Raw genomic sequence first — 461,373 nt, 5'->3', positions numbered from 1 at the left:
GGCATGGCCCAGCAGCGGGGTTTGGGCAAGGTGGATTGGAAAGGGCTTAACTGGGTTGAGCGGCAGGTGGGTTAACATGGTGGGTCTGCGTAACATACGGCGTCTATATGCGGGCTTTTTTTTCGGGCTGTTTGTGCTGTTGCTGTGGATTAGCGACTTTAAGCATATGCAGGGCTATGCCACCGACCTACTGCTCTCGTTGGACCCCCTCACCGCCCTGGCCACGGTGCTCACCAGCGGCACCCTGTATGGGGGCTTGGCGCTGGCGCTGCTGATTGTGGTGGGCACGCTCTTTTATGGCCGATTTTTCTGCTCCTGGATCTGCCCGCTGGGTATTTTAAATCAGTTTATGGGGTGGCTCTTCTCCTTTCGGCGCGGCGTGCAGGCGTGCCATGACAACCGCTATCGCCCCATTTTTCAGCTTAAATATTTTATTCTACTGGTGCTGCTGGTGGCGACCCTGTTTGGTCTGTTGCAAATCGGCTGGTTGGACCCTTTGGCGTTGATGGTGCGTTCGTTCACCACGGCGGTATTGCCGGCGTGGCACCATGTAAGCGGGGCGGGGCCATATATTAAAACCCCTCTGTTTCAAGGGGCTCTGCTCATTGGTGGCCTATTTATTGGCATTCTCTTGGCCAACCGCTTTTTGCCCCGGTTTTGGTGTCGGGTGCTCTGCCCGCTGGGGGCGCTGTTGGGTCTGCTGGCGCTGCGCGCACCCTACCGCATTCATCGGGATCTGGATCGCTGCACCGGCTGTAATAAGTGCCAGTGGCATTGCCAGGGGGCGTGTGATCCCCAGGGGCAACTGCGGGTGAGTGAGTGTCATCTCTGCATGAACTGTATAGAATCCTGCCCCGAAGGGGCGCTGCACTTTGGTCTGCCCCAGCAGCGTAGCTCGGCCCACCAATCCTTGGATATTAACCGCCGCCGGGTGATGGAAACGGCGCTGGCCTCGGTGATGCTGATGCCGATGATCCAGCGCAGCGCTTCGGCCCGCACTCTCTCCTCGGCGGGGCTGATCCGCCCACCGGGCGCGTTGGATGAGGTGGATTTTCTGGCACGCTGCATTAAGTGCGAGGCCTGTATGCGGGTCTGCCCCACCAATGTGTTGCAACCGGCGCTGTTGGAGGGGGGCTTTGAGGGCATCTGGACCCCGCTGCTCAATAACCAGATCGGCTATTGCGAGCACCACTGTGTGTTGTGCGGGCAGGTCTGCCCCACTGCGGCCATTCGTCCCATCAGTGTGGCAGAAAAGGTGGGGGCTAAGCCCTTTGAACAGCCAATCAAGCTGGGTACCGCTTTTTTTGATCACGGTCGCTGCCTGCCCTGGGCCATGCAGACCCCTTGTATCGTCTGCGAGGAGGTCTGTCCAACCTCGCCCAAAGCGATTTGGTACAAAAAGGTGGAGATCCCACAGCGCAATGGCACCATGATCGCCCTTAAACAGCCCTATGTGGAGCCAGATCAATGCATCGGTTGCGGCATTTGTGAAAATCAGTGTCCGGTGGATGACCAGCGGGCCATCCGCGTCACCTCGGTGGGGGAGAGCCGCTCGCAAACCAATAAAATGTTGCTAAAAAAGGGCGGCTGAACGCGGTTGAAGCCCCCGTGTTTTGTTTGCGAGGAGGGCCGCTCGATGGCATTTTTCCCCGCGCCCTTTATCGATGTCGGCAAGTCGATGTGGGCAAGCCTAAACTTGGGGTAGATCGCTCCAGCGGGTGGTGTAGGCGGGAGATCTCTGCAACTGGCGCATGCCCCAGGAGGGCTTGGGGGGGCCTTCGGCACCAAAACGCACGGTACCGCGCCCCATCTTTTGGTTAAGGCCGTCGAGGGTGCGCATCAGGGCGCGACTGTTGGGCAGCCTGGGTGGGGGCGCAAACAGGGAAGGTTGAAAATGCTGGGCCGAAACCAGCCCCAACAGGATCACCCCGGCCTTTTGGTAGCGGTAGCCGGGCCGGTAGATGGCATCCAGCGCGGCGTGTGCCCCGGTCAGCAGGGTTAGGGTGTCATCCTGGGGTTGTTGGAAGCTCCAGGTGAGGCTGTTTTTATACTGGAGGTCCTGCTCGCTAAAACGGTTGGTGGTGATAAACAGGTGCAGGGCGGCGGCCAGCAACCCCTGCTTCCGCAATTTTTCAGCGGCGCGTACGGTAAAGCTGGAGATCGCCTCTTTAATTTCGTCATGCGTATGGATTTTTTGACCAAAGGTGCGGGTGGTGGCGATGGATTGACGGGCGGCAGGCAGCGCCGCAAAGGGGATAACCGATTCACCACGCAGCTCTCGCACGGTGCGTTCCAGCACCACATTAAACTGTTGGCGTGCCAAGGGTGGGGGCATGCGGCTAAGCTGTAGGGCGGTATCAATACCTGCTTGGTTAAGCCGTTTGGCCCAGCGCGGCCCCACCCCCCACACCTCGCCAACGGGGAGCTGGTGTAGCGCCTTGCGGCACCATTGGGGGTCGCTAAGGTCCAGTACACCCTCGGTCTTGGGCGATTTTTTGGCGAAACGGTTGGCCACTTTAGCCAGGGTTTTGGTGGGGCCAATGCCCACCGAAACAGGGATACCCGTCCAGCGTTTAACCTGTTGATGGATCGTTCTGCCGAGGATTTGGCGTTGGGGCGCAGGCATGCCTTGGAGATCTAAAAAGGCTTCGTCAATGGAGTAGATTTCAACGCGCGGTGCCAACTGTTCCAGGGTGCGCATGACGCGGGCGGAGAGATCCCCATAGAGGGGATAGTTGGAGGAGAAGAGCGCCACTTGGTGCTGCTTGATGAGTGCCTGGATCTGATGCAGGGGGGCCCCCATGGCAATGCCCAGCTGTTTGGCTTCGTTGGAGCGGGCGATGGCGCAGCCATCGTTATTGGAGAGCACAACGACCGGCTTGCCCTCCAGGTGCGGTTGAAAAAGGCGCTCGCAGGAGGCATAAAAATTGTTGCAATCCACCAGCGCATAGCTCATTTCAGCGGCCAAATTGATGCACTGTGCTGGTCACGACCCCCCAGATGAGCAGGTCGGCCTCTGCGCCGACTTCAATGGGGGTGAAGTTGCGGTTGGCGGGCATAAGAAACAGCTTGCCAGCCCGTTTTTCCAACCGTTTAACGGTCAATTCGCCATCCAGCACCGCAATGACAATCTGGCCGCTCTCTGGCTGTAGAGAGCGGTCAACCACGAGAATATCCCCAGGGTGAATGCCCGCTTCGATCATGGACTCTCCCGCCACCCGCACAAAAAAGGTCGCGGCGGGGTGTTTGACCAAATGTTGGTTAAGGTCTAATTGGGCCTCCACAAAATCATCCGCAGGTGAGGGAAATCCCGCCGCCACCCGCGACCCTGCCAGGGGAATGGTAAAGCGGGCCTGCTCAGCCGGGCGAAACCGTTGGGTCACTCTGGGGGGGGCTGACATGATTGGGCGGCTCTCCATGGGTGTGCTCTCCTTGGGGTGTAAGAGGGGTTGGCCGGCCTCATCCAGAGGGGTGAGACTGCGTGCTTTGTGGGGGGTGTGTCGCAGCCAACCCTTGCGTGCCAAAGCCTGCAACTGTGCGTGTACGCTGGGGGGTTTGATGCCCAGCTGTGCCGACAGTTCGGCGACGGTGGGGGGCAGCCCATGGGTGGTTATGTGGGCGCACAGGGTTTGCCACAGGCGTAATTGAGCAGGGCTTAAAGGGGGGCGAGACATGGGGAGACTCCCTCCATACAGAGCAGCGATACCTAATAAATATTAGGTATCGCGGTAGGGGTCAAGCAAAACATGGGGGTCACTCTATTTTGTGGGGCAGGGGGGCTTACGGTTTCATTTCTGCAACGTGCAGCGGATGGTAGGCGTGGCGGTGGGTGGGCATGATGGCTGCGCAGAATAAAAAGTAAGCTAGCTAGCTCTTGTGAGGGTGAAATAGAAAACGCTCCTTGGAGGGAAGCCCCTTTAGGCCTGCCAAGCCCGTGCTTATGATCGGACTGTCGCGGTTATGAGACTTTTTCACGGAAAACCCCCTCCAAAAATATGACGAGAAAAGGCTGTTTCAAAAAAAACCTCAATTTCATGAAGGTTTACCCGCTACGCCTTGCCCGGGCGCAGACGATCTAGGCGCAGGCGGTGACGCTCATCAAATAGCCGTCTGGCCCCCAAATGCACCGCCAGCATGGTACCAAAACCAGCTCCAGAGCTAACCATGAACATAATCAAAATTTGATAGTTAACCGCCTGGATAGGGTCGGCACCGGCTAAAATTTGACCGGTCATCATGCCGGGCAGACTGACAATGCCCGCCGCCGCCATGGCGTTAAGCATGGGGATGGTCCCGGTGCGCACCGCCTCGCGTTTGATCTGGATAAGCGCTTGAGGCCAAGGCTCGCCAGAGGCTAACCGGGTTTCAATCATCATGCGCTGCTGCCAAGCGCCCTGGGTGAGACGTTCCAACCCCAGGGCAATGCCGTTTAAAGTATTGCCCAGGGTCATGCCCAACAGCGGAATGGCATATTGAGGATGATACCAAGGGGTGGGGGTGAGAACCGTCCACAACACCAGCAGCGTGATGACAAAGGAGGAGACAAACATGGCAGAGAGACCAATACCAAAGCTCCACCACCCGCTAAAACGGCGGGATTGCCGCTGGGTGGCCTCGCGTCCGGCGGCCAAGAGCATGACGCTCCCCATCAGCGCGACCCAGCCCCAATGGGTTTGGGCAAACAAGGTCTTGAGCACCAATCCCAACAGGGTAAGCTGAATAACGGTGCGGGTTGCGGCCATAAGAATGCGCTTGCCCAGGTTTAGCTGTAAGGCGATGCTGGTTGCGGCCATGGCCAATACCAGCAGTGCCGCGAGGCTGAGTTCCCAAGGGGTGATGGGGAGAGCATTCATGGTTGCACCTCACGAAAACCGTGGCCAGGGGTCAGTTCAATGATCTGGGTGGCAACCCGTTTGGCCTGAGCCAGATCATGGGTGATCCATAACAGCGTGGTCTGGTGGTGGGTTCGATAGCGGTTGAATAGCTGCTCAACCAACTGGGTACGGGTGGCATCCAGATTGGCGGTGGGTTCGTCCAACAGCAACAGTTGAGGTTGGCGGGCCAGCAGACGAGCAATGGCCATGCGTTGCCGTTCGCCGCTGGAGGTACGGTGCATGGACCAGGATAAACAGGCCGGTTCCAAGTGCAGCGCCTGAAGCAGGGGGATGGCTGCGTCAGAATCGGTAAAGTGCTCACCCACGCGATCATGCCACCAAGCGCTCTCAGCGGGTAGGTAGGCCACGCGGCTACGCCATTGGGGGGCAGGGGTCTGCTGCTGCCATGCTCCTTGCCACTGCACCTGGGCCGTGTGAGGGTCCAGATCACAAATGGCGCGGAGCAACAAGGATTTGCCACTGCCCGAAGGACCCATAATGGCACAGCATGTGCCCGGCGCAAGACGCAGCGCCAAGGCGTGCCCGTCAGGCAGGATAAAGCCGCTCAGGGAGAGTCCCGCTTGGGGATCTATCTCCAATGTTTGTGTGTGGTTCATTTGAAAAGGCTCTTTTCTTTGCTCTGTACTTAGCTGTACAATAGGGGTCGTACAATAAGGGCTATACGGACATTTACCACGCCAACCTGGAGAGCTTACACCATGGCCACCTTGGAATCATTGATCGGCAACACACCTTTGGTAGATCTTGATCGTGTGGTCAAGGGGTGTGTCGAGGGGGTTAAGCTGTTGGCTAAGGTGGAGGGTAATAATCCGGGGGGGTCGGTCAAGGATCGTGCCGCCTATGGCATGTTCATGGGGGCGGAGCAGCGGGGTGTGCTCAACCGGGAGACCCGTATTTTTGAGGCCACCAGTGGCAATACCGGCATCGCCTTGGCGATGATGGCGGCACGTCGCGGGTACCAGCTTACCTTGGTCATGCCCGAGACGATGACCCTGGAGCGCCGCGCCACCATGGCGGCTTATGGTGCGGATTTTCTGCTGGTCACGGCGGAGCAGGGTATGGAGGGGGCCATTGATCTGGTTAATGCCAAGGTCGCCAATGGCGAGGGGATTAAGCTGGACCAATTTTCCAATGCGGATAATTGGGGTGCCCACTACCGCACCACGGGTCCGGAAATCTGGCGCGATACCCAGGGGCAGATTACCCATTTTGTGAGCGCCATGGGGACCACAGGGACCATCATGGGGGTTTCGCGGGCCTTAAAAGAGCGTAACCCGCAAATTCAGATTATCGGTGTGCAGCCAGATGAGGGGTCGCAAATTGCGGGCATTCGTCGCTGGCCACAAGCCTATATGCCAAAAATCTTTGAGCCATCCCGGGTGGATACCATTTTGGACGTCAACACCGCCGAAGCGCGAGAGATGACCCGCCGTTTGGCGCGGGATGAAGGGCTTTTTTGCGGCCTCTCAGCGGGTGGGGCGGTGGCGGCGGCGCTCAAGGTTTGCCAGGGGTTAAGCCAGCCCGGCACGGTGGTGGTGATTATTCCAGATCGGGGGGATCGCTACCTTTCGACCGATCTGTTTCTCTGAAATGGGTAAAGGAGAAGGCTCTCCCACTTTTTATTGCCCCATGATGGGGAGGGTAAACCGGGCTAGGCTGGGGGGCGTGGGTCGTTGGGGGCGGGCATGGCCCGCCCGTTAAACAAGATAGCGGGCTTGGACCCTGGGTGAATCTCTTTTCATGGAACCGATTTGATGATAATCAGCGGAGCGTTTGGCTTGTTATTCATCATCTCCAGCATTTGCAGCACCTCTTTTTTGGCACTAAAATGGTTGTGCAGGGACATTGAGCAGCGACCATCTTCCCGGGTGGTAGCCAGTACCGACATGAGGTGGTAGCAGTCTGTCTCATGAAAATTTGGGTGATTTTCCGCTAAACAGCGCCGGCTGATATAGTGATCGTGCTCCTCGATCTCCAGGTTGGGGCAGGGAGTGTAACCCTCCTTGGCGATAAAAATGGGCGCACGGGCCTTGCCCTTCAGAACTTCGGGATTAATGATTCTCTGAAAACTTTGCACGATGCAACAGGTACCCGCTCCATTACAGGGCATGGCAGCTCCAGCGGTGATATGGTTAATTATCGGCCATTTTTTCCAGTATACGCAGCTAGGCGAAATGCGTCAATGCGCTCAGAGGGTGCAAGTTTAAAAACTAATGTCACTATGTCTGTGTGATGTGTTTGTAAAAACCTTGCAAACGCTGTGTGTCAAGTTAGTCTAACTGTTTTTCCCAAGCCACTTAGTATGATTTTTATAACGGTTTTGCACCTCGTTCCACAGCTCTTCATAGCGGGTGGCGTCGGGGGTGCCCTTGGCAAAGCTGGTGACGGGGGCGCGTTTAACCCCCATGGCTTCGATCAAGTTGGACTCTTCAATAAAATGACGGCAAAAGATGGCATGTTTGCTGGGCACAGTCTGGCTAACCACCTTATGGATGGGCTTGTTTAGGTTGACGAGGTTAAAGAAGGGCAGTAGCAACATTTTTTTGTGCTCTTGCTTGCTCAGAAAACGCACCAACCGATTGTAGGCTCGCAGGGATAGGGTGGTGGGAATGAGCGGTACCAGTAGCACATCGGCCACCTCAAAGATGCTTTCAGAAAGCAAGGTCAGGCCGGGCGGGCAGTCTAAAAAAATATTTTCATACTCTTTGCGCAGGGGCTTGAGTACACGCTTGATCCCCTCTAGCGGCTTACGCTGTTCGCTCAGTAGGGTATCAAAATGGCGGTAGGAAAGATCCGCAGGCAGTAGGTCAAGGTTGGGATAACCGGTCATGCGCAGCAGTACATCCAGGTCGTGACGGTTCTCTAGCAACCCACGGCCACCCCCTTTAACCTTGGGCTTAACGCCAAGATAAAAGCTGGTGCCCGCCTGGGGGTCGAGATCCCAAATGAGGGTGGGATCATTTTGGCGCGCGGAGAGGTAAGAAAGATTAACCGTGCTGGTGGTCTTTCCTACACCGCCTTTGATATTGTAGACCGCATAAACTGTCATTTTAATCTTCGACCTTCCTAGGTGCCCGTGGCATGTAAGAGACCCATTTTCGCTATCTCTTTGCGCACAGTCAATGAGAGAACCGTTGAAAGGGTCTGACAGAGTGGTTATGATGCATCCGGTTTGTTGTAGGTGTTTGGCAGGGTGATCCCACCCATCGAACAGCATACCATAGCTGGCACAGTACCATCATTTCATGGTGGTACATGAGTATAACACCTTAATGTGGGTTGTGTGACAGCATGATGGTAATGCAATTTGTGAGGAGTCGACCATGCGTGTTGCGGTGACCTATGCCCAACCTAATCGTCAATTGCTGCTAGAGTTTGAGGTTCCCGAGGGAACCACCGCTCAGCAGGCGGTAGAGCGCTCGGGTATTTTGAGTAAGTTTCCAGATATTAATCTGGCCGAGCAAAAGCTGGGTATCTACGCCAAGTTGGTGGAGAATGATCAAGTATTAGAAGAGGGTGATCGGGTCGAGATCTACCGGCCAGCCAAAGGTAAGCCCAAGAAAAAAGAGCGTCCCGCAGCCAAGAGCGTGGCAGAAAAACCTGCTCAAGGGGCCGAGGCTGCCGCAGGAGATGCAGATAAAGCGGCAAAGATAGCGGCCATTAAAGCCAAGGCCGCAGCGGCCAAAGCCGCCAAGGGCGAGGATGCTCAACCGGAGGCAGCCTCAGCCGACGATAAAGCCGCCAAAATTGCCGCCATCAAGGCCAAAGCCGCCGCGGCCAAAAAAGCCAAAGATGCGGCTAACAAGGCTGAGCATGCATGATCACCCGGCTTATGGGGTAGCGTATAAGACGGCTCTTCCGGATTGGAAGGGCCGTTTTTTATAGATGAGTGGGGGGAAGCGGTTGAAGCAAGTGGGATTGCAGCGGTTTCGTATAACGGTGGAGTTTGATGGCAGCGCCTTTAGCGGTTGGCAATCGCAGCAAAACGCGCCTTCGGTCCAGCAGGCGCTAGAGCAGGCGCTGGCCCCTTTGCATAACGAACCCATTCGGGTACATGGCTCTGGGCGTACCGACGCTGGGGTGCACGCCACCGGTCAGGTGGCCCATTTTGACGCCCCGGCCCATCGGGATGCAGCGACCTATCTACGTATTCTCAATGTGCGCACCCCCCACAGCATCGCGGTATTGGCTTGCCAACCGGTGGCAGAGAGCTTTCATGCCCGCTACGATGCCTATTATCGGCAATATCTTTACCGTATTAACACCCGTAAAATTCCCCCAGCTTTGGAACGCAGTCGGGTGTGGCACTATCCCTATTTGTTGGATGCAGAGCGTTTGGCAGAGGCCAGTGCCCTGCTGTTGGGCACCCACGATTTTAGCAGCTTTCGGGCGGCGGGTTGCCAATCGAAAAGCCCGGTCAAATTTATGCGCTTGATCCAGTGGCAGCAGAGGGGTGATGAGTGGCAGGTAAGCATTGGTGCCAATGCCTTTTTGCAACACATGGTGCGTAATTTAGTTGGGACCTTGGTATTGGTGGGGAAAGGGGATTGGCCCGTGGCACGGGTGGCAGAGCTGTTGGCGGCTAGGGATCGGGTACAGGCGGGGCCTACGGCGCCGGCATGGGGGCTCTATTTAACCCATATCTGCTACCCCGGCGACCAAGGTGAGCCGTGCCCTCCCATAACCCCTAAGATTTAGCCCACTTTACAAAGTGGTGGGTGGACGTGGCATGTACAAGGGCCAGCAGGCAACCGCTGGTGCGCCGCTGCTGGTCCTTGTGCATGCCTGATAAACCAAGCTTACGCTTCGACGGGGTAACCTTCGGCACGGATGGCGCTGGCGGCGCGTTCACCCACGTTGGCGGTGTCCGCATCAGCGGCTAAGGTCAGGGTGACGGTGGCCGCTTGTAGATCAATGTCGCAGTCAACAACACCATCCACCCCCATGGCGACCTGGGTGACGGCTTTTACACAGTGTTGGCAGGTCATGCCCGCGACGGCTAGTGTTAATTGTGCCATGGTTTCAGCTCCTTGCATATTTTGAACGATTTGCCATGTTAAGCCCACCATGGGCAGGGGTCAACAGGCTCTAGCATAAGGAAGGGAATATGGATCTTTTTAATGCGGCCATTTTGGCGCTGATTCAGGGAATAACCGAATTCCTACCCATCAGCTCTTCGGGCCATCTTATTTTGACCCCCTATCTGTTGGGTTGGCAAGATCAGGGTTTGGTCTTTGATATTGCGGCCAACAGTGGTTCATTGGCCGCCGTCATGCTCTATTTTCGGCGTGAGGTGGGGCAGATGTTGCGCGGGGGCTGGAGGTTGCTATGTGCGCCTAGGGCGTGGCGTCAAGCCAATGCAGAAAGCCACTTGGTGCTCCAATTGGCACTGGCGACCATACCCGTCGGGCTGGTGGGGTTGGCCTGTAAGGATTGGGTGGCCACCGTGGCGCGGGATCCCATGATTATTGCCACCACCTCCATCCTGTTTGGCTTGCTGCTGTGGTGGGCCGATCGTCAAGGTCGATGCAACAATGATGGCAGTGCTTTAAGCTGGCGGCAGGTTGGCATCATCGGTATTGCCCAGGCTTTTGCTCTGATCCCAGGTACTTCACGCTCTGGTGTAACCATGACGGCGGGTCTGATGCTGGGGCTTACCCGCGAGGCTGCGGCACGGTTTTCGTTTTTAATGGCGATCCCCGTGGGGATTTTGGCGGCCCTGCTGGATCTTAAAGATCTTTTCGCACACCCCATGCAGGGGGACGAGCTCTATTTTTTAGGGGTGGGATTTTGTGTTTCTGGCCTCTCGGCTTATATGGTCATTCACGGCTTGCTGGCGTGGTTAAAGCGCCAGACCATGACCCCCTTTGTGGTCTACCGGGTGGTTTTGGGTGTGGTGATTTTCGCCACACTGGGCTAGCCCTTTATACCCGCGAAACGGCGGATGGAATGGCCTGAGCGCCCCCTCGGTGGGGAGAAAATAAGGGTCGCTTTATCAAGAGGATTGCGGTGCAAGAAGCGTTGGCTGAGTGGGTGTAACCAAAACGGTTGAGGGTTGCAATCCCCCACCCAGGCGGGGGAAGTCGCTGCCTGGGTGGGGGTGTAGCCTATTGGGGCATGGATGCGCTAAGGCTGGGTCGATCCAGCACGCGGTCCATTTGCGCAACGGTCTCTTGAATGTGGACAGCAAGACCGCCGACGGTATGGGCCGAAACAGCGGCACCATCCATGGTGTTGAGTAAGTTGAGAACCCGGTTGAGATGATGTTTGGCCTGGTTCAGGAGCGAAAGTTCTTCTTGGGTCAGGGTAATGGATTCTATGCCTGCCATGGCACTTCTCCTTTAGGGGTGCGCATCGTGTTACAAGTAAGGCCAGCTAGCCTTGGAGATTAGAGCAGCAAGTTCCATGCCCCTTCCATAGGCTCAATCCCCCTGTTTACCAATGTTTCACTTGGTAGAGCCTCCCCCGTCATGCGCTGCCAGGCCTTTCCACAGCTAGCCTTTATGGATGCATGATTGCCCCTCTTGCCCGACCCTTGGTTAGGTGCTGGATAGTCGGTATTAAAAAATCATAACTAAATGATATGATGTGTAAAAAATTCTTTTGGCGCAGTGCGTGCATAAAAATATAGGCTGCGTAGAATCAAGAATATAAAGAAAGGCTCTGCTGAGGGCAAAAAGCGCTTTAAACAAGCCTGCGGGCAGCCATGTAGGACACACATTGAGTCGTTAAGCGGGAGGTCCCCATGGAACGGGGTAGGGATAAACAGCAGAGTTGGATCTGGCTACGGTGGGCTCTCTTGACGCTGCTGGTGGGTTGGAGCGCCCCTGCGGGTGCGCTTGAAAATCCCGTGAACCAAGCCTTAGCCTCCTTTTTCCCCGCTCAAATCCAGCAGCAGTTGGAGTGTAAGGAGGGGCGTCAAGTTTTGGGGAATCATGAAAAACGTGTCGCCGAACTCCAACAGCAACGCCAACAAGCTCAGCAACATTTAAAGGGAATTGACGGGCAAGTTAACGCCTTGCAGCTTCAAGGGGTGCCGTCTGCCGCGCTCTTTAAGGTGTTGGAAGAGGCCCGTGTTTTATCGGAGCAGTATCTAAATAGCACCCATCAAGCCTACCAAAATGCCCAGCAAGAGATGCAGGAGATGAAGCAGCGTTTTGCCATTTATTGTGGCGCGCTCAATATGGCGGTACCCGTGGAGAAGGATGCCAACCAAGCATGGTTGCAGCATAACCAGATGGATATGGCGCTGTTTGTCCGTGACAACGCCGCAACAGAGCCTACGCTGGTGGCCCCGGAGCAACCAAGCATTCCCACGGGTATAACCATGCCCGCCCTCCCACAGCACGCAGAGCCAGGGCACATGCCAACAGAGGCCGAGACCGACGATCTTGACCAAGCCACCGCGCCAAGCAATAGCCGTGAAGAGAGGGTAGGCGATGCTAAGCAGGTTGCGGCGCTTACTGCGCCAAGCAATAGCCGTGAAGAGAGGGTAGGCGATGCTAAGCAGATTCCCATGCAGACCTATTATTTGCCTGCGTGGCTTGGCTCGGCTCAGCCGGTTGTTAGTGTGGCCTCCCAGAGCCTAACCGCACAGCCAACGGCAGCCGTTGCCAAGGTTGAAAAGAGCACGCTCAAGCTACAGCCTATTACCATTATTCGTACCCAACGCGTGCAGGGCGATCAAGCCATGCGACTGATCTATTTGGGGAGTTTTAGCGACGTGCAGGCCATGACCAGCATGAAATTGCAGGTGAGTAATTTGCTGGCCATTAGCCCCGACCACTTTGTCGAGCGGGACTATTACAAGGGACAGCTGATGCGTCTGTATTTGGGGCCAATGGCAGCGCAGGCGGCCCACAAAGCGCTACAGCATGTTGCTTCGGCCTTAAAATTGGATAACCTTAGAATGGTAACGGAAAAAAACCTGTAAGGCTGTTTTAACGCATGGGGCAGTCATCCCGGATCTCAAACAGGGCATAGAAATTACTGTTTCTTAGGGCACCCGCCACCTGCCGGCAGGGGTTGCAGAGGAGCACCGTTTTGGGTTTGCTACCCAACTGTTCAAAGAGTACCAGCAACATACCAAGACCCGCGCTATCAATGGACGCTACCATATCTAAGTGGATGGTACAGCGGGTGTCAGGGCTGAGGCTGTGGATTACCCTCATAAAGGTTTGGTGGGCGCAATGGTTGAGATCCCCCCTCAGAACCAGTACGACCCGTTCGGCATCTATGCTTTGCTGGATCTCCATGCAAATGATTCCCAATTAAGTAGAAGTAAATGGTTGCAAAAAAAATGGATGGGTAAAAAACGATCCAAGATTACACGATAGATGTCTTAACAATGGCTTTCAAGAGAATAGTGCGGCTTTTCCCCATTCGACGCATGGGTTGTGATGACGGCCCGCTTCATCTTACCTCCCTGCATGACCAAGAGCCTAGCATGCCCACACAGCATGGCGGTGCCACGGGCAGCGTGTCGCGGCTGTGGGTAGGGTGGATTAAACCAGACCCATACGCATGGCATAACGCACCACATCGGCGGTGGTATGCAGGTTGAGTTTACGCATCAACCGGGTGCGGTGGGTATCGACGGTTTTGGGGCTTATGCCCAGGCTACGGGCGATCTCTTTATTGGTTTGACCATCGGCAACAAGCCTGACCACCTCTTTTTCACGGGGGGAGAGTTGCACGGGCAGGTCATCCAGCCGTTCGAGCTCGTTGACCTTTTCGGCGACCACTTCACTGACAAACCGCTTACCGGCTGCCACCGCTAGAATGGCGTCCAACAGTTCGGAGAAGGCATTATCCTTAACCACATAACCCAATGCGCCAGCCTGTTCTGCTTTAATTGCTAAGGTAGGGTCATCATGCATGGTAAGCAGCAAGAGGCGGGTAGGGCGTTTTTCCTCCACCACCCTTTTGACCACATCCAGGCCATTTAAGCCGGGCATGGAGATATCTAACAAAGCCACATCGGGATTGAGATCACGGATGAGCTGTAAGGCGTCATCACCGCGACCAGCCTCACCCACAATTTCTAATTCTTGATGGGCACTAAGTAGGTGGGCCAAGCCTTGGCGAAAAATGGTATGATCGTCGGCCATAATAATGCGAATCATGCTTCTGGCACCCTCACTGCGATAATGAGCCCTTGCTGGGGGGCTGTGGTAAAATGAGCCGTACCACCCAGTCGCTCGGCCTGTTCATAAATAATAGAGAGCCCCAACCCCTTGGCTGTGCGCCGGGTTTGGGCTAGGTCCATACCCACACCATCATCGGCAACCACCAAGGTAAAACCTTCGCCTTCTACATGACTGAGCTCAATCTGTAAAACCTTGGCTTGAGCATGCTTGAGGGCGTTGGTTAAGCCTTCCTGGAGAATACGGAATAGATTGTAGGTGATCTCTGCGTCCAGTTCATTAAAATTACCGGATGTGTGTAGATCTAGGGTGCCCTCCCAGTTACGGCTTAGGCGGTGACACCACCAACGGGTTGCTTCCTCTAAGTTCATACGCTCTAAAAAGGAGGGGCGCAGCACGGTGGTAATATCCCGCAGTTGACCAATGCAATCCTGTAACTCCCCGACCTCATCTTTTAGGGAAATACTGGCTTGCTCGGCCACCAGACTTTTCATCTCTAAGCCAAGCTTAATCGCTTGTAACGATTGGCAAATGCTCTCATGCAGCAGGTTGCCCAGCCGTTTACGCTCTTCAATTTCAAGTTTATTTTTTAGGTGGCGCAGGGACTCTTGCAACGCCTTTTTTTCTGTAATATCGGTGATAATCTCCAAACGGGCCAAGCGATGATCCACCCAGCGAATGGCCAGCACACGCACCGCATACCAACTCTTTTCGGTGGGATGAAAATATTCTCCAGAGATGCGCCGTGTCGGTTCTCCGTCGGGATGGATCAAGGCGTTTTCATCACAGAGGCTCTGGCGCAGGGTGTCATCCATATGCAGTGTCTGCTGGGTGCAGGGTAGGATGTGCAGGTGCTGTTGGGCCATGGCATTGATAAAAAAATTCTCCTGCTGATCCAGCGAGGTTACTCTGACCAAGGCATCGAGGCCATCCAAAACTCTTTGCAAACGCTGGTTAGACTGTTTTAACGAGGCTTCATAGTTATGCCGTAAGGTGACATCCCGAGAGATGCCCTGGTACCCCTTAAACCGCCCCTGATGATCGTAAAAGGGCACGCCGTTGGTCTCTAAAATCACTTGTCGCCCCGTTTTGGTGTGGAGCATGGTGCTGGTAAAAATTTCCAGCGGGCTCTGCTGAGCCGCAATTTCACGGAACAGCCTCTCCACCTGTTGACGCTCCGTTGGGTCAACCAACAGATGCGGTGTTTTACCGATAATCTCTTCCGGTTGATAGCCCAACAGATAGGCAATGCGGGGGCTGCTGTAGCTAAAGGTGCCGTATTCATCCAACTCCCACACCCAATCGGTGATATTTTCTAATAGGTTACGGTAGCGAAATTCACTCTCGCGTAGCAGCTTTTCGGTGCGTTTGCGCTCGGTGAGTTCCTGGGTCAAGCCCTCTCGCGAGCGGGTGATTTCTTGGGAAAAACGGCTGAGCAGATGGTGCAGGGCAAACAGTTGGTCGCCCCGCTGAGGGACCTCCAGATGCACCCCAAGATTTTGTTCGTAAAAGAGATTGATCTGCTGGGAGAGCCGTTTTAATTTTCCAGATAACCAGAAGAGGATCCATAAAAAGGTAGCGATAAACACCAGGGTCGAGACAACCTTTTCGGTGCGACCGGTATTAAGAATTTGCTGGCGTAGATTATCGACTGCGGAACGAGGGATTAACGCTGCCACGTGAAAAGTGATCTCTGAAGAGAAGGCATAATTAAAAAAATCTTGACCAACAAACAGATAGGATTTGGCCAATTGTTGCATGGTCGATCCAGCTGGCACATGGTGGGGGTCGCTGCTGGCGATCACCTGTTTGTTAAGCTCATCCACAAAAACCTGAATGCCTTCCAGGTCAAATTGACGGGTAAAGTCGATGAGAAAACGGTCATCCAGGGGTAAAATAAGTGCCAGCACACCTAAGGTTTCGCCGATGGCATCTTGTACGGGTTCGGCCACCACAAATAGGGGGACCCCGTTGGATTGGGTAATGCTTGAAGGGCCTCCCTCGCGTAGATAATCCAGCAGGGCGGGGGAGAGATGCTGTTTAGCAAGATCGGTGCGACCGTTTAAAAACAGCTCCTGCATATGGTAATTTTCGTCCAGCAATAAAAAGCTGGCACTGCGGGTGAAATCGCGAATCATGGGGGCGGAGGGTAGCCAAGGGGGCAGGGTTTGATGAATTTTCAGGCTCTCCCCATCGCCCCATCCCCAGTCGTGGTGAATGCGTAAATAGTTGACCAACTGGGCGTGTTGCACAAACAGTTGGGTAGATTTTTTTTGTTGCCGCAGATAGCTTTTTAATTGGGTTAGGCTGCGGCTAAAGCGACGCTCCAGGGTATCTTCTAACTGCTGGGTAAAAAGTTTGTTGGCCCAGCGGTTTTGCATATGATCCAGCACATTCCACGAGATAACCCCGACCATGCCCAATAGCACCAAGACTTTAAGCGATAGGGGTACCTGTTGTTGCCAAAAGCGCAGCAGTTGTAGAGCGTTGGGGCGGTTCATTGGGGGGCTCCGATGAGCTCATCACCACGAAATTGCCAGCCGTATTGGCGCAGCCGTGCCGCCGGGATAAGGTGATAGAGGCTGGGTATTTTGTTGAGTTGCGATTTCAGGTACTCCAGCAGTGCCACGGCGTGGGGGTTGGGCTGCTTTTGCCAGATGGCGATGCTATGGGTGCGATAAAAGGGGTAGCGTCCCTCCAGCAAGGCCTGATCGTCATCGGGTTGCAGGGTGTCGATATTAAGGATTTTCACAGGATATTTTGTTCCACTAAACTGCTTAATATCCCACAACACTTCGTAGCCGATGGCGTTGGGGTAGCTACCGACTTTACGAATCATCTCGGGTATGGTACCGGCTTCGTCCAAGCGGGGGGAGAAGAGGTTTTCGTGGGCAAGAATGCGGCGCCAATGGCCGGGGCGAATGGTGCAGTGTAAGCGTCCAACGGGCCAGATGGCGAGGTTTTGCAAGGTTCCGGGTTGGAAGCCTTCGACCTGATCCCAGTGGGATAAATGACCTTGAAAAATATCACGCACCTGTTGTTGGGAGAGGTTGGCGAGGGGGTTGGAGGGGGAGACGATCACGGCCAAGGCTGAGATAGAGAGGGTGTGAAAGATAAGCCCGGGCAGTCGATCCGTATTGGCGGGTGGGCAGCAAAAACCGGCCATATCGACCCGTTTACGGTTGAGTAATCCTTGGGATACCCCGCACGTTCCCTCTTTCATAGCGATTTCGATGCCATGTTGTTTGGCGAACTGGGCCACCATGGGGGTGAGTGCGGCATAGAGGTGTTGATCGAGGGTTATGGCCAGATCGGCCCCTTTGGCCCATTCGCCGTAGTGGATGGGTTGTTGTTGCCACTCTGGGGATTTTGCGACCCGAAAATCGGGGTCGGAGAAGGAGGGTCCCACAATGCCATGGGCATCTGATTGGTAAGGGTCGGCTTGGCAAAAGGGAGCGTTGCTGGGGGCTGGGGTATCGGCTAGGCTGGGGTTTGTCCAGAGCAGCGCCGAGAGGATAAGGGTTAAGATCGGGATCTGGCTTAGGGGGTAGGGCATGTTGTGGTTTCCCATGTGGGGGTGTCAAAAAGGGTTGAGCATGGTTTGGCCATTCACCCGCTTGGTTTTGCGGGTGTTGCGGTGGTTTGCTGGCCAAGTTGGCGTCGAACATGGTTGCCAAGTGGCGGTTGGGGTGTTGCCCCTGGGAGCCGTTATTGGCATGGACGCGGTTAACCTGTTTGGGCGTGACCGTGCCTGCAAGGCAGGTTACGCCATGTGGACAGATGAGCCTATTTTAGCAAAGGGGTGGGGGGGGAGGCCAGCGGGATAAAGCGGCGGCGGCGTGGTTAAGGGGGGGGGAGATGGGCGAGGATTTTTGCCCTTTTTGGGGGTGTTGATTTTTTTCCATTGCAAACGTATGGCAGATACGTAACATAGGGCCCACAGGTGGGGGGCCGTAGCTCAACTGGGAGAGCGCGTCGTTCGCAATGACGAGGTCGTCGGTTCGATCCCGATCGGCTCCACCAAGATACTTTCAGGGAAGATTCTCTGACGAAAAACCGGCTCTTAAGCCGGTTTTTTTGTGCGCGAATTTCGGCAATGATTCCAAGGGTTACGGATATACCCCGCCGGGCGCCTCCCTCTCTGACCCGAGGTCGGCCCCTCTCAATTTCTGCCGAATCTCTCTCAAAACGCCATTTCTCTCAAAAACGTGAGGTCGGCGGCCACCCCGACCTCGCACCCCGACCTCTCTCAATTTCTCTATCTGAAACAGTCTCTTACAAAAAAAGCCCATTTTTGGCGGTTTGCGGTTTCCTTCGTACAGCCAAGAATGGGCAAGAAAAAAGCCGACCTCTGAAAAGTCATCCCAAAACAAAGAGTTCTGAAGCTTTCAGAAAATGCGCTGTGAGGTCGGGGTCAGTGCCCGACCTCACATCATCACGGTAATATAACTTTTTATTTCGAAGTCGTGTCATATGGTGGCTATTGCCCTATGGTGGACGCCCCCTCTATGTATATAGCCACAATTTGGCACGAAACTCGGATTGCAAAAAACTTTGAAATGACTGATAGTTGTAACGTGCTTTCCCGCTTTAGATGAAAGATCGGAATACTCTGAATCGGAAAGAGCACGCCCCTGTTTTTTCAAAAGCGTGTGGACTTTTTTCATGGATCAGCAGACATCAAAGCGTCCCATGGTGCTCCTCATTGACCTGGACAACTGTCCAAAGGAAATGGGGAAGGTTTCTCAGGTAGTTGATGACTATACCAGGATCATCGTCTGCTATGGCGGTATTGAGCCCAAAGTTCCGCTGGGGCTGGTGACATCTTTAGCTACAGCTATTCACGATGGAAAGCTTGAACTAATCGGTATGGATCGTGGTGGAAAGAATGCTGCTGATTTTGGATTGGCTTTTTGGGCTGGTCGGTTGGTCACAGAGTTGCCTGAGGAAACGGCGTTTACCATCCTTTCTGACGATACGGATCTAGACCATGTCGTGGACCTGCTCACTCGCTCGGGCCGTCACGCGAAGCGCCTGAATGGTCAACAGAGAAAACAGAAAGCTTATACGAAAGCAGGGACCGGCTCAGACTCCACTGATGTAGAGTTGGGCGGAGCTGTAAAACAGTACGTAGAGATGCGTCTTCTCCCTGGCAAACCAAGGCCAGCAAAGCGATCAACTTTGCTCAACAGCATCAAAGCAGTGTTCTCACCAAAGGATGGGGTTTCGCCTGAAACCATTTTGAAGCGACTTCAGGATGACGGCTACCTTGAGATCAACAGTAAAGGGAAAGTGGTCTACTTGCTGGATAATTTTGGAGAGGAAGAAGAGGTCATTCACTTCTGACGGGATTACGTAAGAGCTTCCTTATTAATGTCTTATTTCAAACCCCCACTTCTGCCGCTGCTCTGACCAAAGCAGAGGGATGCTCTCACGCAGGCTCTCCAGGCTGAACGTTTCCGGCACACGCCCATCCAGGATCGCCTCAATGATGTCTGGGGCAAGGATGGTGAGCCTTAGGATCCGTGCCATCATGGAGCGTTCCACGCCTTCCCGTTCGGCAAGCTGGGCAATGGTCATGGTTTCGCTCTTGTCCAGCATCTGTTGCCACTTGCGCGCTTTCGACAGAGCGTTGACCATGGGATCATCAGAGGGATTGGCCATATCCTGGCGGGCCTGCTCATGCTCCGGCAGGATTACCATACGTTTGCCTCCCTGACGGTGAAAGCGCATTGGCACCTTGAATATGATGGTTTTGCGATCCTGGCTCAGTCTGCCCTTCATTGGATGGCCTCCTCTGTTTGGGGTGTTGGGGTGAGTTCTGCCACCAAGCTGGTAATTCCTTCAACGCGGACCCTTACCTCCATGGAGGTGGTGGTAAGAATGACGTTTTCCACCAGCAGGTTGAGCAGACGGTTCTGTTCAATGGGGAAGAGCTCATCCCAGATCGGATCGATCTTCTTAAGGGCTGTGCTGATCTCTTGTTGCCGCACTTCCGGAAGCTCTTCTGATGTCTGACGCCACACATGGGAGACCATCTCGGGTGTTGTGATGATCTGGCGTACCCGTTTGAATACGGCCTCATCTACTTGGGGTGCTGAGACAGAAGCCAAAGGGCAATCGGCATGGCTGTTCTTGGAAGCGGTCATGCAGAGGTAGTAACGGTACTGGATGCCGTTCTTGCGGGTGTGGGTGGGCCGCATGGCACGGTTGCAGTGGCCGCAGCGGATGATTCCTTTCAGCGGTGCCGGGCTCTGGTTGCGGGTGTTGTTGCTGCGAGAGCGTCTGTTCTTCTTCAGAATGCTCTGTACCTTGTCCCATTGATCCTGGGCAATGATGGGCGCATGCTCACCGGGGTAGACCTCTCCCCGGAAAGCTACCTCTCCCAGGTAGACCCGGTTGTTGAGGATTTTGTAGAGGGTGCCTTTATCAATGGACTTCCCTCCTTTGGTTCGGCCATCAGCAAGCTGGCGGATTTTTGAGGTGATTCCTTTTTCTCCCAGTTCTTTGATCAACAGGGTGGCGGACCCCATCTGGATGAATCGTTTAAAAATTTGGCGAACCTGCTGGGCCTCTTCAGCATTGATGACCAGCTTTCGGTCCTCTACGTCATAACCCAACGGTGGGTGGCCACCCATCCAGATGCCCCGTTTGCGGGAGGCGGCGTATTTATCCCGGATCCGTTCTGCCGTGACCTCCCGCTCATACTGAGCGAAGGAGAGCAGCATATTGAGGGTCAGTCGTCCCATGGAGTTGGCGGTGTTGAAGGATTGGGTGACACTGGTGAAGGTGACCTGGTGACGGTCGAAAATCTCCACCAGCTTGGCAAAATCCATTAAGGAGCGTGAAAGCCGATCAATTTTGTAGCAAACGATGCTATCAACCTTGCCCGCTTCGATATCCTGAAGTAGTCGCTGCAGCGCGGGCCGATCCAGATTTCCCCCCGAATAGGCGGGGTCGTCATAGTGGTCTGGGACCAGCACCCACCCCTCCTGCTTCTGAGAAGCGATAAAATTAGCGCAGGATTCTCGTTGCGCGTCCAAGCTGTTGAAATCCTGTTCCAACCCTTCATCAGTGGACTTCCTGGTGTAGATGGCGCATCTGATTTTTGGGGTCGTACTCATTTCTTTTTCTCACTTTTTTTGAGCCCAAAAAAGGCATTGCCCGACCAGTGGGTTCCGGTGATGCCCTTGGCCACGCCGGAGAGGCTACGATATTTCTGACCGAGGAGTTCAAACCCATCCTCCAAGACGGTAACAACGTACTCATTGCCCTTCCACTCCCTTACCAACTTGGTGCCAGGGCTCAGGCCATTACCCTGGCGTTTGGGCTGGGGACTCACCTTGTTTTGGGGCTTTTTCCCGCCCGCCAGTGCATCCAGACGCTTTTCCGTGGCCTTGTTAATGCCGCCAAAGGCCAACTCCTGGATTCGGTAGGCTAGCTTGCGCACCAGGTAATGTTTGCCATGGTGTGGGGGCTCTTGATCAAACAGATCTCTCCACATCGCTTTGAGGTCGGACATGGTCATCTCTGGCAGAGTTGTTACCTGTCTCAAGACGCTCTCGTTTTCGGTCATGTATCGTCTCCTTTTTGTAGAACTTTCTCAGACACATGAACGCTCTGTTTGGCCTGCTTATCCAGGCTATTACGCTCTCTTTGCAGAGATTTTTCGCCCCGCTTTTGGTGATAGCGGATGAAGCCTGCTGTCAAAATTTCTGCGATTTCTGACAGGCGCTCATCCGCTGACATTAGATTTGGGTTGACGCCGTTCATGATCACGCTCCGTTGATACGTAAGATGTGATCTTCAAGGCAGTCACCAATCTCAGCCACCACGCTGTTCATACGTTTCCCGCCGGGTTTGAAATATCCCCCCTGGGGATCAAAGATGGCCCGTAACTCCTCCACGAGAAATGAGGGATCCTCCTCCCGGCGTAGCACCGCAGATACAACACGGGTCAGTGCCACCACCCAGGCAAAGTGCTTCATGTTTTTGGAGTTGATGAATATTTCATAAGGCCGTATATGCCCATCGCATTCAATATTGTTTATGGTCAGGTATAAGGCATGCTCTGAGATTGGCGTAGTGATCTTGTAGGTTGTGCCATCCAACTGCTCGGGTCGAGGTGGAAGGCCATTCCTGTTGCCATTGCTATCCTCTGAAGTGCTCATATATTCCTCCATTCAAGGCTCGTCAGTTTTTCAGATCCATATTGGTTACTTACCGAGAACGGGAGAGAAGTGTCGCACTTTTTTATTAAGGAGATTGTGATTGACGCCGAACTTACACCTTATTAAAATAAGGTCACAAGAGAGCGTCATCTGGAAACATAATCCAGAGGCACAGGGAGAGCGATATGACCGACAGAAAAGAGCACAAAATGAAACCAGGACGGAGACCCACAGAAGGGATGACGCCGTCTCAAGAGCGCATCATGCAGGTGATCCGGAATGCCATTGATCGGGATGGGTTACCCCCGACAGTGAAAGAGATCGCCGAGGCGTTGGGCATGAAAACGCCCAGTGCCCATGAACAGGTGCAGAAACTGGTAAAGAAGGGGTTTATACGGCGCACACCCCGTAAGGCGCGTTCCATTGAAATTGTGGAACAGTCTCCTGAAGAAGAGCCTGTTGAGAAAAAGCCGGATGTGGCCAGGCTGGTCCCGGTACCTATCATCGGTGAGGTGGCAGCAGGCATCCCCATTCTGGCAGTGGAAAACCATATTGGGGAGCTTCTGATGGACTCCCGTACAGCCAGGGGGCCCTGCTTTGCTCTTAAGGTTAAAGGGGACAGTATGATCGATGCCGAGATCTTCGAGGGGGATTATGTGGTAGTGCGCCATCAGGCCCTTGCGGAGAACGGAGATATTGTGGTGGCCATCCTGGACGGAGAGGCCACAGTTAAACGCTTGTACATATCAGAAGAGACCATTGAGCTTCGACCGGAGAACCGGTCCTACCAGCCCATAGTCGTGCCCCCGGGTGGTGATATCCGAATTTTGGGCAAGGTGCTGGCAGTACGCGGCCACGGGGCCGCCAACAATAATGAATAAGAAGGAGAATGCCATGGCTACGTTCAACCCACGTCGCTTCGCACAACCGGAGATCCTCCGGGCCATCGAGCCTGGAAGGTTACGTCAGTTTCTCTCACCCTACCGGGATTTCCTGGATGGGTTGGGTGCTGGCATGCTCCGATGTGGCGACCGTGCGTTGGACTATGAATCATTGGCGCGTGCACTGATGAGTCTGGGAGAAGATGCTCCTATGGAGTTGATGGATTCTCTCCATTTGATTGATGAGATGGCAACAACGAGCAATATGGATCGTCTACTTCTGGCCATCCAAAAGAAGAGGCTGCCCATTGAGATCTCACCAAAGGCGACTCCGGCGGATGTGGCTGTTCAGGTGTTTCTGGAAGACCGAGAACTGATTGAAGAGCAGCATGCTGTAGGATTCGTCAACCGTGCTCGTTCATTCTACGCCTACTGCGGCTCTGAAAAGTGGCAAGGGCCATTTGCCATCCCTTCAGAGGGTGTTCTTCGTGCCTTAGAGAGGGATCTGGATGACTGGTTTGATACGAAAAAGCGTGGACGGGGTTGTCGTGTCATGATGTTTGATCGTGGCAACCGGGTTGATTTTGTGGTGCGCCATGGGAAGGTGTACAAGCGCGACAGTGCTGTCAAAAGAGGTGAATCCACCAGTGTATTCTACCGTCCTGGATGTCACGACCTGCTTGTCTATGATCCAATCCATAACGAGTTGAGTGTTCGGGCTGAAACGCCCCAGGAACGGGCGAAATATGCGGAGCTGTTAGGACAACACCTTTTTGATAACCCAGACCATTTCTGCGTCAGTGAGAAATATTCGCTAACCCCTCTGCTTGAAGGGGATCGATCTGTTTTGACCTGTAGTGACATGGATGGCTTGGATTGGGTGAAGCTTTGCCATGTCACCTTCCAGGAACCTGGTGAAATGGAAGATGTTGAAGAAAAGAGAGGTAAGGATCTTTTCGAATCCTTTGCCCGTAAGGGCTATGAATTTCCGGAAGGTTCGCATCTACTGACGGCCAAATTTGAGGTGATGTTTGAAAACAGCAGGAAGCCTCGGGCATTGACCATCAGTAATACGCACAAAGCCAGTTTTACTCGGGATAGTGACAGCACCATTCTCGAGGAGTGGATGCATCGCCGAGGGTTTATGCGTAGAGCAGAGGAGGAGGGATATCATGCGCAGCTTGCGAAAGCTCTGGTCCCTGCTTGAGACCAGCCCTACCAAGTCGGGCACAGAAACGCAGTGGAGAGGTTGGTTGGGGGATGATTTCCCCCACCTCCAATCCATGTTACGCCCTACCGACCGACTGAGTGAAACATGGCCATGCCCCTACGCAGGGGATTCTGGATGCCCACGCCAAGTTGTGGAGCTGAGCAATGGTCACTACGTAGCGGCGTGTCGCCATGAAGGGGGCTCCCAGTGTGAGGACATCCCACTGGAAACATCGGATTTGGTGATCCATGAATTAGATCGCAGAAAATTGGTCCAACTTTCAGCCCTCGCACTTGGTATAGAGCCCAGGTTTTCACCTATTGAGGGTCTATTTGAAACCTACTATGTAGGAACGTTAGCCCCTGTGGCTTGGCAGCGACATGCCATCTACCTGATCCTGGATCACCGCCCCCATAAAAGGCTGGAGATGGTGACTCGACTTGGCCAGATTGAAAAAGCCCCTTTTATCCTGTTGGTCCCTACCAGGCGTTTTATCTCTACAGCGGTTGGCGGGATGCTTCAGGCGTTGGAGGCAACGTCTCTCACTCTGATGGATCTGCTGGTTGAAAACGTAGAGGGGCAGCTGGCCATTGGTCCTGGTGTGTCTGCATTCGTGGATCAGTTTACACCAGCAGAGCATGATGAAGATTCTGGACCTGAGCGATTCCCCACTCCCAGTGATGCTCAATGGGGAAGCTTCCAACTCCATTTCCTGGATGGTTCACGTCTCACGGCTATGTGTCGAACCCACACCAAAGAAGAGCAACGCACCATCAACTTCACCCAAATGGGTATGGCTAACCGAACCAGTACAGAGCCCAATGTCCAATGGAGACTGCTATCTGACTTTGCAGAAAGTTACGGAAGAATTGAAGTGGGAAGTAGAAAAGATGATCCTAAAAACCGAAAGCGGGTCCAGCGGCTGAATGAAAAGCTGTGCGCCTATTTTGGCCTCGATGGGCATCCTGTGTATTGGGATAAAGAGGATGCCGCCTATCGGTGCCGGTTCCAGATTGAGTATCGATCATGACGCTCCCCATTCCCTTCTTCACATCATTGGTCCCGGCAGGTTTTCCATCCCCGGCAGATGACTACCTTGAAGGCCACTTGGATCTCAATGAACTGTTGATCAAGCGGCCTGCTGCCACATTCTTTGTACGGGTTACTGGCGACTCCATGATTGGAGCTGGGATTCACTCCGGTGACATCCTGGTGGTGGATCGATCATTGGAGCCGATCAATGGATCCATCGTGATCGCTGTGGTAAGTGGCGAACTGACGGTTAAACGGCTCAAAAAGGACGGCGGGCGTGTTTGGCTTATGCCGGAGAACAAAGATTTTCAACCGATGGAGATCAGTGAAGAGCAGGAGATGACCGTCTGGGGGGTGGTGCGTAGTGCCATCCACCAATTTGGTGTCGGTTGATCTTTTACCCAACCAAAATTCTGTTTGACCTCACCGGGCCATGTGCCCGGTTTTTTTATGCCTGCGCTCCGTGACAGCAGAGATGTCCCGTGACATGTCACGGAGTGGCCCTACATTTTTTTGCCTTTTTAATGATTTTATTGAATGAGCCATGGGTATGAAATAAAAGCGGAATTACCGTTTCACGCTGTGACATTGATCTCATGTCACAACGCTTCCGTGACATGTCGCCAGTAGCGGGTGCCAGGGCGAACGACGCCCTTCACCCAAACGACGAGGCGACATCATGGAATCACTCAATCGGTATGAAGGTATCCCCACCTACGCAGTTTCAAGCATCCGTTATCGCGCAATGAAACTGGAACAGAGTCAGCTCTGCCCCCATGCAGATCGGGAAGATTACGAGCAGGAGTTGATGCTGAATTTTCAAAAAAAGCTCCACCACTATAACCCACATCGGGCCGGGTTGAATACCTTCATTGCCGAGATCGTGGATAAACGAGCTGCCACCATGGTGGAACACGCCCGGGCATCCAAACGAGGCGATGCCATGCAGATGATCTCCATTCACACCCCAGTATATGACGGTGAGGGTCACGCCACTGAACTGGGAGATACCCTCTCTTCCGACCAGACCCTCTGGCCAAACGACAGCATGCCCTGGCATGAGCGTGTTGAACTCCAAATCGATCTGGAACGGCAGGTCAAACGCCTTCCCCCCTCCCTACGACAGATGGCCATTCAGTTTTCCCACTCCTCTGTTTCCGAGATTGCACATCGGCAAAAGAGCTCCAGAGCCACGGTGTACAAGGCAAGAGATCAGATTGCCAGCCGCTTCCAGGCTCTGAGTTGAAAAGAAAGTGCGACGTTTTTTAGACGTTCCCGGTAAGTAACCAGTATGGGAGCGCGCAACGGTGCCGGGGCCTGATGGGAATAGAAGACCCATCCGGGAAATACCATCACCGCTTTTCCTCCATGTGCGGCGTCAACCCCGGCACCGCTCCTTGGAGAGAACAATGGAAACGGAAAAATGGAGAAAAGACGATGACTCCACTGAACTATTCAAGCCAAGCCGTGGCGGATTTGAAATGGTGGGCACTGCAGCAGGAAGCAGAAATGCCCCAGGCCGCTGCTATAGCAAGAGAGCTGGCGGATAAGATCCTCAGTGCAGTGAAATTCATACTGCCCGAAGGCGGCAAACTGTTTGATCGTTCGGAACCAACGCAGGCAGAGATGGATCTGCTGAGGCTTCCTTTTGAAAATCTGGTCTTAGAATTTCGTGCCAAGCCTAATCCCAATGAACCGACCACGGGTTACCATGCACGCCCTGTCCCTAAAAGATTGGTCTACGCTGAAAGTACCGATGAGCGGGATGATGCTCCTGGCGGTGTGATTGTTTGGCCCATCGACTTTGAGGTTCCTTCCGGGCGTTTTGTCCCAAGTCCGGTCGGAGCACTGGTGGTTCGTGGTTTGTTTGAGGAATTCACTCCGTCTGAGATTCGTGAAAATGCACGTCGTTTAAAACCTCTTGGACTACAAGCCACACGCGGTACGACGAGAGCGACCTCCCTGGCGTTGGGAGAAGCAGGAACTCTGTACTGGAATACAAGAAAACAGTATGGCTTGGATCCCCAATTGGCCTTTGAGCAAGATGTCACCCATGAGATCACCGCTGTGCGCCATCTCTGTGCAGTCCTCAATTGCTCAAATGTAGGGACAGATCGTGTTGGCCCTACCGCCTATGCTCAACGCAAACGGGCGCAGCAAGGCAAGAAGCCTCTCTACGAATACAAGATTCTGAAGATCGATTCCCAGCAAAACCATAGCTCCTCCAATCACCAGGGAGGAAGCCATGCATCCCCCCGCGTTCATCTACGCCGTGGTCATATCCGGCGTTTGGAAAACAGATCCATATGGGTCAATGCCTGTGTTGTTGGCAATAAACAGCAGGGATTGATCCACAAGGCCTATGCCGTCGGTTAATTCGACGATACCCCACATAAACAAACGATAGGAGTTCAACATGAGCATCACACTCAATCAATTACGTTCCATGCCGGTGGGCGATATTGCTGCGCTTTCCGCCCGAGAACTGACGGCTCTGCAGGAAAAAGCAGGACAGCAGGTGGAGCAGGCCAAGCTGACCAAAGAGCTGATCGATACAGCACTGAACCATAAATATGCCGATCAAGTCGCCCAGCTGCGGGATGCCTCCGGTAAAGAGTTCGGTACCATCCGTTTTGATGATGGGGATGTGGAGATTAACGCAGATCTGCCTAAACGCGCTTATTGGGATCAGGAGAAGCTGGCTACCCTGGTGGAGCGCATCAAGAACAGTGGTGAGGATCCCCATGAGTATGTGGATATCAGCTTCAATGTGCCAGAGCGAAAGTTTAATGCATGGCCTGGTCAGATTCGTCAGGCATTTGTAGAAGCCCGTACCATCAAGCCCGGCAAAGCCACCTTCAAACTGGCAGTGAAACATCCTCGGGAGGTTCGGGCATGAGCGGGCCTCCCATCATCACTGCAGAAGAGCGCATGGCGGAGCAACGGGGCATCAAGGGGGTAATTCTGGGCCCCAGCGGCATCGGCAAGACATCGCTGCTGTGGTCCGTCGACCCTAATTCCACCCTGTTCTTCGACCTGGAGGCCGGCGACCTGGCCGTGGAGGGGTGGCCCGGGGATACCATCCGCCCACGCACCTGGGACGAGTGCCGCAACTTTGCAGTGTTCATTGGCGGCCCCAACCCTGCGCTGAGGGATGATCAGCACTACAGTCAGGCTCACTACAACGCTGTTTTACAGAAGTATGGCGACCCCGGGGTCATGGCCAAGTACCAGAGCATCTTTGTGGACAGCATAACCGTGGCCGGTCGGCTCTGCTTCCAATGGTGCAAGGGACAGCCCCAGGCGTTCTCGGAGAAAACCGGAAAACCAGATTTGCGGGGCGCTTACGGGCTGCACGGCCAGGAGATGATCGCCTGGATTACCCACCTCCAGCATACCCGGGGCAAGAACGTCTGGTTTGTCGGCATCCTTGATGAGAAGACCGACGACTTCAATCGGCGTTACTACACCCCGCAGATTGAAGGATCAAAAACCGGTCTGGAACTGCCCGGTATTGTAGATCAGGTGATCAGCATGGTGGAGGTCAAACCCGAGGAGGGTCCGTCTTATCGAGCCTTCATCTGCCAGACACTCAATCCATGGGGATACCCGGCTAAAGACAGAAGTGGTCGCCTCACCATGGTGGAGGAGCCCCATCTGGGCCGCCTCATGGAGAAAATACATCAACCCGGCAAACCGGCAGCGGAAAGGCTTAGCTTCGAACGCCCTGAGAAAGTGACCGAAGCCGCCCCCGCCACCGGCGCCCCCGTCGACATGGCAATGAACACAGGAGCATGACCATCATGGATAACAACTGGAACGATTTCAACAACGCTGAGAGTCAGCAAAGTTTTGACCTGATTCCCAAAGGGACCATTGCGCCGGTGCGCATGACCATCAAGCCTGGTGGCTACGATGATCCCAACCGGGGTTGGAGCGGCGGCTACGCCAAACGCAATCCTGACACCGGTGCTGTGTACATTCAGTGTGAGTTTGTCATCACCGAGGGCAAATACGCCAAACGGAAGGTGTGGAGTAACATCGGCTTATTCAGTCAGAAGGGTCCGGAATGGGGCAATATGGGGCGCTCTTTTATTCGCGGGATCCTCAACTCTTCCCGTGGCCTCAAGGATAAGGACAACACCCCTCAAGCCCAACAGGCTCGGCGTATCAATGGACTGGCAGATTTAGATGGGATTGAGTTCTTGGCCAAAATCGACGTGGAAAAGGATCAGAGGGACAATTCGGATAAGAATACCATAAAGTTTGCCATCACCCCGGACCAAAAGGAGTATCAGGGCTACAGTGGTGGTGGTACTCCAGCACCAGCAGCACCCCCAGCTAACCAGGGGTGGCAACAACCTGCTCAACAACAACAAGCACCTCAACAGCCACAGCAGCAGGCTACTTCCACACCCCCTACCCAAACGCCCAGTTGGGCGCAGTAAGGGGGTGAAAGATGGCTAAGCTAAATATGGTGGGAAAAGTGATCGGGCGTCTTATCGTCCATTCACCTTTCAGCACATCCAAACCAGGAAGGCATTGGGAATGCCGTTGCGAGTGTGGATTTGAATCCATCCAGAGCACCTCGAAGCTGAATGAAGCAGTCAAGAAAGGAAAGAATATCGGCTGCAAATGCGCGCGTGAGGCTTCTATTGCCAAAGCGCACGCAGAATATATGCAGAAAGTTAAGGATCGTGGGGGTCCACTACCACGCCAACTCAAAGATATGTACGACAATATGCAGAAGAGGTGCTATAGGCCAGAAACCAATCGGTATGAACGATATGGATGGCGTGGCATCAAGATGTGCGACGAGTGGCGTACAAACCGTAGAGCTTTCTATGCGTGGGCAATAGAACAAGGCTGGGAGCAGGGACTCTCCATCGACCGTATCGATGTGGATGGTAATTACACCCCTGAAAATTGCCGTTTCATACCAATCGAAAGGCAAACCAGCAATACGTCCAGAAATCGGTTTTTGGAGTGGAATGGCAAAAGTCAGACTGTTTCTGACTGGGCGCGGGAGCTTGGGGTTCGACCCCAAGCATTACAACACCGTGTTGGCCGTGGTTGGGATCTCCATCGCATGTTCACACAACCATTTAGGAGGGCCAAACAATGATCCTCCGTCCACGTCAGGAGATCTTTGTTAGCAGATCGGTCGATGCCCTTTACGAACATGGTGACACATTGGCTGTTGGTCCTACCGGCATGGGCAAGAGCATATGCCTTTCAGCTGTTGTTGGTCGTGTGATTTCCAAAAGTGGTGGGAAAGCCTGTGTCTTGGCTCATCGGGACGAACTTACCCAGCAGAATGTGATGAAATTCACTAAGGTTAATCCAGGGCTTTCCACCTCTGTAGTGGATGCCCGTGGCAAATCGTGGCGCGGGCGCGCCACCTTTGCCATGGTGCCCACTCTTGCGCGGCAGAAAAATCTGGATGCCATGCCAGATCTGGATTTGCTGGTAATTGATGAGGCCCACCATGCGGTGGCCAACAGTTACACCCGCATTATTGATTCGGCTAGAGGAATAAACCCAAACTGCATGATTTATGGTCTGACTGCCACCAGTGGTCGTGGTGATAAAAAGGCTCTCAGACCGATCTTTTCTAATGTTGCTGACCAAGTGCGGCTTGGCGAATTGATCCAGTCTGGCCATCTGGTTAAACCCCGTACATTCGTTGTTGATGTAGGCACTCAGGATGCGTTGAAAAGCGTACGGAAGACAGCAGACGACTTTGATATGTCCGAGGTGTCCCAGATCATGAACAAGGCCCCGGTTACCGAGGCCGTTATCAAGCATTGGAAGGAAAAAGCCGGCACCCGAAAGACCATCGTATTCTGCTCCACCGTGGATCATGCCCAGAACGTCACAGATGCTTTCAACAATGCGGATGTGGAAGCGGTGATGGTCCATGGAGAACTCTCCACAGGAGAGCGCAAAGCTGCCTTGGCTCGGTTTGAAAAGGGCTCGGCCATGGTGGTTGTGAACGTGGCGGTTCTCACAGAAGGATACGATCATCCACCCACATCCTGCGTAGTTCTGCTTCGGCCAAGTTCGTACAAATCCACCATGATCCAGATGGTGGGGCGCGGGCTACGCACCGTGGATCCCGCCCTGTTCCCAGGACTGGTCAAGACCGACTGTATTGTCCTGGATTTCGGCACTTCATCCATCCTCCACGGCTCCCTGGAGCAGGACGTTAACCTGGATGGAAAGGAGATCCTGGGAGCAGCGCCCACCAAGGAGTGTCCCGAGTGCCAGGCAATCGTACCCTTGGCAGTCAGGGAGTGCTCCCTTTGTGGGTATGTGTGGGAATCGGAAGTTACTGGAGAAGGGCCGGAATCCATCACCGACTTCATCATGTCCGAGGTGGACCTGCTCAAACGCTCCAGTTTCCGCTGGGTTGACCTGTTCGGAGATGACGCCGCCATGGTGGCCAACGGCTTCCACGCCTGGGGAGGGATCTTCTTCCTCAATGGCAACTGGCACGCTGTGGGTGGAGCCAAGGGCCAGCCGACCAAGTTGCTCTCTATCGGTGAACGTACCATCTGTCTTGCTGCCGCCGATGACTGGCTCAATGAGAGCGAAACCGATGAGTCGGCACATAAAACCAAATCCTGGCTCAACCAACCCCCAACGGATAAGCAGCTTCAATATCTGCCACCAGCCATGCGCATGGATATGGGGCTGACCCGTTACCACGCATCAGCGCTGCTGACCTTCCGTTTCAATAAAGCTGCCATTCGCAGTTTGATATTTGAAGCGGACCGACAGGCGCTGGCGGAGGTGGCGTGATGGCCATGGCATGGACACGCCGAAAGAGCACCTGGCACGACCCGGATTGGGGATGGATCAAGTTGCCGCCTGGTTTGCGCACCCGCCGGGTAGGGCTGGCAGCCTTGAACCGTAAGGAGCGGTCACTCTTTCAGCGTCATTTAAAACGTCACTCCTCACACGTTCTGATCTGGCTGTTACGCAAGGTTAGAGCTGTGCCGGAGGATCTGATTTTGGAGGTTCACAACATGGTGGATGCCACTGAGTTGGAAAAAGCAGCCATGGCCGCCGCACTCCCCTCTCTTGGGGAGTATGTGGCCAGCATCGGCATGCAACGCCCCCTGGCAGATTACAAAAAGGAAGAGGTGCTGACTCTGGTAGAGGTGGTTATCACTGCCTACCAAGATTACATGGCCAGCGCCAAGCCGGATGAGATTCCGTTTTAACCGAAGGAGACCCGATGATGACGATTCAAAACGAAATGCAGATGGTAACCGTCGGTGAAACAGCTCTATCGGTTATCGAATATAAAGGCAGCCGTGTTGTCACCTTTGCCATGGTGGATCAGGTTCATCAGCGGCCAGAAGGGACGGCCAAACGCAACTTTCACGACAACCGTCCTCGATTTGAAGAGAACGTTGATTTTGCCAAAATATCGAAGGACGAATTTCGTACCGACCTATGGGAATCCTTTGGATTCAGTAAGTTTGCATCTTCTGGAATTCTCCTGACCCAGACAGGCTACCTCATGCTGGTAAAATCCTTCACGGACGACTTGGCATGGCAGGTCCAGCGAGAACTGGTAAATCGCTACTTTCAGGCGGCACCCACCTCCACGGCCCATCAGCTTTATCTGATGGCCAAGGCCAACTGGGAACAGGAACAGAGGGTAAACCAACTAGCCCAGTTTCAGCACAACCAACAACAGCAGTTGGATGCCATTGCCCAACGCCAATCAGACATGGACGGCGATACCGGGTATATGACCGCATTGGCCTATTGCCGCAAAGAGAGTATCCCTGCACCTCTCGCTTATGCCAAGCAACTGGGCATAAAGGCATCTGAGATGTGTCGAAACCTCGCCATTCGTATGGGACAGGTCCCCGATGAGCGCTGGGGGTCGGTCAATAGTTATCCCATAGAGATCCTCCGTGAATGCCACCAGGGTATGAAAGGGGCATGACCATGTTGGATTTTAACCACAATGGAGGAGAGTTCGCCTCTGCCATCAATCACCTGATCGATGTCGCTCTGGAAGAGGAAAACCACCAACAGACACCTCGCACCTACCTGGGCGCATCCCGTTTAGGAGTGGCTTGTGAACGGGCGCTGCAGTTTGAGTACGCCCGTGCCCCCAAGGATATGGGGAAGGATTTCGATGGACAGCTCCTGCGCATTTTCGCCGCTGGACACCTGTTTGAGGATATGGCGATCCGCTGGATGCGCATGGCTGGGTTTGAGCTTTTCACCACCAAGGGTAATCGCCCTAATGGCGAGCAGTTCGGCTTCGAAGCCGCTGGCGGTCGGATTCAGGGCCATGTAGATGGGATCATCGTATCTGGCCCAAACAGCATCACCATGGGTTACCCCTGTCTATGGGAGTGCAAGTCCCTCAACAATAAATCCTGGAATGACACCGTAAAGCGCGGGGTGGCCCTCTCCAAGCCGGTATACGCAGCCCAGGTCGCCATCTATCAGGCATATATGGAGCCCCAGGTAGGGGGCATCTCGGCCAACCCGGCGCTGTTCACCGCCATCAACAAGGATACGTCTGAAATCCATCACGAACTGGTGCCTTTTGATGCCCCACTGGCCCAAAGGATGTCCGACCGGGCGGTGCGGATCATCAAAGCCACAGAGGCCCATGAGCTACTACCCCGGATCAGCCGGGAATCGACACACTTCCAGTGCCGTATGTGTAGCTGGGCAGATCGCTGCTGGAGTCTATCAGCATGAATAATGGGGCTCCATATCTCGATTTCAATGATGCGGGTGGACAGCAGGAGTTTTCTTCTGTTGCAGAACAGCATCATGAAAAGGAGGAGATCAAAGCACGTTTGCAGAGCCAGATTGAGTCGGTGCTGTATCACCTTTTGCCTGCCGGGAAGGTTCGTCATGGGCAGTTCTTCATCGGAGATGTGGAGGGCAACCCCGGTGAGAGCATGAAGGTTGAGCTGACGGGAGAAAAGGCCGGGGTCTGGTATGACCATGCTGCGGGTTCGGGTGGCGACATCCTGGACCTGTGGGCCCGGTCACGAGGCATGGACACCCGCACCCAGTTCCGTGACGTCATGGATGATGTGCGCGACTGGCTGGGAGAGTCCGTGAGATTGCCACCTGCACCGATGCAGTCCACCCCACGGCGTGAACCCCCCATGGATGAGTTGGGGCCCCATACCGGTAAGTGGGACTATTTCGATACCAATGGCCAACTACTGGTCTGTGTCTACCGTTACGATCCTCCGGGCCGCCGAAAGGAGTTTCGGCCCCTGGATGTGCGCACCGGCAAGTGGCAGTCGCCAGCGGTGACGCCCCTCTACAACCTACCTGGAATCATGCAAGCCGCTGAGGTGGTGCTGGTCGAAGGGGAAAAGAGCGCCCAGGCGCTCATCGATGCGGGAATCCCGGCGACCACATCTCTAGGCTCCAAAGGGCAGATCAACCGCGCTGATTGGAGCATTCTCCAGGGTAAACGGGTAATCATCTGGCCCGACCGGGATAAGGCAGGATGGGAGTACGCCCAGTTGGCATCACAAGCCGTTAAGGGTGCTGGAGCCCATGAAGTGTCCATTCTCACACCGCCAGAGGGAAAACCTGAAAAATGGGATGCTGCTGATGCCGTGGCCGAAGGGATGGATGTGCGTGCGTTTCTCCAAAATGCAGCCCAGCAAGCACCCCAAGTCAAGCAACGCCGTCTTCGGCTAAAGGATTGGACCTTTGCCCGTTTTCAAGGGCCTGCTCCGGAACGCCAGTGGCTCATAGACGGGGTTTTACCAATGAAGGTACCAGGGATGGTGGCTGCTATTGGTGGGGCAGGTAAAAGCATGCTGCTGCTGGATCTCTGCATCAAAGTGGCCCAGATCCAAACGGGGACGCCTATCCCCACAGATGCTTTGGGTGGTCCTCTTATCCCTGTCGCTGGCACCGCTGTGATGCTCACCGCAGAGGATGATCAAGATGAGATTCACCGTCGACTTAACCACTTGGTGGCCGACCTACCTGATCCTGACCGATTGATCGTTCTTCCCCTGCCTAATGCCGGGGGGGCTATGCCTCTCGTTGCCATGGGGCGTGAAGGTCCAGTGCTTACTGAAGCCTATGAGGAGATACGGCAGGAATTGTTGGCAATACCAGATTTGCGTCTGGTCGTTATCGACCCTCTCCAGAGTTTTGCCGGTGGTGATGTCAACAGTGACCCCGCAGCGGGGGCCATGTTCTTTGCTGGGTTGGGTCGTATTGCTGCCGAGACGGGTGCAACCACATTGGTAGCCCATCATTTCAAGAAAGTGGGCAACAGACCCATCCACAGCGCCAGTGAGGCCAGGGAAGCGATCCGTGGCACCACCGCCCTTGTTGATGGCGGGCGCTGGTCCTACGCCTTTTGGGAGGTGGATGCTGAGGAGTCCAAAAAAATCTGCAAAAAACTCAATCGACGCTATGAACGGGACTGTGTGTTTAAGGGGGCAGTCGTCAAGAGCAACTGGCCAACCGATAAAGCGGTCCGGATCTATGTTCGTGAGCCTTCAACCGGGCTTTTAGTCGATCGTTCATTCGATCTCAATATGCTTCAAAAAAATACGGATGATGATCACCTTAAACAACTGGCGACAGCTATAGCTTTCGCAGCCTCCAATGGTCAGCCGTTTACCAAAAGTGGCGGTAGTGGGCTGTACGATCGCCGCGCGGAACTCCCTGGTGAATTGAAGCAATTCTCGAAACACAAAATGGCCGAAGCCATTGATGCCCTGCTCGACTCCGGGAAGGTAGTCCAGTGTATGGGGCCAAGTAGCCACATCAAGAAATGGTTAGATATCCCTGGGGGTGAATTTGCTCTCGGAGTTGGTCAATTTCAACTCGGCTCTGGATCATCTGAGGAGGCCTGATATGTGTGCCATTCACAGCGTGAATGAGTTCCCGTTCCCGGCGTTCCCGGCCGGGAACGCAAAAATCGGGAATGCTAAGGGCATGATATTAAAGCAGACTGCGTTCCCGTTCCCGGCCGTTCCCGGAAAAGTGCCGGGAACGCTTATGGCTTTGTTTTTAAGTCGTATTTTGATGCGTTCCCGGTTCCCGGTCACCCCTATACCTAACGGTATATATGGAGGGCGGTTAAAATTCCGCACCTCCATACATCAAACGAATCATTTTTTACCTGCCAAGGGAGGTGAACATGCAGCACGAGATTTGGAATTTTGGCGGACAACTTTATGCCCGGGTTGAAAGCCGATTTCATAAGGCCAGGGATGGGACACTAGCTGAGATGAGCGTATGGCAGACCCACTGCGCCGATTGCGGGGTGCTGTTCGAGGTGACGACTCTGGAAAAGGTGCCGAGGTATATCACCCGGCGTTGCTCACAACACGCTGCCAAGGGACGTAAGGTCAAGGCACACATCCTCTGGGGTAAGCAGGTCCCATTGGCTGAGTTGTTGGGCGAGAGGCCGATGGAGGAATCAGCAAAATCTGGAAAGCGGACGGGTGGCGGTGACGATCTTGGCGGGTCAGGCACCGCCACCCTGACCACATCAAGCCTAGAGAGGAAATGACATGGCTAAGCAGAGTGTGCCCCAAGTGGGCGAAAATGAAAACAGGGCCGTACTTGCCCTGGACCTTGGTACCCAGATGGGATGGGCGCTGTACCACCCCGATGGGACCATCACCAGCGGCACGGTGTCGTTCAAGCTGGGCCGGTTTGAAGGGGGCGGTATGCAGTGGGTCAGGTTCAAAGCCTGGCTGGCTGAGATGCACTTCACCAGCGATGTAGGTCAGATCCTGTTCGAGGAGGTGCGCAGACACAGTGGTGTTGGGGCTTCACATGTCTATGGGGGATTCCTGGCCCATCTCACCGCATGGGCAGAGCACCATGAGGTGCCCTACATGGGGGTGCCCGTGGGCAGCATCAAAAAATCAGCTACGGGCAAAGGCAACGCCAGCAAGGAGCAGGTGATTCACGCCATGAAGCGCCTGGGATACACCCCGGAGGATGACAACGAGGCCGACGCTTTGGCCCTGCTGCATTGGCAGATCGACCAGGGAGGTGTGGAATGATTGGAGGTCCCAATATGCCCCGCAGCCCCTTGGCCCGGTTTCAGGGCAGCCAAGTTGATGTGGATGAGCAGAAGCGAAATGGTTGGAATCGCCATGGCATCCTGGTGGTGTCGCATGACGACAATCGCCTCAGCTGGCCAGAGCGGGAGTTGGTCAAGCAACTGGGGGATCGGCTTTATGGCCAAAATCGTCGCAAGGGGGTGTGTCATGCGTGAGCAGAAATGGGATGCTCCAGCTGTAGCAAAACGGCTAGAAGAGGCTGCCAGCACCATGAAGCGGTTGCCAGAGGATGGAGTGCGCCCCCGTGGGCATAGCTCCTCTTGGCCCCCCTTCTTGCGGGAGTATTGGGAAAGCTATGGCATGCAGAACGTCCGGGTGCGCCTGGGGCCGCCCACCCCGGATGCCATTGACCGCATGGATGAAGCTTTGTCGTGGTTGCACACTCTGGAGCCAGATCAGGCAAAGTTGGTGTGGCTTCGTGCTGAAAAGGTGCCGTGGAAGTTCATCATGGCCCAACTCGGTGTCTGCAGGGAGACTGCCCGCCAGCGCTACCTGATCGCTATGGCCACTCTTTCAGCCAAACTCAATCAACAAAAAAATGCCTAGGCATTTTAGTGGGTAGGCCACTTTGGCAATATTTGCTATAGTGCAAATCATAATCGGGGGCGTATGCGGGAACGCTACCCTCCGATATTTTTTTGAGATTTCACCTCTACGAAGAAAACGCGGGAGAATTAGCCGTGACCATGACCAAAGCGGATATCGTTCAGACTGTTTACCATCGGCTTGGTCTGTCCAAGAAAGAGTCTGCTGACGTCGTGGAGTCGGTTTTTGAGATTATCCGCAGCCAACTGGAAAGTGGTGAGCCTGTTAAGATCTACGGCTTTGGTGGCTTCAGTATGCTGGATAAAAAACCCCGCCAGGGTCGCAACCCAAAAACAGGGGAAGATGTAGAGATATCAGCGCGCCGCGTTGTAACTTTCAAGGCCAGCCAGATCCTGTTGGATCGTGTGAATAAGGGCCCGAGCTGAAGAGTCGGTTTTATCGCATGGGAAAACCTGGATTTATAGTTTTGACACTCTCACTGCTGATGACCATCTCGGCCATCGCCCAAGCTGCTGATCCTCAAATCCCCCATCGCATTGCTTCGTTCAGCGAAGCTAAAAAGCTTCTCCCCAAAGTCTTTGAAGGCCACCGCACTACATTTTACTGCGGCTGTAGCTATACCAAGCATAAGGAAGTTCGGTCGGGAGCATGCGGCTATCAGCCCCGAAAAAATCCTAAGCGGGGTAGTCGCATTGAATGGGAACACGTTGTTCCTGCTCACGCCTTTGGCCATACCCGTCAGTGCTGGCAAGAGCCAATCTGTACAACCCAAAAAGGCAAAGCTTACAAAGGCCGCAGATGCTGTGCGAAGGTTGATCCCGTCTTTGAAGCGATGGAGTCTGATCTCCACAACTTGGTCCCTGCAGTAGGTGAACTTAACGGCGATCGCAGCAACCTGTCATTTTCTATGGTTTCAGGTGAGCCCAGAGCTTATGGAGCCTGTGATTTTGAGATCGACTGGGACACCGACCGTGTTGAGCCCCGCCCTGAAGTGCGTGGTGATATTGCTCGGACCTATTTCTACATGAATGCCACATACGGTTTGCCAATCAGCAAAAAGCAGAGGCGGCTCTTTGAAGTTTGGAACAGGGAAGATCCAGTCGATGACTGGGAACGTGAACGGAATCGTAGAATAGAACGGATGCAGGGTAACGCAAATCCCTTTATCCAGTAGTCAGCAAGAGCACACAGCACATTAGCCCGCCCGGGGAAACTCGAGGCGGGCTTTTTGTTGGGAGAATCTGAATGGGTACATCACTGTTGATGGTTGGGTCACTGATCGCATCATTGATCTTTGGATTGATTGCTGTGGCTATCCTCGGGGTGATGTTACGCATGCTGGTTGGCGGAGTAGATGATCATGTCTGAACAAAGTTGGCCCCATTTCAGCCACGCAGAGCTTGAGTGTCACTGTGGCTGTGGCTCACAAAAGATGGATCCGCAGTTTATGGAGCGTCTTGAAGAACTCCGCATGGCCTATGGCAAACCCATTATCGTCAACAGCGCATACCGCTGCCCCAACCACAACGCATCCGTTTCCACAACCGGATCCAATGGACCTCACACCACCGGCAGGGCTGTAGACGTACAGGTCTCCGGTGAAGATGCCCATACCCTGATGGCGTTGGCCATGCACCATGGGTTCACCGGCATCGGGGTTAGCCAGCGAGGCCAGCACAAGTCCCGTTTCATCCACCTGGACACCCTGGATGTAGCACCTGGTCAGCCTCGGCCAACGATTTGGTCGTACTGACCTCAGTAGTCAACGCGCCTGCGCATATCCAGCCCAGGCTTGAAGTGCACGGCCGTTTTGGACTCTACATTCACTTTTTTACCTGTCTTTGGGTTTCTAGCAGTGCGGGGCTTCCTGGCTCTCGGCTCAAATACGCCAAAGCCTCGAAGCTCAACTCTTTCCCCTTTGGCTAATGCCTTACCAAGTTCATTGAAAACCATGTCGACGACCATAACTGCGGATTGCTTGTGCAAAGTGTTTTGCTCAGCTACTGCCAAAATGAGTTCAGATTTAGTCATGATTGATCCAGTTTGTTGGATTGATTAACGAATACAGTGCCTTCAGATGTATATCGAAGCATCTGCCGGTTTGCAATAGATTCTGTCTTGGAGGTAGAAGAGATGCCCATTTCCCTGCTGGTAAAAACCGTTCTTGGTCGGGTGAAAGAGCCTTCGTCCTGGAGCGGCGTGGCCGTTCTTCTGGCCATGTTTGGACTAAGCCATGAGCAAACGGGAGCCATTACCGAGTTACTGGCGGCTGGGGCGGCTCTGGCTTCAGTATTCATCGCGGAAAAAGGGGATCGTTCGTGAGCCCACAAGAAGTGACGGTTGAACGCCGTCGTGGCCTGGAACGGCATGTCCAGACTGTGTTGACCATGGGGGTCGCAGCGTTGATGGCGTGGCAACTCACGACCATAGAGCAGATGCGTGTTGAACTCGCCATCCTCAGTGGTCGGGTGGATGCCCTGGCTGCTCGGGTGGACGAGGCGTCCTATGAACGCTATCGGGCCACTGATGCTCACCGCGACTTTGCCCTGCGTGACCAAGCCATCAAGGCGCTGGAGGGGCGGGTGGATCTGGTGGAAGAGGTCTGCCACAAATGATCCGTGTCGAGGCCGACACAAGGCGTGTTGCGCAAGCCGCAGACAACCTTGCCAAGCAGGTTCGCTACGCCACCGCCGTGGCCCTGACCCGCACGGCTCAGGATGCTCAAGCAGAGGTACGCCGCCGTTTGCCGGAACGCTTCACCATCCGTACTGGATGGGTGGCCAAAGGCATCCGGATCAAACCGGCCAAGAAGAGTGATCTGCAGGCCTCTGTTCGGGTGCTGGATCCTTTCATGGCACTCCAGGAGACCGGTGGGGCCAAACGCTCCCAATCTGGGGATTCGCTGGCCATCCCATATGGTGCCCGTCCCAATCCCAAGTCCGTGACCCGGCCAGGGAAGTTTCCTGGTGCTCTGCTGAAGAAGCCCAATCACTTCATCGCGCCTCTGCATGACGATCCCTCCACCCACGCAGTGTGGCGTCGGGGTGGTCGTAAGGGACGTAAGTTGAAGATGATGTACCGCTTTGTGAATCGAGTCGAGATCAAGCCCCGCTTTGGATTCATGGATACGGTGAAGAGCGTGGTTGAGTCGCGTTTTCAAAAGAACTTCAACGAAGCCATCACCGAGGCCATGGCTTCAGCCCATTAACTTAGTGATCCTCATCCAAAATGGCATTCAGATCCCGTTTGGTATGCAGCACACGTTGAATTTCTGCTGGTGAAGGGTAGGGGTCATAAACAATCACATATTCAAACCCATGGACGACTAAAAACCTCACATCGCGGGAAGTGATATCGGTACGCTCTTGACCCGCGAATGGATATTCACCAAGTAGCCGGGTTGCCTTTTTAATAGCCTCTCGTAGCGCTCGGGCAGCCATGGGGTTTTCATTTCCAAGATCTTTGGCGGCCCCTTGAAGATCTCGCCGTCCTTGAGGAGTAAAAACGGCAGGCTTCATTTTGAAACACGATCAATAATTTCATCCATTTCTTCCAGAACCTGATCTGCCGTATAGGTCCCTTCACGTTGGGCCTCTTCTTTAACGGCATCAAGCATGGCATCAAACTTGGTGCGGCGTTCCTCATCCTCTTTAAGGCGACGTAGGGCTTGGCGTACTACCTCGCTGACGCTATTGAAACGCCCGCTCTCGACACAAGAGCGGGCGAAGGATTCCAGTTCGGGGGTCAAACTAACGTTGGTGGCCATGAATACCTCCTATGTCAAAGTTTGACACTAGGGTACAAGAAACAGTCTCCAATATCCAGATTCATTCAAGTTCAACCTGATCCAGGCCTCGTAGAGAAATTTACGGGGCATTTTTGTATTGGGGGAAGCTCATGAACGAAGAGAAACCAGCACGCAAGGTCTGTAAAAAGTGTGGCAAAGATAAGCCCATTGCTGACTTCCCGTCGCGTTTCTACAAAGACAAGCAGAACCTTTATATCAGTGGGCATTGTGCTGAGTGTGAACTCGAAAGGTGCAGGCTTAAGAGTAGAAAGCGCACAAAGGTGCAACGGCAGGCAGAACGGCGCCGGATCAATGAGAACAAAGGCCGACAATATCGTACTATTGACGAGGTCCAGGCAGAAGCATTAGAGCGGCAAGAAGCCAGACATGCCAAACGGGATGCAACTGAAGCTTGGAACCGCTGGGTATATCAGACAGCTCCAGATTGGTGGTTGAACGCCTTCTATGCGTCGAAAGGTACTCCCTGGTCGGATCATCGTTTATCTGTCGCAGATCGATATCGGATTCGCTATCAAAGAGATCCTGAGTTCAAAACCAATGAACGTGTACGTAGTCAGGCTTACAAGCATGACAACCCAGAGAGAGTATCGCAGTGGAGCGGTGGTCAAAGCCGTGTGATGGATCAACATGACGGTACCATGGAGAAAGGGTCTGCCATGGCATTGCTGAAAGAGTTTGATGAGTGTCCATACTGCGGTGAGGATTTAATAGCTTCAAATAGCACGCTTGACCATATGGATCCCATTGCAAGTGGTGGTATCCATGGTGTGAGTAACTTGGTTGTGGCATGTGACCAGTGCAATAGATCAAAAGGATCCACACCCTTTATGGATTGGGTCGAGACGCTTTCACAACCCTATCGAGATAATGCCTTGATGACCTATTGGCAGAAGCAATTGTTGGCCCCTGGAAAAATCGCACGGGACCTGGAACGATGTAAAATCAATGGGTTCCGTTGGAGCGCAAGAGTTGCCTAGCGACAGCGATAAAAACGGGTTCGCACCTGGTTCGCAGGTTCGCACCCTGCACCCAAATCCTATAACACAGAGGAATAGATGAGAGCGCAATGGGCGTTTCCATTCGGCAGTATGCCAAGCTGCGCGGCGTCTCTGATGCCGCTGTACGTAAGGCGATCAAGGCCGGGCGCATTAGCAAGGAGCCGGATGGAACGGTAGATCCGGCCAAAGCAGACGCGGCCTGGGAACGAAATACCAATCCCGCTCAGCAGCGCGAAATTTCTGCAAATGGGGGTGCGAACCCCAGTGCAAACCAGGCTGCGAACCCTGGGTACGCACCCCCTGCGAACCAACCCCAGAGGTTCGCATCCCAAACACCACCGTCACCACCCCTGAAACAGGGGGCTCCGGACTACCAGACCAGCCGGGCCATTCGGGAGGCGTACAGCGCTCGCTTGGTCAAACTGGATTTTGAGGAGCGCTCGGAACAGCTGGTCAGCAGTGACGAGGTGAAGGTATCCGCATTCAATCTGGCCCGCCGGGTTCGGGATCGGCTTTTCACCATCCCCCACCGGCTCTCCTCCGTGCTGGCATCCGAAAATGATGCCGGGGTGATTGAGGAGAGGCTGGATCAGGAACTGAGAAAAGCCCTTGAGGAATTGAAGCATGAATGAGATCCCTGCCATGGCCGAGCGGATTGAACTGTGGCCAACGGACCGGTTGATGCCCTATGCGGGCAACGCCCGTACCCACAGTGATGAGCAGGTCGCCAAAGTGGCGGCCAGCATGGTGGAGTTCGGCTTTACCAACCCCATTTTGGTAGACGGTAAGGATGGCATCATTGCCGGTCACTGCCGTCTCTCTGCCGCCCAGCGCATTGGCCTGGCACAGGTGCCAGTGGTGGTGCTGGACCATCTCTCCGATGCTCAGCGCCGTGCCTATATCCTGGCGGACAATAGGCTGGCGCTGGATGGTGGTTGGGATGAGTCGATCCTAGCGGCAGAGCTTGCTCGGCTTCAGGAGGATGAATTCAATCTCTCCCTGGTGGGATTCACCGATGAAGAGATGCGGGACCTGCTGGACGGCTTTGCAGATGATATGGATGGTGATGGCAGTGGGACTGCTGCGGGGGCCGATGAGGCAGTTCCTGAGCCTCCAGCCAACCCGGTTTCCAAAACCGGGGATCTGTGGATCCTTGGGGAGCATCGCCTCCTATGCGGTAGCAGCCTCAATCCCGATGATGTGATTCGGTTGATGAACGGTGAGCGGGCCATCCTCTTCGCCACGGATCCTCCCTATCTGGTGGATTACGATGGTACCAATCATCCCGGTTCCAAAGAGAGCCGTAAGCGGGAATCCCTCAATAAGGACTGGTCGGATAGCTACGGCGTGACTTGGGATGACTCCTCCCAAGGGCCTGAGCTCTATGAGGGATTCATCCGCGCTGCCATCGACCACGCCATTGAGCCCAACGCGGCTTGGTACTGCTGGCATGCATCTAAACGGCAGGCAATGCTGGAAGCGGTATGGGAAAAGATGGGGGCCTTTCAGCACCAGCAGATCATCTGGAACAAGGAGAAAGGTGTCCTCACCCGCTCCAAGTACCTGTGGAAGCACGAGCCCTGCTTGATGGGCTGGATCAAGGGCAACATGCCGCCCAAGATCAACGGCGCCGAGTTCCTTTCCACCGTCTGGGACATTCGTGGGCTCTCCGGTGAGGAGCGACCTGACCATCCCACGCCCAAACCACTGGACTGTTTCGCCATTCCCATGCGTCAGCATGTGGAACGAGGTGGCCTCTGCTATGAGCCCTTCAGCGGCTCCGGCTCTCAGATCATGGCTGGAGAGATGACAGGGCGGCGGGTGCATGCCATGGAGATCTCACCGGTCTATGTGGATGTGGCGGTAAAGCGGTTCATCCAGGCCACCGGGAAGATCGTCTACCTGGATGGTTCAGGCGGGAAAAGTTTTGATGAGATCGCCGCCCAGCGCGGTATCGATCTGGACCCCTGATTCAACAGCTCTTTTCAGATAATGATGGAAAACGTAAAGTGGATCGATTGAGTTTATCCATCCGAACCACTCTTTCCCCCAGGGAGAGCCCCATGAATCTGACTGAACTGAAGAAGGCTGTTGCTGAATCCTCCGGCCTGAGCCAGGCCAATGCCGACAAGGCGATCAAAGCCACCTTTGCCGCTATGACCGATGCACTGAAGGGCGGTGATGGTGTGAGCATTTCCGGCTTTGGCGCGTTCCAAATCGATGAGCGGGCTGCTCGCACAGGTCGGAACCCTAAAACCGGGCAAGAGATTAAGATCGCGGCCTCGAAGAATGTGAAGTTCAAAGCCGGCAAGGTGCTCAAAGATGCCGTAAACGGCTGACCGGCGTAGTAGCAGAACCGCCCGGTCGATGCCGGGTGGGTTCTGGTGGTATTCGGTTGGAGTTCAGCCAATATGGTAGGTGGTCCCCCCATCGACCTTGTCGCGGCTGACATCAAGGCCCAACTTCTTCTTCAGGGTGCCGGAGATCGCGCCCCTGATCGTACTTTTATTCCATCCCGTCTCGGCGGCGATTTGCTCCAATGTGGCTCCGCCAGGCCGCTGCATCATCTCAATTATTCTGGCCTGTTTCGAGTTCGCCCTGGTCCCTCTGGATTGGGACGTTTTGCGTTGTGCTGCTTCAACCCCAGCCTGGAAGGCGGCTTCCAAAGCGCTCTGGACGCCCCAGACGCTGACGTTGTGGAAGTCGAGGCTGTCGGATTTGCGGGTTTCCAGCGTGTCGATGAAAAGGTAATCCAGGGCAATCCTGCTGAAGATTCCAGGCTTGAGATCTTCCGGGGTATCTGTTTCCTCAGTCATGGTGTCGATGATCTGGTTCTCGACGGGAGGTAGGGCAGGAGGCTCCTGGCCAATAGCCTGGTATGCAGCGCTGGTAAGGACCCAGTTGGGGTAGGGTGGGTTGATGCTTACGTTCTCGATCAAGCCTTTGGCTTCCAAGGCGTTGATCACCTTTACCGATGCGCCCCCTTTGATCCGTTCTGGTAAAGGATTGATCGACCCGTCTGGGCGCTGGGCAGCGGCTTTAAGAATGGTCTGTTGAGTATGAGTGAGGTTAATCATCTCTCTTCTCCTGTTTGTTTTAGCCTGGTTTGTCGCTGAAGACCACTTCTCTTCATCGAGTGGGGTGCTGGATCGCATGCACGGCGTCGTCAATCCAGCTTTTATAGCTTCTGTTTGCCATTCTCTTGGCCAGATGGTCGGTAATGGCTTCAGGGGTAGTTGGCCCGCCCTCAATGAAGCTTAGGTCATCGGCAAGGTGGCGTCCGAAAACGCTGTCCAGAAGGTCTCTGGTATCCTGTGCGTCGAGATTGTAGCTGTTTGCAAAGAAGTGGCTGGCGGCCAGCCAAGTCATCTCTTGGTCATAGCCGTTATGTCTGGATGTCCCCCAGAATCCCCAACTTGGATTGTTGGTAGGTAGAGGCATGATCTGGAGATTGTCCCGGTTGGCAGCGGTCTTAAGGATGGTCCGTTGGGTCGGGCTCAGTTGGATGGTCATGTTCGTTCTCCGTTGTGAGATTGGTCTCAAAGCCAGTTGTCGCCAATGTGGGGCAGCAGGTCCCCGTCGTTGCCTGTAAAGTATTCGATTTCCTCAAAAGCCTCTGGCTGGTCGATGATCACTCCGCCGGTGACGCTGAGGGCGACTCCGTGTTTGCGGGTGAGTTCTGCCAGCTCTTTGGCGAAGGCTTCAAGGCGTTGCTCATGATTCAGTTTCTCGTTCATTTTCAAGCTCCTGGACGTTTGCTTCGTTGGATCCATATAGCCATACCATCGACGTCTCTATCCAGGTAAAAGTGATGTAATTTCAACAAATAAGATGGCCTTGTCCGCAGCGCAGATTTACGAAGATGCATTCCTTCAGGGGCTGATGCCCGATCCGCGTCTGACGGTCTCTGAATGGGCTGATGAACACCGCATGCTCTCTTCGGTGGCCTCGGGGGAACCCGGCCCTTGGCGCACCGATCGCACCCCCTATTTGCAGGAGGTGATGGACTCTCTTTCACCCAGTTCCCCCATTGAGCGGGTGGTGGCGATGTTTGGTAGTCAGCTGGGCAAAACCGAGTGTGGCCTGAACTGGGTGGGGTATGTGATCCACCATGCACCGGGTCCCATGCTGATGGTTCAGCCCACGGTGGAGATGGCTAAGCGCTACTCCAAACAGCGGGTGGGACCGCTCATTGAATCAAGTTCTGAGATCCGGGAGCGGGTAAAACCGGCTCGATCTCGGGACAGTGGCAACACGGTGCTTTCCAAGGAGTTCCCTGGCGGCATCCTTTTGATGACCGGAGCCAACAGCGCGGTGGGGCTCTCCTCCGCGCCGATCCGCTATCTCTTCATGGATGAGGTGGACCGTTTTCCAGGTGACGCTGATGGCGAAGGGGATCCGGTGGCGCTGGCGATTCAGCGCACGGCGAACTTCTCCAATCGCAAGGTGCTGCTTACTAGCACACCGACAATCAAGGGCTTCAGTCGCATCGAAGCAGCTTATGCAGAAAGCGACCAGCGTCAGTTCTGGGTACCCTGCCCAGAGTGTGGTGAATTCCAGGTGCTGACATGGGCCCAGGTGAAATGGCCTCATGGTGAGCGAAAAGCGGCGTATTACCTCTGTCCACACTGTGAATCACAGCTGGCTGACCATCAAAAGGGCTGGATGCTGGAAAACGGCGTCTGGCGAGCGGCGGCTGCTGGGGATGGGAAAACCGCAGGCTTTCACCTCTCCTCCCTCTATAGCCCCCATGGCTGGACCTCATGGGGGGACATTGCGGTGGAGCATGGTCTGGTGCACAAGGATCCATCTCGATTAAAGACCTGGGTCAACACTAAAATGGGGCAGTGTTGGGAGGAGCAAGGTGACCGTATCGATGGCGAAGGGCTCATGGAGCGCCGAGAGGTCTGGGGCGAACTGCTCCCTGCTGATGTGGCTGTACTCACAGCTGGCGTTGATGTTCAGGATGATCGTCTTGAAGTTGAAATCGTAGGCTGGGGCCGGGATGAAGAGTCCTGGTCCATTGACTATCGGGTATTGTGGGGTGATCCCTCATCCCCAGCTGTATGGGAAGATCTGGACAACCTGCTCCGTCACCCCCTTGGTCACAGTCGGCAGTTGCCAGATATGACCATCCGGGCCGCCGCTATCGATACCGGTGGTCACCATACCCTGAAGTCCTATGCCTTCTGCCGATCCAGGCAGGGCCGAAGGATCTGGGCCATCAAGGGGCGTGGTGGTCAGGGAGTGCCCATCTGGCCCCGTAAGCCCTCCACTAAAAACAAGGGGAAGGTGCCGCTTTTCATTTTGGGTGTGGATGCCTGTAAAGAGGCGATCCTCTCCCGTCTACGCATTGAAGAGCCAGGACCGGGCTTTCTGCACTTTCCCATGCAACGGGATGGGGACTACTTCAAACAGCTCACCGCTGAATCGGTGGTGACCCGTTATCACAAGGGCCGCCCCATTCGGGAGTGGAATAAGCGGGATTCCGATCGCAACGAGGCCCTGGATTGCCGTGTCTATGCCATGGCGGCACTACAGGGGCTGATTGCCATGGGGTTTCGGCTCAACATGGCGGTTGAGAAGATCGCTGAACACCCTCTTAAAGATGCGATGCCTGAGCCCGGCAAAGTGCAGCAAAAGAAGATCAAACCTAAACGCCGGGTTATTCAATCCAGTTGGGTCTAATCAATGTTTCCGGTAGGCCGAAAGAGCACGCTCAAGAGGTCCGGGTGATGTGGTTGACTTTTCTTTCTCTTCCGTCGGAGGTTTTGTCGTTGGCTTGGAAAAGGCTGCGCCCAGAGCGGCTAAAGGTAACTTGGCCTCTTGCTGGTTCAGAGGAATAGGCTGAATGCCGCTCTGCTTGCGGAGTTGACTAAGCAGTGTAGTTAGATTGGATTTGGCTGACTTTGTCATGGTGGTGTTCCTCGTAGTCTGTTTTTCATACTTATCGGCAGCTAAAAGCGTTTTCAAAGAAATCTGTTCATAGAATTGTGGAAGGCTAATAAATATGGCTGACGTAGATGAACTACAGATCCGCCGGGACAGGCTCTTGGAGCGGTTGGAGTCCCTTCAAACCCGCGTCAGTCATGGGGATAAGACGGTTCAATATGATCTGACCCAGGCCCGTGAGGCGTTGGATCTTCTGGATCGGGAAATCAATCGCAGCAGTGGTCGTCGTATCGCCCGCCATCTGCGGGTGCGCAGCACCAAGGATCTCTAATGAAGCTGTTTAAGCGCCTGTTTGGTAGTCCTCCCAAACGCCGGGCAGGATATGAAGGAGCGGCATCCGGTCGGCGTCTGGGTAATTGGCAGCCCGAAGAGGCCGGGATCAATGCCCTGCTGTTTCGCGATGCCACCCTCATGCGTGCACGCTCACGAGACTTGGTGCGCCGTAATGCCTGGGCATCCAACGCTGTAGACTCTCTGGTTGGGAACCTTGTGGGTACCGGTATCAAGCCCCAATCCACGGTAAAAGACCCCCAGATCAAAGCCCAGATTCAGTCTTTATGGCTGGCCTGGACAAAAGAGGCCGATGCCCACGGCATGCTGGGCTTCTATGGCCTTCAGGCTTTGATTGCCCGCGCTATGATCGAGGGGGGCGAGGTGCTGGTACGGCTGCGCAATCGGGATGCCCGCGATGGCCTCATTGTACCACTACAGTTGCAACTTTTGGAACCAGAGCATCTTCCAGCCAGTGACAGCCGGGATCTACCCAACGGGCATCGGGTAAGGGCTGGGATTGAGTTTGACAAGATCGGTCGCCGGGTCGCCTACCATCTGTTTCGGGAACACCCCGGTGAACAGCCCATGCTGTTCAAAGCGGGGGATATGGTCCGGGTGCCAGGCTCAGAGGTGTGTCACATCTTTAAACCCCTACGCCCTGGCCAACTCCGGGGTGAGCCCTGGATGGCGCAGGCACTGGTTCGGCTCCATGAGTTGGACCAGTACGATGATGCGGAGTTGGTACGCAAAAAGACCGCCGCGCTCATCGCCGGCTTCATCACCAAACCTGACCCCGAGTTGGGCGTCGGCGGTGAGGACGGTCAGGATCCTGATGAGAACGGATCTGTCCCGGTCACCTGGGCCCCAGGCACCATGCAGGTCCTGCTACCCGGTGAGGATGTAAAGTTCTCAGACCCTGCCGACGTGGGCGGTCAATACGGGGAGTTCATGCGCACCCAACTCCGCGCTGTGGCGGTGGGCTTGGGATTGACCTATGAACAACTCACCGGCGACCTCACTGGGGTGAACTACTCCTCCATCCGTGCTGGCATGGTGGAGTTTCGCCGTCGTATGGAACAGATCCAGCGCATGGTCTTGATCCATCAGCTTTGCCGCCCTGTATGGGAACGGTGGATGGATCAGGCTGTTTTATCGGGTGCTTTGCAACTTCCCGAGTACAGCAAACGCCGCCGTGAATATCTGGCGGTGAAGTGGATACCTCAAGGGTGGACCTGGGTGGATCCACAAAAAGAGATGAACTCCATCATCTGGGCGATCCGGGCTGGTCTGCTCAGTCGGGCTGAAGCAGTCTCTACCTACGGTTATGACATCGAAGAGATCGACCGGGAGATCGTAGCCGATAACAAGCGTGCCGATGAACTGGGGCTGGTGTTTGACTCTGACTCACGGCGTACTTCCCGGTCGGGAGTATCACGGGACAGCAAGCAGAGTGATAAGGAGTTGGTAGATCTTACCGAATAAGCTCTGTCAATAAAAGTGGCTGGCGGTGCCCCCAGGCCCCACAAACGATCATCGCCCAGTATTAGCTCAGTAGGCTTCCTGTTGAATTTCAGAGTCTAAGACGGATCGTATGGTTTTGAGCAAGTTGTCCGAATCAATAGGCTTTACAATAGAAGCTACAGCACCAAAATCCTTGGCTGTTTGCAGATAGTCGGGACCACCTGAAAATGAGCCTCCTGTTGACATGGCAATGACCTTAAGGTGAGGCCATCGCCACTTGGTCTCTCGAATGAGTTGAAGACCTTCCTTTTCAGGCATGATGATGTCTGTAAGTACAAGATCAAAATGATTGTGCTCCATCATTTTCGTGCCTTCATTTCCATCGGAGGCGGTGAAAACGAAGAAACCATAATCTTCAAGCATGTCTTTGAGGAGCGTTTGGGTGATGAGGTCATCCTCAATGAGAAGAATGTTTTTTTCCATGATCGAATCCTTAAATAGCTGATTTTCTATATGCCTTATCAGTAGAACGTAAAGTATTTGAAAGCAGGTTTGCAACACAAATGTTCAATCCTTAACCCCGCTCTGGCGGGGTTTTCTGTTTGTAGAGGTTATCATGACCAATCTATCCCATATGGCATCCCGAATCCTCGGGACGCCGCTTATGGTCGATCGCGCCCGCTTGGAGACTATTCTCTCGGTCATTGGTCCCCGCGTCGGCTTGGAGCCAACGGCCATGCCCAGCGGCTTTGAGCCCAAAGACCATAGCTCTGATTTGATGGTCACGCCTAATGGAATCGCCATCGTGCCCATCCACGGCACCCTGGTGAAACGGGTGGGGGCCGTCGAGGCTGCTTCGGGGCTCATGTCCTACGCATCCATTGAAGAAAAACTGCTGGATGCCGCCACCGACCCAGCCGTGCGAGCAATCCTAATGGATATCGACTCCCCTGGTGGTGAGGTGGGCGGGGTGTTTGATCTGGCTGCCATGATCCATGAGGCGGGGCAGGGCAAGCCCATCTGGGCCCTAGCCGATGATGCCTTTTCCGCTGCCTATCTCATCGCCTCCCAGGCTCATCGCATTATTGTGCCCCAAACTGCGGGGGTGGGCTCCATCGGCGTCATAGCTGCTCATGTGGATGAGTCGGAGAAGGATGCCAAAGAGGGGCGTAGCTACACCACGGTGTTTGCCGGAGCCCGGAAAAATGACTTTTCCACCCACGCCCCTCTCTCTCTAGAGGCCCGGACTAACCTGCAACTGGAGGTAGATCGGCTCTACGGTATGTTCGTCGCCGCCGTGGCAGCAGGTCGCAAGATGCATGAATCGGCGGTGCGTGCCACCGAGGCAGGCCTGTTCTTTGGCGACAAGGCAATCCGGGTTGGTCTGGCTGACCAGGTTGGCACCATCCGGGATGCCCTGGCTGGCCTGTCAATAACTATTGATGCGTCCAAAAAGACCCATTCTCACCGAGCGGCACTGCCGCGGGAACCTGTGTATATGGAGGAAACCATGCCCATGGAAGAAAATCCGGCGGCTGAAACATCTGTTGTCACGTCACGACAATCCCAACCTGACCTTCACGCCAAATCCGACATAATGTCGGATTTGACTGACCAATCTGCGGTATCCAACGTTGTGGACCTAGACAAGGTCCGTGCCGAGCATGGCCAACAGATGCGCAATGAGGCTCAGGCTATTGTTGATCTCTGTGCCCTGGCGGGCATGCCTCACTTGGCAGGCGGCTATATCGCCGAAGGTACTGCTGCTGAGGCGGTACGCAAAGAGCTATTGGCCAAGCGGGCCGATGCTGAGGAGATCCACTCCGAGGTGATGCCTGGAGATGGCACCCGTATGCAGCCCAGACAGAGTCTTGAAACCAACCCGGTGGTGGCCTCCTGCCGCAAACTCGCCGGTTAATAAGGAGGTAATCAACCATGCCTGCGATTCAACAAGCCAACAATCTTGGGGATGTGCTCAAGTTTGAAGCCCCCAACCTTTATTCCCGTGAGACCGTCACCGTGCTGGGTGGGGTGGGTACGGAACGGGTGCTGCCTGTGGGCACCCTGATTGGTCGCCGTACCAAATCCGAGGTAGCCGCTGCGGCCGATGCGAGTAACTCCGGGGATGGCACCATCGGGACCGTTACCCTGGGATCCCGGGCCGTGCCCGGTGTCTACAGCCTCACCTGCATCATCGCCAGCGCTGACAGCGGTACCTTCCAGGTAGTGGATCCCAATGGTCACCGCCTGCCCGATGTCACGGTGGGGGTGGCCTACGATACCTACCACCTAAAATTCACCATCGACGATGGAGCCACTGACTTTGTGTTGGGAGATCACTTCACCGTGCTGACCACCGGGGATGGCAACGTAGTGGCCATGGACCCCACAGCGGTGGATGGCTCTGCTGATCCCATCGGCATCATCGCCCAGAGGGTTGTGGCCCCAGTGGGCCAGGATACCCCAGAGGTGGCGATCCTTCGTCACGCCATCCTGGCTGACCATGCTGTGGTCTGGCCTGAATCCATCAATGAAACACAGAAACTGGAAGCCACGGCGGCCCTTGAGGCCCGGGGCATCCTTATCCGTCAGGGAGTATGATCATGGCTCTTGCCGCAAATCCATTCAATAATGATGCGTTCGGTACCGTCGCCCTGACGGCAGCCATCAACATCCTACCCAATCGCTATGGAAAACTGGATGGCATGGGCATCATGCCCGCCCGTCCTGTGCGCCAGCGTCAGATTGCCATTGAAGAGCGCAATGGAGTGCTCTCCCTGCTGCCTACCGCAGCGGTAGGATCTCCTGGAAGTACCGGTAAGCGCGGAAAACGGCGTATCCGCTCCTTTGTTATTCCCCATATCCCCCATGATGATGTAGTGCTCCCTGAAGAGATTGCCGGGGTCCGTGCCTTCGGCAGTGAAGGGGAGCTTGAGGCGGTTTCCGATGTGCTGGCCATGCATCTGCAATCCATGCGGGATAAACATGCCATCACTCTTGAGCACCTGCGTATGGGGGCTTTGAAGGGAGAGATACTCGATGCCGATGGCTCGGTAATCTACAACCTATTTGATGAGTTCCAGATCAGCCCCAAGACCATCAACTTTGAGTTGGATGACGCCACCACCGATGTGAAGGCCAAGTGCCTGGAGCTGAAACGCTATCTGGAGGATAACCTCCGGGGTGAGTTTATGACCGGGATCCATGTACTGGTCTCTCCAGAGTTTATGGATGCCCTGACCGGGCATGCCCGCGTCGAAAGCGCCTATCAGCTTTGGCAGCAAGGTCTGATGTTGCGTAGTGACATGCGTCATGGGTTTGAGTTTGGAGGCGTTGTATTCGAAGAGTATCGGGGCCAAGCTACCGATCCCGGTGGGACTGTGCGGCGCTTTATCGCTGAGAGTGAAGGGCATGCGTTTCCTACAGGGACCAGCCAGACATTCTGTACCTATTTTGCCCCGGCTGACTTCAATGAGTCGGTTAACACGATGGGACAGCCCCTCTACGCCAAGCAGGAACCCCGCAAGTTTGAGCGGGGCACTGATCTGCATACCCAGTCCAACCCGCTGCCCATGTGCCACCGCCCTGGCGTGCTGGTCAAACTGACCGCCAGCTGATCATGGCTGCCTGGGATGACGGGCTGATTGGTCTCAATGCAGCCTGTATCGAGGTCTTTGGCCAAGCCATCACCCACACCCCCGTTGGCGGGGAGCCATCTGAGCTCTCCGCCATTTTTGATTCCAGCCGTGAGATCACCACCATCGATGCCGTTGGGGTGCCGGTGCAGAGCTATCGACCGGTCATTGAGGGGCGAGAGGCCGACTTCCTTTCTCGTCCTGCGGTGGGTGATGGGGTAGCTGTCGGTGGGATCAACTACCGCGTCATGGATGTGCAACCCCGTGGGGATGGTTGGTTGGCGCTGATTCTTCGGAGGTAATGGTGTCTCTGTTTAAGAAGGTGTTTCCCGAATTGGTGCATGAGGCGGAGAGCCTGCTCATCCGCCGTATCGCCTATGACCTGGATGGCAACCCTGAATACATCGGGCAAGCCAATCCAGGGGCCCTGGATGCTGATGACGCATGGTTTGTCCGGCGCATCGCCTATGAGGGGGGCAATCCGGTCGCCATCCTGTTTGCCGAAGGCTCCACCAAGTTTAACAAGCGCTGGGATCTGCGTGGATCCTATGACTATCGATAGGAGCAACCGTCGTGTACGCACGTTATGATTACAACGCTGGAGCCAGCATCAGCAACATGCTGTCGGATATTGTCTCGCTGCTGACCGGCACCACCGATAAGGCGACGTTGTCGGCATCCTGCAATCAGGCCTCTACCCAGATTATCTTTCAAGTAGCGGCGGGATGGACCCTGCATGATGCCAATGCCGGAACCAACATGCAGTGTCTGAAGGCCCCGCTGGCGGATGATGCCAGCGCCTTCAAATATCTGTGTGTGGATCTGAACACCACCGGCTATCTGTTTCCCAAGGTGTATGAAGTATGGGATGCAACGGGTCACGCTGGGACCAATATGGCGAGCACCAGTGACAGCACCAGCTACAACCAACGCATCGATACGAGCAATGGGGGGTCGCTTTATATCTGGGCCTCAGCACGGTTTGTCATGTTTGCCAGCCAGACGGCAGCAGGGTGGGCCAGTACCATCAAACCTGGTCCATCCGGTATTGTGGAACGAACCCGATACTTGCCCTGGGATACCCCGGCCGCTGGGTGGCCACCGTTTCTGTGGTGCAACCTCGGATATGCCATGTATGGCACTTTGGGTTATTCACCCCGACACATGCAGAAAGACGAGACCCCTGTCACAGGCACATCAGCGTCACTAACCGCTGGAACGGTCTGTTTCTCAACATTGGCCATGCCTTCGGGCAGTGACCAGAAGGTACCGGATGGTGCCGGTGGTTCCACCATCCCAGCCTGGCCTTTGATGGGCCACAACGTTAACCATATGCCCCTGATGTACGGTGAGATCTCCTCGCTGTGCGATATCTGGGTGATCCCCGACAATATGGCGGCAACCCACGATGTGCTCTCCATGGATGGCAAGCAGTACTCGGTGGTGCAGACCAACGGACCCACCGAATCCATGATCATTCGTAAGGGCTGATCATGGCTGATCTGAATGATCCCGGTTTTGCCCTGGAGGGTGCCTGTTGGCCTCTCCCATCTGTGGGTGGTGTTCTGGAGCGATACGGCAGCCATGCAACGCTTCTGGACCAGGCCATCTCCTATATGGGAGGTTATCTGGAGCCAAGGGCAACCTCAAGTATCGCCTATCCGTCAGGTATCCCCCTGATCAGTCTGCTTAACGTACCTATTCCACCGGCCAGTCATTGTCAGATGTTGACCCAGATCACCCCTGCCTTTCCCCATCGGTTTGGCCCCAACGACTGTTCAGGCGGTGGGACCTCTTCCAGCGTAGGGGGGTGCCCGCTGATCTCTGTGTTACCGCCGTTGATAAGGATCTGAGGTGCAAAATTATTTGCAGGTTGAAGGGCTGATCGTTCAGCGGTTGAAGGATCAGCTTGAGGAGATCCGCGTGCTCTCATCCTGGGGCATGCCGGTGATTCATGAAGAGGCAGAGATACCGCCTACGGTGATCATCTTTCTTGAAGAGGACAAACCAGGACCCATTCAGGGTAATCAGCAGAAGGTTGAACAGACTTGGCTCTGTCTGGTGGTGGTGCGGGATGCAGAAACCGATGCGGGCGCATTGATCAGCCGGGTGATCAACACAGTGGTGGGCTGGACTCCAGATAGAACCCTCTTCAAACCGTTTCAACGGACGCCATCCGCTTATTCACCGGACTACTCACCCAATGGGATCTTCTACTTCCCATTGGCGTTTGAGACATCGTTTCTATTCAAAACAACGGAGTAAAGACTGTGGGCAAAAAAACACATACCCTTATCGGCGGTGGGGAATGCTTCATCGGCCCCTTTGGTGGCGGCGCTGGCATGCGCTTTCTGGGCGAGGCTTCCAAAGTCGAGCTGTCTTTTTCGGAGGAGAAAAAAACCCTGAAAAACTACTCCACCCCAGGTGGGGGCACCGCCGACACCGTCTCCCTCATCACCGATGTGCAGTTGGTGATCACCGCCCACGGCTTTGATACGGAATCCCTGGCCATGGCTACCTTTGGTGAGTCGGGATCCATTGCGGGAGGCACCGTCACCGATGAATCCCATGTAGCCTATCGGGGTGGGTATCTCCGGGCCAAAGAGGGGGTGGATCTCTCTGCCGTCTCCCTCACCAATAGCGGTACACCCCTGGTGGAGGGTACTGACTATGAGGTCAAAGGGGGTGGGGTTCGGATTCTAGAGGCCGCTGAAAATGTGGTGGATGGGGATACGGTGCTCATGACCTACACCCATGCATCCTCGGCCACGGTTGAGGCAATCCTCAATGCAGGGAAAGAATATCGGCTCTCCTTTGATGGCTTTAACCAGGCTTTTGATGGTAAGCCGGTGGTGCTGGATGTCTATCGAGTGAAAAACACCCCATCCTCGCTGGGATTGGTCACGGATGATTTTGGGAACATTGAGTTTTCCATGGATGTGCTCAAGGACGACTCAAAGACCGGGGCTGGTGTGTCCAAGTTCTTCAAACTGATGCAGATTGAGGGGTGAGGAGCATGGGACGTCTGATTGCCAAAACGGCAGGTGAAGTCAACTACCATGTACGCAAGTTTACCGTGGGTGAGATCTACGAGTTCTTCAGCAAAGCGGTGGATGGGCAGTCTGCGGAACCAGACTGGGTGGGGAACGTGCTTTTTGAAGAGGTCACCATCCAAGATATCCTCACCTTTACCGATCTGACCACAGAGCAGACCCATGCCATGGAACCGGAGGTGTTGGAGACCATCATCACGGCGATCAAGGAGGAGAACCCCCATTTTTTCGCCGCCTGCCAGCGTCTGGAGGAGGCCGGGAAGCGGCTGAATCAGGTGCTGACGGCTCCCAGCGAAGAGTCGGTCAATTCAAAAGGGCCATCTTCACCCTTATCAAGCTCGGACACCCCGGTGTGATGGATTACACCTGGGAGATGTTCCTGGATGCGCTGGACTTTGAAATCAGCCATCAAAGCTCAAGCAACTAACCCCATATCAATGGCTCGGCAGGCCAGACGGATATGTTTGGGAATGGGGCGCTCTCCGCTCTTGTAATAGGCCACAGCACGGGTGCTTACCCCCAACGCCTCAGCAGCGGATTTATTGGTAAGTTTGTGTCGCTTCATCCATGTGAAAAAGGTCTGTGTGTGGGCCAGATAGCGCAAGTTATCTGCTCCCCATTCCATATCGCCGGGCCATGTAATGGTGCTGCCCCAGTCCTCAATGGAGGCCTGAGCCATCACTTCAGGGTCCTGGAGTCCAGCAAAATGGGGATTTTCCATGAGCGACGTGAGGTCGACCACGGCTGAATAGCCATCTTCCCACTCAGCATCAATTGCAGTGGCGCTGAACGGTTTAACCTCGGTCAGGCGAATATGGTGAAGCTCAAATACTTCATTGTGTTCAGCCATTGAGTCGCTCCCATTCTGTGAGCAGTAGCTCCTGATTATCTGTTATCCAGTCGATAGCAGCCTGTGCATCACAGGTCTTGTTTCCCCGAACCTTCACCTTGAGGGTTTGGAGATTTACCACACAGTCAAAACCAGGAGCACGAATATGCACATGTGGGGGAGGATGATCCCCCGCATACATCTTAATCTTGATCCCTCGGATCACTTTGAGTGTGCTCATATGTGCTCCCTATATCTATCTGCATTTTAGCGTAATCAGTGCTCTTTTTCAATTTAGTAATGCAACAATTGCATGAATGGAGTTCCCGTGGCCCGTACCCAAGCTGCTTTGGAGTTCGTCATCCGTGCCAATGATGATGAACTGCGTTCTGCTGTCACCCGTATGCAGAGCGACTTTCGTCAGGGCGTGCAATCCATGGCCTCCGATGCTCAGACTCAGGCGCAGCGTATCAATGGGGCACTATCGGACATCTATGCTTTCCGCAATCTAAAGCGACAAATCAGGGAGAGTGAAGATCAATGGCAGGCGGCCACCCGTGAGGTAGCCCGTCTTGCGGTGCAGATGCGGGAGACCGAAACACCCACCCGCGCCATGACGCGCGCCTTTGAGCAGGCCAAACGCAATGCCAAGAGCCTCAAGGATCAAGTAGATGCCCAGCGGGAGTCCCTGCATGGTCTGCGGGGTGATCTGCGTCAGGCTGGGGTGGATACCGTCCGTCTTAGTGAAAGCCAGGAACGACTTCAACGGGATCTGAATGCCTCCACCCGTGAAGTACAAGCCCAAAGCCGAGTCAATCGCGCGTTTGCCACCATCGGCGTCCGATCCATGCGGGAGGTAGAGGACGAAGTCCAGAGGCTAGAGAATGCCTATCGGGAACTGGCCCGATCTGGGCGTGTATCTGCGGCAGATCTGAATCGAGCTCATCAGCAGATGCAGAGCCGGGTGCGTACCCTGCGTGGTGAAATGCAGGGGTTGAATGGTGCCATGACCGGAATGGCGGGTACTGTGCGCAATCTGGCAGCAGCGTATGCCGGGTTTGAATCCATTCGTGCGGCCTCCAGCTTTATCAAAGACTCCATCCTTACCTATGCCGCCTTTGATGACACCATGAGGCAGGTGGCGGCGACGTCGGGCGCAACGGCAGGAGAGCTCGCCCAACTGACCGAACTGGCCAAGGATATGGGATCTTCCACTCGCTTTTCTGCCAGTCAAGCGGCCGGTGGTCTCAAGGCCATGTCTCTGGCTGGTTTGACGGCATCTCAGCAACTGCAAGCCCTACCAAAAGTTTTGGAGCTGGCGGCAGCCGGTTCGGTGGATCTGGAAACCGTAGCGGGGATCGCCACCGCCTCCATGGCTCAGTTTGGGCTACAGGCCCGTGATCTGGGCAATGTAAACGACATCTTGGTCACCGCCTTTACCAACTCGGCAACCGATATTCAGGATCTGGGGCTGGCCCTGCAATACGCCGGTCCCGTGGCCCGTGCGGCTGGAAACAGCTTTGAAGAGACCGCCACCGTGCTGGCCCTGCTGGCCAAGAACGGCTTCTCTGGGGAAAAAGCAGGGACCGCGTTGCGAGCCGCTTATGCCCGTCTATTGGCCCCTGTGGATAAAGCCCAAGAGGCGATCAACCGTTTGGGCTTGCAGACCCGTGATGCCACTGGTCTGCTTCTACCCATGACCCAGGTACTGCGTAACCTCCGTGCAAGTGGTGCCGATGCGGCTGACATGATCCAGATCTTTGGGGTGGAAGCGGCTCCTGCGCTTACTGCTGCGGTGGGTATGTCTTCCCAGGCGTTCGTGGAGCTGGTCGCCAAGTTCAGCGAGGTCGGTGGTGTGGCTGCCCGGGTGGCCACCGAGATGGAAGCGGGCATGGGCGGCTCGATCCGTTCCCTGGAGTCTGCCTGGGAGGGGGTGAAGATTGCCGTTGGTGAGGCCATCGACAAGCACAGCAGCCTCAATTTTCAAGAGCTCACCTCCGCTATCAATGAAAACAAGGATGCCATCGTCGAACTGGCCCTGGCCGGAGTGGATCTGGCCGTCATGCTGGGGCGTGTGGCCCTGATGGTTGGCGAGTTCATCCTGGAGTGGAAAGAGGTCATTGGTGTGCTGGGTGGGGCGTATCTGGCCATCAAAACACTGCGTGTGGCCATGGCAGCACTCACAGCACTACAGACCGCTCAGTGGTTTCTAACTACCACCCGTGCCGCGTCTGGCTTGGTAGCCGTGGTAGGCGCTCAGGGACTGGTTGGCGCACTGGCGCTGGCCCGCACCCGTCTGCTCTCTCTTATCTCAATCAATCTGGCCGGGTTCTTTATCCGGGGTGCCGCCGCTGTTGGAAGCCTGCTCGCCGTGCTCACAGGCCCTGTTGGGCTTATAGCTGGGGCGACGGCGGCTGTGGGCGCACTAGGCTACATGGCTTACTCCTGGTTGAAAACCAAAGATGCCCAGGATGAAGCAGCGGCTTCGGGTCAGGCAGCCGTTGAAACTCAGCAGCAGTTGGCTGCCCGTTTGAAGCAGATCGGGCAGCAACTGGGGATCAACATTCCCGACATTGAGACCTTCAACCGTTTGCAACGGGAAGGCACCATCATTGCCGACAAAAGCACCGGGGGTTGGCGACTGGCCGCAAAGGCCGCTTCCGATGCCATTCAAACCCAGAGGCGCGCGGCCCAAGAAGCCGCCAACCAGCTTTCAAATCTTACCCGTCAGCGGACATCTGCCCAGCGTAAACTGGCGGATCTTGAACGACAACTGGCCGAAGAGCAGAAGCGACAAGCCCGTGAGGTTCTCACCGAGAAGATCCGCACCGCTGAACAGTCGGTCCAGGCCACCGAACGCGCCTTGCAACAGAGCTTAGAAGCCGAGAAACGTTTGGCCAGCCAGATCCAGGGGATCGAAGAGAAAAAGCGTAACGCCCGTATCTCCACCGAGGATAAGGTGCGGTCGCTCCTTGAACGCAACATGTCTGATCGGGAGAAAGAGACCTCCCGTGCAGCGGCAGCCTCTCAAAAGCTGGCAGAAGCCCAACGCCTCCTCTCTCAGACCACGCTTTCGGAGCGGGATATCAAATGGGCCGAATCTTTGGCCCGTGGGGCCCAGGATGCTTTTTCCAGTTTGAATGATACCTCCACCGCTATTCGGGGCGTACAGGACGCCGGGGATGTACTGGATCAACTTTATCAACGCCAGGAGGAGAGTGCGCGAAAGGCTCTGTCCAAGCAGAAAGATCAGACCACATCCCTCACCGAGCAGTTGGAAGTTGCCCGTGGGCGTGTTGCTCAGCTCAAAGAGGCGATGGAGTCGCTGCCAGACCGGGTGACCAAATCGGTAGAACTCCAGGCCCAGGTTGAGCAAGCCCAATCTGCACTCTCAGCCATCGAAAAGCAGATGGCGGCACTGAAGGATAAAACCGTCACCGTCACGGTGAAAACGATAGAGGCCAAGCAGTCAGGCGGCATGATCGGCCTACAACGGGGTGGCCGTCTTCCTGGCTATGGGGGTGGCGATCGCATTCATGCCTTGCTTGAAGCCGGTGAGATCGTGATCCGCAAAGAGCGCTCCAGGATCTTCAAGGATTTGCTGCTGACCATCAACTCCGCTCCCATGGAGACCGTGAAGCGTATCCTGCCCAACCTGCCCAGGTTTCAAACCGGGGGGATGGTGGGGTTGCCGGAGATCCCCGCGCTTCCTCAGCTCTCCTTTGCAGGGGCCGGTGGTTCTGGACAGCCCCCAGTAGAGGGGATCGTTCAGCTTGATCTCACCATGAACAGCAGACCGGCCGCTTCCATCACCAGTCCCCGGCAACAGGTGCGGCAACTGGTAGATGCCCTCAAGGAACTACAGCGCGGTACCTTCTGATATCCCGATGAAACAACTTGGTGATTTAACACTACCTGAGTCGCTCCAGTGGATCGACCGTCGGGCATGGTCTCCTGTCTCTATGGAGACAGCCCGCACCCTGGGTGGTACCCCTGTGTTCTGGTCTCAACCCCTGATCAAGGGCAGGCCCATCACCCTGGAGGCCGCAGATGGGGTGACCTGGCTGGATCAATCCACCGTGATGGCCATTGAGGCCATGGCTGCCCAATCCGGAGTGGTTTTCCCGCTTATCTGGGGGGCAGAGAGCTATCAGGTAATGTTCCGCCATCACGAACCTCCGGCCATCCAGTTTCAACCCATCTGGCCCCACCACGATCTCTACACCGGTTCCATCAAACTCTTTGAGGTGTAAACACAATGCCCATACAAACTTCAGAACTACGTTTTTACAAATCCACCACCGTCAGCGATACCACCAGCAATGGGGGCCGCATCTCCGCCAATGAGATCGCCGATGGGGTAAAGAACAACGTCTGGCCCGACGTGCCTCAAGGAGAACGACTGGCCGGATCCACCAAATACCGCAAGGTGTTCTTCAAAGTCGCCAATGATGCCGATATCAAACTGATTGACCCGCGCATCTATGTGGAGACCGCAACCCCAGGGGATGACCGCATTCTGATCTTTCCTGGTACCCAAACCGATACCCAGGGGATGCTCACCGGATCAGAGCGGCTCTATGGGGCAGGAACGCTGGATGCCAACGCCTCCATCGGAGCCACCAGCATCGATGTCAACACCGAGTCGGCCACCGATGCCATCTTCCAGAACGGGGACCTGATCCGCATCTCCGATCAGGACCATGTGGATGATGCCTCCGGTAACGTCGAGTTTATCCGTCTGGCCAGCAGTGGTGGGGTGACCTGGAATGGGGATAAAGCCACGCTGACCTTTGAGGCCGGACAGAGCTTGCAGAGCGCCTATGCCTCCAGCAATACCCGCGTTGCTTCAGTCATTGAGCCCGAGGATATCGAGGCAACCTGGGGTAGCTGGACCGGATCCACCGTTGCGGGTACATACGACGGATCCGGTCCAACGATAGCGCCCACCAATATTATACCGATTCTCGATTCAATCGGCAGCATTGAACAGACCTGGACCCTGACCTTCAGCGATGCCAACAGCTTTAGCTGCGTGGGGGATATGCTGGGTAGTGTGGGCAGCGGCTCCCTCTCTGGGGGTGATTTTGCCCCCAATAACCCTGATTTCAGCCGTCCCTATTTCACCCTGCCTGTGGCGGGATGGGGCGGGGCTTGGTCCAGTGGGGAAACCATCACCTTCAAAACCCATCCCGCAGCCGTGCCCATCTGGTGGAAACGTATTGTTCCCGCTGGGGCCAATAGTCTCTCAGCGGACAAGGTCGTCGTCGCCATTACAGGTGAGAGTGCTTGATGAGCGAGATTTCAACCAGCCTGACCATCCACTTTTCAGCGCCTGAACTGGATGAGCCCTTTGAACTGGTGGTCAACGATGATGACCAAGGGGGCTCTGCGCCGGTGCAGGTGGCTTTCAGCCGCCTAACCTCAGGCGTCTGTGGCTGGGGGCGCATCTGCTATAGCATGAGTCAGATCACGCCCCTTGAGGTGATAGAGCCCGGCAAAAAGCGCGTAAAGCTCTACTGCTCCAAGCGCGTGGCGGCATCCGCCCGGCTCATCATCAGCGGGGGTGAGGCGCGCCTGATCGGACGTCGTTCTGAAACGGTGGTGGAAACCATCACCTGGTCCAAAGAGCATACCAAGCAGCTGCGCTGGCTCTATGACCACCCGGTGTTGGAGATCATCGAGCAGACCTTCTTTCGCAACAAGCAGGGGGATCTGGTCACACCACCCCGTTATGACCGTCAAAGAGGGGAGTTCCATGCCTCCCAAGAGGTGATCGGGGCCCTGGTGGTGCGCTACACCGTAGGCTTCTCCCTCTACGAAATCACCTATGGCAATGGAGAGGAGAGCGTTTCAGCCGCTCAGTTCGTGGAGATGCAGAATGCCTGGCAATCCGGCAACGTGGAATCAGCAGAGGTCCCCCCTGTACGCATCATAGCCCTGTCCGACTGGCATGCCACCCAAGCCTCCTTCCCGCGCAAGTTTTGGCCCTCGGGAGCCCCCAGCGTCAGCCTGCGCCAAGCTTCCCCCTCAGGTAGTAGCGATGAGGACGCCCCCGCAGAGGAAGAGGAGCCCACCAGCGAGGGGTTCTATCAGGAGGTTCCAGGGACCCGTCAGACGGTGCTGGAGAAGATCTATCACCCGGATGATCCCGAGCAGTTTATTGAGGTGAAAAAGACCCTCTATCTGGAAGCGCGGGATACGGTTACCGGCAAGGCGCTTAAAATCAGGTTTCTCAATCATGCCTCTTCAACCAATTCCCCTTGATCTGGGCTTTCTGGATGAGCTGTCGGCCTTCCGATGGGTCAGCGCCAATATCTGCATCACCATCATTGATGAATCCTCCCTCTATGCAAGAATGCAGACTCAAACATTCAACGAAGATCTGGTCCTGTTGAGACATGCGCTATCAACCTCCAACGCCCAGGTGGGGTGTATGGAGTTAAAGTTCATGCCCTCATCCCTATTGATCCCTGTTGGGGCCGAATTTCCCCCCGAGGTGCATCGGCTGATCCGCGAAAGGCCAACGCTGGAGGATTGGGAGGCGTTGCTACAGAGCATGACACCCACGCCTAAGCGGGTGGTGATCTCCTGTGATGCCTCAGGTTCCACCAATGGATTTGGCGATGTCCGGATCCGGGATGGCCTGTCGGCTTGGATTGCCCAGCTGGAAAACAGGGGGGTGACGGTGATTACCCGTGAATACCGTGGTGAGCGGTGGTTGCTCCAGCTCATCGAAGATATGTCAGTCTTGACCGCATAAAGGAGAATCTCATGGCCCTGCGTTTTAACGATACCCTGCGCAACTCCCTGATGAACAATCTGAGAAGCTACATCGATGGGATCTGCTTTGTTTATCCGGGAACCCGCCCGCCCAATCCTGACTTTCCCACATCAGAGCTACCCCTGGTGCGTTTTACGCTGCAGTATAACAGCGCCGCCAACGGCGCGATCACTCTGAGTAACTCTCCGGTAGCCAGTGAGGTGGAAGCGACGGGCACCGCTACCTGGTTTCGGTTGGAGGATGGCAACTATAAAATAGATGGGGATGTATCCACCGAAGAGGGGGGTGGGGATGCCATCCTGGATAATGTGAGCCTGACCGCTGGGGAGATGGTAACCCTCAAGCAGATGGACTTTGCCATTCCCAACCCAGCCTGATCCATGTCCCTCTCTGCTGCGCTTCAATGTCCGTGGTCCATCCTTCAAGAAAGCGTACTTGGTGCGCCCTACAGCTTGACCTTGGACCAAACCCTTTCAACCTCCTGGTCCATCCAGGTTTCTTGCGGTGTGGGAGGATGGGCGCCAATACTGCTATCCCGGCAGCTTGAAGCCACCTTCGAGTATCTACCCCCATCGTTTGCGCTCAACACCCAACTGCCCATTGTTCTGACAGCCGATCTAAACCGGGCCAGGCGTTTTACGCTTGAGCATGAGCTTCCGCTCGCCTTGAGCAGCCGCTTCAGTGCCAGGGTGCAGGATGCCCGGGCCAGCTTTGTGTTGCCCATTGAGAGCACCACACGCCTTCAGGCGGATGCCTATGGCATGCGCTGTTCGGCGGCGTTGGGGTTTTCCCTCGCTTCTTGTGCTGAACACGGTAGCCGGGACATGGTTGTCATGGGAGAGATACCCCTATCTCTCAGCGGCACCATCACGACAGCGCGACATACAGTCCGGGCCTCTGGCGTCATCACCATTCAATCCCCCGCCATTCTCCTTACCGCTGACAGTGGCATCCTTCAAGCAACACCGACACTACCCATCCAGTTGCAGGGGTATATCTCCTTTGCCCCCAGATCCAGGCAGGTGACCACTCCCTATGCCATACGCTTTCCCGTTACGCGCCCTTTGGCCGCAGGGTATCGGTGTGGAGCGTTCATCGAACAACCCCTGGAAGCTTCGTGGGGCATTCAGGTTACGGGCTCATGTCGCACCCCCTGGGCGCTGGGTGAATTTGTTTGGCCGCACTCTCTTACTGCTTCGTGGAAGATTCAGGTTGGGCGAGGAGTGGAGGCCCGTTACGGTGCCCCTGTCGACCGCGCGCTTTCTGCCCCCTATCAGGATGCTCTGCTCAAGACCTTACAAGCGGGCTATGCGCTCATGGGACCGGTGCAGCAAAGTTTGGCTTGCCAATGGTCAACCACCCAGCCGGTTCATGCATCTCTCACAACGGGCTATCAACTTCAAGCGCGGGACTCTGCTCATAGGGCTGTGACTGCATGGTGGGATCTACTGGCGGATCACCCCCCTGTGCAGGCTTCTTCTGGCGTTCGTGCCATTCACTTTGGGTTGCCGCTATGAGCGTGATCTCTGCATCTCTGGCCATGGCCGAGGGAGACTACGCCTGGACCGGCACCATGGAGCTGGCGGACCCTGCCTCGTTCCAGCGCATCCGTATCGACGATCCCGTGACCTTGGAGTTGGGTGGGGAAACCTTCCAGATGATGGTGGATAACAAGACCCTCTCCCGAGATGGGGTAAGCAGGCCCAGACTGGTGGTGTCGCTGATCAGCCCCACAGCTCGTTTTGCTGCGCCCCGGGCCACATCTATGGAGCGAATGTGGAATAGCCCTGTTTCCGCGCGTGCGGCCGCCGAGGAGGCTGTAGGAGAATCCATTCTATGGGATCTGGTGGACTGGACCATTCCCGGCGGGCGGCTGGCGGTTTATGATGCTGCGCCTCTTGATGTGGTGCGTACCATTGCAGAAGCGGCCGGTGGTGTGGTGGAGACTACACCCGGTGGCGAACTGCGTGTGCGGCACCGTTTTCCCGTTTCTGTGCCCCAATGGTTCAGCACCACACCAGATCACATCCTCACCGACGCCACTGACAACCTCTCCTGCCGGGAGTCCCACCGCGCCCGTTATCGGGTGAACCGGGTGACGGTGCGGGGCTGGCTGCCCAGCGGCGGCCACCTGTCGGCGGAAGTGGACCGGCGGGAGGACGGCCTCAACCGGGGCCGTACCAGCTTTCATTCCGGCGGGACCGCGCATCTGCTGGTGAGCCAGGGGCCTGAGACCGCCATCCAGGGTATCTCCGCCTCCGCCGGCGCGCTTCTGTCCAACGCCGACCAGTCCTTCACCGTCACCGAAGATGTCGTTTTCGACGGAACAAACACCGCCACGCTTTCCCAACCCGCTCAATCCATCCAGTCGGTAATTTGGCTGGGCAATGATCTGGGTTCGCTCTCCCTGGCCCCGGACGGCATGACGCTTCTGGCCAGTCGCTCCGGTATCGCCATCGCCCGGGTCACCTTCACCGTGCTGACCCGGTCCTGGCGACTTTCCGTCCCCAGCCGGGTAGCGGGGCTGGATTCATTCCCGGTACAGGTACGAATCACCGGCCAGTCTGGTGATCTGGTGGGCGATGGCGAGATCGTCTGCCAGCGCGGCGATGGTGCACACCCTGGTGAAGATATCTCCGATCCGCTTCTGGCCACTACCGAAGTCAAACTATCCCGTGGCCGAGCTGAGATTGATGCCGGGGAAGATCTGCAAGAGGTGTCTCTCACCTGTGTTCATAGGCCCGGTGTTATGCCAGGGCAAATTATTGAGGTTCATGATGCCCTTATGGGTCGTTCCTGGCGGGGCAAGGTGACAGCCGTGGCCCATGAGGCCGTTGGTCCCCGCATCACTACATCTCTGGAGGTGGTTCGTGTCGAACCCAGTTCATGATTTGCAGCGACTTGTAGTAAGCCAAAAGTCAGTTACCGGGCGGGTAATGGCCGTCACCGGCGGCATAGTTCGCGTGGCAACAGGGCAGGGGATCGTTCAAGCGATGGGAAATAGCCTTGCTGTGGGTGACCGTGTTGTGGTGGAAAATGGCACTACGCGTCCAATTTCCCAATCAACACAACAGGTCACCCACAAGGTTTAACCACATGCCGGAGCCAGCTCGTACCTGTTGGGGAGCTCTGTATCCGGGAGTGGATATCTCGATTTTTAAAGAGCTGATTATGACGTGAGCCAGCATATCACGCTGATTGGAAAATAGCTGTTATTTCAAAGAGGATGAGGTTGTTGGGAGGGACAGCGGTGGCCAGATGCGGAGAACTTCCATTTGAATCCGTATTTCGGCCCAGAATTTTTCTACCTCCACTCCCATCGGATCGCTGGCCGATAAATCACCGGGCGAATCACTCGAGATCGCGGTTGTACATACGCTTGTCTTGGGCGAGAGAGTACTTGCACAGGATGTGAATGGATGACCTGATCTGCTCCTGACATGGAGAGTAATTTATCGATACGGGCCTGGATGTCCGGGTGCGTTTTTAACCAGTGGTACTCCCGCTGGTGCTGAATGGGGCGGAGAAAACGTGACATCCAGTTCCACCTGGGCATCTCAATGCGCTTGAGTGCTGAGGCCAGCCCATGAGGGTCATTGGTCAAGTCGACAGCGCTTCGATCCGCTTCAAATTCACGTGTGCGAGAGAGAGCCAGTTGAAGCGCGATCCCCACAAATGGGGCCGCCAGCAGAATCAGAAGGGCCAGCCAGGAGATCTGTACAATACCCAGTATCCATAAGGGAATGGCAAACAAGATGATGATCTGTCCTATGGAGGATAACGTGGTGGTCAATAGTCGAAAGGCGTCGGTCAACGCCAATACCCGAGTATCACCATTCATGATGTGACTGACCTCATGGGCCATCACGCCAAGGAGTTCTCTTTGGTTAAGCAGACGCAGCAAACCATCAGAAAGCGCAATAGCGCTCTGCTCACCAGGCCCAACAGCCATGGCGTTGGGTACGCTACTGGGGATGGCATAGAGGGTGGGCGTCGTCGGCAAACCGGCTCTGTTCCCCAACTGTTGAACCATTTGGTAGAGATCAGGACGCGCATAATGGGAGATCGGTCGTGCGCCCATCATCTTCAGCGTGAATGTTGGCGGAACCTGTGGAACCAACAGATTGAGCGCGATAGCCAGTGCCAAGCTCCACCAAACCCCTTCCTCTCCAGCCAGTATCCAGCCGAGTAGAGCAAGCAGCCCTGTCATAGAGGTGATCAGTAGAAGCGTCTGCAGAAGGTTGTTCCTTCTGTGTTCCTGTATTTTTGCTTTGTCTAAAGAGGGCGTGAAGTAGCGCATGGCTTTTCTCCTTTCCTTCTGGATTTAGGTACGCACGTCTCTGTTTACAAGGGGATAAGAGAAAAAAAATATCGTCGCCCTCCTTGTAACCCCATTTCATTGATCCTATCTCCTTGAGCAAGACGGCAACCGAAGTCGGTGCCAAGCTTTTACGGTTAACGCTAATAGCATGTAAAGAAGGCCCCCAATGGCTGCTCTGATGGAATACGATCCTTTCCGCAATGTTCGTACATTGCAAAACGAAATCAACCGGCTGTTTGACCACAACTGGGAAGAGCCAAATGGACAGATGGCCAAGTGGCCCATGCGGGTGGACATCCGTGAGGATGAAAACCAGATCATGATCAAAGCCGATCTGCCCGGTATGACGCAACAAGACATCAGCGTCGATGTGGACAACGGCACCCTGACTATCTCCGGTGAGCGCAAGTTTGACGATGAACAAAATCGTGATGGCTATCACCGGATTGAACGGGCCTATGGCCGCTTCAGTCGCTCTTTTCAACTGCCCAATACCACCGATACAGGGAACATCGCGGCAAAGTATCAAAATGGTGTGTTGGAGGTGACGCTACCTAAGTTGGATGAGGCCAAGCCTCGTAGCATTCAGGTTGAAGTTCTCAACTAAACTCGTGACCAAGCCCCATGGATTTCCCCCGGTTATGGGTTTGTCTTCAACCTGGTTAAAGGGTCGGCTCATTGGGAGCCAAGAGCCGACCCTCATTTTTTTTCGAATAACATGATCCTTTGGAGGATAGGACCATGGACAATATAAATTCCACTGGCTCCAGATCAAAGCAGGTTAAACCGTTACTTCCATGGCTTAAGACCCCAATGGCCATTTCCATCCCGGTTGAGCGTTTTTCATTTACGCCCACCGTGGAGTGGCAACTTGGGAACCGTTCATGGAGGGATGAGATCCAGAAGTTCTGGTCTTTTCTTCTGTTGGTTTTGACTGCACCGGTAATCTGGTCCGTCGTCATTCCTATTGCACTATTGGATATGATGGCAACGCTCTATCAGCGGATCTGTTTTCCCGTCTATGGGATCGGTTTGGTGTATCGATCCGATTATGTGGTGATGGATCGCCATAAGCTGAGCTATCTGAGCCCCCTTGAAAAATTAAACTGCCTCTATTGTGGCTATGGAAATGGCGTCTTGGCCTATGTGCGGGAGATCGCAAGCCGAACCGAGGAGAGGTGGTGCCCGATCAAGCATGGGAAGAGACCAAAGTCGCCCCATTCCCGCTACGACAGTTTTGAAAATTACGGTGACGAAAGTGGTTACCAGTGTCGTGTTCAACAAAAATCGAGTCAATAGGAGGAAGCGCCATGAAATCTGAAACGGTTGCTCTTTCCTAGAAGTATGGACTAATGAGATCTGGACTGGTGAAAGATCTGTTCTGGATGACGATTGTTATTGGTTGTGTGCTTTCAATGGTGATGCCTGCCCATGCTCGCTCCATGCCGGAGTTGACCGGGTTGGTGGAGCAGCTCAAACCAACGGTTGTGAACACCCACACAACAAAAAAAGTGCAGGGCGCCCATGGGGGATTATCCCATAATCCTTATTAAAGGAAGCCTGTGCCTCGTCAAAACCTGGCCCGTGTCCCAGCCCTTACATGACCTGCATCGCCACATCGCCAGCCAGGGAACCAACTCTGGGCGGGTTGTGGCCGTCACCGGCGGCATAGTTCGCGTGGCAACAGAGCAGGGGGTGATGGAGGTGTCCGGAAGTGGGTTGGCGGTGGGGGAACGGGTCGTGGTACGGGATGGTGTGGCGGTCAAGATGCAGGGCGCTTCCGATACCTCGCTACATTACGTTTGAACGCCAGCTCTACTTCCAGTCCGCCTCCCGCAGATCCCCGGTTTGGTAAAACTGCCGCACCCGGCGAATGAACTCCATGAAATCCTTGTTCTCGGTCGCCAGCCGATTACAGGTGTTCCAGTCGATCTCCGGCCGCTCCCGGGCCGGGATGATGATCTGGCTCTCCGACAGCTCCTCCGGCTCCAGCTGAATCACTCCAATGCCGTGCAGGGCGAACAGCATCCGCAGTTCTATGTGAGACCCCAACGTCCGTGGGTAAAATTAAAAAATTTGTTGACACCTCACCGCAAGCTTCCGATACTGAGATTGTTCTCTGCCAGTGGCAGTTGAACCTACAAAGGCCTCCGCTGAGCCAGCCTGGCGAATCAGCGGTTTTTTTATGTCCATTTAGGGCTGGCCTTGATTTTTTCGAGGCTCCTTGGCGTGTCAGCCACATAAGCAGTGATAAATCTTGCTGTTTTTCTGCTTGTTAGTGCAATTACCACGACGTAGTTACTCACCACAAGCGTCACCCGCCTGTTGTTATCGTAACGTTTTCTTTTTCCGTCCCAGCCGATAAATCTGTCACTGTCTGGATCTTGAAGGGCTGTTTTGATCCAGTCCAACCGTTCTGCTCGTTTTGGTGAAAACGAATCTTTAATCTTGTTCCGCCGACTGGACTCGAAACAGCAATGGTCAAAATCTGATTTCCTGAAACGCACGGCAATGCCATCAAAGGTAGCAATAGGCCCCTGGCAGTACGTAGCTTCAAAGTGCTGGCGATATGCATCCAAATCGTTCAGTTGCAACAATGCTGGATAGGCCAATTTACCAACCCCCGCCAAGGTCGATTGCAAATATATTGAACTTTTTCTCGCCGCGAACGGTGGGGGTCAATGGGTGGCCCAACCGGTTCTCCAGATGTTCGATAAGCTGTGACTTTGCACCATTTTCAGCCAAACCTTTATTGAATTTTGCGCTGACTGCTCCGGTCAAAACATCTGCTGCTTGGATCAAGACTGATTCTTCAGAACGTACTGGCTGAACGCGCAGGATGTCAGATGATAGATTGGCTGATGATAAGCACCTTCTAAGCGTTTCAGGGCGGTCCATGAGCCTGTTGCTTTTGTAGTCGCAAAATACCGAATATCTATTAAAGTCAAGAACCCAATGATGGAGTAACTGATAATAGAACTTGTAAAATCCAAGCTCTCTGTCATCTGAATGGAGTTGCCAGTTAATCTGATCATGGCGGATCAGAATGCATCGAAATCGCACAGATGCGCCTTGCCCCATAAACCAGTCAATAAGTGCTTTGTAGAACTCCACGCGTGACGGAGAAACTTTTTGCCATTTGAATTCACCACCTACCCGATAGGTGTCTCGCAACGAGTGAATGGCGTCCTTGCAAGTTTTTCTCTGAAGGGTCTCAATCCAGAGGCTGCCAATAGCGACATACGTTCCTTTTGGGTGTTGAGATGTTAACAGATCTGGGCGGCTTTCATCACAATAGACATCAAACTCCATTTTAACCGGCCTCCGATTCTGGATTTATTGAGTGCAGACCCAGTGCATGTGAAGAGCGGGTATTTACCTCAGTACCATTATATTCGCACCTAATGCCTAAGAGGCTGAGAATAAGCCTGCAATTAAAGGCCTTCATTTGTACTGGGAGGTCTGGAGTGTATGTATTGGGGTAGGCAAAACCTATAGGTTCTCCAGCGTATCTCCCTTCATGGACAAATTCGTTTCGGAGAGTGGAAATATCGCACTCTTCTCTACCATTCTCTTGCCTGGTAGAAGCCCACGATGGGACTGGGATACCATAGTGACAGGCAAGCTCCTGAGCTCTTTTACTGTGATTGACGCGTCCTTGCCCGGAAATATCACAATGCAGTTTCCAACAGGTGTCAAGCACCGTGTATAGGGCGCTAAACTCCTCAAATTCATGCTGGTAGGAGTGAGAAAAGAGCTGCCAGTGGATGGCACCAAAGATGTTCTTTTGTACTTCAGGAGAGGGGTTGGTGAGCCAAAAATGCTCCGCCTGATTAAGAACTGCCTCGATTCCTGAGTTAGAACATACCAAATCTGATAGCGTTCCCACTCTAATAGCAGCTCGGTAAAAGTGGTTCCAGCCTTTTGGAATAAGGCGCAAACCAACCAATAGCCCCAACACAGCGATAATAAAATGAGCTAATTGTGGATCAATAGCGCCCTGATTGCATTTTAAAACATGTGTTTGCGGGAGTGCAAAAGCCGATGCAGCAACTTTTGGACAGTGACCATCCTTTGACCTTTTTTCCTGTGTATTCACGATAGGGGGATAGAGCCAATTGTCATTGGATTGCTCGTGTTTCAGGACATCCTCAACTGTGTTTGCAATATCTGGCAATGCATCAATGGTAAAGGTGTTAGTTTGAAGCGTTTTATACTCACCAGGCCAAGAGCCTTGAGGCCAAAAACCAAATTTGATTTCACTACCGTTTATCGGATTTGATTGCTGGTTCACTCTATCCCTCCAGTTCCCCCCGCTCCAGCCGATCCCAGGCGTCCAGGACCAGGCGGGCGGTGCGGTATTCGCCGAATTCGCGCATCTCCTTGTTCTTGAGGACGCGGAAGGTTTCAGAGGGGTAGTCTGCGCCCATCACGTTCGCCGGGTCGAGGATGTAACGCAGTTCGTCGCGGGTCAGACCATAGAGCCGGGCGTAGTAGGCATCCAACTCGGCGCGGAGGATGGCGCGGCGATCGGGGTCCCAGCGGAAGGGCGGGCCGTCGTAGCCCAGGTCTTCGGCGAAGGGTTTCAGGTCGTGGGCGGTGTAGGTCAGTTCCAGGACGCGGGGGACGATGAATTCAATATCCATTTGATTGTAGATACTTGGCGGAAGTACTGGAAATTGCTTTACATAAAAGTAATTCAGCGTGACTCCTCCAACCTTCTGTCTGGCGATAAAGTCAAATGGTATTGAAGAAATGTTCGCGATTAAGCCAGAGTAAACTTTTGGAGGAATATCCTCATTTTCTGAAATCAACAAAGGCATTTTGTTTCCGACAGCTCCTTTCGGAATCACTGTGGGAATCACGGTCCGTTCATTCGTTGGAGATGTGATATCTTTAAATCCAAGCAGCCATTCACGCTGCCAAGCATCAGGAATTCGATTGTCAACTTCGCTTAGATTGACCCAATAGAAGGGTTGAACGCTAAAGTTAGGGTCTAAATGGTCTTCATCTGACGTGTCAGGGAGAACTCTGTAGCCTCTTTCATCACCCCTTGATGCGTAGGAAGAAGCACGATGATCATAGAAACTGAACATTTTTGGTTCATACAGCGGCACCCACACCGTCCCATCCCCATCCAGCCACTTCACCCCCTCCCGCTCAGCGCCCATCTGGGTCAACTGCTCGGCGGTGCGGAACAGGCCGCTGTCGTTGGACATGTCCAACATACGCATAAACCGAATGCCCCACGGGTTTTCATCAGCCTTGCGGTTGGGGGACTCTTTGATCAGCACCGGCACGTTGCGGTAGATCTTCTTGGTCAGCTCCGCATCCTGGCGGCTGCGGAAGACCGGGCAGGTCTTGGTGTTGGGGTTGATGAGGGCGATCTCTTCCGGCGTCAGGGTGAACTGCCGCTCCTTCTCCAGCAGGTGCTCCGCCCGGGTGGCGAAGAAGGTGAAGCGGGTCTCCAGAATGTCATTGCCCAGGGTGAGCAGGGCGAACTTGAAGCTCCTGTGCACCCCCTGGAAGATTGGTGCGCTGTTCTCAAAGTCAATCAGACTGGCCAGCCGCCCACCCAACGCCACTGCCTCGAAATAGGCCTTGGTGGAGTTGTCGGTGGCGATGCCGGTGGGGACGATGACCCCGGCCCGACCGGTGGTGGATTGCAGATTGAGAAACAACTCCGCAAACAGGGCGTAGGTGTTGACATCCCCCACACCGGTCAGGGGAAAGCGACCGCCCTCCTTGCCGTTCAAGTGAACGAAGACGCTGACCGCTTCGGCCATGCGTTTGGCCTCGTTGAACTCGGCGTGCAGGCGCTGTTCACCCAGGCACTTTTCCTGGGAGTGGTCGAGCTCCGGGAAGAGGTGTTTGCAGAGCATCCCATCGGCCAGCCAGCGGATGCGTTGCTGGCGCTCGGAGGCGTTCTTGGCCTTGGCGATATCGGGGTGACGGGCGGCGAAGAACTCCTGCTCCTGGAGCTTGATGCGCTCCCACGGCGGGTTGCCCAGCAGCACGTCGAAACCACCCCGCCAGCCCATGGTCTCATTCTCCACCGCTTCCCCCTTGGCTGGTGGGCGAAACACCTCGGGAAACTCTAGATGCCAGTGGAAGAAGCCGTATTGGCCGGCCAGGGACCGGATCTTCTCCTTCAGGGCATGGGGCACGTCGTGGGGATTCTTCTGAATGCGGCGGAACGGCTCTTCGGTGATGGCCGCTCCGAAGGGATCATCCTTCTTGTTCATGAAGGCGGCGCACCAGGCATCGGCCAGGAACTGCCCGGAGAGATAGCCGCCAGAGCGGACATGCTCGGCGTAACGTTTTTTCTGTCGGGCGATGTCCTCGATGCTGTCCGCCGGACTGGCATCCAGATTCTGCATGGCGGCGGCCAGATCGCCCAACCGCTCCCAGGGATGGATCTCGTCATCCCGGAACAGGGAGCCCATTTTGCTCTCGCGCTGCTCCTTGTTGCGTTTCTTGAGCGCGGTGCAGACCTTCTTGTCGTCCCCAGTCACCGGCTTGAAGGCGTCATCGGGGATGCCCGCTTCGATGGCCGCGGGCGTCGCCCCCACCAGGGAGTCGCCGCACTTGATGCGGTGGTCCAGGAAGGTGAGCGGCCGGCCCGGCTCCAGGGTTTCGATCCATAGGGCGGTCTTGCACAGCTCCACGGAGAGGGGGTTCTTGTCCACCCCGTAGATGCAGTGGCGCACCACCTCCCGCAGGGCGTGCTGGCGCTGCTGCTCGCCGGGGGTGTCGGAATCGGCCGTCAGTCGAGCGATCTCCGCCCCCATGTGCCGGGCGGCGGCCAGGAGAAAATGCCCGCTGCCGCAGGCGGGGTCGCACACCTTGAGCTTGAGCAACGCCCCCACCGGGTCGGTGGGATTGTCCCGGATGGTGCGCTCCAGCACCGGCTCCAGGGCCGACTTGATCAGTTCGTTCACCAGACTGGGCGGGGTGTAGTAACTGCCGGTGAGCTTGCGGTCCGAGCCTTTCCCGGACTTCTCATCTTCATCATCCCCCACGAAGCCGAACTGCCAGGGGGCGGTCTCCACGTCGATGCGGGGGTGCAGCTCCAGCAGGCTCTCGTAGACCGAGCCCAGCTCCTCGGTGCCCATATCCCGGTAGTTGATGCGCTCCAGCGCCTTGCCCTTGGCGTGGAAGGAGATGGCGCGGATGGCCTCCAGCAGGTGGGCGTTGTCGATTTCGGCAGCGTCCAGGTGGGGGCACTGGTCGGCATCGAACAGGCCGCCTAGTGCTGGCAGGGCCAGGGGTGCAGCCCCTTCCGCCAGCCCCGTGAAGGTGATCCGGAGCCCCTGCCAGAGATCGGTGTGGCCGTCGTAGTGGCGCTTCCTGCGGGCTTTGTCCCGCAACCGGGCCAGGGCATACCCCTCCTGATAGATGCGGGTGGCCGCTTCATCGGCGTCCGGGGCATGGAGCAGTCCGCGTTCCTCGGCCTTGAACAGGAACAACAGCCGGTAGACCAGCCGCAAGAGTTCTTGAAAATACTCTTTTCTATCAAGTGATCCGCTGGCTATTTTGTCCCTCAGAGACTGATTATCACGTTTTTGCAGAAATCCATTACCCAATTGCCGGAGTGCGGTGGTCACCCCCTGGCGCAGTTCTCCCAGAGCCCGGGAGCCTTCCTCAGCGGCCAGGTTGTGCCACGACTCCAGCAGGCAGGCGGTGACCTTGCCCTCCCTGGGGCGGGTGCGGCTCTCATGAAACAGCAGCCAGAAGGCGGCAAAGTCGGCAAAGAGCTGCTCGGCGAACATGCGCTCCAGATCCGCCTCCACATAGGCCGGGCGGGTGAGGCTGGGGTTGTCCCGCAGCAGGCGCAGTTTCTCCCCGTTGGCCACCATGCCCCACAGGCAGTCGTCCTCGGCGTTGAGGAACTCCTGGATCATTCCATGGGGCGGTCGTTTACGCCCTTCATCCCCGAACCGTCCATCCGCCTTGTCCAGGTCGAACTCCCGGGTCGCCAACAGGAATGGGACGGCCCCTTCACTGGCCCGGTGGGAGAGCCGGAACTCGCGGTCTCGCATGGTGACCGGCGCGGCCTTGTCGATATCCCGATAGCCCAGGACATCCCGCAGGAATGGGAGCAGCCATTCGGCAACGCCCACCTTGGAGGCCCCCAGGTCCTGACGATCGCGCCGGGCGACATAGTCACTCCATAGGTCCACACTTATACGCCAGTAATGGCCGATCATGTCTTTGACGTTGAATGATTTGGAGATGCCGTAATCGGCATTGCTCTGACCTGGAGCAGAGAGCTTCGTTACCTTCTGCAGAAACTCGGGGGGCAGGATGTTTCCTTCGATGCGCAGGGCGGTGAAGCCGTGATCCTTTTGTTTTCTCATGTCGGCTCCTCCCCTTAAAACGTCACAGCTGGCGCCAGTACGTAGATGCCAATGACATCAACAGGAAGACATGCTTTGACGTCATAGCGAACCCCCTTGGCGTCGCTGGCCTCGCGGACCCGGCGATGGTCCGCCAATAGCTGATCGGCCCGTTTGCGGGCGATCTGGCTGAAGGGCAGTTGCAGTTTTTCCACAGTGGCCTTGGCAGCCTCGATCATCTGTGCTTTCTGCGCTGGTTCCATGTTGCGGGCCGACTCCAGCTTCTTCCACGCCAGGGCATCCTTTTCCGGCAACACCCGAGGTTCGCTGGAACCCTCCACCGCCACGCCCAGGCACTCCTCGGAAAGCAGCGTCCGGTGGGGGACGAAGCGATTGCCCTCGCGCCGCTCGATCATCAACTGGCTACGCAGGCGCAGCAGGAAGACCGTGGTGCGGGTTTTGACCTCCCTGGTGAAGATGGCCCCACAGCGGGCGGCCAGTTCCGGTTCTTCCTCCTCCAACGCCCGTTCCGCCACATGCTCCGCCAGGGTGGCCACCAGGGGGTGGGCGCGGTGGACATATTCCACCCCCGAAGGGGCGGGATGGGTGAAGGTGATGCGAATGGCGCCCTCCAGACCCACGCCGGCCAGACGTTCCCGAAGTTGCGGGGCCATGTGCTGCAACGGGAACCGAAAATGGTTTTTCGTCGGCTCCAATGGGGCACGGAGACGTTCCGCCGTGCGGGTTACAAAGCGCTCAACGTCCGATTCCCCACCCAGCACCTGAATGGCCTTCTCCCACTCCGGCAGGACATCCTCCGGCTTCAGACGGCGCTGGGCAAAGATGGTCTGGCTCTGTTTGGCCTTCTCCTTGGCGCTCTCCCAGGCCATGTCCACTTCGTTGTCCAGATCATCGAAGACCAGGGAGAACTGGCGCTGGCCATGGACCAGGCTGCCTTCCTTGAGCAGCACCGTCTGCATAATGGCGTCCATCACCTTGTTACTGTCCGACGGCATGGGAACGGTGACGCCCAGCTCTTTGCGAATGCGTTCCGCCTTGCGCAGGATCACCTGCAACACCGCCCCGTCCACCGGGTTGTTCTCACCGTAGTACATGAGCACGCGGACTTTGGGAGAAGGCTGCCCGAAACGATCCACCCGGCCTTCCCGCTGTTCGTGGCGGGTGGGATTCCAGGTCAGGTCGTAATGGACCACGGCGTTGAAGAGGTTTTGCAGGTTGATGCCTTCACTGAGGCAGTCGGTGGCCACCAGCAGGCGCTTGGCAAACTCGGAGAGGCCATGGACCTTCTCCTCGCGCTCTTCCGGGGTCAGTTCCCCCGTGACGGCCATGACCTCCACCCCGGCGCGTTTGAGCGCACTCTGCAGATGCTCCGCCACATAATGGGCGGTGGCGATGTAGCGGCAGAAGACGACAGGTTGAAACCCGTTGGACACGAGATCCTTCAACTGGGAAATCAACTCTTCCAGCTTGGGATCGTTTTTGGGACCTTTGAGCTTGTCCACCCGCTTGATCAGGTTCTTGAGCGCGGCGGTATCTTCCACCGTGCCGGCAGGAACGCTTTCGTCCTGATTGAGGGTCTCTTCGGAGTCGCCATCCAGAACCGTTTCGGACGCCTGCTTCTCCAACAGTGCGATCTGACTCTCCTCCGACTCCTCCTCGGTGGATTCCAAGCGAGTACGAAGCGCCATGGCGGCCGCTGCCGGACTACTGCTGATACAGCGAAGCAGCGCCAGCGCCGCCCACCAGCTCATACGCTGTTTCAGGAGGCTCAAGCCTTCGGTTTGTTTCACCATCTCCCGGGCATAGTGGAGGACATCATCGAACAGTTGCTTCCAGTCACCGGTCAGGGCATAGGTGGTCTCTGCCGATTCCCTATCCGGGAACACCGTGGAGTCTTGCCACTCCCGGATATCCGGACGTCGCCGTTGCACGAAATAGCGGGCCAGATCCTCCCGCAATTCCTTTCGGTCGGCAGGGTTGACGCCCTGGAGCTGCTTGAAATCGGGGCGTAGCAGGCCGAGCAGATTGTAAAAAGCTTCCTCATCGCCGCTGTGGGGCGTGGCGGTGAGAAACAGCATGTGCCGGTTGGGATCGTCGGCCAGACCTTTGAGAAGCTGGTAGCGCTGGTGCCGGGTATTGCCACCACTACGGACAGAGCTGTGGGCCTCTTCGACGATGACCAGCTCCGGGCAGGCTCGAAGGAATTCGTCCCGGCGACGGTCGGCTTTGATGTAGTCCAGGGAAACGATGGTGAAAGGGTACTCCTCGAAGATGGACTGGCCGGCCATCAGGCCACGCTCCAGGCGTCCCGCTGTCCCAGTTCGCACTACCTCGGCCTGGATGTTGAATTTGGCTGCCAACTCCTCTTGCCACTGTTCGCACAGGTGCGGGGGGCAGATGACCGTCATCCTCTCCACCTCGCCACGATCCAACAGCTCCCGGACGATCAGGCCAGCCTCAATGGTTTTGCCAACCCCCACATCGTCGGCGATGAGCAGCCGCACCGTCTCCAGGCGTAGCGCCATGAGCAGCGGCACCAACTGATAGGCGCGAGGTTCGACGCCGATATTGCCAAAACTCCGAAATGGTCCCGCACCGGCGCGCAGCTTGAGGCGGAGAGAGTCCCGCAGCAGCAGAGCCGCCGTTTGCGAGCCCGCCTTGGTGGCATCAGGCAGTTGAAAGGTGGCTGGCACTGGGGGAGTTGGCTCCAAAGGTAGAAAAATGGTGGTGGCATCCTCTTCACTGCCTCCCAGCGGTCGTAAACGGAGGACCTGTTCCCGGTTCTCCGGCAGGACGACCCACTCCCGACCTCGGGCCCGGACAAGGCTGCCTGGTTGAAACACTTCCTGGGCGGTACTCATTGCCAGCCATCCGGCGCTTGAGAATTCATGAATTTTTCCCTTGTCCAAAAATGAAGCCGTGCGCCTGGATGATTTCAGGCCAAGTGGATTGCTCCTTGGGGAAGCGCACAACGGTCAAGCCGGCATCCTGCAGGTTCTGGGTGATCTGTTCATCAATCTTGCGCTGAGAGTCCCTTTCATGGTGGGGACCATCGATGTAGATGAGGACCTGTTTTCCCGAGTAGCCGAAATCCGCCTGGGTATGGAAGTCGGAGAGCAACGGTTGGGCCCTGTCCGGCAGGTTGTAACCATGATCACGCAGATAGAGCACCCAAGCCCTCTCCAGAGAGGATACGGAAGAATTGAGCAGCGACTGGAGCAGGTCATCGGCGGACTGGCCGGATTGCCCCTTTTCAGCCTGGCTGCGGATCAACCGGCACAGGAGATCCAGCACCAGGGGGTTGCGACGGTCGATCAGGATGTGTTCCGGCTGATTGAAATAGCTGAGCAAGCAGCGATAACACCCCGCTTCGCAGTCGGAGTCCTGATCTTGCAGGTCCGTGTGGTCTATCCACTCGCCAGACTTGGAGTCGAAATGGAGGATTTCCAGCGCTTGACGCGCCACCTTGCCGATGGCTTTGGGATCGGAAACCAGACGGGTCAGAACGCCAGCGCCTCCCTCGGCAGACTCAAAAAACAGGATGGCATTGCGGCGGCCGCGCTCGGGAAGTGGCTCGGCGGCCAGTTCGCTCTCTTCAAGCTGGAAGGCAGCCTCAATACCGCGTTTGAAAGCATACTGGAGCGTGGCCATGGAGGCCTCGTCCAACATTTCCTTGGGTTGCAGGATCAGGATGTTTCGCCGGTCCTCGGCATAGGGCGTAATGCGCTGAACCGTCTTGCCCTGTTCGACGCTGTCATCCACATCCTCCGGGGCTTGTTCGTCCTTGGACCAGATGCCGCTTGTGACATCGATGTTAAAGCCGTAGATGGACTTCTCCTTACGGCGCCGCCACCCCAGGTTGATGCGCCACAGCGTGGATGAGGGGCCGTAGCGGATTTCCAGGAGGTCGTCACTTCCTTCTGAGACTTTGAGGGGAGTGAAGCGTGGCAGACCATTTTCCTCCGCATAACGCAGCGTGGTGATGGTCTCATACCCCTGGCGTTGACGCTCTTCTTCGTCGGAAGTGATTCGGGTGGCGCGCCGGGTGCTAACTTGCTCAATGCGATAGAGGCTGACCAAGTTGCGGCCGCCCTCCAAAGGCTCAGCGCAATTGACGCACAGCTCAAACTCCTTCTGGTCGCCAAAGTGCCCATAGCCGCAGGCGGGGCAAAGCCGGGCGATCTGAACGGGCAGTGAAGCGGAAGTGGAAACGCTGTCCTCATCCTTGATGCCGAGAATGGCCTTGCGAACCCGATAGGTGCTTCCTTCGTGGTAAATAATGGACTGGGGGCCGAACTCGGACAGCCCCAGGAAGCGGGGCCGGCTGAGGAATGTATCCCTGCCAACCTTTTCCCGGCGACCGGGGATGAAGGCCATCAAAGGGAGCCGGGGGAAGTTGTACCCGGGCAGGAATCCTTGGCTGGCCAGGAAACGGTAGGTGTAGAAATCCGAATTCATGGTGGTTCGGGTATCAAGCAGCAGTTCCTGTTGCACCCGAGCCTCGTCATAACGCTGTTTGGCTTCCTTTCGGTCTTTTTCCGTGGCTGCTGCATTCATCTGAACGGCGTGGCTTTTTTCCATCTGCTTGGTGGTGGCCCGGTAGAGGGAGCGCCAACGCTCAAACGCTTGGTTGAATTGCTGGAAGGAGGCATGGATGGCGTTGTTCTGCCATTCAGAGCCATACCATGGAGCGACTTCTTCCGTCAGTTCATTCTCAACCATCGCCAGAATGGAAATTGCGCGCTTGGCGGCACGTTCACGCACGGCCGGAGTATCCATGAAAGTGGCCAAGTCATCCCGTACCGGCAATGAATCCGGCATCTCCAGGTTGAGCACGTCCTTGACCGACGTTCCCAGTTTCTGTCCTGTTTCCGCCAACCAAACCGAATGCAGGTGGCTCTTGATCAACTCCTCGTTGGCCAGATCGATCATTGGCGGGTTGACGCTGCCAGCAACCATGCGGGTAGGGTCGGTGAAGAAATACTGGTCATGGGGGGAACGGGCCGCACAGTAGGTAATGACCAATGCGGGTTGCCCACTGCGCCCGGCCCGTCCGCTACGTTGAGCGTAGTTTGCGGGTGTCGGAGGGGCATTGCGCATGAAGACGGTGTTCAGGGAGGAGATATCCACCCCGAGTTCCATGGTGGGGGAACAGAACAGCACAGGCAGTTTGGCCGAACGGAAGGCGTTTTCACGCTCTTCACGGGTGCTGCTGTCCACCTGAGCGGTATGCTCACGCGCCTCAAGCTGGTGGAGGAAACGGTCTTTCTCCTGCAACTGGCCCGCAACGTTCAAATAGAGCGTGCGGAAGAATGCGTTGTCGGTCTCCTTGAACCCCTTGGCGGCTGGAGCATCTTCCGGGGATTGGTTTATGGACCACTCGAGAACACTAGCTCCCACACGGTATCCACGGTCGTCCTTGCTTAATTCAACAGGCTCAACAAGGCCGTAGATCTCCAGCACCCTGAGCATGCCATCGATCAACTCATTGTAGATCTCTTCATTAAACTTTTTCGGGAATGCGGGATTGCCAGGCCCCCATGTGGCCTGGCTCTTCAAATGAGACCCGAACCGTGACCGATAAGAGATATGAACGGTCGGGAAATCATACCTGTTTGCCTGCTTCTTCGGGCGAGGAAGCATGACGGAAGCTGTGACGGGGCGTTCATCCTCGGAAAGGCCCCAAGGCTCCTTCAGGTCAGAAAAGCTCCGGTTCCTGACTTGTTCGAGATAGTTCGGATCCAGGTAGATGGTCTTGATGGCCAACCCCCGTCGCATGGTGTCGAGCAACTCCTGAGCCAGTGACTCACGCAGTTCCGGGGTGGCATTGGCCAGCAAAGGGTGGCACTGGGACCATTCATCCTGGTCCTGAGCGCACTCCTGAAGGGATTGGTAGTGAATCTTGAGCAGACGTAGCTGCTCCAGGTTGGGATTGGTGATTCTCCATCCACGGCGCAGATCGTGGTACAAGCGATACCCAATCACATCGCGGAGCGTTTTCTCGGTATTGAGCGCTTTGGCTCCTTTGGCATCGGGGTTTGATGAAAAGTCGCCGGCTTCCAATCGCAGGTGTTCGACAACCCGTTGGGTCAGGGCGTCATCCCGCAAAACGCCATCAGGCTCGTTTTGGATCGCCGCGAGCAAAGCGCCACGTAGCAGGAGAATCTGGATGAAATCGTTGAAATGGCCTGCCTGGAGAGAGGCGTCCTGGCGATTGTCACTGAATCCGAGCAGCTTTCTGGCTTCCGCCCCCAGGCCTTCTGCTTCGCCGAGAAGGTAGCGCAGGGAGGACAACGTGAGCATGGTCGTGGCGGAGCTGCGCCCTTCGCTGCTCAAGGATGACAGTTTGGTCAGATCACTGCGGACGCTTCCGTCGTAGCTAACGCCGCATTCTGGATGAAGGCAGAAGCGGAATGAACCCGGGATGTACCAGCCGGGCATACCTTCAGCGCCAGATTCCCCCTTGGTGTTGACCTTGAGGGAAACGGGTTTGTAGCGCCGATAGTAGGGTTTCAGGCGTGCATCCCCCCGTTCGAAATCCAGCCACTCTTCGGGGAAGTGGTCTTCCACCCCGGATGGGTCGAACAAACCATCCGGGTCCGGCATGTAGAAACCGAACTGAACGTCATCATCTTCATTGGCGCGCTCAGACAGCTCCCGGGGTGAGATGGAGACGGGATGCTTGTTCTCAATGGTGGCCCAAATGGGAAAATATTCCTGTCCGCATTCACGGCAAAAGACGGTGTTGAAAAGGAGCTTGTCCCGCTCACCAGGCTGGAATTGCTGACCGTTGACCGTGATGTACCGGCGGTTCACAGGCTCCAGGGTGGCGAATAGATTCCCGGCACCAGCAATGAACTGGTGCAACCGAAATGCTAACAGGGGCTTCCCGTTGTCGTCCTTGGTATGAAATGCCAACAGTAGGAAGCGGGCGAGATAGGTTTCACACTGGTCCGCGGGGAGGCCGGTTTCACCTGCCAATGCTTCGGCAGCTTGACGGAGGGTTCGTGGGCGAGAGAACCGAACCAGTTTTCCATCGGGTTTCCCGTCCTCATGCTCCAACCCGAGATTGAGTTCAACCCAGACGGCTACCGGGTGCTTCTGGAGGTCCTCGAAGGTTGTGGTAGCAGGGACGCCATTTTGCACTGCGTTCGCGAGTTCGCCCGTCGTGAAGTCCGAAGTCGTAGCCCTCTCCAGGGTCTCGGTGACGATATTTTCAGGCTTGACCTGAGAGCCGAACAAACGGCTGGCGACATCGGAAACGACTCGATTCCGATCTGCCGCAGTACCTTCACTGGCCATGGTGGCGGAAGTCCCTACGCAGAGCAGGTCGGCGTTCAGCCGTTCCCGGACCCTTCTGACGAGCATGGCTACATCAGCGCCTTGCCGGCCCCGATAGGTGTGCAACTCATCCAGAACCAGGAATCGCAGTCCAGCAGCGTGCTTGATTACCGCCTGGTCGGCAGGATCATGGCGCGTCATGATCAATTCGAGCATGACATAGTTGGTCAGCAGGATGTCCGGTGGGGATTCAGCGATCCTTTGCCGCTCCTCTTTGGATTCCTGGCCGGTATAGCGCGCGAATGTGACAGGCTCCTGATCCTTGCCGTAACCAGCTCGAAGGAATTTATCCAGTTCCTCCATCTGGCTGTTGCACAGCGCGTTCATCGGGTAGACCACGATGGCTGAAATGCCGGGTTTCCCTTTGCCCTCTTTGTGGCGAAGGACGTGATCCACGATAGGAATGAAGTATGAAAGGGATTTGCCCGATCCTGTTCCGGTGGTCAGGACATAGCTCTCGCCACGCTGCGCAATCCGGATGGCTTCTTCTTGATGTTTATGCACCTTCATGGGGAAGCCCATCTCCCCAGAACCTTTTTGGACGCGGAAGATGCTTCTGCACTCTGAATGGAGCAGGCCTTCTGAAACCAATCCGTCGATCCAGCCTCCTGAAACAAAACTCGGGTTCAGTTGAACGAGGGGAGCAGGCCAAAAACGGCCATTCCTGTATTCGGCATCCACGTGGTCTCGCATGTCTTCAGCTTTGATCTTGCTGAAGCTGCGGGAGAACTGCTCGTATTCAGAAACGAGCCGTTTGCGGAACTCAAAAACGTCCATTGGGAAGCTTTCCTCGGACTGGTCCTTTTGTGGCAGCCAGTGTTGACAATTCAGATTTGAAAATTTGTTTCATAGCAAGCCTATTCCGCTGGGGGCGTTGAGAAACTTTCACCAGAATACCCCGGCGCAATGACCAGCCCTTCCACCCCATAGAGCGTGGGTCGGTTGCGGAGCCATAAATGGACCTCGGCCCCCTCCAGATGATGATCCTCGGAGCAGTCCACGTTCCAACGCCGGAGCACATATCCCGCCACGGCGGCCCGGACGTTGACCGTCAGCACACCATCCTTCATGGCATACTCATGGGCGATGGTCTCCGGGTGCTTCAACCTCGGGTGGGGGACCATCTCCATGGTCACGATGCGGTTCCACTGGATGTCCGCCTCCCGGGTCTCGTGCTCAGGGAATTCCTCCCCATCCAACAGCCTCGGACCGCTCATGCGGTTGATGACGAAATCCGAGAAGCGTTGCCGTTTGCGGTCGTAGGCCCTCACATGCCAGCGCAAACCGTTGTCCACCAGGGCGTAGGGCACGATCTCCTTGCGGGTGGCCCCACTGCTCAATGAGCGGTAGGTAAGCTTAACCGCCCGCCGCAAATGGATGGCCCGGGTCATGGCGGCCAATACGTCGATATCCGGCGTGTTCAAATGGGTGGGCATCTCGCAGGTAATGAGCGGTTTGCCGGTGCCCACGAAATCATCCCCCAGCCCATGGGCAATGGCTACCATTGCCTGAGGCACATCGAAAGTAAACAGCGGTCTGAACTGGTCCGTAGGCAGGTAGCTGCGGATCCGGTACTCATACTCAATATTGCCCGGAGCCAGATCCCGATAGAGCCGGATGTCCCGGGTGCCGGCGGCATCCTTCACGCCAAACCGGTTGACAATGTCATACCGGTTGACCGCGCCCAGGAAAAAGGCCCGGAACTCCAGATAAAACAGCCGCTCCCGCTGGATCTGGGAGAGGCCGTCGAGCTTGGATCCCGCCATGGTTCCACCCGCTTGTTTTCGCATGAGTCCCCACCGTTACCCAGCATCATATGCAGATTGTCTATAGCGCGTCAATTTGATTTCCTGATAGCATGGATGCGTTTTCAACCTCAATCTTTCCCTGGAAGACTCTGATGGCACGGAAAAAGAGCAACCCCGATGCACTGGAAAAGGCCCTGACCACCGCCACCATAATGGAGCTGGCAGGCAACCGCTACTACTGGCGTGGGAATGAATACTTCCAGGACGGGGCCGTCACCAGTCTGAAAGAGAGCGACGGGATCATCACCGGCAAGGTGCAGGGCACGCGGGCCTACAAGGTCCAGCTCTGGGTTGAGGAAGACGAGCTTGAACACAACTGCTCCTGCCCCTTGGGGGAGGATTGCGAGTTCTGCAAACACTGCGTAGCCGTCGGACTTGCTTGGCTGGCGAGGGATCAGAAGGCCCCATTGGCGGAGGCCGGCAAAAAGGCCAGCGACAGCATCGGCGAGAAGGACGTCCGGGATTTCCTCATGGGCAAGAGCAAAGAGGCCCTGGTGGAGATGCTCTTGGAGCAGTGCGAGGAGGACGACCGGCTCAACCGCCGCCTGTTGGCCATGACCGCCAAGACCAGCCGGGACAAGTTGGACCTCTCGGTCTGGAAGGACGCCATCGAAGAGGCGGCATGGTCGGATGATTTCGTCGACTGGCGGCACATGCCCGACTACTCCAGCGGCATCGGCGAGGTGGTCGAATCCATCGAGGAGCTGCTCCACGAAGGCCATGCCGAGGCGGTGATCGAAATCACGGAACACGGCCTCAGCGTCATGGAGCGCGCCGTGGAACAGGTGGATGACTCCGGCGGCGACATGGGCATGCTCATGAAGCAGTTGCAGGATCTCCACCTCAAAGCTTGCCGCAAGGCCAAACCTGAACCCGCCTCGTTGGCGGAGCGGCTGTTTGCCTGGGAGTTGGGCAACGACTGGGGCACCTTTTCCCATGCCGTCGAAACCTACGCCGACGTGCTGGGGGATGCCGGCCTGACCCGGTATCGAAAGTTGACCGAAGAGGCCTGGGCCAAGGTGAAGGCGTTGGAATCTAGGGAGCAGGATGCCAGACGCTACGACAGCAAACGGTACCGCATCACCTCCATGATGGAGTCCCTGGCCAAGGCATCCGGCAACCTGGAAGAGCTGGTGGCCATCAAGTCGAAGAACCTGTCCCGCCAGTTTCACTTTTTGGAGATTGCCGAGATCTACCAGAAGGATGGCCAGGACGACACCGCCCTGGAGTGGGCCGAACGGGGCTGGAAGGCCTTTCCGGAAAAAGGTGGTGATGCCAGGCTTCGGGAGTTCATCGCCCACGCCTACCATCGGCGCGACCGGCATGACGATGCCATGGCCATGACCTGGACCGCTTTCACCGAGCGCACATCCTTTGATATGGTCAAGACTCTGGCTGAGCACGCCAAACTGGCCAAGGCGTGGCCGGAATGGCGGGAGAAGGCGCTGGCTCATATCCGGGAGCAGATCGCCGCATCAAAACAGCAGCAGACCGGTCGGCGGCGGTGGGACTACGACTCCCTGAACGACCACTCCATCCTGGTGCAGGTGTTCCTGTGGGAGAAGGAGATGGACGCCGCCTGGAATGAGGCCCGGGAGGGCGGATGCTCGGGGCCGCTTTGGCTGGAACTGGCCGGCCTGCGAGAGAAGACGGACCCTTACAACTCGGTGCAGATCTACCGAGAGCACATCCGGATCCTCCTGAAACACGCCGACAAGCGCTACTATGAGGGGGCGGTGGAGTACCTTGCCAAGATCAAGAAGCTCCTCGGGGCCATAGGCAAGGCAGAGGAGTTTCCGGCCATCGTGGCCGATGTGCGCAACGAGCACCGGCGCAAGCGCAACCTCATGGCGCTGCTGGACCGGAAGAAGTGGTGATGCATTTTCTTTAGATACGGGGAAATATGAATGAGCAGTCCGTATGAAGTGTCAATAGATGAAGAGGTTTCTCAGATCGAAGTAACAGCTCCCCATGTATTCATACTTGGTGCTGGAGCTAGTTTGGCAGCACTCAAAGAGGGAGATCGCAATGGTGTAAAGCTACCATTAATGGATAACTTTGTGGATATTCTGGGTCTGAGCGGATTGTTGTCAGAGGCGCGGTTGGATTTTGAATCTATGAATTTTGAGGATGTTTATACGAAAATCCATTCTGCACCAAACCTTGGAAGCTTGTGCCGCAAGATTGAAGAAATTGTCTATAGATATTTCCTGGATCCGTGAGTCTGTTTGGGTGGTGAAGCCTGTAACCATATATCAAAGCGGATAAATTTGTTAAAATATGAGCTGTTTTATGATTCACCCAGGGGGTGAGATGAAGCGGTTCAAGTTGGAGCAATCAGAACAGGAGATCTACACGGGGACCAGGGGTCTGGCACTGGCAGGCGCTTGTCTAGATCGCTATGTGAATTTGGACAAGGAACTGAAGAAAGCGCAGTCGTTGCGACACGGCATCAGTCATGCTGACATTGCTCGCAGCTACTTGGGTTTGCTGTTACAGGGCAAGAGCGACTTTGAAGCGATTGCGCAGTTCAGAGAAGATCGATTGTTCATGGAGGCGCTTGACATAGCCCATGTGCCATCCATTGCGAGAATGCGCCAGCGGCTGGATGAAGGGGCTGAGTCGTGGTTGCCTGTAATAGAGCGCTGCACAGTTGATTTTTTGGTCAATGCCGAAGTTCCCGTGACGTGCTTGGTGACCGGACATGTGGCGCTGGCACGAAGAAAGCGGGAGTTTCCCGTACCTACAAGGGGCATGATGGATTCGCGCCCATTGGGGCCTGTTTCGGGGAAAAGGGCTGGTGCGTTGGGATGGCGTTTCGTGAGGGAAAACAGCACAGCCAGAAGGGATTTATTCCCTTTTTGACGCGTGTGTTGACCCAAGCCCGCTGTTTGAGCGCCAGTCACCCCAGGATCGTCCCATCCTGGGGCTTTGGCGCAGGTTGTGTTAGCGAAAACTTGGGCCAACACGACGGGGCAAAGGTTGCCCATCACGCGAGAGCTTTTCGAGCACTAAACTGCCGTCAAGGATAGAAATGATCACGTCACGGTCTGGGTCTAGCTCCATATCCATCAACATGGTATTAAGCCACTCATCCAACTTGGCAACCCGGGCTTGGGTAACATATTCCATTTTCCAGATGCCGGGCTGCTTGCTAATGATTTCGTGTGAGATATAACCGGGGAACTCCTCACTCATCATCCCAATTAAGGCCATGGCACGGACGGTGGAAAAGCTGCGTAAGGTGACCTGATAGGTGGTGGCTGTATCGCAGCAGTCGGGGCAGCAGTTATCTTTTGTTTGTGCCTGTTGGTTTGCTGAGTGTTCATTATCGGCTTCGGTATAGCTGGCACCAACCAAGCGGCCATCTAGGATGCGGCCCAGGGTTTCCCCAACCGATGTGGCCATATCTGCCGAGTGCAGGCCAATGTGGTTGGTGACACAATTTTTGTCACAATCGGCGGGTGCGCTGAACTCTAGGGCCGCACGGTCGCGGGGATAGGTGATACTGGTAACCAACTCATTGGTGGTTAGGTCATACACTTCGCCCACCAGACGCAGGCGCAGCATGGTGGCGTAGCCTGCGGATTTTTTGTCGGCAAACATGCGAAACATAGCCATAAAACGGCTATGGGTATTGGGTTTATCGCAGCTGTTTGCTAACTTGGCGGCTTCAAACAGCTCTGTTTTTGGGCGGCGGGTTTTGATCTTCCACCCGCAATTTACGGCGACCATCTCTTCATCCACCATGCGGTGCCCGTGGTCTGCCATGACCCGCTGGAGTTCCGACGTCACCCGCTTAAAAACATCACTTTGCCGGCTTACGGTGCTGCTGTCGCTATCCTCACCTACCACCAAAATACGCATGCCTGAACCCGTTGTGGCGGCAGTGGCCAGGTTTGTCGTGGCCATGAGCATGCTCAAGGCAAGGCTGCCCATGGCCATACGGTTTAACAAGGGGCGCGGCTGTAAGAAACGATTAAAATGCCAATTTGCCATCTGACTTCTCCTACTATGGGTTAGAACGGTGTGTTGTGCTGGGGCGGTGGTTGGCCGATCCCTCTGTTGAGGTAAATGGTGTGATTTGGGATTTTTTTTGAAGAGCCGGTAAAAAAAATTCTAAAAACTCCATTTGCCCTGCATTCGACGCATTCGAACAGGTGTATAAGCGATTTGCTCCTGGATAGCCGTTGGTTGGATGATCACAGAGCATAGGAATGGCGGCATGAATGCATGCTAATCTGGGTACTTGCGCCTTGATGTTGAAAAAATGGGGGGTTCGAGGCAAACTGAGGCATCGCCTGGCCATAGATTGCCGGAAAGCAGTGGTCTGGACCACATTCTAAGGGCAAAAACAGGGGGTTGATGTGTTGGGAAAAGCGTTCGGTCAGCACGCCCCAAAAAAAAAGCCACCGATTCAGGCTAATTCTAGTGGTGTGGGCAAAACTTGGATGGGGCGACGCCCCCTCCAACGGATTTTTTTTGGAGAATAGTCATGCGTTTATGGGTTGGGATCATGTTTCTGCTGTTGTTGAGTGGCTGTGGCGGCAAGAGTATCGAGGAAGGGGCTGAATCTTTGGTGCAGCAGTTGGTGGAGCAGGGGGCGGTGTTTAACGGCAAACGAGTGGTGGTAGCGGATCTTTTGGAGCGCCACTCTAACCAGACCTCTGTCTATACGACCGCTTTATCTGAGAACCTGCGTAATGGGCTGATCCCTCATCTTGGTCGTTTGCGCAGCTCTCTACTTGAACGCAGCATGCTTGAACAGGTACTCAAAGAGTTTAAGTTTCAATCCTCTTTTTGGGTGGATCAGGAAAAAGCCAAACAGGTGGGTAAGGCGCTTAGTGCTGATTTGGTGGTTATGGGAACCGTGGACAAAACAACGGGGCAGGCGTTGGTGAGGGTGGTAGAACTGCAAAGTTTTAGTGTGATGGCCGGGGCGCGGGAGAGGATTTTTATGGTTTCACAAGAGAAGGATAATCCTCGATATGATGTTGCGCTGGCTTTATATCTTTCTATAACACTCCTGCTAAGCGTGGCTCAGGCATTAAACTTTAGGTATGGTATTACGGATAGGTATGGTATTACGGATCATTCAAGATATTATATGCCAGTTAACATTCTGATCGGTATTGTGTTTATCATAAATATATATTATTTCATTTCTTGCGGCATATTTTTCAATGTTCATGGAGATAAAATATTTGTGCCTGCTGTTGGTGGCGCAATGATTTTTTGCATTCCCTTTCTGTTTTTTTTTCCTGATGTTTTAAAAGTTTGCTTAGATAATCCTGTATTAGGCTTTTTTTCAGCCCTGTTGGCAGCCGTTGTTATATTGCTTTTCATAGTCTTAAGATTTATTGCTGAAGGGTTTAATCTGTATCGGATGTTCCCTTTTTTTTAACACAGAATCCAAAAATCCCCCCAATCCCTCCATCTACGCGGCTAGAGGGAAAAGATCGCTTTCCCTCTGCTTTTTATAAACCTATAGGAGGGAAAAATGACCCGCAAGATGCTCGTGCCCTTGGCCGTTTTGGCCGCCCTTAGTTTATCTGTTATCAACCAGGCGGCCGCCGCCAGCCGTGCAGAGGTGCAAAATATGGTGGTGGTGTTGGCCAAACATACCCGCGTACCCCCTTCATTGGCGCTGGCGGTGGCCAAAGTGGAGTCGGATTTTCAGGACGATTTGCAGGGTAAAGCCGGTGAACGTGGTGTGATGCAAATTCTGCCAAAAACGGCTATGAACCTTTGGGGGGTCCGTGCCGATAGCCTGGATAATCCTCGCACCAATATTCAGTTGGGCCTAGATTTTTTGGATCGTCTGCTGGAACGTTATGAGGGTCGTTTTGATTTGGCGCTCTCCCACTACAATGGCGGTTCGCGGGTGGGCAAAATGCCCAATGCACGGGTGATCCCTTCTACGCGCGACTATGTCGATAAAGTGTTGACCTGGGAAAAGCACTTCCGTGGCCAAGAGGAGAGCCTTTTAGCTGCGAACCATGCGCCCACAGCTGAGGAGCGGCCAGCTATTTCGGTCATTGGTACCCAACGCTTTCCAGAATCGATTAAACCCGAAACTGGGCCGGAACCGAGTGCTCAAGCATCGTTGCAGCAGACGCGTGAGCTGGCCCAAGAGTTGTGGGGCGATAATCCAGATCAAACAGGGTTCACGCGTCGCTTAGAGGGGCACTACGCTGGTACGGAAGAGGCTTTTAATCACAAGGGATACCTCTCGCCATCCGCACGTTTTCGTGGCAAAATGAACACGTTACGCCAGAAATTTCGCCACTATCTTAATAACCATGACCGTCGCTGGCAGGGGTATTCTGATATGTAGATTGAAGAGGAGTGCAAGGCACTATGAATAATGCTTCATATCAACACATTTCTAAAGGCGCGGTGGATCCAGAACTTGTCAATTTTTTGCAGATGTTGGGTGATGAGTGGGTCCACCTGCCCGGTGGGGAGAGCCTGTCGGTTTTTGAACCTAGCCTTGTTAGAAAGCTCACAAAAACGCTGATCCTGCATAGCTATGGTAAACATATGCTTAATCTGGTACATGTGACGCGGGTTGCCTCTCGGCGTACGGGGCGAGAGGGTGGATGGTTTAATTTCTGTTGGCTTATCCGCCCTGCCAGAGCGCGTCAATATGCTTATGCTCTCCGGCAAAACCCCGGTAACATCCACTATGCGGGGATAGCCATTGGCATGGATGATAACTCCGTGAGCATACCCTACCCAGATAAGCCGGTAACGGTTAACTATGCCCATATGCCACTGTTGGTGGCGTTGATGCAGCTAATTTTACATTTGGCAGGTCCCGATAGGCTGACCCAATGGGTCGAAGCATGGACAACAGGGCCGTGGACCTTCGCCACAGCCGCTGGCCATGCAAACCGTTTAACCAGCGCGTTGAGACAGCTGTTGAAAGGTAAACTGCCCGACAAAGATCAGCAGGCTATTTCCATGGAGCTGGTCCATTTTCTTATGAACCACCCAGGGTTTGAAGATGACATGACCGAGCGTGAGGCATTAGCGCGTGATAAAGACTCGCCTGTAGCGCACGATTTTCACCCAGCAGATATAGAAGATCGACATTTGCTGGATTTTTGGCTTGGTTGTGGTGAAGCAAACACGCCTACCAAGGGGGATTATAAAACCTTTGGAACGGTGGTTTCTAAATTTGTGGGTCTGTTACAAGCCTTGCGGGTGGCAGAATCTATGACCGAGATGGAAGCCGCTCAGGTGCTGGGCAGTGATGTGGAACAGGGTGAGCTAGACCTTGGTGGGTTAGATCTGTTTGAGGAAAATTCTGGTTATCAACAGCATGGTTACTATGTGCCCAGTGCAGAAAACCGCGCGGCAGCCTGGCTAGATGGCGTGGACCTGGAGGAACAGTATAGTCCCAGTACCTACATGGAGTCGGCCCTAACGGCGGCAATGATGCCAAAGGCGTGGAGCTCTACAATGGCGGTATTGTATGGAGAAGGTGCAGACCAAATTAAGTTTCTTGGAAAAACCGAACGCATGATGCTTAACGCGCTTATTTTTAATTCAGGAGTGGAGGCCTGCCAGCTTCCCGTATCGCTGCTACGCAACCATGTTTTTGGATTCCACCAAGGGTGTATTAGCGAAGCCATGCGTAAAAAAAGGCCTCTTGAGTCGCTGCTTAACCAGCCGAATGGGTTTGATTATGTGGCATGTATGGCCGAACTCAGAGCAGCCTTGCAGAGTTTGCGTTTGGCGCATATGGCGACGGCCCATATTTTGTGTCAACACCAACGTTCAGAGTTAATAACGGTGTTGCTTGATTTAAGGCCAGAGCTTGATCCTACTCCTTTAAAGCGGTTGTTACCAACGTTGTTCAACCAACAGGGTGTTATCGGTTTGAACAGCTCAGCAGCGCTAGAGCATCTTATGGCTCAGGCCGCAGACCCAGCCATTATGGGGGATGAACTGTCAGCTTTTTTTGGTGAAGCCAAGAGGGCTTTTGGAAAAGTCAATCGTCAGGGATTTCGTCCTGAAGATCTTGCAAAAGAAGAGATTATTGACGGTCATGGGGCGGCGGCAGCCGCCCTTGGTCGCATAGAGCGGGAGATCGAACGTTGGATCCATGCATTGGAAGCAAAGGCTGATCGCGCCATCTACCTTAATAAAAAGCAGCCGGGGGCGTGTGACTTGGCCTACGGTTCCGCCTGTATCGAGGGACATGGGGTTACAAACACGCCAACCGCCGATTATGACCCACACAAGGGTGGCACGGATGTTTCAGCCGTAGGTGCTCCCGTTGGCAATACCCCAAGCCATGAGGCTGCCGATTCATGGAAAAATCGGTATGCAGAGGATCTCTCCCGTTTTCAATCCCAGTTTCGTAAGCTGTATGGAGGTCAATCATGAAAAATTGGAAGGCGTTCAGCCCCAAACAACAGGAAGTTGCCATTCGAATCCATGGTCACTTAATGACCATGAGTGACATGATGAACACCTCTCAAACCCATACGCAAGAGTCTGAAAAGCCAACATTTAACCAATTGGTCCAGTGGGTTGTTTCGGAGGATGCCAGCTTGTCAGTAGAGATGCAGCGAGCCACACAGGATGATCCTCTCTTACAAAAACAGCTGCATTGGATTTTGGATCAGACGGCCCGATACACCATGCAAAATCTGGCCGCCGCTGCATCTGACGGGAATGCCATGGACTATCAGCGGCATGGATACCGCATTCGTGTTGTGCCATCAACGGCTATGCCGGGATTTCTGTTTGTCCAGATCTTTTGGCCACAACCTATGGTAAAAGAACAGCCCCACACTATGGTGGTGCTTGGGCGAAAAAATGGCATGGTTAAACAATCCTTACCGGATGCTGTGGATGGCGTTATCCAATGGATAGAGCCTCAACAGTCAGCTTTGATAAGGATTTTGAGTGAAGAAGGTCCGCGCGATGTCTATTTCCTCTAATAAAAATGCGGTTTATATCGCAACAACAGCAGGGCCGCGTAGGGTGACGTCTGTTGTCGTAGAGAAAACATCGGGTATTCAACCAGTTATACGCTACAACTATTCATCAAATGCCGCCATTAATAGTGGGTATGTAAGTTTTTTGAAAACAGAACTGTTTATTCAAGCTAACCATGCGTATATCATTAATCTTGATGCTGATATTCATGATGCGGAATGCGTGAGTTGGCAAGCCGGTGTCTATCTCTCTCTTGCATTGAAAGAGGCAGGTATGCTGGCAGAAGATGCAGATATGCTGGCAGAAGATGCAGATAGTGAAGAGAAGGCTTCCGTAATCTGGATTACGGGCAAGGTGTTGTTGGCCCCCCACAAGGCGTTGGGTTCAATAACACAGATTCAGGAAAAGCTTGAGCAATCTATTGGACTGTTTGAGGCGATGAAAAACCAGCAACGAAAAGTTCTGGTAGTCATGCCCAATGACAATCTGGACACGCTTGATAAAGATTATCTGGACGAGCTGAAATCCAAATATGGGTTGAAAATCAAGGGCATTAACACGTTGTCAGCGTTGCGTGACTGCTGCGAAATCCCTAACCCAGAAGCCATCCAGGTTGGGCCAAAGTGCGCAGGCTCCGGCTCTGAGCATCGCGAAGAAACACCTGCGGCTGGCATGTCAGATGAAGAAACGCCCATCTCCTACGGACTTCCTGCCTCAGAAGCCATCCAGGTTAGGTCAAAACCCGCAGGGTTCCGCTGGAAGAGAGGGATCGTCGCGGCCTGTGTTGTGGTTTCTATGATTATTATCGTATCATCACGGTTTTTAGGGGCAAACGTTCTGTCCTGTAATGGGTGTGACACGCCCGCGCAAGAGACAGAGGAGCTGGCACACCAGCTTAATAGTCAAGCTGGTGAGATTCATCATCTATTAATGGAGCGTGCGATCCGTGGGCCCATGACGGTGGTGCCCCCTGGTTTAACTTTAGGGGGGGTGGTTTGGCAATGTGGGCCGCTCTCTGGCTATTTATCGAGTCTATTTCGCCAAGCTCTCTCATCTACCGCACAGGACCATGAATTTAGTATGGTACAAGAGGGGGTTACAGATCCCTCCCCCTATAAACTGGTTGGGGAGTGGATGGAAGGTCCGCATGGGACACTGCGTGTCAGTTGGCGGTTGTGGGATCAGCGCGATCAACCTGCCCGGCAATTAATAGAGGTTACCCAGGCCATTTCAAAGGATAGGCTACCCGAAACAGCCCAATTGTGCCTGTTTCATGCGACCCCGCTGGAAAAGCAGGTCGCGGTTGAACGTCCCCTGGTTATACGAAGCGCCCCAGATGTAACAGCGGATATCATCAGCAGGGTTGAACCGGGTCAACAGATCTATCTTGAAGCGCAAATTGACCGTGAAGGGTGGCATATGGTACGCCTTCCTTATGATGATTTGGGGCCAACCTCAGCGGATCGTCAGCCACGCGGTTTTCTTTTTGGTTCGGTAAAGGCACCTAAAAAATATTTTTTTGAGTTGCGTCAGGAGGGCGCGCAGATCGCTGACGATATACAAAATAGCCTGTTGGGTCATCTAAAAGCCTATATTCAAGATGTTGGTTTGTTGGCCCAAAGCCAAGAACAGGCTGATGTTGTTATAAGAGTCTATCTGGCGCTTAGTCAACACAGCGCAGAACCACTGCCACCAGAAAGCTACCAAGGTTATCGCGCAAAAATACGGTTAGAGGCTTTGACTCATAGACAGACGGTTGCCGGCCCTGAGAAGATGTGGCAAAAAATGGGTAAGGTTGATGAGGCCAAGAGTCGCTGGATTTTAGCGGCGAACTTAGCAGCGGGGCAGGCCTTGCCGCTTATGTTGAAACAGTTGGAAGTGCTAGAGTGATGGTGGCGTCATGGGCTGTGTGTGACGGATCTTTGCCTATGGTGTATACCTGTGTGTTGCTACATTGGTGCGGGTAGAAAACGAGCGTATGGCGAAATCGTGGTGCGCTTTTCTCTAAAGGGTATGGCGTACTGGGTGATTAGGACGCTCCAATAGGCAAGGACTGTTGGGTTATGAAAATCCATTGGGCAAAAGGGTTGGGTTTTGGCATATTGCTTGTGTTGGCGGGTGGGCTATTTGCGTGGAATTTTTTCTTATCCCATCCACCAAGGGCCAAAACAGCTGCCCAACGAGCTGTGGCTGAGATTTTTGCGCCGATTTACCGTGAACCGAGGTGGGATCACGTACGGACCATCGGATTGCAGCCAAAATTTACGGGTTGTGAGACGGTGGACGAACACCATTATAAGACGGCATTGGTGCCGATGGCTGGTCCTAAACTCTCGCTTCGCGAGCGGGGCGGGGATTTGCAGGCCCTTTTTGCGGATGAAGCCATGATTCGCCGTCTGTTTAATCATGAAGTAACATCCGAAAAGTCGGCGCATACCCTAATAAAAATAGAGCATGTACAAGCGCTTTTGCTTGGACAATGTGTGGAGCAGAAGCTTTTTTTAAAATTGGTCACAACGGCCCATGGAGATATTGTGGCAACCGTTGAGATAGCCCTGGGAGATGCAGCCGAAGCCGAGCAGCGTGCCGCCGAGCAGGCCAGAGTTAAAGAGGAGGAGGAGCGCCTAACCCGTATACGGGTCAAAGCGCAAGAGGCCGAGCAGCGTGCCGCCGAGCAGGCCAGAGTTAAAGAGGAGGAAGAGCGCCTAACCCGTATACGGGTCAAAGCGCAAGAGGCCGAGCAGCGTGCCGAGCAGGCCAGAGTTAAAGAGGAGGAGGAGCGCCTAGCCCGTATACGGGTCAAAGCGCAAGAGGCCGAGCAGCGTGCCGCCGAGCAGGCCAGAGTTAAAGAGGAGGAAGAGCGCCTAATCCGTATTCGGGTCAAAGCGCAAGAGGCCGAGCAGCGTGCCGAGCAGGCGCGTGAACATGCGAAGGATGCCGCTAAGATAGCCCTGGGGGATGCCGCCAAGCTGGCCAATCCCTCTGTTCAATTCAATCTTGGCGTTATGTATGACAAAGGACAGGGCGTCACGAAAGACGCCAAAGAGGCGGTGAAGTGGTTTAGGAAATCTGCTGAACAGGGGTATGCCCAAGCTCAACACAATCTTGGCGTTATGTATGACAAAGGAGAGGGCGTCACGAAAGACGCCAAAGAGGCGGTGAAGTGGTTTAGGAAATCTGCTGAACAGGGGCATGCCCAAGCTCAACACAATCTTGGCGTTATGTATGACAAAGGACAGGGCGTCACGAAAGACGCCAAAGAGGCGGTGAAGTGGTTTAGGAAATCTGCTGAACAGGGGCATGCCCAAGCTCAACACAATCTTGGCGTTATGTATAACAATGGAGAGGGCGTCACGAAAGACGCCAAAGAGGCGGTGAAGTGGTATCGGAAAGCGGCTGAACAGGGGCATGCCCGAGCTCAAAACAATCTTGGCGTTATGTATAACAATGGAGAGGGCGTCACGAAAGACGCCAAAGAGGCGGTGAAGTGGTATCGGAAAGCGGCTGAACAGGGGCAAGCTGAAGCTCAAAACGATCTTGGCGTTATGTATGACAAAGGAGAGGGCGTCACGAAAGACGCCAAAGAGGCGGTGAAGTGGTATCGGAAAGCGGCTGAACAGGGGCATGCCCGAGCTCAAAACAATCTTGGCGTTATGTATAACAATGGAGAGGGCGTCACGAAAGACGCCAAAGAGGCGGTGAAGTGGTATCGGAAAGCGGCTGAACAGGGGCAAGCTGAAGCTCAACACAATCTTGGCTTTATGTATGACAAAGGAGAGGGCGTCACGAAAGACGCCAAAGAGGCGGTGAAGTGGTATCGGAAAGCGGCTGAACAGGGGCAAGCTAAAGCTCAACACAATCTTGGCGTTATGTATAACAATGGAGAGGGCGTCACGAAAGACGCCAAAGAGGCGGTGAAGTGGTTTAGGAAATCTGCTGAACAGGGGGAAGCTAAAGCTCAACACAATCTTGGCGTTATGTATAACAATGGAGAGGGCGTCACGAAAGACGCCAAAGAGGCGGTGAAGTGGTTTAGGAAATCTGCTGAACAGGGGGAAGCTGAAGCTCAAAACAATCTTGGCTTTATGTATGACAATGGAGAGGGCGTCACGAAAGACGCCAAAGAGGCGGTGAAGTGGCTTAGGAAAGCGGCTGAACAGGGGCACGCTAACGCTCAAGCCTTTCTTGGACAAAGCTATGATGTAGGATATGGAGTCACGAAAGACGCCAAAGAGGCGGTGAAGTGGTATAGGAAATCTGCTGAACAGGGGCAAGCTGAAGCTCAAAACAATCTTGGCGTTATGTATGACAAAGGACAGGGCGTCACGAAAGACGCCAAAGAGGCGGTGAAGTGGTATCGGAAAGCTGCTGAACAGGGAGATGCTCGAGCTCAATTCAATCTTGGAGATAAGTATGACAAAGGAGAGGGCGTCACGAAAGACGCCAAAGAGGCGGTGAAGTGGTATCGGAAAGCGGCTGAACAGGGCTTAACGGAAGCAAGTACCAGGCTGAAGCGGCTACGCTTTAACGTTGTTGGACACGAAAATGAGGGAAAATGAGACCTTATATAGAAAAGTGTCCCATGAGCAGAAAAACCCCCTACAGTCTACGCCCAAGAATTTAAAGATCTTATGTGGAGCAGCCTGTTTGAGTTTTCATCGTGCGGGGAGCAGGTTGGCCAATAGGTTGGGTTTGTATGACATGAGCGGGAATGTATGGGAGTGGGTGCAGGATCCCTATGAGCGGAGTGACTCCATCCGTCAATTTCGCGGTGGTTCCGCCTACGACGCCTCGCTCCTGCATTGCGCTTATAGGTCCTTAACCAACGTCACGGACTACAGAAACCGCTTCGTCGGGTTGCGCCTCGCCAGGGTGCCGTAGACATGAGCTTGTGGCATTCTTGCCTTTTAATTTGCGTGAGCAGCGCGTTTTAGCTGCCGTAGGTGGTGCCGATAGAGGGGCCGAACTGGGGCAAGTTTGGCGGGGGCGGGGCCCCCTCCAACGCGGGGGGTGGAATCAGAGGTTAGAAGCGACAACCTATCATGTTTTTATGTTCCTCTTGTTTATTCTCCGCTAAAGGTGTTCCAACTTTGATCTGTTGAAGTCGCCATTAAGGCGTCCGATTCGATGGGTTCCCACACTGCCGACGTCATCGGCAAGGATTCTTGCAGCCGACTCAGGGTAGGTGCTGCTTCATTCAACAAGATATTTAGGGTATCGCTTGCCCCCCCACCGTTAAGCAACAGCAGCATCAGCAGGGCACCTAGCTTAAGCCCAAGAATAAACTTCCACATTGTGTCTCTCCTTTTTTAAAAATAGCTGTATGGCCTCTAGGATGGTAAATGGAGAGACGTGGGCTCTTTTTTTCTTTTTTTTCGGGAAAGTAAAAAAACGCTCTAACTTCTCCATTATCCCCTTTAAGGAACCAAACCAATAGGGACAGAGGTTGATCGCAGCTTGACTGTAGAGACCTTAGCCCTTTGGGGTTTCGAAGCGCGGGGATCTGTCCATGCTGTGTTGATCCCCGCAAAAATGGAGAAATCAACCATGCAAAGGGGGGGCTATGATCAACAGTAAGGCCGTAGTGGTTTTAATCTCTCTTGGGCTTAGTGGCAGTGGGGTTGGACTGCTGGCAACACCGCAGGGTGGGACTGGCCCGGTTAGCAAAAATCCAGAGATGTTCCTCGTGGGGGCAGCCGCAGATCCATCGCCAATAACAGGGCCTTTGGGGTGTAACACCATGCCCGCTAAGGAGACGCTAACCCCGTACACGATGAAAGTAAATCAACAGGGTACTTCATTGGTGCAGATGCATTATATGATCACGGTTCTTTCCCAGTTTAAAGGCAGAATTTAGTGGGTCATTAAGGCGAGGGGTAAAACAAGCTTGGTGGCATAACAACGGGGTGGTCGTCTCTATAATAAAGGGTGCCGGTGGCTACCCCTGGAGCAAATGGGGTACGCACCCTGGGTAAGAGTGCGTAGGCTGTCCATAATCAACCAGACCCTATTTTCTAAGGGGTGGCGATGGACAACTGGTTATAACGTGATGGGCGATTTAGAAGAATGGAAGAAAAACAATGTCAACGCTAAAGAGGGTTGCAGAGATGCGCACAGGTACACCTGCCTTTGGGGAACAAAGTCTCGAAGAAAAATACCAACAGCGCATTGCGGAAGGAGATTTTGCCGGGTTAGACGAAGATCCCGCAACAGCTGCTGCGTTTGATGCCGACCACACCGTCACCATTGCGGTGCTGGGTGATCTGCACGGCCATATCGATCTGGCTTATCATCTTCTCCGGCGCTGGCAGGTGGAGAATAAAAAGATCGACCATGTCCTGCAAGTCGGTGACTTTGGGGCGTTTCCTGATCCATCACGCGCGGATGAAGAGACGCTAAGCTGTGCTCAAACCGACCCTGATGAGCTGGGATTTGCGGCGTTTATGGATGGGGGCAATGGCTCCTTTATGCCCTATATAACATCATGCAAAGGGAGACGTTATGCGCTTGATGCCCCTTGGTGGTTTATTAAGGGAAATCATGAAGACTTTCAATACCTGCACGGACTGAACGGTGACGCAGGTAAGCCGCGCCCTTTAGGGGAAAATGGGCTCTTTAACTATTTACCCGCAGGGCTATATGCGCTGAAAACAAAGTTGGGGAGCATGATCTCAATGGCGGCGCTGGGTGGCATAGCGCCTGCCACTACCAATCAAAACCCATGTACAAAGTGGTATACAGAGAACGAAACCCAGTTGCTGTTAAAACATGAGCAGCCTGTGGAGATCCTGCTTACCCATGATTCATCACCAGGCGTTTACTATGAAAACGCTGGCTCCCCCGCAGTGGAAAGGTTGGTGAATCATTATGCCCCGGCCTACCATTTTTTTGGCCACTATCATAAGTCTGGACAAATTTTTGGTGCAAGCGGGCAAACCAAAACGATCCATCTCAATGAGGTGAATTTTTACCAAAAATCAGGGGAGTTGAGAAAGGGTTGTATGGGCATCCTTACCTGGCGAGGGCCAAATGAACATGAATTTAAGATGGTAAAAGAAGCTTGGATGACAGGGGTAACACGGGAAAATTATCGACAGGTTTTAGCGCTGTGAGCATGGGTTTGCTGGCAACAGGTGAGGGCGTTGGTTGTGCTTTTTGGTGGACGATAAAATGCGTATCATATTGAGGTAGCATGAGAAATGAGAAAAAACCATGGATTTACGGCTCTTCATCGTGCAGCGTTCGAGGGCGATACGACAGCCGTTGAGCGGCTGCTTGCAGAGCATGAGCAGGCGCTTTATCAAAGGGATGATGGAGGTTTTACAGCGTTGCATTGGGCGACCTACCGAAACAACGTCAGCACCGTAACGTTGCTTTGCAGCAAGGGAGCCGATGCCAATGTAAGCACGGCAAAGGCCCATTCCCCGCTCTTCTATGCCATTGCCCAGGGCAATGTGGCCTGTGTACAGAGCCTGCTGAGCTTTGGCGCAAAGGTTAATGGGCGGGTTGGGGCGGGGGCCTCTGCGTTGCTGTTTGCCGTCGCTATGGGAGATTCTGCGGTGGTTGAGGTTTTGTTAGACGCGGGAGCCGACCCTCAGGAGATAACGCCCGAAGGATCTTCCCTGCTTCATTTGGCCTGTACACACGAAAACGAAGATTTGTTGAAACAGCTGTTGCTGGTGACACCTAACAGGATCAACCATCAAGATAATGAGGGTAATACACCTTTGCATATCGCTGCTCAAAAATCGAGCCTGGCCGTTGTAAAGTGTTTGCTTGAACAAGGGGCAAATCCTAATATTTTGAATGATCAAGGAGAATGCCCATCACATCAAGATGAATTTTTTATGGATCGGGCGATCCGCGATTTTTTGCATAAACGAACCTTCGTGCCTGCCAAATCTGCCCATATTAGCGCGGTTGGCGGCCACTCAACCACTTTCTGTGCCCCTAACAATAGGGTTACAGAAAATTGGTTAGAGCAGCATGCTACTGGGTTAGGTGGGGCGTTGGATGAAATACGGGCCTATCTCAAAGCGGGCGGTGACCCTAATGCGCAAAACAAAGCTGGAGAAACAGCGCTGCATATTCTGTTTAAGGCATTTGACATCGATGTCAGCCGTCAGGTCTTCTTTGATCTGGTGCAGGCTGGTGTGGAGATCCACAGAGTGGATCAATGGGGGAACACGCCGTGTCATTTTATGGCGTACAGCATGGATCGCGCATTGCTCGCAAGTGGCATGCTGCTGCTAAAGGGGTGTGTTAACAGCCAAAATAAGTTTGGTGAAACCCCCCTGCACTGGGCCGCCGGAAATGGGAATTCGTGGGTTGCAAGCGTGCTGCTTAAAGCAGGAGCAGATCCCAATGCGGTTACCTTTTCAGGGGAGACGCCGCTTCATTTTGCGCTTTGGGACCACTCTAGCGAAACGGTTACTAGGGATTTACTCATGCAGGGTGCAGACCCATCTATTGCAGATGTTTGTGGTAACACCCTCTTTCATCTTTATGCACAGATCGAAGGCCCAGTAGAGGGAATGGCGTTATTTGACGCTCGGGCATATGACATATGTGAGAATGGGCAGGGGCGCTTTGAAAGGATCAAACAATCGGCTTCCCGACGATCAAACCGGCAGGGTATGACACCAATAGATCTGGCATGGGCGAGCGAGGATCTGGAAGTTGTTGAGAAATTGATCGCGTCTGGATTGGATGGTTTTGCGGGCAATGCGTGTGTCTAAAGAGCGCTATGAAAATAATAATTTGGTTAATGGGTAGCTGTCGTCAATGGCCAAGCCACGGCATGCCATGGCGGCGAGACAACTCAAACCATGAAAGGAAACGTGATGGCGACACCTATCTTCAGAGGTCGAAATATGCGCAAAGTTCTTGCTGCGGTTAAGGATAGATTAGGTAAAGATTGTGTGGTTCAAAAAGTTAGATCCGTCGATGTGCCTGGGCAGTCTGGCTGGTTTGAGATCGAAGTCTCTACCAGTCAACCAGTAGATGGCGAGGGTAATGCGGAGGCTGAATCTGCCCCGATCCAGAGGGACAGTGTAGAGGGTGCCTGTTCTGAATCTAAAGAATCACCTGTTGGGGCTTATAGCCTAGAGAGCATTCGGCAACGATTGGCAGCGTTTGATGTGAAACCAGAGTAATAGGGGTCAATGTTATGGATACAAGAGAGCTTTGGTACAAGTGTAAGGCGTGTGGTTTTCCATCATCATGGCTTGCGCTAGATTATAGCGATGCCCATTGGTCGGTTAGTCTGCCTGATACAACCTATGATTCCTCACAAAAAAGTCTATGTCCGTTGTGTGGAAGCGATAAGGGAGACCTTAGCTTGGGTGAGGCCCTGCCGGGGATGGAATCTGCCAAACGCCTGAAATGGTATCTGTATGATACAGGAACACGGGCTGCGGAAGCTTTGGCAAAAGAGCGGCTTGTCGAACTTGATCAAGAGGCGACTGAAAAAAAGGCTGGGTCGCGTTTTGCTGCGGGTGAGGAAGGGTATGATACGATTTTTGGAATAAGATTTATATGGGTTCCAAGTGGCGCATTCATACGTGGCGGCCACCTTGCCATTGGGCGGTCTGAAGGCATGACACACCCCCACGTGGTGGGTGTGAGTGGGTTTTGGATGAGTCAAATACCTGTGACGTGGGCGTTGTGGTGTGATGTCATGGGGAGGCAAAATAGTGAGTGGGGTTTAGCAGATGGCGTTGTCATTCAGGCGCTTAATGAGGGCGGCGACGCAGATGTGCCCGTATGCGGAATATCATGGCATGACGCTATGGCATTTTGTGAGAGATACCGTTGTATAACCAATATCCCAGTTGCACTCCCTCGTGAAGCTGAGTGGGAATATACCTGTCGGGCCAAGGATACATTAGGCCCATGTTTTGGGTATGAGGGGATTAAGTCAGTGAGTGTGCCCATTTTGGAACAGCCATGGGTTGAAGGTCGATTGCCGGTTAAGGCCACAGAAGCCAATGCCTTTGGCATATATGACATGATGGGGAATATTTTTGAGTGGCAGGAAGATAGCCGACCAGGGGATGAAATAGATTGGTACACTTATTTAGGGTTCAATAGTGCGTACGTTCTTAATCCTCGTTGTGATTTTTCTGGGCGTGGAAACGTTTTAAAAGGTGGGCCAATCGGAAAAGATATGCGGGTGGGAAATTGGCATTATACGGTCCGTTTTCCTGAATACAGATCGAGACAGACTGGATTCAGGATTGTTGTAAGGGGGCATGAAAACCCGGTTAATGATATGTATCTCCTGAAGGAGTCACTTCGCCGACCGGAGTGGAAAAATGGCTTTTATTTTTAAAAAACCGGGTCCGGTTTGTTTGGGACATGGGTAAATCTGAACGCTTCCAGAGAAGGCCACGATGAAACTGCACATTTTGAGTGATCTGCATACAGAGATGGCACCGTTTGGGCTGCCGGAAACCAACGCTGACGTTGTGGTTCTGGCAGGGGACATTGGGTATGGACGCAAAGGAGTGGCAGGGGCGGTCCAGGCCTGCCAACGCCAGGGCAAACCTGTACTCTTCGTGCCTGGTAATCATGATTTTTACCATCAAACCGAAGGAATCGGCATCCAGGGCGTCATTGAGCAGATGAAGTGTGAGGCCCTGGGTTCCGATGTCCATGTCCTGGATGACGACGAGGTCATCATCGGTGGGGTGCGTTTTTTGGGGAGCACCCTGTGGACGGATTTTGACTTTTTTGGAGAGGGGTTGCGAGATCTTGTCATGATGGCCGCGAAAAAGGGCATCAACGATTACCGCTGCATCACCGATGGAAGCTCACCATTGACCCCTGCCGTCTTGAGGGAGCGTCACCTGCGCAGTCGCGAATGGCTTAGGCAAAGTCTGGCCAATGGGTGTGGGTTGAAAACGGTCATCATCACCCATCATGCGCCGCATGGTCGCTCTTGTCCCTCTCACTTTCGGCATGATCCTGTTTCTGCGGCTTTTATCTCTGACATGGCACCGTTCATGGGAGAGGCCGCACTCTGGGTGCATGGGCATGTTCATGCGAGTATGGACTATCGGCTTGGTGATACCCGTGTGCTTTGCAATCCGCGTGGGTATTCAGGGGAGGATGTGCCGGGTTTTCGGGCAGACCTGGTGGTGGAGGTATGATGCGAGGGTGGTGTTTTCGATCTTTTAGCCGATGCTGAGCGGTGCCAAAATGTGGCGTTATCAAGTCGTCGATCGTGCAGCCAAAATATACCCTTCGTCCCTTGCGGACGCACTCCGGTTTACGCTCCGAGCGCAATTCCGGTGACGGCATGCTACGTCCTCAATATCCCTGAAACTTGGGGCGAAGCGGTGATAGAGCCAAACCGTATGACTGATGATCTCGTCTGGAAAGCGGTTGTCGTGATAGAGTGCGGGTGTTGTTTTCATGGCCGAAGTCGACCACGCGATGGGGACTTCGCCAACTTAGCAGTGTCCCCCTAGAGTAAGAAAAATGCAAAAACTACCTTTTGAAATAATATTTGTTGACCAAAATGATGATGTTATCAGATCTCTTTGGCATGTTTTTGGAGGCTGGTCTGGAATTTCTTTTTTTAGTGGTGATCTGCTTTCAGTTGCAAGTAATACGGTAGTTTCTCCAGCGAATAGTTATGGGTATATGGATGGCGGTATTGATGCAGAGTATGTGAATTTTTTTGGTCAGGGGTTGCAGACCAAGGTTCAGGAAGGAATAAGTAGACGAGAAGAAGGTTTTTTGCCTGTTGGAGCCGCTATGTTTGTGAAAACTGGGAATGCATTGATTCCCAATATGATTGTTGCTCCAACCATGATGCAGCCAGGTGGCGTTCCGCCGAGTAATGTGTTTTATGCGATGTCTGCTATTTTGAATATGGCGATGAAAAAACAAAAGGAGATCACGCATCTGTATGTACCTGGTTTAGGAACCGGTGTTGGCCTTGTTCAGCCAGAAATTGCAGCGCAAGAAATGTTCATGGCTTATGAAAAATTTGTGGGTAGAGTCTTCTCAGAAAATTATCATATACCGAAGAGCCTGCCGCAGAATGGGGCGTGACGGCTTGAGATTTGGTAGAATGGTCTTCAGCGATCACGACGAGGGATCAGGGGCGGCGATGGCAGGGTTTTTTCGAGAGCCGAACCGGCATCCGATACACTCGTGCCTCCAGTAAATCTCACCAAGCTTTAGATCAGCCTCGTTTTTGGTCTCTGAGCGGTCGAATTTGCTGGACGGTCAGGATGAATTCCGTGAGAATCAGAGCGTGGAGTGACGGTTGGTCGGTGCCTAAAGCGTAGAATTCCTGATTTTGATATGGGGGTTTGGCCATCGCTGACAGCGTGCGCTTTGAGAACTCAGGAAGCACTCTTCTGACCTGGTCATGCTGCATGATAGATACTGGTGGTGCAGGCCAGCAAGCACGGGCAGGGCGAGCATGTTGCCAGCTCCTCTGGGCTGATTCAGCATGCTAACGTGATCGAAGTACGCTCTGCGGAGGCTGCCGATTACCCTTTCGCAATAAGCATTCTGCCAAGGTGAGCCGAGGGCCGTTGTGACGGTCTCAATTCGCATCTCCTTGAATGTATGCTGACTGGGCAAGAAGCCTCGACCCCGATTTCCAACGGTTTGGCAGCTATGAACTTGAATAATCCTAGGAAAAATCTGAGAAGATCGGATAAGTTAGGGGCATTTCAGGTCTCAGAGCTTGAAGGGGATATCCGTGGGGGATCATGACAGTAGCTACAAGCAGCTCTTCAGCCACGCAGAGATGGTGCGTGATCTGCTGTTGGGGTTTGTCCAGGAGGCGTGGGTCGAGCATCTCGATTTTGCCACTCTGGAAAAGGTGAGCGGCAGTTATATTACCGATGACTTGCGGGATCGTGAGGATGATGTGATCTGGCGGGTCCGCTGGGGCGAAGCGTGGCTCTACATTTTTGTGCTGATTGAGTTCCAATCGACGGTGGACTGGATGATGGCGGTCCGCATGAACGTCTACGTGATGCTATTGTATCAGGATCTGGTGAAATCTGGACAGGTGAAGCAGGGCGAGATGTTGCCCCCGGTGCTGCCCATGGTGCTTTACAATGGGAAGCCAATCTGGTCAGCGGCGATGGATGTGGCCGATCTTATTCGCCCGGTTCCTGGAGGGCTTGAGTGTTTTCGCCCGCATATGCGGTACTTGCTCATTGATGAAGTGAGGTATGAGGATGCCTCTCTGGCTGAGATGAAAAATCTGGCGGCGGCCTTATTCCGATTGGAGAAGAGCCAGTCACCAACGGATATCCGCGCTGTTTTGAGTAGTCTGATCGATTGGTTGAAAGCACCTGGTCAGTTGAGTTTGAGGCGAGCCTTCACCGTCATGCTGGGTAGGGTGTTGTTGCCCAGGAAAGCGCTAGGTCAGGTGATCCCGGAGTTAAACGATTTGCAGGAGGTAGATGCCATGCTTGCCGAGACCGTGCTGGAGTGGACCAAAGAGTGGGAAGCCCAGGGTATACAGAAAGGGCTTGAGAAAGGGCGTCAAGAGGAAGCTGCGTCCATGCTACTCCGACTTTTATCGCGTCGTTTTGGCCCATTGCCGGAAGAAATCCAAAGCAGAGTTACTACTTCGGCTGTTACAGAAATAGAAATGTGGAGTGATAGAATTTTCGATGCAGAATCGTTAGAGTCTGTTTTTAAATAGAAATTTAATTTCACCTTTCTTTTGATCAACCAAAGGGAAATGTCGAACTTTCTCGATTTCTGTTACAAATAATTCTCAGAATTTCTGATTCGGGTTGCTTTCGGTCCACCAATTTGATTTCAAAGGGATTTCTCCCTTCAAAGGCCGCTCGCAAGAGCGGCCTTTTTGGTATCAAAAACCCCAATGAATCCAATGGTTACGGGAAGTGCCTCCCACGGGGCGGTTTCCTGCCGTGGTTGGAACCGGACTTTCTGTTTAAAAATCGTGTAAAGCATTGATATTAAGCTGTAATTGACTTGAACACGGTGCGCGTCACTGGACACATTAAGGCGAGGTGCTGAGTAGCCGGAAGGCCTCCTGCTGTAGGGGGGTGATGTTAGCAAGCATCTCAAACGGTTTACCAGTCGCGGGCTCCCATTGGGCACGAACAGTATTACGGGTCAAGGTGGCCAATTGCTCCAGCAGGGTGCTGAAACTCTGCAAGGCATGGCCTACCGGAGAGCGTCTTGTGCCGGTTTTCTCTTTGGCGTTTGGCGATGACTCTCTGGGCATGACAGGATCGTCGGGGAGCAATGGCGCTTCATCGGTGAACAGTAGCGTTTTTAACTTGATCCGCATTTTCCGTTCTACCATGTAGGCCAACATGCACAGGAAGACGTGGGCTTTGATGCGATCGGCACGGAAATGAAAGATCGGTCGGATATCCAGACTGCTCTTCAGATGTCTGAAGGCGCTCTCTACCTGGGCCAATGATTTGTATTGGCGGATCGTGTCGGCACTGGAGATCTCCTTTTCGGGAAGGTTGGTGCGGACCACATAGATTCCGTCCAGGGCTGTTTCCTGATCGATAACAGCCTGCTTACGGGACCAAGCGAACCGCCCTGGAGCAATCTCCAAGTTGAAATAACGGGCGATTTTGAGCTTGCGCAGAACCCGGTCGGCCCTTTTGCCAATTTGACCACAATCACGCAAAGAGCCCTCTTGCACGGCTTGCAGGATCGTCTCCAACCCCTGTTCTGCGATGGTCAACAGTTCCCGTCGTGATCGCCCCTGATCCTCGGCCAGGAAGGGATTGCGGCAGACCATCAGTCGCTCACCTGGGAAATCTGGGGAGGTGATCTCGGCAAAGTTGCGCGCATCGAATAAAGAAGGCCAGTTGTCTGCTTTGGCCAGTGATCGGATGGTGCTGTGGCGCAAGGCGGTAATCCATGAAAAACCAGCAGGTTGGAGATCTTCGTCAATCCGGGCCTGGGTGATCATACCCCGATCACCAACAACTATGACCTGTTTGAGGCCAAAGCGCGCCTTGAGCTTGTTCACTTGGGCGGTCAGCGTAGTGGGATCGCCTGTATTGCCGGGAAACACCTCCACGGCCAGAGGGCGACCCTCCTTGTCGCACAGCAGGCCAATCTCAATCTGGAGTTTGTCTGGGCGGTGGTCGCGGCTGTAGCCGTACTCAGCCAGTTCACACTGTCTTCCTTCCAGATAGGTGGAAGTGAGATCAAACAGTACCATGGAGCCATCCTTAAGGTGCTGTTTCACCAAGCGATTCTCCATGCGTTCCTGTTGCGCTCCGAGCCAATCGAGGGCTTTGTAAAGTTCTTCCTTGTTGGCGTCAGCCACGCCGAACTCCTGCCCCAAGGTGGTCGTGTTGAACAGCCGGTGCGAGGCCAGTTTTGATGCAGGTTGAAGCACTCTCTGGGCAATCAGCGCCAGGATTAAATTGCGGTAGCGCGTTTGTTTTGTTCCCAGCAAACTTTTAAGGCCCAGGGATTTTATCACTCCGACGACAGCAGCGACATGGCCATGAGGCAGACTGGCCTCAATGGTCAGGGCTGAGGTCATCGGCATCATGCGTCCACCCTTGAGCACCACACGCAAAGTGATGGGGCTACACTTTAACGGACACAAAAAATGAGGGAAAATGAGACCTCATTCAGAAAGGTGTCCAATGAGCAGAAGAAGTCCTAAAAATTTTGCCCCAGAGTTCAAAGAGCAGGTGCTCAAAATGGTAGAGAGCTCTGACAAGCCCATACCAGTGATTGCTGAGGAGTTTGGCATATCAGCTAAGAATATCTACAACTGGAGAAAGCGATCTCATGAGAAGCTAACATCCAGAGATAAAGATGAAATATTAGAAGTGAAAGAAGAAAATAAGCGCCTTAAAAAGAAGCTGGCTCAGCTTGAGGAGGAGCAGGCGATATTAAAAAAGGCGTGTGCGTACTTCGCGAGATCCCTTCCGTGAGGTACGCCTTTATTCAAGCTCATAGCAAAAGCTACTCTGTCGAGTCTTTATGCCGTGTTCTGGATGTTTCTCGTAGTGGATTTTATGGCTGGCTTAATCGAACCAGTACGAGTAAGGCTGAAGAGAATCAACTGCTTGAAGAGTGGATAGCAGAGATTTTCAAGGTGAGTCGATCAACCTATGGAACACGGCGTATACGCAAAGCGTTAAATGAGCATGGTGTACGAGTGAGTCGCCGACGCGTCTCCAGAATCAAGAGGAAGCTTGGCTTGGTTTGTAAAGCTCAGAAGCGTTATAAGGTTGTAACGACAGATTCAAATCACGCACTGCCTATAGCGCCTAACCTTCTTGATCGTCAATTCGATACGGAACGCCCTGATAACGCCTATGTTGGTGACATCACATATATTCCGACCAAGGAAGGTTGGCTTTATCTGGCTGTTTGGATTGACCTTTATTCCAGAGCTGTTGTCGGTTGGTCTATGGCAGACCCTATGAAAGCAGAACTGGTAACAGACGCTTTACGCATGGCCTTTTTCAAGCGCCGCCCAGAGGCCGGGCTGATTGTTCATAGTGATCGTGGTAGCCAATATGCATCTGAACTCTTGAGAAAATATCTGGATGAAAGAGGCTATACACAGAGTATGAGTCGCCGTGGTAACTGTTGGGACAACGGTGTGCCACGAACTCCTTATAGGAGGTGCTTCATAAAAGATGAGAGTGTGGCCTCTCGGAATCGGGTTGCAGGACCGGGTTTCAAACAGCGTCGAGCTGCTTAGGTAAAGAGCCTTGGTAGTGAGCGTCGGCGAAAAGGCGTTGTGGAAAACGTCATGTGAGAAATGAGAAGACGAACGCAAGTGAACCGTTGATGACGCATCGAAAAGCAATTCAACTGATATCAAAACTGGATAGCGTTGTTGATCCAGGACAAGTTCAGACGGCACCTGTTTACGGGCTGAATGGTATCCGGTGTGGAGACGGCGTGAGCTCATTACAGGCTTTTATGAGGAACGTGGGAACCTGTCGTTCCGATGATAAGGGAGAAATCCAAGAGGGCAGCCCCCTGGCGGAGAAGAGTACCGTAAGCGCCCATTTATCCCCAGGGTTCAGTTTGATCTGAAGGTATGTCACGCTTTCTGAAATTCAAAATTTTAGGAGGCGAACATGGAAGACAAATCAATTGAGGCGTCTGTGCTGAGTGAGAAGCAGCGGTACTGGCTGGATCATTTACGCAGTTGTCGTTCTGAGGTCGGCACCATTAAGGAGTACGCTGAAGTCCATAAGCTGAGCCTTCCATCGTTGTATTTTTGGAAGCGCAAGCTGACGCAAATGGGTTTTCTGGAAGAGTCAGGATCAGGCAAGCGACGTTTTCAGCGATTGGAATTGAGTTCAAAGTCTTCAGCATGATGTGGCAACACTAAAACGGACAGTGTTTTACGCGGACTTGAACCACTCTATTTCGTACTGAGAAGGACTCATATAGCCGATGGATGAGTGCTTGCGCTTTCGGTTATAAAAGACCTCTATATATTCAAAGATGATCTGTTTAGCCTCATCGCGTGTCTTAAAGTCACAGGATGAAACCAGTTCAACTTTGAGAGTGTGGAAAAAGCTTTCTGCTGGTGCGTTGTCCCAACAGTTACCACGGCGACTCATACTCTGTGTATAGCCTCTTTCATCCAGATATTTTCTCAAGAGTTCAGATGCATATTGGCTACCACGATCACTATGAACAATCAGCCCGGCCTCTGGGCGGCGCTTGAAAAAGGCCATGCGTAAAGCGTCTGTTACCAGTTCTGCTTTCATATGGTCTGCCATAGACCAACCGACAACAGCTCTGGAATAAAGGTCAATCCAAACAGCCAGATAAAGCCAACCTTCCTTGGTCGGAATATATGTGATGTCACCAACATAGGCGTTATCAGGGCGTTCCGTATCGAATTGACGATCAAGAAGGTTAGGCGCTATAGGCAGTGCGTGATTTGAATCTGTCGTTACAACCTTATAACGCTTCTGAGCTTTACAAACCAAGCCAAGCTTCCTCTTGATTCTGGAGACGCGTCGGCGACTCACTCGTACACCATGCTCATTTAACGCTTTGCGTATACGCCGTGTTCCATAGGTTGATCGACTCACCTTGAAAATCTCTGCTATCCACTCTTCAAGCAGTTGATTCTCTTCAGCCTTACTCGTACTGGTTCGATTAAGCCAGCCATAAAATCCACTACGAGAAACATCCAGAACACGGCATAAAGACTCGACAGAGTAGCTTTTGCTATGAGCTTGAATAAAGGCGTACCTCACGGAAGGGATCTCGCGAAGTACGCACACGCCTTTTTTAATATCGCCTGCTCCTCCTCAAGCTGAGCCAGCTTCTTTTTAAGGCGCTTATTTTCTTCTTTCACTTCTAATATTTCATCTTTATCTCTGGATGTTAGCTTCTCATGAGATCGCTTTCTCCAGTTGTAGATATTCTTAGCTGATATGCCAAACTCCTCAGCAATCACTGGTATGGGCTTGTCAGAGCTCTCTACCATTTTGAGCACCTGCTCTTTGAACTCTGGGGCAAAATTTTTAGGACTTCTTCTGCTCATTGGACACCTTTCTGAATGAGGTCTCATTTTCCCTCATTTTTTGTGTCCGTTAAAGTGTAGCCCCATCAGCAGGGGTCTGCCGGATTCAGTTCCCAAATGGTATGACGGTGGAGTGGTCAGGGAATGGTGGCGAGAGCTTGCTCTCTGTCCTGCGATCTGTGGCAGCCTTGTGATGATGCGCCCATCGCCGGATATTTCTGTCGTCCATCTTTGTTTGGAGCCGGTGGATTTCAGGAAGGGGATCAACGGACTGGCTGCATTGGTGGAGGCAGAACTGGAGTTGAATCCCTTTGATGAGGCTCTGTTCGTGTTTCGCAATCGATCATTGGACAAGGTGAAAATCCTTTACTGGGAACGTAATGGCTTCTGCCTGTGGCAAAGTATGTCCAGCGAAGGCTGGTATGTTCGGCGGGAGTCAGTCCTGCAAGGGTAATAACCAAATCCCTTTAGCTTGGATGGCGGGGTGGCGGGAGACCAAAGCCTCGGAGTCCATCGACAAATGCCGCTTTAGGTGGCAGCGAGTTATCAGGCCGTAACAACAGTGAACGCATTGGTGGCCTCGAAAAGACAAAGCCCTGAAGGCCGAGTCCTCTTTGCCAGGACGAAGGCAGCATGGATGATCGAAAATTGGTTGAAACGATTATTCACTTCGGCGGGGTGTGAGCGATGGCATGATAACAAGGACATACAAAGCAACTGGAGAAGTCCTACTCGTCCCGATGAGAAATTGTCGGAGCAAGGTAGGCGGAATAACCAGTGATCCTGGGAAATTCGCCGAAGATGAGAGGATGGCGGATGGGTTCGTAGTAGTTATGACGCAGGGTAACTCCTGTCGAGCGAAGGGGCCCTACTATTGGTATTCTTCTAACAAAACGAGAGGCAGAGACGGAATGATAAAAACGTCTATTAGGCTGCAGGATCTGAGAAGGAAGATATACCGCAAAGCGAAGATTGATAAATCTTGGCGATTTTGGGGATTGTATCATCATGTTTGCAAGCCAGAAACACTCAACACAGCCTATGAGATGGCAAGGAAGAACAAAGGAGCTCCAGGAATTGATGGGGTTACGTTTGAGGCTATCGAAGAAAGTGGTGTTGAACAATTTCTTGGTGAGGTGAGGAAAGAATTGGTTTCAGGTAGCTATCGTCCTTTAAAGAATCGCAGAAAAGCGATTCCGAAAGGTGATGGCAAAGAGCGTGTTCTTGGGATTCCGTCGATCCGTGATCGAGTAGTCCAAGGGGCGCTAAAGTTAATCCTGGAACCCATCTTTGAAGCTGATTTTCAATCTGGATCCTATGGATACCGTCCGAAACGGATGGCTCATCAAGCGGTAAATCGTGTCGCTATAGCCATAGCCCAAGGGAAGACGCAGGTTATTGATGCTGATTTGAAATCATATTTCGATACGGTTCAACATGATCTGGCTCTTCGGAAAGTGTCGGAACGAGTTGATGATGATCAGGTTATGCATCTTCTCAAGCTCATTTTCAAGACCAGTGGAAAACGGGGTGTTCCCCAAGGCGGTGTGATTTCACCTTTGATCAGTAATCTCTATCTCAATGAGGTAGACAAGATGCTGGAAAGGGCTAAGGAAGTTACCCGGAAAGGGAAATACACGCACATAGAGTATGCCCGTTTTGCGGATGATCTGGTAATTCTTGTGGATGGCCACCATCGGTGGAACGGCTTGGCACGAAAGGTATACCAACGTCTTGGTGAGGAATTAGCTAAATTGAAAGTTCAACTAAACCTTGAGAAAACCCGTGTGGTGGATTTGACCCGAGGAGAAGACTTCACTTTCCTTGGTTTCAATATTCGGCAGCGGATGACTCTCCAGGGCAAGCAAGGGGTTTTATGCATCCCTCGCATGAAGGCGAGAACAAGTCTGCTGGGAAGGCTCAAGGAGGTGTTCAAGCACCTACGTTCCCAGCCGACAGAATGGGTAGTTAACACTATCAACCCAATACTTCGGGGTTGGGTGAGCTACTTTCGGATTGGAAATTCCAGCCGATCATTCAATTTTGTTCGAAACTGGGTTGAACGGAAGATGCGTCGCCATTTGATGAGAGCCAGAGTACGCCGAGGTTTCGGCTGGAACCGGTGGAGTAGGGATTGGCTGTATAAATCACTGGGCCTATTCGGCGATTATAGAGTGGTTTATTACCAACCTAAAAGCACGACCAGCAGATAGATCTCATAAATTTTGCGATGAAGGCAATAGGAGAGCGTAGTGCGGGAAAACCGCATGCTGCGTTCGATGTGGCGGGAGTTGGAAACGTGATCACGGGAGGCGGACTTATGCCCATGGCGAAAGCTATATGGATTCATGCTACCGTCCCCTACAGTTGGCGCGCCAGTTCCCGACCCTACAGCGGCTGGAAAAGGACCGATTTCACTGGTTGCGCCAGGGAGGTGCCGCAGAAATCCAAATCACGGGGCGGCAGCTGAATTGGCTACTTGATGGCTACAACCTGGCGGCAATGAAGGGTCACAATAAACTGCATTTTTCTTCGATTGTATAGAGTGTTAAGGCGGTTTTTTTGGTATAATTTCGGCTATGAAAACGCTACCAAAGACACTCCCTGATGACCCTGCCGCTTTGCGGGAAATAATACTTTCCTTGCAGGCTGAAAATGTCCTTTTACAGGACAAAAGCAAGCGTATGGAGCATGAAGCCCAGCTTCTGAGGGAGAAGCTGAATATTCTCATTGCCAAGCGGTTTGGGCGTTCCAGTGAGAAGAGCGATCCCCGTCAGTTGGGTCTGTTCGATGAGGCAGAAGTGACGGCTGCCGAGGAACCTGAAGAGGATGCCGAAGAGATCCAGGTTCCTGCCCATAGCCGCAAAGTGAAGTCCAAAGGGCGCAAGCCATTGCCAGAGTGGCTACCCCGGGTGGATATCATTCATGAGTTGCCTGAGTCGGCATTGGTTTGTGGCCTGGATGGTCACCATTTGGTCGAGATTGGCCGTGAGACCAGCGAGCAACTGGATATTATTCCGGCCAAGGTGCAGGTATTGCGGCACATCCAGATCAAATATGGCTGTCCTCATTGCAAACAGGGCGTGAAGACGGCCCCTACACCCAAACGTCCCATTCCCAAGGCGTTGGCTACAGCTGCTCTATTGGCCCATGTGGCGGTATCCAAGTATGCCGATGGGTTACCGCTCTATCGACAGGGCGCCATTCTGACCCGTGCAGGGATTGATGTCTGTCGAACCACGCTGGCCAATTGGATGATCCAGTGCGGCCAACTGGTGCAGCCGTTGATCAATCTGATGCGGGACAAGATGCTGGATTACGATATCCTGCAGATGGATGAAACTACGATTCAAGTGCTTAAGGAAAAAGATAAAGTTGCATCCAGCAACTCCTATATGTGGGTACAGCGAGGTGGTCCCCCGGGTAGTCCGGTGATTTTGTTTGATTACGATCCCACACGCGGTGCCGAGGTTCCGAAACGGCTGTTGGCGGGCTATAAAGGCTGGTTGCAAACGGATGGGTATGCAGGTTATCTGGGTGTGGGTGCGCAGGAAGATGTGATCCTGATGGGGTGTTTTGCGCATGCCCGTCGTCAATTCGACGAGGCGATCAAAGCGTTGGGAAAATCCAAAAAAGGCAAGATAGGCAAGGCTGGGCAGGCACTGTCGCTGATCCGGAAACTGTACGCTGTGGAAAAGGATCTGCGTGAGGAAGAGGCTACTCCAGAGCGACGTTACAAGGTGCGCCAGGAGCGTTCCCGCCCCATTATCGATGAGTTGAAAACCTGGCTGGAAGATAATCGAGCAGGGGTGTTACCGAAAAGCAAACTCGGCGAAGCGATGGGATATCTGACCAATCAGTGGTCCTCTCTGATTCGATATCTTGATGATGGACGCCTGGAAATTGACAACAACAGAGCCGAGAACGCCATTCGCCCCTTTGTGATTGGCAGGAAAAATTGGCTCTTCAGCAACTCTGTTCGAGGTGCAAAGGCCTCGGCAAACCTCTACAGTTTGATTGAAACGGCCAAAGCCAATGGTTGGGAGCCCTTCGTCTATCTCACAAAGGTCTTTGAGGGCCTCGCCACAGCGCAAACCGTGGATGAGTTCGACTTGTTGCTCCCGTGGAATTTGAAATCTGCTGCTGAACCGGCAGGGTAGTTGATGGGGATAAATGGGCGCTTACAGAGTACCGATGCGGAGCACAGGGACGGAGCAGCCCGTAGTAGTGTTGAAGTGGCCGAAAGGTCATGGAGCAAAGGGGCTGCGTCATTCAGTCAAAGGCATAAGCCAACCCAAAAGGGGAGGAGCTTATGAATGCGACAAAGGCTTTTGATATACCGAAAGAGTTAGTGTGGCAGGCCTATCTGGATGTGAAACGAAGTTCAGGAGGGCCTGGCCTTGATGGTCTAACGATGGAGGCATTTGAAGAAGATTTGAAGAATCAGCTGTATAGGTTATGGAACCGAATGTCGTCGGGCAGCTACTTTCCACCACCTGTCATGCGGGTAGAAATCCCCAAATCAGATGGTGGTGTGCGAGGGCTGGGTATTCCGACGATTGGTGATCGTATCGCGCAAGCGGTTGTGAAACGATATCTGGAGCCATTGGTGGAGCCAAAAATTCCATGAAGACTCCTATGGATATCGTCCCAATCGCTCAGCTTTGGATGCCGTTAGACAGTAAGCGCCCATTTATCCCCATCAACTACCCTGCCGGTTCAGCAGCAGATTTCAAATTCCACGGGAGCAACAAGTCGAACTCATCCACGGTTTGCGCTGTGGCGAGGCCCTCAAAGACCTTTGTGAGATAGACGAAGGGCTCCCAACCATTGGCTTTGGCCGTTTCAATCAAACTGTAGAGGTTTGCCGAGGCCTTTGCACCTCGAACAGAGTTGCTGAAGAGCCAATTTTTCCTGCCAATCACAAAGGGGCGAATGGCGTTCTCGGCTCTGTTGTTGTCAATTTCCAGGCGTCCATCATCAAGATATCGAATCAGAGAGGACCACTGATTGGTCAGATATCCCATCGCTTCGCCGAGTTTGCTTTTCGGTAACACCCCTGCTCGATTATCTTCCAGCCAGGTTTTCAACTCATCGATAATGGGGCGGGAACGCTCCTGGCGCACCTTGTAACGTCGCTCTGGAGTAGCCTCTTCCTCACGCAGATCCTTTTCCACAGCGTACAGTTTCCGGATCAGCGACAGTGCCTGCCCAGCCTTGCCTATCTTGCCTTTTTTGGATTTTCCCAACGCTTTGATCGCCTCGTCGAATTGACGACGGGCATGCGCAAAACACCCCATCAGGATCACATCTTCCTGCGCACCCACACCCAGATAACCTGCATACCCATCCGTTTGCAACCAGCCTTTATAGCCCGCCAACAGCCGTTTCGGAACCTCGGCACCGCGTGTGGGATCGTAATCAAACAAAATCACCGGACTACCCGGGGGACCACCTCGCTGTACCCACATATAGGAGTTGCTGGCTGCAACTTTATCTTTTTCCTTAAGCACTTGAATCGTAGTTTCATCCATCTGCAGGATATCGTAATCCAGCATCTTGTCCCGCATCTTGGTTTCGATCAGTGGATGAAGGAGAATTATCCTCACATTCATTTTGAGCGTTGATGGGGCTACACTTTAACGGACACAAAAAATGAGGGAAAATGAGACCTCATTCAGAAAGGTGTCCAATGAGCAGAAGAAGTCCTAAAAATTTTGCCCCAGAGTTCAAAGAGCAGGTGCTCAAAATGGTAGAGAGCTCTGACAAGCCCATACCAGTGATTGCTGAGGAGTTTGGCATATCAGCTAACCCATGTTTAACATTTCTCTACCGAATTTAGGCATGTTTGGCCTATTGATATATTTTAACATATTGATTTATATGTACTCACAAATTCAAACATGTTTTGTAGTGCCATAATAAATTATTATGTCTTGCGCCACCATGGTGCTTTTGGTATCATTCCGAGTATGTATATACGACGCACACAAACCCGCAATACAGCCACAGGCGAATCTTACTACACGCATCGCCTGGTTCAATCCCTTCGTGTCGGCACGAAGGTCAGGCAGGTGACACTCTTGAATCTTGGCCGTCATTTCGCCATAGGCCAGAATCACTGGCCCACCTTGTGTTCACGTATCGATCAACTGCTAAGCCCTCAGAAGACACTGATTTCTCTTGATTGTCCTTCGCAAGTGGAGCGGGAGGCCCAGCGTATTGTCGCGCAATTGTTGACCCGTCAGCCGGAAGCAATCCCGTCTGCCAAGGAGACGGAAACCGGCCTTTCCCCAGAGGATGTGCAAACAGTATTGGTGGACTCTCTTGAAATGAGCCGCCCCCGGAGTGTGGGGGTGGAGCAGGTGGGACTATGGGCCATGGGTAAGGCAGGGTTTACAGAACTGTTGGCCGATGTCGGACTAACCGGCCCTCAGCGAGCCGCAGCCATCGGCGCCATTATTGGACGCATGGCCGCACCTGGTTCCGAACGGGCGCTGCATAGATGGCTCAGCGCCCAAAGCGGCCTAGGGGAGTTGCTTGATGTGGACTTCGAGACCATGAGCCTGATGCAATTTTACCGAGTTTCAGACCTATTGATCAGAAACCGCGAGGCTATCGAAAACAGATTGTTTTCCAAGATTAACGATCTATTCAACCTGCCGGGCACCGTCACCTTATACGATTTGACCAATACCTATTTTGAGGGAGAGGCAGAAGGAAACAGCAAAGCTCAGCGGGGGCGCTCAAAGGAGAAGCGTTGCGACTCTCCCCTGTTGACCTTGGGTCTGGTACTCGACGGTAGCGGGTTTGTGCGCCGTTCGCAGATTTTCCCCGGCAATGTCTCCGAAGGGAGCACCCTGGAAGGGATGCTCAAAGGCTTGAATGCTCCCAATGGTGCCTTGGTGGTTATGGATCGGGGGGTAGCCACTGAGGCCAATCTTGTCTGGTTACGCGACAAAGGCTATCGTTATCTGGTGGTCAGCCGAGAACGCGAGCGGCAATTCGATTTCAACGGTGCTGCATGTATCGAAACGGCCGCAAAGGAACAGATCCACATCCAAAAAGTTCTCAGCGACGATGGCCAGGAGGTGAGGCTTTACTGTCATTCCCAACGCCGTGCGGAAAAGGAAAAGGGGATCTCCCGGCGTTTTGCCGAGCGCTTTGAAGCCGGTCTGACTAAGCTCTCCGAGGGGCTTTCCAAGCCCCGCACCACAAAGAATATCGATAAACTTTGGGAGCGCATTGGACGGCTGAAAGAAAAAAATCGTGGTATAGGCCAGCACTACCACATCGAAATCATCCCGGACGACAGTGGTTTGCAGGCCCAAGCCATCCATTGGAAACAAAAACCGCTCGATGGCACCTCGCTGACCCACCCTGGGGTCTACTGCCTGCGTAGCAACGAGACCGGCTGGGATGAGGAGCGCTTATGGCGCACCTACATCACCCTCACGGATCTGGAATCGGTGTTTCGCTCTCTCAAATCGGAATTGGGCTTGCGTCCACTCTTCCATCGGAAAGAGGAACGCAGCGATGGTCATCTGTTTATCACCGTGCTGACCTACCAGATCGTACAGATAATACGTCAACAATTGGCGGAAAAAGGTATCCACGGTCGCTGGAGCACGCTGCGAGACATCCTCTCCAGCCAGTGCCGGATTACCGCTTCATTTCGACGACCCGATGGACATTCCTTGCAGGTGCGCAAAGCCACCAGACCTGAGCCTGAACAACAGAAAATCTTCCAGGCGCTTGGAATCCATGCAAACCCAGGCGGGGTGAAAAAGATGGTCGTCTGAGCACATTTTCCAAAGAATGCACAGTTTGTAGTGCCACTCGAAAAAAATACACATCGTAAGATTCTGTATTTTAAGATCTTCTACAATAGCCTGTTAAACATGGGCTAAGAATATCTACAACTGGAGAAAGCGATCTCATGAGAAGCTAACATCCAGAGATAAAGATGAAATATTAGAAGTGAAAGAAGAAAATAAGCGCCTTAAAAAGAAGCTAGCTCAGCTTGAGGAGGAGCAGGCGATATTAAAAAAGGCGTGTGCGTACTTCGCGAGATCCCTTCCGTGAGGTACGCCTTTATTCAAGCTCATAGCAAAAGCTACTCTGTCGAGTCTTTATGCCGTGTTCTGGATGTTTCTCGTAGTGGATTTTATGGCTGGCTTAATCGAACCAGTACGAGTAAGGCTGAAGAGAATCAACTGCTTGAAGAGTGGATAGCAGAGATTTTCAAGGTGAGTCGATCAACCTATGGAACACGGCGTATACGCAAAGCGTTAAATGAGCATGGTGTACGAGTGAGTCGCCGACGCGTCTCCAGAATCAAGAGGAAGCTTGGCTTGGTTTGTAAAGCTCAGAAGCGTTATAAGGTTGTAACGACAGATTCAAATCACGCACTGCCTATAGCGCCTAACCTTCTTGATCGTCAATTCGATACGGAACGCCCTGATAACGCCTATGTTGGTGACATCACATATATTCCGACCAAGGAAGGTTGGCTTTATCTGGCTGTTTGGATTGACCTTTATTCCAGAGCTGTTGTCGGTTGGTCTATGGCAGACCATATGAAAGCAGAACTGGTAACAGACGCTTTACGCATGGCCTTTTTCAAGCGCCGCCCAGAGGCCGGGCTGATTGTTCATAGTGATCGTGGTAGCCAATATGCATCTGAACTCTTGAGAAAATATCTGGATGAAAGAGGCTATACACAGAGTATGAGTCGCCGTGGTAACTGTTGGGACAACGGTGTGCCACGAACTCCTTATAGGAGGTGCTTCATAAAAGATGAGAGTGTGGCCTCTCGGAATCGGGTTGCAGGACCGGGTTTCAAACAGCGTCGAGCTGCTTAGGTAAAGAGCCTTGGTAGTGAGCGTCGGCGAAAAGGCGTTGTGGAAAACGTCATGTGAGAAATGAGAAGACGAACGCAAGTGAACCGTTGATGACGCATCGAAAAGCAATTCAACTGATATCAAAACTGGATAGCGTTGTTGATCCAGGACAAGTTCAGACGGCACCTGTTTACGGGCTGAATGGTATCCGGTGTGGAGACGGCGTGAGCTCATTACAGGCTTTTATGAGGAACGTGGGAACCTGTCGTTCCGATGATAAGGGAGAAATCCAAGAGGGCAGCCCCCTGGCGGAGAAGAGTACCGATGCGGAGCACAGGGACGGAGCAGCCCGTAGTAGTGTTGAAGTGGCCGAAAGGTCATGGAGCAAAGGGGCTGCGTCATTCAGTCAAAGGCATAAGCCAACCCAAAAGGGGAGGAGCTTATGAATGCGACAAAGGCTTTTGATATACCGAAAGAGTTAGTGTGGCAGGCCTATCTGGATGTGAAACGAAGTTCAGGAGGGCCTGGCCTTGATGGTCTAACGATGGAGGCATTTGAAGAAGATTTGAAGAATCAGCTGTATAGGTTATGGAACCGAATGTCGTCGGGCAGCTACTTTCCACCACCTGTCATGCGGGTAGAAATCCCCAAATCAGATGGTGGTGTGCGAGGGCTGGGTATTCCGACGATTGGTGATCGTATCGCGCAAGCGGTTGTGAAACGATATCTGGAGCCATTGGTGGAGCCAAAATTCCATGAAGACTCCTATGGATATCGTCCCAATCGCTCAGCTTTGGATGCCGTTAGACAGGCCCGCCAGCGCTGTTGGCGGGATGACTGGGTGCTTGATCTGGATATCAGCAAGTTTTTCGATAAACTGGATCATGCATTGGTAATGCGTGCGGTGAAGCGGTTTACAGATTGTAAGTGGGTTCTGCTCTACATCGAGAGGTGGTTAAAAGCAGATGTTCAACTACAGGATGAGACCATCCTTCATCGGGAGATGGGAACCCCCCAGGGCGGTGTAATCAGCCCTCTGCTTGCAAACATTTTTCTGCATCTTGGTTTCGATCAGTGGATGAAGGAGAATTATCCTCACATTCATTTTGAGCGTTATGCCGATGATATTGTCGTGCATTGCCGTTCCTTGAAGCAGTTGCAGTGGATCAAGAAGAGGATTGAACAGCGCTTGAAGCTCTGCAAATTGTCTCTCAACGACAAAAAGACGCGAGTTGTCTATTGTAAAGATTCTCGTAGGTCAGGGGAGTGGACGTGTCAGAGCTTTGATTTTCTGGGCTATACCTTTCGTCCAAGGTCATCACGCAACCACCGTGGAGAGCTTTTTGTAAGCTTTAGTCCGGCAATCAGTCGGAAAGCTTCGAAATCTCTACGGCAGACCATTCGGCGGGAGTGGAAGCTCCAAGCGAGGAGCCAGCACTCTATTGAGGAACTGGCAAGACGTTTAAATCCAGTGATCACAGGTTGGATAAACTATTATGGCCGATTCTGTCGATCGGAGATGCACTCTGTATTGGACCGGATAAACACCGCTCTTGCCTTCTGGGCAATGCGTAAGTTCAAGAAACTCCGTGGGCACAAGACCCGAGCGCACAAGTGGCTCAAAGGGGTTGCCCAGAGAGAGCCATCTTTGTTTGCGCATTGGAAATATCAGGGCTGGATGACAAGAGCCGTATGAGCTGAGAGGTTCACGTACGGTTCTGTGAGAGGCTGAGGGTGAAATTCCCTCGGTCTACTCGACCACCAGCAGAAAGCTTTTTCCACACTCTCAAAGTTGAACTGGTTTCATCCTGTGACTTTAAGACACGCGATGAGGCTAAACAGATCATCTTTGAATATATAGAGGTCTTTTATAACCGAAAGCGCAAGCACTCATCCATCGGCTATATGAGTCCTTCTCAGTACGAAATAGAGTGGTTCAAGTCCGCGTAAAACACTGTCCGTTTTAGTGTTGCCACATCACGTTATGCCGATGATATTGTCGTGCATTGCCGTTCCTTGAAGCAGTTGCAGTGGATCAAGAAGAGGATTGAACAGCGCTTGAAGCTCTGCAAATTGTCTCTCAACGACAAAAAGACGCGAGTTGTCTATTGTAAAGATTCTCGTAGGTCAGGGGAGTGGACGTGTCAGAGCTTTGATTTTCTGGGCTATACCTTTCGTCCAAGGTCATCACGCAACCACCGTGGAGAGCTTTTTGTAAGCTTTAGTCCGGCAATCAGTCGGAAAGCTTCGAAATCTCTACGGCAGACCATTCGGCGGGAGTGGAAGCTCCAAGCGAGGAGCCAGCACTCTATTGAGGAACTGGCAAGACGTTTAAATCCAGTGATCACAGGTTGGATAAACTATTATGGCCGATTCTGTCGATCGGAGATGCACTCTGTATTGGACCGGATAAACGTAAGCGCCCATTTATCCCCATCAACTACCCTGCCGGTTCAGCAGCAGATTTCAAATTCCACGGGAGCAACAAGTCGAACTCATCCACGGTTTGCGCTGTGGCGAGGCCCTCAAAGACCTTTGTGAGATAGACGAAGGGCTCCCAACCATTGGCTTTGGCCGTTTCAATCAAACTGTAGAGGTTTGCCGAGGCCTTTGCACCTCGAACAGAGTTGCTGAAGAGCCAATTTTTCCTGCCAATCACAAAGGGGCGAATGGCGTTCTCGGCTCTGTTGTTGTCAATTTCCAGGCGTCCATCATCAAGATATCGAATCAGAGAGGACCACTGATTGGTCAGATATCCCATCGCTTCGCCGAGTTTGCTTTTCGGTAACACCCCTGCTCGATTATCTTCCAGCCAGGTTTTCAACTCATCGATAATGGGGCGGGAACGCTCCTGGCGCACCTTGTAACGTCGCTCTGGAGTAGCCTCTTCCTCACGCAGATCCTTTTCCACAGCGTACAGTTTCCGGATCAGCGACAGTGCCTGCCCAGCCTTGCCTATCTTGCCTTTTTTGGATTTTCCCAACGCTTTGATCGCCTCGTCGAATTGACGACGGGCATGCGCAAAACACCCCATCAGGATCACATCTTCCTGCGCACCCACACCCAGATAACCTGCATACCCATCCGTTTGCAACCAGCCTTTATAGCCCGCCAACAGCCGTTTCGGAACCTCGGCACCGCGTGTGGGATCGTAATCAAACAAAATCACCGGACTACCCGGGGGACCACCTCGCTGTACCCACATATAGGAGTTGCTGGCTGCAACTTTATCTTTTTCCTTAAGCACTTGAATCGTAGTTTCATCCATCTGCAGGATATCGTAATCCAGCATCTTGTCCCGCATCAGATTGATCAACGGCTGCACCAGTTGGCCGCACTGGATCATCCAATTGGCCAGCGTGGTTCGACAGACATCAATCCCTGCACGGGTCAGAATGGCGCCCTGTCGATAGAGCGGTAACCCATCGGCATACTTGGATACCGCCACATGGGCCAATAGAGCAGCTGTAGCCAACGCCTTGGGAATGGGACGTTTGGGTGTAGGGGCCGTCTTCACGCCCTGTTTGCAATGAGGACAGCCATATTTGATCTGGATGTGCCGCAATACCTGCACCTTGGCCGGAATAATATCCAGTTGCTCGCTGGTCTCACGGCCAATCTCGACCAAATGGTGACCATCCAGGCCACAAACCAATGCCGACTCAGGCAACTCATGAATGATATCCACCCGGGGTAGCCACTCTGGCAATGGCTTGCGCCCTTTGGACTTCACTTTGCGGCTATGGGCAGGAACCTGGATCTCTTCGGCATCCTCTTCAGGTTCCTCGGCAGCCGTCACTTCTGCCTCATCGAACAGACCCAACTGACGGGGATCGCTCTTCTCACTGGAACGCCCAAACCGCTTGGCAATGAGAATATTCAGCTTCTCCCTCAGAAGCTGGGCTTCATGCTCCATACGCTTGCTTTTGTCCTGTAAAAGGACATTTTCAGCCTGCAAGGAAAGTATTATTTCCCGCAAAGCGGCAGGGTCATCAGGGAGTGTCTTTGGTAGCGTTTTCATAGCCGAAATTATACCAAAAAAACCGCCTTAACACTCTATACAATCGAAGAAAAATGCAGTTTATTGTGACCCTTCATTGCCGCCAGGTTGTAGCCATCAAGTAGCCAATTCAGCTGCCGCCCCGTGATTTGGATTTCTGCGGCACCTCCCTGGCGCAACCAGTGAAATCGGTCCTTTTCCAGCCGCTTTTGCCACAGGCAGAAGCCATTACGTTCCCAGTAAAGGATTTTCACCTTGTCCAATGATCGATTGCGAAACACGAACAGAGCCTCATCAAAGGGATTCAACTCCAGTTCTGCCTCCACCAATGCAGCCAGTCCGTTGATCCCCTTCCTGAAATCCACCGGCTCCAAACAAAGATGGACGACAGAAATATCCGGCGATGGGCGCATCATCACAAGGCTGCCACAGATCGCAGGACAGAGAGCAAGCTCTCGCCACCATTCCCTGACCACTCCACCGTCATACCATTTGGGAACTGAATCCGGCAGACCCCTGCTGAAGACTTTGAACTCAATTCCAATCGCTGAAAACGTCGCTTGCCTGATCCTGACTCTTCCAGAAAACCCATTTGCGTCAGCTTGCGCTTCCAAAAATACAACGATGGAAGGCTCAGCTTATGGACTTCAGCGTACTCCTTAATGGTGCCGACCTCAGAACGACAACTGCGTAAATGATCCAGCCAGTACCGCTGCTTCTCACTCAGCACAGACGCCTCAATTGATTTGTCTTCCATGTTCGCCTCCTAAAATTTTGAATTTCAGAAAGCGTGACATACCTTCAGATCAAACTGAACCCTGGGGATAAATGGGCGCTTACGGATAAACACCGCTCTTGCCTTCTGGGCAATGCGTAAGTTCAAGAAACTCCGTGGGCACAAGACCCGAGCGCACAAGTGGCTCAAAGGGGTTGCCCAGAGAGAGCCATCTTTGTTTGCGCATTGGAAATATCAGGGCTGGATGACAAGAGCCGTATGAGCTGAGAGGTTCACGTACGGTTCTGTGAGAGGCTGAGGGTGAAATTCCCTCGGTCTACTCGACCACCAGCAGAAAGCTTTTTCCACACTCTCAAAGTTGAACTGGTTTCATCCTGTGACTTTAAGACACGCGATGAGGCTAAACAGATCATCTTTGAATATATAGAGGTCTTTTATAACCGAAAGCGCAAGCACTCATCCATCGGCTATATGAGTCCTTCTCAGTACGAAATAGAGTGGTTCAAGTCCGCGTAAAACACTGTCCGTTTTAGTGTTGCCACATCACCCCTTGCTCAGATTGCGCAGATGATCTGCAACCACTTTTCCTTTGTGAATCACCATGATTCGTTCTGCATAGGCCCGTATGGTAACGGCCTTGCGCGCGGCTATCGCCTCCACGCTGTATTGATTGCCGTCATATTGAATCAGACTGGTCGATGAGACGCGACACTCACGCTCTTTATAAGCGTCAAATGGGCGGCTGAAACGGATCAGATGCTCCCGCTCTTGTTGAAACACGGCGGCTACTGTGCGCTGTTTCTGTTCTGGGTGAGGATGCGTGGACGCCCATCCCCAACAGCGGTCCGCAAGCCAGTGATTCAACTCTTCCAGATCAGCAAACTGGGGAATGGGTTTGAAAAACCAGTTGCGAACATCCCGGACTTGTTTCTCTACCTGGCCCTTCTCCCAACCCGCTGCTGGCGTACAGGCTACGGGCTCTACCAAAAAGTGATCGCACATCGCCTCAAAGCGGCTATTAAATGTGCGCTCCTTGCCCTTGAGAATCTTATCCACCGCTGTCGAGAGGTTGTCGTAAATACCCTGGTGGGGGCAACCTCCAAAAAACTTAAAAGCCCGGTTATGCGCATCCAGAAGCATCTCCAGGGATTCCCGCAGGAAGGCGACCACAAAGATCATGCGGCTGTGAGCCAAGCGAAAATGGGCCACCTTGATGCTTTGATGGACTCCACCCAGAACGGCGCTCTCATAGCTCCAATCAAACTGATAGGCTGATCCAGGCTCAAAGTAGAGAGGGATAAATACTGTGCCTGGGTTTCTTCCCTTTTCAGTTCGCCATGCTTTTACATAGCGGCGAACGCTGTCATATGCGCCCTGATAGCCCTCATAAGCCAACGTTTCAAAAATCTGCTTTGCTTGCAGACGCTGTTTGCGGGGCTGAGGCCAATCCGCTTCCAGAATCTTTTCCAACCTTTCGACATACGGCCCAAGTTGAGGCCGAGGTTGAATCGAACGTTGGTAGCCGATCTCCTGACCTGGCTCTTCCTCCAATATCTTACGCACCGTATTGCGCGAAACATGTCGATCTCTGCTGATTTGCTTGATCGACTTCTTCAGGACCTCTCGATCCCGTCTGATTTTTGCTCTCGTCTCCAATGTCAGCATCCTCTGTTTTCCTCATGTCTAAAACAGCCATGAGGTCATCATACAGAGGGGTCATTTTTGCACGCCGTTTTTCCCCTCAAAGGGGTCATTATTGGATGCCGTTTAACAACATGTTTAACCAGCTACCAGGGCACGGCTCGTACCTGTAGGGGAACTCTGTGCCCAGTGGTAATTTCTCGATTTTTAAAGAACGGGTTATTCCAATGATTGGGAACGGAAGGTGAGAGAATAGCAGCGTGTTTGTGTGATCAGGTTTTTTATCGATCAAATATTGGGTGATCAGGGCGCTAAATCAAAAATTGGATAGTCGCATATCGACTATTTTGGCCAGATATGACATTCAAAGCAAAAACTTTGTTAACAAAATGTAAATGTGAAATGAATGGCTGTTGGAAATATTAATGAATTGTAAATGAGAGATTCCAGCTAAATTTTTAGATGGATGGCAGTGTTTAAGGAATAGGGGACCAATTCACTCTATTAACATTTATCGCAAAAGTTTAAGAGATAAAAGTCAATATTTGTAAGGAATCGCAAAAAAAACAACTTTTATAGAGATGTTAATTTGTATTAGCATGCGCTGAAGTTTGAATTTTTGAGTTGGTTCATTGGGAAATTTATTGTGACTGCATCTGCTGACAACGCTGTGCTGGATATTTTATCTCAGAAGCCCGATTCCGGGCTGCTCTGTGTGATGCTGCTTGCGCGTTTTCACCAGATTCCCAGCTCACGGGATGGGCTGCGCCATGAACATGGTCAGCCAGGGGAGAGCTTTGGACATTTGGAGGTACTCAAGGCGCTCAAGGCGTTGGGGCTGAAGGCCAAGGCGGTAAAAAGCGCCAAGAAGCGTCTAAATAAACTACCGCTGCCCGCCATCATTCCTTCCGCTAAGGAGGGGGGCTTTCAAATTCTGGCTAAGGCCGAAGGGGGCAAGGTTCTGCTGCACGATCCCACCGAGGCCAAGCCGGAGGTGATGGATACAGAAGTGTTTTTGGAACAGTGGGATGGCTCGGTCATTCTAGCCGCCACACGGGGTAAAGATCCCACCGGTGGTAAGTTTGATATCACCTGGTTTATTCCCGCCGTTATCCGCTACCGTAAGCTCTTCTCCGAGGTGCTCTACGCCTCCTTTTTTCTGCAAGTTTTCGCCCTGATCTCGCCGCTCTTCTTCCAGGTCATCATCGACAAAGTGTTGGTGCACCGCGGCCTCACCACCCTGGATGTGCTGGCTCTAGGCATGCTGGTGGTGGCGCTGTTTGAGATGTTTCTGGGGGGCCTGCGTACCTACCTACTCAGTCACACCACCAATCGTATCGATGTGGAGTTGGGGGCTAAGCTCTATCGCCACCTGATGAATCTGCCCATGTCCTTCTTTGGCTCCAGACGGGTGGGGGACTCGGTGGCGCGGGTGCGAGAGCTGGAGAACATTCGTAATTTTATCACCGGCTCAGCTATGACGGTGGCCATCGATATTCCCTTCACCTTTGTCTTTGTGGCGGTCATGTTTTGGTATAGCCCCACCCTGACCTACGTGGTGGTGGGGGCGATCCCTTTCTATATTTTGCTGTCGGTCTTTGTCTCCCCCATCCTTAGGAAACGGGTGGAGGAAAAATTCGCCCGTGGTGCTGAAAACCAATCCTTTTTGGTGGAGTCGGTCACCGGCGTACAGACGGTTAAAGCTTCCGCACTTGAGCCGCAGATGGGGCGCCGCTGGGATGAACAGCTGGCGGCCTATGTTCACACCTCCTTCCGTGTCACCAATCTGGGCAACTGGGCCAGTCAGATTGCAGGGTTGATTAATAAAATCACCACCCTGTTGATTCTCTGGTTTGGGGCACATCTGGTTATTGACGGCTCGTTGACCGTGGGTCAGCTGGTAGCCATCAACATGCTCTCCGGCCGGGTCAGTGGGCCGATCCTGCGGCTGGTGCAGCTGTGGCAGGACTATCAACAGGCCGGGGTCTCCATTCGCCGGCTGGGGGATATCCTCAACACCCCCTCCGAAGCAACCTCCGACCCCAGCCGTGCGGCACTGCCCAATCTAAAAGGGCGGGTGACCCTGGAGCGCATCAACTTCCGCTATGACCCAGAGTCCCCCGAAGTGATTCGGGAACTCTCCTTGGATATCCGCCCCGGGGAGGTGATCGGCATCGTTGGGCCGTCGGGTTCCGGTAAAAGCACGGTGACCAAGCTGGTACAGCGCCTCTACACCCCAGAGCGGGGCCGGGTTTTGGTAGATGGGGTGGATTTAGGGCAGGTGGATCCCGCTTGGCTGCGTCGTCAGGTGGGGGTTGTGCTGCAGGAGAACTTTCTGTTTAAGCGCTCGGTGCGGGAGAACATCGCCATTGGCGATCCCGGTATTCCCATGGAGCGGGTTATTGCGGCGGCCAAGCTGGCCGGGGCGGAGGAGTTTATCTCCGAGCTTAAGCAGGGCTATGAGACGGAACTGGATGAACATGGTGGCAACCTCTCCGGTGGTCAGCGGCAGCGCATCGCCATCGCACGGGCGTTGGTCAGTGATCCACGCATTTTGATCTTTGATGAGGCCACCAGCGCCCTGGATTACGAGTCGGAGAAGATCATTCAGGAGAACATGCGCTCCATCTGTCAGGGGCGTACCGTGATTATCATTGCCCACCGTCTGAGTGCGGTGCGGGGTTGTAACCGCATCATGGTGATGGATAAAGGGGTCATCATGGAAGAGGGCGGTTATGCAGAGCTGCTACAGAAAAAAGGGTGGTTTGCACGTATGCACTACCATCAGTCGGGCATGGGTGCGGTGGCGCAAGCCATCAACACCGGCAAGAAGGAGGCCTGATCATGTTTAGCGGCCTTGTACGACATATGAGTGTGGCGTGGCAGGCGTGGCGGCAGGATCGTCAGGCCCCGGTTAAGGGGTTGGAGCTGGATCATGAGAACGCCTTTAAACCGGCGGTTTTGGAGGTTCTAGAGCGCCCTCCATCCCCCTTTGGGCGGTTGATTACCTGGACCATTATGCTCTTCTGTGCCCTGGCTGTGGGTTGGAGTATCTGGGGGCAGATTGATGTGGTGGCGGTGGCCCAGGGTAAGATTCTACCCAATGGTCATGTGAAGGTGATTCAGCCCCTGGAGATCGGTGTGGTGCGGGAGATTCCCGTGCGCGAAGGGGAGCAGGTCGCCGAGGGGGAGGTGTTGGTGATTCTGGATCCAACCTCCACCGAGGCGGATCTGGTGCGTTTTGAGGAGAATCTACTCTCTGCACAATTGGATATGGCCCGTTGGCAGGCGCTAGCGGAGTGGGATCAGGGTGAGCAGCCGCAGATTCTCTACCGTTCCCCTGATGGTGCCCCTGAAGGGCGGGTGCAGAAGCAGCGTTGGTTGCTCAAGGATACCTTGCTGGCCCACCGTGCTTCGTTGCAGGGCATTGGCCATGAGCTGAAGAAGCAGATGGCGGAGCTGGCCTCAGCCAAGGAGGCGGTACGTAAGTATCAGCAGCTGCTGCCGTTGATTGCCAAGCGGGCCAATGCTCAGAAGACTCTGATGGAGAAGAAGCTGGCGGCGCAATCCCACTGGTTGGAGTTGGAGCAGGAGCGGGTGGAGCTGCAACGGGATCTGGCCATTCAGAAGAGCCGTCTGGCGGAGCTGTTGGCGGGGTTGGATGTGACCCGTAAACGCTTTGCTGAGACCGAGGCACGCTTTCGCAAAGAGGTGATGGAGAAGTATGTCGAATCTGAGCAGCGGGTTATTGATATTGAGCAGGAGCTGACCAAGGCGGCCCGGCGCAACCAGTTGCAGGTACTGCGTTCACCCATTGATGGGGTGGTGCAGAATCTGGTGATTCACACCGTCGGTGGCGTGGTGCAGCCCGCTCAGGAGCTGATGCGTATTGTGCCTACATCCGGCGGGATTGAGGTGGAGGCCTACTTGGCCAATAAGGATATCGGCTTTGTGGAGGAGGGGCAGGCGGTGGAGATCAAGCTGGAGACCTTTCCTTTTACCAGGTATGGGCTGATCAACGGCATTGTGAAAAAGCTCTCTGCCGATGCGGTGGAGCACGAGGAAATGGGTCTGGTCTATGCGGCCCGCATAAGCATGATGAAAAACACCATGCAGGTGGGGGAGCGGCTGGTTAACATCACCCCTGGCATGTCAGTGACGGCGGAGATAAAAACCGGCAAGCGTAGGATCATTGAGTTTTTCCTCAGCCCCATTCAGAAGTCTATGCAAGAGGGGTTGCGGGAGCGGTGATCGTGAAAGAATTAATTCAAAAAAACATCATAATAGCTGCGCTATTTGGATTGATCTTTTTTGATGTGTTGATAGGGGATAGAGAAACCTCTAGCGCATTGAAAAAACCTCATCATATGGAAAGTTCAGTTTCAAACTATGATGAGTTCCAAAATTCAAGTATTATTGAAATAGGACACATGGGATTAGACGCAAAATCTGTAAAAAAATTAAAAGAAACCTATACTGATAGATTTTCAAAAATGTATGATGAATCCAATAACTTGGAGGGTTTCATAAAAAAAATAAGAGCAATACCTTCTGGTGCATGCACAATGTCATACTATTATAGCGAAAATAATAAAATTGTATGTACTGTTGCGGTGAGTGGTGAAATAGATTTTAGATATTTTGGAGGGGTGGTGTGGCATGATATGCAGCTAATAAGGATAATGATCGACAAGTCTGATAAGCTTGATGTTAAGGTCTATGTTCTAAGATTTAATGTTGCAAACAAAGAAGACTTTAGGTTGGAGGGGGTCAATGATGAGTGAAATAACTTTACAGCATGAGGTATTGCTCAATTCATCATATAAGTATCAAATTGAGTCTCATACTTACAAGCTTATCGGTGGAGTAGGTGGACACAGCTTTTGGGTCTTGAGAAATGTGGACACAGGAGCTGTTATGGCTGAAGCTCATGGTTTAGCTTGGGATCTGAGAGTTCCGGGGACAGTTACCTTGAGAGTTCCGGGGACAGTTACCTAATTGTGAGAGTTCCGGGGACAGTTACCTAATTGAGGGGTAAAGGATCTGAGAGTTCCTGAGAGTTCCGGGGACAGTTACCTAATTGAGGGGTAAAGGGTTATGGCGCGGATGGCGAGGGTGGTGGTGGCGTGAGTGGCACCTCATGTAACACAGCGTGGAAATCGTCGTCAGGATGTATTTTTTGAGGAAGCAGATTATTTGTTTTATTTAGAAACAGTAAGCTATTGGAGCCAAAAATACGGTGTGGAGGTATTAGCTTATTGTCTGATGACGAAGCATATCCATTTGGTAGCGGTTCCATCGACGGAGCATGGTCTTCAAGAAGTAATGCGTGAAACGCATTTGCGCTATGCAAGGCGCATCAATTTTAGCAAAGGTTGGACGGGCCACTTATGGCAGGGGCGCTATGCCTCAACACCCATGGATGAGCCGCATATGTTGATGGCGGTGCGGTATGTAGAGTTGAATCCTGTCTGTGCCGGTATGGTTGAGGGAGCAGAGCATTATCGCTGGAGTAGCGCCAAAGCTCATATGGAAGGGAAAGACGACAGTCTAGTAAAGGTGTCACTATTATTGGAGTTGGTGCCGGAATGGAGCCGTTTTCTAAAACAAGGTATAGGCTCGAAAGAACAAGAACGAATAAGGCTGCATGAGCGCACAGGAAGGCCAATGGGAAGAGATTCTTTTATTGAGGAACTTGAAAGCCGTTTAGGGGTAACCGTTCAGAGACCCCGATATCAAGCGGCTACTGGAGCCGGTAACGGCGGTACGAGGTTTCCCTTTCTCCGTTCAGCAATCACCTCAGCAAGATAGTCCCAGGGAGACACGTTCCGCAATCGGCAAGTTTCGATGACGCTAGCCAGCACACCCAATACCCGACTCCCTTCTGCCGTACGAGTTCCGTGGCTGATCAGACGCGCAATGACCCAGTGGCGCAGAGCCCGCTCCGCATCGTTGTTGGTCAGCGGCAGCCCTGGAACTCTCACAGGTTGCCAGATAACATCCCAGTCATTGAGAAGCTCAACGGCAAGGCTGCGAACTTTCTCGGACGGGGGATAATCTCTGTACAATTCGCAGTATCCCTGGAATTCTTCCAAAATCGACTCGGCAGCTGGCGGATCCGATCCATCTTTGACCTCTTCGACCATGTATTCCAGGACCTCCAATACCCTGGAGCCGAATCGTTTGCTCTCTTTATCCAGGCTTGTCGACAACCCCTTGGCTTTTCGGATCAAGTGCGCCCAGCAGCGCAGCCGCCTGGAGAAAATCCGGTAGTTCATGAGTCCATCGCTCATTAGCCAGCCTGCATATTCCTCGGTCAGGATATCAAGGACCATTTGTCGAGTCCGGCGTCCCACGCAAAACAAGACCGTATTTGCCGTCGCGAAAACCCAGAGCCACAAAGCTTGACCTTTTTGCTTCCAAGGCGTTTCGTCTACATGAGCCAGAGCGGATGCACGAAGTTCGGCAATCAGTTCATCCTGAACAGGGGCGGCAGCCAGTCCGACCTCACGTATGCAATTGTCGATGGTCCCGACACTCAACTCCAGGCCGAACCAATCGATCAAAAACTCCTGAACCTTGGAGCGAGACAACCGCATCCGTTTTGCGAGCGCAACAATGAAAGCAGCCAACATGGGGCCGACAATACGCCATTCACTCAAACTGGTTGCGGTTTTGCGTCCTGCAATCTCAAGTCTATCCCCTGTGCCGGGACCGGTACATGAAATATGGCCGCATCTACAGGCAACTTCCCCAAAAAGGTGCTTGGTCCCCTCTAGCCTCAATCCAGGCTGATCCGGGGCACCCCTTATCAGATCGATGGTCACATAGCCGATTCGAGCTGTAAATCGAGCATCCAAGGGAAGGGCAGCATCGCAGGCAGCACACGTTTCCGCTCGATGAACCACGGTACTCCGAATCGGAATTATCTGCGTTCTGCCGAATCCCTTGGCCCCAACTGGCTTCCCAGCCCTGCCTTTCGGCTTCTTGCCTGAGGAATCCGACTTACCATTTCCTGGAGCAGAGGGAGTAGAACTGCCGGATGGCCCTGGTGAATCATCTCCATCCGCATCATCGGTTCCCTTCTTCTCCACCGGCGAAACGTCCTCTTCATCCTCATCCGAAAGCGTTTCGTCTTGCTCAACTGGAATCCCAAGGTACGCCGGACGACTGCTGGGCGGCTGGGAACTGTTGTCGGGTGTTCGGTTCAAACGCTCACGAGATTCCTTGAGATCCTCCAACATTTTCCGGCTGACGGCCAGTAACTCTGCAGACGATAGTGAGGAGAGATATTCCTCATCAATCTGGAGCAGGTCGTGATCTGAAAGCTTCATGGTTCGCGCACCACATCATCGCCGGTGAATGAATCCTCGCACACATGATAACACGGGTTTCCAGGAAGAGATTTTTGCGCTTCTGCGCCCCATTGGATCCAGCGCAAAAATGCGCTCGTACCCGGGGTGGGCGCCACAGCTGAAAACCCGCCAGAACTCTCCTCAAGGCTTTGATAGGCAAAAACAGATCGGATCGCACTCTCCTTCTGAAATTTCACATTTTCGACGAAAATCGTGTCAAGGATATTCTTTGCCATGGTCAAACAAAATTGGCGCTATTCCCGGCAGTTGACTCCTTCTCAAACGGTGAACATCCTCACTGAACGAGGGGTCTCTGAACGGTTACAAACATACCCAGTCGTGCCCTCTTTATCAAAGGGTTTTAGGCCTTTGTCTGTATTATTTTGTTACAAAGCTCGTTTGCAAAGGGTGGCTTTTGGTGCTCATGCTGCGGGATGATATGAAAGGTATTTATGCAAGGCAGTATGGCAATTGTCAAAAGTCTATCTAGAATTTGTGGATAATCTATAATATTTACAAATAATTAGCATTATACATTGTGGATTAAGATGACCGTTCAAGGGAACTCGTCCTTGACTGATGTGGCAATACTAAAACAGACAGTTTTTTACGCGGACTTGAGCCACACCAGTAGATGCTGAGAAGGGCGCATAGAGCTGATTAAAGTATATTTGCGATTACCGTTATAAAAATCTTTATAGATTGAAAGGTTACCTGTTTAGCTTCTTCTCGCGTTTCAAACTCACAGGATGAAACGGGTTCAACCTTTAGGATATGGTAAAAGCTTTCTGCTGGGGGGTTGTCCCAGCTGTACCTGTCGTTTATTTCATCCAGCCGCAATGGGCCTCGTTTGCGACCCCTGCGAGGCCGATTTCGCTGGACGATCAGGCAGAATTCCGGGAGAATCGGGGTGCGTAGTGACTTCGGCTGATGCTTAAAGCGCAGAATCCCCGACTTCGAGCACAGGCCATTGGTTCAGCGCCGAAGCGTAATCTTTGGAAATCTAGGAACGGGACAACGGATAGAGGGCAGGCTGCGATCCGTTTGTACCGGTGGTGCAGACCGCCTCTAAGCACTGGAAACGCGATGATGTTCCCCTCTCTCCATGTTGGGCCTTGATCGTGTAGCAGGGAGCGTGGCGTGCTATCCCAGGGGTAGGCCACACGGAATGGCTGAATGAGCATGCCCACTTGAGCATTTTGCCGTGGTATGCATGTTCCCCACAAAGGCTTCTCCTGGCTTATTTTTTGATCAGATCACGGAGTTTGCGAGGGCTCTTAGGTCTACCAGGACGTTTTCGCCGTGATCTCCATCTCCTGTTGCAGGGTAATCCTGGAAGTGAGCCATTCAGTGACGCGATGAATGAAATTGGCTACGATGCGAAGCATTGCTTGTCTTAGTGAAGAGTAAGGGATTATTCCGTTGGGCGATCACGATAGCAGCTACAAGCAGCTCTTCAGCCACGCAGAGATGGTGCGTGATCTGCTGTTGGGGTTTGTCCAGGAGGCGTGGGTCGAGCATCTCGATTTTACCAGCCTTGAGAAGGTGAGTGGCAGCTATATTACCGATGACCTGCGGGATCGTGAGGATGATGTCATCTGGCGGGTGCGCTGGGGCGAAGCGTGGCTCTATATTTTTGTGCTGATTGAGTTCCAATCGACGGTGGACTGGATGATGGCGGTCCGCATGAACGCCTACGTGATGCTATTGTATCAGGATCTGGTAAAATCCGGACAGGTGAAGCAGGGCGAGATGTTGCCCCCGGTGCTGCCCATGGTGCTTTACAATGGGAAGCCAATCTGGTCAGCGGCGACAGATGTGGCCGATCTTATTCGCCCGGTTCCTGGAGGGCTTGAGCGTTTTCGCCCGCATATGCGTTATCTGCTGATAGATGAAGTTCGCTATGAGGATGCGAAGCTGTTGGAGATGCAGAATCTGGCGGCGGCCTTATTCCGATTGGAGAAGAGCCAGTCACCAACGGATATCCGCGCTGTTTTGAGTAGTCTGATCGATTGGTTGAAAGCACCCGGTCAGTTGAGTTTGAGGCGAGCCTTCACCGTCATGCTGGGCAGGGTGTTGTTGCCCAGGAAAGCGTTAGGTCAGGTGATCCCGGAGTTAAACGATTTGCAGGAGGTAGATGCCATGCTTGCCGAGACCGTGCTGGAGTGGACCAAAGAGTGGGAAGCCCAGGGTATACAGAAAGGGCTTCAGAAAGGGCTTCAGAAAGGGCTTCAGAAAGGGCGTCAAGAGGGGCGGAAGGAAGAGGGGGCATCCATGCTGCTCCGACTTTTGTCACGCCGGTTTGGTCCATTGCCCGACGAGATCTCGAATAAGGTCATGACCGCAGATGTGGAAGAGATAGAGTCCTGGGTAGACAAAATTTTCGATGCACACTCGTTACACGATGTTTTTGAATAAGAAATTATGTTCTTTCGGATCATTTTGTTAAGTGAAAAGGAGTCGAACGCTTTCTCCTGGGCTGTACCATCATGTAGAGACGCCGCTTCACCATGATTTTCAGAGAGATTGTCCCCAATCTGTCTGGCAGTGGGAAGCAGTCTCAGGCAGCCTCACGATAGTACGATCTGATCATCCCGCCGAGGGCTTCCTTGCTTCGGATTGGGCCATCCCGTTTTGGTTTAAAATTGACATCCAGGACGTTATTGCCGGTGTCCCGGCCCTGATGAGATCTTTCTTCGTTGAAATGTCGGACTCACGTGGGGGTGATGTAAGCCAGTTGGCCAAGACTGAAACAGACAAAGAAGTCGAGACACTCGCGCTTTGCTGAGGAAATCCAAGACTCTGCGTAAGAATTCGCTTGGGGTGCGCGGTGGGGAATCTGGATCACCCGGGCCCCTTCGGTTTTCCAGATCGTATTGAGCGGGCCGGAGAACTTGGTGTCGGCGTCGCGGACCAGAAACCGGGGCTTGATGCCTTCGTCGTCGCACCACATGGCCGCGTTCCGGGCCTGCTGGGTGACCCAGGCACTGTCTCCGGGTGGTAGGTGGGGGCGCTGATGTGGACAACACGGCGGCTGCCGAGATGGATGAACACCAGGATGTAGGCGGTCCGCTTGCCCAGCGGGGTAAGGATCTCGTCGGGTAGGGACATGGGGTTTCCCCCGCATCCCCCCTAATAAACAAAAGTGATCCAGGGTAATGGCCCGGATCAAGCCTAAGAACACCAAGCCGAAAATGGTCGTCCAGCGGCTTGCCCATGGCATGGGATTTGTGATGGGGTAATCCCCCCGAAAATTGAGGGTTTTCAGGAGTAGAGTTTTCACATTATGTTTTTAGATGAGCGTCTACATGAAAAAAATCTGAGGAAGGAGGGGGCTGTCCCATTGCCGATGTCACCATCCGGATCGGTATTTGAAAAGAAACTCGTTATTCACCCGGCTAAAAATGCTTTTACTTTTGCTCTGCTCATCAGGAAAACGCAAAGTGGCCCAATGGGTAGGCTTGCGCGTTTTAAGAATGGCTTCCAAATGCTCAGGACTGGCGATATTTTCAGCCCAAAAGGTGTTGGTATCGGTCAATATTATCCACCCCTCTTCAGAGGGTCTCGTCTCGTCAATCAAAAACCACTCCATAACGACTCCTTACAAAAACGGAGGGGAATCCTACCAGACTGGACGAACGACCAACCCGTAACCCAACATTGTACGTCTACCACAAACGATGTCAAGGCAAACGCAACTGCCCCCCAGGGCAATCGCATTTGAAATTGGACGACCCCGCATGCGGCTTTTGGCCTCCTTTTACCCCCGTCCAACCGCTTTTTTGGTCAGAAAAATGGCCCTCTGAGGGATGGAGATTGCTCGCTAGGGACAAATTGAGGCGAAAAAGGCCTCGCTTTCTGTGTGTGATTTTCAAATGCGATTGCCCTGACGGCCCCCGTTGATCGCCTGTTTTTCCAATCGCCCTTGCATAGGGTATGCGGATAGGTGTACGCGTCGGAAAAAAAGTGCCAAACCCAGCCAATCTAATCATAACCGTTTAGACACTACCCTTAGGCTTTTTCTTCAAGTGCCCCTAAATTAATTTTGGTATGGTTGCGTGCTCATTTACAGTTGTCACATATCTCGATGGCTACGCATGGTGTTAACGGGAACTGCCGTGTTGACGCGCTCAACCAGCAAACCACCAGCCCAAAACCCGAAGTCCCCAACCGTCGTAACCACCCGTAGCATCAGTGCCAACATCAAAGCTTGTGGTTCGCCCATCATTTGACTGAGCGCCGCAACCAAGACAACCTCTCTAACCCCAACCCCACCTGGGCTGCCCGGCGTAGCGGTACCAAGTAACCATGATAACGCATAAATTCCCAGTACCTGGGGCCATAGCTCAGCTGCTCCGCCCAGTTGATTTGCCAACCATAGAGTAAGTGCACCCACAGCGATAAAAAATAATAAATGCCCCATGGCAGCACCAAGGCCTCCCAAAAGGATAGGGTAGCCACAGGGTACTGTAAATTGCATGCCCAGACGATTTTCAAAAAACCTGACAACCCAACCTTGGCGACACCAACTTAAAATCAATAGCGTAGTAAGCAGCAGTAACCCCAGAAAGAGCCCGGCAGCCCAAGTGAAAGCATCATGTTGCAGTACCAGGGGGCGAGGGAGGGTGAAGAGCATTAACAGGATGGCCATCAACCCTAATGAGGCTAACTCCCCCATGGAGGCCAGTGTTGTATGCGCATGGGCCACCCCGGCCAACCGGCCCAGTGCAAACCGTCCTGCATAGTGAAAGATGTTACCCGGAAGAAATTTGGCAATATGTGACTTTGTATAAATTACATAAAGTTGTGAAGCCAATGTTCGATCACCCAACCCTCGCAGCAGAGCGATCCAACCCATGCCCAACAGGGTGCAAATCACGGCATAGAGCAAAGAGGCAAAAAACAGTATGCCAAACAGGGACCATCCCCACCGTTCGTGACGCAAAAAATATCCACCATGCTGGTACAGTTGCCAAGACAACAGCAATAGACAGACCAGAACAATTCCTCGGCTAAACCAACTCATCCAACGTTCCCCTGACTTTAGCGGGGTTGGCATGCAATAAATGTCCAGGGAATAGGGGTTCGCACCGACAGAATTTTAAATCGTTGTTCAACCAGATCGGTAAAAGCAGACGTAGACCAGTGTTGAATGTGTCCAGGGGTATTGCCTAAATTCATAAGATAGGACCCCCTGGCCATATTCAGCACGCGCCACAGTGGTTCCCTCGGCACACTAAAGATAACGTGCTTGCGGGCTAACTTATGAATGATCGCCATACCCGCTTCTGGGTCAGCAAGGTGCTCCATAACCTCACAACAGAGAATGAGATCAGCACCATGCTTGTCGGGGGTTAATGTATAGAGATCATGGGTAAAAAAGGAAACAGGGCAATGTGCATGTTCCGTTTTGGCTTGAGCAATCATCTCGGCTGAACGATCACTGGCACGGATTTGATAGTTAGCCTGCACAGAGAGTAGGGCAGCCAATTTCCCTTCACCACACCCAACCTCATGAATGTCAGTGCATCGTGTCTGCTGAACAAGATCAAAAAGGGTATGCGTAAAACCAGCCATCAGCCTACGTGCAATAAAATTGCGGGTCCCATATTTGTCGTAATAGTTACCCGATGGATCACTGGGGTGGCTTGATAACATCAATCAACTCCTTATCTTGCCTACACACATGGCTTACGGTGCTTTAAGAAGCACAACCCCTTCGCGCTGCTCAATTACAGGCCAGTGTTGCAATTGCTTGGCGACTTCGGGTGTTATGCTCAACTCTTCAGCGTGGGCATTCCCCCGGTTTACCACAACCCACTGGAGGCTATTTATTTTGCGCTCAAAATGTTTAAGTTCAACAATATTTAAGCCTTGATAGACCGAACCTAAACTGGCCAACGCCCGTGCAGAGCGGTCGTCACTCCAGACGGTTACAGGCGCTTCTAAGTGGCCTCTTGGTATATGCGCAAGCAGTTGCTGTTTTAAAGCTAAAGAGTGTTTGAAAGAAGGGATCTCATGACGGTGCTGAACCACATGAAGGGAACCAAGCACAATCAAAGCAACCATCAGGGGTAAAGGTGCCAGTTGAATCATCCATTGGGGCAAGCGATGACGCAATAGATGCAGTGCCAAAACGACCAGCAAAGCCCCACTGAGGAGCAACATATGGCTTTTAACTTCAACCATTTGCTTCAACAAAACAAACAGCGCAAAAGCAACAGAGGCAAGCGCTGAAAGCCATAAGCTTCGATATTTCAGGGTGTTGGAATGACAGCTTATTTTTGCCAACACCACGGCAGAGAGCATGATCATGCCGGGTAGGATGGGAAGCAGATAACGCTCCTTTAGGTGCATGGGATTATAAATCTGCAAGGAGGTTGAGCCGAACCAAAACATAACCAAAAGGGCCACAGAAACAGACAACCAAAAAAAGATCTGGTCACGTTTTTCATCGCGCACGATCCACACGACTAACCAAGGGAAGAGAAAACCGATTAACAAGCTTGGTTTCGTTAGAATGAAAAGCAGGGTCTCCAGCCCCAAACGATCTAAAATTTGGTCCCATGATTTATTGGCATAGGTTTTAGGATGGGTATTATGCCCCACTTCCACCGAATGAATACGGTACAGTGGATCACCTGTTTGCCATGCATAATAGCCAAGATACAGAACAAGCAGAGCCACACCACTGAGGGCGGCCCAGAGCCAAAACTTAAAATTTTTCTTCTGCACCATGTCAAAAGTCAAAAGAATAAAAGCCCAAGGTATTAACCAGATTGTGGTCAATTTTGCCATGGCAGAAAGTATTAAAGTTAAGGAAAATAATAGGCCAAAAAGGGCCGCATGGTCCGTTGCATCAGCGGGTCTGTTTCCCAACCCGCCCCTTCCTAAAAAGCCCCATAAAGCGGTTAAAAACATCAGCAGTGTGAGCGGTAAATCAACCCCAAGAACCATAGAGTTTTCTAAGATAAGAGGATTGCAGGCGAGCATTAACCCGGCGAGAGCCCCGGCCCATACACCCGCTAAACGCCAAGTCAAATGGGTTACCGTGAAAATCAAAAGAAATCCACAAAGCAAAGGCCAGCCAATTTGCACCCAGCGCCCTTCACCCAGCGCTGTGAATAGGAAAGCGGTTGGAGCAAACATGGTGAGACGGTGAGAGAAATGATGGGGGGTAAACGCCCAGTTACCTGCCAGCCATTGACGAGCAAGATCGGCATAGCTTGCGTCATCGCTCCCCAATAGGGTGGGTTGATAGAGCAGCGCAAAAAGTCCAAAAATGAGGAGGGGCAAGAGATGGATTAAAATGAAGACCGTTTTGGGTGAACGATTCTCAATCATGGCTGTTTTTCTTGCAGTGTTTTTTCCAAAGAGATCAATCGACTTTCTAGTTGTTTCAGGCGCTCTAAACCGCTTTCATGCAATTTACGGTTGAAGCCAATCAAATCGGCTAAAACCCCCAGTAACCAACTGATAATCGCTAGATTAATCAAAACCCCCCCAATAATGAGTGACTGTACATGCCCGGTGGCGGAGCTAGGGTCCTGTAAATAAAGCCATAAAAAGCGTATGACAGGGGCTGAACCGATGAACAGCAATATGAACCCAAGCCCTATAAAGGTCCGGAGGGGATGAAAGAGTGTTTGGACACGCAGCAAGATAGAGACGGACATGCCAATGAATTGACCCACGCTCTTAAACAGGCGTGAATGCCGCAAAGGCGCGTTGGTACGGATTGCAACGGTTTCCAGCGCCAATCCCTTCCATTGGATTTGGAAGAGCATTTCGAGCGTATAGCTAAAGGTAGAGAGAATCTCAAGACGTTGTGCCGCCGAACGCGACATGGCACGAAAACCACTCACAGCGTCCGTGATAGGCAGGCCTATAATGCGGCCAACCACGCGACTACCAAATTTGGACAGCATTTTTTTAATGGGAGAAAAATGTTCAATGTTAGAAACATCCCGCGTACCCACCACCACATCAGCCCGTCCACTGAGGATTGGTTCGATCAACTTGGGGATGTCTGCGCCGCAGTATTGGTTATCTCCATCGCTATTAACGATAATATCTGCACCCTTCTCCAAGGCTGTATTTAAGCCCAATTGAAAGGTTGCCGCCAATCCACGATTACGACGCGAACGGACAATATGCTCTACGCCTAACTGTGCGGCGACCTCAGAGGTGTTATCACTGCTTCCATCATCAATAACCAGCAATTCAACCGAGCTAATACCAGGAATTTCTCGCGGAATATCCGCGACGGTTTGTCCCAGTGTACGAGCCTCATTAAAACAAGGTATTTGTACAATAAGCTTCACTTTATTAGACCTTACACATCGGTAGCGATAAGAGCAAACGAGGCTTTATCCGGTTGGCACCCATAAAGATTGCGTTGCTGTTAATAATAATTCCTCTTATTCTGTTTTACTCTCTCGCGTTTCCCAAGACCTTTTGTGAATATGGCCCTTTTAGGCGAGAAAAAAGAAGCAGAAATGGCGTTTTTTGCTGACGTGAATGGTGAACGGTCTCAACGGTCCTATGCAATGCGGAACCTTTCGTTTGTGTCATCAATCCGCAAAAAATATACCACATCCCCCTACCATGTAAAAGCCGTTGTTATTCTGCCTGCGTTAAGGTTTAGATAGATCGGTGATGGCTGATTGAAGCGCTTTTTTCCTGAACGGCACCAACGGTTACATCGTCTTTGCCCATCAACAAGCCAGATTTGGTTTTTCGGCGCCCGAGTAATGCCACGAGCATTTCAAGAAGGTGAGCCCTACGGTGTTTAGGCATGCTTTGGCCCGACACAAGGCGCTATTTTGCAGGAAGCCAAACCTTATTCGCCAATAATTTTAACCAGAACCCGTTTTTTGCGCTGACCGTCAAACTCACCATAAAAAACTTGCTCCCAGGGGCCAAAGTCGAGGTTGCCTTGAGTTATGGCCACCACCACCTCCCGCCCCATGATTTGCCGTTTTAGGTGGGCATCGCCATTATCTTCACCCATGCGGTTATGGTGATAGTGATCCGTGGGCGCATGGGGGGCTAAGGCTTCCAGCCAGCGCTCATAGTCATGGTGTAGACCCGGTTCATCGTCATTAATAAAGACCGACGCTGTAATATGCATGGCATTACAGAGCAACAACCCCTCACGGATACCGCTCTCTTTGAGGGCTTCCCGCAGTTGGTGCGTAATGTTGATAAAACCACGGCGTCCTGGTACCTGAAACCAAAGCTCTTTACGAAAGCTTTTCAACGTGTTTCTCCTTTTTAGGGGTGTCGGTGGCGAGCGGCATGTTCGTTATAAGGGTACCGGTAGGTTTCAGTAATAATCAAGCGGTGATGCTGCCTGGGCTGTGGGCAGTCATTCATTCTAACGGCTAATTCCACAGGAAGGTCGGTTTACCGGAGGAGAATGCGCCATAAATTGATGACAGCATACGCTATGATGGCAGAACGAGACGATAAAATTTGGGCAATCCCTTCTGCATGCTTCGCCCCCTGGACATTTCTGCAGCCTGCGGCGAAAATAGACTTTCCCTCGGTTAACGACTGTGTGATCGTGGTAGTTAGGTTGCATGGCTTATCGTCGGCAGCTTCAGTTTTTTGCGTCGGATTGTTATAACGATTCGAGCCTTTGAAACGGTTTGGCGATGCACAAACATTTTACCATTACCATCACCACCCATAAGGGGGCCAAGCATCTGCGAGTCTCCTTTTCGTGGTTGCGGGCGGTGGTTATCTCTGGGCTAGTGGTGGTCGCCAGTTTGCTGGGCTCCGCAGGATTGGGCATCTATTTTTATAAAGATGCCGAGCAGTTGCAAAGCAGTTTACAAGCAACCCGTTCGGATTTGTCCGAGCTGCACTCTCTCAATTTAGAGCTTCAACAGATCAGCTTAACGAAGGATGGGGTCATTAGCGAGGTACAGCAAAAATACCAAACTGCCCGTGCCAAGGCCGATGCTCTAACCCTAGCCGCTACCAACAGTGAGCGGGTTAAACGCTATCTGTTAAGTCGCTTGCCCAATGGGCGGCCTATCTATTCGCGGGTAGTTACCAGTAGCTATGGCGAGCGGCTGGACCCCATAACGGGTGAGCGCGAGTTCCATGGCGGCTTGGATATGCGGGCTGCGATTGGCACCGAGGTACGCGCAACCGCCGATGGGGTGGTGGAGTTTGCCGGTGATCATAAACGCAGTGGTTATGGTCAACTGGTCATGGTGCGTCACGATTTTGGGTTTCGTACCATCTATGCCCACCTGAGCAAAACCTTGGTCAAAGCGGGTAGTTTTGTGGGTAAAGGGGATGTTATTGCCCTGTCGGGTAATAGCGGTAAGAGCAGCGGGCCGCACCTGCATTACGAGGTGCGTTTTGTCCATCGTAAACTGGACCCTGCGCGGTTTGTGCGTTGGAGTGCCGACACCTACGATACGATTTTTGAAGAGAGGCGGGTGCGATGGCACTCTTTGGTAAAACTGCTCAACCGCCGTTTGAGCGATCCCATACAACCATCATTGCAACTGGCTCAAAAATAGAAGGGCTTATTCAAAGCTCCTGCGATCTGCATGTGGATGGTTTGTTGGTGGGCGAGGTGCATTGCGAAGGGGAGCTCTCCATCGGCACGCAGGGACGCATCGAAGGTCGGGTTTTTGCCCGGCGTTTGGTGATTACCGGCACCTTTGAAGGGCAGGCGGATTGCGACGAGGTGGAAATCCTTGGTACCGGTCATGCCAGCGGGGAGATTGCTTCCCACATTCTGGTGCTGGAGCGGGGCAGCTTGTTCGAGGGTAACAGCCGCCAAAAATCGACGGAAGAGCTTAAACAGAGCTTAACCAGCGAGGTTAAGGCGTTACCCTTAACCGCCGACTCAGTACCGCATGGGGGGATTTCAACGGCACCGATCCATGCGGAGTTGCTGGTCGATGAAAAATCATAAGCGATCTACTCGCCGCCGAGTGCGCTACGAATATAGGTGGCCCGACGCTCCGTAAAGGGGTGACTGGAGAGATACTCCGCCAAGTTCCCCTGTCTTTGTGCCTTTGTGTGGTCTGTTTTAGGATTGGCCTGTTTTCTCGCGGCGGCGTTTTTTTCTAAGCGCTCCAGAATGCCAATAAAACGTTCTGCGGGGATCTGTTGTTCGCGCATGAATTGAAGGGCAAAACGGTCGGCCCGCTCTTCAAAGGCCCGTCCATACGAGAGTTGGTTCAGTAAAACCGGCATGCTAATGATAAGGTCATCAAAACTTGAGCTGGGATCGCCAATTAATAAGCTGGTGGTTAGGGAGACAAGGGTGCTACGTACCAGCAGTTTGACACTGTGCCGCTCGAAGATGTGGCCCAATTCATGGGCGATCACGACCTGAAATTCTGTGTCATGTTTTAATAATTGGATAAAGGCATCGGTCGCAATTATATCACCCGAGGGTAAAGCTAAGGCGTTGGCTCCAAGCAGCTTGCTCTGTCTAAAGTGCAGCGTATAGGGTAGATCGTCACGGGTGGGTAGCGCCTTAATGGTTTGTGCAAAGAGCTGTTGATAGTGGGCTTGTTGGCGGTCACTTAGGCGGCTGGGTTGCATCAGGGGTGGGACTTTAAACAGGCCATTATCCAGCGTTTCTAAGGCGCGTTTACCGATACGCGCATCAACTTCAGCAGGCAACATGGCGGTAAGAGCTTGCGCCGCTAAGGGCACTCCATACTGAAACAGACCCCAAATAAACCCCCCCACAATAAGGATGGCCACAAAGACCCAGTGCCACCCCTTTTCCATGCGGTGCACCCCTCTTTCCAAACGGCCTTCTTTGTGCTCGGCCATGTAGTTGAGCAGGGCCGGGCTCTGTTGGGTGACAAACTGCTCCCCCTGGCCAAAACGTATACGCATGGGGGTATTCCCCATAGGGGGGCTGATGGTACGATCACCGGGATAAAGAGTCTTTACCGTGCCATCTTGGCGCACCAAGCGTAACAAGCCTTGCGGCGAGAGTTCTAGGGTGGCGGTCTCTGCTTGGCTGTTTTGGCCATTAAAATAGTGGCCTTGTAGGGTCGTCATAAAAGGGCCTTCACGTAACGGTTATCCGTTTTTGCGATTGAGCAGAGGTCTGTGCAAACCACCCTACATGACTCTGTTAACCGTAGATAGGGGCGAGCACGGCGAAGGGGCTTGTTACTCAAGGCCCTTCCCATTTTTTAAATACCCACATCAAACCCTACAAGATCATCGACGCCCTCAGCGAGGCTGCCCGATTGATTGTTTTGGTGATCGGCGAGAAAATGCTGTTTTTGGGCAGCGCTCATCTCTACACGAACCGACTCGTAAAGATATTTTTTTATGCGTATGGTACACCATGGGCTGAGTAAGCCTAACGAGAAGAGACGCATCAGTAGGTTGCTAAGAATGATCCAGCTAACCTTTATAATGTTGATTTTGCATCGAAAATAAATGCCATGAAGATGGGCTTGGTTCCAGATGATGGCAAACATGGCAGCTCTCATGATCTGGGCAGTAAAAAGCACAAGGGGGATCAGGCTAACAAAGCCTATTATGCCATAGATTTCATTTATAACAGAATCTTCAAACTGCGGCAAATAAGTGTGGTTAGCGACTAAGAAAAAGATGGTTACCGCCACAAACAGCATTAATATCCAAGCGAATGCGATCATGGCACTGTAAAAAAGGGCGTTGTAAAAAGCACGCGAGCCAAGGGGTGGTTTTGCGTCAAAGTTGCTTTGACCAAAGCGGCTGCCCAAGAGCAAAAATTCCTGTTGCTGTTTGAGCATGACAGGGAGCAGCAAACTCGCGCTTAAAGCAGATGCAATGCTCCATAGTATATAAACGCCATAAGAGCGGGAAATTTTACCGGTAAAATTAAAATGGATGCCCCGATATTCCGAGTTGCGCAGGGAAAAGCGCATGGCCATGACGATGATGACTGGGATCATGAGCGAAAGGCCAAAATAGATGATATTGCCGATCACAATCCACTGCGTGATTTGAGACGAGGTCATAATAGACATGGGAATGACAATCGCAGCAGCGATTAGGCGCCCCTTTAGGATCCGCATGGGGTCGGCGGTATAATCAAAATTGTGCCCATCCAGCAGAGTATGGTTATAGAAATAACGGTTACGGCGCACCTTGGCCCAGGCCGAGTAGATCCCCAGTGTTACGATGGTGAGCGCCCAGTTTACAAACCATATTTTAAAGTAGTCGCTGCCTTTGCCGTGAAAGGTCACCGGATGGCTGTGTAGCAGAGGGTCGGTTGCATGAAATGGGGGTTCGGGGAGGATCTGATCGCCATCTAAAGTGGGGTGCTCAAGGGGGGCTGTGAGGGTGGGGTGAGACATATTTATGGTTCCTTATGTATAACATAAATATCGAGCAGGCGATGCGTAACATGGGCCAATCTAGCACACAAGGTGGATTGGATAAAGCGCGTTTCATATAAAAAGTTTATGATATATGATTTTAATAGAAATATGCAGGGCCGATAGGTCACACTACCTTGAAGCGCTAGAGGCCGGTTTCTAAAAAATTGTTTCACAAAATTGATTTTATGCACTTTTAGGGTGTAATTACAGTAATCTGTACAGAAGGGGCGCTGTACGGCTTCTTAAGAAAGCTGCCCTAGCGGCATGTGACACCCAAAAAAAGCGGATATTGTGGCAAGATCGCTTAGAAACTCCTGCGTCTAAATGATTAGAGATACGATGCCCATTAGCGACGTTTTACCGAACTATACCCGTGTATCAGACTATACCATCCAAGCTTGCTTAGGGCGTGGTCGTTTGGGGGTGACCTACCTGGCCCAGCATGCCAATGGAGACCGCGTGGCATTGCGCGAGTTCATGCCGCGTCACTATGCCCGCCGGGGTGAGGAGGGGCACCTGCAACCCATTCTCGGCAGTGAAACCATTTTGGAGCGCTATCGGCAGGCTTTTTTGGCGCAAAATAACTATTTACAGAATATTCGGCACCCCTCTTTGGCGACCCCCAGGGGCACCTTTATGGTCGATGGGGGGCTTTTTATGCTGCTCCCTTACGTGGAGGGGGAGTCCCTGCAACAGCGTTTTAAACGTCGAGGCCTAACCCCCCGTGAACTGCTCAACTTAACCTGCGATTTGGGCTCTGCTTTAAGAAAAATGCATACCCAGGGAGTTGTGCATTTAGATTTACAACCAGACCACATTTTGTTGGATATTGAGGATGGCGTTCCGGTCTGTATCGGCTTTACCGGTGTGGAGAAGATCAAGGTGGGTGAGCCTAGCCGCACGCTTAATACCCCCGCCGTGGGGTATAGTGCGCCAGAGGTGGCCCTAAATCGCACCCAACACATTGGACCATGCAGCGATATTTACAGCTTGGCGGCCATGCTGTATGAATCGGTGGCCGGTTTTGTACCCTGTGATGCTCGGGTACGCCAACGCTATCAGCGTGAATTTGGCTGGGATGATCCCCTCATCCCCGCAAAAATTGTGGGCGCGGGTAGCTATCCAGAGCCCTTCTTGGCGGCCATTGACGCCGCGCTGACTCTAGAGCCTGCGGCGCGTCCCCAATCTATCCAGGCTTGGTTGGAGGGGGTTCAACATCTCTTTAAACAACGCAATCTTCAGCAATCGCACCACACCCCGCTGCTTACGGTTTTGCGCAGGGGCGACCATGCTTGGCTACATGGAGATAGTGAAGAGTCCCAGCGAGCCTATAGCGAAGCGGCCAGTCATGGTTCTGCCATTGCGTTAAAAGCCTTGGGCTGGATGAAACTAAGCGGGGAACAGGCCGACCCGCTCACAGCTGCCGTGTGGTACCAGCGGGCCGCGACGTTAGGGGATGTGGCGGCCATGTACCAGTTGGGACTGCTCTTTTTACAGGTAGCGCAAGAGCTAGGCGATGGAGGCGAGGAGGGGAAACGGTGGTTCTACCAAGCGGCTAAGCGCCATCATGCCCCCTCCTGGTATCAGCTGGGGCGCATCTATCGGTATGGCGATGGGGGCCAGCAGGATCATAAAAAGGCGCTGCACTGTTTTCAATTGGCGGCTGGCCAGGGCAATGCCGATGCTCAGTTGCATCTGGGTTTAATGGTTCGTGAAGGGCGGGCAAAAAAACTGACCTTGCAAAAAGCGGCGCCCTGGTTTGAGTTAGCGATGATCCAAAATCATCCGCAAGCCCACTATCAAATGGCCCAACTCTACGAGCTAGGGCGAGGGGTGAAAAAGGATCTACATCGAGCCTTTACCCTTTATCAAAAGGCAGCCGATGGGCAAGTCTCTTTGGCTAAGGTCGCGTTGGGGCGTTTTTTTGCCCAAGGTTTAGGGGTGGCGAGCAATATCCGTGCGGCCATAGATTTGTTGGAGAGAGAAGCGGAACAGGGCAGTGGTGAAGCCGCCTATGAATTGGGACTGTTGTATAAAGAGGGGCCAGAAGGGCACTCCGATGGCATGATGGCAGAAGCGTGGTTTTTACGCGGGGCTGAGTTGGGGTTTGCCGCCGCGTGGGATCCGTTAGGGCTGCTGTATGAGCAGGGTTTGAGCATGGATGGCAAGGATATGGCGCGGGCGCTGAGCTACTATCAGCGTGGTGCTGAAGCTGGCGATGGCCCAGCCTGTTTCCATCTAGCGCGGCTTTATGAGCGGGGCAATGGGGTGGAGTTAGATCTTGCCACCGCCATAAGTTATTACGAAAAAGCCCTGGCCGCAGGAGAGAGTCGAGCCCGTCAACCCCTCAAGCAGCTACAGGATCGGGCTGCCGAATTAACCAACTATCGTGCCTACAGCCACCGCCCCCGCGCCCGCCTTAAGCGCGATAGCGAGGCCTAAACAGCCCATGGAAAGTTTGGTCGCCGATATTATAGAAGAGCAATTTGCGGCTGATGTGATCATGGCAACCGGTATGGTGCTGGTGAAATTCTGGGCCCCGTGGTGTGGCAATAGCCGCAAGATGATTCCGGTTTATGCAGCGGTTGCGCAACAATTACAAGGCAAGCTCCGCTGCGTGCGGCTGGATATTGATCATAACCCCACACCATCGCGCCGCTATGGAATACGCGGTGTGCCGGTCTTTATGCTGTTTAGCAACGGGCATATTGTGGATACCCGCACAGGCGTGATGACAGAGGCTGAATGTCTGGTTTGGTTGGCCGGTTTGATGAATGTTTAGCATGGTTGCCTAATAAGAGGGTTGTATGCCTAAAATATGAGCAATCAGACGTTCCGCTGTATCGCGTTATCCCCCTTGAGTCAGGGCCGTTATCCCGCCGATTATTTTTTCTAACCATCAGAAAAACCAATTAATATGCTAGATTCAGGAAATCTATAGCGCCGGGGCTAGGCTTGGCCCCGGCCTTGCCCTTAGGGATAAGCGCTCTTTTGGCATTTCACCCGATGGTGGGGATCATGCTGGATAAATCATTATTAGATCTACTGTGGGTTACGTTATGCATCGGTTTGGTGTTGCTGATGCAGGCTGGTTTTTTATGTCTTGAAAGTGGCCTAACCCGCTCTAAAAACAGCATCAACGTGGCGATGAAAAATCTGGTGGATTTTTCGGTCTCCGTCACGGCCTTTTTGGCCCTTGGTTACCCTTTAATGTTTGGCACTTCTATGGAAGGATGGCTAGGCTGGGGTACCCCCTTTTCCATTGGTTCGGAAGAGCCTTTGCAGATGGTCTTTTTCCTCTTTCAAGCGATGTTTTGCTCAACGTCGGTCACGATTGTCTCGGGGGCGGTTGCGGAGCGCTTGGGGTTTCGTGCCTACCTGTTTTTAGCCGCAGGCATGGCGTTGCTCATTTATCCTATCGTTGGGCATTGGGCCTGGAATGGCCTAGATCGTGGTCTCTCCCTGGGTTGGTTGGGGCAGGCGGGGTTTGTAGATTGGGCGGGTTCTACGGTGGTGCATGCGGTGGGGGGGTGGTTTTCGTTGGCGCTGTTGCTGGTGATTGGGCCGCGTACCGGGCGGTTTAATCCCGATGGTTCGGTCAACCCCATTACGGCATCAAATCTTCCATTGACCACCTTGGGTGCCTTGATTTTATGGTTTGGTTGGATCGGTTTTAATGGCGGTAGTACCCTTAGTTTGGATGCCCGTATTGGGCCGGTGGTGTTGGCGACCTGCCTGGGTGCGGTTGGGGGCAGCATGGGAGCGCTGCTGTGGAGTTGGTGGCGTGAAGGACGGCCCAGTGTGCTTTCTGCCATTAATGGCACCCTCGCTGGGCTGGTTGCGGTAACGGCTGGGGCCCATGCCTTGAGCCCTCTAGCTGCATTAGGTGCGGGCCTGTTGGCGGCTCCTGTGGCGCTGTTGATGGAAAATTGGATGCTCCGCCATGGCATTGATGATGCGGTGGGGGCCGTACCGGTACATTTGGGTGCGGGGGTGTGGGGTACCCTGGCGGTGGCACTGTTGGGGGATTTGCACAAGCTGGGTACCGGACTAAGCCGCCTAGAGCAGCTTTGGGCGCAGTTACAAGGGGTTTTGGCTGCGGCGCTGGTGGCGTTTGTCATTCCTTGGTTGGTATTGCGCGTGATTAATCGGCGTTTTCCCATGCGGGTAACGCCGGAGCAAGAGTGGCAGGGGCTCAACATCTCAGAGCACGGCACGCAGACGGAGTTATCCAGTTTTCTAGGGGTACTGCGGGCGCAAGCCGAGGGGGGGGATCTGAGTCTGCGGGCTGAGGTTGATCCCTTTAGCGAGGTTGGTTTGATTGCCGACCGTTATAACCATGTGATGGATGCCATGGAAGCGGCGGTTGCTAAGACACGTGCGGTCTTTCAAACCGCCGGAGACGCCATTTTAATCATCGACCCTCACAGTGGCCAAATTACCGCGCACAATCCAATGGCCGAAGCGGTGTTTGGGCGTAGCAGTGCGGCCTTTGCCCATCTTACCCTAAGCGATTTAGTGGTTGGGGTTACGCCCCAGCGTTTTTGGCTGGGCCTGCATGAGGAGGGGGAAGGGCGGCTGCCCGATGGTCACACCTTTCCACTGGAGCTCGCCATTACCCGCGCTTCGCATGGGGACGGTGAGATGCTGATTGGCACTTTCCGTGATATTCGCGCACGCAAACAGGCCGAGTTAGCCATTAAAGCCAGTGAGGCGCGGTTTCGCACCCTGTTTGCCAGTGCGGCACTGGGTATGGCCTTAATTGATGCCAAACAACGGGTGGTGGATGCCAATCCCGCATTGATGCAAATGTTGGAACTCTCCCACCATCGCGATGCCCTGCCACCCTTAGCCCAACTGGCCCATCCGCAGGATCAACAAGAAGTGGCGGCACGCTTGGACGCTGTGATAGAGGGGCGCTCGCCGCAAGAAAATTGCGAAGTGCGCTGCCTGTGCGAGGCACGCCATTTGACCATTTGGACCCGCATGGTGATCTCCCCTATTGTGTTGGAGAGCAACCTAACGCCCATGGTGGTGGTTATTGTTGAGGATGTCACCCAACGCCGCCGCAGTGAGGAGGCGTTGCGTTTGGCGGCAACGGTTTACGAAAGCACCAACGAGTCGGTGGTGATTTTTAATGGTGAGGGGCGGGTAGAGCAGGTCAATCAAGCCTTTTGTCGCTTGTCGGGTTATACCGCTCGCGAAGTGCGGGGGTTAGAGTTACGCCATCTTCTCTCCGCCCGCTATGAAAAGAGCCAGTTTGATGAGATGGCCCAAGCTTTGGCCTTAACCGGTCACTGGAGTGGCGAGGTCATGGGCCAGCGCAAGCAGGGGGCGTTGGCCTCTGAGCGGCTTTCGCTGTCACTGGTGCGGCGCCCCGATGGTAGCACTCAGAACACCATTGCGGTTTTTACCGATTTAACCGAACAAAAAGCCCAGGAGGAGCTGATTTGGCGGCAGGCCAACTTTGATCCCCTTACCAGCTTGCCCAACCGTCGGCTGTTTCAAGATCGCTTGCATCAAGCACTGGCCCAGGCGGACCGTTCTGCGGGTCGGGTCGCGCTGTTTTTTTTGGATCTGGACCGGTTTAAGCCCATTAATGACACCATGGGCCACCAAGCAGGGGATGAGCTGCTGCAAAAATGCGCCGAGCGGATTAATGCAGCTGTGCGTAGCAGCGATACGGTGGCCCGTTTGGGGGGGGATGAGTTTACGGTGATCCTACCCAACATTCAAAATGGTCAGGATCTTTCGCGCATTGCCGAGGGGATTATAAAAACCCTAACGGAGCCCTTTTATCTGAAGGCGGGCGAGGCCAACATCTCGACCAGTGTTGGGGTGGCGGTCTATCCTGACGATAGCCAAGATGATGAGGGATTGATGCGTGCCGCCGATGCCGCCCTTTATCAAGCCAAAGATCATGGTCGTAACAATGTGCAGTTTTTTACCGAATCCCTAAATCAACAGATTTTAGAGCGTATCGCCCTAGAAAAGGGGCTGCGACGCGGCTTAGGGGCGGGTGAGCTGTTTCTTGTTTACCAACCGCAGGTGGAGGTTAGCAGCGGTCGCCTCTCCGGGGCCGAAGCGCTGGTGCGCTGGCGTTTGCCCACCGGTGAAGTGGTGATGCCAGACCGTTTTATCCCCATGGCCGAAGAGAGCGGGCTGATTGTACAGGTGGGTGAAGTGGTGGTTTCGTTGGCGGTGCAGCAGATCCGGGCGTGGTTAGATGCCGGTTTTGAGCCGCCTCGTATTAGTATTAATGCCTCGCCCAAGCAGTTTCACCTGGATGGTGGTGGTTTAACTTCGATATTGATGTCCACATGTGATGCTTATCAAATTTCACCCTCTCGCTTGGCGGTGGAGATCGTTGAAAGTGGTTTAATGGCGAACCCTGAGCGTTCAGGTGAGATTTTAGCCGGTTTGGCCAAATTGGGGGTGGAGGTGGAGCTCGACGATTTTGGTACTGGCTACTCATCGTTAGCGCGGCTAAGCCGCTTACAAATTCAAGCCTTAAAACTGGATCGCCGTTTTTTGGTGGGCATTCCAGAAGATCCCCAAAACCGAATCTTGGTAACAGCCATGGTACAGATGGCTCGGGGTATGGGCATTGAGGTGATTGCCGAAGGGGTGGAAGATCTGCGGCAGATGGGCTTTTTACAAGACCTGGGGTGCCATCGTGCCCAAGGGTTTGGCATTGCTCGACCGATGGAGCCCGAGGCTTTTGTGGTGTTCTGTCAAACACCAAAGCTGGAACACCCCCCGTATGGTAACTGCATCGTCGGGTGGGCGGCACCTGAACCGGTGCGCACCTAGGCAACATGGGCATAAAACAGGGTCGTGTTAGAGGGGGGGCACACAAACCAAAAAAACGGTTGAGAGCGGTTGAAGCGCATAAATGATCACGCGCGGCGCGGTCCTCTGTCGGTTTGGGCTGAACAAACGCTTTTTCCTATGAGTAGGCCGTACGGGCCGTGGGTTTATGCACACCATGAGGCTTCATCTGAACGGTCTCTTAATAGAGATTATTGCGTAGGTCAGGACTTTTACAGAAGTCCTTTTTCAGCGGCAATGAGTTCCCGTTGTTTGCGTAAAATATGGGCCATGACGGCATCCTCCATTCCAGGAGGTTGAAGCAGCAGCATGGAGGCCACGCGGTAGTTCATGGATGGGTCTGGCCCTTGGATCATGACCAGTTTGGCAAATGCCCGCCAGGTTTTTATATGCTTGCCATCGTCGGAAAGATCAATGTGCAGCTCGGCAAAACTGCCCTTGGCCAAGTTTTTTTTGTGGGTGCGGTAGGCGATGCCAGTGGCACTAATATTAACCGGGTAGAGCAAGCGCTCCGCATTGGGATCCTCGCCCCCTTCGGGAAAATCAGCATCGCTCAGATTAATGCGATTCATATTTTCTGACAGATAGTGAACACTGGTCGCTACTTTATTCTCTTTCAGCTCCAGTTTCTCGCGCACCTGGGCGATTCTTTTTTCCACTTCCAGCAGGTTATCCAGCATTTTTTTATGGCCATCGCCATCGCCACCAATAAACGCTTGATCCCGCTTGATCATAAATTCCAGCTTGCGCTTGAGCAGGCCAAGAATTTCATTAATCCGGTTGCTATTAAAGGTAGTGGCATGCAACTCAGCCACCTCCAGCACCTGTTTGAGCACTTCTAGGGTAAAATCCAACTCCTGAGGATGGTTGCTCCTGAGATAAATAAGTTTTATCTGCTGGAAAAGCCATGCTAACGGACTATGGGCTTTGGGGTTGGAGGCGCGAAAGCGAACGTGCACCTCTTCCCACAGTTTGACACAGCCATCAAACCGTTGATCGTGGCGCAGAGGCGGGAAATTACGGTTATTGGCTTTATAGTAGCGCTCGATCTGGTTAAATTCCCCTTCCCGGATCACGCGCCAGCGGAACAGAACATCATCATTAACCCGATAGGCTTGCCGTTTTTGCCGCTCCTGCTCGGCAAGCTGTGCAGGGGTGGGGGCGGGTTCAGGTTGGGGGCTAGGCTCGGGCTGTTGTTCGGGCTCGGGCAGCGGGGCATCTTTTTCAGGAAAGGTGCTGGTGGCATAGCAGCAGACGATTTCGTAGCGCTTTTCATCTTGCGTATCGGGGGTAATTTGCACCACCTCAAAATAGCCCCGCGAAGAAAAGGGTGGTGTGACGGAGATGGCAAACTGGATCTCAATGTAGTCACCAATCTCGATACGCGGCGAGATTTCTTTAAAAATCATGCCTTCACCGGTGATAAAGGCACTATCTGCCAAACGGTGGACCACCGTTTGTGGCGGTGGCGGCGAGGCCCCCTGCAACAGTAGGTTAAGTTTGTGGTCCAGGGCGGTAAAGAGGTTGTTGCGTAGGGAACCGTCTGTCGGTAGGGGGGATACCTCATCTTCAGCAAGCAGTTTACGGATATCCCGCGAGACACCAAAGCGGGTAAAGCGCAGCCGTCCATCGTCCCGGAAAACCCGCATACGGGCGGCCATTTCGCGCCGGGTTAGGCGTTTCCACCAAAAGGGAGTGCCCATGGGGATCTCATAGGCAATACGGTGGCCCTTGACCCGTTCTGCGGCGGCATCCAGTTGTTGTGCGCGATTAGACATAGCTTGTCTCTACTGCATTACCGAAGGGGTCGATCAGGAACGTCTACCTTTTTTGGTGCGTAACAGTTCGTTTTGACGTCGGAAAATATGTTGGATAATCTGTTCCCGGTCATGGGGTAGCACCGGGTCAAACTTAACCGCCACACGGGTCATACCATCGCGATCATTGGGTATAACCACAATAACCCGGGCATAGCACTCCACCACAAACAGGGCATCTTCAGAGAGGGCCAGCCGCATTTGGATAATGGTACCGCTCTCCAACGACGGGTCTTGCTCCCAAAAAGCCAGCCCTCCACCGCTTAGGTTAACCGGGGTAAGGGCCATGGGTAGGTCGTTATCTTGGGGATGAAACAGTTTGAGCAGGAGATTAAGTTTTTGGTCTAGCCGCCCTAAAATATGGGATAAATTGGGATCAGTACGTTGCAGATCTTGCAACATATCCCGAATATCCAAAGACTTAAGGCTTTGGTTAAGGCCACCCTGGGTTGGGGGGAAGATGCGGTGATTTTCATAATATTCGGCAATTTTTGCGTAGGCTTCCGGTTCCACCGATTGCCAAGCAAGGGGGAGTAGATCATCAATACGCACAAATTCGCGTTGTGATTGTGAAATTTTTTCCGCCATGGAATCGGGAACTCCGCTGCTCGAAACTTCTTCATCTAGGAGGCAAAGAATACCCTATCCAAGCCACACTGCCAAGCAATCGCGTTCAATCCTATGGCTATTATCTTTGAGCGGCATGCCATAAAAAAAGGTCGCACCCAATTTATGTGCGACCTTTCTCTCTATGCTTGTCTGCGAACCTTCAGGGGGAGGCGGGTTTTTCAGATCCTTGCAAGGTTTTGTCGTCCACATATTCTTCCATGACACTGGGTACGGTCTCCCGCGAGATTAAAATCTCGATACGGCGATTTTTAGAGCGCCCATCGGCGGTGTCATTGGACTCTTTGGGCGCAAATTCACCTTTAGCACGCACCTCTAAGCGCACAGGGTCCACGCCTCCTTGAGTGCTCATATAACCCACTACCGCAGCGGCCTGTGCAGCAGACAGCGCCCAATTGGTGGGGAGCATGCCGCCGGGCGGGGGGGTTGTGTCGGTGTGGGCGATAATGCGAATTTTATTGTTCTTGGTGTCAGGGTGGGTTGTTAAAATGTTGCAGATCTCCGTCAATTTAGCCTGAAACGTATCTGACAATTGCAGGGTACCGGGCACAAAGGTGGTATCGGAATCAATCTGCATGACAAAGCCATCTTGGTCGGTATACATCTCTGCTTCGCCGTTATCCACCATGGGACCCAACACATTTTCAACCTTTTCACGCAGCTGCACTAGCACCATTTCGCTGGCAAACTCTGGCGCGATAATGGTGTTGCCCGTGGGGATCGCATTGATCTGTTCGATACGTTGCACACCAAAGGCATCCTTCATGGAGCCTGAGACTTTCTCAAACTTCACGATGTCCAGCTGCGCAAACGAGAGCAATAGCACGAAGAAGGTCAGCAGCAGGGACATGAGATCCCCGAAGGTCACCATCCAACCTGGTGCGCCCTTTTTACATGGTGGACATTTCTTACCCATCCCTTGTGGCCTCCTTGACCTTGAATCTTATCCAGATCGCCTTAACAAGGATCAATCGGCATCACGTTGGCTGGGGGGCAGGGCGGCTTTAAGGGCTTCCTGCAACATGCGGGGGTTTACCCCTTTTTGGATGCCGATCATGCCGTCAATAATGATCTCCCGCACCACTTGCTCTTCTTGGCTGTACATGGTCAGCTTAACCGCCAAGGGAATGGCAATCACGTTGGCAAAGATCGATCCGTACAGGGTGGTCAACAAGGCCACCGCCATCGCCGGACCAATGGAGGAAGGATCATCCATGGTGGCGAGCATCTGCACCAGACCAATCAAGGTCCCGATCATGCCGAACGCAGGTGCGGTTTCACCGATACCTTCCCAGATCGCAACACCTTTGCCGTGGCGACTGGCGAGATACTCCAGATCCTTGCGCAGCACGCTCTCCAAAAACTCGGGGTCCGCACCATCCACGCAGTGGTTGACCGCACCTTGCAAGAAGGCATCTTCTGATTTGACCTTTTCCAGGGCCAAGATGCCATCTTTACGCGCAATGTTGGCCATGTCGATCAGTTGGCCGATGGTATGCTCAGGATTTTGAGGTTTGACCAGGAAGGCTTTCATGGCAACGCCCACCGAGCCAAACACGTCGCTCATCTTATGCTTAATAAACATGGCGGCGACGGTACCGCCAAGCACGATAAGAAGACTCGGTACGTTAATGAACATCCCCAAGTCACCACCGAGCATGATGGCCATGAGAATCAGGGCAAACCCCATGACAATGCCGATGACTGTTGCCAGATCCATAATGGTATCCCTTTCACCCTCCAGACGGTGTGAGCGCCGGAACGTTGACAAAAAACGGTTGTGCGCCGATTAATAAGCGAATAGCGTGCCAAAATTCAAGAAAAAGTTGTATCCGCAGTAACTTGTTCTTGCATCGCGGCATTTGCGCACATTTTAGGATCTCTTAACCGCACTGCCACAAGCAGCACCCACGATTGCGCAGAGCTTCCTCCCTATAAGATCGGTTAGATCTGGAAAAGCTTTGCAATTTTTTCTTGATCAGGCGCTTTTGCCACCCCTTTTTCACAGATAAAGGCGGTGATCAACTCGGCTGGGGTCACGTCAAAAGCAGGGTTACGCACCTTAACGCCGTCTGCCGCACTTCTTATGCCCATGCAATGGGTTACTTCATTGGCGCTGCGCTCTTCAATGGGGATCTCCCGCCCGGTTGGGCAGCGTAGATCCACCGTAGAGAGGGGGGCTGCAACAAAAAAGGGAATATCATGCCGCCTAGCCAGTACCGCCAGGGTATAGGTGCCGATTTTGTTGGCCACATCGCCATTGGCCGCTACCCGGTCCGACCCCACCACAACGGCGTCCACTTCGCCATTGGCCATCAACCAGCCCGCCATATTATCGGTAATCAGGGTGGTGTCAATATGGTCTTGTAACAGCTCCCATGCGGTCAAACGGGCGCCTTGCAAGTAGGGGCGGGTTTCGTTGGCGATGACACGTAGATTGCCCTGTTGGGCGGTATGCGCAGCACGTATAACACCCAGAGCAGTGCCATAGCCTGCGGTAGCCAAGGCACCGGCATTGCAGTGGGTCATAATGACGGTTGGGCGTTGGCTGTTGGTGGGCAGCAGGGCCGCACCATGGGCACCCATGGCCCGACAGGAGGCAATATCCTCTTCCCGAATGGCGTGGGCCTCTTGCAGCAGGCGTTGGGGAACCTCATGGGGGGGGGTGGTCTCCAGTAAGGGGGCCATGCGTTCCAGTGCCCAGGTTAGGTTAACGGCGGTGGGGCGGCTTTGCCGTAATGTCGCCATACCTTCGGCCATGGCCGTGGGCCAATGGCTGGGGATGCCCTGTTTGGCCAATCTTTTGGCCTCGACCGCGACACCGTAGGCGCAGGCACAGCCGATGGCCGGGGCGCCACGGACCACCATATCGCGAATACCATCGGCCATTTCAGCGGCGCTGCGATAGTAGAGGTTGACCACTTCGTTGGGCAGACGGCGCTGGTCAAGCATGCGCGCGCAATGCTCCGCTTCATCCCAAACTGCGACATCAAAGATACTCATGGTCAAGCTCCTTCAAGATCCAACGGGCAGGTGTGGTGGTTAAGGGGTTATCGTGTTTCCCAGCGGGTAGGCGCGGGGATGTGACACTCAAGCAGAGGTCACAAAGTACTCTGCACATGGCTTTGGGTCAATTCATGGTGTGTTGGGCGCGCATGACCACCCAATCACCGTAAATATGGATCGGCTCCTGCACCATGAGCTGGTGTTGTTGGCAGGCCATGCGAATGGTTTGGGCTTGTTCGCCTGCAAGAATGCCTGACAGCAGCAGAGTGCCTTTTGGCTGCAAACACCCTTTCAAACCCTGCTTGAGCATGGCTTGAATGACCGGGGCAAGAATATTAGCGGTGATCAGTTGCGCGGTGACATCTTGGGGCACGGTATCGCAGAGGCGCACCTCCAAACCCGATACGATGCCATTGAGCCGGCCATTTTCTTGGGCGGTTGCCACTGCGATGGGGTCATTATCGGTGGCGATAACGTGGGGGATGCCCAGTTTGCGGGCGGCGATGGCAAGAATGCCCGAGCCGGTGCCTAGATCTAGCATGCTTACTGGGGTCTGCTGTAGAGAGAGCCTGTCGAGCTGTTCCAGGCAGCCGAAGGTGGTTTCGTGGCCACCGGTACCGAAGGCTTGCTGGGGGTCGATACGCAGCACGATACGCTGGTTATGGGCAGGCTCTTCTAGCCAGGAGGGCAGGATAAGCAGCCGTTGCCCTACTTCGATGGGGTGAAAATTCTCCTTCCAGGCATTTTGCCAATCTTGCTCCTGTTGCTCTTGCCACAGCAGGGTGGGCATGGATTGAATGCCTAGGGATTGCAGCAGCAGTTGTAGGGGGATCTCTAGTAGGGTCGCAGGGGGTTTTTCGTCAAAAAAGCCGTGGATAAGGCAGCGTTCAAAGTGTCCGCCTTGGTCGAAGACAGGGGCTTGGCCGATATCTTCGATGGAGGCTCCCATACTTCCTATATCCATGAGCCATTGGGAAATATGTTCGCTAACGGTGGCGGGGATTTCAAAAGAAAGTGTCCACATGGTGAATTTCCTTATTGACTTGAACGGGGAGCCGCATTATAACCTTATCCACCTTAAGGGACACGGCCTAAAGGTTAAAAAATGTGATACGCCCAGGTAGCTCAGTCGGTAGAGCAGTGGACTGAAAATCCACGTGTCGTTGGTTCGATTCCGACCCTGGGCACCACTTATATTAAAAAAATAGCCACCTTAACGGGTGGCTATTTTTTTGTCAAAACCGCTCCCCCCCCACGATCCTCACACAGCCCAGTTATGAAGAGACCGCCACCGAACCCCACGATGGGTTGCGCACGATCTGGCAAGCGAGAAAAAAGTTAAAGCACGGCTAATAGGCCTACAAAAAAACAAAGGCCCGGTCTAAATGACCGGGCCTTTTAGGCTAAAAATCCTTTATATTCAGGTGGTGCCCGCACCCAGAGTCGAACTGGGACGACCAAAAGGTCGAGAGATTTTAAGTCTCTTGTGTCTACCGATTTCACCATGCGGGCTCGCGTGCCCCCTATACTCCATATCATGCTGCCCTAGGTCAAGTCGCAAAGTGAAGTTTATGGCGTTTGACTCGACAAAAACATACAAACCCCCTAAGATGAGAATCCCATTCGGTCGCTGTTTTTGTCGTGAGGATTGCACAAATGGAAAATGGTAAAACGCGTTATGGCAAAAATACCCGTGCCCTGCACGCTGGCCTGCACGCCAGTGACGCACGGGAAAACAGTTTGGCCATGCATGTGACCTCCAGCTTTTTCTTCAATAGCGCCGGTCAAGCCGCCGCTGTGTTTGGAGATGAAGAGGAGGGCAATATTTATAGCCGTTTTAGCAACCCCACGGTAGAGGCTTTTGAACAGCGCCTAGCCGAGTTGGAAGAGGGCGAAGCGTGTGTTGCCACCGCCTCGGGCATGGCGGCCATTTTTGGGGTGTTCATGCAGCTTTTGCAGCAGGGGGATCATCTTATCCTTAGCCGTTCGGTGTTTGGCTCGACCATCAACGTGGCCAAAAACTATCTGACCAAATTTGGTATCCAGATAGATTTTGTGGGGCTGGCCGACATGGATGGGTGGCGCCGTGCCATCCGGCCAAACACCAAAATGTTCTATCTGGAAAGCCCCGCCAACCCCACCTTAGAGATGGCAGATTTGGCCGCCCTCGGGCAGTTGGCCAAGGAGCATGGCATTAAAATGGTGGTAGATAATGTCTTTTGCACGCCCATTTTGCAAAACCCCTTAAACTTGGGGGCCCATTTGGTGGTCCATTCCGCGACCAAATATCTGGATGGTCAGGGGCGTGTGCTCGGGGGGGGGATCGTCGGCGATGTGGAGCTGATTGAAGGTCCCATGCGTACCTATATGCGCAATGCCGGCCCGGCACTTTCGCCCTTTAACGCTTGGGTGCTGTACAAAGGATTAGAGACCCTGGGGCTTCGGGTCGAGCGTCACTGTGCCAATGCGATGCAGGTGGCCCAAGCGCTGTTTGAACGGGCGGATACCACCCATAAGGTGCGCTATCCAGGGTTAGAGAGCCACCCTCAACATGGGCTGGCCTGCCAGCAGATGCGCGGTTTTGGCGGCGTGCTCTGTTTGGATTTGGAGGATCGGGCGCGCGCTTACGCCTTTATGGATCGGCTGCAACTGGCGACCATTACGGCCAATTTGGGTGACAGTAAAACCTTGGTTACCCACCCCGCCTCCACCACCCACGCGCGGGTTCCACAAAAAGAGCGCATTGAGGCTGGCATTGGGGAGGGCTTGGTGCGTTTTTCCATCGGCCTAGAAGATGCCCAGGATATTGTTGATGACCTGATGCAAGCTCTGCCGAGTGTGGCGTAGCAGCCAAGGGGCCGGGTGTTGCGTTGAGCCTGCTTGTCGCAAAGCTTGGCAGCCCCTTGTCTGTTGAGCGGCGTGGTATGGGCTTAAGCTTCGCGGATGTGGATAGGGATCTGTTTGCCGGATAAAGGCTCCCCCTTGGCTAGGTGGGCCAGATAGTGCTTAACCGCCGTTTCTAGGTCACTCTCTTCGGTGATGACACAATCAATGCCTTTGCTGGTCAAACGTTGGCGCACGCCACCGCCCATTCCGCCCGTGATGAACACCTGTATGTTATCTAAGGGGTGAGGCTCGTGGGGCGAGCTGTTGTGAAAAGCCTGCTCCATAGGCAGTTCCAGCAGTGTGCGACCCTCAATGGCATTTTCTTTAATCTCATAAATCCAAAATTTACGGCACTTACCCGCATGGCCGGTGACGCTGTGTTTGTTCTGGCTGGTGACAGCAATTTTCATAACGGCTCCTGGCTGGTTTTTGGGTTTTTGAGTAAAAATCCATCATGCCGTTAAGACATGCCACACCGGATCAGGTTCAATGAAACGGTTTATTATTCCCCTTGCCTATCTTCATCGTAGGGTGGTGGGGCAGGCAGCCGTGGCCCCATTGTTATGATTTTTTGAAATGGACCAATAATCTGTTGACAGAGAAAAAAGGTTAGGGTAAATTCGGCCTCCTTCAGTGCCGGAGTGGCGAAATTGGTAGACGCAGCAGATTCAAAATCTGCCGCAGGCAACTGCGTGCCGGTTCGACTCCGGCCTCCGGCACCATGAAGCAGAATTTAAAAGGGTTGGGCTTGTCAAAAGTCCGGCCCTTTTTTGTTTGTCCGCAGATTGTGATCTGTGCGATCTCGCGTATTGTCTGTAGTGGGAGTAGCTCATCATGGAACACGGCTATCATTGGGGTGCCATTCTACCTGATTTTGATCAATGGCTGCGGGGATTGGTGCATCGCTTTACGGCCGAGGCTGAGCCTTGGCCCATGGCCACCCGCTTTAAGCATGGAGAGAATGGTGCTTCGCATGAGGCAACCTTGATGGGCTTATACTATCCCGACGAGGGGCCCTTGCGCTTTTTGATGTTGATTGCGGTGGATGAGGATGAGAGCCGTCAAATGGTGGCAATTTACCCTTTTCTCTACAGCGGCGGGCAAAATACCGCAATTTTTGAGGCGGTTGAAGCCGATGATGACGGGGCATTTTGGGAGCGTATACAGGTGGGCGAAGGGCGTGCAATCACCGCTTTTAACCCCTTGTATGCGTTTCGTGAAATGGAGTTGGAGGCGGGGGAGTATTACGGTTATAGCATGGCGGGTCTGGCCTACTCACTACGTCCGGCGCAGCGTCATGTGATTGAGGTTGACGAGCAAACCCTCAATGCGGTAGCCCATGATGAGCAGGATGGGGGCATGGAGGAGGCTGCGCGTACCTTAAAAATCCCCCTCAAGGGGTCCCATTTTCTCATTCGCGCTGAAGAGAGCTTGGACGATTATGGTCTGCGTGGTGTGGTCGAAGAGGTGGATTGGGTCGAGGTGGAGGGCATTCGCTTTGCGGTGGTCCAGTTACGGGTACCCATGCAGGGGGAGCATTGGCCGCCCTTGACCATAAAGGTTTATGCCTCCGAATATGTGCTCAAGGATTATATGCCAGCTGTCCATGATGAAGTTGAGGGCTTGGTGTGGTTGCAGGCCATACGCGAAGCGGCGCTGGTTTGATCAAGTGGCGCAAACTCGGTATGACCATCTCGGTTTGGAGCGGTTACCTGGGGTCATGCTCTATGAGGTGGGTGGTTCGGTGCGGGATCGTCTATTAGGGCAGCGACCGAGGGATCAGGATTGGGTCGTGGTTGGGGCCTGCCCTGAGCAATTGCAGCAGCTTGGTTATAAAAAAGTGGGGGCGGATTTTCCTGTCTTTTTACACCCCTACACGCAAGAGGAGTATGCTCTGGCCCGCCGTGAGCGTAAGCAGGGGTGTGGCTATCTTGGCTTTGCGGTGGAGGCTCCCCCCACGGTGACGCTGGAGCAGGATTTAGCCCGCCGGGATCTTACGATCAACGCCATGGCGCGTACCCTGGATGGGCAGCTTATTGACCCTTATGGGGGCGTGCAGGATCTGCAAAACCGTACACTTCGGCATGTTACCGCAGCGTTTGCCGAAGATCCGCTAAGAGTTTTGCGGGTGGCGCGCTTGTTGGCCCGTTTGGCCCCCATGGGGTTTGCGGTAGACCCGGCGACGGAGCGGCTCTGTCGTCAACTGGTTGCTCAGGGTGAGTTGGGCCATGTTTGTCCAGAGCGGGTGTGGCGGGAGAGTCAAAAAGGCTTGTTGGAGCCCCGTGGGGATCGCTTCGCCCAGTTTGTTCAGCAGATCGGGGTTGAGTTTATACCCTCGCAACGGTTGCATCCGGCGGCGTGTGCGTTTAGCAGACTCTCCATGGCCTGTGCGCAGCCGGGGGATGTAACGGTGCGGTTGGTGGCATGGTTATGGGATCTTTTGGCCCAGGCCGGGGAAGAAGCTCAAGGGGATGTCTGGCTGCATGCCTTGGCGAAACGGCTGGCGCTGCCCAAAGGGTTGCAAAGGGAAGCCGCTTGGCTGCTCAGCCATTTGTCGGTTGGTATGGCATCGGTAACGGCGGATGTCGAGGGTTTGTACGCGCTGTTAGAGGGGTTGCACGGGGGGCTGCGTCAGCCCCGCACCGCACAGTTTTTGCAGTTGTGTCAGATCGAACAGACGCTTTTTCATGGGGCTGATCGGTTGCTTGGCATAAAAAAAGCAATGAAAATTTGGCAATCAGTAAAGCCCCAGGCCATTATGGCCGATGGATATAAGGGAGCAGAGCTTGGCCAAAGGCTCAAATTTGAGCGTTTGCAGCAATTACGCCAGCAGTGGCCCCATTTGTGGTAGCGATGGCAATGGTTTGAATCGGTTTTGGCGCGCGGTGAGGTTGAGTCATGTCGGAAAATACTCCTGAAAAAAATGAAATGCTGCTCAAGTTCGTCGTGGAATTTGATAAGCGTTTTACCCTCATGGAAGAAGATATCGAAGCGATGCGTGTCAAGGTCGACAAGTTAATCTCTGGGGAAGGCGCAGCCAACCCAGAAGAGTGGGCTAAGGTGCAGAAGAGTGTCAAAGACCTAAAAGATGGTTTGGCACGCAACCATAAAGCCCAGTCTCACATAGAAAAACGGGTGGATACGGTTAAGAAGGATAGCAACTCTGGTTTGGTGATCAGTATTGTTATCTTTACCCTGTTATTTGTTGTTTCACTTTTTATCCGTTCGTAACCCCCGCCTTTCCCGTATACTCGACCACTGGTAAACAAAAACGCCCACGCTGGGCGTTTTTGTTTGGGCAACCCTTTTTCCGAGCCATCGGTAGACAGAGGAGCCATGATGGTGGACCCCACACGCAATCGCTCAGGTGGTTTAAGTGGTGCCATGCGCGCCTTTGCCACGGCCCTGGATGGATTGGTACGTCACTCCACTCATCTTACGGGCGACGGTTCCACAGCAGCGCGGCACGCGCCAGCAGCCCCAGCCGTTAACAGGCACGATCGTTTGCCTGATCCAGCCACTTATGCACAGGATAATGATGGCATGCAGGCGGATTTGACTTGGTTGCAGGGGGATGACCAAATGGGGGCTTGGGAGGCTCTTGAGGCTTCGTTGCGTGGGTCGGGCCAGCCAGGAAAAACCAAGCAGGAGAAGTAAATGAAATATGTCGGTGCGCATGTTAGCATCTCTGGCGGGGTGGAAAATGCCCCCCAAAACGCGCAGGCAATAGGGGCCAAAGCGTTTGCACTGTTTACCAAAAACCAGCGGCAATGGACAGCCAAGCCCATAACCGATGCGCAAATTGAGCTGTTTAAACGACGCATGGACGAATATGGCTTTGTCCCAGAGCAGACTTTACCTCACGACTCCTATTTGATTAATTTGGGCAATCCCGATGCCGCCAAGCGGCAGCAGTCGCTGGACGCCTTTGTGGATGAGATGCAGCGCTGCGCCCAATTGGGTCTACCGTTGCTTAATTTTCATCCGGGTAGCCATTTGCGCCAAGTGGATGAGGATCAATGCCTAGACCTGATTGTGGATAGCTTAAACCGAGCGTTGGAGCGTACCTCCGGGGTGGTGGCGGTGATTGAAAATACGGCGGGGCAGGGCTCAAATTTGGGTTATCGGTTTGAGCATTTGGCGCATATTATTGCAGGTGTGGAGGATAAAAGCCGCATTGGTGTCTGTTTGGATACCTGTCACACCTTTGTTGCAGGCTATGACCTACGCACGGCAGAAGCCTACGCTAAAACCATGGATACCTTTGAGCAAGTCGTGGGTTTTAGCTATTTGCGGGGCATGCATCTTAATGATTCAAAACCCGATCTGGGGGCCAAAGTGGATCGGCATCATAGCCTAGGTGCGGGTAAATTGGGGCTGGAGACCTTTCGGTTGATTATGAATGATGGCCGCCTGGATGGCATTCCCCTGATTTTGGAAACCATTGATGAATCACTCTGGGCGCAGGAGATTGCACTGCTCTATGCTATGCAAGAATCCCCTTAACGGGGGCGATTGTGGCCTGTCGTACAAAAAGGGGGGCTTGTGCCCCCCTTTTTTTGCAAATTTGTCGCCTAATGTTACAGTGCGATCATGCAGGCTGTTGTGAAAAGGGTTACAATGCCCCGATAGGTCGGATTAGCCGCTTTTTTGGAGACGTCTCATGTCCAGCTTGACCCAACTGCCCCAATGGCAAGCCCTGCAAACCCACTTAGAAGAGAACCGTTCGGTGCAGATGCGGGATCTGTTTGATCAAGATTCACAGCGTTTTAGCCGTTTTTCGCTGCAACAGGGGGAGCTGCTGTTTGACTACTCCAAAAACCGTATCACTGCGGAGACCATGGCACGGTTGCTGGATCTGGCCCGGGCACAGGATGTGGAGGGGTGGCGCGACCGTATGTTTGCCGGTGAGGCCATTAATGAAACCGAGGGGCGGGCGGTGCTGCATGTGGCCCTACGCAACCGCTCAGGGCGTCCTATCCGGGTGGCTGGCGAAGATGTGATGCCTGCTATCAACCAAGTTTTGCAGCAGATGCGCCAGTTTAGCGAGGCTGTGCGCAGTGGCGCATGGAAGGGCCAGAGCGGACAAGCCATTACCGATGTGGTCAATATTGGCATTGGCGGGTCAGATTTAGGGCCGGTGATGGTGTGTGAGGCGCTCAAGCCTTATCATCAGCCGGGTTTGTCGGTGCATTTTGTCTCTAATGTGGACGGCACCCATATGGCCGAGACCCTAAAAGGGCTAAATGCTGAAACCACGCTGTTTATTGTGGCCTCCAAGACCTTTACCACGCAAGAGACCCTAACCAATGCCCATACGGCGCGGGATTGGCTGGTGGCTCAATTGGGTGAGGCGGCGGTACGTAAACATTTTGTGGCCCTCTCAACCAATGCCGAGGCGGTCTCGGCCTTTGGTATTGATACCGACAACATGTTTGCCTTTTGGAACTGGGTAGGGGGACGCTATAGCTTGTGGTCAGCCATTGGGCTGCCCATTGCCATTGCGGTGGGATTTGAGGGCTTTATGGCGCTGCACGATGGCGCCTATGCCATGGATGAACACTTTCGCACCGCCCCACTGGCGAGCAACATGCCGGTGATTAAGGCGCTGATTGGGATTTGGAACCATAATTTTCTGGGGGCAGAATCGTTTGCCGTGCTGCCCTATGATCAATATTTGCACCGGTTGGCGGCCTATCTTCAACAGGCGGATATGGAATCTAATGGTAAATATGTTACCCGCGATGGTGCGCGGGTTGACTACACCACGGGTCCTGTTTTGTTTGGGGAGCCAGGTACCAATGGGCAGCACTCCTTTTACCAATTGATCCACCAAAGCACCCGTTTGGTGCCGGCGGATTTTATCGCGGCGGCGCACACGCATAATCCGGTTGGGGATCATCATGCCAAGCTGCTCTCCAACTTTTTTGCGCAGACCGAGGCACTGATGACCGGTAAAACCGCCGCTCAGGTGCGCCAAGAGTTAGAGGCGGCCGGTCTGCATGGTGCAGCATTGGAGGCCCTTGTGCCCCATAAGGTCTTTGATGGCAATCGCCCCACCAACTCTATCTTGGTGCGGCAGTTTACCCCATACACTTTGGGGCAGTTGATCGCTCTGTATGAACACACCATCCATGTGCAGGGTATGGTGTGGGGGATTAATCCCTACGATCAATGGGGGGTCGAGTTGGGCAAGCAGTTGGCGAAAAAAATTCTCCCCGAACTTACCACTCCAGGTGAGGTTCATTCCCACGATGGCTCTACCAATGGCTTAATCAACCATTATAAAGCGTGGTTGGCTGAGTAATGGGGTGTGATGAGCCGAAGTAAGGGTTGCGGAGTGACCCTTGTAGAAAAATGTGTCATTCTAAGAGCAGGCTTTGTGCCTGCTCTTTTTTTACTATGTAGACGGGATCGAACATGACCCTGGCCGAGACCATGCAGCCGTGGGATTTTACCCAGGCGACCATGCTTATAATCGGTATTACCCAAGGCATGCTGTGGCTGTTGCTGCTTATCAGCAAGTTACCTTTAGGGCGGATGCGGGGGATGCTTAGCTGCGGCAGTTCCGTATTGGTGACACTGATGGTATTGGGTGGGCTGGCACTCTATGCACTGTTGGGGGCGCCGTGCATCCATTTTATGTATTGGAGCATGTTCCTAACCCTTGTGGGTATGGTCAGTATAGGGTGGCTTTTGTGGTGGGATCGGCGTACCCATAAAATGGAGGGATGGCCGCTGTATGCAGTGATCCTGCTCTATGGCTTGGTAACGCTGTCGGTACAGCTGAGTTTAGGGCCACACATGCAGCGCTGTTATGTCCAATTTACAGCTGAGCGCCCCCCTTCATCCTTGATGGCCAGGCTAGAAACCAGCGCGATGGATGAGCAAAAGGGCGTGTTTAAGAGTATGGCAATGCGCGAACATTTTCAAATGCCATGGCATTACCTTTGTGTCGAAAAGTCGGGTTTGCGCCAAAGTGCGGCTTATCTGCAACAGCATACCGGGGTCGTGTTGGACCAAAAACCGTTAGCAGTAGGAATCAGGGCGTTCAAATATTGGCTGCTGTTGGCGGATCGTTCGGCGGAGCATGTGCGGTATATCGCCTTGGAACAGGATCGTTGGCAATGGCCCGACTTTTTCTGTGGGCCTTTGGAGCAGAGTCAGTGGCAAATGCATGTGGATGCACACGGAGGGCTTGGGATAACAGCCCATCTACGCTCTAAGCAGGGAGAGCCATAACATGATTATGATTGGGGTAAGCCAGTGTTTACTTGGGGATGAAGTGCGTTACGATGGTGGGCACAAACAGGACCGCTATATCACCCATACCTTGCGTGATTATTTTCAAATCACCACACTCTGTCCAGAAGTCGAGGCGGGGTTGGGTATACCAAGAGAGGCCATGCATCTGGAGGGTGGCGAAGATCAGCCCAAGCTGGTCTCTGTGCGAACCCGCCGGGATCTGACCCAACCATTGCGCCAGTGGAGTGAGCATCAAGCCCAAGCGCTGGCAGGGCAGCGGTTATGTGGCTTTATTTTTAAGAGCAAATCGCCCTCTTGCGGCATGCAGCGGGTAAAACTCTATAATGAGCATGGGGTGACGATCAGCCACAAGGGGGTTGGGCTGTTTGCTCAAGCTTTTATAGCGCAAAATCCGTTGGTTCCGGTGGAGGAGGAGGGGCGCTTGCATGACGCCCCCTTGCGGGAGAATTTTATTGAGCGGGTGTTTGTCTATGACCGCTGGTTAACCTTGTTGGCGCGTGGTGGGGCGGCCAAAGATTTGGTGGCGTTTCATGCACAGCATAAGTTTTTGATTATGGCCCACGATCCGGTGCAGATGCGCCAATTGGGCAAGTTGGTGAGTGATGCCGGTAATACCGTGCCACTGCAAGCTTATGGGCAGGGGTTAATGTTGGCCTTGGGCAAATTGGCCACCGTAAAAAAGCAGGTGGATGTGCTCTACCATTTAATGGGATTTTTTAAAAAGCAGTTGAGTGGGGATGAAAAAAAGGAGCTTACCGATCTGTTTGAGCAGTACCATCAGCAGTTGATTCCGCTCATTGTGCCCATCACCTTGGTTAACCACTATGTGCGCAAATTTAAGATCGACTATTTGGCTCAGCAGTGGTATTTGCAGCCGCACCCGGCGGAGCTGAAACTGCGTAACCACGTTTAAGCGTGGGTAAGGTCAGGCGATTTCAGTGGATTTTGCATAGGTGCGTTGATCGCGCCCATAGCTGTTGCTACCACGACAGCCCTGCATAAAACCGAGTTCGACAATAAGCCAAACCCAGCCCACGAGAGGGATGAGCAACATGGGTAACAACCACCAACCGGTTTTATTGCGATCATGTAGGCGTTTAATGCTGGCAATGATTAAAAATAGGCCGGAAAAACAGAACCAAAAATAGTGGAGCGTGGGGGATATGCTGGTAGAAAGGTGCATCATTACCAACAGCACATTAAGCAGTAGGATCGGTGAAAGGTAATAAAACCCATAATGTTTACGGGTTAGGCGCCCTTCGATTGAGAGTGATTGGGCAAACATAAACATGGTTTGTCTAAATACCTGTTCTCCAGCATGCGGTGCCTAAATTATGGAGCTTCCCTTTTGCTTATAGCCAATCTACCGCGCTCGGTGCAGCGATTCAAGTCTCTACGGCAGGGGCCGCCAAGATGCGTCTTATGCAACGGCGGCAACATCTTGGACAGGAATTTTCCGAGTTTGTCGTGCCACTCGGAAAATTATACATCGTAACAAACTGTATTTTAAGATCTTATGCAATAGGCTGTTAAACATGGGTTAGCGGAACAGACGCCGCTGGAGGCGCTGCCCAAGGTGTTTGAAACAGCAGCGCGGGGCGATGCGGAGAAGGGCGGGCAACAATCCGCTCTGCCACGCTTGGGCTAGATTGTGGAGGGGGATGATGGCCAAGAGATGGGCCGCCAATTGGTCCCGCTGGGCGGCTTGAACGGAGGCTGGTCCAGGGTGTTGTTGGCAAAAATTTTGAAAACTTTGCAGCAGTTTAAGCGCGCGGGAAAAATCGGCTTGGGCATCGTGTTGGGGAATAAATTGAATTAAAAAACGCAGCCGTTCAATATCAGCCAGGGTGGGGGGGGTGGGCTCGGGCCAGTAGGGGGTGAGGTTACGCTGGGCTATGCGCTGCGCCAATATTTGCTGCTGCTGCTGGTGGCGGCAGCTGATGCGGCTGGGGGCTTGTCGGCTTTGGATAACCGCTGTGGAGAGATTGGCCAACCGTCCCAGAAGGGCGGCTTCTCCCCACAGGGCAAAATCCTGGCTGTAGGGGTAGTTTTCATCATAGCCACCAATGGCCAGAATCGCCTCACGGCGAAACATGACCGCTGGATGGATCAACATAGCCCGCAGCCGGGTCTGCCAAGCAATGGCCCAAGGCTCTACCACCAACGGGGGGGGCTGCTTGGGTAAGGGGTTGCCCTGCTCATCAATAAAGCATTGAATCGCCCCCCCCACCACATCAATGGCTGGGTGCTGATCTAAAAACGCCTTTTGCAGTTGCAAACGTTGGGGTAGGGCAATATCGTCCGCATCTAGGCGAGCAATATAGGTACCTTTGGCAAGGCGTAGACCACGATTAAGGGTTTTGGTCAGCCCCATGTTGTGGGGATTGCGTAGGGCTTGAATGCGCGGATCGCGGCGCGCAAACTGCTGAATGAGCGCCCAGCTAGCATCGCTGGAGCCATCATCCAGCAACAAAAACTCAAAGGTGCGCTCCGTCTGCGCAAGAATGCTCTCTACAGCGGCGCCCAAATGGGCCTCGCTATTGTACGCACTCATCAAAACAGAAATGGCGGGGGATTCGGTCATGTTCTCAAGGCTCACTTCCCAGTTGTGTCAGACGGTTATACCTTGAAGTTAAGCTTTTGTGAACTCATCTTGGCTTGGCGTGTCCATAACAGGTAGATTAACGCCAGCCCGATACGATTTTCTCAGCGCGGCGATAGATGCCACAGCTAAGCGAAGGGAAGTAACGATGTCCGCCCCTGACCTACCACAACTTACGGCCACCATTGGCTTGCAACTGCAAGAACAGCGCCTGTTAGGCGTAAAGATGGCGGGTCAATTGGTTGCTCAGTTTGATGTAGAAAACCCACTGGATGCCCTGGACCGCGCCACTTTGGCGCAGATGGAGGAGTTTGAACAGGAGCTGCTGCTCTCTCCCCTATATACACCGGATGATAGCCATAAACTGGCCTGCGAACCCTTTTTGCCGGTGGCAGGTCTGAGCCCCACGGAAGAGCGTCAACTGGTGGCCACACTGGTTGCTCAGGGTGTGCAAGGGGTAGGGGCTTTTGAAGAGCGCAGTGGGCCAATTGATCTGCCAGAGATTGTTATTGAGCGTTATGTAAGCCTGTTGGGGGTGGGGCGGGCTATCCCCCCAGCGGTAGAGGATCTGCTGGTAGAGTTGGCTCAGGGGAAGGCCTTGTTACAAGGGCGGAGAGTGGCCAGGGAGCGGGTTTGGGATCGGCCCGAAGCCTTGTCGCTGTTGTGCCAATGTTTGCAGCAAAGCGGTGAAAAGCACTCTTTTAGTGACGATAAAATGGGCTTTTTGGCAGAATTTATCCGCACCAACCGGCCTGCCAGCCTCGACGAGCTACTGCAACAGATTATTAATATGGTGGAATCCTACCGTCTTAGTGAAGAGGGGGGAAGTTATGATGGGGTGTCGGGTGGGCATGATGGTAGCGGCATACACTCCCGTTTTACCGGTGAGATGGTCAAGGCCAAGCGACTCTCTATGGCGCAGGCGGTCTTAATGGATTTTAATGTGAGCAGCAGCTATGCCCAACGTCAAGCACGTGCCAGTGGGCAGCTTACCGCACCGGTGGAGAGTGCGGATGAAGATATGGAAAATCCCTTTTTATAAAGCACTGGGGTCAGGCTCTTGCGGCATACGTGAGGGGGCTGGTAAAATATCATTTATAACATGCTGTTGAGGCTTGTCGTGTTTGGCTAAGGAGAGGTGACGGCTAATGGCGGCCAAGAGTACCTCTTTACGAATGGGTTTGGTAAGGTGTTCATCACACCCAGCGGCGAGGCTCTTTTCGGCATCATTTTTAAGCGCGTGGGCGGTCAGTGCCAAGATAGGGGTGGGGGCTAGATCATGGATCGCTTCATACTCGCGGATCTCCCTAACCGCGCTATAACCATCCAAGACCGGCATCTGCATATCCATCAATACCAAGTCAAAATGGGCTGTGGTGCGGCAAAATTGCTCCACCGCCTGTCTGCCATCGGTAACAAGGGTTAATTCACAGGGGTAATTTTTTAAAAAGCGTTTAATTAATAGTGCATTATCTGGCATATCCTCCGCCAGCAAGATACGAGCATTCGGAGCTCCGCTGGATGGTGCGGTGTTAGGCTCGGGGGTGGTTTGCGCCTGTGTATTGGGTTGTGTTGAGCGCTCTTCGGTGGTCACCTGCAATATAAGGATAAAGGAAAAACGACTGCCTTGGTTTGGGGTGCTCTCCACCTGCAAGGTGCCCCCAAACAGCTGCACTAAACGTTGACTGATGGTCAGCCCAAGACCTGTCCCCCCATGGTGGCGGGTAACGTAGGCATCGGCTTGGGTAAAGGGCTCAAAAATTTGAGATTGGGCCTCGCTGGGGATGCCGCATCCACTATCGACCACAGAAAATTTTAGCTTGACCATCTCTCCCTGTTGACTCAGTCGCTCAACACTTATCCAAACACCACCTTGTTGGGTAAATTTAATGGCGTTGCCAACCAGATTGATCATGACCTGTCGTAAACGCGCTCGGTCTGCAAAATAGGTTTTAGGTAAGTCATCTTCTAGGGTGATGGAGAAGGCCAGATTTTTTTTGATCGCCTGCTGGCGAAACAGGTCCTGTATCTCAATAAAAAAATCAGGTAAATGCATGGGGGCATGATCCAACTCCAAACGGCCTGACTCTACCCGTGAAAGGTCTAAAATGTCGTTGATTAGATCCAGCAAGGCCAATGCAGCACGGCGTTGTACGGTTAACAACTCGCGCTGTTCGCCACTTAAATTGCTCTCGGCCAGTAGTTCTGACATACCCAAAATGGCATTCATGGGGGTGCGAATTTCGTGGCTCATGAGTGCCAGGAATTCACTTTTTGCGCGGTTAGAGCTCTCTGCCCGATCCCGGGCTTGTTGGAGCTCACGTTCCAGTTTTTTACGGGCGGTGATATCATCTTTTACCGCGACGAAGTGGGTAATTTTGCCTTGCTCAGAACGGATGGCAGAAATCGAGGCGGCCTCCCAGAACAGCGAGCCATTTTGCGCGCGGTTATAAAATTCACCATGCCACTCCAAACCTGTGGTGACGGTATGCCACAAATCCCGATAAAAATTAGGGCTCATCTCGCCACTTTTTAACAGGCGGGGATTTTTCCCCAACACTTCTTGGGCGCTGTAGCCGGTGAGCTGACAAAATTTTGGGTTAACATACTCGATATTGCCTTGAGCATCGGTAATCACCACCGAGGCTGGGCTCTGTTCGACCGCACGAAAAATTTTGGCATACTCTTCGGTGTTGGTGCGAATACTGAGCATCATATGGTTAACAGCGACGGTGAGCGTATCCAACTCTGCTTTGGTGGTACGGGGAATGGGTTCTTTATAATTGCCATGGGCCATGCGATTGGCCCCTTCGACCAGATCCAAAATGGGGCTTAAGATATAGCGTTTAAACCCTAGATAGAGGGAGAGAACCACCAATAAAATGACACCAATGGCGACGATAATCCGTTGTAGAAAAATTTTGTGCTGCACCTCTCTTTGCGAGGAGCTATCCAAAATGATTAACACCTCACCGAGCAGGTTGTATTGGTGGCGGATAGGATAGGAAAAATAGATCGCTTGCGGGTGGTTTTTGTAGAATGCAATGAGGTTCTTAAAGGTGGCGCTTTCAAATAAGGAACCGCGAAATTTAAAGTGTAGTGGACGGGGGAGGCTTTCATTCAGGTGAATAGCCAATGGTGCGCCACTGCGGTCAACGATGGCGGCTAAAATAAGATCGGGTTGACCCATGAGCATTTCGGCAAAATGCTCTAATTGCACAACATCGAAAGAGAGAATGGATTCAGGGGCGATTTTTGCGACAAAGTTGCCCAAGGCATCGGCACGCTGGGAAAATTGACTCGCCATGAAGCGCTTTTCCAACTGCATAATCAACACCCCGCTGGCGACAAAAGCAACCGTCAGCAGCACGCTGATAAAGAAAATAAAGCGCGTTGAAAGTCCAAAACGCATAGGGTCAAAACCCCTTTTGCTGTCTCAACGCCAAAGGACGCAACGAGACTGTTCATCCTGCGACATCGGATTAGAGATGCTCAGGGGTGGATAAATGTGCGGGCTGATAAAGCATGCGCACAAGCTTTTTGTCACGTGAATTCAAGCAAAGCGTGTTAAAGATCTTCTCCCAAAACCTGTTTGACGATTTCACGGTGGGGGTCAAAGCTGGCATCATTAGCACTTATAAAGTTGGTAAGCATAGCATGCTGCAACACTTTACCACCATTTTTATCCTGTTTCATGGTGGTCAAAATATTTCTTAATTGGTCACGCAAAGCAGGGGCCATGCTACCACGGGTTGCCCAGGGTAAGTGGGGCACCGGCGCACTGCGGGCTAAAATGGTTAAATCGTCCGTGTTGACCCGTGATCTTACGGTGGGCAAATTTAAAATGACATCTCCGGTACCGGCTGCTTCGGCCTGTTTATGCACCAATGCCAATACCGCATTGGGCGGATTGACGGCAAAGCGTGTGGTAAAATCTTTTTTATAAAGACCTGCGTTAGCGAGCAGATGCATGGGGAGTACGTAGCTCATCATAGCTGAGCGACCACCGCCGAAAATAATGGTTTTGCCACGAAGATCAGACAAATGGGTGATTCCGGATTGACGGCGCACCACCAAGGCACCGCGAATGGTGCTTGAGCCAAACTCTTCATTCATGGCGAGTGCGTTGTAGCCATGCGCATGGTGCGCACGCAGGTAGTGGAGCTGGTTAAAGTGCACCAGATCAAGCTCTTCCCGCTCAACCAGCTGCCAAAAACTGGGGAAATCTTTAGAGGTGATTAAGCGCACAGGCCGACCTAGGTGGGTCGCTAGATAGTTTGTCAGTGGGGTAAACATCTGGTAAGTGGTGGTGGCGTTGCGGCGCGGGAAAACGCCCATGATCAGGGGTTCCGCTGCCAAAACGAGGGTGCTGTTACAGGCCAGCAGTACCACCAGCAGGATTAACCATGGGGGATGACGGAAGAGTCGCATCGTTACACCTGTTAGCCCTTTGTCGCCGGCGAGGGGTAAAGAGAGATCGTTTACCAACGATACCTAAAGTATGCCATAGAAGAAGGACTGTCGGGTAGCAGGATTTGCATACAACCGTTTAGGGCTCTCAAGTCATCCATTGGGACATCAAAAAAACCAACGCCAAATAGCTACCATATTGACCATAACAAATGTAACTTGCAAATAGTATAAGGGGCGGTCTTGCATGCGGTAGGCGGCTATGGCCCAGGTTATGGCACTGGTGAGGTAGAGGAAAAAAGCATATTTTGAGATGCTTATATTAAGAGCAATGAGCAAAGCCGCGGCAATGCCTGTCAAGGTACCAATCCACTTATAGCGCTTGGTGCTGTGCATGTTGACTCCCTTAGTGGCTTGCCTTTTTCATGGGTAAGATTTTGCATGGGCTTATGTCCAAGCTGCAAGTAAATTGCGTGTTCTGTAGGCGTATTGGGGATAAGCGCTTGAGAAGCCGGGCCAAGATGTCCATAATGGCGACCAGTGCGGAGCGTATATCCGCGAGTTGTGTGTAAGAGTGTGCCGTTTAAGGAGTAATCCCATGTCGCAACTGGCCCTGGTGCAACCCTTCCAAGGATGGCGACCCCTGCGGGAGCATGTTTCACGCGTTGCAGCCCCCCCTTATGATGTTCTTAATTCCGATGAAGCTCGGGCAATGGCTGAGGATAATCCCTATTCGTTTCTTAGGGTCTCCAAAGCGGAGATTAATCTACCGGTGGGTACCTCACCTTATGATGCAGCGGTTTACCAAAAGGCCGCTGAAAATTTTGCGGCACTTAAACAGCAGGGCATTTTGGTGCAGGATCCGCAACCCTGTTATTATGTCTATCGGTTGATTATGGATGGCCGTGCGCAGACCGGTGTGGTGGCCGCCGCTTCGGTGCAGGCCTATGACAGCGACCGCATTAAAAAGCATGAATTTACCCGCCCAGACAAAGAAAATGACCGGACCGAATTTGCTTGGCAGCTCAAGGCACACTCTGGCCCTGTGTTTCTGACCTACCGCCATAATGTCCGTATAGACAATTTGGTCAATAAGGTGTGTGCGGGCGAGCCGATCTACGATTTTACGGCGCCGGATGGTATTCAGCATACCCTCTGGGTTAGTGCCGATGCTGCGGATAACCAGCAGATTACCGAGGCTTTTGATGCTTTAGCACATGTCTACGTGGCCGATGGCCACCACCGCAGTGCAGCAGCCTCGCGGGTGCACCGCCGATTTGTGGAGGAGGGGCTTGGACGGGATGATGAAGAGGCCCCGCACAACCGCTTTTTATCGGTTCTTTTTCCCGACAATCAGATGCGTATCCTTGACTACAACCGGGTGGTGAAAGATTTGGGCGGGCTTAGTCGTGCGGCCTTTTTAGAGCGGCTTGGAGAGGCTTTTGAGATAACCCCCCAACGTGTGCCTTGCACCCCTAATCAGCGCCGTACCTTTGGTATGTATCTGGAGGGAGTGTGGTACAAACTGGTCTTAAAAGCCGAGATTGCCGATCCTGAGGATCCCACCAAACGGTTGGATGTTAGTCTGTTGAGCGACCATCTGTTAGCGCCCATTTTGGGTATTGAGGATCTGCGTCGGGACGCCCGTATTGATTTTGTAGGGGGTATCCGGGGTATGGCGGGTTTGATGGCGCGGGTAGATAGCGGTGAGATGGCGGTGGCTTTTTCCATGTGTGCCACCACCATGGATGATCTCATGGCGGTGGCCGATGATGGTCAGGTTATGCCCCCTAAGTCCACGTGGTTTGAGCCTAAACTGCGGGATGGTCTGGTAACACAGGGCTTTTAATACGCATACTGGCTTACGGTTCGGAGCGCTTTAAATGCGTGTTCGCAGGGGTTGGTCACGGCACCTGATGGTAGCGTTGGGATGGCTGTTTTTTGGGCTGGGGGTAGTGGGGGTTTTTTTGCCTGTTATGCCCACCACCCCTTTTATGGTGTTGGCCTTATGGGCCTTTGCCAAAGGGGATGGCAAGCTTTACCGGTGGCTTTATCACCACGTTTGGTTTGGCCCCCCGCTACAGCGTTGGCAGCGCTGGGGGGTGATTCCCACGCGGGCTAAAATGGCGGCCATTGGGACGATGCTGGTGAGTGCGGGTTTCTTGCTCTGGCTACCGGGTATGGCCGTTTGGTTAAAGGGGTTGGTGCTGGCACTTATGTTTGCGGCGATGGTGTTTGTTTGGAGCCGTCCCAGCGCACCGCCTACCGAACCTTTGTTATAGCATGGCATGGGGAAACAGCGCCGTGGCGACCTGCTGAAAGTCAGGCGAGACCCCTTCGACGATGGTGTAAGAGAGCCCTTTTTTCTGGCCATGAGGGGTGGTGCGCACGCCGCTTATAAAACCATGCTGCTGCAATAGGGCGAGGTAGGGTTCGATACGTTGCAGGGTGGTGCGGCGCATGAGCAGGGGTTGCGTTTCTGCATGGCTGGGGGTTTGACGTAGATGTTGCCATAAATAACTGGGTACGCAGCTCTTTTGGCGCAGTTTTAAAAAAGCATCGTGCAGCTCTGGCTGAAGGCGGGGAAAATCCAGATCGTCATGGTGCATGGGTGGTCTCCTGGTTTGTTCCTTTGCTGGTTTGAGTGTGAATAGGTTAAAAAAATTCCTCTTTTTTTTGGGTTCAGTTTATGGTGACGGCACCACGACCCCTGCATATTGTCCATACCGAAGCCTCCATGGGTTGGGGAGGACAGGAAATTCGCATCCTAACGGAATCCAAGGGGTTAATGGAGCGTGGGCATCGGGTTTCTGTTCTCTGTGCCGAGGGTTCTTTGCTTCAGCAACAGGCGGCAGATTATGGAGTGGTGGTGACACCGCTACCCATAGGGCGCAAGGGGTGGCGGGGGCTTCGCGCCATTTCCCGTTGGTTGCGTGAGCATGAGCCGGATGTGATTGTCACCCACAGCTCTACGGATAGTTGGTTAACGGCTTTGGCGGCGCGTTTGCGGTCGCGGCCCATTCCGGTTATCCGGTTGCGGCATATCTCGGCCCCAGTGACAAAAAATCTCCCCACCAAGTGGCTGTATGGCACCCTAAGCCAGCATGTTATTACCACCGGCGAGCTCATCTGTGACATGTTGGTGGAGTATAATGGGCTGCCCAGGGAGCATGTGACCGCCATACCGACAGGCATTGACTTGGAACAGTTTCAACCAGGCGAGCAAAGGCAGGCACGGGCCGCTGTGGGCTTGCCAGAGGATCTGTTTATTATTGGCATTGTCGCGACCTTGCGCAGTTGGAAGGGGCATCTCTATCTTTTTGATGCTTTTTCTAAAATGGCCACCCCCAACATGCGCCTGTTGGTGGTGGGGGATGGGCCAGAAGGGCCGGATTATCGGAAACATGTGCATCAATTAGGCATACAGGAGCAGGTCTTGATGGTCGGGCAGCAGCGGGATGTGGTGCCTTGGCTGCGTGCGATGGATCTGTTTTGTCTGCCCTCCTATGCCAATGAAGGGGTGCCCCAGGCGTTGATGCAGGCCATGGCTTGTGGTTTGCCCTGCGTCACGACCACCGCAGGCAGCATGGGCGAAATCGTCTACCATGGTCGCAATGGGCTGTTGGTGCCACCCAAGCGCAGCGATCTGCTGGCGCAAGTGCTGCTCAATTTGGCGGAGGATCCGGTTCAGCGGGATCTGCTTGCCACCCAGGCGGCGCAGGATGCCAAACGGCAGTTCGGGCTGAGCCATATGTTGGCGCGTATGGAACAGCAATTCTACGCTGTTTTACCATAAAGCGGTGGACCTTGGCGGGGTTTCACCGTACCCTTAGGGCATGCTCTTTCACAAGGCCAGAGCTGGCCGAACAGCAGGGGGTGCAGGATGGATGCAGTAGGTTCGGGCATTGCTTGGGTGCGGCATCCATCTCGAACGATGCAGCCTTCCAATAGCGGATCAGCGCTGGCGAACGGCTCTGCACTGCGTAAAACCGAGGCCGTGACGCAGGCCCACGATGGTGTGCAAAAAGCCGAGCAGAGCGCCCGCCAAAATGATGCACGTCGGGCCAATAAATCCCCTCGGGTGGATATCTATGTGTAAGATCCCTCTGTCAGATTGTGTTGGGGTGGTTTAAATCAAAAAAAAGAGGGGCATGACCGTATATCGCCTTGCCTCGCATAGGGTGCTTGTTGTAGATCTATAGGGTGTTGAAAAGAGCTTACCGGATGGCAGATTGGTAAAGGTGAGAGGCTTTGTGATAAATCCTCTCAGACAACCATTCTGACCATAATAAAAAAACAAAATCCGGCTAAGATAAGGGAATTGATGGGGTAGATAGGTGCGCTGGGGAGCCACTTGTTTCATCCCTCGGTTGAGTTTTAAGCAAGAGTAAATAGATCCAAGGATTGGGTGGCAGACCATGACGAGGAATCATGCATACTTCAAGCATCCCGCCGGGGTGCGTGGGGCCCATTTGCGTGGCTGTTGCAATCGGCTAGCACCTACCCTAGAGCGTAAAAGCGCCCTGGGTCGGCAGCATGTCGTCCCACGCAACGGCAGTAAGTTTAGACGCTTTGAACGGCATTGCGACAGCTTGCAGCGCGAGATGAAGCGTAGTTTAGAAAATGCTGAAGCCAGACAGCTTAGACGATGTAGCATGACGACCCGCGCTGAGCAGTCGCAGTACGATTGCTGGATGTTGCTGCTGCTTCAAGGGGTGGTGATGTTCATCGGCGGCCTCTACTTTTTATTACGGTGCTGCACCAGTAAGGTGCAGGCTTTTTTAGCCGTTTCATCCTACCAAGGTGGTTACGGTGATGATGGTTTATTGGAGGAGATGGCCCTGTGTGGAGGGGACGGTGAACAGCTGTTGCCTCTGTTGGAGGTCGAAGCGTGGTCTGCACCGCAGCAGATGACGCGTGCTAAGGTTGATGCTCAAGCGTGGGAGGAGTCCAATCTCTCTGAGGATGAGTTGACCGATCAAGCTGCCCAGCTTAAAGCAGCTTGGACTGTTAGGGGTCAATCCTGCTGAGTGGCAAACGCTTGAAGCAGCTTAAAGCGTGTTCTCCTACTAGGGGTTGCTATTCGAGGGGAAAGGTCTCAAAGCGGCTACATAATGGCATCTAAGTTTAACGATTCGCTCCCAGATGGTGCGCAGATCCTCTGGTATGAGATTGTCAAAGTCCTGGGAAAAGGGGGCTTTGGTATTACTTATCTTGCCAAAGACACCAATTTAGATCAGTTGGTGGCGATTAAGGAATATCTTCCGTCAGCCTTTGCCAGCCGTGATCAGAGCGAATCTGTTCAGCCCAACTCGCCTGAAGCAGAGGAGACCTTTCGTTGGGGGCTGGATCGTTTTTTGGGCGAAGCCCGCACCTTGGCTCGCTTTCGACACCCCCACATTGTGCGGGTGCTAAGTTTTTTTGAAAACAATAACACCGCCTATATGGTCATGGAGTTTGCCGAGGGCAAGGGCTTAGATGCCATCCTTAAACAGCGTAAAACCCTTACTGAAAATCAATTGCGTCAGCTCTTGTTACCTCTGTTGTCCGCGTTAGAAACCCTGCATGAAACCGGCTTTATCCACCGTGATCTCAAACCTGCCAACATTCTAATCCGCAGGGATGGTAAACCGGTTATTCTGGATTTTGGTTCGGCGCGGCAGGCGCTGGGGCAGACCGATCAACATATGACCAGCCTGCTGACCTTGGGTTACTCCCCTTTTGAACAATACGATAGTAGCGGTTCGCGGCAAGGTCCTTGGACCGATATCTATGCTATGGGGGCTGTGCTTTACCATGCTGTAACGGGCAAAAAACCCATGGATGCCGCGTTGCGCATCAATGCCAAGCTACGCAACCAGCCCGACCCCATGATCCGCGCGGTGGATGTGGCCAAAGATCGTTATAATCCTGCGTTTCTGGAAAACATTGATCTCGCTTTGCAAGTGTTAGAAACCGATCGCCCCCAGTCGGTCAGTGAATGGAAAGCGAAGCTGTTTGAGGGGCAAACCTTGCCTGCATCACCGGCGCCTCGGACGGCTGCAACGGCGTCATCACCGGCGAAGGCTCAGCCACAGACACAGAGCCCGGCGATGGCCCTGCCATCGGCAACGCAACCCACGGCCACAGCCAAAGTGTCAGCCCCCCCTGCACAGATCGAGCCCAGCCGAGTTGTGGCCCCTGCTGGGCAACCGCTCTCACCGCCAGCGGTAGATTCCCCCCAGGTCGAGCTTGCCGCTCCCCAAGAGAGCCTTCCACCAGCCGCCCAAGCGGCCATCCCACCTGCTCAAGATGCGGCGCAAGATGCCGGTTCGGGCAGTGATGCGGTGCCCCCTAAAAAGGCTAAAAAGAAAAATGCTTGGCGCAGTTTTGTGGCCTCTATCAACGAATTTGGCACACTATCCAATAATAGTGGGGTTGCGCCTACGCACGCTGCGGAGGGAAAAGCGGCTGCTGTGACCACACCAGAGCCTAAACCGGCTGCCTTTGTCGTCCCACAAGCGCGTGAGCCGCTGCCCAGTCACCCCCAACCTGGCACGGTGTGGCAGGAGCCGATTACAGAACTCAATTTTGTGTGGATTCCTTCTGGTTTGTTCCAGATGGGCAGTAATAAAGGGGTGTTGGGCTGGCGCTCCGACGAGTCACCGGTGCATGCGGTTGAGCTGGATGGTTTTTGGATAGCACAACATGCGGTAACTTGGGCGGCGTGGAATAAAGTGCACCATGCGGATGTTGGCAAGCAGCGTAAAAATATGGACGATGGCTTGCCCGCCTCGGGTATTGGCTGGGAGGATGCCCAGAGTTTTCTGCGTAATTTTACCCGCATGAGTGGCAGTGGCTTGAATATGGGTCTGCCCACCGAAGCCCAGTGGGAGTATGCCGCGCGAGCCGGTTGTGACAGCCAATTTCATTTTGGCGATGATATGTCCGAGCTGCATAACTATGCGTGGTATAACCAAAACTCTGGGGATGTTCCCCACCCGGTAGGTATGTTACAGGCCAATGCTTGGGGTCTGTATGATATGTTGGGTAACACATGGGAATGGGTCGAGGATTGGTACGGGGATGATATTTATAAAAAGGGTGCCCATGGTGTGCGCAACCCCATAGGTGCCCCGTTTGGCGAATTTCGCATCTGTCGTGGGGGGAGCTGGCGTAGCACGGTCAAAGCCTGCCGGGTCGCCTATCGGAACCGGGTCTCCCCAACCTCCAAAAGTAGCACCTTGGGTTTCCGTTTGGTCTTGCGTCCAAACGCCTCTTAGCCAAGCCTCATGTGCAAGCCTGCAAGACGCTCATCCGTTTAGTTCGAGGGGATATATCGCCCTTGCGCCTGTTTCGTCCGACCAAGCAAGCACGCGATCATCTTCAAGCCCGCGCTAAGCGGGATGAGACTGGTCTGTTTTGCGGTTCCGCACAAGCAGCTGTCGCATGACTGTATACTCACGGCACTCTGCGCTTGCTGCGTATGGGAGCACGCTCAATTGTATAACCAAGCGCGCCATTAAAGCTCGATGGCTCCATGATCCAGCGCATCGCCCTCTTCATCCACCTCATCAAAAAAAAGACCGATACCGGCTGGGGTGATGCGGGCGACTTTGCAGGGAAAGGACATGGTATAGCGGTTGCCCGCCTTTTCCAGGGTCAATTCAACCACCCCTTCATCCCCACTGCTCAGTTTGGCATGCTCTGGCAGTTGGGTGTGTAGAAAAGCGCCGCTCAGACTCACATCGGTGGTATGTCCCGTATAGACGGTACCATCGGAGGCGTAGAAGATCAGTTCGGTGACAAACGGCTTGCGTTCTTCTTGGCGGGCTACATCCGCAGCCCCCCCTGCATGATTTTCTATATTTTCAGACATACCGAACCTCTTAGCAGAGGAAAAGGGTTAAAAACGGTTATCATCTCCATTTTTCCTGAGTGGGGGCATAAGTCAACCTTTTATCCCCGCCTCAGCCAAACTCTTGCTCACAATCTCATAGGTGTCATTGGAGAGATTGGGGGTATCCAACAGCCGTTGCAAGGCGTTTTGCATCGGTTGGGAGAGCTCCGGCACCATGCGCCGCCAACGGGTAAAATAGGTGCATAAACGGGCAGCCAATTGGGGGTTTTTCTCATCCAGTTGGGCGATGACCTCTTGCAAAAAGCCATACCCGGAGCCATCTATGGCGTGAAAGGCTGTGGGGTTGGCCCCACTAAAACTACCCACCACAGCGCGTACCTTATTGGGGGTGCTCCAAGAAAAATCGGGATGTTGGGTGAGGGCCTTGGCAAGAGAGAGTGCCTCTGGCCCAGCGACCATGGTCACCTGAGTGGAGAACCACTTATCCAGGGCATTGGCCGAATCCTTACAGCGCGTATAAAGGATATGGGTAAGCTCGCTGGAGGAGGGGCTGCCGCACCGTAGTAAGGGTCCATAGGCCCCCAGCCAGTCGGTGATATTGTCCGCTTGGTGAAACTGCTTATGGGCCAGTGCCAGCACCGTGGGTTCGGGATTTTCCAACAGATAATCCAAAGCCAGATTTTTAAGCGCACGAGCCCCCGCGTTAGCTGGGCTATAATGATAAGGTTCATCGCTATAATGGCGGCCATACAGGCTGAGAAAAAGGGGCCGAAAACGACTGGCTACCGCTTGTCGAACATGCTGTCTAACCCGGTAAACAAGATGGGGATCGGCTTTATCCATGCGATCCATAATATAGCCGGTGGTCGGCAGGCTTAGCGAGAGAGCCAGCAGAGCAGGCTCGCTTTTGCCATCCTTGATGATGGTCTCAAAGGCGTGGGCAAAGCTTTCGGGAAGGTCAGGCAGTTCGCCATTCTGTTGGGTGAGCCCCACCATGTCTAAAATGGTCTCGACCGCTAAAATTTGGCCCGACTCCCACCGATTAAAGGGGTCATTGTCGTTGGCCCATAAAAACGCCAGTGCTTCACGATCCAATGCGGCATCCCACTTAACCGGGGCTGAAAAACCCCGCATTAAGGAGGGGGTAGGGGCCTTGCTAACCCCTTCAAAGGTGTAGGTAGCCTCACCGGTGGTGAGTTCCAGCACGGTCTCTGCCCCCAGCACCTGTTCCCCATCCACCAGCTTAAGAGATTGAGGCTGGCCGTCGGGATCCAGCAATGCCATGCGAATGGGTATATGCATGGGGGCTTTGCTCAATTGCCCCGGTGTTGGGGGGCAGACCTGCGTGACGTTCAGCACGTAGCGTTGGCTTTCGGGATAGTAAAGGGAGTTGAAGGTCAGTTCAGGGGTGCCCGCCTGCACATACCAGAGCCGAAATTGGCCCAAATCACGCCCAGAGGCATCTTCCATACAGCAGATGAACTGCTCAACGGTGGCCGCTTGACCATCGTGCCGGGCCACATACAGATCCATGCCTTGGCGAAAGATCGGCCAACCGAGCAGGGTCTCTAGCATACGGATCACTTCGGCACCCTTGTTGTAAATGGTGCTGGTGTAGAAGTTGTTGATCTCAATGTAGGATTCTGGCTGGACCGGATGGGCCGTTGGACCGGCATCTTCGGGAAACTGATGGTTGCGTAGCAGGCGTACATCCTGAATACGTTGCACCGAGCCAGAGACGATATCTGCCGAGAAAGATTGATCCCGGTAGACGGTTAAGCCCTCTTTCAGGCTTAACTGGAACCAGTCACGACAGGTGATGCGGTTGCCGGTCCAGTTGTGAAAATATTCGTGGGCAATCACCCCTTCAACCGCTTCATATTCGGCATCGGTCGCCACATGGGGCGCAGCCAACACATATTTGGTATTGAAAATGTTGAGCCCCTTATTCTCCATGGCGCCCATATTAAAATTACCCACAGCAACGATCATGTAGGTATTGAGATCATAGCTGAGGCCATAGCGGGACTCCTCCCACTGCATGGCCTTTTTCAGCGCCTGCATAGCGTGCCCGCATTGGTCAATGCTGTGGTGCTCCGAGTAGAGCTGTAGCGTCACCTTGCGCCCTTCGGCGGTGGTGTAGTGGTCCTCCAACAGTGCCAGATCCCCCGCCACCAAAGCAAACAGATAGCTGGGTTTGGGATAGGGGTCCTCATAGGTGGCGCTATGGCGGCCATCCCCCAAGTCGGCGGTGGCTACTTTGTCGCCATTGCTTAATAAAATGGGGTATTGTTGGGCCTCCGCGATCAAGGTAACACGGAATTTGGCCATCACATCGGGGCGGTCAGGGTAGTAGGTGATTTTACGAAACCCTTCGGCTTCGCACTGGGTGCAAAACATGCCCCCAGAGATATATAGGCCATCTAAAGCACTGTTTTTATCTGGCGCAATACGGGTTACACAGCGCAGGGTAAAAGACTCAGCCGGTGGAGTAAGGGTGAGGCGATCATTTTCAATATGATAGTGGGGCCTCTCTTGCTGACCGACAATCTCCAACAGCTCCGGTTGCAGCTCTTCACCATGCAGCTGCAAGGGGGCATCCGTGGGGGCATCGGGATGGCGCTTAAAGTGGGTCAACGCCTCCACGCGGGTTGCTGAGGGATCCAACTCAAAGGTTAACGTCACCTGTTCCACTAAAAAATGGGGGGGGCGATACGCTTTTAGATTGTGCACCTTGCGTTGGGACATAATTACTCCAAAAGGGTTAGGCATCTCATCATGTTCGGCCCGCAGGCCGGAATAACAGGGGGCGCAGCCGCCTGAAGTAACGGGCTAGAGCAGGATTTTCTCCATCCAACCATTTTGCACCTGACGCTCAAGCTGCTGTTGCCAATCGGCCCCCAACAGCAGATCTGCCAGCTCCTGCACCACATAGCGGGTTTTGGTGTGGGTGGTGTCGCTGTAGCGGGATAAACCTTGCACACAGGCCGGGCAGGTGGTCAACAGGGTAACCGGTTGCTGGCTCTCCAACGCCAGGGCTTGGCGGCTGTTGCGGATGGAGGCTTCCTTAATAAAACGTACCTGGGTCGATACATCGGGACGGCTTACCGCAAAGGTGCCTGCCTCGCCACAGCAGCGGTCGGTGTGGGCAATATTGGCCTGGGTGATGTTCTTAACCACCTCATGGGCATCATACACTTTAGAGGGGGTGTGGCAGGGGTCATGGAACAGATAGTTGCGCCCCGTCCCTTTATCCCCCAGGGTGATCCCCTTTTCCATCAAAAATTCGTGAATATCCATCAACCGGCAACCAGGAAAGATGGCCTCGAACTCATACTTTTCAAGCTGGGTCAAACAGGTCCCACAGGAGACCAGCACGGTTTTGATGTCCAGATAGTTTAGCTGGTTGGCGACGCGGTGAAACAGCACGCGGTTATCGGTGGTGATTTTGCGGCTCAACTCCTCCTGCCCAGCCGAGGCTTGTGGGTAACCACAGCAGGCATAGGTGGGGGGTAATACCGTGTTAACCTTAACATGGTTGAGCATGGCCAGTACTGCCATGGAGACCTCGCTAAATAGGCGCTCGCAGCCACAACCCGGGAAGTAAAATACGGTTTCACGGCCTTCATCGCGAGAGTGGGGGTCGCTTAGTAGAGGCACATAGCGGCCATCTTCCAGGTTAAAAGCGTTGCGCATGGTGGTGGGCGGCAGATGTTCCGGCAGCGGTCGCCTGATAAGGTGCATGGCTTGTGTATGCACAGGGGGGCGGCCAGTGCTGTTGCCGGGCAAGGGCTCTTTATCGGTGCCAACGTGCAGACTGTTTTTCGCCAAATTATGGGCCAAACGTTGGGCTTTAAAACCCCCGGCAATCACGGTGCTGCGCATAAACTTGATGGTTTTAGGCTCGTTGGTATTAAGGAACTGCATGGCCAACTTGCTGCCCAAACTGCTAACCCGCTGCTTGCGGTTATTCAGTACCCCGCGCATGGCCATGGTGACTTTGCCAAAGTCGATATTAACCGGGCAGGGGTTAAAACATTTATGGCATACGGTGCAGTGATCCGCCAGATCGTTCATCTCCTCAAAATGGCGTACGGAGATGCCGCGCCGGGTCTGCTCTTCATAAAGAAAAGCCTCGATCATCAAGCCTGCGGCCAAAATCTTATTGCGCGGTGAATAGAGCAGATTCGCCTGGGGCACGTGGGTCGAACAGTGGGGTTTGCACTTGCCGCAACGCAGACAGTTGCGCACCATATCATTAAGATCACCCAGGGCGCTCTCACGAAGAATCAGGGCCTCTTGCTGGACCAGACGCAGAGAGGGGGTGTAGGCCTCGGAGAGGTCAAAGCTTTGGGTCAATTTGCCCCGGTTAAAGCGGTCTGCCGGGTCCATGTGACGTTTGTATTCGCGAAAAGCCTCGCGGGCCTCTTCACTGATATATTGGGCTTTGGTGATGCCAATGCCGTGCTCCCCAGAGATCACCCCACCCAGCCCGGTCGCCAACGCCATAATCTGGTCCACCACCTCTTCAGCGGAGGCCAGCATTTGGTAATCGTTGGAGTTTACCGGGATATTGGTGTGAATATTCCCATCGCCAGCGTGCATATGCAGCGCCACAAATAGACGGCTGGAGCGTACCTCTTGATGGAGATGGTCTAGGTGACTGCGTACCCCGTCCCATAGTTCACCAGAGAGCAGGTTTTTCACCGGCCCTGCCACCTCACTGCGATAGGAGATGCGGAGAGCGTGGCGCAGTAATAGATTGAGCAAGGGCTCCTGTGGGGTATAGGCTTCCACCGGGCGTTGCGCAAGCAGGGTTTGCATGTCACCACAAGGGGTATCCAGGTTGCCCAAAAAACGCTGCCATTGGTGGGCAATAGGGTCCAAAATTTGAAGGGCAGCCTCCACCTTGGTATGAATGATCCCTTTGCTCTCTGAACTGGCGGGATAGCCCTTGGGCAGGTGCTTGCCGAATGCCCCCGAACTTAAATAGTGGCGAATGGTGGCGATGACCCGCAATTTATTGTGGATGGAGTGCTCAATATTGATGCGCTCAATGCCCGCACTGTACTCTGCCAGCTTATCCAGGGGGATCACCACATCTTCGTTAACCTTAAAGGCGTTGGTGTGGGCGGCAATGGCGGCGGTACGGCTACGGTCGGCCCAAAAACGTTTACGGGCGGTGGGGGTGATCGCGATAAAACCCTCGCCATTGCGGGCCTGGGTTAGCTTAACCACATGCTCAGCTGCCGCGTGTACCTGCTCTTCATCATTGCCGACAATGTCAGAGATAAGCACCATCTTGGGCTGCTGCTGGCGGGAGGATTTGGTATTGTAACCCACCGCTTTGATATAGCGATCATCCAGATGTTCCAGACCAGCACAGCGGGTTTCACCGGCTCCGCCGTCCAGATACTCTTTAATTTCCACAATAGCGGGAACCGCCTCGGAGAGGTCGTAACCAAAAAATTCCAAAGCCACCGTGCGGGTGTGGGCGGGCATTTTATGCACCACAAACACCGCGCTGGTGATCATGCCATCGCAGCCCTCTTTTTGGATGCCCGGCAAGCCCCGTAAGGTTTTATTGGTGACATCTTTGCCCAGCCCCGGCTTACGGATCTCATGGGCGGGAATGGTGATCAAGTAGGGCTCGTCTGTTGGTGTTCTACCATCGGCCCCATAACGGGAGACGCGAAAGGTAGCCTCGGGCACATCGTGTATCTTGCCAAGATTGTGGTTAAGGCGTGTAACCTCCAACCAATTGCCAGTGGGTTCCACCATACGCCAGGAGAGTAGATTATCCAGGGCTGTGCCCCACAAAACCGCCTTTTTACCCCCTGCGTTCATGGCGATATTGCCGCCGATGGTGCACGAGCTTTGCGAGGTGGGGTCGACTGCAAACACATAGCCGCTTTGAGCAGCCACGTTGGATACATGTTGCGTCACCGCACCAGCCCCGCAAAATAGGGTGGCAACCTGGTTCTCGACACCGGGGGCATCTCGGAGCGTCACCGGGTCGATCTGAATCAACTTTTCCATGTTGATCACAGCGGTGTTTTCATACAGGGGGATTGCAGAGCCCGTATAGCCTGTACCCCCCCCTCGGGGCACGATAATAAGATCCAAATCAATGCAGGCCCGCACCGCTAAAGCGACTTCGGCTTCCGTATCTGGTGTGAGCACAACAAAGGGATAAGCGACCCGCCAGTCCGTGGCATCGGTTACGTGGGCTACTCGGGCGGTACCAGAAAAATCCACATTATCCTTGGGTAGATCCCGGGCAAAACGCCGGTGGGCATCCTCCCGCAGTTTGCTTGTCTCACGCAGCCAGCGGTCAAACCGGTAGACCGCCTCCTCGGTATTATCAATCAGGGTGTGCACCTCGGTGGTGGGGTCGTATTTTCCGGCCCGTTCGCGCATCTGTTTGATGCGATCCCGTAGGGTTTGGGTCATGGAGGCTTGGCGCGTGGGATCGGCGAGCAGATCGTCCTGAATCAGGGGGTTGCGCGTGACCATCCAGATATCGCCCAAGATCTCAAATAACATACGTGCACTGCGACCGGTGCGGCGCTGTTTGCGCAGTCGGTTAAGCGCCTCCCACATGGACTCACCTAGCAGGCGAATAACAATTTCCCGGTCAGAGTAAGAGGTGTAGTTATAAGGGATCTCGCGCAGACGCATGCGGTATTCTCCAGAACCATCTTCGAGCGATGGTGTCGCAAATGCTTAATCTATCTCAAGGTATCGGCTTAGCGTAGCGTGTATTTATGTCTGGTTCCAGGGAAGATGTACGGGCGGAAAACAGAGCACGGGGGCTACGCACAAACAGATCAACGCTGATGAGAGCTTCAAGATTGATATGAAGTTCCTTTTTGTACCTCAGACCGGCCAAAAGATCAAACCTTGATGCCTCTCCAGAACAAAACAACCTTTCCCCAAGTAGATAGAGGAAAGGTTGTTTCGACGCTTGTGGATAAACTGGGTTTATTTATGCAGAATTTTTTCTACCATGGGTGCCATCAAGCGGGCGGCATGCTCCAGGGGGTTGCTGCCCAGCAGCGGGCGCAGATAGTGGATAAAGTCGGCGGTCACGTCATTGCTGGCGGTGGTGATAAAGTTATCGGCCATCACTTTGGTGAGTGCGGCGACCTCTTTAACATTGGCCAACTCATAGGCCGAAGCATAGTTGCCAACCCGTTTGATAGTGATGGTGCCGCTGGCGTTGTGGCGGAGAGCCTCTTGCACCGCTTTTTGGCCCACTTCGCGGGCTTCGCGGGCATCTACCTCAGAAACAATGCCCAGAAAGCTGCGCTGTAGATAGCCAAAGGTGTCGCCGCGTACCCGCTTAATGCCCAATTTGGCCTTGATTTCGTCACACAGCAGGTCAGCCAAAGCACCGGTGCCCGAAAGCTGCACGTTGCCGTGGGCATCCCGCTCCACATTTTCTTGCAATTTGGTCACAATGGGGGTGCCTTCGGCATCATGCACACCCTCAGAAACCGCGACGATACAGCGCCCATATTTGTCGTAGGTGCTTTTGACGTCGGCCAAGAAGGTATTCATATCAAAGGTGCGTTCGGGGACATAGATCAGGTGAGGGCCATCATCGGCAAATACCCGCGCCATGGCAGCAGCCCCGGTTAAAAAACCGGCATGGCGCCCCATAACCACCCCTACATAGACGCCGGGCAGGGCCCGGTTATCCATGTTGACCCCGGCAAAGGCGCAGGCGACAAATTTGGCCGCCGATGGAAAGCCCGGTGTGTGGTCATTGGCCATGAGGTCATTATCAATGGTTTTGGGGATGTGCATGGCGGTAAATTCATAGTTGGCCTCATCGGCAAACTCTTTAACGATGCGCACGGTGTCAGAAGAGTCGTTGCCGCCGCAATAAAAAAAGCTGCGGATGTCATGGGCCTTGAGCACTTTGAACATCTCAGCGCAGTAGGCGCGGTCGGGCTTGTCGCGGGTGGAGCCTAGGGCAGAGCTGGGCATCGCCGCGACCCGCTCCAAATTACCGGCGGTCTCCATGGAGAGATCCATAAAATTTTCGTCAACAATGCCCCGTACCCCGTGTACCGCACCATAGATGCGATCAACCTGGGCATAGCGTTGGGCCTCCAACACCGCCCCGACCAGGGACTGGTTGATGACCGCCGTGGGACCGCCACCTTGTGCGATGAGAACTTTACCGCTTTTCATGCAGATCTCCTAATGGGCTGATGTGTGGCCCGCATCGGCCACCTGGAAACTTACCGGCGACAGCGGGCCAAAACTGCCCCCATAGTACAACGCCCTGAGCATGGGTAACACCCTTTGTGCTGTAAAGAGTTGAAGAATCTTCTATGACATAACGTAGATGCCACCGCTTGGTTTGAATAAACTCAACGCGTGAAACAAACTTTTTAAAAGGTTCCGCTTGAATAAAAGGGCCGCAAGCGAGGAAATGCCTCAGGCATACAAGCCTTAACCACGCCCAACCAATCCCAACGGCGCACGGGTGGCCGGGGTTGGTTGGGCAAAGAGGGTGAAGCTTTGTTAGGACATCATCTTAATGGGGATGGTTTTGGGTACGGGGAAAATTTCTGCAATCAAGCTGTGGCCTCGATCTTTGCTGTAGAGCTCCCATGCCTCCTGCATGATCATTTCGGCCTCATATTCGGGCATCTCGATGCTCTGAGCGATAAAGTTAAAGACCTCAAGCTCTTGGTGGGCATCGGGATTGCCAATCTCCACATCAATGTGGTAGCTAATGCCAATTAAGCGCATCGCCTCTTCCACCTTGTCTTTCTCCTTGGCAAGGCGACCCAATTGAAAGAATGCCGCTGCTTCTCCCCGACGATCATCCAGTTTTTGTTTGAGCAAGAGTGCCTTTTTAAGGTGTAACTCGGCCTCTTTTAGCGCACCACTGTTGAGGTGGATGGTGGCCAACTGGTGCAGCACAAAGCTTAATTGCGGGGCAAGCACGGGCTCTTGTTCCAGATACTCCATGGCCTCTTCAAAATAGGCTTTGGCGGTGTCCGAGCTCTGTTTTTGAAAATAGATGCCCCCCAATTGTGACAGTAGCATGCCCAAATCCTGGCCATTGCCCAGCAGGCGGTAGAGTGCCAACCCCTTTTCCAGATGTTTTAAAGCCTCGGTCATATCCCCACTTTGCAGAAAGAGGATGCCCAACTGGTGCAAGGTGGCGGCGCGGTTAACCCGATTGCCAGCCTTTTTCCACAAGGGCAAGGCTGCTTGCAAATGGGTCATGCCTTGCGCCAAATCTCCTTCAGCCAAGGTTATGTTGGCCAGTTGGTTGAGGCTGGCGGCCTCACCAGCGGCATCGTGGTGCTGGTGCTGGACGGCGAGGGCCTGTTCCAGCCAGACCCGTGCCTGTTTGACATGGCGCTCCGACATCGCCATGGCCGCCATGGTTTGTAGGGCGGCCCCCTCGACCGTGGGATGTTTCCCCCCCGTAGAGGCCTCTACCGCGCGTTCCAGCCAGGTACGGGCTTCATCGGGGCGGTTGGTCTCCAGATAGAGACGAGCGATAGAGACCATGGGGGCGGGTTGCCCACTGCGTTCACGGGCATCCATGTGCAAACGAATGGCCGCTTCAATATGCCCGTGGCGAGCCAGTGCGGTGCCAACCGATTCAGAAAATTCAAAATAGGCGGCAATATCCCCCCCCTGGAAAAAGTGCTCGCGAGCCTCCAGCAACAGGTCAAACCAACTGCTGCCAACCTGCCCGCTACGGTCGCTCAGGATAAGGCTTTTAAGGATCTCCCCCATGCGCAAATGTTGGCGTTGGCACACCTCTTTGTTGACGCACAGTGCCTTGGATTGCAACGCTTCGCGCACAAAAGGGGTTAGGCGATAGAGCGGGTCGCTGGTATCGGTACCCGGGAGGGATTGGGCTACCCCGAGCTCAACCCAGCGGTTAAGGGTGGCGCTAAGATGCTCCACGGGTAGTTCGCACAACGTTTCCAGACTGGAGAGGGGTAACCAAACCCGAGTAACGGCCCAGGTTTGCCAACCAAGAGCCTCTTCCTCGGTCACGCTCTGCAAAATCTGACGCATGAGAGCTTGACCGCTGGCATCACTGCCGGGGGCGTGGTTGCTGTAGGGATCAAGGGGTACTTGGTCATGGGCTAAAATTTCCTGACAGCACTCTGCCAGTGCATCGGCGGGCAGGGTATCGGCCCAATTAAGCAGCAGCCGCACCGGCGCGAAGGTGGCCAGAAACAGCCCATAAAGCTGTTCAACGAGGGGCCATGTCAGATCCCCCGCCGCCAGCCGCTTAATGAGACCCGCATGGTTAAAGAAGCCCTTTAAATAGTCAGCTTTTGGCACGCTCTCCAGAGTAAGGATAACCGCCGTATGGGGCAGCACCGCCGCCTCCCATTGGGGTTTGATGCGGCTGGTGAGGATCAAGCGTGAAACACCACTCAGGCGCACCAGTAGGGTCGAGAGCCATTTTTTCAGTAAGGGGTCTGCAAAGGTGCCGGTTGCATTGTTCATGGAGTGATCCAGGCCATCCAACAGGATCACGGCGCAGAGACGCCGGTTAAGCAACTCCACCAAAAAGCTCAAGCGGCTCTCCAAAGTGAGCTGTTCGCTATCCAGCAGCTCATGCTCTTCATGCAGACCATGGTGTAATAACACCTGGGCTACCGCCTCGACCAACCGATGCACCGTAATAGGGTTGGCTGGGGAGCCATTCAGCACAATGGGGATATGTTGGCCACGAGAGAGGCTCCAAGCAAACAGTGCTCCCAGGGCGCTCTTACCCACCCCTTCGGGTCCATAGAGCAGCAGGGCTTGGGTGGCACCACTGTGCAGTGCCTCCTCATGAGCCATGCGCTCCATACGCCGCCCGGTGAAGGGCTGGGGTACTTTAAAAATCGCTTGATCGGGAACGGGAAAATGTTCCTGTAGCGGCTCTGGATGAATGCGCGGGGCATCGGCGGCATTGTTGATTAACAAGGAACGGGCATTTTCACCATAGAGCACGGGTGCGCCTGCATTAAAGTGGCCGCTCAAGTCGTCGCTCTGCTGGCTCTCCAGGCAGCCACGGGTTAGAGCGTGATCCAGGGATTTGCCCGCCGCCAAAGCGGCATACAAGGGGGTGAAAAAGGCAGAAGCCCCCGCCGATGCCATGGTTTTAGCGCAGGTTAGCACAAAACAGCCGCTCACCGCGCTTAACTGATGGGCAAAGGCGTGGATGGCAGCCATGGGGCTCTCCCCACTGCGGTTGATGCGGGCCGAGATCACCACCGCTTGGGCACCACTGTTGCGCAAAATCTCCTCTTCAAACTGGCTGGCTGTCACCTGTTGGGGTGCCCCTTTAGGGCCATCAAAAAGGATTACCGGCCCCTCCTGTTCATCCATCACCAGTGCGCCGTTTAGGTGGATGATATGGGGCTGAAATTGGTGTATCGCTTGGCGCAGATCATTCATGAGAATGGCATCCCCCACGCGGGGGATGATCTCGTGATGATGCACTGCCATCGCCTGAGCGATGGTCTGTAGATAGGTTCCCTCTTGCTCTGCCAAAGCAGCCGCATTGGCGTTGGCGTGGGCGATAAAAAAACTGCGCAAGGGTGCCGGGGGCAGGGTGGTACAACAGCGCACCGAATCCCGGCTGCCCGCAGGTAGGCGGCGTATATAAAGATCCTGACGCAATCCCAGCGGCGTTTCCGGGGCATCCTCCAACATGATCAGCTCAAAGGGCCAGCTCAGCGGCTGTGGGGTGTTGCAGCGGATGCTGAGCAAAAGCGGGGGCTCACCATCCATGGGCAACAGCCCGGTCAACTCAGGCCAAACGGGAGCGATAAAGAGCGCATGCAATTCGCGACTGGCCGCTTGCAGTGCGGCCTCTTGGAGCAAGAGAGGGGTGGTGGCGCGGGCGTAAGCTTGCCAGTAGCCGCTCAAAGCTGCATGCAGGGGCTGTAGCATCTCTGCGGTGAGCTTGTGCTTGCTGCCCAGTGCGGCATTTTCATGAAGCCACGAAAATTCCAGCGCATCCCCTTTTGAGGTCAGCGTTAGTGTGATTCGGGTTTCTGTCTTTAACATGATTCTCTTGCCTTCATAGCGGGGTTTAAGCCCTATCAAATAGGAAGCGCGGCTCAATAACAGCTATGCCGCTTACCGTGTATAAACGTTTGACAGAGGGGTCGCGTGGGGCTCTGCCATGGGGCTTGCCCCCCTTAACCGTTGCGACAGAGCCTATGGGCGCGGGCCTCGACCTGTTTTTTCGCTTCGGCCTCGCCCTCGATCACACGTTCATACATCACCACCCGACCTGCGACCACAGCACTACGTACCTGATGCCCCGTGGCCGCGTAGACGAGGTTGGAGGTAAGGCAGTGGTGGGGGGTGGTTTCAGTATCCCCAAGATCGAGCAGAATAAAATCGGCCCGGCTGCCAATCTCTAGCCGTCCATGTTGCCCATAGAGGGGGGTCTGTTTGCCACTGGCAATCTCCCACACCTGTTGGGCAGGGGCTGCGGTCGGATCCATCTGCTGGTGCTTCTGGATAAGGGCTAAGACTTTCATCTCTTGGAAAAGATCCAAACTGTTATTGGATGCGGTGCCATCGGTGCCCAGTGCAACGGGAATGTTACGGGCCAGTACTTTATGCAGAGGGAACACCCCACCCACTGCGAGCTTCATATTTGAGACAGGATTGGTGACGACGGTGGCCCCACTTTGGGCGATGAGATCCCATTCGGTATCATCCAAGTGCACACAATGGGCTAAAAAGGTGCGTGGGGTAAGCAGGCCCTGGTTATGCAGGTGTTGTGCTGGACGCACGCCATGTTGCTGTAGGCAGCTCTCTACCTCATGTTGGGTTTCGGAGAGATGAATGTGAACGGGCAACTGATGCTGTTCTGAGAAATTGGCGATCCAGCGCAGGGTTGCGGGGCTGACGGTATAAATGGCGTGGGGGGTAAGCACATACTCCACGCGGTCCGAGTAGCGGTTGCGCTCTTCCAGCAGGGTTTGCGCCTGCTGTTTAAATTGTGTGGCCTGCTCGGCACCGGCGACATCAATAAAGATCGCACCAACCCCTGCGCGTATACCGCTATCTTCTACGGCCTGCGCCACCCCGTGAAAGTGCCAGTACATATCTTGAAAATGCAGGGTGCCAGAGCGGATCATCTCATAGCAGGCCAGTTTGGTTCCCCAGTAGACATCTTCTTCAGTCAGCTTGGCTTCGGCGGGCCAAATACGCTGCTCTAGCCAAGCCATGAGGGGCATATCATCGCCATAGCCGCGAAAGAGTGTCATGGCGGCGTGGGTGTGCGCATTAACGAGGCCCGGTAGAATAAGCTGGCCGGTGGCATCCAGTGTGGTACGAATCTCTTTAGGCTGGGAGAGATTGCCACGCATTTCGGTAATGATACCCTTTTGGATGATGAGGTTTACCAACCCGAGATCCGGGTGTTTAGCGTTGCGAACGTAGAGATCCATTATAGACTTTCAAAATGGGGTTAACGGTTAGCGCTCTATTGTGACGGAAAGCACGCACCGCTGTCCACGGCAACTGTCATAGGAAAGGGTGGTTTATATCGTGGCCAAGCAGACCGTTCATGTGCATACGGGGGCAGGGGGCGGTGCCATTGGCTACGGTTAGCCAAAAAGCATGAGAAAGAGATTGGTAAAACAACAGGCTATGTCATGGACTGCGGAGTGTAGAAACAAGTACGGCCACCCGAGGGTGGCCGTGAATACTTGAAAAAATGGTGGGCGATACTGGGATCGAACCAGTGACCCCTACCATGTCAAGGTAGTGCTCTACCCCTGAGCTAATCGCCCGTCGCAACGGAGACGCCATTATGCAGATATTGGGCATGCATGGCAATAGATTTTTTTGGTTTTTTTGTTGGATGAGATACTTTTGTAAAAACATGGCGATAGGTGTATTTTTTATGTCCATGACTATGTGTGCGTGGGCATTTGTGGGGGTGTGAATGTTCCAGCTGATCCATGGCAAACAGATGGCTTGACCACTGGTTTTAGCCCAATCAATTGAGGTGGAGGTTGCGTTGGCCAAGATTTGGGGTTCGCGTGAGAGCAGTCACGGTGTGCCGGGTAAAATCCTCCTTGACTGTCTCATATTGGATCTCTAAGATCCGATGAAACACGCCACCTTAGCTCAGTTGGTAGAGCAGTTCACTCGTAATGATCAGGCCTTCGGTTCGATTCCGGAAGGTGGCACCAGATCACATAGAAAAAGCAGATGGCTTATGCCATCTGCTTTTTCTATGATAGAGCGCAACAACCACTAACCCGAAGCGTTCGTAACAAGTGAGTCAACCGTGCCAACTCCAAACCTAGATCCCCAGCAGCAACCCTATCTGCGACTGGCTAACGATGCTGCCATTACCCCAGAAGCGATTGAACAGACCCGTATCTATAACGGTCGTACCCTGCTGCTCATCGAGGCGATTAACCGGGACCTTAGCGGCGAGGCCCCGTTCAAAAAATACCAGTATTGGGGCGAATTGCTCAGCACCCTAGAGGCCCTCTACTTCAACATGCCCCCCGATAACGCAGCCTTTTTTGCCTCTATGAAAGCCTTGGTTGAAAAGAGCGGCCTACCTAAAGCCCGCATTAAAAACTACCTGCTCACCCTACAAAAAATCGGCATGCTGGAGATCTCTGGCAGTGGCGGTCGAGTTCTCTATCAGCTCAATCATAGCCGGCAAATGCTCATCGAAGCAGGTATTCGCGTCGAGGCCTTCGAAACCTCCACGCAGAGCCCATAGGCTTGCACCCGCAGTCGTATGAGACCTCCTTAGACATCTCTCCTGTCGCATCCGTTACACAGAAAACCCCTCAACAAACGCCATCACGGGCCTCGCCCGGAGGGGTCCCCAACAAATGCATCGCCTTGCTGCGCTGAAAGCGGTCTAACTGCTCAAATAAACAGCTGTAAGCAAATGAGATGCGCTTGACCTTCTCGATCAGCCAGCCTTGCATCTCTGCTAAATTCGGTTGTGGTATGGGGTGTTGCAAAGATAAGTTGGGCTGGATAGGGGCAACCGACCAAGGCGATTTTTGCAGCATAGCATCCTCAAATTTATACCACGCTTCTGCCTGACTGGGCTTAATCTCCAAAGCACGGCGAATGTTGATTAGTTGCGCCGCATGGGATTGATTTGAACTCATCCAACGCCCAGGACCTAAACCACCACGAAAACCCATGAAATTATGACATTGATAACCACACTGCTGCCAATGCTGCAAAATTTGCTCATCCGCAGAAGGCTGCTGTGCCTGTAGTGGCTGGCTGAACCCTAATCCAGCAACCAGTGCCGTACCTAAAATTGTGCCCATAAGATTGCGCTTTTTCATTTTACCACTCCCTTTTCCACAGGTTTAGCAGAGTTCCAAGCACCTCTTTGCTCATTCTATCACCGTACGCTACTCGCCTCTATTTATAAATATACCATTGAATGTATAAAAACAGCATACCCTGCCATGGTTGGGATGTCGCCTGCAAACCGCGACGCTCTTTTGTATGGGCGTTGCGCTTTCCCTTGCCTGTTTACGGAGAATAGCGTTTTCTTAATGCGAGTATGCCGCTGTCGAGGGCGTTTTATGGGGTCGCCACAGGAGATTATCATGTATGGTCGGGGGTGGATTGTCGTACTACTAGGTTGGCTCATAATGGCGCCTTGCACGTTAGGCGTAGCGGATGAAATATTGGCCAATGCTCAGGCACGGGAGCAGATCTCAATTACCGTCTATAACAATAACCTTGCGCTGATCCGGGATCAACGCAAGATTAACTTGCCAAAAGGGGTAACAACCTTGGCTTGGCAAGAGGTCGCGACCCAAATTCGCCCTGAAACCGCCCACCTGCGGAGTGTCGATGCGCAGCTCCCTTTGTCGGTGCTTGAGCAAAACTACCATTTCGACCTGCTCACCCGCCAAAAGCTGTTGGAAAAATTTACCGGAAAACAGGTAACGGTTATTAAAACCAATCCCATCACCGGTGAAGAACAGAGCGCGCTTGCGCAGATTCTTTCCACAGACAATCAAGATGTTGTATTGCGCATGGGGGATCGTATCGAGACCACCATTCCGGGGCGTATTGTCTATCCGGAAATCCCCAAGGATATTCGAGCCCAACCCACCTTGACGGTGATGCTCTCTAACCCTCACGCGGCGCAGCGTTCCATCGTGCTTAACTATTTAACGGGGGGTCTCTCCTGGCAGGCCAATTATGTTGGGGAACTCAACGCGCTCAATGATCATGTCGACTTAGCAGGCTGGGTAACTTTGACCAACCAAAGTGGCGCCGCCTACCAGAATGCCCAGTTCCAGTTAATTTCTGGCGCCCCTAATCAAGTGAACATAAGCAGAAATCGGCCTGTCATGGCAAAATATGGCCGAGCTGAAACTATGGTCGCCATGGCAGATAGCGCCCCTGCCTTTGCTCAAGAGTCGCTGTTTGAGTATCACCTCTATACGCTGGAACGCACGGCGACACTGTTGGAAAACCAAAGCAAACAGTTGGCTCTGTTTGGTACGGCGCATGTGCCTGTTAAAAAAGAGTTGGTGTTGCACGGTTATCCAGCTTTGCATAAGGGCGTGGTTGTGCCGCAAGAGGAAAAACCCACAGCCTACTTGGTGTTCATCAACGATAAAGAGGCCAATTTGGGCATGCCTTTACCCCAAGGTGTGGTGCGTCTGTACACAGCGGATGGGCAAGGACGTGCTCAATTTATTGGGGAAGACCGCATCGCACACACAGCGGCTAAAGCAGAAGTGCGTTTGCGTTTGGGCAGCGTTTATGATGTAACCGCACAGCGCCGCCGCACCAAATTTGAGATCATTCCCAAGCATGTACTTTCAAACGGTGCGGTAGAGGCCGCCTATGACATTGCCTTGCAAAATGGTAAATCAGAGCCTGTAACCCTCTTTGTTAAGGAGCAAATACCCGCCAACGGACGTATTACCGAGGCTTCGTTGCCCTACACCATGGAGCAGGCCGGGATGGCGGTGTGGGAAGTCATCATTCCCGCCGAAGGCAAGACGGTGCTCCACTATGGGCTTTTTGCCCCCCAAGGATAACCTGTTGCCAAGCATCCGAGGATTGTCTTGTCGGTGCTTGCCGGAATCGCCTTGCACAACGGGCGGTAAGGCTGGTTACGCTTGCAGCGTAGCATAATTTACAACACGCCTCGAACGCCCCTCTGAACGGTGTCGCAGGGCGCGTGATGTTTGTGAGCATGGTGTGACGAGGCGGCGGCGGTGCTGGGATTCTACGATTTTTAAATTCTTTTGTTTGCATAACGGCTGGGGTCTAAATTAGACTGTGCGCGAAGTTGGTATTCGTTAAAAACAGACCCCGGATTTGATAACCAGCCCCAGAGAAGCACGCATCGCACGTCCATCGTCCGCAGCTCCTTTACGGTTCTCAAAACATGCTGGTATGTCGCCCACAGGTGTGGGGCTGGATTTTACGGTGGTTATGTTCCAACGTATTGCCGCATCCCATCTTTTATCTTGTGTAGGAGTAGTAGAACATGTCTCAACGCGAAACCGGAACTGTGAAGTGGTTTAACGACGATAAAGGCTTTGGCTTTGTTGCCCGTGACAATGACAAAGGCGATGTTTTCGTACACCACTCGGCCATCAGCGGCACAGGTTTCAAGTCACTCAAAGAGGGTCAACGTGTGGAGTTTGCCGTAGTCGATGGCCGTAAAGGCCCCGCCTGCGAAGATGTGGTTGCCATTTAATCGGCACCCCCTCCGCTTTTGAATAAAAAAGACCGCCCCCATGGGGCGGTTTTTTTACGCAAACTTTGGGCAGATTGAGCGTTTGCAGCTTTGTAAACGCAGCACCACGGCAGACCTGTTTTTTTTTGGGGGGGGCTGGTCAGGGTGTTGCCCCTTGGCTGGCAAGGGTTGTTACGGTACTTGACGTTTAATGCGTTGGATGGTGTTTTCCAAAATGTTTAAAAAGCGCGAGCGATCTTTTTTTTGAAAGCTGGGGTTATTGCCGGCAATTTCCCCCATATCCCGGAGTTGACTGTTTAGATCACGCATCGCCATGGCCATACCAATGCTATCGGGATCAAACGGTTTGCCGTTATGCCCAATGACCTGGGCACCCTTTTTAAGGCAGCGTTCTGCTAATGGAATATCCGCTGTAATAACGACATCGGTGGGGCTGGCCTGTTCTGCAATCCAGTCATCGGCTTTGTCTAAGCCTGCATCCACGATTCTCGGCTTAATGTGGGGGCTTAGTGGAAGACGCATCCAGCGATTGCTCACCATAATGGCGGTAATTTGGTGGCGTTCAACCACCTTGGCGATCTCATCTTTAACGGGACAAGCATCCGCATCAACATAAACGATTATAGGCATAGAAACGTGCTCGTTAGGGTTTGCCAATGATGCTAAACCCCACATCATGAGGCAATTTGTGTGCGGGGTAAAGTGTTCATTTCCCGCATGTTCGGCAGGGTTTTATCGTGGGTCGTGCGGATCTTCAACGGATCGTTTTTTATAAAAAATTTTGTCTGTTTTTGGAAATGTATTTTTATTAGTCGCAATTTTTACAATAGGTTAAAAATATATGATTGAACCGGCGCGTGCAAAATGGGCGCATGTAGGGTTCTCACCTGATACCGCCCCCTTGTTATTGTCGTTATAGTCTTGCTCAACATGATGCAGACAAATCATGGAATGGATAAAAACGAACAGTGGATGCCGATGGTTGCTTGTTTGTAAGGATTGCGGTCATCGAAAAAAAACCTGACACCCGGTGCTTTTATTAAGCCGGGCGCACAAAAAGGGGGAACTCTATGTTATCTTTCAAAAAGTTCACACCGGTCTTCATGGCGACGGCCATGTTGGTCTCCGGCTGTGCCACCACGGGGTCAGCAACGGATGCGACCACCGAAATGGGCATTGTCAAGCCGCTGACCGATAAACCCGGCGACCCTGTGAACGGCAAAAAGCTGGTCATGGCCCGCGACAAGGGTAACTGTATCGCGTGTCATTGGCTGCCCGAGGCGACCTTTCCAGGCAATGCGGGTCCAAATCTGTATGAGGCGATTCGCAATAATGAGCGCTCCGTGGGTTGGATACGTCAAAAGATTGTAAACCCCAAGGTGGATAATCCAGACACCCTGATGTTCACATTTTATGACAACACAGGTAAGCACAATCTACGTAAAGATTGGCGTGGTAAGCGGGTTTTAGAAGCCCAAGAGGTTGAAGATGTGATCGCTTTTCTACTGACCTTGCGTAAATAACCGCGACCAACCCATACAGGCAATATGTGAGAGATCACACCAGGAGAATGAAAGATGGCTGATATGCAAATGATTGAAATGACCCGCCGTGCGCTGTTTACCGGTGCCGGTCGTGCAGGTGTCGCAGCTGCCCTGTTGGGGGGTAGTGTGGTGGTTCCTCAGAGTGCCATGGCTGCTGACCTTGATAAAGTTAAAGCTAACATTAAAGAGCACATGGGCAGCGGTGACTACCAAGAGAGTGATACCGTTAAGATTGATGCCCCAATTATTGCGGAAAATGGTGCTATGGTGCCGGTTAAAATTACCGTTGATCACCCCATGGATACCGACAACTATATCCAATCCATAGGGGTGTTTGTCGACAATAATCCCACCCCCTTTGCAGGGGTCTATGCCATGGGTCCTGCCAACGGTAAAGCGTATGTTTCTGCCCGTCTAAAGATCGGTAAGACCTCACAGGTTCGTGCCGTAGCCATGACCAATACCGGTAAGCTCATCGGTACCTCGAAAGAGGTGAAGGTGACCATTGGTGGTTGTGGCGGCTGATTTCTGCTGGTTATACCGTAAATAACAGATTGATACGAATCTTAGACGTGAGGTAACGACAATGGCTGATGTAGGAAAAGCAAAAATTAAGATGCCCAGCAGTGTCAACGCTGGTGATGTGGTTTCGGTCAAAGCGATGGTGCGTCATCCCATGGAGACCGGCAACCGTAAAGATAAAAAAACCGGTGAGAAGATCCCTGCCCACTATATTGAGGATGTCACGGCGGTCTTTAATGGTACCCAGGTGTTTGCGGCCAAGTGGGGCGCGGCGGTTTCGCAAGATCCCTTTCTGGAGTTCTATCTCAAGGTGGATAAGCCCGGCGATCTGACCCTTACTTGGAAAGATAACAAGGGTGGGGTTTTCACCAAGAGTGCCAGTGTTAAGGTAAAGTGATTCGGGGGGAATCAATATGACCAACAAAAAGAGCATGGCGGGGATAACGGGTCTGCTGGGGGCGGCGCTGCTGGCGGGTTCGGCCTGGGCCATGGATGTCACCGGTTATAACCCGGAGATTGATCAAGGGCTCTACAAATACTCAGATAAATTCCGTGAGATGGCGGATTTTCCTCCCAGCGAGGGGGCCATTGAGGATGGTAAGGGCTACTTTAATAAAATGCGTGGCGAGAAGAGCTGCGCCAGCTGTCACGGTGAGGATGGCGAGGCGCTTAAAGGGGTCGGGGCCACCTATCCCAAGTATGATGAAAAAATGGGTAAGCCCAAGCTGTTGCAACACCAGATTGAGCGCTGTCTGACCGAGCAGATGGGGCAGCCGCCGCTGAAGTGGGAATCTCCCGAGCAGGTGTTGCTGGTGACCTATATTAAGGCGCTCTCCAACGGGATGCCGTTGAATGTCAAAACCGATGGTCCGGTGGCAAAGTATGTGAAGATGGGCGAAGCCTCTTATTTTCAGCGTGCCGGTCATTTTGACGTAGCGTGTGTCCACTGCCATGAGACGGCGGCGGGCCACAACATTCGTGCCGAGTATATGTCCGCTCCCAATAACACTGGTATGCACGAGCTGTCAAAGCTGGTGGCTGAGTTGCCCTTGGAGCCTGAGCAGGATCGTCGCAATGCGGCGGGGGCGACCATCGGTTCAGGTTCGGTGGATCACTGGCCCACCTATCGTTTGAAGTGGGGCAAACCTGCCACCATGCAGCATCGTCTGCGCACCTGCAATAAGAACGTGCGGGCCGAGCCTAAGGGTTATGGGGATGATTATTATGTCAATCTTGAGCTCTATTTGGCTTCTCAATCCAATGGATTGCCCATGAACGTTCCCGGTTTTCGGCCTTAATTTTATAAGGCTGCGAGAATCTGGCTGAGTTACCTCAACACGCGGCGGCCAACCCGTACAGCGGTCGTCGCGTGATTTTTTATCAATGGTTGAAGGTTGTTGATCCTGCCAAGCTGTTACATGTAAAAGGATATCAGCGCACCCGATTTGGACACATTAAAAAGATCCAATCGAGGTTTTTTTCGATTAACCGGTGTCTAAACACCATAAGGGGGATTGCGAGATGAGCTTGTCACGTCGCGAATTTATGGAGCTGGGTGCATTGACCGCTGCGACTGTCGTCGCAGGGGCTAGTTCGTTGGGGTATGCCTCGAATCGGGCGGGGTTAGAGAGCCTGTTACGTTTTAAGCCTGAAGGCAAACTAACCTTGATGCACATTGCAGACTGTCATGCTCAACTGCTGCCTATCTATTTTCGTGAGCCCAGTGTCAATATTGGGATAGGGGGGGCAAAAGGGCATCCTCCCCATCTGGTCGGGCATGATTTTCTGAATTATTTTGGCTTTGAAAGCGGTGGTATCGAGGCTTACGCCTATACCATGCTAGACTATATAAAGCTGGCCCATGAGCTGGGTCCTGTAGGTGGTTTTGCTCACTTGGCCACCTTGGTGAAGGCCATTCGGCAGGAGCGCGGGGCAGATAACTGCATTCTGCTGGATAGCGGTGATACATGGCAGGGCAGCTATTCCGCCATGATGACTAAAGGGGCCGACATGATCGAGGCCTGTAACCTGTTGGGGGTCGAGGGCATGACCCCGCACTGGGAGTTTACCTATGGTGCTGAGCAGGTAAAAGCCAATATCGCCAAGCTTAATTTTCCCTTTTTAGCCCACAATGTGGTGGATAGCGAGTGGGAAGAGAAGGTTTTTGAACCCTATCATATCTATGAAAAGGCTGGAACCAAGGTTGCGGTTATTGGTCAGGCTTTTCCATATACCCCCATCGCCAACCCTCGCCGCATGTTCCCCAAGTGGTCCATGGGCATTCAGGAGCAGGGTGTGCAAGAGCAGGTCAACGCCGCGCGGGAAGAGGGTGCCCAGGTGGTGGTATTGCTCTCGCATAATGGTATGGATGTTGATCTGAAACTAGCCAGCCGCGTGACGGGTATTGATGTGATCTTAGGGGGGCATACCCATGATGCCATTCCCAAACCCTCCCAAGTGAAAAATGCCGAGGGAACCACCTTGGTGTGTAACTCGGGTTCCAATGGTAAGTACCTCTCCCGTATGGATCTGGATGTTGCCGATGGCCGCCTTAAAGGGTGGAACTACCGATTGATTCCCGTGGTTTCTAATCTTATTCCTGCGGATGCTGAAATGGCGGCCCTGATTGAACGGGTGCGCCAGCCTTATCTACAGGAGATCAATACGGTGGTGGGTAAGACCGATTCGCTGCTCTATCGCCGGGGTAATTTTAATGGTACTTACGACGATCTGATCTGTCAGGCGCTTAATAGTCAGTTGGAGAGTGAGGTTTCGCTCTCGCCTGGTTTCCGCTGGGGGGCATCGCTGCTACCTGGGCAGGATATTACCATGGATAGCATCTATACCCAGACCGCCATTACCTACCCCAACACCTATCGGCGGCAGATGAGTGGTGAACAGATCAAGACCATTCTTGAGGATGTGGCGGATAACCTGTTTAATCCCGACCCTTACCGTCAGCAGGGTGGAGATATGGTGCGGGTTGGGGGCTTGCGTTACCGCATTAAACTGGGTGAAACCATCGGTAAACGACTGCATGATATCGAGATTGGTGGCAAAAAGATGGAGGCAGCTAAAGCGTACTGGGTGAGTGGCTGGGCCTCCATGGGTGAGGTGGATGGTCCGCCAATCTGGGATGTGGTGCGTAAACATGTGGAAGATAAAAAAGTGATCTCCATTGAACCAGACACCACCACCATGGGTGTGACAGAGAGCTAACCGTTGCGGTTTTAGCCATAGCAGCGTGCGTGGATGGCTCTTCCCCCCTTGCATGGAGCCGCTGGTGCCGCTGTTATGAATCGAAAGTCGGGGTTTCCAATCCCCCCAACCGACTTTTGGTTCACCCCCGACAAAGGCCCCTTCCTTTTTATAGGTAGGGGCCTTTGTGCTTTTGTATGCCAATGTTTGATTCAACCACGCCCCCAACTGGGCTCATACATTGAAAGTCTGGGAAAAAATCCAGAAGGCGGATTGCGCCCAACCCCGCAACGAGCGCCTGCAAGCGAAACAGATCTTTGCAACATAGGCCCAGAAGGCCTATGGCAGCACTCGTTGCTATGTGAAGAGTGGGGAGCGAGCCGAGAAGGTAGGAATCCAGGTAGGGGGGTGCCGTCAGGGGCGGATCGTCGTCGGATCGTGTTGTGCCCGTTGCCTGCTCACCACCCGACACCCTTTGTCGGCGAGGCTAACCAGCCCCCCCATGAGATCATGCTATAGCGTGGGATGAGCTGTCTGAAAATGGCGGGGGGTGTTCCACTGGAGGATATATCAGGTGAACTCAAAGTGACCAGTGGCCTCTTTGAGGATATTGGCGCCCTGTTGCAGGGTGCCGGTTAGCTTCTCCACATCGTTGGACATGCCCTGCAACTCCAGCATGGCCCGGTCCATCTTTTCGCCCAGGCCACGCACCTCGTCAGAACTGGCTGAGAAGCTCTCGGTCTGCACCTTCATCTCCCGGCTCTGGGCTAGCATATGGGAGGCATTGTCGGCGATTCGGTCGGCCTGTTCCACCGCATCGCGCGAGACGCGGACGATCTCGTTGGCACCATCCACGGCCTGCTCGGCGGATTTCGCTACCAGGGCAGCGGTACCCTGTAGGCGTGAAGCGTTGTCGGTCACTGCCCGAGTGGCCTCGGTCACATGGCCCATGGACTGGGTGATCTCGCCGGTTGAACTGACCTGCTGGTCCATGGTTTCGGTGATCTCCGAATTGGCGTTTACCACCGACTGAATGGCACCTACCACTTCATCCATGATTTTCACCACCCCGTTGGCGATGGACTGCACGTCATCCACCTTCTGGCCGATCATCTTGGTGGCATCGGCCGTCTGCTTCGCCAGTTCCTTTACCTCGTTGGCTACAACGGCGAAGCCCTTGCCCGCTTCGCCCGCCCCGGCGGCCTCGATGGAGGCGTTGAGCGCGAGCATGTTGGTCTGTTCAGCGATATTTTTGATCATTTTGACCACATTGCCGATCTCCCCGGCGGCTACCTCCAGCCTGTCCATCTCCCGGTTGGCGCTCTCCACTTTCTTGCTGGCCTTGTCCGACTCGGCGCTGGCGGTGCGGCACTTGCCACGCACCGCCGCCTGGGAGGCATCCAGATCGTTGATGGCTGCGGCCACCCGTTCTACGGCTTCACCTACCCGTTTCAGGTTGCTGTTTACCTCGGCCACGCTTTGGGGCATCTCATTGGCCGCACTGGCCATGCTGCTCACATTGTCACTGGCATGCTCCGATGCTTGGGCCAGCACCTCAATGATCTCCTGAAAAGCATGGGCGGACTCTTCGGAAGAGACAGCCTGTTGCTCGTTCTTGAGTACCAACTGCTGCACCGAGCGGGTTTTCTCGTCCACTTCGGAGATGGTGCTGACCACCTGTTTGATCATCGTGCGTCCCCGGTTGGCACAGGTGTGCAGATCCCCGCGCAACGAGCTGAATCGACCGGTCACCTCGTTGATTTCGATCACCTCTTTGATAATCAGAGCCAGCAGATGGGAGAGTTTGTCCGCCATCAGGTTGGTGCTGCTCATGATACGGCACATCTCGTTGCGGGCGTTGCTGGATACCGCAAAGCGATGGCGCAGATCCCCACTGGACAGGCGGGCCAGTCCATCCAGAGCGATGCTGACCTGATGCTGGAAGGAGCGTTGGAACAGGGTGATGAAGATGGCGGCCACCAGGACCCCCAGAGCGGCCCACATCAGCGCATTGCTCTGGGCACCCATAGCCCGCTGTTGGGCCTCATGGGAGGCATTTTTGGCTTGCTGTGCCGCCTCCTGAACCCCTTTGCGCACGGTGTCGGTGACGGTGCGGGCCTGCTCCTGCATGGCGGTGGAGGTTTCATTGATCACCGCATTAGTGGCCACGATCACATCAAAGGTGGTTCGGTAGGTGTTGACCGCCTTGGCCAGGTCGCCCGCCACAGCATGGCCGGCGCTGTCGCGCAGAAAACGGTCCAGGTAGACCCGCACCGACTTCTCCTGGTCTGCCGTCCTGCCGTTGAAAAAGCTCAGCTCGGCCAGTTGAAACTCACCCAGGGCCTCTTCCAGGCCAGGGTTTTCCAACTCGTAGATCAGTCGTTCGATCTCTTCCCGGTCAGTGGTCAGCTTCTGTTGGGCCTGCTGGCCGTTTTGCTGAGCCTCGACCATGCGCACGAAGGTTTCGCGATATTCCAGGAGTCGGCGCACGAGGGTCTCCGACAGGGTGCCAGAGAAGGTGGCGGCGATCTGCTGGATGCGGCTGATCAGGGGTTCCATGCTGTCTGCTGTTTCCTGATTGCGGGTCAGCAGAAAACGCAGACGCACCGTTTCGGCATTGCTCATAGTCAATGCCACATCGTGCCATTCACTTTTCAATGCTAGAGGACCGCCCTGTAGGCGGGTGTTAAGTTTCTGAACGATGCCAATGGCGGTGTAGTTGTGGCCGATCACGACCAACAGGACCCCCAGTGAGATCCCGAACGCCAGCCCCATCAGCCAGCCGATCTTCCACTGTTTGTGCATCTCAAGGATGGACATGTGTGCGTTGACCTCGAAAGTCGAAAGGTCCTAAGGGGGGAACGATTCGCCGCCCGATGGGGGAGGCGAATCAAGGATCGGTCAGGGTGTGCTCAAAGGCAGACCAGCGTCAACCCAATCCTGAACCCCTCCACGGAAATAGTAGATTTTGCCGGGATAGTTCAGACCCGTCAGGGCCTTGATACCCGTGGGGCTTTGGCCGCACCACCAGCCGTTGCAGAAAGCCACGATGTCCTTACCGCCCAATTTGCGCATCTTAGCCTTGGCCTTGGTCTTCGCGCCGGTTAGGTCGGAGTAGGGCAGGTTGACTGAACCGGGCAGGGTTCCCTTGGCAAACCAGGAGTCAGTGCGCATATCAACGATCAGCATGCTGCCGCTGTTGATGGCATCGGCGTGCTTGGTAAAATCCTCCACCATAAAGGTGTCGGAACCGTCGATCTTCTCTGGTTGCACGCAGAACGGTTTGCATAGGAGGGCCGCTGGATCCTTGAAGGCATCGGGTATCTCGCCATTCCGGTTCTGGCTGACCTGCACACCGTTAAGAGTGAACGGGGCAATGGACACCCCTTTGGCATAATCCTGTTGCGCTGAAGCGACCGCCGCACCCAGCGGCTTGCCGCCGCCGCCCGCCTCTTCCGCTTGGGCGCTACCGCCCCATATTCCCCCTGCGATCATCGCCGCCAAGCCAAAATAGCGTAGTTTTCCAGTCAATTTCATGGTGCGCTCCTCGCTTGTTACCCTTGTCATGCCCCGATTGGTTGTAATGACCGATTTAATTCACCTAATGGATATTTATGGCGTGCTGTGCGCAAAAGTCAAAGGAAAAGTGTATATAAGATATTGCTTTATCTTATATTTTGATATGTATGCAGGTTTGTGTAGGGTAAAAAAATGCCGCCATACCAAAAGCCGGGGGCACCCTCTCCGTTTGTTTTTGGTGGAAGCAACAAAAAAACAAGCGCGACAATCTGACCTCCGCTGCCTTTCATGTGTTTCTTAGCTTCGTCGATCGAGTGCTGCTGGTAATGGAAGATGGCGGCGGCCAATACCGCGCTAGCCCCCCTCGCGCACCTTTTGCAGAAGAGGCTCCCACGCCACGCACCCACTCTTGCCAAGGTGCTCACCGGGATGCTATCCGCGCCATTGACGGTGTAGGTTAAGATCATCTGCATGAGGTCGCTTGCCGAGTAGATCATCAGCATGTTGAAATCAATCGGGTTGCCGATTGACAGATTATTGGCCGGGCTGGTATGGGCAAACCGTTCTCTGGTGTGGTCCAGCCTCGGTCAGGGGATGGCGGCTGGGGTCTTTGGGCTAGGGTTTTTTCTATAGGGGGTTGATGGCTCGTGGGTCTGTTGGGACAGAGAAAAAGATTAGGGGGTCGTGGCGTGTTTAAAGGTGACTTCGTGCACCCTACCGCGCACGCTTTGCACATTCTGCCCGGAGTGGTGCAAGGGAAAGGGGGTGGGGCGATTCCATACGCTGGCGGGTTGTAAAACCCCTTGCGCCTCCTCCATAGGTCCGCTGCTGAGGATGGGCTTTAATATCTCGGTTGCCAGGGGCTGCCCAAGCGGGTTTAAGAGCTCGATCTCGACCACAACCCGGGTGAGGGTTTGTTCCCCACGGTTATGCAGGCCAAATGTCACGGCGGCGGGGCTCTGTTCTGTGGGGGGCAGCCAGCGCAACGCCAACATTTCGATCTGTTGCATGGCGTAGCGCTGCTGGGCCTGTTGCTGGGCCTGTTGTTGTGCAGCGGCTTGCTGTTTACGGTGTTGAATTTGCTTGAGCAGTGCTTGCCGTTTTTCCAGCAAAGCGGCGGGTGAAGGGGGGGGCGGTGGCGCGGCTTGGGGTAAAGAGAGGTTGGGGTAGTGTTGTTGGACAAAGCTCTGTAGCTGTTTGACCTGTTGCTCCAACTGTTCAATGCGCGCTTCCAGAGTGATGGGGGGTGCTACCACCTGCTGTGGCGTTAAAAAAGGGGTTTGCCCTGAGGCCCCGGAAACCCCCAGCAGCAGCGTGCAGAGGGGGGCATAGATAAGGTGTTTGAACATGAGGGCTTCCCTTTCCCAAAGTGCGCTACAATGGAAGACAGAGTGCCCCAAAACGGGGCATCATGGCAATACCTGATGGAGAAGGACTTTACGTTGCGATCTGCCGTGCCACAGGGCGTGTGCTCAAGATAAGTGTGCGTGGTATTTACAAAAAAAAACCGCTGTTAAGCGAGGTTAGACTTCGAACATGTAGCTTTTGCGGGGTGGTATCACACGGTCAGTTTCCGCAGATCCAACACCCCCACGCAAAGACAATATGCCAAAAAGTAGTTCCACCGTCCACCATGGTGTGACTCAGGGCATCAATCTGGGTCGCTGGCAACATGAACCCTCGCGCCAACCATGACGCTGTGAACGTTGCCGGGGCCGTGTGCGGCCTGTTCCAAGCCGCCAAACGGGTTGAACACAAACATCAAAAGCCATCTGGGAAATTCGGGGTTACCCACACAATGTCCGTGTCAAGGGGTAACCACAGCGGCCCATTGGGAATACCCCCTGGCGATTGCCCAAATGGACAAAGTGTAAAAAAACTTTATAGGGCGGGCAGTCTGGGTAGCTGTTTTAACATGGCGCCATAGCGGGTAGGATCAAAATCTTGTCCATGATTGGCCATCATAAACATCTCTTGTTGCAGGACGTTGGCGATAAGGCGTCGTGCCTCGTCGTGCGCATAACCAAATTGGGTTAAGCGCTGATACGTTTCACAGGTTACGGCAGGAGACCCCGCCTCAATTTGGTAATCAACCGTTTTGAGAATGCCATTGTTGACCGCTTGGTTTACGTGCATCTTGCCCCTCCTGTCGTGATGATTATGGTGAAAAATGCAGGATGTCAGGCATGGTGCGACGGATCGTTTTAGAGGTCAAGATGTCTTGCAGGAAAAAGTTATAACAAATTGATATATTAGAATAAATGATAGATCTTAGGGTGCTGGAAAGAGGTTGCAAAAATTCGGGTGAGCGGTCGTTTTTTTTCCTCGATTTGGCACGCTCGCGCGATTAAAAAACAGGCATTTTTTGTGCTGATGTTGTTCATACAAGGGTATAGTGAAAAAACGGGATGGGGGTAAATGTAAAAACTGTGCAACAAAAGCAACAGAAACGGATAATTATTGCCTGTTGTTGGCAACATGCCAAGATTTGGGGTTTAAACTGCCTTGAATGGGCAGTTGAAAACGTACCTGGGTACCCTGCCCAGGTTCACTATGAAAGCTTAAACTGCCGCCATGGGCCTCCACGACGCGGCGAACAATAAAGAGTCCTAAACCGGTTCCGGAGATATGTTGCGTGGTGCGGGTGCGGTAGAACATTTCCCCTAGTTGAGCGATCTCTTCTGGTTTAATGCCAGGGCCTTGGTCTTGGACTTGAATGGTGACATGATCTTCCGCCAGATTGGCCAACACCGACAGGGTGACCTGTGTGGATTTGGGCGCGTAGCGTAAGGCATTAAGAAGGATGTTACGCAAGGCGACTTCCATCATCTCACGATCCACCAATAACTCTAGTTCCTGGTTGGGAATGTGCTGTTTAAGGCGCTTCTCATACAGCTCAAAATCCATGCGTGCTAGGGTATTATGAATAAGTTGCCCCAGCTTTACCGGTTGTTGCTGAAGGGTCAATACCCCATATTTTAAAGGATTGTCAGAGAGAAAACGGTCAATGAGCCGGCCTAAGCGGGCGGTGTTTTCTTGGATACGGAACAGGCGATCATGGCTTTTTGCATCCATGCTGGCCCGCTGATGAATCTGTTCAACCGCTTGTTGAATGCGTTTAAGAGGGGTGTGAAACTCCTGGGAGAGCATGCTAAAAAAACCAATCTGTTCTTTTTGTAACTGTCGCTCTGTATGCATCGCTTGCAAAGCTTGAAAATTGGCTTGGTGAAGATGCTGAATGGTCTGCTCAAGGTCCCTCGTGCGTTGGTTGACGGCATTTTCCACAAGCGCTTTAGCATTGCGAGCAACCATAATACGTTGCTGTTCGGCGTTAATTTTTTCTTTGTTTATGCGCATAAGCTGGAACATGATATGCGCTAAGCTCAACACAAGATGAAGCAAAATTCCCTCTGCGAGGGTGAGTAAAACAGGCTTGTTCAAGGGCCATAAACCCCAACCTATGGCATGTTGCTGGATGAGCGCAACAAACAAAGGGGTAGCACTAAGCAGCACGTACCGTGCGTGATGGGGCAGACCACGGTGGACCAAAGCATAGCCTAAAGCGAAACCGTATAGAATCATGGAGATCCCTTGTAGCAGATCAATCCATACCGCGTGACTTTGCTGTAAGAGATATAAAATCAATGGTAATAGCAAGGCCATGGCAAAGGCGACGGCACGCATTAAACGGTGCAGTTGGGGCGCAAATTGGGTTAGGTTGAGCAGGTGATCCCAAAGCCAGAGGCTCGCCATAATGGTGAGCACACTGGAAACCGCGACCATATTTTCTACCTGGATGGTGGAGGATAGCCACGTGCCAAAGGGCGAAAATAGTGGGGAATAACCGCCATAACTGAGTAGTAAGGTCAAAAGAAACAGGGCATGCAACCGATGACTTGGTTCACGCATAAAGCTGCCCAGTAACAAAATGAGCATAATGATCGAAAGGCTGATACCAGCAAAGATGCCATGATGGAGCATCACTTTGCTCTCACGATTGCGGCTCTCCTGAAGAGGGGTTAACTCGATGTGGATCGGTGTGGTCCAGCGGCTCCGGATTTGTAACTCGTAGAGCGTTAGCGGAGCGGATAAATCGAGAGTTGCGCTAAAATGAACACCAAAAGCGGCACCATCTTTGTGGGTGGGAGTATCACGGTAGGCTTGGCGTTGCCAACCCTGTTGGATATCGTCGTGGTAGAGCGTAATGGAATGGGGCCTTTTGGTAGAAAGGGTTAGTTGCCAGCGGCTTGGAAGATCGGTGGCGCGTAAAAGATGGAAAGGGATCTGCAACACGCCGTTGGTATGAATCGGTGCCTTTAAATAGCGATTGGGCAGGGGATCCTCGTCCATTACGGAAGATGGTCGCAGCAGATGGCTTAAAGGGTTACTACCTGGTTGAGAAAAAATGAAAGATAAGGTGTCGGGGGTTTGTAGTGTTATGGTCTTAGCCAGAACAGGTGTGCTGCACAAGAGTATTCCCAATAGCAGCAGGCAAAGCGTCCGCAGGTAAAAAAAATAAACAGACAAAATAGAGCTCCACATGGGTCATACAGAGCAGTGTGGGCTCTAACGCCTCATACTGGGATAAAAGCGTTGGGGCCGCAGGGTTCCCAAAGGGTGCAAAGTCGAACATACCTTTACAAAAAACAACCCCTATTCTACCACGATAGGGGCGGTAAATGCGTAACCTACGCCATAAACCGTGTCCAATGGGAACGACAGGTTAACCGTTGGTTCGATCTTATTTTTAAGACGGCGTACAAACACATCCATACTACGGCGATTGGTTACGGTATCTTTTTTACCTAAGGCGTCTAGGCAGATTGGTCTTTCAACCGTTTTTCCAGGTGTTTGGCAAAGTGTTAGTAAAAAACGATGCTCACGACCATTCAGTTTAACCGACAAATGGGTTGGGGCGGTTAAAGTCCAAGTAATGGTATCGTAGTGCCACGCCGTGCCATCTGTGGGAGAGAGGGTGGTGGGGTCATCCTCGGGTAAGGGGGTGCTGGTGGACCACTTGGGTAAACGTCGCATAATGCTGCGCAGATTGGCCTCAACCACAGAGAGTTCGGAATCCTTCAATAGGTAGGCATCGGCCCCCGATTGTAGTGAGTCCAACATATGCTGGGTATCGTTCATGCAGGTGAGCATTAAGATCCCCATATTTCCTTCCTGACGGAGCTCACGGGTCAGGGCAATGCCATTATCATCGGGCAATAGGATGTCCATGACAATCAGATCAGGTTGGTTTTCTGCGAGGGCGCGATGCATCTCCTGAGCACTTTTCGCACCTCGGACCGAAAAGCCACGCGCATCTAAAAAATCCATGAGATCTTCTAAAAGGTCAGGATCATCCTCGACAATCAATACCGTGGGTTTTAGCGTTTCCATCTTTCTCTATCAATCTTCAGGGTTAGGGGGTCAAAACCCGCACATGGGTGTGTCATTATGTAACTAGATTGAGTCTAACCCATATTGGCGTAAATTCGAATGTTCCTTCTCACATAAGTGCAATTGGTAAGAATGTGAGTAGGATTTTTATACACTCCTCATTCCTTATCATAATGTAATTTCATGATAAAGCAATAGAGTTGGCAAAATTTAAATGCCTATTTATCAATACCCAGGTTTTAATGGGTTTGTGGTTACGAATAAAAAAAGCTTTCGTCCCCCCTCCGACAAAATAGATGGCTGGAAAATTGCAAAAACCTCCGTACAGCCCCTATAACGTGAGGTGAGTAAGATGACCCTTATGCCAAAACTGCCCGAAGATGTTCAAGCCTTGTCTGCTCAGCAGAGCGCCCTAACCCATGCAGTTGAGGCCATGCAAAATGGGGATGTGGGAACCGCATTACGTGTCTTGCAAGAGCTCTGCACACGCTGGCCAGAGAGCCTGCAAGGCTGGAAATATCTGGCCATTGCCTTGGATGGTGCCGGGCAGAATGAAATAGCCGAAACCGTCTATGAAAAAGTGTTAAGCCAGACCCCCTGGGACCATATGTTGTTGCACAGTTATAGCGGCATGTTGGGGGTTATGGGGCGTTACGAACAGGCCATTGAGGTCATTCGTAAAGCAATCGCAGTCACGCCACAACTCGAATACCGTCAGCACTTGGTTGCGATGCTCTTTAACGGGGATTTTTTGGATCAGGCTCAAATGGAGCTTAATAGCTTGTTGCAAGGAGCGTGTGATCTAGATGTTTGTCTTTATTATCAAGCGCGTATTCAACATCAACAGGGCTTGTATGAACAGGCGCTCCAAAGCTATCAAGCGCTCACCACTATTGCGCCACGACATGTTTTGGGGATCATCCATAAAGGCATTGCCCTAAAGGATCTGGGCGACCTAGAGAGCGCGGTGGCGTGTTACCAGTGGGCGCTACAGATAAATCCCCAGCAACCAGAAGGGTGGGTTAATCTCGCGGTGACGCTGGAGCGTCTTAATCGTTTGGAAGAGGCGCAGCAGGCCTTGGAAACCGCATGGAATCTGGTGCCTAATAACCCTTTGTTACGTTTGGTCAAAATCCGCCTATACCGGCATGCTCAACGGTTTGATGATGCCTTGGCGGAGCTTGAGGCGTTTAAACGCGAATCCCTGGCGTTGATCCATAAAAAAGAGTTGGCCTTTGAAGAAGGGGCAATTTTTGCTGCCTTGCAGGAAACATCTGCCGCTATGCGCGCCTTTGCCCGTGGTCATCAATTGGCATATGCCGCGTTAAGTGCAGAGCAGCAAGAAGAGAGCTTTCAATTTTTAATGCAGTTGAAAGATAGAGCGGCCTTAATCGAACAGGCGCAAGTTGCCACAGATGGCCCCTCTACCGAGGCTTCCCCTATTTTTTTCCTGGGTTTCCCCTGTTCTGGGAGTAGTCTGCTCAGCAGCTTATTGGATAACCACCTGAGTTTATCCTCCATGCTAGAAAAATCCAGCCTTGCCGTCGTGTGGGAAAAATTGGTTCAAGAGCATGGTCTAAACGAGCGGCATATGGGGCAACTCACTCCCGCTTTGCGTGCCCTTGGTCGGGAATACTACTGGCAAGCATGCGGTGTCACCCCGAATGCCCCTGCACAGTGGCTAGATAGCATGCCCCTGAATGTGCTCTATCTGCCCCTTTTGGTCCAACTGTTCCCCAACGCCAAGAGTGTGTTGCTGGTACGCCATCCCTATGGGGTGTGTCTAAGCGCATATATGCAGGATTTTCAGCATAATCCAACAGTTGCACAGTTCCATGAGTTAGGCACCGCAGCGACCCTGTATAGTGAGACGATGGATTTTTGGTGCCAAGCACAACACCGCTTTGCGTTGCAGCCCTATACGGTACGGTATGAGGATTTGCTCAGTGATGCCACCCCCGTACTGCAACCGCTGTTGGCCTATCTAGGCCAACCCTGTGATGATGTGGCGACGTTGGGGGAAGCCCTATCCCTCTCTATGCAGCACCCTGCCACCCATCATTGTGACTGGCAGGCTTATGGACCCTATCTACACGCCGTGCAAGCCCCCTTGCAACGCTGGTTATCCTACTGGGGGTATGACGCCTAAAGGGTACTCTACCAACGGATGGGTAAATGGTTAAATGGCTGGATGGCGTATGGGATGGAGAGCACCCTTTGCCTGTCACGATCCATAAAAAAGGGAGGCCATACTGGCCTCCCTTTTTTATGGATCGTGACGCAATCTCTTAATGGGGGGTTTGTTTGGCTTCAGAAGCGTAAACCACTTTATTTCGTCCCTGCTCTTTAGCCACATAAAGGGCCGAATCGGCGGCACGCACCATGGCATCGGGCCGGGTGATCGAAAGATCGGGATAGCTTGCCACACCGATGCTTATGGTCACTCTTAGGCCGTCAACTTCCTTCTCTGCCACCCGTTCACGCAAGCGGTCTGCAACTTTAATCGCGCCGTCAGCATCGGTGTTGGGCAGGATAACAAAAAACTCTTCACCGCCGTAACGACAGGGATAATCAATGTTGCGGAAATAGGATTTCATCTCTGCGGCCAGAGCGATGAGCACATGGTCGCCCTGCTCGTGACCATAAGTGTCGTTAAACTTTTTAAAGTGATCGACATCCAGCAGCAAGATGCTAAGGTTTAAACCATAGCGTACAGCTCTTTTAAGCTCTTCATCCAGCAGTTCATCCATACGGCGCCGGTTAATCAACTTCGTCAGGCCATCGGTGGTTGAAAGTTCCCGTAGCTGCTGTTCGAGGCGTTTTTCATCGGTAACATCCAGGATCAGCGCGGCTGAGCCAATGGGTTCGCCATGGTCATCCTTAATGGAACGCACGTAAAGATTAAGCACCCTTTGTTTATAAACAACGGTTTCCGGCATTTCAAAACCACCGGTCTCTAAAAAGGTACGGATATAGTCGGGATCATCAATCAGTTGGAAAAAGCCCTCGCCACGGATTTCATCATCGGTTTTGCCAAGGATACGCTCAGCGGAGGGGTTGACCAAGACCACATCCCCATCGGGATTGGTGACAATCATGCCCTCTTTGGCACTGCGGATGATGGTTTGCAGTTTGTTTTGCTCACTCTCTAATCCGCGATAGGTGTTTTTCAATTCACCGATCATGCGGTTAAAGGTTCGGGCCATATGGGCAAGCTCATCATTACCCGTCTCGGGCACATTTTGTTCCCAATCCCCTTTGGAGATGCGGTCCATGGCATTGCTGACATCTTTAATGGGCCGTACCACAGAACTTTTAATCAGCAAGTAGGTTAGCAGAAAGACCACCAACAGTGCCAAAATCATGATAATCACAGCACCATAACGGGTCTCCTGAATATCATTATGTACAGCGTCTAAGGTGGTGGTTAAACAGAGCACACCACGGGCTTTCTCCTCTTCCATATGGCACGCTTGGCACTGATCACTGGTATCAATGCGGGACCAATAGGTGAGGGTGGGCACACCAGATGCGTCGGTGGTATATTTGGGCAACGTCCCCTTTTGTAAAATTTCTTGAATATGGTCTGCGGCAATCGGTAAGCGAGCGTCGACCGCTTGCCGATCAGAATGCAGCAAAAAGGCCTCTGGATTATCCAGCTTTTGATTAACTTTTTGGATGGTGGTGTTGTCTGAAAAGGCAGCATGACCATCCAGCCGGTAGATGCGAAAATCGACGATACCTGGTACTTTTGCCAAGTCATTGGCGAATTGTTGTGCTTCATCCGCTTGCCCAGAGAGCATGACCGTTTGTAAGGATTGGCTGACAGAATGAGCCAGAACACCCATGGTACGCTCATTTTGAGCCATAATACCGTTTTCTTGATGACGCAGGAAAAAAAACATCTGCACCAACAAACCAACCAGCACAGCGAGGCCAACTAAAACAAGAATGCGGGTACCAATACTGCGGAAGTTTAGCATTATGTAAGCACTCTAAGATTTGTGTGATATTGGCATATTTTCCCATCGTTCGGGGGGGGGGCCCGTTCTTGATGGGAAACCTTAGCTTAACATACGAAGTCAGGCATCGAATAAATCGCGCTAATTATAGGTGAATCAGTTTCTTTTTGCACGGATTACTCGACATAAAAGTTTCTTTGTTAATGTTGCGCCTTCCAGCAAGAGGCGACTCGCCTTTAATTTAGTGCGGTTTGGGGGGTGGATGGGGTTAAGATTAGGTAGAGCACCGGGACCAATACCAACACCACAAAGGTAGCAAACAGTACCCCAAAACCCAAACTTAGCGCCATAGGAATTAAAAAACGTGCCTGCACAGACGTTTCAAAAATCATAGGGGCCAACCCCACAAAGGTGGTCAGTGAGGTCAGTAAGATAGGGCGCAGACGCTGGATACCCGCATGAATCACGGCTTTATAAGGTGAGAGCCCTCTCTCCCTGGTGCGGTTGGCCTCGTGAATTAATATCAAAGAGTCGTTTACCACCACACCCGAGAGGGCAATCATACCCAACATACTGACCATGCTTAAATCATAATCCATGACCATGTGGCCGGCTACCGCGCCCACAAACCCCATGGGAATAACAGACATGATAATCAGGGGTTGACGATAGCTGCCAAAGGGAATCGCCAATAAAGCGTAAATCACCACCAACGCCAATAGATAGTACCGCCGCAGCGTGGTAAAGGTATCATCCCCCTCCTGTTTGGCCCCCACGAAGCGGGCTGTCAGGGCAGGATACTGTTTTTTCAGTTGGGGTAATAGGGTGAGGGTTAATTGCTGCATGGCCAACCGAGGTGAGCGTACCCCAGGGGCCAGTTCACCAGAGATATTAATCACCCGTACCCCTTCTTCTCGCACAATGGTGGTGGGGGCGCTACCTCGTTTAAACTGGGCGAGCTGATAGAGGGGGATCATCGCCCCTTGTGGGGTCTGGATTAACATCTCGCGCAGATCCAGCTCACTGCGGCGTTGCTGGGGTGGATAACGGACCATAATACGCATCTCTTGCCGATCGCGTTGTTCCCGCACGGCTTCGGCACCATAGATGGCGTGGCGCAACTGTTCGGCCAGATCTGCGGCGGTGATACCGTAGCTGCTGGCCATGGGGGTAAGGGTAAAGTCGAGCTGGGGTTTGCCTGCCGAAAAAGCACTCTCCACATTGACCAATTGATCCATCTGCCGCATCTGCTGTTCCAACTGTTGCGAGGCGGCCTCCAGCACCTGTAAATCCGGGTGTGAGAGCTCCACATCCACATCGGCCCCCGCGCCGGGGCCAATGGTGTAGTGAAAGCTCAGCGCCACAATCTCTGGGGGCATGGGCTGCATGGCCCGCCGCCACGCAGCGGCAAATTGGGAGGCGCTCACCCCGGTTAAGGCAATATCTTTAAGATGCAGCTCCATCGCCACCAAATGGCTGCCGCTGCTGGCTAAGGCGCTATTGTGCCCACCGCCGCCGCTGGCGGCTTCGCCCACGCGGGTAAAAAGGCCCTCAATCAGCTCCGCATCCCCTAAATCCTGGGCCGCTTGGCGGGCTGCTGCTTCGAGCCTTTGCTGCATGTCGAGGGTTTGTTGAAAGGGGGCATCATGGGCCAAGCGTAGCGAGGCGCGCACATCGTCATCTTCCACTTTTGGGAAAAAATTAAAGGCCACCACCCCTCCCGTCACCAAGGCGATGGAGAGTCCAAAAAGCACCATAGAGAGTGCCACTACACTCCAGCGATGCCGCAGGCTAAAGAGCAACAGCGGGCGGTAGCGCCCAAGGGTAAAGCGCTGTAAGGCACGACTCATACCCGCGCGACTAGAGCGGCGCAGGCTCTCCACATTCAACCCTGCCGTGTGGGCCAAGTGGGCGGGCAGAACGTAGATGGATTCTAACAATGAAAAGAGCAACACCAGGATCACAATGGCGGGAATCAGATAAAAAATCTTGCCCAGGGTGCCCGGCACAAAAAAGAGCGGCATAAAGGCCGCCATGGTGGTCAAAATAGAGAAGGTGACGGGAATCGCCATCTGCTGGGCACCGGTGATGGCCGCTTGATAGGTTGATACGCCACGCTGCATGTGGGCATAGATATTTTCACCGACAACAATGGCATCATCGACCACCAAGCCCAGGGTCACAATAAAGGCAAACAGGGTGACCATGTTAATGGAAAGATCCGCCCCCGGCATGACCAAAAACGCCCCTAAAAAGGAAAAGGGTATGCCAACCGCCACCCAGGCGGCCAACCGCAAATTTAAGAAGAGAGCCAGTACCATCAAAACTAAAACCAGCCCTAACGCAGCGTTTTTTAACAATAATTGAATGCGGTCTTGCAGAATTTCAGAATTATCCTTCCAGGTATCCACCCCAATGGTGGGGGGCAGGCTTTGGCGTAGATTTTGAGCATACTGCTTAACCCGCTCACTGACCCCGGTGGGGGTCTCTTTACCAACCCGATAGGCGGTCAGGCGTAGGGCCGGTACCCCGTTAAAAAAATAGGCCTTCTCTTCATCTTCCTGATAGCCATCACGCAGGGTGGCGATTTCTCCCAGCCGCACGGTGGCCCCTTGGTTGTCCTCAGCCACCACCATATCTGTCAGTGCTGTCCCTTGAGTGCGTCGTTCAGTTAGACGAATAAGGGTATCGCCACGGCTGTTTTTTAGGGTGCCTGCGGGGCGTTCTAAGCTAGTTTGGGCAATTCTGGTGGCCACATCCCCCAACGATAAACCAAGGGACTCCAACCGGTTGCTGGGGATCTCGATGTGAACTTCGGGATTGGCTAAGCCACTCAATACCACTTGCGTGATACCCGAAATGCGCAATAGATCCTGTCGGACTCGCTCAGCAATGGCGTGTAAATCGCCCATGGGAACCTTACCTGACAGGATAAGATCAATCACCTGGCGCTTGTTCATCACCCGTTTGACGACGGCTCGCTCGGCTTCATCGGGGAAGGTGGTGATGCGGTTGATCTCGCTCTGCACATCCGCCAAAATGCGGTCGCCATCCACATCCCGCTGCAACTCTAGGCTGATACTTGCTAAACCCTCCGCCGCCTGCGAGGCCACGCTCTTGACCCCTTCTAATCCCTGCACCGCCTCCTCAACGGCCAGCACAATGCCTTGTTCCACCTCGGCGGGGCTGGCACCTGGGTAATCAACGGTGATCACCACCCGATCCAGATCAAACTCAGGAAAGATCTCCTGTTTGCTCTCCATCAAACCCAGCATGCCACCCACAATCACCACCAACATAAAGAGGTTGGCAGCAACCGGATTACGTACCATCCAGGCAATACTCCCCCTTTTTTGGGAGAGAGAGGCGGATGCCGTGGATGGGGGTATCATGGTTGTTGCCCTTGGGTAGACAACGCTGTGGATTGCGTCACGCTGACAGATTGCCCTTCAACCGGTAGGGAGAGGGGGCTGGTGACCAGCAGCAAGGGCTTTTGTCCGGCCTCGGTTAAGGTGGTATACCAAACCTCTCCCTGTTGCCATAGGGGATGTATCCCATAACTACGCAGTGTGGGATTTTGCAACGTTTCTACGGTCCAAATGCGGTCACCATTATGGCGAGCCTGGGGCGGTATGGCATAGATATGAGGTTGCAGTTGTCCGGTAAATTGCGCTTGCACAAAGCTGCCGGGCAGCAATAAGGTGCCGCGGTTTTGCATGGGATTGTCCAATTGGGCAAGCAGCACCAAGCGCCGAGTTGGTGCGAGCAACTCGCCAACAAAACCGGTTAATTGGGCCACGCTTGGCGGGGCTTGTAAGTCGTGGGCGGGGCGCAAAAACAGCTTGGGACCCTCTCCCAGCTTGAGCTTATTTTGATCCAGCAGAGCAAACTGGCTGGATGAAATGGGCAGATGTACCAAAAAACGCTGGCTATCCAGCAGGCGCGCGATCTCCTCTCCTGCTTTAAGCCATTGGCCCATGGCGACATCCTTGCTGACGACCAAGGCATCAAAGGGGGCATAAAGTTTGGTGTAGCTCAACTCTTGTTGGGCTTGGGCCAACTCGATACGGGCCATCTCTAATTTTTGCCGCACCACACCCAAATGGGGCAGTCGCAAGGCTAGGTCAGAGGCTTGCTCAACCTCCCCCAGACGTAATACCGCCCAATCCTGTTTGGCGATCTTTTGCCGACCGGCTTCAATCTCTAACTCCAGCTCAGCGGTACGGGTGCGGGCCTGTTGGGCTTGTAGATGCAGCCGTGCCTCCCGATCTTCCAAAGAGAGCAACAAGGCCCCTTGTTTAACCGCTCCGCCCAGCTTTAAAGCGGGGCTTATGTAGGCCACTCGCCCCTGAATGCGAGTCATGAGACGCAGCTGGCGGTCGCTGCGCACCTCGCCATGCAAGATGATCTGGGGGGCTTGCCAGCTTGGCTCCACACGCTGCACCGTAACCACAGGCTGGGCTTGCAGCGAGCTGGGGGTCGGAGGCAGGCGGTCCATGCTGCCGATCAAACGAATGCCCCATGCACCACCGGCTAAAATAAGCAGGGGGAACAGTAGAGTGCGTAGAGCTTTTAAGCGGTTCATGGGCCAACCTAGAACGTCATTTGATAAGAACGTGAGCAAAGTGTCAGGCTCGTGGCAGCACCCATGAGCAATAACCCCCCACAGTGTGTAATGAGACGGGCAAATAGGGAAGGATTTTATTGTTGCACAGGAGAGGGGACTAAGGCTTGGTCTATTTTGACAACTAGGTGAGCAAGAAAAGACAGTTGTGAAGGTTTTTCGACAGGCATGCGCCCTGCGTGGTGCGTGGGTGAATGTTGAGGAAAAACATGCAACATTCCATATTTAGCTCTAGCTAATTGAGCGGTAAGCGTGTCAAAACGGAACAAGCAAACCCATCATGCTATGCTTGGCTGGGGGCGAACATCTAGACCTTTGCAGAGGATAAAAATACCGTCATGAGTGAGCGGATTTTGATTGTTGAAGATGAGACCGATCTTCTGCGTACGTTGGAGTACAATTTTACCCAAGCGGGTTTTGACACGGTAACCACCACCAATGGACGTGAGGCCATTCGTCTGGTATCCCAAAAACCGGAACCCGATTTGGTGGTGTTGGATCTCATGTTACCGGGCATTTCCGGTTATGATGTGTGCAAAACGCTGCGTGATCGGGAGAGTACCCGTAAAATTCCCATCATTATGCTCACCGCCCGGGGGGAAAGTCTGGATCAAGAGATGGGCTTTGATGCCGGTGCCGATGATTATGTGACCAAACCCTTTAGCATGCGTGAGCTATTATTACGGGTAAAAGCACTTATGCGCCGTGCTCAGGTGGTCTCTTTACCCTCAGCGGCGGTTGAAGACCTCTGTTTTGGTCCACTTACCGTCGACCAAACCGCCCATCAAGTCTGGGTAAACGGCCAAGAAGTGCAGTTAACCTATATGGAATTTAAACTGCTGGTGGCCTTTTTAGAGAATCGGGGACGTTTGCTTACCCGTGACTTTTTGCTCGATGAGGTGTGGGGGCTCTCTGCCGCCGTTCAGACCCGCACCATTGATACCCATGTTAAGCGCCTGCGCCAAAAACTGAGTGATGCGGGGCAATACATTGAAACGTTACGTGGGGCAGGTTATCGATTTCTTAAAGAGCTCCACCACGACTAAGCCAAAAAAACGCTTCCATAAAACCTGTTACGCACATCGAGCGGCCAACCGGTGGCCCCTATCGACACCTATCAGATCGCGGGCCGATCATGACCACGATGATCGGCCCTGACCATAGGCTGGGCTAACTTCCCGCTGGGCGAGCACCGCTGGCTTCAATCCTGGCAATAAACTCTTTCAGGATGGTAGTGTAGAGCGATCCTTTAAGAATTTTATCTTCAACGCCATGGTCAATATTGGGGTTATCATTAACTTCGATCACAAACACCCCGTTAGGGGTCTGTTTTAGATCCACACCATAAAGACCATTTCCAATTAAAGAGGCCGCCCGTCGGGCAGTCTCCACCACTTCAGCGGGTACCGCTGTCAGCGGTAAGGCGCGAAATCCGCCATTTTCCACCCCACCATCGGGATGGTGGTGGTAGATCTGCCAATGGTTGCGCGACATCATGTATTGGTTGGCAAACAGGGGCAGTCCTCGTAGTACACCAATGCGCCAATCAAACGAGGTGTACATAAAGGTCTGTGCCAGAATCAAACGAGAATGGGCAAACAGACTCTTGGCCCCTTCCATCAAACTATCCAGATTTTCCGCACGGGTCATGCCCCGCGAGAAAGAGCCGTCCGGAATTTTTAGAATGATGGGTGTGCCCAATACATCCATCAACTCCTGTGCAATCTCCGGGGTAAAGCTTTGCCGATCCACAACCCGGGTATTGGGTACGGGGATGCCGTTGGCACTAAGCAACTCATAAAGATAGACTTTATTGGTACAACGGATAATCGAGCCCGTATCGTCAATGACTGGTAAGCCTTCCTGCTCGGCCTTGCGGGCAAAGTGAAAGGTGTGGTCACTGATGGAGGTTGTTTCCCGCAAAAAGAGGGCGTCAAACTCGGGAATGCGGTGGATATCCTTGCTGGTGATCATATCGACCCGCATACGCAACGCTTGACCTGCCTTAACAAATTGCGCCAGGGCAGGGGCATCCGATGGGGGCAACTCTTCGTTAGGGTTAACCAAAATGGCCAGATCATAGAGCGGCGCGGTGCGGCAGGGCTTGCGACGCAGAGGTAAGCGCGCAAAGCCGCGTAAACTCTCTTCCACAAACAGCCGACTCGTCTTTGCCACTTGGTGGGGGCCCAGAGGCTTTAAGCTGGTGATTTTCCACTGTTGTGGGCTTTTTTCAACAACCTGTACCCGCACAATAGGGTAACGAAAGACATCAAAGAGTTGACGCCCTAACAACGCTAAAGCAGGCTCTTCCGTTTGACCAAAAGCGACCAAAAATTGAAAGGGTACCGCTTGCTCGGTCAGTTTGGCATGGGCCTTGGCCAAAGCATCATTCAACTCAGGTAATAAAAAGGCATAGAGGCTTTTGTGGGAAAGGTCGAGAATATCGGCCATGCTGGGCAGCACGATATCCCCACGTGCTTCTGCCAGTAAAGAGCAGTAATAGCCCCCGCTCATAATGTGGGTATGGCGGCAGAGGTTAACCACTCGGTTGGCACCGACGCGGCGGTTTTTAGACTCCCCCCTAGCTAAATACTCAGCAACGGTCACCACATCAAAATCTGTGGTGGATCCAAACCAATCCGTTTTGCTGTCTACCACGATGGTATAGCGTGCAGCCACTCTGTGTTCCACCTTTCTTATTGTTGCCTAAACCTGTTGATAGAGCTAAAGACACCGCTCCATACGCCAAGCGGCGGTGTCATCTTCATAATAGCCTTCAATACGCCCAATTAGGACATATCCACGGTTGCGGTAGAGGGTTAATGCCGCTGCATTATCCACCCGCACCTCAAGGCGTAGGCGGTGGCGGCCCTTCTCTAGGGTCGCTTGCTCTAATGCGGTGAGCAATGCTGCTCCAATACCTAGCCCCCGTACCTCTGCGGCAACGGCGAGGGAGTAGAGCCGGGCTAGCTGGGTGCCTTGTCGTAACAACACTGCCCCGTATCCCACGATCTGCCCCTGTCGCTCAGCCACCAATAGCACGGCGTGGGCGGTGCCTGTGAGCATACGCAGCAGCCCGCGTCGACTAAGACGGTCGCCACTAAAGCTTTGATTTTCTAAAATCACCAAAGAATCAATATCCTCCCTGCGGCCAACGCGTAGCGTGCTAGGGGCGGTGATCGTAGCGCTGCGTTGGGTCATAACAGCGGTCCTGGGTTCCGGCGAAACCAACTGGCAATGGCGTAGCGGTCACACTGGGTGGGGCTGACCTCATGAGGCCACGCCTCACTAAGAAAACAGACCATGGTGCCGAGTTTGGGTTGCACGGTGAGTGTAAGACCATGCCCACTAGGGTGAATCAACAGCGCCCCGCCATGATGCGCCTGCCACTGAGGGTTAAGATAGGTCACAACGGTAACAATGCGGTTTTCCTCCCCCACAAAGGCATCTTTGTGACGGCGGTAGTAACCTCCTGGTTGATAACAGCTAAATTGGGACTCTACATAAAAAAGCCCCAATTGCAGGGCGGCATTTAACGTCAGCCGTAGACGCTCTAGCCATGCCATGTAAGCCAGTTGTGCGGCGGTGGTGCCGTCCAACCAAAGGATTAGGTCGGTACGTAGGGCATCGTTTATGTGGTGTCCGTCGGCTCGTCCTACCCCGGCCCGGCGCAGATGGCCCCCTTGATGCTGGGCCGTAACCTCTTGATGCAACGCCAGCAACATGGGCAAATTACCCTGTTGATGGCATACATAAGGGCGATGCTGAACCATGGATTCTATAATTTCATGAAACAAGTTTTGTTCGAGCAAGGTTTCTTCTGCGACATCCATTTTTTTGCCCCTCAATAACCATTGCGCCAAAGGGCCAAACACGACTGCAACATGGCAGGGTCGCAGGGGCTGTTGCCTCATACTGATAGACACGAGTGCTCGCGGCTCAATTTAAAAACAATCTCATCTCTCTATTAATCCAGAACCACGATAAAGGAAAGTGTTTTTTATAGATAGAGCATCCATGGTGTCGTTTGTTTTTTTTAAAATTATCAATAAGATAAATAAGCTATCAATTTTAACGATCCCTACGATCCAAATTATGCGATGAAATGGACCCTACTCACGGGATGTTCATGCTTCGGACCGAAAGGATGTTGGAGATCTTTGCTGGCGACACGCCACCGAGATGGCCCCGTAGAATAGGTATTTAAGATATCGTTTTTTAAAGATAAAAAAGGGATAATGGCAGCCGTCGATAGGCCGCTAAGGGGTGAGGAGATCGCGCGACAGGCTCTAACGGATGGTTACGACCCAAAGCAGGGGCTTTGCTCTCTATCGGTTAGGGCCTGTCGCCATAAAGGTTTGACGTTCTATGGGTGGGAGGAGAGACGTTCCAGTAGAATATGCAGTAGAGAGCCCAGGCGTGCCTCATTTTCCGCCACCTTTTGTTTAAAGGCCGCATAGGTGAGGGGTTCGTCAGAGATACCATTGGCATAGTTATCCACAATGCAAATGGCTGCATAGGCGAGGTCTAACTCGCGGGCCAAAATGCACTCCGAGGCTACCGTCATGCCCACCACATCGGTAAAGGCTTGATACATGCGTATTTCTGCCTGGGTTTCAAAACGGGGGCCACGGGTCTGCCAGTAGACACCCCCGTCAACGGGAGCGCCAAAGGATTCGCTGGGGGGCCATGCGGCTAAAATCTGCTGCCGCCATGCGGGATCAAAGCCAGGGACTTGATGGCCACGGGCATCTTCAAAAAAAGTGGGACAGACATCCAGCCCTAGAAAATCATCCGGGATTAAAAAGGTACCGGGGGGGTGCTCCAACTTCATGCTGCCCACTGAGCCAATGGCCAGCAGATGGGTAATGCCATACTCCTTTAACCCCGCCAAGTTGGCTTTATGGTTAATCAAGTGTGGTGGTGTGTAGTGGTCCATCCCGTGGCGCTGTAAAAAGACCAAGCCCTGTTTTTCCAACAGGGTGACTTTTCCAAAAGGGGTCGCAATGGGGTACTCTTTAGCCCCGCTGAAAAGATGGGATTCCAACAGGCTGGTACCACCGATCACGGCAATTTTACGTTGGGCAGACATTTTATTTTTTCATCCAGTCAGGTAGCGTGTCAGATACCTTGGGATCACGTAACTCGGCAGGTGGCGGAGGTGTGCGGTCGTTCTTAATCCACCCCCAAAACCGCTCACTTTTGGTCTTTTGTGCTTCAAGCGCATCGGCCTCTTCCTTAGAAACGGCGGTGCTGTTCACCTCTTTGGGCTGACGGCCAATATTTTTTACACGCTGCCAAAGTTTCCGATAGAGCAACTGTTTATCATCCTGCGCGCTCAAATCATTTTTTAACCACTCGGGCGAACCCTCGGGGTGCTCAATAATGTTGCCTTTGGCTTCCCGCCAAGTATGCCGCCACCAGGTGAGGGGCTTTTCAGAGAGCTTTTCGGTCACCTGCGGAGCCAGCAATTGATCTTCAAAATTACGCTCAACTTTGCGCACCACACCGGTACGGTCAAAGGTGATCTCCACGCGGTTAATGGCTTGCTCCCCTTCTTCACGGCGATCCATGATGTAGATCCAGCGGGGAGTGTCCAACATATTAACCAGGGTTGGTGGACCCAGCAGATCATGGACATCGCGCACATTGGACTGGTTCTCCTGCAATTTAGCCAGGGCGGTTGGGTCCAAAATAGCCCCTTTATCAACGTTAGGGGTTTTACAACCGCTGAGCCCAACGGCCAATAACAGGGCAAAAAAGAGTAAAATCGGCTTAAACATGAAGAGGTCCTGACGTTGAGAAAGCGGTTACCCAAAGGTTTGAGGTCGGTTCTGTCAACCGCAAACCCGATTGGGTCTGTGGATGTCTTGCTTTCAAGCGGTGCTGATAAAGCCCCCATTCCTAACATGGGCCGCAACCCGGAACAAGGGTAGATGGGTGCCGGAAAAAAACCTTGCCCCTGGTTGTCCAGTGCCGATGGTGCTTGGCAAACGGATGACCACAGCGTAAAACAATGCATGGGACATACCACCTCATCGGCATGCGCTAAATTTTCATCGCTTGGGTTTGCTCCATGCGAAGCCGCTTGCACCGTCGATTTCAGTGGTTACAATAGGGTTCCGCAATCCCATGCGTATTGCACCGGGCCAGCATTTTTCGGCCCGTGACGCATTGGGCTTTTCTTTCACCCTCTGGCTGGAGCCAAGCCACCATGTCGTTTTTGCAAAAAATTGTGCCTTTCCTGGGTAAATCGGACCAGGAGCGGTTGGAAGCGTCTCTAAAACCCTGGGCTACGGCGTTGTATAATAACATCGCCGAGCGCGTGGTGCTGCTCAGCCAGCCCCAAGGCCCCTTAAAGATGGAGCCCACCTTTGACCTCAATTTTGAGTTGGCGGTCTTTTGGCTCAGTGCAGCCCAAGCCAAAATTAAGGCTACCTGCACCCAAGCCCAGGCCATACAGCTTAACCAAGTCTTATGGAACGTCACCTTTGAAGGCTTTGATTATAGTTTGCGGGATCGCGGGGTGCTGGATGTGCGCTTAGGGGCGCGCATGCATAAACTATTGCCCCATGCACAGGGACGACGTAACGCCTATGTGACCGCCATTGAAAACCATGATGACGATGCCATGAAAGCGGCCATCATACGCAATATTTTGGATGGAAAAGCCGATTTGAACGACAGCAGGGTTGAACTGTTGTTCCAAAGTCTGGATGATATCGCTAAACTCGATCTGGTGGTCAAACTCCCCATTGAGCTGTTGCCCGCAGAGTAATGACCCTCTATGCGAGCCCTGTTTTTCTAATGAATGCGTCTCCAAAAAGTGATGAGGTTCTCATGAACAAGCGTACCATCCGTGATATTGACATCAAAGGTAAGCGGGTTTTCATGCGTGTGGATTTTAATGTGCCCCTCAATGAGGATGGCACGGTCCGCAGCGATAAGCGCATTCAGGGTGCGCTGCCCACCATTCGTTATGCCATTGAGCAGGGGGCTAAAGTAATTTTGGCTTCTCACTTGGGGCGCCCCTCAGGGGATAAGTTTGAACCCGAATTTTCACTAAAGCCTGCGGGTGAAGCGCTTGCCGCGCTGTTGGGCCAACCGGTCAAGCTGGCCCCAGATTGTGTAGGGGCCGAGGTCGAAGCAATGGTGGCCGCCATGCAGGATGGTGATGTGGTGTTGCTGGAGAATGTGCGTTTTCACAAGGGTGAAACCAAGGCGGATGTTGAGCTTTCCAAGGGTTTTGCCAAGTTGGCCGATGTGGTGGTAAACGATGCCTTTGGCACGGCACACCGGGCCCATTCGTCCAATGTGGGCATTACCGAGTTTGTGCGCCCTGCGGTGGCCGGGTTTTTGATGGCCGATGAGATGGACTATTTTGATAAGGTATTGGGTGCGCCCGAGCGTCCGGTCATGGCCATTTTGGGGGGGGCCAAGATCTCAGGCAAGATTGATGTGATCGAGGCGCTGCTGGACAAAATGGATAAGATCATTATTGGCGGTGGCATGTCCTTCACCTTCTTCAAAGCCATGGGTTATGAAATTGGCAACTCGTTGTGTGAAGATGAGATGTTGCCGGTGGCAGAAAAAACCTTGGCTAAAGCCAAAGAGAAGGGGGTATCCCTGATCCTGCCAGTGGATTGCGTGGCGGCGGACGCCTTTCGTGAGGATGCCAATACCCAGATCTGCTCGGTAGAAGCACTACCCGCTGGCTGGATGGGGCTGGATATCGGGCCTGAGAGCGTCAAGCTGTTTGCCAAGGCGTTGGAGGGGGTTAAAACCGTCATTTGGAACGGCCCCATGGGGGTGTTTGAAATGGCCCCCTTTGCCAGTGGCACCAACCATTTGGCCCATTTGTTGGCGGAGAGTGATTGTCTTTCGGTGATCGGGGGTGGTGATACGGCGGCGGCGGTTAAACAAGCGGGCGTGGCCAAGCAACTCTCTTACATCTCCACTGGTGGTGGGGCCTCGCTGGAGTTGATGGAGGGCAAACAGCTGCCCGGTATCACCTCGCTGGATGATAAATAGAGCAGCATAATGGTCAAGAGAGCCGGGCAAGATCCCTTGGCCTTGGCGTTAAAAAATAGGGGGTAGGCACACCTGTATCGACCTGCTTGAGCCTGCTTTTACAAGCGGGCAGGGTGTGTTGCCCCCCTCGATTATCCCATTTTAGGTACGGAGTCGGAGACGATGCGTCGAGCTTTAATTGCTGGTAACTGGAAGTTGAACGGTACGACCCAAGCGGCCACAGCCCTAGCCACCGCTGTGCGGGATGGTGTGGCCGCAAACAAGCCCGATTGCGATGTATTGGTGTGCCCCACCTTTACCGTGCTCAGTGCGGTGCAGGGGGTTGTGGCCGGTTCAGGTGTGGATCTTGGTGCGCAAAATATGGCTGTTGCCAGCAGTGGCGCGTTTACCGGTGAGATCTCCGGTGAGATGCTCAAGGATGTTGGCTGTAGCTATGTGATCCTGGGCCATTCTGAGCGGCGCACGCTGTTTGGTGAAACCAATGAACAGGTGGCACAAAAGGTAGCCTCTGCCTATCGGGATGGTTTGACCCCCATTCTTTGCGTGGGTGAGACCCTAGAGCAGCGTGAAGCGGAACAGACCATGCAGGTGTTGGAGCAACAACTGCTGGCCTGCTTGCCGGTGCTGCCCGCTGATGCGGCAAAACAGCAGCAACTGGTGGTGGCGTATGAACCGGTTTGGGCCATTGGCACCGGAAAAGTGGCCAGCACCGCCCAGGCGCAAGAAGCCCATGCCTTTATCCGTGGTCTGCTGGCTAAAGAGTTGGGGGCCAATGTGGCCGATGCGGTACGTATTCTCTATGGCGGTTCCATGAAACCCGATAATGCCAAGGAATTGTTGGGACAAGCCGATGTGGATGGCGGTTTGATCGGCGGGGCAGCATTAAAGGCGAATGATTTCCTTGCCATCATGGATGGTTTAACGGCATAATAGGCGGCTTAGTTGCCGAATGAACAAATTTGGCAGCGGGGTGGTGTTTACCACGCCGCTGTCTTGCTTTTTGGAGCCCGACCTACGATGACCCTGTTGATTACCGTACTCCATGTTATGGCGTGTCTGATCCTTATCAGTGTGGTGCTGCTCCAAAAAGGCAGTGGTACCGATATGGGTGCTGCCTTTGGCGGTGGCTCTTCTCAGAGCGTGTTTGGCGCTTCTGGTGGGGGCAGCTTTATGGGTAAATTTACCGCTGGAGTGGCGGCGATCTTTTTGCTGAGCAGCATGACCTTGACCTTTATTTCCACCAAAGGGAGCAATGCCAGCTCGGTGATGGATGGGGTAAAAGCGCCTACGGCCCAAGAGCAAAAGCTGCCCGCTGCACCGGAACTACCCTTGGTTCCCAAAGAGGCCAAACCGGTGGAGAATACCGGTAGCAAACCTATTCCTGTGGAGTAGTACGCTCCCTCCGTTGGATGCCCATGCGATTGCAGAGGCTCGTTGCTCTGCTCTTGGCTGTTTGGTGTGCCCAACATAAGATTAAAAAAAAGCGCGTTTATCGCGCTTTTTTTTATGGTTCTTGCAAAAGGGGTCTCTCACCTTTAGCGCGGGGGCACATCCCGATAATAACCCTCCATACGTTTGTGGGAGACGGGTATGGCTGTTTTGAGATCCTGGGCAAACAGTGAGACGCGATACTCCTCCAAAGCCCACCTAAACAGCACCAATGCTGCTGGTAGATGAGTTTCGTGCTGATACTTTTCCATGAGCCGGTCATACTTTTCCTGCCAGACGCTATACTCGGCCTGCCGCTCCAGATCTTTACCGCTATTGTGGCGGCCTCGCTCTAAACGTAGCAGCATGGCTTTTAGATAGCGGGGTAAGTGGCTCAGCCATTGGGGGGGCGTGGTGCGTAGAAATCCCTGGCCTAGCAGTTTGTCCAAATGGGCTTCAATGTCCATGGCCACCTTTTGTTGAGTGGGATACATGGGCTTTTTTAAAGCGTTGCGCAATAGCCCAAACTGCACAAAGGTTTCATCCAACAGCTTACCCATGGCCTCGACTTCTGGAATAAGGTGGGCGCGACCTTGGGCCAGTATCTTCTGGAAATCTGCCTGATTACGCACCTGTTCCGGCAGCACCCCTTGGTTTTCAAAAAATACCCGATCGGCGGCGGCATGTAATAGGGATTTTACCAGCACCTCTTTGCGCTCAAGATGGGTGTAGTGTGCCAATGCTTGGTTGGAGATGGGCGGGTTTTTTTGGACCATCTTGACTTGCTGGTGCACTTGCAGCAGCAACAGCCGACGAAGCCCAGCATGGTGCATGCGTTGGGCCTGCTCTTGGGTTTCGGCCATGGCGATACCCACACTGCCGCCATCATCCCGCAGGGCGGGGTAGCAGGTGATGGGGCGGTTGCGTTCGGTCATTAAAGCCATGCGCAGGGGCAGGGGGTCAAAATTCCAGTTGAGCAGCCCGCTCTTTTCATGGCTCACTTTGGGCAGCGCCTCAAAGCGGTCACGGGCATCCTCCGCGTAGTGCTCTTGGAGCAACGCCAAATCTCGACCTTGGGCAAGCACTTTGCGGTTGCTGTCATCCACGATGCGAAAATTCATCTGAAGATGTTCGGGTAGATTCTCCCACTGCCAGGCATCGGGGGGGATCTCTTCACCCACTTTGGGTTCGATCAAGCGGGCCAGTAGAGCGGTAAGGGTGCCTTGATTAAAGGGCAACTGCGCGGCGCACCATTTGGCTGTTTGGGGGAGGGGGACCAAATGTCTACGGTAACGCTTGGGTAAGATTTTAAATAGTCCGACAATTTTTTCTTCGAGCAGTCCGGGTACCAGCCATTGAAAATCGGCGGTGCGAAACTGGTTGAGCACCGGTAGCGGAATAACTGTGGTCACACCATCATTGCCTTGGCCGGGGTTAAATTGGTAGATGAGCGCCAGTTCATGGTCACGTAAGGTGATATGCCCGGGAAACTGCGCATCGTCCAGATTGGCCCGTTGTTGAAACACCACCTCGCGAGGGAGAAACAAGGCTTTGGGATTTTTGCGCTCGGCGCTGCGCCGCCATTGATCCAAAGCTTGCAGGTTGTTTATGTCTGGCGGCAAGACCCCATCAAAAAAATCAAACAAGGCTTGATCGTCCGCCAAATACCCCCGTTCCCGGGTGCGATGTTCCAACCCCTCGGCCTCTTCAATCAGGGCACGGTTGTGTTGGTAAAAGGGAGCGTTGCTGTGCATATCCCCGGCGACCAAGCCATTATGGATAAACATGGCGCGGGCATCGGCGGGCGCAATGGGGGCGTAGGGTACCGAACGCTTGGGGATAAGGGTCAAGCCAAACAGTGTGACCCGCTCATAGACCATGGTTTGCGCAGCGCGTTTTTCCCAATGGGGATCAAAGGGGTGTTTTTTCACAAGGTGGGGGGCGACCTCTTCCACCCATTCGGGTTCGATCTGGGCGAGCAGTCGAGCGTAGAGTTTGCTGGTCTCTACCAACTCCGCCGCTACAACCCACTTGGGGCTTTTACCAAACAGTTCCGAGCCTGGGAAAATATGAAAACTTAATCCCCGCACCCCATCATATTGGTGTTTCTCCCCCTTCATGCCCAAATTCCCTAACAGCCCCGCCAACAGAGCTTTGTGAATGGCGGCATAATCGCCTGGAGCTTCATTAAGTTTTAAGCCCAGCTCTTTGACGGTGCGGGTGAGTTGATGGGTTATATCTTGCCACTCTCGCACCCGCAGAGGGGAGAGATACTGTTTTTTTAAAGCGTTCCGTAACTGGGTCTTGGACCGGGCTTGCTCGGCCATCTCCTCAATGTGCCGCCATAAACGCAGGCGGCCAATAAACTCCGAACGCGGTTCGCTGAAGCGGGCATGGTGCTGCTTGGCACCTCCCTTCTCCGCTTCAGGAAACTCCCGAGGATCTTGGGTGCTGAGGGCGGCGGCCAGGATTAATAGCTCCTGTAGACAGTGAAACCGCTCCGCCGCTAAGAGCATGCGGGCCAAGCGGGGATCCAGGGGCAGGTGGGCCAACTGTCGGCCAATATCGGTGAGGTTTTCATTGTCGTCCAAGCCATCCAACTCTTTGAGCAGGCGAATGCCCTCGCGTATGGCCGTGGGCTTGGGGGCGTCAATAAAGGGAAATTTATGGGGATCTCCCAGCTTTAACGCCTTCATGGTTAAAATCACGGCGGCCAGTGAGGTGCGTAGCACCTCGGGATCGGTATAGAGGGGGCGTTGGTTGAAATCATCTTCACTATAGAGACGGATGCAAATGCCCGCCGCCAGTCGTCCACAGCGCCCCTTGCGTTGGTTGGCCGAGGCTTGTGAAATGCGCTCAATGGGCAGCCGCTGCACTTGGGTACGGGTACTAAAGCGGCTCATCCGCGCCAGCCCGGTATCAATAACCCCATGAATGCGCGGTACGGTAAGGGAGGTCTCTGCCACGTTGGTCGAAAGAATAATGCGACGCTTGGAGCCGGGATTAAAAATGCGCTGCTGCTCTTTGGCCGAGAGCCGTGCATAGAGGGGGACAATCTCCACATGGGCAGGGTGGTGTTTACGTAGGGCCTCTGCCGCCTCTTTAATTTCCCGCTCACCAGGGAGAAAGATCAACACATCACCGTCGGGCAAATCCTCGAACAGTTCTTCGACGGCAAATAGGAGTGCCTCCATGCGTTGATCGCTGTCAGGTTCATTTTTTTCATCTAACGGATTATAACGCACCGCCACCGGATAGGTGCGACCAGAGACGGAAATAATGGGGGCATGGTTGAAATGGGCTGCAAACTTATCGGTATCCAGGGTGGCCGAACTGATAATGATTTTAAGATCGGGGCGTCGTACGGTGATCCCTTTAAGCAGTCCTAATAAAAAGTCGATATTTAAGCTGCGTTCATGGGCTTCATCAATAATGATGGCCTCGTAGCGGCTCAGAAAACGGTCCTGCTGGGTCTCCGCCAAGAGCATGCCATCGGTGAGCACTTTGACCAGGGCATGCTCCCCGACTTGGTCATGAAAGCGCACCTTGTAACCCACCTTTTCCCCTAGGGGCGTGCCCAGATCGCTGGCCAAAAACTGAGCGATACCTGACGCCGCAATGCGGCGTGGTTGGGTGACGCCAATATAACCATGCACCCCCAGCCCGAGTTCCAGACAGATTTTGGGCAGCTGTGTGGTCTTGCCGGAGCCGGTCTCACCGCTCAGCACAATGATTTGATGCTGGGCAATGGCCTGTTGAATGGCCTCGCGCTTACTGCTGATAGGGAGCTGCTCGGGATAGCGCAGGATGGGCAATTGTTGGCGTCGTTTGGCAACTTCATCACACGAGGCCGTCAAACGTTGGCGAAATTTCTCCAAGGCGTGCGGGGCGATGGCTCGGCCTTGACGATGATCCTGTTGCAATGCGCCTAGGGCGCGGCGTAAGCCGTGGCGGTGGCGTATCATGGTATGGGCGACATCCTCTGCCCAGCCCTTTAGTAGGGCGGTGATCTCTTGATTTTCCATGCATCAACCCGTGGCGTAAACATCAAAGCGGGTACTGCGACCCTTGAGTTGAAAATTGGGTTTGGCGCGGGTTAACAGGGGCGCTTTCAGTGGTCGTTTAAGCACCACCCGCTGCTCAGCCGTGGCCATGGCCAGTTCAAAAAGTTGGGGTAGATCCTGATCCTCCCCTGCCAACTGGCGGAGCTGCACCATGGCTTTGCGGGGCAGCGAGCCTTTACCTTCGTGGGGAAACATGGGGTCCAAGTAGACCACCTGTGGGGGCTCTTGCATGTTTTGCAAGAGCTGTATGGCATCCGCTTGGTGGAGGGTGACACGGCGGGCAACCTCAGCCCGTTGGGCATCCTGATGGGCCTGTTCCAGCCCCTCTTGCAGTAGCAGTCCCATTAAGGGTACCCGCTCGGCCCAATGCATGCTGCACCCCATGCGGGCCATCAACCAACCATCCCCACCCAGACCAGCGGTGGCGTCCACAACAGTGGGGGTATGCTGCCCTTTAATACCCACCGCACGGGCCAAGGGCTGCCCCCTTACCCAACTGTCGGGGCCAGCGAGGCCAATGCTACCCCCCTGTAGTTGGGCGGTAATGGGGTGTTGATGTTTGCCATCGGCACTTTTCAGAGCAAGACCAGTCGGACCAACCCATAGCAGTAAAGGGGTGGGGCAGAGTGCCTCCACGGCCACGAGCGGCCAGTGAAAATGGTGTGCCACCTGCTCAGCCCGACTCTGTTGGGCAGTGGTAGCGGGCATAACGCTCAATAGGGACATGCAGCCTCTCAACGGCAAAAAAACAGGGGTCCATCCAACGTAGGTGGTTTATTCTGTGCCATGCGTGCCGTAGAATAAGCGGGTTTCTCTCCCATGTACACCGATGAGCCCTGCTCGTCGCCAAATTTTAAGAGACCGGATTGCCATGAGTCATGCAAACAGAGTGGTCGCTTTTCAAGGGGCCCACGGTGCCTACAGTGAGCAGGCTTGCCGGGAAAAATTGCCCGGCTATCAATCCCGTCCCTATAAAACCTTTGAGGATATCTTTATTGCCGTCGAGCAAGGCGATGCCGAATTGGGTATGCTGCCGGTGGAAAACAGTATGGCTGGGGTGGTCAGCGACAGCTATGATCTGCTGGCCGTCCACAATCTACACATTATCGGCGAATACTATCTGCCGGTGCGCCACTGTTTAATGGCCCATCAGGGGGTGAATGTAGAGCGTATCCACACGGTATATTCCCACCCTCAAGCGCTGGCACAGTGTCACAGCTTCATTAAACGGCACGGTTGGAACCGGGTTGCCGTCTACGATACCGCAGGGGCTGCCGCTGCGCTTAAAGAGGAGCATCGTGAGGGTGAAGCGGCCATCGCCTCTGCGCTGGCGGCTGAACTCTATGGTCTGGATCTGCTGGCCGAGCAGATCCAGGATAGTGCCAACAACACCACCCGCTTTCTGATTATTGCGAAAGACGGCATCATTCCCATGCCCAATGTGGGGTGTAAAATCAGCCTGCTGTTTGAGGTGCGCCATATACCCGCCGCCCTGTATAAATGTTTAGGGGGTTTTGCCACCAACGGCATCAACCTTACCCGGCTGGAGTCCCGACCTGTGGCAGGCCGCGATTGGAGCTACCATTTCTACCTGGATTTTCAAGGTCGTATGGATCAGGTTAATGTGCAGCAAGCCTTAGAAGAGCTAAAATTTTACACCCATAACATGAAGGTATTGGGCTGCTACCCTGAATCCTTGCGTCCAGAAAGCCAGGGCGCTTTATGATTGTTTTTCCCCAGATAGACCCAGTGTTGGTGGAGATTGGCCCGCTGGCAATCCGCTGGTATGGGATGATGTATACCCTCTCCTTTTTGATCGGCTGGCCGCTGCTTAAGCGGCGTGCTGCCAAGGTTATGCCCGATCTTAGTGTGGACCATTTGGGTGATATTATGGTCTATACTCTGCTGGGTTTGGTGTTGGGGGGGCGGGTTGGTTATGTACTGTTCTACAATTTTGACTATTTTCTGAGCCATCCCACCGCCATTTTTCATATTTGGGAAGGGGGGATGTCCTTTCACGGTGGTTTGATTGGAGGCGTGGTGGCTTGCCTGCTCTACGCTCGCAAAAGCCAGATTCCGTGTTTAATGTTGGCGGATTTGGTCTTTCCCATCGTGCCATTGGGGCTATTTTTTGGGCGTATTGGTAATTTTATCAATGGCGAATTATGGGGCCGGACCACCGATTTGCCATGGGGTATGGTCTTTCCAGGGGCGGGGGAGCTGCCCCGACACCCAAGCCAGCTTTATGAAGCCATGCTGGAAGGAGTTATTCTGTTTATTGTTTTGAATGGCTTAGCGCGGCGTTCCCGCACCAGCGGTTTTTTGCTGGGTAGTTTTATGGTGGGGTATGGCGTGTCGCGCTTTTTGGTGGAGTTTGTACGGCAGCCAGATGCCCATTTGGGCCTGTTAACCTTGGGGCTCTCCATGGGCCAGTGGCTTACCTTGCCGCTCTTTTTGTTGGGGGGCTGGTTGATGTTTCGTCCTGGGGCCGGTCCAGGGTTGCCGGGACAGGGAAAGGGCTGTGAACGATCCTTGTGAGTCCCACGAAGCCCGGTTGCAGCGGTTAAAGCGCGACGTTAAACAGCTACCGTTAAAGCCCGGTGTTTACCGTTTTTATGACGACGCTGGCCAATTGCTCTATGTGGGTAAGGCCAAGGCGCTGCGTAAGCGGGTAAGCAGCTATTTTAACCATCTGGCGGGCCACTCTCCCAAAACGGTGGTGATGGTCAAACAGATTATGCGGCTGGAGTTCACCACCACCGCCAATGAAAATGACGCCTTGGTGTTGGAAGCCAACCTGATTAAGGCCCACCAACCTCGCTACAATGTGCTACTCAAGGATAATAAATCCTATCCCTATCTGCATTTAACCACCGATCATGCCTATCCAAGACTGGCGCTGTATCGGGGTGACCGCAAGGCGAGGGGCCGTTTTTTTGGCCCCTATCCCTCGGCCCATGCGGTGCGGGAAACCCTGAATTGGCTGCAAAAGATCTTTCCGGTGCGCCAGTGTGAGGATAGCCAATTTAACCACCGTAGTCGTCCTTGCCTGCAATATCAAATCCATCGCTGTGGTGGTCCCTGTTGTGACCGTATCGATGTCACAAGTTATGGTGCCATGGTCTCCCAGGTTACGCTGTTTTTAGAGGGCAAAGATAAACAGTTGGTGAATACCCTCAAAGAGGCGATGTGGCAAGCGGCACAGGCGCGGGATTTTGAGGGTGCGGCACGGCTGCGGGATCGTATTGCTGGTATTGAGCATGTGCAGGAGCGGCGGCGGCTTAATCTTTCCGGTGAGATTGATCTGGATGTGATGAGTGTGGCGGTGGGCTTAAAAAAGGCGGTGGTGCAGGTCTTTTTTATTCGTGCGGGGATTAATTTGGGCAACCGGGCCTTTTTTCTGGAGCGGGGGGAGGAGGATGACCCCAGCGAGATTTTACAGGCTTTTGTCAGCCAATTTTATCTGGATAAACCGCCGCCACCGGAGATTTTACTGGAGCATCTGCCCCAGCAGCAGGAGATGCTAGAAGAGGCGCTTAGCGCACGCTTGGGTAAGGCGGTCAAGTTGCGCCAGCCGCAACGGGGGGAGCGGCGTCGCCTGTTGGAGATGGCGGTGGAGAATGCCCAACAAGCGCTTAAACAGTATCAATCCAGCCGTGACCATGTGCGGACCCAGTTAGAGGCACTGCAAGAGCTGTTTAATCTGGCCGAGCCACCACAACGCATTGAGATCTACGATAACTCCCACATACAAGATCAGCATGCGGTGGGGGCTATGGTGGTGTTTGGGGCCGATGGGTTTGAAAAAAATCAATATCGAAAATTTAATCTAGAAGCCTCATCAGCCCCCGATGATACCGCCCGCATGATTGAGGTGTTAACACGCCGCTTTAAACGGTTGAAGGAGGGGGAGGGGCGTTGGCCTGATCTGGTGCTGTTGGATGGCGGTATTGCCCAGCTTAACGCGGCGATGAAGGTGGTTGAGGAGCTGCAAATTGATGGGGTGGCTTTTAGCGCCATTGCCAAGGGTCCGCAGCGCCATGCGGGACGGGAGCAGCTTTTCTTGCCCGATCGGCCAAATCCGCTTATACTGCCGCACGATGCACCCTTGTTGCACTTTTTACAGGTGGTGCGGGATGAGTCTCACCGCTTTGTTATTGGTTATCACCGCACGCGTCGGGCTAAAGGTCAAACCAGCTCTCGGCTAGATGGTATAGCAGGGGTTGGTGCCCAGCGCAAAAAGGCGTTAATTAAGCAGTTTGGTTCGGTCAAAGGGGTGCGCCAGGCCACACTGGCGGAGATTGCGGCCTTACCAGGTTTTTCTACGGAGCTGGCCGCGACGATCTTGGCGACCCTGGATGAGCATCATGCTTGAAATGCGGAGCTTATGAATCTACCTAATAAACTGACGGTCTCGCGGATCGTTTTCATTCCATTTTTTATTGTCACGGTCTACCTATCTGGGCGCATGGGTCATCTGCTTTCTGCGGGTATCTTTGTATTGGCGGCGGTGACGGATTGGCTGGATGGCTACTTGGCCCGCAGTCGGGGCCAAATGACCCCCTTTGGCAAATTTCTTGATCCTGTTGCCGATAAGCTGCTGGTGATTGCCGCCCTGATGGTTTTGTTAGCCGAACAGCGCATTGATATTGTCGTGGTGTTGGTCTTGGTTGCCCGTGAAATTGTGGTTATGGCGCTGCGTGAGTTTATGGCGGGCAAGGGAGGCGGTGTGCCGGTTTCACAGGTGGGTAAATGGAAAACAGGCGTGCAGATGGTGGCAATCACCATGCTGCTGTTGGGGGATGCCCTGTTTGGGCTGCCTCTACAGCCAGTGGGGTTGTTGTTGCTTTATATCTCTGCTTTGTTGGCGGTGTGGTCGGCTTTTCTTTATGTACGTAGTGTCTGGTCTCATATTATAGAAGGGGCTGTATAGGCTGGGATTAGGAGGCTTGGTCTGGCAGAGGGCAGGAGCATTTTTTTTAAGATTTCGTGAAAAAGGGCTTGACCCCATAAGGGGGATCTCTTATATTCCCCTCCACCCGATGACGGATTGAGTGATTGGACAGTTACCACACAGGTAGCTTCTTAAAATGTGTCATCGTTGTGCGTGCCGAACACAGTCAGGTATGCGGGAGTAGCTCAGGGGTAGAGCGCGACCTTGCCAAGGTCGATGTCGAGGGTTCAAATCCCTTCTCCCGCTCCATTTTTTTCGGCCGGGTGGCGAAGTGGTCTAACGCTGAGGTCTGCAAAACCTTTATTCGTGGGTTCGAATCCCACCCCGGCCTCCAGCTATACCAAGTTCAAAAAAAGTGCTCGCGGGAGTAGCTCAGGGGTAGAGCGCGACCTTGCCAAGGTCGATGTCGAGGGTTCAAATCCCTTCTCCCGCTCCAACTTTTTTTATCTCGTCTTTTCCTAGAATGAAATCGCCATAATAAAATAGAACGTAACATTAAGAAATATTTGCGTGACTTTGTTTCGCACTTAACTTAATATTACCGTGGTCGTTGTTGGGTTGACTTCTGTCAACCTTAATTACTCTGTGTAAATGGCCTCTATGGTGCCGCTCAAGCGGCTTAATTTAGATGATGTGCAGAGGCTTAATCATCATCCGTTAAACGGTTCAGGAAGTAACCAATGAATAACCTTTCCGGACAAGACCAGATATTCCGCCAGGATGAGCGCGTCATGGTCTTCATTGATGGCTCTAATCTTTACGCGGCCATCCGTTCCTTGGGCTTTGACTTTGATTATAAAAAATTGCTGCGTTATTTCCGTTCTCAGGCCAATTTGATCCGCGCTTACTATTTTACGGCGCTGGGGGATGATCAAGAATATTCGCCCATTCGCCCGTTGGTGGATTGGCTGGCTTACAACGGTTATGCTGTGGTAACCAAACCGATCAAAGAGTATGTAGACCCTGTTACGGGGCATAAGCGCACCAAGGGCAATATGGATATTGAAATTGCCGTGGATATGATGAAACTGGCACCTTATTACGATCATGCGGTGCTCTTTTCTGGTGATGGCGATTTCCGCAGCGTGGTTGAAGTTGCTCAAGGGCAGGGTAAGGTGGTTACGGTGGTGAGTTCGTTAATGACCCAGCCTCCGATGATTGCCGATGAGTTGCGTCGCCAAGCGGACTACTTTATTGAGCTTAACCGCATCAAAGAGCATCTCCAGAGGGATGTCCCCCAAGGGGCGCCTGGTAGCAACCCCTAACAGAGGGTTGTCTTAGGCATAAAAAAAGCCCCCAGATTTGGGGGCTTTTTTTATGCCGGAAAATGAAAATGATGTGCCTATTGATCTTTTTTGGGATGGCAAAGGTCTAACACAGTGTGTAAGGGGTGTAACCACCCTAATTATGGGGGGAGCAACACAATGGGAGGCCGTTATGAATGCTGTGGATAAGTTCTATGGGCAGTGGCAGTCGCAGGCGGGTCCCCATGGTCGGGACGCGCTTCTGGCGCGCCTGCTGGGGGATGATGAAAGCCATATGCCGTGCTACTGTACCAATATAGGAGACGCCCAAAGCGCCATGGATCGTGCTTGGCTGTTGTTGGAGGAGTCCGCGCCGGTACGCATTGCCTGTCATGTGGCGGGACAAGGCCGCGACACGGGGGGGCGGCGTTGCCATGTGGAGTGGTGGCCGGATGATGGTGAGCACTATACAACCCCGCAGTTTGAAAGTGAGGCAGAGTCTCGCGCGTTTGCGGCCTTTGCCTTTTTAAAATTGGAGGCCGGACAGGGCTGATGTGTGACAGGCTGGGGGCTGGTGTGATAAGAGCGGTTTGAGATCGACGATTTCGAACCGCTTTTGTTTTTTTGGATTAAGATTCCTGGACCTAATCGGTGGTTTCGTTCAAGATGAGCCTGTGTTTTGCTTATGATATTGCGCCAAAGGTGTTGGGCGTGTCCTCCATTTAAGCTTGGCTTTACCGGCTCCTGTGAGAAAGCGCCTAGCAAGATTTAGGGGTGTTTTGTGCTGGGCTGAAAAGCGTGTTGTGGGCGGTGGCTCTTGTTCGGTTTAAGGGTCCTTGTGCGCGGCTTGCTCGATACCCTTTTGAACGGCGGCGTTGAGGGGCAGGGGTAGGTTTCAATGGAAGAGAAGCTTTACGTCGGTAAGGTGCTGCTTTGGAAGGGTATGGACGGATGGGTAAGGTTGCTTTTTTATTTCCAGGTCAGGGTTCACAAGCGGTGGGTATGGGGCAGGCATTACATGGGGCGGATGCCTCCTGTGCGGCCCTATTTGAAGAGGCCAACACGGTGCTTGGCGAGGATCTGCGGGGGTTGATGTTTGACGGGCCAGAGGCGGATTTAACGCTTACCCGCAACACTCAGCCCGCGCTGGTCGTGACGGCCATGGCGGCCTATACTTTGCTACGTCAACAAAGTGATCTGCAAGCGGATTTTGTGGCAGGGCACTCCTTAGGGGAGTATGCGGCGATCTGTGCGGCGGGGGGGCTCTCGTTTGCCGACGCCATACGTCTTACCCGTTTGCGTGGGGATGCCATGCAAAAGGCGGTACCGGTGGGGGTGGGTGCCATGGCTGCCATGTTGAATATGGAGGCGGCGTTGGTGGAGGAGGTGTGTCAGGCTGCATCGCAAGCGTTGGGGCAAGTGTGCGTACCAGCCAACTACAACACCCCGGCGCAAATTGTGATCTCTGGGGACAAAGCGGCGGTGGAGCATGCGGTGGCCTTAGCCAAAGAGCGGGGTGCTAAGCGGTGTGTGATGTTGAGCGTCTCGGCCCCTTTCCATTGCCCTCTCATGCAACCGGCTGCGGATGCCATGGCTCAAGCTTTGGCGCAGACCCCGATGCAGGATTTGAGCATTCCCTTGGTGGCCAATGTCAATGCCGGTATCACCACCGATGCCGAAACGGTACGCCAGCAGTTGGTGGCTCAGGTGTGTGGTTCGGTACGTTGGGAGGCCTCCATTCGTGCCATGATTGCGCAAGGGGTGGATCGTTTTGTGGAGATTGGTACCGGCAAGGTGCTCACCGGCATGCTCAAGCGCATTGATGGTTCGGTGCGTGGGGTGGCTGTGAATGGTCCTGAAGATATGGCTGCATTGGCAGAGCTGCTGTAAGGTTAAGGAGTATAAGAGCATGCAAAATCGCGTTGCAATTGTAACAGGCTCCACCGCTGGCATTGGTCAGGAAGCGGCTAAGTTGTTGGCTAAACGCGGCTGTCGTGTGGTGATCACGGGAACCCGTGAAACAAAGATTATGGAGACGGTTGAGGCCATTCGCGCCGAGGGTGGGGTTGCTGCGGGGGTGGCTGCCAATATTGGTGTGGATGCTGATCTGGATAAGCTGGTTGCCTTTGCCCAAGAGCAGTTTGGTGAGGTTGAAATTTTGGTCAATAATGCCGGTATTACCCGTGACAACCTCTTTATGCGTATGAAAGATGAAGAGTGGGATGAGGTGATGGCGCTGAATTTAACCAGCGTTTTTAAGCTCTCTAAGCGGGTCATTCGCGCCATGATGAAGGGCCGGTATGGGCGCATCGTCAATGTGACCTCAGTGGTGGGCTTTAGTGGCAATGCGGGTCAGGCTAACTATACGGCGGCCAAGGCGGGTTTGGTGGGGTTTACCAAATCTTTGGCGCAAGAGGTGGCAACACGGGGTATTACGGTGAACGGTGTTGCCCCTGGGTTTATTCAAACAGCCATGACCGATAAGCTGAATGAAAAGACCCAAGAGGCGATTTTGGCCCAAATCCCCATGGGGAAAATGGGAAGTGTCGAAGATATCGCTGCGGCCATTGCCTTTTTAGCATCGGATGAAGCACGGTATATTACGGGTGAGACCATTCACGTCAATGGTGGTATGTATATGGGATGAGCCTGATTTCTATGTCGCAGCTGGGGCGCTGAAGTTTTTTTCGAGGATTTTGTTCGAAAAAGGAGTAAAAAACGCTATTTCTCCGTGCGGCGAAGGGCCGGGCTGTGCTATACAAAACAATCTGAAGGGGATATGCGGTGTGCGTGAGGGCATCCGTAACTATCCATCACCTTTTCTAAGAACAACAGAGGAAGCGAACCGATGAGTGATATCGCGGAACGTGTCAAAAAGATCGTTGCAGAACAGATGGGCGTTGACCTGGACAAAGTTACCGACGACGCCAAGTTTGTCGAAGACCTGGGTGCAGACTCCCTGGACAACGTGGAGTTGGTCATGGCTTTCGAGGAAGAGTTCGGCTGCGAGATCCCAGACGAAACCGCCGAGAAGATCACCTCGGTGAGTGACGCCATCAAGTACATTGGCGAAAACATGGAATAAAAACCGTACGGGGTGCCAAGACCGCAGGTTAACTGCTGCCTTGCTCTCTTATCGGTGACCATAGCCACGGCGTCCTGCTCTTATGTGCAGGACGCCGTGTGCCGTTCCGTGAGGCTAGGCTGTTCCGTAAGCAGGGGGTGTCGTGCTTTTTTGGCGACTGCTCTGGTGCGAAAGCTGGTTGCCACGCTAGGCCATTATGGTTTAAGCATTCATTTTCACGCGGTATGTTCTTGTTTGGAGCATGGTACCGCGATTGAAGCTGCTGAAAGGGTTCTGTTCGTGAATCATAGAGTCGTCATCACCGGTGTGGGTTTGGTCACGCCCTTGGGCGTGGGTAATGATGTAACTTGGTCACGCTTGATCGCCGGAGAGTCTGGCATCGGCCTGCTCACCTCTTTTGATACCGAAGAGTACAGCTGTAAAATCGGCGGCGAGATTAAAGATTTTAATCCCGAGCAGTGGATCGAGAAAAAAGAGGTCAAAAAAATGGACCGCTTTATCCATTATGGATTGGCGGCCTCCCAATTGGCATGGGAAGATAGCGGCTTGGAAGCCCCCGATGAAGAAGCCAGCTACCGCTATGGCGCCATTGTGGGTTCGGGTATTGGCGGTCTGATCGCGATCCAAAATCAAGCCATTGCATTAAAGGAAAAGGGGCCGCGCCGCATCTCTCCTTTCTTTATTCCCATGTCCTTGATCAACTTGGTTTCCGGTCAATTGGCCATCAAATATGGTTTACGTGGTCCCAACCATGCGGTGGTTACAGCGTGTGCCACCGGCACCCACGCCATTGGCGATGCTTACCGTATTGTGCAACGGGGCGAGGCTGATGTCATGGTGGCAGGGGGGGCCGAGGCGGCCATTTGTGAGTTGGGCATCGGTGGTTTTGCAGCGGCACGGGCGCTCTCGACCCGCAACGACGATCCCACCCGCGCCTCCCGTCCTTGGGACAAGGGGCGCGATGGTTTTGTGCAGTCGGATGGTGCGGGCGTGGTGGTGGTCGAGAGCATGGAACACGCCAAGGCCCGTGGCGCGCGCATCTATGCCGAGGTCGTTGGCTACGGCATGTCTGGCGATGCCTACCATATCACGGCCCCCCATCCCAGTGGCGATGGCGCGGCCCGTTGTATGGCTGCGGCTCTAAAGGATGCCCAGATGGATCCCAGTGGAATCGGATATATTAACGCCCATGGTACCTCCACCCCCCAAGGGGATGTGATTGAGACCAAGGCGGTGAAAAAAATCTTTGGTGAGAGCGGTGCAAAAAAGGTGATGGTCTCTTCGACCAAATCTATGACGGGCCACCTGTTGGGTGCTGCGGGGGGGATCGAGGCGATCTTTACCGCCAAGGCCCTGCATGAGGGGGTTATTCCCCCGACCATCAACTTGGATGATCCGGATCCTGAGTGCGATTTGGATTTTGTGCCCCACACGGCCCGCCAAGAGCAGGTAGAGGCTGCCCTTTCCAACTCCTTCGGTTTTGGGGGAACCAACGCGACGTTGGTGTTAAAGAGGGTACGGTAAGTTTTGAAAAGGCTGTTTTTTTTCCTGCTACTGGTGCTGATTGTGGCAGCCACAGGCGCAGTAGGCTTTGCTTGGATGCGCTACGAGGCTTTTTTGCAGCAACAGGCACCTGTGAGCGTTGATTTTGAGGTCGTCCGTGGTTGGGGTGTGGCGAAGACAGCCGAACAGTTAGAAGCGCGGGGGGTTCTTGACTCCGCGCTTTTTTTTCGACTGCTGGATCGGCAAACGCCTGGTACTGCCCTTAAAGCGGGGACTTTTGCCATTGAGGCGGGCATGACGCCCCTGCAAATTTTAGAGAAGTTACGCTCCTCTCAGGTGGTGCAGCGTTCGATCACCTTTCCCGAGGGGATCACCCTGATCCATATTGCCGATAAATTTAGGCAGGCGGGTTGGCCCCAGGTAGGTGATGCCTTGTTGACTCCAGAGGGGGTGCAACGATTGGGGGTGGCGCAGCCCTCATTGGAAGGCATGCTGTTTCCAGATACCTATTTTTATACGCTGGAGGAAGAGGGTTGGGTGGTGGCCCAGCGCATGGCCCAACGGATGCAACAGGTGTTGCAGCAACAGTGGCAAAAGCGTCCAGCTGAACACCCATTAAGCGCTTATGAAAGCCTGATTTTAGCCTCGATTGTGGAAAAAGAGACCGCTGCCGCTGCCGAGCGCCCACAAATTGCTGGGGTGTTTTTTAACCGGCTGGCGCGTAAGATGCGTTTGCAGAGTGACCCTACCGTCATCTATGGCATTGCCGATTATCGGGGGAACATCACCCGCACCCATTTGCGCACATTGACCCCCTATAATACCTATATGATCCAAGGTTTAACGCCAACCCCAATCTGTAGTCCTGGTGCGGATGCCATCACCGCGGTGTTTCATCCGCTAAAAAGCCGTGCGCTCTATTTTGTGGCCCGTGGGGATGGTTCCGGCACCCATATGTTTGCCCAGAGTGTGGCAGAGCATAATCGCAACGTGAAAAAATATCTGGCGCAACTGCGCAAAAACCGCAAGCCATAGAGGCCAACCATGCAGGGTCGTTTTATTACCTTTGAAGGGGGCGAAGGGGCAGGTAAAAGCACGCAAATTGCGCAGCTAACCCAAAGCTTGCAAGCGCATGGGGTGAAGGTGCTCTGCACCCGCGAACCGGGGGGGTGTCCCATCAGTGAGCGGATACGCGAGATTTTGGTAACAGGGCAGGGGGATGATCTGGATGGCACCTCGGAACTCTTATTGATACTGGCGGCGCGACATGAGCATATTCGGCAGGTGATTCGCCCCGCTTTGGCCTCGGGACACTGGGTGCTGTGTGACCGGTTTGAAGACAGCACCTTGGCTTACCAGGGGGGTGGGCGTGGGGGGGATGGTCCATGGTTAAGGCAGTTGGGGCAGTGGATACGGGGGGATGTTTTTCCGGATTTGACCCTGTTGTTGGATCTTGATCCGACGGTGGGTTTGGCCCGTAGCAAGCGGCGTGGGGGACAAGAGCAGCGCTTTGAGCAGGAGGCTCTCTCGTTTCATCAACAGGTACGCCAAGCTTTTTTACAGATGGCCCAACAGGAGCCGCAACGCATGATACCGATTGATGCGGATCAGCCGGTACAGATGGTGGCTGCAACCATATGGCGTGAAGTCGAGGGGCGTTTCTTTGTCTCGTTTTGAACAGATTATGGGCCAGCAGGAGGCCATGGATGCCTTGACCGGTGCGGTACGCACAGGGCGGCTGGCCCATGGGTTGCTCTTTTATGGACCTGCGGGCGTGGGCAAGCGTCTTACCGCGCGGGCCTTGGTGCGACGCACCTTGTGTCAACAGGTGGCAGAAGGGGCGCTCAATGCAGCGGGGGACCGGTTGCTGGATGGTTGTGGGGTGTGCGCCTCGTGCAAACGGGTGGAGGGTGGTGGGCATCCTGATCTATTATGGATGGAAAAAGAGCAAGGGCGCACGCGCTTGCGGGTGGATCAGATCCGCGAATTGGCTCAATTTGTGGCACTCACCCCCTTGTTATCCCCCTACAAAGTGGCGGTTATTGATGAGGTTAGTCTCATGAACGCCAGCGCCGCTAATGCGCTGTTAAAAACCTTGGAGGAGCCACCACCGCACTCTCTGTTGATTCTAACCACCTGCACTCCTGGGGCGCTGCTGCCAACCATCCGTTCCCGCTGTCAAGCGGTGCGTTTTGTCCCTCTTGATGAGCAAACCCTCGGCCAGTTACTGCGCCAGCACACCTCGCTGGAGCCAGGCATGGTGGAGAGTGCCATGGAAATGGCAGGGGGTAGTATCGGGCGTGCACTGGAGTTGTGTGATGGCACTCTATTAAACCAGCGCCAAGAGCTGTGGCAAGGCTTGGTGCTGTTACAAAGAGGGGCCGGCCTAGATACTGTATGCGAAATGGCGGCCCAATGGGGTAGCGCAGAGCGGTTTGAAAACACGGTTATGCTGCTGGAGTTCTGGTTTCAGAATCACATTCGTGCTAGTCTGCGAGATTACGATCCATCCGTTAACCAACAAGAGCTCCAAGCCAGTAACCGTGCTTGGCTCTCTCTTGCGCAACAGTTTGCATGCATGGTGGATGAGGCCCGCATCTTTAACCTGAATCGCCCCTTGATGCTTGAACATCTGTTTATTCGCATCAGCAGGCTGGCGACGCAGGAGGGCTGCCTACCAAGCGTGCGTTCATAAGGAACGCCCGGCAATGTCCGAGATTCAACCCCCCACCACTGCGCCACGGCAGAGCTCTGCCGTAGCCGATCCCCATGAGCCCGAACAGCCTTTTTATGATCCTAATCAAGATAGTGATGAGCACGCGCTATTGGATGGGGAGAGTGACGAACTGGGGGATGACGACAGCTCTGCGGAACCCGAAGGTCGCGAAAAAAATAGAGAGGGACGCAAAGGGCGTAATGGGCAGCACCGGCTGGTGGGCTTTCGTATGGAAAACTCCTGCATGGTCTACCAGATCAAGTCGCGCATTGCCAACTTGCACACTGGCGATGCCATTTTATTGGAAAACCGCGCCGGTGAGGTGGTGCCTGGACGTGTTACCCATGTGGTGCCCTGGGATCAACAGAACAGCAATACTCTGTTTAGTGGGCCGGTTACCCGTATTATCCGACGTATGACGGAACAGGACCTACAGGTACAAGAGACCCGTGAGGTGCGCGAACGGGAGGCTCACCGCTACTGTCGCCAGCTGATTCGTGAACAGCAGCTGCCTATGAAACTCTCTAAGGTTGCCATTCAGGGTAGTAACAAAGCGATCTTTCATTTTACCGCCGAAAATCGGGTGGATTTCCGGGTATTGGTCAAACAGCTGAGCAACCAGCTGGGTCTGCGTGTGGAGATGCGCCAGTTGGGTGTGCGGGATGAGGCTAAGTTACTGGGTGGCATGGCCCCCTGTGGACGCAATTTGTGTTGCTCCTCGCATCTGGATAAGTTTCATCCCGTCTCGGTACGTATGGCAAAAAATCAGGATCTGTCGCTCAATCCAGATTCCATCTCTGGGGTGTGTGGGCGGCTTATGTGCTGTCTTTCCTATGAAAATGAAGTCTACAGCGACATGCGCAAGGGCATGCCCAAACCCAAGTCCCACTTGGTGCTGCCCAATGGAGAAGAGGTGGTCGTGCGGGTGGTTCACCCCATTACCCAATCGGTGGAAATACAGTTTGCTGACCGTACCCGCAAACTCGTTACTTTGGCTGAATTAGAGCAAGAAAACAGCCCGCCTGCCGCGCCCCCATTTGAGCCTTTTATGGAAACCTCCTTGCCCGCACAGTATGGCATGGAGATGGAGGAAGAGATTGTCGATCTGCAACCGGAGCTTTTGCCGCCGCCGCCCATGCCGCCCCAAGCCTTAGAGGTCGAAGCGGAGAGTCCCTCTGTGGAGCGTCCGCAAAAGCGCCGCCGCCGTCGGCGCAGTCGGGATGAGGCGGACAAAGTAGCCAACACCCGTCCGGTGGAGGCTGTTGAGCCGCCTAACAGTCCAGTTGAAAGCAACGAAGAAGCGTCTGGGGATGAGGGCAAACGGCGCCGCCGCCGCCGCCGTCGCCGTGCATCAGGTGAGACCGAACAAACAGGCCAGATCACCAGCCCAAGCTCTGCAAGCTCAGAAGGTAGTGCACAAAAGCCTCATTCAGAGCAGCTGAGCGCGCATCAGACGGCAGAGGGTCAAGCCCCTAAGGGCGATGCTGTGAAACGTCGCCGTCGGCGTCGCCGTCGGAGTGGCAGTGATCGCACAAGTCGTGCAGGAGAGTCTTAATATCTGCTTGTCTGTTGGTGTAAAATGGCACAAGCCCGCTTTTTTGGCGGGCTTGCCTTATTCGTAGGGCCGTGGATGGGCATCCATAACAAATTTTGCTTTTCTTGAGGTATCTCTACGCCTCACCCTCAAGAACCACTCGGATTGGTATTGGGACGGAACAATGTATCTTGCAGATAGCCACGCTCATTTAAATTTTGATGCCTTCAAAGAGGATCTGCCCAGCGTGCTACAGCGTGCGCGCCAGCAAGGGGTCCGCTACCTCAACATGATAGGCACCCGTTTGGATGATGTGGAAGAACTGTTGGCTATGAGCCAGCTTCAGCCCCATCTTTATACCACGGTGGGGGTACACCCCCACTATGCGGATGAGTATGTGACGGCCACACCTGAGCAAATTGCCCAGTTGGCGGATCATGAAAAAGTGGTGGCCATTGGAGAGACCGGTTTAGATTATCACTATGATAAGGCCGACCGCGAGCACCAAAAGCAGGTGTTTCGCACGCAGATCCGCGCGGCCCACATGGCCAAACGACCCTTGGTGATTCATACCCGCCAAGCCGAAGCAGATACCCGCGCCATTATGGAAGAGGAACAGGCCGCCGCATGTGGTGGTGTTATCCACTGTTTTACCGGTACGCAAGAGATGGCCGATTGGGCTCTGGAACAGGGGTTTTATATTGCGCTATCGGGCATTGTTACCTTTAACTCAGCGCAAGATTTACAAGAAATTGCGCGGCATATACCCGCCGAGCGGCTGTTGGTGGAGACCGATGCCCCCTATCTCGCGCCATTGCCCCACCGGGGTGTGCGCAACGAACCCGCATTTGTTGCGCAAACATTGAAAACCATTGCCAAATTTAGGGGGGATAACGCCAAAGATTTGGCTGATATCACCACCGAAAATTATCGCCGCCTGTTTAGGGTGGATCAGGCACGCACCCATGAAAAGGGGGTATTAGCCTATCCCATCGGCAACCGACTTTATATGAATGTCACCCATGGATGTACCCTCAAATGTCAGTTTTGCCCTAAGTGGCAAGCACCAGAGGTACATGCTTTTAACCTAGCTTTAACGGGTAATCCAAGCAGTGCAGAGCTTATCGCGGCGTTTGGTGAACTGGATGCCTTTGATGAAATTGTGTTTTGTGGCTATGGTGAACCAACCTTACGATTGCAGGTGATGTTAGAGGTTGCCGCTGCGGCCAAACAGCGGGGGAAGCGGGTTCGACTTAATACCGATGGCTTGGCAAACTTTGTGTATGGAGAGGACATCGCCCCTAAGATGGCGGGTTTGGTTGATGCAATCTCCATTTCACTGAATGCACAAAACGCAGAGCTGTATGACCGCCACTGTGTGCCGGGTAAAACGGGGGCCTATGCGGGGCTGCTAAGTTTTGTCGATGCGGTGAAACCCTATGTGCCAGAAGTCACCTTAACCGCAATCAGCGGCCTAGAAGGGGTGGATATCCCTGCGTGTGCTGCAATAGCCCGGCAAAAAGGGGTTAAATTTAGGGCCCGACAGTTGGATCGGGTTGGATAAGGCTAAGGGAAGCCTCTCTTTTTTATTATCCCATGTAAGAAAATGACCGATAAGGGGATATAAGGTTGTAAAAAGTCTCGGTAGAATCCTGTTCAATCATTCGCTTGGTCAGCATGGACTGCGAGTATGATAAGTAGGTGAGTACGTGGCTGAAACAAAGAACGAAGGCAAAACCAAGCGCTTTCTCAAGAGCCTGATTCAAACAGGCAAGGGAAAGGGTAAGGATCTCTCCGTAGCGGATGAGAACGGTTGCCACATGATTGAGGATGAGGAGGCAATCGTCAAGATTGTCACCCGCGCGATCGTGGAGCACCTGCCTGTTCAAATTCAGTTGGAAGAGGGCGATGCTTTTACCTTTTTCACCTACTTTGAAAAGGAGAATGATGAGATCACCTATTTGGAACAGGCGCGTTATGTTTTGGTGGATGCGCTGGATCCACCGTTAGGGAATATTAAAATTCGCAGTGCGGTATTTGTGGAGGTCTCCATGTTTACCGAACTGCACTTGGTGCGTACCAAGCTGCGTTTTCAGAAGATTATTGAGGGAAAAACCATTCAGATGAGTTTTCCCCGCTATCTCCAGCAGGAGCCCCAAAAACGGGCGATGGTACGCGCTAAGCTGGAGTCTCAATGGAAATTTAGCTTGGAGATCACCCGCGAATCCGGGGTTAAATTTGCGGCCAAGGCCTACGATATTAGCACGGGTGGAGTGGCCATTTACTACAAAGAAAAGATTCCCAAAATCACCGAAGGCTCACGGGTGGAAACCATTATTTACTGGCCTGAAGGGCCACCCATTCGCGTAGATAGTGTGATCATTGGGCAGTTTAGTAAACAGGGCTACACAGGCTACCGAATTCGTTTTTTGGTAGGTTCCTTTGATCTAAACCAAGCCTTGGGCAAGGTGGTTTCCCTGGCCCAACGCATGAGCCTAACCAAGCGTACCCGGCTGTTTAATAAGGATTAGGCGTGGCTCTTCTGAAAAAGCGATGCAAGGGTGCGAAAACGGTCGGTGTGTGACAAAAAAAAGGGGTCTTTTCATAAAGACCCCTTTTTTTGATACGGTGCTCTTACTGGCGTAGCGTGATAAAGGTGGGGTCTGTCTGAGAGTAGGCCGTTGTATAAAGCGGCCCGTCATCGGTTAATGCGGTTTGCTGCCCAGCTACAATGGTCTGCCCTAACTCGATCCAATGGCGGGCGTAGGTAAGCAGCCCTTGTGCCATTTTTTGGCCCTCTTCAAGAGTATGTGCTGTATCCATATAAAGATCTAATTCATAACCGGCAAACGCCTTTAGACCATCGGTTTTAAGACGTACGCCCCCTTGAAGCTGTTCGGTTTGAATTTTTACCCATAGATGGATGGGTAAAAATTCAAAGGCATCGGCATGTTTACGGTTAATCCGCTCAAACATCATACCCAGGGCGCGTTTGTAGATCACAAATTTAGACCATTTGACCAAAACCCCGCTATTGTTCCAATAGTCCAAGACCGGGCGTCCTTGGTCGGCTAAAATATAGGAGAGCGCCATGGTATTATCCGCAATGGTCAAGGCGTCGCTTCCGCTATAGGCTTGGGTCATGGGGCTGATGATCAAGTGTCCCTGATGGCCGCTAATGAGCTTGGTGAGCAGTTGATGGTCTGGATTATGGGTAAGGCTCTCTTGAAAGTGGCTGAGAGGAACCGGTGTGTCCATGACCTTAACCGCAAAGGTGGTACCCTGGTATTGGATGACAAAGGCTCCTTGGCTTTGCGCACGTTCAGCCCCGTGCAACACTTTGTAAGCCTCCTCAGAGATAAAACGACCAATATGTTTCTCTATGGAAGCTTTGGAGAACAAGACCGGGCGGTCTAACAAAACCGTGTTGATCAGCAGCGTGCGTGCGCCACGTTTGGTTGGGCTTTCGGGCTTAGGTAAAGCGAGGCTTGTTATGGCCGGTGCTGGGGGGGTAACCATTGGCGCTGTTATGGCCGGTGCTGGGGTAACCATTGGCGCTGTTTTGGCTGTAGCGCTGCTCTCCTGCGTCGAAGGGATCTCGGCTGATACCGCTACGGGGGGGGGTGTCGTATTGGCCTGTACCGTTGGCGTGGGTTGAGAGGGGGTGGGTGATCCCGCAAAATTCAGCGCACAGCCATGCATGGATAACAAAACCGTGCCTGCCAAAAGCAGTCGTAAGGTGTAAGACAAACAGGTCCTTATCACGGTTTTCCCTCTCTAATGGACAGATCAGCGCGCGTATGTGGGCCAAGCGTAGAGTTTTTTCTAGGCGGTTGCCCGCATAATGGCGCATGGATTGGCGCAGCGGTTCAGGTTCAGCCCAAAGGGCTAAGCCTGAACCGCTGCCAGTGCGGTATTAACGTACCACCGGCTTATATTTAATGCGGTGGGGCTGTTCGGCATCATCACCGCAGCGTTTTTTATAATCGGCATGGTACTCTTGATAGTTGCCTTCAAAAAAGACCACTTCAGAGTTGCCTTCAAAAGCCAGCATATGGGTGCAGATGCGGTCCAGGAACCAACGGTCATGGCTCACCACCACGGCACTACCGGGAAACTCTAAAAGCGCACTCTCTAGGGCTTGCAGGGTTTCAACATCGAGGTCGTTGGTCGGTTCGTCCAGCAGCAACAGGTTACCACCGCTTTTCACCAGATGGGCCATGTGCATGCGGTTGCGTTCACCCCCAGAGAGATGTTTCACCTTTTTCTGCTGATCGGAGCCCTTAAAGTTAAACCAGCTGACATAGGCGCGGGAGTTCACTTCGCGATCTCCAAGTTCAATCAACTCGTTACCATCGGAGATCATCTCCCACACCGATTTTTCGGCCTCCAACGCATCCCGGCTCTGGTCCACGTAGGTCAGTTTAACCGTTTCCCCCAACCGAACCGAACCACTGTCCGGGCTCTGCTGCTGGGTCAGCATGCGTAAAAAGGTGGTTTTACCCGAGCCATTGGCCCCGATAATGCCCAAGATACCCCCACGGGGCAGCGTGAAGTTAAGATTATCAATCAACAGGCGCCCGCCAAAGCCCTTGCTGAGGTTCTGCACTTCCATGACGATCTCACCCAAGCGGGGACCGGCAGGAATAAACAGCGTATTGGTTTCACGCCGCTTTTCACGATGCTGAGCGGCCAAATCTTCATAAGCCGCCAAACGGGCTTTGCTCTTGGTGCGGCGGGCGCTGGGCGAAGATTGTACCCAAGCCAGTTCTGTTTGTAGACGCTTGCGCAGGCCATCTTCTTCTTTTTTCTCTTGTTCTAAGCGCTTATCTTTTTGCTCCAACCAGGATGAGTAGTTGCCTTTCCAGGGGATGCCCTCACCACGGTCAAGCTCCAAAATCCAGCCTGCCACATTGTCGAGAAAATAGCGGTCGTGGGTTACGGCCACCACGGTGCCCGCATAGTTGGCGAGAAATTGCTCCAACCAAGCGACCGACTCGGCATCCAAGTGGTTGGTTGGTTCGTCCAGCAGCAGCATGTCAGGTTGCGAAAGCAGCAGCCGGGCGAGGGCCACGCGGCGCCGTTCACCCCCGGAAAGGGTGGTGACGTCGGCATCCCAATCGGGTAAACGCAGGGCATCGGCGGCGATCTCCATCTTGCGGTCCAGATCCCAGCCATCCAGATGGTCGATGGTCTCTTGCAGTTCACCCTGCTCCGCGATGAGGGCGTTCATCTCATCATCGCTCATCTCTTCGCCAAACAGGGCCGAAACCTCATTAAAACGGTCCACCGCCGCTTTAACCTCGGCCAACCCCATCTCCACGTTGCCCCGTACCCCTTTGTCTGGGTCCAGTTGAGGCTCCTGGGGCAGATAGCCTACTTTGACCCCATCCGCCGCTTTGGCTTCGCCATTAAAATCTTTATCGATGCCCGCCATAATGCGCAGCAGCGAGGATTTACCCGAACCGTTCAAACCCAGCACGCCAATTTTGGCACCAGGAAAGAAGGAGAGTGAAATATCTTTGAGGATGGTTCTTTTGTTGGGGGGAACCACTTTGGTTACCCGGTGCATGGAGTAGATATATTGGTAGCTGGCCATGGATTTTCCCAATGGTTCAGAGTGATGTTAACGATACAAAAGGGCGCTTTCCCTGGCATTCAGAGAAAGCGCCCTAAAGGTACGGTAGGGAGGTTAGATAACCGGAGTCAACCAACCCATATGTTTAGGATCACGCCCATGTACGATGTCAAAGAAACGCTTTTGTACCTCTTTGGTGACAGGGCCTGCGTGGCCAGGGCCAATTTGACGATCATCCAACTCGCGAATGGGGGTCACTTCAGCCGCTGTACCGGTGAAAAAGGCTTCGTCAGAGACCAACACCTCATCCCGTGGAAAGCGCTGCTCAACCACTTTTAAGCCCATTTCTGCGGCAATGGTCATCACCGTGTTACGGGTAATACCGTTGAGGGCAGAATCCAGGGGAGGGGTCTTTAACGTCTGGCCCTGCACCAAGAATAGGTTCTCCCCAGAGCCTTCGGCCACGTACCCTTCGGTGTCCAGCAACAACGCTTCGTCATAGCCGCAGCGCAGCGCCTCGGATTTAGCCAAGATAGAATTGGGATAGTTCCCCACCGCTTTAGCGCGGGTCATCACCACGTTGGGGTGGTGACGGGTGTAGGAGGAGGTTTTGATGCGAATCCCCTTCTCCATGCCCTCTTCACCCAGGTAGGCACCCCAAGCCCAAGCGGCAACCATGCCGTGGGTTTTTAGAGGGGCAGGATTGATGCCCATGGACTCCGCACCATAGTACATCAAGGGGCGGATATAGCCAGATTTAAGACCATTGAGCTTGATGACATCCTGGCACACTTGGCTGATGACATCACGGCTATAGGGCATCTCCATGCCCAGGATCAGGGCAGATTTAAAGAGACGCTCTACATGTTCGCCAAGACGGAAGATAGCAGGGCCTTGATCGGCCTCATAGCAGCGGATCCCTTCAAAGACACCCATGCCGTAGTGCAGGGTGTGGGTCAAGACGTGGATCTTGGCATCCCGCCAATCCACAAATTGACCATCCATCCAAATTTTTCCGTCTTTGTCCCACATGGGAACTCTCCTTGCGCAAAATTGAAACACAGCCCCATAAAAGTCGCGGCTGTTGAGCAAACCCGCTGCATGCTGCGATGCAAAGGGTGGCAAACGTGGGATTTTACCTCAATTTTCAACAAAAGCAAAAAGGGAATTGCAGAGAACCGCGACAACCCTGCCTCGCTCTTTTTTTTTGGCCCATTTCTCATCCCCCACACTCTGCCCCAAAAAAGCTGTCTCAAACCGGTGCCTCGCCGGCTACCGGTCCCAAATGGGTGGCATAAATGGGCTGGACTGCGGCAAAGTGGTGTGTCAGCTGCTCCAGGAGAGCAGGGCCGCTCTCCAGCTTACAGAGTCGGGCCAAACGTGCCAGTGTCACCGAGTCTTCAGTATGGATGGCATTTTCCGAGCGGTCATGGTGTAGCCGCAGGCGATTTTCCACCAAACGGTAAAACCGGTAGGCATCCTCTAGGGTTTGATAGGCTTGGGGTGTGATTAAACCGGCACGACGAATCGCCAATAAAGCACGGGGGGCGTTGCGTTGCAGGAGTTGTGGGTGTTGATGGGCATGCGCCAAGACCAAAAATTGGATCAAAAACTCCACATCCACAATGCCCCCACGGGTCTGCTTAATGTCAACCACACCGGGCTTGGGGCGCTTCTCTTGGTAGATGCGCTCACGCATTTGCACCACATCTTCGCGTAATGGCGCGATCTGGCGGGGTTGGATCAAGATGTGCCGAATAACCTGTTTTAACTGTTCGCTGCTATGACGCTCCCCCACCACCACATTGGCGCGAATCAGAGCCTGATGCTCCCAGTTCCAAGCCTCGTTTTGCTGGTATTTTGCAAAAGATTCCAAAGTTGTCACCAACGGCCCAGAGGCGCCAGAGGGACGCAGCCGCATATCAATTTCATAGAGCTTGCCTCCCTGCGATAGGGTGGTCAGCGTGCTGATAACCTTCTGCGCCATACGGGCAAAAAATTGGCTGTTGCTGATGGAGCGCTCGCCCTCTGTGTACTGCTCGTCACCCTGGCTGGTGTGAATAAAAATGAGGTCCAGATCGGAGCTATAGTTAAGCTCGCCCCCCCCTAATTTACCCATGCCCAACACCATAAAGCGGGCCCGCTGCCGCTGCCCTTGGGCATCGCTCCACATGGGCGGGCCATGGCGCTCCACCATGTCTGACATGGCATCCATGACCGCCTGTTCCAGCACCACAGTCGCGATGGCTGAAAGCGCGGCCATCACCTCTTGCAATTCGGCGATGCCCGCCAGATCCCGTATCCCCAAGCGCAACATCTCGGTATTGCGGAACATGCGCAGGGCATTAAAGCGCTCCTCTTCATTCTCTGCCCGTTCCATCGCCCTGGCCAACTCCTGACGCATCTCATTGCTGCCCCGATAGATGGTCACAAAATCTAGCCCCACCAGTGAATCCATGATGCTGGGGTGTTGGATTAAATGGCGGGATAGAAAGGGCGATGAACCAAACAGGGGCATCAGCAGCCCCAATAAATTGGGATTTTCGGCAAGCAGTGCCAGATAGTTGGTGCGATGGAGAATGGTTTGTAAAAATTTCTCCACGTGCTGCATCGCCATATCCACATCGGCGGCATCCAGCACCCCTTGCAATAACAGGGGGGCCAGGCGGCTAAACCAACGCTGCCCAGCCTCGGTTAAAGCGCGCTCTTGCGGTCCCAATTTGAACAGTTTGAGTGAGAGCAATGCTTGGTCTAAGTCGTGGAATCCACACTGGCTTAGGATTGCCCGGGTTTTTTCCTGTTCGTATTGGGTGCTGGTGGAGAGCAACGCCTCAACCCGCGCATCGTTGCTCAACTCATCCTGTCGGGTGCGTTCGGCATCAAAAAACAGATTGTCATAAGCCTCATGCACCCGCTGGCGAATCCCCTGTAATTTGGCTAAAAAGCTTTCTCGGTTGGGCATCCCCATGCGGGCCGCCAGTTGCGCCATACCTCGATCATCATCGGGCAAATTATGGGTCTGTTGCTCACGCACAATCTGGATGCGATGCTCCACCGTGCGTAAAAAGCGATAGGCCGAGGCTAAAAAATCGGCTGTGGTGCGATCCACTAAACCCAAAGTAGCCAAGGTATCCAACATGGGTACAGTGCGGCGATCTTGCAGCCGTTTTTCACGTCCACCATGAATCAACTGGTGGCTCTGCACAAAAAATTCAATCTCCCGAATGCCCCCAAAGCCAAGTTTAATATTGCGTCCATAGGTGTCGGCGTTATTGACCTTATGATCAATTTTCTTTTTCATCTCCCGAATGGATTCCAAGGCGCCAAAATCGAGAAAACGCCGGTAGACAAACGGGTGCAGGTTTTTTAAAAAAGCTTCACCCAAAGCAAGATCCCCAGCCACAGGACGCGCCTTAATCATGGCAGCGCGTTCCCAGCTCTGCCCCCACGATTCATAGTAGGTCTCCGCTGAGCGTACCGACAGGGCCAGTTCACCGCTCTCGCCATCGGGTCTTAACCGCAAATCGGTGCGAAACACCATGCCCTCGGCTGTAGCACGCGAGATCATCTGCATGAGCTCCCGACCAAGGCGCACATAGTAGTTTTTTACGGTAATGGATTGTTTGCCATCGGTTTGCCCAGCGTCGCAGTCGTAGAGAAAAATAAGATCAATATCCGACGAAAAATTAAGCTCATAGGCACCAAATTTACCCATGGCTAATACCACAAAACGGGCCCGCTGTGGCGTACCGCCTTCATCGCACACCACCATGGGTGAACCAAAACGGCTGGCAAAATGGCGTTCCAACCATTGATAGGCCGCCTCTAAGGTTGCTTCACCCACATAGGAGAGATGTTTGGTCGTCTCCTCCAGGGTTGCCTCGCCGGTTAAATCCCACAGGCCAATCTGTAAAAAAGCCAGATGTTTATGCAAGCGCAAACGCTGTTCGGCCACGTTTTGATCGGTGGTCGCCAGCAGATCTTCAAGGATGATGGCTTTATAACGATCCAACGTCCAATCCATGGGTTGGTGAAACAGTTGGGCTAAAAAGTGGGGCCAGCGGCCTAAAATGTTGCTCAAAAAAGGGCTGTTACCCAAGGCTAAGATCATACGGCGGCGCCAGCGGCTATCGGCCAGAACATGTTGCCAATGGCTCAAGAGCTCCCCTTCTAAGTGGAGGCTGCATCGCTCTAAGTGGTGCACAACACTCTCAGGTTCGGCGGTGCTGAGTCTGAGGCGCTGAATATGGTCTACGGCTGCGGCGTCCAGCGCCAGATGGGTAATCAGGGTGTGGGGTAGAGGGGTAATCGGGGTGGTCATGACGGTCTCACTCCACACAATGGTCGATGAAAAAGGGCGAAAAAAGGGGAAAACAGCCCCTTTAGCGCGTGGACAATTGAAAAGGATTCGCGCTCAGGCTACAACATAGTAGGTCTATTGGCAAAAGTAGCTCTGTGTCGGGTGCATTTTTTCTGCCCTACCTGTTAACCGATTCTTGAATGTGATTAGAGGCAAGGATGCCCTCCCAAGCAAACCCCTCCAATGTCTATAGTATACGGGGTTGTCCTCTGCTGGGGGGATTATGCTGCTTAAAATAATGCGATGGTGCATTGCCTTACTGTTGGGGCTGCCCGCTCTACTGGTCGCGGTAGCCTTGCTTTGGTTTGCGATTCGTCCGCTTGATATCATAGACTTACGAAAATTAAGCGAAATTGAACTCACAGAGCGTCTGGGGCAGCCTGTATCTATAACAACCATGCAATTGGTCCCTAGCTCAGCTTTACTGGATCTGCGTTTGCAGGGGGTAACCCTGTTTGACCAGCAACGCAGCCGTCCGCTCGTTCAGATCGGGGAGACCCGCATTCGTGTTAAAACCTGGAATCTGAGCACACTACTGCAAGGCCGAATTCCCCTCGAAATTGTTATTCTCAACGGCAACGCCGTTGCGATTAATAAGGGCACGGATCGGGAGTGGTTTATTGCAGGGCAGGCAGTTTCAGTTTGGCAAGCCAAGTTTCAACAGCCGCTACCACGCCCAGCCGTGCACCAGGTCGACACAGGATCTTGGCAACAACAGCTCGCCGGTTATGCGGCCCAACTCTTAGAGCATCTACAAATCACCACGGTTCGCTTGGGTAAGCTGAGTTTAGATGTGCTGCAAATGCCCTCTGCGGGTTCAACCATCCAAGCCGTTGGCAAGCTGAACCTTATTGATGCTCAACTGCACAACCGCTCAGGGGAGACCCCAATACAGTGGGCGATGCACGGGGATTTTACCCCCAATTGGGGGGTCGAGCAGGGGGATGCCCCTGTTACCTACACGCTGGAGGGGGCTCTGCAACAACGGGGGCGTTGGCACCTGGCCGGCAAGGTAGCCCACCTTCGCCCTGACCGGTGGACCAACCTGCTGGGCAAAGCAGGGGCCTCTTTAGCGGGTCTTCAATTTCCCATGCAGGGCGAATTTCGTCTGCATGGCGGTGATGGAGAGCCTTGGAAAAGCCGCTGGAAAGTGGTGTTAGGGAGTGGAGTCTGGGATACCCATGGTTTGTTCCGCTGGCCGATCCCCATTAGCAATCTGAGTGCCGAAGGCCAAGCTCAACAGGAGCTTGAAGCCAGTCAGGGTTGGCGGCTACAGGTCAACCATTTTGATCTTTACAACAATCAGGGCCATGCCCAGGGTAAGCTACTGTTGACAGGCATGGGGTTGACACATTCACCTTATGTGGATTTAGCCGCCACTTTTGGGGGAATTGATACCCAAGAAGCCAAGTTTTTCTACCCTCCTCATTATATGAACCCCTATCTGCTCAAGTGGCTCGATAACGCCCTTCTAAAAGGCAGCATTCCTCATGCAGAGGTCACCATTAAGGGGCCAGCATATGCCATTCCTTTTTTGCCAAAGGGCGCGCATAAAGCCAAGGGAACCTTTTTGGTCAAAGCTCAAGTCAGAGATTTGGACCTGGCCTATTTTCCTCAGCTTCCACCCATTAAGGGTGCCGATGTGACGTTGACGTTTGCCAACGAAAAAATGATTGCCAACGTACATAAAGGCTCACTGGGTAAGAGTAAAAATTTACAAGGAACGGCCACGATCCCAGAGATCCTGGGGGGGGATCAAACCCTGTTGGTGGATGCTAAAATTGATGGTGATATGCACTCCATTTGGCATGATGTCATCCAAAATCCTCGTTTAAAATGGGGTGACCATGTGGGTTTAAACGGGGCTGCGTTTGAGGGGCAGGGCGATTTTAAACTCAAGATGACGCTCCCTCTTAACCACTCTATTGATGTCAGTTACGACACCTTGTTAAATTTTAATCGAGCCAAAGCCACGCTGCCCTTTTTGCCCCAACCCATCGAGCATGCTGCGGGGTTGTTGCACATTAATGATGATGTGTTGGATCTCAAGATCACCCAGGCAAACTATGATGCGCTGCCATTTACCGGTACCATTAAGGCGCTTGATTATGCCAAAGCAGGGGAGAGCGATCTGCGCGTTTTGCTGCATGCCCCCCTTACCGCCAGCCAACTGCAACAGCGCCTCGTGGGTCTGCTGGAAGAGGTGCCGCACTTCCAAGGAGCCAGTGCCTTAGCGGTTGATCTCCATCGCTCCAAAGGGGCGCCTAGCTACACGGCAAATCTGCAATGGGACCTAAGCAAGCTGCTATTAAACAACTATAAAGGGGTTGAAAAAACTAAATATAGCAAAGGCTTGCTTGCTTTACAAGGCAGCTTTGATCCCAAACAGGTTGCGGTGGATGTCCAACAGTTGCAGCTTGAGTTTGGTAATCTTCGCAGTCAAGGACACGGCTTTTGGCTGCATGGTCAGGAGGAGACCCAAATCATTCTGGAGCCTTTTCAATTGGGGCAAAGCAAGGGACGCCTGCATTTTAGACAAGGGGGGTTGGACCAACAGGCCCCGGCCTACCGCTTAGAAGGGACTTTTTCGCAGCTTGATCTTACCCACTGGCAACAGCCAAGCCTGCCGGAGAGTATTTCTGCAACAGAGCCCCCCATCCTTAAACGGGTGGTGTGGAACCCTGAAAAGCTGAGTAAAATCCCACAAAGGCCCACCATTCTCGTTCTCAAGGCTGAGCAGGTGCAAATGGCCAACCAAATCCAAGCGGAAGCGCTGGATTTGCAGGCGCGTTTGGATGCTAAAAATTTGTGGATTGGTCCGTGTCAATTTAAGATTGATGATAAAATTGTTAAAGTAAATGGACAGTTAACCTGGGAAAATCGGGTAGGGCAGGGTGCCTATCAAGGCCAGTTAGATTTTGAAAGTGATGATCTAGGCCGGGTACTCAAGGGGGCCAATCTGCACGATGGCTTAAATGGGGGAAAGGGCAAAATTTCCCTAACCTTGGCTGGAGAAGCCATCCCCAACCAGACCATCATTACCTCCCTCTCAGGTGAGGGTACGGTCAAAATAGAACAGGGGACCATCAAACAGCTTGATCTGCTTTCTAAGCTGTTGGGTCTGCTGTCGGTGCAAGAGTTACCCATGTTGCTGTTTGGCAAACGGCCAGATCTGCAAGAAGAGGGCTTTTATTTTCGCACCTTGGAAGGGGGCTTTACGCTCAAGCAAGGACAATGGCATAGCGATAAAGTAGAAATTAGCGGCCCCTCTATGAAAATGGTCATCTCTGGGGATCTTGATTTGCCGGCGCAAAAAATGGATCTGCTGGTCGGGGTGCGACCTTTGCAAAGTCTGGATGCCATTATTAGCAGTGTTCCCTTGCTGGGGCAAATACTGGCCGGGGGTCGAGAGGCACTGCTGGAGACACAGTTTTCCGTAGAGGGGGCCATGGATGGACCAAAAATTTTCCTCAAACCTATCTCAACATTGGCACCGGGCATTGTGCGTGATATTTTGCAGGCGTCGGGAAAGTTACTCACGGAACAGTCGGATAACAACAAAGAACCAGAGGATGCCCCCACCACCACGCGTCCACCCGCCAACGCGCCTCTAAAAAAGAATATCGACACAGGGCAAAATAGTGTGACAAAGCCCTGATAACTCTGTTGGACGACCATCATGATTTTACTGGGTGTCAATATTGATCACATCGCAACCCTACGTCAGGCTCGGGGGGAGCGTTATCCCGATCCGGTTGATGCCGCTTTTGCGGCAGAACGGGCCGGTGCCGATAGCATAACCGTCCATCTGCGCGAGGATCGTCGTCATATCCAGGATCGTGATGTGGTGCTGCTCCAGCAAACCTGCCAGACCAAGATTAATTTAGAGATGGCCGCCAGTGAGCCAATGCTGACGCTTGCGGAGCGCTGGAAACCGCAAGATTGCTGTCTGGTCCCTGAAAAACGGCATGAATTAACCACCGAAGGGGGCTTGGATGTGGTGGGTAATCGGCATAGGCTCGCCGACGCAGTAGCCCGTTTGCACGATGCCGGTATTCGTGTCTCGCTCTTTGTAGATCCAGATTTGGAGCAGATTTCTGCGGCAGGCGCCATTGGTGCAACGGTGGTTGAGATGCACACTGGCCGCTATGCCAATGCAGCGACGCAAGCACAACGCAACTTGGAGCTTGAGCAGCTTTACCGCGCGGCCCATCAGGCCAGCCTCAATGGGTTAACCGTCCATGCTGGGCATGGTTTGACCTATCACAATGTACAACCCATTGCCAGATTGCCCGATTTGAAGGAGCTCAATATCGGTCACGCCATCATTGCCCGTGCTGTGATGGTCGGCATGGAGAGCGCCGTCAAAGAGATGAAACGGTTGATGCGTGAAGCGGTTAAAACACCATGATTGTTGGTATTGGCAATGATTTGGTCGAAATTCAGCGGTTGACCAATATGTTGAATAAAGGCCATGGCCAGCGTTTTTTAGAGCGCTGTTTTACGCAGCAAGAGCAACAGCTATGCAATGGGCGCAGCACGCCACAACGTGCTTGTTGTTACGCCAAACGGTTTGCCGCCAAAGAGGCGGTTATCAAAGCCCTTGGGGTTGGTTTTCGACAGGGGTTATGGTTTACCGATATTGAAGTGCTACCCAATCAGTTGGGGCGGCCAACTGTAACCCTACACGGAGCCACCGCCCAATGGTTGGCTTGTCATCATCCTGGCCAAGTTAACATTCACCTAAGCTTGAGTGATGAAAAGGGACTGGCCATCGCCACCGCCCTTATTGAGTGCCACCCTTTGGCCATGGCACCTTCATAACGAGCCGGTGTAAAGAGAGAGCCCTTTTCACAACGGCGCGAAAAGGGCTCTCTCTTTACTTAGAGGTGTGGGTAAAGACACCATCCCACAGTTCGTCAGGGGGTTCGACCTTAAAGTGCGCAATACGATCCAGATAAATTTGGTAAATCATCCGTGAGGGTTCAGCGGTTTGCAGTGCCGTTAAGAGCGCTTCAGCTTCTTGCCATTGCTGTTGACGGTAGAGTGATAATGCCTGATGATACTGTTCTAACTCGCTCAAACGCGCCTCATCAACCTCGCTTGTAAAGCCAACCGGTTCATAAATCGCGATCGGTTCCGCCTTGCCTTTAACCCGTACCAGATCCAACTCCCGGCAGACCAAATCAACCACTTCGGCCTTGCTGCCCTGACCCAAAATAATATCCACCCCATACTGTTTGGTCAGCCCTTCAAGCCGTGAGCCGAGGTTAACGGCGTCTCCCAACACGGTATAGGCCATACGAAATTCAGAGCCCATGTTGCCCACGTTCATGGTGCCGGTATTAATCCCCACACCAATTTTTAGCTCGGGCCAGCCTTTGGCTTTAAATGCCACAGAGAGAGCCTGCATCGCTTCAATCATCTGAAAGGCTGAGCGCACCGCATGACGGGTATGCTCTGGATCGTGTAAGGGAGCCCCCCAAAAGGCCATAATGGCATCCCCCATATATTTATCAATGGTGCCCCGGTTTTCATGGATCACCCGTGTCATGGGGGTTAAAAAGCTATTCATAAGGCTGGTTAATTCGTCGGGTTTTAATCCTTCTGAAATGGTGGTAAAGCTGCGCACATCTGAAAAGAGTACCGTCATGGTGCGGCTTTCACCACCAATGGAGACATCACTGCCGCTGGCGGTCATTTCATCCACCAATTCAGATGGAATATATTGTCCAAATGTTTTGGATATCTGACGCTTACTGCGGGATTCCACAAAAAAACCATAGGCCATGTGGTAGATGTAAAGCAGAATGGTTAAGCTGAGTAACAGCCCCACATGCATCACCATACCCTTTTGCCAAGTCAACAAAGTAGCAACCACCACCGCAGCCAACGAACTGGCCGTCAAGAGTGTGCCTAACATAGGGCTTAGGCGCGGCAACAGCAGGGTTAGCAGAATACCCAATACCAGCAGCGCGCTTAGCTCAATCAAGAACATTTCAGCCGGGCGCGATTTAATACGGCCATCCATAATACCGGCGATGATGTTGGCGTGGATCTCAACCCCAGGGTAGACGTGCTGCACCGGGGTTGAACGCAGATCTAACAAGCCTGGAGCAGTGGTACCCATAAGCACAATGCGTCCCTCCAGCTTATCCTGTGCCACGCGACCTTCCAGCACATCCGCAGCTGAGATATAGGGAAAACTGCCTTGTGGCCCCATATAGGGTACCAATACCGCCATATCGCGATCGACCGGAATGCGAAACGCACCATCATCCAGCCAGATGGCATCCCCTGTGGGGGAAATGGAAAGGGTAGGGGTGCCCAATGCGGTACGTAAAAGATTAAGTGCCAAAGAACCATAGATCCCGCCGTTGTGTACCTGTAACAAAGGCACACGCCTAAAAACGCCATCTTGGTCCACCAAGGGGTTGTCAAAAAAACCACCCTCTCGGGCTTGGTTCTGCAAAATTTGTAAATTTGCGCCAAAAGATTCAGGCTGCATGCCGGGGAATTGCTGGGCTTCGAGCTTATCCAACGTTGCTAAGGGCGGGGGCAATTGCCCACTCTGCCCGCCTTTATCATTCCGTTGTTTAAAATAGTAGCCCATGACGACCGGTCGATCCGTAAGGGCGCGCGCAAAGATGGTGTCATGCAACAGAGTAGGGCGCAATTTGGCAAAGGTGGTTTGAAAGAGGGGAAAATCCTTTAAAGGACCTGTTGCTAAGTGTTCTAAAACCTCTAAGCCGCCCGCTTTGTCTTCCTCAGCAAAAACAAAGTCAAAGCCTAAACTATTGATTTGGTACTGATCAAAAAGTGTATTAACCAGTTGCGCCAATTGATTTCGTGGCCATGGCCAGCGACCCACACGGGCAAGTGAACGCTCATCGACATCTAAAATAACGATTTGGCTCTCTAAGCGTCCGGGCATCGTGGTACGCAGCTGGGTGTCATAGATCTGATGATCCAATTGAACGAATAGAGTGCTGGGAATGATATTTAGGGAAAGTAATAAAAAAATCAGTACTAACAGAAAACTACCCGCATAACGAAACCAAATGGTCTTTTTGATTTTTTCCACCAGACCTCTCCTTTTCAACCATAGAGAGGCTTAGGCGGTTGCCTTCTGAGAACCCAAAGACCCCCGTTCGCCATTTGGTGCCTGGGAGTCTTTGGGTAGATGCCTCGTCTTGTGACTGTTCTCTATTTAAGCCGACTGGGCGTCGTTATCATTGGGAATGGGCTCATAGCCGGGAATTTTAGTGTGATCCACCTCATCAATCTGTTTAGGATCCAGATAGAGTTGGGCATACTCAAGGTAGATCTTACTTTCAATAAAGATGCGGAAGAGCTCAGGATCAATGTGCTGATCCTTTTTCATAAAGCCCAAAATCTTTAAAGCCTGAGAGAGCGTCTTGCCATCTTTATAGGGACGATCGCGTGCCGTTAGCGCTTCAAAGACATCGGCAATGGCCATAATCCGTGCTTGTACAGAGAGTCTGTCTTTCGTCAGTTTATTGGGGTAGCCGGTACCAATGAGGGTTTCATGGTGGTTGCCCGCAATCTCCGGTACATCCTTCATCTGTTTGGGGAAGGGGATGCTAGAGAGCATTTTAATGGTGGCCACCACGTGGCTATTAATGATCTCACGCTCTTCAGGGGTGATGGTCCCTCTGGGAATGTTGAGGTTATAGACCTCATTGTCCGAGAGAAACTCTTGCTCCTCACCATCGGCATCCAGATAGCGATATTGGCCAATTTGGCGCACCCGTTGTTGGGCCTCTTCTGCCATAAACTCACCGCCAATATTGGCTTTGCGGATAAATTCGCGGTCATCGTCATACTGCTCGATGAGAGAGTGGTAGCGCTCTTCCAGTAAAAATGGGGTCTCTGTATCGCCCTTTTCCAACGCTGCCAATTTGCCTTCCAACATGCGAATTTTGGCGTCTCTTTTGAGTACTTCGAAGCGGGTGTCCACGGTATGGATACGGTCGTAGATGGTCTCCAGCTTGGTTCCTTTATCGACCACTTCCGTAGGGGTCGTGACTTTGCCGCAATCGTGCAACCAAGCGGCAATCTTTAATTCGTACATCTGCTCATCGTTAAGCGTCCAATCCTTAAACTCACCGCGATCCATATCCGAAGTGGCTTTACCCAACATTTCAGCCAGCACAGGTACCCGATGACAATGCCCGCCTGTATAGGGTGATTTATCGTCAATGGCACCCGCAATGGCTTGGATGAAGGCCTCGAACAGCAGCTTAAGATCGTTAATCAGCTTTTGGGTGGTCAAGGCAATGGCGGCTTGAGAGGCAAGAGACTCTGCCAGTTGTTGGCCTTCTGAACCAAAGGGGACAATTTTACCCGTGTGATCTTTGGCATTAATAAGCTGCAAAACGCCGATCAACTCATTTTCATGGTTTTTCATGGGCACCGCAAGCACCGAGGTGGTGCGATAGCCGGTATTTTTATCAAAGGCTCGTGCCCCAGAAAAGTCAAAACCATCCGCTTGATAGGCATCGGGAACATTGACCGCTTCCCCTTTAATGGCCGCGTAAGCAGCAATGGCCTGTAGATTGGGTTTACCTTCTTTATAAAGGGGCAGGTTGGGGAAGGTGATATCAACCCCAGTGGTTCCCCCCATCGCAATATTGAGGGAGTCCGTGCGGATAATCTCAAACTTGAGTGCATCCTGGGCTTCGTTAACGCGGTAGAGCGTACCGGCATCGGCATTGGCCAGTTCTTTGGAGCCGAGCAGAATTTTTTCCAAGAGTCGGTTGGTATCTTTCTCCGATGAAAGAGCGATGCCGATCTCATTGAGTTTGTTAATATGGGTTAAAAAATCTAACTCAGCACCATCACTATCGACCCCTTTTTGCATGATGCGCTGGGTAGCAACGAGTAACGCTGTTTGGGCGGCAAATCGTTCAACGTCCGCTTGAACTTCTGCCGAAAAAGGAACGCAATTTCCCTCTGGCGTCTGTGCGTTAATAAGCTGAATAACGCCCACGACCTCTTCATGATGTCCTTTTAACGGAATATTTAATACCGATTGAGTTCGGTAATGGTTTTGTTCGTCAAAATCACGTGTCCCTGTAAAATCAAGCTGATCGACCTTATAGGCATCGGCGATATTGAGCGTTACGCCACGATGGGCACACTCCACGGCAATAAGGTGGTGGGTCGGTTTGTCGTTGGCATAGAGGGAGAGATTAGGGTAGGGGGGGGGCGTGCCTGTTGTGCCACCGTAGGCAAGCCCCAAACTGCGGGTGCGCATGATCGCAAATTCCAGGGCATCTCTAGATTCTGTCATTAAATAGAGTGTCGCACCATCGGCCATGCTCAAATCTTGAACGGTTACAAGAATTTGCTCAAGCAGAGCATCCATGCTCTGCTGTTCAACCAGCAAAGCACATGTTTTATTGGCATTTGTAATGTGCTGTAGCATTTCTGCGTGATCACTCACCGACCTATCCTCTGCTAAAAAAGATGCAACGACCACAGGATTGAATGACGTAATCCTTAAAAAAAAGAGAGACCATCAGCATAAAAACAGCCGTGCCAGTGTCTCGAATTATAACAACTGCATCCTTGGTTGGCCACCTCCTATCAACTCAGCCAACAAGTCTTTAGGGTAGTAACATTTAAGGATGAAACAGTTTCTAATCTTCTTCTTATAGACGACGGATAAAGCTTCCGCGACTAAAATGCAATAATAAGTCCAAAACACCCGAAAATAACAGGGTTAAGCGTTGCAATGCTATTTTGTGTCGATTCATAAAAGCGAGACCCCTAGAAGAAAGGGGCTGATTATCTATTGGCCATCCCATAATCCCCCTCGGGCAGAGAACAAATGCGACGTGAACTTTAGATCGGTATTTTATGGTATAAGTTCTGTGTATTTAGGTAAAAGACGTACATTTTTTTTAAGTCAAATGGAAAGCTTGTTAAAAATGTATAAATTTTTAGGTCATAAAAGCTTCAGCTGTGCCGTGCTTTAAAAAATGTTCATGGGGCCGCCAGCGGGGGGAAGGCGGTGGCGTGGGGCTGATAAAGGATGACGTGGTAGCTTTAAAGATCTCCATGGGGTCACGTAAAGGAGGATGTGGAGGTGGAAAGGTTTTGAGAATATCATCAAATTTCAGATAATTAGCTCAGAATACAAAATTTAACATAATACATCTTATGCGACATAATACACAAAGGCGACTTTCCACCGTGTTACAAAAGGGTTGCAATGCGTTACAAATAAATCATTCCATAAATTGTTACAAATGGACGGTTGGCGAAAAACAGCTTTGTTACAAATGTGTGCGCAAGCGAAGTGTGCGCCCATCACTTAATGCCCCCAACAAACAAGCATGCAGATCGCCAATGCTCGCGGATGATCCCTCAATCCCCAGGCGCGGCTAAAAGCACCTTGTTAATTGCCCCCTCAACAAACAAGCAATGGTGATCGCGAATGCTCGCGGGAGCTTGGCTTTCCCTCATCCATGCGCTGCTAAATCACCTTCTGAGTAGAGAGAATGCCAACAAGAGCATCCCTGTTTGCGGGGTATGGGCTTATGCCTCCTTCTTTTTAGCTCATCATCCTGATACTATACCAGGATTCATCCTTAACCCCCCTCTACATGACGTGAAACAATCATGCGCCGAATTTTAGTTACCAGTGCTCTTCCCTATGCAAACGGTCACATTCATTTGGGCCATTTGGTAGAATATATTCAGACCGATATCTGGGTTCGCTTTCACAAACTTCGTGGGGAGGAGTGCATTTACATGTGCGCCGATGATACCCACGGCACCCCCATTATGCTCCGTGCACAAAAAGAAGGGATTACGCCTGAGCAATTGGTCAACCAAATGCACAAAGAGCATGCCCAAGATTTTGCAGCTTTTTTCGTGCAATTTGACGAATATTACACCACCAATTCAGAAGAGAACCGCCTGCTTTCCGAAGAAATTTACCTGAAAAATAGGGATGGTGGCCATATTGAAGTGGATACCATCCAACAGGCTTACTGTGAACATGATGCCATGTTTCTGCCTGACCGGTTTATCCGCGGTACCTGTCCCCACTGCGGAGCGGTGGACCAGTATGGGGATAGTTGCGAGGTGTGCAGCGCCACCTATCGCCCCACGGAGTTAAAAGAGGCCAAATGTGCGGTATGTGGCTCACAGCCTGTGGAAAAATCCTCTGAGCACTACTTTTTTAAATTACAGGACTTTAGTGACTACCTGAAAGAGTGGATTCAATCAGGCACCCTACAACCTGAGATGGCCGCTAAACTCAATGAGTGGTTTGAACAAGGTCTTAAACATTGGGATATCTCCCGCGATGGCCCCTATTTCGGTTTTGAGATTCCCGATGCGCCCGGCAAATATTTTTATGTCTGGTTGGATGCCCCAACAGGTTACATGGCAACTACTTGGCACCACTGTAAAAAACAGGGCATAAACTTTGATGACTATTGGCGCCGCGATGATAAGGCAGAGGTCTATCACTTTATCGGTAAAGATATTCTCTATTTCCATACCCTGTTTTGGCCAGCCATGTTGCACGGTTCCGGATTTCGCACCCCTACCGCAGTGTTTGCCCATGGCTTTTTGACCGTTAACGGTCAAAAAATGTCCAAATCACGGGGTACCTTTATCAATGCACGCCAATATTCAGCGTTTTTAAATCCAGAATATCTGCGTTACTACTATGCCGCCAAGCTAACCTCCCGCGTGGATGATCTGGATCTTAATCTGGATGATTTTGTTCAGCGGGTAAACAGTGATTTGGTGGGTAAAGTGGTTAATTTGGCCTCTCGCACCGCGGGTTTTATCGTCAAACGTTTCGAGGGGCAATTGTGCGCGGACTATCCAGAAGACGACGGGCTTTTTCAGCAATTTCACCAAGCCGGCGAAGAGATCGCCGCTCTCTACGAAAAGCGTGAATTTGCCAAAGCCATGCAGGCCATCATGCGTTTGGCCGATAGCGCCAATCAATATGTCGAAAACCATGCGCCCTGGGTGTTGGCTAAAGATCCCTTGCAAAGCCAGCGCCTGCAACAGGTGTGCTCTGTTACATTAAATCTGTTCCGAACCTTAATGATCTTCCTCAAACCTGTTTTGCCTTATATGAGCAACCAGGTTGAGCAGCTCTTTAATGCGCCCCAACCCTTCGTTTGGCAGGATACCGCTGCGCCCTTACAAGGGGTTACCATCAATGCGTTTAAGCATTTGATGAGCCGCGTCGAGAAAGAAAAGGTCGATGCCATGGTTGAGGCCGCGCGCGAAGAGGCCCCCTCCCCTACCCCGCAACCCAAGCAGCAAACCAAAGAAAAAGAAGAAAAAAATAAAAAATCCGCTGACAAGGATGCGCTTGCTGCGAGCATTGATTTTGACACCTTTATGCAGGTGGACCTGCGGGTCGCCCGCATTGCCGATGCCCATGAGGTAGAAGGCGCAGACAAACTTTTGCAATTGACCCTCGATTTGGGCGAAACCTTGGGCACCCGCACGGTGTTTGCGGGCATTAAATCCAGCTATAGCGCCGAGCAACTCAAGGGCCGTTTAACCGTTGTGGTGGCCAACCTGGCACCCCGTAAAATGAAATTCGGTATCTCAGAGGGAATGGTTTTAGCCGCAGGCCCTGGCGGGACCGATATTCACATTCTCTCCCCAGATAGTGGTGCCCAGCCAGGGCAGCGCATCAAATAACCCTCACACGATGGGGGTGTCTCTCTTGGCATCGACGATAACAAGGATGACACCCCCTGTTGTTACGGATTCAAACATGGCTTGCCCGGATATTTCATCGCGATCATCGAAGGGATTCATGAAATATCCGGGCTAGCTCTTGTGGTGCTCTGGGCTCCCCTGCCCGGCCCATGGATTGGTAACGTTCGCTATCCACGATCTGCCCCCCTACCCGCCTTGTTAATGACGGCAGCAGCTCTCAACAAAAAAGCGGTATCGAAGATGTTCTCTCCAATACCGCTTTTTACGACACCACCACATACCCTGGATGATTCTCTCCTGCTCTTGACCCGCGCCTAGGAGCCCCCGCCGCGTGTAAGTTTAGCCGCTGCTTAGTGCTCCTCTGCTTGGGAAGCATTGGCGATCTCTTTACGCACTTCGTCCATATCCAGTTCTTTGGCCTTGCCGATCAACTCAACCAGAGCCTGTTCGGGTAGCATGCCGGGTTGGGAAAAAATGATAACGTTATCCCGGAAAATCATCAGGGTCGGAATGGAGCGAATTTGAAACTCCATGGCCAGCTCCCGTTGCTCGTCGGTATTAACCTTGGCGAACACCACATCGGGATTGCTTTCCGACACTTTTTCAAAAATCGGCGCAAACGCCTTACATGGACCACACCACGAGGCCCAAAAATCGACGATGACAATGTTGTCACCGGTTACGGTTTCTTGAAAGTTGTCTTTGGTCAAATCGATGGTTGCCATAGTCGTTTGCTCCTGAAAGTATCAAAGAAAGCCCTATCTTTTGAATCCGTAGGGTTTCAAGTGTAGAAAGTGTGGCCCCATCCCGCTGGCCCTGCTCAAAAGGTACTGCAACGGCTCATTTAAACATATTCTAATATTGAATGAAACACCTCTGTAACAAATTTTACACATCCTAATGTTTCACCAACATAGCCCGCCCCTCTGCCGCGAGCTTATCCACCTGGACGGTAGCCTACTTTATGCAAAATAAAATCACTGACCACTTCGACCGCACCGTGGGTCGGCGGCAGTAGGCTCTGCTTAACAACCCGTAGGGCTTCGCGCATGGCCATTGCTTCTTGAGGGCGGTTTAAAAGCTGGATCAAATCTTCTGATAACTGTTCGGGGTTGGCGTCCTGCTGAATGCGTTCTTCAACGATGGCTGACTGCGCAATAAGGTTGGGCAGCGAAATAAATTTGCTTTTAATAAGCTGCTTGCCGATCTGGTAGGTCAATGGGTTAACCTTATAAGCTACCACCATGGGAATCCCAATCAACGCCGCTTCCAAGGTGGCCGTCCCTGAAGCTACCAATAGTGCATCGCTGGCCGCCAGCCAGTTATAGGCATTGCCATGACGCACAATAACGGGTAAATCGCGCAATGCTTCAGGCCACACCTCATACAACTGTTGATCGCTGATGGTTTCGGCTTGGATCAAGACAAAAGATAGGTTGGTGCGCCGTTTCCACAGACGTTCAGCGGTACGTAAAAAGGTCTCCAAAAGCCGCTGGATCTCGCTACGGCGCGATCCAGGCATAATCGCAACCAACTGTCCCGCTTCGGAAACCCCAAGAATCTTGCGGGCCTCCGAGCGGCTGTAACTTGGCACCGCCTCCTGGACGAGAGGATGCCCCACAAAATGGGCTTCTAAGCCTGTATTGGCATAATAGCGTGGCTCAAAGGGGAACAGGCAGAGCAGCAAATCCAGATAGCTCGCAATCGTTTTAGCCCGCCCAGAACGCCAAGCCCACACCTGTGGACTCACATAGTGTACGGTGGGAATGCCCAACTGTTTAGCCTTGCGCGCCATGCGTAGACTAAAATCGGGTAAATCAACGGTAATAAGAAGGTCGGGGGGCTCGCTTTGCAGACGTTTAAGCAGCGCATTAAAAATGGTGCGGATGCGAGGAAACCGGTTAAGCACCTCCACCACACCAATGATAGAAAGCTCCTGGGCATCGGCCATAGAGTCCAACCCCAACATCTTCATGCGAGGTCCGCCGATTCCATAGATCTGCATGCGCGGGAAACGCTTTTTCAGTCCACTCACCAACGAGGCTGCCAGCAGATCGCCAGAGGCCTCGCCCGTTACAATGGCGATACGCAGTGGGCGTCCCATAATTTCCCCCATGTCCCCCAAAGGGCAATACGGTTACTGACTGGCGTTACGGCCAAAGATGCTCTGCCGAATGCGCTCCACAACCTCAAGTGCCTTGCGACCATCCCGGCCACTTACCAAAGGCGGCGTCCCTCCTGCAACAGCCGCGCAAAAGGCGCTTACCTCGGCTTCCAGTGTATCATAATCCTGTATGGGAAGCTGCTCTTCAACCATGGCAGGTACGGTTACCCCATCCAGTTGCATGTTGCCCTCAACCCGTTTAGAGATGCGGATGCCCTTGGTAATAAAATCGAGTTTGATATAGGCGTCATCCTGAAACATGCGGATCTGCCGCACCGCATTGCGGGCCACCCGCGATGCCGTGATATCGGCAATAGAGCCGTTGGTAAAGTGCAAGCGAGCATTGGCCATATCAATATGCGAGGTGAGCACAGGGGCACCAATGGCCTCCACCGATGCCACTTCGGCATCCATGAAATTGAGTATCAGATCCACGTCATGAATCATCAAATCCAGCACCACATCCACATCTAATGCCCGCGACTTGAAAGGGGCCAGCCGCTGCGCTTGGATAAAGCGCGGGCTTTTTTTCAACAAACCGCTCTGCTTGAGCGCAACCACAGCAGGGTGAAACCGCTTAAGATGTCCAACCTGCAATACCATGTTGTTCTGCTCGGCCAGCGTAACCAGCTCGTCGGCCTCTTCGACCGTGACCGTGATGGGCTTTTCGAGGAGCACATGCACCCCAGCTGCAAGGCAGTGGCTGGCCACTTTGTAGTGATAGGGGGTTGGCACAACCACAGAGACCAGATCCAGATCAGCCAGCACATCCCGATAATCGGTGCTATAGGGTACGCCTAATTCTTCCCCCACCATGCGCGCGCGCGCGGCATCGTTATCCACCACCACCGCCAGCTCAACCCCAGCTATTTTGTTGAACTTTTGTGCGTGAAAACGACCAAGATAACCTACACCAATAACCCCAGCCCGCAAAGCACGTCCCGCATAGGGATTGATATCATGTGTCATAATGGCCCTTCCCTTCCCATGTTATCCGTCATCTGGGCGGCATCACAGCCAACCACCACAATCCCTAGTCGGTCGGCTTCTGCCAACATGCCGATATAGTCTACGATCAACGTGGAACCACTCTCCACCGCCAAACCACGCAGGCCCGCACGATGCAAATTTTGAATGGTCGCCACGCCAATGGTGGGCATATCTAAGCGTAAGTCTTGCTGTGGTTTACTCACCTTGACCAAACAGCCACCACCCCGGCTTAACTTGCCTGCGCGTTGCAGCATAGCATCGGTGCCCTCCACCGCCTCCACCGCCAACACCACGCGCTCACGTACCACCACCCCTTGACCAATATCCAAGGCACCGATCGCTTTGGCCATCTGCCAGCCCAACCGCATATCTTGCCATAACTCAGAATTTGGGCGGTGGTGGCCCAAAATGCCCACCGGGGCTAACAGCTCGGGGGCCAATTCATGGGCACCACAAACCACAAAACCACGCTCTTCTAAGGTTTCGGCAATGGCCCGTAGCAGGTGATCATCCTGCATATGTTTGAGACGGGTAGCAATCTTTAAAGCGAGGGTATCGGGGCGAATGTTCCAGATCTGGGTCTTGGTAATGCCCCCCACCATAACAATGTGGGTAACCCCTTGAGCGTGAAAAAAGCGTAGAATCCGCTTAAATTGCCCCAATCTAACCCACTCAATGGCATCGGCTAACTGGGTCAGTTTGGGATCGGCCTCACCCACGTGGGCAGCCACAACCACAGCCGTATGGTGACAATGGCGCAACTTATCAATGAGCAGCGCAGGAATCGCACCGCTGCCAGCAATGATGCCCACCCGCGTACCCCCGTGGGGCAACCTCCCCACAGGGGTACGCAAGGCATGGAACCAAAGTTTCAGCCGTGCAATCAGCGGCAGATCCCCCGCTGACTGGTCTGAATAAACTCTAAGATCGACACCACCTCAGGAAAGTGAATGATGGGGTCTTTTTCAATGGATTCCAGCGCTTGCTCTAACCGCAAACCGGAGCGGAAGATCAGTCTGTGACAGTGGCGGATCGCTTTAATCGCCTCTTCACTAAAACCACGACGACGCAACCCAACCACGTTTACCCCCGTCACTTTGGTACGGTTGCCGGCCGCCGAAGCAAATGGGATGACATCCATGGATACCGCCGAGGCCCCACCAATAAACCCATGGCGGCCAATCCGGGCAAATTGATGAATGGCCGTCAAACCACCAATCACAGCATACTCCTGGATCTCTACATGACCGGCCAGTGTCGCCCCATTGGCCATAATAACATGATCACCTACCCGGCAGTCATGGGCCACATGGGAATAGGCCATAATCATGCAATCATCCCCAACGCGGGTTAAACCACCCCCCTTGGGGGTGCCACGATGGATCGACACATATTCACGAATCTGACAACGTTGGCCAATCTCCACGCGGGTGGGTTCACCCTTGTAACCGAGATCCTGTGGGGGTAAGCCAATGGAACTAAAACTGGAAATAACACTCCCGTCACCCACCACCGTGTGGCCCTGAATAACCGCGTGGGCCCCTACTTCGACCCCTTTGCCAATCACCACATCTGGACCGATCACGGCATAGGGGCCAACGATGGCACCCTCGCCCAGCTGTGCGGCCGATTCAACCACAGCGGTTGGGTGTACAGATGCCTCACTCATGGCTCTCTTCTCTCTTTCGCGTCATTGCCATCACCTCGGCCTCACAAGCGACCTCTCCGTCAACCATCGCTTTCCCCCCAAAGCGCCAAACCTCGCGGCGCCGTTTGAGCAGGGTCATCTCAATATTCAGTTGATGACCCGGTAAAACGGGTTTGCGGAAACGGGCTTTGTCGATGGCCATAAAATAGACCAATTGACCGCGCACAGAGTCGGGATCAGTATAGCCCGCTAACAGCGCACCGGCCTGAGCCATGGCTTCCAGAATCAACACACCAGGCATGACCGGATGGTCTGGAAAATGGCCCTGAAAATGGGGTTCATTGAAGGACACATTTTTAATGGCCAAAATTCGCTTACCCTGCTCCACTTCGACAATACGGTCAATCAGCAAAAAAGGGTAGCGATGGGGCAGAAACGACATGATTTCCTGCAAGGAGATGGGATCTGTAGACATTCTCTATTCCTGATACCAGTCTTTGGTACGCTCATTAACGATGGCTAACACATCATCTGTAATATCAATACTCGGGTCAGCATAGGCCGTCATCCGTTTTTCCAACACCAGCTTATAGCCACGCTGTCGCGAGATATCTTCAATCACATCACGTACGGCGTTGGTGATGCGACGGGTCACCCGCGTTACTTCGGCTTGTTGATCACGGTTGCTATCTTCAAAAAAACGTTGGAAATCCCGCTCTTTACGCGACAATAAAATCCGCAGTTGATCCCGTGCATCTTGCGTAAGCAACCGGCTTTTCTGCTGCTGGTCCAAACGCAACGCTTTGAGCTCTTGCTCTTTCTCGGTAACAAGCTTCTGTCGGGTGTCCAATTTTTTTTTCAACATGGTCTGCGCAGAACGCGCGGCGATGGATTGAGCAATAGCCTGTTGTTTATCAATCACAGCAATGCTCACTTCTATGGAGCCTGCTTGCGCCAACGGCACCAACGGCAGCGCCATCATTAAAACAGTGAGTAATGGTGTCCAACGATTCCACATATGCGCTTTCCTCAACCAGATTCAATCATACAGACACAGGACCCTCGCCAGGGTGACGTACCACCCCATGAAAGGGGCGGTACGTCAGCGACCAACAACCCCCCTGCTCTATTTTGGGGGCCATTGTATCCTGTTTATGCCAAGGGCAACACCCTTGCTGTGCCACCGAATAAGATAAACCTGTTTGATATTACAGCGCGGTTCCTACACTAAAGTCAAAGGCCCGTGGACTATCCCAATTCTCTTTTTTAACCGGGAAAGCCAAGTTAAAGCGCAGGGGCCCAAACGGGGATTTCCAATCGACAGCAACCCCAGCCGATACCCGTGGCGCCCCCGATTCATTGACATCCACCCCAAGCGGGTCAAAGTTACTCAAAATACCCGCATCAATAAAGGTAATACCCTTAACCCCTTTGTCCTCCAGGCCGATCATGGGGAAAATGAGTTCCATATTGGTCATGGCGTAGTAGTTCCCCCCCATGGAGTCCCCATCGACAATGGCCCGTGGGCCTAGGCCACTATTTTTAAAGCCTCTGACCGACTGTGGCCCGCCAAGCTGAAACTTTTCATAAATGGGCACATCACCATCCCAGCTTTCAACAACACCGCCCTTTAAGCGTAAGTGCGCCACCAGTTTGCCCATGGGTCTAATGGAGTGATAGAGATGGTTATCCGAGGAGACCCGGACAAATTTAACATCCCCACCCAAACCAGAAAGATCCGTGGTCACGCTATGGCTACGCCCCCCAACCAAACCGGTCTCTTCTTGCTGTAACATGTTCCAGTTTAAGTTGTAGCTTAACATGGATTGCAGATAGGGGCTGTTGGCATACTGCGCTTGAATGTAGGTTGAGGCGGTAGAATCCACATTATGGATCTCTACATGGCGTAAGTTATAGGAAACGCTGTTATAGAGTTCATCGGACAGAGGTGCCCCAAGGCGCAGCCCCATACCATAGGTGGAGCGGTCATAGGATGAGGTGCTTGAATCTTCCACCTTACGGTTATAAAGATCAATCCCCGCCGAAATGGGCTTACCCAGAAAATAGGGTTCGGTAAACGAAATATCAAAATCCGCCGTACTCGCAGAGAGCGCCGCCGAAGCCGAGAGATTTTGACCACGCCCCAAAAAGTTTTTCTGGGATATACTGGCCGAGGTCACAATTTTATCTGTTGTAGAGAAACCCGCACCAATGGAGAACGAACCCGTGGGTTTTTCTTCTACCTTAACTTTAACATTGACCTGATCGGGATCTTGAGTCTGGGGTGTCTCAATCTCAACCTTTTCAAAAAAGTCTAACCGTTGTAGATCTTTTTTGGTTTGACGTACCTTGGTCGATGAAAAACGGTCCCCCTCGACCACCTGTACCATACGGCGAATGACACTATCACGGGTACGGGTGTTGCCCACCACATCCACACGGTTGACATAAACACGGCGCCCTTTGATGATCTCAAAATGCAGGGCAACCAGCTTGGCTTCATCGTCATAGTCAATGCGTGGCTGAATATCTAGGAAAGCGTAACCAAAATCACCAACCAAATCGGTGAGTTTCTCAATGGATAGACGTACCGCAGAACGAGAAAACCACTCCCCTTCGTAAATCTTTAAGGCTTCATAGAGTTTGGCCTCGGGCAGTTCGTCAAAATCCCCTGAAATGGTGGTCTTGCCAAATTTATAACGATCCCCCTCCGTAAGCGCATGGGTGATCACAAACGCCTTTTTATCGGGGGTCAGTTCGGCAATGGAGGAGTTAACCTCAACCCGCGCAAATCCCTCATCCTGGTAGACATTGCGTAACTGCTCTTTATCGTACAGCAGTTTCTCTTTGTCGTAGGTGTTTTTTTCCGTCAACCAAGAGAGCCAATCGGTGGGTTGAATGCTGAGGGCATTGCGCAATTTTTTCTCGCTGATATTTTTGTTACCGATGATGCGAACCTCCCGCACCTTAGACTTCTCCCCTTCCTTAATATCGAAGGTGAGTGCCACACGGTTATCAGAAAGAGTTTTAACCTCTAGATCAATATTGGCTAAAAACAGACCCTTAATACGGTAAGCTTGCTGCAAGTTAGCCAAGTCACTCTGAGATTTGCTTTGGTTATAGATATCTCGCACCTTGAGTTTGATCATCCCCTTCAACTCATCGGTCCCTAAGGCATCGTTACCAGAAAAGGTAATCTCGTGAATCATGGGGTTTTCCACAACCTTAACCACCAGGGTGGAGCCCTCACGCTCAAATTTTACATCCTTAAAAAAGCCGGTTTTGTGCAAAGCTCGTAGGGAGTTCGCCAACTTTTGAGCTTGGAAGGCATCTCCTGGTTCCAATTCAAGATAGCTCTTAACCGTCTCTTTTTCGATCCAACGCGCGCCTTGCACGTCAATGTTAACAATGGTCTCCCCATTGGACTGAGCCGAGGCACTACCGACCGGTAGTAACAACAGCAGTGTCAGAACAAACAGCGTAGTGATTCGAAAAAAAAGGGCAGGTTTCATCTTTAACACCTGTCACAGGGTGACTAATTGGAAGCGGACGATCCGAACAGTCTGACCAAATCGTTGTAAAATGCAAGCACCATTAGTGCTAACAGTAAAGAAAGTCCTATGCGCATGGCAATCATCTGGGCTTTTTCACTAATGGGGCCGCCTTTAATCGCCTCCATCACGTAAAACAGCAGGTGCCCACCATCCAGCACCGGAATCGGCAAAAGATTTAATACCCCCAGGTTAACCGAGATGAGGGACATAAACATCAACATGCTGGCAAAACCCATCTCGGCTGTACTGCCAGCCATCTTGGCGATGGCAATGGGGCCACCGATTTGATCGGCGGGAATCTCTTGCGTGATCATTTTTTTTATCGAGGTAAAAATGAGCGTTGAGAACTCCCAGGTTTTATCTATCCCCAACCAAAAGGCTTCGCCTACCCCATACTCTACCGCAAAAGTCTCACCACTTGGTGCAATACCGATGCGTGCCTTTTTAGTGGGTTCGCCAAACTTAGTGACCGTATCCCCCATCTCTGGGTTTAAGGTCAAGGTGAGCTGTTTATCCCCACGCAGCACCTCAAGCTTAATCACACCATGGCTTGACGCACGAATGCGCTCTCGCATCGCCATCCAATCCTCAACCGCTTCACCATCCACCTTGATGATGCGGTCGCCAACCTGTACGCCCGCCATCGCCGCTGGGCCTTGCTCAATCACTTTGCCAACATCGGCGTACATCTTCTCAACCCCCATGGCATAGACCGCCCACAGGGCAAAAATCGCAAAGATAAAGTTAAACAAGGGGCCGGCCAACACCACCGCAAAACGCGCTTGCAAGGATTTATGGGCGAAAGAGCCCTGCTTTTCCTCTTCCGTTAAGGCACGTTCACCGTTTTGTTCATCCTCGACCACACCGGCTTCGCCAAACATTTTGACATAGCCACCCAGTGGAATGAGGCTCAAACAATATTCGGTCCCTTCCGCCCCGCCCCGGCCACGCCAGCTCAAGAGCTTAGGGCCAAAGCCCAGGGAAAAGACCAGCACCCGTACCTTCATCCAACGCGCCACCAAAAAATGGCCCATCTCATGGACAAAGATCAATATTCCCAGGACGACAACCGCCCAAAAGGCCTCATTCACGATAATACCTGCCTACTAGGGTTAACCACATGGTCTACTCCTCTAAACACTCAACGATGCTTGTCGCCGTTTAAGGGGTTTAGAGCCGTTTCTGTTAATGGGCCAAACGCCCCAACTGCTGTGCCGTCATGCGTGCCTGAAGATCTACCGCAAACAGATGATCAATGCTCTCAATGGGCGCATGCCCTAAATAATCCATGGTTTTCACAATCAAATCAGCAATCTCAAGATAGCCAATCGCCCCTTCCAGAAAAGCCGCCACGGCGATTTCATTGGCGGCATTGAGCACAACCGGCGCAATACCTCCCCGTCGCAGTGCCTCGTAGGCCAACTCAAGGCAGGGAAAATCACGCTTATCCGGTTTATCATAGAAGTCAAGTTGCCCCAATTTTGGCAGGTCCAGACTCTTCACCGTGGTTGGAATGCGCTCCGGCCAAGCCAGCGCCACCGCAATGGGGGTGCGCATATCCGGAACCCCCATCTGCGCCAACACCGAGCCATCCTGATATTCAACCATAGAGTGCACAATGCTCTGTGGGTGCACCACCACATCAATCTGTTCAGCGGGCAAACCAAAGAGCCAATGGGCCTCAATGACCTCCAGCCCCTTATTCATCATGGTGGAGGAGTCAACGGAGATTTTACGCCCCATGCTCCAATTGGGGTGTGCCACCGCTTGGGCGGGGGTGACCCCATGCAACTGCTGGCGTCTCCAGCCTCGAAACGGGCCACCTGAGGCGGTTAACACCAACCGGCGCATCCAGTTACTGTTCTGGAAGACCTGAAAAATGGCGCTGTGTTCTGAGTCAACCGGGATCAGACGTACCTGATAGCGACCAATCTCGGCCATAAAGAGACTGCCCGCCATAACCAGACACTCTTTGTTGGCCAAGGCTATATCTTTACGCGCCCGAATGGCTGCCAATGTGGGGCGCAACCCCGCCCCACCGACAATGGCCGAAACCGTCATCTGAGCCGACGCCCAACTGGCGACCTCGATCACCCCCTCTTCGCCCGCTAAAACTCGGATATTTTCCCCTGCCAATGCTTCGGTTACCTCTGCGGCGGCCTTGGTGTCGGCCATGGCAACCACTTCGGGCCGAAAATGCTTGGCCTGTGCAATCATGCGGGCGCTGTTTTGCCCTGCGCTGAGTGCCACCACTCGGTAGCGATCCGGATGCTGGGCGCAGACATCCAAGGTATTGACTCCAATGGAGCCCGTGGAGCCCAATATGGCGATCCCCTTGCTGCTCAAGTGACCCCCAAGGCGCTAAGGTAGAGATAATAGGCCGGTGCCGTAAAAATCATACTGTCCAGTCGATCCAACAAACCACCATGGCCGGGAATGATGTTCCCTGAGTCCTTGATGCCCGCTTCTCTTTTTAACAGTGATTCCACCAAATCCCCCAACTGTCCCGCCACCGACAGGATCACACCGGCACCAATGGCATGGATCAAGGGCATAGGCAACCCTGCCCCATAGCTTACCGCCACCGAGGCCGCAGCACCGGCCACCGTCCCGCCCCAAAAGCCTTCCCAGGTTTTTTTAGGGCTCACATGGGGCGAAAACTTATGCTTACCCAACCAACGCCCGGTAAAATAAGCCGCAGAATCGGTGCTCCACATCACCAACAGCAGCAAAAGTATCCAGGCTGAGCCTGCCTCGGTGCTGTGCACCACCAGCAGCAACTGTAGCGGTATCACCACATAGAGCAGCCCTAACACACTTTGCCCCACTTGCGTAACCGCCTGCAACCCGTGGCTTTCGCCCCGGTAGCGCAAGGTGTGTTGCACCAAATAGAGCGCGCTCCAGACGAACAATAGCGCACCACTCCAGGCCAACCACCCCTTGGCGGCCAAGGCCAACAAACTCCAGCCCCCTAAGGTGAGATAGAGCAGCGCCCCATACCCAGCCTGCCCCACCATCCGCTGCCACTCACGAAACATCAATGGCGTAAGGGTGGCCAGCAGCAACAGCATGCCCCAAAACCCCCCTCGAAAGATGATGCCCAGCACCAGGGGCGCGAGAATCAGCGCTGACAGAATTCGTGTACGCATAAGAGCGGGAACATCCGACGGCTAGCAATTTTTGGATAATCCTCCCCATCAAGGGAGAGATACAGCCTACTTTTAAAACAGATTCGCCCCAAAAAAGCAATGTTTCGAAACCTAAACAGCGCTTTTAACAAGGCTTGGCCCAGCACATCTTTAAAAACAGGGGGAGTGCCAAGAAAGTTCAAGAGGACGCCACGAAAATAAAAAAACGGCTTCCCTGCACCACTCAAGCGAAAGAACCGAGCAGCAGCTGCTCGGTGTAAACCCAATTGCCCTCACGCTTCAGACAAAAAAAAGATGGGGGAAATCGGGAAGAGGTGGATTAACCCGCTGCACCAAAACGACGCTCACGTTCCGCATACTCGTGCAGGGCTTGGAGAAAATGGTCGCGGTTGAATTCAGGCCAATAGATGGGTAAAAAAATCAGCTCCGTATAGGCCATCTGCCATAATAAAAAATTACTGATGCGATGATCACCCCCAGTACGAATCATTAAATCCGGGTCGGGTTGGTCGTGGGTGGTCAGGTGGCAAGCAAGATGCTCCGGGCCAATATCATCCCATTTTAAATGGCCCTCCAACACCTGTTTGCTCATCGCTTTGGCTGCGTCCACAATCTCTTGGCGTCCCCCATAATTGAGGGCAATATTAAAATTTAGACGCGTATTCCCAGCCGTCTTCTCCTCCAACTGCTGCACATACTCCCGCACATTGGTGGGGAGCTCATCCAGACGCCCCAAAGCACGAAAACGGACCCCTCGCTCATGCAGATCATCCATCTCGCGCTTTAAATGCAGCGCCAGCAGGTTCATTAAAGCAGAGACCTCATCCTTAGGACGTTTCCAGTTTTCTGCAGAAAAGGTATAAAGTGTTAGGGTTTCTATACCAAAATCCAGGCTCGCTTCAATGCTGCGACGCACCGACTTAACCCCCTGCCGGTGGCCTTCCAAGCGTGGCAAATAGCGCTTACGTGCCCATCGACGATTGCCATCCATAACAATGGCCACATGCCGGGGCAGTTTTTCAGGCAAGGTGATGGGCGCTGATTTAGACAAGAGGATCCCTCAATAGGGTAAACCAAACACCTAAGCAATCAGGTGTCTATTGACTCCACACGTAGGCAACACCAACCTCAGGCGTGACCCTTACTCCAAACCGTAGGGCCCCTGCTGAACAGGAGCCCTAAACAATCACACCTGCATAATATCGGCTTCTTTACTCACAATGGCTTCATCAATAAGCTTAATAAACTTATCGGTCGACTCCTGCACCAGTTTCTCTTGCGTATGCATTTCGTCTTGAGAGATCTCTTTGTTTTTCTCGGCTTTGCGCAAGCCTTCGATACCATCACGACGAATATTGCGTACAGCAATTTTGCATGCTTCGCTGTATTTATGCACCAATTTAACCAGATCTTTGCGGCGCTCTTCTGTTAACTCAGGCAGAGGTACGCGTACAATTTGTCCGTCATTAGATGGGTTTAAGCCCAAATCCGCATCGCGAATGGCTTTCTCAATGGCACCCAGCTGTCCCTTGTCCCAGGGCTGAACATTGATCATGCGGGCCTCGGGTACGGTCATGGAGGCCACCTGATTAAGGGGCATCATGCTGCCATAGGCGTTGACCATGACGGCATCCAACAAACTGGTGGAGGCACGCCCTGTGCGCACCGTTGCAAGCTCATCTTTTAGCGCAGCAAGGCTCTTGTTCATGCGCTGTTCCAGATCCTTGATCAAGGGAATGCTCATTCTTTACGCTCCTCAATGATGGTCGCTTTGGGTTCGCCACGCAGCACCGCGGTCAACGCGCCACGCTCAAAGATGGAAAAGACCCCAATTGGGATGTGATTCTCCCGACAAAGGGTAATCGCTGTCATATCCATGACTTTAAGATTTTTTGTTAAAACCTCATGATAGGTCAATGTCTCAAAACGCTTGGCCTTGGGATTTTTAACCGGGTCACTGTCATACACCCCATCCACCTTGGTGGCCTTGAGCAGCAAGTCAGCCTCGATCTCACAAGCCCGTAAGGCGGCGGCGGTGTCTGTGGTGAAAAATGGATTACCCGTGCCGGCCACAAAAATCACGACCCGACCTTGTTTCATGTGGCTTTTAGCCGAATCATGATCAAAGGGTTCTGCCACACGGGGCATCTCCAGCGCGGTTTGCACCACGGCTTCTGTACCAGAAAGCATCAAGGCAGACTGTAGGGCCAACCCATTGATGACGGTCGCCAACATACCCATCTGATCGGCACGGGTACGCCCCATGCCATTGGCAGAGCCTGATATGCCCCGGAAGATATTACCGCCACCAATCACCAACGCCAACTCAATATCCAGCGCTATGGCAGATTGGACCTCTTCAACCAAATAAGAGAGAAATTCAGGCGCAATCCCATAAGCCTGTTCCCCCATAAGGGCCTCGCCTGACAATTTTAAGAGTACCCGTTTGGCGCGCGCTACGTCCATGGCAGAAACCACCCCTCCCTCTTATTATTCTCCTACGGATACATATAGGGCACCCCTAAGGGTGCCCTACCTGAGAACAACTTAATCATGCCATAACCCTGGCAAGCGCCCTCCCCGTCCAAAGTGAGGGAGCCCGCCGCGATGGCCATGTTCCAGGGTATCTTTACCGATTAACCTTGTACCACTTTTGCAACTTCAGCGGCAAAGTCTTCTTCTTTTTTCTCGATCCCTTCACCCAACTGGAAGCGTGCATAGCCGGTCACTTTAACCGGGCAACCAAGCTCCTTGGCTGCCGCATCAACCACCTGCTGCACCTTATGGTCAGGATCAATCACATAGGCTTGCTCAAGCAAACAGACATCCGCATAATATTTGTCCATGCGGCCAACAATCATCTTTTCAATGATGTTGTCGGGTTTGCCCGAGGCGCGTGCCTGATCAATCAGCACGGACTTTTCCCGCTCCATGGCTTCGCTGTCAACACTGTCACGGTTGAGAAACTGTGGCGCAGCCGCCGCAACGTGCATGGCCAACTTTTTACCCAGCTCTTGCAGCGCATCAGCGGAAGCGGTGGATTCCAGCGCCACCAACACACCGATTTTACCACCGGCATGAATGTAGCTGCTCACCAGCCCGCTGGAGACTTCCATACGCTCAATACGGCGCAGGTTCATATTTTCGCCAATGGTGGCAATGAGGTTGGTTAACTCATCCCCTACATTGCGGCCTGTACCGGGGTAATCAAGGGCCTTGAGCGTATCAATATCGGTACAGCCATTATCGGCAGCCAGCTTGGTGGCTGTGTCGGCAAAGGTGCAGAAATTGTCGTTCTTGGCGGTAAAGTCCGTCTCGGCATTAACCTCCAACATCACCCCAACAGAACCCAGGGAGAGGGTGGTCACTTTACCTTCCGCCGCAACACGGGCAGATTTCTTTTGTGCAGAGGCCATACCCTTTTTGCGCAGCCAATCCACCGCCGCTTCCATATCACCACCGGTCTCGGCCAGCGCCTTTTTACAATCCATCATGCCTACTCCGGTTTTTTCCCGAAGCTCTTTCACCATACTCGCGGTAACCGCCATGGTAACTCCCCATTCATCTGGCAGGTAAGTGTACATATTTAAAAGGGTGGAGACCTCAAAAGAGAGGCATCCACCCTCCAATTAAACGCTTTATGCTTAGGCCTCGGCGCTCTGCATCTCGCCTTCACCCGCTTGGCTGAGCATCTGAGCTTCCATAGAACCCTCACCGGCAGAGATGCCGCTGTTGGGGATTTCACGACCGGCCAGTTGCATGCCCTCGATCACAGAATCACCCATCTTGCTGATAAACAGGGTCAAGGCGCGAATAGCATCATCGTTACCAGGAACGGGGTAGTCGATAGGATCGGGGTCACAGTTGCTGTCCACCAACGCCACCACAGGAATGCCCAATTTGTTGGCCTCTTTAACAGCGATGGACTCCTTCCGGGTATCCACAACGATGATCAAGTTGGGCTGACGCTCCATATCCTTGATCCCACCCAGGGCACGCTCAATCTTCTGCCCTTCACGGTCAAGCTGCTGGGTCTCGCGCTTGGTCAACGCCTCAAAGGTGCCATCCACACGCATTTTGTCGATCTCTTTAAGACGACGGATGGAGCCTTGAATGGTACGCCAGTTGGTCAAAGTGCCGCCCAACCAACGATGGTTAACGTAGAACTGACCGGTACGTCTGGCTTCTGCCGAGACCAATTCAACGGCTTGGCGCTTGGTCCCAACAAACAATACGGTACCCCCGCCTTGCACGGTATCCCGCACAAAATTACAGGCGTCACGCAGCATCACCACCGATTTTTGCAGGTTGATGATATGCACGCCGTTGCGGGCACCGAAGATGTGACGCTTCATTTTGGGGTTCCAACGCTTGGTCTGGTGACCAAAATGGAAACCGGCTTCCAACAGTTCGCGAACAGAATACTTAGCCATTTTTCTCTCCATGTCTCGGTTGTTCTTCCGCAACATAGCCTTTTGGCAGCGCCCAACCCCGTCACAGGGCACCGGGGGCGCGGTCTATGCTGCGTGCATATTTAAAAGTGCTCGCTTTCTACCATTAAGCGCGGCATAATTCAAGGAATTAATCGAATCCTACCTCGCAAAAGCCTGTAACGTGCGCGGCTTAAAAATAAAAATCTGCCCCTTTTGGCAACATTTACGGGGTTAGTGTGCGCTTTGATTGCCCCAAACGCGCCATCTGCGTTTACTTAAAAATGGCCGCCGAATCCCCCGCCCCTTCGCGTAGCAACTCAGGTTCCCCGCTGGTCATATCAATAATGGTCGAGGGGTGTTCGGGTAAAATACCCCCATCAATGATCAAGTCGACCTGGTGTTCAAGTTGGTCCCTTATGAGAGAAGGATCGGTGAAAATCTCCTCATGCCCTGGCAAACGTACCGAAGTCGAGAGCAGCGGCTCCCCCACCAGTTCCAACAGCGCATGGCAAATTTGATGATTGGGCACCCGTAGGCCAATGGTTTTACGCCGTGGCAGGATTTTTTTCGGCACCTCGCGGGAGGCCTCCAAGACAAAGGTATAAGGGCCGGGCAAAAACCGTTTGAGCAGACGATAACAGCTGTTATCCACACGGGCATAGTTCGCAATATCCGAGAGATCCGCACACAGCAGCGTCAATTGGTGGGTATCGGAGAGCTGCTTGATACGCACCACCCGCTCCACCCCTTTACGGTTGCTCATCACACAGCCTAATCCGTAAGTGGTGTCGGTTGGGTAGACAATAACGCCACCCTCTTGCAGAATTTGCGCAGCCTGGCGCAGCAAGCGTGCTTGTGGATTTTCTGGATGAATCTTAAAATATTGGCTCATGTCACACCGCTTTAGGTTACTGCTGACAGTCAAGAGGTTTTCACTTCCCACATTTTCAGAGGGGCATTTTCTCTCGGCTGCTGGTACGATTGGGTCTATGCTAAACCCGAAGGATCGGCATCATACACGTAAATGACGAAGAAGGACAACGCAATGCCTCAATACCGTTCCCGCACCTCCACCCATGGCCGTAATATGGCAGGTGCCCGCGCTCTTTGGCGGGCTACTGGCATTAAGGAGGAGGATTTCGGCAAACCTATCATCGCTGTGGCGAACTCCTTTACTCAATTTGTTCCCGGTCATGTGCATCTGCGGGAGGTCGGCAAACTGGTGGCCGAAGAGATTGAGGCGTGTGGAGCGATCGCAAAAGAGTTCAATACCATCGCCGTGGATGATGGCATCGCCATGGGGCATGGTGGCATGCTCTATTCGTTGCCTTCGCGGGATATTATTGCCGATAGCGTAGAATATATGTGCAACGCCCATACGGCGGATGCCCTTATTTGCATCTCGAACTGCGACAAGATCACCCCCGGTATGTTGATGGCAGCTCTGCGCCTTAATATTCCCACCGTCTTTGTCTCTGGTGGCCCTATGGAGGCCGGTAAAGTTCGCCTAACCGATGGCACCGCCCGCAAGGTTGATCTCATCGACTCTATGATTGCTGCTGGTAACAGTGCGGTTTCCAGTGAGGATTTGGAGCGCTATGAGCGTTCGTCCTGCCCCACCTGTGGCTCCTGTTCAGGCATGTTCACGGCCAACTCTATGAACTGTCTAACCGAAGCTTTGGGTCTCTCCCTGCCCGGCAATGGCACTGTATTGGCAACCCACACGGCACGTAAAAAGCTGTTTTTAGATGGGGCTAAACGCATTGTCGAACTTACCCGCCGCTTCTACGAACAGGATGATGTATCGGCACTGCCCCGCAGTATTGCCACCTTTGCCGCCTTTGAAAATGCCATGGTGCTGGATATTGCCATGGGGGGATCAACCAACACGGTTTTGCATCTACTCGCCGCCGCCCGCGAGGCAGAGGTAAACTTTACCATGGCTGATATTGACCGACTCTCTCGTGGCGTGCCCTGTCTGTGTAAAGTGGCCCCCTCGACGGAAAAATATCATGTGGAGGATGTGCATCGGGCTGGAGGGGTGTTTTCCATCCTAGGCGAGCTTAACCGCATCGGCCTGATCAACGATCACTGCCTTACCGTGCATGCCCCCAACATGGCCGAAGCCCTGAAAAAGGAGGATATTGTTTCTCCCCAGGTCACTGAAGAAGCGCTAACCCGTTGTTACGCAGCACCGGGCGGCATTCCCACCATTGAGCCCTACAGTCAGTCGGCCCGTTGGGAAAGTCTGGATGACGACCGTGTGGACGGGTGCATTCGTGGCGGCGAACATGCTTACTCCAAGGATGGTGGACTGGCCATTCTGTTTGGCAACATCGCCCAGGATGGCTGCATTGTTAAAACCGCTGGGGTGGATGAATCGGTTTGGTGCTTCACCGGCCCGGCGCGTATCTTCCATAGTCAAGATGAAGCGTGTGACGCCATTCTTGCGGACCAGATCAAGGCGGGCGACGTCGTGTTGATCCGTTATGAAGGCCCCAAGGGTGGCCCCGGCATGCAGGAGATGCTCTACCCCACCAGTTTTCTAAAATCCAAAGGGCTGGGCAAAGCGTGTGCCTTGATTACCGATGGACGCTTTTCTGGTGGCACCTCGGGCCTTTCAATTGGTCACTGCTCACCCGAGGCAGCTCAAGGGGGGGCCATCGGTCTGGTGGAAGAGGGGGATCTTATTGAGATTGATATTCCCAACCGGTTGCTTCAGGTCAAGCTTAGTGATGCCCAATTGGCCGAGCGCCGCCAAGCCATGTTGGCCCGTGGGAATGAGGCGTTTAAGCCGGTGGGACGTCAGCGGGTGGTCTCTAAAGCACTACAAGCCTATGCCGCTTTAACCACCTCGGCGGCGGAAGGTGCGGTGCGTAATCTAGAGCAGATTCACATTAAACGGGATTAATACCGTACCATGCTGGGCCAGAACCTTTGGGTTCTGGCCCAATGGCTAACCGCTTTTTCCATACTGAGCGCACTGACCCTACAGGATCTGTTTTAGAAAGCATTTCTGCCCCAACCGGGGTTTTCCCTACGCACACAGCAAGCGTGGACCAAGCTGCTGTGGATGGCGGATAATAGAGAGACCCATCTGCGCTTATTGCTGCGCATGCTGCTGTTGCCGCGCGGCCAATTCCACCAGTTGACCATAGGCCAAGCCCCCATCGTTCATGGGAACCTGCTCATGCAACAGCAATGCTATGCCCCGCTGGGCAAGATGCATGGCTACCTGCTGTGTAAGATGACGGTTTTGAAACACCCCCCCTGTCAGCCCCACAGCGGATACGGGATAATGTTTTTGAATCTGCTCGACCTGTGCCACCAAAGCGGCGGCCATACTGCTATGCCACAGAGCTGCCCGAGCCTGCACACTGCGCCGACCATCTTGTAAGACAGGCACCAATGCCGACCAATCACTCCGCCAGATCGACTGCGAGTCAAGGGTAAGTGGTAGGGGGATGACCTCTCCTGGCTGCCCCTCACAGAGACTCTCTAACAAAAACGGCCCCTGCCCTTCAAAGCTGCTCTTTTGCACCAATCCAAGCAGCGCAGCCGCGCCATCAAACAGCCGTCCTACCGCGCTACTCCAAGGGCTATTCATGCCCTTGCTCCATGCTTTATGCAGCAGCGCTGCGGCTTCGGGCGCGTGCGGATAAGGGCGCTGCATGGTCCAGCATAGGGAGGCGGCTATGCGCCAGGGTTCGCGCCCTCCCTGTTCGCCTCCGGGCAGTCGAAAGGGGCGCATGGAGGCCACCCTTTGCCACGCGCCCGGCCCCCCATAAAAAGCCTCACCGCCCCACAGTGTGGCAGGATACTCCCCCACCCCCATTCCAGTGCCATCCCAGGTAAAGAGCAACAGTTTGGCGTCCCCCCCTCCTATGCCATGTTCCCCAGCCAGCGCCGAAGCGTGGGCATGATGATGGGCCACCGCGATTAACGGCTTACCCATGCCTTTAGCCAACCGCGTGGTGGTATAGCCAGGATGGGCGTCATGGGCCACCTGTTGGGCTTGAATGCCGTGGATGGTCTGTAGGTCATCACACACCTGGGTTAAAACCTGGGCGCTGCGGGGAGATGCCATTTCACCAATGTGGGCCGAGAGCACCACCCGCGCAGCCCACCCTAGGGCCACACAGTTCTTCATCTGCCCCCCTAGCGCCAAGCTGGGCTGGAGCAAGGGCTGGGGCAGGGTCAATTCCAATGGTGCGCTGCCCCGACCAACCCGGAGCCGACGCACTTTACCTGCTATCAGACGCACCACCCCATCATCGGCGGGTCGTAAAATGGGGCGATTATGGTGCAAAAAGGCATCCGCCACCCCAGCTAAGCGTTGTTCAGCCGCTTGGGCATCCAGCAACACCGGTTCGCCACTTAAATTACCGCTGGTGGCCACCAGCGGCCCCCCCCATTCTTGCAGAAGAAGATGGTGTAAGGGGCTGTAAGGCAACATGATACCAACCTCATCCAGTCCCGGTGCCACCCCAGGGGCGAATCCATGGTCGGGTTTAAGGGGAATAAGCACAATGGGGCGACTAGGATCCAATAAGGCCCGCCCATAGGGTTCGCTAAGTTTGACGTAGGCCGCGACTCCTTGCAGACCATCGGCGCCCAGCTGGGGGAGCATCACCGCCAGGGGTTTGTGGGGACGCTGTTTCCGTTGACGCAGAGTCTCTACCGCTGGCGCGTGGCGGGCATCACACAACAGATGGTAGCCCCCTACCCCCTTAACCGCCACAATCAGCCCCTGCTGCAAACCCGCCACCGCTTGGGTAAGCGCCGATTCCCCTATAATTTTTTCAGATCCGTATTGCCACGTGAGCTGCGGGCCACACGCTGGACAGGCCAAAGGTTGGGCATGAAAGCGTCGATCCAGGGGGTTTTGATACTCGGCCAAACAGGCCTTACAGAGAGGAAACTGCGCCATCGAGGTGCGGGAGCGATCATAGGGTAAGCCCGCAATCAGGGTATAGCGAGGACCGCATTGGGTACAATTGGTAAAGGGGTAGCGGTAGCGCCGGGCACCGGGGTCGGCGATCTCTTGCAAGCACTCATCACAACAAAACAGATCGGGGGGCAGATAGGGGGCGGTCTGGCTCGGCTGGCTGGTGACAATGGTGAAATCGGTGGCTAAACTTAAAGGCGCTGCGGTGGCCGAAACCAACACCGGTTGGGCCAGGGGGGGCGCTTCCTGCATGAGACGTCGTTGAAATTGCTCAACCGCTGGGGTGTCGCCCTGCACATGCAGGCGCACCTGTCCACCTTCGTTCCAGACCTCGCCAACCAGCCCCAAACTGTGGGCCAAACGGTAGAGATAGGGGCGAAATCCCACACCCTGCACCCGACCGGCTAGCACCAATGTCACAGCTTTTTTCATGGCGTTTTCTTTGCTGTAGCAAGGCCAGCCATTGGCCACGCACGCGGGTTTGTGTTAGCCCGTAAGATGAAAATTTGCTCCTGAAAACCGCACGCAAAGTTGTCCCTATACTGGTAAAAAAACAGGGCATAAGCATTTATACTTTTAGGATAAATCCATAGATTCTCTAAAAATTTAACGCGATCACGTCGAGAGATTACTGTTCGTCTTGAGTATCATAAGTAAACTCAATGAGACGCTTCTCCAAACGAACATAATCCAGCACCTCGCCGGTTGCGGAACGCTGAGGTTCCAGGCAGTGGCAATGGATGGCGGTTACCCCCCGTAATAAGATTTCTAGTACTTTCATACGCAACGGTTGACGCTGCCGCGCCTGTCGCGCGAGTGTCGCCAATTTACGGGATACCCGTTCGGTCTCCTGATCATTCACACTGCGTGCCGCGTTGGCAATACTATCCAATTCTTGGTGTAGCGCGTTCCAATGGCTTTCATCATCCGGGTCTTGAGCGGTGTGAGAGAGCGTGGTGGTAAACCGGTTTAGCCGGGTTTTACACTCCTTTTGGAACATTTTTTCTAAGGCTTGGGGGTCGACGAGTTCCTTCATGCTCATGAAAACACCATACTTTTTTTGATCAACCGCATAGGCAGAGTCAGTTCGATTAGGCGAGGACCTACTCTATCCATCTCCACGATCTCTTTGACCGCACCACATTTAACGGCGCTACGGGGCATGCCCGCCACCACGCAGGATGCCTCATCCTGGGCAATGGTCATAGCCAGCCGCTCTTGCATGCGCTTCATCCCCTTAGCACCATCATCTCCCATGCCAGTTAGGATAACCCCTATCGCCATGGCACCACATTCGCGGGCAACGCTGTTAAAGAGCTGGTCTACCGCTGGCCGATGCAAACTCTCTGGTTCCAAAACATAACCCGCCTGCAAACCACCGTCCATGGCACGATTAACCTGAAGATGCTTACCATCTTGGGCAAAATAGACCTGCCCCGCACGCAGTAACTCACCCTGTTCAGCCATCTTTACCCTAAGAGCGCTGTCGGTATTGAGCCATTGAATCAACCCCCCCACAAAACCTGGAGAAATATGCTGAACCACGCAAATGGGCAGAGGAAAATCAGCAGGTAAGTTGCGTAGCAGTGCATGCAAGGCTTGGGGGCCGCCGGTCGAGGCTCCTACCGCCACCAGCTCAAAAGGTTGTGCGGGGCTTCGGCTGGATGGCATGGACGAACACGAACAGCTGCTGGTTGGAGCAGGGCTACTCCCTACCCCAGCCCCGACCCGCTCTCCCCGATAGCGCTGGTGGCGGAATACTTTAACATCCGCCATAGCCCGCACCATTTCGACAATTTCGCGGCGGTTGCTTTCAAACTGTGGGTTGCCAGGACCATGGGGTTTTTCCAGAACAGAAAGTGCGCCAACCTCAATGGCACGAAAGGTGATCTTTAATTCCTCATCATCCACACTGGAACTAATCACCACGATGGGGGTGGGATGGCTGGACATAATCTCCCGGGTGGCCTCAAACCCATCCATAACCGGCATGCGTATGTCCATGGTAATCAAGTCTGGGCGCAACTCACTCACAAGGCGCACCCCTTCACGACCATCCGCTGCGACCCCAACCACTTCCATATCCGCTTCATTGTTAAGGATCGCCTTTAACAGCATAGAGACGACGGCAGAATCCTCGATAATGACAATACGTATGGGTTGCTTCATGATAGGCGATGCTTTCCAAACCGTTGAGGTCAAAAGATAATGCGCACACCCCCCAGTGTCGACATTTGGAAAATAGATCTTCCCGTAAAAAAACCATCAAGATAGAATAGACTGATACCCCCATAATACACAAGCGACATGGCAGCTGTTACGCCATTTTTTCCATCCAGGAGTGGCTTTGTTGCGTAAAACTGCGTCAGTTTTCTATAGCCAATAGTTGCCGCACCGTCTGGAGCAGGGTTGCTGTTTCAAAACTGCCTTTAACGATATAGGCGTCGGCTCCCGCTTCCATACCGCGCCGTTTGTTCTCTTGCGAATCCAGCGAGGAGACAATAATAACCGGCAGATCGTCATAGCGGCTATCGTCGCGGATGGTACGGGCAAACTCAAAACCGTTCATAATGGGCATCTCTACATCACTGATCACCAGATCAAACTGCCCCTCTTGCAGGGTTTCCCAGCCTTTTTGCCCATTGACGGCGGTGGTAACCAAAAAGCCTTTGGCCTCTAAAATATTTTTCTCCAAGGTACGGGTGGTTATGGAGTCATCGACAACCAAAATATGCGGTACTTTGGGCCTGTTGATGCTCGTTCCGGCTTCCTGCCCTTCTAAGGGTAGAGGAGCGGTGCGGTTTTCTAATGCGGCATCCACCAGCGAGGCCGAATCCAACACCACCACAATATTACCGTTGCGGTCCAGATTGCCCCCCTTCAAGTGCTTGACGGAACAGAGCGGTGGCTGAAACGGCTTGACCACGATCTCTTGCTCCCCCACCACGTCATCCACCACCACCGCCATTTGGTGCCACCCTTTGGAAAGAATCACCACCGGCATAGGGTTAAGACTCAATGCCCGCGAGCCCGATATGTTAAGCAGATCCGCCAAACTATGCAGGGGCATGGGACGGCCATCCAGCACCACCGCAGGACCAGCCTCCAAGGTGCGTACTGCCGAGCGCGGCACGCTACGAATGCGCTCAACATGGGAAATAGATAGGGCAAACACCTCCCCGGCCAACTCCACCAACAGCCCTCGCTCGGTGGCCAGGGTCAAGGGCACGGTTAGAACAAACTGGGTCCCTTTACCGTGTTGCGTGCGCACCCGAACCTGCCCATTAATATGACGTAAATTGGCCCGCACCACATCCAACCCCACCCCCCGCCCAGAGACGGACGTGACCTCGTCACGACTGGAAAAACCGGGCATAAAGATGAGTTCCGTAATGGCTTCATCATCCATCATATGGGCATCCTCGGCCCCAATCAGCCGTTCCCGAATCGCCTTCTCTTTAATACGTTGCAGATCCAAACCGCGCCCATCATCCTCCAACACCAAACGGATGGTTCCGCCGTCAGCGATGATCTCTAATTGAATCACCCCTCGCTCAGGCTTACCCGCCGCAAGGCGTGCTTGGGGTGTTTCAATGGCATGATCCACCGCGTTGCGCAAAAGATGGGTTAAGGGATCTTTAAGCTGCTCCAAAACAGCACGATCCAACTCAATTTCATCGCCAACCACCTTAAAATCAGCCAATTTTCCCAACTCAACACAGAGATCCCGAGCGGTACGTGCCATAGGTCGAGTCATGGTTGAGAGCGGTACAAGGCGCATCATACGCAGGTTGGATTGCAGGTTGTTGCTTAACAAGCCCAACCGTTTGGCACGTTCCTTAACGCCGTAGCGGGTCGCCCGTAAATCCTCTTTCAATTGTACCATCAGGTCCGGTGCGTTCTGCGCGAAGTCACGCCAAAGCGCGGGGTCTGGCATGCCCATGCCATCCTCGCTAAAATCCCCCAAACAGGTGATTTGATGCAGAAGATTAAGCAGATTGCCCTCTAACCGCCGTACGCCCGCTTGAAGACCCTCCATCTGCACCTTGCTGATTTGAATCTCCTCAGCCAGACCAATGGCCTCATTAATTTTAGTGGCCGAGACACGCACCATTTCATGGTGTACGGCACTTTTCATGACTGGGGTCTGGTGCCGGATGGGCGCTTGGCTCTGTTCGCCAGTAGGCGCAGCAGACGCTTGCCCAGCCACCCCTGCGGGGCTGTGGGGCTCTTCTACCTGCTTGGGAATCTCCTCATCCATGGCAGAGATTGGCTCTGCTACTTCGACAGAGCGCTCATGGAGCTGTTGTGGGGCAGCAGGGATGGCCGTTTCAGTTATTGCGTCATGGGGCTTATGGTTCTCCCCAGAGCTGGGGGCACTGGTGTGCGGTGGGCTAGGTTCTTGCTCTCGGTATTCAGCCTGAGGCTGTGGCTCAGCCTGTGGGCTCGGTTGAGTCCTGTTCTCTTGGCTTAATGGTGCGGCCAAAGCGGTGGGCAGCATGGGTTCTGTTTGCTGTTCAAAGCGCGCTGTGGGGGCTTTTGTGGGAGGGGGTGACGGCGACGCTGCAACGCTTGCTTCAACGTTTTGCCCCGCCAATCGGCCCTGCGCCGCTTGATCCAGTTGATCCAACAACGCCGTGATTTCTGCCGGTGTCGGCTCCCCAGGAATTAACACCATGCCAAGTTGGCGCATCTGATCGACCGCCGCCAGCGCTAAACTGATCACGCCGGGATTAGGGGTGGCATTTTGCTTTTGCAAAGCACTAAAGAGGCTCTCTAAACGGTGTGAAAGGTCGGCAAGAGGGCGGATTTCCACCCCCCTTGCCGCCCCTTTAACATTATGGGCAGCCCGGAAAATTTGATGAATGGTCTCCTGTCGGGCTTGCTCATCCTGCCCCTTTTCCAGAGCCAGCAGACCATCCCCCATAATAGCGGTTTGATCCTCCAGTTCCGCACGGAAGGTGGCCAGTAACTCGTTGAGAAAATCAGCATCCAACTCCATGAGACAGGAACCCGAGTTCTAAAGGAATAGGAAGGCAAAGGCGCATAACCGTTGCTTTTGCCATCAAATGCGGAAGCGCGCCACCATATCTTGCAAAGTGATGGCAAGATGGTTGAGATCTTCACTGGCTACCGAGGTTTTTTGGGTCGCTTCCACAAACTGCCCGGTCACCGAATTGATCTCATTCATCGCCATGGAGACCTGATCAATGCCAACGGCTTCCTGACGCACCGCCGCAACGATCTGTTGGCTGCTCAAAACCGATTGGTGAATGACATCCTTAAGGTCGCGCACCACTTCGCCCGTACGTGACATGAGAATCACCCCTTGATCCACATCTTTGACACCCTCTTCGGTGGCCATAACCGCGCGGTCGGTGGCGTGTTGGATCTCGGTCAAAATTTTCTGCACCTGCGCGGTGGATTCCTCAGATTGCTCGGCCAGATCTTTTACCTCAGCCGCCACCACCGCAAAGCCTTTACCGCTATCCCCAGCCTTAGCCGCTTCAATGGAGGCGTTTAACGCCAACATTTTGGAGTGTTGCGCCAAACCTGCTACCACGCCGGTGATTTCACCAATCTGCTGGGTCTGTTTAGAAAGCGCCAAGATGGAGGCGGCAATCCCCTCGACCCGGTTACGAATGGACTGCATACCCGCAATATTCTCTTCCACCATATCCAAACCACGATCCCCAACTTCACGGGTGCGTTCTGCCGATTTACCCAGCTCTGAGGCCTTTTCCAATGTTTGGCTTGAAGTGGTGCGAATCTCTACCAAGGTCGAGGTGGTCTCATTGACCGCAGCAGCCTGCTGTGCCGCACCCGAGGATTGATCCGCCACCGCTTTATGCACACTACTCAGGGTGTGGCGCATGGCGTTACTGGCGCTGTTGATGGAGCGGGCCATCTCAGCCAAGCGTTCGGTCATGACATTTAGGTTGTTGCCCAATTGAGCCAAACCATCATCCCCCTCGATGGCCAAGCGCGGGGTCAAGTCGCCATCGGCCACCAGATCAATAAAATGGCCATAATCGGCCACTTTTTTTTCAATCTCGGTTTTGGAGACATTAATATCCCGCAGGCTCGCCATCACCGCATCGATATAGCTACCAATTGCCAGTTCACTGTCCAGGGTAAGAATTTTGTCGATTGCCGCCATCGCCCTTTGAACTTTTTTTGGCTTATTATCAAAAACATCCAGCAAGATGGGCAGCAAAAGTTGACGATAAAGACTGTACCCCCCCAGATACCAATCGGGCTCTAAGCCAATTTTGTTGTGTATCTGGCCAATACGCCAGCGGCGTACGAAATAGTCCCGTCCATATTCACCATCAAAGAGCTGCACCAAATACTCTTCTTGAGTGCGTTTGAGCCGCTCGACCGAAGAACCCGCGCCACCAATGATTTTTTCCAGATGGGCAAAGCCGCTAAGACGGGTATAAAAGGTATTTACAACTGCTGTGGCATGTTTGGCCGCCACAGGGCGTAATTTTTTGAGGATGCTCGCATCTTTTTCGGTAAACCCGACAAAGCGTTTCATCTGCTCTATGTGATCCAGATCCAAGCTGGGCTCGGACGCAGCTTGCATATGAGAGTGAGGCATATTAGCCATGAATCGCATCCTCTGAACGGTTCAAATGGTTTATCTGGACCTCCGGCGAGGCCAGTAGCGTACGGGGAGCCAGCAGTGTTACGTTCCCCAAATGGATACCACGGATAAAATCGGTGGAAAGATTACGGGTGGGGAAAGGGGCGGTCAGTTCGTCATGATGATAACGGACCTCATTCTCGACACCTGTTACCAACAAACCAGCAACCATATGCTGGAGATATTGTACCACAATGATTCGGCTATTTTTGGTAATCGACTGGGGTTGTAAACCAAAAAGTGGGGCCGGGTCTACCACCGTCACAAACTCCCCCCGGCGGTTCATAACGCCGGCAATGTGTGGTGGAACACCAGGTATGGCGCGCACGCCACGGGGATAAAGTATCTCCTCCAGCGCGTCAAAAGGGATACCGTAACGGGCCTCTTCGCCTAAAGAGATGCGCAAATAGCAAGATTCCGCTGCCCCAGCTAACGGCTCATCATGGCGTTCACGGCGCAGCAGTCGGGCGCGTTCTTCCAACACCGCAACCGATGCGGCATCCGTGGGCATTTGCACGCAGAGACCACCGGTAAAAGAGGGTTCCGATCCCCTATTTGACATGCTAGAAGGCTCCTTATAACGGGACACGATCACGCTCCAGATAACCAGCTAATTGCGCCCGTACATCCAGAATGGTTAACCCCGCCACCGGGTCCAGCAAGGTTTGGCTCTGAGCATGGCGATTGGCCAGCTCCAAGGCACGTCGCAGCAGACGCTCCCCTGCTTCAGCCCGGCCTTGTCCAATCTTGAGAAAACCCATGTGAAAATGGCTCATCAAATGGTCGCGGTTGAGCATCATGGTTTTGCGCAACTCCTCTTCGGCCCCTTTTTCATCTTTCTTTTCCAAAAACACCAAAGCCAACAAAAAGTGGGCTTCATCATTCATACCATGATCTTTAAGAAACAATTGCAATAATTCTTGCGCTGCTTGCCACTGCCCTAAGGCGGTTAAGGCTTGGGCACGTTGTAGAAAAAAACGATCTGGACATGTGCTAGGCAGCCTTTCGGTACGGGTCACGACCGTTGAAAATTGACCCTCAATCAGTAATTTTTGCAATTCGAGGTCTGTAGGCAGTGCTTCACCAGCAACAAGGGGGGGGTGCGGATTGGTTATGCTCGGCGCAACATACCCTGCTGGAGGGCTTGCCACATAGGGTGTGGCGGGCTTTGTCTGACCGCGAGAGAGCGCCAATTTTGGCGGCTCTAGCGCTGCTTGGCTAGGCCGCGCAGGCTGGCTTTGGGTGATGAGCGATGTGCTGTTTAAGGCGCCCGTCGCCTCCACTTTCTCAAAAAAGAAAACGCCCCCCTCATGTCTGTAAACCAAACCAGGAATATGGTTGGGTACATAGTCACACGCCCCGGTTATCAACAAACCACCTGGGTTCAGACAACGTGAAAAACGGGCGACGATGGCATCCACCGTAGGATTGTCAAAATAGATGAAAACATTTCGACACAAAATTAAATCTTGCTGCCCTGTGCCTTGCAAAATTGAGGGGTATCCCCCTTCAATCAAATTGAGATAATCAAATTTGATTTGTGCTCTAAAACGGTGGGTTTGCAACTGCCAATAGTTGCCATCCTGGCTAAAAAAGCTTTGCTTTAGTGCGTCGGGCAAGCCGCGCATGGCCCAATCGCCATACCGTCCCTGCTGGGCGCGTGCTAGGGCCTCTTTATTGATATCGGTACCTAGGGCGTGGACCTGCCACGTTTCATGTTTGGGTATTAAGCGGTCTAAGATCAACATCAAGGTGTAAAGCTCCTGACCATCCGAACAACCCGCGCTCCAAATACGTAGGGCAGGATGACCCAAAGCTTTACGTTGCTTTAATAAAGGGGTGAGAAAACGGTTTTCCAAAAATGAGATCTGGAGAGGATCCCGATAAAAATAGCTCTCCCCTACCGTGACACCGGCAACGAGAGATTCCATAATAGGATCATTACCCGAGGCATGACGAATCAGGTCGGTCAAAGCGGCATAACTGCTCAAACCAAAACGGTCTAGGGTTTGTTGAATCCCCCGCCGAAACGGTAAAATTTGATGATCGCGTACCGTAATGCCCAGTCGTTGCCGCACCAATTGTGCCAACGCCCGTTCATCATCGGCTAAGGCCGTGGCCATGGACTCCTTCACGCTAGGCCCTTTCCCCACTCATCAAAAAGGCTTCAATAGGTCGCAATGGCGGATTGGCATTGAGGGCGTGTTCCAAATCCAGCATCATCAGTGGCCCCTGTTCATCTTCCAGCAATTGGGCAATCAAAGGTTCCTGACCAATCCGCTCGCTTTGCAAGGGGGTTGGCCGACAGAGACCATCAATTTCATCCACCACAAAAACCCCCGCACGTTGCCCCTCGCGACATAAAATCAAAGGGGTATCCACGCTGTAATGACAGGGGGTGCGATAACCTAGACGCAGACTAAGATCGACCACCGGTAAGGCTTCATGTCCGATATGCATCATACCCACCACCCATGGGGCTGCTGTGGGGGCAGGTGTTAAGGCCGGCAAAAACAGAACACGCTGCACTTGGACAAGCGGCAACACCAGTCGCACACGCCCAACCTGAAAGGCCAGCATGGTTTGTGGTTTATGCGCAACGGGCGTTATGTGCGCCTGCTTGGCTTGCCTGGGGTTGCTTTGCATGGAGTCGGTCATGGGACCTCATAGAGTCGGTTTGACGGAGTTGAGATTATAACCATGCTCAAGGGTTAAACAAAAGCTCTCGTTTTTAGCCAAGCGGTTCTCTCGAAAAACCTGCTGTCCCGTTCTGGAATTTTACCAGAACCTGCGCACAACACTTGAGACAAATTGTGTTTATGCTAAGATACTATTGTTTTTGTTTGTGCTTGGTTCACCACGCAAGCGGGATGCAGACCGATAGGAGGCCCAAAAAGTGTTGTGAGCATCCATTGTGACGGCCAAAATGCAGATTATTAAATCGGCAAGTGTTTTTTCAAAAAGGCATAATTAGACCATGAAAGTACTCTTCGTAGATGATATGGCCACCGTGCGCATGCTCTATGGGCGTTTGCTCAGCATGGCTGGTTACAAAGTAGTTTTAGCTGACTCGGTGAACGATGCTTTGGCTAAAGCCCGCATCGAACGCCCCCCCTTGGCCATTGTGGATTACCACATGCCTGACGGTACCGGGGCAGATCTTACCCGCGCCCTATTGGCCACACCTGAGACCTCAGATATTTTGGTGGTCATGCACTCCCAAAGCCTTGATGTTATTTCTGAATCCTTAGAAGCTGGGGCAATTGATCTTATCCATAAAGAGGACCCTAAAGAGGTTTTTCTCATGCGGGTCGCTGCCATGGGGCGTTTTATTGAAACACAAAACGCCCATCGCGAAGCAGAAGCCCATGCCCGCCAAAAAGAGCTACAAGCCGCCGAGCAGCTGCGCCGTATTGAAGAGCAAGCCCGTCAACAACTGGAACAGCGGGTTAGAGAGCGCACCTTAGAGCTAACCCAGTCCAACGAACGGCTTAGCAATGAAGTGGCTGTGCGGATGCGGGCTGAAAGCGGTTTAAGATTGATCCATAAGGTGTTTGAAAACACCTCCGAAGCCATTATCCTGACCGACCCTCAAGGGATGATCCTCGATATAAATCCGGCTTTTACGGAGATCACCGGCTTTAGCCGTGAAGAGGCTTTGGGGCACAATCCCAGATCTTTTAAATCCGACCGGCATGATGCCACTTTTTACACCAACATGTGGCGTAAAATTGCAGAAGAGGGGTTCTGGCAGGGAGAGATATGGGATCGTCGTAAGAATGGCGAGATCTACCCCAAACGCTTAACCATCAATGCTGTGCGCAATCAAGCCGGAGAGGTGGAAAACTATATTGGTATTTTTTCCGACATTAGTGAAAGCAAAGCCACGGAATTAAAGCTTGAACGGCTGGCCTATTATGACGCCTTGACCCAGTTACCCAACCGAATGCTGTTTCATGATCGCTTGGAGCATGAGTTTTACAATGCCCAACGGCATCGAAAACAGGTGGCGGTCTTTTTTATTGATTTAGATCGTTTTAAACAGGTCAATGATACCCTGGGACACAGCGCCGGTGATGAGCTGTTACAGCATGTGGCCCAGCGGTTGGAAGGGTGCGTGCGGGCGGCTGATACGGTTGCCCGAATGGGTGGCGATGAGTTTACCGTTATCCTTGCCGACATCAGCGACAATGAGAGCGTGGCACGGGTTGCCCGCAAAGTGCTTGAAGAGCTGCAAAAAAGTATTTCAATCAAGGGTCACGATATTTTTGTGGGGGCCAGCATTGGTATTGCCCTTTATCCGGACAATGGTAACGATGTTGAAACCCTGACTAAAAATGCGGATATGGCGATGTATCGGGCCAAGGAGAGCGGGCGGGGCAACTATAAATTCTTTAGCGAAGAGATGAACGTTAGCACCAGTCAACGTCTCTCTTTGGAATCTCAGCTGCACCATGCCGTTAACGCCAATCTATTGGAGGTCTATTACCAACCCAAACTCAACATGCAAAGTGGTATCATGGTGGGCATGGAGGCGCTGGTACGTTGGCCACAAGCGGATGGCTCGATGATCCCCCCTATCCAGTTTATTCCAGTTGCCGAAGAGACCGGCCTCATTGTACCCCTTGGCCGTTTGGTGATGCGCCAAGCCATGCTGGATTGCGCTCGGTGGGTGCGTGAAACCGGCATGAACCTGCGGGTTGCCGTGAACCTCTCTGCCCGTGAGTTTCAGTCCCCTGGATTGGTCGTTGAAATTGAGCAAACCCTCGCCGAGTGCGGCCTAGATGCCCGCCACTTTGAAGTGGAGATTACCGAAAGCTTGATGATGCATGATGTGGAAAATGCCATTGCAACCCTTGAGCAGATCAGCCGCTTGGGGATTCATATTGCCATGGATGATTTTGGCACGGGCTATTCATCCCTAAGCTATTTAAAGAAATTTCCCATTCATTCCCTTAAAGTGGACCGCTCTTTCGTCAAAGATATCCCCGACGATCCCAATGATATTGAGATTGTAGCGGCGATTCTCTCTCTGGCTAAAGTTCTTAATCTCAAAGTGGTTGCTGAAGGGGTCGAGACTCAAGAGCAGCTCTCGTTCCTGCGCCAAAATTTGTGTGACGAGTGCCAAGGCTACTCTTTTTCAAAGCCCCTTTCCGCTGTGGACTTTACCGCCTTCTTGGCCGATGTTCACAACCATAGCGCCCGCCTTATGAACAACGATTTTGAGGTAATGTTAAGCTGAGCACAGGGTTGTGGTCAGTCACTGAGATGAGTTGAGCTTTTCTGTGACCACGACGGTGTGGAGCACGCCTTGGGCATCAAAAAACACCACCTCTCCCACATCTATCTGTTCTGTCAAGAGCTGTTGTTGCACCGCAACAGCTTGTTGCGTTTGTGCAAAGGGACCTGCGTGTAAACGAATCATCGGTTCTCCCTTAACAAGGCGTTCAACATATTTTGTTGGCACCCCCAATTTTTCCACATAAGCGATGACGTTTTTGGCAATATTCCTATATTTATAATAACCCAACTCTACCCAGTAGACCGTTTGTCTGTGTGCCGTTTCAGGGGGTTCTGAAGATGGCGCGACCGCACCATCGGCTGATGGTGTAGCTGCATGGGAGAGTACCGCTGGTGCCGCCGGTGACCTCATGGTGGGAGCCGCTGGTTGCACTTGGGCTTTTTCTGAAGAGAGCGCCCCATGCGCGGGCTTGTCCTGCTCTAGCGAAGCACCCCCCTCCGGGTGGGGAAGCGCTTTCACCGTATGGGGTTTGGGCCGTTTGGCGGTTTCAGGGGCAGCTACCAATGCCGGTGGGGCGGCCTTGAGAGAAACCGCTGGTTGCACTTGGACTTTTTCTGAAGAGCGCGCCCCATGCGCGGGCTTGTCCTGCTCTAGCGAAGCACCCCCCTCCGGGTGGGGAAGCGCTTTCACCGTATGGGGTTTGGGCCGTTTGGCGGTTTCAGGGGCAGCTACCAATGCCGGTGGGGCGGCCTTGAGAGAAACCGCTGGTTGCACTTGGACTTTTTCTGAAGAGCGCGCCCCATGCGCGGGCTTGTCCTGCTCTAGCGAAGCACCCCCCTCCGGGTGGGGAAGCGCTTTCACCGTATGGGGTTTGGGCCGTTTGGCGGTTTCAGGGGCAGCTACCAATGCCGGTGGGGCGGCCTTGAGAGAAACCGCTGGTTGCACTTGGACTTTTTCTGAAGAGCGCGCCCCATGCGCGGGCTTGTCCTGTATCTCATACGCAACGACATCAGCTTGTGCGGTTTGAACAGGCTTGCTTATTTGCTCCTGGGTCTCACTCTGGGGGGCTGGATCCATGGCAGCCAGAACGGGGGGTTGGGCGTTTGGCCGTTCAATCACGCCTTGATAGGCGGATAATTTGGTCAACTGACGCCGTGCCCAGAGCGCTTGATCGCTCTGCACAGGGCAGTAGGCCAGACTCCGTTCAAAACCGTATAGGGCTTGAACAGGGTGCTCCTGCATCTGGTCGGCAAAGGCGGTATGCAACAACCATTCACAACGACGCATCGCTGCTGGCCCCGATTTTAGGGTCATCGCCAAGGTCATGAGCTGCTTGTGATCCAAACGCCCCAAGTGAAAGAGTGCCAAGGCCTCCTGCCATGGGTAGGGGCGTAAGATGGGCAATTGGGCGTTGAGCCATGCTAAAGCGCTGCTTTGGTCGTAGGCGCGTAGAGCAAAAAAACGCCATAGCCGTGGATAGGGGTTGGCAAGATTGGGGTTTGTTTCCAGCAGTTGTGCAAAATCCTGGTCACTGCTTGGGTAGTCCCCCAAAAACAACTTAACCATGGCGCGATTGTTTAGATAACGAATATGTTTAGGTTGCAGCGATAGTGACTCATCCAAATCTTTTAAGGCGGACTCATCCAACCCCATGCGCTTATAGGATGCCCCGCGATTGTTTAATACGATAGCCCGCTGCTCAGGTGTTAAATCTGTGTGCTCAAGGGCTTGCGAAAAGAGTTTAATAGAGGCTTCATAGCCCCCTCTTTTGGCAATCAACTCGCCACGGTAAGCAAGATTTAGGGCATCCTGGGTTTCCTGTTTGGGTGGGGCGGGACGCAACAACGTGGCACACCCGCTAAGCCCCAGCAACAAAACAAGCCAAAATAACCGGTTTAATCCTAGCTTAACATGCCTCATCAACCGGTACCTTCTTTCTCAAAGTTAAGTTTATCACCCGTTATACGCAGTATAATTTCCCATAAGCATCGGGAAAATATCCGCATAGTACAATTTTTTTTGGCTATTTATTCAAGTAATAAATCAAAACAATCCCGCTTTTTATCCTAAGCATGCCCCATTAGCTTGGGTAAAAAAATCGCCTCGCTAGAAGCCCTCTTTTCCCAACCAATTGGCCTATTTTATCAAAAAGGTTTGAAAAATCGTATCCTTACTTTGTGGTTTAACGTATATTCGACCCCATTACGCTTTTGATGCTCCGCCCCTCCCTTTTTGATAAGCACGACATGGGGGCTTCGGCAACCAGCAAGGACTCCATGCCAACACTTAATTTAACCCAGATTGTTAACCACCGCCTCTGTCCCAAACGGGTCTGGTTGCATCAAAAGGCGCCCCATTTGGCCCAAACAGAGGATCTTCTGCGTCCACGTCTGCTTGAGCAGCTCTACAGCTATCTTACGCAAACCTATGTAAACCCTTGGCTGCCATCCCAAGAGCTCGAACCAGCGTCACGGTTGACCGCCACCACACAGGCGTTGCATAGCACCATTTCTTCCGCCTATGTGCGCCCCTTTTTACATGCGCACGGGGTTTATGTCGAAGCGGGTATTTTAGTGCCACTTAAAAAAGGCTATCAACTGCTTTGGCCACGCGCCGCCACCCGGTTAAAACCTCGTTATATTGAAGAGGCTGCCATTGCCGCATGGTTGGCAACCCAGATGGGGTTAACCATTGAGAGTGTGCATGTCGTGACCTTGAATAAGCGGTTTCACCATCAGGGGGTGGGACGCAACAGCCATTTGCTTAAACCTGTGGTGGTGGATCTGCCCATGCAGGGCGTTTTGCCTCAGGTGCAGGGTTGGATCGAAGCATGCCATGCAACCCTGCAACAGGAGGTTGCCCCCCAGCAGAGCATGGGGAGCCACTGCCATCGTCAACACTGCCCCTTTTTGAACCATTGCAGCCCGGCTTTGTGTGCAGACGACCACCCCATTCGCTGGCTCTCGCGCGCGCCGGATCTGGTTAAGGGTCTGGAGCAACAGGGCTATGCTGACCTAAAACAGGTGCCTATGAACCTGTTGCAAAAACGCCATCATCAACGCATGGCGAGAGTCGCCCGCAGTGGTTACGCCGAACTGGATGAGAGGGTCGCAAAGATTTTACAGGCCCTACCCTACCCGCGCTATTTTGTCGACTTTGAAACCGTCTCCTTTGCCGTTCCCCCCTGGGATGGGGTTAACCCTATCATTTCCCAAGTACCCTTTCAGTGGTCCTGCCACATTCAACAAGCGGATGGAGAGCTGCACCATCTGGGGTTTCTGGCCCCTCCAGGTGAGGATCCACGGCGACGTTTTAGTGAAACATTGTTGCATGCTATTGGCGATGAAGGCCCCATCTTTGTCTACAACGCCAGCTTTGAAAAGGGACGCATGCAGGAGATGGCGCAGCGTTTTAGCGATTTGGCCGACGCTTTAAAAGCCGCTCAAAAACGGGTGGTGGATCTGCACCCGCTGGCAAGAGACCATTACTACCACCCCGCCATGCAGGGCTCTTGGTCCCTGAAAGCCGTTTTGCCAACATTAGGCAAAGGGTTAAGTTACACCAATCTTACCATCGCTGATGGTGAGCAGGCTCAGGCCCGTTATCTAAGCTGGATGTTTGACCCCTTAGAAGAGGCGCAAGCACTCCAAATCCAACTGGATTTGGAGTGCTATTGCCAATTGGATACCCTGGCCTTGGTTATGATGGTGGAGCGTTTTGAACAGGGGCTGGAGGCGCGCTAAACAGGCCTATTCGCGGGCCGGTAAACGTTCTAATACGCGGTCGGCCAGATTGGCAAAAGGCAGGCTTTGCAACCAGACGGTGCCCGTTCCTGCAAGGGTGGTTAAAAAGATGCCTTCCCCCCCAAAAATCATGGATTTCATGCCCCCAGCGGCCTCAATATTGTAATCAATACCTGGGGTAAAACCAACCAAACAGCCGGTATCCACCCGCAGACGCTGATTTTCGAGCTTTTTTTCGACAATGACCCCTCCGGCATGAATAAAAGCCATGCCATCCCCCACAAGCTTTTGTAGAATAAAGCCCTCTCCCCCAAAAAATCCAGCGCCCAACCTGCGGCTAAAAGCGATGGAGACCTGCGTACCCAAAGCCGCACAGAGAAAGGCGTCTCGTTGACAATAAAGCGTCTGTTCAGGAAGTTGACGCATATCCAGGGGAATAATCTTGCCCGGAAAGGGGGCCGCAAAAGCCACCCTACGTTTGACCGAGCCCCGGTTGGAAAAGTGGGTCATAAAGATGGACTCTCCCGTCAAAGCCCGCTTGCCGATGCTCAGCAGCCCCCCCAGAAAACCCTCATCGGCTTGTGAACCGTCCCCCATCTTGGTTTCAAAGCTGATATTTTCCTCCATATAACACATGGTCCCGGCTTCGGCGATGACCGTTTCGCCGGGGTCCAACTCTACTTCCACCAACTGAAGGTCACTACCATGGATCTCAAAGTCCACTTCATGGCAGCGCTTGCCCTCAATTTTATTACCCCATAATGCCATCGTTCTTTCCCCTTTTTGGATTATTGTGAGAGTTGGCTTAAATGGGCAATGACCGTTTGCAACCACGCATCTTTCATGACTTGCAACATGGGGCTCGGGTGGGCGTAGCGCAGTGGTTCTACCTCGATTCCCACCAAGGTGCGTCCCTGAAGGGCAGTCATTGCCTGACGAGCCAAGGGCAATAACCCCTTGTGCCGACCCCACCCTATCACGATGGGGACATTAAGGTCATCGCCTAAAAGCCCATGCAGCTCGGCTTGGCGTTGAGGGGCAAACAGGGCATGCAGCCCTCCCTCTGAATGGCTGGCCAAGGCGGTTACTTTGGCGACAAGTCGCGGGCTTTTGGTTTCGCGCAGGTCGGAAATGTTTAATATACGCCCATGTTGGTAGCCCATGGCGGCCATAACCCGCATAATTTGATATTGGGTATTATCCGGTTTGGTTGCCATCCAACAACGGGGGGCTTGACCCAAGGCGTGTGCTTCAATATGGGGGGGGGTAAACGCCTTATCCAGGGGATAGGAGCTACCGGGATTCATCATCACCACCAGCAGATCGGGCGGTAATGCATCTAATTGTGCCAACTCTGAAGGGATACAATCACGGCGAATCAAAGTCAGGGCCGAGCGGCAGGAACAGTGCTCCCCCGCCAAATTGGTCGAATAGAAATGACCGTAGACAGCATAATGCGTTTTTAGGGCAGCGGCATTAAGCAACTTGGCGTGCTTGGTGCGGCTTTCCGGGGTGCGGCGCTGCTGACTGGAGAGCATTTTATCATTCCCCCACGGTTTAGACCCGTTTACGCTGGCGCAAAAATCTGGTGCAACATCTCGACTTTAAGGGGCTTAAGATGCAAAACGGTCATGCCAGCCTGTTTGGCTAACAACAGTTGCGGCGCGCTATCATCAGCACTCAATCCAATAATAGGGGTGTGGGTATTGGGTCCGCCTGCCTGACGGATGGTACGGGTCGCAAGCAGCCCATCCATTACCGGCATGGTAATATCCATAACAATGGCATCAAAAACGCATAAATTTGCTAATTGTGCCGCCTGTTCACCATTGTCAGCCAGCACCACCGAGTGCCCTTCATCCTCTAACATACCCTGCGCGACCATGGAGGTGATGGGATCATCTTCAGCCAGTAAAATGGTTAGTTTTTTTATCGTATTCATAGGGTTTCCTAATAATAGGGTTTGGTTTGTACAAATGGACCGTTCAAAGTCTACAAACAGCAAAACCCTCCATAAAACCGCGAGACACTATTACAAACTGTCACCTTAACGGATCTGTAAACAGATCGCTACAAGCAAAATCATACATACCCGACCAACCCTTTGACCCTGTGGGGTAATTAAGGCGAACGAAACGGCAAAGTGGGCATGCCCCGGTAGAAAAAGTCCTGTGTTTGCCAATTTCCCTCAGGCTGTTGTTTGACACGGCGCGGTGCCAAAAGAGGCGGCTTTTTACCTTTTCCATAAGGGGGGGTTATCCCATGGGGACGAGGCACGGCCTTGGCGGTTATGGCCCGATAGGTCGAGCGATGTTTAGGCTCTGGGACCCTTTTATGCTCGACCAAAGATGCGGGCCAAATAGGCTCCTGTTCCATTTCCACCCGCTTTATGGGTGGTAGCTCGGGCATCTCAACGCTTTTTTTTGAGGCTTGTTCTATGGCGGTTGGCCGCACAACAGGCTTAACAGAAGCCACACGCTCGATGGGTTGCTGTCGCATGGTGAGCGGGTGAGGCAAACCTTGGTTCGGCTGAACCATGATGCGAATCGGTGCCGCAGGTTGACCACCACTGGGCAGAGCATTCACCGGTGCTGGGAGGCTCGCGCTGCTGGGCAGAGCGTTCACCGGTGCTGGGAGGCTCGCGCTGCTGGGCAGATCATTCACCGGTGCTGGGAGGCTCGCGCTGCTGGGCAGAGCGTTCACCGGTGCTGGGAGGCTCGCGCTGCTGGGCAGAGCGTTCACCGGTGCTGGGGTTGGATGGGGGCGCTCAACCGGGTTAACCACGGGGGGCATAACTTGGTCGTGAAAGGAGGGATCAACCTTTGTGACCAAAGGTTTTAAAGAAATCGGACCGTTCGTATTAAATGGTTCACCTTTGTCTAAGGCCACCGCGCTTTGGGGGAGAGGTGTGGGTGGTGAGAAAATCTCCGCTTCGTAAGACTCAATAGGTAGCTTTACCAAAGGGGGCTCAACCTGCTCTTCAATAGGACGAGCTGACCAAAGTGGAGGGTATTGAATCTGGTCGCCTGGGGTAATGCCCAAGGCTGAGACGGTGCCGGCTGGGACCTCTAACACCGCCTTGACCACCCCTAAAGAGGGATAGCGTGGGCAACGTGGTGCTTCACTTAGGCACGGGGGAACCTGTTGGTGGATGGTGATAACCTTGCCATCGGCATTGACAAACAGCATATCCAGGGGGATACGCATATTTTTCATCCAAAATACCTGATGCCCAGGGGAAGGTAAGATAAAAAACATACCCTGCTCACGGCGCAACTCATGACGAAACATAAGCCCTTGACGGATCTCATCCTGGGTTTGCGCCAACTCAACCGCACCACGCCACAACAGATCGCCTCGGGGCGAGCGTATCTCCAATGGGTGACGCTGAACCGGCAGTGCCGCCCATAGATCTGTCACCAGCAGGAGTGGAATAACCATCCATATGAGCGCCCGAACCATGCATCCTCACTCAAACAGGGGTGATAAATCCCATGAATATAGCACTTTTGGTGCGGCTTCCCAACCAAGTTAATGAAGCGTCGTTATCCCATTTTGCCTTTTCTGTGTAAGCTGGATAAGATGGTGAAAGGCAATCCAAAAAAAACAAAAAAATCGAATCTTTTACCTGTCAATTTTGTTGTACAGAAAGGGAAGCAGGCATGAAACTAGAGACCTTGGCCATCCACGGAGGTTTTTCCCCAGATCCAACCACCAAGGCGGTGGCGGTGCCCATCTATCAGACCACCTCCTATGCCTTTGACAATACGCAGCATGGAGCCGATCTTTTTGATCTCAAGGTACCCGGCAATATCTACACCCGTATTATGAACCCTACCACCGATGTGTTGGAAAAGCGCGTGGCCGCCATGGAGGGAGGTATCGCAGCGTTAGCTTTTGCCTCTGGCATGGCCGCCATTACCGCTGCGATTCAAACCATCTGCCGTTGTGGGGATAATATCGTCTCGGTCAGTGAGCTCTACGGTGGTAGCTACAACCTGTTTGCCCACACCCTACCCCAGCAAGGTATTGAAGTACGCATGGCTAAGTCCGATGATTTTGCCGCAATTGCTGCCCATGTTGACGATAAAACACGGGCGATTTTCTGCGAATCCATTGGTAACCCTGCGGGTAATGTGGCCGATATCTCCCGTCTGGCAGAAATAGCCCACAGCGCTGGGGTTCCGCTGATTGTGGATAATACCGTGCCAACCCCGTGTCTCTGCCGTCCCATTGAGTTCGGTGCGGATATTGTGATCCATGCTCTAACCAAATTCATGGGCGGGCACGGCACCAGTATTGGTGGTATTGTGGTGGATTCTGGTAAATTTCCTTGGGCGGAGCATGGGGAGCGCTTTCCCATGATGGTGACCCCTGATGCTTCCTATCATGGCGTTGTCTATACCGAAGCCTTTGGAGCTGCTGCCTACATTGGTCGCTGTCGCGTGGTGCCCTTGCGCAACATGGGGGCTGCCATCTCCCCCTTTAATGCGTTCCAAATTTTGCAAGGGATTGAAACCCTGCCGCTACGCATGGAGCGCCACTGTGAAAATACCGAACGGGTGGCAAGCTACCTAAGCAGCCACCCCCAAGTCAGCTGGGTTCGCTACGCAGCCCTGCCCGACAGTCCTGCTCGCAGCTTGGCCGATCAATATATGGGCGGTAAAGCCTCGAGTATTCTCTGCTTTGGGATTAAGGGTGGCCGTGAAGCTGGGGCTAAATTTATTGATGCCCTGCAATTGATTGTGCGACTCGTCAACATCGGGGATGCCAAATCCTTGGCCTGCCATCCAGCCACCACGACCCACCGTCAGCTAAATGATGCCGAATTGGTCAATGCCGGGGTTTCTGCCGATCTCATCCGGTTAGCCATTGGCATTGAACATATTGATGATATTCTTGCCGATGTGAGCCAAGCTCTGGAGGCCGCCGCGCAGTAAGTCCCATGCCCCAGGCGGATACCTACCGTATCAACCTGGGGCTACCTCCCCCACAGTTTAAGCATGCCTGTTTTAAAATAAGATTTTAGGTCTTTGTTGCTCGCCGAAGCCGTAACATTGCCAAGCTGCCTTAAATACGTTAAGACAGATGTTTATGCTTTTTGGAAAAGCCGAGCAACCTGCCCTTTGGAGCGCACCGATGCAGCGAAAACTGGGGTTAAATCACTTTGCAAGCCAACTCATTGGTATTGTGCTGCTGTTGGTGTTGTTCTGTTTGGGTGTGGTTACCTCTTTTTATTACACAAATCACCAAATTTTAACCAATTATACCGCTGTCACCCGAGAGGAAAATGAGCGCAATACCTTGATGCGTGTCGAGATGTACATCAACCTGGCTCGACAAGCCGAACAAAGCTTCTATGCCAAACAGAATGAAGCCGCAACCAAAGAGATAAGCAACAATATTCAATTGGCCCTGCAAGAGCTTGAAGGCATGGAGCACCAAGAGGTAAAGAACCTCTATGAAACTGAAAGTAATAAATTTTCCGTTATCAATAACATGGTTAAGGCATATCAAGCGAGTATCAACAAAGAGTTAGATCTGTGGCGAACACGTGGCTTTACCCGTAACGAAGGGGTTAGCTTGGAGCTACGACAAGCCGCTTACGATGGCCTGCGCAGTCGCCTTTCTCACTATAACACCCACGGTTTTCAATCTCTGCTGGATCGTATGCGCTGGAAAGAGTATGAATTTTATTTCTACTGGTCCCCAAAACATGTGGATGAAGTACAACGATTGGTTGTGTTTTTTCAACGTCTGCTAGACGAAGCTGAACTTGAAACGCCCCTGAGTACAGAACTCCGGCAAGGTATTGCAGCCTACGAGCGTGAACTGTTGGCACTCTCAGCCCGTGATCAAGGCAGTTCCCATGAAGCCGTCGAGGATATTGGTGATGCCATTAGCACCCTTTTGGCCAAACACACCATTCGGGATTTCAGGTATTTGCTCAGAAGCCTGCTCTATTACGAGATGGAATATCGTGAGCTAGGACGCCAGCAAAAACATGTAGAGGGCATTCACGAAACCCTCAAGCTGTTATCGGAAAGAATTCAAAATTCTGAAATCGCCCAAGAGGATAAAGAGAGCCTTGGACAGGCCCTGCGGAACTACCAATCCGCTTTTGATAAGCTTGTCTTATTGGATAAACAGATTGCTGTGCTCACCGCTCAGACCACCAAAATCGTCAATGCTCTTAATAGCAACATACGCCAAGCCGTTGCTCAGGAAGAGCAAATTATGGAGCAGATCCGCTCTTTCACTCAAACCAGCAACCAACGCCATAACATGATTAACCTCGCCGTATTAAGTGTCATGGTCGTGCTGGCACTCCTGCTGGTTACTCGTATGGTACGCCGCTTGGCCGGCAAGGTTAGGCTCATTGGTAAGCTGCTGGCACGCATTGCCGAAGGGGATTTAAATGTCTCCCTTACCCCTTCTCCCGAAGCCAAACGCGATGAGCTCGACCAGATCACCCATGATGTAGGCGCCGTGGCTTATAGCCTTAAAGAGACCATGAGCCAACTACAGGGACGTAACACAGAATTGGAGGTTATCTCCCACAAGCTGGCTAAATATCTCTCACCGCAAGTCTATGCCTCGATCTTTTCGGGTCGGCAAGAGGTACTCATACAGTCCAAGCGGAAAAAACTGACCATCTTTTTCTCAGATATTGTGGGCTTTACCAGTACCACCGACAGTATGGAGTCTGAAGAGCTCACCACATTGCTCAACGACTATCTTAATGAAATGTCCAAAATTGCCCTACGCCATGGTGGTACCATTGATAAATTTATTGGTGATGCCATTATGATTTTCTTTGGCGATCCAGAGAGCCATGGTGAAAAAAACGATGCCATTGCCTGTGTCAGCATGGCCATTGATATGCGTGATCGGTTGCAACTGTTACGCAAAGTATGGCGGGAAGAGCATGGCTTTTCGCGTCCCTTTCGTATACGCATCGGCATTACCACGGGTTACTGCACGGTGGGCAATTTTGGTAGCAATGAGCGAATGGATTATACCATCATCGGTGGTACCGTTAACCTTGCCAGCCGTTTGGAACACCAAGCAGAACCCGACACCATTCTTATCTCCCACGAAACCTATGCCTTGGTAAAAGAGCGCATCCAGTGCACACCGCAAGCGGAAATTCAGGTCAAAGGCATCGCTCACCCTGTCAGCACCTATCGAGTCGAGCGCTGTAAAGATCCAGCGCTGGGGGAATCGTTGCAACTTGAGCTGTCGGGCGAAGGCTTCGCCGTACAAGTGGATGGCAACCGCATTGCCGCAGGTGAGCGCAACACGCTTGCTCTACAGCTAGAAGAGATGGCGCAAAAACTTCGGCAACAAGCCTAAGCCTCTACGACATGGCTGTTTAACGGGTTGGGCTGGCGCTGGTCGCTAAAATCACCAGCGCAGCTTACGATTGTCCATATTGGGCGAGGGCATTTAACAATGTTTTTTTATTAATCGGTTTGCTCAGAAAGGCATCAAAACCCAAGGTGAGGTAATGTTTTTGATGTTCACTCATCGCATGGGCGGTCAAGGCAATGATGATGGTGGGGTCACATTGCTGAGATTGCTCCCATGCGCGAATTTTAATAATCGCTTCATCCCCCCCCATGACGGGCATCTGTATATCCATCAAAATCAAATCAAAGTTCTCTTTTTGAACCTGCTGGTATGCCTCAAGACCATTTTTTACACAGCACAAACTGTGCGGGCTATCTCTGAGAAAAATGCGGATTAACAGTTCATTATCTGGGGAGTCTTCAGCCAGCAAGATACGCAATGGTTTCGTGGCACAGCATGATTCCGTGGCCACCATGGGGGCTTCTTCGTCGTGGGTTGCGGCTAAAGCCGGTTCATCGATCTGTACGGGGGGCAATGGCAGAGTAAAAGTAAAGCAGCTCCCCTCTCCCAAAGCACTTTTTAGCCAGATTTTCCCCCCCATCAATTCTACCAAGTGGTGGGTAATGGCCAAGCCCAGCCCCGAACCGCCATAGAAGCGGCTGTTGGAGGAGTCAATCTGGGTAAAGCGTTGAAATACAGAGGATTGATCTTTTTCAGCAATCCCAATACCACTATCAATCACATGAAACAGCAGATTTGTTGCATCATCACTGCTTTTTTCTACGCTTATTTTTACGGATCCATCATGGGTAAATTTGATGGCATTTCCCACCAGATTAACCATAATCTGTCGCAGTCTAGCCCGGTCGCCCTGGCATAAAGTGGGGATCTCCTCCATCCTTTCCAAGCGTAAAGCAAGCCCTCGCTCACGGGCGAGATTTTCCAGCAGATCAACGACGGATTGCAATAACTCAGGTAGATTAAAAGGCTGAATATATAGCTCAATCCGACCTGCTTCGAGTTTGGAAAGGTCCAAAATATCGTTGATCAGCTCCAGCAATCCATGTCCTGCACGCCGTTGGATTTTTAAGTAGCCTTGTTGTTCGGGGGTTAAAGGGCTTTCACTGAGCAGCTCTGCCATGCCAAGAATGGAGTTCATGGGGGTCCGTATCTCATGGCTCATCATGGCCAAAAATTCACTTTTGGTACGGTTTGCGGCCTCGGCCTGTTCCTTCGCAGTAAGCAACTCAAACTCGGCTCGATGACGCTCCGTCACATCATGTGCAAGCCCCTCTACAGCGATCACACGGCCATCTTTATCAAAAATGGGATATTCCAATACATCCAGTCGGACCGCTTGCCCCTGTTTATTAAATATTTCTATCACATAACTGGCTTGTTGCTCACCCCGTATGCTGGCTTCTGTATGATTAACAGCCTGCATGTTGATGGGGTTTTCGGTGAAATAGGTCGCATAGTGCGTCATAAACTCTTGGGGATCGTATCCTAATACGGTACGTATTGAGGGCGATACATATTCAAAAACCCCTTCTGTATTGTGGCTGTAGAGGAAATATTCACTGGATAAGGATTCGACTAGGCGGCGAAATTTTTCTTCACTCTGGCGGAGTGCCTGGTTGCTCTGGGTTAGAGATTGCTGAATAAGGCGCAGTTGCTGCTCCTCTTGCTCTAACACACCCAACATTTGGTTAAAACCATTGGACAATAAACCAATTTCATCATGCCGTTTGATCTGCACACGATGGTTAAGCTGACCGAGTCTTGTGGTGTTGGCAACATGCAATAAATGATAGAGATCTTTGGTTAAGCCACGCGCCATAAAATAGGCAAAGACGATACCAACGACAATGGCAAAGAGGGTATAGAGAAACCCTTTATAGGTCACATGTAAGAGCTCTTGTCCGCTTTTATTTTGGCTTAGGCTTACCCGTGCCCAGCCAACCAACTGTTGATTGGTTAGGATAGGCATGGCAACATCAATCACCTGCTTGCTCTGGAGCAATACCTGCAACGTGTTGGGCGCGTCGATTAATTTTAGACTGAGTGGATCGGCTAAAAATTTACCGGCTTTACTTTTGTCACTGTGACTTAGTACTTTGCCGTTAACATCGACCACCATGGCGTAACGTAGCTCGGGGTAATCGAGCATGGAGGATAACAGCTCTTCCAAACCAACGAAGTCGCGGGCTAACACCCAAGAGATGCTATTGGCCGCCAGCGTACGACTTAAACTGGTGGCTTGCGCCACGGCTTGTTTATGCAGAAAATCACGCTGCCGATCCACCAAATCAAAAATAAACAGCGTCATCAACACCGCGTGTACCAAGGCGATGCCCAGCATGAGCTGATGCCGAATCGAGTGCCCCCAAAGTTTGTGTAAAATCGACATTACGGTGACTCCCTAATGGGACGCACCTCAGCCTCAAACCGCTGGAGAAAGGCTTGTACAGGGCGATAGGTCTCCGCAACCGCAGGTTCAAACCGCGAAAGTTCCATTGGGGCGAGAATGGCCTTACCTTCGGCATGGGTGTGCAAGGCAAAGATCAACAGAGCTATCTGCTGCTCAAAGGCAGCGGGAACATCGTCGCGCATCACAAGACCGTTGTTGGGTAGCTCCATGGTTGACCATTTGACCTCCAACTCTTGGGCAATTTCCGGGCGTTCCTTGGCAAAGGCTCGCCAAGGCGGGGGCCATGTTGCCCCTGCTATGCTTTCGCCCAAATAGACATTCATAATGGATGATTCCTGAGAGCCCACATAGCGATTTTGGATGTCGCGTAGAACATCCACGCCATGGGTATGCAAAAACCACTGAGGAAGCATGGTGGCCGCCAACGCTGTGGGGGCTGGATAGCTTACCACTTGGCCTTTGAGATCGGTTACGTGCCGTATATTTTTATCTTTACGCACCAGTAAGATGCCGCGAAAGTTATGATCATCGCCCATTTTACCAAACACCCGATAGCCCTTTTCCAGAGCGGTCACCGTTTGATAGGGGTTGGGCAAGGCCATGTGAAAATATCCGGCAAACAATTTTTTATCGTAAGCGGCGTAGTTACGCGACGCTTCCAAAATAATGCGGACCCCATGCAAATGAAGATTAAGATAATCCACCAAGGGTTGATAGATGGCAAACAGTCGCTCTGGATTATGCAGGGGGTGAACACCAAAAATATAGCGTTGGGTGTGTTGAGTCGGCGTATCACTAAAGAGAGGGGTATACTCCCCCTGCCGCTCATCTTGACAACCAAACAGTGTGAGCGTAACGAGGAGTATGCATTTTTGCAGAACTTTGCGAACCCTCATAGACAAAGCAACCCCCTGCATTTAAGGCGGTAACGCCCTCCAAAGGCGCAGACAAGCGGGGCCAGTCGGGTAGACGACCCCACGCTATGACACCTGTTTTTAATGATTTTATCGACAAATAATTTTGTTTTATTTGAACGATATATTCAATAGCGTGTAATTTATTCTACAATATCTGCTTGCTGTGCGCTTGTTAAAAACCCGAGTTGAAAATCTTTTTGCAGGATTGTGCTGCTCAAGCATCTCGCAACGCTCTGACGACCGCATAAAATTTGAGATCTGGTTGAACATTTCCTTCAACCCCCTCTCTAACTAAATGTTAAAAACGTTAAGATTCAAATAGATGTAACGTATTCGTAGCGTTTTTTCTATTCTGTTTCATTTACCCAAAGAGGGTTTATGCCTCTTTTTTCTTAGGAGAGATACACCGATGCGCAGATTCTATAAGCCATCATTACCGCTGTTTTATCTGTTACTCATGCTGCCCGTTTGCTCACTACAGGCCGCCAGCTTAGTCACAACCCCGGCCATAAACCGAGAACTCCCCGTATGGTTGACACTCGATGGTGTGGTAGAGGCCGAAAACCAAGCCACCATAACGGCGAAAACATCCGGTGAAATCATAGAATTAAACTTTGACGTTAACGATTATGTACATAAAGGGGATGTGCTACTACGCTTTAAAAATCAGCGTAATCAGGCCGAAATCGCCCAAGCCCGTGCCTCCGTCGCCCAAGCCAAAGCGCAACTGACGGAAGCACAAAACAGTTATGACCGTTCCGTGCAATTGTTGGAAAAAAAGGTGGTCAGCAGTGCCAAAATGGACCAAACAGAGTCCGCCCTAAAAGCGGCCAAGGCTCAATTAGAGTTGGCTAACGCTGGACTAACCATCGCCCTGGATAAACAAGAGGATCATGTCGTGCGCTCCCCTTATTCAGGATACATGCTTAAACGGCATGTGGATCCTGGTGAAAATGCCCAAGCTGGCCAAGCGCTTTTTACAGGCATTTCACTGGATGCCTTGCGGGTCCATGTTATGGTGCCACAAAGTCGCATTGCTGCCGTGCGCCGCTTTAATGAAATGGCCATTAAACTGGCCGATGGTCGTCAAGTCACCCCCAAGGATATCACCTTTTTCCCCTATGCCCACGCAGCCAGTCATGCCTATGGGGTACGGTTACACCTGCCCGAGGGACTCGACAACCTTTACCCCGGTGCCCTGGTGCGGGTGCAGTTTGTCACCGGGAGCAAACAGCGGGTATTAATTCCCGTGCCGAGCGTTGTCACACGTAGCGAAGTAACGGCAGCCTATGTGGTGGACGGTGGCGGCCATGTCTCGTTGCGGCATCTACGCACCGGGCGAACCTATGCAGATTTGATCGAGGTGCTGGCCGGACTTGAGAGCGGTGAGCAGGTCGCCGTGGATCCCGTGTTGGCGGGGCAACAAGCGCGTGCCCAGCTGCCCAGTATGGAGGCTTATCATGAGTGAACGCCTACACATCTCTGGGCGCATTGCAGCCATGTTTCAAAACTCAGAAATCACCCCCCTGCTGGCACTGGTGGGGTTACTGCTGGGGCTGTTTGCCGTCGCCATTACCCCACAAGAGGAAGAGCCTCAAATATCGGTAACGTTTGTCAATATTTTCATTCCCTTTCCCGGGGCCACCGCCCACGAGGTCGAGCAGTTGGTGGCCATACCTGCCGAGCAGGTACTCAGTGAAGTCGAAGGGGTTAAACATGTTTACGCCCAATCCATGCCCGGACAGGCGGTCTTAACCGTTCGCTACCGCGTGGGGGAGGATCGTAATGCGGCCATTTTGCGCCTCTACAACGCGGTATTTTCCAATCAGGATTTTCTACCCGCCAATCTGGGGGTGGGGCAACCCTTGGTTAAACCCAAAGGCATTGACGATGTACCCATTGTCACCTTCTCTCTCTGGTCACAAGATGAAAACGTGGGGCGAGAAGAACTTACCCGCATCTCCCACGCTTTGGAAGCCGAGTTGAAACGCATTCCTGGTACCCGCGATATTTATACCGTGGGCGCTTCACGGCGGGTGGTGCAGGTTACGTTAGACCCGGTGCGCATGGCCGGTCACGGTTTTTCCATCACCCAACTGCAAGCATCGCTTAGCGCCAACAATCAAGTTACCCGCGCCCAGGGCATGGTTGCCGATAATCACGCCATACCCGTGCAAATTGGTAACTATCTGCACTCTGCCGAAGATGTTGCCGGTGTGGTCATCGGACTGCGTGAAGGTAGTCCGGTTTTTCTGCGGGATGTCGCCGATGTGGCGATGGGGCCACAAGAGCCCACTCGCTATGTGTGGTACGGCTCCGGTCCTGGGGCAAGCACACAGGATCGGGTAGCACAGGCCCCCTCGGTCACACTGGCGGTGGCCAAAAAACCCGGCGTCAACGCCTCGGATGTGGCCAAACGGGTGATTGCTCGCATGGAGCATATGCGCGCCTTTATCATCCCCCAAGGGGTTAACTTTACGGTGACCCGCAATTATGGTCACACCGCCGAGAGCAAGGCCCATAAACTGATTGGTAAATTGGCCTTTGCCACCTTTTTTGTGGTGCTGCTGGTGCTGCTGACCATGGGTTGGCGCGAGGCCATTATTGTGGGGTTAGCGGTCATTTTAACCCTGGCACTAACCCTGTTTGCCAGTTGGGTATGGGGTTTTACCCTTAATCGGGTCTCGCTGTTTGCACTGATCTTTTCCATCGGAATTTTGGTGGATGACGCCATTGTGGTGGTAGAAAATATTCATCGGCATATGCATCGACAAAGCCGTTCCCTGTTGGAGATTATTCCCCGCGCGGTGGATGAGGTCGGTGGACCGACCATTCTAGCAACCTTCACCGTCATTGCCGCTCTGCTGCCGATGGCCTTTGTCACGGGCTTGATGGGTCCCTATATGAGCCCGATCCCCATTAACGCCAGCACCGGTATGTTAATCTCCCTGTTGGTGGCATTTGTGATTACGCCATGGTTGGCTTATCACGGCCTGCGTAGTGTACACGCCAAGCAGCTTATACAGACCGGTGCAACAGCCCGACACCCTGCCACCACCCCGGTGGTGGCGCATAGGGGGCGTTTAGAACGGCTGTTTGGTGCGCTCTATACCCCCTTTTTGCGAGACCACGGGGCACGCCGCAACTATCTCCTGCTTGGGGGGGGCATTCTCCTGCTGATTGTCGGTTCCCTTGCCCTGATACCTGCCAAACAGGTGGTCTTAAAAATGTTGCCCTTTGACAATAAGTCAGAATTTCAAGTCATGGTGGATCTGCCTGAAGGAACAGCCTTAGAACAGACAGCCCGACTGCTGGATGCCTTGGGCAAACAGTTGGCTCAGGTCCCCGAAGTAGCCAACTATCAGGTCTATGCAGGCACGGCTGCACCCGTGGGCTTTAACGGTCTGGTGCGCCAATACTACCTACGCCAAGCACCCCACTTAGGCGAAATTCAAGTCAATTTGGTGGATAAAACCCAACGCCAACGTAAGAGCCACGAGGTTGCCCTAGCGGTACGTAGCGCCCTGCAAACCACGGCGGCACCCTATGCCGCTGTGGTTAAAATCGTCGAGGTACCACCAGGACCGCCGGTACAAGCCCCATTGGTAGCTGAGATCTATGGACCCAGTGTCGAGGGACGCCAAAAATTGGCCAAAAAAATTGAGAAACTTTTTAACACCACCCCCGATATTGTGGATGTCGATAGCAGCATCGAAGCCCCAGCACTACGGTATATTCTGCATGTTGACCGGCAACGGGCCAGCCTGCTGGGGGTAAGTCAGCAGAGTGTGGCGCAGGCGCTGTCTATGGCGATTGAGGGTGAGGATCTCTCCTTTATCCACACCGACTCGGCCAAATATCCCATCCCGATTCGGCTCCATCTACCTGCGGCGGATCGGGCCGAGATGGAGGCGCTCCTGGGCTTACAAGTACCCTCCTCCTTGGGCACGTTGGTAACCCTCTCTGAGGTGGTTACGGTTCAGGAGGGGGTCTATGAAAAGAGCATTGACCATAAAGACCTCATTGCCCACTCCACCGTAACCGGTGATATGGCGGGTACGCTGGATAGCCCCCTTTATGGCATGCTCACCATGGTGGAACGGCTGAAACAACCCAACTGGGATGGTGAAAACAGTCCGCCCATTGAGCAATATTTTATCCATCAACCCGAGGACCCCTTTGAATATGGCATCAAATGGGATGGTGAGTGGCAAATCACCTACGAAACCTTTCGCGATATGGGGATCGCCTATGGCGTGGGTTTGATCATGATCTATCTGCTGGTGGTCGCGCAGTTTAAATCCTACCTGACCCCTCTGATTATCATGGCACCCATTCCCTTAACCGTGATCGGTGTGATGCCAGGACATGCCCTGTTGGGGGTACAATTTACGGCCACCTCCATGATTGGCATGATCGCTCTGGCGGGTATTATTGTGCGTAACTCGATCCTCCTGGTGGATTTTATCAACGAACAGATCCAGTCGGGAATACCCTTTAAAGAGGCGGTTATCCAAGCGGGTAGCGTGCGTTCCAAACCCATTGTGTTGACCGGTTTGGCCGCCATGTTGGGGGCGCTGTTTATTCTGGATGATCCCATCTTTGGTGGTTTGGCGATCTCGCTTATCTTTGGCATCTTGATCTCAACCATTTTAACTTTGTGGGTGATCCCCATCCTCTACTATGGCCTCATGCGTCGTAAGCTAATGGGTTAATGACGTCGAAGGTTGTGTAAGCCGCGCAATGCAAACAGGCCCACTCCGCATAGCGAGTGGGCCTGTTACATGGGAGGTTGTGGGTTAACCCTTAGGCAACCTTGGCTTCCTTGGCTTCTGGCAACAGCAACTGTTGCAGATCACTGGCCGCATCGGTGGTCAATTTGAGGTTAAATTGCTGCACCAAGAATTCCAGGATGCCATCATTGACAAACTGGGGGGCCTTCGGACCAATGGTAATGTTCTGTATGCCCAAGCTGAAGAGGGCCAGCAGAATGATCACCGCCTTTTGCTCCATCCAGCTAAGCACGATGGATACGGGAAGTTCGTTAACCGGGGTATCCAGTGCCGCACTGAGGGCTAACGCAATATGCACCGCACCGTTGCTATCGTTGCATTGGCCAAGATCCAGATAACGGGGAATCGAGGTTCCAGGCACGTTACCAAAATCGAGATCGTTAAAACGAAACTTGCCACAACTGGAGGTCAGAATGACACAATCACTGGGCAGGGCTTGGGCCATTTGGCGATAATAGTCGCCGCCACTACCTGGGGCATCACAGCCGGCAATCACAAAGAACTGGCGAATTTTACCCTCTTTGACCGCCTCTACCACCGCTGGGGCTAAGGTCAACAAGGTTTTGTAGTGGTGCCCCGTGGTGATGGTGCTCTCGGCAACAAAACCATCCACCACTGGCAGCGTCAAAGCCTGTTGAATGAGGGGTTCAAAATCATCGTCCTTGATCTCTTGAATACCCTCAACCCCAACCATTTTGTAGCCATATAGACGCTCCAAATAGTTGGCATCCTTACGTAATGGCGCAATACAGTTGGTGTTAACCACCATAGGACCCTGCCACTGTTGAAACAGTTTGCCCTGGTCGTGCCAAGCCCCGCCAATATTACCCTTTAGATGCGCGAATTTATTTAATTCGGGATAACCATGGGCAGGCAGCATCTCAGAATGGGTATAGATGTTCACCCCACGATCTTGAGTGGCCACTAACAGCTTTTGCAGCATGTCCAAGTTATGACCGGAGACTAAAATGGCATGTCCCTCTGCACGGTTTTGCGTAACCTGTACCGGTGTGGGCACACCCAGCTTATGAGTGTGGGCCTCGCTCAGTAGATCCATAACCTTAACCCCAGCGTTGCCCACCTTCATCAATTGGGCAATGTGGTGATCAAAGTTAAAATTAACGTTGGTCATGGTGAAATAGAGGGTTTCGTTGATGACATCATCAATTTCCAGCGTATTGGCTTGCAACTCGCGGGCATGCTCACGGTAAGCCGCAAGCCCTTTTAGGCCAAAGATCATCAAATCTTGTAAGCGCGCGGTGGTGTCATCCTTGCCGCATGTACCCAATGTCTGTCCGCTAGAGCCACAGCCGCTGGGGGCGCTCATTGCACATTGATAACAGAACATATCTACTGCATTGGCATCCTTCGCCATGTTAAAAACTCCCATTGCAACGTGTAAATTGGTGAACAGTCGCCCCGTTGGCGCTGCTCTTGTAAACAGGTTGCAGAGCCTAACCCTAGCCAGAGCCTTTGCCATTGATACACATCAACCCAGACAAAGGGATTAATGGGCCAACGAATGAACCCTTTTTACTATGATTCATTGCCATGATAACAATTTGTTAATAAATTTTATAAAGCATGCGAGGTGCGTTCATGGGCGGTATGCTGAGACAAAAAAAGCATCCTTGCGCAGAGTGGATGCGTTTTTAAACCAGGCTTATAGAGGCGTGGTGGCCCATTGGTTACCCATGTCGGAGGCGCATTTTTTGCGCTAAACGATCGGGAAATAACGGTTAGGGCCAATAGGCTATTCTTTAAGGGCCGGATCGAATGACGGCAAAAGCGACCTTTAAATGGCCATAAAACGGTATGTTGGCCGTTTTGCACTCGCTTTTTTTTGCAGGGAATGTGGCGAATGATCACCCTGGATTGCCCCAAAACGCTCGATGCACGGGGTCGTTGTCCGCCACTCCGCACGCAAAAGCAGATTCAAACGGTTGATGCATCTTTTAGTCGGGTTAAAAACGGACCCGGCTACCAGCATGACACCCTTGGCAAGGAGCCATGCAGCATGTGTGGGTCGCACGCGCCTAGCCAATAAGGATTAGGCTTGACGCACATTTATCATGGAGGGGGAAATGCACATTGAAAGCATAGATCATTTAGTGCTAACCGTTACGGATGTGCAACGTACGATCCATTTTTATACCTCTGTGCTGGGCATGCAGGTTACAACCTTTGCCTCCGGTCGCTACGCATTGAGCTTTGGAGCCCAAAAAATTAATCTCCATCCGCTTGAAAACAGCATCACCCCAAAAGCTCAGCGACCCACCCCAGGCTCCGCAGATCTCTGTTTTTTGACCGATCTGCCTATCGCCGAGGTCGAGCGCCATTTGCAGAAACAGAGTGTCATCATTGAGAACAGAGTGTCATCATTGAGAACAGAGTGTCATCATTGAGAACAGAGTGTCATCATTGAGATGGGACCGGTACCACGCACAGGCGCACGAGGTCCCATTCTATCGCTCTATTGCCGTGCCCCTGATGGTAACTTAATTGAAATTGCCCATCGCTTAAACCAACCGGGCTAAAATGGGGTTTTCGTACCAGAGTTCGATAGAAAAAAAAGGGGGGGGTGGCATTTAAGCATAAAAAAAGGCTCCGAATCCATTGACTCGAAGCCCCTCAACGTATGAGACGTACACCAAAAAGCCAACTCTGTTTAAGTTGAATCTCTTGGTGCCATCCTATGAGGATTGAGAGATACAAAAAGGTCTGTACTCCATTTATACCACTATTTCGAATATAATTTCCAGGAAATCCAAACCAAATGGTTTATTTTTCACATTCCCCCACCCATCCATGAATCTTTCACAGCGCGTTCCTGCACGTGACCAAAGATGTTCAAAAGGGTTTTGATTGTAAATCCCCTTCACCCTTTAAATTTATCCGAAGGGGCCGCAGCACTGCCCTTTTACAAAAAGGGCGTCATTCGGGAATGGATCATGCAATCTGGTACATAAGAGGCCCATGACAATAGCGATCGTTGCACAAAATACCAGGGAGCTTTTTCTAAAACGACCATTAGAATAGCTTTTTTTCAATGACATACACGGATATCACCGCAACGGAAATAATTGCCGTATGCCGTGTAATGGGGGGTTGTTTTTGCTCCCTTTAGAACTTTTACAAAGCCTCTTGATAAGAGATTCCATCGTTGGGAAAGAAGGGCAAAAGAACCGCACAAAGGCTCGTGTAACACGCTGGCTGCGCCGTGAATGTGGACAGCAGCTAGGCTTTTTGTTACACTAAACATATGGAGTGAACATAACCGGACATTATACAACAAATTCACCTTTAGTATAGAAAAAACTGACAGAATCGATCCCAGGAGAGGATGGAGCCATGTTAGAAGAACTGCAAAAACAGATTGATGAAGAACGTCGCTTAAAACTAGAAAAAGCGCAACAGGAGCAAATGTTGCGCGTCCGGTTAGCCGTTTATATGCTGGCTGGTTTTGGCATTATATCCTTGTTTGGTGCTGGCATGTATATGGGCGGGGCTTTCGATATGGAAATCTCGTCCAATGGTAAGATGATGGCCTCCCCTGCTGAAAAACGGATGCTAACCCAGGCATACCTGGATGAGAGCCGCCAAAATCAGCTCCAAGGCATGCTTACCCTGCATGATCCATGGCCCAGAGTACGGATCGACCGTTAACCGGTGTAAAGAGATCTCTAGCACAGCGGCTATGCGCAAAAGCAGCTTCCACCGCTTTTTGTTCGCCATCACACAGTGAAAGACCACGCCAGCTTGGTTCGTAAATTTTTTTGGCTCATACCCAAAGGGCGTACTTCACGAGTACGCCCTTTGGGCTTTCAGGGGTCTGATTTCAATGCCTGCCCAAACAAGAGGCCGAACGCACGGTATGCATCAGGAGGTGTAATGTGGCAAGCCTTTTACATTTTAGGCGAAGCAGCGCTCCAGTGTTGTTGCACGCAACGGGTGAAACTCCAAAAAATAGGTGCTATGACGCTTGATCTAAGCGCTTATCAATCCCAAATACGGCCTATCTCTTGAGTGCAGAGATCTCTTTGGCTGTAATAAATAAAAAAAATTATAGCCCACAAAGCTCATGTAGTTTTTTCTCTTTATAAAGCCTCACAAAAATATCCACAATATTTGGGTCAAAATGGACCCCTCGCCCACGAACAATCTCATCCATGGCTTCTTCTAAACTCCATGCGGTTTTATAAGGGCGTATATTGGTTAGGGCGTCGAACACATCTGCAATGGCCACGATCCGTGCAGCCAGGGGGATTTCCTCGCCACTCAAACCGCGCGGATAGCCTGTACCATTCCACTTTTCATGGTGATAAAGAGCAATATCATGGGCCATTTCAAACCAATTTTGCCCACCCAAAATGGTTGCTCCAATACCTGGATGAGCTTTAATAACCTCAAACTCTTCACTGCTAAGCTGCTCAGGTTTGCGTAAAATATGGTCTGGCACGCCAATTTTACCAATATCATGCAGCTTGCTGGCCTGCCCCATACGCAAAGCATCGAGTTGACGCACACCTAAATCAATGGCCACTTGTGTGACCAAGTTGGCAATGCGTTTAATATGGTTGCCTGTGTCTGTATCTTTAAATTCAGCTGCGATCGCAAGCATATGCATGGCATGACGGTTGGCCTCTTGCAAATCCATCGTTAGCTGAAGATTGGCCAGCACCGCTGCAAACTGATTGGCCATTACCTGAATAATATGGCGATCATTGTCCGTCAGTTGATCGGTGTTCTCCAGGTAGATATAGCCCATATTCCGATGGTGCGTCGTCAATGGAATTAACTGGACAGAGTGACCAAGCTCATCAACTTTGCGTTCAGATTGCATAACCTGTTGGCACAACGTCACCACAGCAGCGGTCTTGCTGCTCTGTTTATCCTCAAAATCACCGGTACCAGCCTGAACCACCACCTTTTCACCGGAAAGGGTGAGAATCATACCATCGCCACTGCTTACCATGCTGTTTTTACCCAGATGACAGAGGCTTATAATTTGCGTTAAAACACCTTGGAAAAATTCAGGAACAACCTCAATATTGCGCGGAAAGAGGTTAGGCGTGCTTTCAAGAATACGCTCTAACCCCAACCGATTGGTCTCAATAACTTGCAGATCGCGATAGGCCTTAATAGCGGTACGTAGCGCCGTGTAAAGTCGGTTAGCCGTCAGCTCGGTTTTATCTTTGTAATCATCAATATCATAATTATCAATAACATAACGTTCAGGAGCTACGCCCGGTTGACCGGTACGAATGATTAATCGAATCTGTTGGTCGCCCCAACTTTCGCGTATCCACTCCACCAATTTTAAGCCGGCATCCTCCTCCTCCATCACAACATCGATGAAAGCCACGGCGAAAGGGGCTTGCGTGGTCATCACTTGCTTGGCCTCTTCCGCAGATCGTGCGGAGACAATCTCAATAGCTTGGCCAGCAAAAGAGAAATCCCGTAAATTTAAGCAGGTTAAAACATGGATATCTTCATCATCATCAACCACCAACACACGCCACGGGTTATCGCGAGAAACTTCCTGTTTCTGCAAGGGCTTGGCGCGATCTTTGGTATCACGTATTTTACGAATGAGTTTCATCTAGCTTTAATACCTAAGTAGGCTTGCGCTAACTTAAAAAAACACATTTTAACGTCTTGAAAAACGTTCCATTGTCGAACCTCATAATATCAGAAAATTACTCTTTCTCCCAGTTTTACTTATGCGCCAGCTCTCTATAACCTTTCCTGCCCATGGCTCATAGGATCCTGTTGGTCACGGTTCATGCACAGCGGCTTGTATAACACGTCAAGCTCGCTGTTCATTGCCGCACAACCTTCCTCGGCAAATGGGTTTTTCTGCAAGATGGACCGGGATATGGGCTTTGACATGCCATCGCTCAAACACGACACACATCCACCTGCACGCTCAAAAATGTGGGATCGTTTTTTTTGCCACCCCTATCCTACCCAGCGGCTTGGACGCACACGATACTGGGCCGCTTAGCTTAGGCCGAATCAAGCCATGCTTAAAAGTAGCTCGAAAAATCCCACATCAGTCGTTCTTCCCCGTCATTAAGCTCGCTTTTAACACTGCTATTGGATGAAAGTTTATAGCGCGTCTGCATCTGGTAGCGGTCACCGTCCACATTACCCACCGCGCTCTCAATCTTCCAGCTTCCCTGTTGCCAGCGTGCTTGCAGATAGTTACCCCGATCTTGCGAGAGCACACCTTTCCATTGCACAGGATTTTTTTGGGCCATCCTCTCCCCAGGCACCAATTCCAAACGGCCCGGTTTTAGAGGCTGCCAACGCGCATTAAATAGATTGGCGTTCAACTTTTTGGCAGGATCATTTTTGTGTGCATCCACCGGCGCTAACCCCATCCAGGCCGGTAAATCGACCTCACCGGCCAACTGTTGCGCCCCATCCAGCCACTGTTGTTTGAACGGTTGTTTAACCGATTTAGAGGAGCGTTTGCTTAAGGCAGGCTGCCTAGACCCAACAAACAGAGTTGCATCCGCAGTGATGGATGCCCCAGCTTGCTCTTCTTCTGGGGCAAGCAAAGGCTTCGTTAACATCCACGCGGGTCCAACTTGCCAACCACCCCCCATACCCACCTGCCAAGCATAGACCTCTTCAGCCATGCCTGTACGAGCACCCCCTAAGGCAACAATGATCAGCCCTGCAAAGAGCGTCATGCGCGCGCCCCTGCCCAATCCTTTGTCCATGTTGTCCATGATCTCACCTTTAAACTACCCCGGCGCAAACTCATTTGCATCTCGACAGATTCAACAAAGCAAACCGTATCGTTTAACTATAGCCGCAACCTCCTATCCACAACAGGTTCTCTCCGCTTACGGCGCCCTTAATTTATTTTGACAAGCTCTTATTAAATGAGTGTCAAAATCATTCAACTGAGTTCCCCGACTATAAAAAAAGGGCACCCATAAAGGGTGCCCTCACGATCTCAATCACATCTCTTTGTGACGTATTAGGGAATGCGGTGCAACTCAACGCGACGGTTGACTAACCGCTCGTCACTGTTTTTCTCGCTGTTGAGCAGTTTTTGCTCACCAAAAGCTGCGGCGACAAAACGGTCACGTGCCAAGCCTTGCTTGGTCATGTACCAAATAACCGATTCAGCGCGCTTAAGAGAGAGCTTTTTGTTAAAGGTGTCATCAGCTCGGCTGTCTGTATGGCCTTGCACCTCAACACGGATGGCCGCATGCTGCTTCATGGTTGCAACCGCAGCATTCAACACTGAAAGCGCCTTGGCATCCAGCTCCCAAGATCCGGTATTAAAGTGGATCGAGTTAACCGACCAGCAACCATTTTTCCCTACGGGCAGACCTTTGGGGGTATCCAAACAGGCGTCTTGCTCATTCAATACGCCATCCATATCCCCATCCTTGCTGATTTCACAGCCGGTGGCATCCACCTTAACATGCACACTGGTGCCGGGGCATTTGTCATCGCTATTAACCACACCATCCTGATCATCGTCCAGTTCGCAGCCACGGGCATCAACTTTTACGCCTTTTCTGCTATCGGGACAACGATCCATAGCATCGTTAACCCCATCGCCATCCCGATCTAAGGAGCAACCCACAGCGTCTACGGCATACTGAGCAGGGGTACCAGGGCATTTGTCTTTGCCATCGGTTACGCCATCGCCGTCCGCATCTCCCACGCAGTTGCCCGCAGCATCCATACCATGCTCACAAGCGGGCTTTGGGCTGGGTTGATAGGGATAATACTGGGTGCCTGCTGTAGAAATGGTATTGGGACCCGTTTGCGGATGCCATTGGATCCATCCTTTATAGGCCTCTTCCGCCTGGGAAGCCGAAACGACTGCCATGCAAGATATTACCGCAGCCATCGACAAAAAAAGTTTGGTCTTGGACTTCAACATTGGTTTATTTACTCCCTTGTCCTTAAACAAAAGCACACTCACGTGCATTAATTTAGTGTCACTCCTAGCGGAGCAGTGCCTCACGCCACAGCGCACTCGATTATAGATTAAATGATCTGCTCATTATCACCAACAGCATATTACCACGTTGCACCCACTCGATGGTAGTGTCAATAGTCTAAGGTATTGTTACAGTCGGACCAGATACCTTCCCTTAAAGCTTATTGACAACGCAAAGCGATTTGTCCTCAGACGAGACACCCTTTAACCTCAAAATTTGACTTTGCTGTTGCCCCAACAGAACCGACAACCCTCCAAATTGTTGATGTGTGGTCTATACACGATCATTTGTTGCTCAACCCGCCAATTTTAATGCTACAATCGTCACAATTTAGCTCTGACAAAAGGAGGCGTTTTATGAGAGGTCATACCGTAGAAGAAGCCCAACATCAATGGTGCCCCATGATCAGACTGCATAATCCCAGTGCAGGCGCTGTGGCTTCAGGCTACAATTGGGTGCACGTAGAAAGCGAAACCGCCGCTGCTATGGACTGGCGCGACACTGCATGTAAAGCCTCACTCTGCATGGCTTGGCGCTGGACCGATGACACCAAGCAACATGGATATTGCGGCTTGTCTGGCCAACTATAACCCAAGCAGAAGGCGTTTCGGCCATGCTCACGACCCACTGTGGTGCCATCATCATCGGCGATGAAATTCTCACTGGTCGTCGTCAAGATGCCCATTTTGGTTTTTTACGCGATACTTTAACCCAAGCAGGGGTTAAACTTAGTCGTGTTACTTACGTGGGCGATGATGCCAAGGATCTGCTGCTCACCCTTGAGCAGAGTCGTGCATGGCGGATCCCTGTCTTTAGCTTTGGTGGAATTGGGGCCACCGTCGATGATCGCACCCGCCAACTGGCGGCGCAGGCCTTTCAACGCCCGCTAACCCGCCACCCCGAAGCGGCTCGCATGATCTATGACCAGTTTGGTCTTTCAGCTGAACCCAACCGCATCCTTATGGCCGATCTGCCGGATGGCGCCCAATTAATCCCCAATCCTTTAAGCCAAATTCCTGGCTTTCAGGTTGAGCAGCACTTTTTTTTACCGGGTTTTCCACAAATGGCGCATCCCATGCTCGCTTGGTGCCTAATACAGCGTTTAAATGTGATCGGCCACCCCGTTGGTGAGAGCTTTGCCCTATGGGTGTTAACCCCTGAGAGTGAGCTGGTGCCTATCATGGCGCAGCTCAGCGAGCAGTTTCCACAGTGTCACTTTTTTAGCCTGCCCGATGTCAGGCCCAATGCCCCAAAAGAGCTTGGTTTTCGCAGTGCCAATGCCCAACAGCAAGCCCAACAAGCATTGGTACAGGCCCTCGAACATGCGCGCATCCCCTGGGCAGAGAGCCCGGCCGGATTACCAAGCTAAGGGGCGCAACCGTGGCTACCCTGTTGTCGGCGTCGACATTGTGTTAAATTGACCCCATTTCCCTTTAGTCACTGGATATAAGATTAACAATGCCATGCTAGATCACGAACCCCATCAGCCCCCTCTCCCCCAGCAAGGCAACGAGAAGTTCACGGCTCCCCCACCCCAACCCAATATGATTGAGGTGGATGATCTTTTTTTTGAATATCCTGGCCGCCGAGTCCTTGATGGCATTAGCTTTACCCTGCCACGTCAGAGCATTACCGCACTGGTTGGCAACAATGGTGTGGGCAAAACCACCCTCATGCGTTCCCTAGCCGGTCTGCACCCCCCCTTCTCGGGCCAAATACGGGTTGCTGGCATTGATGTCATCCGCCACCCGCGACGCTGCCATAGAAAAATTGGCTATCTGGCGGATTTTTTTGGGCTCTATGATGATCTCACCGTCTCTCAATGCCTGCTGCATGCCGCAAGGGCCCACGGTTTAAGCCCTCAAGATGCCTCGCAACTACGCGATGGAGCCGTAGAACGGCTGGGTTTAAGTGCCCACATTAATAGCCGCTCGGGGCACCTCTCTCGGGGTCTGCGGCAGCGGTTGGCGATTGGCCAAGCCATTGTGCATGAACCCCAAGTGTTACTGCTTGATGAACCCGCCTCCGGTTTAGACCCCGATGGCCGCCGGGCACTCTCGCAACTGCTGCTCGAATTGCAAGAGTATGGTATGACCATCATGGTCTCATCCCACATTCTTGCCGAGTTGGAGGAGTATTCCAGCCATATGCTGGTCCTACGGGACCGTAAACATATTGATTTGCAACCCATTATGCCAACGCCAACCACCACCGAACGGCGCTTACGCCTCATGCTTTCCCAGCCTTATGATCCCCTACTGGCTCTGTTGCAAGCCCATCCGGCCATTAGCGAAATTGAGACCAACCAACATCGCGCAACGTTCCTGTTCCTAGGCTCCGCTTTGGATCAGCAGCAATTGCTGCATCAATTGGTGGTACAACAGGTTCCCATCTACAGCCTTTCCGAGGAACGCTTGCACCTACAGGATGCCTATCTGCGCCATATGCACAGCACCCCCAGCGAAGAGACGGCCCTCTATGCGCCTTAACCCAGAATTTTTACGCAATCTTTGGATTGAGATGAGTCTGCACCGTCTCATCGTCATGCCCATTGTACTAGGCGGCCTATTTTACCTTAGTTGGATGACCAGCAGTGTTAATACCCTATGGAACCCGCGTAATTTTTTAATTCTTACCTACACCGTGTTGGTGATGATGTGGGGGGTACCTCAAGCTGGGGATAGCGTGATTCAGGAAATTTTACACCGAACCTGGGATAGCCAACGCATGTCCATCCTTTCACCTTGGTCCATGACCTGGGGTAAGCTGTTGGGCTCCACCATCTTTACTTGGTACGGTGGCATCATGGTGTTGGGCATGCTCTATGCCGTAATGCACCTACACTACCCCTATTTCCCCACCACCCGACTTCACCAGCTCCTGCTCTATTCGGTGGGTTGCGGTCTTTTAGGGCAATCCCTGAGTCTACTGCTCAGCCTATTGAGCATACACGGAGGAAGTTTGCCTAGGCGGCGTTATATCAGCGGCCCTCTGGCGGTGGGTCTAGTGGTTAGCCTGCTCTATTTGCTGGGTGTCATCTTTTTCCTAGTGGTGCCTGACGCAGAAAAAGAGATGGTCTTTTGGCATGGCTGGCAAACAACCCTCCCCACCTTTACCCTCTACTCTTTAGCCAGTTTTTTACTGTGGAGTTGGTTAGGGCTGTACCGGTTGATGAGCCAGGAGTTACAAAAACCCACAGGTCCTTTGGTGTGGATCGCCTTTCTCATTTTTCTTTGCTGGTATGGTGCAGGGTTTATTCAGCTTAGCCCCAGTATGGAGGCTGGCGATCAACAGATGCTACAGCTCTGGCTGGCCCAGGCTATCATGGCGTTGCTCACCTATTTTGCCGCCTTCTTTGAATCCAAAAATCTGCTCTCCTACCGCAAAACCCTCTACTACGCCCGGCGTGGTGCATGGCGTAATTTATGGCACACGATTCCACTCTGGTGGGTCGGGCTTTGCTTGCTCACAGCGATGCTGCTCAATAGCTTGATGAGCCCCTTTCGATTGGAATTTACCCAGGCCACGCTTCTCTTCAGTGGTAACGCCCCGATACATCTAAAATGGGCGATGCTGGCTGCGCTATTGTTTATGTTCCGGGACCTTGCTTTAATGCAGCTTATCTATCTTAATCCCAACGGCCAACGGGCGCGAGCCACCATCATTCTCTATCTCTTGGTGCTCTATATTTTACTGCCCAGCGTTGCGGCCACTTTGGGTGCGGCCCACATCACCGCGCCACTTTTTTTCCCCATGGCTGGCTATGATCCCATCTTGATCGTCTCTCCACCGATGGTGGAGGCGTTGGTCGTCATTGGCCTCGCTTGGTCCCGCTGGAAAAGCCTTATGAAGAGCGCTTAGTAGGTGGCTGCCACAACTGGTAATGCAGGGTTTTTAGTCGATGACGTACCGACAGAATATGGGTTGCTCGCATACAATGGGCCGCACATTGGCAATCTGAAGCGCCCATGCGTGGTAGAGCCACCTCAACCCCAGGCAAAAGCAACAACTGTTGGGCGGTGACGCACTCTTGATCCTGTTCACTCATCCAAGCGCGTTGCAAAACCACTTGGGGATGGGTGGTCAGATAGTCAACATGCCAACGCAGCTTTTTTTCGGGAGCCATATGCCGCGCGATACGGGCATCCCAGCCACGCTTGGCTGATCCCACATAGAGGTAACGCCCTGCCTGAAAACGAATACACCCCAGCGCGCCTATGGTAATCTCTGATGGTCTACTCAGTTGCATCTCAATCACATAACTGGCCATGAAGCCTGCCATTTCCTTGCACTTTTAGCGTACTCTTTTCATAGTTTACTAATCATGCAATTTCACCTTAGACAAGGCAACTGATTATGAGCGAATCCTATACCACCGCCCTTGTGGTGGTGCGTGCTGAAGAGGGTAAACGGCTGATTGGACAAGCCGTTGCTCAACTTCCCCAGGTCCAGCGGGCGACCCAACAGGGACGTATGGTGGTGGTGGGCGGCAGCACAACCCGCTATGTCGCCCAAGCGCTTACCGGCGAAGATCCCGGGGATGCCCGCTTTGCTGTGGGATGGATTGCCGATGGCATATTGGGGGAAACCCCTGCCCAGGGACGTGGCCCCGGCCCCTTTATCTGGGAGGAGGGTACCCTCACCCGCGGTTGGCCAATGGATGTCTTATCCCGTTTTACCGCAGCAGACGTCTACATTAAAGGCGCCAACGCCTTGGATGCCGAGGGTCATGCTGGCATCCTAATGGCCTCTCCTACCGGTGGCACCATCGGTGCAGCCTACCCTATTTTAATGGCACGCGGGGCCGCGTTGATTCTTCCTGTCTCCTTACAAAAAATGGTCCCTGGCTCAGTCTTTCATACGGCATCCCTACTCGGGCAGCAGCGGGTTATGCGGAGCATGGGCTCTCCTGTCGGTCTACTGCCCATCCATCGACAGAATGCGACCATTGTGACCGAGTGCCAAGCCTTACACATTTTGCACAACCTCACCGCAACCGTGGTCAGCGCGGGAGGGGTGCAGGATTGCTGCGGCAGCTTAAGCTTGCATCTCTACGGGCGCCAAGTCGATATAGAGGCCGCCTGGGAAAGAATCCTACAGATGCGCTAATTCGGCAATTTGCATCACGCATAGAAGGAGCCATTGCTTCCCAACGTGGGTTTGCCTAAGGTGGAAATCCCTTTCATCAAATTTTGGGAGTCTCCTATGTCCATTAACCTTATGGATGAAGTGGATCAACGCACCAATCTGGCCTTTACCAACCAGATGGAGATGCTTACCTTCTATCTAAGCGATCATCAGCAATATGGAATTAATGTATTTAAAATCATTGAGGTTATTGAGACCCCTAAACAGGTTACACAGGTCGCTAAGCTCCACCCAGCCATTGTGGGTAGCATCAATTTTCGCGATACCATGGTAACAGTGCTCGACCTTAGCGCGGCGATGGGCCTGGATGCGGTAGCGTTTCGACAAGAGGTTAGTTACATCATTATTTGTGAATACAGCAACACCGTGCAGGGGTTTTTAATCAGTCAACCCAACCGATTGCTGCAAAAAAGTTGGAAAGAGATTAAACGTCCTGGTTATGGTGTGTTGGATCAAGGCTTTCTCACCGCCATTACCTATGACGAAGAAGAACATGCCATTCAAATTTTGGATATTGAGCGCATTCTAGGCGAAGTGTTGGGGATCTCCCTTGAGGTTTCTCAGGAGATCGTTAAGCAAGGTACAGGAATTGATTTTTCCCAGGCTTTGGTGTTGATCGTGGATGACTCGCGGGCGGCACTCAAAATGCTGGGGAACACCTTGGACAAGCTAAAAATACCTTTTGTGGAACAGAGCTGTGCAGAAGATGCCTTGAACTACCTGCATAAAAATTTGGACGCTGAAGGGCGTACTCCGGTCAACATGATTATCTCGGACATTGAAATGCCCGGCATGGATGGCTTTACGCTGACCCGTACCGTAAAAGCCCACCCGGAACTACAGAGCATTCCGCTTATCCTACACAGTTCTATGAGCAACAAGGCCAACCGGGATAAGGCGATTAAGGTTGGTGCGGATGATTTTGTGGCCAAATTCAAGCCCGATGAGATCGCCCGTGCCATTATGGAACATCTCGGGGTTATGTTGCCGGGATAGCGCTCCAGGCTCAGCAACAACAAAGCCCGATTCGTCAATGGGAATCGGGCTTTGTTGGCTCCATCTTTACCGTCTGCGGTTTAGGCCCGCTTGCGGTTTGGTTTCGGAGAAACTCTCCTTGGGAGAATGCGTTTTGGGCAACTCTCCACGCCCACTCTCCACCACCGCTTGGGTATCCCCATTATGGATGGTCATCATGATACGTTGGGTCAGATCCTCGGGATTATCCAGTGCACAGGATCCAGACATATAGCCTTTGAGCTGTCCCAAAGCGGCCAACAAAATTTGACACTCGGGACAGACCAGCAGATGCTCAATAAAGGCATCTCGAATCACCGGCTCCAACTCACCATCCAAAAAAGCCGATACCAATTCTGGATTACACTCCATTAAATTCCCCCCATCTATTCAGGTTAATCATCGCACGTGCCCCATTCCCCAACCCTATTTTTTTGCCCGTCTTTTTTACACCACAGTTTGCACAATCAGCAGCAGGATCTTCGTACAGCAGCCCCCCCCCCGATGGGCAGCATATCCGCAAAGTAAAAAGCGTCCCCTACGCACTTGTAACGTAGACCCACCATACAAGCGTAAGTTCCGTTCTTGCAGTGGTGAGACCAGACCAATTTTTGAAAGTTCAAACCGTTTTTGTGGGGATATTCCTAAATCGAAGCCGACACCCTGATTTTTTTAGATCCGATTAGCTGTAGAGATTGTCAATATTTTGAAAATGATCAATCTGTTGCTGCTGCTCACGCAACTGCACGGCACCGGCGGTCATGGCCTGGTGCCAAGCCCGGCTTGCGGCTTTGGGGATCAAATAGCCTTCACCAGCATAATATTCTGAGGGGTCTAACCCTTTGGTCTCTAAGGCGCGCATCATGTTACTGGGGAGTTTTTCACTCAACTTTACCATCTCGACTTCTTTAACGTTATCCCCCTTCACAATTTTGGCCTTTAACCCGCCAAGATGGGTAATCACCATGCCATCTTTACCCTCATAGATTACCCGATTCATACCGGCAGCCTGACGCTCCCGCGCTTTTTCAAAAGGATTTTCATGGCTGATTTTGGTGGGACCCCCTGCATTTTTTTCCATCACAATGCGCAGATCATCCAGATGTTTAATCAAAATCATAATCAATTTATCTTTAATTTTATCGCGCACATCAAAAGGAAGATCTTTGAGCATGCTGCGATGAAATTCGATCAAGAACACATCATCATTACAGACCACGCTGGTGGTACGTTTGCGGGGGCTTAAAAAGGCAATTTCACCAAACAGGTTACCCGCCTTAAGGGTGGCTACGGCGTCACCGATACCGCGTTTGTAAACCGCTAAGGTTCCTTTAAGAATAATAAAAAAGGAGTCCCCCTCATCATCTTCATTGACAATAGGATCGCCTTTTTGAAATTTAAGAAATCTTGCCCCATTGAGCTGTGAAATCGACTCCTTCTCTTCGCTGGTAAATCCACGAAAGAAGGGAAGCTTGTCCAAAAACACCCGCTTGATCATCCGATTTTACTCCACACGTCTAGGGCAAGGCGCTATTACCTAAAAAAATTAACCACACTTTCTCGTCTCAAGCAAAGCACAATCTGGACCACTATAACCACTTCATTCGCAGCGCTCAAGCGCACCATCGACGCCAAGCCTGGCGCAACAGCTCTGAAAAAGCCGGCGCAAAACGCAAAGCGCTGCCCACATGGCTGCTCTTTAAGCGCGACGGTAGTGCCATACGCAACCTTTCCAGGGCATCCAGATCAGCCGCTTTGGCGACGGCGCACTCAATATAGGCTTGGTCACTGTCGGCGATCCATGACACCAAATCCAGGTCAGTCAGGATACTGCCGCCGACCCGATCGCGCTGCCCCAGCCCCCAACGGGTTACGATGGGCACCCCTTGCCATAAACCTTGCAAGGTTGTAATGCCCCCATTAAACGGCAAAGGATCCAGTGCAATATCCACAAATTGATAATCTTCCAGATAGCGCCCATAGTCCGAAGGTTGGATAAAAATAAGCCGCTGGGCGCTAACCCCTAGGGCCGCCAGCTGTTTAACCAAAGCCTCGCGGGTCTCTGCATCACAAACAGAGGCTGATTTGAGCGCCAACCGACTGTTGGGCAGCCGTTTTAAAATTTCCCCCCACAATCTTAGGGTGCGGGGGGAAAGTTTGGCCAAATTATTAAAACAGCCATACGTTATATAGCCATTTTTACGCGCGGGTAAAGAGGCAACCGGCGGGTGTGGCTGGCAGGGCTCATAACAATAGAGGGCATGTGGCAGGCGCAAAATGGGTTCGCTATAAAAACGCTCCAATCCTGCTGGTGCGGTGTAACAATCCAAGATCACCCCATCCATGCAGCCCAGACCACTGCTATTGACATAACCGGCCCAGCTTAACTGTACAGGCGCGGGTTTAAGGGCAAACATGGGCAACCGGTTATCTGCCGTGTGTCCACCAAGATCCAACAACAGATCCACACGATCTGCCTGAATACGTTCGGCCAAAGCCTCATGGCTAAGGTGACGGATCGCTACCGTGTGATCGGCTAACGCCACGATCTCTTGAGAAATAGCATCGTGTTTTAGGGTGCCATCGTAGAGAAAATGCTCCATACGCACCCCTTTGAGTTGTTTAAGCAAAGGCAACAGCATCAACCCCATAGGATGGTGCTGTAGATCTGCCGACACCCATCCCACACGGATCGCCCGTTCAGGATTTTTTTGGTTAGGCCAATGCCGTCGTGGTACGTACTGTTTGCGAAGCTGAGCGCCAAAGCGCTGGTGATGGTTAAATAGTGTATATGGATCTATGTCCAGATAGTTTAATCCAAACAGATAGCTGGAAAAGGAGCTATAGGCCGAGGGGTTAAGCGTCAAGCCCTGGGCCATGGCATCGGTACCTTCTGCGGCGCGGCCTTGCTTGATCAGCACGGGACCAAGATTAAAAAAACCTTGGCTAAGTTTTGGGTTAAGTTGCAGTGCCTGCCGACAAGCCACAGCAGCCTCTGCCAGCCGGTATTGACGCGTTAGCGCCAAGCCGAGATTGGCATAGGCCATAGCCAAATCAGGCTGCAAGCCAATGGCGTGACGAAAGGCTTGCTCCGCCTCAACATCTTTACCCAAAATATGGCACAGCATACCAAAATTAGAGTGTACCGCAGCCCGTGAAGCATCCTGCTCCAGACTGATCTCAAAGGCACGCATCGCCTCTTGCCAAGCCCCCACAGCCTGCCAAGCCACACCCCGGGCATCCCACAGTTGCGGGGAAATTTGCTGAGCCTGCTCGGCCTGCACACAGAGATCCAGCGCAGCCTGATACGCCCCATCCAGTTGCAGGGCGTTGACATAAACCAGCCAAGGATCTTGACCCCGTGGCGGGTGTTGCACCATCCACTCAAAAAGCTGCGCCTTGAGGCCGGGTTTACGCAGTGAACGAAAGAGTGTAATCCACTGGCTGGTCGATAAGGCATCGTAGGCAAGCCCTTGTAGCAGCAAGGGCCAAGCTTCTTGATGCCGTGCAAGTCGCATCAATAACGACACTTTAAGGTGTTGATAGCGTACCCGATTGGAAGCCATGCTCAAGGCTCGCTCCGCAGCTTCTAACCCTAACAGCCACTCCTGTAAGCCCTCATAACAGCCCGCCACTGCCGCCCAAACGGCGGCGGGCTGCTCGCTGTGGTGGGTTAAGGGCTCCAGCATCTGCAAAGCATCACGGTGGCATTGCCGACCCATCAACAACTGGGCAAGGTTAAACCGAGCACCTTCAAGTTGAGGTTGCCGGTGCAAGGCGGCACGATAGGCCATTTCAGCTTCATCCAAGCGGCCAGCCTCCTTAGCCGCATTGCCAAGATTAAAGTGCCAGATATAGGATTCGGGCCATTGTTGGGTCACTTTTCGCAACAGCGCCAGTGCAGGCTCTGTTTTTTTTAAGCGCCGCAAGATAACCGCCAAATGGCCCAGAAAATAGGCATCCTCGGGAGGGGCTTGTAATAACGGTTCCACCAACACGGCTAAGCGCCGCAAATCACCCGCAGCCATGCAACGTAGTGCTTGCTCAAGCGCTGGATAGCAATCTTTATTTGACTCAGCCATCTTTTATCCTATTTGCCTGACCTTTCCCACTGGGTAGTGAGCAGGGTAGCATGCTTAGCACAGAATACCGAAAAAAGGGGATAAACCCCGAGACATTTGCTCAAAACCCTGGTACAACATGAAGCAGTCATTGATTAAATTAGCGCGCCAGCAAGCCACTTAATGAAATGTGACTTGACAACGCCCCTAAGTATACAACAAAGTGTTGTAGATGTGCCGTAGCCATAAAATTTATTTATGTATAATAAGTTTAAGGGACTAAACCGGTCTTATTTACGGTTTATAACCCTATCTACCGTCGGATTTATGTAAATTCGGCAATCCGTTTGTCAGCAACAACCGGTAAACGCCATGCAAGACCCCACGAAGATAAGTGATCGTGACAATGGCAAGGTGGAGATTAAGCATACCACCTGCTATATGTGTGCCTGCCGTTGCGGAGTACGTATTACTTTGCGCGATGGTGAAATACGTCACATTCAGGGCAACCCCGAACACCCTCTAAATAAGGGGGTCATTTGTGCCAAGGGCTCATCCGGTGTGATGAAGCAGCTCTCACCGGCGCGTCTGCTCAACCCCCTCAAACGTAAAGAGGGCAGCGAGCGCGGTAATCCAGAGTTTGAAGTCATTAGCTGGGATGAGGCTTTTGACCTCATGGAGAAGCGGCTGGGTGCCATCCGCTCCACCGACCCCAAAAAATTCGCTATGTTCACCGGTCGTGATCAGATGCAGGCCCTAACAGGCATGTTTGCGAAAAATTTTGGTACGCCCAACTTTGCCGCCCATGGGGGCTTTTGCTCCGTAAACATGGCCACCGGCATGATCTATACCATGGGCGGCTCCTTCTGGGAGTTCGGTGGTCCAGATCTGGAGCGTGCCAAATTGTTTGTGATGATCGGCACCGCCGAAGATCACCACTCCAACCCGCTTAAGCGTGAAATTGGCCACTTTAAGAGCCATGGTGGCCGGATGATTTCGGTCAACCCGGTGCGTACAGGCTATTCAGCGGTAGCGGATCAGTGGATTGGCATCAAACCGGGTACCGATGCAGCGCTGTTTATGGCGATCATCAACATTTTGATCAAGGAGGGGCTCTACGATAAAGAGTTCCTGCGTGAATTCAGCAATGCTGCTGAATTGGTCATTTTGGATGAGGGTCCCGAACAGGGCATGCTGCTGCGCAGTGGTGCTGAGAAACCTGCGGGTTGTTTTGATCCCGAAGATCGCATGTGGTATGACCGCAATAGCAAAAAAATTGTGCCTATGCGTACGGAAGGAGCCAACCCTGCCTTCTTGGGTGAGTACACCACCGAAGATGGTAAAAAGGTTAAACCTTCGTTCCAATTGCTCATGGAACAAGCGGAAAGTTGCACCCCCGAGTGGGCTGCGGAGATCACCGGTATTCCGGCTGAAACCATCCGTAATCTCGCTATTGAGATGGGTGTCGTCGCCCGTGATGAGCGTTTTGAACTGCCCATCGCTTGGACCGACGCCTGGGGCCGCAAGCATGAAAAGGTAACCGGTGTGCCGGTGGCCTTCCACGCCATGCGTGGTTTGGCGGCGCACTCCAACGGTTTTCAGACCATTCGTGGTCTGGCGATCATCATGTCCCTGTTGGGCACCATTGATCGTCCTGGCGGTTTCCGCCACCGTGCGCCGTTCCCTCGTCCCGTACCCCCAGGGCCGAAAAACTGCACCACACCGGAAGAGGTCCAACCCAACACCCCTCTGCCCCATGCACCTGTGGGTTGGCCTGCCAATCCTGAGGAGCTGTTCCTTACTGCGGAGGGGGGACCGGTCCGTATCGACAAGGCGTTCTCTTGGGAGCATCCGCTGTCAGCCCATGGTTTGATGCAAAATGTGATCACCAACGCTTGGCGTGGCGATCCCTACACCATTGATACCCTATTCCTGTTTATGGCCAACATGGCTTGGAACAGCTCCATGCACACCAGTGATGTACGGCAGATGCTTACCGATAAGGATAGCAACGGTCAGTATAAGATTCCGTTCCTTATTGTGGCAGACGCTTATCATTCTGAGACGGTGGCCTTCGCCGATCTGGTGCTGCCCGACACCACCTATCTTGAGCGCTACGATGTGATGTCCATGTTGGACCGTCCCATCTCCGAGTTTGAGGGTCCGGTGGATGCCTGTCGTGTCCCGATCATGCCCCGCAAGGGTGACAGCAAGCCGTTCCAGGATGTGCTCATTGAATTGGGTTCGCGCCTTAAATTCCCAGCGTTTACCCATGCGGATGGCAGCCGTAAGTTTGAAGACTACAAAGATTTCATCACCAATTTTGAGCTGGTCCCTGGTATCGGTTTCCTTTCCGGATGGCGCGGTAAGGATGGCGATAAGGTGATGCGGGGAGAACCCAACCCCGATCAGTGGAAGCGCTATGAAGAGAATGGCTGCTACCACTTTAATAAACTGCCTGAATCCATGCACTTTATGCGCAACTGGAACCGGGAGTATCTGGATTGGGCCAAAGAGAATAATTTGATGGGCTTCAGTGATCCTATCAATATTCATCTCTATTCGGAAATCTTGCAGACCTTCCGTCTGGCCGCTCAAGGCAAGCGCCCTGGTCGTCAACCACCGGATCATCTGCGCAGCCGGGTCGAGAAATATTTTGACCCCCTGCCTTTCTATCACCCGCCGCTTGAGGATCTGTTGGTGGATACCAAAACGTATCCCTACAACGCTCTGACCCAGCGGCCCATGGCCATGTACCACTCCTGGGATTCCCAGAACGCATGGCTGCGGCAGATCCATACCTACAACTATCTCTATATGAGCCCCCAGGTTGGTCGGGATAATGGCTTTGACGATGGAGATTGGGTGGATGTTGAGTCCATGCATGGCAAAATCCGCTGCATGGCGCGTTTCACCGAAGCGGTTGAACCCGGGACTGTGTGGACATGGAATGCCATTGGTAAGAGTGCCGGTGCATGGGGCCTCTCTAAGGATGCCTATGAATCCAAACGGGGTTTCCTGCTTAACCATGTGATTTCCGAAGAGCTGCCAGCCCACGAAGCGGGTGAGCATGTCTCCAACTCGGACCCGGTAACTGGTCAGGCTGCATGGTTTGACGTGCGGGTTAAGATCACCAAGGCTGAGGATTGCGAGCCGGTCTCTCAACCCCAGTTTACCCCTATGAAGGCCTATCCCGGCATGACCCTCATCTTTGATAAGTTGCGTGGGTATATGGCGGGCAAAGCTTCTAAGCGGTAATGGATTCCATTGTATTGACGAACTTGAACGAAGGCCAAGGATCATGACCCAACTGGCTCTAGTGATCGATCTTAATATCTGTGTAGGATGTCACGCCTGTGTAACCAGCTGTAAAAGTTGGAACACCTCTGGCTGGGCTGGCCCTCTGACAGACGTTAACCCTTATGGTGAAGATCCCCATGGGACCTTTTTCAACCGGGTGCAGACGTTTGAGGCTGGCACATTCCCGGATACGGAGACCATTCACTTCCCTAAAAGCTGTCTCCACTGCGAAGATGCGCCTTGCGTACCGGTCTGCCCCACTGAGGCCAGTTATAAACGCGAAGAGGATGGCATCGTCCTGGTGGACTATGACAAGTGTATTGGTTGTAAATATTGCTCCTGGAACTGCCCCTACGGTATGCGGGAGTTTGATCCTGGTGAGAAGGTGATGAAAAAATGCACCCTCTGCGTGGATCGTATCTACGATGTCAAACTGCCGGAAGCAGAACGTAAGCCAACCTGTGTGATGGCCTGTCCTGCCGGTGCCCGCGTGTTTGGGGATATTCACGATCCCGCATCCAAGGCATCCCAGCAGATTCGTGAAAATGGCGGCTTCCAGCTCATGCCTGAATTGGGTACCCAACCGGCTAACCACTATCTGCCCCGTCGTCGCAACCATGCGCACTTTAACGAGGCCGATGTGACCCGCTTGGATAACCCGATGGCTGAAGAGAAGTCATCCCTCTGATTTGGAATTTCGTTGGGTGGGCACCCAGGTGCCCTACCCCGGATCGCTTTGATATTCGGAGAACGCCATGAAACCGGCATATTCCGTCGTATTTCTTACCACCCTCATCGGTGCCGGCCAAGGCTTGGTCACCTCGGTGGTTACGACTCAAACTTTTGCTAAAGCCAGCGGCATTGATGTTGCCGCCAGCGGTTACTACGGTCTAGCCTCAATTGCAGCTTTAGGTCTCTTGTTGCTGGGTCTGTTTGCTTCGCTGTTTCATTTAAGCCACCCAGGTCGGGGTTGGCGGGCCATTGCTCGCTGGCGCACTTCGTGGCTCTCTAAAGAGGTCATGTTGTTGCCCGTGGTAATGGGTCTGGTGTTTGTCTATGCGGCACTGCACTTTCTTAAACTGGATTTTGTCGCCAACCTTGGCTTCGCCCAAGTGGAGTGTTCCTTGCTCATTGGCTGGCTGACGGTTGCGGCGGCGATGCTGCTGTTTGTCGCCACGGGCATGATCTACGCTTCGGTGCGTTTTTTCCAGGAATGGCACACCCCTCTGACCGTGTTCAACTTTATCCTTATGGGGCTCTCTTCTGGCTTTGTGGCGGGGGTGGCCTACAGCTACACTACCGGTAATGCCAAGATTATTAGTCTTAATGTCACGTTGGCCATTCTGTTTACTTCCCTCGCCATGGTGACACGGGTTTGGACCATTGTACGTAATGCCAATTTGGGGCCTCAAGCGACCTTGCGTAACGCCATTGGTTACCATCACCCCAACATTCAGCAGAAATCCATGGGCTTTATGGCTGGCTCTTTCAACACCAAGGAGTTTTTCCATGGCAAACATCCGTTGGTGTTGATGTTGGTAAAATGGTTGGCTGTGACCATAGCCTTTCCCTGTACGCTGATGTTTTTGGCCATTGGGGCGACCATGAATCTTCACGACATGGTGCTGTTTACCTTCGCTTTCCAAATGGTTGGTCTCTTTATGGAGCGTTGGTATTTCTTGGCCGATGCAACCCATATCCAGAATATCTATTACCAAAAGGTTGGTTAAGCCGGTCAGATATTCTGTTGGCACGATGATGCAAAAAAGAGGGGGCGTCTTTGGACACCCCCTCTTTTTTGTTCAAAAACAGACCAAGCTTACTTGGCAACAGGCTAGCCTCTTTTATTTGCCGTGGCAAAACCGGTTATGCATCTCTCCTTATGAGGAGCTGCCCCTTTTACCTTTGCCAGCCTCAGGGCCGTTTGCTCGACTGACCACGTTGCAAAGAGCTAAGCGGTTAACCAGCCGTTTGTTTTAAGCGTAGAGACGTTTCCACCCATAGCGCAGGCTAAAGCCCAGAAAAAGTACAACGCTGCTCCACTGTAGCAAAGCAACAAATCCTGTTTCACTGTGGCCGCTGCTCTCTTGTAAAGAGAGTTGTAAAGGCCATTGCATCCAAGCAAAGAGCGCATCGGTGGCCATGCCACAAGCGATTGCCCCAAATCCAATACCCAAGAGATAGGTCACTAAGCTGCTGCGCCCCAATTCACGACCCACCAGAGCCAGCGTTACCAAACTGGTGGCCGGCCCGGTTAGCAGAAAGACCAAAGCCATTCCTGGTGAGATGCCTGCATGTAACATGGCGGCGGCTAAGGGCGTTGAAGCGGTCGCACAGACATAGATCGGCACACTCATGAACATAATCGCCAACATGCCCAAAACTCCCCACCCCGCCAGATAACCCAACGTACCGGGTGGTACCCAAACCATCACCAAAGCCGCCAGCAGCAGCCCTATAAAGATCCACAGCAGCAGGTCATTTAATAGATCATCAAATGCGTAATGAATCGCCTGCTTGAGGCGCTGCCAAAACGGTTGTGGTTGATCCGCTGTGGGTGCTGTGGCACAACCGCACGCGGTACCACATGCCGTTGACATTGGATTATACTGGGCCGTTTTTTCATTTAGGGTAAGCGGTTGTACCCCTGCATCACGTGCCAGGGGTGCTGGGCTAAGCGCCAGCGTTACACGGTTTGGCGGGGTGCTTAAAGAAGCGTGCTCGGGGATGGTTGGGCTTGGTGTCAGACGCTGCCACCACCAAGTAAGCAGCCCGGCCAATATGGCGCATAATACCGCCGAGATGGGTCGCATAAGGGTGAGCCAAGGCCCTAACATGATCCAGGAGATGGCAATGGAATCTACCCCTGTTTCAGGTGTTGCCACGAGAAAAGAGACTGTAGAACCTTTCGAAGCCCCTTGTTTGCGCAGGGAAAGGGCCATGGGGATGACACTACAGGAGCAGAGCGGCAAAGGCGCGCCGATGATCGCCCCCCAGAATATGGGCTTAACACCCTTGCCGCCCAAAAAACCTGCCACCCAATGTTCAGGTACCCACACCTTGATAAAGCCAGCCAGCAGCAGTCCAAAAAATAACCACGGTGTGACATCCTGGAGCAGATCGATCCAAACTGAAAAAAAAGTTGCCACCCTAAACTCCTGTGCAAAACACGAACAACAAATGAGAACCATCACCATTTGCAATTATAACCCTGTGCTCGACACAATTCAATCGGTTCGATAAGTGTGCTGTGCCAGCCCCTTAAGTCACTTGCGGGGCTCGCTACGATGATGCCCCCAGCTTAGTAGCTGTGCAGCAGAGTATTCACACTATAAAAAAGCCCCGCCGCGACACCCACTAACAGCATTAAAGAAAATAAGGTCATGTTGATCTCCTTTAAAGTCATAATCCCAACAGCATGCATGATTGAGCATGGGTCTCGTTAGTTATGCGGGATGCCTGCTTAACCATAATCCACCAAACAAGCGCCTAAGGTAGATTGCCAAACGGCACACAATGAAGGGGGAGAGCAAAAAAAGGACCACTTTTTATGCCGAAGAAGCGCCATTCAAGGATTATCAAACGACCTCAAAAAATCGAGGGAGGATACTCTTTTTTACATGGATGGTTGCATTCTAGCGGTTGCCCTTTAGTATGAGTTAAGGGACATTTATTTACCCAATGGGGGGAACAACATGGTGCGATCTTTGATGGGTTCAACCCTCAGCAGAAGGTTATCCATTCAGGTTTTCATAGTAGCTTTTTTATTGGCACTGGTGACCAGTAGCATTCAAATTTCCACCGATCTAAACCGTGAAAAAGAGCGTATTGACCAAACCGTCCATCAAATTTTGGCCATGATGTCCCACTCTGCCGCCCTGGCAACCTACCAACTGGATAAACAGTTGGCTGAAGAGGTCATGGACAGTCTGTTTGCCTATGGTCCCATTCGGTGGGCCTCACTCAAGGATGATTTTGGCCATGAACTGGCCTCACGCTCGGCTCTGCATGACACCCATGTCACCGATGCCCTCGCCGTATGGTTGCTTGGACGGCAGACCGACTATCAAATTCAACTTGAGATGCATAAATCCAAACCACAACCGGTGGGTTTTCTTACGGTACAGTTAGATGGTCCGCGTATTGCCGGTGATTTTTTATTACGCGCCCTGCTCACCCTGCTGGACATTATGGTGCGCACCATTGGCCTCTCTTTTATTCTTACCCTACTGTTTCATCTGCGTCTGACCAAACCCTTAAAGTCGATGATTGACGATCTTGACCATACCGGCCCCCACGATGCCACCCGTACCGGTATTCACCCCCCTAAAGGACACGAAAATGATGAGTTGGGTGAATTAGCCGCGCATATGCACAGCATGCTGACCCAATACCGTCAGGTGCTTGGTGAAAGTTTACAAAACGAGGCGCGCTTACGGGCCGTGGTGAATGCCCTGCCAGATCTGGTTTTTTTGGTTAGCAAAGAGGGGCGCTGCCTGGAGATGCTGACGACCCATGAGGAGCTGTTACGCAACTACGCCCTCCAGACACCGGGCCATACTTTGGAGCGGTTGTTTATCTATGACCAAGCGGAAAAGCTGCAAAACGCCATTACCCGCACCCTTATCACAGGTCGTTTGCAAACGCTGACCTTTTCTATTACTGGCCGTGATAAAGCGTACACGTTTGAAGCCAGACTGACCCCCTTTGGTCAATCTGGTGGGCAACAGCCTGATTCAGTGGTCATGGTCGCCCGCGATATCACCACCCAGCAAGATGCGGTTAACCAACTTAAAGACCAACTACATTTCCAAAATGTGCTGTTGGATAATATTCCAACCCCGGTTTTTCATAAGGATAGCAATGGTCGATATTTGGGCTGCAACAAAGCCTTTGAGGATGTATTAGGCTTTGATAGTGAACAACTTGTTGGAAAAACCGTGTTTGACATCGTACAGCAGGATCTTGCCCGTCACTATGACCAAAGCGATCAATTTCTTTTTCTTAATGGTGGCAAACAATCTTATGAAACCGTACTAACCTATGCCGATGGTCTACGCCACGATATCATTCTCAATAAGGGGGTGTTTTATAACAACAATGGCGAAATCGCAGGGCTTGTTGGTGTTATTCAGGATATAACCGACCGTAAGGCTATGGAAAACCAGTTGCGTCAGGCACGCAAAATGGAGGCGGTGGGTACTTTGGCAGGGGGCATTGCCCACGATTTTAATAATATTCTTAGTGCCATCTTAGGCTTTACCGAGCTTACCTTTAATCAGGTTCCCCAAGAGAGCCGCGCTTATCGTAATCTGCAACAGGTCTATGATGCCGGTAACCGCGCACGAGATTTGGTCAAACGACTGCTGGACTTTAGCCGCCCATCGGATGTTGGCATGGTGGCGATGGATCCCATCACCGTCATTCGTGATGCTTTAACCCTGCTTAGAGCTACCCTGCCCAGCTCCATTCAGATCATCACCGATATACCCAAAATGGAGTTGCTGGTTAGAGCCGATCCAACCCAACTTCAGCAAGTAATGATGAATCTCTGCACCAACGCAGCCCGCGCCATGCGCAAAGATCAGGGGGGCAGCCTTACCGTCACAGTCAAACGGCAAGAGATTCGCGAAGAGTTACCCAACGCGCTCCATAAAGGTAACTATATCTGCATCTCTGTGCAAGATACCGGTTGTGGCATTCCAACACACCATCTGGAGCATATTTTTGATCCCTTTTTTACCACCAGCAAATTAGGGGAAGGAACCGGTTTGGGACTCTCTGTCGTACACGGTATTGTGCATAAACACGGGGGCACGGTGACGGTGGAGAGCGAGATAGGGGTTGGCAGTGTGTTCCGCGTCTATTTACCGACCCTAGAGCGAGGCTTTGACGCCCCGCCCCCACCAAAACCTGCCCAATTGGGCGAAATTCCACAGGGCATCCCCGAAGCCAGTATTATGCTGGTGGATGACGAACCGGATGTGCTAGAAGCCGCCCAATTGCAGTTAAAAAGAGCGGGCTTTTATGTGCAGCCATTCCAAAATCCACTGCACGCATGGGAAGCTTTTCAACGCCAACCCGACGCCTATGACCTGATCATTACCGATCATAATATGCCGGGGATGGTGGGATCACAATTGGCCAAACTCATTTTGCAGCTACGTGACGATATTCCTATTATTCTATGCACCGGATATAGCGAAGAGTTAGATGAAGAGCAGGCCAAAGCAATGGGCATACAGGCTTATTTAATGAAACCCCTGCTGGGTAAAGAGTTGGTGCATGAGGCCACACGCCTGCTTACTTAAATCGAGTTATCCCGCTTCGTTATCGAACATCACTTTCAAGGGTGCATAGCATCACAGAGCAGTTTATACTGGCGTGTATTTTACAGGAGGCAACCTGCGCCATCTTAAGGCGTCGCACACCCTTAGAGATGTGGACGCTCGTTTCGTTGTGCTATAAACCCGCTGTCCGATCAATGATGATGGCTTATTGGATTGGAAATCCTGATTTATGAAAACCCCTTCCAAACAGATGCTACTGCCGGCGCATTTTCCCAACCAATGGATACCCGTGGCCATTGTTGGGGTGGATAAGCATGGCACCCTCTGTTTTTATAACAGCCGAGCCCACACTTTGCTGCAATTGCCAGAAGAGTGCAGTGGGCTCGACTTGAAAATAGAGGATTTTTTTCATGATTTGGATTCGAGCCGCCCTGATTTTGGCATGGCCGACGAGTTTATCTCTCGTCAACCAACCGCACCGTTGGTGCGGTTTACCTTGGTCCATCCCTATGATGCCCCCAACAAGCCTGTTTCGGTCGAGGCCTATTTTTTACTTATGACCCATGGGGATGATGCTGGGCAATTATGGATCGCCTTTCACTCCATGGAAGAGACCCGCCGACTTCAGGAGCGTTTGGAAAATACCGAAGCGCTACTTGCCCAGTCTAAAGACCAATTAACGTACTACGCTCGACTGGTGACAACCCTCTACGACAATACCCAAGAAGGGGTGTTGTTGCTGGATGATCAAGGCACGGTTCAAGCGGTTAATAATGCCTATACCATTATTAGTGGCTACCACTGGGAGGAGTTGCTCGGTAAAAGCGTCTGTCTATGCCACGGCGGCCTTTGTGAAGAGAGCAATGCTGAACTCCAAACAATCCTCAGTCATACCCGCTGTGATGGTAGTTGGGAAGTGCAGTGGCAAAATAGCCGCCGCAATGGTGAATTTTATCTGGAGCAGATTCGTGTCACCATGATCGAGGATCTTAACGGGACCCCACAAAGTTATGTGGTGGTGGTGCGTGATTTAAGCTATCAAGATAGCAGCATTAAAGGGGCACGCACCGCCAGTCATGAGGATGCTTTGACAGGCCTACCCAACCGGTCCCTGTTTGCCGACCGTTTGGAGCAGGTTTTAACCCACGCCAAACGCAGTGGTGAAAAGGTCGCGGTTATCCTGTTGGGGTTGGATGGTTTTCGTAAAATCAATGACTCCTTAGGGCACCAGATAGGGGATCAAATTCTCACCATCATGGCCCAAAGATTTCAAACCAATCTACGTGGTGGCGATACGGTTGCCCGGATGGGCAGTGATGAATTTGGCTTTATTGCCCGTGATTTGATCTCAACGCAATCCATTTTATCGGTGTTGGGAAAAATCAAGCGTACCTTGTCGGCCCCCATTAAGATTGCGGATTCTGAGTTGGTTTTTACCGCAGGCATCGGCATAAGCGTTACCCCAGACGACAGTCTCGAAACCGATACCTTAATCCGCTATGCCGATGCCGCTTTGGGTCGCGCCAAGGCGGGTGGTGGCAATATATTTACCTTTTTTACACAAACCATGGAGCAAAACGCCTCTAAGCGGCTACACCTTGAGGGGCGCCTACGTAAAGCCATTGAACAGGAAGAGCTAACTTTATTTTATCAAGCCAAAATAAGCTGCGAAGATTCCCCTAAAATTTCAGGCTTTGAAGCCCTGGTTCGCTGGATAACCCCCGAAGGCGATATTATCTCTCCCGGAGATTTTATCCCCATCGCCGAAGAGACAGGATTAATTATCCCGTTAGGTAGTTGGGTGATTGATCGAACCTGTCGGGATATTGCCCATCTTCAGGCCCTGGGATTTCCCCCCGTTGTGGTTTCGGCCAATTTATCCCCCCGCCAATTTGTGCAAGATGGGTTGCTGCAAGTAGTGCAACAGGCTCTCGTGCAGCACGGCATTGATCCCTGCTGGCTAGAGTTAGAGATTACAGAAAGCTCTGTCATGGGCAGCGTGGACCAAGCGACCGAGCTGCTTAAATCACTGGTTGCGCTGGGGGTGCATATTGCCCTGGACGATTTTGGTACAGGCTACTCATCATTGGCTTATTTAAAACGATTCCCCTTTCACACCCTCAAGGTGGATCGGGCTTTTGTGCAGACCGTGGAGAAGGACCGGGCGGATCAGGCCATTTTACAAGCCATTGTATCCCTGGCGCGTAATTTAGAGCTTCAAGTGGTTGCCGAAGGGGTGGAAAACGAAGGGCAGCGTGATTTTATTACCCAAGCGGGCTGTCATTCCATTCAAGGCTTTTATTACAGTAAACCCCTGCCTCTATCGGAAGTTATGGAAAAGTGGGCTACCTTAAGTCAAGGTCCCATGCGCTAAGCAACTGCTTGGCCGCCTCCCCCTAACAGAACAGCCACGGAGCACTTGCTCATGGGAACGTCACCTCTTTGATCCTGGGGTTAATGCCCCTCCCCCAATCAAGCGCATGATTCATAAAGGCGCTCTGTGATCTTGATCACTCAATGCATAGGTGGGTGGTAGAGGTAGCGTAACCGTAATGGTGGTGCCCTGCTCTTCCGAGGTCTGCATGGCAATATTGCCCCCTAGGGTTTCGCTAATCAGGCGGGCGGAATAGGTGCCCAGACCACTACCATCGCTTTTGCCCGCAGTCACATATTTTTCAAAAAAACGGGATCGAATCTCCTCGGGCACGGCACCTGGGTTATGAATGCGAATAACAACTTGAGCCGCCTTCATGACCTTTACCGTGATAACTCCCGATTGTTGCTGGACCGCCTCGATGGCATTTTTTAACAGGTTGGCAAACATTGAGTAGGTTAACAGCTCTTCACCATAGATAAAAACCTGATCCAAATGAATATTTTTAGGCTCTACCTGGGTGACAATATCAACCCCTTTAGCGGCGGCCATACGGCCAAATTCCGAGATCAATTGCCGCATAATATAGCCGATGGGAACCTGTACCTTATTGACCCGGTACTCACCAATTTCCATCTTATAGAGATCCAAGGAGCGGTTTATCATCTCTAACATGCGATAACCGTTGGATTGAATGGTGTGCAGCATGGCGCGCTTTTCATCATCTAAAGTCGCATCCTCCAATAACACATCTGGCAAGCCAATGATGCTATTCAAGGGGCCTTTAAGATCATGCTTGGTGATCCGCTCCACGTTTTCGCGCAGCAAAACGGTCTCTTCCAACGCCTTATTACGCAAAGAGAGTTCATGCAGTGTTTGGTTGAGTTGCAGCCCTTTTTCAAGCAATTTTTTTTCGATGCTCAAACGATGGTTGATTTCTCGCCGTGACTGCCGCAACCAAAACACAATCAACATCGTAATGAGCAAAAAACCCACCACCACCTGCCACAGCAGGGCATAATCTCTACCGTGTTCAAAACGGGTCGCGGTCCAATTTTGGCGAATGTTGATGTGTTGCTGAGGTGTGATCGTTTTAACGGCTTTATCCAACACAGAAAGTAGCAAAGGCTCGCCCTTGCGCACACCAATCCCCATGCGACTCATATAATCGGTATGCCCAGAAATTTTTAGATTACTAATCTGACCCTCTTGAATGGTATTGACCAATACGAACAGCATACCCACCTGGGCAAATACCTCACCCCGAGAGACGCGGTTTAAGCCTTCGCGGACGGTGTCAACCTCCACAAGGGGGATTTCTGGATAGTCATGTTTAATATTTTCCGTATAAACATAACCCTTGGTGGTAGCCAGAGTATGCCCGCTTAGGTCGGATAAGCCATTGAGGTAGGTCACATCATTTCGCGTTACCAGAACAATGGGGGTCTCCATATAGGGCGTGGTAAAATCCAGAAAGGTACTGCGCTGCGGGGTTTTGTTCAGCAGAGAAAGTATTTCGCAGTTTCCTGTTTGAACGTGGCTCAAACTATCCATCCAGCTTTTGGTTGGCACAAGCTGGATGGGTACAGACAAGAGTTGGGCAATAACCTTCATGTAGTCCGCAGCCATCCCCACATGGCGCCCTTGTTCATCAATCATCTCATAGGGCATCCAATCGGGATCCACACACATACGGATCTCCCCCTTTGCCTTTAGATAGGCTTGCTCCTGCTCGGTTAGTTCTAAAAGGAAGCTGGGTTCTTTGAGCTTATTCTCAGCGACCGTGAATGGCGGGAACAACATCACGAAACAGAGCACGAGCAGGGTCACAACGATGTAAGCTTGCCCTGTGAAAGATCGGCTAGGAGCAGTAAAAAACATCTCTGTTAACATTCCTCATCAAGCAAAATCTTGCAGCAAAGAGATCATCGCAAGATCTAACGATACCACCAGCGAAATGACCAATAAATTGCCATTGCGTGTTTGTATGGTGCCACAAATGGGCTCCAATGAACAGTTGAGAAATTCTTGCTGTTTCGCGATGTTCCCCATCACCTGTGTAAACCGTTTGGGGTAACAATTTTATCTTATTGAACATGCATGGTTATTCAATTGATTTAACCAAAAAGCAGCCCCTTACACCCTGCTCTACTCATGACATTTTGGTGATATTTTGCGGGCTATATAATGGGCTGTCTATATTACGCTGAATGATCGTCCTTATTCAAATGGGTGCTCTGGACATTTTATCCCGCAGGGCGCATACAAGGGGGAACAGCGTGTGCTGTTGGTCCTTTTAACGTTGGGGCTATTCTGTGGCCCCGCCGTGGTAAAGTTTGGTAGGAGTATTGGTTATGGAAGTGGTGTCGGTGTTAGGCAAGCAGGAATGGAAACGGGTTCTTAAAGCAGGAGATAGGGTTTTCATTGGCTCCAACGCGGCCAGTCCGGTAGCCGTGGTCCAGCAGTTATTGGCCCATATTGATCTGTTTCATGATATTGAGTTAACACACATTTTAACCCTCGGCGAAACCCCTTGGGCAGAGGCCAAATATAAGAATCACTTGCGTCTTAATTCGCTCTTTTTGGGGCGCGGCCCTCGTGAAGCAGTGCAACACGGTTATGCGGACTACACCCCCTCGTTTCTTTCTGAGGTGCCTGCTCTGTTTGAAGAGGGTTTGCTACCGCTGGATGTGGCCATCATTCAGGTGACACCACCTGATGTAAACGGTTTTTGTTCCATGGGGGTCTCGGTGGATGTGGTCTCCAGCGCCGTGCGCCATGCGAAACATGTTATCGTCCAAATCAACGCCTTTATGCCCCGCACCTTTGGGGAGAGTTTTATCCACATTGATCAAATTGACTATGCGGTAGAGATCAACACACCCATTGTCGAACTGCCCGTGCAGGGTACCGATGAAGTGAGCCAACGTATTGGCCAATATGTCGCCATGCTGGTGAATGATGGCAGCTGTCTGCAACTGGGGGCAGGCCGAATCCCCAATGCCATTTTGAGCAGTTTAAGCAACCATAACGACCTTGGTTTGCATAGCGAAATGGTAAGCGATGGGGTTATTGAGCTACTCCAAAATGGCAACATTAATAACCGTTATAAAAAAATTCGCCGGGGCCGCAGTGTCACCTCATTCTGCGTGGGCACCAAACGCATCTACGACTATGTGGATGAAAATCCCCATTTCGAGTTTCTGCCTTCGGAGTATGTGAACAATCCCGCCATCATTGGTAAAAATGATCAAGTGGTGGCCATCAACAGCGCCATCGAAGTAGATCTCACCGGCCAAGTGGTATCCGATTCGGTAGGGCATCGCTTCTACAGCGGTATTGGTGGTCAGGTAGATTTTATTCGTGGTGCCAACCTAAGCCGGGGGGGACGTCCCATCATCGCGCTGCCCTCCACCACCAAGAGCGGCACGGTTTCTCGCATTGTACCCTTTATTGCAGAGGGTTCTGGGGTGGTTACCACGCGGGGGGATGTTCACTATGTGGTCACCGAATACGGCATTGCCTCGCTGCGGGGTAAGAGCATCCGTGAGCGTGCCCTGGAACTGATCCAAGTGGCCCATCCCGATTTTAGGGATTGGCTGTTGGAAAAGGTAAGAGAACACTTTTGGGTACCCACCTATCAACATAGCCACACCTCAACCCTGCAAGAGTTTGGCTCGGTGGAGATGGAGAAGATTACCCTCAATTGCCCTGGTCACTTTTTTATACGTCCCTTGCACCCTTCGGACGAGCGGCATCTGCAAGAGTTTTTCTATTCGCACACCCAAGAGACCAAACTGCTACGTTACCGTTATAATCCCGAGCAGATGTCCCGTGAAAAGGCCCACTCGCTGGTTAACGTGGATCAATCCAAAGATCCAGCCCTCTGTATTATCCGTAAAGAAGGGGTGTTTGAACAGATCGAGGCTGTCGGGCGCTATTACTATATTGAAGCCACCAACATGGGCGAGGTCGCCTTTGTGGTGCGCGAAAATATGCGCGGCCACGGTTTGGCGCGCACCCTAACCAAGCGACTCTTACAGATCGCCGCACAACGCAAGCTTACACGCATGGTGGCGTATGTGCGCCCAGAGAACACCCCTATGCTCAAGACATTGGAAAAGGTCAACTTTACCCGCATCCCTTCAGATGACCCCATGGAAGTGTGTATGGGTTACACCTTTCCCAGCGAGGATTAAATCTGCGGCGTACCATCTAGGCGATTGCCTTGGATGGTACGCCTTCGTACATAAACCCTTTTTGCCAAACCCGAGCAAAACAGGGTATCCAAGCGCGCATTTTTCCAAAAATATGCCTACCACGCCCTGACCGCACAAACTCTCTACAGAGCGTCCACACGTTTGTCACCCATAGCGGGAATGATAGCGCCAGTGTTAGGCAGGTGTGCATATAGCCCCTGCTGAACCCTTCCTCTATCCAGAATAGACACACCGCCATGAAAGAGCTTCGACCGCGCCTGTTCAAAAGTAAGCGCCCATTTATCCCCAGGGTTCAGTTTGATCTGAAGGTATGTCACGCTTTCTGAAATTCAAAATTTTAGGAGGCGAACATGGAAGACAAATCAATTGAGGCGTCTGTGCTGAGTGAGAAGCAGCGGTACTGGCTGGATCATTTACGCAGTTGTCGTTCTGAGGTCGGCACCATTAAGGAGTACGCTGAAGTCCATAAGCTGAGCCTTCCATCGTTGTATTTTTGGAAGCGCAAGCTGACGCAAATGGGTTTTCTGGAAGAGTCAGGATCAGGCAAGCGACGTTTTCAGCGATTGGAATTGAGTTCAAAGTCTTCAGCAGGGGTCTGCCGGATTCAGTTCCCAAATGGTATGACGGTGGAGTGGTCAGGGAATGGTGGCGAGAGCTTGCTCTCTGTCCTGCGATCTGTGGCAGCCTTGTGATGATGCGCCCATCGCCGGATATTTCTGTCGTCCATCTTTGTTTGGAGCCGGTGGATTTCAGGAAGGGGATCAACGGACTGGCTGCATTGGTGGAGGCAGAACTGGAGTTGAATCCCTTTGATGAGGCTCTGTTCGTGTTTCGCAATCGATCATTGGACAAGGTGAAAATCCTTTACTGGGAACGTAATGGCTTCTGCCTGTGGCAAAAGCGGCTGGAAAAGGACCGATTTCACTGGTTGCGCCAGGGAGGTGCCGCAGAAATCCAAATCACGGGGCGGCAGCTGAATTGGCTACTTGATGGCTACAACCTGGCGGCAATGAAGGGTCACAATAAACTGCATTTTTCTTCGATTGTATAGAGTGTTAAGGCGGTTTTTTTGGTATAATTTCGGCTATGAAAACGCTACCAAAGACACTCCCTGATGACCCTGCCGCTTTGCGGGAAATAATACTTTCCTTGCAGGCTGAAAATGTCCTTTTACAGGACAAAAGCAAGCGTATGGAGCATGAAGCCCAGCTTCTGAGGGAGAAGCTGAATATTCTCATTGCCAAGCGGTTTGGGCGTTCCAGTGAGAAGAGCGATCCCCGTCAGTTGGGTCTGTTCGATGAGGCAGAAGTGACGGCTGCCGAGGAACCTGAAGAGGATGCCGAAGAGATCCAGGTTCCTGCCCATAGCCGCAAAGTGAAGTCCAAAGGGCGCAAGCCATTGCCAGAGTGGCTACCCCGGGTGGATATCATTCATGAGTTGCCTGAGTCGGCATTGGTTTGTGGCCTGGATGGTCACCATTTGGTCGAGATTGGCCGTGAGACCAGCGAGCAACTGGATATTATTCCGGCCAAGGTGCAGGTATTGCGGCACATCCAGATCAAATATGGCTGTCCTCATTGCAAACAGGGCGTGAAGACGGCCCCTACACCCAAACGTCCCATTCCCAAGGCGTTGGCTACAGCTGCTCTATTGGCCCATGTGGCGGTATCCAAGTATGCCGATGGGTTACCGCTCTATCGACAGGGCGCCATTCTGACCCGTGCAGGGATTGATGTCTGTCGAACCACGCTGGCCAATTGGATGATCCAGTGCGGCCAACTGGTGCAGCCGTTGATCAATCTGATGCGGGACAAGATGCTGGATTACGATATCCTGCAGATGGATGAAACTACGATTCAAGTGCTTAAGGAAAAAGATAAAGTTGCAGCCAGCAACTCCTATATGTGGGTACAGCGAGGTGGTCCCCCGGGTAGTCCGGTGATTTTGTTTGATTACGATCCCACACGCGGTGCCGAGGTTCCGAAACGGCTGTTGGCGGGCTATAAAGGCTGGTTGCAAACGGATGGGTATGCAGGTTATCTGGGTGTGGGTGCGCAGGAAGATGTGATCCTGATGGGGTGTTTTGCGCATGCCCGTCGTCAATTCGACGAGGCGATCAAAGCGTTGGGAAAATCCAAAAAAGGCAAGATAGGCAAGGCTGGGCAGGCACTGTCGCTGATCCGGAAACTGTACGCTGTGGAAAAGGATCTGCGTGAGGAAGAGGCTACTCCAGAGCGACGTTACAAGGTGCGCCAGGAGCGTTCCCGCCCCATTATCGATGAGTTGAAAACCTGGCTGGAAGATAATCGAGCAGGGGTGTTACCGAAAAGCAAACTCGGCGAAGCGATGGGATATCTGACCAATCAGTGGTCCTCTCTGATTCGATATCTTGATGATGGACGCCTGGAAATTGACAACAACAGAGCCGAGAACGCCATTCGCCCCTTTGTGATTGGCAGGAAAAATTGGCTCTTCAGCAACTCTGTTCGAGGTGCAAAGGCCTCGGCAAACCTCTACAGTTTGATTGAAACGGCCAAAGCCAATGGTTGGGAGCCCTTCGTCTATCTCACAAAGGTCTTTGAGGGCCTCGCCACAGCGCAAACCGTGGATGAGTTCGACTTGTTGCTCCCGTGGAATTTGAAATCTGCTGCTGAACCGGCAGGGTAGTTGATGGGGATAAATGGGCGCTTACGTTCAAAAGGCGTGCTACGCCCCACGATAGCAACCAAATTTTGGGAAGAGGGGCCATGGTTACTGGCAGCAGTGGACACCGCAAACCCTCCATGCAGACCACCAACCAGCCCGCACCCAGGGCCCCACAGCCCATACCTGCTACGCGCAGCCCGCTTATCCGAGATGGCTTACTGCGGCCCATGCTTAATTTTCGCGTTGGTGAACGCTTGGGGGGTGGTTTTGCTTTAATTATTGTGGCTATGGCGGTGGTGGGCATGCTGGGCTACCGAGGGGTCGATCGCATGCAGTCCAACACCACCACGCTTATTGGTTCGCAAGGCGTGCTGGGCAATGCGCAACAGATGAAACTTGCGGTGGCCGCTCAGCGGGCCGGCGTACAGCGTCTGCTGGATCCCACCCTTTCACTGACGGAAATGACCATCCTAGAGCAGGCCAGCCAACACGCGGCTGAAAATTTTGTGGTACAAAGTCAATCGCTGTTGCGGGCCTGTGCGGTAGGGGGTGTGGTGCAAAATGTGGCGCTCCATGGCACCGCCCAAAAAGCCTCTGTTTTTTTTCAACAGGAGTATACTCCGGTCCTTCAGCAGATCTATCGCCAAGCGGCGCAACTGCACGCATTACGCATAAAACGTAAACAAGCTGCGGCAAAAGTGGATCACGCCTTTGCAGAAATTTTAACCCTCGCCGCCGCTTTTGAACAGGGCGCTATGCAGCGTCTGCAACAGCGTATCCAAGCAGACTATACCATGAAGGAACTGGCGGGTAAGGATAATGTCTGGACCCTGCTGGCCAACAAAATCAATACCCATTTAGCCAAGGCAGGCATCGCCATGCAGAAATATGGCAACAGCTTGACCCTTGCCGCACTCACCGAACATAAACAAAGCTATGAGCAGGAACGGAGCAAAGCCGCCCTTTATATTACCCAATTGTTGGACGGCAACTTTGAACCCAACAACCGGGTGATGTGGGTCGATGCCACCGAGCTACGCGAGATCATTGAAAAGGTGAACAAGCAGCTTACCGAGGTACTAAGCCAAGAAGCTGAAAACTTTATGCTAACCAGTCAACAACTCGCCAACCAGCAACAAGCCATGAAAAACTTGGCTACCCGTTCCAATACTTTGGGTGATGCCTTAGCAGCCCAAATAAACCAAACCGTTGCGCATGCCCTAACACTGGCTAAAAGCACCGCAGAGGGCTCTAGGACAATCGCTCAGGATGTCAAAAGTCTCTCGACCCATGTGATGATCATGGGCTTGTTGCTCGCAGCTGTGGCTGGTTTTATCATCACCCTCTCCATTATCCGCCCCCTGGGGCGTCTGCGTGATTTTGCCAACCGATTGGCCGCCGGCGAGCTCACCACGGTGCTGGATCTACAGGGACAGGATGAGATCTGCCACCTGGGCGAGGAGCTTAGCAGCATGGCCAACCAGTGGACCTCTGTGGTCACGGCCTTAAACGAGAGTGGCATTGCATTGATCGACGCTTCACAGTCGCTCAAAGAGCTCTCTGAACGGCTCTCCAGTGAGTCGGCAGCGGTCTCGCAACGCACCGACCGGGTGGCACAATCTTCTGAAGAGATGAGCGGCAATCTGCGCCAAATCACCACCAATATGGCGCTCTCATCTTCGGGTTTGCAACAGGTCTCTACCTCGGCAAACGATGCCACCCACAACCTAACCACTATCGCCGCCGCCGAAGAGCAGGCCAGCACCAACCTTATTCAAGTGGCTAAATCTCTATCCACCGCCACAGAGGCGATGCAGTCGATCCAAAACGCCTCGGAAAACAGCAATCAAACCATGCTCACGGTCACAGAGTCGGTGAACGCCATTACCAGCTCACTTAACGCTGTACATCTACGTTGTGAAGAGGCCTCAGATGAGTCCAGCAAGGCACGTCAAAGCGCCAGCAGCGCATCCCAGGTGATGGCCTCTCTACAACACTCCGCCGGCAGTGTGGTCAAAGTGGTTGACCTGATTAAAGAGATTGCCGACCGCACCGATATGCTGGCGCTGAACGCCTCCATCGAATCGGCCCGCGCGGGAGAAGCGGGATTAGGCTTTGGCGTGGTCGCCATGGAGGTTAAAGAGCTGGCTCGCCAAACCGCAGAAGCCACCCGTTCCATCAGCAACGATATCAACGCCATTCGCCAAGATGCCGAACGCGCCATTCATGCATCCAGTGAGGTGGTGGGGGCGATCAACCTGTTGGGTAAGGTGAATGAGGAGATACTTGATTCGGTGCGCGAGCAAAATAGTACCGCACAAGCCATCGCTATGGCCATGCAAGAGGCCGCGACCGAAAATACCGAAATCTCCACCAACGTGACCAAAACCTCCAACTGGATCTCCGATGTTAACCGCAATGTCGATGAGATCTCCGTGGGCATTGCCGAAGTCAGTCGATCTATCTCGGCGGTTTCAACCAACGTCGCCGAGGTTAACGAAAACGTCATGGTCGCCAGTCAGGGCAGTAGCGAGATGCGCACCCGTGTCTCAGACATTGCCACGGCCTCCAAAGCGGTTGCCGTCGCCATGGCAGAGATGGGGCAAGCCATCCGCAGCATTGATAATATGAGTGATACCCTAGATTCCCAGGCTGGCAATCTTAAAACCATGTCCCAGCAGGTAAAATCTTTACTCAGTCAGTTCAAAGTGGCATAACCCCACCCGTGCAAGGCCCAACAGCTTCGGTCATAATAGATCCTATTTTGTTGGGTCTTGCGCTCCCTAAGTATCCATTTTTTTTGTAACACTACCCTGCCCTACCAAGCAGTATTTTGACACGTTTACAAATGGTTATCTGTTATAAATGTATCAAATCAATCTTAATGTTAACACATCACCTTACCTGTTAACATTTCTTACGATAATGCCTTGCAATCTCCAGTGAAATATATAAGGATGAAACTATCCTAAAGCATACCCTTTGCGAAAGGCAGACACCATGTCAGTGCGGGTGGTACGAAATGGAACCATTGCCAATGTCTTTCTACGGGGTTATTTGAACCATACCCTGCTTGATCCCTTCTATGCAGCCATACAGCCCCACATGCAGGCCGAAAAAATCGTCATCTACATGCGCAGTATGGATGGCATGGATGCTACAGGTCTGGGTTTACTCGCCTCGCTACGGCAGCAATTTGGTCCTGACAAGCATATTGTACTGGTCGCCCCGCCCAAGCACGTGGCCAATTTGTTGACCAATCGCCAGCTCGACCGCTGCTTTACCTTAACCCCCACCGCCCAATAACGCCCATTAAGATCCCCCCCTGCTGATGCTTTTACTACGGCGTCTCTGCTTGCGTCGGCTTGCTGTTCGGATTTACACCAGCTAAGCGCCCCTCTAACCCACGCAAACCCGCTTCGAGTTGCTGGCGATTTTGCCTCACCCCGCCATCATGGGGACCCTGCGTAACCACCATGCTTTTTGGACCACGCGCTGCCCGATAGAGGGCACGACCATGGGCGATGGGTATGACCGCATCCTCTTGGCTATGCACAACCAATAAGGGCACCTGAAGCCGCGCGAGACGTTGCATATTGGGAAAGTAGACCTTGACCAACAGTCGGGTAGGCAACCAAGGATAAAGCTCCGCCGCACGGTCAGGGATGGAGGTAAAGGTGCCCTCTAGCACCAACCCTGCTACGGCTGCTTGCTCAGCCAACCAACAGGCCGGACCGCCCCCCAAGGAGTGACCAAACAGCACAATGCGCTGGGGGGCAATCTGCCGGGTTGCCGTCAGATATTCCCAAGCGGCGCGGGCATCGGCATAGAGCCCTACTTCACTGGGGCGCCCACTGCTTTTTCCATAGCCACGGTATTCCAACAGCAGCGTGCTGTAACCCATGTCGTGGAATAACTGGGCATAGTCGTCCAGATCACCAATGTTGGAGGCATTGCCGTGGAAAAAAAGTACCACTGGTTTAATAGGATCACCCTCAATAAACCAACTGGTCAGGGTCTCATTTCCACTCTGTAAGGTAACGGTTTCATAGGCGAGCCCCCAATCGGAGGGCAATGCACGCCAATCCCTAGGAGGCACAAACAGCTGCCGCTCCTGGGTTAGGTACATGTATAGGCAGATGCCCAGATAGAAAGAGAGTATGGTGCCGAGCCACAAACTCCAATGCATAGGGAGATTCCTCTGCGTTAAAGCGACAGATACCCGTAGCATAGAGTAAGATTAAGCATTTCACAAAGGGGGGTGATTAGAGCAGACGTTGACACAACTGCTCAAGGGCAGGGATAAAGCCAGGCTCATCAACCTCTTTAATGGCAAAATTTAGATCAACCCAGCGGCGTTTCCGAAAATCTTCCTGCCATTTATCCAACTGACTTTCAACGAACAGGGCGTAAACCTCAACCTCACACCCGCCCCGCCATTTTGTGGTTTCAAACACCCCTAGGGGTATGTTTTCCATATAGCCCGTCACGCCCGCTTCCTCCAACGCCTCTTTGGCGGCCGAGGTGGCGGCGTTTAGGTAGGGTTCCACCATGCCTTTGGGAAAAATCCAACGACGCCGGTGACGGGTGGTAATCATCAACACCTGCCAAACTCCCTTAGCATTTTGGCGTACTGGGATTGCGGCAGACTGTTTGTAGATTAACTTGGCAGGCGCCATATCCACGAATGCACCCCTTCACAGGTTTATTTAAGACAGGTGGTGCTAAGCTAATAACACAGGTTAGCCTGGGGGAAAAGCGGTAAAATGTGCGGCAATCAGGAGTTTGCTTACTGTTACTAATATTGTCACAAAGAGCTCGACAGTGCATGTTGCGGGTGATGCTCTGCAAGCCACTGCATTAACTGCCATTGGGCCATGGGCAGGCCCCAATCTTGCTGTTGGGCGATGCTCAGCAGGTCATCATGTTCAAGACGGGGCACTCCGGCGGCCCATTTAACCCGTAAAGCGCCCCAAGGTGTGGCATAATGGACCACTTCACGGGGTAGGACCCAGCGCTGCGCCGACTCTTGCCGAACCCCCAAAGTGGTGGTCTGGTTTAATAACAGCTGGGCGAGGGCTTGGCTCTGTGGAGGATGGCAAAGCAGCTCCAAGCGAGCCCCCATACGCCCCTTTTTCATCATGGTTGGGGTAATGCTCAGATCCAAGCCGCCCGCCTGTAATACGGCGTCAAACAGCGGCCCTTGCCACTGGGGATCCATATCATCAATGTGGGCCACCAGCACCGTCACCGCCTCTTGAACAAGCCCTTGTGCTGCACGCTGCTGCATGGCAAATAGGGTCAGACGGTTGGCCCGCCCGACACACTCACGGCTGCCCAATCCAGCCCCTTGGCGGTCGAACCTAGATAAGGGATTGGCGCCATAGTGCGGGGCCAAGTGGGCTAATATGGCGACACCCGTCGGGGTGGCCAACTCCCCTTCATCCATACCTTCAACGGGGCGCAGAGGAATGTCATGCTGTTGCAGCATATAAGCCACCGCTGGCACCGGTACCGCCATCGTACCATGGGCGCACCCGACTCGACCGCTACCCACCGCCAAGGGTGAGGCATAACACTTCTCAATATCAAGATGCTCCAGACACCACGCTGCCGCGCAAATATCCAAAATGGCATCCACCGCACCGACTTCATGAAAATGGACCTGCTCAATCCCAACCCCATGCACATGCGCCTCGGCCTGGGCTAGGAGGGTAAAGATCCTTTGCGCTCGCCGCTGTACCGCAGGGGATAATTGGCTCTGCTCAATGATCTTAAACAGGCTAGAAAGATGCCGATGATGATGCTCCGGGGGATAGTCAAAGCGAAGATGTTTACCCCGCAGACCGCCCCGCGTGGTCTCTTGCAGTTGCATCTGCCAAGGGGGCAGTTGCAAGGTTTGCAACGCCTGCACCAGAGCCTGTTGATCGGCCCCCAAGTCAATGCAGGCGGCCACAAACATATCCCCTGCAATACCGGCACTGAGATCCAAATAGATATCCATCCATGCTCCGTTAGACCAAAACAGCCAACAACAACACCAACACAGGCAGCGTCAACAGTCGCCACTCTTGCCCCCCCCAAGGGGCGGCCGTTCGAACAAAAAGGGGCAATTGTTGCGTATAACCGCGCACCATGAGCGCCTCTTCTTGGGCGGGCAGATCTTCTAAAATACGCCCCAATAACAGCTGCCCATGCAACATCCAACGGGCCAACCTACCGCTAACGGCCCCTTCACGCCGCTGTCGCAATTGCAGCGCCTGCTGCAACGCCTCACCCATCTCTGCCATGCGTGGTGCGGTGAGCAGGGTAAACCCCAGCAGGTTGACAAGCCGCCCCGCATAATGCTGCAACGGGCCGGTGTGGGGCACCAAGGCAGCTAAGCCGGCTAAAATGTGCATGGCTGGCGTGGTTAAAACAAACAGCAAGGCAAGACCGGCAAACAACAACAGACGTAACGCTTGGCTCACACCATGGACGACCCCTTCACCAGTAAGGGCCTCACCCAGCCAAGGCACCAGAGCATGCCCTGGTGTAAATAGACTATGCAGCAGCACGATCCCCACCAATAACCAGCGCATTCGCCACCACAACCGCCCCAACTGGGCCAGCGCGTGACGCTGCCACCACCACCCGAGCACCATGAGCAACAGTGCCGCAATCCATGCGGGATGCCAGATGGGCACCCCCATTACCGGCCCCAACAGCAGCAGCAGTGCCACCATCTTAGCCCCGGCTTGCGGCGCGGGTGGCACTGCCACCCCCTTACGACTTTTTGTCTGCGGGAAGCTCTTCATCCTCTTCCAGCTCTTCTTCCCAGATCGTCTCTTCCTCATCTTTACGATCTTGCATACGCATTGCCAACAGCATGCCACCAATCCCCGCGATCAGACCCATGAGTCCCGATAGAATCCACGGTAGCGCCTCATCCCACCACGATTCTGCCTCTTCCCCATCCCGCGCCACCGCGAGCTGCCGCTCCAAAGCTTGCACACGCTTTTGCAAGAGGGTCTCGCGATCGGTTACCAACGTCGAAGCCGGGGGCAACGCCTCGTCGGCGACCGGCTTGTTGGCCTCCCCTGTCAGCACCACCTGTTGCTCCACCACTTTGGGTGCAGCGCCCCCTTGCGTGGGTGTGTCCATCACCGACCCCGCTACCTTAGCAGCCTTGCTGCTGGACCCTACAGGCTCCAGCTCTGGAGGGTTGACCACGGGTTTAGGGGTGATATCCCCACGGTCAACCGCTTCAGGCCGTGCGGTGGGCAGCGTCTGTTGTTCCGGCTTAGGGGACTCCACCATGGCCCCAGGAGATTTTTTCAGCTTGGGTGCCACCTCCACGGGATGTTGGCCCCCATGGGGTTCTACCCCACGGGGGGGCATTTGAGCCTTGGGTTTGGTTTCTGGCTTAAACATGGGGTTAGCCAACGCCTTCACCCCTGCTGTGGGTGCAAATTGAGCCCCATCATGCGGCGGCACTGCTGGTTTGGCAGAGCCACTTGCGGCGGATGGTGTCTGGGTATGGGTAATGAGCACACCGTCACGTTTAAGAAGAGACTCCAACTCTGAAATGGAGACCACCGGGGCTTGCATGGGCTCCCTTAACCACAAACGGCGCTGCTGCTGGATCATCTTTTCACACTTCTCCAGGGGCAAACGCGACACTTCTTGAGGATCAGGCCAGCGCACCACCGCGCCATCCCGTAACCCCCCAAACATATTTTGCTGGTTAAACAGATCCCGATTGGCCAACCATACACCAACCTTGGCCCGCGCTTGGTCTAAAGCGGTTCCCCGGCGTAGCTGGTCAGCCAACCCGTTAATAACCCCCTCTTGCATCACCGTTGGTGTTATCTCCACCACCGGCTCAGGGGGGGCATCGGGAATAAACCCCGGGTGGCTGCCTAGGGTGGTTATGGTTTGCAGAGTGGGCGATGGCGCAACTTGACTCACCACCGAGGCGGCTCGGTTGGATACCAGCGGAGCTCGGAACTGGGGCTGGCGCTGGGGCACCAAGGTTGCCGGATCTAAGCCGTTAAGCTTAAGAGAGACATTAAAAGCATGATAGTGCATCACCCCATATTGATCTTGATAGTTGAGCAGTACCGGAAAAAGCGGTTCTTCCACCGCCACCCGCCCAAGAATGGTATAAAGGGCCAATGAGCCCTGCTTTTGTACCGTCACATCCGCTTGATGCACCACCAACGGCATATCCATGCCCAGCAGTTGCTGATAAGCACCACGATTGGCGATGCCCACCACCGGTGGCTCACCCCCCTGGCTATCTTGTACAGCAATCTCTAGGTGAAGGGGCTGCCCCATGCCACTGTAGAGCATCGCTTGGCTAAACTGCACCTGCGCATCCGCTTGGGGGATGAAACCAACAACGGCCATCCACACCACTGCTACCATTCGCTTGAACATGACCCACACCCTCTTCATCCTGAAAAAAGAGACTTCTCCTTCGAATCGTTTCGGACCCAACCGCACAACCCTTGAACATATTCGTAAAAAAAGCGCCCTTTTCAATCTTAAAAAGGGCGCTTTTCAAACATCCTCAACCAAATAATCGTCGATTATTTGAGATAATCCCGGATCAAAACTTCGGCAATCTGCACCGCATTGAGCGCCGCGCCTTTACGTAGGTTATCCGATACACACCAAAAGTTCAGGCAGTTTTCGTGGCTCTCATCTTCCCGAATGCGCGAGACATAGGTGGCATCCTTACCAGAAGCCTCCGCCGGGGTAATATAGTGACCCTGGGAAGGATCATCCACCACCACCACCCCATCCATCTTTTGCAGCGCCTCGCGGGCTTGAGCTGCCGTCACCTTATGCTTGGTCTGCACATTGACCGATTCCGAATGGCCATTAAACACCCCAACCCGCACACAGGTGGCGGTCACAGCAATGCTGGGATCCAGAATTTTTTTGGTCTCATTGACCATTTTCATCTCTTCTTTGGTGTAGCCATTCTCCAAGAAGAGATCAATCTGCGGGATCAAGTTAAAGGCGATCTCTTTGGGAAATTTTTTCGGCGGAACCTCAAGCGTCTCCACATATTTGGCGCGAGTCTGTTCAAACAGCTCATCCATGGCATCTTTACCCGCCCCGGAAACCGCTTGATAGGTACTTACCACCACACGCTCAATGGTCCCCAAATCATGAATGGGCTTGAGGGCCACCATCATCTGAATGGTGGAACAGTTGGGGTTGGCAATAATGCCCTTCTTTTTATACCCGCCAATGGCCTCGGGATTTACCTCCGGTACCACCAGGGGCACATCGGGATCCATGCGGAAAAACGAGGTGTTATCCACCACCACACAACCCGCCGCCGCTGCGCGGGGGGCATGGACTTTAGACACACTCGCACCTGGTGAAAAAAGGCCAATCTCTACCTTGGAAAAATCAAAATTTTCCAAGTTTTCTACCACCAACTCACCGCCCTTAAAGGGAATGGTGCTCCCCGCCGAGCGTTCAGAAGCCAGCGCATAGACTTTTCCAACAGGAAAGTTGCGCTCTTCTAAAATCTTGAGCATTTCGCGGCCCACATTGCCGCTGGCACCAACCACTGCCACATCATAGGTACGCATGGTACTTATCCTACTTCGATTAAAATGTGTATAGTCGCCCCATCGACAACCTGTCGGAGGCTCCGTTCCTCAAGTCCCACCACCAAGCCCTAGATAGAGCCAAACGGCAGACCTGTTTTAAGCATTATTCAATGCCGCCAGCACCGCATCGCCCATCTGGGCGGTGCCGACCTGGGTCATACCCGGCTGCATAATATCGGCGGTGCGTAAGCCTTGATCCAACACCGTAACCACCGCAGCCTCTACCCCATCGGCCAGTTGAGGTAGCTCCAGGGAATAACGCAGCATCATAGCCACCGACAGAATGGTCGCCAGAGGATTGGCGATGCCTTTGCCGGCAATATCCGGTGCCGAACCATGAATGGGCTCATACAGGGCAAATTGATCCCCCAGACTGGCCGACGGCAGCATGCCAATAGAACCCGTAAGCATGCTGGCCGCGTCAGAAAGAATGTCGCCAAACATATTGGTGGTCACAATCACATCAAATTGACGGGGATTGCGGATCAACTGCATGGCGGCATTATCCACATACATGTGGGAAAGCTCCACGTCAGCGTATTCACGTTTGTGCAGATCGCTCACCACTTCGCGCCACAGTTCGGTAGACTCCAACACATTGGCTTTATCCACACTACAGACCCGATTGCTGCGCTTGCGGGCGGCTTCAAAGGCTTTACGGGCGATGCGCTCAATCTCATCGGTGGTATAGACCAGGGTGTTAAAGCCCTTTTTGCGGCCATCGCCCAGATCTTCCACCCCCCGTGGCTGACCAAAGTAGATGCCCGAAGAGAGCTCCCGCACCACCATAATATCAATGCCGGCCACTACCTCTTTCTTGAGGGTCGAGGCATCCGCCAACTGGGGATAAACCGCCGCTGGACGCAGGTTGCAGTAAAGATCCAATGCTTTACGGATACCAAGCAAACCCTTTTCAGGGCGCACGCTAATGTCCAGCGGTTCCCATTTGGTGCCCCCCACCGCGCCCAACAGCACCGCTTGTGCCGCCTTGGCTTGGGTAATGGTCTCTGCGGGCAGAGGAGTACCTGTGGCATCATAGGCGGTACCCCCAATGAGCCCCTCTTCCAGGGTGATGTCCGCACCGTTTTGGATGGCCCAATTTAAAACCTTCACTGCCTCTGCGGTGATCTCCTGACCAATCCCATCACCAGGGAGCACCAAAACCTTCTTAGCCATTGTTCTCTATCGCCTTACACATAAGTAGGTGGTTGCGACCATGGGCCGCTAACAATCAATCCAAAAAGGCCCAGGGGGCTTGCCCCTTGTGCTTGGATTCATAAGCTTGAATATCTGCCACATGTTGCAAGGTCAGGCCAATATCATCCAAACCGTGAATCAGGCAGTGTTTACGAAAGGGATCTACCTCAAAAGCGATGCTGCGCCCCGATGGGGTGGTGATGCGCTGAGCGGGCAGATCCACGGTTAATTGGTAGCCAGGCTGTGCGGCTACCTCGGCAAACAGGCTATCCACCACCGAAGCCTCTTGCACAATAGGTAAGATACCGTTCTTAAAACAGTTGTTAAAAAAGATATCGGCAAAACTGGGGGCGATAATCACCCGAAAGCCAAAATCTTGTAACGCCCAAGGGGCGTGCTCACGGCTGGAGCCGCAGCCAAAATTATCCCGTGCCAGTAAAATACGGGCACCGGCATAACGGGGCAGATTGAGCACAAAATCCTTATTCAGGGGGCGCCCTTCATTGGATTTGCCCGGCTGCCCTTGATCCAGATAGCGCCACTCATCAAACAGATTGGGGCCAAAGCCAGAGCGCTTGATGGATTTTAAAAACTGCTTGGGGATGATGGCGTCGGTATCCACATTGGCGCGGTCCAAAGGGGCGACAATGGCGGTCACGGTATTAAAGGCTTCCATAGGGAACCTCGTCCTCTCTTATGGTTTGACCTCGGCAATGCCAGAGGCTTTAGCCGTTACGGATATCCACAAAGTGCCCAGCAATGGCCGCCGCCGCCGCCATGGCGGGACTGACCAGATGGGTACGACTGTCCTTACCCTGGCGCCCTTCAAAATTACGGTTGGAGGTCGAAGCACAACGCTCCCCAGGCTCCAGCACGTCATTGTTCATGGCCAAACACATGGAACAGCCGGGTTCGCGCCACTCAAAACCTGCCTCCATAAAAATCTTGTCCAGCCCCTCTTGCTCGGCCTGCTGCTTGACCAACCCCGTACCGGGTACCACCAATGCCAGCTTGATGCTTGCAGCCACCTTTTTACCCGCCACAGCCACCGCCGCCGCCCGTAAATCTTCAATACGGCTGTTGGTGCAAGAGCCAATAAAGACCTTATCCACCGCAATCTCTGTCATGGGGGTGCCCGCTTGCAGCCCCATATAGGCCAATGCCTTTTCCATCGCCCCGCGTTTGACCCCATTGGGTTCATCAGTCGGATTGGGCACACAACCATCCACAGGGGCTACCAACTCGGGCGAAGTGCCCCAAGTGACCTGGGGGGCGATGTTACGGGCATCCAGCGTGACCACCGCATCAAACGGCGCACCCTCATCGGATTTCAGCGTTTGCCACTGGGCGACCGCCTTCTCCCAGGCTTCCCCCTTGGGGGCGTAGGGGCGACCCTGCACATAAGCGATGGTTTTTTCGTCAACCGCTACCATGCCCGCCCGGGCCCCTGCCTCAATGGCCATATTACAGACCGTCATGCGCCCCTCCATGGAGAGCGCTTGAATGGCGCTACCGCCAAACTCCAGCACGTAACCGGTACCGCCTGCGGTACCAATGTTACCGATAATGTAAAGGATAATATCCTTGGCGGTACTGCCCGCAGGCAGTTCACCCTCTACCTGGATCAACATGGTTTTGGGCTTTTTTTGCATCAGGGTTTGGGTTGCCAACACATGCTCAACCTCAGAGGTACCAATGCCGAACGCCAAAGCACCAAAAGCGCCGTGAGTGGCGGTGTGGGAATCCCCGCACACCATGGTAAAGCCCGGTAGTGAGATACCCTGTTCAGGTGCCATCACATGGACCACCCCTTGGCGCAGATCCCCCACCCCAAACTCGGTAATGCCAAACGCCTGACAATTGCTTGCCAAAGTATCCACCTGCAACTTGGAGACGGGATCTTTAATCCCCCCCGCCAGATCCTTGGTGGGCACATTATGATCGGGTACCGCAAAGGTGGCCTCAGGATGCCGCACCTTGCGACCAGCTAGGCGTAGCCCTTCAAAAGCCTGGGGGCTGGTCACTTCGTGCACCAAATGGCGATCAATATAGATGAGACTGGTTCCATCCTCATCGGTACGAATAAGATGGGCATTCCAGATTTTTTCAAACAGAGTTTGGGCGCTCATGAGACTCCTCTACTTCCTACCCTTTGTGGACAGCCAAGCCTATGTGTGTCCAATTTTATGGGAACCTATCTATTTACGCCAAATGGTCCCATTTATCAAGAGCCCGCTGGCTTATCCGCGCCAAAAGTCAAGCCTTAGTGATACCGCAATGGTATGCGTTGTGCCCACACCATCGGGGCAGCCCACGGTAAAGCCGTTGAGTTCGTGCCCATATTTTTGATGCTTTAAAGACAAATCAAAACCTTGCACGCTTATCCTCGCACCGGTTTTAAGCTTAGCACCTGGGGAATTTCTGCAATCCAATGGGTCGGACGACAGCGCTCAAGCAGCTCCTGTGGATGACAACCCGATGGGAATGCACAGGTATCTACCCCAGCGGCGCGCCCCATATCCATATCAAAGGTGGTATCCCCCACCATCAGGGTTAACGCCGCGGGTATCAGGGTTGCATCCAAGATCTGCTGCACCATACCCGGATGGGGTTTAGAGGGGGCACAATCGGCGGTTTTAACCAGCGTAAAAAGCCCCTCTAAGTGATGTTCCGCAATGGTGCGCTGCATGCCCGCCATGGATTTACCGGTGGCCACCGCAAGGGTTACCCCTGCGCTCTTTAGTTGCTCCAAGGTCTCACGCACACCGGGAAACAGCGGGTGCTGGAGTAACTTATCATCGGCCATGGTGCGGTAGATACGCCGGTAGGCATCCACCACCTGTTGCCGTTGTTCAGCACTGGCCTCTGGCAACAGCGCCAGCGCCGCTTGATCCAGCGAGAGCCCTACAATGGCCCCCGCTTGAGCGTGGCTCACCGTGGGTAAACCGGCCTCCTCAAGGGCTAAATTCAACACCCTGGCTATTCCCCCCTGGCTATCGACCAGAGTGCCGTCACAATCAAAAATCACCAACGCATACTCGCTTGTCACGATCGCACCTCTTGCCGCTTTAAGCCTTCCAAGACCCGCGTCAATTCATCATCCAAAGGGGCTTGATAAGCGAGTTTCTGTTCATTTTCCGGATGCCGAAACGCTAGCTCAGAGGCATGTAAAAAGAGTCGTTTAAGGCCACGCTCCCGCATCCATTTGTTAAACGCCTTATCCCCATATTTGCCATCTCCGGCAACGGGGTGCCCCAACCACTGCATATGCACCCGTATCTGGTGGGTACGCCCTGTTTCCAGCTGTACTTCCAGCAGCGAAGCGACACCATAGCTGCGTAATACCCGATAGTGGGTAACCGCCCGTTGCCCCCCCTGCTCCACCACCACCATACGTTCACCGCCGCGCACATTGCCCTTACTCAAAGGCTGGTTAATCACCCCTTGCCGCGCTGCGGGCACCCCTTGTACCAGGGTTAAGTAGGTTTTTGTTACCTGATTTTCCCGCATCGCTTCGGTCAATAACCGCACAGCCCGAGGGCGCAGACCAAACAGCAACAGCCCGGAGGTCTCTTTATCCAAGCGGTGGCACAGTTCAGCCTGGGCCTCAATGCCCAGTTTTTCTAAGCTGGCCCGCACCGCATCGACCACCCCCCACTGGTGACCACTACCCCCATGTACCGGTATACCGGCAGGTTTGTTGAGCACTAAAATCCAGCCATCCCGATGCAGAGTTCTGGCTTCCACATCGGCTGATTGATGGAGAATTTTCTCCTTATTGGGGTGTTCCAACTCCTCGGCGGTGGGAGGGGTTACTGGTGGCAGTCGCACCCAATCCCCAAAGGCCAAACGCCGATCCCCCCGGGCGCGCCCCTTGTTAACCCGTACCTGACCGGTGCGCATTAAACGCTGGATCAGGGAAAATGGTACGCTGGGAAACTGGCTTTTTAAAAACTTGTCCAGTCGCGATCCAGCATACTCTTCGTCCACTTGCACAGTGCGGACAGCTGTTGGTTTCGAATTTTCCGGCACGGTTCGTTGCTTTTCTGGATAGAGGTACGTAGAATCATGGACCGAAAGCTTACCGAACCCGGGATGAAAAGTCCCTGTCAGAACGTACAGCCATGCAAAATGTACCTCTGTTTTTTCGGTATCTCTTTTGAATAATTCATTTTTTTTAATTTATTTTTTTATACTTTGCAGGCTGCTCAATCTTTATTAAGCCTGAAGTTGGTTTTTTTATGAATCAGTCAGTTTGGCGGTTGGCAAGCTTGCCCCGCCTGAAAAAAACATACATCGGCCCCTCTTTTTGGCGGCGGTCCTACCCACCCACACATAATAAGGGTGGCCCCATGGTCTGCAAACAAACGCTGAAGCGGGACGATTAACCCACGGAGTTAGAGAGACACATGACCAAGCGTATGCTGGTAGACGCCACCCATCCGGAAGAGGTGCGTGTCGCCATTGTCCAAGATCAACGTCTGATTGATCTGGATATCGAAACCTGCACCAAGGCACAGATCAAAGGTAATATCTACCTTGGCCGGGTAACCCGGGTTGAACCTTCTTTACAAGCCGCCTTTGTCGATTTTAATGATGGCCGACAGGGTTTTCTCTCTGTCAACGACATCAACCCCAAATATTATCCACCCGAATTCCGCCCTGAGCCCGATCCCATAGAGGATATGGATGAGCAGGAAGAGCCTGAAGATCTCAGCGATGAGATGGATGGCGAAGAGGGGGATGACAGCGATGATGAACCCGGCAACGAGGATGGTGCCGATGATGACGCCAGCCAAGGGGATGCTAGTAGCGAAGCAGAAGCCAAGCCCCGCGAACCCAGCCAAAGCGAGCGCCCAGCCCGACGCCCCCGCAATAATGAGCGCGCCAACCGGGGTAACCGCCGTCGGCATATTCCCATCCAGGATATTCTAAAAAAGGGCCAACTTCTTCTATTACAGGTTGTTAAAGAGGCCCGTGGTACCAAGGGCGCTTCCCTAACCACCAATATTTCCTTGGCCGGACGCTACACCGTTTTATTGCCGGAAAACTCGGGTGGTGGCGGGATCTCCCGTAAAATCATGGATAATCAAGCCCGTAAGGCGCTTAAAACCATGCTCACTGAGATGGAGATTCCCCAAGAGGTTAGTTTGATCATCCGCACCGCTGGCATGGAGCGCACCAAGCGTGAAATTGCTCGCGACATGAGCTACCTAACCCGCTTGTGGAAAACCATTCAAGAAAAGGTTGAGCAGCACAACACCCCCACCTTGATCCATGAAGAGGGGGATTTAATTATTCGCACCATCCGCGACCTCTACTCCACCGACATGGAAGAGATTTTGATTGATGGGGGCGAAGCCTACCGTCGCGGTAAAGATTTTATGCGTCTGCTCATGCCCCGCTATGTCAAGGCGGTGCAACCCTATAAAGATCGCATCCCGCTCTTCTCCCGCTATCAGGTTGAACACCAGATCGAATCCATGCATGAGCGTACCATCTCGCTCAAAGCGGGGGGTTATCTGGTGATTGAACCCACCGAAGCGCTTGTCTCCATTGATATTAACTCCGGTCGCTCCACCAAAGAAAAAAATGTGGAGAACACCGCCTTTAAGACCAACATGCAAGCGGTGGATGAGATCGCCCGCCAGCTGCGTCTGCGGGATTTGGGCGGTTTGATCGTGATCGACTTTATCGATATGGAGGAGAAAAAGCACAATCTTGAGGTTGAAAAACGCCTCAAAGAGGCGCTTAAAGGGGACCGGGCCAAGATTCAGTTGGGAAAAATCTCTCAATTTGGTCTGCTGGAACTCTCACGCCAACGCATGAAACCAGCCTTTAACGAGAGTAACCGTGAGGTCTGCCCCCGCTGTACCGGGCTGGGCACCATCCGTTCGGTGGAGTCCACCGCCATCCGCCTATTCCGTTGCATTGAGGAGGATATTAGCTCGGGCCGTTTCTCCAAATTGATCTACTTTGCCCCTGCGGATGTTGCCAACTATTTGCACAATCGCAAGCGTTTTCAAATGGTGCAGTTGGAGCAAGAGAACAATCTAGAATTGCTGATTGAGATTGATCCAGAGCTGCAAACACCTCATTTCCGCAAAGAGCGTATTGCCCGCCCTGTGCAAGATGAGCCGGTCGTAAAAGAGCGTCCTGAGCCTGAAGAGCCCACTCTCGTGAGCGAAGAGGATGAGCCCCAAGAGCTTATGGATGACGCCGCTGAAGGGGGAGAAGAGAACCGCACCGACCCCAAAAAGCGCAAACGCCGGCGTAAACGTCGTCGCGGCGGCCGTGAGCGGGAAGAAGGCGCAATGGGGGAAGAAACCACCTCTCTGAATGAGGAGGAGATGCCATCCACCGAGGCACCTGCGATGGATGATGAAGCGGATGATGAGGGCGATGGCGATGAGCAAGCCAACCCATCAGAGAGCGCTGAAACCACGCCTGACTCACCCAGCAAGCGCCGCCGTCGTCGCCGCCGCCGTCGTCGTAGCACCAGCCAGGAGGAGAGCGCTCCACGCCTAGACAGCGGCGATGAGGAACAAGCGATCCATGGGGATGAGCCATCGCCCAGCCCTGAGGATCAACCGCAACAGCGTGATGAACACCCTGTCACCCTCAGCGATGTGCTTCATAGCCTGCCTACATCGGTCACCCCGCTGCTGATGGAAGAGCCTGATACGCCGCAGCCGGTACTGCTGATCGACCCACCGACCATGCCAATCAAGCATGAGGTGGAGATAGAGACGCCCCAGCCAAGTGTGCTGCTGCCCGAAGATCCCCAGCCCGCCATTGTGGAGCGCACACAGAGCACCTTGCCTGGACTGGAAGTGGAGCCCCCTCTACAAGAGCAAGTGGCGGTGAAAAAACCAGTACGCAGACGCCGTAAACCTGCGGTCAAAAAGCCCAGTGCAGAAACCGCTGAAAGTGTCGTCTCTGCCCAAGAGGTGGAGAACCATGCCACGGCAAGCGTGACCCCGGCGGCAGCTGAAAATGTACAGGATAAAGCCTCCATCGCGGCTGATCCCGACGCGGGTGTAACAACTGACGTTGCTGCGGGAGATCACCCAACACCAAGCGAGGGCGCGGAACCACCCAAGCAGCGACGCCGGAGCAGCACACCCCGTAAGCGTGCGACACCAAAAGCTGACACCGCAGCGGAGACAGCCGCACCGACCACTACGCCTGAGGCGCCGGTTGTTGAAACGCCCGCAGAGACGCCCGCAGCCACCACCGAGGCTAAACCAAAGGCGGTTCGAGCTCCCCGTAAGCGTACCGCAACCCCACGTAAGCGTGCGACAGCGGCCAAACCAGCGGCTGAAGAGAGCCACCAAGGGGAAGCCGTTCCTGACGAGGTGTAAATAACCGCTTTTGCCCAATCTATGCAGGCAATGGCCTGTTCCACAAGCCGCGCTATTCGACTAAGAATGGCGCGGCTTTTTTGTGTGCCCTGCCGGGCACACAAAAAAAATGGGGAGCCCATCGGGCTCCCCATCTCTTTTTCCTATGTTCTGATGGATGTTTTACAACACCCCACGGAACACGGCCTGCTTATCCTAGACCAGCTAGAGAAGCGCGGCGCAGCTTTTTACGCAGACGACGAATTGCCTCAGCCTTCTTACGACGGCGGCGCTCGGAGGGCTTTTCGAAGAACTTACGTTTCTTCATCTCGCGGAACATCCCCTCGCGGTTCATCTTTTTCTTCAGAACGCGAATCGCCTGGTCCACATTGTTATCATAGACATCAACCCGCACAGTACATCACCCCCTCTCAAGGTTTGGCTTGGGTTGTATGGAAAAAAATCCATTAACAGGAAACGCGGCATAATAGCGGCTCACCCTCCCATGCGCAAGGAAAAACTTCCATAAAAGCAACAAATGCGATCACTATTTATAGGACAATACGGTATACCTGCCGTGTCCTATTTTTCCAATCGTTGCAAGCAATTGAAAATTGAATTATTCTAAAAATAACGAAGAGTGAGGGGGCCGTTCCTACAAATCTCGGCAGCCCCGTTCGCCACAACAAAAAAAGGATAAAGGGGAAACATCATGGCCGTTTCCGGTGTCTCCGCAGGGGGAACCCTAAGTCTGGCGCAAAATGCAAGGCGCCTGGACCAAAATCAGAGCAACATTAACAATATTACCAGTTCCAGGCAGCAAACCTTGAACGCTGATGACACCGGCCTAAACAGTCAAACCCGCCGTGTAAACAGCCTTACCCGCACGGGTGACGATGGCTTTATGTCCGAAAATGCCAGCAAGGTGGTTTTGCCCGACGTAAACAGCTCTGCCGCACGTCCTGGTGGGATTATTGATATCTTTGTGTGAGACGGCTTGGCACAGGATTAAAACCCGGCAACGCCAGTGGGATTGCTCTGCTGGCGATCCAGAGCGGAACAACTCTACTTTAGTGGCAACGCAAAAAAGCCCCGACAATTTCCAGTCGGGGCTTTTTTATGGCACTTGGTAAAGTTTACTTAACCCGAATAGGCACGAACAACGGCTCTCCAGCACGAAGCACATAGACCAACGCCATGCTATCGGCCTTAACGCCCTTGAGCACCTTTACCAAATCATCCACATCTTTGATAGGCTTACGGTCAAACTGTGTAATCACATCCCCCGTGCGCAGACCCGCTTGCACGGCACTGCCATCCGCCTCCAAAGCGGTAATGACCACCCCTTTGGCATCGTCGGGTAGCTTCATGCGCTCCATCAACTCGGTGGTCACTTGGCTAACCCGCAACCCTAAACGCTCTTTCACGGCGCTGCTATCCGCCTTTTTCTCGCCAGAGGCTGCACGGCCATCTTCATCAGCCGCCACTTTATCATCATCCAGTTTAGCAATGCCGACCCATAGGGTGCGCTCTTTACCTTCGCGTATCACCTTAACCGGTACCCGTGTCCCCACCGGCGTATTCGCCACAATGGCGGGTAGGCTGTTCATCTTGGTGACCTCCTTTTCATTAAAGGAGATAATCACATCCTCGGGATGGATGCCCGCTTTGGCCGCTGGACTATCTTCGATAACCTCGGCCACCAACGCACCCACGCGATCTTTAAGATGCATCGCTTCGGCCAGCTCTTTGGTGATGGTCTGTATGCGTACCCCAAGCCAACCACGCTCGACAAAGCCCTTATTTTTCAACTGCTCCATCACATGACTGGCCAGATTAACCGGTATGGCAAAACCAACCCCTACACTGCCACCACCACGGGAATAAATGGCGGTGTTAATGCCCACCACATCCCCGTCCAAATTAAACAGTGGCCCGCCCGAATTGCCAGGATTGATGGCCGCATCGGTCTGAATAAAATTATCATAAGGACCTGCCCCAATCACCCGCCCTTTGGCGGAGATAATCCCGACTGTCACCGTCTCTTCTAGCCCAAACGGGTTGCCGATGGCCATCACCCAAGAACCCACCTCTGCCTTGGACGAATCCCCAAGCTTGGCCACAGCCAGCGGCTTGTCGGTATGGATACGAATCAGGGCTAGATCGGTTTTTTTATCTTTACCAACCACCTCGGCCCGATATTCCGTCTCATCATAGAGCTTGACGGTAATCTCAGTCGCCTTATCAATCACATGATGGTTGGTAAGAATATAGCCCGCGGCATCGACAATAAACCCCGAGCCCAGGGAGTTGGTTTTAAACGAGCGGTCTTGATCGGGCAGACGGTCAAAAAAGTGTCGAAAGAGGTCCTCAAAGGGGGTCCCCTCAAACTCGTTCTGGCCATGTTTTTTTGGTATTTTATTTGAATTTTCGACGGTTTGAGTGGTGCTGATATTGACCACTGCGGGTTTAAGCCTTTTGACCAGCGGCACAAGATTGGGAAAACCGCCCTCCGCGTAAGCTTGGGGCAGCGAGACCGCCACCAACGCCAGCATGGAGAGCCCCCCGACCAAGGCGCGCGCGCCAAATTTGCATGCGTGTATCATGAATCTACCCTCAAATACTAAGAGAAATCCAACCACGGCCTGCCTTACAGCACACCATAGTATCTTATCTTTTGGTCACTTCCCCTGCGTTGGGTGGTGACCTGCTGACGAACTCAAAGCGCACCGTATGACCCACCATGGGGCAGGCACAAGGGTACGACAGGCAAACGGCCCCCTCAAGGGGGTATATGTTACGCCTTAAACGCTCAGGTCTCTACAAACCCTTCGTTTTATTAATGGGTGGGAAATATAGGAATATGGGTAGGATGCAATATGGAGCGGACCACCGGCATATTTTCGGGCTTAATATCTTGACCTGCGTAAAAACGGCGAAGAAACAGAAAAGTCCCCCCAAGGGCCAATAAGCCACTCAAGGCACCTAACCCCTCTGCACTCTCCAGCTCCAAACCCAAACCAAGGGCAATGCTGCGCACCACCAAGCCTGTCACGATCAAAGCGATCATGGGCATGCCATAGGCCAAAAATGAGGCCGACAAAAAGGCCCCTTCCCGTATCTCCAAGACCACATTATCGCCGATTTTGGCTTGCGCCTCATTGTAAGCACGAAAGAGGACAGGTTTTTTGCCCAAACCACCACTGAGCGTGTTGCAACTGGTTTCACCCCCACAGTTGCCACAAGCGCTTTTACGCTGGGTCGCAATAATGGCAAACGCCCCCTCCAACTCCACAACCTTACCTTGCTCTTGCATCATGATTTGAATACCTCAATCAATAGAAGTGGACTGCATGGCTTTGGAGTCATGTCAAAAGAGGAAAGTTCGTTTATAAGCACAAGGCGTGATTTGAGACAGGATTACAGCCCGTGATGACCGGCCAAGTTGCCGTTGGGAAGATGATCTTTCAATTTATTAACAATCTCTTGCCGCCCACGGAAAATACGCGAACGCACCGTGCCAATGGGGCAACCCATGATCTCGGCAATCTCTTCATAAGATTTACCCTCCAGATCCCGCAGGGCGATGGCCTGTTTCATGGTGGGGGCCAGCTCTTCAATGGCAACCTTTAGGGCATCCATTAACTCGCCACGCAGCACCTGATTTTCTGGGGTATCATAGTCACGCAATTGAGGCGAAAGGCGATCAGCATCCTCTAGATCCATATCGCTCATGGGAATACCGCGATCCTGGGACATGACAAAATTTTTCGCCGTGTTGACGGCAATGCGGTACAACCACGTATAAAAGGCGGCATCTCCACGAAAGTGATGTAACGCTCGATAGGCTTTAAGAAAGGCTTCTTGGGTAAGGTCCTGCACCCGCACCGGGTCAGAAACCGTACGAGAGATCACCGACGCAACGCGGCCCTGGTATTTGCGCACCAGCACCTCATAGGCTTTTTTATCGCCCTGCTTGGTTTTTTCTACCAAGATCTCATCGGCTTCGTTCACACTGACACCTGTTGGTTAGACAACACTGGCCCCACCGTGGGAATGGAAAGATTGGAAGGGTGGATACTACCACGCCTTGCCAGCTTTTGCACCACCCACAAGCGTCACAGGGATAAATTAATTTATTCGCGCATGACACCGATTTTTTTCCCAGAATCCCCCTTCTGTCAAAGGGGGTTCTCTGCCGGGGCTGGGTTGCCGTCTCATAATTATCTTAACGGCTTCGGTTTTCTTTGATCCTGATTAAGATTGGAGTAGAGTGAGAAGGCTGTGGCAAGATGGGCAGCAGCCCCCTGCTCAAGCTGGGTGGTATGACCGTTTGAATTTACAAGGAAGATTGCACTATGGTTAGCGCTCAACATCGCCGTTTTGTCAGCGATTTTCTGATTCTAGGCGGTGGTTCCACTGGTCTGGATCTGGCTCTCAGGTTGGCCGAACATGGCAAGGTGCTGGTGCTTACCAAAGCCCCCATTGGCGACTGTAACAGCATGATGGCCCAAGGCGGCATCGCTGCGGTGCTGGATGAGGACGACAGCACCATCCTACACTACGAAGATACCATGACCGCCGGTGCGGGCCTGTGCAACCCCCAATCGGTGCGCTTGGTGGTGGAAAATGGCGCCCGTATGATCCAGCATCTTATTGATCTGGGCACCCCCTTTGACAAAACCGATAACAACAGCTACCACCTAACCCGCGAGGGTGGCCATAGCCGGCGCCGCGTGATCCATGCGGCAGATGCCACCGGTCGTGCGGTGATGCTTAGCCTGATTAAACAGGCACAAGCCCACCCCAACATTGAAGTTTTGCCCAACCAGATCGCCATTGATCTCATTACCGCCCACAAACTGGGCCATTTTCTACCGGGCAAAAAAGATCGCTGTTATGGCTGTTATGCGCTGGATACCGAAGCCGATGTGATCCGCACCTACCAAGCCCGCTTTACCATTTTAGCCAGTGGCGGGGCGGGCAAGGTCTATCTTTACACCTCCAACCCCGACACAGCCACTGGGGATGGCATTGCCATGGCCTATCGTGCTGGCTGCCGGGTCTCTAACATGGAGTTTATTCAGTTCCACCCCACCTGCCTTTACCACCCACAAGCCAAATCTTTCTTGGTTTCCGAAGCGGTACGTGGCGAAGGGGGGCATCTTTTGTTGGCCGATGGAACCCGCTTTATGGAGCGCCACCACCCTCTGCTGGAGTTGGCCCCACGGGATATTGTGGCCCGCGCCATTGACTACGAAATGAAACGCACCGGCGAGCCCTGCGTGCATCTGGATATCAGCCATAAGGGTGCTGATTTTATTAAGGCACACTTCCCCACCATCTATGAAAAATGCCTTGAATTTGGCATCGACATGACCCAAGAGCCCATCCCCGTGGTACCGGCTGCCCACTATACCTGCGGCGGGGTTGTTACCGGTTTGCAAGGTGCAACGGATATTGAGTCTCTGTATGCCATTGGTGAGGTAGCCAGCACCGGCCTGCACGGAGCCAACCGCTTAGCCAGCAACAGTTTGCTGGAGTGCTTGGTCTTTTCGGAATCTGCCTATAACGACATTGTCAGCAAAATGTTTGGGGAAGATCGCCCCGTGCTCTCCCGCCTTCCCTTGTGGGATAGTTATGAAGCAGGCAGTTGCGAAGAAGAGATCTTAATCGCCCACGATTGGCAGGAGATCCGGCGTTTTATGTGGGATTATGTAGGCATTGTGCGCAGCAACCAGCGCCTAGCCCGCGCCCGCCGACGCATTGAAATGGTGATGCAGGAGATCAATGAGTATTACTGGAACTGCAAGGTCAGCCAAAACCTGATTGAACTGCGCAATCTGGCCTTGGTGGCCCATTTGATTATTCGTAGCTCCCAGCACCGCAAGGAGAGCCGTGGCCTCCACTACACCACCGACTACCCCGAGCGGGATGATGCCCGCTGGCTCAAAGAGACCGTGCTGCCCATTGAGTAGTGGCCTATTAGTAGTGGATACCCCCTCCTAAAAAAAACCGAAGGGGGCTTATGAATAGCCCCCTTCGGTTTGTTCAGAGCGACCCCAAGCAGACTTTAAGCAGACCTTAAACGCGCCCCACCTTATACAGCTGCGCGTTGTACCTGATCAATCGCCTCTTGAATCACCCGCTCGGCAATACGTGGCAGCTCTTTTTGCACCATAGGCCGGGCCAGTTCCGCCAGTATCGGCTCCAAGCCGCTGGTTAGGGTCTGTTTAATCTGCGTGACATGGGCCGGTTCTTCCGGCATTTTGCTCGACTCTACGGCATCGGCCATTCCCACATCAAAATAGATCTCGCAGAAAAACAGCTCCCCCTCTAGGGTAAAGAGCTGATGCACCACCTCAAAGCCGGTCGCCCCATCCACCTCATAGTTATTTCCCCGTACCACCATGGGCGGGGTCATGCCAATGGCACCCAAGTCGGCCTCTAAACGGGATTGTATGCCCCCTGCCACCATATTGGCCATCTCGCCAAAACCATCCTGCATTTCGGCATCCATGCTATCCCGCTCTTCCCCCAGCAGCGCCCCAGCTACCTTGAGCGCCCCTGCGGTCGGGGCCGACAGCCGCACACTGCCCTCCAACCCCTGATTGTACCCCACCACCGCACAGATATTCTCGGCCTGCTTGGCGCGCCCAACACCGCCCGGACCAGATTCCACCTCCATAAAGAGCATGGTTTCGACAATCTCGTGAACCGCTTCTTTAACGGCCTCAATCAATCGCTCATGCATCTGCGTTCACCTATGGCTACAGAGACTTTAATGATTCAATATCGTAAAAGATATGGACACAAAACGGCTGTGCAGCAATGGAAAAATCTTGACTGATACACGCATAATGCTTTTCACTGCGCACCTTGTGCCCCGCTCCTTGGATCACCATAGGGGTACTCAACTTAACTGGCCCCAAGAGCGATTCCATACGGCTTTGCATGCCTCCTGCCATCATATTGGCCATTTCACAGAAGGCATCTTCCATCTCATCATCCATCTGGCTGCGCTCTTCCCCCAGCAATGCACTGGCCAGCACCATCGCCCCGGCCTCTCCTGCTGAGAGCGCAAAACTCCCCCGCAAATTACCACTGTAACCCAAAACCGCACTGTACGCCACCGCCAGCGGTGAACCACCCTGCCGCCATGAGCCACACGCTACCTCGGTAAAGAGCATGGTTTCTGCTATCTCCTGCACGGCCTCTCGCAGGGCCTCTAAAAATCGCTCCGCCATCATCACTCTCCCGGGTTTGGCTTACTGGATCATGCAAGGCCCCATAGAACCCCCACATGTAAGGTTTACTGCAACACGTTTGCAAGCCCGGTCATCCCTCAGGGGATAACCGGGCTTGCGATCCATCAACTTCGGCGCTTTCAAGCTTCCACTAAGCCTTTTTTTCTTGGGCTAACCACTGCAATAGGGTCTCCACCACCGACTCCACAGGGATCTTCTCCACCACTCCACTGCGGCGGTTTTTCACTTCGCAAACCCCCTCTTTAAAGGCTCGCCCGCCCACCAGCACCCGATACGGTGCTCCCAGCAGATCGGCATCTTTAAACTTGGAACCGGCCCGCTCATCGCGATCATCCAGTAGAACCTCTAACTGACCGGCCTGCAACTGCGCGGTGATCTCTTCGGCCTTCTCCATGGCGTCGCTCTCATTGGGGTTCATCACCACCACTTCAACCTCAAACGGGGCAATGGCAAGGGGCCAGATAATCCCATTTTCATCATGATTCTGCTCAATGGCCGCTGCCACAATGCGGGAGACACCAATGCCATAACAGCCCATGATAAGGGGCTTCTCTTTGCCATCCTCGTCCAACACCTTGACCCCCATGGCCTCGGAATATTTGTAGCCCAATTTAAACACATGGCCCACTTCAATACCCCGACTCAACTCCATACTACCCGGGCCACAGCGGGGACAGCCATCCCCCTCTTCCACATTGCGCAGATCCACAAACTCAGGCTTGGGCAGATCCCGTTGCCAGTTGACCCCGGTCAGATGGTACCCCTCTTCATTGGCACCACACACCATATTGGTAACATCGCGCAGAGCACTGTCGGCCAAAATTTTAACCGGTTTATTGAATTTCTCGGCCCCCACTGCGCCCAGGTACCCCACCGCCACACCCAACGCTTCTACGGCTTTCTCTGGCGCGGGAATTTGCGCCAACGGTGCCGTGGCATTACACGCCTTAACTTCGTTAAGGGTATGATCCCCCCGCAACAGCAGCAAATACCATTGATCGGCCTCTGGATCGTGCCAAGTAAGGCACTTAACGGTGCGCGCTTTATCCATTTTCAAAAAGGCCGCAACCTCTTCAATGCTCTTTTGGCCAGGGGTCGCCACCCGCACCATGGCTTCGGGCACACCACCATCCAGATCCACCGCAATACCAAACGCCTTCTCTAAATTTGCCGCATACTGACAATGGGTACACGAGGCAATGACATCCTCCCCCGATTGGGCCAGCACGTGGAACTCGTGGGATGAGGCCCCACCAATGGCCCCGGTGTCGGCCTCCACCGGGCGAAATTTAAGATCCAGTCGGTTAAAGATTTTATTGTAGGCCTCGAACATAAGCCGATAGCTCTTGTCCAAAGCAGCCTCGTCTATGTCAAAGGAGTAGGCATCCTTCATCAAAAATTCGCGTCCCCGCATGATGCCAAAGCGCGGGCGCACCTCGTCGCGAAACTTGGTCTGGATCTGATAAAAATTGGCGGGCAACTGTTTGTAGGAGTGGATCTCGCGACGCACCAGATCAGAGATCACCTCTTCGTGGGTAGGGCCGTAGCAAAACGAGCGATTATGCCGATCGGTAATGCGCAGCAGCTCTTTGCCATACATTTTCCACCGTCCCGACTCCTCCCACAACTCGGCGGGTTGGATGGAGGGCATCAACACCTCCTGCGCACCCGCCCGGTCCATCTCTTGACGGACGATGGTCTCGACTTTACGCAAGACTTTAAGCCCCATGGGCAGCCAAGTATAGATACCCGCCCCCAACTGACGGATCAGTCCGGCGCGCAGCATAAGTTTATGGGAGATAACTTGAGCCTCGCTGGGCTCCTCCTTAAGGGTCGGAATAAGGGTCTGGCTGAAACGCATGGCTGTTAGCTCCGTTGGCCGCCTTCGATAAAGGCATAGGCCGAATGGTTATGAATGGATTCAAAGTTTTCTGACTCCACCGCAAACCAGCTAATGCGTGGATCGTGGGTCAGTTCATCCGCCAGATCACGCACCATGTCTTCCACAAACTTGGGGTTATCATAGGCTTTTTCGGTAACAAATTTTTCATCCGGGCGTTTGAGAATGGTAAACAGCTCGCAGGAGGCATTTCGCTCCACCAGATCCACCACCTCTTCAATCCAGACAAACTGGCTAAACTGCACAGAAACCTTAACGTGGGAGCGTTGATTATGCGCCCCATAGGCACTAATCTCCTTGGAGCAGGGGCACAGTGAGGTAACGGGCACCTCCACCGTTAGGGTGAGTTGATAGGCATTCCCCCGCATCACGCCAGAGAAGTGGACTTGGTAGTCCATAAGCGCCTCAACACCAGAAACCGGCGCTTTTTTGGTGATAAAATAGGGAAAATCCAACTCAATATGGGCCTCTTCTGCATCCAGGCGCTGTTTTACCTCTTTGAGCAGCTTGGGTAGATTTTCAATCGAAATGGCCCGCTGATTTTCTGCCAACACCTCTAAAAAACGGGACATGTGGGTCCCTTTAAATTGGTGGGGCAGATTAACATACATATTGATACGTGCGGTGGTGGATTGGCTACCCACGCTGCGATCTTTAACCACGATGGGGTAACGAATATTTTTCACCCCGACCTTGTCAATATCCAAGCGACGGTGATCCTGACGGGACTGTACATCACTGAGGGGAAGTTGGCAGTTATTCACATTATGGTCCATAACGATTATTCAACCAAGGATGGTACAAAACCACCGCTTGGGCATAGGAATAGGGCGCGAATGTTTGCTTGTCTTGCGCAACATCCACAGAGTTCTCCATAATAGGGGATTTCCACCCTGGGCAAAAGCCCCCTCTTTACGAAAAGACCAGGATTCTCCATGAATACGCAACCCATCGCCCTACAGCGCCGCTTGAACCGTATGCTGGCTGCCTTGGAACGCTTTCTACGCCGGGGGGAAGATGATCCCCCACCCGATATGGGCATCCTGGCCCACAACCCGGCCTATCGCTGGCAAAGCAAGCCCCATGGGGGTTTTCGTTGGTTAGCGGTTAACCATAGCGACCCCATCAAGCTGGAACATCTCTATGGCATTGACCGCATTAAAGAGATTTTAACCCGCAACACCCAGCAGTTTGTGCAAGGACATGGCGCCAACCATGCGCTGCTCTGGGGCAGCCGGGGCACCGGTAAATCCTCGCTGGTCAAGGCCTTGGGCAATGCCTTTGCCCCCCAGGGATTGCGGCTTATCGAGATCCAAAAGGAGGATCTTAACCATCTACCCCAACTCCTAACCCAGATCCGCCCCCTGCCCTATCGTTTTATTCTCTTTTGCGACGACCTCTCCTTTGAGGAGAGTGAGGTCTCTTATAAAACGTTAAAAGCCATTTTAGAGGGGGGGCTAGAGGCCAAACCCGATAATCTGTTAATCTACGCCACCTCCAACCGGCGGCATCTTATGCCCAAACATTTTGCCGACCATGGCCCCCAGCCTAGCCAGGAGATGCACCCACAAGAGAGCCATGAAGAGCGCATAAGCCTATCCGATCGCTTTGGTTTGTGGCTGGGATTTCACCCATTTGATCAACAAACCTATCTGGATGTTGTAAGCAGCACCGCGAAACGGCTACAGTTGGAGATTGATGAATCCACTTTGCACCGCGAGGCGCTATGCTGGTCACGCACCCGTGGCGCCCGTAGTGGCCGTGTGGCGCACCAATTTATGCTGGATCTCGGCGGACGTATCGCCTGCGGCGATCTAAAAAAATAGGACATATTATGAACAGCATTGGTCTGGTCACCAAACTCTCGGATCCCATGGCCATTCGGGCCACCAGTGAGTTGACCGAGTGGCTCAACAAACAGCATCGCCGAGTAACCGTCACCGCCGAGGCCGCCAAAGCGGCCAATATCAGCCCAAAGCTGGCGGCCATCAAACCCCTTGAGGATATTGGCGAGGGGCAAGATTTGGTGATTGTACTGGGGGGCGACGGCACCTTTATTGGTGCCGCCCGCGATGTGCTGCGTTGGAAAGTGCCGGTCCTGGGGGTAAATATGGGCCGTTTGGGCTTTCTTACCGAAGTTAGCTATGACGAGATGTATGACAACCTTAAAGAGGTGTTTGCCGGTCACTACAACGTGGAAGACCGCATGATGCTCACCGCCTTTATCCGCCGCGAAAGTGGCGAGGTGCTCAGTCACCATGTGCTCAATGATGTGGTGGCCCACAAGGGGCATCTGGCCCGTATGATGGAGTTTCAGGTCTCCATCAACGGTCAACACGTCTTTACCAGCCGCGCCGATGGCCTGATTGTGGCCACCCCCACCGGCTCAACGGGTTACTCGCTGTCGGCGGGGGGCCCGATTATCCATCCCCGGCTGGACACCATCATTATCAACCCCATCTGCCCCCACACCCTCAGCAACCGCCCCATTGCGGTGCCCGGCGACGGTCAAATCAGCTTTCGTTTAACCCAAAACGAACCCGACCGCCTGCTCACCCTGGATGGGCAGACCGGAGTACCCTTGCTGGATGGCGATGAGATTGTTATTCGCAAATCGGATCGCTCTTTGCGGGTCATCCACTCCCCAGACCGCAACTACTATGATATCTTACGTAAAAAACTGCATTGGGCCGAAACCGTTGGCACCAAGCGGGATCTCTCACTGCGTCCAGCTGATGATCGCTAAACCATGTTACGTCAACTCACCATTGAGCATGTCGCCCTCATTGAACGCCTAGAGCTGGAGTTTGGCCCCGGCCTTTCGGTGATTACCGGCGAAACCGGGGCAGGAAAATCCATTATCCTGGACTCCCTGGGCTTGATCTTAGGGGAACGGGCCGATGCTGGCTTGATCCGTACCGGCTCTGAGCGAGCCATGGTGTCGGGCTATTTCATCCCCCCGGCTCAACATCCAGCCTGGGATTGGTTGCAAGCACAGGATCTGGATCGGGAGGATGAGGGCATCTACCTACGCCGTGTTATCAGCAGCAAAGGCCGGGGTAAAGCCTACATCAACGAAACCCCCGTGCCCGTCACCACCCTGGCAGAGTTGGGTGCGTTATTGGTAGATATCCATGGTCAACATGACCATCAATCTTTGGTCCACCCCCGTGGGCATCTGGATATTTTGGACGCCTTTGGCGAACAGCAGCCCCACGCTCAACAGGTCAAAACCCTCTACCGCAGTTGGTATGAGAGCCATAAAGCCCTGGAGCAGCTCCGGGAAAAAGGCAGGGATGCCGCCGAACGCCGCGCTTTTCTCTCTTTCCAACTCGAAGAGCTGGAGACCGCTGGGGTCTACCCCGGTGAGGAGCAGGAGTTGGAACATCAACGCACCCGTCTGGCCCATGCTGGCCGCTTGGCTGAAGCGGCCCAAGGGGCGTTGCAACTGCTCTCCGAGTCGGAATATGCCGCCATCAGTACCGCCGGGGGGGCGGCCAATATGCTGGAGAGTGCCATGCGCATGGATCCAGATTTGGAGGCGGTGGCGCAAGCGATTCGTTCGGCTCAGTATGAGTTGGAGGATGCCGCCGAGCGGGTCCGCCACTATGAAAACAGCCTAGAGACCGACCCCTTGGCCTTGCAAGAGTTGGAAGAGCGGTTGGAGGTGATTAAACGGCTGGCCCGCAAGCATCGCCGCGAGCCCGATGAACTGGAAGCGCTGGTTGCCCAGTGGCGGGAAGAGCTGGATGCTCTGGATCGCCTGGACGAAGGCGAGAGCACCCTCTTGCAAGCGGTGGCGTCTGCTAAAAAACGCTATTTGCAGGAGGCCGCTCAGTTGAGCAAAGGGCGGCGTCGGGCGTCGGACACCCTGGCCCGTGAGGTTGAGAAACAACTGCAAGATCTCTATATGAGCGGCACCCGTTTTGCGGTCTCCTTTACCCCCCGTCAAGCCGAGGATCTGCATAGCCGGGGCATGGAGGAGGCTGAATTTTTAGTGAGCGCCAACCCCGGCGAGCCCTTGAAGCCCCTGCGCCAAGTTGCCTCGGGTGGGGAACTTGCGCGTCTGATGCTGGCTCTTAAAACCGTGCTGGCGGATGCGGTGACGGTGCCCACCCTCATTTTTGACGAGGTGGATGTCGGGGTGGGTGGTCGCGTGGCGGCGGCCATTGGTTCCAAGTTGGAGCGGGTGGCGGCGGCCAATCGTCAGGTCTTTTCCATCACCCACCTACCCCAGGTAGCGGCTTATGGGCATGTACACTACCGGGTGGAGAAGGTGATGGAGAAGGGGCGCACCCACACCCAGATGGTGCGCTTAGAGGCCACCGCCCAGGTCGAGGAGTTGGCCCGCATGCTGGCCGGTGATACCATTACCGATTCGGCTCGGGAAAATGCTGAAGCGCTGCTACAAGCGGCCCGGAATAAACGTTAACCCCAGGAGCGCTTAGGGTACCCACCCACGCCAGGCGCATGGGCTGAACAAGTGAAGCAGGCTACCTTGGCCCTGCTGCCCAAGAGAGAAGAGTGAGCATGGAAATCTACTTTAATAACAAGACCACGATCATGGAAACCCTGTATGAGGGATATGAGGATGTGCCCCGATTGGCCATTAGCGTGCATCTGCATGGCTGGGAGTATCCCCAGCAGGCCGGCAAGGGCATTGCCAAGTTTCGCGTGGAGATTCGCGAGGGCAGCACCGACCCCAAGAAAAAAATGGTGGGCCAAGGCTTTGTGCAGTGCAGCGAGCGCGAAATTTTAAACATTCTGGGTTACGCACCCCTTAGCCAAGCCATTTTGGACGGCCTATTAAGCCACACCCCCATGCAAAACTTTTTTATGGAAGCCGCCAAAGAGGGTCTGGACGCCCCCGAGCCCGAACCCCCCAAGCCGGGTATGGAAGGGCGCAAAATGCCCCCTGCCAAGGCCTTCCACAATCCCCGCCTCTATGTCAACCAGAGCTGGGGTGAGGGGGAAAATAACTAATTTAGGCAGAGACCGCAGGCTCTATCTCCGTTGTGCGAGCCTGCGGCGTTTCGTCGTCTGACCTTTTTTCAAACCACCGTCGTGATAGCTACGGTTTACAAATAAAGAAAGCTCTTTTAATCTCTAGGCTGAGTACTCTCGTGTCACTGTGCCGGGGGAGTGGATTGAGCCGGACGGTGAGAGGGTTTTGGTGTGAGGCATTTGATGTCTGGGAATTGTTCAGGACCGACCATGAGTGACCACAATATTGACCATGACACATCGGTAGCCGTACATTTAGATGTGGTCGTTCGGGAACCTCCCATGTATCGCGTCGTCTTACTTAATGACGACTTTACGCCAATGGAGTTCGTGGTAGAGCTGTTGATGCACTTTTTCCGCAAAACAGCGGAGCAGGCGACACAAATTATGCTCAACATTCACCACGAGGGGGTGGGCGTTTGCGGGACTTACCCGCGGGAGATTGCAGAGACCAAGGTGGCTCAAGTGCATCAGCATGCCCGGACCAATGGCCACCCGTTAAAATGCCGCATGGAACCCAGTTGATCCTGGTCCACCAGGACATGGCGGTAGATTCATTTTGCAAACTCCAGCCACAGGTTAAGAGGTAACGCTTGCCTCTACCCATCTCCCCACCTACTTAGCTTAGCCACTCGATGGAACGGGTTGGCCTATACAGGGGATATCTTATGATAAGCAAACATCTGGAAACCTCCCTAAACAAAGCGTTGCAGTTGGCCCACGCACGGCGCCATCAATTTGCTACGCTGGAACATCTTCTACTTGCTCTGCTGGATAATCCTGAAGTGGTGGATATTTTAATCCCCTGCGGCTGTGATATGCAGCAGTTAAACATGGAACTTGCGGAACATTTGGAGCAGCATATTCCCCTGTCGGCTGACGCGGCGCCATCCATTGCTGACATTACGCCCACCATCGCTTTTCAGCGGGTTATTCAACGGGCTGTGCAGCAAGTGCAATCCTCTGGCCGCGACATGGTGACGGGGGCCTATGTGCTGGTAGCCATGTTTAATGAAAAAGATGCCCATGCGGTCTACTTTTTAGCCAAACAGAACATCAATAAGCTGGATGTACAATCCATGATCGCCCACGGTGGCGAGAGCGAGGCGACAGGCGCAGGCGAGCATGGCCACGCCCACGAGGGTAGTGCGGCCGGGGCAGGCAACAAGGAGAAGGATGACCCCTTGGCCGCTTATACGGTCAACCTAAATATCCGCGCGCAAGAGGGTAAAATTGACCCCCTGATCGGGCGGGAAAATGAGATCCGCCGCACCCTGCAAATCCTCTGTCGGCGCCGCAAAAACAATCCCCTGTATGTGGGGGATGCAGGCGTGGGTAAAACCCACTTGGCCGAGGGTTTGGCGCTCAAAATTGTCAATGGTGAGGTACCTGAAATCCTGGCCGATGCCGAGGTGTTTTCGCTGGATATGGGCAGTCTACTGGCGGGCACCAAATACCGGGGTGATTTTGAATCCCGCCTTAAAAATGTACTACGCGCCTTAAAAGAGCGCCCCAAGTCGGTACTGTTTATTGATGAGATCCATACGGTGATTGGAGCCGGTGCCACCAGTGGCAGCACCATGGATGCCTCCAATCTGCTCAAGCCTATGCTGCAAAATGGCGAGCTTCGCTGTATTGGCTCCACCACCTTTGAGGAGTACCGCACCATCTTTGAACAGGATCGTGCTTTGGCCCGACGTTTTCAAAAGGTGGATGTGCTTGAGCCTTCACTTGAAGAAACCATTAAAATTCTCAAAGGTTTAAAGATACGTTTTGAGGATCACCATGGTGTGCGTTTTACCAATCAGGCCCTGCAAACCGCTGCGGAGTTATCGGCCCGCCATATTAATGACCGCAAACACCCTGATTCGGCCATTGATGTGATTGATGAAGCGGGGGCAGCTAGTCAGTTATTGCCCCTCTCCAAACGCAAAAAATCCATTGGCGTTAAGGAGATTGAACAGGTAGTGGCCTTGATGGCCCGCATTCCCACCCGCTCGGTGAGCAAGGATGACCGTCAGGTATTGCGCAATTTGGACAAAAATTTGCGCCTCTCCCTGTTTGGTCAAGATGGGGCTATTGATAAAACCTGCGAGGCCATTAAGCTCAATCGCTCTGGCTTGGGAAATCCAGAAAAACCCATTGGCAGCTTTTTGTTTGCGGGTCCCACGGGGGTTGGTAAAACAGAGCTGGCCCGGCTGCTTGCCGCCGAGATGGGGGTTGAGCTGATCCGCTTTGACATGTCTGAGTATATGGAGCGTCATGCGGTATCGCGCCTCATTGGAGCCCCCCCAGGTTATGTGGGTTTTGAGCAGGGTGGACTGCTAACCGATGCGGTGACGAAAAATCCCCATTCGGTGCTGCTGCTGGATGAGATTGAGAAGGCCCATCCCGATGTCTTTAATATTCTGCTTCAGGTAATGGACCACGGCAAGCTGACGGACAACAATGGCCGTCAGGCAGATTTTCGCAATGTGGTGCTGATTATGACCACCAATGCGGGGGCTTCGGATCTGGAGCGGGCCTCGGTGGGGTTTGTTACCCAGACCCATGTTGGGGATGATATGAAGGCGATTAACCAAACTTTCGCCCCAGAGTTCCGCAACCGACTGGATGCCATTATTCCGTTTGTGCAACTCAATCGGGAGACCATTTTGCGGGTGGTGGATAAGTTTTTGGTCCGTTTGGAAACCCAGTTGGAAGAGAAGGGGGTTGCCCTGTTTGTGGATGATTCGGCGCGTCATCTGTTGGCGAAAAAGGGCTACGATAAAAAACATGGTGCCCGTCCCATGGAGCGCGCCATTCAGCAGGAGCTCAGAAAGCCCCTCTCCGATGAGCTGCTGTTTGGCAAGTTGGTGCATGGTGGTGCGGTGCATGTATCGGCGGTTGAGGCGGCCAATGAGCTGGCCATTTTGGTGGAGGACAGCCACGAGGTGGAAAAAGCCGAAAAAACCAGCGAAGAGACCAGCGAAGCTTAACCCATGTTTAACAGGCTATTGTAGAAGATCTTAAAATACAGAATCTTACGATGTGTATTTTTTTCGAGTGGCACTACAAACTGTGCATTCTTTGGAAAATGTGCTCAGACGACCATCTTTTTCACCCCGCCTGGGTTTGCATGGATTCCAAGCGCCTGGAAGATTTTCTGTTGTTCAGGCTCAGGTCTGGTGGCTTTGCGCACCTGCAAGGAATGTCCATCGGGTCGTCGAAATGAAGCGGTAATCCGGCACTGGCTGGAGAGGATGTCTCGCAGCGTGCTCCAGCGACCGTGGATACCTTTTTCCGCCAATTGTTGACGTATTATCTGTACGATCTGGTAGGTCAGCACGGTGATAAACAGATGACCATCGCTGCGTTCCTCTTTCCGATGGAAGAGTGGACGCAAGCCCAATTCCGATTTGAGAGAGCGAAACACCGATTCCAGATCCGTGAGGGTGATGTAGGTGCGCCATAAGCGCTCCTCATCCCAGCCGGTCTCGTTGCTACGCAGGCAGTAGACCCCAGGGTGGGTCAGCGAGGTGCCATCGAGCGGTTTTTGTTTCCAATGGATGGCTTGGGCCTGCAAACCACTGTCGTCCGGGATGATTTCGATGTGGTAGTGCTGGCCTATACCACGATTTTTTTCTTTCAGCCGTCCAATGCGCTCCCAAAGTTTATCGATATTCTTTGTGGTGCGGGGCTTGGAAAGCCCCTCGGAGAGCTTAGTCAGACCGGCTTCAAAGCGCTCGGCAAAACGCCGGGAGATCCCCTTTTCCTTTTCCGCACGGCGTTGGGAATGACAGTAAAGCCTCACCTCCTGGCCATCGTCGCTGAGAACTTTTTGGATGTGGATCTGTTCCTTTGCGGCCGTTTCGATACATGCAGCACCGTTGAAATCGAATTGCCGCTCGCGTTCTCGGCTGACCACCAGATAACGATAGCCTTTGTCGCGTAACCAGACAAGATTGGCCTCAGTGGCTACCCCCCGATCCATAACCACCAAGGCACCATTGGGAGCATTCAAGCCTTTGAGCATCCCTTCCAGGGTGCTCCCTTCGGAGACATTGCCGGGGAAAATCTGCGAACGGCGCACAAACCCGCTACCGTCGAGTACCAGACCCAAGGTCAACAGGGGAGAGTCGCAACGCTTCTCCTTTGAGCGCCCCCGCTGAGCTTTGCTGTTTCCTTCTGCCTCTCCCTCAAAATAGGTATTGGTCAAATCGTATAAGGTGACGGTGCCCGGCAGGTTGAATAGATCGTTAATCTTGGAAAACAATCTGTTTTCGATAGCCTCGCGGTTTCTGATCAATAGGTCTGAAACTCGGTAAAATTGCATCAGGCTCATGGTCTCGAAGTCCACATCAAGCAACTCCCCTAGGCCGCTTTGGGCGCTGAGCCATCTATGCAGCGCCCGTTCGGAACCAGGTGCGGCCATGCGTCCAATAATGGCGCCGATGGCTGCGGCTCGCTGAGGGCCGGTTAGTCCGACATCGGCCAACAGTTCTGTAAACCCTGCCTTACCCATGGCCCATAGTCCCACCTGCTCCACCCCCACACTCCGGGGGCGGCTCATTTCAAGAGAGTCCACCAATACTGTTTGCACATCCTCTGGGGAAAGGCCGGTTTCCGTCTCCTTGGCAGACGGGATTGCTTCCGGCTGACGGGTCAACAATTGCGCGACAATACGCTGGGCCTCCCGCTCCACTTGCGAAGGACAATCAAGAGAAATCAGTGTCTTCTGAGGGCTTAGCAGTTGATCGATACGTGAACACAAGGTGGGCCAGTGATTCTGGCCTATGGCGAAATGACGGCCAAGATTCAAGAGTGTCACCTGCCTGACCTTCGTGCCGACACGAAGGGATTGAACCAGGCGATGCGTGTAGTAAGATTCGCCTGTGGCTGTATTGCGGGTTTGTGTGCGTCGTATATACATACTCGGAATGATACCAAAAGCACCATGGTGGCGCAAGACATAATAATTTATTATGGCACTACAAAACATGTTTGAATTTGTGAGTACATATAAATCAATATGTTAAAATATATCAATAGGCCAAACATGCCTAAATTCGGTAGAGAAATGTTAAACATGGGTTAACAAAACCGACGGGGGTTACCCTATTTAAAGGGCCAGCGAGAGATCGCTGGCCCTTTTTACTGGCTTGCAAGCAAAGTGGTGGCTGGGCACAGCGGCTAAAGCACTCTCAACCGCAACCTCACCCCGCAGCCCGCACGTCGGAGAGTTGCAGTTTCATCTTCTCCCGCCCTCGCCAGGTTTCAATGGTGAGCTTGCCTGCCACATCCCATACAGCCACATCCCCCGCTTGAATGGCATCCACAATGGGACCAGGGGCCATGCGAAAGCCGATGGCCTCAATCTGTTGGTGGGTGCGTGGGCAGACAATGCTCATGGCCAGATGGCGCTCCTTGAGCACCTTAATCCCCCGCAACGAAACCCTGGGCAGAATAAAAATCGGCTCTGGATTACCCGGCCCAAACGGGCTAAACGATTGAATCTGCCGAGCCACCGCAAAATCCAACTCATCCAGCGGCAGCTCCGCATCCACCGTTAAACGGGGGAAAAAGGCCGAGGCCTGATAGTGGCGGGTAAGATGATCCTCAAAAGCCTCCATAAAGGCTGGGATTTTCTCCCGTTGAATGGTCAACCCAGCCGCCACCTTATGCCCACCAAAATGTTCCAGATGAGCCGCCCCCGCCTCGATGGCCGCCAATAGATTTATACCCGGGATCGAACGCCCCGACCCTTTACCCACGCCGGTTTCGGCATCAATGGCAATCACCAAGGCGGGTTTGCTGTATTTGTCACACAGGCGCGAGGCCACAATGCCAATCACCCCCGCATGCCACCCCTCACCCGCCACCACCAAGCCCCGCCGCAAAATGGGCTGATTCTCCGCCTCCACTTGATCCATCGCCTGTTTAAGCAGGGTGCGCTCAATCTCCTGCCGCTCTTTATTCGAGGCATCCAGGGTTTGGGCAATGGGCAATGCCTGGGCCTGATCATGACAGGAGAGCAGTTGATACCCCAACGCCCCCTGCCCCAAACGCCCCCCCGCATTAAGCCGTGGCCCTAATTGAAAACCAATATGGGTACTGGTAAGCTCTTTAACCTCTTCACCAATGCCCACCACCTGCATGAGTGCCGCCAAACCGGGATTGCTGCGCTCCGAAAGCACATGCAAGCCTGTGGTAACCAACGCCCGGTTTAAACCGCGCATGCCCGCCACATCCGCCACCGTGCCCACCGCTACGAGATCCAACAGCGGTTTTAATACCGGCTCTTGACGGCCTTTGTTAAACCAACCCCGCTCCCGCAATAACCGGTTTAACGCCATGACCAAATAAAACGCCACCCCCACCCCGGCCAGCTCTTTATAGGGAAAGGGCTCATCCTGCCGGTTGGGGTTGATCACCGCCAACGCCTCAGGCAACTGCTCACGGGCTTGATGGTGGTCCGTAATGATCACCGCCAAACCTAACGCTTTGGCCTCCTGCAACGGCTCAAAAGCGGTAATCCCACAATCCACCGTAATAACCAGCGAGACACCCTCCTCGGCTAGGGTCCGCATGGCCCCAACACTGGGGCCATACCCCTCGGTCAAACGGTTGGGAATATAGACCCGCAGCGCCACCCCTAGCTCATGAAAATAGCGCATCAATAGGGCCGATGAAGTGGCACCATCCACATCATAATCCCCAAAAACCGCGATCTTTTCACCCCTCTCCAGCGCCTCAGCCAAACGCTCTACCGCAACGCGCATATCCAGCAGATCATAAGGATCGGCCAAATCCTTTAAACGCGGGGCCAAAAATTGACGGGTCTCCCCGGCCCCGCACAGCTTACGGCTGGCCAGCAAGGGGGCCAAATAGTGGGAGAGCCCTAAAGCCTGCACCACCCGATTGTGCCCCTCATCGGGCTGGCAGCGCAGCGTCCACAGTTTACCCGTCAGCGAGCTTTTTGCCGCCGCCCCCATCAGCGCCACTCCTGGTAGAGTTTCGACCAGGGCAAACTAACCTGTTTTCCACCCCCATTAAACCATCTCTTCCACAAACGGATCGGTCTTAACAGGCGGCCCGCAGGAGCATAGAACCAACGGCTCGCGGTGGATACCGTGCCGATGCCCTGCTCTTCCAAGGGGAAACCTTCTACCACCACCAGATCCACCTTAGCAGCCGCCAAGGCACGCTCCAACGCCACAAAATGGGTGCGATCCCACAGGGCCATCAGACGCTTACGATCCTCGTCCATGCCGTGGCGGGCATAGATGGCGGGACCCTGCAAATGCATCACCACATCCTCCCCACGGGCAAGCTTGAGATAGGGTTCTACATCCCGATCCCAGCGCCAGTTGCTCTCATCCTCAGGCAAGGCCTTGGTCTGCCAGCCACACCATTTGCCCATGCCCAATACCGCCACATCGCTAGAGAGCAGCCACGCCCCCTGCCAGCGCTGCGCCGCAGCCGCATCAGGCGCCCCCCCCATCCCCCAAAACCATGGGGTGTTCAGAGGCAGCCGATTGGCCGCCTTACGCGCTTCATTCACAGGATTGCGAGCCAACGCCAGTTGCAGAGCCATGCTAAAATTTTGCAAGCGTTTACCATCGTCACCAGTGGGCATAATCTCCCCCGCCGAAGCCCCCTCCACCACCCGCATAGAGAGCGAACGGCTCTGCCAGGGGCTCTCAGTGTGGATCACCAATCCCTCTTGGTCTTGATAACAGACCGACCATCCCTCATGGGCCAAAAAGGAGGTTAATAAATGACCGATTTGCTGAATCTCCTCCCGGCTCTGCCCCGTGCGTGAAGGCGAGACAAACCGCAGATCATCCTGCTTACGAAACAGATGGGTAAACCCCAAATGGCACCAGCTACCCGGCCCAGGTTCAGCGGCCCGTCCATGATAAGCGCTAAACCATGCGGTCGAGGGGGGCTGCTCCCCATAACCAATGCCCAGCCGCTCCATCCACGGCACCAAAGATTCCGGCAAAAAACGGCCTTGGGGCAGCGCCAGGGTGCCCTGCTTGCCCACCTGCGCAAGGCGCTGTAAATTTGGTAACCAGCGCGCCCAGGGGGCATCCCCTGGGGCGGTTAATCCATCTATCACAAGTACAAGAGCCACAATCGAATCCCATAATCGAAAAAGGGGAGCCCCAACCAGGAGCCCCCCTCAACCTGTCAACCAAGCTCTAAACCACGCGGCAGCATCCCCCCACGCGCGCCCCTTGGTACAACAACCGCACCTGCCACAGGACGCCCATACCCGCCAAGCTTAGCCCCACGCGCGCGCGCCTTGGTTAAAACAGCGCTGTGTGTGTCGTGTCCCTGGTCAAGCATGATACGCCAACCCTTTAGCCCAGTGCTCAGGCCATGCATCTAGGCCACTCCAAGATCCTCAATGCGGATCATGCGGGGTTTATCACTGACCGAATCCATCTTTTCAATGGCCGCCACGGTATCCAAAATCTGCCGCTCTGTCACCTCATGGGTCACAATCACCAAAGGCACATGCTCCACCGGCGAGCGCTCCTTCTGCACAATGGCATCAATGGAGACCCGGTGCTCTTTTAAGATCGCGGTAATATCAGCCAACACACCGGGTCTATCCAATACCGACAGACGCAGATAGTAGGCATCCCGCATCTCTTCTACCGGGCACATGGTGGGCATGCTAAGCTGGGCCGTAGGCTGACCGAGGGGATAAATGCGCGGCATCTTCGCCCCTGCTTGCACATTGCGAGCAATATCAATGAGATCAGAAACCACCGCGCTGGCAGTAGGCTCCTCGCCAGCGCCACGCCCATAATACATGGTAGAACCAGCAAAGTCGCTGTTGACAAACACCGCATTAAATACCCCTTCTACGGCGCCCAGCATGCTCTCCTCTTCAACCAACACCGGCTGCACACGTAGCTGCACCTTACCATCGCAACGCTTGGCAATGCCCAGCAGTTTAATGCGATAGCCCATCTCCGTGGCCCAAGCAATATCCACCGCAGAGACATGCCGAATGCCTTCCACCGAAACCGCATCAAAAGAGAGCGGCATACCAAATGCGATGGAGGCTAAAATGGTCAGCTTATGGGCGGCATCAATACCGTCGACATCAAAGGTAGGGTCAGCCTCGGCATAACCCTTTTGCTGGGCATCGGCCAACACCGTCTCAAAGGGCAACCCCTTCTCGCGCATCTCGGTAAGAATGTAATTACAGGTGCCATTAAGAATGCCATAAATCTCCCGGATCTCATTACCCGCCAGCGCCTCACGCAGGGATTTAATGATGGGGATGGTGCCCGCTGTAGAGGCTTCAAACATCAGCTCTACGCCCGAGGCATCGGCAGCGGCAATCAGCTCATTGCCATGGGTGGCAATGAGCGCCTTGTTGGCCGTAACCACATGTTTACCCTGTTGCAGCGCCTTGAGCACGAGGGTTTTGGCAATACCGGTGCCGCCGATCAATTCGCAGATCACATCCACATCCTCGGACTCGATCATTTTATGGGCATCGTTTAGCAGCGTAACCGTCTCTGGCAATACCACACCTCGGTCACTCTCGGTATTATGGTCGGCAATATAACGTAGGGTTACCGCACAACCGGTTCGGGCCTCCAGCAGGTCGGCATGATCCAACAACATACGCACTACGCCACGCCCAACCGTGCCATACCCCATAACGCCTACGCGTAAAGCTTTCACCTGTTCACCCCTTTGCTAAGGATTGTTCTTATTGATGTTCTGCCCACACCCAAGGGGGCAGCTGCTGCCGCACCAGCCAGACCCGGCCTTTTCTCAAAACTCAATCACCCGCCACGTCAGAGCCGGCACTTAAGAAGCGCCGCATACTGCGCAGCGCTTGGCGGGTGCGATGCTCGTTTTCAATGAGCGCAATGCGCACATGATCATCCCCATACACCCCAAAACCGACACCTGGGCTTACCGCCACTTTGGCCTCTTTAAGCAGCAGTTTGGAAAACTCCAAGGAGCCCATGGCCTTAAACTCATCGGGGATCTCAGCCCAAACAAACATGGAGGCCTTGGGGCGCTCAATCGCCCAACCAGCCCGAGCCAAACCATCAATCAACACATTGCGGCGTTGACGGTAGATTTCATTGATCTCGGCCACACAATCCTGGGGGCCGTTGAGTGCCACGGTGGCGGCGATCTGGATCGGCTGAAACATGCCATAATCCAGATAGGACTTAATCCGCGACAGCGCTTTAATAAGGTGGGGGTTGCCCACGCAAAAACCCACCCGCCAACCCGGCATGTTGTAGGTTTTGGAGAGTGAATAGAACTCCACCGCAATATCCTTGGCACCAGGAATTTGCAAAATGGAGGGGGCTTTATAGCCGTCAAAGCAGATCTCTGCATAAGCCACATCCGAGATCACCCAGATGTTATGCTCTTTGGCAAAGTCGATCACCTTTTGGTAAAAATCCAGCTCCACTACTTGAGCGGTGGGGTTGGAGGGAAAGTTCACCACCAACACCTGGGCACGGGGCCAATGGTTGCGCACCGCAACCTTCATATCCTCGATAAAATCGTTATCCCGACTTATTTTTACCCGTTGGATATGGGCACCCGCGATGAGAAAACTGTATTCGTGGATGGGATAGGTGGGACTCGGCACAATGACGTTCATACCCGGTTCGGTAATCGCCATCGCCAGAGAAGAGAGCCCCTCCTTGGAGCCGATGGTGACAATCGCCTCTGATTCAGGATCCAGATCCACCCCAAACCGGCGTTTGTAATAGGCACAGACCGCCCGCCGCAAACCACCAATGCCTCGGGAGAGCGAGTAGCGATGGTTACGTCCATCTTGCACCGCTTCGATCAACTTATCGGTAATGTGCTTGGGCGTGGGCTGATCAGGATTGCCCATACCGAAGTCAATAATATCCTCACCACGGTTTCTTGCCTTGTATTTTAGCTCGTTAACAACGGCAAATACATAAGGGGGCAAACGTTTAATGCGATGAAACTCTTCCATGGACGGTCCATTCATACAAGACGAAAGCCTACACAACCACCCCACTCCCATGAACGGAGCAGTCTCGGTCATGATAAGCGGTGCAGCAATAGCATATTGAGGGTCTCAATCTAAGAGCCAACCCCGCAACTGTCAACGGACTCTCAGCATGGCGAGGCGACAAATCGTGCGCACACAAACAAAAAGAGCGGCCTTGTTGCCATACCCTGACGATCTTACCTGGGAGTGCCCCATAAAATAGCCGTTTCTCCATGCAGAGCAGCGGCCAAAATGGGGAAAATCACGGCAACAAACCCAAGAAAAATTTTAGAGGATAACCGACCGGAGAGAAAAGCCCAGATGGGACGGCATGAGCAGATATTTTGACGTGGTATTGCGACGACTTAGGAAAACTTAACCAACCAACAGCGCATCACGTAGATGCAGAGGGCAAATCCAGACGGCGGGGGCACGCCAGCCCTGAAGCGCAGACGCGCTTCAGGGCATGACGCAGCCGGTTCTGAGGCGAGCCATACTCCGCCACTTACTGAGGCTTAGGATACCAAGGTCCCCGCGAAAGTGCCCCCGCAGAAAGAGATAAAGAGTAAGCCTTTTTGGCGAACCCTTTGGTTGCTGAAGAGGTTTTAGACTCTCCTTCAACCGCTTTCTTGATGGTCATTTCATGGTTTTTCCTGGACTCCTGCTTGTTGCTGCTGGCAATTTTGCCTTCGGCTGCTTTTGAACGACTTCTGTTCAGTGATATAACAAAGGACTGGCTCATGAGTCGACCCCTTCTAAGTTGCGACCCCCTGCACCTTTTTTTTTAGTTTCGCAGGTAGATATGAACAAGCCCTCTTCCCTTGTCTCTCCATATCGACCAACTTGCCCTCACTTATGAGCCTTTTTTCAAAAAAGCACGCTTTTTTTTCTATCTTCCACCGCAATACCTTCAACAAACCAACGCAGTCATTGGAATATAAGCCTATTTTTAGCTGATCGACCACCCGTGCACACATCCGCACTGTGGGGGTAGGCCGCCCCCCCACCCACCCGCACCCTCCCCATATAACGTTTACAACACAAGAAGGTGCGCCATCATGTGCGTTTGCCCATGCGCGCTTTGTCTCGAACGCCACGCAGCCGTATTACCCCACCCCCTGCCCCAGGTCGCGCTTCTGGAGCCCCATCCCCAACACCAAGTCCAACGCATGTTTAAGCCCATATAAGAGGGTCGCCCAAGTTTGAGCGACCCTTTTATACGCAATGCTAACCGCCCTTTAGACGATCATACCCACAATCATTAAGGCCACAATATTGGCAATCTTGATCATGGGGTTCACCGCAGGCCCAGCGGTATCTTTATAGGGATCGCCCACCGTATCCCCCGTAACCGAAGCCTTATGCGCCTCAGAATTTTTACCCCCACAGTGGCCATCCTCAATATATTTTTTGGCGTTGTCCCAAGCCCCACCACCGGTGGTCATGGAGATCGCCACAAAAATACCCGTGATAATGGTCCCCATAAGCAGACCACCCAGTGCTTGCGGCCCTAATAGTACACCAACCAAAATGGGCGCCAACACCGGTAACAAAGAGGGGATAACCATCTCCTTAATCGCCGCTTGGGTAAGCAGATCCACCGCCCGCGAATAGTCCGGCTTATGGCTGCCCTCCATAATGCCTGGAATTTCATGAAATTGACGACGCACTTCCACCACCACACTACCGGCTGCCCGACCCACCGCTTCCATACCCATCGCTGCAAACAGATAAGGCAGCAGACCACCAAGAAACAGACCAATAATCACCATATGGTTGGAAAGGTCAAAGGTGACATCCTTGGTAAAGTGCGATAGCTCATGGGTATAGTCGGCAAACAGCACCAAGGCCGCCAAACCCGCCGAACCAATGGCATAACCCTTGGTCACCGCTTTGGTGGTGTTGCCCACGGCATCCAACGGGTCGGTAATGGCACGCACCTCTTCCGGCATTTGTGCCATTTCGGCAATACCACCCGCATTATCGGTGATCGGACCATACGCGTCCAACGCAACAATAATACCGGTCATCGAGAGCATCGCCGTCGCCGCTATGGCAATACCATAGAGCCCCGCCAAAGCATGGGAAGCATAAATCGCCACACAAACTGCAATCACCGGAGCCGCAGTGGCTTTCATGGAGATACCCAAACCGGAGATAATATTGGTCGCGTGACCGGTCTCCGATGCCTTAGCAATGCGCTGCACCGGGCTAAACTCCGTGCCCGTATAATATTCTGTAATGCCCACCATGGCACCGGTTAAGACAATACCAATTAAGGCCGAAAGATAGAGCGAACCCGAAGAGATACCCAGCGGATTGCCCGCCATCAACCACACAGTAACCGGCAAAAACAGCAGCGCAGAAACCGCCGCCGCGACCCCAAGCCCTTTATAAAGGGCAGGCATCACATTGCTCATACCCGGCGTGGAGTGAACAAACCGTACCCCCACAATGGAGCCCACAATGGAGGCCGCGCCTAAAGTTAGCGGATAGATCACCACATTTCCAAAGGTAGGCATCAATAATACGCCCAACAAAATGGTGGCAACCACCGTCACCGCATAGGTTTCAAACAGGTCTGCGGCCATACCGGCGCAATCCCCCACATTGTCCCCCACATTATCGGCAATAACCGCAGGGTTACGGGGATCATCCTCGGGAATGCCCGCCTCAACCTTACCCACCAAATCGGCCCCAACATCGGCCCCTTTGGTAAAAATTCCTCCCCCTAAACGGGCAAAAATAGAGATCAACGAACCACCAAAGGCGAGCCCCATTAAGGGTTTTAACGCTTGTGACATGGTATGTGTCGCATCGGCACTCAGCAGCAAATAGGCGACAAACAAGGTAACCCCGAGTAACCCCAATCCAACCACCAACATGCCGGTAATGGCCCCACCGTTAAAGGCAACCTGCAAAGCTTGATCAAGCCCCTTGCGGGCCTGTTCAGCGGTACGCACATTGGCTTTAACCGAGATGCTCATACCAAAATAGCCCGCCATACCCGAAAGAATGGCACCAATGGCAAAACCCACGGCTGTTAACCAATCCAAGGTAAATGCAACCAGCACAAACAACACCATGCCCACATAGGTAATGGTCTCATACTGCCGTTTTAAATAGGCATGCGCCCCCTCCTCAATGGCACCAGAGATGGCTTGCATCTTCTCATTGCCAGCAGGCAGGGTTAAAATCCAGGCTCTCTTTTGGTAGGCCCAAACAATTGCTGCACCCCCAGCAATGATTGAGAGCACCAACGCCACTGCATTAAAATCTCCCATATCCTTCCTCCTCAAAGCACTGAACAAGATTGTCAGCCAGCAAAATGAACGTTCCTGGCTTATCACTCGACCGTGTTGCCCGCTCTTAACGAAGCAGAGCCTTACCCTGCTTGCATCGGTCTCTTTTCCACCGATAAATGGCGAACTTAAATCACGACTCTTTTCAACCTATCCAAAATTAATCGCTTTACCCAAGTGGTACCTTCACCTCAATAAACAGAGAAGACCCCTGCACAGCAGGGCGTCTTCTCTCTCTTTTATCTAGCCTAATATGGCACACAGATCCTCCAACACCTTACCCATCTCCTGCATGCCATCTACCTCTTTAAGCAGCCCTTTGGCGTCATAATAGCCAATCAGCGGAGCGGTCTGTTTATGGTAAACTTCCAAGCGGTTACGAACCGTATCGGCATTATCGTCGGCACGCCGTTTGAGGGTACCGGAGCATTTATCGCATACGTTGGGTTGTGCCGAGGGTTTAAAACTATCGTGATACCCCTCCCCGCACTTTTCACAGCTGCTGCGGCCTGTAATACGGGCTACCAGCGGCTCATCTTCGACCTTGATGTCGATCACCACATCAATCGACTGGTTGCGCTTAGCCAGCATCGCATCCAACCCCTCCGCCTGGGCCAGTGTACGGGGAAAACCGTCCAATAAATACCCCTGATCACAATCGGCCTCGTCGGTACGATCCTGAATAATACCCAATACAATCTCATCTGTTACCAGAGAGCCGCTCTCCATGGCTGCTTTAGCCCTGAGGCCAACTTCACTACCCGCAGCCACCGCCGCGCGCAGCATGTCACCCGTAGAAAGCTGGGGAATGCCATACTTTTCTGAGATCTTGCGCGCCTGAGTGCCTTTACCCGCCCCAGGAGGGCCCATTAAAACAACCTTCATACCATTATCTCCGCTCAATATAGTCGAAAAAACGCACCCTTAAACCGACTCTTTGCCGGCATGTGGCCAATGGTGGTTTATCCTCTGTAACAGTTGCAGATCCACCCCAACTGGTGGCTCTTTAATGCCCGCCATCCAATCCAACAGATCTGCATCGGGATAGACTAGCAGATTCAAAAACGCTTCGCATAGCGTTTCATCAAATTTACTGATTTCAGCATCTAAAAAACGTTGGAACAAAAGCTCCGCCTCAAACATAGAACGGCGCGTCACCTCGTAGGTCACGCGCCGTTTTAACTGTTCCAGAGTATGCTGTCGGTCCGTGTCATCACCAGGCATCGTAAAACCTACTCGCCGTCAAAGGTGACCATCTTCTCCTTGAGATTTGTCTCATGGGACAGTTGTCGATCCCATGGGGATTTCCCGTAAAAGAGGGCACCATCTGTTTGAACATCGGTATACGTAGCATCATGCAGGTTGGTTTTTCGTAAATCAACCCTACGCATATCACAGCGTTCAAATTTGGCATCGGTCAAGGTGCCCCCGCGCAGAGTAAGATCAACCAACAAGCTGTCACTAAAGTCACAACCAGAGCAGTCGCTGCCCTGCATATCCGCATCGCTAAAGTCGGCCCCACTCAAGTTGGAGCCTTGTAAGTCACAAATCAGGATACGTGCATGATGGAGATTGCTACCCCGGAAGGAGGCACCGGGCATGGTCACACGCTGGAAGAAGGCATTCTGTAGATTGGCCTCCTCGATGATGACACCGCTGAAGTCACTCTCTTGCACAAAGATATTGGCCAAGTTGCAACCGGAGAGGTTGGTGCCTTGCAGTAGCGCCCCAGAAAGGGTGGACCCGGCGAGATCCATCCCCGCCAGGTCCATGCCACTTAAATCGAGGAAACTAAGATCCGAGTCCACCAACGTTCCTTGTTTGCCGTGTTCAGCAATAAGCGCCTCACGGCTTTCGAAACGGGTTTTCACGCGGTTTCCCCTATGTATTACGGCTTTGCCAGGGCAATGATCTTGTTCTTATCATAGCCCACGTGACCACCAAGGCGCTCACGAATTTTGGCCAAGTTCTGGTCCAAGGTTGGTGCTGAAGTTTTGTACAACAGGCCAGTCGGGGCTTTACCACCCGGACGACGAGCCAACTCCATCGCGGCCCCAAGATCGGAAGTATCATGATCCTCAGGGATAGGCTCTACCAGATCACGATAGAAATCCACCGTGTCAATTTTGTTAAAGGTGGGGCACTGAGAGAAGATGTTCACATAAGCAAACCCTTCATGCTCCATGGCACCCTTGATCAACTCCGCACAATCCTTGGGCTTGCCGGCAAAAGCCTGGGCCACATAGGTCGCACCATAGGTGAGCATGTAGAGCAGCGGGTTCATGGGATTCTCAGGACCACCATAAGGGGTGGTATAGGCCGTCATCTCTGGACGCGAGGTCGGAGAGTATTGACCCTTGGTCAAACCATAGATCCCATTATCCATGAGCACGTAGGTCATGTTGACATTTTTACGCGCCATGTGGGGCATGTGACCACCACCGATGGAGAAACCATCGCCATCACCACCCGCCACCACCACGCACAGATCAGGACGCGCAACCTGGGTACCCGTTGCCACCGCACCAGCACGACCGTGCAGGGTGTGCATTTTGTAGGAGTCAACGAAGTATGGCATACGTGACGAGCAGCCAATACCGGAAATGGCGGCAAATTTGGTTGAGTCAATGCCCAACTCTGCCATCGCACGGTAGACACCGTTCAGAATACCAAAGTGGCCACAACCTGGGCACCATGTGGTGGGAACCTCGGACTTGTAGTCCTTGGGCTTCATATTTTCCATCTTGTGGAAGGCTTCGACAGTCATTGGATCTCCTCCTTAACCCGGTTCACAATCATCTCAGGTGTGAACGGCAAACCGCCACAGATCGTGTAAGGAATGGGCTTAATGGACGTTTCCGCACGGATAAAGTGGGAAAGCTGCCCCTGGAAGTTGACCTCAGGGACAATCACCTTTTTACAGGTGGCACCAAAGGCATCATAGTCCGCAACCGGCATTGGCCACAGCAATTTGGGATACATCGCCTTGACCTTCAGCCCCTCTGCGGTCAAACGTTGCATCGCCTCACGCACCACCCCGATGGTGGAACCCCAAGTGATAATGCCCACATCCGCTTCGCCCTCAACCCCCTCAACTTCCATGTTTTTATAAAAATCTAACACAGAGTTTTGCTTGTTGAAGCGCTTGCGATGCATCAACTCATGGTTGGCAGGCGAATAGTTGGGCGCACCCGTTTCACCATGCTCCAGACCCGTGGCAATGTGCTTGGCATTAGGGGTACCGGGAGCCGCCATCGGGGAGATGTTATCTTCGGTTAACTCATAACGCTTATAGGTGCCTTGGCCATCCCAGGTTTTACGATTGATGATGGTAAAATCTTCGGGTTTAGGGCGGGGAATGGTCTGCGTAGAGAAGGCCAGAGAGCCGTCGGAGAGCACAATCACGGGGGCCTGATATTTCTCAGCCAAATTCAGACCGTCCACAGTCATGCTGATGCAATCTTTCACATCTTCCACCGAGAGCACAATACGCGGGGAGTCGCCATGACCACCATGAATGGCCAAAAACAGATCCGACTGCTCATGCTTAGTGGGCAGACCCGTGGATGGACCACCACGTTGCACATCCACCACCAGACAGGGGGTCTCAGACATGTGGGCCATGCCCAACATCTCGGACATGAGCGCCAGACCAGGACCAGAGGTGGCAGTCATGGATTTTTTACCCGCATAAGAGGCACCCAACACCTGCGCGATAGAGGCGATCTCATCCTCAGCCTGCACCAAATCCCCACCACACTTAGGCAGGTGAGTCGCCACATACTTGGCCACCTCGGTCGCGGGGGTAATGGGATAGGCAGAGAAAAACTCCAAGCCACCCAAAATGCCACCCAGACCCACGGCATCGTTACCCGCCATGATGATCACATCTTTAGGCTCTTGCGGATCCGCCACACGGAAAGGATCCGCTTTGGTGAGAGCCTTTGCCAGCGCTTTACCCTTATCAAAAGCTTCTAGGTTGAACGCCAAAACCTCTTCGCCTTTTTTACCAAACTTGTCGCTCAACACCTCTTTAAGCGTGTTCTCTGAGATGTTAAACAACTCCGACAGAGCACCCAGAGCCACCATGTTTTTGGAGCGGTAGGATTTCATTTCCTTCGCTGTTTGTGACATGGGGATCGGGTATGCAAACACACCCTCAGGGATCTCGTCAGGTTCAAAATCACCGCCTGGATAGTCATAGACAAAAGCGGTGCCGGGTTTAATCTTATCTTTGTTCTGCTCATAAGCTTCGCCATTAAAGGCGCAGAACACGTCAAAGGTGTCACCCTGACAATAGAGCTTCTCGCTACTGGCACGGACTTGATACATTGCGTACCCGCCCTTGATTTCCGCCGGGAAGGTTTTAAAGGTGTAGACCTCCAAACCAGCCCGCGCACATGCGGCAGCAATGAAGTCACCGGAGGAGATGATACCTTCCCCCCCCTCACCTGCCACGCGGATAATCAGATCTTTCTTCTCCATGGAAACTCCCCTTGGGTTGTTTCAGGGACCGCCCCCATGGGCGGCCCCTTTGTAAGTCTGGGACAGCTATTGTCCCAAGGCTTTTTTCACCGTCTCTCCGATCGCAGAAGGAGATTGGGCGATGAAAACGCCGGCTGCTTCGAGCGCGGCAAACTTCTCAGCGGCGGTACCTTTACCACCGGAGATAATAGCACCAGCATGACCCATACGCTTGCCCGGGGGGGCCGTCGAACCGGCAATAAATCCAACCACCGGTTTTTTCATATGGGCTTTAATCCAAGCGGCTGCCTCTTCTTCAGCAGTACCGCCAATTTCACCGATCATCACCACCACTTCGGTCTCGTCATCCTCATTGAACCGCTCTAGGCAGTCGATGAAGTTGGTGCCGTTAATGGGATCACCACCAATCCCCACGCAGGTGCTCTGACCTAAGCCAATGGCGGTGGTTTGAGCCACCGCTTCGTAGGTCAAGGTCCCGGAACGGGAGACCACACCCACCGAGCCACGCTTGTGAATGTGACCGGGCATGATGCCAATCTTACAGGCATCCGGCGTAATAACACCCGGGCAGTTGGGCCCCACCAGACGGGTCTTGCGTCCCTCAAGGTAGCGCTTGACTTTCATCATATCCAACACCGGAATGCCTTCGGTGATGCAGATCGCCAGATCCAGATCCGCCGCCGCCGCTTCCATGATGGCATCCGCCGCAAACGGTGGTGGTACATAGATCACCGTCGCTGTGGCACCGGTAGCCGCGACCGCCTCGGCAACCGTATTAAACACCGGCAAACCCAAATGGGTGCTACCCCCTTTACCTGGGGTTACACCACCCACCATCTGGGTACCGTAGGCAATGGCCTGCTCAGAGTGAAACGTACCATTGGCACCGGTAAAGCCCTGGCAGATCACCTTGGTATTTTTATCGATGAAAATGCTCATGCTTAGCCCTCCTTCAGCGAGGCTACCGCTTTGGTCGCGGCATCGTCCAAGTTATCGGCAGAGATGATCGGCAGACCCGAGTTGGCCAAAATTTCTTTGCCCTTCTCCACATTGGTGCCTTCCAAACGGACGATCAGGGGAACATTCAGATTCACCTGCTTTGCCGCCTCCACCACACCATTGGCAATCACATCACAGCGCATGATGCCACCAAAGATGTTAACCAGAACTGCTTTTACATTTTCATCGGAGAGAATCAGCTTAAACGCTTCTGTGACCCGCTCTGTGGTGGCACCACCCCCAACGTCCAAAAAGTTGGCCGGTGCGCCACCCTTTATCTTGATAATATCCATGGTCGCCATGGCCAAACCGGCCCCGTTGACCATGCAACCAATATTGCCATCCAGAGCGATGTAGTTTAGCTCGTGCTTAGAAGCTTCGATCTCCTTAGGATTCTCTTCATCAAAATCCCGCAGCTCTTCAATAGCTTTTTGGCGATAGAGCGCATTGGCGTCAAAATTCATTTTGCAATCCAGCGCAATAACATCCCCAGCACCGGTGATCACCAATGGGTTGATCTCCATCAGGGAGGCGTCGGTCTCCATAAACGCATTATAGAGGCCGCTCATCAGCTGCACCGCCTTGTTAATCTGCTTACCTTCCAGTCCCAACCCAAACGCCAGGTTGCGGGCTTGGAAAGCAACCAAGCCAACCGCTGGGTCGACCACTTCACGCAGAATTTTCTCTGGGCTCTTCTCAGCGACCTCTTCAATCTCCATTCCCCCCTCAGTGGAGGCCATAAAGGTGACACGGCTGGTCGCCCGATCAATCACAATACCCAAATAGAGTTCCCGGGCAATGTCACACCCCTCTTCCACGTAGAGGCGTTTAACTTCTTTACCCTCAGGACCGGTTTGATGGGTCACCAACGTCAAGCCAAGCATGCGGCTAGCCTCTTCACGCACGGCATCGGTGGTTTTTACCACCTTCACGCCGCCCGCTTTACCACGTCCACCCGCGTGGATCTGGGCTTTCACCACAAAGACCTCACTGTCCAGCTCTTTGGCCGCCATCTCTGCCTCTTGGGGGGTATAGGCTACCCGCCCGCGAGGGACATTGACGCCAAACTTGGCGATGATCTCTTTGGCTTGGTACTCATGAATATTCATGTCGTCTCCTGCCTGTTACAGAACGTAGGAACCATTCCGAAATTGGCATACCTCCGCCGCACACCCATACCGAAATGGCGTTAAAGCGGACAGTGTACGATGATTTAGTGGTATTACACCAACTAAATAAGCATATCCTTATGAATGACTGCAAGCAATTTTATGAATCATAACCCAATTAAATAGCCAAAGCCTTACCATATCTCGGTAAAAGCATAGGCGCCGTACGGGTTTCATCAATATTTGCTGCCTTCAAATCTTCCAAATAGGATTCGATATGGGAGAGCCCCGCTGCCCCACCTGGGTTGGTCGAAAGGGCAAATTCGGCGGCGGCACGTCCCGCGCGCAGGCCGAAGACAATCAACTCCAACAACGCATTTCCCATTAACCGATTTTTTCCATGCACCCCGCCGGTCACTTCACCCGCCGCATAAAGGCCAGGCAGACCCGTGGCCCCATCGCCCCGGATGCGTACACCGCCATTTTGATAGTGCAGTGTGGGGTAGACCAATACCGGCACCTTGGTTAGGTCAATGCCGTGCCGGGAAAACTCGCTAAAGCGCCCAGGGAACTCCCGCTCAATGGTACCCTTGCCGTGGAGGTCATCAATCATGGGAATATCCAACCACACCCCCACATTGCCGCTTGGGGTGGTGGCACCATGACTAAATTCACTGCACTCCCGAATAATGGCCGCGGTGGTGACATCTCGAGGTTCCAGGGAGTAGACAAACTCATCCCCAAAGCGGTTCACCAACTGCGCACCCAACCCTCGGAATTTTTCGGTAATCAACAGACCCGCCTTCTGCTCGGGAAAAGCGATGCCCGAGGGGTGGTATTGATTGTGCTGTAAATCGCGAAAGGGTAGACCCGCCCGATAGGTGAGTACCAAACCATCGGCGGTGGCACCATAGTGGTTGGAGGTGGGAAAACTCTGTAGATGCAAGCGGCCCAAGCCACCCGTGGCTAAAATAACCGATTTAGCCTGGATCACCCGCACCTCATTATTGTGGGTTAGCCGCTCAATAATGGCCCCTACCACCCGTCCATCGTCATCGGTCAACAGCTCCACAATGGGGCTAAACTCCATCACCTGCACGTTGGCTAGATTGCGGCACTCATCCCATAGCACCCGCATCATCTCCAGCCCAGTCATATCCCCGCTGGAGTGCAGACGCTTACGCGAAGTTCCCCCCCCGTGTCGCACCCGCATACGGCCCGTGGGATATTTATCAAACAGCATACCCAGCTCTTCAAGCCAAGCCAACGCTTCGGGTCCGTCCTGACAGAGGGCTTCGGCCAGCTCAGGATCATTGCTAAAGTGACCACCCCCCAGCACATCCAAATAGTGCTGTAAAGGCGAGTCACACTCTTGATCCGCCCCCTGGATGCCACCCTCCGCCATGATGGTGTTGGAATCCCCCGCCCGCAGCTTGGTGGCAATCAACACGTCAAGACCGCGCTTAGCCGCCTCAATGGCAGCCGTAACCCCGGCCCCACCCGCGCCAATCACCAGCACATCGGTCTCGTAATCGGCCTCAGGAATGGTGCCACCTTGCAGCAGCTGGCGCACCGAGGCCCGTGGCCACGCTTCCAGCAGATTGGCCAGCTCAACAGGGATGCCTTGGTTTTTATTGACCCCCACCCTCAAAGCGCGTCGGCCATCGGCGCGGTAGTCGGGATGAAAATCTTCCAACCACGCTTTGCGATCCGTCAACGATAGTTCAGGAAAGCTATCCCCCCGTTGCACACGGCGCACGCGATCCTCACGGGTGCGGGCCACCGCTATGGCGGATTCCCGCAGCTCCTCGGGTAGATGGTTGAGTGCTCGTTCAGACATAGTCACCTATCCCAGCAGAGTGGTATCTTCAGGCAGCCAAGTGCCAGGCGCGGATTGAGCCGGTTCCACCTCTCGACGCTGATAGAGATTTTTTAACTCCTCGGCATCCATCCGCTTTAAACGGCGAAATCCTCGCTGAATCTCTTGAGATTTCGCTTTATCCCGCGCCTTTTGCAAATGGTCGGCGCGGTTCATCACGTGGGCACCGTAAAAACGTCGGGCTGCCAGCGCCGCATTGGGTTGCGAAATACGTGCAGGACAGCGCACCGCGCACGCTTGGCACTGAACACAGGTAAAAGAAGCCTCCGCAGCGGCCTTTAAATCACCGCGTTTGATCATGCCCACATAGCCCATCACATCAATCCCAACCGGACAGATGCGGGTACACTCCTGACACATAATGCAGCCCCCCACCTCGGGGTAGAGCTGCATAACCTGCCGGGCCGGGCTCACACCGGCAGGCAGGTTCAGGGTGTAGGGCATTTGATTTTGCGGGAAAAAGGGCATGGGCATGATCGACATGCCATCCACCACTTGTTCCTGACACATCAAGGCGCTTTTTAACTGTGCATCGGCAGGGGTACGGTAAAACGCCGTACAGGCACCGCACACACCACCACGGCACCCCACGCTGCGCACAAACCGAACGCCAGCCGTCTCCAGCGCCGTCACGATGGTACGACCCGACGGCACCTTGTAAGGCTCGCCATCATAATGAATGGTGATCCACTGATCGTTTCCAGGCGTCATCATCATTCCGTTTCGGTTAACCCGGCTGAGCAACCACACCCATCAAGGGGGTGTTCCCATAAGCAAGGTGTCACATCCGCACAAAAAAGGGAGCCAGCCCAACAGCTACCCCCTTATCTTAACACCGCGGGGGTGCTACGCCATGCCCGCCCCCCCATCGACAGAACATGCACTGCATCATTTTCCGGCCATTGTTATATCCATAGCTGCGGGGCGAGCATGCCATGATCCCCCCTATTTCGCAAGATTATTTAAAAACAGAAGCCCCGAAAAGAGCGCTTTAACCCTCTTTTCAGGGCTGTTTTTTTTGTAACACTCAACCAACAAGGCCACCACTATTCGAACTGACCCCACACGCTTCTGTGCACCAATGCCATTTCACTTACCCTTGCAAATCCTGCAAAATCGCGCGACTTTGGGCCAAGCGGAAATTTTTCACCCCTTCACCACAGAGTTTGGAACGTATATTATCGGTCTGTGCCTGCTCCAAACGCTGGTTAAAAATGGGCCGCTCCTGCTCCAATCGGTAAGACTCTTCCAAATTTTCCAATTTTTGCGCCAAATCCTCTGTATCCGTCGGCTTGTGGGTACGCACAAATTCATCCAAAAAGCGCATTTTATCTACGGTGTAGCTACCTTGCTGGGCAAACAGATCCAGTAACGCTTTCAACAGCCTTACCTGCGCTAAAGCTTGCCAATGAGGCATGCGTAACAGAGCCATCACCTCCAGTGCATCTTCATCACTGGCCGAAAGCGCCTCAATCTGCGCCTTACACGCCTCATCCAAACGATTCGCCGGATAGAGCAGCTTAACATGGCGCTCAATGGCATCCTCTGGCACCGCCATGTCCACCACCCGATCCCCAAATGAAACCTTGCATAATGGCTTCTCGGCGGTAAGATCCTGCACCAATTGCTGCCAAATGTGCGGATCCAAACCATCCGGTTGCAGCGCCTGCTCACTGCGCATGCGGTCCTCCAACGTTGGCGTAAAGAGCGGCGAAAGTGCATACTCCTGCTTCCACAACTCCATCCCCTCAAGCTGTTCAGGCAATAACAGGTCCAAGGGATCGTCTACACCCTCCATGGTGCTCATATCCGCAGCATGTTTGGCTGAGAGCATACGCGGACGGGTAATATTATCACGCAAAGCCGCCTTGTAAGCTTCGGTCATCACTTTTCTCCTCAACGCCTTGCCTACCCCCTGCAAAAGACGGGGATTTAGGACATTATCCGTACTGTTTTGAGTCAGAAAAAAAAAGCACCACAAGCCGTGGTGCTTCTTTCATGCTGTTACGAGTGGGCAGAGAAGCCAAAAGTTCCTCCACCCACCCGTTTAAACACTCAGCCTTACTTTTTAGCCTTTTTCGCCGCACGCTCGGCTTCCCAATCGCTATTGGAAACACCGGCCAGATCCTGCAACTTGCGCCAGTTTTCCAAACGCTCTTGCATGGAAATATCCAGCACAGGCGAATGGTTGCCATCCTTATCAAAATGCTTCTGGAAGCGACCCTCGGTACGGGCAAAGGTGATAAAGTTGACCTGCTCCTCACCCTCCTTGGTTTTCTTGTGGTGCCAATCGCGCTTCACAGAGGGGTTCCCCTGTAAAGACATGCGCTCAGCCATGGTCTCACCCGCCTCTGGATCATAGGTAAAGACAGGGAAAGCACGGGACTCCACAGCCAACAACGCTTGGGTGTAAGAGAGGTCATCAGCCACTTGGTGCTCAGGCTGACAGGTGGTGTAAACGTTGATCAGCGCAGGACCATTATACTCCAAAGCACGCTCAACACTCTTGTAGAAGTGGGTGGTCATGGGACCAACCGTCTGCGCCACATAGACGTGAGGATGCATCATGGCGATCATACCGATCTCTTTGCGGCGCTCCATCTTACCGCGAATCGACTTGCCATGGACCGACATCTTCGCCTCTTGACCAATAAAGGTCGCTGTAGAAGCTTGACCACCGGTATTGGAGTAGACCTGGGTGTCCAACACCAAAACCTTGATGTTCATACCCGAAGTCAGCATGCGCGAAAGGGCCTGGAAGCCAATATCCAACATGGCACCATCACCACCAAACGCCCAGAGCACATGATCCTCTTTACCGGTACGATCCCAATGGGCACGCACACCCATGGCCACCGTCGGCGCGTTTTCAAACAGCGAGTTCATCCATGGCACCCGGAACGGGTTGTAGGGATAGGTCGAACCGTACACCGTGTTACAACCGGTCGCCGCTGTGATGCCATATTTATGGCCGACTTTTTCGTGGGTCATGGCCAACAATTGGCGAATAACCGAAGCCTCACCACACCCCATGCACGAACCCGCGCCCCCCACGTACTGGTTGGCGTTCTCACGCAGCATAATATCAATCTTCAATTTGGGATTGATATAAGCCTCGGGCGTGGAAGGGGTGTTCTTGTAGAACTCCCACATGGAAAAATAGTTGGGCAGGTTGTCTTTGGTCTTTTTGATCATCTTCAGGGCGTCATGCTCACCACAGGCGACCACGCACTCACCACACCCCTTACACTTGGTGGGATCAATAAAGATACCAAACTCGGCACCCCCTGGGGCATCGGGCTCTTTCTCTTTTTTCTTTTCGTAGGTTTTCCAAAACTTGGTGGTCTGCACCATCTGCGCCTTAATCAAATCGCGGGTGGTGTCATCCTTGGCTTTGGCCAACTCGGCTTCCAGGGTCTCAGGCGTCATTACCCGACCCCAAATGGCCGAATCAGGACAGTTCTGCACGCACTCCATACAGGCCACGCAGTTGTCTGCCATATACTCGGGCAGATCTGGGGCGATGTAAGAAAAATCGCGGTACGAACCGGTACCAGCCGGTACCGCAGAACAGGCCACAAAACGGTCGGCAGGCTGTCCAGAGCCCTGTCCCGTATTATAGGCGTGTAGAATCTCTTTAGCACGATCCACATCGTACCATTGAGGTGTGTTCTCTGAATAGATCTTAGCTTGACTCATTATATCCTCCAGACGCCGTAGGGGCGTCAATCGTCTCATGCTTAGAAAGGGTCAAGTACCTTAGATAAAGAACGCGTTAACGTCCTTACCCTTGGCTTCCCACTCTTCCTTACCAGCCGCCAACTCATCCGCAGGGGTGGCGTCCATGATCGCTTGGGTCACTTCCATCACCCGATCATAACCACGCTTAACCGCCTCCAAGTTGTCGTCTACCACCTTTTGACCGCGCTTGCCGAAGTATTTCGTCAAAGGCTTACGTACGGCGGCAAAGAGATCCTCGCTACTCAAACCAGCATTTTTCTGGAATGGCGTCACGCGCAAGAACACACCCAACAGTACCACACCCTGGAAACGTTGAATCAGGGAGGGGTCAGACAAGCAAGATTCACGGGCGATATCAATGGTGTCCACACCATAAAACTTGATCTTGTTGGACTGCATGAAATACTTAGCATAAGGAGGAAGCGAGTCCCACAGCGCCTGAGCATTGGGCTCATCGGTATGCTGGAAGACAATACCGCCATCGGCCAAACCCACCAGAGGGTTACCCATGAACCACGTAGTGGGATCCATCAACGGCACAAAGTCCACCTGCTGAAGTTCGCAATGGGTAAGAATTTTACCCGTCGGCGTCACGGTCAGATAGGTGTTGGTCGGCAGACCCTTTTTCTCAGAACCATACTTGGGTGCCGCTTGCACACGGAATCCAAAAATATCTCCCAACATGGTGGCGATCACCTTGTTGGTGGTCACCGAGCCGAAGCCACCCACCGAGTGGGCACGCACCGAGAAGGAGCCCTGGGGACGCACATCTGGCTCTTCTTCAGGATGCAACGCGGTCTCATGCTCAATGCCCAAGGAGAAGAAGCGTTTGCCCTCTTTACCCTTTTGCATGTTGGTCACTACCGCCAGCATATGACCGGGGGTCACATCCCGCGAACCCAAACCAGCCGTGCCGCTAAAGACATAGGGCATGGTGGTCAAAGCATCAAAACCTTCAATACCCATGGCCGCCTTAGCCAACGAGGCCTCGATGTCCGTGGTCAAGGGATTATCTACCATGGTGGGCACATCGCAACGCTCAATGACCGCAACCGCTTTACAGTTTTTAATGGCTTGTACCAGCTGGATAGCCGGGAACGGACGGTAGCAGGTCACGTTAACCACACCCAGTTTAATACCCTTACTACGGGCCAACTGAATGGTGGACATGGCGGTTTCAGCGGTGGTGCCCATGGCAATGATGGCATAGTCGGCATCTTCCATGCTCACCGCATCCACCAACCCATATTTACGCCCGGTCAGACGATAAAACTCGGCCATGGCCTCTTCAATATGACCCGCCAGCTCGTCATAGTAAGCGCGTTGGGCGACTTTACCCTGCATGTAGGCATCCTGGTTTTGCACCACACCGGTCTGCAAAGGTGCCTCAGGATCAAACATGTTTCGAATACGCTCACGGGGATTGCCCAGATACTCTCGAATGAGATCATCCTCAGGATAGTTGAGGTTCTCAATGGTGTGAGAGATCAAAAAACCGTCCTGCACGTTCATCATCGGCGTTAAAGCATTTTCCGAGGCGCGACGGGCAATCATACAGAGGTCGGCAGAAGCCTGTACACTCTGGGCAAACAGAATGCCCCAGTTACAGTCCGCAACCCCCATCACATCATCATGACCAGCATGCACGTTCAAACCCTGATGGGTCAGCGCACGTGCCGCCACGTTCAACACCTGGGGCAGACGCTTACCGGCGATGGTGTAGAGCACCTCTTTCATCAGAATCAAGCCCTGACCCGAGGTAAAGTTGGTCACACGACCCCCTGCCAAGGCATAGCCTTCGCAAGCAGAAGCCGATGAGTGCTCGGACTCTAACTCCAACCAGGCCAACTCGTTGCCCCAGACGTTTTTAAAGCCGTTCGCCACTGCGACCTGGTAATTTTGGCCCATAATGGTAGACGAGGTGATGGGGTAAGCGGCTGCACCGTCAGTGGCGCGAGTCTCCACATAAGCGATGGCATCGGAACCATCACCTGTTCCGGGAATGCCCGGATAGGGAAACGCCTGTTGGTCATCTGCTTTCAAGGTAGCCATACCAAGAACTCTCCGTTATCTGCTTGGGGTCCACACAACGCGCGCAGCCCCCTCATGTCAGTTGTTGCGGTACAGCATATCCACCAGCGGCACCGCATTAAACTGCTTAGCTTTAGAAGGTTGGCATTGTAACCAATTCATTTCAAAAAAGCATGCTATCTTTCCATGAAATGAAACCCATGCCACACTTCTACATATGAAACCTGTAAATACAGGTCCTTACAAAACACCTCTGCGGCCTTGAAGGGCCTGAAACAGGGTGGATTCATCCAAATACTCCAACTCACCGCCCATGGGCATACCATAGGCCAAGCGGCTAATATCTATGGTAAGTGGCTGCGCCAGTTGGGTGATATAGTGGGCCGTGGCCTCCCCGGCAACGGTCGGGTTGGTGGCGATAATTAACTCCCGTACCCCGCCTTGCTGCAACCGCTCGAGCAGCGCGTCCAAGTACAGCGCATCTGGCCCTATCCCATCCATGGGGCTAAGCCGCCCCCCCAACACATGATAGAGACCTCGATAAGCCCCAGCACGCTCCATAGCTAGCACATCCACGGGCTCTTCTACCACACAAATGAGGCCATGATCTCGTTTACTATCTTGACAAATGGCGCACAAGCCCTCTTCGGCCAAATTATGGCACACCTCACAAAAGTGAATGCGCTCACTCAGCGCCAAGAGCCCTTGCCCCAGCAGAGTAGCCTCCCGCCCCCCCTCTTTGAGAAGGTGGTAGACCATACGCTGCGCACTCTTGCGACCAACCCCTGGCAGGCGGGAAAAGAGCTCAATGCTGCGTTCCAGTGTCGGCAGACCGCTACTCATGTTATACGATCAAAACAGGCCGGGAATATTCATGCCGCCCGTAACCTTGGCCATCTTTTCTTGGGTAATCTGTGCCATGCGCATTTGGGCATCATTAAAAGCGGCGGCCACCAAATCTTCCAGCATTTCTAGATCTTCTAGGTCAACCGCCTTGGGGTCAATCTTCACCCCCTCAACAGACTGTTTACCATTAATGGTAACCTCCACCATGCCGCCACCCGCTTGGCCGATTACCTGCAACTGAGCAAGCTCCTCCTGCATCTGCGCCATCTTGGCTTGCATCTGCTTGGCCTGCTTCATCATATTTCCCATATTGCCAAAACCCTTCACGGCGTCACCCTTATCATTTGCTATGGTTGCCTTGCTGCACGCTCCCTGCCTGGATCTTGGCACAAACAACGTTGGCCCTGCGTACGCCTTGACCACGTTAGAGGAGCAGCCTATAAAAATCGTTCCCAGACATGACCCGATTCTTACTTTTGCGTTGCAAAATTGTCAAGTCAAACCGGTTCAACATGGATAATCTTTGCTTCAAACCGCCGCTCAATCTCTTGAATTAACGGATCGTCCGCCACCTCACGCGTCAAGGCATTTTGGTAAGCGTCTTGAGCTTTCTTTTGTTTTTCCGCTTCTGTATCCGGGCGCGTTCCATCGCTGCTTTTACGGATATGCACCACCCCATTGGGCAGTTTTAACGAAACCAACAAATCCATAAGGTTTTTATGCACCTTACTGGGTTCGCCGGCAAAAGCGTGAGCAATCATCACCTCCATGCAAGGTGGATCGTGGGGGCCTGACCCCCCTGTATAACTCAGCAAACTAAGATGACTCTCCATCTTTTGTGCCAGCAACGGAAACTTAATGCGCGCCGCCTCAATCAGCTTTTCCCAGCTCTCCACCGTAGCCGGTGGCGTTGGGGAAACGACCGTAGGCTCTTCCTGCAAAGGCGGCACGGCGGGCCAATCGGGCGGCACTACAGGGGGCTGCGGCTCCGGCGCCAGAACCGTGGGTTGCTTTTTTGCTCGCTTAACCTGGGGCGCTTGGACCGCTTGCGGCGCCTCTAAAGCGGCACTCTTAGGCGCAAAGTGTACCGTGGGGGCAACCTCACTCTGCCCCACCCCCGGGGCATCAAACTTTTTTACCGCTGGCGACGCCTGCCTTTCACCGGGCTCCACCCCTGCTTGCCGCTGCAATGACTCCACCAACTGTTTTAAGGGCGGCACGGGCCGCAAATGCGCCGCCCGCAGCAACAACATCTCCAACGCCTGCCGGGGTAATCGAGCCATTTGCAGATCCTCACGCCCACGCAGCAATACCTGGTAGAGCATCTGCAAATGCTCAAGACCAAGCTTAGGCCACACCTCTTTTAACCCCTCGTGCTCAGAAAGCGCCTGGGCAGCATCCCCGACCCCCACCGCCAACTCACGGGTCACTTGGTGGGTTATATCCAGCAAATCGTTCAATAGCACCACCGGCTCTACCCCATCACGATGGAAATAGGCCGCGCGCTCCAACATCTCCAGTAACCGCCCACGGCAGAGGTCCGCAAACAGCGCCACCACCGCTTGCCGGTCGGTCAACCCCAATAAACCGCTCACATGGGTATAATCCACCCGCCCGCCACCATGGGCAATGGCTTGATCCAGCAGCGAAAGCGCATCCCGCACCGAACCATCGGCCGCGTGACTTATGGCAGCAAGCCCCTCTTGGTCATAGGCAATCTGCTCAACATCCAACACATGCGCAAGATAGCGGGCAAGCCCGTCACGATCCAGACGGCGCAGATCATAGCGCTGGCAACGGCTGAGAATGGTCGGCAGGATTTTCCGCACTTCGGTGGTTGCAAAAATGAACTTAACATGCGTGGGGGGCTCCTCCAACGTTTTGAGCAACGCATTGAAGGATGAGGCACTGAGCATATGGACTTCATCAAGAATATAGATCTTATAGCGGCTTAGCGAGGGGGTGTAAGCGACACCATCCAAAAGCTCCCGCATCTGCTCGACTTTGGTGCGGGAGGCGGCATCCACCTCAAATACATCAGGGTGCTCGCCCCGCACAATGGCGCGACAGCTATCACACGCGCCACAGGGATTGGCCGTCACCCCAGTACCGCAGTTTAAGCACATCGCCAATAATCGAGAGAGGGTGGTTTTGCCGATGCCACGAATGCCGGTAAAGAGAAAAGCGTGGGGTATACGGCCCTGCTCCAGTGCATGACGCAGCGCCTGGACCGTATGTTCCTGACCAATCAGATCTTCAAAGCGGCGTGGCCGCCATTTACGCGCCAATACGACGTAGGAAGACATGACACCCATAGGTTGGGAGGAATGATCGACGCCCGGCAGCCAAGCCAACAAGGCGAGCAACTGCCGGACGCATCAGGGAGGGCGGCTCCGACCAAACGTAATGCGGCACACAAAAGATCCCGTTACCGTTGCTTCCTTCCGGACCTGGCGGGGTTGGCGGGTTTTCGTTGCGCATGGCCTAGCCATCAGCGCCGCCCACAAAGAGGGAGATGCTACCCCATGCACCAGGCAGCTCTCCGATATGGGCCTTTCAAACAAAATCTCCAATAAAAGGAGCTTCTGTTGCACCTACGATTCGAAATGTCAGGCCACTTTTAGCCCATTAACGACACTTTGTCAAAGCGTCATCTGTCAGAGGTGCTGGAAAAACGATGCACAGCCTGAGCATCCCACATTTGAGCCGGCAATACCAGCTTAGCAAAGTCATTCTTCAGATTAGCTCTCCTTGCGCTTCCAGCGACTGGCCAACATCGCCTGCTCTAAGCGGGCCCATTGGGGCGCTACCGCTGCCTGGGGCACAATGACCTCGACCCGGCTATCCCGCCAATAGGCAATGGAGTCATTCACCGTCACCACCGAGCCCACCCGATCAATTAAAATGCGCCGGGTTGGTCCCACGCGAAATAGCCCCTTCATCCGCACCACCGGAGCAATGCCCGCCAGAGACCCCTCGAACAGCTCCATGAGTTTATGTTCGTGAAAACGCTCTTCGACATGGAAAATCCATCCGCCCCCAATATGGCCCAAACCGCGATTTTCAAAATGCACCGGCTGGTCCAACTGGGGCTGCTGAGGGGTAGCCCCTAGCCCGGCCCCATGGCTGTGTGCAGAATCTCCATGATGGTGATGCTCACCCCCTTCCACCATCCGCTCCAGCAGGAGGCTATAGGGACGCATCTCCACACTGAGATCCAGCCACGCAGGATCTATCGACCCTTGCATCACCTTGCCCATCACCTCTTTTGGCGGAAACAGCTCCTGCCCCCACTGCACAAACGCCGCATAGTCGGCGGCATTGAGCTGATCCCCCTTGGCGGCCAACACCACATCGGCAATGGCGACTTGGTCAATAAAGGTTTTGCGTTGACTCAACAATGGATCCCGCAACATCGCCAAATCCACCAAGCAGAGCACGCTCTTGAGGGTGAGACGATGGCGAAATTTGCCCTCCGTCACAGCCTCAATAACCCCACCGGGATGCCCCAACCCAGTCGGCTCAATCAGGATACGCTCGGGCTGGATGGTATCCAGTATCTCACCCAAGGCGGTTTCCATATCCGCCCCTAAGGTGCAGCAGATGCACCCTCCTGCCAACTCCTTAATCGCCACCCCGCCACTGGACATAATTGCCCCATCAATGGGCACATCGCCAAACTCATTGACCACCACAGCCCAGGTAGCCCCCCCCTTGTTATGGGTAAGCAGATGGCGAATAACGGTGGTTTTACCAACCCCCAAATAGCCGGTGATGATAGTGACAGGAATGCTCATAAGCGTGTGTCTTTGTCCTGTTGCAAGGTTAGCCGGTTACTGAGGAAAACCCAATTTTTTTAAGATCGTGGCTAAAGGGCAGAACCCGGTGATGCCACTTTGAAACAGGTTGATACCCACAAAAATCGTGAGATAAACCCAGTTGGGGTGGACATAATGTGTAAGAAGCACACTAAGCAACACCATAAAACCTGCTACAATGGGGATCAATCGTGTAATGGTCATCATGATTACCGAGCGTTTTTTTAACCGCCCGCTCCTGGTTAAAAGTATCGGGAAGAACCGCTGAAAAGATGCCATAAACAGCCCATCCACAACACCTAAATAAACCATACGCAGCACAATTTCCGATGCAATCGCGTTCGGCACGACACTCTTTTACGGAAAACGCGCTCTAACCGAGTCGTACAAGCTTCACACTAATCATAACAATACATTGTTATGATTAGGTATTGTAGCAACAACAGAGGCATGGTGATACAAAATGTGATACTATGCCTTCTTGTTTTTACGAATCTATTCGGGCAGACTGTATGTTCAGGCTATCTCTTTCTGCGGGAGGCGCAGATGCATCACATTAAAAAAGTTGATGTTGCAACAGGCATAACCTGGGTGGAAGTCCCAGAGGCGGATCTATTTTTGCTCTGCGGATGCCCAGCCGACAGCGTTAAGCACCTTATGCGTCGCGGCCTCATCGTGCCGTTGGAGGACCGCGGCGTTCGGTTTGAATCCGGCCCCAATGCCATTCTTTTATCCGACATTATGCTGCAAAATGGGCAATTCTCCAATATGGCGGAGTTTCCTGTCCTACAAATGCTTTACCGTCAAGGCATGATTATCCCTAATCATCCCCATAATACCGGCCAATGCCCACTGTTACTGGGCACCAAAGAGCAGGTTGAAGCGCAAAAGCGCTATATCTATCGGGGCAATTATGGGTTGGTCAACGAAGAAGAGCTGCGCAATGTTGGCTTGACCGAAGCACAAGCCCACGAAATGATGCGTATGAAATTAAAATTTGCGTTTGGTGCCATCAAAGAGACCGATGCTTTTCTCGAAAGCCGCACCATTGCGGATGAAGCTATAGAGATCCGTAACGGTGTTATCCTACGCCGTATCGCCGTCAATATCTTTGAAATTTCTTACAACGGCGAAGCAGTGACCGTTAATCTTAATCTCGCCCCCCATGAGCAATATGAACCGCCCTACCCCTTGGGACAGCACTTTATCAAGCGTGACTATTTTGGGGTAGTGCATAGTGGCGATGGGGATGGCTGGGACCCAAACCGTCCCTGCATGAGCAGTATTCTAATGTACCAAGGGCGTATTTTTTTAGTGGATGCCGGCCCCAATATTGAGCGTTCCCTTATCTCATTAGGCATCGGGCTTAACGAGATCGAAGGCATTTTCCACACCCACTCCCACGATGATCATTTTGCTGGTCTTGCTTCGTTAATTCGTGCGGATCGCCGCATTAAATATTTTGCCACACCCTTGGTGCGCCACTCTGTGGTGAAAAAACTGTGCGCCTTACTCTCCATTGATGAAAGTAATTTTTCTCACTATTTTGAGGTACATGACCTTGAATTTGACAAGTGGAACTCCATTGAAGGTTTGGAGGTCATGCCGCTCTTTTCACCCCACCCTGTCGAGAATAATTTATTTGTTTTCCGTACTTTGTGGGAAGATGGTTACCGAACCTTTGCCCACTATGCCGACACCATATCCTTTACTGTGCTCGATGGCATGACCACCGAGGATGAACATGCCGCAGGGGTAAGCCCTACCTTTGCCGAGCGCGTCAAGGCGGATTATTTACGCCCCGCAGACCTGAAAAAAATTGATATTGGCGGCGGCATGATCCATGGCAACGCCCTGGATTTTATCAACGACAAGAGTTCGAAAATGTTGCTTTGCCACACCGCCCGCACCTTAGATGCCAAAGAGCGGCAGATCGGTAGTGGTGCGCCCTTTGGCACCGTGGATACCTTAATTCCCTCCTACCAAGACTACACCCTTCGGTTGGCCTGGGAGTTTCTAAGCATTCACCTACCTAAAGCCCCTACCCATGCCCTACGTATGCTGCTCAATGGCCGTATTGAAATTTTTAACCCAGAGAGCATCATTCTTAAAGTGGGTCAGGTACCGGATGACCTCTACCTTATCCTTACTGGTACCGTTGAAACCTTAACCCGTGATACCGGCCATCGCAGCCACGTCTATGCGGGGACTTTGATTGGTGAGCGCTCGGGATTTGCCCAGATCCCCTCCAGCCGCACCTATCGCGCGGCCAGCTTTGTTCAAGCCCTCAAGATCCCTACCACCCTTTACCGCGAGTTTATCTCGTCCCATAATATGGTGCAAGATATAGAACGTTTAAGGGATTTTCGCGAATTTTTGGATAATACTCATCTGTTTAATGATGGCATCTCCCACGCTACACGCAACCATATTGCCCAAGATCTGCAAACCAACAGCTATCGCACGGGACATATTTTTAAGCAGGAAGAGCTCTCCTGCCTGTTTCTTATCCGGCATGGACGGGTTAACCGCTATGTTGGCGATGAGTTGATTGATGAGTTGGGCGTGGGTAGTTTTTTTGGCGAAGAAGTGGCCATTTTTAAAACCAAGAGCCTGTTTAAAATCGTCACCCAATCCGACGTAGAGCTCTATTGCATCCCTGGTGATCGGTTAGAGGATATCCCCATCGTACGCTGGAAACTCTATGAAGTTTTTGAACGCCTGATGCAAAACCTTAACCGGACGGGTAAAGAGGCTCTGCAATGAGGAGCTCTCTGCCCACCCTCACCCCTTAAACCTCATGAAAGCAGGATTGCCGCCCTCCGCTTGGACTATTTTTTGAGTCCGACACCATGTCGTGTAGGCCAGCGCGGCTTGATGTAGGGCCTATTGCGCGTGAATCTGTTGCTTTTTAAATTTTACACTCTATTATATGTTCATCTTTTGAGTTAGTGCGTCTAAAAATAGGTTGTTTCAGTGCCTATCATCAACCACGCTCACAGAATCTATTGCTTAACTGAACCGCTATTCGATTATTAAATCGAGGGATTTCATATCTGTTAAGGCTGTCTCCAGGTGAGGGGGCCTTTTTTTGTTGTATCGTGCAAGCGCTCAGGGGAGCAGCAAGCCTACGGTACTGGGTATCCAAATGCACCTGTTACCATTAAACCATGTTCCATCAAGGGTCCTTCCAGAGAGTCGTGGTATTTTTTCACCCTACTCCCGCATTTAATCGCAAGGTTGCTGGGCAATGACGACCACCAAACGCGCTTTTTCAGCGCAGATAGAGCCGACCTTTTCTGAACTTTTCACCCCAAAATTGTTCACCACCTTGCGCGAGGGTTACAGCCTCGCTGATTTACGGGCCGATGCCTTGGCGGGCTTGACCGTTGCGATTGTGGCGCTGCCTTTATCGATGGCGATTGCCATTGCATCGGGGGCTTCGCCTGCTCAGGGCCTCTATACGGCCATCGTGGGGGGGTTTTTAGTATCGGCGTTGGGGGGCAGCCGCTTTCAAATTGGCGGGCCTGCTGGGGCCTTTATTGTGTTGGTTGCCGCAACGGTGCAAGCTCATGGTATGGATGGTTTAATTTTAGCAACCTTGCTGTCGGGTCTCATCTTAGCGATTCTTGGTTTTTTCCGGCTGGGGACCTACATTAAATTTATCCCTTATCCCGTTACCGTGGGTTTTACCGCCGGCATTGCAGCCATTATCTTTGCTAGCCAAATTAAGGAGTTGCTTGGCCTTACACTAACCACCAGCGAACCAGGACCCTTGTTAGAAAAGCTACCGGTATTATGGACCAGCCTACCCAGCTATGACTCAGCAACCGTTACACTCGCCGTGGCAACGATAGGCTCGATCCTTATCCTCAAGCACTACCGTCCCCATTGGCCGGGCATGTTACTGGCCGTGGTAGCCGCCTCTTTGGTCACCCTCTTGCTGGATCTGCCAATCGCCACCATCGGTTCAAAATTTGGGGGAATTCCCAGCAGTTTACCAACCCCTGTTTTACCCGAATTCACCCTTGCCAAACTACAGGATGTGCTGCCCAGTGCGCTCTCTTTTGCCCTGCTGGGTTCCATTGAGTCCTTATTGTCCGCCGTGGTGGCGGATGGCATGACCGGTCGGCGCCATCGTTCTAATTGCGAATTGGTGGCCCAAGGTGTCGCCAATATGGCTTCGGCCCTGTTTGGTGGCATCTGCGTCACGGGGACCATTGCCCGTACCGCAACCAATGTGCGCGCAGGGGCCCACGGCCCCTTTGCCGGGATGTTGCACGCCCTATTCTTGCTTGCTTTTATCTTAATCGCCGCCCCACTGGCCCGTTATATACCCTTGGCAAGCTTGGCGGGCGTATTGGCCGTGGTGGCTTGGAATATGGTCGAAAAACATGCTTTTGCAACCTTGATTTGGGCTTCAAGGGGTGACGCTGCGGTTCTTTTGACAACCTTTTTATTGACCCTTTTCCGGGATTTAACCGAGGCCATCGTGGTGGGCTTTGCCCTTGGTTCGGTCCTGTTTATCCATCGCATGTCAAAAACCACAGCAATCGAGACGCAAACCCCGTTTGTGGCAGAGGACAGAGCCGACAACATCGGCAACCGTGCGCCCTATGATCAAGCTCGCATCAATGACCCGGATGTGGTGATTTATCGTATTTCTGGGGTCTTTTTCTTTGGCGCGGCGGCCTCTATTGGCTCCGTCTTAGATCGAATTGCCGATACCCACCGAGCCTTGATTATTGATTTCTCATCGGTACCCTTTTTGGATTCCACGGCGGCCAACACCATAGAAGGTTTGGCCCATAAAGCCAAACGGCGTAATGTTAAGGTATGTTTAATCGGTACAACCCATGAACTCAGGCGGGATCTGTTTGCGCTGGGCATTAAACCGCCCATGGTTCACTATGCTCGGGAATTAAGCTGTGCCCTTAGGGTATTGAAAGCCAAAAAAACAGAACCAACAGAGGTGGTTTCAACCCCGCTTGATTGACGCGCCCAATCAACCAATGCAGCTTTGATCGCGCCCACTACGTTTGGCCTTATAGAGTGCCTCATCGGCCCGCTGGAGCATGCCATCCGCCTCCTCTGGCGGGGTAAACAAGGCGATACCCGCGCTAAATGTTTGTTGCTGTTGCGTGGCAAAATGATGGGTCCGCACAACCGTGTGTAAGCGATCACATAAAACAAGGGTTTGCTTTAAATCTGATTCTGGGCAAAGAATCAAAAATTCTTCGCCACCCCAGCGCCCCACATGGTCTTGACCACGCACGGTTTTTTTTAGCAATTGGGCAAAATCCACCAATACTTGATCGCCGACCAAATGTCCGTATTGATCGTTAACCTGTTTAAAATGATCAATATCTAAAAGTACCACCGATAGAGGACGACCATTGCGATGAGCACGCAAAAGCTCATGTTGGAGGGTCTCATTAAGAAAAGATCGGTTGGGGAGACCGGTCAGTAAATCGGTCCGAGAAAGCTGTTTTAAGCGCTCATTGGCACGGTTAAGGCGCAAGATCCAAAATAGGTTGCTCACCAAGATAAGAAAAAACACACCTATAATTTTAGCCATCAACCCATAATCAATCCCGCTCTGTACCTGAATGGATACATGCCGATTCGCTACCTCGGCCCGTTCCGCCAGAGAGATCTCTTTGATACCCCGATTGAGCATATCCTTGAGCGGGGCGGCCTCTTTTCGGATACCGACCCGCAAGTGATTTTCATAACCGGGAATTTGCCCCGCAATTTTTAAATTGAACCAGCCCTCTTTTTTAATGGTGTCAATGGCCACCATCAAAGAGCGCATGGTCATGTCCGCCTTTTTCTTGGAGACCATCGCAAAGGCTTCCGATTCCGACTCGGCAAGCAAAATGGTCAGTTGGGGAAAATCCTTACGCACCCGCTCTTCCATAGATGTTCCTTTGGGCAACACCATGGTTTGATGATTAACCGCCGCCAAATCCTCAATATACGGGTGTTCTTCGCGGGTGATGATCACATTTCTATCAACAAAGATCGGCACGGTAAAAACCAACCATGCGTCACGCAGGGGGGTTTGGTTAAGAAAACTGAGCATTTGGCAGTCACCCCGCTGGGAAGCCTGGATGCTCTGTTGCCACTCTTGGGTTACCACCAATTTAAGCGGAATTTTAGCACGCTCCGCCGCCAGACGCAGCAAATCTGCTGCAATCCCCACATGCACCCCTTGCGCATTGATCTGCTCAAAGGGGGGCCAATCTGGATCGACACAGAAGGTAAACGGCCCGTGCTGTTGTATATATTCCCGTTCGCTTAAAGAAAGCTCTGCACCCACACCTGGCTTAGCTAAGCAGAAATGCGCTAAAGCAAGCATGAAAAAAATGATATTTTTCGAAATTTTAAGGCAAAACACCACACACCCGCTCACGACTTATGATAGAGAAGTCTCATCCTATCATGATCCTCAACTTCGTGCCTAGTTGCTCAACGATCCACAAGCGTGAAAGGGGCAAAAGAATAGGAGGGTCGCCAGCTATGATCGTTTTTGTCCGAAATGCCCGCCCCTAACCTGGATTAACCATGCTAATGGCAACAACGGTCGTATCCAGAACGCAAAGGCGAGCGTGGCCCAATGAAGGTTCACGCCATAGAAGCGGGATGCTTGCTTGCAAACTGGAATATGCACAAAAACGCTGCGCATGGCCCGCCGTCAACACAGGCGTGCAGCCTTCAAACCCGTATTGTTCTTTTTAGCCGTCACACACCAGTTAGGTGGGACCTGCCACCACCCATCCATCGGTGGAGGCAGGCACAACAGGGAGATTAAAGAAGCGTGTTCGAACCGACGCAAGGGCACATGCCACTCTGGTCTATTCAACACCATAGCCATATTTTTCAATAATCGCGCGAGCGCGATCCCCTTTTAGATAATCCACAAAAGCCTTGGCTGCGATGCGCTCGACACCGTTGTTGAGCAACACCACATCCTGACGGATCGGTGTATAAAGATCGCTTGGCACCACCCATTGAGATCCAGAAACACCCGTAATGACCTGGGAAAGCGCCACAAAGCCCAATTGCGCATTACCTGTGGCGACAAACTGGTAGGTTTGCGCAATACTATCTCCCCGCACCAGTTTGGGTTCAATGGCCGCTAAGAGACCCAATTTCTGCATGGTTTGGCGTGCGGCGGCTCCATAGGGTGCGGTTTTAGGGTTAGCAATGGCCAGTTTTGCAAACGTTTCTGGATGCTCCAACACTTTTCCTGCCGGGTCAACGCGGTTTGGGTCGGTACTGAAAAGCACGATCTTACCCGTAGCATAGGTAAAGCGACTACCTGCCACGGCCAACCCTTCGGCCTCTGCTTTCTCAGGTCGCTTGCGATCTGCGGCAAGAAAAGCATGGAACGGGGCACCGTGGGCGATTTGGGTATAGAGTTTGCCCGTCGAGCCAAAACTGAGAACGGCTTGGTGGCCGGTATCCTCTGCAAAAGCGGCGGCGATCTCTTTAGCAGCACCAGTAAAATTGGCGGCTACGGCAATGTTGGTCGAATCCGCCCTCACCGCTGTTGGACACAGGGTAAGCGCGGTCAACACCAACCCCATAAAAAAGATCGAGCAACGTTGAAGAGGGAAAAAGGGGATCATCATGTCTGGCTCCTAAGCTTATTCCACAGCGAGAATGATATGCGATGCTTTAACCAATGCGCAGGCCCGTTCACCCACCTTAAAACCGAGATTTTCAACACTGGCCTTGGTGATAATGGCGGTTATGGTGCGCCCACCACCTAGGTCCAACACCACTTCATCGTTCACCGCGCCCTCCATGACCTCTATCACCGTACCGCAGAGACGGTTTCGCGCGGAAGTACGCTGCGCTTCGGACTCTGGCGCAAGAATGACAAAACTGGATTTTATCATGGCAAAAACCTCACTTTCAGGCGTGATTTTGAGGGTTTCGACACTATGATTTGTAATAATAGCCACAATTTCAGTCTGTTCAGAGATGCGCAACACCACCTCTGCATTGACGGCACCTGGGGTAACCGCCGTCACTGTCCCGCGAAACGTATTGCGTGCACTGGTGCGCATGGCGTTGCTCCATATAAGGGTCGATCGTTTAGCGTTGGGGTCGGCTAGCCGCATGTGCTGGCTGAACTGTTCCATAACCCGATCCAACTCATGTTTTACAGAATGAAAGAGATCAATGACTTGACGACCTTCATCGGTGAGCTGTGCCCCACCCCCTGTGCGCCCCCCGGGTTGGGTGAGCACCAGCGGCGCGGGAAACAAGTTATTCATGACTTTAACGGCGTCCCAAGCGGCCTTATAGCTAATCCCCACATTTTTAGCCGCTGCTGTAATGGAGCCATGCATCGCAATTTGTTCGAGCAAACGCATGCGCTCTTCACCCGCTTTTGCACCATTGGGGGTGATTAAGGTCAAAACAGCCATGGGGTTTGGGTGGGGCATGAGCACTCCTTTTTCATGGATCGAATAACCGTTATGTATGGAATGTACATATCGCTTACCGTTATGTCAACAGATTACATATCGGCAGAGAGAGCCCTGCTTCTGTGCGCCAGCTTTGTAGAGGCAAGGGATATCGGCTTTAGGGCGAACTAGCGAGCAAACCCGTCGTAACATATGGTTTATTTAAGGGATAAAATTTCACTTAGCCAACGCTTAGCAAAGCGGGAAGCATTTTTTTTTGCACGAACAGAAAAGATAAAAAAATTCTATACGGTTACACCTTAGGTGTACGTCGTTGCTATGCCTTTAGAAATAATTCTCATTTGCTTAAATTTTTGCTAGACATTTTGTCAGGTATAAATGAGAATTAGTTCCGTTTGATGGGGGGGGGAGACCCCGAGCACAACCGAGCATGTTCCCTTTTGCAGTGTGGTGCTGCCCAAATAAACCCTCGTTTCGGAAAGAGGCTATTATGACGCTGGTCGAATTAAAAAAAGGTACAAAGGTTCGCGTGATGGACTTCAAATGTTCAAACGAAGAGCGCAGTCGGTTTATCTCCATGGGTCTTACGCCTGGCAAAGAGATCACTCTGCGCAATCAGGCTCCCTTCGGGGACCCCCGTGTCTATACCATCATGGGCTATGACTTGACTCTAAGGAATGCAGAGGCTGAAAAAATCCTCATTGAAGCGACAGTTTAACACTCACTCACGCTCCCCCCTCTCACGCATATTTTACGCTCGTTAAGGTTTTTCAATGAACATCACCACCCCAACGATAAGTCAAGATGAAACCATCACCGTCGCACTGGTCGGTAATCCAAACTGCGGCAAAACTTCCCTGCTCAATCGCTTGACAGGTGGAAAAGACCAAGTGGGTAACTATCCCAGAGTAACCGTTACGGTTCGGGAGCGTCGGCTGTGTCTTGCTGGTCATACCTTCAACCTGGTGGATATGCCAGGCATTTACGCGCTTACTTCCGCCACCCAAGAAGAACGAGAAACACGACGCTATATTCTTGAAGGTAAGGCTGATGTCATCATCAATGTCATTGACGCGGGCAACCTAGAGCGCTCCCTCTATCTGACCACTCAGTTGGTCGAGATGGGAACACCCATGGTTTTTGCCCTAAATATGGTCGATGAGGTCGAACGAGAAGAGACCCTCATCGAAGCCCAAACCCTGAGCGAAATGCTGGGGGCACCGGTCATAAAAACCTCGGGCCGTTCTGGTACGGGGATTCAGGATCTTATGGATGCGGCCGTGCAACAGGCCAAAAAGGGGAAAGCGAACCCTCGCCGTTTCATCAATTTCGATCTGCATTTAGATACCGCAGTTGGTCGCATCTCCCAACTCATCCATGATCTGCATCCCAATAGCCCCGATAGTGATAACAGCCGTTGGCTGGCCATCAAACTGTTAGAAGGGGATGAAGAGGTCATCAGTCGCGAAGACGAGCATGAACACCTGCTTGAAATGGTGCGTCGTGAATGCTACGACATCTCCCATAACCATGGCTTACACTGCTCGGCGATGATTGCCGATGCCCGTTATGGTTATGTAAACGGTATTCTGGCAGAGGCCGTGAATAAACCGACCTTTGTCGATGCTCGCCACAAAGTCACCAACTGGTTGGATATGTTTTTTCTCAACCGGCTATTGGGCATGCCCATTTTCTTTGGACTTTTGTGGCTGATGTTTCACACAACCTTTACGGTGGGTGAAATTCCCATGGGTTGGATCGATCAAGGCGTCGCGCTCTTTTCCGATTTTGTAGCGAGCATCTTGCCAACCAGCATGGCTAAAGATCTCATTGTTGATGGCGTGATCGCTGGAGTTGGGGGAACCATTATCTTTTTACCCAACATCGTCATTCTGTTCTTTTTTATGGCCATCTTCAGCGAGACGGGTTATCTGGCCCGAGCGGCCTTTTTAATGGACCGGGTCATGCACATGTTTGGTCTGCATGGCAAAGCGTTAATCCCCATGGTTATGGGTTTTGGTTGCAACGTGCCTGCGGTTATGGCCACCCGCACCATTGAAGATGAACGCGCCAGAATGGTCACCATTTTGGTCAACCCGTTTATGCTATGCGCGGCGCGTCTACCGGTGTTTATTTTATTTGCCGGTGCCTTTTTTGCTGAACACGCAGGCAGTGTGGTTTTTGCCATGTATATGATCTCCATTGTTGGAGCTATGGGCGCAGCGGTACTGTTGAGCAAATTTTTCTTCAAGGGTGACGATGGCGCTTTTGTGATGGAGCTTCCCCCTTACCGACTCCCCACAGCACGTGGTATTATCATACACATGTGGGACAAGGGTATGAGCTTTCTCAAGAAAATTGCAGGCGTGATCTTTGTAGGCTCTATCGTAATCTGGGTACTGCAAGAGTTCCCCAAGGAGATTCAATGGAGCCAGGATTACCCTACCCACATCAGCCAATTTGAAACACAACCAGAATCACCCACGCGAAATGAGCAGATCGCACGGCTCAAACGTGCGGAAAAACAAGAGGCCTTAGAAAAAAGCTATCTGGGACAAATCGCCCTGACCATCTCCCCCATCTTTGAACCCCTTGGTTTTAATTGGAAAGATACCGTGGCGATTCTTACCGGGCTGCTGGCTAAAGAGGTGGTGGTTGCAAGCTACGCTGTCATCTATGCCCAAGATGATGATTCAACAGAGGAGTCTGATAGCTTACGTAACGCTTTGGCCGCCAACATGTCGCCCCTGGTAGCCTTTGCCTTTATGATCTTCGCCCTCTTCTACGCCCCTTGTATTGCGACGCTTGCGGCTATCCGACAGGAGGCCGGTGGGTGGAAATGGGCGCTCTTTTCCATTGTTTTCTCATTCTCTTTGGCCTGGAGCATGGCTTGGCTGATTGTCCATGTGGGCAGAGTGTTGGCTTAGGTTTGCTCATAGAGAAAAGCCGTGGGATCGTGCCCATACTTCATGGGGTTGGCACGTTCTTTCGTAAGTACCCACGAAACGACACCATTCGCCATAGGGCACCCTTAAAAATCCGTGACAGGAGATCTCTGTCACGGATTTTTTATATGCGGATGCGGGACACTATTCGGGGCAGCAGATGCTCCCTCAGGATGGCAGGGGGACGATACAAATTTGCATGACAACCTCGGTGAGCCATGAACCAGATCTCTACACCCTTTGGCGCAACAGGATCTGGCTTTGAAAAATTCGAGGATAAAGGCGGCTAAGCTAGAGACACAAAAACGGTGTCTCCCCCTTTTGGAGAAGACACCGTTGTGCGTCTCGTGTTGTTAGGCTAGAGCTTTGGGTTCCGCTCTCTTAGAAAATCAAGTTCATCATAACCATCATGACAATCAGGAACAGTAGGGTCATGATCCCCCCTGCCCGCATGAAGTCAGGCACGCGGTAGCCCGCAGGCCCCATGATCAAGGCGTTAACCTGGTGGGTAGGGATTAGGAACGAATTGGAGGTGGCGATGGCAACCGTCAACGCAAATACGGCCGGGTTCGCCCCAACCTCCAACGCAATATTAATCGCCAAGGGTACCAGCAGTACGGTCGCGCCCACATTGGACATGACCAATGTAAAGAAAGTAGCGAGAACCGCGATAACCCCTTGCAATACCCAGGTTGGCGGGGTGCCAATGGCAGCCAGCACCTCGCGGGCGATCCATGCAGCCGTTCCCGAAGTCTCAACAGCAGCCCCGAGCGGGATCAAGGAAGCGAGCAGAAAGACGGTTTTCCAACTGACCGCTTGGTAGGCTTCATCAATGGTCAACACGCCACTCAGGATCATGCCCACCGCTCCGGTAAGCAGCGCCACCGACAGACGCAGATCACTAAACAGCACCATGGAGAGGGCGATAACAAAAAACAAAGCAGCCCAGCCTACCTTGTTGGGGCGCAACTCTTCACGCGGGTATTCTGTGGTAACCACCACAAAATTGCGGTCTTTTTCAATGCGCGCCAACGTTTCCCAGCTGGTATGCACCACCAAGGTATCGCCAGCTTGTAGCGGCATGGCACGAATACCATCGCCCTCCTGTAAGGTTTTCCCCCCACGATGCAAACCGATCATGGAGAGACCCATGGTTTTCCGCATCCATACATCACGGGCACTTTTATTAACCAAGTCAGAGCTTGGGGGGATAACCACCTCAGCAATACCCGCTTTGGTAGCCGATAGAGCCTCGTGAAATGATTTGAGCTCTTGCCGAACCAGGAGACCCCAGTCGTTCGCCCAACGATTAACCTCGGACTGGATACCCATAACCCCCAGCACCATGCCGCCACGCACAGTAAACTCGCGGGACAAGCCGTTGTGACCCATGACGATATCCCCAGGCCCTTGCTGCACGGCGATAACACGGATTTTGTACTCTCCATGCTCGATGTCAAACAGGTTTTTACCGACCAAAGAGGTTTCTGAAGGCACGAGGACTTCGTTCATAACGTAGTCTAGGCCGTAGGTTTCCCGAAAGTAGGTCATGGGGCTGGTGGCGTTCCCCCCTTTACCCCCGCTAGCTGGGAGCACAAAGCGGCCAGCCAACACAAAATAGAGAATCCCGGTTGAGACCAAGGCCAAGCCGATTGGGGTAACGGAAAAAAGCCCCCAAGTTGCCATTTGTTTCTCGGCAGGTAGAGCCGCATTGGAGTTGAGGATAAGATCATTGAGCAAAATCAACGGACTGGAGCCAACCATGGTTACGGTGCCACCCAAAATGGCACAAAAACCCATAGGCATAAGCAGCCGTGACATCGGTATACCACTGCGCGCGGAGATGCGGCTTACCACCGGAATAAACAGGGCCGCAGCTCCCACGTTTTGCATAAAGCTTGAGATAAAGCTTACCGTGCCAGAGATAATAGGGATGATACGGCCTTCGGTGGTACCCCCTATTTTGAGGATAAACCCGGCCATTTTCCCCATGACACCCGTCTTATCCAAGCCCGCTCCAATGATCATGACAGCAATAATGGAGATCACCGCATTAGATGAGAAACCATTAAAAAGGTGCTGGTTATTGACTAAACCTGCTTCTAACCCCATATAGGGGGCCAGTAGCGAACTCACACCCAACAGAACCATGACCGTAATGGCTGCGACATCCACCCCAACCACTTCAAAAGAAAAGAGATAGATGGTAAGAATGAGAATGCCCATGACCCAAGCAATTTGGATGGTAGGCACGATCGTTGAGAAATAGAGGGCGATTATCGCAAAGATCGTTGCCGCTACAATCTGTTTAACCGGAATATTTAGGAAAGACATAGGCATCCTCGTGACTCTTTTTGTTGAACAGGATCCAAAGCATGGCGCAAGTTTACAAGCCTGGATGAAGGGGTACACGGTTGGCCAACATGAGCGTGCATGTCGATTCAATCAACCAATGCAACCTTAAACGGTACGCTCAAAACGTCCGTTATGGCTTTATTTGATAGACTATTATGCATATTTATACATGTCGTTTCTAGATATTGTGTGCGGTTTCTCACGATTTCTCGTTATTTTTTTCAGCGTTTACCCGCCTATGCAGGGCGCCATAAAGCCAGCATTTGGCGCAATGCAATTTTTTGTGCTCGGCAAGCGGTCTATGTCATTTTGTGGAGAGCCTGCTCACACGGCCCTTTTTTCCGTTCTTCTTAGCTTTGTGTGGCTCCTAAACACACCATTGCCCCCACCATTTCCATCTTTCTAAGCGGGGCAGAATGGATGCCAAAGCACTCTGCATAGGGGGCTCTATAGTAACAGAGCATCTGCAAGGGGGGCGGCATTGTGGCTTTAATGTGTTAACATGGAGCCGCTACTGTTTTTAATGACGAGTGAGCACCGAAGCTGGTACCAAAAAACGGCGCAAGTGGCGCGTTGTACGGTTATTTAGTGGTACCCAGCTCACTGGAGAAATAGTCCCGACTGGTGCCCAATTTTTTATGAGGTCGTTTCATGCCCTTACCCCATACGCTACAACAAGCGATTGATCTGCATAGTCAAAAGCGCCTAGAACAGGCTGAACCCCTGTATATACAGTGCTTGGAACAGCCTGAAGATCGCCATACCGCGCTGGAAAATCTAACCATTCTTAAGTTGGAACAAGGGGATAATCCCTCTGCCTACAGCTATGCCAACCTGCGCCTGACCGAACAGCCCCTTAGTATTAATGCGGTCAACAATGTTGCCATCGTCTGCATGCGTATGGGCAAATTACGTGAAGCCGACCACTATTTTTCCCAACTATTGCCTCAATATAAAGAAAACCCTACCCTTTTTCAAAACGCCGCACTGGTTAAGTTTCAACTGGCGATGGAGGGTTTTCCCACCGCAGAAAGCCTGTTGGCCTTGGCCAAAGATGGGGTTGAACAGTTTCCCGAAAGCCCCCCCCTGCTGCACAACTTGGCCTTAAGCCAGTTTTTGTCCGGCCAACAGCAAGCCGCCGCCCAGCTCTACGGTGAGTGCATTCGTCGCCAACCCAACGAGGCGCTGGCCTATCTGCGTATCTACAGCGGTCCAGGCAGCCGGGATGAAGTGCTCTACCAAGCCCTTCTGGAGCAACTGCAACAAGGGCCTCAAAAGGACCCCTTGGCTTGGGTCAATTTACTGTTTGCTCGCGCCCATGCCGAAGCGGCCCGAGAAGATTATGCCACCGCTTATAGCTATTACCAGCAGGCCAACAGCGCCCTGCGTAAAGTGCGCCGCCCCGTGGTCCATCAAGAGAAGATGATGACCCTCAAGCTGGAAAGCATTAAAGAGCAGTTACAAGGCTTTAAACTAAGCCCATGGCAGGGACCAAACCCCATTTTTATCCTTGGCATGCCCCGCTCCGGCACCACCTTGGTCGAAGAAATTGTGGCACGCCACAGCAGTGTTACCCCAGCAGGAGAACTGCCCCTACTCAATGAGGCATTGGGTGCACTGATGGCCCCCCTCATGGCGGGGGAATCCCTACCGGTAGAACAGGTGGCAGAGTCCATTTTAGAAGCCCGCAGTTACTACCGTAAAGAGCTGAAAGCACGCCAGATCACCACCCCGTGGTATACCGATAAATCCCCCGGTAATTTCCGTTTTGCCGGAATTTTGCCGGTGCTTTTCCCCGAAGCGAAGATCATTCATTGTCAGCGGGATCCTGTGGAAACCCTCTTTTCATGCTACCGCAGTTATTTTTTTGAAGGGCATGGCTGGACCACCACCCCCGCAGATTTGGTGGACTACTACCACTATTATCAACGCACGATGCAAACGTGGGAAAGCTGGCATCCAGGCCGGATGATTGAGGTCAACTATGAAGGATTGGTGGAACAGCCTCAAGCGCAAACCCAAGCGCTTTATGGGGCACTCGGATGGTCATGGCAACCCCATTATGCTGAGTTTAAGGCGCACCCCCAGCGGCCCGTCTTGACCCAAACTCTAGACCAAGTACGCCAGCCCATCCACCGGCAGGGCATCAACCGTGTGCAACACTACCCCGAATTTGCGCAGGCCGTCGCCTCCCAGTTGCTGAAACCTTAGCTCGTGGTATCTTCTCCCCTCCCCCAGGCCACCACGATTGCGTTTGCGCTTGGAGCTTGCGAACCACAAGCACAACCTTGGTTTGCAGGGAGGGGTCCACCCTATTTAACCACTTAAAGCACGACCACAGCCTGCCCGTAGTCGTGCTTTAAAATCCTGCCATACTCAGCACTGCACAATTACCATGGAAAGGTCATCATCCATAACCTCACTACCGCTAAAGGCGCAAAGCTCTTTAAGCAGAAGATCTTTGACCTCCTCCAGCGAGTCGGCACGCTGAAACAGCTCAACAACCCGATCTTCACCAAACATATCCACACTATGCTGTGCGGCTACTTCGGTAATACCATCGGTGTAGGCGACGACCTGCTCCCCCTCTTCCACGTGTAGGGTACACCCTTGGGCATCAAAACTCTGTCCTCCGACAATCCCCAGCGACAGGGTATGACTGGGAAAGGTCCGCACGCTGCCATCATTGCGCAACAAAAAGAGGGGGGGATTGCCACCATTCCAAATAAACAGCCGCTTTTGCGCCGGGTCATACTCAATAAACGAGGCGGCGAGAAACAGCGTGGTCGGTAGTTTGACGTGGAGTTGTCGGTTCATCTCGGTCAAAATTTGATCGGGGGCAAAGCCCTTATTGGTCATGGTGCAAAAGATGTCCGTCACCATAGGACCCGCCAAAGCAGCGGTAAGCCCATGACCGGTAAAATCTCCCAAAAACACATGACGCACCCCGGTGGGACGGGTAGCGGCAATAAGGATATCCCCCGAAGCCCGCTCCATGGGGTGAAAAATGGTGAAAACACCCGTGACATCATTGGTGCTATGAGCGCGCATACGGTCTAGGATATCTGCCACGATGGAGCGCTCCCGCAGCATCTCTTCATTGCGAGCCATGAGCGCCTTTTGCAGCATTTTTTGTTCGGTTAAATCGTGGATAATGGCGAAAAACCGGCTCTCCCCATCTTCGCTTTCTACCCGCGAAACCGCCAATTGCACAATAAAGTGGTTACCATCGCGATGACGCGCCTTAACCTCCTGCCCGCTACCGGAACTGGCGGTGATTTGGTCCACCGAAGGGGTTTGCACCACCGATTCGGGACCCGAAGGGGCCGTTGGTAACAGCAGTTGAATACCCTGCCCAATCATCACCGCGCGCACATAGCCAAACAGCCGCTCTAAGGCGGGGTTAACGTCTAAAATAATGCCGTCTTCGTCAAACACCACAATGGCATCCACAGCCGTGCTAAACAGGGCAGCCAGCCACTGTTGCGAGCTCTGTTGCCCACGCACCGCCTGCCGACGCTCCAGCAATAGCCGAGTACGCTGCTTGAGCAGCGACCAGTTGACCGGCTTGAGCAGATATTCATCCACCCCAAGGGCAAAGGCGCGCTCAATATCGGCCTCATCATCGCTGCTGGTGAGCATGATGATGGGTAAGGTGGGGGGCTGGTCATGGTGCTGACGGATGATGCGGCAGACATCAAAACCGTTCATGCCCGGCATATCTACATCCAGCAGCATCAGATCTGGCTTATTGCCCGACTCGACCGCAGTGATCGCTTCTAAACCATCCTTCATAAGGACGACCCGGTAGCCAAGTTCCCGATAAAACTTGTCTAACATCAAGCGAATAGTAGCCGAATCGTCAACCACCCATATGGTGTTGGGACTCATAAAAATTCCTAAATAGGTGGAAAGCCAATACAAAGTTCCACATGCTACCCCAAGAGTGCCATGTTTCCCACCAAGAACCAAGCATTTGTTACGATTAAATCCGAACAAATGGATATTCTGTATCATTTTTCCAGTCGCACTCGCAGAGCGTGCTTGTAAAGGTTGCCCATGTAGCGAAGAACCATCGGCTAACAGGGTATGCAACTCAACATTTTGGTAAGCGGTTAGAATCCTGAAAAGGGAAAAAAAACAGCCCCCTCAAACGCGCGGAAAATTGATTGTTTTATCCAATAAAACAAACCCTCACACGTGAAATCTATTTTCTATGCAGACAAATAAGCCACTGCCATCCAAAGAGGGCAGTGGCTTACCATCAATCGGTCTCAGAATGGGGCCGTTAAAGATAACATGGGCTCTGGGTAAACAATTTGTGGGGATCGTTTTTTACTGCGGTGGCGCACCTTACTTACCCCAGCATGGATGCTGGGCAAGAGCCTCAACACGGCTCGCTTGTTACAATTGCGCACATTTTTAATGCGCTGTGTCACACATCCAGTGCCAAGGCAAATCGCGGATCTGCCTTGATGTTGGCGTAGAGCCGCTTGAGCAGGTTATCCCCATCGGATTCGTCAAAATCAAACTCAAACCCCTCTTCTTCTAACGGGGCTTGTCCAGCCGCTCGCGCTGCCTTTGAGGCGTAGAAGCCCGCCCGACAATGCACCCGCTTGTTATCCCCTTGAAAGCTGTAGATACGCACATACCCATCGGGACAGTTGACCCCAAAACGCGACGAGGTAAAGTTCAGTTGTAAAGCCATGGTTCGTTCCTTATAAAGTGACCCAAGAGAGATTGCCCGCACCATCGGTTTGCAGCACCTGACCGGCGCTACCATCGGTAATGGGGAGTGTATAAGCGCCACCGTAGATAGCCACGCCAGCGCTAGAGATGCGCAGCAGGTCGATGGCATTCGCGCGTAACACAACTTCACCCGCAGAGGTGGTTGCCGCGCTCTGTCCAATAGCGATTGAGTGCGCGTATGCGTTCGACGATGTTCCAATGGCCGTTGCATAATTGCCAGCCGTTGCGTAACGACCAATCGCATGCCCCCAATAGGCAGCACTGGCATAATTTCCAAGGATACAAGATCCTTGTCCATTGACAGCATTCGCACCAACCGCCGAAGAATAATCAGAACCCGTTACTCCGTCACCGATGGCCACAAAGGAATAGACCGATCCGGAAGATCCGGTGTTTCGTCCAATCGCAACACAGGCCGACTTTGCCTTGGCGTTCGTGCCAACCGCTACGCCATAACCAGTAGCCGTTGCACCATAACCAAGCGCCACATCTTGAACGCCACCCGATGCCCCTGCGCCAATGACCACCGCATTAAGGCCGGTGGTGGTGACGTTCATGCCAATCGAGATCGCACCCGCATAGCTCGCCCCGTTCAGATCACCAATCGCTATTTGCCCGGGCTGAGGGGTTTCTACCCCATCATCCATGATCACATAACCCGAGGCCCCGGCCAGATAGGCCACATCGCTTAGCTCATTCAGTGCCGTAGCGCCCCCACCCCCTGCCGCCATATCCACCCAGCTTACGACACCGGCCCCGTTGGTTTGCGGCACCTGCCCACTGCTGCCATCGGCGCTGGGCAGGGTGTAGCTGCTGGTGAAGTGGGGTTGATAGAGGCCGCTATGGTTATGATCCCCCGCCGCCACCGTGCCAGGGGTAGTGCCTACCGCTAAGGCGGCGGCCTGCCCCGCGTCAGTGATGTCAGACAGGCTATGCCCGTGGCTAACTGGAGCATAGAGACCCTCGTTCATGCCCCTTAATGTTGCCACGTCAAGCTGCTTGGACTGCCCATCCCGCACCGCATAAAGCAGATCACTCTCCTGCACATCCAACAGAGCAGGCAGTTGTGTCAATGGTTGATCAGCCATACCCTATTATCCTTCTAAAATAAGATGATCTGCGGATTCCAGCAGAAAAAAATCGCCCCCTTGCAGAAGCAGACATGCCGGTTCAGACAACACCACAGCCAGCCCCAGCAAGCCACGCAACCGATGGTGCTGACAACCAAAACGTCGTATTAATGCCATGGTTAGATGCCTCCACCTGAGGTAAAATAAATGGAATGGCTGCTCTGCCCAGCGGCGCAAAGCGCCGCTGCATGGGTGTGCATACGGGGGGAGCGGCTAAAGACCTGCACACTGCCCGGTAGAATCGGGGTATCACCCACACTGGCCGTGACACTGCCTTGACCAAATGCAATAAACACCACCGCAGCACCACTGTTGGTGACCATCACTTGCGCCCCATCGCCCCCAATTAAAACCGACTGCGAACTCTCCGACACGGCAATTGAACTGGTTGGGCCAGGTGCAAAAGCTTGTACCGTCATTTCATCTTTCCTCTCTTATAAAAAACGATAGGCATGACATTGGATCGCCCAATGCGATGCGGTGAGGCGCGCGCTGCTCAAACCATCTTCCACAAGGGTGTAGAGCTCGTAATCAGAGACTTGAGAAACGTCATTAAACCGGAAAATGATCGAGTTGCTATCCATGGATGCATTAAAGTAGGTCGAATCTGCACCTTCGGCATGAATCATTAACTCTAAGCGTTGACCCACGCTATAGCCGTGCTCGGCCAAAACGCACACCAGATAGATGGAGACCAGAGAGGGCACCCCACCCAGACCGTGTGCCACCTGATAGCGACCGGCTGAAAAGATTGGGCTAAGGGTTAGCTCGCCAGATGAAACAACGGTTGCTGTATCGATGGTTTGATAAGTTAGGCTCTCTGTGCCGCTGTCATAAGCGAGGCATTTACCCTCGCCAATGTCGCTATTATCCACCGTCACACCCTGCAATCGGTTGGCATTCCACTTTGCCTCATCCACCCCCACTTGGGCATCGGTGACGTTGTGGGGGTTATCCTGCTGGCTTAAATGGGCATCAATCTCGGCATGGGTGTTACTGCCAGCCCCCACCAGCGCAGCGTGCTCTAAGGTGGCTGCATTAAGTAACTGAAAATGGCTACCATCATGCACCACCATCACCACACTACCGGTGGCGATATCCCCTGCGGCCAGATCTTGTGTAACCTGCTTTTTAATGGCTACCGCACCCAAACCATTAATATTTATCGTTGCTGCCCCACTGTTGCTATGCGTCGCTACAAAGCTGAACAGTTGCCCAGCTTGATACCCAGTCAGTCCAGGCGCTAAGGTTAACAAATAGCTATTGGTGGTACCGCTCTCACTACCATGGGTTAAGCTGCCATCTTGCAATTGGGCCGCAGTGGCATAGTGGCTACGCGCGGTGGCATTGGCCACATTGGTATGCTTATACCCCCCCATGGGTAGGTTGGCGGTGGGTGCTGCCTGTCCATCACGGGGCAGGCTGTTGCTGATCTCTGCCACCATGTCGTTCATTTCGGCATCCATTTTGGTACTGGAGATGGGGTTGCCCCCACTGGCCTCCTCACTCCAACTATAGAGCCGGTTGTGTGTACCCAATCCATCTCTGGCCATGGCACATCCTCCTCTTGACATCATAAAAAAAACCCCGCATGGGCGGGGCTGTGAACAAACGGGTGCGTGCTGCACCAATCAAGCAGACTGGTTTGGCCTGACTTGAGGAGCCAACCAGCGACACTCTGTTTTAAGCAGTCCGTAAATTAAGGCATCCTGCCCAGCGGGATAACTTTGGCGACAGCGCCCCTCCAGTTGAAACCCCAGCCCCTCGGCCAAACGTTGCGAGGCTCTATTGGTGTGGGCCACCAAACTGGTGACACGTCGGCAGCCCAACTGCACAAAGGGATAGTGAAAAAAGGCTCCAATCACCCCCCTTTTGGCCCAACGGGGATGAGAGGCGGCAATGGCCATCTCAATGTCCACATCGCGATAGTTTTGATAGAGCACCGCCGCCAACAACTCAGAGCCATCCACCGCCGCCAGGGCACGGCCCGCCCCAAATTGGACCGGTTCAACCATCTTTTCACTGACCCACTGCGCAGCCAAAGTGTGATCTATGGGGATAACGCGAATGGTCATAATCCCTGCCCTTTCTCAAATTGCACATCCAATGCATGCCAGCGCACATTTTGGTTGGCGGTGGCGGTTCGCAAGCGCACCGAAACGCAGTAGCCAATCCCCAGACAGCTCTGCCACTGACCCCGAATCTGCATCGCCCCTCCCCAAGTGGCCGTATCCCACTGTTCACTGTCCCATGCCGCACCCTCAGCCTGATTGGGCGAGGAGATCGCTGGTGCAGGAGGATTCTCTCCAAAATCGGTATCCAGGGTTAATGAAACGGGTAAATTGGCGTCCGAAGAGAGCAACGGTCGCATCATGGTAAAGCGCTTGGTGCTGCTACGCCCCCCCAAATATTGAAACGAGGTGCGGCCATCGGTCACAATATCCTGACCATCATCATGGGTACCGTAGTCGGCCCGATAGAGCACGCCATTTTGAGCACCAAAATAAAGCCTATCCTCAAACACCGCCCAACAGATGCCGTTTTGCCCGGTAAAACGGCACCACGCCCCGGTGGTCATGTTAAAAATATGTTGTTCATAGCGTCCCGAAGCCTGAGGCACGTTAAACAGCAGATAGTTACCCGCCGGATAGTGCAATGCCTGCCACCCAAAGCGGCTGGCGCTGTTACGGATCGCTACGCTCAAGGCACCCTGTATCCGATCTGACAACGCTTCACCACTGCGGCTGCCGCTCAATACCTTACTCAGCGGCAGATAACCATCCTGGGTGATCACAATCAGGTCCGAGCCATAACGCATCACACAGCGCCGACCAATGGGGGCCCCCAAACGATAGATCCCTACCAGACTCCAACTGGTGGCATCATTCGGATTGCTGCCTTGATAGATCAACACATCCCCTTCAGACATAAGGAACACCGCAAAATCATCCAGACCATCCCCACCATCACGGGTCCAGGTGCCCATGGCTTGCAAGTAGCCCCCATTGGGTGCATAGCTGGCCAGATCAAAGCGGTTCATAACCCCACTCACGGCCCCAGCATCGGCGTACCACACCGCCGCACTCTCTTTTTCCACAAAAAAAAGGCGCTGCTGAAAAAGGTTAACCCCTATCAAATGGGTTGTGATCAAACCCTCTCCACTCCAAGCTGTGGTGTTCCAACTGGTGCCGTCATAATCCATGGGGGCATCCACCCCGTTGGCTATGAAGAGCCGCCCCTTATAGTTGACATGCTGCCACCGGCTTGAAGCCAGACCGCTCACCAAGGCCCCACTGGAGTTACCGTTGGTGCAATCGTGGATCTCCCCTGCGCTCACCACAAACAGACAGCGGCTGCTAGCCCCACTCCAAGGCAACATGCTCTCTACCGCTCCAGGCAGGTTGTCGGCCTGCGGTTGATACCCCCCCCGCAGCGCCACATAGGAGCTGTGGGGCATCAGGTTATCCAAAATAATCGCCTCGTCCCGACGCATGGACCCCATATCATCCTTGGCATTCCAGCCCCGGGTAGGCGCTGGAATAGAGGTCCCCGAGTGTCGCACTTTTGCCATATTCAAACCCTCTGTTGCACGCAACATAGATCCCCCCAGGGGGGCATCCTCAACGCCAAAAAAAGGGGCTCCACCACAAGCGGGGAGCCCATATCGGGAGCGGTCAAAACCTCTTCACACCAGACCGTGCGATTCTTTTGAAAATCTTGTTACACCAGCCCCCCCTAGTACCAGTGCCCGCCCCCTGTAACCCCCCGTTGAATGGTGTAAGAGGGACCACCAACCAACGAGAGTATGGGGGAACCACCAGAACGGGCCTTTTTTTGTGAGACCTCATTTTGATACGCCCCATACTCTTGGCTGTAGTCAAAGCCCTTGGCCTTTTTAAAGCGCCAGACCAGGCCAAGGGTCATCAAATGTTCGCTCAAAATGCCCACATCGCTATCGGCTTGCCACCCCTGCTGGCCATCCCCCGCGCTGCTTTTGCACCAGTTTTTGCTGTGATACTCAAAACTGTAGCTCTCCGACTGAGCGGGTGTCGGCGCAAACATAAGCACACCTTCACGAATACGAAACGTGGGAAAGGGGGTCGCGCTCCCGTGGGCGCGATTGGCTTGCCAATCCATGGCGCTCATGGGGCCCCCTACCACACGCCCTGTGGTGCGATTCCACATGGTATTGTTGATCAAAAAGTCCATATCCGGGACCAAGCTTTGCAGATCGTAGTTAGCCTGCCCGGCGACGGTAGTAAAGCTGGCCTCACGGGTCATCTCTGGCCAGGGTCCACGGGCCGCCAAGGTGCGCCCCTCCATCTGCGCCACCGCCAGGAGTTGCCGAATGGTGGGATCACTGCTAGAGACCACCTGCGTAGGACGCTGCACCCCGATCAAGTCAGCCGCCTGCTGGACCATACTCAACAGGCTCATACCAACTCTCCATCCTGTTCAGCCTGGACACACACCACCTCATCCATCTCTTCTACTGTTTTACGCCCGCGACGCTTGAGCGGAGCTTTCGCTTCCACCATTTTTTCCACCAATTTTTCCAGCTCGGCAATGCGTTGATCCCGTTTTTCCAACGCGACGGCCAACTGTTGCGCCACCGCGCTATCCTTGGCATTTTCCAGATAGGCTTTGGCCTGTGCCACCAACTCACGCGCCCCCAACCCTATCTTCTGGATGGCGTTATCTGGCAATGCGGCCAGTTGCTCCACGGTAAAAATGTGCATCGCTTTCAAATCGGCTACCCGGGTCACACTTAGAGCGGGCCAACTCTCTAACAGGGTCCCCTCGATTTCGGCGGTGCGATCCTTATTTTTAAAGGCTTGATAGTGACGGGCAAAACGCATCTTGTCCCGCTCACGTACCGGCGCAATAAAGGTATCTTTGGATCCGGGCACAATAATCTTGATATACTCTCTCTCCACATGCACTGGACGCCCCTGTTCCAGGGATCGCGCCTTGTGCTCCACAGCTTTCATAAAAAATTCCACAAACAGCTTTTCATCCCCGGGTTCACGACCCATGTCACGATTGTCCATACGATGTCTCTCTCTCCATAGCGGGCATTTGACATGCCCGTTTGCGCTAAAAAATAGCTAAAAAAGGGCCGGAAGGGTTCATCTTCCGGCCCTGCTGTCGTGCAGACCCTTTAACCTATAAATGGTCACAAAGGTTTATATCCTATGCTATTTTTTGCACGGTTCTAAGGGTGGCTGCGTTGACAAAAAAAGGAACGTTCCCGTTAAACGGTCAAACCAGCGCTCTGTTTGACCCAGCCATATTCACCTGCCGCAAAGGCAGCCTCGGCGGTATGGTTGCCCGCTGCATCGGTCAAGGCATAGGTGGTGGTGTTGACCGTACAGCTACCGGTGGCCACCGCTTCGGCGGCGAGAACATAGATCCAAAGGGTATTCTCGTTGCCACGTACCGTATGACCCAGTTGAAAATCTGGGCGGCTGGCTCGCTTGGTAAAATTGACACCCAGGGTGCCATCAATACAGTTACTCATGGTGTTTTCTCCCCTTAATCTTTGAGAACGCCTTGCAAAAAGGCGTTAGAAAGGCACAAGTTACCCGCCACACCGATCAATTGAACGGTGGCATCCTGATTGGTGCTAAAACGTTCAGGACCAATAGGTACCATGTTGCGATCTTTATGGGGGCGCCATTTCAGATAGTTCGAGTTGATGAAATACATATGGTTATCCGGGGCATTACCACCATAACCGCCATCGAACACCACATCGGCATCCATAAACTTCACACTGGTAAAGCCGGCATCGGCCATCTCGTTGCTGGCCACACGCTGCACCGCTTGCAGAGACTCCAGATAGAGCTTATAGAAGTTATTGTCGGCAATAATCAGGTCGGGACGGTCTGTACCACGCACCAATTGCAGCCACACGGCATTCATATATTGCTGAATATTGGAGCCGGTGGCCGAGGCCCCACCATCGGTGGTGCAATCATAAGAGACATTGCGCCAAAATGACCAAGAGGCTCGATCAATGCCCCCCACCGTACCCGTGGTGGGGTCATCGGCCACCAACAGTTGCAGACCACCAATCTGCTTGCCGCTATCGGCGGTACCATCGCTGTAGAGGTCGGCGGCAATGTTGTTAATCATGGTGCGTTCTGCGTTTTTAAGGCGGCTCTCCATCAGTTCAATGACCGCCTCGGTACCGCTGTTTTGCAACTGCTCCAAACCGGAGATAGAGACGGCCACAGCGGCCTGTTTAATATCGTACTCCGCAGCGGTAAACACCTCGCTGGGCGCAATATTTAGGGTTTCATAACCGCTGTAGCGCTGAAAGGTGCTGTTTTCTGCATACTCCAGCTCCTCAATGATGGAACGGCCACCGCTAAAGGGTTTAAGGTTGTCTTTCTTTTGCAGACGGAACAGCAGCGCATTGTTTTTGGTCATGTTATCGGCCAAAGACCCGCTACGGCCTGCCAGAGTACTGGTGACCAGTTCGCTTAAATAGGGAGTGCTGGACATAGTTTGCCTTCTTTCTACGCGGATTTTGTTGATCCAACAAAACCCAAAGGAATACACGCACGCCCGCAGGCGCTGTTGGTTAAACCGAGCCAGAGGGGATTGTGGCTGCATTGGCTGAAAAACAACCCCACCCCCAACTGACCCTGTTTAATGAAGTTGTGCCCGCTCTGGGGCACAAAAAAAGGTCCATTTGCCGGTAGGCATATGAACCTTTTTCATCCCTGTTTGTGACGGAGGGAGCCTCCTTGCTCCCCCATTACTGAAAGCAGCTTTTTTCCTATACAGGTGAAAAGAGACCGCTTTGTAACTCCCTCAGACGATTTTCCCGCCTCGTGAGTCTGTTGTGTGTGACGGTTTCATGGCCTGTAACCTCTCTGTTTTCCTGACTGAGTAGAGCCCCGCCAACCCCCTGCGACAGACAAGCCAGGGTTTCTATCCCTGGGGGGGCGCGCCACATAAACCCATCTTTCCCACACATCGGTTAAGAGACTTGTGCAAGATAGAGTGGTGATCATCTAGAACCCACATCTAACCCACGCACAAAGGTCCCTTTACCCCATCCCCTGTAATCGCCGTTCCTGAAATTGCAAACGCTGATTTAATAACTCAATGGCCTGTTCCATGCGCCGCAACCGAGGGTCTTGTGCCACCTGCTCAGGCTCCTCTTGGGGAGACTCAATAATCTGCATATCCAAACCAAACTGCACCCCGATCTTCTCAACAAAAGCCTCAGGGTCTTCATTCAGTTGCTGCCGCCAAACCAGCAGTTCAGCAAATGCCTGGGATGGGCTGATCTGGTGGGACTCAAACAAGGGTTGATAATGCTGGATGATCGCCTCAAAGGGGGCATAACGCTCTCGCCAGTGTCGGAGCTGCTGAGCCTTTTGGTGCAGTCCACGCTCCAGCTCTTTTTCACGCCGCAAAATCACCTGCTTAACCTCGCCCGGCAGCGCGTGAAACAGAAGAACCTCTGCCTTACGCCACCCTCTTGGCACTGGCTGCGGCGTATCCTTATTGGGTGGTGGGTCATGAGCCGTATAGACCAACCCGCTACCCTCACTTTGCTGGCGTTGCATACCGGTGCCACTCATACCAGAGAAGCCCCCCCCATATTCTAACCGCTCTACTTGCTTGTCCTGCTCCCTCATGAGTCCATTTCCTTTATGGGCCACTCATAAAAAAAAAGCCCCATGCATGCTGCATGAGACCCTATTTGCTGTTATCCCGGTGCGATTGATGCCGCCCGCACAAGGCATGATCGTGCTTTTTTAGCGTTCCCCTTTGTTGCCCCAAGTATAGCTACTCTAGGATAGATGCCGAACGTTCGCAATCACTATTTTGCTTTTATTGCATTATTTTGCTTTTTAAAGACACACATACACTCAACATTTTACGAATTTAAATTGAATTTCAATACTTAGACATCCGCAAACCCGTTCCATTGCTACCAAGTAATGCGCCCTATTTACCAAAGATAAAGCTAAATATTGCCGCTACAACACGACAACCGTGCCCCCATTTCCATACCGAAAACATCCTTTTTTCCCAGAGCCATGCTGTCCCGTTACAGGTGGGCTGTATGAGCGTTATTTTTGAATGTTCCCCCTTATCCTTTTAGCAACAAATCTGACT

Annotated in this window: 384 protein-coding genes, 9 tRNA genes, 1 other RNA gene and 14 pseudogenes (1 of these 408 running past the window's edge); 200 read left to right on the top strand and 208 right to left on the bottom strand. The window is 53.0% G+C overall.

The genetic code is table 11. The annotated features are described in order from the left end of the window. On the top strand, window positions 1-75 hold the end of the coding sequence (locus tag MMC1_RS10795; protein WP_011713737.1) for a DUF362 domain-containing protein. Its footprint begins 924 nt before the window's first position; 75 of the gene's 999 nt are visible here — the last part of the coding sequence; the start codon falls outside the window, past its left edge; it ends in the stop codon at window positions 73-75. Window position 76: 1 nt separating this feature from the next. After that, a complete protein-coding gene (locus MMC1_RS10790) occupies window positions 77-1,591 on the top strand; it encodes a 4Fe-4S binding protein (protein WP_011713736.1) in 1,515 nt (504 codons plus the stop codon). 99 nt (window positions 1,592-1,690) lie between these two features. Here MMC1_RS10790 and MMC1_RS10785 read toward each other — a convergent pair whose 3' ends face one another. From MMC1_RS10785 to MMC1_RS10765, 4 genes are all read right to left on the bottom strand, one after another. Beyond that, a complete protein-coding gene (locus tag MMC1_RS10785) occupies window positions 1,691-2,968 on the bottom strand; it encodes a Y-family DNA polymerase (RefSeq protein WP_227665198.1) in 1,278 nt (425 codons plus the stop codon). Continuing rightward, window positions 2,958-3,674, bottom strand: a complete 717-nt coding sequence (gene lexA / locus MMC1_RS21235; RefSeq protein ID WP_011713734.1) for a transcriptional repressor LexA — start codon at window positions 3,672-3,674, stop codon at window positions 2,958-2,960. The genes MMC1_RS10785 and lexA (MMC1_RS21235) overlap by 11 nt, the downstream gene beginning before the upstream one ends. Before the next feature lie 375 nt (window positions 3,675-4,049). After that, window positions 4,050-4,853 carry an ABC transporter permease gene (locus MMC1_RS10770; protein WP_011713733.1) on the bottom strand — a complete coding sequence of 268 codons (804 nt, stop codon included), beginning with the start codon at window positions 4,851-4,853 and terminating at the stop codon, window positions 4,050-4,052. After that, window positions 4,850-5,491, bottom strand: a complete 642-nt coding sequence (locus MMC1_RS10765) for an ABC transporter ATP-binding protein (protein WP_011713732.1) — start codon at window positions 5,489-5,491, stop codon at window positions 4,850-4,852. The genes MMC1_RS10770 and MMC1_RS10765 overlap by 4 nt, the downstream gene beginning before the upstream one ends. Before the next feature lie 102 nt (window positions 5,492-5,593). Between MMC1_RS10765 and cysM the strand changes: the two genes are divergently transcribed. Further along, window positions 5,594-6,484, top strand: coding sequence for a cysteine synthase CysM (cysM, locus tag MMC1_RS10760; protein ID WP_011713731.1), 891 nt, complete (start codon window positions 5,594-5,596; stop codon window positions 6,482-6,484). A gap of 149 nt (window positions 6,485-6,633) precedes the next feature. Here the strand turns inward: cysM and MMC1_RS10755 are convergent, their stop codons facing one another. Then, window positions 6,634-7,005 (bottom strand): hypothetical protein, encoded by a 372-nt coding sequence (locus tag MMC1_RS10755; protein WP_011713730.1) that lies wholly within the window; start codon window positions 7,003-7,005, stop codon window positions 6,634-6,636. Between the two features lie 165 nt (window positions 7,006-7,170). Next, the gene (locus tag MMC1_RS10750; RefSeq protein ID WP_011713729.1) at window positions 7,171-7,944 is read right to left on the bottom strand and encodes a ParA family protein; all 774 of its coding nucleotides are present in this window, start codon (window positions 7,942-7,944) and stop codon (window positions 7,171-7,173) included. Between the two features lie 274 nt (window positions 7,945-8,218). Here MMC1_RS10750 and MMC1_RS22080 point away from each other — a divergent pair, with 274 nt between their 5' ends. Continuing rightward, window positions 8,219-8,716 carry an RnfH family protein gene (locus MMC1_RS22080; protein ID WP_011713728.1) on the top strand — a complete coding sequence of 166 codons (498 nt, stop codon included), beginning with the start codon at window positions 8,219-8,221 and terminating at the stop codon, window positions 8,714-8,716. Between the two features lie 91 nt (window positions 8,717-8,807). Further along, window positions 8,808-9,593 (top strand): tRNA pseudouridine(38-40) synthase TruA, encoded by a 786-nt coding sequence (gene truA / locus MMC1_RS10735; protein ID WP_227665324.1) that lies wholly within the window; start codon window positions 8,808-8,810, stop codon window positions 9,591-9,593. A 101-nt stretch (window positions 9,594-9,694) separates the two neighbouring features. Here truA and MMC1_RS10730 read toward each other — a convergent pair whose 3' ends face one another. Further along, complete coding sequence (locus tag MMC1_RS10730) at window positions 9,695-9,913, bottom strand: heavy-metal-associated domain-containing protein (protein ID WP_011713726.1); 219 nt, start codon at window positions 9,911-9,913, stop codon at window positions 9,695-9,697. Between the two features lie 89 nt (window positions 9,914-10,002). On the opposite strand from MMC1_RS10730, the gene MMC1_RS10725 reads away from it, so the two are divergent. Further along, window positions 10,003-10,815, top strand: a complete 813-nt coding sequence (locus tag MMC1_RS10725; RefSeq protein ID WP_011713725.1) for an undecaprenyl-diphosphate phosphatase — start codon at window positions 10,003-10,005, stop codon at window positions 10,813-10,815. Between the two features lie 187 nt (window positions 10,816-11,002). Here MMC1_RS10725 and MMC1_RS10720 read toward each other — a convergent pair whose 3' ends face one another. Then, window positions 11,003-11,224 carry a hypothetical protein gene (locus MMC1_RS10720; protein ID WP_041641164.1) on the bottom strand — a complete coding sequence of 74 codons (222 nt, stop codon included), beginning with the start codon at window positions 11,222-11,224 and terminating at the stop codon, window positions 11,003-11,005. A gap of 416 nt (window positions 11,225-11,640) precedes the next feature. On the opposite strand from MMC1_RS10720, the gene MMC1_RS10715 reads away from it, so the two are divergent. Continuing rightward, window positions 11,641-12,828: a hypothetical protein gene (locus MMC1_RS10715; protein ID WP_011713724.1), complete on the top strand. Its 1,188-nt coding sequence runs from the start codon at window positions 11,641-11,643 to the stop codon at window positions 12,826-12,828. A gap of 7 nt (window positions 12,829-12,835) precedes the next feature. Here MMC1_RS10715 and MMC1_RS10710 read toward each other — a convergent pair whose 3' ends face one another. The 4 genes from MMC1_RS10710 to MMC1_RS10695 form a co-directional block, all read right to left on the bottom strand. Continuing rightward, on the bottom strand, window positions 12,836-13,150 hold the full coding sequence (locus MMC1_RS10710; RefSeq protein WP_011713723.1) for an STAS domain-containing protein: 315 nt from the start codon (window positions 13,148-13,150) through the stop codon (window positions 12,836-12,838). 249 nt (window positions 13,151-13,399) lie between these two features. Further along, complete coding sequence (locus tag MMC1_RS10705) at window positions 13,400-14,020, bottom strand: response regulator (RefSeq protein WP_011713722.1); 621 nt, start codon at window positions 14,018-14,020, stop codon at window positions 13,400-13,402. Beyond that, on the bottom strand, window positions 14,017-16,542 hold the full coding sequence (locus tag MMC1_RS10700; protein ID WP_011713721.1) for a PAS domain-containing sensor histidine kinase: 2,526 nt from the start codon (window positions 16,540-16,542) through the stop codon (window positions 14,017-14,019). The genes MMC1_RS10705 and MMC1_RS10700 overlap by 4 nt, the downstream gene beginning before the upstream one ends. After that, on the bottom strand, window positions 16,539-17,597 hold the full coding sequence (locus MMC1_RS10695) for a substrate-binding domain-containing protein (RefSeq protein ID WP_011713720.1): 1,059 nt from the start codon (window positions 17,595-17,597) through the stop codon (window positions 16,539-16,541). The genes MMC1_RS10700 and MMC1_RS10695 overlap by 4 nt, the downstream gene beginning before the upstream one ends. Here MMC1_RS10695 and MMC1_RS21915 point away from each other — a divergent pair. From MMC1_RS21915 to MMC1_RS10680, 3 genes are all read left to right on the top strand, one after another. Further along, window positions 17,596-17,868, top strand: coding sequence for a hypothetical protein (locus MMC1_RS21915; protein WP_041641163.1), 273 nt, complete (start codon window positions 17,596-17,598; stop codon window positions 17,866-17,868). The genes MMC1_RS10695 and MMC1_RS21915 overlap by 2 nt on opposite strands. A gap of 120 nt (window positions 17,869-17,988) precedes the next feature. Further along, window positions 17,989-18,064: transfer RNA gene (locus MMC1_RS10685), tRNA-Ala, on the top strand. Window positions 18,065-18,706: 642 nt separating this feature from the next. Further along, a complete protein-coding gene (locus MMC1_RS10680) occupies window positions 18,707-19,387 on the top strand; it encodes a PIN domain-containing protein (RefSeq protein WP_143711407.1) in 681 nt (226 codons plus the stop codon). Between the two features lie 24 nt (window positions 19,388-19,411). Here MMC1_RS10680 and MMC1_RS10675 read toward each other — a convergent pair whose 3' ends face one another. From MMC1_RS10675 to MMC1_RS10655, 5 genes are read right to left on the bottom strand one after another with little or no spacing between them, the layout of a single operon-like run. Next, on the bottom strand, window positions 19,412-19,825 hold the full coding sequence (locus tag MMC1_RS10675) for a hypothetical protein (RefSeq protein ID WP_011713717.1): 414 nt from the start codon (window positions 19,823-19,825) through the stop codon (window positions 19,412-19,414). Further along, on the bottom strand, window positions 19,822-21,165 hold the full coding sequence (locus tag MMC1_RS10670) for a recombinase family protein (RefSeq protein ID WP_011713716.1): 1,344 nt from the start codon (window positions 21,163-21,165) through the stop codon (window positions 19,822-19,824). Before MMC1_RS10670 ends, MMC1_RS10675 begins: the two co-directional genes overlap by 4 nt. Beyond that, entirely contained in the window at window positions 21,162-21,617 is a 456-nt protein-coding gene (locus MMC1_RS10665; protein WP_011713715.1) for a DUF2924 domain-containing protein, read from the bottom strand. The genes MMC1_RS10670 and MMC1_RS10665 overlap by 4 nt, the downstream gene beginning before the upstream one ends. Next, complete coding sequence (locus MMC1_RS10660; protein ID WP_041641161.1) at window positions 21,614-21,814, bottom strand: hypothetical protein; 201 nt, start codon at window positions 21,812-21,814, stop codon at window positions 21,614-21,616. The genes MMC1_RS10665 and MMC1_RS10660 overlap by 4 nt, the downstream gene beginning before the upstream one ends. 2 nt (window positions 21,815-21,816) lie before the next feature. Next, window positions 21,817-22,212: a TSCPD domain-containing protein gene (locus MMC1_RS10655; RefSeq protein WP_011713714.1), complete on the bottom strand. Its 396-nt coding sequence runs from the start codon at window positions 22,210-22,212 to the stop codon at window positions 21,817-21,819. A gap of 185 nt (window positions 22,213-22,397) precedes the next feature. Here MMC1_RS10655 and lexA (MMC1_RS10650) point away from each other — a divergent pair, with 185 nt between their 5' ends. From lexA (MMC1_RS10650) to MMC1_RS10540, 22 genes are all read left to right on the top strand, one after another. Next, window positions 22,398-23,093 (top strand): transcriptional repressor LexA, encoded by a 696-nt coding sequence (gene lexA / locus MMC1_RS10650; RefSeq protein ID WP_011713713.1) that lies wholly within the window; start codon window positions 22,398-22,400, stop codon window positions 23,091-23,093. Window positions 23,094-23,106: 13 nt separating this feature from the next. Further along, complete coding sequence (locus MMC1_RS10645; RefSeq protein WP_011713712.1) at window positions 23,107-24,300, top strand: hypothetical protein; 1,194 nt, start codon at window positions 23,107-23,109, stop codon at window positions 24,298-24,300. Further along, window positions 24,266-25,333, top strand: a complete 1,068-nt coding sequence (locus tag MMC1_RS10640) for a hypothetical protein (RefSeq protein WP_041641159.1) — start codon at window positions 24,266-24,268, stop codon at window positions 25,331-25,333. The genes MMC1_RS10645 and MMC1_RS10640 overlap by 35 nt, the downstream gene beginning before the upstream one ends. After that, a complete protein-coding gene (locus MMC1_RS10635) occupies window positions 25,330-25,728 on the top strand; it encodes a LexA family protein (RefSeq protein ID WP_011713710.1) in 399 nt (132 codons plus the stop codon). Before MMC1_RS10640 ends, MMC1_RS10635 begins: the two co-directional genes overlap by 4 nt. A 286-nt stretch (window positions 25,729-26,014) precedes the next feature. Further along, window positions 26,015-26,581 carry a hypothetical protein gene (locus MMC1_RS20080; RefSeq protein WP_011713709.1) on the top strand — a complete coding sequence of 189 codons (567 nt, stop codon included), beginning with the start codon at window positions 26,015-26,017 and terminating at the stop codon, window positions 26,579-26,581. Window positions 26,582-26,772: 191 nt separating this feature from the next. Beyond that, the gene (locus MMC1_RS10625; RefSeq protein ID WP_011713708.1) at window positions 26,773-27,711 is read left to right on the top strand and encodes an AcrVA2 family anti-CRISPR protein; all 939 of its coding nucleotides are present in this window, start codon (window positions 26,773-26,775) and stop codon (window positions 27,709-27,711) included. Between the two features lie 40 nt (window positions 27,712-27,751). After that, complete coding sequence (locus MMC1_RS10620) at window positions 27,752-28,234, top strand: hypothetical protein (protein ID WP_011713707.1); 483 nt, start codon at window positions 27,752-27,754, stop codon at window positions 28,232-28,234. Then, window positions 28,231-29,133, top strand: a complete 903-nt coding sequence (locus MMC1_RS10615; protein WP_011713706.1) for an ATP-binding protein — start codon at window positions 28,231-28,233, stop codon at window positions 29,131-29,133. The genes MMC1_RS10620 and MMC1_RS10615 overlap by 4 nt, the downstream gene beginning before the upstream one ends. A gap of 5 nt (window positions 29,134-29,138) precedes the next feature. After that, window positions 29,139-29,783 (top strand): hypothetical protein, encoded by a 645-nt coding sequence (locus tag MMC1_RS10610; RefSeq protein WP_011713705.1) that lies wholly within the window; start codon window positions 29,139-29,141, stop codon window positions 29,781-29,783. An 11-nt stretch (window positions 29,784-29,794) separates the two neighbouring features. Beyond that, window positions 29,795-30,460, top strand: coding sequence for a hypothetical protein (locus tag MMC1_RS20075; RefSeq protein WP_011713704.1), 666 nt, complete (start codon window positions 29,795-29,797; stop codon window positions 30,458-30,460). Next, window positions 30,457-32,139: a DEAD/DEAH box helicase gene (locus MMC1_RS10600; RefSeq protein ID WP_011713703.1), complete on the top strand. Its 1,683-nt coding sequence runs from the start codon at window positions 30,457-30,459 to the stop codon at window positions 32,137-32,139. The genes MMC1_RS20075 and MMC1_RS10600 overlap by 4 nt, the downstream gene beginning before the upstream one ends. Further along, entirely contained in the window at window positions 32,139-32,564 is a 426-nt protein-coding gene (locus MMC1_RS10595; protein WP_011713702.1) for a DUF6511 domain-containing protein, read from the top strand. The genes MMC1_RS10600 and MMC1_RS10595 overlap by 1 nt, the downstream gene beginning before the upstream one ends. 14 nt (window positions 32,565-32,578) lie before the next feature. Then, window positions 32,579-33,301, top strand: coding sequence for an ORF6N domain-containing protein (locus MMC1_RS20070; protein WP_011713701.1), 723 nt, complete (start codon window positions 32,579-32,581; stop codon window positions 33,299-33,301). After that, window positions 33,298-34,074 carry a PD-(D/E)XK nuclease family protein gene (locus MMC1_RS10585; protein ID WP_011713700.1) on the top strand — a complete coding sequence of 259 codons (777 nt, stop codon included), beginning with the start codon at window positions 33,298-33,300 and terminating at the stop codon, window positions 34,072-34,074. The genes MMC1_RS20070 and MMC1_RS10585 overlap by 4 nt, the downstream gene beginning before the upstream one ends. Then, window positions 34,071-36,221: an AAA family ATPase gene (locus MMC1_RS10580; RefSeq protein ID WP_011713699.1), complete on the top strand. Its 2,151-nt coding sequence runs from the start codon at window positions 34,071-34,073 to the stop codon at window positions 36,219-36,221. Before MMC1_RS10585 ends, MMC1_RS10580 begins: the two co-directional genes overlap by 4 nt. A 287-nt stretch (window positions 36,222-36,508) precedes the next feature. Next, window positions 36,509-36,883 (top strand): hypothetical protein, encoded by a 375-nt coding sequence (locus tag MMC1_RS10570; protein ID WP_041641156.1) that lies wholly within the window; start codon window positions 36,509-36,511, stop codon window positions 36,881-36,883. Window position 36,884: 1 nt separating this feature from the next. Further along, complete coding sequence (locus MMC1_RS10565) at window positions 36,885-37,385, top strand: crossover junction endodeoxyribonuclease RuvC (RefSeq protein WP_011713698.1); 501 nt, start codon at window positions 36,885-36,887, stop codon at window positions 37,383-37,385. Continuing rightward, window positions 37,382-37,600 (top strand): hypothetical protein, encoded by a 219-nt coding sequence (locus MMC1_RS10560; RefSeq protein ID WP_011713697.1) that lies wholly within the window; start codon window positions 37,382-37,384, stop codon window positions 37,598-37,600. Before MMC1_RS10565 ends, MMC1_RS10560 begins: the two co-directional genes overlap by 4 nt. Next, on the top strand, window positions 37,593-37,991 hold the full coding sequence (locus tag MMC1_RS10555) for a DUF6362 family protein (RefSeq protein ID WP_011712973.1): 399 nt from the start codon (window positions 37,593-37,595) through the stop codon (window positions 37,989-37,991). Before MMC1_RS10560 ends, MMC1_RS10555 begins: the two co-directional genes overlap by 8 nt. Window positions 37,992-38,131: 140 nt before the next feature. Next, a complete protein-coding gene (locus tag MMC1_RS10550) occupies window positions 38,132-38,416 on the top strand; it encodes an integration host factor subunit alpha (RefSeq protein WP_081436383.1) in 285 nt (94 codons plus the stop codon). A 17-nt stretch (window positions 38,417-38,433) separates the two neighbouring features. Next, on the top strand, window positions 38,434-39,165 hold the full coding sequence (locus MMC1_RS10545) for an endonuclease (protein WP_011713695.1): 732 nt from the start codon (window positions 38,434-38,436) through the stop codon (window positions 39,163-39,165). 186 nt (window positions 39,166-39,351) lie between these two features. Next, the gene (locus MMC1_RS10540; protein WP_143711406.1) at window positions 39,352-39,744 is read left to right on the top strand and encodes a D-Ala-D-Ala carboxypeptidase family metallohydrolase; all 393 of its coding nucleotides are present in this window, start codon (window positions 39,352-39,354) and stop codon (window positions 39,742-39,744) included. 2 nt (window positions 39,745-39,746) lie between these two features. On the opposite strand, the gene MMC1_RS10535 is transcribed toward MMC1_RS10540, so the two are convergent. Next, window positions 39,747-40,022 (bottom strand): HU family DNA-binding protein, encoded by a 276-nt coding sequence (locus tag MMC1_RS10535; RefSeq protein WP_011713693.1) that lies wholly within the window; start codon window positions 40,020-40,022, stop codon window positions 39,747-39,749. A gap of 102 nt (window positions 40,023-40,124) precedes the next feature. Between MMC1_RS10535 and MMC1_RS10530 the strand changes: the two genes are divergently transcribed. Genes MMC1_RS10530 through MMC1_RS10520 form a run of 3 tightly spaced genes read left to right on the top strand, consistent with a single transcriptional unit; the run spans window position 40,125 to window position 41,199 of the window. Then, the gene (locus tag MMC1_RS10530; RefSeq protein ID WP_011712911.1) at window positions 40,125-40,313 is read left to right on the top strand and encodes a hypothetical protein; all 189 of its coding nucleotides are present in this window, start codon (window positions 40,125-40,127) and stop codon (window positions 40,311-40,313) included. Further along, window positions 40,310-40,606, top strand: a complete 297-nt coding sequence (locus MMC1_RS10525) for a hypothetical protein (RefSeq protein ID WP_011713692.1) — start codon at window positions 40,310-40,312, stop codon at window positions 40,604-40,606. The genes MMC1_RS10530 and MMC1_RS10525 overlap by 4 nt, the downstream gene beginning before the upstream one ends. Next, window positions 40,603-41,199, top strand: a complete 597-nt coding sequence (locus MMC1_RS10520) for a hypothetical protein (RefSeq protein WP_011713691.1) — start codon at window positions 40,603-40,605, stop codon at window positions 41,197-41,199. Before MMC1_RS10525 ends, MMC1_RS10520 begins: the two co-directional genes overlap by 4 nt. 1 nt (window position 41,200) lies before the next feature. On the opposite strand, the gene MMC1_RS10515 is transcribed toward MMC1_RS10520, so the two are convergent. Beyond that, a complete protein-coding gene (locus MMC1_RS10515; RefSeq protein ID WP_011713690.1) occupies window positions 41,201-41,509 on the bottom strand; it encodes a type II toxin-antitoxin system RelE/ParE family toxin in 309 nt (102 codons plus the stop codon). Next, window positions 41,506-41,757 (bottom strand): type II toxin-antitoxin system ParD family antitoxin, encoded by a 252-nt coding sequence (locus MMC1_RS10510; protein ID WP_011712981.1) that lies wholly within the window; start codon window positions 41,755-41,757, stop codon window positions 41,506-41,508. The genes MMC1_RS10515 and MMC1_RS10510 overlap by 4 nt, the downstream gene beginning before the upstream one ends. A gap of 131 nt (window positions 41,758-41,888) precedes the next feature. Between MMC1_RS10510 and MMC1_RS20065 the strand changes: the two genes are divergently transcribed. From MMC1_RS20065 to MMC1_RS10490, 4 genes are all read left to right on the top strand, one after another. After that, window positions 41,889-42,776, top strand: a complete 888-nt coding sequence (locus MMC1_RS20065) for an HNH endonuclease (RefSeq protein ID WP_011713689.1) — start codon at window positions 41,889-41,891, stop codon at window positions 42,774-42,776. A gap of 89 nt (window positions 42,777-42,865) precedes the next feature. Next, window positions 42,866-43,429: a hypothetical protein gene (locus MMC1_RS10500; protein WP_011713688.1), complete on the top strand. Its 564-nt coding sequence runs from the start codon at window positions 42,866-42,868 to the stop codon at window positions 43,427-43,429. Beyond that, entirely contained in the window at window positions 43,422-44,768 is a 1,347-nt protein-coding gene (locus MMC1_RS10495; RefSeq protein WP_011713687.1) for a site-specific DNA-methyltransferase, read from the top strand. The genes MMC1_RS10500 and MMC1_RS10495 overlap by 8 nt, the downstream gene beginning before the upstream one ends. 92 nt (window positions 44,769-44,860) lie before the next feature. Continuing rightward, window positions 44,861-45,136, top strand: a complete 276-nt coding sequence (locus MMC1_RS10490; protein ID WP_011713686.1) for an HU family DNA-binding protein — start codon at window positions 44,861-44,863, stop codon at window positions 45,134-45,136. A gap of 63 nt (window positions 45,137-45,199) precedes the next feature. On the opposite strand, the gene MMC1_RS20060 is transcribed toward MMC1_RS10490, so the two are convergent. From MMC1_RS20060 to MMC1_RS10475, 3 genes are read right to left on the bottom strand one after another with little or no spacing between them, the layout of a single operon-like run. Next, complete coding sequence (locus MMC1_RS20060) at window positions 45,200-45,874, bottom strand: DUF3489 domain-containing protein (protein WP_011713685.1); 675 nt, start codon at window positions 45,872-45,874, stop codon at window positions 45,200-45,202. Window positions 45,875-45,926: 52 nt separating this feature from the next. Further along, complete coding sequence (locus tag MMC1_RS10480; RefSeq protein ID WP_011713684.1) at window positions 45,927-46,310, bottom strand: hypothetical protein; 384 nt, start codon at window positions 46,308-46,310, stop codon at window positions 45,927-45,929. Between the two features lie 26 nt (window positions 46,311-46,336). Further along, window positions 46,337-46,534 (bottom strand): hypothetical protein, encoded by a 198-nt coding sequence (locus MMC1_RS10475; RefSeq protein ID WP_011713683.1) that lies wholly within the window; start codon window positions 46,532-46,534, stop codon window positions 46,337-46,339. Window positions 46,535-46,628: 94 nt separating this feature from the next. Between MMC1_RS10475 and MMC1_RS10470 the strand changes: the two genes are divergently transcribed. Continuing rightward, window positions 46,629-48,485, top strand: a complete 1,857-nt coding sequence (locus tag MMC1_RS10470; protein WP_011713682.1) for a phage terminase large subunit family protein — start codon at window positions 46,629-46,631, stop codon at window positions 48,483-48,485. On the opposite strand, the gene MMC1_RS10465 is transcribed toward MMC1_RS10470, so the two are convergent. Next, window positions 48,486-48,713 carry a hypothetical protein gene (locus MMC1_RS10465; protein WP_041641154.1) on the bottom strand — a complete coding sequence of 76 codons (228 nt, stop codon included), beginning with the start codon at window positions 48,711-48,713 and terminating at the stop codon, window positions 48,486-48,488. A gap of 94 nt (window positions 48,714-48,807) precedes the next feature. Between MMC1_RS10465 and MMC1_RS10460 the strand changes: the two genes are divergently transcribed. Both MMC1_RS10460 and MMC1_RS10455 read left to right on the top strand, forming a co-directional pair. Then, a complete protein-coding gene (locus MMC1_RS10460) occupies window positions 48,808-49,020 on the top strand; it encodes a phage head-tail joining protein (RefSeq protein WP_011713681.1) in 213 nt (70 codons plus the stop codon). Further along, window positions 49,020-50,504 carry a phage portal protein gene (locus MMC1_RS10455; protein WP_011713680.1) on the top strand — a complete coding sequence of 495 codons (1,485 nt, stop codon included), beginning with the start codon at window positions 49,020-49,022 and terminating at the stop codon, window positions 50,502-50,504. Before MMC1_RS10460 ends, MMC1_RS10455 begins: the two co-directional genes overlap by 1 nt. A gap of 66 nt (window positions 50,505-50,570) precedes the next feature. Here the strand turns inward: MMC1_RS10455 and MMC1_RS10450 are convergent, their stop codons facing one another. After that, window positions 50,571-50,966, bottom strand: a complete 396-nt coding sequence (locus tag MMC1_RS10450) for a response regulator (RefSeq protein WP_041642447.1) — start codon at window positions 50,964-50,966, stop codon at window positions 50,571-50,573. Between the two features lie 133 nt (window positions 50,967-51,099). On the opposite strand from MMC1_RS10450, the gene MMC1_RS10445 reads away from it, so the two are divergent. From MMC1_RS10445 to MMC1_RS10395, 10 genes are read left to right on the top strand one after another with little or no spacing between them, the layout of a single operon-like run. Continuing rightward, the gene (locus MMC1_RS10445) at window positions 51,100-52,401 is read left to right on the top strand and encodes a S49 family peptidase (protein WP_011713678.1); all 1,302 of its coding nucleotides are present in this window, start codon (window positions 51,100-51,102) and stop codon (window positions 52,399-52,401) included. Between the two features lie 17 nt (window positions 52,402-52,418). Then, complete coding sequence (locus MMC1_RS20055; protein WP_011713677.1) at window positions 52,419-53,084, top strand: head decoration protein; 666 nt, start codon at window positions 52,419-52,421, stop codon at window positions 53,082-53,084. 2 nt (window positions 53,085-53,086) lie between these two features. Continuing rightward, on the top strand, window positions 53,087-54,100 hold the full coding sequence (locus tag MMC1_RS10430; protein WP_011713676.1) for a major capsid protein: 1,014 nt from the start codon (window positions 53,087-53,089) through the stop codon (window positions 54,098-54,100). Window positions 54,101-54,102: 2 nt separating this feature from the next. Next, complete coding sequence (locus MMC1_RS10425) at window positions 54,103-54,420, top strand: head-tail joining protein (RefSeq protein WP_011713675.1); 318 nt, start codon at window positions 54,103-54,105, stop codon at window positions 54,418-54,420. Then, window positions 54,420-54,680 carry a hypothetical protein gene (locus MMC1_RS10420; RefSeq protein WP_041641153.1) on the top strand — a complete coding sequence of 87 codons (261 nt, stop codon included), beginning with the start codon at window positions 54,420-54,422 and terminating at the stop codon, window positions 54,678-54,680. Before MMC1_RS10425 ends, MMC1_RS10420 begins: the two co-directional genes overlap by 1 nt. Window positions 54,681-54,691: 11 nt before the next feature. Continuing rightward, window positions 54,692-55,609 (top strand): hypothetical protein, encoded by a 918-nt coding sequence (locus MMC1_RS10415; protein ID WP_011713673.1) that lies wholly within the window; start codon window positions 54,692-54,694, stop codon window positions 55,607-55,609. A gap of 2 nt (window positions 55,610-55,611) precedes the next feature. Continuing rightward, window positions 55,612-55,971 carry a hypothetical protein gene (locus tag MMC1_RS10410; protein WP_011713672.1) on the top strand — a complete coding sequence of 120 codons (360 nt, stop codon included), beginning with the start codon at window positions 55,612-55,614 and terminating at the stop codon, window positions 55,969-55,971. Between the two features lies 1 nt (window position 55,972). Then, window positions 55,973-56,383 (top strand): phage tail terminator protein, encoded by a 411-nt coding sequence (locus MMC1_RS20050; RefSeq protein WP_011713671.1) that lies wholly within the window; start codon window positions 55,973-55,975, stop codon window positions 56,381-56,383. A 5-nt stretch (window positions 56,384-56,388) separates the two neighbouring features. Continuing rightward, the gene (locus MMC1_RS20045; RefSeq protein WP_011713670.1) at window positions 56,389-57,129 is read left to right on the top strand and encodes a phage tail tube protein; all 741 of its coding nucleotides are present in this window, start codon (window positions 56,389-56,391) and stop codon (window positions 57,127-57,129) included. A gap of 5 nt (window positions 57,130-57,134) precedes the next feature. Then, entirely contained in the window at window positions 57,135-57,527 is a 393-nt protein-coding gene (locus tag MMC1_RS10395; RefSeq protein ID WP_011713669.1) for a hypothetical protein, read from the top strand. Window positions 57,528-57,586: 59 nt separating this feature from the next. Here the strand turns inward: MMC1_RS10395 and MMC1_RS10390 are convergent, their stop codons facing one another. After that, window positions 57,587-58,021 (bottom strand): DUF2442 domain-containing protein, encoded by a 435-nt coding sequence (locus MMC1_RS10390; RefSeq protein ID WP_011713668.1) that lies wholly within the window; start codon window positions 58,019-58,021, stop codon window positions 57,587-57,589. After that, complete coding sequence (locus tag MMC1_RS10385; RefSeq protein ID WP_011713667.1) at window positions 58,014-58,241, bottom strand: DUF4160 domain-containing protein; 228 nt, start codon at window positions 58,239-58,241, stop codon at window positions 58,014-58,016. The genes MMC1_RS10390 and MMC1_RS10385 overlap by 8 nt, the downstream gene beginning before the upstream one ends. Before the next feature lie 72 nt (window positions 58,242-58,313). Between MMC1_RS10385 and MMC1_RS10380 the strand changes: the two genes are divergently transcribed. The 8 genes from MMC1_RS10380 to MMC1_RS10345 are packed head-to-tail and all read left to right on the top strand — an operon-like array spanning window position 58,314 to window position 67,674. Beyond that, entirely contained in the window at window positions 58,314-61,880 is a 3,567-nt protein-coding gene (locus MMC1_RS10380) for a phage tail tape measure protein (protein ID WP_143711405.1), read from the top strand. A gap of 7 nt (window positions 61,881-61,887) precedes the next feature. Then, window positions 61,888-62,253 carry a hypothetical protein gene (locus tag MMC1_RS10375; protein WP_011713665.1) on the top strand — a complete coding sequence of 122 codons (366 nt, stop codon included), beginning with the start codon at window positions 61,888-61,890 and terminating at the stop codon, window positions 62,251-62,253. A 5-nt stretch (window positions 62,254-62,258) separates the two neighbouring features. Then, window positions 62,259-63,293, top strand: coding sequence for a hypothetical protein (locus tag MMC1_RS10370; RefSeq protein ID WP_011713664.1), 1,035 nt, complete (start codon window positions 62,259-62,261; stop codon window positions 63,291-63,293). Next, a complete protein-coding gene (locus MMC1_RS10365; protein WP_011713006.1) occupies window positions 63,293-64,267 on the top strand; it encodes a hypothetical protein in 975 nt (324 codons plus the stop codon). The genes MMC1_RS10370 and MMC1_RS10365 overlap by 1 nt, the downstream gene beginning before the upstream one ends. Further along, a complete protein-coding gene (locus MMC1_RS10360; RefSeq protein WP_011713007.1) occupies window positions 64,242-64,763 on the top strand; it encodes a hypothetical protein in 522 nt (173 codons plus the stop codon). Before MMC1_RS10365 ends, MMC1_RS10360 begins: the two co-directional genes overlap by 26 nt. Before the next feature lie 11 nt (window positions 64,764-64,774). Then, window positions 64,775-65,161: a hypothetical protein gene (locus tag MMC1_RS10355; protein WP_011713663.1), complete on the top strand. Its 387-nt coding sequence runs from the start codon at window positions 64,775-64,777 to the stop codon at window positions 65,159-65,161. 3 nt (window positions 65,162-65,164) lie between these two features. Further along, window positions 65,165-66,301 carry a hypothetical protein gene (locus MMC1_RS10350; protein WP_011713662.1) on the top strand — a complete coding sequence of 379 codons (1,137 nt, stop codon included), beginning with the start codon at window positions 65,165-65,167 and terminating at the stop codon, window positions 66,299-66,301. Next, complete coding sequence (locus tag MMC1_RS10345) at window positions 66,298-67,674, top strand: hypothetical protein (protein WP_011713661.1); 1,377 nt, start codon at window positions 66,298-66,300, stop codon at window positions 67,672-67,674. Before MMC1_RS10350 ends, MMC1_RS10345 begins: the two co-directional genes overlap by 4 nt. Before the next feature lie 414 nt (window positions 67,675-68,088). On the opposite strand, the gene MMC1_RS10340 is transcribed toward MMC1_RS10345, so the two are convergent. Then, a complete protein-coding gene (locus MMC1_RS10340) occupies window positions 68,089-68,994 on the bottom strand; it encodes a zinc metalloprotease HtpX (RefSeq protein ID WP_160162698.1) in 906 nt (301 codons plus the stop codon). A gap of 277 nt (window positions 68,995-69,271) precedes the next feature. Here MMC1_RS10340 and MMC1_RS10335 point away from each other — a divergent pair, with 277 nt between their 5' ends. The 4 genes from MMC1_RS10335 to MMC1_RS10320 all read left to right on the top strand — a co-directional run bounded on the left by MMC1_RS10335 (window position 69,272) and on the right by MMC1_RS10320 (window position 70,911). Next, the gene (locus MMC1_RS10335) at window positions 69,272-69,712 is read left to right on the top strand and encodes an Hsp20/alpha crystallin family protein (protein ID WP_011713013.1); all 441 of its coding nucleotides are present in this window, start codon (window positions 69,272-69,274) and stop codon (window positions 69,710-69,712) included. A gap of 206 nt (window positions 69,713-69,918) precedes the next feature. After that, window positions 69,919-70,404 carry a hypothetical protein gene (locus tag MMC1_RS10330; protein ID WP_143711378.1) on the top strand — a complete coding sequence of 162 codons (486 nt, stop codon included), beginning with the start codon at window positions 69,919-69,921 and terminating at the stop codon, window positions 70,402-70,404. A gap of 68 nt (window positions 70,405-70,472) precedes the next feature. Continuing rightward, complete coding sequence (locus tag MMC1_RS10325) at window positions 70,473-70,658, top strand: hypothetical protein (RefSeq protein WP_041640939.1); 186 nt, start codon at window positions 70,473-70,475, stop codon at window positions 70,656-70,658. Window positions 70,659-70,689: 31 nt separating this feature from the next. Further along, window positions 70,690-70,911: a hypothetical protein gene (locus tag MMC1_RS10320; protein WP_041641150.1), complete on the top strand. Its 222-nt coding sequence runs from the start codon at window positions 70,690-70,692 to the stop codon at window positions 70,909-70,911. Window positions 70,912-70,920: 9 nt separating this feature from the next. Here the strand turns inward: MMC1_RS10320 and MMC1_RS10315 are convergent. The 8 genes and pseudogenes from MMC1_RS10315 to MMC1_RS10280 form a co-directional block, all read right to left on the bottom strand. Continuing rightward, window positions 70,921-71,142: pseudogene (locus tag MMC1_RS10315) on the bottom strand (HrgA protein); the annotation flags it as partial. Window positions 71,143-71,288: 146 nt separating this feature from the next. Continuing rightward, the gene (locus MMC1_RS10310) at window positions 71,289-71,717 is read right to left on the bottom strand and encodes a hypothetical protein (RefSeq protein WP_011713656.1); all 429 of its coding nucleotides are present in this window, start codon (window positions 71,715-71,717) and stop codon (window positions 71,289-71,291) included. Window position 71,718: 1 nt separating this feature from the next. Further along, window positions 71,719-72,417: a DUF3800 domain-containing protein gene (locus tag MMC1_RS10305; protein ID WP_011713655.1), complete on the bottom strand. Its 699-nt coding sequence runs from the start codon at window positions 72,415-72,417 to the stop codon at window positions 71,719-71,721. A 1-nt stretch (window position 72,418) separates the two neighbouring features. Next, window positions 72,419-73,399 carry a hypothetical protein gene (locus MMC1_RS10300; RefSeq protein ID WP_011713654.1) on the bottom strand — a complete coding sequence of 327 codons (981 nt, stop codon included), beginning with the start codon at window positions 73,397-73,399 and terminating at the stop codon, window positions 72,419-72,421. A gap of 1 nt (window position 73,400) precedes the next feature. After that, entirely contained in the window at window positions 73,401-77,465 is a 4,065-nt protein-coding gene (locus MMC1_RS10295) for an Eco57I restriction-modification methylase domain-containing protein (protein WP_011713653.1), read from the bottom strand. A 14-nt stretch (window positions 77,466-77,479) separates the two neighbouring features. After that, a complete protein-coding gene (locus tag MMC1_RS10290) occupies window positions 77,480-80,326 on the bottom strand; it encodes a helicase-related protein (RefSeq protein ID WP_011713652.1) in 2,847 nt (948 codons plus the stop codon). A gap of 25 nt (window positions 80,327-80,351) precedes the next feature. Next, window positions 80,352-85,583: a DEAD/DEAH box helicase gene (locus MMC1_RS10285; RefSeq protein WP_011713651.1), complete on the bottom strand. Its 5,232-nt coding sequence runs from the start codon at window positions 85,581-85,583 to the stop codon at window positions 80,352-80,354. Between the two features lie 80 nt (window positions 85,584-85,663). After that, window positions 85,664-86,596 (bottom strand): helix-turn-helix transcriptional regulator, encoded by a 933-nt coding sequence (locus MMC1_RS10280; protein ID WP_227665194.1) that lies wholly within the window; start codon window positions 86,594-86,596, stop codon window positions 85,664-85,666. A 110-nt stretch (window positions 86,597-86,706) separates the two neighbouring features. Between MMC1_RS10280 and MMC1_RS10275 the strand changes: the two genes are divergently transcribed. The 3 genes and pseudogenes from MMC1_RS10275 to MMC1_RS10265 form a co-directional block, all read left to right on the top strand. Then, complete coding sequence (locus MMC1_RS10275; protein ID WP_049757662.1) at window positions 86,707-88,491, top strand: SWIM zinc finger family protein; 1,785 nt, start codon at window positions 86,707-86,709, stop codon at window positions 88,489-88,491. A gap of 30 nt (window positions 88,492-88,521) precedes the next feature. Next, a complete protein-coding gene (locus MMC1_RS10270) occupies window positions 88,522-88,836 on the top strand; it encodes a hypothetical protein (protein ID WP_011713648.1) in 315 nt (104 codons plus the stop codon). Between the two features lie 91 nt (window positions 88,837-88,927). Beyond that, window positions 88,928-89,532: pseudogene (locus MMC1_RS10265) on the top strand (transposase family protein); the annotation flags it as partial. 28 nt (window positions 89,533-89,560) lie between these two features. Here MMC1_RS10265 and MMC1_RS10260 read toward each other — a convergent pair. Further along, window positions 89,561-90,613: a hypothetical protein gene (locus MMC1_RS10260; RefSeq protein ID WP_011713646.1), complete on the bottom strand. Its 1,053-nt coding sequence runs from the start codon at window positions 90,611-90,613 to the stop codon at window positions 89,561-89,563. A 496-nt stretch (window positions 90,614-91,109) separates the two neighbouring features. On the opposite strand from MMC1_RS10260, the gene MMC1_RS10255 reads away from it, so the two are divergent. The 7 genes from MMC1_RS10255 to MMC1_RS21220 all read left to right on the top strand — a co-directional run bounded on the left by MMC1_RS10255 (window position 91,110) and on the right by MMC1_RS21220 (window position 100,450). Further along, window positions 91,110-92,018, top strand: a complete 909-nt coding sequence (locus tag MMC1_RS10255) for a CsgG/HfaB family protein (protein WP_011713644.1) — start codon at window positions 91,110-91,112, stop codon at window positions 92,016-92,018. A gap of 96 nt (window positions 92,019-92,114) precedes the next feature. Next, window positions 92,115-92,951 (top strand): lytic transglycosylase domain-containing protein, encoded by an 837-nt coding sequence (locus MMC1_RS20040; RefSeq protein WP_011713643.1) that lies wholly within the window; start codon window positions 92,115-92,117, stop codon window positions 92,949-92,951. 23 nt (window positions 92,952-92,974) lie between these two features. Continuing rightward, window positions 92,975-95,011, top strand: a complete 2,037-nt coding sequence (locus tag MMC1_RS10245) for a hypothetical protein (protein WP_011713642.1) — start codon at window positions 92,975-92,977, stop codon at window positions 95,009-95,011. Then, a complete protein-coding gene (locus tag MMC1_RS10240) occupies window positions 95,008-95,571 on the top strand; it encodes a hypothetical protein (protein WP_011713641.1) in 564 nt (187 codons plus the stop codon). Before MMC1_RS10245 ends, MMC1_RS10240 begins: the two co-directional genes overlap by 4 nt. Further along, the gene (locus tag MMC1_RS10235) at window positions 95,555-97,459 is read left to right on the top strand and encodes a hypothetical protein (protein WP_011713640.1); all 1,905 of its coding nucleotides are present in this window, start codon (window positions 95,555-95,557) and stop codon (window positions 97,457-97,459) included. The genes MMC1_RS10240 and MMC1_RS10235 overlap by 17 nt, the downstream gene beginning before the upstream one ends. 296 nt (window positions 97,460-97,755) lie before the next feature. Continuing rightward, on the top strand, window positions 97,756-100,128 hold the full coding sequence (locus tag MMC1_RS10230; RefSeq protein WP_227665191.1) for a tetratricopeptide repeat protein: 2,373 nt from the start codon (window positions 97,756-97,758) through the stop codon (window positions 100,126-100,128). Beyond that, entirely contained in the window at window positions 100,115-100,450 is a 336-nt protein-coding gene (locus MMC1_RS21220) for a formylglycine-generating enzyme family protein (protein ID WP_011713638.1), read from the top strand. The genes MMC1_RS10230 and MMC1_RS21220 overlap by 14 nt, the downstream gene beginning before the upstream one ends. Window positions 100,451-100,632: 182 nt before the next feature. Here MMC1_RS21220 and MMC1_RS10225 read toward each other — a convergent pair whose 3' ends face one another. Further along, complete coding sequence (locus MMC1_RS10225; RefSeq protein WP_041641146.1) at window positions 100,633-100,863, bottom strand: hypothetical protein; 231 nt, start codon at window positions 100,861-100,863, stop codon at window positions 100,633-100,635. Between the two features lie 786 nt (window positions 100,864-101,649). Between MMC1_RS10225 and MMC1_RS10215 the strand changes: the two genes are divergently transcribed. The 5 genes from MMC1_RS10215 (at window position 101,650) to MMC1_RS10195 (ending at window position 106,722) form a co-directional block, all read left to right on the top strand. Continuing rightward, on the top strand, window positions 101,650-102,681 hold the full coding sequence (locus MMC1_RS10215; protein WP_081436268.1) for a metallophosphoesterase family protein: 1,032 nt from the start codon (window positions 101,650-101,652) through the stop codon (window positions 102,679-102,681). A gap of 87 nt (window positions 102,682-102,768) precedes the next feature. Continuing rightward, window positions 102,769-104,307: an ankyrin repeat domain-containing protein gene (locus MMC1_RS10210; RefSeq protein WP_011713635.1), complete on the top strand. Its 1,539-nt coding sequence runs from the start codon at window positions 102,769-102,771 to the stop codon at window positions 104,305-104,307. A gap of 135 nt (window positions 104,308-104,442) precedes the next feature. After that, window positions 104,443-104,724 (top strand): hypothetical protein, encoded by a 282-nt coding sequence (locus MMC1_RS10205; protein ID WP_143711403.1) that lies wholly within the window; start codon window positions 104,443-104,445, stop codon window positions 104,722-104,724. Window positions 104,725-104,738: 14 nt separating this feature from the next. Continuing rightward, window positions 104,739-105,902: a formylglycine-generating enzyme family protein gene (locus MMC1_RS20035; RefSeq protein ID WP_011713634.1), complete on the top strand. Its 1,164-nt coding sequence runs from the start codon at window positions 104,739-104,741 to the stop codon at window positions 105,900-105,902. Between the two features lie 61 nt (window positions 105,903-105,963). Next, window positions 105,964-106,722, top strand: a complete 759-nt coding sequence (locus tag MMC1_RS10195) for a metallophosphoesterase (protein WP_011713633.1) — start codon at window positions 105,964-105,966, stop codon at window positions 106,720-106,722. A gap of 153 nt (window positions 106,723-106,875) precedes the next feature. Here the strand turns inward: MMC1_RS10195 and MMC1_RS22590 are convergent. Then, a pseudogene (locus tag MMC1_RS22590) lies at window positions 106,876-106,989 on the bottom strand (IS6 family transposase); the annotation flags it as partial. A 64-nt stretch (window positions 106,990-107,053) separates the two neighbouring features. On the opposite strand from MMC1_RS22590, the gene MMC1_RS10190 reads away from it, so the two are divergent. Both MMC1_RS10190 and MMC1_RS10185 read left to right on the top strand, forming a co-directional pair. After that, window positions 107,054-107,632, top strand: a complete 579-nt coding sequence (locus MMC1_RS10190; RefSeq protein WP_011713632.1) for a macro domain-containing protein — start codon at window positions 107,054-107,056, stop codon at window positions 107,630-107,632. Window positions 107,633-108,293: 661 nt separating this feature from the next. Beyond that, window positions 108,294-109,253 (top strand): Rpn family recombination-promoting nuclease/putative transposase, encoded by a 960-nt coding sequence (locus MMC1_RS10185; RefSeq protein WP_011713631.1) that lies wholly within the window; start codon window positions 108,294-108,296, stop codon window positions 109,251-109,253. A gap of 324 nt (window positions 109,254-109,577) precedes the next feature. On the opposite strand, the pseudogene MMC1_RS10175 reads toward MMC1_RS10185, so the two are convergent. After that, window positions 109,578-111,134 (bottom strand): annotated as a pseudogene (locus MMC1_RS10175) (IS1634-like element ISMasp1 family transposase); the annotation flags it as partial. A gap of 70 nt (window positions 111,135-111,204) precedes the next feature. Here MMC1_RS10175 and MMC1_RS21210 point away from each other — a divergent pair. Together MMC1_RS21210 and tnpA (MMC1_RS10165) are read left to right on the top strand one after the other, a co-directional pair. Then, window positions 111,205-112,172: pseudogene (locus tag MMC1_RS21210) on the top strand (IS3-like element ISMasp3 family transposase); the annotation flags it as partial. A gap of 490 nt (window positions 112,173-112,662) precedes the next feature. Beyond that, window positions 112,663-112,905, top strand: coding sequence for an IS66 family insertion sequence element accessory protein TnpA (gene tnpA, locus MMC1_RS10165; RefSeq protein WP_011713629.1), 243 nt, complete (start codon window positions 112,663-112,665; stop codon window positions 112,903-112,905). Window positions 112,906-112,932: 27 nt separating this feature from the next. On the opposite strand, the gene MMC1_RS10160 is transcribed toward tnpA (MMC1_RS10165), so the two are convergent. Then, window positions 112,933-114,092 (bottom strand): IS3-like element ISMasp3 family transposase gene (locus tag MMC1_RS10160; RefSeq protein ID WP_085987174.1). Its coding sequence is split into 2 segments (ribosomal slippage): window positions 112,933-113,840 and window positions 113,840-114,092, totalling 1,161 coding nucleotides; the frame shifts between segments, so codons are not numbered across the junction. Window positions 114,093-114,264: 172 nt separating this feature from the next. Between MMC1_RS10160 and tnpB (MMC1_RS10150) the strand changes: the two genes are divergently transcribed. The 5 genes and pseudogenes from tnpB (MMC1_RS10150) to MMC1_RS10130 all read left to right on the top strand — a co-directional run. Next, window positions 114,265-114,525 carry an IS66 family insertion sequence element accessory protein TnpB gene (gene tnpB, locus MMC1_RS10150; RefSeq protein ID WP_011713627.1) on the top strand — a complete coding sequence of 87 codons (261 nt, stop codon included), beginning with the start codon at window positions 114,265-114,267 and terminating at the stop codon, window positions 114,523-114,525. 457 nt (window positions 114,526-114,982) lie between these two features. Further along, window positions 114,983-116,284: a group II intron reverse transcriptase/maturase gene (gene ltrA, locus MMC1_RS10145; RefSeq protein WP_011713626.1), complete on the top strand. Its 1,302-nt coding sequence runs from the start codon at window positions 114,983-114,985 to the stop codon at window positions 116,282-116,284. A 127-nt stretch (window positions 116,285-116,411) separates the two neighbouring features. After that, complete coding sequence (gene tnpB, locus MMC1_RS10140; RefSeq protein ID WP_011713625.1) at window positions 116,412-116,615, top strand: IS66 family insertion sequence element accessory protein TnpB; 204 nt, start codon at window positions 116,412-116,414, stop codon at window positions 116,613-116,615. Between the two features lie 35 nt (window positions 116,616-116,650). Beyond that, window positions 116,651-118,231: an IS66 family transposase gene (gene tnpC / locus MMC1_RS10135; protein ID WP_011713624.1), complete on the top strand. Its 1,581-nt coding sequence runs from the start codon at window positions 116,651-116,653 to the stop codon at window positions 118,229-118,231. Between the two features lie 152 nt (window positions 118,232-118,383). Beyond that, window positions 118,384-118,747: pseudogene (locus tag MMC1_RS10130) on the top strand (group II intron reverse transcriptase/maturase); the annotation flags it as partial. A 30-nt stretch (window positions 118,748-118,777) separates the two neighbouring features. On the opposite strand, the pseudogene tnpC (MMC1_RS10125) reads toward MMC1_RS10130, so the two are convergent. Next, window positions 118,778-119,668 (bottom strand): annotated as a pseudogene (gene tnpC, locus MMC1_RS10125) (IS66 family transposase); the annotation flags it as partial. 95 nt (window positions 119,669-119,763) lie between these two features. On the opposite strand from tnpC (MMC1_RS10125), the pseudogene MMC1_RS21655 reads away from it, so the two are divergent. The 6 genes and pseudogenes from MMC1_RS21655 to MMC1_RS21195 all read left to right on the top strand — a co-directional run. After that, a pseudogene (locus tag MMC1_RS21655) lies at window positions 119,764-119,880 on the top strand (transposase); the annotation flags it as partial. Between the two features lie 163 nt (window positions 119,881-120,043). Next, on the top strand, window positions 120,044-121,873 hold the full coding sequence (locus MMC1_RS10120) for an IS1634 family transposase (RefSeq protein WP_041642167.1): 1,830 nt from the start codon (window positions 120,044-120,046) through the stop codon (window positions 121,871-121,873). Window positions 121,874-121,976: 103 nt separating this feature from the next. Continuing rightward, window positions 121,977-122,830: pseudogene (locus MMC1_RS21205) on the top strand (IS3-like element ISMasp3 family transposase); the annotation flags it as partial. Between the two features lie 526 nt (window positions 122,831-123,356). After that, window positions 123,357-124,610, top strand: a complete 1,254-nt coding sequence (gene ltrA / locus MMC1_RS10110; protein ID WP_011712341.1) for a group II intron reverse transcriptase/maturase — start codon at window positions 123,357-123,359, stop codon at window positions 124,608-124,610. Window positions 124,611-124,675: 65 nt separating this feature from the next. Then, window positions 124,676-124,864: pseudogene (locus MMC1_RS21200) on the top strand (IS3 family transposase); the annotation flags it as partial. Between the two features lie 51 nt (window positions 124,865-124,915). After that, window positions 124,916-125,455: a group II intron maturase-specific domain-containing protein gene (locus tag MMC1_RS21195; protein WP_265101268.1), complete on the top strand. Its 540-nt coding sequence runs from the start codon at window positions 124,916-124,918 to the stop codon at window positions 125,453-125,455. Here the strand turns inward: MMC1_RS21195 and tnpC (MMC1_RS10105) are convergent. The 3 genes from tnpC (MMC1_RS10105) to tnpA (MMC1_RS10095) are packed head-to-tail and all read right to left on the bottom strand — an operon-like array spanning window position 125,355 to window position 127,671. After that, on the bottom strand, window positions 125,355-126,935 hold the full coding sequence (gene tnpC, locus MMC1_RS10105; RefSeq protein ID WP_011712020.1) for an IS66 family transposase: 1,581 nt from the start codon (window positions 126,933-126,935) through the stop codon (window positions 125,355-125,357). The two genes, MMC1_RS21195 and tnpC (MMC1_RS10105), sit on opposite strands and share 101 nt — an antisense overlap. 35 nt (window positions 126,936-126,970) lie before the next feature. Further along, window positions 126,971-127,330, bottom strand: a complete 360-nt coding sequence (tnpB, locus tag MMC1_RS10100) for an IS66 family insertion sequence element accessory protein TnpB (protein WP_011712019.1) — start codon at window positions 127,328-127,330, stop codon at window positions 126,971-126,973. Beyond that, window positions 127,330-127,671, bottom strand: coding sequence for an IS66 family insertion sequence element accessory protein TnpA (gene tnpA, locus MMC1_RS10095; RefSeq protein WP_011712018.1), 342 nt, complete (start codon window positions 127,669-127,671; stop codon window positions 127,330-127,332). Before tnpA (MMC1_RS10095) ends, tnpB (MMC1_RS10100) begins: the two co-directional genes overlap by 1 nt. A 306-nt stretch (window positions 127,672-127,977) precedes the next feature. On the opposite strand from tnpA (MMC1_RS10095), the pseudogene MMC1_RS21190 reads away from it, so the two are divergent. After that, window positions 127,978-128,166: pseudogene (locus MMC1_RS21190) on the top strand (IS3 family transposase); the annotation flags it as partial. 27 nt (window positions 128,167-128,193) lie between these two features. On the opposite strand, the gene istA reads toward MMC1_RS21190, so the two are convergent. Next, on the bottom strand, window positions 128,194-129,306 hold the full coding sequence (istA, locus tag MMC1_RS10090; protein ID WP_160162696.1) for an IS21 family transposase: 1,113 nt from the start codon (window positions 129,304-129,306) through the stop codon (window positions 128,194-128,196). Between the two features lie 631 nt (window positions 129,307-129,937). Between istA and MMC1_RS10085 the strand changes: the two genes are divergently transcribed. The 4 genes from MMC1_RS10085 to MMC1_RS21185 all read left to right on the top strand — a co-directional run bounded on the left by MMC1_RS10085 (window position 129,938) and on the right by MMC1_RS21185 (window position 135,102). After that, a complete protein-coding gene (locus MMC1_RS10085) occupies window positions 129,938-132,133 on the top strand; it encodes a type I secretion system permease/ATPase (RefSeq protein WP_011713619.1) in 2,196 nt (731 codons plus the stop codon). A gap of 2 nt (window positions 132,134-132,135) precedes the next feature. Next, window positions 132,136-133,542: an HlyD family type I secretion periplasmic adaptor subunit gene (locus MMC1_RS10080; protein ID WP_011713618.1), complete on the top strand. Its 1,407-nt coding sequence runs from the start codon at window positions 132,136-132,138 to the stop codon at window positions 133,540-133,542. A gap of 2 nt (window positions 133,543-133,544) precedes the next feature. Continuing rightward, window positions 133,545-134,075, top strand: coding sequence for a hypothetical protein (locus MMC1_RS10075; protein WP_143711402.1), 531 nt, complete (start codon window positions 133,545-133,547; stop codon window positions 134,073-134,075). Window positions 134,076-134,421: 346 nt separating this feature from the next. Further along, on the top strand, window positions 134,422-135,102 hold the full coding sequence (locus MMC1_RS21185) for a transposase (protein WP_011713616.1): 681 nt from the start codon (window positions 134,422-134,424) through the stop codon (window positions 135,100-135,102). On the opposite strand, the gene MMC1_RS10065 is transcribed toward MMC1_RS21185, so the two are convergent. From MMC1_RS10065 to MMC1_RS21910, 3 genes and pseudogenes are all read right to left on the bottom strand, one after another. Then, window positions 135,027-136,625, bottom strand: a complete 1,599-nt coding sequence (locus MMC1_RS10065; RefSeq protein WP_011712137.1) for an IS66-like element ISMasp4 family transposase — start codon at window positions 136,623-136,625, stop codon at window positions 135,027-135,029. The two genes, MMC1_RS21185 and MMC1_RS10065, sit on opposite strands and share 76 nt — an antisense overlap. Continuing rightward, entirely contained in the window at window positions 136,622-136,882 is a 261-nt protein-coding gene (locus tag MMC1_RS10060) for a hypothetical protein (protein ID WP_011713615.1), read from the bottom strand. Before MMC1_RS10060 ends, MMC1_RS10065 begins: the two co-directional genes overlap by 4 nt. A 371-nt stretch (window positions 136,883-137,253) precedes the next feature. After that, window positions 137,254-137,453 (bottom strand): annotated as a pseudogene (locus MMC1_RS21910) (IS3 family transposase); the annotation flags it as partial. 615 nt (window positions 137,454-138,068) lie between these two features. Between MMC1_RS21910 and MMC1_RS10055 the strand changes: the two are divergent. Beyond that, window positions 138,069-139,064, top strand: coding sequence for an Rpn family recombination-promoting nuclease/putative transposase (locus MMC1_RS10055; protein ID WP_011713614.1), 996 nt, complete (start codon window positions 138,069-138,071; stop codon window positions 139,062-139,064). A 295-nt stretch (window positions 139,065-139,359) separates the two neighbouring features. Here MMC1_RS10055 and MMC1_RS22180 read toward each other — a convergent pair whose 3' ends face one another. From MMC1_RS22180 to MMC1_RS10020, 7 genes are all read right to left on the bottom strand, one after another. Then, a complete protein-coding gene (locus MMC1_RS22180) occupies window positions 139,360-139,599 on the bottom strand; it encodes a hypothetical protein (RefSeq protein WP_049757659.1) in 240 nt (79 codons plus the stop codon). Window positions 139,600-139,998: 399 nt separating this feature from the next. Next, window positions 139,999-140,238, bottom strand: a complete 240-nt coding sequence (locus tag MMC1_RS10045) for a hypothetical protein (protein WP_011713613.1) — start codon at window positions 140,236-140,238, stop codon at window positions 139,999-140,001. A gap of 483 nt (window positions 140,239-140,721) precedes the next feature. Beyond that, on the bottom strand, window positions 140,722-141,672 hold the full coding sequence (locus MMC1_RS20025) for a lysylphosphatidylglycerol synthase domain-containing protein (protein WP_011713612.1): 951 nt from the start codon (window positions 141,670-141,672) through the stop codon (window positions 140,722-140,724). A 17-nt stretch (window positions 141,673-141,689) separates the two neighbouring features. Then, window positions 141,690-142,304 (bottom strand): class I SAM-dependent methyltransferase, encoded by a 615-nt coding sequence (locus MMC1_RS10035; protein ID WP_011713611.1) that lies wholly within the window; start codon window positions 142,302-142,304, stop codon window positions 141,690-141,692. A gap of 33 nt (window positions 142,305-142,337) precedes the next feature. Next, window positions 142,338-143,990, bottom strand: coding sequence for an ArnT family glycosyltransferase (locus MMC1_RS10030; RefSeq protein ID WP_041641139.1), 1,653 nt, complete (start codon window positions 143,988-143,990; stop codon window positions 142,338-142,340). Beyond that, complete coding sequence (locus tag MMC1_RS10025) at window positions 143,987-144,970, bottom strand: glycosyltransferase family 2 protein (protein WP_011713609.1); 984 nt, start codon at window positions 144,968-144,970, stop codon at window positions 143,987-143,989. The genes MMC1_RS10030 and MMC1_RS10025 overlap by 4 nt, the downstream gene beginning before the upstream one ends. A 518-nt stretch (window positions 144,971-145,488) precedes the next feature. Continuing rightward, window positions 145,489-145,908 (bottom strand): secondary thiamine-phosphate synthase enzyme YjbQ, encoded by a 420-nt coding sequence (locus MMC1_RS10020; protein WP_011713608.1) that lies wholly within the window; start codon window positions 145,906-145,908, stop codon window positions 145,489-145,491. 397 nt (window positions 145,909-146,305) lie between these two features. Here MMC1_RS10020 and MMC1_RS10015 point away from each other — a divergent pair, with 397 nt between their 5' ends. Together MMC1_RS10015 and MMC1_RS20020 are read left to right on the top strand one after the other, a co-directional pair. Beyond that, window positions 146,306-147,187: a M23 family metallopeptidase gene (locus MMC1_RS10015; RefSeq protein WP_011713607.1), complete on the top strand. Its 882-nt coding sequence runs from the start codon at window positions 146,306-146,308 to the stop codon at window positions 147,185-147,187. Next, a complete protein-coding gene (locus MMC1_RS20020) occupies window positions 147,109-147,588 on the top strand; it encodes a bactofilin family protein (RefSeq protein ID WP_011713606.1) in 480 nt (159 codons plus the stop codon). Before MMC1_RS10015 ends, MMC1_RS20020 begins: the two co-directional genes overlap by 79 nt. Window positions 147,589-147,593: 5 nt before the next feature. On the opposite strand, the gene MMC1_RS10005 is transcribed toward MMC1_RS20020, so the two are convergent. Both MMC1_RS10005 and MMC1_RS20015 read right to left on the bottom strand, forming a co-directional pair. Then, window positions 147,594-148,697: a M48 family metallopeptidase gene (locus MMC1_RS10005; protein ID WP_011713605.1), complete on the bottom strand. Its 1,104-nt coding sequence runs from the start codon at window positions 148,695-148,697 to the stop codon at window positions 147,594-147,596. Between the two features lie 137 nt (window positions 148,698-148,834). Further along, window positions 148,835-149,881, bottom strand: a complete 1,047-nt coding sequence (locus MMC1_RS20015; protein ID WP_160162694.1) for a YjgN family protein — start codon at window positions 149,879-149,881, stop codon at window positions 148,835-148,837. A 474-nt stretch (window positions 149,882-150,355) separates the two neighbouring features. On the opposite strand from MMC1_RS20015, the gene MMC1_RS09995 reads away from it, so the two are divergent. From MMC1_RS09995 to amt, 3 genes are all read left to right on the top strand, one after another. Then, a complete protein-coding gene (locus MMC1_RS09995) occupies window positions 150,356-152,458 on the top strand; it encodes a Sel1-like repeat-containing protein kinase family protein (RefSeq protein ID WP_041641136.1) in 2,103 nt (700 codons plus the stop codon). 7 nt (window positions 152,459-152,465) lie between these two features. Next, window positions 152,466-152,798 carry a thioredoxin family protein gene (locus MMC1_RS09990; RefSeq protein ID WP_011713602.1) on the top strand — a complete coding sequence of 111 codons (333 nt, stop codon included), beginning with the start codon at window positions 152,466-152,468 and terminating at the stop codon, window positions 152,796-152,798. Between the two features lie 236 nt (window positions 152,799-153,034). Then, window positions 153,035-156,829, top strand: coding sequence for an ammonium transporter (amt, locus tag MMC1_RS09985; RefSeq protein ID WP_011713601.1), 3,795 nt, complete (start codon window positions 153,035-153,037; stop codon window positions 156,827-156,829). A 230-nt stretch (window positions 156,830-157,059) separates the two neighbouring features. Here amt and MMC1_RS09980 read toward each other — a convergent pair whose 3' ends face one another. The 6 genes from MMC1_RS09980 to prmA all read right to left on the bottom strand — a co-directional run bounded on the left by MMC1_RS09980 (window position 157,060) and on the right by prmA (window position 163,321). Continuing rightward, complete coding sequence (locus MMC1_RS09980; RefSeq protein ID WP_011713600.1) at window positions 157,060-158,625, bottom strand: hypothetical protein; 1,566 nt, start codon at window positions 158,623-158,625, stop codon at window positions 157,060-157,062. A gap of 33 nt (window positions 158,626-158,658) precedes the next feature. Continuing rightward, the gene (locus MMC1_RS09975) at window positions 158,659-159,252 is read right to left on the bottom strand and encodes a PilZ domain-containing protein (RefSeq protein WP_011713599.1); all 594 of its coding nucleotides are present in this window, start codon (window positions 159,250-159,252) and stop codon (window positions 158,659-158,661) included. A gap of 181 nt (window positions 159,253-159,433) precedes the next feature. After that, window positions 159,434-160,207 carry an OmpA family protein gene (locus MMC1_RS09970; RefSeq protein WP_011713598.1) on the bottom strand — a complete coding sequence of 258 codons (774 nt, stop codon included), beginning with the start codon at window positions 160,205-160,207 and terminating at the stop codon, window positions 159,434-159,436. A 51-nt stretch (window positions 160,208-160,258) separates the two neighbouring features. Then, entirely contained in the window at window positions 160,259-161,011 is a 753-nt protein-coding gene (locus MMC1_RS09965; protein ID WP_011713597.1) for a motility protein A, read from the bottom strand. 224 nt (window positions 161,012-161,235) lie between these two features. Next, window positions 161,236-162,294, bottom strand: a complete 1,059-nt coding sequence (gene mtnA / locus MMC1_RS09960; RefSeq protein WP_011713596.1) for an S-methyl-5-thioribose-1-phosphate isomerase — start codon at window positions 162,292-162,294, stop codon at window positions 161,236-161,238. 127 nt (window positions 162,295-162,421) lie between these two features. After that, window positions 162,422-163,321: a 50S ribosomal protein L11 methyltransferase gene (prmA, locus tag MMC1_RS09955; protein WP_011713595.1), complete on the bottom strand. Its 900-nt coding sequence runs from the start codon at window positions 163,319-163,321 to the stop codon at window positions 162,422-162,424. Window positions 163,322-163,411: 90 nt separating this feature from the next. On the opposite strand from prmA, the gene MMC1_RS09950 reads away from it, so the two are divergent. Continuing rightward, a tRNA-Phe gene (locus MMC1_RS09950) sits at window positions 163,412-163,487 on the top strand. 235 nt (window positions 163,488-163,722) lie between these two features. Here the strand turns inward: MMC1_RS09950 and MMC1_RS09945 are convergent. Further along, window positions 163,723-163,809: transfer RNA gene (locus MMC1_RS09945), tRNA-Leu, on the bottom strand. A 144-nt stretch (window positions 163,810-163,953) separates the two neighbouring features. Here MMC1_RS09945 and MMC1_RS09940 point away from each other — a divergent pair. Continuing rightward, window positions 163,954-165,144, top strand: coding sequence for an O-succinylhomoserine sulfhydrylase (locus tag MMC1_RS09940; RefSeq protein ID WP_011713594.1), 1,191 nt, complete (start codon window positions 163,954-163,956; stop codon window positions 165,142-165,144). 83 nt (window positions 165,145-165,227) lie between these two features. Here the strand turns inward: MMC1_RS09940 and MMC1_RS09935 are convergent, their stop codons facing one another. Beyond that, window positions 165,228-165,593, bottom strand: a complete 366-nt coding sequence (locus MMC1_RS09935; RefSeq protein WP_011713593.1) for a NifB/NifX family molybdenum-iron cluster-binding protein — start codon at window positions 165,591-165,593, stop codon at window positions 165,228-165,230. 225 nt (window positions 165,594-165,818) lie between these two features. On the opposite strand from MMC1_RS09935, the gene MMC1_RS09930 reads away from it, so the two are divergent. The 9 genes from MMC1_RS09930 to MMC1_RS09890 all read left to right on the top strand — a co-directional run bounded on the left by MMC1_RS09930 (window position 165,819) and on the right by MMC1_RS09890 (window position 173,362). Continuing rightward, window positions 165,819-165,905, top strand: a tRNA-Leu gene (locus MMC1_RS09930). Between the two features lie 112 nt (window positions 165,906-166,017). Further along, window positions 166,018-166,848: a hypothetical protein gene (locus MMC1_RS09925; RefSeq protein WP_011713592.1), complete on the top strand. Its 831-nt coding sequence runs from the start codon at window positions 166,018-166,020 to the stop codon at window positions 166,846-166,848. Window positions 166,849-166,852: 4 nt separating this feature from the next. Further along, entirely contained in the window at window positions 166,853-168,034 is a 1,182-nt protein-coding gene (locus MMC1_RS09920; RefSeq protein ID WP_011713591.1) for a polynucleotide adenylyltransferase, read from the top strand. 47 nt (window positions 168,035-168,081) lie between these two features. Then, complete coding sequence (locus tag MMC1_RS09915) at window positions 168,082-168,414, top strand: hypothetical protein (RefSeq protein ID WP_011713590.1); 333 nt, start codon at window positions 168,082-168,084, stop codon at window positions 168,412-168,414. Window positions 168,415-168,519: 105 nt separating this feature from the next. Further along, window positions 168,520-168,840, top strand: coding sequence for a hypothetical protein (locus tag MMC1_RS09910; RefSeq protein ID WP_011713589.1), 321 nt, complete (start codon window positions 168,520-168,522; stop codon window positions 168,838-168,840). After that, window positions 168,841-169,689 carry a deoxyribonuclease IV gene (gene nfo, locus MMC1_RS09905; RefSeq protein ID WP_011713588.1) on the top strand — a complete coding sequence of 283 codons (849 nt, stop codon included), beginning with the start codon at window positions 168,841-168,843 and terminating at the stop codon, window positions 169,687-169,689. It abuts the gene before it with no gap. A gap of 157 nt (window positions 169,690-169,846) precedes the next feature. Then, on the top strand, window positions 169,847-171,490 hold the full coding sequence (gene pgi, locus MMC1_RS09900) for a glucose-6-phosphate isomerase (protein WP_011713587.1): 1,644 nt from the start codon (window positions 169,847-169,849) through the stop codon (window positions 171,488-171,490). A 113-nt stretch (window positions 171,491-171,603) separates the two neighbouring features. Further along, window positions 171,604-172,425 (top strand): hypothetical protein, encoded by an 822-nt coding sequence (locus MMC1_RS09895; RefSeq protein WP_011713586.1) that lies wholly within the window; start codon window positions 171,604-171,606, stop codon window positions 172,423-172,425. Window position 172,426: 1 nt separating this feature from the next. Beyond that, window positions 172,427-173,362, top strand: coding sequence for a YbgA family protein (locus MMC1_RS09890; protein ID WP_011713585.1), 936 nt, complete (start codon window positions 172,427-172,429; stop codon window positions 173,360-173,362). 12 nt (window positions 173,363-173,374) lie between these two features. On the opposite strand, the gene MMC1_RS09885 is transcribed toward MMC1_RS09890, so the two are convergent. Beyond that, entirely contained in the window at window positions 173,375-173,740 is a 366-nt protein-coding gene (locus MMC1_RS09885; protein WP_011713584.1) for a DUF805 domain-containing protein, read from the bottom strand. A 249-nt stretch (window positions 173,741-173,989) separates the two neighbouring features. Further along, window positions 173,990-175,033, bottom strand: a complete 1,044-nt coding sequence (locus MMC1_RS09880) for a glycosyltransferase (protein ID WP_011713583.1) — start codon at window positions 175,031-175,033, stop codon at window positions 173,990-173,992. A gap of 166 nt (window positions 175,034-175,199) precedes the next feature. Between MMC1_RS09880 and MMC1_RS09875 the strand changes: the two genes are divergently transcribed. Beyond that, a complete protein-coding gene (locus MMC1_RS09875) occupies window positions 175,200-176,093 on the top strand; it encodes a hypothetical protein (protein WP_011713582.1) in 894 nt (297 codons plus the stop codon). Here the strand turns inward: MMC1_RS09875 and MMC1_RS20010 are convergent. The 3 genes from MMC1_RS20010 to MMC1_RS09860 form a co-directional block, all read right to left on the bottom strand. After that, window positions 176,088-178,463 carry an ATP-binding protein gene (locus MMC1_RS20010; RefSeq protein ID WP_011713581.1) on the bottom strand — a complete coding sequence of 792 codons (2,376 nt, stop codon included), beginning with the start codon at window positions 178,461-178,463 and terminating at the stop codon, window positions 176,088-176,090. The two genes, MMC1_RS09875 and MMC1_RS20010, sit on opposite strands and share 6 nt — an antisense overlap. 155 nt (window positions 178,464-178,618) lie before the next feature. Next, window positions 178,619-179,482 carry a phosphate/phosphite/phosphonate ABC transporter substrate-binding protein gene (locus tag MMC1_RS09865; RefSeq protein ID WP_011713580.1) on the bottom strand — a complete coding sequence of 288 codons (864 nt, stop codon included), beginning with the start codon at window positions 179,480-179,482 and terminating at the stop codon, window positions 178,619-178,621. Between the two features lie 147 nt (window positions 179,483-179,629). Beyond that, the gene (locus MMC1_RS09860; RefSeq protein ID WP_011713579.1) at window positions 179,630-179,857 is read right to left on the bottom strand and encodes a hypothetical protein; all 228 of its coding nucleotides are present in this window, start codon (window positions 179,855-179,857) and stop codon (window positions 179,630-179,632) included. Between the two features lie 202 nt (window positions 179,858-180,059). On the opposite strand from MMC1_RS09860, the gene MMC1_RS09855 reads away from it, so the two are divergent. Beyond that, window positions 180,060-181,310, top strand: coding sequence for a DUF1015 domain-containing protein (locus MMC1_RS09855; protein ID WP_011713578.1), 1,251 nt, complete (start codon window positions 180,060-180,062; stop codon window positions 181,308-181,310). Window positions 181,311-181,344: 34 nt separating this feature from the next. Continuing rightward, the gene (locus MMC1_RS09850) at window positions 181,345-181,743 is read left to right on the top strand and encodes a YbaN family protein (RefSeq protein ID WP_011713577.1); all 399 of its coding nucleotides are present in this window, start codon (window positions 181,345-181,347) and stop codon (window positions 181,741-181,743) included. Here the strand turns inward: MMC1_RS09850 and MMC1_RS09845 are convergent. Beyond that, entirely contained in the window at window positions 181,738-182,070 is a 333-nt protein-coding gene (locus MMC1_RS09845; protein ID WP_011713576.1) for a hypothetical protein, read from the bottom strand. The genes MMC1_RS09850 and MMC1_RS09845 overlap by 6 nt on opposite strands. Window positions 182,071-182,150: 80 nt before the next feature. On the opposite strand from MMC1_RS09845, the gene MMC1_RS09840 reads away from it, so the two are divergent. The 4 genes from MMC1_RS09840 (at window position 182,151) to MMC1_RS20005 (ending at window position 186,723) form a co-directional block, all read left to right on the top strand. Continuing rightward, complete coding sequence (locus MMC1_RS09840; protein WP_011713575.1) at window positions 182,151-183,257, top strand: glycosyltransferase family 4 protein; 1,107 nt, start codon at window positions 182,151-182,153, stop codon at window positions 183,255-183,257. An 87-nt stretch (window positions 183,258-183,344) separates the two neighbouring features. Continuing rightward, the gene (locus tag MMC1_RS09835; RefSeq protein WP_041641128.1) at window positions 183,345-183,560 is read left to right on the top strand and encodes a hypothetical protein; all 216 of its coding nucleotides are present in this window, start codon (window positions 183,345-183,347) and stop codon (window positions 183,558-183,560) included. A 319-nt stretch (window positions 183,561-183,879) separates the two neighbouring features. Beyond that, a complete protein-coding gene (locus MMC1_RS21640; protein WP_011713574.1) occupies window positions 183,880-184,491 on the top strand; it encodes a hypothetical protein in 612 nt (203 codons plus the stop codon). Between the two features lie 84 nt (window positions 184,492-184,575). After that, window positions 184,576-186,723: a bifunctional serine/threonine-protein kinase/formylglycine-generating enzyme family protein gene (locus tag MMC1_RS20005; protein WP_011713573.1), complete on the top strand. Its 2,148-nt coding sequence runs from the start codon at window positions 184,576-184,578 to the stop codon at window positions 186,721-186,723. 239 nt (window positions 186,724-186,962) lie between these two features. Here the strand turns inward: MMC1_RS20005 and MMC1_RS09820 are convergent, their stop codons facing one another. The 7 genes from MMC1_RS09820 to MMC1_RS09790 all read right to left on the bottom strand — a co-directional run bounded on the left by MMC1_RS09820 (window position 186,963) and on the right by MMC1_RS09790 (window position 201,103). Then, entirely contained in the window at window positions 186,963-187,319 is a 357-nt protein-coding gene (locus MMC1_RS09820) for a PilZ domain-containing protein (RefSeq protein ID WP_011713572.1), read from the bottom strand. Window positions 187,320-187,391: 72 nt separating this feature from the next. After that, window positions 187,392-190,049, bottom strand: a complete 2,658-nt coding sequence (pepN, locus tag MMC1_RS09815) for an aminopeptidase N (protein ID WP_011713571.1) — start codon at window positions 190,047-190,049, stop codon at window positions 187,392-187,394. Between the two features lie 84 nt (window positions 190,050-190,133). Then, the gene (locus tag MMC1_RS09810; protein WP_011713570.1) at window positions 190,134-193,982 is read right to left on the bottom strand and encodes a DUF3683 domain-containing protein; all 3,849 of its coding nucleotides are present in this window, start codon (window positions 193,980-193,982) and stop codon (window positions 190,134-190,136) included. Between the two features lie 303 nt (window positions 193,983-194,285). After that, window positions 194,286-195,503: a 6-phosphofructokinase gene (locus tag MMC1_RS09805; protein WP_011713569.1), complete on the bottom strand. Its 1,218-nt coding sequence runs from the start codon at window positions 195,501-195,503 to the stop codon at window positions 194,286-194,288. 336 nt (window positions 195,504-195,839) lie between these two features. After that, the gene (locus MMC1_RS09800) at window positions 195,840-199,358 is read right to left on the bottom strand and encodes a tetratricopeptide repeat protein (protein WP_011713568.1); all 3,519 of its coding nucleotides are present in this window, start codon (window positions 199,356-199,358) and stop codon (window positions 195,840-195,842) included. A 134-nt stretch (window positions 199,359-199,492) separates the two neighbouring features. After that, window positions 199,493-200,758, bottom strand: coding sequence for an amidohydrolase family protein (locus MMC1_RS09795; RefSeq protein ID WP_011713567.1), 1,266 nt, complete (start codon window positions 200,756-200,758; stop codon window positions 199,493-199,495). A gap of 270 nt (window positions 200,759-201,028) precedes the next feature. Beyond that, window positions 201,029-201,103, bottom strand: a tRNA-Val gene (locus MMC1_RS09790). Window positions 201,104-201,432: 329 nt separating this feature from the next. On the opposite strand from MMC1_RS09790, the gene MMC1_RS09785 reads away from it, so the two are divergent. Further along, window positions 201,433-201,508 (top strand) — tRNA-Thr (locus MMC1_RS09785). 98 nt (window positions 201,509-201,606) lie between these two features. Next, a complete protein-coding gene (locus MMC1_RS09780) occupies window positions 201,607-202,056 on the top strand; it encodes a hypothetical protein (protein ID WP_011713566.1) in 450 nt (149 codons plus the stop codon). A gap of 70 nt (window positions 202,057-202,126) precedes the next feature. On the opposite strand, the gene MMC1_RS09775 is transcribed toward MMC1_RS09780, so the two are convergent. Then, window positions 202,127-202,645, bottom strand: a complete 519-nt coding sequence (locus tag MMC1_RS09775) for a hypothetical protein (RefSeq protein ID WP_011713565.1) — start codon at window positions 202,643-202,645, stop codon at window positions 202,127-202,129. 315 nt (window positions 202,646-202,960) lie between these two features. Here MMC1_RS09775 and MMC1_RS09770 point away from each other — a divergent pair, with 315 nt between their 5' ends. Both MMC1_RS09770 and MMC1_RS09765 read left to right on the top strand, forming a co-directional pair. Then, the gene (locus tag MMC1_RS09770) at window positions 202,961-204,370 is read left to right on the top strand and encodes a DUF4139 domain-containing protein (RefSeq protein ID WP_160162693.1); all 1,410 of its coding nucleotides are present in this window, start codon (window positions 202,961-202,963) and stop codon (window positions 204,368-204,370) included. Window positions 204,371-204,825: 455 nt separating this feature from the next. Then, window positions 204,826-205,038: a cold-shock protein gene (locus MMC1_RS09765; protein WP_011713563.1), complete on the top strand. Its 213-nt coding sequence runs from the start codon at window positions 204,826-204,828 to the stop codon at window positions 205,036-205,038. Window positions 205,039-205,209: 171 nt separating this feature from the next. On the opposite strand, the gene MMC1_RS09760 is transcribed toward MMC1_RS09765, so the two are convergent. Continuing rightward, a complete protein-coding gene (locus MMC1_RS09760) occupies window positions 205,210-205,668 on the bottom strand; it encodes a YaiI/YqxD family protein (RefSeq protein ID WP_041641122.1) in 459 nt (152 codons plus the stop codon). A 440-nt stretch (window positions 205,669-206,108) separates the two neighbouring features. On the opposite strand from MMC1_RS09760, the gene soxX reads away from it, so the two are divergent. The 5 genes from soxX to soxB all read left to right on the top strand — a co-directional run bounded on the left by soxX (window position 206,109) and on the right by soxB (window position 210,323). Further along, window positions 206,109-206,561, top strand: coding sequence for a sulfur oxidation c-type cytochrome SoxX (gene soxX / locus MMC1_RS09755; protein WP_011713561.1), 453 nt, complete (start codon window positions 206,109-206,111; stop codon window positions 206,559-206,561). A gap of 54 nt (window positions 206,562-206,615) precedes the next feature. Further along, window positions 206,616-207,107, top strand: a complete 492-nt coding sequence (gene soxY / locus MMC1_RS09750; protein WP_011713560.1) for a thiosulfate oxidation carrier protein SoxY — start codon at window positions 206,616-206,618, stop codon at window positions 207,105-207,107. A gap of 61 nt (window positions 207,108-207,168) precedes the next feature. Then, window positions 207,169-207,501, top strand: a complete 333-nt coding sequence (soxZ, locus tag MMC1_RS09745; RefSeq protein ID WP_011713559.1) for a thiosulfate oxidation carrier complex protein SoxZ — start codon at window positions 207,169-207,171, stop codon at window positions 207,499-207,501. Window positions 207,502-207,517: 16 nt separating this feature from the next. Further along, a complete protein-coding gene (gene soxA, locus MMC1_RS20000) occupies window positions 207,518-208,402 on the top strand; it encodes a sulfur oxidation c-type cytochrome SoxA (protein WP_011713558.1) in 885 nt (294 codons plus the stop codon). A gap of 223 nt (window positions 208,403-208,625) precedes the next feature. Further along, window positions 208,626-210,323: a thiosulfohydrolase SoxB gene (gene soxB / locus MMC1_RS09735; RefSeq protein WP_011713557.1), complete on the top strand. Its 1,698-nt coding sequence runs from the start codon at window positions 208,626-208,628 to the stop codon at window positions 210,321-210,323. Window positions 210,324-210,872: 549 nt separating this feature from the next. On the opposite strand, the gene MMC1_RS09725 is transcribed toward soxB, so the two are convergent. From MMC1_RS09725 to MMC1_RS09690, 7 genes are all read right to left on the bottom strand, one after another. Beyond that, entirely contained in the window at window positions 210,873-213,122 is a 2,250-nt protein-coding gene (locus tag MMC1_RS09725; protein WP_011713556.1) for a methyl-accepting chemotaxis protein, read from the bottom strand. An 81-nt stretch (window positions 213,123-213,203) separates the two neighbouring features. Beyond that, the gene (locus MMC1_RS09720) at window positions 213,204-213,839 is read right to left on the bottom strand and encodes a rhodanese-like domain-containing protein (protein WP_011713555.1); all 636 of its coding nucleotides are present in this window, start codon (window positions 213,837-213,839) and stop codon (window positions 213,204-213,206) included. 128 nt (window positions 213,840-213,967) lie between these two features. Beyond that, complete coding sequence (locus MMC1_RS09715; protein WP_011713554.1) at window positions 213,968-214,324, bottom strand: hypothetical protein; 357 nt, start codon at window positions 214,322-214,324, stop codon at window positions 213,968-213,970. A gap of 171 nt (window positions 214,325-214,495) precedes the next feature. Beyond that, entirely contained in the window at window positions 214,496-215,170 is a 675-nt protein-coding gene (locus MMC1_RS09710) for a hypothetical protein (protein WP_011713553.1), read from the bottom strand. Window positions 215,171-215,702: 532 nt separating this feature from the next. Beyond that, window positions 215,703-215,957: a hypothetical protein gene (locus MMC1_RS09705; protein ID WP_011713552.1), complete on the bottom strand. Its 255-nt coding sequence runs from the start codon at window positions 215,955-215,957 to the stop codon at window positions 215,703-215,705. A 321-nt stretch (window positions 215,958-216,278) separates the two neighbouring features. Beyond that, the gene (locus MMC1_RS09700; protein ID WP_041641118.1) at window positions 216,279-218,171 is read right to left on the bottom strand and encodes a sensor histidine kinase; all 1,893 of its coding nucleotides are present in this window, start codon (window positions 218,169-218,171) and stop codon (window positions 216,279-216,281) included. 303 nt (window positions 218,172-218,474) lie between these two features. Then, complete coding sequence (locus MMC1_RS09690) at window positions 218,475-219,212, bottom strand: response regulator transcription factor (protein WP_011713550.1); 738 nt, start codon at window positions 219,210-219,212, stop codon at window positions 218,475-218,477. Between the two features lie 352 nt (window positions 219,213-219,564). On the opposite strand from MMC1_RS09690, the gene MMC1_RS09685 reads away from it, so the two are divergent. Beyond that, on the top strand, window positions 219,565-221,361 hold the full coding sequence (locus tag MMC1_RS09685) for a tetratricopeptide repeat-containing sulfotransferase family protein (protein WP_011713549.1): 1,797 nt from the start codon (window positions 219,565-219,567) through the stop codon (window positions 221,359-221,361). A gap of 139 nt (window positions 221,362-221,500) precedes the next feature. Here the strand turns inward: MMC1_RS09685 and MMC1_RS09680 are convergent, their stop codons facing one another. The 3 genes from MMC1_RS09680 to MMC1_RS09670 all read right to left on the bottom strand — a co-directional run bounded on the left by MMC1_RS09680 (window position 221,501) and on the right by MMC1_RS09670 (window position 227,759). After that, window positions 221,501-223,195, bottom strand: a complete 1,695-nt coding sequence (locus tag MMC1_RS09680) for a sensor domain-containing diguanylate cyclase (RefSeq protein ID WP_011713548.1) — start codon at window positions 223,193-223,195, stop codon at window positions 221,501-221,503. A gap of 215 nt (window positions 223,196-223,410) precedes the next feature. After that, entirely contained in the window at window positions 223,411-226,506 is a 3,096-nt protein-coding gene (locus MMC1_RS09675; RefSeq protein WP_049757655.1) for an efflux RND transporter permease subunit, read from the bottom strand. A gap of 56 nt (window positions 226,507-226,562) precedes the next feature. Continuing rightward, complete coding sequence (locus MMC1_RS09670; protein ID WP_011713546.1) at window positions 226,563-227,759, bottom strand: efflux RND transporter periplasmic adaptor subunit; 1,197 nt, start codon at window positions 227,757-227,759, stop codon at window positions 226,563-226,565. Between the two features lie 377 nt (window positions 227,760-228,136). Here MMC1_RS09670 and MMC1_RS09665 point away from each other — a divergent pair, with 377 nt between their 5' ends. Continuing rightward, the gene (locus tag MMC1_RS09665; protein ID WP_011713545.1) at window positions 228,137-228,844 is read left to right on the top strand and encodes a response regulator; all 708 of its coding nucleotides are present in this window, start codon (window positions 228,137-228,139) and stop codon (window positions 228,842-228,844) included. A gap of 124 nt (window positions 228,845-228,968) precedes the next feature. Here MMC1_RS09665 and MMC1_RS09660 read toward each other — a convergent pair whose 3' ends face one another. From MMC1_RS09660 to MMC1_RS09640, 5 genes are all read right to left on the bottom strand, one after another. Continuing rightward, a complete protein-coding gene (locus MMC1_RS09660; protein WP_011713544.1) occupies window positions 228,969-230,477 on the bottom strand; it encodes a RimK family alpha-L-glutamate ligase in 1,509 nt (502 codons plus the stop codon). 45 nt (window positions 230,478-230,522) lie between these two features. Further along, window positions 230,523-230,999 (bottom strand): GNAT family N-acetyltransferase, encoded by a 477-nt coding sequence (locus MMC1_RS09655; RefSeq protein ID WP_011713543.1) that lies wholly within the window; start codon window positions 230,997-230,999, stop codon window positions 230,523-230,525. Continuing rightward, window positions 230,996-231,631 carry a 2OG-Fe(II) oxygenase gene (locus tag MMC1_RS09650; RefSeq protein WP_011713542.1) on the bottom strand — a complete coding sequence of 212 codons (636 nt, stop codon included), beginning with the start codon at window positions 231,629-231,631 and terminating at the stop codon, window positions 230,996-230,998. The genes MMC1_RS09655 and MMC1_RS09650 overlap by 4 nt, the downstream gene beginning before the upstream one ends. Window positions 231,632-232,164: 533 nt before the next feature. Beyond that, on the bottom strand, window positions 232,165-232,890 hold the full coding sequence (locus MMC1_RS09645; protein WP_011713541.1) for an MTAP family purine nucleoside phosphorylase: 726 nt from the start codon (window positions 232,888-232,890) through the stop codon (window positions 232,165-232,167). A gap of 1 nt (window position 232,891) precedes the next feature. Beyond that, the gene (locus MMC1_RS09640) at window positions 232,892-233,581 is read right to left on the bottom strand and encodes an outer membrane protein assembly factor BamE (RefSeq protein WP_011713540.1); all 690 of its coding nucleotides are present in this window, start codon (window positions 233,579-233,581) and stop codon (window positions 232,892-232,894) included. Window positions 233,582-234,012: 431 nt separating this feature from the next. Here MMC1_RS09640 and MMC1_RS09635 point away from each other — a divergent pair, with 431 nt between their 5' ends. The 4 genes from MMC1_RS09635 (at window position 234,013) to secG (ending at window position 237,221) form a co-directional block, all read left to right on the top strand. Then, window positions 234,013-234,576, top strand: a complete 564-nt coding sequence (locus MMC1_RS09635; protein ID WP_011713539.1) for a ubiquinol-cytochrome C chaperone family protein — start codon at window positions 234,013-234,015, stop codon at window positions 234,574-234,576. 62 nt (window positions 234,577-234,638) lie between these two features. Continuing rightward, window positions 234,639-235,829 (top strand): phosphoglycerate kinase, encoded by a 1,191-nt coding sequence (locus MMC1_RS09630; RefSeq protein ID WP_011713538.1) that lies wholly within the window; start codon window positions 234,639-234,641, stop codon window positions 235,827-235,829. A gap of 162 nt (window positions 235,830-235,991) precedes the next feature. Then, entirely contained in the window at window positions 235,992-236,759 is a 768-nt protein-coding gene (gene tpiA, locus MMC1_RS09625; protein WP_011713537.1) for a triose-phosphate isomerase, read from the top strand. A gap of 87 nt (window positions 236,760-236,846) precedes the next feature. Continuing rightward, complete coding sequence (secG, locus tag MMC1_RS09620; RefSeq protein WP_011713536.1) at window positions 236,847-237,221, top strand: preprotein translocase subunit SecG; 375 nt, start codon at window positions 236,847-236,849, stop codon at window positions 237,219-237,221. Window positions 237,222-237,364: 143 nt separating this feature from the next. Here secG and hrpA read toward each other — a convergent pair whose 3' ends face one another. Together hrpA and MMC1_RS09610 are read right to left on the bottom strand one after the other, a co-directional pair. Continuing rightward, window positions 237,365-241,282, bottom strand: a complete 3,918-nt coding sequence (gene hrpA, locus MMC1_RS09615) for an ATP-dependent RNA helicase HrpA (RefSeq protein WP_011713535.1) — start codon at window positions 241,280-241,282, stop codon at window positions 237,365-237,367. 3 nt (window positions 241,283-241,285) lie between these two features. Next, a complete protein-coding gene (locus MMC1_RS09610; protein ID WP_011713534.1) occupies window positions 241,286-242,047 on the bottom strand; it encodes a class I SAM-dependent methyltransferase in 762 nt (253 codons plus the stop codon). A gap of 145 nt (window positions 242,048-242,192) precedes the next feature. Between MMC1_RS09610 and pheA the strand changes: the two genes are divergently transcribed. The 19 genes from pheA to MMC1_RS09515 all read left to right on the top strand — a co-directional run bounded on the left by pheA (window position 242,193) and on the right by MMC1_RS09515 (window position 258,888). Further along, the gene (pheA, locus tag MMC1_RS09605) at window positions 242,193-243,047 is read left to right on the top strand and encodes a prephenate dehydratase (protein ID WP_041641113.1); all 855 of its coding nucleotides are present in this window, start codon (window positions 242,193-242,195) and stop codon (window positions 243,045-243,047) included. Then, window positions 243,044-243,859: a prolipoprotein diacylglyceryl transferase gene (lgt, locus tag MMC1_RS09600; RefSeq protein ID WP_011713532.1), complete on the top strand. Its 816-nt coding sequence runs from the start codon at window positions 243,044-243,046 to the stop codon at window positions 243,857-243,859. Before pheA ends, lgt begins: the two co-directional genes overlap by 4 nt. After that, a complete protein-coding gene (gene uvrC, locus MMC1_RS09595) occupies window positions 243,843-245,696 on the top strand; it encodes an excinuclease ABC subunit UvrC (RefSeq protein WP_011713531.1) in 1,854 nt (617 codons plus the stop codon). The genes lgt and uvrC overlap by 17 nt, the downstream gene beginning before the upstream one ends. A gap of 12 nt (window positions 245,697-245,708) precedes the next feature. Next, window positions 245,709-246,254: a CDP-diacylglycerol--glycerol-3-phosphate 3-phosphatidyltransferase gene (gene pgsA / locus MMC1_RS09590; RefSeq protein ID WP_011713530.1), complete on the top strand. Its 546-nt coding sequence runs from the start codon at window positions 245,709-245,711 to the stop codon at window positions 246,252-246,254. 195 nt (window positions 246,255-246,449) lie between these two features. Next, window positions 246,450-246,524 (top strand) — tRNA-Gly (locus MMC1_RS09585). Window positions 246,525-246,532: 8 nt separating this feature from the next. Then, window positions 246,533-246,609: transfer RNA gene (locus MMC1_RS09580), tRNA-Cys, on the top strand. 27 nt (window positions 246,610-246,636) lie between these two features. Next, window positions 246,637-246,711: transfer RNA gene (locus MMC1_RS09575), tRNA-Gly, on the top strand. Window positions 246,712-246,955: 244 nt separating this feature from the next. Beyond that, a complete protein-coding gene (locus MMC1_RS09570) occupies window positions 246,956-247,540 on the top strand; it encodes a LabA-like NYN domain-containing protein (protein ID WP_011713529.1) in 585 nt (194 codons plus the stop codon). Between the two features lie 172 nt (window positions 247,541-247,712). Further along, entirely contained in the window at window positions 247,713-248,072 is a 360-nt protein-coding gene (locus MMC1_RS09565) for a hypothetical protein (RefSeq protein WP_143711400.1), read from the top strand. A 398-nt stretch (window positions 248,073-248,470) separates the two neighbouring features. Then, window positions 248,471-249,409, top strand: coding sequence for an ACP S-malonyltransferase (gene fabD / locus MMC1_RS09560; RefSeq protein ID WP_011713527.1), 939 nt, complete (start codon window positions 248,471-248,473; stop codon window positions 249,407-249,409). 19 nt (window positions 249,410-249,428) lie between these two features. Continuing rightward, a complete protein-coding gene (fabG, locus tag MMC1_RS09555) occupies window positions 249,429-250,166 on the top strand; it encodes a 3-oxoacyl-[acyl-carrier-protein] reductase (RefSeq protein WP_011713526.1) in 738 nt (245 codons plus the stop codon). A gap of 201 nt (window positions 250,167-250,367) precedes the next feature. Continuing rightward, window positions 250,368-250,604 (top strand): acyl carrier protein, encoded by a 237-nt coding sequence (locus MMC1_RS09550; protein ID WP_011713525.1) that lies wholly within the window; start codon window positions 250,368-250,370, stop codon window positions 250,602-250,604. Between the two features lie 279 nt (window positions 250,605-250,883). Further along, the gene (fabF, locus tag MMC1_RS09545) at window positions 250,884-252,128 is read left to right on the top strand and encodes a beta-ketoacyl-ACP synthase II (protein ID WP_011713524.1); all 1,245 of its coding nucleotides are present in this window, start codon (window positions 250,884-250,886) and stop codon (window positions 252,126-252,128) included. Window positions 252,129-252,131: 3 nt separating this feature from the next. Then, window positions 252,132-253,142, top strand: coding sequence for an endolytic transglycosylase MltG (gene mltG, locus MMC1_RS09540; RefSeq protein WP_011713523.1), 1,011 nt, complete (start codon window positions 252,132-252,134; stop codon window positions 253,140-253,142). A gap of 9 nt (window positions 253,143-253,151) precedes the next feature. Beyond that, window positions 253,152-253,784, top strand: coding sequence for a dTMP kinase (tmk, locus tag MMC1_RS09535; RefSeq protein WP_011713522.1), 633 nt, complete (start codon window positions 253,152-253,154; stop codon window positions 253,782-253,784). Next, window positions 253,771-254,802 (top strand): DNA polymerase III subunit delta', encoded by a 1,032-nt coding sequence (gene holB / locus MMC1_RS09530; protein ID WP_011713521.1) that lies wholly within the window; start codon window positions 253,771-253,773, stop codon window positions 254,800-254,802. The genes tmk and holB overlap by 14 nt, the downstream gene beginning before the upstream one ends. A gap of 13 nt (window positions 254,803-254,815) precedes the next feature. After that, complete coding sequence (locus MMC1_RS19995; RefSeq protein ID WP_011713520.1) at window positions 254,816-256,378, top strand: PSP1 domain-containing protein; 1,563 nt, start codon at window positions 254,816-254,818, stop codon at window positions 256,376-256,378. Window positions 256,379-256,541: 163 nt separating this feature from the next. Continuing rightward, window positions 256,542-257,921 carry a YchF/TatD family DNA exonuclease gene (locus MMC1_RS09520; RefSeq protein ID WP_011713519.1) on the top strand — a complete coding sequence of 460 codons (1,380 nt, stop codon included), beginning with the start codon at window positions 256,542-256,544 and terminating at the stop codon, window positions 257,919-257,921. A gap of 145 nt (window positions 257,922-258,066) precedes the next feature. Next, on the top strand, window positions 258,067-258,888 hold the full coding sequence (locus MMC1_RS09515) for a PilZ domain-containing protein (protein ID WP_011713518.1): 822 nt from the start codon (window positions 258,067-258,069) through the stop codon (window positions 258,886-258,888). A 103-nt stretch (window positions 258,889-258,991) separates the two neighbouring features. Here the strand turns inward: MMC1_RS09515 and MMC1_RS09510 are convergent, their stop codons facing one another. The 5 genes from MMC1_RS09510 to glnE form a co-directional block, all read right to left on the bottom strand. Continuing rightward, window positions 258,992-259,696: a hypothetical protein gene (locus MMC1_RS09510; RefSeq protein ID WP_143711399.1), complete on the bottom strand. Its 705-nt coding sequence runs from the start codon at window positions 259,694-259,696 to the stop codon at window positions 258,992-258,994. 133 nt (window positions 259,697-259,829) lie between these two features. After that, entirely contained in the window at window positions 259,830-260,210 is a 381-nt protein-coding gene (locus tag MMC1_RS21635; RefSeq protein ID WP_143711398.1) for a hypothetical protein, read from the bottom strand. 63 nt (window positions 260,211-260,273) lie between these two features. Further along, complete coding sequence (ettA, locus tag MMC1_RS09505) at window positions 260,274-261,956, bottom strand: energy-dependent translational throttle protein EttA (protein ID WP_011713516.1); 1,683 nt, start codon at window positions 261,954-261,956, stop codon at window positions 260,274-260,276. A 93-nt stretch (window positions 261,957-262,049) separates the two neighbouring features. Further along, window positions 262,050-262,967 (bottom strand): branched-chain-amino-acid transaminase, encoded by a 918-nt coding sequence (ilvE, locus tag MMC1_RS09500; protein WP_011713515.1) that lies wholly within the window; start codon window positions 262,965-262,967, stop codon window positions 262,050-262,052. Window positions 262,968-263,187: 220 nt separating this feature from the next. Then, window positions 263,188-266,256 (bottom strand): bifunctional [glutamate--ammonia ligase]-adenylyl-L-tyrosine phosphorylase/[glutamate--ammonia-ligase] adenylyltransferase, encoded by a 3,069-nt coding sequence (gene glnE / locus MMC1_RS09495; RefSeq protein ID WP_011713514.1) that lies wholly within the window; start codon window positions 266,254-266,256, stop codon window positions 263,188-263,190. Window positions 266,257-266,518: 262 nt separating this feature from the next. Here glnE and MMC1_RS09490 point away from each other — a divergent pair, with 262 nt between their 5' ends. Genes MMC1_RS09490 through acpS form a run of 3 tightly spaced genes read left to right on the top strand, consistent with a single transcriptional unit; the run spans window position 266,519 to window position 271,119 of the window. Beyond that, window positions 266,519-269,953, top strand: a complete 3,435-nt coding sequence (locus MMC1_RS09490) for a YhdP family protein (RefSeq protein ID WP_011713513.1) — start codon at window positions 266,519-266,521, stop codon at window positions 269,951-269,953. A gap of 21 nt (window positions 269,954-269,974) precedes the next feature. Further along, the gene (pdxJ, locus tag MMC1_RS09485; protein ID WP_011713512.1) at window positions 269,975-270,706 is read left to right on the top strand and encodes a pyridoxine 5'-phosphate synthase; all 732 of its coding nucleotides are present in this window, start codon (window positions 269,975-269,977) and stop codon (window positions 270,704-270,706) included. Continuing rightward, on the top strand, window positions 270,703-271,119 hold the full coding sequence (gene acpS, locus MMC1_RS09480) for a holo-ACP synthase (protein ID WP_011713511.1): 417 nt from the start codon (window positions 270,703-270,705) through the stop codon (window positions 271,117-271,119). The genes pdxJ and acpS overlap by 4 nt, the downstream gene beginning before the upstream one ends. Before the next feature lie 55 nt (window positions 271,120-271,174). Here acpS and MMC1_RS09475 read toward each other — a convergent pair whose 3' ends face one another. Both MMC1_RS09475 and MMC1_RS09470 read right to left on the bottom strand, forming a co-directional pair. After that, window positions 271,175-273,379: a CHASE2 domain-containing protein gene (locus tag MMC1_RS09475; protein ID WP_011713510.1), complete on the bottom strand. Its 2,205-nt coding sequence runs from the start codon at window positions 273,377-273,379 to the stop codon at window positions 271,175-271,177. Window positions 273,380-273,505: 126 nt separating this feature from the next. Continuing rightward, window positions 273,506-275,764 carry an HD family phosphohydrolase gene (locus MMC1_RS09470; protein ID WP_081436260.1) on the bottom strand — a complete coding sequence of 753 codons (2,259 nt, stop codon included), beginning with the start codon at window positions 275,762-275,764 and terminating at the stop codon, window positions 273,506-273,508. Window positions 275,765-276,942: 1,178 nt separating this feature from the next. Here MMC1_RS09470 and metG point away from each other — a divergent pair. Continuing rightward, complete coding sequence (gene metG / locus MMC1_RS09465) at window positions 276,943-279,006, top strand: methionine--tRNA ligase (RefSeq protein WP_041641108.1); 2,064 nt, start codon at window positions 276,943-276,945, stop codon at window positions 279,004-279,006. A gap of 371 nt (window positions 279,007-279,377) precedes the next feature. On the opposite strand, the gene trxA is transcribed toward metG, so the two are convergent. From trxA to MMC1_RS09380, 17 genes are all read right to left on the bottom strand, one after another. Next, complete coding sequence (gene trxA / locus MMC1_RS09460; RefSeq protein ID WP_011713507.1) at window positions 279,378-279,752, bottom strand: thioredoxin; 375 nt, start codon at window positions 279,750-279,752, stop codon at window positions 279,378-279,380. 212 nt (window positions 279,753-279,964) lie between these two features. Further along, window positions 279,965-281,131: a lipid-A-disaccharide synthase gene (lpxB, locus tag MMC1_RS09455; protein ID WP_011713506.1), complete on the bottom strand. Its 1,167-nt coding sequence runs from the start codon at window positions 281,129-281,131 to the stop codon at window positions 279,965-279,967. Window positions 281,132-281,164: 33 nt separating this feature from the next. Next, window positions 281,165-282,160, bottom strand: a complete 996-nt coding sequence (locus MMC1_RS09450; RefSeq protein ID WP_011713505.1) for a Gfo/Idh/MocA family protein — start codon at window positions 282,158-282,160, stop codon at window positions 281,165-281,167. Next, on the bottom strand, window positions 282,157-282,993 hold the full coding sequence (locus MMC1_RS09445; protein ID WP_011713504.1) for an LpxI family protein: 837 nt from the start codon (window positions 282,991-282,993) through the stop codon (window positions 282,157-282,159). Before MMC1_RS09445 ends, MMC1_RS09450 begins: the two co-directional genes overlap by 4 nt. A gap of 71 nt (window positions 282,994-283,064) precedes the next feature. After that, window positions 283,065-283,850: an acyl-ACP--UDP-N-acetylglucosamine O-acyltransferase gene (gene lpxA, locus MMC1_RS09440; protein ID WP_011713503.1), complete on the bottom strand. Its 786-nt coding sequence runs from the start codon at window positions 283,848-283,850 to the stop codon at window positions 283,065-283,067. Beyond that, window positions 283,843-284,304, bottom strand: coding sequence for a 3-hydroxyacyl-ACP dehydratase FabZ (gene fabZ / locus MMC1_RS09435; protein WP_011713502.1), 462 nt, complete (start codon window positions 284,302-284,304; stop codon window positions 283,843-283,845). Before fabZ ends, lpxA begins: the two co-directional genes overlap by 8 nt. Before the next feature lie 3 nt (window positions 284,305-284,307). After that, complete coding sequence (locus MMC1_RS19990; protein ID WP_011713501.1) at window positions 284,308-284,847, bottom strand: OmpH/Skp family outer membrane protein; 540 nt, start codon at window positions 284,845-284,847, stop codon at window positions 284,308-284,310. 190 nt (window positions 284,848-285,037) lie between these two features. Further along, complete coding sequence (bamA, locus tag MMC1_RS09425) at window positions 285,038-287,341, bottom strand: outer membrane protein assembly factor BamA (RefSeq protein ID WP_011713500.1); 2,304 nt, start codon at window positions 287,339-287,341, stop codon at window positions 285,038-285,040. A gap of 23 nt (window positions 287,342-287,364) precedes the next feature. Next, complete coding sequence (gene rseP, locus MMC1_RS09420; RefSeq protein ID WP_011713499.1) at window positions 287,365-288,474, bottom strand: RIP metalloprotease RseP; 1,110 nt, start codon at window positions 288,472-288,474, stop codon at window positions 287,365-287,367. A gap of 94 nt (window positions 288,475-288,568) precedes the next feature. Beyond that, a complete protein-coding gene (locus MMC1_RS09415) occupies window positions 288,569-289,729 on the bottom strand; it encodes a 1-deoxy-D-xylulose-5-phosphate reductoisomerase (protein ID WP_011713498.1) in 1,161 nt (386 codons plus the stop codon). Then, the gene (locus tag MMC1_RS09410) at window positions 289,726-290,532 is read right to left on the bottom strand and encodes a phosphatidate cytidylyltransferase (protein WP_041641104.1); all 807 of its coding nucleotides are present in this window, start codon (window positions 290,530-290,532) and stop codon (window positions 289,726-289,728) included. Before MMC1_RS09410 ends, MMC1_RS09415 begins: the two co-directional genes overlap by 4 nt. 319 nt (window positions 290,533-290,851) lie before the next feature. Continuing rightward, a complete protein-coding gene (locus MMC1_RS09405; protein WP_011713496.1) occupies window positions 290,852-291,583 on the bottom strand; it encodes an isoprenyl transferase in 732 nt (243 codons plus the stop codon). 135 nt (window positions 291,584-291,718) lie between these two features. Next, the gene (frr, locus tag MMC1_RS09400; RefSeq protein ID WP_011713495.1) at window positions 291,719-292,276 is read right to left on the bottom strand and encodes a ribosome recycling factor; all 558 of its coding nucleotides are present in this window, start codon (window positions 292,274-292,276) and stop codon (window positions 291,719-291,721) included. Continuing rightward, window positions 292,273-292,998, bottom strand: a complete 726-nt coding sequence (pyrH, locus tag MMC1_RS09395) for a UMP kinase (protein WP_011713494.1) — start codon at window positions 292,996-292,998, stop codon at window positions 292,273-292,275. Before pyrH ends, frr begins: the two co-directional genes overlap by 4 nt. A gap of 170 nt (window positions 292,999-293,168) precedes the next feature. Then, window positions 293,169-294,080 carry a translation elongation factor Ts gene (tsf, locus tag MMC1_RS09390; RefSeq protein ID WP_011713493.1) on the bottom strand — a complete coding sequence of 304 codons (912 nt, stop codon included), beginning with the start codon at window positions 294,078-294,080 and terminating at the stop codon, window positions 293,169-293,171. A 96-nt stretch (window positions 294,081-294,176) separates the two neighbouring features. Then, window positions 294,177-294,965 (bottom strand): 30S ribosomal protein S2, encoded by a 789-nt coding sequence (rpsB, locus tag MMC1_RS09385; RefSeq protein ID WP_011713492.1) that lies wholly within the window; start codon window positions 294,963-294,965, stop codon window positions 294,177-294,179. Window positions 294,966-295,236: 271 nt separating this feature from the next. Further along, window positions 295,237-295,857 (bottom strand): L-threonylcarbamoyladenylate synthase, encoded by a 621-nt coding sequence (locus MMC1_RS09380; protein ID WP_011713491.1) that lies wholly within the window; start codon window positions 295,855-295,857, stop codon window positions 295,237-295,239. Window positions 295,858-296,010: 153 nt separating this feature from the next. On the opposite strand from MMC1_RS09380, the gene ilvD reads away from it, so the two are divergent. Beyond that, a complete protein-coding gene (gene ilvD / locus MMC1_RS09375; RefSeq protein WP_011713490.1) occupies window positions 296,011-297,876 on the top strand; it encodes a dihydroxy-acid dehydratase in 1,866 nt (621 codons plus the stop codon). A gap of 192 nt (window positions 297,877-298,068) precedes the next feature. On the opposite strand, the gene hypF is transcribed toward ilvD, so the two are convergent. From hypF to MMC1_RS09335, 8 genes are all read right to left on the bottom strand, one after another. Further along, window positions 298,069-300,345, bottom strand: a complete 2,277-nt coding sequence (gene hypF, locus MMC1_RS09370) for a carbamoyltransferase HypF (protein WP_011713489.1) — start codon at window positions 300,343-300,345, stop codon at window positions 298,069-298,071. 196 nt (window positions 300,346-300,541) lie between these two features. Next, window positions 300,542-300,949 carry a hypothetical protein gene (locus tag MMC1_RS09365; RefSeq protein WP_143711396.1) on the bottom strand — a complete coding sequence of 136 codons (408 nt, stop codon included), beginning with the start codon at window positions 300,947-300,949 and terminating at the stop codon, window positions 300,542-300,544. A gap of 2 nt (window positions 300,950-300,951) precedes the next feature. Continuing rightward, entirely contained in the window at window positions 300,952-302,082 is a 1,131-nt protein-coding gene (gene cheB / locus MMC1_RS09360; protein ID WP_011713487.1) for a chemotaxis-specific protein-glutamate methyltransferase CheB, read from the bottom strand. Between the two features lie 196 nt (window positions 302,083-302,278). Continuing rightward, on the bottom strand, window positions 302,279-304,915 hold the full coding sequence (locus tag MMC1_RS19985; RefSeq protein WP_011713486.1) for a hybrid sensor histidine kinase/response regulator: 2,637 nt from the start codon (window positions 304,913-304,915) through the stop codon (window positions 302,279-302,281). Between the two features lie 63 nt (window positions 304,916-304,978). After that, on the bottom strand, window positions 304,979-306,526 hold the full coding sequence (locus tag MMC1_RS19980; RefSeq protein WP_011713485.1) for a protoglobin domain-containing protein: 1,548 nt from the start codon (window positions 306,524-306,526) through the stop codon (window positions 304,979-304,981). Continuing rightward, complete coding sequence (locus MMC1_RS19975) at window positions 306,519-307,124, bottom strand: chemotaxis protein CheW (RefSeq protein WP_049757652.1); 606 nt, start codon at window positions 307,122-307,124, stop codon at window positions 306,519-306,521. The genes MMC1_RS19980 and MMC1_RS19975 overlap by 8 nt, the downstream gene beginning before the upstream one ends. 13 nt (window positions 307,125-307,137) lie before the next feature. Continuing rightward, window positions 307,138-308,685, bottom strand: coding sequence for a CheR family methyltransferase (locus MMC1_RS19970; RefSeq protein WP_011713483.1), 1,548 nt, complete (start codon window positions 308,683-308,685; stop codon window positions 307,138-307,140). A 13-nt stretch (window positions 308,686-308,698) separates the two neighbouring features. Further along, window positions 308,699-309,220 carry a chemotaxis protein CheW gene (locus MMC1_RS09335; protein WP_011713482.1) on the bottom strand — a complete coding sequence of 174 codons (522 nt, stop codon included), beginning with the start codon at window positions 309,218-309,220 and terminating at the stop codon, window positions 308,699-308,701. 319 nt (window positions 309,221-309,539) lie between these two features. Here MMC1_RS09335 and MMC1_RS09330 point away from each other — a divergent pair, with 319 nt between their 5' ends. After that, window positions 309,540-311,804 carry a two-component system response regulator gene (locus MMC1_RS09330; RefSeq protein ID WP_011713481.1) on the top strand — a complete coding sequence of 755 codons (2,265 nt, stop codon included), beginning with the start codon at window positions 309,540-309,542 and terminating at the stop codon, window positions 311,802-311,804. A gap of 18 nt (window positions 311,805-311,822) precedes the next feature. Here the strand turns inward: MMC1_RS09330 and MMC1_RS09325 are convergent, their stop codons facing one another. After that, on the bottom strand, window positions 311,823-313,649 hold the full coding sequence (locus MMC1_RS09325; RefSeq protein WP_143711394.1) for an SPOR domain-containing protein: 1,827 nt from the start codon (window positions 313,647-313,649) through the stop codon (window positions 311,823-311,825). A 431-nt stretch (window positions 313,650-314,080) separates the two neighbouring features. Here MMC1_RS09325 and MMC1_RS19965 point away from each other — a divergent pair, with 431 nt between their 5' ends. Further along, on the top strand, window positions 314,081-315,547 hold the full coding sequence (locus MMC1_RS19965; RefSeq protein ID WP_011713479.1) for a DUF2779 domain-containing protein: 1,467 nt from the start codon (window positions 314,081-314,083) through the stop codon (window positions 315,545-315,547). A 6-nt stretch (window positions 315,548-315,553) separates the two neighbouring features. Here the strand turns inward: MMC1_RS19965 and MMC1_RS09315 are convergent, their stop codons facing one another. From MMC1_RS09315 to MMC1_RS19955, 4 genes are all read right to left on the bottom strand, one after another. After that, window positions 315,554-316,315 carry a TIGR00266 family protein gene (locus MMC1_RS09315; RefSeq protein WP_011713478.1) on the bottom strand — a complete coding sequence of 254 codons (762 nt, stop codon included), beginning with the start codon at window positions 316,313-316,315 and terminating at the stop codon, window positions 315,554-315,556. Between the two features lie 20 nt (window positions 316,316-316,335). Continuing rightward, window positions 316,336-317,085, bottom strand: a complete 750-nt coding sequence (locus MMC1_RS19960; RefSeq protein WP_011713477.1) for a hypothetical protein — start codon at window positions 317,083-317,085, stop codon at window positions 316,336-316,338. A gap of 29 nt (window positions 317,086-317,114) precedes the next feature. Beyond that, window positions 317,115-317,489, bottom strand: a complete 375-nt coding sequence (locus MMC1_RS09305; RefSeq protein WP_011713476.1) for a response regulator — start codon at window positions 317,487-317,489, stop codon at window positions 317,115-317,117. A 179-nt stretch (window positions 317,490-317,668) separates the two neighbouring features. After that, on the bottom strand, window positions 317,669-318,988 hold the full coding sequence (locus tag MMC1_RS19955; protein WP_160162692.1) for a DUF192 domain-containing protein: 1,320 nt from the start codon (window positions 318,986-318,988) through the stop codon (window positions 317,669-317,671). A gap of 221 nt (window positions 318,989-319,209) precedes the next feature. Between MMC1_RS19955 and MMC1_RS09295 the strand changes: the two genes are divergently transcribed. Next, complete coding sequence (locus MMC1_RS09295; protein WP_011713474.1) at window positions 319,210-320,487, top strand: bifunctional O-acetylhomoserine aminocarboxypropyltransferase/cysteine synthase; 1,278 nt, start codon at window positions 319,210-319,212, stop codon at window positions 320,485-320,487. A gap of 199 nt (window positions 320,488-320,686) precedes the next feature. Further along, window positions 320,687-322,903, top strand: a complete 2,217-nt coding sequence (locus tag MMC1_RS22175; RefSeq protein ID WP_011713473.1) for an adenylate/guanylate cyclase domain-containing protein — start codon at window positions 320,687-320,689, stop codon at window positions 322,901-322,903. Window positions 322,904-322,967: 64 nt separating this feature from the next. On the opposite strand, the gene MMC1_RS19945 is transcribed toward MMC1_RS22175, so the two are convergent. Both MMC1_RS19945 and MMC1_RS09280 read right to left on the bottom strand, forming a co-directional pair. Further along, window positions 322,968-325,310, bottom strand: a complete 2,343-nt coding sequence (locus MMC1_RS19945) for an ATP-binding protein (protein WP_011713472.1) — start codon at window positions 325,308-325,310, stop codon at window positions 322,968-322,970. Next, window positions 325,310-326,227, bottom strand: coding sequence for a phosphate/phosphite/phosphonate ABC transporter substrate-binding protein (locus MMC1_RS09280; protein WP_011713471.1), 918 nt, complete (start codon window positions 326,225-326,227; stop codon window positions 325,310-325,312). The genes MMC1_RS19945 and MMC1_RS09280 overlap by 1 nt, the downstream gene beginning before the upstream one ends. Before the next feature lie 430 nt (window positions 326,228-326,657). On the opposite strand from MMC1_RS09280, the gene MMC1_RS09275 reads away from it, so the two are divergent. After that, window positions 326,658-327,716: an efflux RND transporter periplasmic adaptor subunit gene (locus MMC1_RS09275; protein ID WP_011713470.1), complete on the top strand. Its 1,059-nt coding sequence runs from the start codon at window positions 326,658-326,660 to the stop codon at window positions 327,714-327,716. Next, window positions 327,709-330,963 carry an efflux RND transporter permease subunit gene (locus tag MMC1_RS09270; protein WP_011713469.1) on the top strand — a complete coding sequence of 1,085 codons (3,255 nt, stop codon included), beginning with the start codon at window positions 327,709-327,711 and terminating at the stop codon, window positions 330,961-330,963. Before MMC1_RS09275 ends, MMC1_RS09270 begins: the two co-directional genes overlap by 8 nt. A gap of 91 nt (window positions 330,964-331,054) precedes the next feature. Here the strand turns inward: MMC1_RS09270 and hcp are convergent, their stop codons facing one another. Next, window positions 331,055-332,416, bottom strand: a complete 1,362-nt coding sequence (gene hcp / locus MMC1_RS09265; protein ID WP_011713468.1) for a hydroxylamine reductase — start codon at window positions 332,414-332,416, stop codon at window positions 331,055-331,057. Between the two features lie 709 nt (window positions 332,417-333,125). Between hcp and MMC1_RS09260 the strand changes: the two are divergent. Then, a pseudogene (locus MMC1_RS09260) lies at window positions 333,126-333,578 on the top strand (VOC family protein). 814 nt (window positions 333,579-334,392) lie between these two features. Next, window positions 334,393-334,707: a hypothetical protein gene (locus MMC1_RS09255; RefSeq protein WP_011713466.1), complete on the top strand. Its 315-nt coding sequence runs from the start codon at window positions 334,393-334,395 to the stop codon at window positions 334,705-334,707. 397 nt (window positions 334,708-335,104) lie between these two features. Here the strand turns inward: MMC1_RS09255 and MMC1_RS09250 are convergent, their stop codons facing one another. The 3 genes from MMC1_RS09250 to MMC1_RS22440 form a co-directional block, all read right to left on the bottom strand. Beyond that, the gene (locus tag MMC1_RS09250; protein WP_011713465.1) at window positions 335,105-336,643 is read right to left on the bottom strand and encodes a response regulator; all 1,539 of its coding nucleotides are present in this window, start codon (window positions 336,641-336,643) and stop codon (window positions 335,105-335,107) included. Between the two features lie 427 nt (window positions 336,644-337,070). Beyond that, window positions 337,071-337,742: a hypothetical protein gene (locus tag MMC1_RS09245; RefSeq protein ID WP_143711393.1), complete on the bottom strand. Its 672-nt coding sequence runs from the start codon at window positions 337,740-337,742 to the stop codon at window positions 337,071-337,073. A 293-nt stretch (window positions 337,743-338,035) separates the two neighbouring features. Continuing rightward, entirely contained in the window at window positions 338,036-338,902 is an 867-nt protein-coding gene (locus MMC1_RS22440; protein WP_160162691.1) for an OmpA family protein, read from the bottom strand. 728 nt (window positions 338,903-339,630) lie between these two features. Here MMC1_RS22440 and MMC1_RS09230 point away from each other — a divergent pair. From MMC1_RS09230 to MMC1_RS09220, 3 genes are all read left to right on the top strand, one after another. Beyond that, the gene (locus MMC1_RS09230; protein WP_011713462.1) at window positions 339,631-340,386 is read left to right on the top strand and encodes a competence/damage-inducible protein A; all 756 of its coding nucleotides are present in this window, start codon (window positions 339,631-339,633) and stop codon (window positions 340,384-340,386) included. A 94-nt stretch (window positions 340,387-340,480) separates the two neighbouring features. Next, window positions 340,481-341,506, top strand: coding sequence for an ABC transporter ATP-binding protein (locus MMC1_RS09225; protein ID WP_011713461.1), 1,026 nt, complete (start codon window positions 340,481-340,483; stop codon window positions 341,504-341,506). Further along, window positions 341,496-342,878 (top strand): hypothetical protein, encoded by a 1,383-nt coding sequence (locus MMC1_RS09220; RefSeq protein ID WP_011713460.1) that lies wholly within the window; start codon window positions 341,496-341,498, stop codon window positions 342,876-342,878. The genes MMC1_RS09225 and MMC1_RS09220 overlap by 11 nt, the downstream gene beginning before the upstream one ends. Here MMC1_RS09220 and MMC1_RS09215 read toward each other — a convergent pair. Continuing rightward, window positions 342,862-343,299, bottom strand: a complete 438-nt coding sequence (locus MMC1_RS09215) for a GIY-YIG nuclease family protein (protein ID WP_081436255.1) — start codon at window positions 343,297-343,299, stop codon at window positions 342,862-342,864. The two genes, MMC1_RS09220 and MMC1_RS09215, sit on opposite strands and share 17 nt — an antisense overlap. Before the next feature lie 74 nt (window positions 343,300-343,373). Here MMC1_RS09215 and MMC1_RS09210 point away from each other — a divergent pair, with 74 nt between their 5' ends. Further along, window positions 343,374-344,126 carry a hypothetical protein gene (locus tag MMC1_RS09210; protein ID WP_011713458.1) on the top strand — a complete coding sequence of 251 codons (753 nt, stop codon included), beginning with the start codon at window positions 343,374-343,376 and terminating at the stop codon, window positions 344,124-344,126. A 96-nt stretch (window positions 344,127-344,222) separates the two neighbouring features. Continuing rightward, window positions 344,223-345,161 (top strand): chemotaxis protein, encoded by a 939-nt coding sequence (locus tag MMC1_RS09205; protein ID WP_011713457.1) that lies wholly within the window; start codon window positions 344,223-344,225, stop codon window positions 345,159-345,161. A 66-nt stretch (window positions 345,162-345,227) separates the two neighbouring features. Here MMC1_RS09205 and MMC1_RS09200 read toward each other — a convergent pair whose 3' ends face one another. From MMC1_RS09200 to MMC1_RS09190, 3 genes are all read right to left on the bottom strand, one after another. Further along, window positions 345,228-345,551, bottom strand: a complete 324-nt coding sequence (locus MMC1_RS09200; protein ID WP_011713456.1) for an anti-sigma factor family protein — start codon at window positions 345,549-345,551, stop codon at window positions 345,228-345,230. A 310-nt stretch (window positions 345,552-345,861) separates the two neighbouring features. Then, window positions 345,862-346,677 (bottom strand): cyclic nucleotide-binding domain-containing protein, encoded by an 816-nt coding sequence (locus MMC1_RS09195; protein WP_011713455.1) that lies wholly within the window; start codon window positions 346,675-346,677, stop codon window positions 345,862-345,864. Window positions 346,678-346,792: 115 nt separating this feature from the next. Further along, window positions 346,793-349,261 (bottom strand): tetratricopeptide repeat protein, encoded by a 2,469-nt coding sequence (locus MMC1_RS09190; protein WP_011713454.1) that lies wholly within the window; start codon window positions 349,259-349,261, stop codon window positions 346,793-346,795. Between the two features lie 351 nt (window positions 349,262-349,612). Here MMC1_RS09190 and MMC1_RS09185 point away from each other — a divergent pair, with 351 nt between their 5' ends. The 3 genes from MMC1_RS09185 (at window position 349,613) to MMC1_RS09175 (ending at window position 354,270) form a co-directional block, all read left to right on the top strand. After that, window positions 349,613-352,498, top strand: coding sequence for a molybdopterin oxidoreductase family protein (locus MMC1_RS09185; RefSeq protein WP_011713453.1), 2,886 nt, complete (start codon window positions 349,613-349,615; stop codon window positions 352,496-352,498). Window positions 352,499-352,541: 43 nt separating this feature from the next. Further along, the gene (locus tag MMC1_RS09180) at window positions 352,542-353,228 is read left to right on the top strand and encodes a 4Fe-4S dicluster domain-containing protein (protein ID WP_011713452.1); all 687 of its coding nucleotides are present in this window, start codon (window positions 352,542-352,544) and stop codon (window positions 353,226-353,228) included. 67 nt (window positions 353,229-353,295) lie between these two features. After that, on the top strand, window positions 353,296-354,270 hold the full coding sequence (locus MMC1_RS09175) for a dimethyl sulfoxide reductase anchor subunit family protein (RefSeq protein ID WP_011713451.1): 975 nt from the start codon (window positions 353,296-353,298) through the stop codon (window positions 354,268-354,270). A gap of 246 nt (window positions 354,271-354,516) precedes the next feature. Here MMC1_RS09175 and MMC1_RS09165 read toward each other — a convergent pair whose 3' ends face one another. Then, a complete protein-coding gene (locus MMC1_RS09165) occupies window positions 354,517-355,689 on the bottom strand; it encodes an SO_0444 family Cu/Zn efflux transporter (protein WP_160162690.1) in 1,173 nt (390 codons plus the stop codon). Window positions 355,690-356,235: 546 nt separating this feature from the next. Between MMC1_RS09165 and MMC1_RS19940 the strand changes: the two genes are divergently transcribed. Both MMC1_RS19940 and MMC1_RS09155 read left to right on the top strand, forming a co-directional pair. Beyond that, the gene (locus MMC1_RS19940; RefSeq protein WP_011713448.1) at window positions 356,236-358,851 is read left to right on the top strand and encodes an ATP-binding protein; all 2,616 of its coding nucleotides are present in this window, start codon (window positions 356,236-356,238) and stop codon (window positions 358,849-358,851) included. Between the two features lie 208 nt (window positions 358,852-359,059). Next, window positions 359,060-361,204, top strand: coding sequence for a sensor domain-containing protein (locus tag MMC1_RS09155; protein WP_011713447.1), 2,145 nt, complete (start codon window positions 359,060-359,062; stop codon window positions 361,202-361,204). Window positions 361,205-361,315: 111 nt separating this feature from the next. Here MMC1_RS09155 and MMC1_RS19935 read toward each other — a convergent pair whose 3' ends face one another. Continuing rightward, on the bottom strand, window positions 361,316-362,896 hold the full coding sequence (locus tag MMC1_RS19935) for a transporter substrate-binding domain-containing protein (protein WP_160162689.1): 1,581 nt from the start codon (window positions 362,894-362,896) through the stop codon (window positions 361,316-361,318). Between the two features lie 662 nt (window positions 362,897-363,558). Between MMC1_RS19935 and MMC1_RS09145 the strand changes: the two genes are divergently transcribed. From MMC1_RS09145 to MMC1_RS09115, 6 genes are all read left to right on the top strand, one after another. Beyond that, entirely contained in the window at window positions 363,559-365,403 is a 1,845-nt protein-coding gene (locus MMC1_RS09145) for a GNAT family N-acetyltransferase (protein ID WP_011713445.1), read from the top strand. Window positions 365,404-365,774: 371 nt separating this feature from the next. Next, complete coding sequence (gene tnpA / locus MMC1_RS09135) at window positions 365,775-366,116, top strand: IS66 family insertion sequence element accessory protein TnpA (RefSeq protein WP_011712018.1); 342 nt, start codon at window positions 365,775-365,777, stop codon at window positions 366,114-366,116. After that, window positions 366,116-366,475, top strand: a complete 360-nt coding sequence (gene tnpB / locus MMC1_RS09130; RefSeq protein ID WP_011712019.1) for an IS66 family insertion sequence element accessory protein TnpB — start codon at window positions 366,116-366,118, stop codon at window positions 366,473-366,475. The genes tnpA (MMC1_RS09135) and tnpB (MMC1_RS09130) overlap by 1 nt, the downstream gene beginning before the upstream one ends. 35 nt (window positions 366,476-366,510) lie before the next feature. Then, complete coding sequence (gene tnpC, locus MMC1_RS09125) at window positions 366,511-368,091, top strand: IS66 family transposase (RefSeq protein WP_011712020.1); 1,581 nt, start codon at window positions 366,511-366,513, stop codon at window positions 368,089-368,091. Between the two features lie 80 nt (window positions 368,092-368,171). Next, window positions 368,172-370,787 carry a HAMP domain-containing methyl-accepting chemotaxis protein gene (locus MMC1_RS09120; protein WP_011713444.1) on the top strand — a complete coding sequence of 872 codons (2,616 nt, stop codon included), beginning with the start codon at window positions 368,172-368,174 and terminating at the stop codon, window positions 370,785-370,787. A gap of 283 nt (window positions 370,788-371,070) precedes the next feature. Next, window positions 371,071-371,376 carry an STAS domain-containing protein gene (locus tag MMC1_RS09115; protein WP_011713443.1) on the top strand — a complete coding sequence of 102 codons (306 nt, stop codon included), beginning with the start codon at window positions 371,071-371,073 and terminating at the stop codon, window positions 371,374-371,376. A gap of 34 nt (window positions 371,377-371,410) precedes the next feature. Here the strand turns inward: MMC1_RS09115 and MMC1_RS09110 are convergent, their stop codons facing one another. The 11 genes from MMC1_RS09110 to MMC1_RS09060 all read right to left on the bottom strand — a co-directional run bounded on the left by MMC1_RS09110 (window position 371,411) and on the right by MMC1_RS09060 (window position 382,877). Continuing rightward, window positions 371,411-372,259, bottom strand: coding sequence for an alpha/beta hydrolase (locus tag MMC1_RS09110; RefSeq protein ID WP_011713442.1), 849 nt, complete (start codon window positions 372,257-372,259; stop codon window positions 371,411-371,413). A 76-nt stretch (window positions 372,260-372,335) separates the two neighbouring features. Further along, a complete protein-coding gene (locus MMC1_RS09105) occupies window positions 372,336-372,749 on the bottom strand; it encodes an NUDIX hydrolase (RefSeq protein WP_011713441.1) in 414 nt (137 codons plus the stop codon). A gap of 128 nt (window positions 372,750-372,877) precedes the next feature. Further along, window positions 372,878-374,074 carry a nickel pincer cofactor biosynthesis protein LarC gene (gene larC, locus MMC1_RS09100; protein ID WP_011713440.1) on the bottom strand — a complete coding sequence of 399 codons (1,197 nt, stop codon included), beginning with the start codon at window positions 374,072-374,074 and terminating at the stop codon, window positions 372,878-372,880. Window positions 374,075-374,084: 10 nt separating this feature from the next. Next, a complete protein-coding gene (locus MMC1_RS09095) occupies window positions 374,085-374,867 on the bottom strand; it encodes a CbiQ family ECF transporter T component (protein ID WP_160162688.1) in 783 nt (260 codons plus the stop codon). Next, entirely contained in the window at window positions 374,836-376,491 is a 1,656-nt protein-coding gene (locus MMC1_RS09090; RefSeq protein WP_011713438.1) for a type IV pilus assembly protein FimV, read from the bottom strand. The genes MMC1_RS09095 and MMC1_RS09090 overlap by 32 nt, the downstream gene beginning before the upstream one ends. 152 nt (window positions 376,492-376,643) lie before the next feature. After that, a complete protein-coding gene (locus MMC1_RS09085) occupies window positions 376,644-377,663 on the bottom strand; it encodes an aspartate-semialdehyde dehydrogenase (RefSeq protein WP_011713437.1) in 1,020 nt (339 codons plus the stop codon). Between the two features lie 117 nt (window positions 377,664-377,780). Beyond that, on the bottom strand, window positions 377,781-378,860 hold the full coding sequence (leuB, locus tag MMC1_RS09080; RefSeq protein WP_011713436.1) for a 3-isopropylmalate dehydrogenase: 1,080 nt from the start codon (window positions 378,858-378,860) through the stop codon (window positions 377,781-377,783). A gap of 55 nt (window positions 378,861-378,915) precedes the next feature. After that, window positions 378,916-379,557 (bottom strand): 3-isopropylmalate dehydratase small subunit, encoded by a 642-nt coding sequence (leuD, locus tag MMC1_RS09075; RefSeq protein WP_011713435.1) that lies wholly within the window; start codon window positions 379,555-379,557, stop codon window positions 378,916-378,918. Window positions 379,558-379,606: 49 nt separating this feature from the next. Further along, window positions 379,607-381,010: a 3-isopropylmalate dehydratase large subunit gene (gene leuC, locus MMC1_RS09070; RefSeq protein WP_011713434.1), complete on the bottom strand. Its 1,404-nt coding sequence runs from the start codon at window positions 381,008-381,010 to the stop codon at window positions 379,607-379,609. 251 nt (window positions 381,011-381,261) lie between these two features. Then, window positions 381,262-381,930 carry an HAD family hydrolase gene (locus MMC1_RS09065; RefSeq protein ID WP_011713433.1) on the bottom strand — a complete coding sequence of 223 codons (669 nt, stop codon included), beginning with the start codon at window positions 381,928-381,930 and terminating at the stop codon, window positions 381,262-381,264. Continuing rightward, entirely contained in the window at window positions 381,927-382,877 is a 951-nt protein-coding gene (locus tag MMC1_RS09060; RefSeq protein ID WP_049757648.1) for an RluA family pseudouridine synthase, read from the bottom strand. The genes MMC1_RS09065 and MMC1_RS09060 overlap by 4 nt, the downstream gene beginning before the upstream one ends. 413 nt (window positions 382,878-383,290) lie before the next feature. On the opposite strand from MMC1_RS09060, the gene MMC1_RS09055 reads away from it, so the two are divergent. Further along, entirely contained in the window at window positions 383,291-386,245 is a 2,955-nt protein-coding gene (locus tag MMC1_RS09055) for an Rne/Rng family ribonuclease (RefSeq protein WP_011713431.1), read from the top strand. Between the two features lie 205 nt (window positions 386,246-386,450). On the opposite strand, the pseudogene rpsU reads toward MMC1_RS09055, so the two are convergent. Beyond that, window positions 386,451-386,639, bottom strand: a pseudogene (gene rpsU, locus MMC1_RS09050) (30S ribosomal protein S21); the annotation flags it as partial. A gap of 297 nt (window positions 386,640-386,936) precedes the next feature. Here rpsU and MMC1_RS09045 point away from each other — a divergent pair. Next, a complete protein-coding gene (locus MMC1_RS09045; protein ID WP_011713429.1) occupies window positions 386,937-387,215 on the top strand; it encodes a hypothetical protein in 279 nt (92 codons plus the stop codon). Between the two features lie 145 nt (window positions 387,216-387,360). Here MMC1_RS09045 and MMC1_RS09040 read toward each other — a convergent pair whose 3' ends face one another. From MMC1_RS09040 to rpoE, 3 genes are all read right to left on the bottom strand, one after another. Further along, complete coding sequence (locus tag MMC1_RS09040; RefSeq protein WP_011713428.1) at window positions 387,361-388,830, bottom strand: DegQ family serine endoprotease; 1,470 nt, start codon at window positions 388,828-388,830, stop codon at window positions 387,361-387,363. A gap of 233 nt (window positions 388,831-389,063) precedes the next feature. Further along, complete coding sequence (locus MMC1_RS09035) at window positions 389,064-389,543, bottom strand: SoxR reducing system RseC family protein (protein ID WP_011713427.1); 480 nt, start codon at window positions 389,541-389,543, stop codon at window positions 389,064-389,066. 101 nt (window positions 389,544-389,644) lie between these two features. Then, window positions 389,645-390,238, bottom strand: coding sequence for an RNA polymerase sigma factor RpoE (rpoE, locus tag MMC1_RS09030; RefSeq protein WP_011713426.1), 594 nt, complete (start codon window positions 390,236-390,238; stop codon window positions 389,645-389,647). Between the two features lie 344 nt (window positions 390,239-390,582). On the opposite strand from rpoE, the gene nadB reads away from it, so the two are divergent. Continuing rightward, entirely contained in the window at window positions 390,583-392,202 is a 1,620-nt protein-coding gene (gene nadB / locus MMC1_RS09025) for an L-aspartate oxidase (RefSeq protein WP_011713425.1), read from the top strand. 122 nt (window positions 392,203-392,324) lie between these two features. On the opposite strand, the gene MMC1_RS09020 is transcribed toward nadB, so the two are convergent. The 4 genes from MMC1_RS09020 to folE2 all read right to left on the bottom strand — a co-directional run bounded on the left by MMC1_RS09020 (window position 392,325) and on the right by folE2 (window position 396,168). Then, a complete protein-coding gene (locus MMC1_RS09020; protein ID WP_011713424.1) occupies window positions 392,325-392,978 on the bottom strand; it encodes a chemotaxis protein CheX in 654 nt (217 codons plus the stop codon). Window positions 392,979-392,994: 16 nt separating this feature from the next. Continuing rightward, window positions 392,995-393,474, bottom strand: coding sequence for a chemotaxis protein CheX (locus MMC1_RS09015; protein WP_011713423.1), 480 nt, complete (start codon window positions 393,472-393,474; stop codon window positions 392,995-392,997). 148 nt (window positions 393,475-393,622) lie between these two features. After that, window positions 393,623-395,353: a proline--tRNA ligase gene (locus tag MMC1_RS09010; RefSeq protein WP_011713422.1), complete on the bottom strand. Its 1,731-nt coding sequence runs from the start codon at window positions 395,351-395,353 to the stop codon at window positions 393,623-393,625. Between the two features lie 5 nt (window positions 395,354-395,358). Beyond that, a complete protein-coding gene (folE2, locus tag MMC1_RS09005) occupies window positions 395,359-396,168 on the bottom strand; it encodes a GTP cyclohydrolase FolE2 (protein WP_011713421.1) in 810 nt (269 codons plus the stop codon). Window positions 396,169-396,327: 159 nt separating this feature from the next. Here folE2 and MMC1_RS09000 point away from each other — a divergent pair, with 159 nt between their 5' ends. The 6 genes from MMC1_RS09000 (at window position 396,328) to clpA (ending at window position 403,374) form a co-directional block, all read left to right on the top strand. Continuing rightward, window positions 396,328-397,218 (top strand): ATP-binding protein, encoded by an 891-nt coding sequence (locus MMC1_RS09000; protein WP_011713420.1) that lies wholly within the window; start codon window positions 396,328-396,330, stop codon window positions 397,216-397,218. Between the two features lie 8 nt (window positions 397,219-397,226). Next, window positions 397,227-398,138, top strand: a complete 912-nt coding sequence (locus tag MMC1_RS08995) for an NAD(+)/NADH kinase (RefSeq protein ID WP_011713419.1) — start codon at window positions 397,227-397,229, stop codon at window positions 398,136-398,138. 3 nt (window positions 398,139-398,141) lie between these two features. Then, complete coding sequence (recN, locus tag MMC1_RS08990) at window positions 398,142-399,824, top strand: DNA repair protein RecN (protein WP_011713418.1); 1,683 nt, start codon at window positions 398,142-398,144, stop codon at window positions 399,822-399,824. A 98-nt stretch (window positions 399,825-399,922) separates the two neighbouring features. Then, on the top strand, window positions 399,923-400,375 hold the full coding sequence (locus tag MMC1_RS08985) for a hypothetical protein (protein ID WP_011713417.1): 453 nt from the start codon (window positions 399,923-399,925) through the stop codon (window positions 400,373-400,375). Between the two features lie 231 nt (window positions 400,376-400,606). Continuing rightward, complete coding sequence (gene clpS, locus MMC1_RS08980) at window positions 400,607-400,921, top strand: ATP-dependent Clp protease adapter ClpS (RefSeq protein ID WP_041641083.1); 315 nt, start codon at window positions 400,607-400,609, stop codon at window positions 400,919-400,921. Between the two features lie 143 nt (window positions 400,922-401,064). After that, window positions 401,065-403,374, top strand: a complete 2,310-nt coding sequence (gene clpA / locus MMC1_RS08975; RefSeq protein ID WP_011713415.1) for an ATP-dependent Clp protease ATP-binding subunit ClpA — start codon at window positions 401,065-401,067, stop codon at window positions 403,372-403,374. 104 nt (window positions 403,375-403,478) lie between these two features. Here the strand turns inward: clpA and MMC1_RS08970 are convergent, their stop codons facing one another. The 25 genes from MMC1_RS08970 to MMC1_RS22155 form a co-directional block, all read right to left on the bottom strand. Next, a complete protein-coding gene (locus MMC1_RS08970; RefSeq protein WP_041642167.1) occupies window positions 403,479-405,308 on the bottom strand; it encodes an IS1634 family transposase in 1,830 nt (609 codons plus the stop codon). Window positions 405,309-405,591: 283 nt separating this feature from the next. Beyond that, window positions 405,592-407,370: a single-stranded-DNA-specific exonuclease RecJ gene (recJ, locus tag MMC1_RS08965; RefSeq protein WP_011713414.1), complete on the bottom strand. Its 1,779-nt coding sequence runs from the start codon at window positions 407,368-407,370 to the stop codon at window positions 405,592-405,594. Next, complete coding sequence (locus tag MMC1_RS08960; RefSeq protein ID WP_011713413.1) at window positions 407,370-408,515, bottom strand: hypothetical protein; 1,146 nt, start codon at window positions 408,513-408,515, stop codon at window positions 407,370-407,372. The genes recJ and MMC1_RS08960 overlap by 1 nt, the downstream gene beginning before the upstream one ends. 254 nt (window positions 408,516-408,769) lie before the next feature. Next, window positions 408,770-410,089 carry a homoserine dehydrogenase gene (locus MMC1_RS08950; RefSeq protein WP_011713412.1) on the bottom strand — a complete coding sequence of 440 codons (1,320 nt, stop codon included), beginning with the start codon at window positions 410,087-410,089 and terminating at the stop codon, window positions 408,770-408,772. 100 nt (window positions 410,090-410,189) lie between these two features. Further along, window positions 410,190-411,383 carry an alanine transaminase gene (gene alaC / locus MMC1_RS08945; RefSeq protein WP_041641079.1) on the bottom strand — a complete coding sequence of 398 codons (1,194 nt, stop codon included), beginning with the start codon at window positions 411,381-411,383 and terminating at the stop codon, window positions 410,190-410,192. A gap of 523 nt (window positions 411,384-411,906) precedes the next feature. Beyond that, window positions 411,907-412,143: a hypothetical protein gene (locus MMC1_RS08940; RefSeq protein ID WP_041641076.1), complete on the bottom strand. Its 237-nt coding sequence runs from the start codon at window positions 412,141-412,143 to the stop codon at window positions 411,907-411,909. Window positions 412,144-412,639: 496 nt separating this feature from the next. Then, window positions 412,640-414,685, bottom strand: a complete 2,046-nt coding sequence (locus tag MMC1_RS08930) for a sodium-translocating pyrophosphatase (protein WP_011713410.1) — start codon at window positions 414,683-414,685, stop codon at window positions 412,640-412,642. Between the two features lie 261 nt (window positions 414,686-414,946). Beyond that, window positions 414,947-415,588 carry an adenylate kinase gene (locus MMC1_RS08925; protein WP_011713409.1) on the bottom strand — a complete coding sequence of 214 codons (642 nt, stop codon included), beginning with the start codon at window positions 415,586-415,588 and terminating at the stop codon, window positions 414,947-414,949. A gap of 39 nt (window positions 415,589-415,627) precedes the next feature. Further along, on the bottom strand, window positions 415,628-415,927 hold the full coding sequence (locus tag MMC1_RS08920) for a succinate dehydrogenase assembly factor 2 (RefSeq protein WP_011713408.1): 300 nt from the start codon (window positions 415,925-415,927) through the stop codon (window positions 415,628-415,630). 8 nt (window positions 415,928-415,935) lie between these two features. Then, window positions 415,936-416,574, bottom strand: coding sequence for a pentapeptide repeat-containing protein (locus tag MMC1_RS08915; RefSeq protein ID WP_011713407.1), 639 nt, complete (start codon window positions 416,572-416,574; stop codon window positions 415,936-415,938). A 17-nt stretch (window positions 416,575-416,591) separates the two neighbouring features. Beyond that, entirely contained in the window at window positions 416,592-417,470 is an 879-nt protein-coding gene (locus MMC1_RS08910) for a 2-oxoacid:ferredoxin oxidoreductase subunit beta (RefSeq protein ID WP_011713406.1), read from the bottom strand. After that, entirely contained in the window at window positions 417,467-419,188 is a 1,722-nt protein-coding gene (locus MMC1_RS08905) for a 2-oxoacid:acceptor oxidoreductase subunit alpha (protein ID WP_011713405.1), read from the bottom strand. The genes MMC1_RS08910 and MMC1_RS08905 overlap by 4 nt, the downstream gene beginning before the upstream one ends. 66 nt (window positions 419,189-419,254) lie before the next feature. Further along, window positions 419,255-420,127 carry a succinate--CoA ligase subunit alpha gene (gene sucD, locus MMC1_RS08900; RefSeq protein ID WP_011713404.1) on the bottom strand — a complete coding sequence of 291 codons (873 nt, stop codon included), beginning with the start codon at window positions 420,125-420,127 and terminating at the stop codon, window positions 419,255-419,257. A gap of 2 nt (window positions 420,128-420,129) precedes the next feature. Further along, on the bottom strand, window positions 420,130-421,296 hold the full coding sequence (gene sucC, locus MMC1_RS08895; RefSeq protein WP_011713403.1) for an ADP-forming succinate--CoA ligase subunit beta: 1,167 nt from the start codon (window positions 421,294-421,296) through the stop codon (window positions 420,130-420,132). Between the two features lie 178 nt (window positions 421,297-421,474). Continuing rightward, window positions 421,475-423,136 (bottom strand): FAD-dependent oxidoreductase, encoded by a 1,662-nt coding sequence (locus tag MMC1_RS08890; RefSeq protein WP_011713402.1) that lies wholly within the window; start codon window positions 423,134-423,136, stop codon window positions 421,475-421,477. 6 nt (window positions 423,137-423,142) lie between these two features. Further along, window positions 423,143-423,892, bottom strand: a complete 750-nt coding sequence (locus tag MMC1_RS08885; RefSeq protein WP_011713401.1) for a 4Fe-4S dicluster domain-containing protein — start codon at window positions 423,890-423,892, stop codon at window positions 423,143-423,145. 376 nt (window positions 423,893-424,268) lie between these two features. Beyond that, window positions 424,269-425,060: a hypothetical protein gene (locus MMC1_RS08880; RefSeq protein WP_011713399.1), complete on the bottom strand. Its 792-nt coding sequence runs from the start codon at window positions 425,058-425,060 to the stop codon at window positions 424,269-424,271. Between the two features lie 176 nt (window positions 425,061-425,236). After that, window positions 425,237-426,874, bottom strand: a complete 1,638-nt coding sequence (locus tag MMC1_RS08875) for a thiamine pyrophosphate-dependent enzyme (RefSeq protein WP_011713398.1) — start codon at window positions 426,872-426,874, stop codon at window positions 425,237-425,239. A 60-nt stretch (window positions 426,875-426,934) separates the two neighbouring features. Continuing rightward, the gene (locus MMC1_RS08870; protein ID WP_011713397.1) at window positions 426,935-428,968 is read right to left on the bottom strand and encodes a 2-oxoacid:acceptor oxidoreductase family protein; all 2,034 of its coding nucleotides are present in this window, start codon (window positions 428,966-428,968) and stop codon (window positions 426,935-426,937) included. Window positions 428,969-429,187: 219 nt separating this feature from the next. After that, window positions 429,188-429,790, bottom strand: a complete 603-nt coding sequence (recR, locus tag MMC1_RS08865; RefSeq protein WP_011713396.1) for a recombination mediator RecR — start codon at window positions 429,788-429,790, stop codon at window positions 429,188-429,190. A gap of 9 nt (window positions 429,791-429,799) precedes the next feature. Further along, a complete protein-coding gene (locus MMC1_RS08860) occupies window positions 429,800-430,102 on the bottom strand; it encodes a YbaB/EbfC family nucleoid-associated protein (RefSeq protein ID WP_041642300.1) in 303 nt (100 codons plus the stop codon). A 188-nt stretch (window positions 430,103-430,290) separates the two neighbouring features. After that, window positions 430,291-432,099: a DNA polymerase III subunit gamma/tau gene (gene dnaX / locus MMC1_RS19930; protein ID WP_049757647.1), complete on the bottom strand. Its 1,809-nt coding sequence runs from the start codon at window positions 432,097-432,099 to the stop codon at window positions 430,291-430,293. 86 nt (window positions 432,100-432,185) lie between these two features. Then, window positions 432,186-432,283: signal recognition particle sRNA small type (ffs, locus tag MMC1_RS21175), an RNA gene on the bottom strand. Between the two features lie 251 nt (window positions 432,284-432,534). Beyond that, window positions 432,535-433,590, bottom strand: coding sequence for a CobW family GTP-binding protein (locus MMC1_RS08850; RefSeq protein ID WP_011713393.1), 1,056 nt, complete (start codon window positions 433,588-433,590; stop codon window positions 432,535-432,537). Window positions 433,591-433,626: 36 nt separating this feature from the next. After that, window positions 433,627-433,959: a YgaP family membrane protein gene (locus MMC1_RS22155; RefSeq protein WP_227665309.1), complete on the bottom strand. Its 333-nt coding sequence runs from the start codon at window positions 433,957-433,959 to the stop codon at window positions 433,627-433,629. Between the two features lie 198 nt (window positions 433,960-434,157). On the opposite strand from MMC1_RS22155, the gene MMC1_RS08840 reads away from it, so the two are divergent. Both MMC1_RS08840 and MMC1_RS08835 read left to right on the top strand, forming a co-directional pair. Beyond that, window positions 434,158-436,377 carry a cyclic nucleotide-binding domain-containing protein gene (locus MMC1_RS08840; RefSeq protein WP_011713391.1) on the top strand — a complete coding sequence of 740 codons (2,220 nt, stop codon included), beginning with the start codon at window positions 434,158-434,160 and terminating at the stop codon, window positions 436,375-436,377. A gap of 484 nt (window positions 436,378-436,861) precedes the next feature. Beyond that, on the top strand, window positions 436,862-438,607 hold the full coding sequence (locus MMC1_RS08835; protein ID WP_011713390.1) for a SulP family inorganic anion transporter: 1,746 nt from the start codon (window positions 436,862-436,864) through the stop codon (window positions 438,605-438,607). A 9-nt stretch (window positions 438,608-438,616) separates the two neighbouring features. On the opposite strand, the gene MMC1_RS08830 is transcribed toward MMC1_RS08835, so the two are convergent. The 3 genes from MMC1_RS08830 to MMC1_RS08820 all read right to left on the bottom strand — a co-directional run bounded on the left by MMC1_RS08830 (window position 438,617) and on the right by MMC1_RS08820 (window position 442,070). Continuing rightward, complete coding sequence (locus MMC1_RS08830; protein WP_407081015.1) at window positions 438,617-439,972, bottom strand: diguanylate cyclase; 1,356 nt, start codon at window positions 439,970-439,972, stop codon at window positions 438,617-438,619. Between the two features lie 496 nt (window positions 439,973-440,468). After that, window positions 440,469-441,248 carry a molybdate ABC transporter substrate-binding protein gene (gene modA / locus MMC1_RS08825; protein ID WP_011713388.1) on the bottom strand — a complete coding sequence of 260 codons (780 nt, stop codon included), beginning with the start codon at window positions 441,246-441,248 and terminating at the stop codon, window positions 440,469-440,471. Window positions 441,249-441,263: 15 nt separating this feature from the next. Continuing rightward, window positions 441,264-442,070 (bottom strand): TOBE domain-containing protein, encoded by an 807-nt coding sequence (locus MMC1_RS08820; protein WP_011713387.1) that lies wholly within the window; start codon window positions 442,068-442,070, stop codon window positions 441,264-441,266. Between the two features lie 472 nt (window positions 442,071-442,542). Here MMC1_RS08820 and MMC1_RS08815 point away from each other — a divergent pair, with 472 nt between their 5' ends. Both MMC1_RS08815 and feoB read left to right on the top strand, forming a co-directional pair. Next, window positions 442,543-442,770 carry a FeoA family protein gene (locus MMC1_RS08815; RefSeq protein ID WP_011713386.1) on the top strand — a complete coding sequence of 76 codons (228 nt, stop codon included), beginning with the start codon at window positions 442,543-442,545 and terminating at the stop codon, window positions 442,768-442,770. A gap of 55 nt (window positions 442,771-442,825) precedes the next feature. Further along, window positions 442,826-444,979, top strand: a complete 2,154-nt coding sequence (gene feoB / locus MMC1_RS08810; protein ID WP_011713385.1) for a ferrous iron transport protein B — start codon at window positions 442,826-442,828, stop codon at window positions 444,977-444,979. A 399-nt stretch (window positions 444,980-445,378) separates the two neighbouring features. Here feoB and MMC1_RS08805 read toward each other — a convergent pair whose 3' ends face one another. After that, the gene (locus tag MMC1_RS08805; protein ID WP_011713384.1) at window positions 445,379-447,331 is read right to left on the bottom strand and encodes an SLC13 family permease; all 1,953 of its coding nucleotides are present in this window, start codon (window positions 447,329-447,331) and stop codon (window positions 445,379-445,381) included. A gap of 672 nt (window positions 447,332-448,003) precedes the next feature. Here MMC1_RS08805 and MMC1_RS08800 point away from each other — a divergent pair. Beyond that, window positions 448,004-449,563 (top strand): tetratricopeptide repeat-containing sulfotransferase family protein, encoded by a 1,560-nt coding sequence (locus MMC1_RS08800; protein ID WP_011713383.1) that lies wholly within the window; start codon window positions 448,004-448,006, stop codon window positions 449,561-449,563. Between the two features lie 165 nt (window positions 449,564-449,728). Here the strand turns inward: MMC1_RS08800 and MMC1_RS08795 are convergent, their stop codons facing one another. The 13 genes from MMC1_RS08795 to MMC1_RS08740 form a co-directional block, all read right to left on the bottom strand. Continuing rightward, window positions 449,729-451,243 (bottom strand): SpoIIE family protein phosphatase, encoded by a 1,515-nt coding sequence (locus tag MMC1_RS08795; RefSeq protein WP_011713382.1) that lies wholly within the window; start codon window positions 451,241-451,243, stop codon window positions 449,729-449,731. A gap of 544 nt (window positions 451,244-451,787) precedes the next feature. Next, window positions 451,788-452,060, bottom strand: coding sequence for a hypothetical protein (locus tag MMC1_RS08790; RefSeq protein ID WP_011713381.1), 273 nt, complete (start codon window positions 452,058-452,060; stop codon window positions 451,788-451,790). A 10-nt stretch (window positions 452,061-452,070) separates the two neighbouring features. Continuing rightward, window positions 452,071-453,189, bottom strand: a complete 1,119-nt coding sequence (locus tag MMC1_RS08785; RefSeq protein WP_011713380.1) for a hypothetical protein — start codon at window positions 453,187-453,189, stop codon at window positions 452,071-452,073. A 6-nt stretch (window positions 453,190-453,195) separates the two neighbouring features. Next, the gene (locus tag MMC1_RS21905; RefSeq protein ID WP_160162687.1) at window positions 453,196-453,348 is read right to left on the bottom strand and encodes a hypothetical protein; all 153 of its coding nucleotides are present in this window, start codon (window positions 453,346-453,348) and stop codon (window positions 453,196-453,198) included. Window positions 453,349-453,350: 2 nt separating this feature from the next. Beyond that, window positions 453,351-453,650, bottom strand: a complete 300-nt coding sequence (locus MMC1_RS08780; protein ID WP_011713379.1) for a hypothetical protein — start codon at window positions 453,648-453,650, stop codon at window positions 453,351-453,353. A gap of 15 nt (window positions 453,651-453,665) precedes the next feature. Further along, window positions 453,666-454,784: a hypothetical protein gene (locus tag MMC1_RS08775; protein ID WP_011713378.1), complete on the bottom strand. Its 1,119-nt coding sequence runs from the start codon at window positions 454,782-454,784 to the stop codon at window positions 453,666-453,668. A gap of 78 nt (window positions 454,785-454,862) precedes the next feature. Beyond that, window positions 454,863-455,306, bottom strand: a complete 444-nt coding sequence (locus tag MMC1_RS19925; protein WP_011713377.1) for a GNAT family N-acetyltransferase — start codon at window positions 455,304-455,306, stop codon at window positions 454,863-454,865. Then, window positions 455,303-456,829 (bottom strand): hypothetical protein, encoded by a 1,527-nt coding sequence (locus MMC1_RS08765; protein ID WP_011713376.1) that lies wholly within the window; start codon window positions 456,827-456,829, stop codon window positions 455,303-455,305. The genes MMC1_RS19925 and MMC1_RS08765 overlap by 4 nt, the downstream gene beginning before the upstream one ends. A 137-nt stretch (window positions 456,830-456,966) precedes the next feature. Then, window positions 456,967-457,668, bottom strand: a complete 702-nt coding sequence (locus tag MMC1_RS08760; protein ID WP_011713375.1) for a phage adaptor protein — start codon at window positions 457,666-457,668, stop codon at window positions 456,967-456,969. Then, on the bottom strand, window positions 457,665-458,282 hold the full coding sequence (locus tag MMC1_RS08755) for a hypothetical protein (RefSeq protein ID WP_011713374.1): 618 nt from the start codon (window positions 458,280-458,282) through the stop codon (window positions 457,665-457,667). Before MMC1_RS08755 ends, MMC1_RS08760 begins: the two co-directional genes overlap by 4 nt. 203 nt (window positions 458,283-458,485) lie before the next feature. Then, window positions 458,486-458,752 carry a hypothetical protein gene (locus tag MMC1_RS08750; protein ID WP_011713373.1) on the bottom strand — a complete coding sequence of 89 codons (267 nt, stop codon included), beginning with the start codon at window positions 458,750-458,752 and terminating at the stop codon, window positions 458,486-458,488. 14 nt (window positions 458,753-458,766) lie between these two features. Further along, window positions 458,767-459,741: a phage major capsid protein gene (locus tag MMC1_RS08745; RefSeq protein ID WP_011713372.1), complete on the bottom strand. Its 975-nt coding sequence runs from the start codon at window positions 459,739-459,741 to the stop codon at window positions 458,767-458,769. Window positions 459,742-460,292: 551 nt separating this feature from the next. Next, on the bottom strand, window positions 460,293-460,889 hold the full coding sequence (locus tag MMC1_RS08740; RefSeq protein ID WP_011713371.1) for a hypothetical protein: 597 nt from the start codon (window positions 460,887-460,889) through the stop codon (window positions 460,293-460,295). Between the last annotated feature and the right edge of the window lie 484 nt (window positions 460,890-461,373).

Origin of the sequence: Magnetococcus marinus MC-1 (assembly GCF_000014865.1) — a bacterium.
Classification (GTDB): domain Bacteria; phylum Pseudomonadota; class Magnetococcia; order Magnetococcales; family Magnetococcaceae; genus Magnetococcus; species Magnetococcus marinus.
This window is presented reverse-complemented; position numbering and strand designations above follow the sequence as displayed.

What these genes read in the sequence shown, in the direction of transcription:
- MMC1_RS10790 (WP_011713736.1), top strand. Translation starts at nt 77, where the DNA reads ATGGTGGGTCTGCGTAACATACGGCGTCTATATGCGGGCTTTTTTTTC.
- lexA (WP_011713734.1), bottom strand. Translation starts at nt 3,674, where the DNA reads ATGTCTCGCCCCCCTTTAAGCCCTGCTCAATTACGCCTGTGGCAAACC.
- MMC1_RS10770 (WP_011713733.1), bottom strand. Translation starts at nt 4,853, where the DNA reads ATGAATGCTCTCCCCATCACCCCTTGGGAACTCAGCCTCGCGGCACTG.
- MMC1_RS10765 (WP_011713732.1), bottom strand. Translation starts at nt 5,491, where the DNA reads ATGAACCACACACAAACATTGGAGATAGATCCCCAAGCGGGACTCTCC.
- cysM (WP_011713731.1), top strand. Translation starts at nt 5,594, where the DNA reads ATGGCCACCTTGGAATCATTGATCGGCAACACACCTTTGGTAGATCTT.
- MMC1_RS10755 (WP_011713730.1), bottom strand. Translation starts at nt 7,005, where the DNA reads ATGCCCTGTAATGGAGCGGGTACCTGTTGCATCGTGCAAAGTTTTCAG.
- MMC1_RS10750 (WP_011713729.1), bottom strand. Translation starts at nt 7,944, where the DNA reads ATGACAGTTTATGCGGTCTACAATATCAAAGGCGGTGTAGGAAAGACC.
- MMC1_RS22080 (WP_011713728.1), top strand. Translation starts at nt 8,219, where the DNA reads ATGCGTGTTGCGGTGACCTATGCCCAACCTAATCGTCAATTGCTGCTA.
- MMC1_RS10730 (WP_011713726.1), bottom strand. Translation starts at nt 9,913, where the DNA reads ATGGCACAATTAACACTAGCCGTCGCGGGCATGACCTGCCAACACTGT.
- MMC1_RS10725 (WP_011713725.1), top strand. Translation starts at nt 10,003, where the DNA reads ATGGATCTTTTTAATGCGGCCATTTTGGCGCTGATTCAGGGAATAACC.
- MMC1_RS10720 (WP_041641164.1), bottom strand. Translation starts at nt 11,224, where the DNA reads ATGGCAGGCATAGAATCCATTACCCTGACCCAAGAAGAACTTTCGCTC.
- MMC1_RS10715 (WP_011713724.1), top strand. Translation starts at nt 11,641, where the DNA reads ATGGAACGGGGTAGGGATAAACAGCAGAGTTGGATCTGGCTACGGTGG.
- MMC1_RS10710 (WP_011713723.1), bottom strand. Translation starts at nt 13,150, where the DNA reads ATGGAGATCCAGCAAAGCATAGATGCCGAACGGGTCGTACTGGTTCTG.
- MMC1_RS10705 (WP_011713722.1), bottom strand. Translation starts at nt 14,020, where the DNA reads ATGATTCGCATTATTATGGCCGACGATCATACCATTTTTCGCCAAGGC.
- MMC1_RS10700 (WP_011713721.1), bottom strand. Translation starts at nt 16,542, where the DNA reads ATGAACCGCCCCAACGCTCTACAACTGCTGCGCTTTTGGCAACAACAG.
- MMC1_RS21915 (WP_041641163.1), top strand. Translation starts at nt 17,596, where the DNA reads ATGTTGTGGTTTCCCATGTGGGGGTGTCAAAAAGGGTTGAGCATGGTT.
- MMC1_RS10695 (WP_011713720.1), bottom strand. Translation starts at nt 17,597, where the DNA reads ATGCCCTACCCCCTAAGCCAGATCCCGATCTTAACCCTTATCCTCTCG.
- MMC1_RS10680 (WP_143711407.1), top strand. Translation starts at nt 18,707, where the DNA reads ATGGATCAGCAGACATCAAAGCGTCCCATGGTGCTCCTCATTGACCTG.
- MMC1_RS10675 (WP_011713717.1), bottom strand. Translation starts at nt 19,825, where the DNA reads ATGAAGGGCAGACTGAGCCAGGATCGCAAAACCATCATATTCAAGGTG.
- MMC1_RS10670 (WP_011713716.1), bottom strand. Translation starts at nt 21,165, where the DNA reads ATGAGTACGACCCCAAAAATCAGATGCGCCATCTACACCAGGAAGTCC.
- MMC1_RS10665 (WP_011713715.1), bottom strand. Translation starts at nt 21,617, where the DNA reads ATGACCGAAAACGAGAGCGTCTTGAGACAGGTAACAACTCTGCCAGAG.
- MMC1_RS10660 (WP_041641161.1), bottom strand. Translation starts at nt 21,814, where the DNA reads ATGAACGGCGTCAACCCAAATCTAATGTCAGCGGATGAGCGCCTGTCA.
- MMC1_RS10655 (WP_011713714.1), bottom strand. Translation starts at nt 22,212, where the DNA reads ATGAGCACTTCAGAGGATAGCAATGGCAACAGGAATGGCCTTCCACCT.
- lexA (WP_011713713.1), top strand. Translation starts at nt 22,398, where the DNA reads ATGACCGACAGAAAAGAGCACAAAATGAAACCAGGACGGAGACCCACA.
- MMC1_RS10645 (WP_011713712.1), top strand. Translation starts at nt 23,107, where the DNA reads ATGGCTACGTTCAACCCACGTCGCTTCGCACAACCGGAGATCCTCCGG.
- MMC1_RS10640 (WP_041641159.1), top strand. Translation starts at nt 24,266, where the DNA reads ATGCGCAGCTTGCGAAAGCTCTGGTCCCTGCTTGAGACCAGCCCTACC.
- MMC1_RS10635 (WP_011713710.1), top strand. Translation starts at nt 25,330, where the DNA reads ATGACGCTCCCCATTCCCTTCTTCACATCATTGGTCCCGGCAGGTTTT.
- MMC1_RS20080 (WP_011713709.1), top strand. Translation starts at nt 26,015, where the DNA reads ATGGAATCACTCAATCGGTATGAAGGTATCCCCACCTACGCAGTTTCA.
- MMC1_RS10625 (WP_011713708.1), top strand. Translation starts at nt 26,773, where the DNA reads ATGACTCCACTGAACTATTCAAGCCAAGCCGTGGCGGATTTGAAATGG.
- MMC1_RS10620 (WP_011713707.1), top strand. Translation starts at nt 27,752, where the DNA reads ATGAGCATCACACTCAATCAATTACGTTCCATGCCGGTGGGCGATATT.
- MMC1_RS10615 (WP_011713706.1), top strand. Translation starts at nt 28,231, where the DNA reads ATGAGCGGGCCTCCCATCATCACTGCAGAAGAGCGCATGGCGGAGCAA.
- MMC1_RS10610 (WP_011713705.1), top strand. Translation starts at nt 29,139, where the DNA reads ATGGATAACAACTGGAACGATTTCAACAACGCTGAGAGTCAGCAAAGT.
- MMC1_RS20075 (WP_011713704.1), top strand. Translation starts at nt 29,795, where the DNA reads ATGGCTAAGCTAAATATGGTGGGAAAAGTGATCGGGCGTCTTATCGTC.
- MMC1_RS10600 (WP_011713703.1), top strand. Translation starts at nt 30,457, where the DNA reads ATGATCCTCCGTCCACGTCAGGAGATCTTTGTTAGCAGATCGGTCGAT.
- MMC1_RS10595 (WP_011713702.1), top strand. Translation starts at nt 32,139, where the DNA reads ATGGCCATGGCATGGACACGCCGAAAGAGCACCTGGCACGACCCGGAT.
- MMC1_RS20070 (WP_011713701.1), top strand. Translation starts at nt 32,579, where the DNA reads ATGATGACGATTCAAAACGAAATGCAGATGGTAACCGTCGGTGAAACA.
- MMC1_RS10585 (WP_011713700.1), top strand. Translation starts at nt 33,298, where the DNA reads ATGACCATGTTGGATTTTAACCACAATGGAGGAGAGTTCGCCTCTGCC.
- MMC1_RS10580 (WP_011713699.1), top strand. Translation starts at nt 34,071, where the DNA reads ATGAATAATGGGGCTCCATATCTCGATTTCAATGATGCGGGTGGACAG.
- MMC1_RS10570 (WP_041641156.1), top strand. Translation starts at nt 36,509, where the DNA reads ATGCAGCACGAGATTTGGAATTTTGGCGGACAACTTTATGCCCGGGTT.
- MMC1_RS10565 (WP_011713698.1), top strand. Translation starts at nt 36,885, where the DNA reads ATGGCTAAGCAGAGTGTGCCCCAAGTGGGCGAAAATGAAAACAGGGCC.
- MMC1_RS10560 (WP_011713697.1), top strand. Translation starts at nt 37,382, where the DNA reads ATGATTGGAGGTCCCAATATGCCCCGCAGCCCCTTGGCCCGGTTTCAG.
- MMC1_RS10555 (WP_011712973.1), top strand. Translation starts at nt 37,593, where the DNA reads ATGCGTGAGCAGAAATGGGATGCTCCAGCTGTAGCAAAACGGCTAGAA.
- MMC1_RS10550 (WP_081436383.1), top strand. Translation starts at nt 38,132, where the DNA reads ATGACCAAAGCGGATATCGTTCAGACTGTTTACCATCGGCTTGGTCTG.
- MMC1_RS10545 (WP_011713695.1), top strand. Translation starts at nt 38,434, where the DNA reads ATGGGAAAACCTGGATTTATAGTTTTGACACTCTCACTGCTGATGACC.
- MMC1_RS10540 (WP_143711406.1), top strand. Translation starts at nt 39,352, where the DNA reads ATGTCTGAACAAAGTTGGCCCCATTTCAGCCACGCAGAGCTTGAGTGT.
- MMC1_RS10535 (WP_011713693.1), bottom strand. Translation starts at nt 40,022, where the DNA reads ATGACTAAATCTGAACTCATTTTGGCAGTAGCTGAGCAAAACACTTTG.
- MMC1_RS10530 (WP_011712911.1), top strand. Translation starts at nt 40,125, where the DNA reads ATGCCCATTTCCCTGCTGGTAAAAACCGTTCTTGGTCGGGTGAAAGAG.
- MMC1_RS10520 (WP_011713691.1), top strand. Translation starts at nt 40,603, where the DNA reads ATGATCCGTGTCGAGGCCGACACAAGGCGTGTTGCGCAAGCCGCAGAC.
- MMC1_RS10515 (WP_011713690.1), bottom strand. Translation starts at nt 41,509, where the DNA reads ATGAAGCCTGCCGTTTTTACTCCTCAAGGACGGCGAGATCTTCAAGGG.
- MMC1_RS10510 (WP_011712981.1), bottom strand. Translation starts at nt 41,757, where the DNA reads ATGGCCACCAACGTTAGTTTGACCCCCGAACTGGAATCCTTCGCCCGC.
- MMC1_RS20065 (WP_011713689.1), top strand. Translation starts at nt 41,889, where the DNA reads ATGAACGAAGAGAAACCAGCACGCAAGGTCTGTAAAAAGTGTGGCAAA.
- MMC1_RS10500 (WP_011713688.1), top strand. Translation starts at nt 42,866, where the DNA reads ATGGGCGTTTCCATTCGGCAGTATGCCAAGCTGCGCGGCGTCTCTGAT.
- MMC1_RS10495 (WP_011713687.1), top strand. Translation starts at nt 43,422, where the DNA reads ATGAATGAGATCCCTGCCATGGCCGAGCGGATTGAACTGTGGCCAACG.
- MMC1_RS10490 (WP_011713686.1), top strand. Translation starts at nt 44,861, where the DNA reads ATGAATCTGACTGAACTGAAGAAGGCTGTTGCTGAATCCTCCGGCCTG.
- MMC1_RS20060 (WP_011713685.1), bottom strand. Translation starts at nt 45,874, where the DNA reads ATGATTAACCTCACTCATACTCAACAGACCATTCTTAAAGCCGCTGCC.
- MMC1_RS10480 (WP_011713684.1), bottom strand. Translation starts at nt 46,310, where the DNA reads ATGACCATCCAACTGAGCCCGACCCAACGGACCATCCTTAAGACCGCT.
- MMC1_RS10475 (WP_011713683.1), bottom strand. Translation starts at nt 46,534, where the DNA reads ATGAACGAGAAACTGAATCATGAGCAACGCCTTGAAGCCTTCGCCAAA.
- MMC1_RS10470 (WP_011713682.1), top strand. Translation starts at nt 46,629, where the DNA reads ATGGCCTTGTCCGCAGCGCAGATTTACGAAGATGCATTCCTTCAGGGG.
- MMC1_RS10465 (WP_041641154.1), bottom strand. Translation starts at nt 48,713, where the DNA reads ATGACAAAGTCAGCCAAATCCAATCTAACTACACTGCTTAGTCAACTC.
- MMC1_RS10460 (WP_011713681.1), top strand. Translation starts at nt 48,808, where the DNA reads ATGGCTGACGTAGATGAACTACAGATCCGCCGGGACAGGCTCTTGGAG.
- MMC1_RS10455 (WP_011713680.1), top strand. Translation starts at nt 49,020, where the DNA reads ATGAAGCTGTTTAAGCGCCTGTTTGGTAGTCCTCCCAAACGCCGGGCA.
- MMC1_RS10450 (WP_041642447.1), bottom strand. Translation starts at nt 50,966, where the DNA reads ATGGAAAAAAACATTCTTCTCATTGAGGATGACCTCATCACCCAAACG.
- MMC1_RS10445 (WP_011713678.1), top strand. Translation starts at nt 51,100, where the DNA reads ATGACCAATCTATCCCATATGGCATCCCGAATCCTCGGGACGCCGCTT.
- MMC1_RS20055 (WP_011713677.1), top strand. Translation starts at nt 52,419, where the DNA reads ATGCCTGCGATTCAACAAGCCAACAATCTTGGGGATGTGCTCAAGTTT.
- MMC1_RS10430 (WP_011713676.1), top strand. Translation starts at nt 53,087, where the DNA reads ATGGCTCTTGCCGCAAATCCATTCAATAATGATGCGTTCGGTACCGTC.
- MMC1_RS10425 (WP_011713675.1), top strand. Translation starts at nt 54,103, where the DNA reads ATGGCTGCCTGGGATGACGGGCTGATTGGTCTCAATGCAGCCTGTATC.
- MMC1_RS10420 (WP_041641153.1), top strand. Translation starts at nt 54,420, where the DNA reads ATGGTGTCTCTGTTTAAGAAGGTGTTTCCCGAATTGGTGCATGAGGCG.
- MMC1_RS10410 (WP_011713672.1), top strand. Translation starts at nt 55,612, where the DNA reads ATGGCTGATCTGAATGATCCCGGTTTTGCCCTGGAGGGTGCCTGTTGG.
- MMC1_RS10395 (WP_011713669.1), top strand. Translation starts at nt 57,135, where the DNA reads ATGGGACGTCTGATTGCCAAAACGGCAGGTGAAGTCAACTACCATGTA.
- MMC1_RS10390 (WP_011713668.1), bottom strand. Translation starts at nt 58,021, where the DNA reads ATGGCTGAACACAATGAAGTATTTGAGCTTCACCATATTCGCCTGACC.
- MMC1_RS10385 (WP_011713667.1), bottom strand. Translation starts at nt 58,241, where the DNA reads ATGAGCACACTCAAAGTGATCCGAGGGATCAAGATTAAGATGTATGCG.
- MMC1_RS10380 (WP_143711405.1), top strand. Translation starts at nt 58,314, where the DNA reads ATGAATGGAGTTCCCGTGGCCCGTACCCAAGCTGCTTTGGAGTTCGTC.
- MMC1_RS10375 (WP_011713665.1), top strand. Translation starts at nt 61,888, where the DNA reads ATGAAACAACTTGGTGATTTAACACTACCTGAGTCGCTCCAGTGGATC.
- MMC1_RS10370 (WP_011713664.1), top strand. Translation starts at nt 62,259, where the DNA reads ATGCCCATACAAACTTCAGAACTACGTTTTTACAAATCCACCACCGTC.
- MMC1_RS10365 (WP_011713006.1), top strand. Translation starts at nt 63,293, where the DNA reads ATGAGCGAGATTTCAACCAGCCTGACCATCCACTTTTCAGCGCCTGAA.
- MMC1_RS10360 (WP_011713007.1), top strand. Translation starts at nt 64,242, where the DNA reads ATGCCTCTTCAACCAATTCCCCTTGATCTGGGCTTTCTGGATGAGCTG.
- MMC1_RS10355 (WP_011713663.1), top strand. Translation starts at nt 64,775, where the DNA reads ATGGCCCTGCGTTTTAACGATACCCTGCGCAACTCCCTGATGAACAAT.
- MMC1_RS10350 (WP_011713662.1), top strand. Translation starts at nt 65,165, where the DNA reads ATGTCCCTCTCTGCTGCGCTTCAATGTCCGTGGTCCATCCTTCAAGAA.
- MMC1_RS10345 (WP_011713661.1), top strand. Translation starts at nt 66,298, where the DNA reads ATGAGCGTGATCTCTGCATCTCTGGCCATGGCCGAGGGAGACTACGCC.
- MMC1_RS10340 (WP_160162698.1), bottom strand. Translation starts at nt 68,994, where the DNA reads ATGACAGGGCTGCTTGCTCTACTCGGCTGGATACTGGCTGGAGAGGAA.
- MMC1_RS10335 (WP_011713013.1), top strand. Translation starts at nt 69,272, where the DNA reads ATGGCTGCTCTGATGGAATACGATCCTTTCCGCAATGTTCGTACATTG.
- MMC1_RS10330 (WP_143711378.1), top strand. Translation starts at nt 69,919, where the DNA reads ATGGCCATTTCCATCCCGGTTGAGCGTTTTTCATTTACGCCCACCGTG.
- MMC1_RS10305 (WP_011713655.1), bottom strand. Translation starts at nt 72,417, where the DNA reads ATGGAGTTTGATGTCTATTGTGATGAAAGCCGCCCAGATCTGTTAACA.
- MMC1_RS10295 (WP_011713653.1), bottom strand. Translation starts at nt 77,465, where the DNA reads ATGAGAAAACAAAAGGATCACGGCTTCACCGCCCTGCGCATCGAAGGA.
- MMC1_RS10290 (WP_011713652.1), bottom strand. Translation starts at nt 80,326, where the DNA reads ATGAGTACCGCCCAGGAAGTGTTTCAACCAGGCAGCCTTGTCCGGGCC.
- MMC1_RS10285 (WP_011713651.1), bottom strand. Translation starts at nt 85,583, where the DNA reads ATGGACGTTTTTGAGTTCCGCAAACGGCTCGTTTCTGAATACGAGCAG.
- MMC1_RS10280 (WP_227665194.1), bottom strand. Translation starts at nt 86,596, where the DNA reads ATGCGAAAACAAGCGGGTGGAACCATGGCGGGATCCAAGCTCGACGGC.
- MMC1_RS10275 (WP_049757662.1), top strand. Translation starts at nt 86,707, where the DNA reads ATGGCACGGAAAAAGAGCAACCCCGATGCACTGGAAAAGGCCCTGACC.
- MMC1_RS10270 (WP_011713648.1), top strand. Translation starts at nt 88,522, where the DNA reads ATGAGCAGTCCGTATGAAGTGTCAATAGATGAAGAGGTTTCTCAGATC.
- MMC1_RS10260 (WP_011713646.1), bottom strand. Translation starts at nt 90,613, where the DNA reads ATGGCAAATTGGCATTTTAATCGTTTCTTACAGCCGCGCCCCTTGTTA.
- MMC1_RS10255 (WP_011713644.1), top strand. Translation starts at nt 91,110, where the DNA reads ATGCGTTTATGGGTTGGGATCATGTTTCTGCTGTTGTTGAGTGGCTGT.
- MMC1_RS20040 (WP_011713643.1), top strand. Translation starts at nt 92,115, where the DNA reads ATGACCCGCAAGATGCTCGTGCCCTTGGCCGTTTTGGCCGCCCTTAGT.
- MMC1_RS10245 (WP_011713642.1), top strand. Translation starts at nt 92,975, where the DNA reads ATGAATAATGCTTCATATCAACACATTTCTAAAGGCGCGGTGGATCCA.
- MMC1_RS10240 (WP_011713641.1), top strand. Translation starts at nt 95,008, where the DNA reads ATGAAAAATTGGAAGGCGTTCAGCCCCAAACAACAGGAAGTTGCCATT.
- MMC1_RS10235 (WP_011713640.1), top strand. Translation starts at nt 95,555, where the DNA reads ATGTCTATTTCCTCTAATAAAAATGCGGTTTATATCGCAACAACAGCA.
- MMC1_RS21220 (WP_011713638.1), top strand. Translation starts at nt 100,115, where the DNA reads ATGAGGGAAAATGAGACCTTATATAGAAAAGTGTCCCATGAGCAGAAA.
- MMC1_RS10225 (WP_041641146.1), bottom strand. Translation starts at nt 100,863, where the DNA reads ATGTGGAAGTTTATTCTTGGGCTTAAGCTAGGTGCCCTGCTGATGCTG.
- MMC1_RS10215 (WP_081436268.1), top strand. Translation starts at nt 101,650, where the DNA reads ATGTCAACGCTAAAGAGGGTTGCAGAGATGCGCACAGGTACACCTGCC.
- MMC1_RS10210 (WP_011713635.1), top strand. Translation starts at nt 102,769, where the DNA reads ATGAGAAAAAACCATGGATTTACGGCTCTTCATCGTGCAGCGTTCGAG.
- MMC1_RS10205 (WP_143711403.1), top strand. Translation starts at nt 104,443, where the DNA reads ATGCGCAAAGTTCTTGCTGCGGTTAAGGATAGATTAGGTAAAGATTGT.
- MMC1_RS20035 (WP_011713634.1), top strand. Translation starts at nt 104,739, where the DNA reads ATGGATACAAGAGAGCTTTGGTACAAGTGTAAGGCGTGTGGTTTTCCA.
- MMC1_RS10195 (WP_011713633.1), top strand. Translation starts at nt 105,964, where the DNA reads ATGAAACTGCACATTTTGAGTGATCTGCATACAGAGATGGCACCGTTT.
- MMC1_RS10190 (WP_011713632.1), top strand. Translation starts at nt 107,054, where the DNA reads ATGCAAAAACTACCTTTTGAAATAATATTTGTTGACCAAAATGATGAT.
- tnpA (WP_011713629.1), top strand. Translation starts at nt 112,663, where the DNA reads ATGGAAGACAAATCAATTGAGGCGTCTGTGCTGAGTGAGAAGCAGCGG.
- tnpB (WP_011713627.1), top strand. Translation starts at nt 114,265, where the DNA reads ATGATGCGCCCATCGCCGGATATTTCTGTCGTCCATCTTTGTTTGGAG.
- ltrA (WP_011713626.1), top strand. Translation starts at nt 114,983, where the DNA reads ATGATAAAAACGTCTATTAGGCTGCAGGATCTGAGAAGGAAGATATAC.
- tnpB (WP_011713625.1), top strand. Translation starts at nt 116,412, where the DNA reads ATGGATTCATGCTACCGTCCCCTACAGTTGGCGCGCCAGTTCCCGACC.
- tnpC (WP_011713624.1), top strand. Translation starts at nt 116,651, where the DNA reads ATGAAAACGCTACCAAAGACACTCCCTGATGACCCTGCCGCTTTGCGG.
- MMC1_RS10120 (WP_041642167.1), top strand. Translation starts at nt 120,044, where the DNA reads ATGTATATACGACGCACACAAACCCGCAATACAGCCACAGGCGAATCT.
- ltrA (WP_011712341.1), top strand. Translation starts at nt 123,357, where the DNA reads ATGAATGCGACAAAGGCTTTTGATATACCGAAAGAGTTAGTGTGGCAG.
- tnpC (WP_011712020.1), bottom strand. Translation starts at nt 126,935, where the DNA reads ATGAAAACGCTACCAAAGACACTCCCTGATGACCCTGCCGCTTTGCGG.
- tnpB (WP_011712019.1), bottom strand. Translation starts at nt 127,330, where the DNA reads ATGATGCGCCCATCGCCGGATATTTCTGTCGTCCATCTTTGTTTGGAG.
- tnpA (WP_011712018.1), bottom strand. Translation starts at nt 127,671, where the DNA reads ATGGAAGACAAATCAATTGAGGCGTCTGTGCTGAGTGAGAAGCAGCGG.
- MMC1_RS10080 (WP_011713618.1), top strand. Translation starts at nt 132,136, where the DNA reads ATGTTTAGCGGCCTTGTACGACATATGAGTGTGGCGTGGCAGGCGTGG.
- MMC1_RS10065 (WP_011712137.1), bottom strand. Translation starts at nt 136,625, where the DNA reads ATGAAGCTTTCAGATCACGACCTGCTCCAGATTGATGAGGAATATCTC.
- MMC1_RS10060 (WP_011713615.1), bottom strand. Translation starts at nt 136,882, where the DNA reads ATGGCAAAGAATATCCTTGACACGATTTTCGTCGAAAATGTGAAATTT.
- MMC1_RS22180 (WP_049757659.1), bottom strand. Translation starts at nt 139,599, where the DNA reads ATGTGGTGCGACGACGAAGGCATCAAGCCCCGGTTTCTGGTCCGCGAC.
- MMC1_RS10045 (WP_011713613.1), bottom strand. Translation starts at nt 140,238, where the DNA reads ATGGAGTGGTTTTTGATTGACGAGACGAGACCCTCTGAAGAGGGGTGG.
- MMC1_RS20025 (WP_011713612.1), bottom strand. Translation starts at nt 141,672, where the DNA reads ATGAGTTGGTTTAGCCGAGGAATTGTTCTGGTCTGTCTATTGCTGTTG.
- MMC1_RS10035 (WP_011713611.1), bottom strand. Translation starts at nt 142,304, where the DNA reads ATGTTATCAAGCCACCCCAGTGATCCATCGGGTAACTATTACGACAAA.
- MMC1_RS10030 (WP_041641139.1), bottom strand. Translation starts at nt 143,990, where the DNA reads ATGATTGAGAATCGTTCACCCAAAACGGTCTTCATTTTAATCCATCTC.
- MMC1_RS10015 (WP_011713607.1), top strand. Translation starts at nt 146,306, where the DNA reads ATGCACAAACATTTTACCATTACCATCACCACCCATAAGGGGGCCAAG.
- MMC1_RS20020 (WP_011713606.1), top strand. Translation starts at nt 147,109, where the DNA reads ATGGCACTCTTTGGTAAAACTGCTCAACCGCCGTTTGAGCGATCCCAT.
- MMC1_RS10005 (WP_011713605.1), bottom strand. Translation starts at nt 148,697, where the DNA reads ATGACGACCCTACAAGGCCACTATTTTAATGGCCAAAACAGCCAAGCA.
- MMC1_RS09995 (WP_041641136.1), top strand. Translation starts at nt 150,356, where the DNA reads ATGCCCATTAGCGACGTTTTACCGAACTATACCCGTGTATCAGACTAT.
- MMC1_RS09990 (WP_011713602.1), top strand. Translation starts at nt 152,466, where the DNA reads ATGGAAAGTTTGGTCGCCGATATTATAGAAGAGCAATTTGCGGCTGAT.
- amt (WP_011713601.1), top strand. Translation starts at nt 153,035, where the DNA reads ATGCTGGATAAATCATTATTAGATCTACTGTGGGTTACGTTATGCATC.
- MMC1_RS09980 (WP_011713600.1), bottom strand. Translation starts at nt 158,625, where the DNA reads ATGTCTAATCGCGCACAACAACTGGATGCCGCCGCAGAACGGGTCAAG.
- MMC1_RS09975 (WP_011713599.1), bottom strand. Translation starts at nt 159,252, where the DNA reads ATGGCGGAAAAAATTTCACAATCACAACGCGAATTTGTGCGTATTGAT.
- MMC1_RS09970 (WP_011713598.1), bottom strand. Translation starts at nt 160,207, where the DNA reads ATGGGTAAGAAATGTCCACCATGTAAAAAGGGCGCACCAGGTTGGATG.
- MMC1_RS09965 (WP_011713597.1), bottom strand. Translation starts at nt 161,011, where the DNA reads ATGGATCTGGCAACAGTCATCGGCATTGTCATGGGGTTTGCCCTGATT.
- mtnA (WP_011713596.1), bottom strand. Translation starts at nt 162,294, where the DNA reads ATGAGTATCTTTGATGTCGCAGTTTGGGATGAAGCGGAGCATTGCGCG.
- prmA (WP_011713595.1), bottom strand. Translation starts at nt 163,321, where the DNA reads ATGTGGACACTTTCTTTTGAAATCCCCGCCACCGTTAGCGAACATATT.
- MMC1_RS09940 (WP_011713594.1), top strand. Translation starts at nt 163,954, where the DNA reads ATGGAAAATGGTAAAACGCGTTATGGCAAAAATACCCGTGCCCTGCAC.
- MMC1_RS09935 (WP_011713593.1), bottom strand. Translation starts at nt 165,593, where the DNA reads ATGAAAATTGCTGTCACCAGCCAGAACAAACACAGCGTCACCGGCCAT.
- MMC1_RS09925 (WP_011713592.1), top strand. Translation starts at nt 166,018, where the DNA reads ATGGAACACGGCTATCATTGGGGTGCCATTCTACCTGATTTTGATCAA.
- MMC1_RS09915 (WP_011713590.1), top strand. Translation starts at nt 168,082, where the DNA reads ATGTCGGAAAATACTCCTGAAAAAAATGAAATGCTGCTCAAGTTCGTC.
- MMC1_RS09910 (WP_011713589.1), top strand. Translation starts at nt 168,520, where the DNA reads ATGATGGTGGACCCCACACGCAATCGCTCAGGTGGTTTAAGTGGTGCC.
- nfo (WP_011713588.1), top strand. Translation starts at nt 168,841, where the DNA reads ATGAAATATGTCGGTGCGCATGTTAGCATCTCTGGCGGGGTGGAAAAT.
- pgi (WP_011713587.1), top strand. Translation starts at nt 169,847, where the DNA reads ATGTCCAGCTTGACCCAACTGCCCCAATGGCAAGCCCTGCAAACCCAC.
- MMC1_RS09895 (WP_011713586.1), top strand. Translation starts at nt 171,604, where the DNA reads ATGACCCTGGCCGAGACCATGCAGCCGTGGGATTTTACCCAGGCGACC.
- MMC1_RS09890 (WP_011713585.1), top strand. Translation starts at nt 172,427, where the DNA reads ATGATTATGATTGGGGTAAGCCAGTGTTTACTTGGGGATGAAGTGCGT.
- MMC1_RS09885 (WP_011713584.1), bottom strand. Translation starts at nt 173,740, where the DNA reads ATGTTTATGTTTGCCCAATCACTCTCAATCGAAGGGCGCCTAACCCGT.
- MMC1_RS09880 (WP_011713583.1), bottom strand. Translation starts at nt 175,033, where the DNA reads ATGACCGAATCCCCCGCCATTTCTGTTTTGATGAGTGCGTACAATAGC.
- MMC1_RS09875 (WP_011713582.1), top strand. Translation starts at nt 175,200, where the DNA reads ATGTCCGCCCCTGACCTACCACAACTTACGGCCACCATTGGCTTGCAA.
- MMC1_RS20010 (WP_011713581.1), bottom strand. Translation starts at nt 178,463, where the DNA reads ATGCGTTTTGGACTTTCAACGCGCTTTATTTTCTTTATCAGCGTGCTG.
- MMC1_RS09865 (WP_011713580.1), bottom strand. Translation starts at nt 179,482, where the DNA reads ATGCGACTCTTCCGTCATCCCCCATGGTTAATCCTGCTGGTGGTACTG.
- MMC1_RS09860 (WP_011713579.1), bottom strand. Translation starts at nt 179,857, where the DNA reads ATGCACAGCACCAAGCGCTATAAGTGGATTGGTACCTTGACAGGCATT.
- MMC1_RS09855 (WP_011713578.1), top strand. Translation starts at nt 180,060, where the DNA reads ATGTCGCAACTGGCCCTGGTGCAACCCTTCCAAGGATGGCGACCCCTG.
- MMC1_RS09850 (WP_011713577.1), top strand. Translation starts at nt 181,345, where the DNA reads ATGCGTGTTCGCAGGGGTTGGTCACGGCACCTGATGGTAGCGTTGGGA.
- MMC1_RS09845 (WP_011713576.1), bottom strand. Translation starts at nt 182,070, where the DNA reads ATGCACCATGACGATCTGGATTTTCCCCGCCTTCAGCCAGAGCTGCAC.
- MMC1_RS09840 (WP_011713575.1), top strand. Translation starts at nt 182,151, where the DNA reads ATGGTGACGGCACCACGACCCCTGCATATTGTCCATACCGAAGCCTCC.
- MMC1_RS09835 (WP_041641128.1), top strand. Translation starts at nt 183,345, where the DNA reads ATGGATGCAGTAGGTTCGGGCATTGCTTGGGTGCGGCATCCATCTCGA.
- MMC1_RS21640 (WP_011713574.1), top strand. Translation starts at nt 183,880, where the DNA reads ATGACGAGGAATCATGCATACTTCAAGCATCCCGCCGGGGTGCGTGGG.
- MMC1_RS20005 (WP_011713573.1), top strand. Translation starts at nt 184,576, where the DNA reads ATGGCATCTAAGTTTAACGATTCGCTCCCAGATGGTGCGCAGATCCTC.
- MMC1_RS09820 (WP_011713572.1), bottom strand. Translation starts at nt 187,319, where the DNA reads ATGTCTGAAAATATAGAAAATCATGCAGGGGGGGCTGCGGATGTAGCC.
- pepN (WP_011713571.1), bottom strand. Translation starts at nt 190,049, where the DNA reads ATGTCCCAACGCAAGGTGCACAATCTAAAAGCGTATCGCCCCCCCCAT.
- MMC1_RS09810 (WP_011713570.1), bottom strand. Translation starts at nt 193,982, where the DNA reads ATGCGTCTGCGCGAGATCCCTTATAACTACACCTCTTACTCTGACCGG.
- MMC1_RS09805 (WP_011713569.1), bottom strand. Translation starts at nt 195,503, where the DNA reads ATGAAAAGCGGTAAAGTTCTCATCGCACAAGGTGGCGGTCCCACGGCG.
- MMC1_RS09800 (WP_011713568.1), bottom strand. Translation starts at nt 199,358, where the DNA reads ATGTTAAAGACAGAAACCCGAATCACACTAACGCTGACCTCAAAAGGG.
- MMC1_RS09795 (WP_011713567.1), bottom strand. Translation starts at nt 200,758, where the DNA reads ATGGATCTCTACGTTCGCAACGCTAAACACCCGGATCTCGGGTTGGTA.
- MMC1_RS09775 (WP_011713565.1), bottom strand. Translation starts at nt 202,645, where the DNA reads ATGAAAAAGCGCAATCTTATGGGCACAATTTTAGGTACGGCACTGGTT.
- MMC1_RS09770 (WP_160162693.1), top strand. Translation starts at nt 202,961, where the DNA reads ATGGCGCCTTGCACGTTAGGCGTAGCGGATGAAATATTGGCCAATGCT.
- MMC1_RS09765 (WP_011713563.1), top strand. Translation starts at nt 204,826, where the DNA reads ATGTCTCAACGCGAAACCGGAACTGTGAAGTGGTTTAACGACGATAAA.
- MMC1_RS09760 (WP_041641122.1), bottom strand. Translation starts at nt 205,668, where the DNA reads ATGCCTATAATCGTTTATGTTGATGCGGATGCTTGTCCCGTTAAAGAT.
- soxX (WP_011713561.1), top strand. Translation starts at nt 206,109, where the DNA reads ATGTTATCTTTCAAAAAGTTCACACCGGTCTTCATGGCGACGGCCATG.
- soxY (WP_011713560.1), top strand. Translation starts at nt 206,616, where the DNA reads ATGGCTGATATGCAAATGATTGAAATGACCCGCCGTGCGCTGTTTACC.
- soxZ (WP_011713559.1), top strand. Translation starts at nt 207,169, where the DNA reads ATGGCTGATGTAGGAAAAGCAAAAATTAAGATGCCCAGCAGTGTCAAC.
- soxA (WP_011713558.1), top strand. Translation starts at nt 207,518, where the DNA reads ATGACCAACAAAAAGAGCATGGCGGGGATAACGGGTCTGCTGGGGGCG.
- soxB (WP_011713557.1), top strand. Translation starts at nt 208,626, where the DNA reads ATGAGCTTGTCACGTCGCGAATTTATGGAGCTGGGTGCATTGACCGCT.
- MMC1_RS09725 (WP_011713556.1), bottom strand. Translation starts at nt 213,122, where the DNA reads ATGTCCATCCTTGAGATGCACAAACAGTGGAAGATCGGCTGGCTGATG.
- MMC1_RS09720 (WP_011713555.1), bottom strand. Translation starts at nt 213,839, where the DNA reads ATGAAATTGACTGGAAAACTACGCTATTTTGGCTTGGCGGCGATGATC.
- MMC1_RS09715 (WP_011713554.1), bottom strand. Translation starts at nt 214,324, where the DNA reads ATGCTGATGATCTACTCGGCAAGCGACCTCATGCAGATGATCTTAACC.
- MMC1_RS09710 (WP_011713553.1), bottom strand. Translation starts at nt 215,170, where the DNA reads ATGTTCAAACACCTTATCTATGCCCCCCTCTGCACGCTGCTGCTGGGG.
- MMC1_RS09705 (WP_011713552.1), bottom strand. Translation starts at nt 215,957, where the DNA reads ATGCACGTAAACCAAGCGGTCAACAATGGCATTCTCAAAACGGTTGAT.
- MMC1_RS09700 (WP_041641118.1), bottom strand. Translation starts at nt 218,171, where the DNA reads ATGGACGAGGATCCCCTGCCCAATCGCTATTTAAAGGCACCGATTCAT.
- MMC1_RS09690 (WP_011713550.1), bottom strand. Translation starts at nt 219,212, where the DNA reads ATGGAAACGCTAAAACCCACGGTATTGATTGTCGAGGATGATCCTGAC.
- MMC1_RS09685 (WP_011713549.1), top strand. Translation starts at nt 219,565, where the DNA reads ATGACCCTTATGCCAAAACTGCCCGAAGATGTTCAAGCCTTGTCTGCT.
- MMC1_RS09680 (WP_011713548.1), bottom strand. Translation starts at nt 223,195, where the DNA reads ATGCTAAACTTCCGCAGTATTGGTACCCGCATTCTTGTTTTAGTTGGC.
- MMC1_RS09675 (WP_049757655.1), bottom strand. Translation starts at nt 226,506, where the DNA reads ATGGTACGTAATCCGGTTGCTGCCAACCTCTTTATGTTGGTGGTGATT.
- MMC1_RS09670 (WP_011713546.1), bottom strand. Translation starts at nt 227,759, where the DNA reads ATGAACCGCTTAAAAGCTCTACGCACTCTACTGTTCCCCCTGCTTATT.
- MMC1_RS09665 (WP_011713545.1), top strand. Translation starts at nt 228,137, where the DNA reads ATGAGTGAGCGGATTTTGATTGTTGAAGATGAGACCGATCTTCTGCGT.
- MMC1_RS09655 (WP_011713543.1), bottom strand. Translation starts at nt 230,999, where the DNA reads ATGACCCAACGCAGCGCTACGATCACCGCCCCTAGCACGCTACGCGTT.
- MMC1_RS09650 (WP_011713542.1), bottom strand. Translation starts at nt 231,631, where the DNA reads ATGGATGTCGCAGAAGAAACCTTGCTCGAACAAAACTTGTTTCATGAA.
- MMC1_RS09645 (WP_011713541.1), bottom strand. Translation starts at nt 232,890, where the DNA reads ATGTCTGCCCAACGTAAAATTGCCGTGATCGGTGGTACCAGCCTGTTG.
- MMC1_RS09640 (WP_011713540.1), bottom strand. Translation starts at nt 233,581, where the DNA reads ATGTTTAAGCCGATTTTACTCTTTTTTGCCCTGTTATTGGCCGTTGGG.
- MMC1_RS09635 (WP_011713539.1), top strand. Translation starts at nt 234,013, where the DNA reads ATGTCGTTTTTGCAAAAAATTGTGCCTTTCCTGGGTAAATCGGACCAG.
- MMC1_RS09630 (WP_011713538.1), top strand. Translation starts at nt 234,639, where the DNA reads ATGAACAAGCGTACCATCCGTGATATTGACATCAAAGGTAAGCGGGTT.
- tpiA (WP_011713537.1), top strand. Translation starts at nt 235,992, where the DNA reads ATGCGTCGAGCTTTAATTGCTGGTAACTGGAAGTTGAACGGTACGACC.
- secG (WP_011713536.1), top strand. Translation starts at nt 236,847, where the DNA reads ATGACCCTGTTGATTACCGTACTCCATGTTATGGCGTGTCTGATCCTT.
- hrpA (WP_011713535.1), bottom strand. Translation starts at nt 241,282, where the DNA reads ATGGAAAATCAAGAGATCACCGCCCTACTAAAGGGCTGGGCAGAGGAT.
- MMC1_RS09610 (WP_011713534.1), bottom strand. Translation starts at nt 242,047, where the DNA reads ATGTCCCTATTGAGCGTTATGCCCGCTACCACTGCCCAACAGAGTCGG.
- pheA (WP_041641113.1), top strand. Translation starts at nt 242,193, where the DNA reads ATGAGTCATGCAAACAGAGTGGTCGCTTTTCAAGGGGCCCACGGTGCC.
- lgt (WP_011713532.1), top strand. Translation starts at nt 243,044, where the DNA reads ATGATTGTTTTTCCCCAGATAGACCCAGTGTTGGTGGAGATTGGCCCG.
- pgsA (WP_011713530.1), top strand. Translation starts at nt 245,709, where the DNA reads ATGAATCTACCTAATAAACTGACGGTCTCGCGGATCGTTTTCATTCCA.
- MMC1_RS09570 (WP_011713529.1), top strand. Translation starts at nt 246,956, where the DNA reads ATGAATAACCTTTCCGGACAAGACCAGATATTCCGCCAGGATGAGCGC.
- MMC1_RS09565 (WP_143711400.1), top strand. Translation starts at nt 247,713, where the DNA reads ATGAATGCTGTGGATAAGTTCTATGGGCAGTGGCAGTCGCAGGCGGGT.
- fabD (WP_011713527.1), top strand. Translation starts at nt 248,471, where the DNA reads ATGGGTAAGGTTGCTTTTTTATTTCCAGGTCAGGGTTCACAAGCGGTG.
- fabG (WP_011713526.1), top strand. Translation starts at nt 249,429, where the DNA reads ATGCAAAATCGCGTTGCAATTGTAACAGGCTCCACCGCTGGCATTGGT.
- MMC1_RS09550 (WP_011713525.1), top strand. Translation starts at nt 250,368, where the DNA reads ATGAGTGATATCGCGGAACGTGTCAAAAAGATCGTTGCAGAACAGATG.
- tmk (WP_011713522.1), top strand. Translation starts at nt 253,152, where the DNA reads ATGCAGGGTCGTTTTATTACCTTTGAAGGGGGCGAAGGGGCAGGTAAA.
- MMC1_RS19995 (WP_011713520.1), top strand. Translation starts at nt 254,816, where the DNA reads ATGTCCGAGATTCAACCCCCCACCACTGCGCCACGGCAGAGCTCTGCC.
- MMC1_RS09520 (WP_011713519.1), top strand. Translation starts at nt 256,542, where the DNA reads ATGTATCTTGCAGATAGCCACGCTCATTTAAATTTTGATGCCTTCAAA.
- MMC1_RS21635 (WP_143711398.1), bottom strand. Translation starts at nt 260,210, where the DNA reads ATGCGCCATTATGCGGGCAACCGCCTAGAAAAAACTCTACGCTTGGCC.
- ettA (WP_011713516.1), bottom strand. Translation starts at nt 261,956, where the DNA reads ATGGCCAGCTACCAATATATCTACTCCATGCACCGGGTAACCAAAGTG.
- ilvE (WP_011713515.1), bottom strand. Translation starts at nt 262,967, where the DNA reads ATGTGGGACAAAGACGGAAAAATTTGGATGGATGGTCAATTTGTGGAT.
- glnE (WP_011713514.1), bottom strand. Translation starts at nt 266,256, where the DNA reads ATGACCACCCCGATTACCCCTCTACCCCACACCCTGATTACCCATCTG.
- MMC1_RS09490 (WP_011713513.1), top strand. Translation starts at nt 266,519, where the DNA reads ATGCTGCTTAAAATAATGCGATGGTGCATTGCCTTACTGTTGGGGCTG.
- pdxJ (WP_011713512.1), top strand. Translation starts at nt 269,975, where the DNA reads ATGATTTTACTGGGTGTCAATATTGATCACATCGCAACCCTACGTCAG.
- acpS (WP_011713511.1), top strand. Translation starts at nt 270,703, where the DNA reads ATGATTGTTGGTATTGGCAATGATTTGGTCGAAATTCAGCGGTTGACC.
- trxA (WP_011713507.1), bottom strand. Translation starts at nt 279,752, where the DNA reads ATGGCAACCATCGATTTGACCAAAGACAACTTTCAAGAAACCGTAACC.
- lpxB (WP_011713506.1), bottom strand. Translation starts at nt 281,131, where the DNA reads ATGGGACGCCCACTGCGTATCGCCATTGTAACGGGCGAGGCCTCTGGC.
- MMC1_RS09450 (WP_011713505.1), bottom strand. Translation starts at nt 282,160, where the DNA reads ATGACACATGATATCAATCCCTATGCGGGACGTGCTTTGCGGGCTGGG.
- lpxA (WP_011713503.1), bottom strand. Translation starts at nt 283,850, where the DNA reads ATGAGTGAGGCATCTGTACACCCAACCGCTGTGGTTGAATCGGCCGCA.
- fabZ (WP_011713502.1), bottom strand. Translation starts at nt 284,304, where the DNA reads ATGTCTACAGATCCCATCTCCTTGCAGGAAATCATGTCGTTTCTGCCC.
- MMC1_RS19990 (WP_011713501.1), bottom strand. Translation starts at nt 284,847, where the DNA reads ATGTGGAATCGTTGGACACCATTACTCACTGTTTTAATGATGGCGCTG.
- bamA (WP_011713500.1), bottom strand. Translation starts at nt 287,341, where the DNA reads ATGAAACCTGCCCTTTTTTTTCGAATCACTACGCTGTTTGTTCTGACA.
- MMC1_RS09410 (WP_041641104.1), bottom strand. Translation starts at nt 290,532, where the DNA reads ATGCGTACACGAATTCTGTCAGCGCTGATTCTCGCGCCCCTGGTGCTG.
- frr (WP_011713495.1), bottom strand. Translation starts at nt 292,276, where the DNA reads ATGAGCATTCCCTTGATCAAGGATCTGGAACAGCGCATGAACAAGAGC.
- pyrH (WP_011713494.1), bottom strand. Translation starts at nt 292,998, where the DNA reads ATGGACGTAGCGCGCGCCAAACGGGTACTCTTAAAATTGTCAGGCGAG.
- tsf (WP_011713493.1), bottom strand. Translation starts at nt 294,080, where the DNA reads ATGGCGGTTACCGCGAGTATGGTGAAAGAGCTTCGGGAAAAAACCGGA.
- rpsB (WP_011713492.1), bottom strand. Translation starts at nt 294,965, where the DNA reads ATGGCTAAGTATTCTGTTCGCGAACTGTTGGAAGCCGGTTTCCATTTT.
- MMC1_RS09380 (WP_011713491.1), bottom strand. Translation starts at nt 295,857, where the DNA reads ATGAGCCAATATTTTAAGATTCATCCAGAAAATCCACAAGCACGCTTG.
- ilvD (WP_011713490.1), top strand. Translation starts at nt 296,011, where the DNA reads ATGCCTCAATACCGTTCCCGCACCTCCACCCATGGCCGTAATATGGCA.
- hypF (WP_011713489.1), bottom strand. Translation starts at nt 300,345, where the DNA reads ATGAAAAAAGCTGTGACATTGGTGCTAGCCGGTCGGGTGCAGGGTGTG.
- MMC1_RS09365 (WP_143711396.1), bottom strand. Translation starts at nt 300,949, where the DNA reads ATGAAGGAACTCGTCGACCCCCAAGCCTTAGAAAAAATGTTCCAAAAG.
- cheB (WP_011713487.1), bottom strand. Translation starts at nt 302,082, where the DNA reads ATGAAGCAACCCATACGTATTGTCATTATCGAGGATTCTGCCGTCGTC.
- MMC1_RS19985 (WP_011713486.1), bottom strand. Translation starts at nt 304,915, where the DNA reads ATGGAGTTGGATGCTGATTTTCTCAACGAGTTACTGGCCACCTTCCGT.
- MMC1_RS19980 (WP_011713485.1), bottom strand. Translation starts at nt 306,526, where the DNA reads ATGGCTAATATGCCTCACTCTCATATGCAAGCTGCGTCCGAGCCCAGC.
- MMC1_RS19975 (WP_049757652.1), bottom strand. Translation starts at nt 307,124, where the DNA reads ATGTCAAATAGGGGATCGGAACCCTCTTTTACCGGTGGTCTCTGCGTG.
- MMC1_RS19970 (WP_011713483.1), bottom strand. Translation starts at nt 308,685, where the DNA reads ATGGCCACGGCCTTAGCCGATGATGAACGGGCGTTGGCACAATTGGTG.
- MMC1_RS09335 (WP_011713482.1), bottom strand. Translation starts at nt 309,220, where the DNA reads ATGACCGACTCCATGCAAAGCAACCCCAGGCAAGCCAAGCAGGCGCAC.
- MMC1_RS09330 (WP_011713481.1), top strand. Translation starts at nt 309,540, where the DNA reads ATGAAAGTACTCTTCGTAGATGATATGGCCACCGTGCGCATGCTCTAT.
- MMC1_RS19965 (WP_011713479.1), top strand. Translation starts at nt 314,081, where the DNA reads ATGCCAACACTTAATTTAACCCAGATTGTTAACCACCGCCTCTGTCCC.
- MMC1_RS09315 (WP_011713478.1), bottom strand. Translation starts at nt 316,315, where the DNA reads ATGGCATTATGGGGTAATAAAATTGAGGGCAAGCGCTGCCATGAAGTG.
- MMC1_RS19960 (WP_011713477.1), bottom strand. Translation starts at nt 317,085, where the DNA reads ATGCTCTCCAGTCAGCAGCGCCGCACCCCGGAAAGCCGCACCAAGCAC.
- MMC1_RS09305 (WP_011713476.1), bottom strand. Translation starts at nt 317,489, where the DNA reads ATGAATACGATAAAAAAACTAACCATTTTACTGGCTGAAGATGATCCC.
- MMC1_RS19955 (WP_160162692.1), bottom strand. Translation starts at nt 318,988, where the DNA reads ATGGTTATTCCACTCCTGCTGGTGACAGATCTATGGGCGGCACTGCCG.
- MMC1_RS09295 (WP_011713474.1), top strand. Translation starts at nt 319,210, where the DNA reads ATGAAACTAGAGACCTTGGCCATCCACGGAGGTTTTTCCCCAGATCCA.
- MMC1_RS22175 (WP_011713473.1), top strand. Translation starts at nt 320,687, where the DNA reads ATGCAGCGAAAACTGGGGTTAAATCACTTTGCAAGCCAACTCATTGGT.
- MMC1_RS19945 (WP_011713472.1), bottom strand. Translation starts at nt 325,310, where the DNA reads ATGTCGATTTTACACAAACTTTGGGGGCACTCGATTCGGCATCAGCTC.
- MMC1_RS09280 (WP_011713471.1), bottom strand. Translation starts at nt 326,227, where the DNA reads ATGAGGGTTCGCAAAGTTCTGCAAAAATGCATACTCCTCGTTACGCTC.
- MMC1_RS09275 (WP_011713470.1), top strand. Translation starts at nt 326,658, where the DNA reads ATGCGCAGATTCTATAAGCCATCATTACCGCTGTTTTATCTGTTACTC.
- MMC1_RS09270 (WP_011713469.1), top strand. Translation starts at nt 327,709, where the DNA reads ATGAGTGAACGCCTACACATCTCTGGGCGCATTGCAGCCATGTTTCAA.
- hcp (WP_011713468.1), bottom strand. Translation starts at nt 332,416, where the DNA reads ATGGCGAAGGATGCCAATGCAGTAGATATGTTCTGTTATCAATGTGCA.
- MMC1_RS09255 (WP_011713466.1), top strand. Translation starts at nt 334,393, where the DNA reads ATGTTAGAAGAACTGCAAAAACAGATTGATGAAGAACGTCGCTTAAAA.
- MMC1_RS09250 (WP_011713465.1), bottom strand. Translation starts at nt 336,643, where the DNA reads ATGAAACTCATTCGTAAAATACGTGATACCAAAGATCGCGCCAAGCCC.
- MMC1_RS09245 (WP_143711393.1), bottom strand. Translation starts at nt 337,742, where the DNA reads ATGACGCTCTTTGCAGGGCTGATCATTGTTGCCTTAGGGGGTGCTCGT.
- MMC1_RS22440 (WP_160162691.1), bottom strand. Translation starts at nt 338,902, where the DNA reads ATGGCAGTCGTTTCGGCTTCCCAGGCGGAAGAGGCCTATAAAGGATGG.
- MMC1_RS09230 (WP_011713462.1), top strand. Translation starts at nt 339,631, where the DNA reads ATGCTCACGACCCACTGTGGTGCCATCATCATCGGCGATGAAATTCTC.
- MMC1_RS09225 (WP_011713461.1), top strand. Translation starts at nt 340,481, where the DNA reads ATGCTAGATCACGAACCCCATCAGCCCCCTCTCCCCCAGCAAGGCAAC.
- MMC1_RS09220 (WP_011713460.1), top strand. Translation starts at nt 341,496, where the DNA reads ATGCGCCTTAACCCAGAATTTTTACGCAATCTTTGGATTGAGATGAGT.
- MMC1_RS09215 (WP_081436255.1), bottom strand. Translation starts at nt 343,299, where the DNA reads ATGGCAGGCTTCATGGCCAGTTATGTGATTGAGATGCAACTGAGTAGA.
- MMC1_RS09210 (WP_011713458.1), top strand. Translation starts at nt 343,374, where the DNA reads ATGAGCGAATCCTATACCACCGCCCTTGTGGTGGTGCGTGCTGAAGAG.
- MMC1_RS09205 (WP_011713457.1), top strand. Translation starts at nt 344,223, where the DNA reads ATGTCCATTAACCTTATGGATGAAGTGGATCAACGCACCAATCTGGCC.
- MMC1_RS09200 (WP_011713456.1), bottom strand. Translation starts at nt 345,551, where the DNA reads ATGGAGTGTAATCCAGAATTGGTATCGGCTTTTTTGGATGGTGAGTTG.
- MMC1_RS09195 (WP_011713455.1), bottom strand. Translation starts at nt 346,677, where the DNA reads ATGATCAAGCGGGTGTTTTTGGACAAGCTTCCCTTCTTTCGTGGATTT.
- MMC1_RS09190 (WP_011713454.1), bottom strand. Translation starts at nt 349,261, where the DNA reads ATGGCTGAGTCAAATAAAGATTGCTATCCAGCGCTTGAGCAAGCACTA.
- MMC1_RS09185 (WP_011713453.1), top strand. Translation starts at nt 349,613, where the DNA reads ATGCAAGACCCCACGAAGATAAGTGATCGTGACAATGGCAAGGTGGAG.
- MMC1_RS09180 (WP_011713452.1), top strand. Translation starts at nt 352,542, where the DNA reads ATGACCCAACTGGCTCTAGTGATCGATCTTAATATCTGTGTAGGATGT.
- MMC1_RS09175 (WP_011713451.1), top strand. Translation starts at nt 353,296, where the DNA reads ATGAAACCGGCATATTCCGTCGTATTTCTTACCACCCTCATCGGTGCC.
- MMC1_RS19940 (WP_011713448.1), top strand. Translation starts at nt 356,236, where the DNA reads ATGGTGCGATCTTTGATGGGTTCAACCCTCAGCAGAAGGTTATCCATT.
- MMC1_RS09155 (WP_011713447.1), top strand. Translation starts at nt 359,060, where the DNA reads ATGAAAACCCCTTCCAAACAGATGCTACTGCCGGCGCATTTTCCCAAC.
- MMC1_RS19935 (WP_160162689.1), bottom strand. Translation starts at nt 362,896, where the DNA reads ATGTGTGTGGATCCCGATTGGATGCCCTATGAGATGATTGATGAACAA.
- MMC1_RS09145 (WP_011713445.1), top strand. Translation starts at nt 363,559, where the DNA reads ATGGAAGTGGTGTCGGTGTTAGGCAAGCAGGAATGGAAACGGGTTCTT.
- tnpA (WP_011712018.1), top strand. Translation starts at nt 365,775, where the DNA reads ATGGAAGACAAATCAATTGAGGCGTCTGTGCTGAGTGAGAAGCAGCGG.
- tnpB (WP_011712019.1), top strand. Translation starts at nt 366,116, where the DNA reads ATGATGCGCCCATCGCCGGATATTTCTGTCGTCCATCTTTGTTTGGAG.
- tnpC (WP_011712020.1), top strand. Translation starts at nt 366,511, where the DNA reads ATGAAAACGCTACCAAAGACACTCCCTGATGACCCTGCCGCTTTGCGG.
- MMC1_RS09120 (WP_011713444.1), top strand. Translation starts at nt 368,172, where the DNA reads ATGGTTACTGGCAGCAGTGGACACCGCAAACCCTCCATGCAGACCACC.
- MMC1_RS09115 (WP_011713443.1), top strand. Translation starts at nt 371,071, where the DNA reads ATGTCAGTGCGGGTGGTACGAAATGGAACCATTGCCAATGTCTTTCTA.
- MMC1_RS09110 (WP_011713442.1), bottom strand. Translation starts at nt 372,259, where the DNA reads ATGCATTGGAGTTTGTGGCTCGGCACCATACTCTCTTTCTATCTGGGC.
- MMC1_RS09105 (WP_011713441.1), bottom strand. Translation starts at nt 372,749, where the DNA reads ATGGCGCCTGCCAAGTTAATCTACAAACAGTCTGCCGCAATCCCAGTA.
- larC (WP_011713440.1), bottom strand. Translation starts at nt 374,074, where the DNA reads ATGGATATCTATTTGGATCTCAGTGCCGGTATTGCAGGGGATATGTTT.
- MMC1_RS09095 (WP_160162688.1), bottom strand. Translation starts at nt 374,867, where the DNA reads ATGAAGAGCTTCCCGCAGACAAAAAGTCGTAAGGGGGTGGCAGTGCCA.
- MMC1_RS09090 (WP_011713438.1), bottom strand. Translation starts at nt 376,491, where the DNA reads ATGTTCAAGCGAATGGTAGCAGTGGTGTGGATGGCCGTTGTTGGTTTC.
- MMC1_RS09085 (WP_011713437.1), bottom strand. Translation starts at nt 377,663, where the DNA reads ATGCGTACCTATGATGTGGCAGTGGTTGGTGCCAGCGGCAATGTGGGC.
- leuB (WP_011713436.1), bottom strand. Translation starts at nt 378,860, where the DNA reads ATGGCTAAGAAGGTTTTGGTGCTCCCTGGTGATGGGATTGGTCAGGAG.
- leuD (WP_011713435.1), bottom strand. Translation starts at nt 379,557, where the DNA reads ATGGAAGCCTTTAATACCGTGACCGCCATTGTCGCCCCTTTGGACCGC.
- leuC (WP_011713434.1), bottom strand. Translation starts at nt 381,010, where the DNA reads ATGAGCGCCCAAACTCTGTTTGAAAAAATCTGGAATGCCCATCTTATT.
- MMC1_RS09055 (WP_011713431.1), top strand. Translation starts at nt 383,291, where the DNA reads ATGACCAAGCGTATGCTGGTAGACGCCACCCATCCGGAAGAGGTGCGT.
- MMC1_RS09045 (WP_011713429.1), top strand. Translation starts at nt 386,937, where the DNA reads ATGGCCGTTTCCGGTGTCTCCGCAGGGGGAACCCTAAGTCTGGCGCAA.
- MMC1_RS09040 (WP_011713428.1), bottom strand. Translation starts at nt 388,830, where the DNA reads ATGATACACGCATGCAAATTTGGCGCGCGCGCCTTGGTCGGGGGGCTC.
- MMC1_RS09035 (WP_011713427.1), bottom strand. Translation starts at nt 389,543, where the DNA reads ATGATGCAAGAGCAAGGTAAGGTTGTGGAGTTGGAGGGGGCGTTTGCC.
- nadB (WP_011713425.1), top strand. Translation starts at nt 390,583, where the DNA reads ATGGTTAGCGCTCAACATCGCCGTTTTGTCAGCGATTTTCTGATTCTA.
- MMC1_RS09020 (WP_011713424.1), bottom strand. Translation starts at nt 392,978, where the DNA reads ATGCATGAGCGATTGATTGAGGCCGTTAAAGAAGCGGTTCACGAGATT.
- MMC1_RS09015 (WP_011713423.1), bottom strand. Translation starts at nt 393,474, where the DNA reads ATGATGGCGGAGCGATTTTTAGAGGCCCTGCGAGAGGCCGTGCAGGAG.
- MMC1_RS09010 (WP_011713422.1), bottom strand. Translation starts at nt 395,353, where the DNA reads ATGCGTTTCAGCCAGACCCTTATTCCGACCCTTAAGGAGGAGCCCAGC.
- folE2 (WP_011713421.1), bottom strand. Translation starts at nt 396,168, where the DNA reads ATGGACCATAATGTGAATAACTGCCAACTTCCCCTCAGTGATGTACAG.
- MMC1_RS09000 (WP_011713420.1), top strand. Translation starts at nt 396,328, where the DNA reads ATGAATACGCAACCCATCGCCCTACAGCGCCGCTTGAACCGTATGCTG.
- MMC1_RS08995 (WP_011713419.1), top strand. Translation starts at nt 397,227, where the DNA reads ATGAACAGCATTGGTCTGGTCACCAAACTCTCGGATCCCATGGCCATT.
- recN (WP_011713418.1), top strand. Translation starts at nt 398,142, where the DNA reads ATGTTACGTCAACTCACCATTGAGCATGTCGCCCTCATTGAACGCCTA.
- MMC1_RS08985 (WP_011713417.1), top strand. Translation starts at nt 399,923, where the DNA reads ATGGAAATCTACTTTAATAACAAGACCACGATCATGGAAACCCTGTAT.
- clpS (WP_041641083.1), top strand. Translation starts at nt 400,607, where the DNA reads ATGAGTGACCACAATATTGACCATGACACATCGGTAGCCGTACATTTA.
- clpA (WP_011713415.1), top strand. Translation starts at nt 401,065, where the DNA reads ATGATAAGCAAACATCTGGAAACCTCCCTAAACAAAGCGTTGCAGTTG.
- MMC1_RS08970 (WP_041642167.1), bottom strand. Translation starts at nt 405,308, where the DNA reads ATGTATATACGACGCACACAAACCCGCAATACAGCCACAGGCGAATCT.
- recJ (WP_011713414.1), bottom strand. Translation starts at nt 407,370, where the DNA reads ATGGGGGCGGCGGCAAAAAGCTCGCTGACGGGTAAACTGTGGACGCTG.
- alaC (WP_041641079.1), bottom strand. Translation starts at nt 411,383, where the DNA reads ATGGAAGAGTTTCATCGCATTAAACGTTTGCCCCCTTATGTATTTGCC.
- MMC1_RS08940 (WP_041641076.1), bottom strand. Translation starts at nt 412,143, where the DNA reads ATGAGCCAGTCCTTTGTTATATCACTGAACAGAAGTCGTTCAAAAGCA.
- MMC1_RS08930 (WP_011713410.1), bottom strand. Translation starts at nt 414,685, where the DNA reads ATGGGAGATTTTAATGCAGTGGCGTTGGTGCTCTCAATCATTGCTGGG.
- MMC1_RS08925 (WP_011713409.1), bottom strand. Translation starts at nt 415,588, where the DNA reads ATGAAGGTTGTTTTAATGGGCCCTCCTGGGGCGGGTAAAGGCACTCAG.
- MMC1_RS08920 (WP_011713408.1), bottom strand. Translation starts at nt 415,927, where the DNA reads ATGCCTGGTGATGACACGGACCGACAGCATACTCTGGAACAGTTAAAA.
- MMC1_RS08910 (WP_011713406.1), bottom strand. Translation starts at nt 417,470, where the DNA reads ATGACTGTCGAAGCCTTCCACAAGATGGAAAATATGAAGCCCAAGGAC.
- MMC1_RS08905 (WP_011713405.1), bottom strand. Translation starts at nt 419,188, where the DNA reads ATGGAGAAGAAAGATCTGATTATCCGCGTGGCAGGTGAGGGGGGGGAA.
- sucD (WP_011713404.1), bottom strand. Translation starts at nt 420,127, where the DNA reads ATGAGCATTTTCATCGATAAAAATACCAAGGTGATCTGCCAGGGCTTT.
- sucC (WP_011713403.1), bottom strand. Translation starts at nt 421,296, where the DNA reads ATGAATATTCATGAGTACCAAGCCAAAGAGATCATCGCCAAGTTTGGC.
- MMC1_RS08890 (WP_011713402.1), bottom strand. Translation starts at nt 423,136, where the DNA reads ATGTCTGAACGAGCACTCAACCATCTACCCGAGGAGCTGCGGGAATCC.
- MMC1_RS08885 (WP_011713401.1), bottom strand. Translation starts at nt 423,892, where the DNA reads ATGATGATGACGCCTGGAAACGATCAGTGGATCACCATTCATTATGAT.
- MMC1_RS08880 (WP_011713399.1), bottom strand. Translation starts at nt 425,060, where the DNA reads ATGACCGAAGCTTACAAGGCGGCTTTGCGTGATAATATTACCCGTCCG.
- MMC1_RS08875 (WP_011713398.1), bottom strand. Translation starts at nt 426,874, where the DNA reads ATGAGTCAAGCTAAGATCTATTCAGAGAACACACCTCAATGGTACGAT.
- MMC1_RS08870 (WP_011713397.1), bottom strand. Translation starts at nt 428,968, where the DNA reads ATGGCTACCTTGAAAGCAGATGACCAACAGGCGTTTCCCTATCCGGGC.
- recR (WP_011713396.1), bottom strand. Translation starts at nt 429,790, where the DNA reads ATGAGTAGCGGTCTGCCGACACTGGAACGCAGCATTGAGCTCTTTTCC.
- MMC1_RS08860 (WP_041642300.1), bottom strand. Translation starts at nt 430,102, where the DNA reads ATGGGAAATATGATGAAGCAGGCCAAGCAGATGCAAGCCAAGATGGCG.
- dnaX (WP_049757647.1), bottom strand. Translation starts at nt 432,099, where the DNA reads ATGTCTTCCTACGTCGTATTGGCGCGTAAATGGCGGCCACGCCGCTTT.
- MMC1_RS08850 (WP_011713393.1), bottom strand. Translation starts at nt 433,590, where the DNA reads ATGAGCATTCCTGTCACTATCATCACCGGCTATTTGGGGGTTGGTAAA.
- MMC1_RS08840 (WP_011713391.1), top strand. Translation starts at nt 434,158, where the DNA reads ATGCATCACATTAAAAAAGTTGATGTTGCAACAGGCATAACCTGGGTG.
- MMC1_RS08835 (WP_011713390.1), top strand. Translation starts at nt 436,862, where the DNA reads ATGACGACCACCAAACGCGCTTTTTCAGCGCAGATAGAGCCGACCTTT.
- MMC1_RS08830 (WP_407081015.1), bottom strand. Translation starts at nt 439,972, where the DNA reads ATGCTTGCTTTAGCGCATTTCTGCTTAGCTAAGCCAGGTGTGGGTGCA.
- modA (WP_011713388.1), bottom strand. Translation starts at nt 441,248, where the DNA reads ATGATGATCCCCTTTTTCCCTCTTCAACGTTGCTCGATCTTTTTTATG.
- MMC1_RS08820 (WP_011713387.1), bottom strand. Translation starts at nt 442,070, where the DNA reads ATGCCCCACCCAAACCCCATGGCTGTTTTGACCTTAATCACCCCCAAT.
- MMC1_RS08815 (WP_011713386.1), top strand. Translation starts at nt 442,543, where the DNA reads ATGACGCTGGTCGAATTAAAAAAAGGTACAAAGGTTCGCGTGATGGAC.
- feoB (WP_011713385.1), top strand. Translation starts at nt 442,826, where the DNA reads ATGAACATCACCACCCCAACGATAAGTCAAGATGAAACCATCACCGTC.
- MMC1_RS08805 (WP_011713384.1), bottom strand. Translation starts at nt 447,331, where the DNA reads ATGTCTTTCCTAAATATTCCGGTTAAACAGATTGTAGCGGCAACGATC.
- MMC1_RS08800 (WP_011713383.1), top strand. Translation starts at nt 448,004, where the DNA reads ATGCCCTTACCCCATACGCTACAACAAGCGATTGATCTGCATAGTCAA.
- MMC1_RS08795 (WP_011713382.1), bottom strand. Translation starts at nt 451,243, where the DNA reads ATGAGTCCCAACACCATATGGGTGGTTGACGATTCGGCTACTATTCGC.
- MMC1_RS08790 (WP_011713381.1), bottom strand. Translation starts at nt 452,060, where the DNA reads ATGGCTTTACAACTGAACTTTACCTCGTCGCGTTTTGGGGTCAACTGT.
- MMC1_RS08785 (WP_011713380.1), bottom strand. Translation starts at nt 453,189, where the DNA reads ATGGCTGATCAACCATTGACACAACTGCCTGCTCTGTTGGATGTGCAG.
- MMC1_RS21905 (WP_160162687.1), bottom strand. Translation starts at nt 453,348, where the DNA reads ATGGCATTAATACGACGTTTTGGTTGTCAGCACCATCGGTTGCGTGGC.
- MMC1_RS08780 (WP_011713379.1), bottom strand. Translation starts at nt 453,650, where the DNA reads ATGACGGTACAAGCTTTTGCACCTGGCCCAACCAGTTCAATTGCCGTG.
- MMC1_RS08775 (WP_011713378.1), bottom strand. Translation starts at nt 454,784, where the DNA reads ATGGCCAGAGATGGATTGGGTACACACAACCGGCTCTATAGTTGGAGT.
- MMC1_RS19925 (WP_011713377.1), bottom strand. Translation starts at nt 455,306, where the DNA reads ATGACCATTCGCGTTATCCCCATAGATCACACTTTGGCTGCGCAGTGG.
- MMC1_RS08765 (WP_011713376.1), bottom strand. Translation starts at nt 456,829, where the DNA reads ATGTTGCGTGCAACAGAGGGTTTGAATATGGCAAAAGTGCGACACTCG.
- MMC1_RS08760 (WP_011713375.1), bottom strand. Translation starts at nt 457,668, where the DNA reads ATGAGCCTGTTGAGTATGGTCCAGCAGGCGGCTGACTTGATCGGGGTG.
- MMC1_RS08755 (WP_011713374.1), bottom strand. Translation starts at nt 458,282, where the DNA reads ATGGACAATCGTGACATGGGTCGTGAACCCGGGGATGAAAAGCTGTTT.
- MMC1_RS08750 (WP_011713373.1), bottom strand. Translation starts at nt 458,752, where the DNA reads ATGAGTAACTGTATTGATGGCACCCTGGGTGTCAATTTTACCAAGCGA.
- MMC1_RS08745 (WP_011713372.1), bottom strand. Translation starts at nt 459,741, where the DNA reads ATGTCCAGCACTCCCTATTTAAGCGAACTGGTCACCAGTACTCTGGCA.
- MMC1_RS08740 (WP_011713371.1), bottom strand. Translation starts at nt 460,889, where the DNA reads ATGAGGGAGCAGGACAAGCAAGTAGAGCGGTTAGAATATGGGGGGGGC.